Here is a 449680-nt window from a genome sequence, read left to right as displayed (position 1 = left end):
ACGCGAGAGCCGACGAGCGCGACACGCGCGGGTTCATCTCGATGACGACCATGCGGCCGTCGGCCGGATTCAGCGCGAACTGGACGTTCGAGCCGCCGGTCTCGACGCCGATCTCGCGCAGCACGGCGATCGAGGCCGCGCGCATCCACTGGTATTCCTTGTCCGTCAGGGTCAGCGCCGGGGCGACGGTGATCGAGTCGCCGGTGTGCACGCCCATCGGGTCGATGTTCTCGATCGAGCAGACGATGATGCAGTTGTCCGCCGTGTCGCGGACCACTTCCATCTCGTATTCCTTCCAGCCGAGGACGCTCTCTTCGATCAGCACCTCGGTGGTCGGCGACAGGTCCAGGCCCCGTTCGACGATCTCCTCGAACTCCTCGACATTATAGGCGATGCCGCCGCCGGTGCCGGCCAGGGTGAAGGACGGACGGATGATCGCCGGCAGGCCGACGAACGCCAGGCCTTCGCGGGCCTCGTCCATGTTGTGGGCGGCCTTGGACTTGGGGCTCTCGAGGCCCAGCTTGTCCATGGCGTCGCGGAACTTCTGGCGGTCCTCGGCCTTGTCGATGACCTCGGCCTTGGCGCCGATCATCTCGACATTGAACTTGGCCAGGGTGCCATCGGCCTCCAGCGCCAGCGCGGTATTCAGAGCGGTCTGGCCGCCCATGGTCGGGAGCAGCGCGTCGGGGCGCTCCTTCTCGATGATCTTGGCGACCATCTCCGGGGTGATCGGCTCGATATAGGTCGCGTCCGCCACGTCCGGATCGGTCATGATCGTGGCCGGGTTCGAGTTCACCAGGATAATGCGGTAGCCCTCGGCGCGCAGAGCCTTGCAGGCCTGGACGCCCGAATAGTCGAACTCGCAGGCCTGACCGATGACGATCGGGCCCGCGCCGATGATCAGGATCGAGGAGAGGTCTGTTCTTTTGGGCATCGTAAACTCGCGCGCAGAGACACGGTCGCGCACATCCGCGCGCCCGCTGCCGACCATCTTGCAGGTTAAGCCGCCCGTTTAGAGAGGGAGTCGGTCTGGCGCAACCCCGGAAGCGGCGACCATGGTTACGCTCGCGACGCGAGACGGCTCAGGCCCTTCGACCACCGCCGCTTTGCATGGCTTCGCGACCTTCGCCGAACGTCGGTTGACAACACCCGAGCCCTTAATTTAACAATCACGTTAATTAGCAAACTCGTTAAATAGATGACCGATCCCCTGACCGCCACTTTCGCCGCCCTCGCCGATCCGACCCGCCGCGCCATCCTGGCCCGGCTGGCCAGCGGCGAGGCCACGGTCAACCAGCTGGCCGAGCCGTTCGACATCAGCCTGCCCGCCGTATCGCGCCACCTGAAGGTGCTGGAGGGCGCGGGGCTGATCAGCCGCACGCGCGAAGCCCAGGCCCGGCCCTGCAAGCTGGAGCCGGAGGCCCTGCGGCGGGCCTATTCCTGGATCGATCACTACCGCCGCTTCTGGGACGAGAGCTTCGACCGCATGGCCGACTATCTGGCGCAGCTGCAGGCCGAGGAAGCCGCTCCCTCCAAGGACAACAAGACCCCGAAGGATTCTCAGGCATGACCGACACCGTGGTGATCCAGGACGACGAGCTCCTGATCGAACGTATCTTCGACGCGCCGCGCGAACTGGTGTTCCGCGTCTGGACCAAACCCGAGCACCTGATGAAATGGTGGGGCCCCAAGACCTTCACACCGCTGGCCATCGAGCAGGATTTCCGCGTCGGCGGCGCCTATCGCTACGGCATGCGCAGCGAGGAGGGTCGCGAGGTCTGGAAGTCGGGGATCTACAAGGAGATCGTGCCGAACGAACGCATCGTCATGACGTTCAAGTGGGACGACGGGGCCTGGGACGTCGACAACCTCGTCACCGTGACCCTGCTGACCATGGCCAGCGGCCGCACGCTGTTCCGCTTCCATCAGGCGCCCTTCAAGACCGTCGAGGCCCGCGACTCGCACATCGGCGGCTGGAGCAGCCTGTTCGACAAGCTCACCGCCTATCTGGAGACCGTCCAATGAGTGTGATGACCCAAACTCCCGCCACCGTCTCTGCCTTCGCCTGGGTTCCCGACTTCGCCAAGGGCCACGTCCGCGACCTGCGGGTGCGCTGGGCCCTGGAGGAGGCAGGCCTCTCCTACGGGACCCAGATGCTGAGCCCCGGCGACAATGCCGGCGCCTATCGCGACCAGCAGCCGTTCGGCCAGGTTCCAGCCTATCGTGACGGCGAGGTCGAGATGTTCGAGAGCGGCGCGATCGTCATGCACATCGCCGAGCGGACGGAAAGCCTGATGCCGCGCGACGCGGCCGGTCGGGCGCGGGTCCAGACCTGGATGTTCTGCGCGCTGAACACCATGGAGATCCCGATCGGCGCCCTGGCCGACATCGACATCTTCAACGCCGGCGCCGAGTGGACCAAGGAGCGCCGCCCGGCCGTCGAGGCCTTCGCCCGCAAGCGCCTGGCCGAGCTGGCCGTCCGCCTGGGCGACAACGCCTATCTGGACGGCGACCGCTTCACGGCCGGCGACCTGCTGATGACCGACGTGCTGCGCAACGCGCCCGCCGCCCTGCTGGCCGAGCAGCCTCGGCTCGCGGCCTATGTCGAGCGCTGCATGGCCCGTCCGGCCTTCCAGAAAGCCCTGGCCGCGCAGATGGCCGACTTCACCGGCGCGCCGCCTCCGGGATGGAACCGAGCATGAGCGACCTGATCATCTGGACCTACGACTGGACGCCCGACGGCCCGCGCGGCTTCGTGCGGGACGTGCGGCTGCGCTGGGCGTGCGAGGAGGCCGGCCTGGACTACGCGGTCCGGACCATCCCCTTCGACGGCCGCGAGACCAACCATCTGGAGCGCCAACCGTTCGGCCAGGTCCCGTACCTGAACGACGGAAAGCTGGAGATCTTCGAGAGCGGCGCGGGGCTGCTGCACCTGGCCCGCAAGAGCGACACGCTGATGCCTCGCGACCCGGTCGGCGAAACCGAAACCCTGCAATGGACGATCGCCGCTCTCAACTCGATCGAGATGGTCAGCGTCCCATGGTGGTTCCTCAAGATCCGCGGCGACGAGGACAACCAGCTGACCGGCTGGCTAGTCCAGCGCCTTGACCATCTGGAGCGGATCTTCAACGAGCGACAATGGCTGGCGGCCGACCGCTTCACGGTGGCGGACCTGCTGATGGCCGACGTGCTGCGGGTTCCGAAGGTGCGGGCGTTCGGCGACCGCCCGGCGACCGAGGCCTATGTGGCGCGGATGACGGACCGTCCAGCGTTCCGGAAGGCCCAGGCCGACCAGATCGCGCTGTTCGAGGCGGCCGATGCGAGGAGAACGGCGTAGCGCCTTCCAAGCCCTCTTTCCGAGAGAGCGACTGTCTGGCTCGTCAAGCGGCGATGGGGATCCAGCGCGCTTTGTTCTTGAAATTCGCGACGTCGAACCCGGTAGAAATCCAGGAAGCGAAAGCTTACTCCGCGGCGATCTTCACGGCCTCGAGGGCCTCGCCGACCGTCAGCCCCTGGGCTTCCCGTGGCGCGCGCTCGAGGTCTCGGCGCTGGACCACCTCGCCGCATTCCTCGCAGGCGAGGACGGGATGGAAGGCGCAGCCACAGCTCTTGTGGCGGAACAGGACCGGCGACTTGTCGCGGCCGTAGACGTGGCGGTCGCCCCATTCGGACATGGTCAGCAGCACCGGCGACAGGGCCAGGCCTTTCTGGGTCAGCCAGTATTCGTGGCGCGGCGGACGCTCGGAATAACGCCGGGTTTCCATGACGCCGTGGCTGACCAGGGTCTTCAAGCGCGCGGCCAGGACGTTGCGGGCCACGCCCAGCCGCTCCTGCCATTGCTCGAAGCGCTTCACCCCGGCGAAGGCGTCGCGGAGGATCAGCAGGGTCCACGGATCGCCCACGACCTCGAGGGTGGCGGCGACCGAGCAGCGTTCGTTCGTGTAGTCAGCGGTGCGGCCCATTCTGGCAGGGTGCTGCGTTCCTCGAGGGAAAGCAAGAGACCGTTGCGTTTGAATATGAACTGCCGTACGTTTTTAATCGCAATTGACTCTCTCGGTTATTGCACGACTGGCGGGGAGGCCGCGGCCACGGCCGATGTCTCCTCGCCCCTTTCCCATCACGATCTCGCAACCCTCTTGCGCATGATCGGGTGATGAGGGCCTATCTCGCCTCAAAATACTCCAATGGAGCCCGTTTCATGTCCGCGTCCGATCCCGTCGTCATCGTCTCGTATGCCCGCACGCCGATGGGCGGCTTCCAGGGCGCGCTAGGCGGAGTGAAGGCTACCGAGCTGGGCGCGGCGGCGGTCAAGGCGGCCATCGAACGCGCCGGCGTTTCCGGCGACAAGGTCGAGCAGATCATCATGGGCTGCGTGTTGCCCGCGGGCCTTGGCCAGGCCCCGGCCCGCCAGGCGGCGCTGGGCGCGGGCCTGCCCCTCTCGGTCGAGGCCACAACCGTCAACAAGATGTGCGGCAGCGGCATGCAGGCCGCGATCATGGCCCACGACGCCCTGGCGGCCGGCTCGGTCGACATGGTGGTGGCCGGCGGCATGGAGAGCATGACCGGCGCGCCCTACCTGATGTCCAAGCACCGCGCCGGGGCCCGCATCGGCCACGACCAGATGTGGGACTCGATGTACCTCGACGGCCTCGAGGACGCCTACACGCCCGGCAAGCTGATGGGCGCCTTCGCCGAGGAGACGGCGGCCCAGTACCAGTTCAGTCGCGAGGCCATGGACGACTACGCGACCAAGGGTCTGGCCAAGGCCAAGCACGCGATCCAGAGCGGCGCCTTCAAGGCCGAGATCACCCCGGTCACCGTGACCAGCCGCAAGGGGACCGAGGTCGTCGACACCGACGAGCAGCCGCTGAAGGCCGATCCGGCCAAGATCCCCACCTTGCGCCCCGCCTTCGCCCGCGACGGCGGCATCACGGCGGCCAACAGCTCGTCGATCAGCGACGGCGCCGCCGCCCTGGTCATGACCCGCGAGAGCGTGGCCAAGGCCCTGGGCCTGCCGATCGTCGCCCGCGTGGTCGCCCACGCCGCCCACGCCCACGAGCCGGGCCTGTTCACCACCGCCCCGGTCCCAGCCATGAAGAAGGCGCTGAAGAAGGCCGGCTGGGAGGTCTCGGACGTCGACCTGTTCGAGGTCAACGAGGCCTTCGCCGTCGTCGCCATGATCGCCCAGCAGGAGCTCGGCATCCCGGACGACAAGCTGAACGTCAACGGCGGCGCCTGCGCCCTGGGCCACCCGATCGGCGCGTCGGGCGCGCGGATCCTGTGCACCCTGATCAACGCCCTGCGGGCGCGCGGCGGCAAGAAGGGCCTGGCGTCCCTCTGCATCGGCGGCGGCGAGGCCACGGCCATGGCGGTGGAGCTGGTCTGATCCTATCTGGGGCGGATCAGATTGCCGTTGAGACGCGTTCACTCGTCATGACCGACACCTTCCGCCACAACCCCGAACTCAGCCGCTATGAGCTGGAGGAGGACGGCCACCTGGCGTGGGCCGACTACCAGCGCTCGGGCCACCGGCTGGTGATCCCGCACGTCGAGGCCGACATGCCGCTACGGGGCACCGGCGCCGCCGGGCGGCTGATGGGCAAGGTCGCCGAGACGGCCCGCGCCGAGGGCATGCGGATCACCCCGCTGTGCTCCTACGCGGCCGCCTGGCTCAAGCGGAACGACCCGGATCTGATCGCCTAGGGTTTCGCCGCCCCGGCCGCCATGAAGGCCACCCGGTCCAGCACCTCGGGTCCGGCGGCGGGGCCAGGCCTATAGTCGAAGTGCTCGCCGGTGATCGGCTTGCCGCTGATCCGGTCGACCATGATCGGCTCGGCCGGAACGCCTGTCTCGCGGTCGACCAGTTGGCCCGCCACGCCCTCGACGGCGAAGTGGCGGTTGCCGAAGGCCAGCATCGCCGTCAGCACCGGCGCGAAGTCGCGGCCCAGGTCCGTCAGCAGATATTCGTAGCGCGGCGGCCGTGCGCTATAGGCGCGCTTCTCCAGCATCCCATTCTCGACCAGCCCGCTCAGCCGCTTGGTCAGAATGTTGGGCGCCACCCCAAGGCTCTTCTCGAACTGGTCGAAGCGGGTCAGGCCCTGGGCCGCGTCGCGCAGGATCAGCAGGGTCCAGCCGTCGCCCACCCGCTCCAGCGTGCGGCCGACCGGACATTGGGTGGGAGGGCGTTCAGATTTGCTCATGACAAAAGATCTGGTTAGTCACTTGCGATTTGCAAGTTGCTCCATAGCTAAGCGTGGAGCCGGACCGATGGGGCCTCGGCGAGGGATACGAGGAACCACACCATGAGCGACAACACCAGCAAAGGCACGGCCCTGATCACCGGCGCCTCCACCGGCATCGGCGCGGTCTATGCCGACCGCCTGGCCAAGCGCGGCTACGACCTGATCCTGGTCGCTCGCGACGAAGCCCGCCTGAGCACGCTCGCTGACCGGCTGCGCGCCGAGACCGGCGTCAAGGTCGAGGTCATCAAGGCCGACCTGACCGACAAGGCCGCGCTGCTGACGCTGGAACAGCGCCTGGCGACCGACGCCGCCATCACCGCGCTGGTCAACAACGCCGGCGTCGCGGGCTCGAACGACTTCGTCGGCTCGGATCCCGATGCGTTCGAGAAGCTGATCCAGCTGAACGTCACGGCCGTGACCCGCCTGGCCTCGGCGGCGGCCCGCAACTTCGTGCCGCGCGACACGGGCGCGATCATCAACCTGGCCTCGGTGGTCGGGCTGATGCCGGAGCTGAACATGCCGGTCTATGGCGCGAGCAAGGCCTTCGTGACCTACCTGACCCAGGGCTTGCGGGTGCAGTTCGCTCAGTCGGCGGTCCGCCTGCAGGCGGTGCTGCCTGGCGCCACGCGGACCGAGATCTGGGAGCGTTCGGGCTCGGATATCAACGCGATGGACCCCGGCATGATCATGGGCGTCGATGACATGGTCGACGCGGCTCTGGCGGGCTTCGACCAGGGCGAGCTGGTGACGATCCCGTCCCTGCCGGACGCCGCCGATTGGGACGGCGCCGTGGCCGCCAAGGCCAAGCTCTACCCGAACCTTTCGCGTAGCGAGCCAGCGGCTCGCCTCCGGAAGGCCTAGGAGAGCGGAAAGCTCGCCGGCGCGGCGCTCACTCCCGCGCCGGCGAGTCCGCCCTGACGGTTTCCTACTGGGTTGATGCGCACCAGTGGGAACCCGCCTGGAACGCGAAACTAGCTGAGCACCATCACGACCACGCGGCGGTTCTGAGCCCGGCCTTCGCGCGTTTCGTTCGGGGCGACCGGGGCTTCCTGGCCGTAGGAAATCGTCGCCATCCGGTTCAGGGCGACGCCGTGGCCGCTGAGGAACTTGCGGACGGTCTCGGCGCGCTTCTCGCCGAGCTCGTCATTGTATTCCTTCGAGCCCGAGTTGTCGGTGTGGCCCTGGATTTCCAGGTACACGTTCTTGTTGTCGCTTTTCAGCTTCTCGGTGAACTCCGCCAGACGCTGCTCGGCTTCCGGCGACAGGGTCGCGGCGTTGACCGGGAACTTCACCGAGTCATCGCTCAGCACCAGGGCGTACTGGAACTTGCCCTCGGCCAGCTTGCCGGCCGCGATGGCGCGATCGAGCGCGTCCTTCGAGGTCTTGTCCAACTCGCCGATCTGGGTGTCGTGAGCGCTGACCCGCTCATTGACGGCGCCAACCTGAGTGTTGACGTACTTCTTGGTGGCGCAGCCGCTGACCGACAGGCCGCCCATCACCAGGGCGGCGGCGACCATCATCGTCTTCGTGCTTGCTATCATTGTTTCCATCTCGTCCGTCGAGCCTGCCCCAGTTCGTTTCGAGCTGGGAAAGCAGGCTCTCCTGCCTGATCTGAAAGGTCCTCTTGTCCGCTCGCGATGAACTCGAGAGCGGGAAGACCTCGTGTGAGGCGAGGCGTCCTGCAACGCTCGCAGGACCAAATCGGGCAGCCGAACTTGGCCAAAGATGGGCATGATTCCGGCGCTTCCGAGCCAAGCTATGCCTTTGATATGGTGACGTTTTCCGATGCCTATAGAACCGCGCGCAAGCGCCGTTTCCGGCGTTTGGTTCCGAAAATTCTTTATTGATTTTCAGTGCTGGAAAGCCACGCCTGGAAGGCCTTCAGAGCGGGCGTCGGGGCCTTGGACTTCAGCCAGGTCAGCCAGTAACGGCCAGCGCTGACCTGAGTCGGGAACGGCCGCACAAGGCGCCCCTGCCCCAGATCGCGAGCAAACATCATTGGCGGCGCCAACGCCACCCCCAATCCTTGCATGGCCGCCTCGACCATCACCCAGGAGCTGTCGAACACCGGCCCGCGGATGGGCGGCGGCGACAGGCCGGCGGCGGCGAACCAGTCGGGCCAATCGGCGGCGCGGTAGCTGCGCAGCAGGGTCTCGCCGAACAGATCGGTCGGCTCGGCGATCCGCTCGGCCAGGGCCGGGGCGCACAGCGGGCTCATCGGGGCCTCGACGAGGGGAACCGCCTCGGCGCCATGCCAGGCCCCGTCGCCGAACCGCACCGCGCAGTCCAGCCCCTCCCCCGCCAGGTCGGTGCGGTTGTTGTTGGTGAAGAGCCGCAGGTCGACGAATGGATGGGCCTCGCGGAAGGCCGGCAGGCGCGGCAGCAGCCAGCCCACCGCGAAGGTGCCCACGACCCCGACGCTCAGCACCTCCAGCACCCGGCCCCCCTCGAACCGCGCCAGCACGTCGTCCAGCCGGTCGAACGAGTCCCGCACGCTGGGCAGCAAAGCGAGGCCCTCGTCGGTCAGGGCCAGGCCACGCGGCAGGCGGCGGAACAGGGCCGCGCCCAGACGGGCCTCCAGCCCCTTCACCTGGTGGCTGACGGCGGCCTGGGTCACGCACAGCTCGATCGCCGCCCGCGTGAACGACAGGTGCCGGGCCGAAGCTTCGAAGGCGCGCAGGGCGTTCAAGGGCAACTGGGCGCGGCTCATTAAGGATGACCCTAGCTGAACTAATGGGTCCGCCAAGGTATCGTCGTTTGCGGCGGAGGCCAGCCCCCGGCAGGTTCGGCGGGCAAGGAGACCCCACCCATGTTCCACCGTCGCAAGTTCTTAACGGCCCTGGCGGCCGCGCCTGTTGTCATGCCCACACTGTCGAAGGCTGCCCTGTTCAGCAGCACGCCGCCCTCCGCCCTTAGCTCACGTATTAACGAATTGGAGCAGCGCAGCGGCGGACGCCTGGGCGTCGCGGTGCTGGACACCCACACGGGCCGCCGGTTCGCCTGGCGCGGCGACGAACGCTTCCGCATGTGCAGCACGATCAAGCTGCCGCTTTCGGCCGCCATTCTGCGCCGCGTCGACCAGGGCCGCGAGCGCCTGGATCGCCGGATCTCCTACGGCCGCGAGGTGCTGATGGGCAATTCGCCCGTGGTCGAGAGACATGTCGAGGACGGCATGACCATCGCCGCCCTGTGCGCGGCGACGATCACGGTCAGCGACAACGCCGCCGCCAACCTGCTGTTCGAGGCCCTGGGTCCGGGCGACGGCGGTCCGGCCGCCCTGACGCGCTTCCTGCGCGCCATCGGCGACCAGACCACCCGCGGCGACCGCCTCGAGCCCGAGCTGAACACCGGCGCTCCAGACGATCCGCGCGACACCACCACGCCGACGGCGATCACCGATACCTGGAAGACCCTGCTGCTGGGCGACGCCCTCTCCCCCGCCTCACGGAAACAGCTGACCGCCTGGGTCGTCGCCAACAAGACCGGCGACAAGCGCCTGCGGGCGGGCCTGCCCAAGGGTTGGCGGGTCGGCGACAAGACCGGCAACAACGGCAAGGACACCACCAACGACGTGGCCATCGCCTGGCCGCCGGGGCGCAAGCCGGTGCTGATCGCGAGCTTCCATGATCGGGGGAGCTCGGATGACGACGCGCGCAACGCGGTGCTGGCCGACGTGGCGCGGGCGGTCGTGGCGGCGGGATTCGGACGGTAGAAAGTTATCCACAGGGCTCTCCTCCCCCTTCTCCCCGTGCGGGAGAAGGTGTCGGCGGAGCCGACGGATGAGGGGTCGCGCGGCGGATCCGGCTTTCGCCCCCTCACCCGACCCGCTTCGCGGCCCCCCCTCTCCCGCGAGGGGAGAGGGGAATTCCCGTGCCTATCCCCGCCCAGTCACCGACGTTTCCGTTACCCCACAACCCCTTACCCAAAAACATCCGTTTCCTGTCCCCACCCCTCCGCGCGCCCTCATGATCTTCCCATGAGCCAGCCCCAAACCCCCTCCACCTGGTGCGCCGACCTGCAAGCCAAGCTGATGGCGGCCCTCGACGCCGCCTGGGCGCTCGCCGAGTCCACCAACGACCCGGCCGTGATCGCCAAGGCCCGCGACAAGGCCCGGCTGTGCGGCCAGATGGCGGCCGAGGTCCGCAAGGTCGCCGCCATGGTCCCGCAACAAAAGCTCCGCCAGCTGCCGGCCATGATCCAAGAAGCCTTCGACCGTCCGGATAGCGAAAAGCCGCCGGCCGCTCAGGCGGCGGCGATGCAAGCGGCGCTGAGGAAGCTGAAGCGACGGTAGAGGCCGCTCTTGTTACCGGTAACTTTTCTGCTAGCTTCCCCGCGCTGACACCGGTGATCAAACCGGGACGGGGAGGAAATCGACCATGCTGAAGACCATCGCGCCGTCGCTGATCGCGCCATCCTTGCTGGTATTGGCTATCGCCTCGTCCGCGACGGCTCAGACCCTCCCCTATCAGGATCCCAAACTGCCCGCCGCCCAGCGCGCCGCCGATCTCGTCGCGCGCATGACGCTGGAGGAGAAGGCCGCGCAGCTGCGCCACGCCGCGCCGGCCATCCCGCGCCTAAGCGTCCCCGCCTACAACTGGTGGAACGAGGGCCTGCACGGCGTGGCCCGGGCCGGCGAGGCCACGGTCTTTCCGCAGGCGATCGGCCTGGCCGCGACCTGGGACGAGCCCTTCATCCACGAGGTGGCCGACACCATCGCCACCGAGTTCCGCGCCAAATACGTGGAGAAGGTCGCGCCTGACGGCTCGACGGCCCAGTATCGCGGCCTGACGGTCTGGTCGCCCAACATCAACATCTTCCGCGACCCACGCTGGGGCCGGGGCCAGGAAACCTGGGGCGAGGACCCGCACCTGACCGCGACCCTGGGCTCGGCCTTCGTCGAGGGGCTGCAAGGCCCTGACCTGAACCACCTGAAGACCCTGGCCATGGCCAAGCACTTCGCCGTGCACAGCGGCCCAGAGGCCGACCGCCATCGTGATGACATCCACCCCTCGCGCCACGATCTTGAAGACACCTACCTGCCGGCCTTCGAGGTGCTGGTGACCAAGGCCAAGGCCCAGTCGGTGATGTGCGCCTACAACGCCGTCGACGGCCAGCCGGCCTGCGCCAGCGACATGCTGCTGAAGGACAGGCTGCGCGGTCAGTGGAAGTTCGACGGCCACGTGGTCTCGGACTGCGCCGCCATCGCCGACGTCTACCTGCCGACCTCGCACGCCTACCGGAAGACCGCCGCCGAGGCCTTCGCCGTCACGGTCAAGGCCGGCACCGACCTGCTGTGCGACTTCGGCGGGGCCAACGGCGTCGAGGCGCCCGCCATCGTGGAGGCCGTGCGCGCGGGCCTGGCGACCGAGGCCGAGGTCGACCAGGCCGCCCGCCGCCTGTTCGAGGGCCGCATGCGCCTGGGCCTGTTCGATCCGCCCGGCTCGGGTCCCTGGGGCAAGATCACCGCCGCCGACAACGACACCCCGGCTCACCGCGCCCTGGCCCTGAAGGCCGCCCAGAAGGCCATGGTGCTGCTGAAGAACGACGGCCTGCTGCCGCTGAAGACCGCGCCGAAGTCGATCGCCGTGATCGGTCCCAATGCCGACAGCGTCGACGCCCTGGTCGGCAACTATAACGGCACGCCGTCCAAGCCGATCACGGTGCTGGCCGGGATCCGCGAGCGCTTCCCCGACGCCAAGGTGACCTATGTCGCGGGCACGGGCCTGATCGGTCCGCCCAGCGCGCCGGCGCCGGACACGATCTTCTGCCAGGACGCCGCCTGCGCGGCCAAGGGCCTGAAGGTCGAGGAGTTCGCGGGGCTAGAGCTGGCCGGCGCGCCGATCGCCACCCGCGTCGACGCCAACGCCAACTTCCGCTGGGGCTGGCCGACGCGGACCGCGCGGCAAGCCTCGATCCGCTGGAGCGGCTTTGTCACGCCGACGCAAAGCGGCCCGCACAGCTTCTCCATGGATGGCGAGCGCGGCTGGCGCATCATGATCGACGGCCGGCCGGTCGCCGAAGCCTGGGACACGATCCAAGATCCGGGCCAGGCCCAGACCGTGATGCTGACCGCCGGCAAGGCCTACGCCATCACCATCGAGGCGCGTCAGGACAGCAATCGCGGCGGCCAGCGCCTGACCTGGAGCCAGCCCGCCGACAATGCCGACACGGCCATCGCCGCGACCAAGGACGCCGACCTGATCGTCTTCGTGGGCGGCCTGTCGGCCCGCGTCGAGGGCGAGGAGATGCCGGTCCACGCGCCCGGCTTCGCCGGCGGCGACCGCACCAGCCTGGACCTGCCCGGCCCGCAACAGACGCTGCTGGAGGGCCTCGTCGCGACCGGCAAGCCCACGGTGCTGGTGCTGGTCAACGGCTCGGCCATGGCGGTGAACTGGGCCGACAAGACCGTCCCGGCGATCGTCGAGGCCTGGTATCCCGGCGGCGAAGGCGGCAAGGCGGTCGCGGGTCTGCTGGCCGGTGACTTCAGCCCGGCCGGCCGCCTGCCGGTGACCTTCTACCGCTCGGCCGACCAGCTGCCGCCGTTCAAGGACTACACGATGGCCGGCCGCACCTATCGCTACTTCACGGGCGAGGCGCTGTATCCGTTCGGCTACGGCCTGTCCTACACCAGCTTCAAGTACGGCAAGCCGGTGCTGAGCGCCGCCAAGGTCAAGGCCGGCCAGCCGCTGACCGTCAGCGTCGACGTCACCAACGCGGGCGGCCGTGACGGCGACGAGGTGGCCCAGCTGTACGTCACCCGCCCCGGCGTCGCCGGCGCCCCGGCGCGGGCCCTGAAGGGTTTCCAGCGGGTCACCCTGAAGAAAGGCGAAACGCGCAAGCTGACCTTCGCCCTGGACGCGGCCGCCTTCGCCACGGTCGACGCCGAGGGCAAGAAGAGCGTCGCCCCCGGCGCCGCCGACCTGTGGATCGGCGGCGGCCAGCCGGTCTCGCGCCCGGGCCTGGCCCCGGCGGCCGGCGTGGCGGCGAAGGTCGAGATCGGCCGCTAGCCTCTAGAACGTCTCGCCGACCATCTTCTCGCTCAGCGCCCACAGGGCCTGGGCGTTGGCCGGATCAAGCGCGTAGCCACGGACGCCGGCGCGGACTTCCGAGGCGTCCTCGACCCGCTTGGCGACGTGGCAGTCCTCGCAATAGAGGCCGCCGACCTCCTCGGCCGGGGCGACGACGCCGGCCCAGACGCTGGTGGCCGCGCCCCGCGGGATGGTCTTCCACTGGAAGGCGTCCTCGCCCTTGGCGGCGGCCTCGGCGTTCAGGCTGTCGATCATGCCCTGAAGGAAGGCCGGATCCAGGTGACGGGCCAGTTCGGTCTGGATGCCGCCCGGATGCACGGCCACGGCGCGCACGCCGCGATCCTTGTGACGGCGGTCGAACTCGACGGCGAACAGGATGTTGGCGGTCTTGGAACGGCCATAGGCGACGAACGGCGCGTACTCGGTGGTCTCGAAGGTCGGGTCCTCCAGATTGACGTCCGAGAAGCGGTGGCCCGACGAGGCCAGCGACACCACCCGCGACCCGGCCTTCAGCAGGCTGGCGATGCGGTTGATGAATACGAAGTGGCCCAGATGGTTGGTCCCGAACTGGGTCTCGAAACCGTCGACGGTCTTGCCGAACGGCGTGGCCATGACGCCGGCGTTGGCGATGACGATATCGAAGCCTCGGCCGTCCGCGACCAGGGCGTCGGCGGCGGCGCGGACGCTGGCCAGGCTGGCCAGGTCCAGTTCGATCAGCGACAGCGAGCCGCCGCTTTTGGCGGCCGCCTCGCGCACGACGGCGGTCGCGCCCTCGGCCTTGGCCAGGTCGCGAGCCGCGCCGACCACGTCGGCGCCGTGGGCGGCCAGGGCGCGGGCGGTCTCGACGCCCAGTCCGGCCGACACGCCGGTGACCAGCACCCGCTTGCCCGTGAGGTCGACGCCGGCCAGGACCTGGTCGGTGGTGGATTGCGCGCCGAATGGATTGCTCATGACTCTCTCGATCCCTTGCAGGGTTGTTGTGCGAGCCGATCCGGAGGATAAGTGGAGGAAGGCTCCGGATACATATTCGGAGGCAGCCTCCACTTTTCAAGATCGATGCCTGAAGAATCTGAGATCAAGGCCCGGAAGCCGCGCGCCGACAGCCTGCGCAACCGCGACCTGCTGCTGAGCGCGGCCAAGACCGCCTTCGCCGAGACGGGCGCGGAAGCCCCGCTGGAGGACATCGCCCGCCGGGCCGGCGTCGGCATCGGCACGCTCTATCGCCACTTCCCCACCCGCGAGGCCCTGGTGGCGGCGGTCTATGCGCGAGCGCTGGACCAGCTGGCGCGGGCGGCCGACGACCTGCTGGCCAGCCGCCCGGCGGGCGAGGCGCTGGAGGCCTGGCTGGACCTGCTGATCGACTACATGGCCACCAAGCGCGTCGTGGCCCCCGCCCTGCAGGCCGACCCGGGCGAAGGCTCGCGCGTCTACGCCAGCGCCGGCGCGACCATCCTGCCGGCCTTGCAACGCCTGACCGAAGCCGCCCACGCCGCCGGCGACATCCGCGCCGACATCGGCTTCGAGGACATCCTGCGCATGATGAGCGGCCTCAGCATCGGCTACGAACAACCCGGCTGGGACATCGGCGCGCGACGCCTGCTCAGCGTGATGATGGCGGGGCTGCGGGCGGGGTAAATCTCGGCGCCCTGCTTGAGGACGGCGATCGCGGCCTTGTTGTCGCCCAACGCCAGCAGCGCCTAGCCGCGGCCGTTCAGCTCCTACATCGGCCGAGCCGGCTCGGATTTACCGCGAGACTGCTCGGTCGCGCTCAATTCAAGCCTTGGCCAACGCGCTGGCCGCCTTGCCGTCGTACCGGCCGCCGAAGCTGGTCTTCAGGTGGGCCATGATCGTCCCGACGTTGGCGCCGGGGTTCTTGGCGCGGAAGTCGTTGATGGCCTCGCGCAGTTCCGACTCCGTCATCTGCTTTGGGCCGTACGAGGACAGGATCGCCAGTTCGGTTTCAGCCGCCTTGGTCCGCTCGTCCACCTTCGACACATCGCCAGCGGCTTCGATCAGACGCGCGCGTTCGGTCGCGAGGTTTTCCAGCGTCAGCTTCGTGTTCTTCAAGAACTTCGCGACGGTCGCGACAACCTTTTCATCGGTGACTTCGGTCACCCCGCGCTTGAATTCTTCGGTCGTGATCTGCGTGGCTTCGCCGATCAATGTGGTGAGCACGTCGGCTTTCAGACGGTCGTTCAGCTTGCGCGCCGCGAGTTGGTCAGCTTTGAGTTCGTCGAGCAAGGCCATGTCGTCGTCCTTTCAGTTCACTCTATTCGCGAGTGCTTAAGAGCACGGGCGAGGCGTAAGTCACGAGGCGTTATGCGGGCTGAAATCCCGACGCCCTTACGCCCCCTCCTCGTCCACGTAGATCACCACCGGTTTTCCCCGCGACAGCGGCTCCCAGCCGGCCTCGATGGCCGAGGCGATGGCCTTGGCGACGATGCGGACGGGGATCTGCGAGGGCTTCAGGGGCGGGGCGCTGAACTTGGGCTTGGGGCCGGGCGGGAACTCGATCAGCGCCTCGCGCTGGCCTTCCTTGTGGCGGGCGGCGATCACCTTGCCGTGGCGCTCCGACGGGTCGTAGTTCCACTGCGGCAAGCGGTGCAGACGCCAGACATAGGGGGCGCCATCGATATCGATGTCGAACTCGACGGTGAGCTTGGTGGTTTTGGCCATGCGAGGGAATAACCCGACGCGGCGCGAAGAAAAAGAGCCGGGCCTCAAAGCCCCCTTCTCCCCTTGCGGGAGAAGGTGTCGCCGCGGGCGACGGATGAGGGGTCGCGCAAACGAAACCGCCGCGACCAGCGGCAGGGCCAGTCGCGGCGGATACGATCTTCACCCCCTTGTCTGTGGGCGATTGTCGTAAGGTGTTGCGGTCTTCCGGGACGCCCGCCTGGCGCGCCAACGCCAAGCGGGCAGTCGGCGGAGGGGCCGATAGCCCCTGAGCGTTGGGCGCTGAGGGTGAGCAGGGCCGCCGCCGACGTTTCATGACCCGGATGGTTGCAGGGACGGATGGGTCCGAAGCCACAAGGATGGGTCGATGGAACGGGTGCAGCGTAACACGACAATCGCCGGGATCGATGTGGGCAAGTCTTGGCTGGACGTGGCGATCCACGGCCAGGAGGAGGCGCGTCGGTTCGGCAACGACGAGGCGGGCCTGGCGGCGCTGATCGCCTGGCTGGTCGAGCAAGGCGTGGTCCGGGCGGGGTTGGAGGCGACGGCCGGCTACGAGCGGGCGGCGCGGTCGAGGCTGGAGGCGGCGGGCTTTGAGGTGATCGTCCACCAGCCGCTGGAGGTTCGGCTCTTTGCTCGGCTCAAGCGCTGGAAGGCCAAGACCGACCGGCTGGACGCGGCCCTGATCGCGGCGGCGACAGCCCAGGTCGAGGCGGTTCGAGCCGCCCAGGACCCGCGCTTGGTCGAACTGGCCCAACGCTTGACCGCCTATGAGCAGATTACCGACCAGGCCGCCGAGCTGAAGACCTTCATGGAGCACGTCGACCTGCCGGATCTGGTCGAGGCGATGGGCGAGCAGATCCAGAGCCTGTCGCGTCTCAAGGCCAGACTGGCCGCCGAGATCCTCGTTCGGATCAAGGCCCGCGCCGATCTTCTGGCGCGCTACCGCCTGCTGCTGTCGCTGCCCGGCGTCGGGCCGATCGTCGCCGCCAGCCTGGTGATCCGCATGCCCGAGCTTGGCGCCATGCGGCGCGGCCAGCCGGCCGCCTTGCTCGGCGTCGCCCCGTTCGACCGGCAATCGGGTCAATGGAAAGGCCAGAGCTTCATTGGAGGCGGTCGAAACCGACCCCGCCGAATGCTCTATCTCGCCGCCATCGCCGCCAAGCGCTGCGACCCAGGCTTCAAGGCCTTCGCCAGCCGCCTGCTCAAGGCCGGCAAGCCCCCAAAGGTCGCCATCGTCGCCGTCATGCGAAAGCTCATCGAGGCCGCCAACCTCGTTCTGGCCAGACAGCAGCCTTGGACCATGCAAACCACATCAACAACATAGTTGCTCACCCGACCCCGGCTTTCGCCGGGGCCCCCTCTCCCGCGAGGGGAGAGGGATGAGGTTCTACTGCAGCGTCGCTTTTCCAAACGACAGCTGGCCATCCTCGACCCCGACGGCGATGACGCCGCCGTCCTCGATCTCGCCGGCCAGCAGCTTGCGGGCGATCGGGTCGATCAGTTCCTTCTGGATCACGCGCTTCAAGGGACGCGCGCCATAGACCGGGTCGTAGCCCTTGTCGGCGATCCAGTTCAGGGCCTCGGCGTCGATCGACAGCGTCATGCGACGGTCGGCCAGCAGCTTCTCGACCCGCTTCAGCTGGATCGTGACGATATCGCCCATGTGCGCGCGCGACAGGCGCTTGAACAGAATGATCTCGTCGATCCGGTTGAGGAACTCGGGGCGGAAGTGGCCGCGCACCATGTTCATCACCAGCGGCCGGACGGCTTCCACGTCTTCACCCTCTTCCTGGTTGGCCAGGAATTCGGCGCCGAGGTTGCTGGTCATGATGATCAGCGTGTTGCGGAAGTCGACCGTGCGGCCCTGGCCATCGGTCAGGCGACCGTCGTCCAGCACCTGCAGCAGCACGTTGAAGACGTCCGGGTGGGCCTTCTCGATCTCGTCGAACAGCACCACCTGGTACGGACGGCGACGGACGGCTTCCGTCAGCGCCCCGCCCTCGTCGTAGCCGACATAGCCGGGAGGCGCGCCGATCAGGCGGCTGACCGAGTGCTTTTCCATATATTCGGACATGTCCATCCGGGTGATGGCGTGCTCGTCGGCGAACAGGAACTCGGCCAGGCTCTTGGTCAGCTCGGTCTTGCCCACGCCCGTCGGACCCAGGAACAGGAACGAGCCAATCGGCTTGGTCGGGTCGTGCAGGCCGGCCCGCGCGCGGCGGACGGCGTCGGACACGGCGGTCAGCGCCTCGTCCTGGCCAACCACGCGACCGCGCAGTTCGTCCTCCATCTTCAGCAGCTTCTCGCGCTCGCCTTCCAGCATCTTCTCGACCGGCACGCCGGTCCAGCGGCTGACCACGGCGGCGATCTGCTCGGCGTCGACGACTTCCGGCGTCAGGGCCTGGGTGTCGCCTTCCTCGGCCTCGGCCAGGCGGCGTTCCAGGGCCGGGATCTCGCCGTACTGGATCTGGCCGGCGCGGGCGAAGTCGCCGGCGCGCTGGGCGTTGGCCAGGTCGGCGCGCAGACGGTCGAGCGCTTCACGGGCTTGCGCGGCGCCGCCGACCTTTTCCTTCTCGGCCTTCCACTTGGCGGTCATCTCGTCGCTGCGGAACTGCAGGTCGTCCACTTCGACCTCGAGGTTCTCCAGGCGATGCTTGGAGGCCGCGTCGGTTTCCTTCGAAAGAGCCTCGCGTTCGATCTTCAGCTGCACCAGGCGGCGGTCGATCTCGTCCAGCTCCTCGGGCTTTGAGTCGATCGCCATGCGCACGCGGCTGGAGGCCTCGTCCATCAGGTCGATCGCCTTGTCGGGCAGGAAGCGGTCGGCGATGTAGCGGTTGCTGAGCGTGGCGGCCGCGACCAGGGCCGAGTCCGAGATGCGCACCCCGTGGTGGACCTCGTACTTCTCCTTCAGGCCGCGCAGGATCGAGATGGTGTCCTCGACCGTGGGCTCGCCGACGAACACCGGCTGGAAGCGACGAGCCAGGGCCGCGTCCTTCTCGACGTGCTTGCGGTACTCGTCCAGCGTGGTGGCGCCGACGCAGTGCAGCTCGCCGCGCGCCAGGGCGGGCTTCAGGAGGTTGGAGGCGTCCATCGCCCCGTCGCCCTTGCCGGCCCCGACCAGGGTGTGCATCTCGTCGATGAACAGGATGATCGAGCCCTCGGCGGCCGTGGTCTCGGCCAGCACGGCCTTCAGGCGCTCCTCGAACTCGCCGCGATATTTCGCGCCCGCGATCAGGCTGCCCATGTCCAGCGACAGCAGCTTCTTGTCCTTCAGGCTTTCGGGCACGTCGCCATTGACGATGCGCAGGGCCAGGCCCTCGACGATGGCGGTCTTGCCGACGCCGGGCTCGCCGATCAGGACGGGGTTGTTCTTGGTGCGGCGCGACAGGACCTGGATCGTGCGGCGGATCTCTTCGTCGCGGCCGATCACGGGGTCCAGCTTGCCGTCGCGGGCGGCCTGGGTCAGGTCGCGGGCGTAACGCTTGAGCGCCTCATAGCCTTCCTCGGCGTTGGCGCTGTCGGCGGTGCGGCCCTTGCGGATGGCGTTGGCGGCGGTTTCCAGAGCCTGGGCCGAGACGCCGGCCTCCTTGAAGAGCTTGGCCGCGTCCGCGCCTTCCTTGGCGATGGCGATCAGCAGGCGCTCGGTGGTGACGAAGGCGTCGCCCGCCGCCTTGGCGCCCTTCTCGGCCTCGGCGAAGACGCGGGCCGTGTCGGGCTTCATGTACAGCTGGCCGCCGGCGCCGTCGACGCGGGGGGTCTTGGCCAGCAGGGTCTCGACGCCGCCGTCCAGCTGGTCGGGGCGGCCGCCGGCGCTCTGGATCAGGGCGCGGCTCAGGCCGTCCTTCTCCTCGAGCAGGACCTTGAGGATGTGTTCGGGCGCGAACTGCTGGTGGCCACGGGCCAAGGCCAGACTCTGGGCCGACTGGACCGCCTGTTTGGCGCGGTCCGAATAAAGATCGATGTTCATGGTGTCCCCTTCCTAGGCGGATCTGGACGCGCTGCCTTGATCAAGCACAACGCGCTCCGATGGGGCATTTAGGTGTGGCCCATCGGCCACACAAGACCTACCAGCCTCGGCCGGCGAGATAACGTTCGAGTTCGGAAATCCGAACGGCGTCGGATGGGTGGGTCGAGCCCAGATCGCCGCCGCCGGACTGACCGGGTTGAGCGTCCTGGGCCTGCATGTTGCGCCACAGAGCGACGGCCTCGCGCGGCCGATAACCAGCACGGGCCATGAAGTCGACGCCCAGCTTGTCGGCCTCCAGTTCCTGCCTGCGCGAGAACGGCAACAGCACGCCGAACTTGGCCGCGTCATCGCCGTGGTCCTTCAGGAGCTTGCCGAAGTCGGTGCCGCCAGCCGCGGCGCCGGCGATGCCCAGCAGAATCTTGGAGGTTCGCTCCTGGGAGACGCGCTCGGCGGCGTGGCGGGCGACGACGTGGCCGGCCTCGTGGCCGATCACGGCGGCCAGCTGGTCGTCGTTCTCGACCAGGGCCAAGAGGCCGACCGTCACACCGACATGGCCGCCCGGCAGCACGAAGGCGTTCGGGGCCTCGTCCAGGAACACGGCGTAGTCCCAGGGCCGGTTGGCCAGGCCCGCCGCGGTGATCACCCGCTGGCCGACCGCCTGGACCCGGGCGTTCTTGCGCGGCTCCTTGGAGACGTAGCTGGTCCGCAGTGTGTCGGCCCAGGCCTTCTCGCCTTCGCCGACCAGGCTGTCGTCATTGACGATCAACAGCTGATCGCGGCCCAGGTCGGCATTGTAGGCGCAGCCGCCCAGCATGGCGGCCGCGGCCAGGAACAGCGGAACGGTCAGTCTGCGAAGGGCCATGGGCTCGGCGGATGTTTCCAATTCGACACAAGCTTATCGGCGGCCGATCCAAACGACGCAACCAGCAGCGCTTCGCCTTACCGGATTGTCATCAGCGTCGAAGCTCCAGGATATCGAGCTTCGACTCCTGCTTGGGCCACGGCAGGGCCAGGCGGTACTGGCCCGCCCCCACGCGTTCGAACACGCCCACCTGGTCGCGGTCGGGATCGCGGCCGTAGCGGGCGCGGCCTTCGCCGGTTCCCCAGGACACCGCGCCGAGAAACACCAGGCGCCGGGACACCTCCGGATAGAGGGCGCCGGCCTGGCGTTGCGAGCCGGTGGTCTTCTCCAGGATCAGGTCGCCGCCGGGGGTCAGCTCGACCCGGCAGCAGAACCAGCCATACGCGATATAGGACGGCCCGCCGCCCGGCGAGCCCAGCTTGATCGCGCGGCAGCGGTATTGGCCTGGGGTCGGCCGCGGGCGAGCCAGGGAGACGCGAGGATCGGCCAGCGCGCCCAAGGCCCGCAGCGCCCGGCCGTGGCCATCGGCGCGCGCCTGCGACAGAGCCGCGTCCCAGGCCTCGTCCAGCCGCTCCAGCCTGCGGATGTCGGCTCGCTTGGCGTCGGCGCGCCAGTCGGCGGAGGCGGCCTGGGCGGAACCGGCGGCGAGAAGGGACAGGACGAAGGCGGCGGCGATATGCATGGGCGGCTCCTGAACTTCGCGGTCAGGGGTAACGCGAGCGCATGGCGAGAGTTCGGCCCCACGCCATTCGATTTTGACGCCGCTCAGCACGATCGGGGTCTTCACACGCCCGGAAGCGAGAACACGTCGCGGTCCAGGCCCGGCCGACGCCTCACGATTTTGAACGCAGTCCTTCGATCAGGCGGGTCAGGCGGACCGGATCGATGGGTTTGGACAGCACCGGCGCGTCGCGGAGGTCGGGACGCACGCCCTGCTCGCCATAACCGGTGACAAAGGCGAATGGCACGCCGCGCTGGCGCAGGATTTCCGCCGCCGGAAACGACGTCTCGCCATCGCCCAGGTTCACGTCCAGCAGGGCGAAGTCGAAGACCTCGGTCTCCGCGGCCCGCACGGCCTCGGTGGCGGACGCGGCCGGGCCGACGATCCGGCAGCCCAGGTCGCCCAGCAGGTCCTCGACCAGCATGGCCACGAACAGTTCGTCCTCGACGACGAGGATGCGTAGAGGATCAGGCCGCGCCGCGGATGAAACGGTTCGACTCGCCGGTCCGAGAGAGCTGCGCATCGATCTCGCAGACGACGCCCCCTGACGGATAGTCGAGGCGGACCTCGCCCCCGAGTTCGCGGGCCAGGCCGCCGGTAATGAGGCGGGTGCCGAAGCCTTGGCGTCTCGGCGTGCTGACTGGCGGCCCATCGGTTTCCTCCCACCTCAATTGCAGGCGCTGGCCGGGGTCGCTCTTGGTCCGCCGCCAGGTGAGCCGCACCCGGCCTTCCGCGTTGGAGAGCGCGCCGTACTTGGCCGCGTTGGTCATCAGTTCGTGTAAGGCCATCGACAGGGCCAGGGCCGCCTTGGGCGCGAGGCGCACGGCCGGACCATCCACCAGGAAACGTTCCGTATCGCCGTGCGCGGCCACGACCGATTCGACGACATCGACCAGCTCCGCTCCGTCCCAGCTCTCACGGGTGAGGATGTCGTGGCCGCGCGCCAGGGCCAGCAGGCGGCGGGTCAGGCTGTCGCGGGCGTCTTCCATGTCCTCGGCGTTGCGCAGGGTCTGGCCCGCGACCGATTGCACCGTGGCCAGGGTGTTTTTCACCCGGTGGTTCAGCTCGTTGATCATCAGGCGCTGCAATTCCTCGGCGCGCCGGCGATCGGTGACGTCGCGCATGACGCCGGTGAAGAAGCGCTTGTCGTGGTCCCACCACTCGGCGATCGATAGCTCCAGCGGAAAGGTCGCGCCATCGCTGCGCAGGCCGCTCACCTCGCGACCTATGCCGATGATCCGCCGCTCCCCGGTCTCGCGATAGCGCGACAGATAACCGTCGTGCTCGCCGTGATAGGGTTCGGGCATCAGTCGGTTGACGTTCTGGCCGACCATCTCGGCGGCCTTGTAGCCAAACAGGCGCTCGGCGGCGGGATTGAACGCCTCCACCTTGCCACGCTCGTCGATCACGACGATGGCGTCGACGGCCGTGTCGACGATCGCGCGGTAACGCGCGTCGACCACCGCCGCCTTGGTTGAACGCTTGGCGACCGCCCGCTGACCGCGGGTGGATTTGTCGCCTGGGGTAAGCTTACGCGCTTCGGCCATTGTTCGGCTCCGTCCCCGTCGGGTAACAGACCCTATCGCCGAAGTTGCTGACTCGCCAAGGCTTCCCGTGTGGCTAGCGATCGGGACCCATTGCCGCACCGCGCGACGCCAAAAGAAAAGGGAGCCGCTTTCGCGACTCCCTTGATCCCCTCACCGCTCGCGAGCGGATCAGGCGTCTTCGGATTCCGAACCGGCCGGAGCGCCCTCGCCCGCCTCGAAGCTGCGCGGCGCGCGGCGACGACGGGGCTTCTTGACCTCTTCGCCACCTTCGGCGGCGGGAGCCTCCACGGGCGCTTCGGCGACGGGCGCCTCGACGGTCCGCGCGGCGCGGGTCGACTTGCGGCCCAGGAAGGCCGGCGCTTCACTGACGGCGCCGTCCTGGCCGCGCAGCACCGGCGAGCTTTCGCTGGCCGAGGCGTCGGAGGTCGGCAGCGGCGAGGCTTCCGGTTCGATCACGGCCAGCGGGTCACGCTCGCCGCGCGGCTGCCAGTCACGGTCGCGGTTGCGATCGCGGTCACGGCCGCGACGACGACCTTCGCGGCCCTCGCCCCCATCACGCGCTTCCGTGGCCTGCGGTTGGTTTTCACCCTCGGCGGCGGCCGGGCGATCTTCACGCGGACGGTCATCCCGGGGACGGTCGTCACGGTCGCGGAAGCGGTCTTCGCGAGGACGGTCATCACGGGGGCGGTCGTCGCGCGGGCGATCGTCACGGGGACGATCATCCCGGGGACGATCATCGCGGGGGCGGTCGTCACGGTTGCGGTCGCGGTCGTCGCGGTCGCGCCAACGGTCGCGGCGGCCTTCGCCCTGGTTGTTGTCGCGCGGACGATCGTCGCGGCTGCGATCACGGTCGCGGTTGTTGTCGAAGTTGCGGTCGCGATCGCGGTTACGGTCACGATCACGGCTTTCGAAGCGGTCACGACGTTGTTCGCCGCCTTCACCGCCCTCGCCGCCTTCGCCCTGGCCTTCCGGCTGAGCGGGGGTCTCGGCGACTTCCGGCTCTTCGGGCGGCTCGGCCTCGAAGTCGATCTCGTAGGCCGCGTAGACGTCCTTGCCGACGATGTCGCTGACCGGACGATTCGGCTGGATGGCGCGCAGGACGCGGAAATAGTGCTCGGCGTGCTGCAGATAGTTCTCGGCCAGCACCCGGTCGCCGGACGACGTCGCGTCGCGGGCCAGCTGCTGGTACTTTTCATAGACGCTCTGAGCCGCGCCACGAACCTTGACCCCTTCGGGCCCGTTCGAATCGAAAGCGCGGTTGGCGTTGTGCTGTTGAGGCTTGCCGCCGCTGCCACCGCGATTGTTGCGGCCGCGCTGACGCTTCATGCCTTTGAAATCTCTCATGGTCTCTCTGAACCTGTCCGGAGGTCAGTCTTGCGCTGGCGCGTCCGGCCTTGCTGGTCTCTGAGCGGGTCGAACCCTGTTGAGTTTCAGAGACACTGGTTTCCGTAGAGCCCCCGCCCTGTCTTCGGGCGCGGCGACCGGCGAACCGGGCGCGCCTGCCAGGGGAGCCTCACATTCGTTCAACGCCTAGGCGTCATGAACGTCTGCTTTTCCCGTCACCTGGCGATCTGGAAGGGGACATGACTCGTCTAGCGGTTCACGCCCCGGTTTCCAAGGGATTTTTCACCCCCGTGACAACGCGGTCGTGCGTCGACAGGTCCTTGATCGTCTTGACCTGCTGGGCGCCGGCCTCACGGAACAGCGCCTCGACGTCCTTGGACTGGTCGAAGCCGATCTCGACCGCGAACATCCCGGCCGGTTTCAGCACCCGCAGGATCTCCGGCGCCAGCAGGCGATAGGCGTCCAGGCCGTCGGCCCCGCCGTCCAGGGCCAGGCGCGGTTCGTGGTCGCGAACCTCCGGCTCCAGGGTGTCGATGACGGCCGTCGGGATGTAGGGCGGGTTGGAGACCACGAGGTCGAAGCCCGCGTCGCCCAGGCCGGCCGTCCAGTCGCCGTGCAGGAAGGCCGCGCGGGTGTTGAGGTCCAGGCTGGCGGCGTTGTCCTTGGCCACGGCCAGGGCGTCGGCGGAAGCATCGACGCCCAGGCCCTTGGCCGCCGGCCGCTCGGCCAGCACCGCCAGAAGGATGGTGCCCGAGCCCACGCCCAGGTCCAGCATCGAAAAGCCCATCTGCTCGGGGAAGGCCTTCAGCACCTCGTCGACGATGACCTCGGTCTCGGGACGCGGGGTGAGGACGTTCTTGTTCACCTGCAGCAGGATCTTCCAGAAGCCCTTGCGGCCGATGATGTGGCTGACCGGCTCGCGGCGCGCGCGGCGGGACAGGTAGTCCTCGAGGGTCGCCTCCTGCTCGGCCGTCAGCTCCCGGTATGGATCGGTGACGATCTCGGTGCGGGAGACGTTGGCGGCCACCTCCAGCATCAGGCGCGCGTCGATGGAGGGCTGATCGATGCCGGCGTCCTTCAGACGATCCTTGGCGGCGGTCCAGGCTTTGACGAGGGTCAGGGTCATGGGCGGGGTTTAGCGTGTTGGATTGGCGGAGGCGAGATTGAAAGCGGTACCAGATTTTGGTACTTTGCCCGCATTGGAGAGACTGATGAGCAAGAACACCTCGATCGTGCTCAGCGAGCACTTTCAATCCTTCATCGACGGCCAAATCTCGGAAGGGCGTTACGGCTCGGCAAGCGAGGTTGTTCGAGCGGGTCTGCGGTTACTCGAAAACCACGAGACAAAGCTCGCCATGCTCAAGGCTGCCGTAAAGGAGGGCCTAGAAAGCGGGAAGCCAGAGCCGTTTGATGTCGAGACCTTTCTCGCTGAGGTGAATGCGGAATACGACGCGAAGTCGTGACCCGATACGAACTAACTTCGCTCGCGCGTTTCGACATGCGCGAAATCTGGACCTACGCCGTCCAGCAATGGGGACGACGCACCGCCGATCGATACATTCGCGACCTGACTGCCGCGTTCGAAGCCATTGCTCGCGATCCATATCGAGGGATCGCTACGGAATGGATCGAGGAGACCTGTCGCAAACAGATCTTCCGATCACACGTCATTTTCTACACCGTGTCGGACAGCGGCATACTCGTCGCTCGCATCCTCCACCAGCAAATGGACGCCTCAAGCCGTCTAGGCTAGCGCCACCCCATCCCCCTCGGCCACCGCACCGCCCTGCGTCACGTTCACATAGATTCCGCAGAACATGTGGCCGTAGGTGTCGAACAGCGCCTTCACCAGCTCGACATCCCGCTCGGCCGTCGTCGGATCCACGTGGGTGGCGGCGCAGCGGACGATGGGTTTGAGGACTTCGGTGGTCGCGCCGCCGAGGGTCAGGGTCTTGCCGGTCCAGTCGTTCTCGGCCCAGGCCGGCCAGCCCTCGACATAGAGGTTGGCGCGGAAGCGTAGCGGATCAAGGCGCATGCCCAGGCGGTCCCCGAGATCCCGCACGCTGGCCAGGTTGACGATCGAGACATAGCCCGAGCGACTGTCCATGAACCGGTGCGCGCCCGGTCCTTCGATCACCTTCAGCGGCCCCTTGATCTCGCCGTCCAGCAGATCGGCCAGCCAACCTTCCAGGCCCGCCCTTCCTACCTCGGTGCGCAGGTCGCCGGCGAAGTCCGGACGCCCGTCGGCCGTGGCGCGCAACACGCCAGTGACCTCGTCATAGGCCGTGCGGGCCTTGGCGACGGCCGGGATCTTGGCCAGCACCGTGAACTTCATCTTCGAGACGTGGCCCGGCGCCTCGGGGTCGAAACCGCTGGGCCCGTCCTCGACGGCGTAGAGCCGGTCGCACGGAAAACACGCCCCCGCCTCCAGCGTGGCGGCGGTCAGCCGCTCGGGCGTGAAGCCCTTCACGGGATGGCGGTAAATCGAGGCGATCCGAGCGTCCATGGGCCGGAACATTGTGGACGACTCAGCCCATGGCAAGGCTTGAGGGGAACAGAGCGCGGCCAACCGGGTTTTGCTGGCCTGGAGGGCGTTTCATGGCTGACGCTTCGCCGCGTCCGATCCTCGAATGGCTGAAGTCGCGTCCGTACCATCTGACGCCCTGGATCGTGCTGCTGGCTGTCGCGCCGTTCGCCTTTCCCAAGAAGCCAGCGGAGGAACATATCGATGCGCCGCCGGGCCTGTCGGAGGACCGCGCCATGCCGCCCGCCGACTTCGACCAGGCCGAGCCGCGCCGGGGCCGCGCCGCCCGCCACCCCGGCCACATTCCGCTTCTGGGCTGGCGCGACATCCTCTGGCGCACCTGGCGCGAGATCAGCGTCGACCGCCTGCCGGCCGTGGCCGGGGGCGTGACCTTCTACACCCTGCTGGCCCTGTTCCCGGCCATCGGCGCCTTCGTGTCGTTATACGGCCTGTTCGCCGACGTGCGGACAGTCGAGGAGCAACTGCGCGAGATGCGCGGCGTGTTCCCGCCCAGCGTGGTCCAGATCGTGGGCGAGCAGATGCTGCGGCTGGCCAATCAGGGCCAGACCAAGCTGGGCGTGGCCTTCGGTTTCTCCCTGCTGCTGTCGATCTGGAGCGCCAACGCCAGCATGCGGGCGCTCTTCGACGGGCTGAACATCGCCTATGACGAGGAGGAAAAGCGCCATCTGGTGCCGCGGACCCTGCTCAGCTACCTCTTCACCTTCTGCGCCCTGCTTTATGCGGCTGTCGCCTCGGGCGTGCTGATTGTCACGCCGGTGCTGCTGGAAGCCGCGCGCCTGTCGGCCCTGGACGCGATCTGGGGGCCGATCCGCTGGCTGATCGTGCTGGCCATGACGGCCCTGGCCTTCGCCGTGCTCTACCGCTTCGCCCCCAGCCGGTCTCAGGCGCGATGGCGGTGGGTGTGGATCGGCGCGGCCGGCGCCGCGACCGGATGGCTGGCCGGCTCGCTGGTGTTCTCGGTCTATGTCAACCGCATCGCTCATTACGACGCCACCTACGGCCCGCTGGGCGCGGTGATCGCCTTCATGGTCTGGGTGTGGTTCTCGATCATGGCCATCCTGGTCGGGGCCGAGCTGAACGCCGAGATCGAGCACCAGACCGCCGTCGACTCCACCACCGGTCCCGAACGCCCGATGGGCGCGCGCGGCGCGGCCATGGCCGACACGGTGGGCCTGGCCTTCCATCCGTGGGAGATGATCAAGCGCGAAGCGGGCATGGTCCGCCGGGTGACCGGCGGCGCGTGGAAGAAGGTGCGAGGGCGCTGAACATTGTTCGGCTTGACCCCCGGAATCGGGTTGTTGCGCCGCCGCCGCGTTCCTAGCTTCCGACCTTCGCCGTCGGGGACCGTCCATGCCGCTGCTTTCGCCGTACCAAGACCACGAACTGGCCGACCTGGCCGTACTGGTGAACTCGGCCTATCGCGGCGAGCTGGCCGAACAGGGCTGGACCAGCGAGAGCTATCTGCTGGGCGGCCAGCGCACCGACGAGGACAGCCTGCGCGCCGACCTCGCCGACAGTCCCGGTTCGACCCTGCTGACCCTGCGCGACGCCGAGGGCGACAAGCCCCATGCCTGCGTCTGGCTCCAGCCTGGCGAGGACGACGCCTGGTACGTCGGCATGGTCACCGTCTCGCCCCCGCGCCAGGCCGGCGGCATCGGCCGCACGATGCTGGAGGCCGCCGAGGCCTACGCCAAGGACCGTGGCGGCAAGCGCATGACCATGACCGTCATCTCGGTGCGCGACACGCTGATCGCCTGGTACGAACGCCGCGGCTACCGCCTGACCGGCGACACCGAACCCTTTCCCTATGGCGACGAACGCTTCGGCGTGCCCCAGCGCGACGACCTGCACTTCGTGATCATGGAAAAGGCGCTGTAGAATCCTTCACCGGGTTTGGGAGATTACCGAAGCTTAAGTAGCGCCGCCTCCCCGCCGCCCCTCACATGCCCCATCCAATCTCCAGGGGCCCACCATGTCGCTCATCCTTCGCGCGGTCGCCGGCGTCGCGCTCGCCCTGTCCCTCGCCGCCTCGGCCCAAGCCGCCGTCACGCCCGTGCCGGTCGGCGAGCCCCTGGCGCGGTTCGACAAGCTCAAGCCCGCCACCCACCGCTACCTGCGCTACAAGCAGGTCGGCGAGACGATCCAGCCGCTGGACGTCTGGACCCGCGAGATCCGCATCGAGCCCGACAAGGCCGGGGTGAAGCGCCTGCACATCGTCCAGCACTGGGACGGGGCGACGGCGGGCGCGGTCAAGACACTGGACAGCTGGTTCGAGCTGAACACCTTCCGCCCGTTCACCCACGAGCGCCGCACCACCAAGGACGGCCAGACCAAGATCGAGGGCTTCGACTTCAAGTCCGACCGGATCGTCGGCCTGAAGGACCTGGAGGGCAACAGCCAGGCCGCCTATGACGTCGCCTCAGCCCAGCCGACCTTCAATTTCGAGACCGACATGGAGTTCCTCCAGGCCCTGCCGCTGGCGGCCGGCTACGAGGCCCAGATCGTCTTCCACCATCCGGGCGGCGGCCCGCCGGCGCCGTACGTGTTCAAGGTGACGGGCAGCGAAGTCCTGACCAGCTCGGCCGGCGGCAAGATCGACTGCTGGGTGGTGACCACCGACTACAACCGCCCGGAGATGAAGCCCACGACCTTCTGGATCGCCAAGGACAGCCAAGTGGTGATCAAGAACGTCGCCACCGCGCCGGACGGAGCTGTGTGGGTGAAGACGTTGCTGTGGTGAGCTGCTGAACCACCACAACCAACCCTCCACAACCAACCCCGTCATCCCGCGCTTTATGCGCGGGACCCATGGTTCAGCTTGCAAGAGAGAGCGAAGGTCCGCATCGCACCCGCGGCGGACAAATGGGTCCCGCGCATAAAGCGCGGGATGACGGTAAGGGTTGTAGCTAGATCACCGCCCGCGAGCGCTCCGCCACTTCGCTCGACAGTGAACTCGCCACGATCTCCAGGGCGCGCCGCAGGGACGGTCGGTCGACCGCCGCGCCTAGGCACAGGCGCACGCCGCTCTCCAGGCCCGGCTCGACCACCGGGGCGTCCGGCGGGGTGACCTCGACGCCGCCGCGCAAGGCGCGGCCGGCCATGCGTTCGGCGGCCAGTTCGCCCATCGGCAGCCAGACGTGCGGGGCCTTGTCCGAATGCGGGGTCTCGATCGCGCCGCCCAGGATCTCGCGGGCCATGTTCAGCCGCGCGACGGCCTCCTTGCGGACCTCGACGGCGATGGCGTCGGCCGAGCCGTCCTCGATCCACTGGGTCGCCACCAGGCCGCCGAAGCCGGGCGGGGCGTAGGTCAGGGCCCGCACCGCATCCAGCACCCGGTCGAAGGCCTCGTCGCTGGGCGCCACGAGAAAGCCGGCGCGCAGGCCCGGCCCCAGGATCTTCGACACGCCCGAGACGTGGAAGGTCCGCTCGGGGGCCAGCAGGGCGAACGGCGGCGGCGCCTCGGGGGCGTAGATGCCGTAGATGTCGTCCTCGACGATGGTCAGGTCGTACTTGCGGGCCAGGGCGGCGATAGCATGGCGACGCGCGGCGCTCATGATCCGTCCGGTCGGGTTCTGCAGGGTCGGAATGGTCGACAGCACCCGCGCGCCGGTCGCCTTGATCGCCGCCTCCAGGGCGTCGGGGTCCAGTCCCTCGCCGTCCATGGCCACGCCCTTGAGCCGCAGGCCGTTGTGGGCCGCGAGCGCCTTGACGCCGTTATAGGTCGAGGCCTCGCACAGCACCGTGTCGCCGGCCCGCGCGACCGAGCCGATCGCCAGGGCCAGGCCCTGCTGGGCGCCGGCGCAGCAGATCAGCCGCCGCCAGTCGATGGTCTCGTAGCTGCTGGTCCGCGCCAGCCAGGCCGCCCCGGCCCGGCGCTGGACCTCGTGGCCGGCCGGCGGGGCGTAGGCCAGGTGCTCCAGCAGATCGGGCCGCTTGCGCATGCGCGCCAGGGCTTCGGTCAGGCGCGAGGCGGCCGGCGCGGCCGTGGCGATGTTCTGCGCCAGGTTGATCGGACCGGCGCGCTCATAGGGGCGATGTTCGGTCGGGGCGTTGACGAAGCTGCCGCGGCCAACATGGGCGCTGACCAGCCCGGCCTTCTCGGCCTCGACATAGGCCCGCGTCACGGTGCCCAGGCCCACGCCCAGGCGGTAGGCCAGGTCGCGCTGCGGCGGCAGGCGCATCCCGGCGGCCAACTGGCCCGAGGCGATATCGGCGCGCAGCACCCCCACCAGCCGCTCATAGAGCGGGCCGCCGCCGTCGGGGATGCTTGGCGTCCAGGCCGAGACCAAGGGTCGCCTCCTTTATTGTCATCATTACAATATGCAATTTGACTCACGATACAATGGAAATCATCACGATGACATTCCTGATCCTTGGAGGTCGTGATGACTCCCGAATTGCTGCTCGCTTACGTTCTGTTCTGTTTCGCCACGGCCGGTACGCCGGGCCCCAACAACATGCTGCTGCTGGCGTCGGGCGCGAATTTCGGCTTCCGCGGGACGGTGCTGCACATCCTGGGGATCAGCGCGGGACTGGGCTTCATGGTGCTGGCGATGGGCCTTGGCCTGGGCGGCGTGTTCCGGAGCTATCCGGTGCTGCACGAGATCCTGCGCTGGGTCGGGGCGGCCTATATGCTGTGGCTGGCCTGGAAGATCGGGACCTCCAGCGCGGTCAGTGACAAGTCGCTGGCCAAGCCCATGACATTCCTGCAGGCGGCGGCATTCCAATGGGTCAATCCCAAGGCCTGGGCCATGGCGCTGGGCGCGGTGACGACCTATGCGCCGGAAGGCTCGGGCTGGACGATCGTGCCGCTGCTGGCCGGGACCTTCATGATGATCGGCGCGCCGTGCAGCGCCGCCTGGGCGGGGTTTGGGCAGGGGCTGCGGCCGTTCCTGGACCGGCCGGCGGTGCTGCGGACGTTCAATGTGACGATGGCGGTGCTGCTGGTGGCGTCGCTGTATCCGCTGATCGTGGATCACAAGGCGAGGCCGGTGAGCCTGGAGGCGCTGGCCAGCGTGCCGGCCCCGCCGATGCCGCGGTCGCGGGGGTGAGGCCGTCGCGCCCCCTCCGTCACGGCGCGTATCCGCGGCGAGACGGAGGGGCGCCAAGCGCTTATTAGGGTAGCGATCTTACCCGAGGATTACACCATGCGCCCGCTGCTCGCCCTCGCCGCCGCCGCCCTGCTCGCCACCAGCGCGGCGGCGCAGGATCTGAAGGTCACCGTCGCCGGTCGCGACAGCGTGGTGCTGACGCCCAAAGACCTCGCCGCCCTGCCCCGCGCCAAGGCGACGATCAAGGTCAAGGGCGCCGACGTCGTCTATGAGGGCGTGCGCCTGGACGCCGTGCTAGCCCAGGCGGGCGTGGTGCACGGCGAGCGATTGATGGGCCGGTTCCTGAACCAGGTGGTCATCGCCCGCGCCGCCGACGGCTTCTTCAGCGTGCTGTCCCTGGCCGAGACCGACCCGGTCTATCGCGCCAATCCGGTCGTGGTCGCCGACACCGTGGGCGGCCACAAGCTGGACGACCGCGAAGGCCCCTATCGCCTTGTCGTCGATGGCGACCTGCGTCCATCGCGAGCGCCGCGCCAGCTGACCTCGATCGAGGTCAAGCCGGCGTTCTGAAGCCCTAGGCCGCCACCGCCTTCACCCGTTCCGGGCCGATGCCCAGGAAGTCGCGCTTGCCCAGCGGGACGCCCTGGTTGCGCAGGATGTCGTAGGCGGTGACGACGTGGAACTGGAAGTTCGGGATCACGAACTCCAACAGGTAGTCGAGGCCGGAGAAGCCCAGGGTGATCGACGGGCCGGCCGGCACCGTGATCTCGCGCTCGGCCGCCCCCTCGAAGGCCGAGGCCGGGACGCTTTCGATGAAGGCCAGGGTCTTGGCGACGCGCTCTTGCAGCTGGGCGAAGGTCGTCTCGTCGTCGGCCATCGACGGGGCGTCGACGGCGGCCAGACGGGCGATGGCGCCCTTGGCGCTGTCGGAGGCGCGCTGGATCTGGCCGCTCAGCGGCAGCATGTCCTCGAACAGGCGGGCGGTGACATAGGCGTCCGGGTTCGCGCCCGAGGCCTCGGCATGCGCCTTGGCCTTGTCGAGCAGGGCCGACAGCGTCTTGAGGCCGCGCGCGGACGTGGTCACGGCGACGTGCTGGATGGAAACGGACATGGGAATTTCCTCGCTAGCTCCGGCCCCTCCGGCCGAGCTGCCTAGCGAGTTAGACACGCTTATGAGCGTTTTCAATAAGGACTGATGACAATTCCTGTCAGCAGTCGCGTTCGGGATCCAGGCGGCGGGAATGGCCAGGCCGTGGCTAATGGCGAAGCCTAACGCTCTCCGAAACGGGTTTCGTCCGCATCCATTCCCTTCGAACCGGAAAGGTTCTAGAGAGACCGACCCGTTCCCCCAGCTTTGCGACCACACCCTTGCGACTGCCCCAGGCCCGCCTCGACCAGGTTCTCGACCGCTTCCGCGAAGTGGAGGCGCGCATGGGCGCGGCCACCGACGGGACCGAGATCGTCAAGCTCTCCAAGGAGCACGCCGAGCTGCGCCCGGTCGCCGAGGCCGTCGAGCGCCTGGCCAAGCTGAGCGCCGAGCGCGCCGAGCTGGACGTCATGGCCGCCGATCCCGAGATGGCCGAGATGGTCAAGGACGAGATCCAGGCCCTGGACGAGAAGCTGCCGGCCCTCGAACACGACCTCGCCTTGATGCTGGCCCCCAAGGACAAGGACGAGAACGCGTCCGCCATTCTCGAAGTCCGGGCTGGCACGGGCGGCGACGAGGCGGCCCTGTTCGCCGGCGACCTGTTCCGCATGTACCAGCGCTACGCCACCCTGCGGGGCTGGCGCGTCGAGATCGACAGCATCTCGGAAGGCGAAATGGGCGGCTACAAGGAAATCGTCGCCTCGATCACCGGCGACGGCGTGTTCGGCCGGCTGAAGTTCGAGAGCGGCGTGCACCGCGTGCAGCGCGTGCCGGCCACCGAAGCCCAGGGCCGCATCCACACCTCGGCCGCCACGGTCGCGGTGCTGCCCGAGGCCGAGGACGTCGAGATCGACATCAAGGAAAGCGACCTGCGGATCGACACCTACCGCTCGTCGGGCGCCGGCGGCCAGCACGTCAACAAGACCGATTCCGCCGTGCGCATCACCCACTTGCCGACCGGCGTGGTCGTGACCTCGTCGGAAAAGTCGCAGCACCAGAACCGCGCCCGGGCCATGAAGAACCTGAAGGCGCGCCTGTACGACATGCAGCGCGAGGCCCTGGACAGCGCCCGCTCCGAGGCCCGCAAGAGCCAGGTCGGCAGCGGCGACCGCTCCGAACGCATCCGCACCTACAACTTCCCGCAGGGCCGGGTGACCGACCACCGGATCAACCTGACCCTCTACAACCTGGCCCGGATCATCGAGGGCGACAGCCTGGATGACGTGATCAACCCGCTGATCGCCGAGGACCAGGCCGAGCGTCTGGCCAGCCTGGAAGAAAGCTTCGGCTAAGCCATGACCTGGACCCGGACCTACGACGAGGACGAGCCCCAGCGGGTCAACAAGTGGCTGGCCCAAAGCGGCGTCTGCTCGCGCCGCGAGGCCGAAGCCCTGATCGCCCACGGCCTGGTCTCGATCGACGGCGAGGTCGTGGAAGATGTCGGCCGCAAGATCCTGCCGGGCCAGACCCTGGTCCTGGCCGACCGCGCGACGGCGCAGCTGGAATCGACCTTCACCTACATGATCCACAAGCCGGTGGGCGTGGTGTCGGCCCAGCCGGACCCCGGCCAGGTCCCGGCCGCGCGTCTGTTGACCCGGCAGAACATCTGGGGCGGCGTGCCCGCGCCAATCCCGCAGTCGGGCGACCTGCTGCCGCCGATCGGCCGCCTGGACAAGGACTCGCGCGGCCTGCTGCTGCTGTCCCAGGACGGCGTGGTGGCCAAGGCCGTGATCGGCCCGCGGTCGGACCTCGAGAAGGAATACCGCGTCGCCGTGATGGGCGAGCTGACCGAAGAGAAGCTCGAACTCCTGCGCTTCGGCCTGGAGCTGGACGGGAGAGAGCTCCGCCCCGCCGACGTCGAGGTCATCTCCGACCAGCGCCTGCGCATCGTCCTGCGCGAAGGCCGCAACCGCCAGATCCGCCGCATGTGCGAGCTGGTCGAGCTGAAAGTCGTGGACCTGTTCCGAGTGCGGATCGGTCCGCTGACCCTGGGCGAGATGCCCGAGGGGCGCTGGCGGCCACTGACGAGTGAAGAGCGGGCGGCGTTGATCGCGGGCTGAGGAGGCATCAAACGGCCATAGGTAGCGCGCACCGAATTTGCCGTTATATTATAACAATGAGCCAGCCCACGCCCTCCGCCCCGACCAACTTCTTCAATCAGGACATGGCCGACGCCTACGACCGTCGGAACAGCGCCCTGGCCCCGATCTCCGACAATCTGCATTTCCTGATGCGGCTGGTTCTGGCCGACCTGCCCGCCGAGGCGCGGGTGCTATGTGTCGGGGTCGGGACCGGCGCCGAGATCCTGTCCCTGGCCAAGGCGTATCCGGGCTGGTCATTCGTCGGCGTCGATCCGTCCGAGGAGATGCTGGCCGTGGGACGACACCGGCTCGAACAGGCCGGGGTGCTGCGGCGTTGCGAGCTTATCCAGGGCTATGTCCAGGACGCCCCCGCCGAGGGCTTCGACGCCGTGGTCAGCCTGCTGGTCGCGCACTTCATCAAGAGCGAAGACCGAGGCGCTTTCTACGCCGCCATCCATGACCGCCTGAAACCCGGAGGCCGCTTCGTCAGCGCGGAAATCAGCGGCGACCTGGACGCCCCAGAGTTCTCTGAAATGCTGGAAGACTGGAAGCGGATCCAGACCCTGATGGGCGCGACGCCGGAGTCGCTGGCCAAGTTGGGCGGCATGATGCGGGACGTGCTGGGGGTTGTGCCCCCAGCGGAGACGGAAACCTTGTGGCGGGCCGCCGGCTTCCGCCAGCCGATCCCGTTCTTCCAGGCCTTCATGATCCGAGGCTGGCACGCTGTGAGGCCTTGATTGAAAAAGGGCGGCCGCCTCACGGCAGCCGCCCTCGTCCTTCGGCCGGGGCCGAGGGCTAGTTCAGGTCGAGACGACCGGCGTTCATGACCTTGGTCCAGGCCGCCACGAAGTCCTTCACGAACTTGTCCTGCGAGTCCGCGCAGCCATAGACCTCGGCGAAGGCCCGCAGTTCGGCGTGGGAGCCGAAGATCAGGTCGACGCGGCTGGCGGTCCAGCGGGCCTCGCTGCTCTTGCGGTCGTGACCGGCGAAGGCGTTGACCGCCGTCGGGCTCCAGGTCGTGCCCATGCCGAGCAGGTTGACGAAGAAGTCGGTCGTCAGCACGCCCGGACGGTCGGTGAACACGCCAGCCTTGGAGCCGCCGCTGTTGGCGCCCAGCACCCGCAGGCCGCCGACCAGCACGGTCAGCTCCGGCGCCGACAGGCCCAGGAGCTGGGCGCGGTCGACGAGGGCCTCTTCGGGGGCCATGAACTGAGTCCCCTCCTTGCGATAGTTGCGGAAGCCGTCCGAGATCGGCTCCAGCGGCTCGAACGACTCCGCGTCGGTCTGCTCGGCCGTGGCGTCGGTGCGGCCCGGCGAGAACGGGACCTCGATGGCGCTGCCGGCGTCCCGGGCGGCCTTCTCGACCGCGGCCGAGCCGGCCAGCACGATCAGGTCGGCCAGCGAGACCTTCTTGCCGCCCGAGGCCGAGCCGTTGAAGTCCGCCTGGACGCCTTCCAGCGTCGACAGCACCTTGGCCAGCACCGGCGGATCGTTGACCGCCCAATCCTTCTGCGGGGCCAGACGAACGCGCGCGCCGTTGGCGCCGCCGCGCTTGTCGGACTGGCGGTAGGTCGAGGCCGAGGCCCAGGCCGCCGAGACCAGCTCCGAAACCGACAGGCCCGAGGCCAGGATCTTGTCCTTCAGCGCCTTGACGTCGCCGGCGTCCACCAGCGGGTGGTCCACGGCCGGGACCGGGTCCTGCCAGATCAGCTCTTCCTTGGGGACCAGCGGGCCCAGATAGCGGCCGATCGGCCCCATGTCGCGGTGGGTCAGCTTGAACCAGGCGCGGGCGAAGGCGTCGGCGAACTGGTCCGGGTTCTCCAGGAACCGGCGCGAGATCTTCTCGTATTCGGGGTCGAAGCGCAGGGCCAGGTCCGAGGTCAGCATGCGCGGGCGCTGCGTCTTGGACGGGTCGAAGGCGTGCGGGATGTCGGCCGGCGCGTCCTTGGCTTCCCACTGGTGGGCGCCGCCGGGGCTCTTGGTCAGTTCCCACTCGAACTTGAAGAGGTTCTCGAAGAAGTGGTTGCTCCACCGGGTCGGCGTCTGGGACCAGGTGACTTCCAGGCCCGAGGTGATGGCGTCGGCGCCCAGGCCGGTACCGTGCTTGCTATGCCAGCCCAGGCCGCCGTGCTCGATCTCGCCGCCTTCCGGCTCTGGACCGACGAACGAGGGATCGCCCGCGCCATGGGTCTTGCCGAAGGTGTGGCCGCCGGCGATCAGGGCGACGGTTTCCTCGTCGTTCATGGCCATGCGGGCGAAGGTGGCGCGGATGTCGTGCGCCGAGGCCAGCGGGTCGGGATTGCCGTTCGGGCCTTCCGGATTGACGTAGATCAGGCCCATCTGCACCGCGCCCAGCGCCGGATGCAACTGGCGCTCGCCGCTGTAGCGCTCGTCGCCCAGCCACGAACCCTCGGGGCCCCAGTAGAGCTCCTCGGGCTCCCACTGGTCGGCGCGGCCGCCGCCGAAGCCGAACGTCTTGAAGCCCATCGACTCGAGCGCGACGTTGCCGACCAGCACATACAGGTCGGCCCACGACAGCTTGGCGCCGTACTTTTGCTTGATCGGCCACAGCAGGCGGCGCGCCTTGTCCAGGTTGGCGTTGTCTGGCCAGCTGTTCAGCGGCGCGAAACGCTGTTGCCCGCCGCCCGCGCCGCCGCGACCATCGCTGGTGCGATAGGTGCCGGCGCTGTGCCAGGCCAGGCGGATGAACAGGCCGCCATAGTGTCCGAAGTCGGCGGGCCACCAGTCCTGGCTGTCGGTCTGCAGCGCGTGCAGGTCGGCGATCACCGCATCGAGATCCAGGCTCTTGAAGGCCTCGGCGTAGTCGAACGCCTCACCCATCGGATTGGAGCGTGGCGAGTGCTGGTTCAGCCCCTCGAGACGCAGATTTTCCGGCCACCAGTCCCGGTTGCCTCTGCCGCCACGACCGCGTCCCATGGGGCATTGGCCCTGGACATTATCTTCGACCTTCGCATCCATCGTCGTTTCCTCCGCTTTGGCTTGGAACCCAGCGCCGTCCCCGATGAGCATCAGCCTCCTCATCGCGCCATAGGTACAATTGATTGTTCCTATCTTGGCCATAGACGCGGCCATTGACGTCCCATCGGCTATCCGCCGTCGGATCTTTTCGATCACGCCCCCTTTCCGTTCGCGACCGGCCGGAAACGAACCCCGCCCTCGCGGCGCCACGACCGCGCGGCATCTCCTGGCGGACGACAACGACGGGAATGACCATGGCCGACCTTCATCGACGCGGACTGCTGGCGCTGGGCCTCGTGGCCGGTACGGGAACGACCGCGACGGCGGCGCCGCGTCTCGATCCCGGCCCCCAGCTGACGCCCGCGGTCACCGAGGGCCCCTACTACCTGGCCGGCGCGCCGACGCGGATCGACATCGCCGAGGGCCTGCCGGGGGTGGCGGTCGAGCTGCGCTTCCATGTGTTCGACGAACTTGGAGCACCCCTGCCCGGCGCGCGGGTCGATGTCTGGCACTGTGACGCGCAGGGCCGCTATTCCGGGTTCGGCGACGCGCCCGGCCGCGAGCCCGAGGCGGCCCTGAAGGCGGCGCGGTTCCTGCGCGGCGCGCAGCCCGTCGACGAGGGCGGCGCGGCGACGTTCCGCACCGTCTATCCGGGCTGGTACGAGGGCCGCACCACCCACATCCACTACAAGGTCTGGCTGGGCCAGCGGACCTTGCTGACCTCGCAGGTCTTCCTGCCCGACGCGCTGAACGAGTTCCTCTATGTCCAGGCCGCCGACTACAAGCGTGGGCGCACGCGCGACACGCTCAACAGCAACGACTTCATCGCCAAGCAGGGCGGCGAGGCGACCTTCGCCGCCGTGGCCGAGGGCGCGGAGCGTTTCCGGGTCGATTTCGACGTGGTCGTGGACCGCGACGCCCGGCCACGGGCCGAGGGCTTCAGGGGACCGCCGCCCGGCGGCTTCGGCGACGGCCCGCCTCCAGGTCCCCCGCCCGGCGGAGGCCCCGGTCGTCGTGAGGCGCTCACCGGCGAGGCCCGTGTAGCGGCCCTGCTACCGAAAGCCTGACTCCCGCGCGGCTTGATACACTGCCGTTACAGAACCGCCCCAGTTGCACCGCGGCATTTTGGTTCTCTCCGGCGTGTACGGAGAAACCAAAATGCCCAAAGACACCGCCAGGGAGACTGAAGGACGCCGCCCCAACCCGATCGACCTGCATGTCGGCGCTCAGGTGCGGATGCGGCGCAAGGTGCTGGGCGTCGCCCAGGATCAGCTGGCCGACGACCTGGGCCTGACCTTCCAACAGGTGCAGAAATACGAGCGCGGCGAGAACCGGATCAGCGCGTCCAAGCTCTACCAGATCGCGACGCTGCTGAAGACCGACATCGGCTTCTTCTTTGACGGCCTACCTGATCCGGCCGAGGCCGCGGGGCCCGGAAGCGCGGGACACGAGGCCGACCGCACGGTGCGGACCTTCCTGCACACGTCCGAAGGCCTGCAACTGGCCACGCTTTTCCCCCGCATCGGCGCCAGCCGGGTACGCCGACAGCTGGTCGACCTGGTGCGGGTGATGGCGGACGGGGCCTAGGGCCTACTCCGCCGCCAGGGCCTTGGCGTCCTCGGCCGCGCGGATCTCGGCGGCCTTCTTCTCGACCAGCTCGACGATGTGGTCGATCATGCCGTCGTTGGACTGTTTGTGGTCGGGCTTGCCGGCCATGTAGACCATGCCCGCCCCGGCGCCGCCGCCGGTGAAGCCGATATCGGTCATCAGCGCCTCGCCCGGGCCGTTGACCACGCAGCCGATGATCGACAGCGACATCGGCTGCGAGATATGGGCCAGCCGCGCCTCGAGCGCTTCCACGGTCTTGATGACGTCATAGCCCTGCCGCGCGCACGACGGGCAGGCGATGATGTTGACGCCGCGGTGGCGCAGGCCCAGCGACTTCAGGATGTCGAAGCCGACCTTGATCTCCTCGACGGGATCGGCGGCCAGCGAGACCCGGATGGTGTCGCCGATGCCGGCCCACAGCATCGAGCCGATGCCGATCGACGACTTCACCGTGCCGGTGCGCAGCGCCCCGGCCTCGGTCACGCCCAGGTGCAACGGACAGTCGATGGCCTCGGCCAGCTGGTAATAGGCCGCCACGGTCATGAACGGATCGGACGCCTTCACCGAGATCTTGAACTCGTGGAAGTCGTGGTCCTGCAGGATGCGGGCGTGGTTCAGGGCGCTCTCGACCATGGCGTCGGGACACGGCTCGCCGTACTTCTCCAGCAGTTCGCGCTCCAGCGAGCCGGCGTTGACGCCGATGCGCATCGAGCATCCGTGGTCGCGGGCGGCCTGGATCACGTCACGCACGCGGTCGGGGCTGCCGATATTGCCCGGATTGATCCGCAGGCAGGCCGCGCCCGCCTGGGCCGCCTCGATGCCGCGCTTGTAGTGGAAGTGGATGTCGGCCACGAGCGGGACCTTGGCCTCGCGGGCGATGGTCTTGAACGCGGCCGTGCTCTCGACGTCGGGGCAGCTGACCCGGACGATGTCGGCCCCGGCCTCTTCCAGCTGACGGATCTGCTCCAGCGTCGCGGCCGCGTCGCTGGTCAGGGTGTTGGTCATCGACTGGACGGTGATCGGCGCGTCGCCGCCCACCTCGACATTGCCGACGCGGATCTTGCGCGATTGCCGGCGCGTGATCATGCGCCAGGGACGGACGTGCGTGTGGTCTGCGGCCATGGTGGTAATTTAGAGGGTGTTGGGGCGGAACTGAAGGGCTCTCACCCATCCTTCTCCCCTTGCGGGAGACGGTGTCGCCGTCAGGCGACGGATGAGGGGTCTCGCGATCGCGTCCGGACAGGGCTTTCAACCCCTCATCCGTCCGCTTCGCGTCCACCTTCTCCCGCGGGGGGAGAAGGGATTATTGAGGCTTCACCGCCACCGGAGCCGCCGCCACCGGCGCCGGCGGGATCAGCTTGGCCACCGCCGTCTGGTTCGAGGTCAGATGCCCCGTCAGGCGGCCCTGGTAATAGACCTCGAACAGGGACGGCTCGACCACGTCCAGGATCAGGCCGGGCGTGGCGGGCGCGCGATAGGCGTCGCCGGTCGACAGCCAGCGGGTCATGTGGATGGTGCCGTCGGCGCGGCGAACGGTCAGAGCGCCGGCCTTGCGGGCCTGGATCAGCACGCCCGAGGCCTCCTGGGGCGTCGCGCCCAGGATCTGGCCCTTGGGCTTGAACTGCGCGCCGACCACGAATTGGTTGGCCTTGTCCACCACCCCGGCCTTGGCGTCGGCCTCGGCGCGCGCCTTGGCGGCGGCCTTGGCGGCGTCGACCGATCCGCCATTGGCGGCGGCGTCATCGAGACCGGGGGTCTTGTAAGGCTCGGGCGTCGTCGACTCGACGGGGGCCGGCAGCGGCGCGCCCAGAGCGACCTGGTTGTTGCTGGCGTGGGCCTGGACCGGAACCGAGGAAGCGGCCGGGGCCACCTGGGGCGGCGGCTCGTCCTTGGCGATGGCGCGCTGGGCGACGTTCCACAGCAGGATGGCGCCCACCACCAGCAGGCCGCCGGCGAAGATCAGGGCCAGGCGCGGGTCGCGCTCGCGGCGCACGCCAACCGGGGCGCGCAGCTCGGCGCCGTCGTCGGGCGCATCGGTCTTGAAGCGGGCGACAGCGGCCTCGGCGTCCAGGCCCAGCAGGCCGGCATAGGCGCGGACATAGCCGATGGTGAACGGGCGCGAGGGCAGGTCCTCGAACCGCAGGTCCTCGATCGCCTCGATATAGCTCTGACGGATGCGCGTGGCGTCGGCCACGTCCTGGGTGGTCAGGCCGCGGAACTCGCGCGCCGACTTCAGGGCCATGCCGATGTCGGCGCCCCCCTCCACTCCAGGGGAGTCGATCGACGGATGATAGACGGCGACCGGCGTATCATCCGTGTCGGCGTCGGAGACGAGATGCAAACGTCTCACGTTGCCCGTATCCAGCGGCATAACTTGACTATACGCCCCCAAAATCGCGCCACGCGCGAAGCGCGACGCACTCCCCCACCCCGTATTGCACGGAGGTCTTAACAAGTGTTTGGGATAACAAACTAAGTAGCCGGATTCAATGGACTAAACGGTGACGCTTAGTTAACGGCGCAGCTTTTCCTCGAAACGCCCCTAGACCGCGACGTACAGCTTGCGGGCCAAGGTTTCGATTTCGCCGCGCAACGATCCGCTGGTCCCCTTCAGCAGGGCCTCGACATTGCGCCGCGCGGCCTCGCGATCCAGCGACAGCACCATCTGCTTGACCGGGCCGATGCCGGCCGGCGGCATGGAAAGTCCTTCGAATCCAAGGGCCACCAGCGCGAAGGCCTCTAGCGGACGGCCAGCCATCTCGCCGCACACGGAGACGGGCGTGCCGGTGTCGGCGCAGGCCTGCTGGATGGTCTTCAGCGCGCGCAGCGCCGCCGGCGACAGCGGGTCGTAACGATCCGAGACCTTCGGATTGCCCCGGTCGGCGGCGAACATGTACTGCATCAGGTCGTTGGTGCCGACCGAAACGAAGTCGGTCATCGGCAGCAGTGCGTCGAGATGCCACAGCAGCGATGGGGCCTCGATCATCGCCCCCACGTCCAGCCGGGCCGGCGCGGGACGGCCGCGCTTCTGGGCCCAGGCCACTTCCTGGTCGACGAACGCCCGGGCGGCGCGGAACTCGTCGACATTGGCCACCAGCGGGAACATCACGCGCAGCGGCCGGCCGGCGGCGGCCTTGATCAGAGCGCGGATCTGCATGCGCAGCAGGGCCGGACGATCCAGACCCATGCGCACGGCGCGCCAGCCCAGGGCCGGATTGTCCTCGCGCTCCAGCTCCATGTACGGCAGCAGCTTGTCGCCGCCCAGGTCCAGCGTGCGGAAGGTCACCGGCATGCCGTTGGCGGCTTCCAGCACCTTTTCGTAGAGCGCCGTCTGAGCCTCCAGGCGCGGCAACTCCTCGGCGACCATGAACTGGAACTCGGTGCGGAACAGGCCGATGCCCTCCGCCCCGGTCTCGGCCAGGATGTCGAGGTCGACGGCCAGGCCGGCGTTCATCAGCAGCGTGATCTTGGCGCCGTCCTTGGTGATCGGCGGGGTGTCGCGCAGGCGGGCGAATTCGGCCTTGCGCTGGGCGCGGACCTCCATCCGGGCCTTGAGCGCCTTCACCACGTCCGAGCGCGGACGCAGCCAGGCTTCCTGGGTCTCGGCGTCGACCACCACCGGGTCGCCTTCATTGACCCGGTCGCGCAGGCCGGCCAGGCGGCCGACACAGGGGATGTCCAGAGCCCGGGCGACGATGCCGGCGTGACTGGCGGCGCTGCCTTCCTCCAGCAGGATGCCCTTCAGCTTGGTGCGGTCATATTCCAGCAGGTCGGCCGGCCCCAGGTTCCGGGCGATCAGGATGGCGTCGTCGGGCAGTTGGCGCACGTGGTGCACGTCGCCCGACAGGTGGCGCAACAGCCGGTCGTTCAGGTCTTCCAGGTCGTGCAGCCGCTCGCGCAGATAAGGATCACGCGCCTGGCCCAGCCGGGCCCGGTGCTCGGAGCGGACGCGCTCGACGGCCGCCTCGGCCGTGAGGCCCGAGCGCACGGCCTCGTTCAGCGAACGGTTCCAGCCCCGATCGTGAGCGAACAGGCGGTAGGTCTCGAGCACTTCGTACGAGGCGCCGACCAGGCCGTGCTGGCCTTCCAGCATCTGGTCGATCTGGGTCTGCAGCGCTTCGATCGCGTAGGAGAGCCGCGCCTCCTCGGCCAAGGCGTCGTCGGACAGCAGGGTCTCGGGGACCACCGGCTGCTCGTGCAACACGGCCACGCCATAGGCCAGGCCCTCGGCGAAGCGCGAGCCCTTCAGCCGCTCGGGCTTGTGCGGCGCCAGCTCGACGTCCTTGAGCTCGTCGGCGCCCAACAGCTCGCTGGAACTGACCATCTCGGCCAGCACCATGGCGATGATCTGGAGATCCTCGACCTCTTCCTCGTCATAGACCCGCTCGGTGCGGTTCTGGACGACCAGCACGCCGATGGCGCGGCCGCCGCGCAGCAGCGGCACGGCCAGGAAGGCGTGGTAGGGATCTTCGCCGGTTTCCGGACGGTACGAGAACTGCGGATGACTGGCGGCGTCCGACAGGTTCAGCGGCCGGCCCAGGCGCATGGTCTCGCCGACCAGACCCTCGCCCGGCTTCAGGCGGGTGACGTGGACGGCCTCGCGGGCCAAACCCTCGGTGGCGAACAGTTCGAGATCGCCCGAGGCGCGGCGCAAATAGATCGAGCAGACTTCCGCCACCATCGAGATGGCGATGGTGCGCACCACCATGTCCAGCTTGGCCTGGGCGGGACCGCCGCCAGCCATGGCCTCGCGAATCTGCCGCAGCAGGCTGCGTGGTCCTCGAACGGCGATGCCGGATGCAGCCATCTCGTCCGCGTGCGCTCCCTAAGCCCGGAGGTACGGTTTCTAGCCTAGCCGCAAACGCCAGGGGTTAAAGACCGTCCGTCCTCTAGATGGGGGCTATAGCAGATTTCGCCCGCGCGAAAGCGGCCTAGGTCAACCGAACAGCGATTAGGTGCGTGGGCACGAAAAAGCGCCGCCCAAATTTTCCGAGAGGAGACGGGCGGCGCGAAAAAGCGCCGCCCGGTTTCGCCGGACGGCGCAGTCAGCACGCTAGGGGAGGGATCGGAACTCTAGCGGCGATAGTCGGGGTTAGCGGCGATAGCCGTAATCGCGGGCGTCGTAGCGGTTGCCGTAACGGTCATAGGCGTAGCGGCTGTTCTGGTAGCCACGTTGGTTCTGATACCCACGCTGGTTGTAGTAGCGGTTGTCGTAGCGCGGAGCCGTACGGTAGCCGTAGCGATAGTCCTTCTTCTTGGCCGTCGTGGCGCCCAGGGCCGCGCCGGCGACCGCGCCGATGGCGACCGCTTCGGTCTTGCCGTCGCCGAGGGCCGCGCCGGCCACGCCGCCGATCACCGCGCCCAGAATGGCGCGCTCGGTCTTGCTGGCGGCGAAGGCGCTCGAGGCGGGGACAATCATCGCGCCAGTGATGGCCACGGCGATCGCAGTCTTGGTGAAGGTCTTCATGACAAACTCCTTTTCCAGATGCGTCGCCCCCAAATCAGTTCTGGGCGGCGCTGTTGATGTCTGTTGTAAGGGGGTCCGCCTGAACCTCATTTGAACCGCGCCGTTCAGGTTCGCGTCATGTTGAGAAAAAGTTTTGGGCCTCCTCCCGCTCCGTTTCCCCGGCGAAAGCCGGGGAGACGGGTGTGGGGTAGTTAGGCAGGGTGGGCGGCCGGCCGATGCAGCCGCGCCGACCACAGCACGCCGGCCAGCATCAGCACGATCGCGGTGGCCTCCAGGCCGCGCGGCCAGCGGCCTTCGTGCAGGAATCCGTACAGCAGAGCGAACAGGGTCTCGAAGACGATCAGCTGGCCCGAAAGACTCAGCGGCAGCAGGCGGCTGGCCGAGTTCCACAGGCCGTTGCCAATCACCGACGCCCCGATCGCCACCGCGAAACTGACCATCCAGAACCAGCGCCAGTCCGCCGCCGCATGGACTTGGCCGCCCATCATGAAGGCCGGGACGACCAGCAGCAGCGACAGCAGGCCCGTGGCCAGGCCGGTCAGCAGCGACCACTCATGGCTGGTGAACTTCGGCGTCGCGGCCAGGCGGCGGGCGTTCCAGACGGCGTAGGCGGTCCACATCGCCAGGGCCAGCAGCGCGCCCAGCAGGCCCACGACCTGCTTGCCGATGCCGACGCCCTGCCCGTCGGTGAACACCGAGACATTGATGCAGACCCCGCCGGCGACGATCAAAGCCAGAGGCGCGGCCAGCTGGCCCAGTTGCACGCCCTCCCCCGACCCTCCTTTTTTGGAATGGGCCCCGACCAGGGTCACCGTGACCGGCAGCAGGCCGATGACCAGCGAGGCCAGGGCCACGCCCGAACTCTGCACCGAGACCGACAGGCCGACATAGTAGATCAGGTTGCCCAGCAGGCTCAGCAGGACGAGGTCGCGCCAGTCGCGACCGTCCATCTTCCGCATCACCGCCTTCCAGGTCGGGATCAGCAGCACCGCCGAGGCTAGGCCATAGGCGATGTAGCGCCCCGCCGTCATCTGCAGCGGCGTGAAGGCGGCCAGCAGCTTGGGCGCCAGGAACACCCCGCCCCAGAACGCGCCGGCGACCAGGCCGCACAGCAGGCCGAGGAGGAGATTGCGGGAGGTGCTCATGGGGCTGGGTTAGCAGGTCGCGGCGCGGCGGACTTGGCGAAAGCTCCCGGAGGCTTGGCGAGTGCTCTCAAGGGTTGACTCTTAAGTAGAGTAATGACGCAATCCAACCCTAGGTAAACAGCAGGAGGGTTCGATGAAATCTCGTCGTGAATTGATGTTCAGCGCCGCCGGCCTCGGCGTCGGCGCGCTGATGGTCGCCACCGCCGCTCAAGCTCGCACGCTTTCCGCCAGCGCCTCGCCGTCGATCGTCGGCATGGACGACGATAACTGGTCGGACTACGTCACCGTCAGCGTCAGCGGCGGCATCGGTCCCTACACCTATCAATGGACGCGCATCTCGGGCTCCAGCGATATCGACTGCACGGATCCAAACGGCGACGCGACGCAGTTCCGCTGGCTGGGTTCGTTCGGCGGGCCGCCGCGCCTTTCGGGCTGGATCTGCCAGGTGACCGACAGCGCCAACGAAACCACCAGCACCGGCGTCATCCGCGCCGCCTATGCTTCGGACTGAGGTCTAGGGACGTCCTTTTCGCCAGGCGCCGGGGGTGACGCCCAGGCTGGCCTTCATGCGCTTGGTGAGACCGCTCTGATCGCCGTGCCCCGTGCGCGCGGCGATCTCGGCGATCGACAGGCTGGTGTCGGAGAGCAGCCTCTGGGCGGCGCGCAGGCGGGCGTCCGACAGCGCCCCGTGCGGCGTCGTTCCGTAGGCGTCGGCGAACCGCGCGAAGAACCGGCTCTGGCTCATGCCCGCCTCGTTGGCCAGATCGCGGACGGTGAGCGGCTGCTCGAAGCGGGCCTCGATCATCGCGGCGGCGCGGGCCAGCCGCGGGTCCACATCGATCGGCGCCGCTGAGAGACCGCGCAGCAGCAGTGGCGCCCACAGGCTGGCGACGCCACCATCGATCGCGCCGGGCCCCTCGCCGGCTAAATACTCGAGCAGGCCCCGAACCGCGCCGGTGACCGGGGCGAAGGGCCGCTCGCGCAGGCGCTCGAAAGGCTTCATCAGCGCCCCGCCGATATCCGCCACCACGAACAGGTTCTCGCCGCGGGCGGCGAAGGCGTGGCGGGTTCCGGGCGGCACCACCGCCGCGCGGCCGGGATCCACGCGCCCGCCCTTGCCGTCGATCTCCATCTCCAGCACGCCCCGGCGCGGCAGGACGATCTGGTCGAAGGCATGGTCGTGCGGCGGCGCGTCCTCGCCGTAGCGGCGGAAGGAGAGCGCGGCGGGGGTCGGGAGATGATCGCCCATGGGCGTGGACTTTACCCCGTCCCGTCTTCCCGGCGAAAGCCGGGACCCAGATCTCAGGGGGCTGAGGCTGATGGGAGACGCGCGACGGTCCTAGAACCCACCCAGCGCTCTTCCATCTGGGCCCCGGCCTTCGTCGGGGAAACGGAGACAGGGAGGCTCAGCCGTGCCCCGGCATAGCCAGCGGCTCGTCGGCGTCGGCGACCAGGCGGCGAGCCTGGGCGAGCGCCGCGTCGATGTCGTTCTCGATGAACTCGACCTCGAGATCGGTCAGCGGGTGCGGCGCGGCGATGACATTGCGCAGATAGGCCCGCTTTTCCAGCTCGGACATGGTCCACCAGCCGACCGTGTGGCCTTCCTCGATGACCGCGTCGCCCATGGCCAGCAGGTCGTCGGTGTCGAAGATCGGCTGACCGGGCTTTTCCGGGAACCACTGGCCGTCGTCCGGCAGCGCCTGGTCCAGCTGGTTCAGCAGCGCCGCCAGCCAGGGGCTGATCAGCAGCGGCTTCTCGTAGCCGTCGCCGAACTTGGCGCGCAGCAGCAGGTCGTAGAGCAGGTCCAGGCCGGCGTCGCCATGGAAGGTGACGGTCTTGGCGGCGGGATCGAACTTGAAGACGTCGGGCATCGAGGATTCTCAGCGGCGTTGCGGCGTCTTCTTAACGTCAGAACACGACGTTTGGGCAACGGCGGAGCGCGAACACGCTCCGCCTTGAGGCCTTACAGCTGGTCCAGCCCATACACCGCGTGCAGCGCGCGCACCGCCAGCTCGGTATAGGCCGCGTCGATCAGGACCGAGATCTTGATCTCCGAGGTCGAGATGACCTGGATGTTGATGTTCTTCTCGGCCAGGGCCTGGAACATCGACTGAGCCACGCCGGCGTGGCTGCGCATGCCGACGCCGATCACCGACACCTTGGAGACGTCCTCGTCGACGGCGACGTCCTCGAAGCCGATCTCCTTCTGGGCGGCGCGGACGATCTCGACGGCGCGCGCGGCGTCACGCTTGCCGACCGTGAACTCCATGTTGGCGGTGTCGGCGCTGCGGGCGCGCGACTGCACGATCATGTCGACGTTCACATTGGCGTCGGCGAGGCGGCCGAAGATCTGCGAGGACACGCCCGGGTGATCGGGCAGGCCCAGCAGGGTGATCTTGGCTTCGTCGCGGCTGTAGGCGACGCCCGAGACGATGCGCTTTTCCATGATTTCTTCCTCGTCGCAGACGATCGTACCTTGGCCCGGGGCTTCGCCCGGTTCGACGAAACTCGACAGCACCCGCACCGGGACGCGATGGGCCATGGCCATCTCGACCGAACGGGTCTGCAGCACCTTGGCCCCCAGCGAGGCCATTTCAAGCATCTCTTCGTAGCTGATCTTGGCCAGGCGCCTGGCCTTGCTCTCGATCCGCGGGTCGGTGGTGTAGACCCCGTCCACGTCCGTATAGATGTCGCACGCGCCCTTCACCGCCGCGGCGATGGCCACCGCCGAGGTGTCCGAGCCGCCACGGCCCAGGGTGGTGATGCGCTGCTTGGTGGTCACGCCCTGGAAGCCGGCGATGACGGCGATCTCGCCGTCCGCGAAGCAGGCCTCGAGGTTCTCCGAGGGGATGTCCTCGATGCGGGCGCTGCCGTGGGCCTCGTTCGTGATGATCGGCACCTGCCAACCCAGGAACGAGCGGGCCTTGTGACCCATGTTGCGCAGGGTCATGGCCAACAGGCCGGCCGTGACCTGCTCGCCCGAGGCGACGACGGCGTCGTACTCGTCATCCGACTCGCGGACGCCTTGCGCGGCGCGACCGGCGCCGTCGGTCCAGGCGACCAGCTCGTTGGTCTTGCCCGACATGGCCGAGACGACCACCGCTACCTGCTTGCCGGTCGCCACCTCGGCGGCGACCAGGCGCGCCACACGGCGGATGCGCTCCAGGTCGGCCACCGACGTGCCGCCGAACTTCATCACCAGACGTGACACGTCCTTGGTACCTCGACACTTGGTTATTTCTTGCGCCCGCGCGGCCGGATCGCTCCCCCTCGCGCAAGCTCGGGCCTTCTACCGACCGGAAAGCGCAACGGCAATGTCGCGGCAGTGTCTTTTTCACATCCAGGTGACGAAGTTGGCGCTTGACGGAACCTACCTATCTAACTGTCTACAACCTATCAAGTCGAAGGAGCGCACATGTCGCCTGAGATCGAAAGAGTGATTGCCGGCCAAACGACGGTGTCGGGAAAGATTCGCGCCTTGGACGCCGCCGGTTACAAGCGCGCCGACATCGCCCGCATTCTCGACAAGCGCTACCAGCACGTTCGCAATGTTCTGGAAGAGTCGGTGCGCAAGGCCTCGCCGGACACACCGGCGCCCATCGGCGTCGCCGAAGCCAACACCACCGCCTTCCTTCACAACCATACCCCCACCTACAAGCTCGAGGTCGGCAGCGACGGGTCGGTGACCCTACCGCCAGAAGTGCTTCAGCGCCTGGGTACGCGCCCCGGCGGCGTGATCATCGCCGATCTAGGCGAGGACACCTTTACGATGATCAGCGCGATGAGCGCGGTTCGGCGGATCCAAACTCATTTCACTACCCTTCCACCCCATCCCGACGGCAAGCTGATGTCCGACGAATTGATAGAGGATCGGCGACGCGAGGCACAAAAGGACGAGCGCGAGGCGTTCTAGGGTGGTCCTGGATTCCTCCGCTCTTCTGGCCCTGGCGAAGGGCGAACCCGGCGGCGAGATGGTCGCGCGCCATCTGGACGGTGCGCTGGTTTGCGTCGTGAACCTGACCGAGGTCATGACGAAGATGATCGATCGAGGCGATACCCCGGAAATCGCGGCTGCTTACACGATGTCCTTTCCCTGCGCCTCCGTTCCCTTCGATCTCGGCCTCGCGCTTCATGCAGGAAGCCTCCGCGTCGCTACCCGCAACAAAGGTCTTTCCCTCGGCGACCGCGCCTGCCTGGCGCTAGCGATGCGCGAACGCCTTCCCGTCATGACCGCAGATCGCGCCTGGGCCGATCTGGACCTGCCGGTCGAAGTCGTGCTCATACGCTGACCCATGACTCAGAGCGCTTCCGCCTCATCCCCCACAGGCCCCTCCTGGAGCATCGACCCCGCCGACGTGGCGCGGTTCTCGGCCATCGCGGCCGAGTGGTGGGACCCGAGGGGCAAGTTCGCGCCGCTGCATGTGTTCAATCCCTGCCGCCTGGCCTTTATCCGGGAAGAGGCCCTGGCGCGGTTCGACCGTGACGGCGCGGTGCGGGCGCCGTTCGAGGGTCTCTCCCTGCTGGACATCGGCTGCGGGGGCGGACTGCTCAGCGAGCCGATGGCCCGCCTGGGCTTTGGCGTCACCGCCATCGACGCCTCGGAGAAGAACATCAAGACGGCCGCGACCCACGCGGCCGAGCAGGGCCTGTCCATCGGCTACCGCCCCGCCACCGCCGAGCAGCTGCTGGCCGAGGGCGCGGGGCCGTTCGACGTGGTGCTGACCATGGAGGTCATCGAGCACGTCGCCGATCCGGGCGAGTTCCTGCGCACCTGCTCCAAGCTGCTCAAGCCCGGCGGGCTGATGATCGTCGCCACCCTGAACCGCACGCTGAAGGCCCTGGCCCTGGCCAAGATCGGCGCCGAATACGTGCTGCGCTGGGTGCCGCCGGGCACCCATGACTGGAAGCAGTTCCTCAAGCCCGAAGAGCTGCGCGCCTTCCTGGCCGGCGAGCCGGTCGAGATGCAGGGCCCGTTCGGCGTGACCTACAATCCGCTGACGGGCCGCTGGAGCCGCTCGGCCGACGTGGACATCAACTACATGATGACCGTCACCAAGGGTTGAAACGGCAGAGGTTCGGGAACCTCGGTGTCAGGCGGGCTTTTCCTCCCCGGGACATGAACCCGGATTGGCGACCCCTCGGGGGTGGCCGTCGATCCGTTCTGGAGCGTGATAGCCGAAAGTGTGAGCGGTTTCGGCGGCCATCACGCTCCACCAATCAGGACGAGCCTGCTTATCCAATTCGGATGAAATCCGAATTGGGCAGGCTCCGTGGGAACGGAGAAACACCCTATGACTTCCAAGACCTTGGTCGCCGTCCTGGCCGCCACCGTGGCCTGTGGCGCGATCGCCCCCGCCTTCGCCCAGGATTCGGCCTATCAACAGAGCCTGCGCAACTACGACAACCAGCGCGCCAACTACTACGACAAGGTGGCCGAGTATCAGGACCGCCAGGAAGCCTATGAGCGCGACCGGGCCAACTACATCCGCAATCGCGACGACTACGACCGTCGTTACGGCCGCGGCGCCTATGACCGCCGCAACCCCAGCTACGCCGAGCGCTATCGGGTCGCCCAGTATCGCGACAGCGCCGCCTATTATGCCGAGCAGGCCGAGTTCGAGCGCGCTCGCGCCACCTACGAACGCGCCCGCTACAACCATGACCGCCGCAACGGCGACGGCAGCTATGACCGCCGCCATCCCAGCGAGGCGGCTCGCTTCCGCACCGAAGGCGTCAGCTACGCCTCGGGCTACAATGCCGACCGTGATCAGTGGGAACGCGACCGCTCGCGTTATCTCAGCGCGCGCGACGACTACGACCGCCGTCGTGGCGCCGGCGCCTATGACCGCCGGTATCCGGGCGAGGCCAGCCGCTACAACACCCCCTATGCCGGCGCCTACAGCATCGACACCAGCGCCAGCGTCAACTATCCGAGCGACTGTCGCCAGGACGCCAAGCGCAACGCCACTGTCGGCGGCGTGATCGGGGCCCTGGCCGGCGCGGCGCTGGGCTCGAACGTCGCCGCCCGTAACGCGCGCCCCGAGGGCACCGTCCTCGGGGCCCTCGTGGGCGCCGGCGTCGGCGCGGCCGTCGGCAACGCCTCGGCCAAGTGCGACACGCGTGGCAACTACTACAGCTATGAGCAGACCCAGCCCTATCGTTACAGCGATGGGCGCTACGGCTCGGCCAGCGAGCGTTGCCGCCTGGCCCCAGCCCCGACGGAGTACAACGGCCGCGTCGAAACCCGCTATGTGCGGGTCTGCCCCGACGCCGACGGCCGCTATCGCGTCGAAGGTTGATCCGACCGTAGGCCCCAAGCTGGCGTCAGGTAGCCGACTTTCTGGAAACCCGCCGCCAGCCAGGGCGTTTATGTTCCGAGGGATCTAAACCAAGAAACTATCGGAGAGCCGCCATGCGCGCCCGCCTGAAGACCATCGTCCTGGCCACCGTTGTCGGTTTCACCGTCAGCAGCGTGGCCGTCACCGCCGCCGACGCCCAACAGCGCCGCGAACGCGTCCTGGTCTGTAAGAAGTCCAAGGCCAAGAACGGCGCTATCATCGGCGGCCTCGGCGGCGCCCTGCTGGGCAACACCGTCGCCGCTCGCGGCAACAAGACCGAAGGCGCCCTGCTGGGCGGCGCGGTCGGCGCCGTGGCCGGTCACGAGATCGGCAAGAACAAGAAGAAGTGCCACTACGAGTACCGCTATCGGTAACCCGTAGCGCTTCATCGCGAACATGAAGGGCGCCGGACGACAGTCCGGCGCCTTTTCCGTGATCGCAAGTCGCCGGCTCTACGCCGCCGACACCCGCGCCTGGATCAGCTTGATCGCCTCGTGAGCCGCCAACGCCGCGCCCTCCTGCCAGGCGTTGATGTAGCTCATGTGCTCGCCCGCGAAATAGAAAGCGCCGTCGGGCTTGCAGAGCTCGGCATAGTCGGTGGCGCGCTGCTCTTCCTTCCAGCCGACGGCCACGCCCTCGCTGTAGGGGGTCTGCATCCAGGAGACGGTGAAGGGCTTGGTCAGCTCCTGGCCATGCCCGGGGTGGAACTTGTCGATCACCTTGCGTGACAGGGCGAAGCGTTCCTCGAACGGCATGGCGGCGTATTTCGGCGGGGCGTCCGGGCCCGAGAAACCGATCGAATAGGCCCCGACCAGAATCCCCGTCTTCTCGCCGATGCCGCCGCTGGGATACCAGACCAGCTCGTTGGCTTCGTCGGTCCAGCCCAGACCTCCATACTGGAAGTCATCCTGCTCCCAGAACCGCCGGCTCTCCCAGGCGACCTTGGTGCCGTGGTGATATTCGGCCGCCGCGATCGCCTGCTTCACGCGCGGGGCGAAATCCGACGGGATCTTGGCCAGCACCGGCAGCGGGATGGTGCAGACGCAGAAGTCGGCTTCCAGCGTCTTGGGACCCGCCGCGTCGGCGTAGTCGATCTTCACGCCCTTGGTGGTCTTGCGCAGCGCCTTGACCACGGCCTCGAATTTCACGGCCGGCTTCACCTGTTCGTAGAGCGCGTAGGCGATCTGGTCCATGCCGCCGACCGGCTGCAGCATGGTGGCCTGCATGTCGATGATCTCCTCGAAGATCAGGCTGGCGCCCCAGAACCGCGACTTCATCATGTCGGCCATGCGCAGCGGGTCGCCGCCCTTGGGCGGATGGGCGTAGCCGCCTGGCGCGGCGCTGAAGCCAGCCCGGGTCGAACCGCCATAGGCGTAGCCCTTGCCCAGGTCGCCATAGGCCGAGAGGTAGCCCAGCAGTTTCTGCTTATCGACGCCGGTCAACTCCTGGTCCAGCGCGCCCTTGTCGACGGCCTTGGCCAGCAGTTCGGTGAAGGCGCCGCGCGTGTCGTTGACCGCCTGGTGCTCGGTCACCACCTTGCCGCCGAAGTCCAGCTTGGCGAAGCGGTTGGCGTTGACCATCACCTCCAGCGGCACGTTCAAGTCGCGGCAGTAGCCCAGGATGGCGTGGTGCCACTGCGGAATGCGGGCGGGGCCGGCGTTGAAATAGGCGTGCCGCCCCTCGGCCCAGTCGACCATCTGGTCGGGCCGTCCGGTCTGGACGATCTTGGAGCCGCCTCGCACCGACCAGGCGCGGCCGCCCGGACGATCGCGCGCTTCCAGCACGGTCACCGCGTATCCGCCCTTGCGCAGTTCGTAGGCCGCCACCAGCCCGGCGATCCCGGCGCCGAGGATGGCCACCGACTTGCCCGCCCCGCCGGCGGCCGGCAGCTTTGGCGGCCCGGCATAGGCGCGCGGCGCGGCCAGCAGGCCCATGCCCATCATGGTGGTGTAGAGCGCCCCGTAGCCGCCGGCCTTGCCGACCGCGCCCAGGAAGTTGCGTCGCGAAATCCCCATCATCGTCCCCGAAACTAGGCGTGCAGGCTGAAGGTCGGCGTGAAGCCGCAGGCGCCGTCGCAGCACGAGGCGCGGGCCTGGGCGAGGAAATCGGGCTCGTGCCACCAGTATTCGGCCGAGGCCTCGCAGACGAAGCGCCGCCCCCGATCGAGCGCGGCGTGCCGGGCGTGGCCCGCGAACGGACCGATCAGGTCGGCGACCGTGTAGACCTCGCCGTGCTTGATCACCGTGGCGACCTTGGCCGCATCCTCGATCCGGGCCAGCGGGTCGCCGTCGACCACCACGAGGTCGGCGTAGTTACCGGTGGCGATCGCACCCAGCGGCTCGTCCAGATACTCGCCCGAGGCGCTGGTGGCGGTGACCAGGGCCTCGAGCGGCGTCATGCCGAACTTGACCATGGCCCGCAGGTTCATGTGCAGGCTGACGGCGTTGAAATCGATCGGCGAGTCCGTGCCGGTGGTGATACGGCCACCCGCCCGGACGGTGCGCGCCACCTCGGCGACGTTGCGGGCCAGCGAGGCCAGGATCGGCGTGCGATCCATGGTCGCCATCTGCTTGGCCCGCTCCAGCAGGCGGGCATATTCCCACGGCGGATACAGCGCCTTGACGCGCGGATCGTCGACCAGCGAACGGTTGTCGCCCAGCAGCGCCGTCGAGGTGAACAGGGTCGGCGTGCGCGCCGCCTTGCTGGCCACGAAGGCGGCGTTGACGTCCTGGTAGATGTTCCCCAGCGCGCTGACCGTGCGCGAATAGCCGGTGCGGCTGGTCGCGCCCAGGTGCTCCATGCCGTCCATGCCCAGGCCAAGCGCCGGATAGTGATAGTGCGAGGTCAGCGGCAGGCCCTTGGCGTGGGCCCAGGCGATGACCTCCTTCTGGCGCTCGCCCGACAGGCGGACATAGGTCTTGATCAGGTCGTAGGACAGCGCCTCGGCGCGCCGCATCTCCAGCGCCATCTGGCCGGGCTCGGTCACTGGCCGCATGAAGTTATAGAAGATGCGCGAGCCGTCGATCGCCTCGCCGGTGGCGTAATAGCGCGGGCCGACCCGCTTGCCGGACTCGATCGCCTCCTGGTCCTCGACCGTGTGATAGGCCGGACCGCCGGGCGAGCGGGTGGTCGTGACCCCCAGCGACAGCCAAAGCCGCCCCTCCCGGTCGCCATAGCCGTAACCCTGCATCTGGCGGTGGGTGTGCATGTCGATCAGGCCGGGCATCACCGTGCCGGTCGGGGCGTCGATGACCTTGACGTCGGCCGTCACCTCGCCGCGCGGCGCCACGCCGGCGATGCGGCCGTCGGAGATCAGCACGTCGACGTTCTTACGAAGCTCAGGCGACTTGCCGTCCCACAGGCTGGCGGCGCGGACCACCATGCGTCCCTTGGGCCGGACATTGGCCCAGGTCAGGCCGTGCGGCACGGTCTTGGGCTCGCCGCCGGTCGCTGGGATCAGCTTCAGCTGACCAGCGCAGATGTAGATCAGGGTCTTGCCGTCGCCGCTCCAGCTGACGGCGTCGGTGACCTCGTCGTTCAGCGGCTTGGGCGGACCGAGCAACGCGCCGGCCTCATCCACGGGCGAGACGTGCAGGCGGCTGGCGAAGACATAGGCCAGGCTCTTGCCGTCCGGCGACCAGACCGGGCCGTCGTCGCCCCGCGTGCCCAGCGAGCGGTCGGGCAGGATCGGGGCGTAGGTCCCCTTCCCGCTCGCGACCTCGACCGTCAGGATCTCGCTGAGACCCTCGCGGAAACGCGCCGAGTACGGCTTGAAGGCGGCGTAGGCGATGGTCTTGTCGCCCGGCCCCCACGTCGGTTTGCCCGGCTCCCAGAGATCGCCATACAGGCGACGGGTCTCGCCGGTCGCGGCGTCGGCGACGAACAGGCCGCCGTTCTGGCTGAGGAACGCGATCGACTTGCCGTCGCGTGACCAGGCGCTGGACACCGCCGCGCCATCGAAATGGGTCAGCTGCCTAGCGGCGCCCGTGGCCATGTCGCGCAGCCAGATATCCAGCGAGCCGCCCTTGTCGGTCGAATAGGCCAGGGTCTCGCCGTCGGGCGACCAGGCGGGATCGACCTTGCTGAAGGCGTCGCTTGTCAACGGCTTGGCCGGGCCGCCGCCGATGTCGAGCAGGTAGAGGTCGTTCAGCGCCCGGAACACCACCTGGCGGCCGTCCGGCGACAGGGCCGGACTGCCGATCCCGACCACCGGCCGGGTCTTGGCCGACAGGAAGTCGCGGCTCTTCTTGGCGTAGCGCGGCGTCAGCACCGGGACGGCGGCGGTGAAGGCGATCGCCGTGGCCGCGCCGCCGGCCGTGCGGCGCTTGATCTGACCATCGGCGGTGTAGACGAACTCGCCGGACGGCAGCCACGCGGCGCGAAACGGGAAGACATCCTCGCCTCCGACGACCACGCCGCTGGCGTCGCGCAGCTCGGCCTTGCCGTTCTCGATGACGGTGAAGACCACGTCCTGGCCGTCCGGCGTGAAGGCCGGGCTGGCGAGCGAGGCGGCGTTGAAACGATCGGCCGACGGCTTGACCTTGGCCACCGTCCGCCGCGTCCCGTCCAGGCCCTGGACGTCGACGCGGACCTTGTCGACGGTGAAGGCGATGCTCCTTCCGTCCGGCGACCAGCAGGGCTCGAACTCATCGCCGGGACCCGAGCTGAAGGCGGTGATCGCGCCGGTCGCGACGTCCAGCAGGTGCACGCCGTAGCGCCCGCCCCGGTCCGACGAGAAGGCGATGGCCTTGCCGTCCGGCGACCAGCGCGGCTCGCGGCAGTCGAACGCGCCCTTGGTCAGGGCTTTCAGCCCCCGCCCGTCCGCGCCGATGGTCCAGACATGGAAGTTGCCGTCGCGATAGGACTGGAAGGCGATGGTCTTGCCATCCGGCGACCAGTCCGGCTGGGCGATCTCGTAGATCTCGTCGGTCAGGCGCTTGGCGGCGCCGCCCTCGATCGGGACCAGCCACAGCATGGCGTAGATGTCGAAGGCCACGGTCTTGCCGTCGGGCGAGACCGTGGCGCAGATGTTGGTGCCTTCGGTCGCCGTGACCGTCTTGGTGTCGGCCGCCAGGGGCTGGTCGGCGGCCTTGGCGCCGGCCGGCGCCAGGGCGACGACGCCCGAGGCCGCGATCGCCCCGCCGCCGATCGAGAACAGCCGCCGGCGGCTGACGCCGCGCTTGGAGGTCTTGGTCATCGTGAACTCGCAAAAAAGGACCGGTCCGGGGGCTGCCGGACCGGCCAGGCCAACCTAGAACCGCGCCGCCATGCGGACGTAGTAGAAGCCGCCGCTGATCCCGTACGGGGCGTACTGATTGTAATAGGCGAAGGCGGGTGTGCCCCGGTTCGCGGCCCGAACGCGGTCGGGATAGGCGTCCAACAGATTGTTGGCGCCGACGCTGACGGTGACGTTCTGGGTCGCGGCGTAGCTGAGGTCGAGATCGACGATCAGCTTCGGCGACACGGTCTCGTCATTGGCGGCCAGCGAGGTGCGCTGGATGACCTCGCCATAGCGGGTCAGGCGCAGGTTGGAATTGAACTTACCGAGGGTCCAGTCCGCGCCCAGGATGTACTTGTCCTTGGGCGTACCGACGGTCAGGTCGCCGATCTTCACGCGATCGATATAGACGATGCCCGCGGCCGCCAGGGCCGGCGGCGGTTGCACGACCCGGGTGAACTTGTTCTTGGTGTGGTTGGCCGAGACCGTCCACCGCACCGAACCGAAGTCGCCAAAGTCGGTCCGGTAGTCGGCGACGAAGTCGATCCCCTGCGTCTTGGTGTCGGCGAAATTGCCGTAGTAGAAGGCCGCCTGTTGCGGGTTCAGGCCCTGGCTGGCCAGGGCGGTGCTGACCGCCGCGTTGGGGCCCAGCGTGCCGCTCTGCAGGATCCGGTTGTCGATCTTGATCTGGTAGACGTCCAGCGTGACGTTCAGGCGTGGCAGCGGCTTGGCGACCAGGCCGACCGAGTAGTTGACCGACTTCTCCGGACGCAGCGGCTTGGCCCCCAGGGCGATGGCGGCGGGATTGTCCGGCGGCAGCAGTTGCACGGGATAGAGCTGGGTGGTGGTGGCCGGCGGCACGATCACGCCGATGGTGCTGGACGAGGCATAGTGCTGCTGTTGCAGCGACGGCGCCCGGAAGCCGGTGCTGGCCGTGCCCCGGATCGCCAAGCCCGGCAGGATGGCGTAGCGGCTGGACAGCTTGAAGGTCTTGGCGTCGCCGAAGTCGGAATAGTGCTCGAAGCGGCCGGCCAGGGCGAATTCCAGCTTCTCCGTCACCTTCTGCTCGACGTTCAGATAGGCCGAGATGTTGTCGCGCGAGAACGACCCGGCCGAGAACGGCGGGAAGCCGGTCACGCCCTGCGAGCCGCCGGCGAACACCACGCCCGCCTGCGGGCTGCCGGCCGGAGCGACATAGCCGCCATTGATGTACGAGGCCGGCTCGCCCGCCACGATCTCGAACTTGTCGTCGCGGTATTCGGCCCCGAGCGCCACGAACAGCGGGTCGGCGAAGACACCCGTGTCGACTTCACGGGTCAGGTCGAGGTTCGAGGTCCATTCCTGGAACTTCAGCGTGCCGAGATAGAAGTAGGTCGGGCTGGCCGGACCCAGCGAGGCGTTCAGCGAACTGGTCTCGTAGTCGACGTCGTCGCGGCTGAAGGTCGTCGACAGGTCCCAGTTGAAGCCTAGCAGCCCCGTGCCCTTGGCGCCGAAGGCGACCTGGAAGTCGCGGTCCTTCAGGAACAGACGCGGCGTATAGCCGTCCGGATTGACCGCCGTGATGTTGTTGCTGGCGTTCGGGTTGCGGAAAGTCAGCCAGGCGGCGGTGTTGCGGCTGGAGAAGGTGCCGAACGAATAGAGGTCGATCTGGTCGTTCACCGGCGAACCGGCGCTGTAGCCCAGCGAGAACAGTTGCACCTGCGGCGAGCCCGGATGGCTGGTGTGGCGGTTGGCCGTGGCCTCGCGCGGATCCGGGGTCGCCCCCGCCGTGCCCACCCGGACGGGCTGGCCCAGGGCGTTCAGCGGGAAGTACATCTGCGTGGTGTTGGGCGTCACGTCGCCGCGATCGGTCGGGTCGGTGATGCGGACGTCGGCGGTCAGGTTCAGATAACCCGCCTCGCCCAGCTTCAGACCGAAATTGCCCGAGAACTGGCCGGTCTCGCCGTCGCCCTCGCCCGTCTTGCCGTAGAGCGCCGTCATCGAACCGCCCTCGGGGCTCTTCTTCAGGATGACATTGATGACGCCAGCCAGGGCGTCCGAGCCGTACTGGGCCGAAGCGCCGTCACGCAGCACCTCGATCCGCTCGATCGAGGCCGAGGGGATCAGGTCCAGATCCGGCGGCGACTGGCCGTTCTGGGTGGTGCCGTTGACGAACAGGATGGCGGTGTTGTGCCGGCGCTTGCCGTTGACCAGCACCAGGGTCTGGTCGGCCGAGAGACCACGCAGCGACACCGTCTTGATCGCGAAGCTGGCGCCCGCGCCGCTGTTGGAGGTGTTGGCCGACGGCACCAGGGTCGAGATCAGGTCGCGGGTCGACTGCTTGCCGCTCTTGGTCAGCTCGGCCGCCGAGATCACGTCGATCGGGGCCATGCTTTCGGTGACGGTGCGCGAGGTCGAGCGCGTGCCGGTGACGATCACCTCCTCGATGACGCTGGGCGTTTCGGGTTCGGGCGGCGGCGCGGGCTCGGGGGGCGGGGCGGAGACACCGCCCATGGCGCTCGACCAGCCGGTGCGGATCAGCCCCGTGCGCGGCGGCGCCAGGATGATCGTCTTGCCGTCGTTGGAGATCACCGTCAGGCCCGTGCCGGACAGGAGTTGCTCCAGCGCGCGCTCGACGGGCAAGGCGCCCTTCACCGATCCCGTGCGTTTGCCCTGGGCGGCGTCCGACCGCACCAGGATCTGCACGCCCGCCTGACGCGCGAATTGCCGGATGCCCGCCGCCGCCGGCTGGGCGTCGATCTTGAAAGGCATGGCCTGGGCCAGCGCGGCCCCCGCGCTCAGCGCCCAGACAGCGGAAGCCGCACACAGCAGCCGCCGTCTGGCGGAACGGTTCGTCCAGTCACGCATAGACAATCCCCCATCGTTCCGAGGTCCGCCATTCGCGGCCTCCTGACAGCACGAGGGGTGGAGCGCGGATTTCCGGGGAGCATGTGTGTGATTGGTCCGATCACGGCCCAACACGCCCGCTTTCGCGCCAGCTTTGGCCTACGGCGCCCGTTTCTGATGCGCGCGGTCGGGCATGGTCATCCCACCCGGCGGCCGGACGGAACCCATCAAGACGTATGAGGACGGCTGATCCGGATCACGCTGGCGTCGTCGTCGACGACCGCGCCCAGGGTCGCGGCGACCGCCGCGGCGAAGCTTTCGGGCGCGTTGGTCTGGAAGAGACCGACGAAGCGCTCGCGCGCCAGCCCCGGATCCTCGATGACGATCTGCCGGCTGTTGTAGCGGTTGAACAGCCGCGCGGCCTGTTCGAGGCTTTCGCCGTCCAGGGCGATCTCGCCGTTGCGCCAGGCCAGGCTGCGCTCGATCTCGGACGGCGATTCCGCGACCGTGGGCGCGACGGCGCCGGCCAGGAGGATACGGCTGCCCGCCGACACCCGCCGCCGGGACGCCGGCTCGCCCTCGATCCAGGTCTCGACGACGCCCTCGGTGACCATCACGTCGACGCCGGCGCCCGTCTCGTCGCGCCGCACCGAGAAGGCCGTGCCGACGGCCCGGACGCGAACAGCCCCCGCCGCGACGATGAACGGGCGCTCGGGATCCTTGGCGACCTGGAACCAGGCCTCGCCTTCCTTGAGCTCGATCCGCCGCGACTTGGGCTTCATCGCCACTTCCAGCGCGGTCTTGGTGTTGATCGCCACCAGGGAGCCGTCGGTCAACGGCACCCGCCGGATCTCGCCCAGGCGCGTGTCCAGTCGCTGCGGCCGCGCGGCCCACAGGCCGACGCCGCCGATCAGCGCGGCGGCCAGCCCCCCCGCTCCGGCGATCAGGGCGCGACGGTTGGGGCGTTCGGCCACCACGGCCTCGACCGGCGGGACGGTGCTGGCCAGAGCCCGGCCGCGATCCAGGAAGCTGATCGCCGCCTGAGCGCGCAACAGAGCGCCGGGCCGGCGCGCGTCGCCGCTCAGCCAGGCTTGCAGTTCGGGATCATGCTCCACGTCCAGGCCACGCGCATCGACGCGGGCGGCCCAGTCGGCCGCCTCCTCGTCAATCTCGCTTGCGGACCGGATGGAGCTCATGAGCCTTGCCGACTGCCGGTTGATCCTGTGTCACCGCTTCCGATAAGGCCCGCAGGATTAAACGCAAGCCCCGCGCCGATTGCATTTCCACGACATTCTCGGTCACCCCCAGGCGCAAGGCGGTTTCCCGCTGCGACAGGCCGTGGATCCGGCGAAGGGTGAAGATCTGCCGACACCGCTCGGGTAGCTCCTCTATCAGCTGTCGCACCCGCCCCAGTTCGCGACGGCCGGCGACCACGCGTTCGGGAGATGGCTCTTCATCTACGACGTTCAGCGCTTCGATTTCCGTGACGCAATCGATACGAACGATGCGCGCGCGGCGAATTTTCTCGATGGCGATGTTGCGCGCGGTCCGGAAGAAGTAGGCGCGACCATTGGCGATGTGGGCGATGCTGTCCAGGGCGGCCAGCCGGCAATAGGTCTCCTGGATCACGTCGTCGATGTCGACGGCCGTGCTCCCCGAGCGCCGCAGCCACGCGCGCACGTCCGCTTCGTGCGGAAGGATCTGGCCGCCCACGAAAGCGACGATCTCGGCGCGGCTCTGTTTCAACGGCCCCTCGACGGCGGCGACTTGGACTAGGCGCAAGTTCCGGCCCGTCGGCGAGGCCGACAATATCCATGCGGTCCGATCACCCGGGTTTCGCGGTTCGGCGCCGCAGCATGGGGCATAACCAAGCCCCCGGCGCCTCGCGTGGACCAATCGCGCCTCGCTCGCGGGACCGGGATCGACCCGACGCCGTCCTCGCCCGACGGCTCAGTTCACGTCCGTCTTCTTCGGCGCGGCCGGCGGCAGTGGGGCCACCTTGACCCCGTCCTCGACCAGGGCCCGGACCTCGGTGGGCGAGGCCTCGCCATAGATGCCGCGTTCTTCCGACGCGCCTTCGTGGATGGCCCGGGCCTCCTTGGCGAAGGCGTCGCCGACGTAGTCGAAGTTGTCCTCGACGTGCCGGCGCACCTCGCCCATGGCCGTCATCATCATCTCGCGCATCTTCGGATCAACCGCCGGCGCCGAACGCTGCGCCTTCGTGCGCGCCACGGCCGGGGCCATGATCTGCTTGGAGACGCCGCGCGAACCGCAGACGGGACATTCGACGAGGCCGCGCGCGGCCTGGTCGTCATAGTCCGTCGACGAGCCGAACCAGCCCTCGAACGCGTGGGCCGCATCGCACTGGAGCGCGTACTTTATCATCGGCTTAAGATGAGGACTTTCAGGGCCCGACGAAAGGCCGGGCGTTCTTGAGGACCGGGATCGCCGCCCGCGCCGACAAAGCGGCGGGCAGGTCGAGGTCGGCCAACAGCACGCCGGGCTCGTCGTGGTCAAGCTTGGCGATGATCTCGCCCCAAGGTCCGATCACGATCGAGCGACCCCAGGTGCCGCGTCCGTCCTCGTGGAAACCGCCTTGCGCCGCCGCGATCACGAACGAGCCGGTCTCGATGGCGCGGGCCCGCAACAGCACGTCCCAGTGCGCCTCGCCGGTCGGACGGGTGAAGGCCGCCGGCGCCGTCAGCACCGTCGCCCCGGCCAGGGCAAGGGCGCGATGCAAGGCCGGGAACCGCATGTCGTAGCAGATGGTCAAGCCGAAGTTCGCCAGCGGCGTCTCGACCACCACCGCCCGCTCGCCGGGGGTGTAAGTCGCCGACTCCCGCGCCGTCTCGCCGGTGGGGAGATCCACGTCGAACATGTGCAGCTTGTCGTAGGTCGCCACGATCGCGCCGGTCGGGTCGATCACCGCCTGCCTGTTCGCCGCCTTGCCATCCTCGCGTAGGACGAGGGCCGAGCCGACGTCGATCCAGGTTCCGGTCTCGGACGCGATCTCGCGCAGGCCGCCCACGACCGGATCGTCCTCCAGCGCCGTCAGGGTCGGCAGCAGTTTCGTCCGGTCCTTCTGCAGGACGTTCGTGCACTCCGGGGTCAGCACGAACCGGGCCCCGCCCGCGATCGCCTCGCGCACCAGCGGCGCGACATGAGCCAGCGCCGCCGCGTGGGTCGCGGGGGTGCGGGTCTGGATCAGACCGACCCGTAGAGCCCCATTTGGCGGCGTCATGCGGCCAGCATCTGGTCCAGCTTGCCCTCGCGCTCGAGGGCCATCATGTCGTCGCAGCCGCCGATGTGCTGCTCGCCCACGAAGATCTGCGGGAAGGTCGTGCGGCCCGAACGCTGCATCATCTCCTGACGCAGGTTGGGATCCATGCCGGCCTCGACCTCGGTGAAGTCGGCGCCCTTGTCGCTGAGCAGGGCCAGGGCCCGGGCGCAATAGCCGCAGAATGGGCGGGTGTAGATGGTGACGTGAGCCATTAGCGTGAGAAACCTTGAGTCCTGCGTCTTCATATAGGACGCGCTTGCATTTCTGTAACGCGGGCGACGACGGATAAAGTCACGTCCGCCGCGCCGGCCGCGAAAAGCGCTCGCGCGCAACCCTCGGCCGTGGCGCCTGTGGTCAACACGTCATCAATGAGAACGATCCGCCGGCCTTCAACCCAGCGCCGCCTCGTTTCGGGGACGGCGAAGGCGGCGGCCACGTTGCGCCGCCGGCCGGTGGCCGACTTGCCGCCCTGGCTGGCGGTGTCGCGTTTACGGACCAGGGCGTCGGGCAGGTAGGCCAGGCTCGCCATCCGCGCCAGGGGCCGGGCGATCTCGGCGGCCTGGTTGTAGCGGCGGCTGAACATCCGCGAGCGGTGGACGGGCACGGGGACCACCGCGTCGGCGCTCGCCAGCAGGTCGATCGCCGCCCGCGACAGCCAGCGGGCGAACAGTCGCGCCAGTTCCGGCTGGTCGGCGTGCTTCAGCTTCAAAACCAGGTCGCGCGAATGTTCGTCGTAGACACAGGCCGCGCGGCAGCGCCGGAAGGCCTTGGGTTTGGCCTGGCATCCAGGGCAGCGCTCCAGCGCCATCTCCGCATAGGCCATGGCCAGGCCGCAGCCATCGCAGACCGGGTCGTCCAGGAAGGTCACCTTCGAGAAGGCCGACGCGGACAGGCCCCCGCTAAGCGCCGCCTCGCCATCCAGGCTGGACGGCGGCAGCAGCAGATCGAGCACACCGCGCCCCATGCCCATCAAGAGGGGGGCGCCTTTCCAGAACGGTCCGGAATCGCCATGTTCCGCGCGCAATGACCGCCTCCCCCCTGCTTTTCGACCGCGCCCTGCATCGCGCCCGTCTCGACCGCGCCGCGCCCGAGTTCGCGTCCGCCGACTTCCTGAAGGCTCGGGCGGCCCAGGACGTCGTCATGCGGCTGGAGACGATCCTGCGACGCTTTCCGGTCGCCGTCGACCTCGGCGCGAGAAATGGCCATTTTTTCAAGGCGTTGGAGGACAGCGACGCCCGCGTCAACATCGATACGCTGATCGAGGCCGACCTGTCTGGCCGGATGCTGGCCGGCCGCGACACCCTCCGCGTTGTCGCCGACGAGGAGCGCCTGCCGTTCGGCGACGGCGCCCTGGACCTGGTGACTTCGACCCTCTCGCTGCACTGGACCAACGACCTGGTCGGCGCCCTGATCCAGATCCGCCGCGCGCTGCGGCCCGACGGCCTGTTCGTCGGCGCGATCTTCGGCGGGGCGACCCTGACCGAACTGCGCCAGTGCCTGCTGGCCGCCGAGGCCGAGCTGTCGGACGGCGCCTCCATGCGGGTCTCGCCGTTCGCCGACGCCATCGACGCGGCGGGCCTGCTGCAACGAGCCGGCTTCGCCCTGCCCGTCGCGGACGTGGATCGTGTGAAGGTCCGCTACGCCCATCCGATCAGGCTGCTGCACGACCTGCGGGCCATGGGCGAGACCAGCGTGCTGCTGGACCGCTCGCGCAAGCCGCTCTCCCGCAAGGTGCTGTTCCGGGCGATGGAGCTCTATGTCGAGCGTTTCGCCGAGGCCGACGGCAAGGTCCCCGCGACCTTCGAGATCGTCTCGGTCACCGGCTGGGCGCCGCATGACAGCCAGCAGAAACCGCTGCGTCCAGGCTCGGCCAAGATGCGGCTGGCGGAGGCCTTGGGAACTCAGGAGCAGCCGGCGGGCGACAAGTCCACGCCGTAAGGATCAGGTGCCGATCGCGTTCGCGGTCTTGGTGAAGGCGCTCTTGATATTGCCGCCGATGGTGGTCAGGGCGGTGATCAGGATGACGGTGATCAGGGCCATGATCACCCCGATCTCGACGGCGGTCGCGCCGCGCTCGTCGCGCCAGAAGCGGCTCAGAGCAGATCGCGCAGCCAGGCGACCAGCGGCTCGTCCGCGGGGGGCATCGGGTAGTCCGCGAGTTTGTCGGGCTTCACCCATGCCAGCGCCTCGTGCTCCTTACGCGTCACTTGGCCTTCCCACCGACGCAGCAGGTAGAGTGGCATCAGGAGGTGAAAAGACTCGTAAGAGTGTGACGCGAAGACGAACGGCGCCAGGCAGGCCTGGGCGACGGTAATGCCAAGCTCCTCCTGCAGTTCGCGGATCAGGCACTGTTCGGGGGTTTCGCCGGGCTCGACCTTCCCGCCCGGAAACTCCCACAGGCCGGCCAGCTGCTTGCCTCGCGGCCGCTGACAGATCAGCACCCGCCCGTCGACATCGATCAGGGCGGCGGCGACGACGAGGACGATCGGCTTGGTCATGGGCCGGGTTTGGCGTGGGTCCGCGGCGCTGGCAAGAGTTTCCAGATCCCCCCCCGGCGGGGGGAGGATTTAGCGTTCCCAACCCTCTTCCTTGACTTTTGCACCGCAACATAAGATATGAGCCCCGCGCCCCATTGGCGCTATCGGTGCTCCAGCCGCGTGAGGGTCCTTTTCGGACCAGCCTGTCGAGCGCCATGAAGAGCTTCTCATTAGAGAGCCCGTGCACGCGGGGCGCTCCCCCGACGACCAGCCGAGGGGCCAGCCGTGCGAGGACGCATGGGCTGCATTCGGCGCATGATTAAGACAAACACCCGTGACGCAATTTTCCGACCTTGGCCTGGCCAAGCCGCTGCTGAAGGCCCTCGCCGAGAAGGGCTACAAGGAGCCGACGCCGATCCAGGCCCAGGCCATCCCGGTGGTGCTGCAAGGCAAGGACCTGCTGGGCATCGCCCAGACGGGCACCGGCAAGACCGCCGCCTTCGCCCTGCCGATCCTGCAGCGCCTGGCCGAAGACCGTAAGCCGGCGCCGCGCCGCGGCTTCCGCTGCCTGGTGCTGTCGCCGACCCGCGAACTGGCCACCCAGATCGCCGAGAACTTCAAGGCCTACGCCGTCCACATGGGCCTGTCGGTTCACACCATCTATGGCGGCGTGAAGTACGGCCCGCAGATGAAGGCCCTGGCCGGCGGCATCGACGTTCTGGTCGCCACCCCGGGCCGCCTGATGGACCACATGGCCGAGAAGTCGGCCATCGTCTCGGGCACCGAGATCTTCGTGCTCGACGAAGCCGACCAGATGCTGGACCTGGGCTTCGTGGTGCCGATCCGCAAGATCGCCAGCCAGCTGACCAAGAACCGCCAGAACCTGTTCTTCTCGGCCACCATGCCGACGGAGATCGGCAAGCTGGCCGGTGAGCTGCTGAAGGATCCGGTGCAGGTCTCGGTGGCTCCGCAGGCGACCACCGTCGAGCGCATCGACCAGCGTGTCCTGTTCATCGAGGCGCAACGCAAGCGTCCGCTGCTGGCCGAGCTGTTCGCCGACAGCAACTTCTCGCGCTCGATCGTCTTCACCCGCACCAAGCGCGGCGCCGACCGGGTGGCCAAGTACCTGAACGCCGCCGGCATCGAGGCCGCCTCGATCCACGGTGACAAGACCCAGGGCCAGCGCGAGCGCGCCCTGGCCGCCTTCAAGGCTGGCGAGATGCGGGCCCTGGTGGCGACCGACATCGCCGCGCGCGGCATCGACGTCAACGACGTCAGCCACGTCATCAACTACGAGCTGCCCAACGTGCCGGAGGCCTATGTCCACCGGATCGGCCGCACCGCCCGCAAGGGCAAGGACGGCATCGCCATCAGCTTCTGCGCCGATGACGAACGCAGCCTGCTGAAGGACATCCAGAAGGCCACCCGCCAGGTGATCCCGACCTTCGACCGCCGCAACGACAAGAACCTCGCGGCCGCCGCGGCCGTCGCCGACAAGCTGGCCCCGCCGGAGAAGTACGTCGATCCGCGCAAGGCCGATCCGCGCAACGACGTGCCGTCCGAGCTGCGCCGCAAGCGTCCCCGCAACCGCAATGGCGCCAACGGCGGCGGCGGTCGTTCCGAGGGCGGACAGAAGGCGCAGGGCCAAGGCCAGAAGCGTCAGGGCCAGGGTCAGGGCCAAGGCCAGAAGGCCGGCGCTCCCCGGAACGAGTTCCGCGGGCCCAAGCGCCCGGCCGCCCCGGCCGAAAAGCGCTGGTCGCCCATCGACTAAGCGGAAATAAAACAAAGAGTTGTAAAACGGGGCGGCGAAAGTCGCCCCGTTCGTTTTCCGGCATTCTTTCGCTAAAGCGAAGCTTGTATCCGCCACGCCTATGAGGTCACCATAATGGCGGGCCGGCCAGTGAGGCCGGATGGGGGACCGATTGCGATGGGCGAGGGTAAACCACGCGCCACGCCAGTACTGACACGCATCGCGGGCGGCGATATGGCGGCTCGCGTCATGGCGTTTGATTGGTCGCGCACGCCGCTGGGGGCGATCGACACCTGGTCGCCGGCCCTGCGCATGGCCGTCAACATGATCCTGACCACCAACTTCCCCATGGCGCTGCGCTGGGGGCCCGAGCTGGTCCTGATCTACAACGACGCCTACAGCCCGGCCCTGCATGAGAGCCATCCGCAGGCGCTGGGCGTGCTGTTCACCCAGACCTCGCCCGAATTCCAGGCCTCGATCCGCGCTTTGCACGAAGACATCCTGGCCGGGGCCAGCGGCGGCTTCGCCTTCGAGAAACTGCCCCTTCGGGTCACCCGGGGCGGCCGGCAGGAGCTGGGCTATTTCCGGGTCAGCTACAGCCCGGTGCCGGACGCGACCACCGCCAACGGCGTCGGCGGCGTGCTGGTCACCGCGGTCGAGATCTCGCAGTCGGTCGCCGACCAGAAAACCCTGCGCACCACCCAGGAACGCTATGAGATGGCCCGCGAGGTCGCCGGGGTGGTCGGCGCCTGGGAATGGGACATCAAGGCCAACAAGGTCTATGCCGACGCCCGCTACGCCGAGCTGCACAACGTCGCGCCCGAGTTCGCCGAGGCCGGCCTTCCGGCCCAGAGCTACACTCCCGCGGTCCACCCGGAAGACCGCGACCGCATCCGCGACACCGCCCTGAAGGCCGCCCAGAGCGGCGGCCACTTCTCCGAGGAGTACCGGCTGGTCCAGGCCGACGGCTCGATCCGCTGGGTCTATACGCGCGGTCGCGCCTATCTGGACGAAGATGGCCAGCCGCATCGCAACACCGGCGTCATCGTCGACATCACCGAGCGCAAGGCCGTCGAGGACGATCTGGCCGCCGCGCGCCTGGACCTCGACCTCGCCGCCCAGGCCGCCGGGATGGGCCGCTGGGACCACAGGCCCGTTCTGGGCCAGCGGTTCTGGGACGCGCGCGCGCGCGCCATCTTCGGCCTGACGCCGGATGAGGAACCCTCTCAGGAGACCTTCGAGCGGCTGCTGCATCCCGATGACCTGCCGGCGGTCCGCGCCGCCGTGGCCGCCGCGACCGCGCCGGGCGGAACCGGCGCGATCAACATGGAATACCGCATCCATCGCGGCGACGACGGCGCCCTGCGCTGGGTCGAGACGTTCGGGCGGGCGTTCCTGGACGGCGACACGGTCACGCGGTTCGTCGGCGTGGTCTCGGACGTCACCGAGCGGCGCGAGGTGATCGACCACCTGCTGCGCCAGGAAGAGACCTTGCGCCTGGCCATCGACGCGGCCGACGTCGGCACCTGGGACTTCGACATCGACACGAACAAGGTGGTCTGGTCGGACCGCTGCTACGGCATGTTCGGCATCGAGCCGGGCGAGACGATCGACCCCGGGACCTTCTTAGCCCGCGTGCACCCAGGCGACCAGGCGCGGGTGCAGGAGGCCATGCGCCTGGCCCGCGATCCAGCGGTTCGCGCCGACTACTCGATCGAATTCCGGGTCATCGGCCGCGACGACCATGTCGAGCGCTGGCTGTACGTGAAGGGCAAGGTGTTCTTCGGCGACGACGACAAGGCCCATCGCTTCGTCGGGGCCGTGGTCAACATCACCGACCGCAAGCGCGCCGAACTGCATCTGCGGCTGCTGGTCAACGAGCTGAATCACCGGGTCAAGAACAGCCTGGCCACCATCCAAGCCATCGCCGCCCAAAGCTTCACCGGAGAACGCGCCCTGCCCCAGGCGCAAGAAGCCTTCTCCAGCCGCATCGTCGCCCTGGCCGAGGCCCACGACCTTCTGACCCGCGAGAACTGGGAAGGCGCCGAGCTGCATGACGTCACCGGCCGTCTGGCCGACCTGCATGGCGGCCTCGCCCGCTTCGAATTGTCAGGGCCTTCCATCCGCCTGTCGCCCAAGACGGCCCTGTCACTGTCGATGGCCCTGCACGAACTGGCCACCAACGCCATGAAGTACGGCGCCCTGTCGACGACGGACGGTCGCATCCAGGTGGTCTGGGACCTGGCGCCCGATCCCGGCGCGGCGCGGCTGGACTTGACCTGGACCGAACGCGGCGGGCCGCCGGTCAAGCCGCCGACCAATCGCGGCTTCGGCTCGCGCCTGATCGAACGCGGCCTGGCGGCGGAACTGTCGGGCTCGGCGGCGATCGATTTCCAGCCGGACGGGGTGGTGTGCCGGATCCGGGCGTTGCTGGAGGCTTGAACTCCTCATCCGATTTTCCCGGCGAAAGCCGGGACCCAGATCTCGAAGCGCTGGGGATGATTGGAAGAGCGCGGCGTTCCTAGCGCCCACCTCAACGCTTTTCCATCTGGGCCCCGGCTTTCGCCGGGGAAACGGAATTATGCGGACGCCCTAAGCGCCGCCGCGATCTGCTCGTCCGTTCGTCGCAGCGCCATCATCACCGCTCCGGCCACGATCAGCGGCGGTAGCGCCCAGACGTGCCAGCCCGCCACGGCCAGGGCCGTCGCGCCGCCCAACAGGAAGGCGATCAGCAGCTCGGCCAGGGCCGCCAGGAACGAGCCGGCGCGGCGGCGGCGGAAGTCGGCGCGCTTGCCGGGTTTCTGATGCCAGATGCCGATCAGGCCCGAGCTCCAGGCCGTCAAGCCCGCGCCGATCGCGGTCCACAGCGCCGCCAGGGGCGCGAACCAGGCCAGGGCGGCGATCGGCGCGGCCAGCAGCACCGCCACCGGAATCAGGGCCGCCGCCAGCTTGGCCCGACGCAGCACGCTCATCGGCGTGGGCGAGATGGCCAGCAGGTCGGGCGTGTCCTCGGCCGAGACCGTGATCCAGATCAGGCTGCCGGTCACCTGGCCCGCTAGGAAGGTCACCGCGGCGGCCGGACCGGCCAGGGCCCAGGCCGGCAGATGCGCGGCGTTGCGAGCCAGCAGGAACGCCAAAGGCAGCATGTACAGCACCCGCAGCAGCACCTGGGACAGCAGGGCCGCGTCGCGGCTGACCAGGCGCAGCTCCTTGCGCACCGTGGCCCGGAACGCGCCGGCGGCGAAAGCGCGGGTCGGCCCCCTGGCGGCCTTGCGGGTCTCGGCCCCCTGGGTGGCGGCGGCCGCGTCGGCGAAGCGACGGCCCAGCACGCGGGCCGCGAACAGGAAGATCCCGAGGCCGATCGCCGTCACCACCAGCAGCGGGATCGGCTGGCCGAGCGCGGCGCGCAGCGGCCAGTCGGCGAACGGCGGCGGCACGACGCGGCCTTCGTTGACGTCCATGGCGATGCGCGCGAACAGGCTCTCGCTGCGCTGCTCGCCCATCAGGTTGCGGTATTGGCTGGCCAGGAAGAAGGCCGCGCCGATCAGGGCCGCCATCACCTGGGCCACGGTGCGCGTGCGGCGCGGACCGATCAGCGCGAACAGGGCCATGGCCAGCAGCAGCCCGATCCCGGATGCGCCAAGCGCGGCGGCGGCCAGCACCACGAAGACGCCGGCCCAGGCCCAGTGCCCCAGCAAGATCGCCGGCGTCAGCAGCAGCACGGCCGGCAACAGGAACCAGAGACCGGCATTGACCGCCAGGCCCAGCGCCCGGACGAACAACACCTTGCGCGGCGCCAGCGGTGACGAGAACAGCAGGTCGAGGTCGTTGCGCTCGTAGAGCGCGTCCGCCGAGGCCGCCAGGGTGGTCGACAGCATCAGGGTCAGGATCACCGCCAGCACCAGGTCGGCGATGACCACCGCCAGCGGGACCAGCGGCACTTCGTGCCCACGCACACCCACCGCCAGGAAGATCCCGCCCGTCAGGATCATCGAACCGACGAACAGAAACGCGATCCAGGCCCCGACGCCGCCCTTGCGCCCGGCCTTGAGGCCGCGCCAAGTCAGGCGCAGCTCGTGGGCCAGCAGCCAGGGCGTGCTGGCGGGCTTGAACGGCAGGCTCACGCGCCAACCTTCTCGGGGGCGGCCTCGGCGGTGGTCAGCTGCAGGAAGACGTCCTCCAGCGTGCGGCCGCTGGCCTCGCCGGCCTTGGCCCGCAGCTCGTCCAGCGTGCCCTCGGCCATCAGCCGGCCGCCGGCGATGATGCCGATGCGGTTGGCCATCCGCTCGGCGACCTCGAGAATGTGGGTGGTCAGGATCACCGTGCCGCCAGCGTCGACGCGGGCTTGCAGCATGTCCTTGACCAGCCGCGCGGCGGCCGCGTCCAGGCCAGTCAGCGGCTCGTCCAGGATCAGCAGCTTGGGCTCGTGGATCAGGGCGCCGGCCAGGGCGACCTTCTGCTTCATGCCGCGCGAGAAGCCCTCGCAGCGGCGGCGGGCCTCGTCGGCCAGGCCCAGGGTGGCCAGCAGCTCTTCGGCCTTTGATTTGGCGGCGCGCGGCTCGATGTTCCAGAGGCCGGCGACGAACTCCAGATATTCGAGCGGCGTCAGCTTGTCGTAGATCATCGCCTCGTCGGGGGCCCAGGCCAGCAGGGCCTTGGCGCCGGCGGGGTCCTTGCGGGCGTCCACGCCGAAGATCTCGACCTGGCCGCTATCGGGCTGGGTGAGGCCGGCGACCATGCGCAGGGTGGTGGTCTTGCCCGCTCCGTTCGGGCCCAGCAGGGCGTAGAGCTCGCCGGCATGGACCGTCAGGTCGAGGTCGGACACCGCGGGCTTGGCGAACGTCTTGTTCAACCCGCGAACGATCAAGGCTTCCGTCAAACCCGCCCCCAAACACTGCTCGGCGACGATGTGAGCCTGATGCGGTAACCGAGGCAAGAGGATGCGCCCGCTCCCGGAAGAGAGCGGGCGCCGCCAAGCCTTAGAACGCGTATTTCAGGGCGATCGTGTAGTTTCGCGGCTCGCCATAGCGATACTGGCTGTAGAAGCCGGTCTGGGCGTAATAGGTCTTGTCCGTCAGGTTCTCGATATTGGCCTGGACCGACAGCTGCTCGTTGACCTCGTAACGGGCCATCAGGCTGACCAGGGCGTAGGACTTCTGCGCGAAGCTGAAGGGCGCGCCCGTGACCGGGTTGGTCGAGGCCGAATAGGCCTCGCTCTGCCAATTGACGCCGCCGCCCACCGTCAGGCCGCTGAGCGCGCCCGGCGGTTGGTAGGTCGTGAACAGCTTGAAGAGCTTGCGCGGGAAGGCGGTGTTGACCTTCACGTCGTTGACGTCGCGCATCTGGAACTGGCTGTAGCCCAGCGAGACGTTCCAGTTTTCCAGCGGCTTGCCGATCACTTCCAGCTCGAAGCCCTTGCTGGTCGCGCCCTTGGCGGCGATCGAGGCGCGGGTCGGCGGGGACGAGCCCGGGATGATGTGCGTCAGGTCCGGGTCGGTCTGGGCCAGATTGTCCTGGACGATGCGGAACACCGCCACCGAGGTCTGCAGCTTGTCGCCGAAGAAGGCGCTCTTGAGGCCCCCTTCCAGGCTCTCGCCGGTGATCGGATCCAGATAGGCGCCGGTGTAGTCCTGAGCGTTCTGCGGCTGGAAGATCTCGGTATAGCTGGCGTACAGGCGATGGTTCGGCGTCAGGTCGTAGAGAGCGCCCAGATAGGGCACGAACACGTTGTCGTCGCCGAAGTCAAAGTTGCCGTAGTTGAAACCCTTCTGGCGCCAGCTGGACAGGCGCGCGCCGCCGATCACCTTGAATTCGTCGGTGACGTTGATGCGCGTGGCCGCGTAGTAGCCGCTCTGCTTGATACGCTGATCGACGGTCGGCGACGGGGTCGTCGAGAAGGTCGGGTGCGGGATGGCCGTCCAGTCGAAGAAGCTGCCCGCCGTCGTGGCCGCGGAGGTCTGGGCGAAGGTGTCGGTGGTCAGGTGTTGCTTGCTGCCCAGCGCGCCCAGCACCAGCTCGTGCTGGCGGCCGAACAGGGTGTAGTCGCCCTTCAGCTGGACATCGATGCTGTTCTGGATGCTCTCGCCTCTGTCCTTGTACGGATAGGGCGCCCACTGCCAGGTCCCGGTCGTCTTGTCGATCAGGCCCGACATGTAGAGCAGCTCGGTGCTCTGGGCGTTGCGGATCCAGTTGTAGTTGACGCTCAGCGACCAGCCGTTGCCGAAGTTGTGCCGCAGGTTGGCGAAGACGTTCTGGTTGGTGCTGTCCCAGTAGCTCCACTTGGCCGAGGCGGTCTTGGTGCGCGGCCAGATGGCCACGCCGCCGTCGCTGTAGAAGGTGGGCAGAGCGCCCCAGGCCGGGGCGTTCGGCGCGCCCTTCTGCTGGCTGGCGCCGACGCGCAGCAGGGTGTTCTCGTCCAGATCGGCGTCGACGACCCCGTACAGCACCGACTTCTCGTTCTTGTACCAGTCGATGAAATTCTCGGTCTTCTCGTACTTGGCGACGGCGCGGCCGCGGATCTTGCCGCTGGCGGTCAGCGGACCGGCGACGTCGGCCTGGACCTGGCGGTTGTTCCAGCTGCCGACGCTGGCGTTCACATAGCCGGTCAGCTCGCGGCTGGTGGCGTGCTTGCGCACCAGGTTGATCGAGGCCGAGGGCTCGCCGGCGCCGGTCATCAGGCCCGTGGCGCCGCGCACGATCTCGACGCGCTCGTAGATCGACACGTCGGCGATGGTCTCGCCGGCCCCGCCGGCCAGGGTCCAGGCGGTCGGCACGCTGTCGATCTGGTAGTTGTTGATCTCGAAGCCGCGGGCGTTGAACGTGTTGCGCACGTCGTCGACCTGGTTGGCGGCGACGCCGACCGTGTTGGTGACGATATCGGCGACGGTGCGCAGGTTCTGGTCGAGGATGCGCTGAGCGGTGATCACGGTCACCGACTGCGGCGTCTCGCGCAGGGTCAGGCCCAGGCCCGTGGCCGTGTCGATGCGGTTGTTGATCGTGTACGAGCCGGTGATGACCACCTGGTCGACTTCGGTCGCGTCCCTGACCTTGGCTTCTTGGGCCATGGCGGGCGCGGCGAATGCCAGAAGAGCGCCGCCCGCGAGCAGCGTGATTTTGAAGTCCATGTGCCTTACCCCTGATAGACGCCTGCCGCACGGAGAGACGCGGCGGTCGCAGGCGCTGTCGGCTTGAGACGCCGTTGATCAGGAGGCTATAACGAGCGTCACCTGCAATTGCAAATGACTCTCATGAAGATTTGGGAGCGGTCGCCTTGTCAGAACCGCGTCTTGCAGCCTTGCCGCAGATGCACCCCACGCAGGAAGCCGCGCCGGGCCAGCCCCGCGTCGACGGCGGCGTTCAGGCGGCGGTCGTTGGGCGCCGCGCCGGTCACTTCGCGGACCAGGCCGCGGAAGGGAATGATGCTGTTGATGATGGTCTTGCCGCCCGCCTCGGCCAGCTTGCCGGCGCGGTTCTCCTCGTACGAGTTGCCCACGACGTAGTCGGCGCCCAGGACCCCGTTCAGGCTGGTCACTTCCGAGGCCAGGGCCTTGCAGGTCTTCAGGCCCTTGAGGCTGTAGGGATCGGCATAGGCCTTCTCGAGGATCGGCGGGATCTCGCGCTTGGACATGCCGACGTCGCGGACCGGCTGGCTGCCGATATCCGTGGCCTTCTTCTTGGCCTCGCCCCAGCGACCGCCGGGCTCGTCCGGGGTGGACGGCGGCTTGACCTGGGCCAGAGCGGGCGCGGCCGAGGCCAGCATCGCGACCAGCAGTCCGGTCATGATGGTTTGCTTCAGAGACATCTCAAACGCCCTCCAACCCAGGTGAACACCGATCAGGAACGGCGGTCCACGCTTGTGGTTCCGCTTGCCCGGCCAAGGGGCGGCAAGGGTTTGGGCCAGCTTAGTTCGGCGGGGTCGCGGCTTCCAGTTCGAAGGCGGCGTCGAAGGCCTCCTCGCCGGGCACGGTCCCTTCCAGGGCGCCGAGAAACAGGTCCTCCAGAGCGTCCCAGATGAAGGTCATCTGTTCCAGCACGGCCGGCACGCGGGCGGTCTCGAAGCCCGGATACAGGTCCTCGACCAGCCACAGACCGGTCTGGGCGTCATAGCCGAAGCGGCAGCCGATCAGGCGGAACTGGGCCAGGGCCAGGGTCTCGAACAGCGCCGTCAGGTCGCGGGCCTCGGCCAGGTCCTCGGGATCCAGCACCAGGCAGCGCACCTGCAGCCAGCCGTGGTCGGGCAGCAGGTAATAGGCGCCCTCATCCTCGCCGCCTGAGACTTCCAGGCCGCGATCGATGGCGTCGACGACATAGCCGGCCTCGCGGCAAGCGGTCGTGAGCTGCGCCAGCAGGGCGGCTTCCTGGTCTGGGGTGAGGTCGGTCATGGGGAGGCTCCGGTCTAGGCTCGCCACTCTAACATTCATCGTCATCCCGCGCATAAAGCGCGGGATGACGGGTAGTTTTGGGGCGGCGGCTAGAACCCTAGCTCCGATAATCCCCGTTGATGGCCACGTACTGCTTGGTCAGGTCGCAGGTCCAGACGGTGGACGAGCCCTTGCCGACGCCGACGTCGACGCTGACCTCGAACGCCTGGTTCTTCACGTAGGCGCTCATCTTGGCCTCGTCGTATTCGGCCGAGACCAGGCCGTCGCGGGCGGCGTAGAGGTCGCCGAACTTGACGCTGATCTTCTCGCGGGCGACCGGCTCGTCGGCGCGGCCCACGGCCATGACGATGCGGCCCCAGTTGGCGTCCTCGCCGGCGAAGGCGGTCTTGACCAGAGGGCTCTCGGCGATGGTGCGGGCGATCTTGCGGGCGCTGGCCGGGCTCTCGGCGCCGTTGACGGTGATCTTGACGAACTTGGTCGCCCCCTCGCCGTCGCGGACCAGCTGCAGGGCCAGGTCCAGCAGCACGTGCTCCAGCTTGTCGCGGAAGTCGGCCAGGCGCTTGTCGCCCGGACGGCTGATCTTGGGCGCGCCCGACTGGCCGGTGGCGAACAGCAGCAGGGTGTCGTTGGTCGAGCGGTCGCCGTCCACCGTCACGCAGTTGAAGGTCGTGCGCGTGTAGAGGCTGACCAGGGTCTGCAGCGCCGCCGGGGCGATGGCCGCGTCGGTGGCCACGAAGGCCAGCATGGTGGCCATGTCGGGCGCGATCATGCCCGAACCCTTGGCGATGCCGGCGATCTTGACCTCGACGCCGTCGATCATCGCCGTGGCGTAAGATCCCTTCGGGAAGGTGTCGGTGGTCATGATCGCCCGGCCGGCCTGGGCCCAGGCGTCGGCGGTCAGGCGGCTCTCCACCTCGGGCAGACGGGCGGTGATCTTGGCGTCGTCCAGGATGACGCCGATGACGCCGGTCGAGGCCATCATCACGTCGCGCTGCCGGCAGTCCAGGCGCTTGCCGACGGCCGTGGCCACGCGGCGCACGGCGTCGGCGCCGGGACGGCCGGTGAAGCTGTTGGCGCAGCCGGCGTTGACCACCAGGGCGCGGACGTCCGCCCCGCCGGTGGCGGCCAGTTGCCGCTTGCACCAGTCCACGGGGGCCGAGCCGACGCCATGACGGGTGAAGACGCCCGCCGCCGAGGTCCCCTCGGCGAAGCGCATCAGCAGCAGGTCCTCGCGCTCGTGCTTGTAGAAGCCGGCGCGGCCGGTGGCGATCTCGACGCCGGCGATCGGCGGGATCAGCGGAAACGGCACGGCCAGGGGCGAGATCGCCAGGCCGGGCTTGCCCGCGCCGGTGGATACGGGCTTGGCCGGAGCGGACGCGGAAACATCTTCACCCGCCGACTTCTGGGCGCGGCGCAGGCCGGCGCGCTTCAGGGCCGAGGTCAGCGGATCAACCAGGGCGCGCTCGATCGCGGCCCCGGCGGCGGCGACTGGATTAGGCGCGGCTTCCGGCGCCTTCGCGGCCGTGGTCTTGCCCGAAGTCTTGGGAGTCTTGGTCATGGGCCGCTCTTACTTCTTAGCGGGTTGGGCGGGAGGCGGAGCCGAGGCCGGCGCGCCGGCCAGCGGTTCCGGCGGCGCGGAGGCGGGCTCCTGGGCGCCGGCCGCGCCGGGCGCGTCCTGGGTCTTGCCGATCAGCATCTCGACCTTGGCCGAGCCGCGCAGCTTCTCAAGGATGTCGCGGACCTGGTCATAGGTCAGGAACCGCACGATCTGCGGGCGCGCGGCCTCCAGGGTGATCGGCTCCTCGGTGCGCTTGTCCTCGACCTTGACCAGCACCCAGCCGCCCTCGGCCGCGAACGGACCGACGAGGGCGCCCTTCTGGGCGTCCTTCAGGGCGACGCCATAGGGCTCGGGCATCACGTCCAGCGTGAAATAGCCCAGGTCGCCGCCATTGAAGCGGGTGGCCTGGTCGGTCGAACGCTCCATGGCGAGAGCGTCGAACGAGGCGCCCGAAGCCAGCAGCTTCTTGACGCTGTCGGCCTCGGCCTGGCTGCCGACGATGATCTGGCGGGCGCGGATCTCTTCCGAGCGCTTCGAGAGCTTCTGCTGCTCGGCATAGAGCTTGCGGATGGCGTCCTCGGTGACGGCCTTCTCGACCACGCCCTCGACCAGCATGTCGCCCAGGATGCGCTCGCGGGCCGCGGCCAGGCGGCGCTGGGCGATGGCTTCCTTGTCGATCTTGCGCTTGGTCGCCTCGGCGGCCAGCAGCTTCTGGTCGATCACCTCGTCCAGGCGCTGGCGGAAGACCTCGCTGGAGATGTCCAGCGGCTCGCCCTCGCTGATCAGGCCCTGGGCCACCGCCTCGCGCTTGACGTCCGACGCCCAGATCACCTGGCCGTTGACGCGCGCCACGGCGGTGTCGCCGGGCTCGGGCGGACGCTCGGCGACCTTGTTCTGGCCACACGAGGCCAGCAACAGGGCGCAGGTCACGGCGCTGATCAGACTGACGAGGCGGAAAGTGGTCTTCAAGGCCAAGTTCTCCGGCTTTGCTTAGCAAAGCGCTCTAGCGTGCTTTTTCGCCCAGTGGAAACGGCTTCGCCACACAAAGCGTTCGTGTCGGTGAAAACTAGCCTTGTAACGCCCATCGACGGGTTTGAACCCCTACATACGGCGGGGTCTTCGCGTTGACACCAAGAAGGCCGGTGCTTAAGTCTCCGGCCGCAATGGAATAGCGGATTTATCCGCTCATCCTGCGCGACTTCATCTACCGTAGTCGAGGCCCCACAGCCTTAGCGCCGGCCTCCTCGTCAAACCGTCCCTTTCGGATTCCCCCTGCATGCTTGGTCTCGCCAAAAAGCTCTTCGGCTCTTCCAACGAACGCAAGGTCAAAGCCTTCGCCGCGCGGGTCGCCAAGATCAACGCCCTTGAGCCCGAATACGCGGCCCTCTCGGACGAGGCGCTGAGGGGCAAGACCGCCGAGTTCAAGGCGCGCCTGGAAAAGGGCGAGACGCTGGACGACGTGCTGAATGAAGCCTTCGCCGTGGTGCGCGAGGCCTCCAAGCGCGTGCTGGGCATGCGCCACTTCGACGTCCAGATGGTCGGCGGCATGGTGCTGCACTTCTCGGGCATCTCGGAAATGCGCACGGGCGAGGGCAAGACGCTGGTCGCCACCCTGCCGACCTATCTGAACGCCCTGGAAGGCAAGGGCGTCCACGTCATCACCGTCAACGACTACCTGGCCCGCCGCGACGCCGACTGGATGGGCCAGATCTACACCTTCCTGGGCCTGACCTATGGCGTGATCGTCAATGGCCTGAGCCAGGGTGAGCGTCAGCGCGCCTATCGCAGCGACATCACCTACGGCACCAACAACGAATTCGGCTTCGACTACCTGCGCGACAACCTCGTCTACAGCGTCGAGGAAATGGTCCAGCGCGGCCACAACTTCGTCATCGTCGACGAAGTGGACTCGATCCTGATCGACGAGGCCCGCACGCCGCTGATCATCTCGGGCCCGACCGAGGACCGCAGCGAGTTCTACAAGACGATCGACGTGCTGGTGAAGCAGCTGATCCAGGACAAGGGCACGTACGACCACGACGAGAAGCAGAAGCAGGTCATCCTGACCGAGGACGGCCAGGAGAAGATCGAAGAGATCCTGATGTCGGGCGGCCACCTGGCCGAGGACTCGGCGGGCCTCTACGACGCGGCCAACGTCTCGGTGGTCCACCACGTCAACCAGGCCCTGCGCGCCAACATCCTGTACACGCGCGACAAGGACTACATCGTCAAGGGCGGCGAGATCATCCTGATCGATGAGTTCACCGGCCGCATGATGACCGGCCGCCGCCTGTCGGAAGGCCTGCACCAGGCCATCGAGGCCAAGGAAGGCGCCGACGTCCAGCCCGAGAACCAGACCCTGGCCTCGGTGACGATCCAGAACTACTTCCGCCTCTACAAGAAGCTGTCGGGCATGACCGGCACGGCTTCGACCGAGGCCCAGGAATTCGACGACATCTACAAGATGAGCGTGTCGGAAATCCCGACCAACCGCGTCATCAAGCGCATCGACGACGACGACGAGGTCTATCGCACCGAGCGCGAGAAGAACGAGGCCATCCTCAAGCAGATCGCCGACTGCCACGTGCGCGGCCAGCCGATCCTGGTCGGCACCGTGTCGATCGAGAAGTCGGAAGAACTGTCCAAGCTGCTCTCCAGCTTCGCCTTCGAGAACGACGGCAAGAAGGTCAAGGGCATCCCGCACCAGGTGCTGAACGCCCGCTTCCACGAACAGGAAGCCGGCATCGTCGCCGACGCGGGCGTGCCCGGCGCGGTGACGATCGCCACCAACATGGCCGGCCGCGGCACCGACATCCAGCTGGGCGGCAATATCGACATGCGCCTGGCCAACTGGCGCCAGCAGCAGAAGGGCATGGGCCTGGAGATCTCGCACGAGGACGAGGTCGAGGAGCGCGCCCGTCTCGAGGCCGAGATCGTGGTCGCCAAGGAAAAGGCCCTGGCCGCCGGCGGCCTGTTCGTGCTGGGCACCGAACGCCACGAAAGCCGCCGCATCGACAACCAGCTGCGCGGCCGCACCGGCCGTCAGGGCGACCCGGGCCGCTCGAAGTTCTTCCTGTCGTGCGAGGACGATCTCCTCCGCATCTTCGCCGGCGAACGCCTGGACGCGATCATGCGCACCTTCGGCGTCCAGGAAGGCGAGGCGATCACCCACAAGTGGCTGAACAACGCCATCGCCACGGCCCAGAAACGCGTCGAGCAGCGCAACTACGAGATCCGCAAGAACCTCCTGAAGTACGACGACGTCGTCAACGACCAGCGCAAGGCCGTGTTCGAGCAGCGCCAGGAGTTCATGGAGTCGAGCGACCTCTCGGACATCATCGCCGAGATGCGCCAGGACACGATCGACGACCTGGTCGCTCGTCACCTGCCCCCCAAGGCCTATGCCGAGCAGTGGGACATCGAGGGCCTGAAGGAACGTGTCCAGTCGATCCTGGGCCTCGATTTGCCGATCGAGACGTGGGCCGCCGAGGAAGGCATCGCCGACGAAGAGATCAAGGACCGCATCCAGAAGGCGGCCGACGAATACGCCGCCCAGCGCGAAGTGATCATCACGCCCGACCAGATGCGCTCGGTCGAGAAGAACTTCCTGCTGCAGATGATCGATCTGCAGTGGCGCGAGCACCTGATGCACCTGGACCACCTGCGCAACGTCATCGGCTTGCGCGGCTATGGCCAGCGTGATCCGCTGAACGAGTACAAGACCGAGGCCTTCTCGCTGTTCGAGAAGCTCTTGGGCGATCTGCGCACCAACACCACCCGCTGGCTGATGACGGTCGAGATCGCCTATGCCGAGCCGGAGGTCCCGCACACGCCGGAAGGCCTGGTCGAGGTCCACCTGGACCCGCTGACCGGCGAGAACGCCGCCGTCGCTGGCGCCATCCCCGACGGCCTGTCGCCGCAGCAGCGCGAAGCCCTGCCGGTCTCGTCGCTGCCGGAAGACTGGGAACGCACGGGCCGCAACAGCGCCTGCCCCTGCGGCTCGGGCAAGAAGTTCAAGCAGTGCCACGGCTCGCTGGTGAAGTGAGCTAGCTCAAACTCCGATCTCCCCGGCGAAAGCCGGGGAGACGGGTTAGGGTCGAGGCCTGGTAGGCAACCCCGCCACCACCGCCGCGCCGACCAGCAGCGCCGCCGCCGCGATCCCGGAGGCGCGCAGGCCCGTCACCACGTCCACGCCCGCCAGCGCGCCGAAGATGGCCACGCCGGCGGCGCCACCGACCTGGCGGCAGGCGTTGAGCGCGCCCGAGGCCGCGCCGGCGTCGTGGCGGTCGACGCTGGCCAGCAGGCCGCTGGTCAGGGCCGGGATGGCCAGGCCCATGCCGCCGGGGATCAGGGCGAAACCGGGCAGCATCTCCAGCATGCCGCTGCTCGCGCCCAGCCGCGCCGTCAGGGCGTAGCCGCAGGCGGCCAGCAGCACGCCGCCCGTCGTCACCGTCCGCGCCCCGAACCGCGCCACCAGGCCGCCGCTCAACAGGTTGGAGACGATGAAGGTCGCCGTCAGGGGCAGGAAGGCCAGGCCCGCCTTGGCCGGCGCCCAGTGCAGGGCGCGCAGCATGTAGAGGCCCAGCACGAAGATCAGGCCGTAGTAGGCGAAGTTCAGCGCCGAGCCGACGACGACCGCCGTCCAGGCCGGGCGCTCGCGGAAGACGTTCAGCGGCATCGCCGGGTGGGCCGCGCGGCGCTCGAACAGCACGAAGACGGCGGCCAGCACGACACCGACGAGCAGGGCCAGCAGCGGCGCCCCGCCCCAGCCTCGGTGGCCGCCCTCGATCAAGCCGCCGACCAGCAGCGAGACGGCGGCGACCGCCAGGGCTTGGCCAGGGATGTCGAACGGGACCTTGGGCTTGGCGGGCGTGGGCGGCGCGACCGCCAGGGTGAGAACAACCCCGAGCGCGCAGACCGGCAGGTTGACGAAGAACACCCAGCGCCAGCCCAGGCTCTCGACCAGCAGGCCGCCCAGCACCGGCCCGGCGGCGATCGACACCCCGCCGGCGGCGGTCCACCAGCCGACGGCCGAGGCGCGCTTGCGGTCGTCGCCATGCGCGGCGTGAGCGATCAGGGCCAGCGACGGCGGGATCAGCAGCGCCGCCGCCGCGCCCTGGGCCACGCGGGACAGGATCAGCATCAGCGGAGCGCCCGCGAAGCCGCACGCCGCCGAGGTCAGGCCAAACAGGATGAGCCCCGCCACGAACGCGCGACGCGGGCCCACCCGGTCGCCGATCGCCCCCGCCGACAGCAGCATGGCCGCCAAGGCCAGGATGTAGGCGTCGACCACCCATTGCAGCTGGGCGGTCGGGGCGTGCAGCGCCGTGCCGATGGCGTCCAGGGCGACATTGACGATGGTCGCGTCCAGCTGGGTGACGAAGAAGCCGAAACTGGCGGCGGCCGTGATCAGGAGAAGGCGAGAAGGCGGGTTGCTCATGGTCCTGGAATTGCCCCCTCACGCCACGCCGATGCTACACGCGCCGATGAACCATTCCGCCAGCGATGGGTCTAGGATGTGGACCATGGACGCCAACATCGCCACCCCCGCCGCCCTGATTGGCGACCCGACCCGCGCCGCCATGCTGCAGGCCCTGCAGGACGGTCGAGCCCAGCCCGCCAGCGCCCTGGCGTGGGCCGCCGGCGTCACCGCCCAGGCGGCAAGCAACCACCTGGCCAAGCTGGTCGACGGCGGCCTGCTGGCCGTCGAGCGCGAGGGGCGGCATCGGTATTACCGCCTTGCCAGCGCGGAAGTCGCCCACGCCATCGAGGCCCTGTCGGTGCTGGCCACGCCCGTGCGCTCGCTGGAAGCGCCGCGCTCGCCCAAGGCCCGGGCGCTGCGCGATGCTCGCTGCTGCTACGGCCACCTGGCTGGCAGGCTGGGCGTGAAGGTCTGCGACGCCCTGGTGAGCCAGGACCTGATCCGCCCGGCGGCGGACAAGCTCTATGAGGTGACGCCGGACGGCCGCCGCTGGTTCGAGGATCTGGGCGTGGAGGTCGACACCCTGCGCTCACCGCGCGGCGTGGCGCGACAGTGCCTGGACTGGACCGAGCGACGGCATCACCTGGCCGGGCCGCTGGGGGTGAAGCTGTTGGAGGCGATGACCGCGCGGGGATGGCTGGCGCTGGAGGCCCAGGGTCGCGCGGTGCGGCTGACGGTGGACGGGGCGCGGGCGTTGCGGGAGCGGCTGGGGGTGAGCCTGGAGGACGAGGGGCGGGTGGCGGCTTAAGACGCTAAGGTCTCAACACCACGCCCGCATCCGCCGCCGTCCCCCCATCCACCTGCGCCAGATAGGCCGCTTGTATAGCCTCCCGCCCCTGCCCGCGCTCCACCCGCAACCACCGCGGCGCATCGGCGACGAACCCCGCCCAGGCCGCGCCGTAACGCTGCTCGAACTCGCCTGGGGCCCAGTCCTGGCGGCGCTTGGCCATGCGGTCGGGGGCGAAGAAGAACGCCGGCGTCGGTCCCGGCAAGGTCCCGCCACCTCGCGGCGCTTCCCAGTGCGTGCCGCCGACCAGGATCGAGGCCTTGAGCTCATCGGCGAACCGGTTGTGCACGGCGCCCAGCACCGCCGCGTCGCCCGCGAAGTCGACGAACGCCGCCGGCGCCGCGATCGGCGCGCTCGCCAAGTCGTCGTACGGCACGACCTGATCGTAGAATCCCAGCCCCTCGACGAACGCCTGGTTGCGCGGCGAGGTCAGGCCGACCACCGCCACGCCGCCGCGCTTCTTCAGCAAGGCCGCCAGGGCGATCGCGGTCTTGGAAGAGGCGCTGGACAGGATCACGCTCCTGGCGCCGTGGAAGCCGCTCTCTTCGAACTGGTCGTCGATCAGGAAGGCGGTGATGAACAGCGGTTGCAGCAGCGCCTTGTGCGCCTCCAGCCCGTCGTCGGCGCCAACCGCCTGGTACTGGTTGTAGACCGCCGCCAGATGCTGGCGATGCGGCGCGATGTCGGTGAAGCCGCTCTTGCTGGGCTTGGCCCGCACCGTCAGGTGGGTCGACATCGGCCAGTAGCCGTAGAACCGCTGGCCCACCGCGATGTCCGGATGCGCCGAGGCCTCGACATGGGCATGGCCCCAGACCGGCACGCGGCCGAAACCGTCCGGTCCGGGGAAGAAGTCCCAGTACTTCATCATCTCGCCGAACACGGCATAGGTGATGTTGTTGGCCGTCAGGGCGAAGCTTTCGATGGCCAGGCGGACCTGGCCGTCCTCCAGCGGCGGCGGCTCCACGTCGCGGAATTCCGTGCGGCGCAGGTCGTCTTTGGCGACGACGAGATCCCAGGCCATGGCGGCCTCCCGTGCTGTTTCGACGGAGTTAGCGGGAGGTCGCGCGGCAAGTCAAACGCACGTTTGACCGAAACGCTCGTGGAAGCGTGGAGACTCGCCGGACGTATCGTCCAGCGGTGCTTCGGACACCCCCAGCCGACCGAGGGCGCCTAAGCCCAACCTGTCTAAGCCCCCTGTCTAAGGCCATTGTCACTGGGACAATGTTTCCGTTGCGAGGCCGGTCACGAGGGCGCAATCCCAAGCCAGTCCAGCTTGCGATTGGAACCGCCATGACCACCACGCCCCTGCCCTTGCGCCATTTCCTGCTGGCCCTGGCCGTGGTGGCGGTGTGGGGGACGAACTTCGTGGTCATCCGCATCGGCCTGGACCACCTGCCGCCGCTGCTGTTCGCCACCCTGCGCTTCTGCCTGGTGCTGCTGCCGATGGCCTTCTTCGTGAAGCGCCCGCCGGTGTCGTGGAAGAACCTGGCGGCCTATGGCGTGCTGATCGGCGCGGGACAGTTTGGCCTGCTGTTCGTGGCCATGAAGGGCCACATCTCGCCGGGCCTGGCCTCGCTGGTCGTGCAGACCCAGGTGTTCTTCACCATCGGCATGGCCATGCGGATCAGCAAGGAGCGGGTGCGGGGCTTTCAGATCGCCGCCCTGCTGCTGGCCGCCTCGGGCATCGTGTTGATCGCCGCGCATGGCGGCGGTTCGGCGACGCCGCTGGGCGTGCTTCTGGTGCTGCTGGCGGCGGCCAGCTGGTCGGGCGGCAACATCGTCGCGCGCCAGGCCGGCCCGGTGAACATGCTGGGCTATGTCGTCTGGGCCAGCCTGTTCTCGATCCCGCCCTTGTTCCTGATGTCGCTGTGGCTGGAAGGCTGGCCGGCCATCGTCAAGGGCGTGACCGGCGCGGGCCTCTCGACCTGGCTGGCGGTCGCCTGGCAGGCCGTGGGCAACACCATGTTCGGCTACGCCGCCTGGGGCTGGCTGCTGGCGCGCCACCCGGCCGCCACGGTGACCCCGATGGCCCTGCTGGTGCCGGTGTTTGGCATGGGCGCCTCGGCGCTGCTGCTGGGCGAGGGTTTGCCGGGCTGGAAACTGGCGGCGGCGGCCCTGGTGCTGACCGGTCTGGCGGTGAACATGCTGTGGCCCAAGGTGCGGGCGCGGTTCGCGGTGGCTTGACGTCATTCTGCTCCCCTTCTGGGGGAGCTGTCGCGGAGCGACTGAGGGGGCAGCTCCGCATAGGCCGAGCTGGCCCCCTCCGACCCTCCGGGCCACCTCCCCCAGAAGGGGAGGAGAGTCTTCTTGACCTCCCCGGCGTCACCCGCCTGACGCTCACCTCAAACAAAGGGAGGGCCTGCCATGATCACGCCGTTCGAGGTGAACTGGAGCCGCGAGCAGATCGACAAGGTCCTCGCCCAGGTCCGCGCCTATGAGTTCCCGCCGGCGCCGGAGGGCGGCGGCTGGACCTACGGATGTGACGCGGACTTTTTGAGGGACCTCCGCGGCTACTGGACCGACGGGTTCGATGTCGACGCGGCCCAGGCCAACCTCAACCGCTTCCCGCAGTTCACGGTCCGGATCGAGGATCTCGACATCCACTTCGTCCACGTCGTCGGTGAAGCGCGAGGCAAGCGGCCGCTGCTGATCAGCCACGGCTGGCCGGGATCGCATTTCGAGTTCTGGGACGCGATCGAGCCCCTGGCCTTCCCGTCGCGCCACGGCGGTGATCCGGCCGATGCGTTCGACCTGGTGATCCCGTCTCTGCCGGGCTTCGGGTTCTCGGGAAAGCCCAAACGGCCGCTGGGCCAGCGCGCCACCGCCCGGATCTTCGACACACTGATGACCCGCGAGCTCGGCTACGACACCTATCTCGCCCAGGGCGGCGATTGGGGCGGGCTGGTCACCTCATGGCTGGGCCTGGACCACGCCGCGCACGTCAGGGCCATCCACCTGAACATGATCGGCCTGCGCCCCCATGGCCAACCCCGGACGCCCGAGGAGATCGCCTGGATCACCGGCTTCGGCGCCCAGATGGACGCCTACGGCGCCTATTTCCGCCTGCAAGCGAGCAAGCCGCAGTCGGTGGCCTGGCTGGGCGCCAACAACCCCGTCGGCCAGGCCGCCTGGATCCTGGAGCGCTTCCACGACTGGGCCGACCTGTCGATCAAGCCTTTCGAGCAGGTGTTCACGCGCGACCAGCTGCTGACCAACCTGATGCTGTATGTCATGACCGGCGGCTTCACGACTGGCGCCTGGTACTACCGCGCCCTGCTGGAGGAAGGCGGCCCCGTCCTCGCCGAAGGCCAGCGCTGCGAGACGCCGACCGCCTTCGCCAACTTCCCCGGCGAGAGCATCTACAAGCCGCCGCCCCGCTCGTGGGCCGATCGCGCCTACAACATCACCCGCTGGACCGACCAGCCGCGCGGCGGCCATTTCGCGGCGATGGAGGAACCGGGGCTGTTCGTGGAGGATGTCCGGGCCTGGGCGCGGGACGTCTAGACGGCCAAGGCTCGGCCATGGCATGCCCGGCGCGGTTCCCCGCAGGAGTACGCCGTCCATGGCCCGCTACGATTTCGCGTCCGACAACGTCGCCGGCGCCATGCCCGAAGTCATGGAGGCCCTGCTCGCCGCCAACGCCGGGACGGCCTCGGGCTATGGGACCGACCACGTCAGCAAGGCCGCCGCCGACCGTATCCGCGGCCTCCTGGACGCCGACGCCGAGGTGCGGTTCACGGCCTCGGGCACGGCGGCCAACGCCTTCGCCCTGACCCTGTTGGCCGCCCCGCACGAGGCGGTTCTGGCTCACGAGCACGCTCACATCCGCACCGACGAAACGGGCGCCCCCGGCTTCTTCGGCCAAGGCGTCGGCCTGATCGGCCTGCCCGGGGCCTCGGGCAAGATCGAGCTTTCGGCGCTGGAGGCGGCCCTGGCGCGGCCCGAGGTGTCGTACAACCAGCCGGCCAACGCCCTGTCGCTGACCACCGCCACCGAATACGGCACGGTCTATTCGGAAGACCATCTGCGGTCGCTGATCGCGCCGGTGAAGGCCAAGGGCCATGGCGTCCACCTGGACGGCGCGCGCCTGGCCAACGCCGTGGCCGCCGGCTTCGACTTGAAGAGCGTCGCGAAGATGGGCGTCGACATCCTGGTCATGGGCGGAACCAAGGCCGGCTCGACCCCGACCGAGGCCGTGGTGTTCCTCGACCCCGACCACGCCCGTCGCCTGGATGCGCGGCTGAAACACGCCGGCCAGCTGGTCAGCAAGGGCCGTTTCCTGGCCGCCCCGTGGCTGGGCCTGCTGGGCGAGGATGGCGGGGCTGGTCCTTGGGCCGCTCGCGCCGCCCACGCCAACGCCATGGCCCAGAAACTGGCCGCCCTGATGCCGTTCGACATCAAGCACCCCGTCGAGGCCAATGGCGTCTTCGTCGAGATGGACGAACCCACCCTGGAACGCCTGCGCGGCGAGGGCTGGTTCGTCTACCGCTTCTTGGACGGCACGGTGCGCTTCATGTGCTCCTGGGCCACCACGCCCGAAATGGTCGAGGACCTGGGCGCGGCGCTGAAGCGGGTGGCTTAAGACGCCGCCGCCCGCGCGCCCTGGCGAGCCCTTGGCGCGGGCTCTTCCTTCTGCGCGAAGGTGATCACCGGCGCGGCTTCGGCCGCGGCCGAGGTTTCGGTGATGCCTAGCAGCCGCGCGATCTCGCTGGCCGGGGCTGGGCGGCTGATGAAGTAGCCCTGGATCTCGGCGCAGCCCTGGCCGCGCAGGGCGTTCAGCTGTTCCAGGGTCTCGACGCCCTCGGCCGTGGTGACGATGCCCATGGACGAGCCCAGGTCCAGCACGGCCTTGATGATCGCCATGGCGTCGCTGTCGTCCAGGATGTCGCGGACGAAGGTCTGGTCGATCTTGATCTTGTCGAACGGGAAGCTGCGCAGATAGCTCAGCGAACTATAGCCCGTGCCGAAGTCGTCCATCGAGATGCGCACGCCCAGCGCCTTCAGGTCGTGCAGCATCGACATGTTGGCGACGCTGTCCTGCAGCAGCACCGACTCGGTGATCTCCAGCTCCAGGCGCTGGGCGGCCAGGCCCGAAGTGGCCAGGGCCGAGACGACGGTGCGCACCAGGCCCCGGTCGCGGAACTGGGCCGGCGACAGGTTCACCGCCAGTCGCACGTGATCGGGCCACTTGGCGGCCTCGGCGCAGGCCGTGCGCAGCACCCATTCGCCCAGCTGGACGATCAGGCCGATCTCCTCGGCCAGCGGGATGAAGTCGGCCGGAGAGACCATGCCCCGCTCGGGATGGCGCCAGCGCAGCAGGGCCTCGCAGCCCGTCACCTGCTCGACGCCGAGGTTGTAGAGCGGCTGGTAGAACAGTTCGAACTCGCCCGCCGTCAGGGCCCGGCGCAGGTCCAGCTCAAGGGCCCGGCGCGCCTGCAGCTGCTCGTCCATCGCGCGTTCGAAGAAGTGGAAGGCGCCGCGGCCGTCGGCCTTGGCGCGGTACAGGGCCATGTCGGCCTTCTTCAGCAGCTCGTCGGCGTCCTCGCCGTCGGAGGGGGCGGCCGAGACGCCGACGCTGGCCCCAATCACCACCTGGTGACCTTGCAGGTCGAACGGAGCGGCCATGGCCTCGACGATGCGGCCGGCCAGGCGGGTGGCGCCGCCCATGTCCTTGAGACCGGTCTGGACCACGGCGAATTCGTCGCCGCCCAGTCGGGCCACGGTGTCGCCCTCGCGCACGCAGCCGCGCAGACGCTCGGCGGCCTCGCGCAGCAGGGCGTCGCCCAGCGGGTGGCCCAAGGTGTCGTTGACGGTCTTGAAGCGGTCCAGGTCGATGAAGTGCACGGCCAGCTGGTCGCCCTTGCGCGCCCGGCGGGCCAGGGCCTCGGACAGGTGCTTCTGGAACAGCACGCGGTTGGGCAGCTCGGTCAGCGGATCGTAGTGGGCCAGGCGCGCGATCTGGGCCTCGGCCCGCTTGCGCTCGGCGATGTCCTCGGAGACGCCCAACAGATACTCAGGCACGCCATCGGCGTTGCAGAGGGCCAGCTTCTTGGTGCGAAGAATGGCCATGCCGCCGTCCTTGCGCGGCACGTGGTCTTCCTCGATCACGCGGACCTCGCCGGACTCCAGCACCTCGCGGTCACGCTCGACATAGAGGGCGGCCAGTTCGGGATCGTGGATGTCGCCGTCGGTCTTGCCGATCACCTCGGCGCGCGACATGCCCAGCGTCTTCTCGCCGGCGCGGTTCAGCAGCACGTAGCGGTGATCGTCGGCGCGCTTGACGAACACCATCGAGGGCATGGCCTCGACGATGGCGGTCATGAAGGTCTGGGCGCGCTCGACATCGGCCTTGGCGGCGGCCAGGGCCTCGACGCCCCGGCGGTTGGTCTCGTTGGCGGCCTGCAAGAGGCCCAGCACGGTGCCCACGCCCAGATATCGGCCGCCCTCGGTGACGATGAAGCCGCGCAGCAGGTCCGAGGCGCGATACGACAGGCTGTCGCTGGTGAAGGCCGCCAGCTCGGTGTCGGCGTCGACGACGAGCGGCTCGCGGTCCATCAAGGTCGAGATCGGACGGTTGGCGTACAGGGCGCGGCCGTACTCGGCGGCCATGCGCAGGAAGAAGGCGTTGCGCTCGACGATGCCGATCGGCCGATCGTCGGCGTCCAGCACGGGCACGATCAGGGTGTCGGGCTCCTCGCGGAACCGCTCATATAGCGATTTGCCGAGATCGTCCTGGCGCGCCGGCGCCAGCGAAGAAACGGTGTCCCGCAAGGTGAACATGGTACGCCTCCACTTACGGGATGGCAGGGACCATTTCCTGACTAACGAGGCGCTAATAGCTCCGCTTGGAACGCCTCATTTCGCCAAAACTTCATGACGCTGTCACAGTGTTTGCGAGGCTATTTACTGTTCTTATCTACTTTTAATGGAACCCTGGACCTAGCGCCCGGGATCCATGAAGTCTCTGGCCTTGAAATCCTCCGGCGCGGCGACCTCGATCACGGCCTCCTCGCGGTCGTCGAACTCGGTGCGCAGAGCCCGGCTCATCACCGCGTGCATCTCGTAGAGACAGGTGATGTAGGTCAGCTCCAGGATCTGCTCGTCGGTGAGGAAGGCCTTCAGCGCCGCGAACACCCCGTCCGCGATACGGCCGCCCTCCAGCACCAGGCCGTCGGCATAGGCCAGCACGGCCCGCTCGTGGGCGTCGAAGACCTCGGAGATCGACCAGGACGGCACGGCGGCGATCTTGGCCTCGGACACGCCCAGGCCGCGCAGCGACTTGCAGTGCTGGGAGAACACGAATTGGCTGCCCCGCGTCCAGCCGGCCCGGGTCTGGGCCAGCTCGCGCAGCACCGGGTCGATCTTGCGGGCCGGGTCACGGTAGAGCGCGAAACCCTGGGCGGCGTGGCGCAGCACGTCGGGGCTGCCCGCGAAGACCGTCCACCAGTCGCCGCGCGTGCCGGTGGCCGTGCCGGGTTCGGCGACGGGATCGCGGTCTCCGAACAGCAGGTCGTAGAGCTTCAGCGTGCCCTTGTCGGCGACCTCGTCGCGAGGGACCTCGCGCAGACGCGGCATCAGGCGTCGGCCATTGACGAGGCCGGCGCGTGCCTGACGTCTTCCGGCCCGAAGTCGCGGGTGAAAGCGGCCAGCTCCATCATGATCCCGTTCGGATCGGTGAAGTAGACCGAACGGACGAAGACGCCGGGATGCGGCTCGCGCGCCACGCCCATCTCGCTGTCGTCATGATTGACCACCATCGGGAAGGCCGGTACGCCCGCGGCCCGCAGACGCTCCAGGCAGGCTTCCAGGTCGGCCTCATCGACGGTGAAGGCCACGTGGTTCATCGAGCCAACGGCGGTCTTGGAGTCGGCCGGGAAGCTCTTCACCGAGGCGATTCCAGGCGCGGCCGGCGGCGTTTCCGGCCACCAGAAGAAGGCCAGGCACGCGCCGCCCCCGCAGTCGAAGAAGAAATGCTGGCCACCGTCCGGCAGGGCCACGGTCTTCACGAGGGGCATCCGCAGCACCTCGGTGTAGAACTTCACCGTCTGGGCCATGTCGCGGCAGACCAGAGCCAGGTGATTGACGCCGGTGATCTTCATCTCGGCTTCCTCCCGGAGACCGAGGTTACGCGAGTTGTGCGAAGACGCCAGATTGCCCCTGCGTACCCCACCTTAATCCCAAACCCCGTCATCCCGCGCATAAAGCGCGGGATGACGGCGGAGAGGCTGGAGGGCCTACTCTTCCCGCTTCGCATCCCCCAGCAGCACCTGGCCGACCCAGCTGACGATGCCGGTCACGATGGCCGCCTGGACGCCCGGCCACAGGCCGGCGACCGCCAGGCCATCCAGGAACCAGGCCACGAGGCCGATCATCGCCGCGTTCACGACCAGCAGGAACAGACCCAGCGTGATCACGGTCAGGGGGAAGGTCAGGACCGTCACCACCGGACGGACGATGGCGTTGACGATCCCCAGCAGGAAGCCGGCGATCAGCAAGGTGGTGAAGCCGTCGGCGGTGACGCCGGGGATGATCCGGGCCGACAGCCATAGGCCAGCGGCGGCGATCAGGATGCGAAGGACGAAACGGATCATATGGCGCGACTCCCGTCGATTTCGGCGAAGATTGGCCCAGCCGCGCGCCGCGATCAAACTGATGCCTGATTTGTACAATATCCCAGCTGTGAACTCGGACATTACAAATGCGTTACCACTCTTCAAACCGCCGCTTCGCGAACTATCTAGTCCTTCGTGTGGGGGATGATCGCGCGCGATTGGCGAGCGGATCCGCACGCAAGGGGATATAAGAAAGATGGCCGTGAATTCTCTATCGGTGATGTCGCCGGACGGCGGCTTGTCGCGCTATCTCACCGAGATCCGCAAGTTCCCGATGCTGCCCAAGGACGAGGAGTTCATGCTCGCCCAGCGCTGGAAAGAGCATCAGGACTCCGAAGCCGCCCACAAGATGGTGACGTCGCACCTGCGTCTCGTGGCCAAGATCGCCATGGGTTATCGCGGCTACGGCCTGCCGATCGGCGAGGTGATCTCCGAAGGCAATGTCGGCCTGATGCAGGCCGTCAAGAAGTTCGAGCCCGACAAGGGCTTCCGCCTGGCGACCTACGCCATGTGGTGGATCCGCGCCTCGATCCAGGAGTACATCCTGCGCTCGTGGTCGCTGGTGAAGATGGGCACGACCGCCGCGCAGAAGAAGCTGTTCTTCAACCTGCGCAAGGCCAAGAGCCAGATCGCCGCCTTCCAGGAAGGCGACCTGCATCCTGACCAGGTCAGCGCCATCGCCACCAAGCTGGGCGTGCTGGACAGCGAGGTCATCTCGATGAACCGCCGCCTGTCGGGCCCGGACGCCTCGCTGAACGCGCCGCTGCGCGCGGACGGCGAAAGCGAGTGGCAGGACTGGCTGGCCGACGACGACCAGGTGTCGCAAGAGACCGTCGTCGCCGAGAACGAGGAGAAGTCGCTGCGGATGTCGCTTCTGGAAGAGGCGATGGTCGAGCTGACCGACCGCGAGCGTCATATCCTGACCGAGCGCCGCCTGAAGGACGACCCGACCACCCTGGAAGAACTGGCCGCCCAGTACGGCGTCAGCCGCGAACGCGTCCGCCAGATCGAGGTCCGCGCGTTCGAGAAACTGCAGAAGACCATGCGCGAGGCGGCGATCGCCAAGAACATGGTGGATGCGTAAGAACCACGCTCACTGGCGTGAGACGGAAGGGGCGCTCTTCGGGGCGCCCTTTTTCGTTTTCCCCTTTCCCGTTTCCCATCAACCGTCATTCCCGCCCTTGCGGCGCGAATGACGGATTTTTTTATGGTGCTATGAGCTTCGTGATGACCGACGCCACCGCTCCCCTCCCCCAGCTGATCCTGCTCCCCGGCCTGCTCAACGACGCCGAGCTGTGGCGCGACCAGATCAGCGGGCTTTCCGACGTCGCCCGCGTCTGGGTTCCCGACCTCGCCCCCTACGCCACCTTGCGCGAGATGGCCCAGAGCGTGCTGGAAAAGGCCGAACCGACCTTCGCCCTGGCCGGGTTCTCGATGGGCGGCTACGTGGCCCAGGAGATCGCGCGGCTCGCGCCGCGGCGCATCGAGCGCCTGGCCCTCCTGGACACCTCGATCCGCGTCGACACCCCCCAGCGCGCCGCCCAGCGCAAGGCGCTGAACAAGGCCGCCGCCAAAGGCGGGACGTTCTTGGGGATCGGCCAGGCGATCATGAAGTCCTATATCGACGCCTCGCGACTCTCGGACACCGACCTGACCACCCGCATCGTCGACATGACCCAGCGCCTGGGCCGTGAGGTCTTCCTGCGCCAGAATACCCTGGAGCGCGAGGATGGCGAGGCGGCGTTGCGGGCCTTGCGTGTCCCTTTGGTCATCATCGTCGGAGAAAACGACCAGATCACGCCCGCGCCCGCCCATCGCGAGATGGCCGAGGCGATCGGCTGCTCGCACCTGGTGGTGATCCCCGACACCGGCCACATGACGCCGATGGAAGCCCCCGGCCCGGTCAACGGAGCGCTTCGTCACTGGCTACAAAGACCTGCCGGAACGCGCTGATCCGCCGATAATGGCCATGCTTCAGCCCCATTGGACGCGAAGTATAACCGTGACGCACTGGCGACCTTCGCCGCTGATTTGACGCCACCCAAAGTAATATCCGCATTACTTGGAGCCGCGTTTCAAAAAACTGCAACAAAACCGTCAAACAAACATCACTGGTCCCTAAGGACCGTGAAATCTATCCCCTGCCCCGCATACGCGAACGCGCGCCTGCTCAAAAAGAGCGCGCCAACACAGGGGATATTTCATGCGGAAGACCATGCTCTTCGCGCTGGCGGCGCTCGCGCCGTTGGCGCTGGCCTCGGTCGCCACGGCGGCGCCAGATGACGCGCCGATGGCCACCGTCGACGAACCCACCCTGGCCTCGGCCGTCGTCGTCCAGGCCAAGATCGCCTATCGCAACCGCAGCGAGTCGACCACGCCGGTCCTCGACTACGGCCTCGACTACTTCCAGCGCTTCGAGCCGCTGACCGTCGGCGACGCCCTGAAGCGCGTGCCCAGCGTCTCGTTCCTGTCGGACGTTCTGGAGTCGGACGGCGTGCGCCTGCGCGGCCTGGATCCGGCCTACACCCAGATCCTGATCAACGGCGAAAAGGTCCCGGGCTCGGGCTCGTCGTCGGGTTCGTTCGGCAACGGCGCCGACCAGTCGTTCTTCGTCGACCGCATCCCGGCCGAACTGATCGACCACATCGAGATCGTGCGCAGCAGCTCGGCCAACCGCAGCGGCGACGCCGTCGCCGGCGCCCTGAACATCGTCCTGCGTGACGCCCTGGCCCTGGACGGCGGCTATGTCCGCGCCGGCGCCCTGATGTTCGACGACAAGCGCATCCGCGGCGCCTTCGGCGGCGTGTGGGGCGGTCAGGTCGGCCCGGGCCGCCTGCTGATCGGCGCCAACACCCAAGGCCGCCGCAACCCCAAGCAAAAGCTCAGCCTGCGTTATGACGAGCCCGGCGCGGCCCTGAACAACAACGAAATCCAGACCGACACCCGCAACGGCACGGACAGCTCGTTCAACATCGCCTACGACGTGCCGGTCGGCCCCGGTCAGCTGTCGATGAACGGCTTTTACGTCCACACCGACCGCTACCAGGACGAAGACTCGATCGAGTACAACACCGGCAATAACACCAACGCCAATCTCTCGACGATCAACAACAACGACGTCGACATCCAGCAGGACAGCTACTCGCTGAACGGCAAGTACAAGTTCCCGATGGCCGGCGGCACGACGACCGTGAAGCTGGGCTACGCGGCGTTCAAGGCCGATGAATACGAGTTCGAGTACGAGACCGAATATCTGCGCGACTCGACCCCGTTCCCGGACGGCGACCGTTTCACCGGCGACCGCGCCAAGACCCGCGTCAGCGACGACGAAGCCTCGGCCAAGCTGGAGCACAAGCGCGACCTGACCGAGAACACCGAGCTGGAGTTCGGCGTCCAGTACGAAAGCAAGCGCCGCGACAACCGCGTCAGCGAAGTGCCGCGCAACCGCTACAACCTGCCGGCCGCCACGCCGCCGGCCTACAAGCCCTTCGACATCACCGGCAAGGCCCGCCTGGAGCAGACCCGCCTCGACCCGTACGTGATGCTGTCGGGCCGCTCGAACGGCTTCAAGTGGGAAGCCGGCCTGCGCTACGAGACCACCGACGTCACGGTCGATGACTTCGTGCTGCGTGAAGAGACCAAGAAGAAATACGAGGTCCTGCTGCCCTCGGCCTCGGTCCGTTACAACCTGACCAACACCGACCAGGTCTATGCCGCCGTGGCCCGCACCGTGCGCCGCCCCAGCTTCCAGCACCTGTCGCCGGTGCTGCTGGAAGAGGAACTGGGCAGCAACGACTTCGTCGGCGACCCGAACCTGGATCCGGAAAAGGCCTGGGGCCTGGACGTCGGCTACGAGCGTCGCATGGGTCGTGACGGCGTCTTCGGCGTCAACGTCTTCTATCGCGACATCAAGGATCTGCTCGAGATCTACAACACCAACGTTCGCGGCTCGGCCGATGATCCGCCGGACGACATCGCCTGGGTCTTCTCGGCCCGCAACACCGGCGACGGCAAGGTGTACGGCGTCGAGTTCGATCTCTCGACCCCGCTGTCGTTCATCGGCATGGACAACACCGGCGTGTTCCTGAACTACTCGTACCTCGACAGCGAGGTCAGCGACGAGTTCGGCAAGCGCCGGTTCAACAGCCAGGCCGAGTCGGTGTTCAACATCGGCTTCATCCAGGACATCCCGACCTTCGCCGCCTCTTTCGGCATGACCTATCGCAAGCAGGGCGAGGCCTACAGCCGCGTCGTCGGCGAAGAGGTCACGACCACCTATGGCGCCGACCTGGAAGCCTTCATCGAAAAGCGGATCGGCAAGAACACCGTGATCCGCCTGACCGGTTCGAACCTGCTGGACGCCAACAAGAAAGAGACGTTCAACAAGTTCACCACCCTCGCCAGCCAGCAGACCCGCGACTTCGACGAGTATGAACTGGAGCGCGAAAAGGCCGGCCCGGTGTTCCAGTTGACCGCCCGCATGGCGTTCTAAGGAACCTCGGGGTCCTGAATACGGAGAAGGCGGCGTCCGCGAGGGCGCCGCCTTTTTTACCGCTCCCCCGCTGGGGGAGCTGTCGCGTAGCGACCGAAGGGCATCGCCGGCCTATGCCGAGCTACCCCCTCCGGCCCTCTGGGCCACCTTGCCCAGCGGGGGAGGAGAAGTTCAGACTAGGCCGCCCGGCCCGTGTCTTCGCCCGACATGAAGCCCATCAGGGCATCGATGCGCTTGACCAGTTCGGCGCGGCCGCCGGCGCCGGACGTTTCCGCGGTCATGAAAGAACCCAGGGCCTCGGCGGCCTGGATCAGGCGGGCGTCCTTGACGGCCTCGCCCACCCGCTTGAGCTCCAGGGCTTGAGCAGCCAGGGCGCGGCGGGCCTGGGTCGGATCGCTGTCCAGGGCCGTGGCGGCGGATTTGACGATGCGCAGGGCCTGGGACAGGCGCGCGGCGGGCGTGCCGGCCGCGTCGGCCTTGCGCTTGCGCGGCCCCTTGTAGTCGGCCGAGTTGAAGCGGCGGCGGTCGGGCCCGACATAGGCCACGGCCTCGATCCAGTCGCGTGGCTTCAGGGCCACCGCCTCGAGGCGGCGCTCCAGATCGCCCAGATTGAACGGCTTGCGCATGAACTCGTGCACGCCGGCGTCACGGGCGCCGAAGATGGCCTCGGCGGTGGCTTCGGCCGTGCACATGATCACCGGCGCCTCGCGGCACAGCAGATCGCTGCGGCGAATCTTGCGGGTGAAAGCCAGGCCGTCGACGCCATTCTGGGCATGCTCGACGAAGATCAATTGTGGGTCGGTGGCCCGCGCCATGGCGTAGCCCTTCTCCGCCGACGGCGCGGCGAAGATCTGCACCCCGCCCAACGGACGCAGGTGTTCGGCAAGCAGGCGCGCGGTCGCGGGGTTGGGGTCTACGACCATCACCCGTTGCACCTTGGCGGCGACGCGCTGGATTGTGCGGACGTTCCCGTCGAACACGGACTCGCGGCTCCTCGAAACTAGACCCCGATCTGTAGTCCCAGAATGTAAAAATCCGCTTATTGCGCGAAGAGAGTCGACCGCGTCGTTTTGTCAGAGGTCGCGACCGCTTTCTGACGCGCCTGCCCTAGGCGGGTAGCGGCACCGACAGGCCGGCTTCGAAATCCATGAAGATATCGATGGCCTCGTCGATATGGGCGGTGATCGCCTCGCCTTCGGGGAAGCGATAGCGCCAGAAGCTGGAGATGTGCGAGATCACGCCAACCCGTTCGCCCAGGCTGAGGAACAGTTCGGGCGCGCGCAGCAGGAAGTCGCGGAATTGTTGCGGTCGGCCATTGTCGACCAGGCTGTCGAAGGCGTCGTCATAGACCTTGAGCGTGCGCAGGATGGCGCTGCGCTCGACCATCACCCCGCCCTGCAGGCGTTTGCGGGCGTCTTCCAGGTAGCGGCTGGTCTCGACGTCGCTCTGGCCGGTGACCACGATGCGGCCGATCTCGTTGCTGACGTCGGTCAGCTTGGGCCACAGCTTGGTCAGCATCCACTTGTAATAGAGGAAGCCCTTCCAGCTGAAGACGCCCTCCTTGAAGCTCTCGCCTTCCATGACCAGGGTGTCGCGCAGGGGCTCCAGGCGCTCGTCGACATCGGTCGCCAGCAGGGCCTCGACCAGCCGCGCGGCGTGGGCCCGGCCCAGTCCCCCGACGTCGCGATAGGCCAGCTCGATCAGCTTGGCGATCTCCATGGTCACGAAGCCCTGCATGCCGTCGTAGTCGGCCGGCGACAGGGCGAAATAGCAGTTGGCCACGTTCAGGCCATGGCGGCGCAGGTGCTCGCGCAGCAGGAACGGGTCCAGCGACGGCAGCATGTCCATGCCGCGCAGGGTCGTCAGGTCGCGGTTCATGTCGCCCGAGGCGTTGCAGGCCTCGACCAGCACCTCGGTCCAGCCGCGCTGGCCCACGAACACCGACTGACCGCCCAGGCCGAGGTCGCGACGGTCGAACGGGATGATGATCTTGGTCGCGGTCGGCCGCGCCTCGTCGAACAGGTAGATGTCGTCGTTGCGCAGGCGGTGCTTGATGATCAGCGCGGTGTTCAGGATCTTGTTCTTGAACAGCGGGTGCTGGGCGTATTCCGGCCGGTGGCCGCTCTCGGCCTCGATGGCGATCAGGTTCAGCACGCGGCTGGTCGAGGCCGTGCGCTCCAGGGCGCGCAGGCTGCGCATCACCCGGTCGGCCTTGTTGACCGGCTTCAGCTTGCGACGACGCGCGAGTGCGGACACGGAACCCCCTTGCTTGGCGGGGTTCCTATAAGGCGCCGCCTGCTAACAAACGCTGACCGACCCGCGTTCAACCGTTTGCACGCAACCAAAAGTGGGGGATCAGCGCGGCCGCGATCGCCCGCGCCACGGCTAAGCGACCGCCAGGCGGACCGCCGGCGCGGGTCCGCGCAGCGCGGCCACCGTCATCAGCAGGCCGGCGGGCTGGATCGGCTTGGGGTGGGCGTCGTCGAAGCCTTGGGCCAGCAGGCGCTCGGCGTCGCCGGCCATGGCGTCGGCGGTCAGGGCCACCACGGGCAGGTCGACGCGGCCGGCCTCGCCCGACCGGATGCGTCGCACGGCCTCACCGCCGTCCATGCCGGGCATGTGGACGTCCATCAGCACGACGTCGAAGTCCTCGATGCGCAGGCGGGCCAGGGCCGTGTGGCCGTCGTCGGCCGTGGCCACGACGGCGCCGGCCGCTTCCAGGATGGCGCGGGCGACGGTCTGGTTGATGGCGTTGTCGTCGACCACCAGCACCCGCGCGCCGGTCAGGTCCAGGGTCTCGGCGGCGTCGTCGGCGTTGGCCGCGGCCACGGCTTCCGGGAGGGGCAGGCGCGCGGTGAAGGTCGAGCCCTGGCCGGGCGCGCTTTCGACGCCGATCTCGCCGCTCATCATGTCGACCAGCTGGCGACAGATGGCCAGGCCCAGACCGGTGCCGCCGAACCGGCGCGCGATGGTGCGGTCGCCTTGCGCGAACGGCGTGAACAGTCGCGCCTGCTGCTCGTCGTTCATGCCGACGCCAGTGTCGGAAACCGACAGGGCGACACCCTCGCCCAGGGGCGTGATACTTACGGTCACGCGGCCAGCCTCCGTGAATTTCAGGGCGTTGGACACCAGGTTCATCAGCACCTGGCGCACGCGGGCGGCGTCGCCCGACAGCCATTCCGGCGTAACCGGATCGATGTCCAAGACGAGCTCCACGCCCTTGAGCCGCGCGGTCTCGCTCCAGACCAGGCGGGTCTGGGCGGCCAGCTTGCGGATGTCGAACGGCGCGATCTCCAGCTCCAGCTTGCCGGCCTCGATCTTGGACAGGTCGAGGATGTCGTTGAGGATGGTCATCAGGCCGTGGCCCGACTGTTCGATCATCTCCAGATACTCGGCCTGGCGCGCATCCAGCTTGGCGCCGCGCAGGGCGTAGGCCAGGCCGAGGATGCCGTTCATCGGCGTGCGCAGTTCGTGGCTCATCATCGCCAGGAAGGCCGACTTCGCGCGGCTGGCCTCCAGGGCCTCGTCCTGGGCCCGTTCCAGCGCCTGGGAGGTGCGGCGCATCACCCGCACCGCGTCGACGGCGTAACCGACCAGGCCGGCGATCGTCACCAGGGCCACGGCCTTGTCCCAGCCGTTGAAGCGCGGGGCCATCAGCGGGGTCACGGTGAGAGCGACGAACGGCGCCGGCAGGATGGCCAGCATCGCGCCCCAGCTGATGGTGGAATACTTCAGGCCTTCGACCACCAGGCCGAACAGGATCATCACCGCCGCGAACTTCATCGATAGCGGGCCGTTCACGGCGGCCCAGCCGGCCATCACCGACCAGGCCAGGGTGTAGGCGGCCGGCGGTCCCAGGCGGATGAACAGCGACGTGCGTCCGCTCTCGCGCGGCTTGAAGCTGAACTGCAGATAGACCAGCCAGGCCTCGAGCAGCAGGTTGATCCCCGCCCACAGCAGGGCGGGCCCGGGTCCGAAGTGGAAGGCCAGCAGCCCGCCGACCAGGGTCGTCACGGCCAGGCGCGCGACGCGGCTGCGCCGGCTCATGATGAGCGACGCGCCTTCGCGTCCGTCGTCGAGGATGTCTCGGAGAGCCAAAACGCTCCTCCCGCAGCTTTGCTTGGAGCGTGGCGGACGCCGAAACCGGCTTCCACTTTCGGCTGCCACGCTCTCAAGGTGCGGGAGGTTAGGTCAACATAGTTCACCAAGCGTTTACCGTGCGACCGCCTGTCTCACCTTTTGGTCATTAGCCTTGGCCAGGCCTCACCCTTGGAAAGGGTCGCGCATGAGAATGGTGTCGTCCCGCTCGGGGCTGGTCGACAGCAGGGCGACCGGCGCGCCGATCAGTTCCTCCACCCGGCGCACATACTTGATGGCGTTGGCGTTGAGGTCCTTGAACGAGCGGGCGCCGGCGGTGCTTTCGGTCCAGCCGGCGATCTCCTCGTAGACCGGCGTGGCGGCGGCCTGGTCGCGCAGGCCGGCCGGCAGGTAGTCCACGATCTTGTCGCCGATCTTGTAGCCGACGCAGATCTTCAGGGTCTCCAGGCCGTCCAACACGTCCAGCTTGGTCAGGGCCACGCCGTGGATGCCGTTGATGGCCACCGACTGGCGCACCAGCACCGAGTCGAACCAGCCGCAGCGGCGGGCGCGACCGGTGTTGACGCCGACCTCGCGGCCCACGGTCGACAGGTGCTTGCCCACGTCATCGAACAGCTCGGCCGGGAACGGGCCTTCGCCCACGCGGGTGGTGTAGGCCTTGACGATGCCCAGCACGAAGCCGGTCGCCGACGGGCCCATGCCCGAGCCGGCCGAGGCCTGGCCCGCCGCCGTATTGGAAGAGGTCACGAAGGGGTAAGTGCCGTGGTCGACGTCCAGCAGCGAGCCTTGCGCGCCCTCGAACAGGATGCGGCGGCCGGCCTTGTGGGCCTGGTCCAGCACCCGCCAGGCCGGCTGGGCGTAGGGCAGGATGCGCGGAGCCAGCGCCATCAGGGCGTCGAATAGCTCTTCCGCGCTCGCTTCCGGCAGGTTCAGGCCGCGACGCAGGGCGCCGTGGTGGCTGAGCAGGCGCTCGATCTTCGGCTTCAGGGCTTCCGGATCGGCCAGGTCGGCGACACGGATGGCGCGGCGGCCGACCTTGTCCTCGTAGGCCGGGCCGATGCCACGGCCGGTGGTGCCGATCTTCTGGGTCGAGGCGGCCTCGCGGGCCTGGTCCAGGTCGCGGTGCAGCGGCAGGATCAGGCAGGCGTTGTCGGCCAGGATCAGCAGCTCGGGGGTGATGTTGACGCCCTGGTCGGCGATCTTGTCGATCTCGCCCAGCAGGTGCCACGGGTCGACCACGACGCCGTTGCCGATCACCGACAGCTTGCCCTGGACGACGCCCGACGGCAGCAGGGCCAGCTTGTAGACCTTGCCGTCCACGACCAGCGTATGGCCGGCGTTGTGCCCGCCCTGGAAGCGCACGACGACATCGGCTCGGTTGCTGAGCCAGTCGACGATCTTGCCCTTGCCTTCATCGCCCCACTGGGCGCCGACGACGGTCACATTGGCCATGGTAGAGATATGCCTTGTCACCTGCCCGGTGACGTCACGCGGCCCTTCGACAGGACTCGGCCGCGGACGTTTAGTCAGTTGTGGGCGGCGCCGCGTGGATCGTCAAATCGACCCTTCGCGAAGTCAGAAGGCGTAAACCAGCCGAACCCCCGCGTCGTCAAGCCCCTGGTTCTTCCCCTGGTGGAAGATCTGGCCGTTCGACAGGTGGGTGTAGCTGAGTTCCACCGACACCTTGTCGCTGACCTGGTAGCCCAACGCCAGCTCCGGCTCGAACAGCACTTTCGAGCCGAAATCGATGCGGTGATAATAGAGATAGGTGCGGCGATCCCGCTCGGCCTGGGTCAGACCGGGGGCGTTGGCGGGCGGCAGGCCGGCCTTGCCGTCGGTATAGGCCAGGCCGATGCCGGGGCGGAAATAGAAGCCGCCGGGCTGGCCCAGCTCGATCTTCCAGTCAAAGCCGGCGGCCACGAAGTTGGAGGTGTTCTTGCTGTTGATCGACACCATGGCGTGGACCTGCGGCTTGCCCAGCCAGCGCAGGTTTTCCAGCCGATTGGTGCGATAGCCCAGGTGGACGTCGAAACCGTCCTCGCGGCCCGCGGCCCCCAGGCCGACGGCGTTGCCGATGAAGGTCACGTCGTGCTTGTAGACACCGACAAAAGCTTCACCGGCGCACGCGGGCGCGGCGACGGCCAGCGTGGCGGCGGCCACGGCGGCGAACATGGCGGTCTTCATCGAGTCGTCCTGAAAAGTCAGCCCAGCCCTATATGGAGCGAACGGCGAAGGTCGCAAAGGGTTTCGGTCGGTGGTCTTTGAACGGTTTTGCCCCGATGTGGCCACGGCGCTTCAAAAGCGCGATCGCAACCCCTAAACCTGGGGGCATGACCATCGCCCTCGCCGATATCCAAGCCGCCGCCGGACGCCTCAAGGGCTTGGCGGTCGAGACCCCGCTGATCGAAAGTCCGGCGCTGAACGAACGCCTGGGCGGGCGTGTCTTCCTGAAGCCCGAGACCCTGCAGCGGGCCGGAGCCTTCAAGTTCCGCGGCGCCTATAACCGGCTCAGCCAGCTGACGGACGCCGAGAAGGCGCGCGGCGTCGTGGCCTTCTCGTCCGGCAACCACGCCCAGGGCGTGGCCCTGGCCGCCAAGCTGCTTGAGATCCCCGCCCTGATCGTCATGCCGACCGACGCGCCGAGCGTGAAGGTCGAGGCGACCAAGGGCTTCGGGGCCGAGATCCGCTTCTACGACCGCTTCACCGAGGACCGCGTCGCCATCGCCGACCAGATCGCCGCCGAGCGCGGCTGCACGGTCGTGCCATCCTATGACGACCCGCGCATCATCGCGGGCCAGGGCACGCTGGGGATCGAGATCATCGAGCAGGCGCGCGGCCTTGGCGTCGAGCTGGACCGCGTGCTCAGCCCCGTCGGCGGCGGCGGACTGATCGCCGGGACCTCGACGGCGGTGAAGGGTCTCTCGAAGTCCACGGAAGTCTGGGGCGCCGAGCCCGCCGGCTTCGACGAGACCCGTCGCTCGCTGGAAAGCGGCCAGCGCGAGACCATCGACAAGGACGCCCGCTCGATCTGCGACGCCCTGCTGACGCCCGTGCCAGGGGAGCTGACCTGGCCGATCAATTCGAAAACGCTGTCGGGGATCGTGGCGGTGACCGACGCCGAGGTGGCCGAGGCGATGCGGTATGCGTTCTCGGTGCTGAAACTGGTGGTCGAGCCGGGCGGCTGCGTGGCGCTGACGGCGGCGCTGACGGGCAAGGTCGACCTGAAGGGCAAGACGGCGGCGATCGTGCTGTCGGGCGGCAACGTGGATCCGGGGTTGTTCGCGCGGGTGCTGCGGGGCGAGATCTAACCCTCGCTCACCAACGGGCCGTCATCCCGCGCTTTATGCGCGGGACCCATGGTTCAGCTGGCACGTGAGCGCTAGCCTGGCTCCGCACCTGCCGCGGACAAATGGGTCCCGCGCATAAAGCGCGGGATGACGGGGTTGGCATGGGGACGAGTGAGATGAACTTTCCAAGCGCGGCACACCTCCCCCAGACGCCGCTCCTCGTCGTCGACCGCGCGGCCCTGACCCGCAACCTCGCCCGCATGCAGGCCCTGTGCGACGCCGCTGGCGTGCGCCTGCGCGCTCAGGGCAAGACCCACAAGTGCTCGACGCTCGGCCGCCTGATCATCGAGGGCGGCGCAATCGGCCTTTGCTGCCAGACGGTTGGCGAGGCCGAGGCCTATGTCGCCGGCGGGATCAAGGACGTGCTGGTCACGGCGCCCATCCCGCCCTGGGGCCCCGCGCGCCTGGCGGCCCTGGCCCGCGCCGGCGCCAAGATCGGCGCGGTCGCCGACGACGAGGGCCAGATCGACCGGCTGTCCGACGCGGCCGTCGCGGCCGGGACCATGCTCGACCTGGTCGTCGACCTCGACCTCGGCACCCACCGCGCCGGCGCCTATCCCAAGGACGCCCTGCGCCTGGCCCGCGCCGCCGACGCCTCGCCGGGCCTGCGGTTCGCGGGGATCCAGGCCTATCTGGGCCACTTGCAGCACATGGACGACCTGGCCCTGCGTCAGAGCGCCGACGAGGCCGCCTTCGCCACGCTGAAAGGCGTGGTCGCCGAACTGACCGCCGCCGGCCTGCCGCCGCCCGTGGTGACCGGCGGCGGCACCGGCACCCACGCCTTCGACCTGGCCTCGGGCGTCTATACCGAGCTGCAGGCCGGCTCCTACGCGGTGATGGACGTCGAGTACGACGCCTGCGGCGCGCCGGGCGGCGGCGGATGGACCTTCGAGCCGGCGCTGTTCGTGGCCGCCACCGTGGTCTCAGGCAACCACAAGAGCCACGTCACGGTCGACGCCGGCTTCAAGGCCATGTCGATGGACGGCCCGCCGGCCCGCGTGGTGGCCGGCGCCGCGCCGGGCTCTCTCTGGCGGCCGATGGGCGACGAGCACGGCATGATCGCCCACCCGGCGATGATCGACGTCCTGAAGGCCGGCGGCCGCGATCCCCTGGGCTTCGACCGCGCCGTGGCCGCCGCGGACGCCGATGCCGCCCGCGACTTCCCTTCCGACGCCCCCCGTGTCGGCGACCTCGTCTGGCTGCAGCCGGGCCACTGCGACCCGACCATCAACCTCTATGACGCCTTGCATGTCTGGGACGGCGAAAAGCTGGAGCGCTGGGCGGTGGACGGCCGGCGGGTCTCCCTCTAGGGTCCCGCGCCAAGATTTGCTCCCAAAGAGGGCCGAGGATGAAACGTCTGTTGCTCGCCACCGCCTTGGTCGCCGCGCCCATGCTGGCGCCCCCCTCTTTTGCAAAAGGTTTGGCCGCGGACGCGCCCAAGATCGACCCCGCCAAGCTGTCGGCCCACATCAAGGTGCTGTCGTCCGACGAGTACGAAGGTCGCGGCCCCGGCACGGCCGGCGAGACCAAGGCGGTCGGCTATATCGTCGACCAGATGAAGGCCATCGGCCTGTCGCCCGCCGGCGACGTCCAGAAGGACGGCAGCCGCGCCTGGACCCAGAACGTGCCGCTGGCCAAGTTCGAGATGGCCGGCCCGGTCGCCGCGTCCTTCGCCAAGGACGGCAAGACCCAAGCCCTGGCCCAGGGCGACCAGATCGCTATCCGCGCGGCCATGACCAATGTCGACGCCGTCTCGCTGAAGAACGCCCCGATCGTCTTCGCTGGCTATGGCGTCAAGGCGCCCGAGCGCGATTGGGATGACTTCAAGGGCCTGGACGTGAAGGGCAAGATCCTGGTCGTGCTGATCAACGATCCGGACTTCGAAACGGGGTCCGGCGATTTCGGCGGCAAGGCCATGACCTATTACGGCCGCTGGACCTACAAGTACGAAGAGGCCGCCCGCCTGGGCGCCGCCGGCGTGCTGATCGTCCACGAGACGGCCCCGGCCTCGTACGGCTGGGCCACGGTCAAGAACTCCAACACCAACGTGATGTTCGACATCGTCCGCAAGGAGCCGGCCAAGCAGCACCCAGCGGTCGAGGCCTGGATCCAGCGCGACGTCGCCGTCGACCTGTTCAAGCAAGCCGGTCTCGACTTCGACGCCCTGAAGAAGCAGGCCCAGGGCCGCGACTTCAAGGCGGTGGAACTGAAGGGCGTGACCTTCTCAACCGACTTCAAGGTCAAGCACGAGACGATCATCTCCAAGAACGTCGCCGGCCGCGTGGTGGGCGCGAAGTTCCCGAACGAGACCGTCATCTACAGCGGCCACTGGGACCACCTGGGCGTGGGCGCACCCGACGCCAAGGGCGACAAGATCTATAACGGCGCCGTCGACAACGCCGACGGCATCGCCGGCATCCTCGAACTGGCCCGCGCCTTCAAGAGCCAGCCCGCGCCGCAACGCTCGGTGCTGTTCCTGGCCGTGACCGCCGAGGAGAAGGGCCTGCTGGGCTCGGAATACTATTCCGCCAACCCGCTGTTCCCGACCGCCACCACGGTGGGCGACATCAATATCGACGCCCTGTCGGCGGCCGGTCCGGCCAAGGACGTGACCACCTCGGGCGACGGCAAGGTCGATTTGCAGGACATGCTGGCCGCCAAGGCCAAGGCCCATGGCCGTTACTTCACGCCCGACCCGACGCCTCAGGCCGGCCACTTCTACCGCTCGGACCACTTCCCGTTCGCCAAGCGCGGCGTGCCGGCCATCTCGATCGGCTCGGGCAACGACCTGGTCGTCGGCGGCAAGGAGGCCGGCGAGAAGGCCGAGGCCGACTACACCGAGAACCGCTACCACCAGCCGGCCGACGAGTGGTCGGCGAGCTGGGACCTGTCGGGCCAGGCCATGGACCTGGGCCTCGTCTACGAGATCGGCGCGGACCTGGCCAACAGCCGCGTTTGGCCCCAGTGGCAGGCGGGGTCGGAGTTCAAGGCCCTGCGCGACAAGACGGCCGCGCAGCGTAAGTAACGACCCCTGCCCCGTTTCCCCGGCGAAAGCCGGGGCCCAGATACAGCCTGAGCGGTTGAGGTTTGCTCGCCAGCAGCCTCGCCCCCTCGGCAAGCGCTCGTGGGTTCGATCTGGGCCCCGGCTTTCGCCGGGGAGATCGGACTTGGGGGCTGATGTGAATACCCAGAGTTCCCCATGACCGCCTCCGTCTTCGACCTCTTCAAACTCGGCGTCGGCCCGTCGAGCAGCCACACCATGGGGCCGATGAGCGCCGCGGTGCTGTTCGTCGGCCGCCTGCGCGAGGCCGGGAAACTGGCCGCCGTCGTCCGGGTCGAGATCAAACTCTACGCTTCCTTGGCCCTGACCGGCCGAGGCCACGCCACCGACCGCGCCGTGATCCTGGGCCTGATGGGTTTCGTCCCCGCGCAGCTGGACCCCGACGCCGGCGAGGCCGCCCTGCTGGAGAGCCAAGCGACCCAGTCCCTAAACCTTGGCGGTCAAATGGGGGGCGGCGACCACACGATCACCTTCGACGAGGCCAGGGACATCGTCTGGCTGGGTCACGAACGCCTGCCTCAGCACCCCAACGGCTTGACCTTCACCGCCTTCGACAGGGCCGGCGAAGTCTTGGCCGAGCGCACCTACTTCTCGATCGGCGGCGGCTTCGTGCGCGACGAGCGCGAGATGGGCAGCAACGCCCCGCCCGAAACCGGCCCGGAGATCCCCCACCCGTTCGAGAGCGGCGCCGACCTGCTGCAACGCGCCGCCGACGCGGGCTTGTCGATCGCCGGGGTCATGGGCGCCAACGAGCTGGCGCGGATGTCGCTGGACGAGATGAACGCCGGCCTCGACCGCATCTTCAACGCCATGGAAGCCTGCATTGATCGCGGCATGCGCCAGGACGGCGTCCTGCCCGGCGGCCTGACCGTCAAGCGTCGCGCCCGCCAGATCCACCAGACCATCCTGGGTCGGATGGAGCGCCAGATGAGCGATCCCCTGGCGGCCATGGACTTCGTCAACCTGTGGGCCATGGCGGTCAACGAAGAGAACGCCGCCGGCGGCCGCGTCGTCACCGCCCCGACCAATGGCGCGGCGGGCCTGGTCCCGGCCGTGCTGCGGTTCTTCGTGCGCTTCCACAAGGGCAGCCCTGAGCAGATACGCGTCTTCCTGCTGACCGCCGCGGCGATCGGCGCGCTCTATAAGCGCAACGCGTCGATCAGCGGGGCCGAGGTCGGCTGCCAGGGCGAGGTGGGCGTGGCCTGCTCGATGGCCGCCGCCGGTCTGGCCGCCGCGCTCGGAGGGACGAACGCCCAGATCGAGAACGCCGCCGAGATTGGCATGGAGCACAATCTGGGCCTCACCTGCGACCCGATCGGCGGCCTGGTCCAGATCCCCTGCATCGAGCGCAACGCCATGGGCGCCATCAAGGCCATCGACGCCGCGCGCCTGGCCTTGCTCGGCGACGGCCAGCACTCGGTGTCGCTGGACAAGGTCATCGCCACCATGAAGCGCACCGGCGAGGACATGAACGAGATCTACAAGGAAACCTCGATGGGCGGCCTGGCGGTGGGCCTGTCGGTCAACCGGGTCGAGTGCTGACGGCAGGAGTCAGCAGGCTTGCCGCCCGCTCTTGCCCATCCGCGCCGCGATGCTAGGGTGCGCGCCGAGAACAGGAAGGGAACAAGCATGGCCAAGGGCGTGATCCGGGCGGGCATCGGCGGCTGGACGTTCGAGCCTTGGCGCGGCCCCTTCTACGGCGATGACGTCAAGCAGAAGGACGAGCTGAAATACGCCTCGTCCAAACTGACCAGCATCGAGATCAACGGCACCTACTATTCGACCTTCAAGCCCAATAGCTGGCAGAAGTGGCGCGCCGAGACGCCGGACGACTTCGTGTTCGCGGTCAAGGCCAGCCGCTACTGCACCAACCGCAAGGTGCTGTCGGAGAACAACGACTCCCTCGAGAAATTCCTGTCCCAGGGGCTGGAGGAGCTGGGTCCGAAGCTCGGGCCCATCAACTGGCAGTTCATGGGAACGAAGAAGTTCGATCCGGCTGATTTCGAGGGTTTCCTGAAATTACTGCCGAAAGAACGCGGCGGGGTTCGGCTGCGCCATGCGCTCGAGGTCCGTAACCTGACCTTCGCCTGCCAGGAATTCTACGACCTGGCCGCCAAGTACGGCGCGGCCATCGTTTACGCCGTCGACGACGAAGAGCCGACCTGGCCCTGCATCGACGAACCGACCGCCGACTTCACCTATGCGCGGCTGATGTCCAGCAAGCCCGACGAGCCGACCGGCATGACATCGGAGGAGCTGGACGGGATCGTCAAACAGGCGCGAACCTGGGCCGAGCGCGGCGATGTGTTCGCCTACTTCATCGCCGGGGCCAAGGTGAGGAATCCGGCGGCGGCGATGGCGCTGATCGAGAAGCTGGGGGCGTAGAGCGCTCACCACACCCAACACCGTCATCCCGCGCTTTATGCGCGGGACCCATCGTTCACCTTCTACGTGAGAGCCTCATTTCGCTCCGCACCTGCGGCGGATAAATGGGTCCCGCGCATAAAGCGCGGGATGACGGGTTTGATTGGCTTGGATTGCGCCCCCTCAAACCTTCTTCGGAAACCACGGCAGGAACCCACTGGTCCGCGCCACGTACTCCGCATAGCCCGGCTTGCTCTTGCGCATCCGCCCCTCGGTCGTCGGCACGCCGCTCCACCGGGTCAGCAGGAAGGTGATCAGCACCGGTCCCGGCAGGCTCCACGCGCCCACCCCCGTCTCGGCGGCGATCAGGTACAGCCCCCACCACACGCAGGCGTCGCCGAAATAGTTCGGGTGGCGGGTATAGCGCCAAAGGCCCTTGTCCATGACCTGGCCGGCGTTGCCGGGATCGGCCTTGAAGCGGGTCAGCTGCCAGTCGCCGATCGTCTCGAACAGGATGCCGACCACGGCCAAGGCCGCGCCCGCGAAGGCCATCGGTCCCAGCGGTCCGGACTGATGACCCAGCTGCACGGGCAGGGCCACCAGGAAGCTCAGGGCGTATTGCAGCGAGAACACCAGCAGCAGCGCGGTCTTGGCGAAGCCCCAGCCGCGATGCTTTTCGGCATGGGCGATCATCGAGACATAGCGCCGATCCGCCCCATGCTTGCGCCAGCGCCAGAACAGATACCCGCCCAGCCGCGCCGCCCAAAGGGTGCAGAGGGCGGTCAGCAGCAGGCCGTGCGGGGTTGGCGGACGCTGCAGCAGGGCGCTCCAGGCCAGCAGCGCCATGCTCGGGCCCCACCAGGCGTCGATGAAGCTGACGTCCTTGATCCGTAGACTGACGATCCACAGAAGCAGGAACGCGACGGCCGACACGGCGGCGTTGACGGCGAGGAGGGTGAGCAGCGGAGGCATGGGCAAAACCTTGATCGTAGTGTCTTTCTCCTCCCCCGTTGGGGGAGGTGGCCCGGAGGGCCGGAGGGGGCAGCGCGGCCTAGGCGGAGAAGCCCCCTCCGTCGCTCCGCGACACCTCCCCAGAGGGGGAGGAGAGCCTGAACCGTGCGGGTCCCCTAAGTCCCCACGACGAAACTCACCGTCGTCGTGGTCGAACCGCCGATGTTCAGAGTCTGCACCGTCCTGGCGCCCTCGACCTGGTAGTCCCCGGCCCGTCCCGAGGTCTGCTTCCACGCGTCCAGCAACATCCGGACGCCGGTGGCCCCGACCGGGTGGCCAGTTCCGATCAACCCGCCCGAGGGATTGATCGGCAGCTTGCCGCCGATCGCGATGTCGCCGTTCTCGACCGCTTTCCAGCTCTCGCCCGGCGCGGTCAGGCCCAGGTGGTCGATCGCCATATACTCGGTGGCGGTGAAGCAGTCATGGGTCTCGACCGCGTCGACGCCAGAGACGTCCGGCGCGATGCCGGCCCGGACGCGGGCGTCCAGGATGGCCCCGCGCACCTGCGGGAAAATGTATTCGGCGTCGCGGCTGGCCTCGACCTTGCGAGCATAGCTGAGCGGCGCCGAGCGATGACCCCAGCCCTTGATCCGGGGAATGCTCTCCAGCGCGATCCCGCGCTGGTCGGCGTAGTCCCGCGCGCGCCGCTCCGACGCCAGGAACACCACGGCCGAGCCGTCGGTGACCTGGCCGCAGTCCTGCTTGCGCGTGCGGCCCTCGACCACCGGATTGGCGACCTCATCCGCGGTGAAGGCCTCGGGTCCGAAGTTCCAGCCGCGCGTCTGGGCGTTGGGATTGCGTTTGCCGTTGGCGAAATTGATCTCGGCGATGCCCATCAGGTGCTCGTAACGCAGCCCGTAACGGCGGTCATACTCGTCGGCGAGATCGGAGAAGGCGCGCGGCCACAGGAAGCGAGCATCCTGGAATTCATGACCGGCCCAGGCGGCGGCTCCTAGGTTCTCGGCCGCCATCTGGCCAGGGACGTTGCGCATCTGCTCGATGCCGACGACGCAGGCCAGGTCGTAGCGCCCGGCTTCGATCTCGGCCGTCGCGGCCAGGATGGCGACGCTGCCCGAAGCGCAGGCCGCCTCGTGGCGCGCGGTCGGCAGGCCATCGAAGGCCGGATGGACCAGGCCGAACATGCCGCCCAGCAGGCCCTGCCCCGCGAACAGCTCGGCGGCGAAGTTGCCGACATGGCCTGTCTCGACGTCGTCGGGATCCAGATCGACGGCCGCCAACCCCTCGCCCACGACCTGGGCGAAGGCGTCGGCCAGTTCGCGTCCCTCGCGGCTCCAGTTGGCGGCGAAGTCGCTCTGCCAACCGCCCAGCACATAGACCATGCCCGGACCTCCCTCCAGTTAGTTCGATTATACAAGCGACCTTTGTTGAGTCCACGACTTAGGCGAACAATGGTTTGAACCGGCGTTGACTCGCCGCGCCGAAGCGGCCCACCAAGCCGCATGGTCGCTCAGAAGGCCCCTGCTCTGGTTCGTCGCAGTTCAGCCGCCCGCGCGCTGAACCTGATCGGCGACCGTTGGACCCTGCTGGTGCTGTACGCCGCCTTCATGGGCGTGAAACGCTTCGATGGCTTCGTGGCCATGACCGGTGTCGCCCGCTCGCTGCTGACCGACCGCCTCAAGCGCCTGGAGGCCGGCGGCGTGCTGGAACGCCGCCTCTACCAGGACCGCCCGCCGCGCTTTGAGTACCGGCTGACGGCCATGGGCCGCGACCTCTACGACTCGGCGCTGATGCTGCTGGGCTGGGAGATGCGCTGGCGCTTCGATCCCGACTGCCCGTCGCACCAGATCGTCCACGAACCCTGCGGCCAGCCGCTGAAACCCGTCCTGGCCTGCAAGGCCTGCGGCGAGGCGGTGAAGGTGCGCGACGTCACCCTGTCGCCCGGCCCCGGCGCGGGGCTGGAGCCCGCGCCGCCGGCCCGCCACTCGCGCCGCGCCAGCCACGACGACGTCGGCGGCCCCGCCCTGCATCCGATGCTGGAGCGCGGCGTCGAAGTGCTGGGCGACCGCTGGACCGCCCACTTGATCGCCGCGGCCTTTTACGGCCTGCGCCGGTTCAAGGATTTCCAGGCCGAACTGAAGGTCGCCAGCAATATCCTGACCGACCGTCTGGAACGGCTGGTGGCGCGAGGCATGCTGGAGCGCGTGCGGTACCAGGAACGGCCGGAACGGTGGGAGTATCGGCTGACCCAAGAGGGGCGGGACCTGTTTCCGTTGATCGCGGCGTTGATGGCGTGGGGCGATCGGTGGTTGGCGGGAAACGAGGGGAGTCCTGAAATTCTGACGCACAGCTGCGGGGCGCGACTGGAGCCGGTGGCGCGGTGTGGGGCCTGTGGGGGCGGGGTCAGCGTCGATAACACATGGATATCTGCTCCCCCGTTGGGGGAGCTGTCGCGGAGCGACTGAGGGGGCGTCGCCGGCCTAAGCCAAGCTGCCCCCTCCGGCCCGCTGGGCCACCTCCCCCAACGGGGGAGGAGAGCATTAGGCCGTCAAAGCCAAAGCCCCCCGGCCTCGACCGCATCCCCCCAGAACCCCGCCGCCGGCGGCTTGATCCGCCCGCGCTCGACCCGCAACCCACCCGGATGGTCCACCGCCAGCCACCACGGTCCGTCCAGATCCGCGAAGTCACTCGCCCCGCCCAGATGCAGAGCCGGCGCGACGCCCAGGGACGAGGCCACCATGCAGCCCGTCATCACCTGGAACCCCAACGCCCGCGCCGCCTTCAGCATCGCCACGGCCTCGGTCAGGCCGCCGGTCTTGTCGAGCTTGAGGTTTACCGCCTGGTAGCGCCCCCGCAGCTTCGCCAAGTCGCCGCCGACATGGACGGACTCGTCGGCGCACACCGTGAACGGCGGGTCCCAGCCGTCCAGCGCCTGGTCGGCGTCGGCGGGCAGCGGCTGCTCGACCAGGGCGATCGGCAGGTCGGCGAGCAGAGGTTTCAGGTCCCGCAGGATGTCGAAGGTCCAGCCCTCGTTGGGGTCGACGATGAACCGCGAATTGGGCGCGGCGGCCGCGACGGCGCGCAGGCGGGCGGCGGGGTCGTCGGCCGAGAGCTTGATCTTGATCAGCGGCGCGTCGGCGACGGCGCGGGCGGCCTCGGCCATCTTCTCGGGCGTATCGAGGCTGACCGTGACGGCGGTGACGAGGTCGGTTGGGACCGTCAAACCCGTCGCCTGCGCGACACTGACGCCGGTGCGCTTGGCGCGTAGGTCCCAGAGGGCCAGGTCGAGGGCGTTGCGGGCCGCGCCGGGTGGCAGGGCGGCGCAGGCGGCTTCCGCATCAGTCGACGCCAGGGCCGGCGCGAGCTGCGCCAGCACGCTCTCCACCGTCTCGTCGTAGCGACCGTAGGGCACGCTCTCGCCGCGCCCGACATGGCCATCAACAGAGGCAATCACCTCGACCACGTCGGCAGCGGTCTTGACCCCGCGCGAGATGCGAAACGGGGCCTTCAGCGGATGCGAGACCGGGCGGACGGAAACGACGATCGACATGCCCGCAGGGATGCCGCGTTTCGCGATGTCCTACCAGCCCCCGAAAATCACCAGCCCCAGTGACGGGGGATCGGCGAGTCGGCGCGGCGCTCGGCCATCACCTTCAACGCCAGCGGACGGTCGACGACGAACAGCGCCGCCCAGACCAGCAGCACGCCGGCATAGTGGATCGCGCCGAGCAATCCGCCCGGACGGCCAGGGCGTACGAAACGACGCGGCGCGGTGAACGGCTGGGTCATGGCGAAGTCGGTCATGTCGTCATCCCTGGGCTTAGGGGGCCTCATCTGATGAAAACGACCTTGGCCGTGCACTGCGCCAGAATCGGACGTATAGAACCGGGCTAGCCCTGGCCGCGTTGCGTTGGGGCGAAGTCTGCGAGGATTGCCATGGCCAAGACCGTCAGCATCAACATCCCCCACCAGCTGGGCGCGGCCGAGGCCAAGCGCCGGCTGGAGCAGGGCCTTTCACAGCTGGCCGGCCAGATCCCCGGCGGCGACGCCAACGGCTTCACCCAGAGCTGGGCGGGCGACGTGCTGAACTTCTCGGCCGTGGCCATGGGCTCGACCATCACCGGTGTCGTCCAGGTGCTGGAAGACCACGCCCGCCTCGATATTTCCCTGCCCGGCCTGCTGGGCATGGCGGCCGGCAAGATCAAGGACGAACTGAGCCGCCGGGGGCAGGCCCTGCTGAAATGATCTAGACCACCGACACCTCGGCCGCCGCCAGCCGCTCGGGATCTCCAGCGGCGAAGATCTCGACGACCTTGCCGTTCTCGATCCGGATGTCGAGCACGGCGTACAGCTTGCCGTTCGGGGCCACGACCGCGCCGATCGCGCCGTCGACCAGGGCGGTGCGCGCGGTCTGGGCCAGGCCGTTGTAGAATGCCGCGACCTTCTCGGCGCCGCGCAGTTCGCGGGTCTGGCCGCCGCCGGCGAAGATGTCGGCGCGGACCACGACGTTGGGGTCGAGGATCGCCATCAGCCCCGCCATGTCCCCCGTGCGCGAAGCGGTCAGGAAAGCGTCGACCACGCTCTTCTGGGCGACTTGGGTAGCGTCAAGCGCGTCAACGCCGCGCACTCGGCGACGGGCCCGGCTGGCCAGTTGGCGGGCGGCGTCGGGCGTGCGGTCCACGATCGGGGCGATCTGCTCGAACGGCATGTCGAACAGGTCGTGCAGCACGAAGGCGATCCGCTCGGCGGGGTTCAAGGACCGCAATACGACCAGCAGGGCGAGGCCTACCGAGTCGGCGAGGATGGTCTCGCGCTCGATCGCCTCCTCGGCGGTGACCGAGGGTTCGGGACCGCCCTCCAGCAGCGCGTCCTCGCGGCGGGACTTCTTGCCGCGCAGCATGTCCAGGCACACCCGCGAGGTCACGGTGGTCAGCCAGGCCGACAGGTTGTCGACGCCGCCGGTGTCGGCGCGCGACAGCCGCAGCCAAGCCTCCTGCACGGCGTCCTCGGCCTCGGGCAGCGAGCCGAGCATCCGATAGGCCACGCCGCGCAGACGGGCGCGGTCGGCTTCGAATGTCTCGGCCAGATAATTTTTTCCGGTCATGGCGGTCACATCGCTCCGTCGGCTTCCGTCACCTCTTCGACGAACGGAAATCGCCGGATGTGACCGGCTCGAGCGTCTCGACGAAACAAAAGCCCACGGAGACTTCGATGCAAGCCCGCATGACCCAGCCCGCCTTCCTGTTGCCCGACGCCCTGAAGGCGATGATGGCGCTCGGCAAGTCCGCCCATGTCGAGGGCGTGCCAGAGACCCTGCACGAGCTGCTGCACCTGCGCGTCAGCCAGATCAATGGTTGCGGCGTCTGTCTTGAAATGCACGCCCGCGCCGCGGCGAAGTCGGGCGAGAGCCCAGAGCGCCTGGCCACCGTCGCCGGCTGGCGTGACACGCCTTACTTCACCGACGCCGAACGCGCCGCCCTGGCCCTGGCCGAGGCCGTCACCCGCATCGCCGACAAGGCCGACCCCGTGCCGGACGACGTCTGGACCGAAGCGGCTCGCCACTATGACGAAAAGGCCCTGGCCGGCCTCTTGATCAGCATCTCGGCGATCAACGTATGGAACCGTCTGAACGCGGCGACGCGTCAAGTGGCGGGATCGCTGGGGGTTTAGCGTGATCCCCTCATCCGATCTCCCCGGCGAAAGCCGGGGAAACGGAGCTGAGTTGAGCTCACAGCCTCCTGGAGTCGAAGTCGTGGCGGCCCAGGCTCTCGAAGCGGCCTTCCTCGGCCTTGTTGATGTACTGGGCGGCGACCAGCCAGCTCTTCACGGGGCGCAGGGTCCCCAGGCATCCCAGGATCAGAGCCGGGAAGATCGTCACCAGGTGCACCCAGATCGGCGGGCGGTAGGCGATCTCGACCCAGGCGAACACCGCGGTGATCACGATGCCCACGCCGCTCATCACGAAGAAGGCCGGGCCGTCGGCCGGGTCGGCGAAGCCGTAGTCCAGGCCGCAGCGGTCGCACGACGGGGCCAGCTTGAGAAAGCCGCTATAGAGCTTGCCCTCGCCGCAGCGCGGGCAGCAACACTTCAGGCCGGCCTCCACGGGCGTGGGAGAGTCGTAGACCCCATTTGGAAACTGTTGCTCGGTCATCGAAGACCCCTTCCTACAATCGCAGGATTGATCCATACATTGTTCGCATAATGTATGGATTTTAGGGCGTGGCGACAACTAAGGGATCACCGAATCCAGCCGCCGTCTGGTTGCGTCGGATCGACGCCTTGGACGGCCCCGCCTATCGACGGATCGCCGAGGCCCTGGAGGCCGCGGTGGCCGAGGGCGAACTGCAGGCCGGCGACCAACTGCCGGCCCAGCGCGAGGTGGCGCGGATCGTCGGCATCGATTTCACCACCGTCACCCGCGCCTATGCCCTGGCCCGCGAGCGCGGCCTGATCGAGGGTGCGGCCGGTCGCGGCACATTCATCCGCTTACGGACGATTGAGGATGAAGCCGGTCTGGTCGACTTGTCCATGAACCTGCCGCCCCCGCCGGCGGGTTTGAACCTGGCGGCGCTGCTCCGCGAGACGACCGGCGCTATCCTGGCGCGAACCGACCCGGCGACCTTGATGGCCTACCACCCTGGCGCGGGCTCCCTGGCCCAGCGGACCGCCGGCGCGGCCTGGCTCGCTCCGGTCTTGGGCGAGCTCGCGCCTGAGCGCGTGGTCGTCGCCAGCGGGGCGCAGACGGCGCTGTCGGCGCTGCTGGATCACCTGACGGTCCCCGGCGACACGATCCTGGCCGAGGCCTTCGCCTATCCCGGCCTGTTGGCCACGGCCGCGCGGCGCGGCCTCGAGGTCGTAGCCTGCCCGCTGGACGACGAGGGGCTGGAACCCGAGGCCCTGGCGCGACTGGCCGCCGAGCATCGTCCGCGCCTGCTGTGCTGCACCCCGACCTTCCAGAACCCGACGGCGACGACCATGAGCCTGTCGCGGCGCGAGGCGGTCGTGGCGATCGCCCGGACGGCCGGCGTCACGATCGTCGAGGACGACGCCTACGGCCTGTTGCCGGCCTCGCCCCTGCCCGCCCTGGCCGCGCTGTGGCCCGACGGCGTGTTCCACGTCGCCACCACCGCCAAGACCCTGTCGCCGGGCCTGCGCCTGGCCTATGTCGTCGCGCCGCCAGGACGGGGCGAAAGCCTTGCGGCCACTCTGCACGCCATCGCCCAGATGCCCGCGCCGCTGATGGCGGCCGTGGTCACCAGCTGGATCCGCGAGGGGATCGCCGGCCAGGTGCTGGCGGGGGTGCGAGAAGAGGCCATCGCCCGCCGAACCCTCGCGGCCGAGCGACTGCCGACGGCCGTAGGCGGGGCGGAGAGCTTGCACGTCTGGCTGCCGGGCGCCGTTGCGACCCCGGCCGCGCGAGACCACGGCCTGGCGCTGGTCGGCGCCGACGCCTTCCGCGCCGCCGGCGCTACCGGCGAGGGCCTGCGGATCTCGCTGGGCGCGGCAACCAAACGCTCCGTTCTGACCCACGCCCTTACCGCATTGGGCGGCCTCCAGCGCGCCTAGACCCTCGCTAGAGCCATAAAGTTAATACTACCGATAATTGCACATGGACTCCTGACGCGTTATGCGCGATTTTGCGTCGAAATACGCGCATGAAGCGTATTTTCACAAAAGACATCCCAGGAGGGAATCATGGCTCAGTGGACAGACATGTTCGTGCGCAAGTCTTTGAGTGACACGGGCGCTAATCCGTACCCCGGCGGCGATTGGACATCGTCGCCCGACATCATCCCCAACGGCCCCGCGGTCTCGACCAATCCGGTCGGCGACTTCGGCGCCGCCACCTACGGTTCGGACGTGGGCAAGTCGACCAGTTTCGAGCAGACCAACTACTTCTACGCGCGAGCCAAGAACCTGTCGGCCGGCGCCCAGACCGGCGCGCTCTACCTCTACTACTGCCCGCAGAACCTGTTCCTGTTTCCGTCCCTGTGGGCGAACAACCAAATGAAGACCAGCTCGGGCAAGGACTCCGTCGCCCTGTCGGCGGCCAAGACCAACGACATCGCGGTCACGCCCGAGCCCTTCGCCTACGTGCCGACCAACAACATCCACAGCTGCCTGATCGCGCGGCTGGTCACGCCGACCACGCCCAACCCCGTGCCCAATGACGGCGACTTCACCACGATGAGCGACCTGGCCGCCTTCATCTGCAAGCATCCTAACTATGCGTGGCGGAACGTGGTGCTGGTCGAGTCCGGCATCCCGACCTTCACCAACACCTTCCAGATCGACACCACCTCGCTGAAACCCGGCAGCTTGGCTCAGTTCCTGATCGGGATCAGCTTCAAGAACCTGAGCACCGGCAGCCAGCTGGGCTTCTCGGCCGGCACGCCCATCCCCTCGGGTCCGGACGCGGGCAAGGTGATCCAGCTGGTGCAGTCGGCGATCCCGCAGAGCTCCGGCTCGATGGGCTCGCAGATCCTGACCATCCCGGCCGGCTACAAGACCAGCGTGTCCTACTCGTACTGGGCCAATCCGCCGGTCCAGGCCGGTTGGGAGGTCAAGTTCTACGCCATCCAGCTGGTGCAGCCGACCGAGGCGGCTTTGCACGCCCTGGCCTCGCCGCTGCATGAACTGGGCGTGCCTGGCCTGACGCCCGAGCACCACCTGCTGGCCCTGACCAAAAGCAATACGCTTGGCATTCTGGTCGGCAGCGTCGCCACGCTCGGCGTCTGACGGCGGGCCGGAAGCGAGCGCTGGCCGTTCGTTTCCGGCTTTCCGGCTTTCCGGCTTTCCGGCTAGAACTCGACGTCGTCCTCGTTGGTCTCGCCCTCGGCCTCGCCGCCCATGGCGTTCTCGAGGCTGTCGATGATGTCGTCCATCTGGTCGGGCGTGATCGAGACATAGAGCGACTCGCCGCCGATGGCCGAGACCAGCAGACGGTAGCCGTCCTCGGTTTCCTGCAGGCTGAACGATTGGAGCGGCAGGAGCGTGGCCATGGGGGATCCTTCGGAAATGCGAGCGCTGATCTAGAGGCTCGAACGCCCTATTTCAACGCGCCTCGCCGCAGCATGGCCACATGCGTCGCGATCAGCGGCCCCCGATCGACCCACGGGAACTCCGGCCGCGCGATCAACAGCGAGACCAGGCCGTGCAGGCCGGCCCACAACGACTGGGTCGCGGCCATGACGTCGTCGCCAGCCATCAGCCCGCCAGCGTGCAGCTCGCCCACCATCTCGACGAACACGTGGAAGACCTCCTTGCCGGCGGCCATCGGCTTTCCGCCGGTCTTCTCCAGGAACGAGCCGTCGACGCTCTTCTCCAGCATGAAAGCCACCCGGTAGGCGTCGGGGTGGTCCAGGCCAAAGTCGATATACACCCGCAGGCAACGCTCGAAGTTCTCCGGCGTCGGCGTGTAGTCGACCCGCGCCCGCGCCATCCGCTGGCCCAGGATCGCGAAGGCGCGCACGCACAGCTCGGCGGCGATGTCGTCCTTGGTGGCGAAATAGGCGTACAGCGCCGGCTGCGAGATGCCGGCGATCGCGGCGATCTGCCGGGTCGAGACGGCGTGGACGCCCTTCTGGGCGAACAGGCTCTGGGCGGCGTCGAGGATCTCCTCGCGGCGCTCGGCGCCCTGGCCCTTGGGTTTACGCGGGGAACGGGTCTGCATCCGACGTCCTTGACCACCGGTCTCCGAGCTTGACAAGCAAGCATTATCGATCACTGATAACTTATCATCGATCGATTTGGAACAGCTTATGTGGCGGACCGGCCTGCTCGCTTCGACAGCCTTGCTTGCGGCGGTCGTGCTGACCGGCTGTGGTGGCAAGCCCAAGGCCGACGAACCCGTGGCCCCGACGCCGGTCGAGGCCGCGAGGGTCGCCGCCCCCGGCGCCTCGGGCTCGGTCACCGGCGCCGGCACGCTGGAGCGCCGCCGCGAGATGGCGCTGTCGTTCCGCATCCCCGGCGTCCTGACCGCCATGCGGGTCGAGGCCGGCGATAGCGTCCGCACCGGCCAAACCATCGCCGCGATCGATCCGGCCGGGGTCGACGCCCGTCAGCAGCAGACCGCCGCCGACCTGGAACGGGCCCGCCGCGACGTCGAGCGCGACAAGGCCCTGTTCGAGAAGGGCTATGTCAGCCGCCAGCGCATCGACGACCGAACCAGCGCCCTGAAGGCCGCCCAGGCCGCCTATGACGCCGCCCGCTTCGACCGCCGCTGGGCCACGCTGGCCTCGCCGGTGTCGGGCGTGGTGCTGGAACGCCGCGCCCAGGCGGGCGAGGTCGTGGCCGCCGGCCAGGTGGTGGCGCGGGTCGCCGACCTCACCTCGCCGCTGGTCCTGCGCCTGCCGCTGTCCGCCCGCGAGGCCGCTCGCGTTCGGGTCGGCGACGCCGCCCAGGTGACGGTGGAAGATCTCGGAGGTCAGCCCCTCACCGCTCGCGTCACCCGCGTCGGCGAAGCCGCCGACACCCGCACCGGCGCGATCAGCGTCGAGATCGAGCTTTCCGCGCCGCCAGCCAATCTACGCTCCGGCCAGGTGGCGCATGCGACCTTGCAGGTCCGGGCCGCGCCCGGCGCCGCGACGGCCTATACGCGCATTCCCGCCGAAGCGGTGCTGGAAGCCAGCGGACAGCGCGGCTTCGTCTACCGCTTCGACAACGGCAAGGCCCGTCGCACGGCGGTGACCTTCGGCGGCTTCGATGGCGACGACGCCCTGGTGGCCGGCCTGCCGGACGGCGCCCAGGTGATCACGGCCGGGGCCGGCTTCGTCGCCGACGGCGAGGCCGTGCGGGTCGTCGATCCGACCCGACTCGCCGGTCCCGTGGGGCGCTGATCCGTGAAGTTCGATCTCGCGACCTTCGCCGTCCGCCGCTGGCAGTTCACCCTGGTCGCCTTCGGCCTGCTGGTGATGCTGGGCGTCAACGCCTTCCTGAACGTGCCCAGGTCCGAGGACCCGCACTTCCCCACCCCGATCGTCTTCATCCGCGCGGTGCTGCCCGGCGCCGAGCCGTCGGAGATGGAGCAACTGGTCGTCGATCCCATCGAGGACGCCGTCGACGGCCTCGACAACATCGACAAGGTCGAGTCGACCAGCCTGGACGGCGCCGCCCTTGTCCGTGTCCATTTCACCTGGGATGTCGACGCCGAACGCAAGTACGATCAGGTCGTGCGCGAGGTGAACGCCATTCGCGGCAACCTGCCAGCCGGCCTGACCTTGCTCGACATCCAGCGGGTGCGGACCTCGGAAGTGGCCATCGTCCAGGTCGCCCTGACCAGCGACATCATGCCGATGCGACGGCTGGAGAAGACCGCCGATCGCCTGCGCGAGCGGCTGGACCGCGTGCCGGGCGTGCGCGAGGCCAAGTACTGGGGCGCGCCGCCGTCCGAGGTGCAGGTCACCCTGGATCTGGCCCGCCTGTCGGCCCTGCGGCTGCCGGTCACCGCGGTCGGCGACGCCCTGCGCGCCAACGGGGCCGAGGCGCCGATCGGCGCGGTGCAGGCCGGCGAGCGACGCTTCAACGTCAAGTCCGGCGGCGCCTTCCGGGACCTGGCGACCATCGCCGACACGCCCGTGCGCTCGGTCGGCGGTCAGGTCACTCGCGTGCGGGACGTCGCCAGCGTGGCCTGGGCGCAGGCCGAGCCCTCGCACCTGACACGGTTCAACGGCAAGCGGGCCATCTTCCTGACCGTGACCCAGAAGGACGGCCAGGACGTCGCCAAGATCACCAAGACCGTGCAGGCGGTGCTGAACGACTACGAAAAGACCCTGCCCGCGGGGGTGAAGCTGCAGCGCGGCTTCGTCCAGGCCGAGAACGTCAAACACCGGCTGACCAACCTCTTCCGCGACTTCGGCATCGCCCTGGTTCTGGTGCTGATCACCCTGCTGCCGCTGGGCCCGCGCGCCGGCGTCGTGGTGATGGTCTCGATCCCGCTCAGCCTGCTGATCGGCCTGACCATGCTGCAGGCGTTCGGTTTCACCCTGAACCAGTTGTCGATCGCCGGCTTCGTGTTGGCGCTTGGCCTGCTGGTCGACGACAGCATCGTCATCACCGAGAATATCGCGCGCCGGGTGCGCGAGGGCGAGGACCGGGTCGACGCGGCGATCAACGGCACGCGTCAGATCAGCCTGGCGGTGCTGGGCTGCACGGCCACCCTGATGCTGGCCTTCCTGCCGCTGATGGCCCTGCCGGCCGGCTCGGGGGCCTATATCAAGTCGCTGCCCGTGACAGTGCTGTGCACCATCGCCGCCTCGCTGCTGGTCTCGATGACCATTATCCCGTTCCTGGCCAGTCGGGTGCTGGACAAGCACTCGGATCCCGAAGGCAACGCCCTGCTGCGGGCGGTCAATGACGGCATCCACCGCTTCTACCGTCCCGTGCTGCACCGGGCCCTGGCGCGGCCGTGGCTGACCCTGGCCATCCTGCTGACCATCTGCCTGACCACTTTGCCGCTGGTGAAACTGATCGGCTCGTCGCTGTTTCCCCAGGCCGAGACCCCGCAGTTCCTGATCCGCATCGAGACGCCCGACGGCTCATCCCTGGCCCGCACCGACCAGGCGCTGCGCTACGTGGAAAAGCGCGTGCTGGCCGAGCCGGAGGTGGTGTGGGAGGCCGCCAACCTGGGGCGTGGCAATCCGCAGATCTTCTACAACCGCAACCAGCGTGAGAGCGCCACGACCTTCGCCGAGGTGTTCGTCAGCCTCAAACGCTGGGAGCCGGGCAAGAGTGAGTTGGTGCTGGATCGGCTGCGCAAGGACTTCAACACCTATCCCGGCGCGCGGATCAGCGTCCTGACCTTCGAGAACGGCCCGCCGATCGATGCGCCGGTGGCCGTGCGCCTGACCGGCCAGAACCTGGACGTTCTCAAAGCTCTATCGGCCCGGGCGGAGGCGATCCTGAAGGCCACGCCGGGCGCGCGCGACGTCACCAACCCCGTACGCCTGGACCGCACCGATCTGGACCTTGGCGTCGACGAAGCCAAGGCCGCCGCCCTGGGCGTGCCGGCCGGCGCCCCGCGCCGCATCGCCCGCCTGGCCCTGTCCGGCGAGGAGGCCGCCCGCTTCCGCGACCCGGACGGCGACGACTACGCGGTCAAGGTGCGGCTGCCGACGGCTCAGGTCGACGGCGCGGCCCGCAACCCGCTGTCGGCGCTGAAGGGCGTCTATGTCCCGACCGCCGACGGCCTGGCCGCGCCGCTGGACGCCATCGCCACGCCGAAGCTCAAGTCCAGCCCCTCGCGCATCGACCGCTTCGACCGCGAGCGAACCGTGACCATCAGTGCGTACGTCCGCACCGGCTTCCTGGCCTCGAGCGTGACACAAGACGCCGTCGCGAGGCTGGAGAAGGACCTGCCTCTGCCGCCGGGGTACCGCCTGTCGCTGGGCGGCGAGGCCGAGGCCGCGTCGGAGAGCTTCGCGGGCCTGGGCGCGGCGGTGCTGGTGGCGGTGTTCGGGATCCTGGCCGTGCTGGTCCTGGAGTTCCAGAAGTTCAAGACCGCGCTCGTCGTGGCGGGCATCATCCCGTTCGGGGTGTTCGGCGCGGTGCTGGCCCTGGCGCTGACCGGCAACTCGCTGTCGTTCACGGCGACGATCGGCGTGGTCGCGCTGATCGGCATCGAGATCAAGAACTCGATCCTGCTGGTCGACTTCACCGAACAGCTGCGTCACGAGGGCATGAACCTGCACGACGCCATCGAGAAGGCCGGCGAGGTGCGCTTCCTGCCCGTGCTGCTGACCTCGGTGACCGCGATCGGCGGCTTGCTGCCCTTGGCGCTCGAGCACTCGGGCCTCTACTCGCCCCTGGCCATCGCGATCATTGGCGGGCTGATCACGAGCACCCTGCTGAGCCGCGTGGCGACGCCGGTGATGTACTGGCTGACGGCGCGGGAGCGGGCGTCGGAGACCGCCGCCGCGTCCCACTAGGTCAAACCCTTGTCATCCCTGCTCTTTGCTTCGCCACGGCCGGGATGACAAGGAAAGGGCCCTAGACGTTGGCCAAGGTGCTGCGGGCGGGCGCGAAGAAGTATTCGCCGCCCTTCATCGTCACGAAGCCGCCAAACCCCTTGTCGACGCTGCCCGCCGCCGGATCGTTCCAAGCCTTCGGATGGCGCAGCACCGAAGACCCCCCTTGGCCGATGATCGGGTCCAGGCCCGTGCCGGGCGCCAGGAACGCATCGTTGTTCGCCCAGGAGATCTGGGTGAACTCGAACTGGTTGGCGATGTCGGACTGGTAGGCCATGAACAGCAGGCCCACGCCGCCTTCCGGTTCGTCCTTCGGGTCGACCGTGCTGACCCGGCGTCCGTACGGGATACCGCGGCGGGCCATGATGTGGTCGCGCTCGCTCTTGAGCGGGATGCCGAACCTGGTCGCGCTTTCGCCGCGCGGGTTGGTCTTGCGAACGTGCCCATGGATGGGACAGCGCGCGCCGTTCGGATCGCCGGCATAGGTGAAGTTGTTGCTGATCGGATTGACCTCGCCGTCGTGGCCGAACAGCTCGATCGAAGTGCCGTCCTCCCACCGCCCGACGATCGTCGCCCCGGCCAGCTCGCCATTGCCCGCCAAGGCGCCGAGGCCCTCCTCGGCCTTTTTGAAGGCCTTGACGTTCTGCTCCAGTTTGCGGAACACAAAATAGCTGCCGAACGCCGCCGGCGACGAAGAGCCCGGATCCTTGACCAGCACCTGCGACAGCGGGAACTTCGGGTCCCAGACGTCGATGCCGCCTTCGCTCTTCTCGCGCTCTACGTCCTCCTTCAACAGCAGCGGCTGGCTGCGGCCATCGACATAGCCGAAGTGTTCCAGGCCGCCCCCGCCGGCGTTGAAGATCGCCCGGCCCGCTTCGGACGCGACGACCTTGCCCGCGCCGCCCAGCAGGTTGAGAATCTTCGTCTCCAGGTCGTCGACCGCGCTGGAGGTCCAGCTGGTCTTGTCGTCCGGGTCGCCGGCGATCAGCACCAGGGCGTGTAGCGGACCGCGATAGCCGCGATCCAGGTTCTCGACCGCCGGATCGTTCAGGTCGCCGCCGCGCGATTTCATCCCTTCACGGAACGTCGCGTCCGGCGGAGCCAGCGCTTCCAGGTTCAGCGCGCCATAGCCCTCGAACGACAGGTAGAAGGCCACGAACGGCCCGCCGCTGAGCTTGACCAACTTGTAGGCGTCGGCCTGCCGCAACTGCTCCTGGGCCGAGATGATCAAGGTCGAAATGTCCCGCACGAACGTCTTGGCCCGCGCGACGTCCCGTCCGAACTGCAGGAACAGCAGCCGCGCCGCATGGCGGCCGTGTCCCTTGAGAATATTGCCCTGGAGGTCCGAAAGCATCGCCAGTTCGTCGGCGGTGGCGGACTTCCACGCGAGCGCGTCTTCGAGATCGATACCCATGCCCATTCCCCTTCTAGCAGAAAGGGAATTTAACATTCACACAGTCTAAACGCGAATCTTAGATAACGCCGTTCTGTGATTTATGAACACGTCTTCGGCATATGGCGCCCTTGTCTATTGTACGATCGTATAGCAACCTTTCCCCATACTCCGGGGAGAGACACCATGGCCGACACCACCAGCCGCGACGCGGTGATCATCGGCGGGGGCCACAACGGGCTCGTCTGCGCCTTCTACCTGGCCAAGGCGGGTTTGAAGGTCACGGTCTGCGAGGCGCGGGGCGTGGTCGGCGGGGCGGCGGTCACCGAGGAGTTCCATCCGGGTTTCCGCAACTCGGCAGCCAGCTACACGGTCAGCCTGCTCAATCCCAAGGTCATCGCCGACATGGGCCTGCGCGACTACGGCCTGACCTTTCTGGAGCGGCCGATCTCAAATTTCCTGCCGCTGTCCGACGACAAGTACATCAAGCTGGGCGGCGGGCTGGAGCGCACGCAAGAACAGTTCCGCCAGTTCAGCCGCCGCGACGCCGAGGTGCTGCCGGCCTACTACGCCATGCTGGACGAGATCGGCGACATCCTGCGCGACTTCGCCCAGGAGACGCCGCCGAACCTGGGCGACGGCTTGCCGGGCGTGCTGCGAGCCCTGCGCCAGGGCGGGCGGCTGGCCATGCTGTCGCGCGAGCGCAAGCGCGACCTGCTGGACCTGTTCACCAAGAGCGCCCGCGACGTGCTGGACGGCTGGTTCGAGAGCGACGCCGTCAAGGCCGCCTTCGGCTTCGACGCCGTGGTCGGCAACTTCGCCAGCCCCGACACCCCCGGCTCGGCCTATGTGCTGCTGCACCACACCTTCGGCGAGGTGAACGGCAAGAAGGGCGCTTGGGGCCACGCGGTCGGCGGCATGGGCTCGATCACCCAGGCCATGGCCAAGGCCTGTGAGGCGGCCGGGGTCGAAATCCTGCTCGATGCGCCCGTCGAGGGCGTCCACGTCGAAAACGTCCCCGGGGGCGACAAGGCCGTGGGCGTGCAGTTGGTCGACGGCCGCCAGATCATGGCCCCGATCGTCAGCGCCAACGTCAATCCCGCCCTGCTCTACAAGAAACTGGTGCCGCCCTCGGCCCTGACCGCCGATTTCCGTAAAGCCGTCGACGGCTACAAGAACGGCTCGGGCACCTTCCGGATGAACGTGGCGCTGTCGGAGCTGCCCAGCTTCACTTGCCTGCCCGGCCGCGAGACCGCCGAGCACCACCAGTCGGGCATCGTGATCGCGCCCAGCCTGGACTACATGGACGCCGCCTATCGCGACGCGAAGGCCGAAGGCGTCAGCAAGGCCCCGATCGTCGAGATCCTGATCCCCTCGACCATCGACACCAGCCTGGCCCCTCCGGGCCAGCACGTGGCCAGCCTGTTCTGCCAGCAGTTCGCGCCGGAGCTGCCGGGCGGCCGTTCGTGGGACGACGCGCGCGAGGCGGCCGGCGACCTGATCATCGCCACGGTCGACCAGTGGGCGCCGGGCTTCAAGGCCTCGGTGCTGGGGCGCGCCCTGCTGTCGCCGCTGGACCTGGAGCGCAAGTTCGGCCTGATTGGCGGCGACATCATGCACGGCCACATGTCGCTGGACCAGCTGTGGGCCACCCGCCCGTTCCTGGGCAACGCCAGCCACCGCGCGCCGATCAAGGGCCTCTACATGTGCGGGGCCGGCACGCACCCTGGCGGCGGCGTCTCGGGCAATCCGGGCCGCAACGCAGCCCGCGAGATCCTGCGCGACAAGGACTTCGCCACGGCCGTGAAGCTGTCGGTGGTCGGGCGATGACCGCCATCTCCAATGAAGACCCTCAATCCGACTGGGGCCTGCCAGGTTGGATCTACGGCTCCGAACGCTTCTTCAAGGAAGAGCAGGAGAAGATTTTCCGCCCGTCGTGGCAGATCGTCTGCCACCTGAACGACATCCCCAAGCCCGGCGACTTCCACACCTTCGACTTCGTGGGCGAAAGCCTGGTCGTGGTGCGCGGCAAGGACGGCGGCGCGCGGGCCTTCGCCAATGTCTGTCGCCACCGGGGCGCGCGGCTGCTGGACGGCCCCGTCGGCCACTGCGGCCGGATCGTCTGCCCCTACCACGCCTGGACCTACGACCTGGAAGGCCGGCTGATCGGCGTGCCGATGCGCGATGACTATCCGGCGCTGGAGATGGACAAGCAGGGCCTGGCCAAGGTCGAGACCGAGATCTGGCGCGGCTTCGTCTTCGTGCGGATCGAGGGGACTGGGCCGTCGGTGGCGACCATGATGGCGCCCCACGAGGACGAGGTCGCCCACTACCGCTTCGAGGACCTGCAGCCGTTCGGCCGCGTCACCCTGCGGCCGCGCGAGGTCAACTGGAAGAACATCAGCGACAACTATTCGGACGGCCTGCACATCCCGATCGCCCATCCGGGCCTGACGCGGCTGTTCGGCAAGGGCTATGGCGTCGAGGCCAGGACCTTCGTCGACAAGATGTGGGGCCAGCTGATCGACGAGCCGTCGCGCAATCCGTCCGAGCGGCTGTACCAGGACCTGCTGCCCGACGTGCCGCATCTGCCGGACGATCGCAAACGTCTCTGGACCTACTTCAAGCTCTGGCCGAACTTCGCGTTCGACATCTATCCCGACCAGGTGGACTTCATGCAGTTCATCCCGGTCTCGGCCGAGAAGACCATCATCCGCGAGATCGCCTACGCGCTGCCGGACGAGCGCCGGGAGATGAAGGCCGCGCGCTATCTGAACTGGCGCATCAACCGCCAGGTCAACGCCGAGGACACCGAGCTGGTGGCCAGGGTGCAGCAGGGCATGGCGTCGCGGACCTTCACCGCGGGACCGCTGGCGACGAGCGAGGTCAGCTTGCGCAGCTTCGGCCGCAAGATGCGCGCGCTGGTTCCGGAGAGCCGGTTGGCGAGGCCGCCGGAGGGATGGTGATTTCCTCCAACCGTCATCCCGCGCTTTATGCGCGGGACCCATTTGTCCGTCGCAAGTGCGGAGCGGAAACACACTCTCACCTGAAAGCTGAACCATGGGTCCCGCGCATAAAGCGCGGGATGACGGGGTTTGGATTGGGGATGGTGCGGAAGTGAGCCGCGCCGCCTTCACCCGCGAGACCCCCGACGTCCGACGCCAGGCGCTGGTCGCCGCCGCCGAGACCGTGCTCGCCCGCGAGGGTGTCGGCGGGACCTCCGTGCGGACGATCTGCGCCGAAGCCGGCGTCTCGCCCGGCCTGCTGCGCCACTATTTCGAAGGCGTCGACGAGTTGATCGCCGCGGCCTATGAGGCGGTCAGCCAGCGGATCGACGCGGCGCTGGACGCGGCGCTGGACGCCGCCGAGCCCGCTCCGCGCGCGCGCCTGCTGGCCTATCTGACCGCCAGCTTCGCGCCGCCGGTGCTGGACCCGCGGCTGCTGGCCGCCTGGATCGGCTTCTGGAGTCTGGTCAAAACCAAGCCGCGCATCGCCGCCATTCACGCGGCGTCCTATGCGGGTTTCCGGGCGCGGCTGGAGCATCTGCTGGAAGAAGCCGGCGCGCGCGACACGCGACTGGCGGCCATCGCCCTGACGGCGACCGTGGACGGACTATGGCTGGAGCTGTGCCTCGATCCGGCGACCTTCGGCCCCGACGAAGCCGCGCGGATCATCGGCCGCGCGCTGGAAAGCTGGCTGGAAGCTTTCTAAGGGGAAACTCCGGTCTTCCCGACAAGCGCCGGTTCAGGGAGACGTCGGGGCGCGCTGTCGTTGCAGCGCCAAATCCCACCACCCCAAACACCTCGGCGACCAGCTGTCGCCGGGAAGACCGGATGCCCCCTACTGGGCGGAGCGCGGTAAGCATCGCGCCCCGAAACTCAACTTGGAACCTAAGCCGCCGCGACCTGATGCGCGGCGCGATTACGGCCCCACGACGGCGTACGCACTTCCGGTTCGAACACGTGCACTTCGGCCTTGCGGCCCTGGGTCCGCATGTGACGCGCCAGCAACTGGGCCAGGGTGTCGGCCTCGTGTTGCGACGAGTACGAACCAATCAGCTCGGCCGAGTCGTTCCAGGTCACGTGCCACACGCCAGCGACCGGGCGGACGTAGTAGTGATTCTCGGTCATGAAGACCTCCTTGGACGTACTCAACGTGATGCTAACCACGCAGACATGACAGTTGTTTCGCTATCGCACAACAGAATTGCGCTGCGATGCACAATGCATGATCCACGCCAGGCCTGACTGTGCGGTTCTTCACCGTCGCTAGGGTTCGTTCTTCACCACCGCCCCGCCCTTCATCACCTTGGGCACGGTCGTCAGGAGCGAGACGTCCGCCAGCGGATCCCCGGCCACGGCGATCAGGTCGGCATAGCAGCCGGACGCGTCGCAGCCGACCTGGCCGGTCTTGCCCATCAGCTCGGCCGCTACGGTGGTCGCCGACTGGATCGTCTGCATGGGCGTCATGCCGTACTTGACCATGTAGGGCATCTGTCGGGCGTTCCAGCCGTGCGGATAGACGCCGGCGTCGGTGCCGTAGGCGATCTTGACCCCCGCCTTCACCGCCTTGCGGAAACCCTCGCGCTGGGCGTCGGTCGTCTCGCGGTTCTTGCGGATCATGCCATCGGGCCAGTGGTGCTCGCGGCCATAGGTGTCGATGAAGTCGCCATTGTAGATGTCGGCGACCAGGAACGCGCCCTTGGCCTTCATCAGCGCGATGCCTTCGTCGTCGATCAGCGAGCCGTGTTCGATCGAGCGCGCCCCGGCGCGGACGGCGGTCTTGACGCCCTCGGCCCCGTGGGCGTGGGCGGTGGCGTAGGTCCCGCGTTTGGCGGCCTCCTCGACGGCGGCGCGGATCTCGTCCTCGGACAGTTCCAGCTGGCCGGGTTCGGTGCCTTCGGTCAGCACCGCGCCGGTGGCGATCAGCTTGATGAAGTCGGCGCCGTGGACCAGCAGGTCGCGGACCTTCCTGTGGACGTCGGCGGCGTCCTCGACCACGCCGCGCCGCATCTCGGCCGGGATGACCACGTCCTGCGCGATCCCGGTGATCTCCCCGCCCCCGCCGGGCGCGGTGACATAGGCGCCGGCCACCGACATGCGCGGTCCAGGGACGTAGCCGGCGTTGATCGCATCGCGCAGCGCGACGTCGCCGAACGCCCGCCAGGTCCCGACGTCGCGGACACTGGTGAAACCGGCCATCAAGGTCGCGCGGGCGTGCGCGGCGCCGATATAGGCCTGCTCGGCGGCGGTGCGCAGCAGGGGCTCGGCGATGTTCTCGCTCTGCTCCTCGTCGACTAGGTGGGTGTGCATGTCGATCAGGCCGGGCAGAACGGTCAGCTGGCTCCAGTCGGTGACGGGCCCATCCCTGGGAGCGACCTTCCACGGCGTGACCGCGGTGATCTTCTCGCCCTCGATGCGGATCAACTGGTCGGTCATCACCTTGCCGGCCTGGGGATCGACCAGCTTGCCAGCGTGAACATAACTGACCTGAGCGGCCAGCAGCAGCGCGACGATCATGTACGAGCCTCAAGAGCGGGACGCGCCGCGCGGGCGGTCAGGAAACGGACAGGCAGGCCGACCAGCAGCAGGACCACGCCCCACAGGGTGGCCGAGGTCCCGGCGCCGTAGAGGGTCCAGATCGAATACAGCGCCGCCAGGATCGCCAGCACGGTCAGCGGCGCGCTGGCCGTCATCCGCTTCTGCTGTTGCAGGCGCAAGGCCGCCAGGGCGCTGAACAGGTAGGCGAACAGGTTGGCCGTCGTCGCCAACAGGGCGATGAAGGTGAACAGATCAGCCATCGACTTGGCGTAGTTCATCAGGACGAGGGCGGTCAGCAGGGCGCTGGACAGCACGTGGGCCCGCACCGGCGTCCCGCGCTTGCCGGCCTTGCCCAGCCAGGCGGGGAACACCCCGTCTCGAGCCATGGCGTAGGGCATCTCGCCCTGCAGCAGCACCCAGCCGTTCAAGGCCCCAAAGGCGCTGATCGCGGCGAAGGCGGCCAGGACCAGCCGCAGGTCGCCGCCGCCATGATAGCCCACGAAGTCCGCGAACGGCGCGTTGGAGCCCTTCAGCAGGCCGACCGGCGACAGCAGCACCACCGCCGAGCAGACGACCAGATAGATCAGGCCGGTGAAGGCCGTACCATACAGCGTCGCGCGCGGAATGGTCTTGGTCGGTTCATGCACCTTGTCGGCGGGCACGGTGGCCGACTCCAGGCCCAGCAAGGCCCAGAGCGTGAGCGTGGCGGCCGCGGTGATCGCCCCGGCCGATAACTGGGAGGGCTCGAACGGCGTCACCGCCGCCCCGCCCTTGCGCGCGAAGACGACGATGGCCAGGCCCGCCACGGCGACCAGGGGCAGGAGCTTCAGGATGGTGGCCGCCACCTGCAGCCGCCCCGCCGACTTGGAGCCCCAGCAGTTGACGGCCGTCAGGCCCCAGACCAGGGCGATGGTCACCAGGGCGTGCAGACCCGGGACCCTGGCGATGGCCGGCGCGAACACCGACAGATAGCTGACGCAGCCCGTCGCGATCGCCGCGTTGCCGACCCACATCGAGATCCAGTAGGCCCAGGCGACCATGAAGCCGGCCGTCGGCCCGAACGCTTCCTGGGTGTAGGCCAGCGGCCCGCCGGCGCGCGGGAAGGCCTGAGCCAGCTGAGCGAAGACGAAGGCCAGACACAACGCCCCGCCGATCGTCATCAGCCAGGCGATCACGGCGTTCCAGCCGTACGGCGCCAGCGAGGCCGGCAGCATGAAGACGCCCGAGCCGATCATGTTGCCCACGACCAGGGCCGTGCACATCCACAGACCCAACGGGCGGGCGCTCGACGACGCCATGTTTCCCCCTAACGCAACTCTACGAAAAAGGGGCGGCCCTTCGCGGACCGCCCCCTCTCACTCCCCACCACGCACTAGAACTCTTTCCCCACCTTGATCCCGACGGTCCGGGGCTGGTTCGGGACGATGTAGGCCTGGGTTCCGCAGACGCTCTCGGCGCATTCGGCATAGCGGTTCAGGCTGGCACGCTTGTCGAACACGTTCTTGAGATAGAGCTGCATCGACCAGCTGTCCTTCGACAGGCCGGTCGAGAAGTCGACCACCGAATAGCGGCCCTGCTTGCCGATGATCTCGCGCTCGACAATGCGCAGATCGGTCCAGTTCGAGGTCTGTCCCACGACCGACACCTGCCAGAAGCCGTCATAGTCGGCGACCTGGTATTGGTAGCGGGCTGTGATGTTGGCCTTGAACTTCGGCGTGATCGGCAAGCGCGTACCGTCTGGCGCCTGCGGGCCGTCGGGCGCCTCCGCGGAACCGACCGGGCAAACCGTGATCGGATTGCCGGCGGAGTCGGTGAACCCGCAGTAGTTGGCCGTCAGCTTGGCGTCGGTATAGGCGGCCGAGGCGTTGAGCGTGAAGCCTTCGACCGGCGCCCAGGTGATGTCGCTCTCGATACCCTTGATGCGCGCCTGGTTGGCGTTCTTGATCTCGGTCAGGCCGTTGGCCCCCAGGATCGAGAACTGGAAGCCCGTCCAGTCCTCCATGAAGATCGCGCCGTTCCAGCGGAAGGCGCCGCCCCACGAGGTCTTCCAGCCGGCTTCGTAGTTCTTCAGATAGTCGGCATGGTACGGCGGCAGGGTGGCGCGTCGGTTGATGCCCCCTGGCCGGAAGCCCTTCGAGTAGGTGGCGTAGACCAGCTTGTCGTCACTGATCTTGTAGGTCAGCGTCACCTTCGGCGAGTTGCCGCTCTCCTTGGTGCCCTTGTCCAGGTTGGTGCAGGGCGAGCCCTCCACGACCGGTCCGGAGAAGCAGGCCCGCTCGCCGGTCGAGCCGTAGCCCGCGCCGTAGCCGTAGAAGCCGACCAGAGTGTTGTTCGCCTTGAAGAAGCGGATGCCGGCGGTCAGCATCAGCTTGTCGGTGATGTCGTACTCGGCCTGGCCGAAGATCGCCTTGTCGCGGTCGACCCGCTGCTGGGCGGTCAGCCAGATGGTGCCGACATAGCCCGGCACCGAATAGTCGCTGCCCAGACCGTCGATCTTGTAGTTCTGGAAGATGCCGTGCTTCTGCTTCTGGTAGAAGCCGCCCACCACGAACCGGAATTTCTGGTCCTGCGGCGAAGCGATGCGGATCTCGTGGCTTTCCTTGCGGTAGCGGTCCTTGCCCTGGATGTACTGCGAGGGATTGACCAGATTGCCGTCGTTGTCCGTCCAGTAGAAGCCGTAGCCGACCTGATCGTAGAAGTACGAGTAGTCGGTATAGTCCGAGTTGGTGACGTCGTTCCGCTTCAGGTACGAGCCGGCATAGGTGACGTCCAGATTGGCCACCTGCCCCTCGATGGTCAGGGCCGCCTGGACCCACTTGTCCTTCGAGCTTTCCGGATAGAAGTGCGTGACCTTCAGGTCGCCGACCTGCGGATCATAGGCGAACAGGCCGCCGACCTTCTGCACCTGGCCCATGACGCTGGGGGTGATCACCCAGTTGTCGTCCAGCTCGACCCGCAGGGCCGCGCGACCGCCTTGGGTGTAGACCCGGTTGTAGTCCTTCCGCACCCGGGCGGCATTGTTGATCGTGACATCGTTGGTCGGGTCGGCGTCCCCGCGATCATAGGTGCGCGTGCCCGCCACGTTGTCGATATAGCCCGCGTCGCGGACGTCCCAACCGACCGCCCGCACGGCGATCTTGTCCGACAGGGGGATGTTGACGAAACCCTCGACCGTGTGGCCGGTCCCGCCGTGGTCGACCTTGTTGGCCTCGACGTCGATCCCGGCCGAAAAGCCGGCGGTCGAGGGCTTGTTGGTGATGATCCGCAGCGTGCCGGCCTGCGAGCTGGCGCCGTACAGCGTGCCCTGCGGACCCGCCAGGGCTTCGACCCGCGCGACATCATAGACGTGGATGTCCAGCGCGCCCTGGATGGTGGTGACCGGCTGTTCGTCCAGATAGACGCCGACACTGGGCAGCGAGCCCGAGTGGTTGCCGTCGCCGCCGCTGGCCACGCCGCGCATATAGACCTGACCAAAGCCAGGCCCCGACGTCGTGAACGACACGCTGGGCAGGTACTTCACATAGTCGACGAAGCTGGCGACCTGCAGTTGCTCCAGCTTCTCTCCGCCGAGAGCCTGGATGCTGACGGGCACGTCCTGCAGATTTTCGGACCGCTTCTGGGCGGTGACGACGACCTCTTCCAGGGCCGTTGTGGTTTGACCAGATTGGGCGTGAGCAACCCCGCTGAGCATGGAAGACGCGAGCAGGGCGGCGGCGAGGCCCCCTGTCTTTTTTAGACGAACCGATCCCGACGACATTAAGTCGCTCCCCTTGGCGGCTGATCGAACGAGGTTCGACCTGCCTCAGGGTCTCGGCAAGATTGGAAATTTCAGTTTGGTGTCAATTCCTTGAAGTGTTGCACAAATGGCAAGGCGCGATGGAGGTCGCGTTGAGATGGTCAAATAACGGGCGGGTTCGGATAAGCGTCCAACACCGGGCCCAATGCCTGCTTGAGCGGGTCCAGATGCGATTCGAATTTCTGCCAGTGCTCGACGGCGTCCTTGAAGATCGGGCGCCGCACCTGCTCTGAACTGGCGGTGCGGACGGCGCGATCGTTCTCGTGCGGCGACAGACAGGCCTCTTCGAACGGTAGCCCGCAGTGGGCCAGCAGCGCGCGGATTTCGGCTTCCGGATCGGCGATCATGTGTTCGTAGATCACGCGGTGCGCACGGCCGGGCAGAACCGCATCGAAATGCGCCATCAACTCCACATAGTCGGCGTAGTAGCGGCCGATGTCGGTCAGGTCGTAGCTGAACGCCTGCCCCCGGGCGAAGTGCTGCTTGAAGCCCGAAAAGCAGCAGCCCAGCGGATGGCGACGGGCGTCGATGATCTTCGCATTGGGCAGGATCAGGTGGATCAGTCCCGCGTGCGCGAAGTTGTTGGGCATCTTGTCGATGAAGAACGGCTTGTCCGTCTTTCGCTGGATGCGGGTGCGCTCCAGGAACTCTTCGCCCAAGGCCTTCAGGTCGTCGGGTGAAAGATCGGCCAGACTTTCCGGATAGGTCGACTCGGCGCGGGTGGCGGTCTTGCCGCCCAGGCGCCGGGCCATGACGATCAGGTCGGGCAACTCCATGGTGCCCTCGACCATCGAGTGGCTGGCCAGGATCTGCTCCACCAGGGTCGAGCCCGAGCGTGGCAGGCCGACGACGAAGATCGGATCCGGCGCCTGCGACCCCCGCCCCGCCCGCGCGGCGATGAAGGCCGGGGTGAACACCGCCTTGGTCCGCGCCTTGTCGGACGCGTTCTCCTCCGGATCATAGTCAAGCTGCTTGCGACGGATCGCGGCCCCGGCGGCGTAGTGCTCGAACGCGGCGTCCCAAGCTTCCGCGTCCTCGTGCGCCTTGCCCAGCGCGTAGCGCAGGTGCAGGCGGTCCTCGTCGGACAGCTCCGCCGTCTCCAGCGCCGCGGTCATGGCGGCCAGATCGGCCTCGGTGAACTTGACGGTCTTGAGGTTAGCCAGGCTCCACCAGGCCTCGCCCAGGGTCGGGGCCTGCTCCAGCGCCCGGCGATAGGCCGCGACGCAGTCGGCCTGGCGGCCCACGGTCTTCAGCGCGTGGCCATAGCTCATCCAGCCCTTGGGTTGGCTCGGATAGTCGGCCAGCACCCGGTCGTAGACGGCGATGGCGCGGTCATATTCGCCCAGGCGCGCCAGGATGGCGGCGTGCAGATTGGCGTAGCCGGGATGGCGGGCGTCCTTGGCGGTAAGGGACTCGATCTGCGCCAGCGCCTCGGCGTTCTTGTTCTGGCGATAGAGCATGGTCGCCAGGTTGTGCCGGGCGGCGGCGAAGTTCGGAGCCAGCGCGACGCAGCGGGTCAGCAGGGCCTCGGCGTCGGCATAGCGACCCAGGCGCGCGCCGGTCTCGGCCAGCATGCGGATGGCGGCGACGTCGCCGGGGTCGGCCTTCAGGCGCTCGCGCAGCAATTGCTCGGCCTCGCCCAACCGATTGTCGGCGAGGGCCGATGCGGCCTCGACCAACACCGGGTCGCGCGTGGAGGCGCGCAGTTGGCGGGCCAGGGCGCGCTCGGCGCCGACGGTGTCGCCAAGGAGTTCGAGGCTTTCCGACAGGCCGCGCCAGGCTTCCGACAGACGTGGCTCCAGAGCGCTGGCGCGGTCGAAGGCGCGGACGGCCTCGGCGGTGCGGCCCAGTTGCTCGAGGTTGAGACCCAGCTCCAGCTGGGCCAGCGGCAGGTTCGGCAACGCCAGGACCAGCGGCGCGACGGTGTCGAGCGCGGCTTGCGGCTGGCCGGAGAGACGCAGCGCGGCGGCCAGGATCCGGGTCGTATCGGCATGGCGCGGCACGACCTCCAGGATCGCCCGCGCCTGCTCGGCCGCCATCCGCGGATCGACCTCCAGCAGTCGTTCGGCATGGTCGAGCGCCGCGGCGAGGCTCATGGCGGGCTGGGCGGTCGTGGAGTTCATGGGGCGAGGAGAGCGGAGCGTTGGCAAGCGTGTCAACGGAATCTGCTCCCCCGCTGGGGGAGCTGTCGGCGAAGCCGACTGAGGGGGCATCGCCGGCCTGCGCCGAGCTGCCCCCTCCGGCCCTCTGGGCCACCTCCCCCAGAGGGGGAGGAGATTACTTGGCGAACTTCTTCTTCAGCTCCGCCAGGGTGTAGGCATTGCCCCACTCGAAGTGGCCATAGACCGTCTTGGCCTCGGCGGTGTCGCCATAGCCGGTGTTGGTCAGCCGCACCCGCGTGCCGCCTTCGATCGGCGTGAACTCGATCACCGTCACGGTCTTCTGGAACTCGCCCTTGCCGGCGAAGTTCTCCGGGGCCTGGATGTTGCGGATCACCAACAGTTGGTCGGGGATGAAGGTGACGATCTGGTTCTTGATATTGCCTGGATCGCCCAGCTTGGCCTTGGGGTCGTAGCTGGACTCGATCTCGCCGCCGGTGCGCAGGTCGATCTTGGCCATCGGGACCGCCCAGCTCTTGAAGCCCTCCGTCGTGGCGAAGGCCTCGAACACCGCTTTCGGCGGGGCCGGGATGTCCATCGACAGCTGCAGCGCCTTCTGGCCGGCGGCGTCGACGTAAGAGGTGTTCGAAACGCCGGGAAAATCCTTCCAGCCGCCGCTTTGCTGGGCGTTCGCCGCGCTGGCGGCCAGGACGAGCGCGCAGGCGCACGCCATCAATGATCGCATCATGTCGGGGGCCTCCCTGCCCCGCTACAGACGATCCCTGAGCGCGTACCAGGTCAAGCCCGCCACCGTCAGCGGCCACCTCAGCAGCCTGCCGCCCGGAAACGGCGGAGTGGGCAAACGCGAGAGAAGCTCGACGCCGCCTGTCTCGCCCACCGCCGCATCGGCCAGAAGCTTGCCGACATACGGCGCGAGCATCACTCCCTGCCCCGAATAGCCAGAGGCGACGCGCACGCCCGGCGCGACCTCGCCGACGAACGGCATGCGGCTCATGGTGATGCCCAGCGTCCCGCCCCAGGCGTGGGTGATCGGGGCGCCAGCCAGGCGCGGATAGACCTTGGCGAGGTTCTTGCGGACCATGCCGGCGATGTCGCTCGGAAAACCCGGCCGATAGTTCTCGCCGCCGCCGAACAGCAGCCGGCCGTCGGGCGTCTTGCGAAAGTAGTTCACGACGAAGCGGCTGTCCGACACCGCCACGTTCGAGCGAATGATCGTCTCGGCCACATCATCCAGCGGAGCGGTGACGGCGATGAAGTTGTTGATTGGCATGACCCGCGCCCGCGCCTTGCCGGCCATGGCATTCAGCAGACCGTCGCCGCCGAGGATCAGTTGGTCGCAGGTCACCCGGCCGGTCGCGGTCTCGACGACGATCCCGCCGCCTTCGCGCCGCCAGGTTTCGGCGCGGGTGTTCTCGTGGACCACCGCCCCGGCCGCCATCGCTCGTCGCGCCATGCCCAGGGCCAGGTTCAGCGGATGCACATGCCCGCCGCCGCGATCGATCAGGCCGCCGTGATAAACGTCCGTGCCCAGTTCGTTGGCGAGGTCGCCCTCGCTGATCAGGTCCAGCTGATCGTAGCCGTAGCGGTCGGCCATCAGCGCGACATAGGCCGCGTCCTCGGCCTCGCCGATCGGCTTGTGCCGGGCGTGGATCATGCCCGGCCGCCAGTCGCAGGGGATCGTATCGGTCAGGGTCTTGAAGTGCGCCCGCGCATCCTCGGCCAGGCGCCACAGAGCCATCGCATCGTCGCGACCAACGGCCTTCTCCAGCCAGGTCTGGTCGCGCCGCTGGCCGGTATGGACCTGCCCGCCATTGCGCCCCGTCGCCGCGCAACCGATCCTGCCGGCTTCCAGCACCACGACCTTTGCGCGAGAGGCCAGGGCCATCGCCGCGCCGAGCCCGGTGAAACCCGCCCCGACGACGCAGACATCAGCCCGCGCGTCGCTCTCCAGCGGCGCCAGCTCGGGGTGGTCGTGAGCCGTGGCCGCGTACCAGTTTCCCGCGCCGTAGGGCTCAGACATTCAGCAGCAGGAACTCCCGCTCCCACGGGCTGATCGTGCGCATGAAGGTCTCGTACTCGGCCTGTTTCACGCGGTCATAGGCCTGGCAGAAGATCGGCCCCAGGATCTCGACCAGGGGCTCGCACTGCTCGAACAGCTTCAGCGATTCCGACAGGCTGCGCGGCAGTTGCACGCCCGCGACGCTGGCGTCGGTGTCGACCGGCGCGCTGGGCGTCAGCCCCTGGGTCATGCCCAGATAGCCGGCCGCGAGCGAGGCGGCGATGGCCAGATACGGATTGGCGTCCGACGAGGGGATGCGGTTCTCCAGGCGCCGGTTGGCCGGGTCCGACGGCGGCACCCGCAGGCCGCAGGTGCGATTGTCGTAGCCCCACTGGGTGTTGACCGGCGCGCCCGAGTCCCGCGCGATCCGGCGGTAGCTGTTCACGTACGGCGCCAGGATGGCCATGATCGCCGGCAGATAGGTCTGCTGCCCCGCGATGAAGCCATGGAACAGCGCCGTCTCCTCGCCCGACTTGCGGTGCGAGAACAGGTTCTGGCCGTCCTTGTCGACGATCGACTGGTGGATGTGCATGGCGCTGCCGGGCTCGCTGGCCATCGGCTTGGCCATGAAGGTGGCGTAGATCTCGTGCTCCAGAGCCACCTCGCGGATGGTGCGCTTGAACATGAACACCTGGTCGGCCAGCTCCAGCGGATTGCCGTGCCGCAGGTTGATCTCCATCTGGGCCACGCCGCTTTCGTGGATCAGGGTGTCGATCTCCAGGCCCTGGCGCTCGGAGTATTCGTACATGTCCTCGAACAGCGCATCGAACTCGTTCACGGCGCTGATCGAGTAGCCCTGGCGCCCGGTCTCCGGCCGCCCAGAACGGCCGATCGGGGGTTTGAGCGGGTAGTCCGGGTCGGTGTTCTTGTCGACGAGATAGAACTCGATCTCGGGGGCCACGATCGGCGCCCAGCCCTTTTCGGCATAGAGCGCCAGCACCCGCCGCAACACCTGGCGCGGGGCCTCCTCGACGGGACGTCCGTCGGGATGGAAGGCGTCGTGAATGACCTGGGCCGTCGGGTCCTGGGCCCACGGCACCGCCGCGAGCGTGGCGAAGTCGGGGGTCAGGAAGATGTCGGTGTCCGACTGCACCGCGCTGACCGCGCCCTCGAACTCCGGGAAGTCGCCAGTGATGGTCTGGTAGAACACCGCCAGCGGCAGGTTCATCGAGGGGGTCCCCAAGAACTTGCGCACCGGCATGATCTTGCCCCGCGCCACGCCGGCCAGATCGGGCACCACGCACTCGATCTCCTCGATGCTCTGCCGCGCGAACCAGGCCTGGGCCTCCTCCAGCGACGAGACGCCCCGGTTCAGCGTGGTCTCGCGCTTGGCCTTGTTGTGCTTGGGCTTCATGACGCGCTCCGAGAGGTTGGCCGAGAGCCCGGTTTTTTCGGATTTGTTCTCGAAACGTTTCTGTTATCATAGCGCATGGCCGAGCCCGAGCCCGACATCTTCGACGAATTGGAAGACGAAGCCGATCTGGCGGCGGAAGCCGAAGCCGACGCCGATATTGCGGCTGGCCGGGTCGTCCCGCATGAGCGTGTGGTCGAATGGCTCAAGACCGTCGGCACGCCGGACCAGTTGCCGACGCCGTACTCGTGGCGAAAGTCGTCTGGAGCGATAGGGCGCTTTCCGATTTCGAGAGGATAGTCGCCTATATCGTCGGCCAGTCGAGACCCCTCGCCGCTCAGCGCCTGGGCCAAAGGTTGATGGCCGCTGGCTACAGCCTTGCGGACTCGCCAGAGCGCGGGCGCCCCACTAGGCGCAATCGCCGGGAATTGACCGTCGTCGCACCGTACTTGCCGCGATATCGGATCGAAGGTGAGCGTGTTCTCATCCTCGAAATTCGCCACGGCGCTCGTCGCCCGATCTAACCTCATAACGCCGCCTCCGGTTTGAGCGCCCGCAGCACCGGCTCGGCCTCGGTCAGAGACTGGCGGATGATGGCGACAAGTTTGTCGATCTCGGCGTGGGTGATGATCAGCGGCGGGCAGCAGACGATGCTGTCGCGGATGGCGCGGACCATCAGGCCGTTCTGGATGCACAGGTCGCGCACGATCGGACCAGCCTCGCCCTCCTTGTCCAGGAAGCGATGGTTCGTCCCCTTTTCGCGCACGATCTCGACGGCGCCGATCAGGCCCAGCGAGCGGGTCTCGCCGACCAGCGGGTGGTCGTTCAGCGAGGCGAGCGCCTTGGCCAGGTAAGGGCCGGTGTCATCGCGGGTGCGCTCGATCAGGCCCTCGCGCTCGAGGATCTCGATGTTCTTCAGCGCCACGGCCGCGCACGTCGGGTGGCCCGAATAGGTAAAGCCGTGGATGAAGTCGCCGCCCTTCTCGCGCAGCTCGGCGACGATATGGTCGGCCACGCCCACGGCGCTGATCGGCAGGTAGCCAGACGACAGGCCCTTGGCCATGGCGATCAGGTCCGGCTTGATCCCGTAGTGCTGGTGGCCGAACCACTGGCCCAGGCGCCCGAAGCCGCAGATCACCTCGTCGCAGACCAGCAGGATGCCGTACTTGCGGCACAGGGCCTCGACCGCCGGCCAATATCCGTCGGGAGGGATGATCACCCCGCCCGCCCCCTGAACGGGCTCGCCTATGAAGGCCGCGACGTTCTCGGGGCCGACCTCGAGGATCTTATCCTCGATCTCCTTGACGGCGCGGTCGCGGAAGGCGGCCGGGTCCTCGCCGAAGCCGTCGCCGAACAGATACGGCTGCATGACGTGCTCGACGCCGGGGATCGGCAGGTCGCCCTGCTTGTGCATGTGTTTCATGCCGCCCAGCGAGACGCCGGCCACGGTCGAGCCGTGATAGGCGTTCCAGCGGCTGATGAAGACCGTCCGCGACGGCTGGTCCTTCAGCTTCCAATAGTGGCGGACCAGGCGGAAGACCGTGTCGTTGGCCTCCGACCCCGACGAGTTGAAGAACACGTGGGTCAGATGGCCGCCCATCTTCTCGGCGATCTTGGCCGCCAGGGTCACGGTCGGCGGCGTCGCGGTCTTGAAGAAGGTGTTGTAGTACGGCAGCTCCAGCATCTGCTCGTAGGCCGCGTCGGCAAGCTCCTCGCGGCCATAGCCGACATTGACGCACCACAGGCCGGCCATGCCGTCGAGGATCTGGTGGCCTTCCCCATCGTGAATGTAGACGCCGTCGGCGCGGGTGATGATCCGGCTGCCGCCGAGCTCCGCGATGACCTTGTGATCGGCCTGGGCCGGCAGGTGGTGCGCCAGATCCAGGCGCTTGAGCTCGGCGATGTCGTGGTTGCGGATCGGGACGGTCATCGGTGGGCTCCTGGCGATCTTTTTTTCGTTTTACGGCCCCCTTCCCCCTTTGATGGGGGAAGGGTTGGGGATGGGGGTGACAGCGCGTCCGAACTCAGCTCGGCCGAACCGCCGCATCACCCCCACCCCTGCCCCTCCCCCATCAAGGGGGAGGGGAATTCTCAGCTCAACAGCACCGCTGGCGAGCAGGCGTGCCAGCACAGCCAGACGGTCTCGCCCAGCTTGAAGTCCTCCTGGTCCCAGCGGGTCAGGTTCGAGCGCTGAACCTTGATCCGGCGACCACCAGCAATCTCGACCTCATAGGTCGACTGGCCGCCCAGATAGGCCTCGTGCTTGATGACGCCGGCGACGGCGTTCGTGCCTTGCGGGCAGTCGCCAAGGTTGGGCGGGGTGTCGCCGTCCTTCTTGTGCAGCTCGATCTTCTCGGGACGGATCGCGGCCCAGACCGTGCCGCCGCGCGCGCCGGTGACGCCATGGTCCAGGAAGATGTCGACCGGGAGGTCGGGCGCGCGGATCACCGCGTGGCTCGGCTCGTCGACGGCCAGCACGCCCTCGAACAGGTTCACCTGACCGATGAAGTCGGCCACGAACCGGCTGTTGGGGAACTCGTAGAGGTCGTTGGGCGAGGCCACCTGCTGCAGCAGGCCCTTGCTCATCACCGCGCAGCGGGTGGCCAGGGCCAGGGCCTCGTCCTGGTCGTGGGTGACCATGATGAAGGTGATGCCGACCTTCTCCTGCAGGGTGCACAGCTCGGTGCGCATCTGCTCGCGCAGCTTGGCGTCCAGGGCCGACAGCGGCTCGTCCAGCAGCAGCACGCGCGGGCGTTTTACAAGGGCGCGGGCCAGCGCCACGCGCTGACGCTGGCCACCCGACAGCTGGTCGGGCTTGCGACCGCCATAGCCGCCCAACTGCACCAGTTCCAGCGCCTCCTCGACCCGGCGGTCGCGCTCGGCCTTGCCGACCTTGTCGACCACCAGGCCGTAGGCGACGTTGTCGGCCACGGTCATGTGCGGGAACACGGCGTAGGACTGGAACACCATGTTCACCGGCCGCTTGTTGGGCGGCACGTTGGAGATGTCCTGGCCGTCGATCAGGATCCGGCCCTCGGTCGGCGTCTCGAAGCCGGCCAGCATGCGCAGCAGGGTGGTCTTGCCGCAGCCCGACGGACCCAAGAGGGCGAAGAACTCCCCTTCGTTGACGGTCAGGGAGACGTTGTCGACCGCGGCCAGCTTGCCGAACCGCTTGGTGACGTTCTCGAAGGTGATGATCGGCTTGTTCATTTAGCGTCCCCCGCCCCATGCCCCGCTGCGGCGGCGGGATTCCCCTGCATTTTCAGCGCCGCCGCCGTCAGCAGCACGGTCAGCACGATCAGCACGGTCGAGGCCGCGTTGACCTCTGGCGTCACGGAGAACCGCACCATCGAATAGACCTTCACCGGGAAGGTCACCGTGTCCGGCCCGGCGGTGAAGAAGGTGATGACGAAGTCGTCCAGGCTCAGCGTGAAGGCCAGCAGCGCCCCGGCCACCAGCGACGGGGCCATGTGCGGCAGGATCACGTCCTTGATGGTGCGGAACTCGCCGGCGCCCAGGTCGCGGGCGGCCTCCTCCATCTCGCGGTTGAAGCTGGCCATGCGGGCGCGCACGACCACCGCCACGAACGGGAACGAGAACGACACGTGGGCGATGATGATCGCGCCCAGGTTCAGCGGCCACGGCAGGTCCTGCGGCCACGGCATGACCCGGGCGAAGAACACCAGCATCGCCACGCCCATGCAGATCTCGGGCACCACGATCGGCAGGGCCAGCGCCCCGTCCAGGGCCGTCTTGCCCGGGAAGCGGAAGCGCCACAGCACCAGCGCCGCGGCCGCGCCCAGGAACAGGCTGACCACCGTCGACACCGCCGCGATCGTCAGGCTGTTGCCGAACGCCTCCAGCAGGGCCGAGTCGTTGAACAGCTTGTCGTAATATTTGAGCGTGAAGCCCTTCCAGACGATGTTGCGCTTGCTGTCGTTGAAGCTGAACGCCATCAGCGCGATCAGCGGCGCGTAGAGGAAGACCGCCACCGCCCCCAGCCAGGCCTGCATCTGCCAACGGCGGAGGTATTCGAGGGGACCGGGGGGCGATTTCTTGGTCATGCGAACACCTCCCCCTTCCCCCTTTGATGGGGGAAGGGTCGGGGATGGGGGTGACAGCACGTCAGGACAAGGCGCGAGCTGAACCGCCGCATCACCCCCACCCTACCTTCCCCCATCAAGGGGGAGGGATCATGAAACAGGACCATCATGCCTTGGCCTCCGGCGTCTTCTTGGCCAGCAGCGCCTGGATCGCGATGGCGATGAAGGTCAGGTACATCAGCAGGAACGACATCGCCGCGCCGAAGGGCCAGTCATTGGCGCGCTTGAACTGGCGCTCGATCACGTTGGCGATCATCTGGCTGTCCGGCCCGCCCAGCAGGTCGGGTGTCAGATAGGCCCCCAACGCCGGAATGAAGGTGATCAGGACGCCCGAGGCGATGCCCGGCAAGGCCAGCGGCACGACCACCTTGAACAGGGTTCTCAGGTGCCCGGCGCCGAGGTCGAGGCTGGCCTCCAGCAGCGACTTGTCCAGTCGGTCCAGGGCCGAATAGAGCGGCAGCACCATGAAGGGCAGGTGGACGTAGACGAGCCCCAGGATCACCGCGAAATTGTTGTGCAGCAGCTCCAGCGGCTGGAAGTCGCCTAGCGGCTGCAGGCCGACCAAAGCCGCCAGGCCGCTGCCGCCCTTCCACAGCCACTCGAGGCCCTGGTTCACATAGCCCTCGGTGCGCAGCACGGCGATCAGCGCGTATGTGCGGATCAGAAGGTTCGTCCAGAACGGCAGCATGATCAGCAGCAGAAGCCAGGTCTTGGCCTTGTCGGACGCGAAGGTGATGGCCAATGCCACCGGGAAGCCGATCACCAGGCACAGGCCCGTGGTCAGCCCCGCGACCCAGGCCGACTTCAGGAAGATCTTCAGGTACAACGGCTCGATCGCCCGGGCGTAATTGCTGAACGTGCCGCTGATCTCGATCTCGGTCAGGCCCGCGTTGTGGCCAAAGCTGTAGGCCCAGACGATCGCCATCGGCGCGAGGAAGAACAACGCCAGCCACACCACCGGCGGTCCCAGCGCCGCGGCGAAGACGGCTTTCGCCTGTTTCCAGGATTGTTCCATTCGGATCCCAGTCCCTGAATCTGCTCCACCGCTGGGGGGAGCTGTCGCGGAGCGACCGAGGGGGCTACTCGGCCTAAGCCCAGCTACCCCCTCCGGCCCTCTGGGCCACCTCCCCCGGAGGGGGAGGAGAGGTCACAACTAAGCCGCCCGCACCCGCGTGATGACTTCCTCGTACTGACTGGCCTTTTCGGCCCCTTCGAACGCCCCGTACTCGCACTTGGCCATGATGTCGGCGGGCGGGAAGATGACCGGGTTGTTCTTGTAGTCGTCCGGCATCAGCGCCTTGGCCGCCGCGTTGGGCGTCGGATAGAGAATCGTCTTGCTGATCTCGGCCCCGGCCTGCGCGTCCAGCAGGTAGTTGATGAAGGCGTGAGCGTTGTTCGGCCGCGGCGCGCCCTTCGGGATGCACAGCGTGTCCGAATTGATCAACGACCCTTCCTTGGGCACCACGAAGCCGATATCCGGATCGTCCTTCATGATCTGGGCGATGTCGCCATTGTACTCCAGGACGAGGTCGACCTCCTTGGACAACAGGAGATCCTGGCCGTTGTCGTCGTGGAAGGCCTTCACGAACGGCTTCTGCTTGATCAGCATCTGCTCGATCTTGGGGATCATGTCGGCCGGGATGTCGTTGACCGAGTGGCCCAGATACTTCGCCGACAGACGCACCAGGTCGGCGCTTTCCGACAGCAGCGCGATACGGTTCTTGTACTTGTCGCTGTCGAACAGCCACTTCCAACTGTCGGGGACGCCGTCGACCTTGCTCTTGCGATAGCCGATGCCCAGCAGCAACCATGTATAGGGCATCGAGTACTTCCGGCCCGGGTCGAAGTCCGGGTTCAGGAAGGATGGGTCGATGTTTTTCATGTTCGGGATCTTGGCGTGATCCAGCACCTCGAGCATGCCGGCCTGGCCCATCCGAGTGACGAACTCGTTCGATGGCACGATCACGTCGAAGCCCGGGTTACCCGCCTTGAGCTTGGCGAACAGTTCGTCGTTCGTCGCGAACAGGCTCATGTTCACGTCGATGCCGGCCGCCTTCTTGAAGTCGCCCAGCGTGGTCTCACCGATATAGGTGTCCCAGTTGTAGAAGTTCAGCTTGGGCTCTTCGCCATTGGCGCCCGTGGCCTTGGGTTTCTCACCGCAGGCCGTGAACGACAGCCCGATCGCCGCCGCCCCGAAGGCCGTGAGAAGCGAGCGCCGCGAGGCCCCGCCGTTCCTGTATCCGCTCATCTGAAACTCCCTCCTGTTCCGATGTTCACGCGTTCACTCAGCAACTAGGCGTTGCGGAGGTACCAGTCGAAATCGAGTTCGGTGACGACCTCGAAAAACCGCGCCTGTTCGGTACGCTTCACCGAGACGAACATGTCCACGAAGCGGTCGCCAAGATAGTCGCGCAGGACCTCGGATTTCTCGAACAGATCCACCGCCGCGAACCAGTTGGCCGGCAGCCGCGACTTCTCCTTGGCCGCCGCCGCGTAGCCGTCGCCGACCACCGCCGGGCCCGGATCGATCTTGTTGGTCAGGCCGTGGTGGGCGCTGGCCAGCAGCACCGCCATCACCAGGTACGGATTGCCGTCGGCCCCGGCGACGCGGTGCTCGACATGGCGTGTCGGCGCCGGTCCGGCCGGCACGCGCAAGCTGACCGTGCGGTTGTTGACGCCCCAGGTGGCGGCGACCGGCGCGTAGGAGTTGGCCTTGAAGCGGCGATAGCTATTGGCGTTCGGCGCCAGGATCGCCATGCCCTCGCCCAGCAGCGCCTTCATGCCGCCGATGGCGTGCTTCAGCATCGCCGAGCCCTCGGCGGCCTCGTCGGCGCAGAGATTTTTGCCGTCGGCGTCATTGAAGCTGACATGGACGTGGAAGCCGTTGCCCGCCCGGTCGGCCCAGGGCTTGGCCATGAAGGTGGCCTCGCAGCCGTGGCGCAGGGCGACGCCCTTGGCCATGCGCTTGTACAGCAGGGCGTCGTCGCAGGCTCGGAGCGCATCCGGCTTGTGCTTCAGGGTCAGCTCGACCTGACCCGGAGCGAATTCCGAGATCGCGCCTTCCAGCGGCACGCCGATCACGTCCGCGGTGTCCCACAGCTCGCGCAGGAACGGGGCGTGGGCCTCCAGCTCGGGCAGGCCATAGACCTGGATGCCGCTAGGGCGCAGGCCGGTCTGCATCGACTTGGCCGGCTGCAGCTCGCCGCCCGCGCCCCGCTCCAAGTCGACCAGGTAGTATTCCAGCTCGCAGGCGGCGACGGGGGTCAGCCCATCGGCGGCGTAGCGGTCTAGCACCCGTTGCAGCACATGGCGCGGGTCCAGGTCGTTGGGCGTCCCGTCCAGCTCGTACAGCGACAGCATCACCTGGGCGACGTCGGAACCGAGCCAGGGGGCCAGGGTCAGGGTCCCCGGCACGGGCCGCGCGCGGCGGTCGGCGTCGCCGTCTTCCCAGACCAGGCCGGTGTCCTCGCAGTCGGCGCCCAGGGTGTCGACTACCAGGATCGAGCCGGGCAGGAAGCGGCCGTACTCATAAATGGCTTCCAGTTCATGCACCCGCAGCCGCTTGCCGCGCGGCACGCCGGTCATGCTGGTGAAGAACACGTCGACGAACCGCACCCGCGGGTTGGCGGCGAGGAAATCCCGGCATTCCTGGATGTCGGCTACAGCGCTCATGCGTCCCCCATCGCCGCCGCGAAGCCGTCCACGGCCGCGACCAGCCGGTCGATCGCCGCGTCGTCGGTGACGGGCGAGACCAGCATCATGTTGTGGAAGGGCGCGATCAGCACCCCTCGGTTGATCAGCCACAAGTGCAGCGCTTCCACGGCGTCATGGTCCAGCACTTTCCGCATCGCGGCGGCATTCTTCGGTGGAGGATCGGCGAAAACCAGCTCGACGCGAGCGCCGACATGGACGACGGACCACGGAAGCTTTCGCGTGGCGATCACGGCCTTGAGACCCGCCACCAGCCGCTCGGCCCCGGCCAGCATCTTCGCGTAGGCCGCGTCGGTCATCACTTCGGACAGCATCGCCCGCATGGCGGCCATGGCCAGGGCGTTGCCCGACAGCGTGGTGCCGATGCCCGACTGGCCCGGGCCGATCCGGGCCTGAGCCGCGTCCATCCGCGCCGAGAGTTCAGCCGTGACGCCCCAGACGGCGGCCGGCACGCCGCCGGCGACGGCCTTGCCCAGCACGAAGATGTCCGGCTCCAGATCGTAGGCTTTCGTATAACCGCCGGGGCCGGTCGATATCGTGTGAGTCTCGTCGATGATCAGCAGGGTCCCGGCGTCGCGGGTCAGCCGGCGCAGGGCGTCGTGGAAGCCCGGCTCGGGCAGGATCATGCCGCAGTTGGTCATCACCGGCTCGGCCAGCACGGCGGCCACCTGGTCCGACGCCAGGGCCATCTCCAGCGCCGCGAGGTCGTTGAAGGGCACGACCCAGGTGGTGGCGGTCAGGTCGTGGACCTGGCCCAGCAGACCGGGCTTCATGACGCGGGTTGTTCCCTCGGCGCCGTCCTTCAACACCACGAAGGCGTCGTCGACCATGCCGTGGTAGCAGCCGTCGAACACCACGATCACCGGCCGCCGCGTCACCGCCCGCGCCCAGCGGATCGCCGCGCGGTTGGCGTCGCTGGCCGTGGTCGCCGCCTGCCACAACGGCAGGCCGAAACGCTCGGCCAGCAACTTGCCGACGATCACCGCCGAGGCGGTCGGCAGCATGAACCCCGCCCCGCGCCTGATCTGGTCGGCGACGGCGGCGGCCACCGAGGCGTCGCCATGGCCGAACATCGCCGGCGTGTCGCCAAGGCAGAAGTCGTCATACAACTTCCCATCCGCGTCGGTGACCTGCGCCCCAACGCCTTGGGCGGCGAAGATCGGGCTCGGCGACGCCCAGTCGTTCATCCAGTGCATCGGCGCGCCGCCGCGCCACACGGCCGAGGCGGCCTTGGCCATCGCCACCGACCGAGGATGCTCCGCCGCGAACCGCGCGCGCTCGGCGGCGATCAGGTCGGGGAGGGTTCGGGTGAGTTCGGCGATCATGATGACCACCACCTTCTCCCCGTCATCCCGCGCTTTATGCGCGGGACCCATCGTTCAGCTCGCAAGTGGGCTAGTCGTTGAGCGCTCGTAGGAGATCCCATCCCCACTTGCGACGGACAAATGGGTCCCGCGCATAAAGCGCGGGATGACGGTGTTAGGGATGTAGCGGAAGACCCGTTCATACCACCCCGCCGAAACAGAGGTACTTGGTCTCCAGATACTCATCGAGGCCCTCGGACGCCCCCTCGCGGCCCAGGCCCGACTCCTTCACGCCGCCGAACGGCGCGACCTCCGTCGAGATCAGGCCTTCGTTGACGCCGACCATGCCGGCCTCGATCGCCTCGGCCACCCGCCAGCAGCGGCCGACGTCGCGGCTGTAGAAATAGGCGGCCAGGCCGAACGGCGTGGCGTTGGCCAGCTCGATCGCCTGCTCCTCGGTGTGGAACTTCACGATCGGAGCGACGGGACCAAAGATCTCTTCCTGGAACAGGCGCATGTCGGGCGTCGCGTCGCTGAGCACCGTGGGCTGGTAGAACAGTCCGCCCAGGTCGTGGCGATCGCCGCCCACGACGACCTTGGCCCCGCCCGCGACGGCCTCGCGCACCAGGCTCTCGACTTTCGCCAAAGCCTTGTCGTTGATCAGCGGGCCGATCACCACGCCCTCGCCCGTGCCCGGCCCGACCTTCATCGTCGCGACCTTCTCGGCCAGCCGCGCGACGAAGGCGTCGTGGATACCGGCCTGGACGATCAGGCGGTTGGCGCAGACGCAGGTCTGGCCGGTGTTGCGGTACTTGGAGGCGATGGCGCCGTCGACGGCGGCCTCGAGATCGGCGTCGTCGAAGACGATGAACGGCGCGTTGCCGCCGAGTTCGAGAGAGAGCTTCTTCATGGTGCCGGCGCACTGGCCGTAGAGCACCTTGCCGACCGGCGTGGAGCCGGTGAACGACAGCTTGCGCACCCGGCCGTCGTCGCACAGGGCCTTACCGATGGCGCTAGAGTCCTTGCCGGTGACGACGTTGAGGACCCCCGCCGGCACGCCCGCCTCGACCGCCAACCGGGCGATGGCCAGGGCGCACAGCGGCGTCTCGGCGGCCGGCTTGACCACCACCGTGCAGCCGGCGGCCAGGGCCGGGCCGACCTTGCGGGTGATCATGGCGATCGGGAAGTTCCACGGCGCGATGGCCGCGCAGACGCCGACCGGCTGCTTGATCGAAGCCAGCCGCTTGCCCGGCATCGGCGAGGGAATGGTGTGGCCGTAGGCGCGCTTGGCCTCGTCGGCGAACCAGTCGATGAACGCCGCGCCATAGGCCACCTCGCCCTTCGACTCGGCGAGGGGTTTGCCCTGCTCGGCGGTCATCAGGCGGGCCAGGTCGTCGGCGCGGGCGAGCATCAGGTCGCTCCACTTGCGCAGGATCGCGCCGCGTTCCTTGGCGGTCTTGGCGGCCCAGGTCGGGAAGGCGCGGTGCGCGGCCTCGATGGCCACCCGCGTCTCGCCGGCGCCCAGATCGGCGACGTTGGCGATCACCGTGCCGTCGGCCGGGTTCAGCACCTCGAAGGTCGTATCCCCCTCGATCCAGAGGCCGTCGATAAAGGCTTCGGTTTCAACGAGATTGAGTGTCATGCCAGTCATTGGGGGGCTACCTCAGCGTCACGGACACCGACTTCAGGTCGGCGTACTTGTGCAACGCATGAAGGCTGCGGTCACGGCCAAAGCCCGACTGCTTGAAGCCCCCGAACGGCATGGTGATGTCGCAGGCGTCCCAGCCGTTGACCCAGACCAAACCCGCCTTCAGCCTCCGCGCCCCGCGCAGGGCGCGGTTGATGTCGGCGGTCCAAAGGCCGGCGGCCAGACCATAGACGGTGTCGTTGGCGAGCTGCATCGCCTCGTCCTCGGACGCGAAGCTCATCACCCCCAGCACCGGGCCGAACACCTCCTCGCGGGCCAGGGTGTGGTCGGCTTCCAGGCGATCGAAGATGGTCGGCTCGACATAGAACCCGCCGGTCTCCTGGCGGATGCGCCGGCCGCCCAGCACGCGGCGCGCACCCTGGCTGTCGGCGGTGGCGATGTAGTCCAGCGCGGTGTTCATCTGCCGCTCGCTGACCATGGCGCCGAACTGGGTCGAGGCGTCCAGCGGGTCGCCGACCGTCATGGCCTTGGCGACCGCCACCACCCTCTCCAGAAAGGCGTCCTTGATCGAGGCCTCGACCAGCAGGCGCGAGGCGGCGGTGCAGACCTCGCCCTGGTTATAGAACACGCCCCAGGCGGCGGCCTGCGCGGCGGCGTCCAGGTCGGGACAGTCGGCGAAGACGATCTGGGGCGACTTGCCGCCCAGCTCCAGGCTGACCCGCTTCAGGTTCGAGCGGGCCGAATATTCCATCAGCTTGCGGCCCACCGGGCCCGAGCCGGTGAAGGCGATCATGTCGACGTCGTTGGACAGCGCCAGGGCCTCGCCGGCGACACTCCCCAGACCGGGGATCACGTTCAGGACACCGGCCGGGAGCCCCGCTTCCAGCGCCAGCTCGCCCAGCTTCAAGGCCGTCAGCGGCGACTGCTCGGCGGGCTTCAGCACCACCGAATTGCCCATGGCCAGGGCCGGCGCGACCTTCCACATCGCCATGTGCAACGGGAAGTTCCACGGGACGATCGCCCCGATCACGCCCAGCGGTTCGTGGACGGCGTAGCTGAGGCGATCGACGGGCGAGGCCCCGACCTCGCCATAGACCTTGTCCAGCGCCTCGGCGTACCAGCGGCAGGTGCCGATCGCGAGCGGCACGTCGACATTGCGGGCGTCGCTGATCGGCTTGCCGACGTCCAGGCTCTCCAGCAGGGCCAGTTCCTCGGCGTCGCGCTCCATCAGTTCGGCCAGGCGAAACAACACCTTCTTCTTGGCGCGCGGGCCCTGGTCGCGCCAGCGGCCGTCCTCGAAGGCGGCGCGGGCGTCGGCCACGGCGCGGGCGACGTCCTCGCCCTGGCAGGCCGTCACCTGGTTCAGCACCAGGCCATCGCGCGGCGAGACATTGTGGAAAGTCGCGCCCGAGGCCGCCTCCGCGCGCGCGCCGCCGATGATCGCCTGACTGGGCAGGGCCAGGCGCGAGAGACGCTCGGAGATGTCGGCGGGTAGGGTCACGCGGGATAATCCGGACTAATTGTGATCACAGTTTGCGCCATGGACGGAAGTGTCAAGTATCCGACTCATGGGCCGACCTCGACGGCGGCGCGCATCTTGTCCATGCCTTCGGAAAGGTCAGCGGCGATGGCCCGGCGGGCGCCGTCCGCGTCGCCGGTCTTCAGAGCGTCGATGGCCTCGGCGTGGCGGTCGGCGGCAAGGTCGTTGGCCCCGACGCGACCGAACACCACTCGCATGAACGGCCCGACCTGCAGCCACAGGCCGCCGGCCATGGCCTCCAGCACCTCGGCCCCGGCCCGCTCGTAGATGGCGAAATGGAAGGCGTGATTGGCGGTCATGTAGCGGTCGACGTCGCCCAGCCGCAGAGCCTCGTCGACATCGGCGTCGATGGCCTGCAGCTGGCGGATCAATCCGGCGTCGGCGTTTTTCGCCGCCCGGGCCGCCAGTTCCGGCTCGACCCACAGGCGGGCAAGGGACAGTTGCTCCAGCCGGTCGGCGGTCAGCGACGGGACCAGCAGCCGCTTGTTGGCCGGATTGATCGCCAGCGCCCGCTCGGCCACCAGCCGGCGGACGGCGTCGCGTACAGGCATCGGGCTGACATTGAGTTCGGCGGCCAGGCTGCGCAGTGAGACGCCCCTGCCTGGCGCGATGCGGCCGGTGATCAGGGCCTGCCGGATCGCCCCGTACACCTGGTCGTGGATGGCTGTCTGATCGGCGAGCGGGCGGCGGGTCTGAACCATCTTCTCCACCTCCCTCCGTCTTCCCGGCGGAAGCCGGGACCCAGATCCAAAGCTCTTGTGCTGATGGGATGGGCGCCGCGCTTATGGAACCCACTCCAGCGCCCCTCCATCTGGACCCCGGCTTTCGCCGGGGAGGCGGATGAGAGAAGTGCTCTTCCGAAGAAGATCAAATTGCGATCACAATGCAAGGCCTCGCGGAGACCCCCCATGTCCAGCGCCAACGACCTCGACGCCTTCTGGATGCCGTTCACGCCGAACCGGCGGTTCAAGAGCCATCCGCGCATGCTCTCGTCGGCCAGCGGCATGCTGTACAAGACGCCCGAGGGCCGCGAGGTTCTGGACGCCACGTCGGGGCTCTGGTGCGTCAACGCCGGCCATGACCGGCCCAGGATCCGCGAGGCCATCCAGCGCCAGGCGGCCGAGATGGACTACGCGCCCTGCTTCAACATGGGCCACCCGCTGGCCTTCCAGTTCGCCTCGCGCCTGGCCCAGGTGACGCCAAAGGGGCTGGACCGGATCTTCTTCACGAACTCTGGCTCGGAGTCGGTCGACACCGCCCTGAAGATCGCCCTGGCCTACCACCGCGCCCGGGGCAAGGGGACCAAGACCCGGCTGATCGGCCGCGAGCGCGGCTATCACGGCGTCGGCTTCGGCGGCATCTCGGTGGGCGGCATTGCGACCAACCGCAAGTACTTCGGGTCCCTGCTCACCGGCGTCGATCACCTGCCCCACACGCACGGCGTCGCCGGCAACGCCTTCGCCAGGGGGCAGCCCGAGCACGGCGCCCACCTGGCCGACGACCTGGAGAAGATCGTCGCCCTGCATGACGCCTCCAACATCGCCGCCGTGATCGTCGAGCCGGTGGCCGGCTCGACCGGCGTGCTGGTCCCGCCCAAGGGCTACCTCGAACGCCTGCGGGCGATCTGCGACAAGCACGACATCCTGCTGATCTTCGACGAGGTGATCACCGGCTTCGGACGCCTCGGCGCGCCGTTCGCCGCTGACCGCTTCGGCGTCACGCCCGACCTGATCTGCATGGCCAAGGGCCTGACCAACGCCACGGTCCCGTGCGGCGCGGTGGCGGCCTCGACCAAGATCTATGACGCCATGCTCGAGGGCGCCGACGCCGCGATCGAGCTCTTCCACGGCTACACCTATTCGGCCCACCCGCTGGCCTGCGCCGCCGGCCTCGCCACCTTGGAGACCTACCAGGAGGACGACCTGTTCGCCCGCGCCGCCGGCATGGAGGGTTACTGGCGGGAGGCCATGCACGGCCTGGCCGACGCCCAGCACGTCATCGACATCCGCAACCTTGGCCTCGTCGCCGGCATCGAGCTTTCCCCCCGCCCCGGCGCCCCGACCGCGCGGGCCATGGAGGTGTTCGAGACCTGTTTCGACGAGGGCCTGTTGATCCGCGTCACCGGCGACATCATCGCCCTGTCGCCGCCGCTGATCCTGGAGACGGGCCACATCGATCGGATGGTCGAGACGCTCCGGAGCGTGCTCAGCAAGATCGACTAGAACGGACGCGGCGCTCTGGCGTTGTCAGCGGACGTGTCCAGGAGCCCCGCCATGTCCGACTATGAGCTCTACTACTGGTCCGCGCCGTTCCGGGGCCAGTTCGTGCGGGGCGTTCTGGCCTTCGCCGGCCAGACCTGGACCGAGGCCGGCGACGACGCGATCGGCGAGCTGATGGGCGGACCGGTCAAGGCCATGCCGGCGCCGTTCATGGGTCCACCCCTGCTGGTCGACAAAAAGGCCGATGTCGCCATCGCGCAGATGCCGGCCATCGTCCTCTATCTGGGCGAGACGCTGGATCTCTTGCCCAGGACCCCCGCCCCGCGCGCCTTGACGCTGAAGATCGTCTGCGACGCCAATGACGTGATCGACGAGCTGACTCTGGATGGCGGCCGCCAGATGTGGACCGACAAGCGCTGGGAGGAGTTCGAGCCCCGCCTGAGGAAGTGGATGTCGTTCTGGGAAGAGACTGGCCGCCGCCATGGCCTGAAGGCCGGCGGCGGCTTTCTGCTGGGTGGCGACGAGCCAGGGATCGCCGACGTGGTCACGGCCGTGCTCTGGTCAACCCTGACCGAGCGCTTCGACAAGATCGCCGAGATCCTCGATGACGCCGCCCCGAACACCGCCGCCCTGGTCCGCCGCGTCGCCGACCTGCCGCCGCTGAAGGCCCTCGCCGAAAAGGCTCGCGAGGACTACGGCGATACGTGGTGCGGCGGCCAGATCGAGGCCTCGCTGCGCAAGGTGCTGGAAGCCTAGCCCCTCGCCCGCAACGACATCGCCACGTCGCACCGCTCATACCGCGCCCCGAACAGGCGCATGATCTCGGCGTCGTGCGCGAAGCCCAGTTTCTCGTAGAGGTGAATGGCCGCCGCGCACTTCCTGTTGGTCAGCAGATAGACCTTGTCCATGCCGAGGCTGGCGGCGCGCTCCAGGGTCTTGGCCAGCAGATATTCGCCGACCTTCAGGCCGCGCGCGCTCCGCAGCACGCCCATCTTGGTCAACTCGACCCAGCCGTCCTTGGACACCATCAGGGCGCAGGTTCCGACCACGCCCAGGTCCGGGGTCTCGGCGAACAGCACCACCCCGCCCTTGTCGAGGATCAACTCGCGCGGGTTGGACAGCAGCGCGATGTCGTTTTCCTCCAGGGCGAACATGTCCTGGATCCACTCGGCGTTGATCCGATAGAAGGCCTCGGCAAGGTCATCGGAGAAGTCGCGCGCCCACATGGCCGGCGCGCCGGCGCGCTCGATGCGGGTCAGCAGCGAGGCCTCGGCCAAACGTTGCTCGACCTTGGCCAAGCCTTGCATGAAGTCGCCGTCCAGCCCCTCGACCAGCTCGGCGGCGGCCGGCTCGATGCGCGGTAGCAGCTCCGTCTGGACGCGGGCCAGCAACGCCTCGCCCTTGTCCGTCAGGGCCAGCCGCCGGGACCGCCCGTCGCCCGGCACGGGCCGCGCCTCGACGAAATCACCCAGCGTACCCAGGGCGCGGGTGACCGTGGGCTGGGCCAGTTGCAGACGCTCGGCCAGCTCGCCGACCGCGATCGGACCGTGCAGGCGAATGGTCATCAGCAGCGACATCTGGGCCGGCTGGACCGGGAGGTCCAGCGAGCGCGCGACCTCGGCGGCGTCAGCCTGCATCCGTTCCGCCAGGCGTTTCAGCCGGCTGCCCAGGAACCCCACGCCAAACCCCGCCAGCAGATCGACATTCATGGCCGAACCTCCATTTCATAGCATGCTATATAGCTAGCTATGAAATGGCCGGGATGGCAAGAGGGCGACTACATCCTGAAAGGCGGGACGACGACGCAGCGCACCTCGTCCTTGATGACCGTGACCGCCGCCGAACGCGCGCCGGTCAGGTCGTAGAACCGGTCGCGTCCGCCCAGTGACACGAGCAGATAGTCCGGCGCGCTGAACTTGCAGACCGAATAGCGGACCTTCTCGCCGCCCATCCGGTCCACCAGATGCGTGCAGGACATCGTCCCGCCGACCCGCCGGTACAGCGCCTCGTCATAAGGGGTGGCCTGCGGATAGCGGCCCAAGCTTCGGAAAACCGCGGGGTCGAGCGGCGCGCAGGCCGGGCCGCTGACGCGCCAGATCGCGTCCCGGCGCGCCTGCTCGGCGCGATCGTGGCGCGCCATCACCTCGGCGCCCACACCGATCAGCGCCACGAACCCGGCGATGACCGGGACCCAGCGCCAGCGGCTTGGCGCGCGACCTTCCAAGGGCAACTTTCGGATACGGACCTGTTCGGTCGCCATGATTGAACTCACATTCGTAAGCTGGATGTACGTTCGTAAATCATGAGGCCGCGCCTGTCACTACCGAACGTTGTTCATCACACTTGACGCCAGATCGTTACACTTGTAGCGTACTCACGACATGACGAAGGCGCGTTCTCCGCAAAGGATTTGGCCATGACCGAACCCTCCGACCTGGAACTGGAAGTGCTGAAAGCCTTCTGGCGCGGCGGCGCGATGAGCGCCCGCGAGGCGCAAGGCCTGATCGAGCCCGAGCTGGGCTGGAGCGCCTCGACCACCCGCACCGTGCTGGAGCGGATGGTGGCCAAGGGCCTGCTGGTCCGCCGATCGGTGCATGGCCTGGCGGTCTATGAGGCCCACAAGGGCAAGGTCGACGTGATCGGCGGGGTGCTGAACCGCCTGCGCGGCCTGCTGGAAATCGATGGCCGCCTGCCCGCCTCGGCCTTCGCCGGCAGCCAGATCCTGTCCGCGACCGAGATCGCGGAGCTGGAGACCCTGCTCAACACCGCCAAGGCTTCCGGGGAGGAGAAGTGATGCATCCGCTGCTCGCCTCCACCGCCCTGGGGCTGATCGCGGCCTGGCCCGTCGGCGTGCTGGGCCTGGGTCTTGGCCGCCTGGTCGAGGGCCTGACCGAGGATCCGCGGCCGCGCGCCGCCGCCTGGAGCCTGGCCTACGCCCTGCCCGCCGGCGCGTTGGCCGCGACCGTGGCCCTGACCTTCGCGCCGATGCCGGCCGCCCAAGCGCCCAGCGCCGTGGCCGCGCCGGTCGTGGCGACCGCTCCCTCCTGGACGCCGGAGGGGGAACTCGCCGGCAACCTGGCCTGGAGCCTGGTCGGCCTTTCGGTCGCGGGCCTGCTGGTCCGTGGCTGGCGCTGGAACCGGGGTCGCCGGCGCCTCGCCGCCATCCGCGCCGCCGCCGGGCCTTGCCAGGACGCCGCCTTGGTCGAGGCGATCCGCCTGCGCGCCCCGCGCCTAGGCGTGAAGGCCCCACCCATACGGGTCAGCGCCGATATCGCCGAGCCGCTGCTGGCCGGCGCCCGTCGGCCGGTGATCCTGCTGCCCATGGCCTTGGCCGAGACCACCGACGCCCAGCGCCTGGAGCTGGTCTGCGGCCACGAGCTGGCCCACCTGAAGCGCGGCGACAACTGGCGCATCCCGGCCGAGGAGGCCCTGGCCGGCCTGTTCTGGCTGGCTCCGCCCGTCGCCGTCCTGCGCGGCCGGATGCTGGCCGCCCGCGAGTCCGTCTGCGACCACACCGCCCTGGCCGACGCCGCGCCCGACGCTCGCCGCGACTATGCCCGCGTACTGGTCGAGGCCCTGCGGATGAACGCGACGCCTTCTCCGCAATCGGCCTTCACCGGCCGCGAGCGCAAGCTGGTCCGCGCGCGCCTGTCGGCGATCCTGCAGCCGCGAGGCGGCGCCTCGGCCGCGCGGGTCGGGCTGGCTGTCGTTCTGGGCGGGGTGCTGACGGCCGCCACCGGGGCCGGTTCGCTGGCCCTGGCCGACCAGGCCCGTCGCCTGGCCCCGCCGGAGGCCGCCGCCCCAGCCGAGGAAGCCGCTCCGGCCGCCCCCGCGGTTGAAGCCGCCGAGGCCGCGCCGATGCTGGCCGAGGTGGCGCCCGCCGCACCGGCGGCTCCGGCCGCGGAAGCCGAACCGGCCGCGCCGATGGCCGTCGCCGTCGGGCCCGATCCGCGTCCCGATCCGCGGCCAAACCCGCAACCCGATCCCCAGCCCAATCCGAACCCGCAACCGAGCCCGGCGCCGCGCGCGGAGGCCCTGGCCGTGGCGGAGCCGACCATCGCGGTCCGGACTCAGGTCCAGCCGACCATCCGGATCCTCCTGCCGCGCGACAAGGCCGAGGACCTGGGCCGGCGGATCAAGGTGATGGATCCCGGCGTGAACACCCGCGTCTCGGTCGAGCCCAAGGTCGCCGTCGGCGTCACGGTGCGTAGCGCCGAGTCGCCCTGGGACCGCCGCTGAGGAAGGAGCAGACCCAGCCATGCACCCCCTCTTCGCATCCGCCGCCCTGGGCCTGATCGCCGCTTGGCCCACCAGCGGCCTGGGCTGGCTTCTGGGCAAGACGGCCGACCGCCTGACCGGTGACGCCCAGCTGCGCGCCGGCGCGTGGAACCGCGCCGTCGCCCTGCCACCGGCCGTGATGGCGGCCATGATCGGCATCGCCGCCCTGCCCGAGGAGACCACCGCTCCAGTCTATCGCGCCGCCCTGGCCTCCGAGGCCGTGGCCACCGCCGGCGCGGTGATGCACGGCGTCTCGGCGCGCGCCCTGCCCGGCGTCAGCAGCGTCCAGGCCCTGGGCGCGGTGCTGATCCTAGGCGCGCTGAGCGGCCTGGCCGTCGCGGGCGTTCGCCAGATCGTCGGCCGCGCCAGGCTCAAGCGCATCGCGCGCGAGGCCCGGCCGGTCTCGCCCGAACTGGCCATGGCCGTTCGCGCCGCCGCCCGTCGCATGGACACCGGCCGCCCCGAGGTGAAAGTCAGCGATACGATCGACCAGCCCATGCTGGCGGGCCTGGCGACTCCGGTCATCCTGCTGCCCCGCGCCATGGTCGAGCGCCTGGACATCGCGCGCCTGGTGCCGGTCTGCGCTCACGAGCTGGCGCACCTGAAACGAGGCGACAACTGGCGACAGCTGTTCGAGCACCTGCTGGGCGGCCTGTTCTGGATGACCCCGCCGTTCGGACTGCTGCGCGCTCGCGCCGCCGCCGCCCGCGAGGAGCTGTGCGACGCCCTGGCCCTGGATGGCGCTAGCTCCACCGTGCGCCGCACCTATGCCGAAACCCTGGTCGAGGTGCTGCGCACCCGCGCCGCGCCCGCCCTGCATCCCGCCTTTACCGGCAAGGGAAGGAGACCGATCCTCATGCGCCTGAAAGCCATCACCGAACCTGGCCAGCCGGCCAGCCTGGGCCGTCGCGCCCTGCTCGCCGCCGCCGGCCTGCTGGCCATGATCGCCGCCGGCGCCGGCTCCTTCGCCCTGGCCCAGCAGGGCGAGACCCACAGCCGCAGTCGGACCGTCATCAGCTCGGACGAGGGCGGTCAGTATGTCGACATCCGCTCCGACTATGTCCGCGTGTCCAACGCCGAGATCATCCAGGGCCGCCTGAAGATCCCGGACGGCCAGGTCTCGACCTATCACGGCCACGTCAAGATCCGCGGCCGCCTGCGTCCGCCCGAGACCACCGTGTTGCTGAACGGCGAGACGCCGCCGGCCGGCTTCGACGCCACGACCCTGCCCGACGGCGCGATCAAGCGGTTGGACGTCATCAATCATCCGGACGGCGCCAAGTCGCGCGTGACGCTGAACGTCATCATGTAGCTTATGACACCGGTGGACAAAGCCGGCTCGGCTCTGCATTTTCGCTCTCGATCAGATGACGGCGCCCAAAGAAGCCTAGAGCACGCCGCGTCGCTTTCGGGGATGGACAGATGCTCAGCCGCCACCTTCTCGCCGCCGTCGGCGCGCTTGCCCTGACCCTCGCGGCCGGCTCGGCCCTGGCGGCGGATGTCCTGGCCTTCCCGGGCGCCGAGGGCGCGGGCCGGTTCAGCACCGGCGGTCGCGGCGGCGCGGTTATCCACGTCACCAACCTGAACGACGACGGTCCCGGCTCACTTCGCGCGGCGGTCGTGGCCCAGGGGCCGCGCACCGTCGTCTTCGACGTCGCCGGCACGATCCAGCTCAAAACCCCGCTGAAGATCTCCAACGGCCAGATCACCATCGCCGGCCAGACCGCGCCGGGGGGCGGCGTCACCCTGCGCGACCAGACCCTGATCGTCAGCGCCGACGATGTGGTCATCCGCTTCATCCGCTCGCGCCTCGGCGCCGAGAGCAAGGTCGAGGGCGACGCGATCTGGATCTCGGGCGGCCGGCGGATCATTCTGGACCACGTCTCGGCCAGCTGGTCGGTGGACGAGACCCTGTCGGCCTCGGCCCGCTATGACCAGCCAGGCCAGGGTTTTTATGACCTGACCGTCCAGTGGTCGATCATCGCCGAGAGCCTGGCCCACTCGATCCACGTCAAGGGCGACCACGGCTATGGCAGCCTGATCCGGGGCGGCGACGGGTCGAAGATCAGCTTCCACCACAATCTGTGGGCCAACCACATGGCCCGCGCGCCGCGCCCCGGCAACTACGAGGGGCCGGACAAGGATCCGATCGGCGCGTTCTTCGATTTCCGCTCGAACGTCTTCTACAACTGGGGCAGCGACAAGTCGGGCTACAACGCCGACAAGGCGACGCTATCGGCCTACAACTTCGTCGACAACGCCTACATCCCCGGCCCCAGCTCGCGGAAGCCCATCGCCTTCAAGGAAAGCGACACCCTGGCCAAGGCCTATTTCGCCGGTAACAGCATGGACGGCGTGATCCCGGCCGATCCCTGGAGCCTGGTGACCTTCACCATTCCCGAGCCCGCGGGCTACCGCCTGGCCGCGCCGGTCGACGTCGCGCCGGTGACGCCCGAGAGCGCCGACAAGGCCTATGCCCGCGTGCTGGCCGACGCCGGCGCCTCGGTGTGGCGCGATCCGGTCGACAAGCGGATCCTGGACGGTGTGAAGACCCGCGCCGGCAAGGTGATCAACACCCAGGCCGACGTCGGCGGCTGGCCGGTGCTGCCGGCGGGCAAGGCGGCCAAGGACACCGACGGCGACGGCATGCCCGACGCCTGGGAGAAGGCGCACGGCTTCGATCCCAAGAAGGCCGACGGCGCGGCGCTGGCCAAGGACGGATCGGGCTGGACGAACCTGGAGCTCTATCTGGCCGACGCGGCGAAGGTGCGGGGCTGACTCGCCTCTCCTCCCCCGTTGGGGGAGCAGCGCGGCCTAAGCCGAGTAGCCCCCTCAGCCGCTCCGCGACAGCTCCCCCGAAAGGGGAGCGGATTTGTTGCCGAGACCGTCCGCTTTCACGCAACTCCCTTCCCTGTTTTGCGACACGCTTCCGTTTCCGCTAAACCCCGCCCCATGTCGCACAACACCTTCGGTCACCTGTTCCGCGTCACCACCTGGGGCGAAAGCCACGGCCCGGCGCTCGGCTGCGTCGTCGATGGCGTGCCGCCCGGCATCGCGCTGACGGCCGAGATGATCCAGGGGTTCCTCGACAAGCGCCGCCCCGGCAACGGCAAGTTCGTGACCCAGCGCCAGGAGCCGGACGCGGTGCGTATCCTGTCGGGCGTGTTCGAGGACGAGCGCACGAATGGCCAGCGGACCACCGGCACGCCCATCAGCCTGATGATCGAGAACACCGACCAGCGGTCCAAGGACTATGGCGAGATCGCCCAGGCCTTCCGCCCAGGCCACGCCGACTATCCCTATTTCGCCAAATACGGCGTGCGTGACTATCGCGGCGGCGGCCGCAGCTCGGCGCGCGAGACCGCCGCGCGGGTGGCGGCGGGCGCGGTGGCGCGGCTGGTGATCCCCGGCGTGACGATCCGCGCCGCCCTGGTGCAGATCGGCCCGCACGCGGTGGATCGAGGAAATTGGGACTGGGCCCAGACGGAACAGAACCCCTACTGGTCGCCCGACGCGGCGATCATCCCGGTCTGGGAAGAGCATCTGGAAACCATCCGCAAGGCCGGCTCCTCGACTGGCGCGGTCGTCGAGGTCGAAGCTGTCGGCGTGCCGGCCGGCTGGGGCGCGCCGCTCTACGGCAAGCTGGACGCCGAACTGGCCGCCGCCCTGATGTCGATCAACGCCGCCAAGGGCGTCGAGATCGGCGAAGGCTTCGCCAGCGCCGCCCTCACCGGCGAGGACAATGCCGACGCCATGCGGATGGGCGAGGACGGCCAGCCGATGTTCCTGTCCAATCACGCGGGCGGGGTTCTCGGCGGCATCTCCACGGGTCAGCCCGTGGTGGCGCGGGTGGCCTTCAAGCCGACCTCGTCGATCCTGATCCCCCGCCAGACCCTCAACCAGGCTGGCGAAGAGGTCGACCTGCGCACCAAGGGCCGCCACGATCCGTGCGTCGGCATCCGGGGCGTGCCGGTGGTGGAGGCCATGGTCGCCTGCGTGCTGGCCGACGCCTTCCTGCGCCATCGCGGCCAAACCGGCGGCGCCGTTTTCCCGCTTAACGTGCCGAGTCGCTGACATGGGCCCAAAGGTCAGAGAACCGAGCATCAATGGCCTTACCACTGATTTAGCTTGGCTTTCGGTTGACTTGCATACGTTTGCAGAGATAAAACGCCGTTAGACGTATCCCCTGATCCGCGGAATATACGCGCCAAGGTTGAGATACACGACGCGATGCAGGGGGCTCAGCGCGTGCGGTTCGACCTCTTGAAGATCCTGCTGGTCGACGACAACCAGCATATGCGGATGCTGCTGATCGAGATCCTGCGGGCCATCGGCGTGCGCCAGGTCTATGAAGCCATGGACGGGGCCGAAGCGCTGTCGATCCTGCGCTCCACCGCGATCGACGTGGTGTTCACCGACCTGTCGATGAACGGCCTGGACGGCATCGACTTCGTCCAACTGGTGCGCAACTCGCCAGACAGCCCCAACCCGTTCGTGCCGATCGTGATGATCACCGGCCACTCGACCGAGCGCCGGGTGCACGAAGCGCGCGACGCTGGGGTCAACGAATTCCTGGTCAAGCCGGTTACGGCGCGCGGGGTCATCCACCGCCTGACCCTGCTGATCGAGAACCCTCGGCCCTTCGTGCGGGCGGGTGACTATTTCGGCCCTGACCGGCGGCGGCGCGACGACCCCCGCTACCGGGGCGAACGCCGACGCGAAGAAGACAAAAGCGCGCTGTATGTGGATGACCCGCAGGCCGGGCGCGGCCATCCGACGCGGAGAATTTAAACCTTTGGCCGGGTACAACGTGGTGAACAGCGTTTTATGAGCTTCACCATGACCTTCCGCCGCACCGCTCCCATCGCCGCCATCCTCGCGATGGTCGCCGTCTCGCAGACGGGCTGCCTGGCCGCCGCCGCGGTCGGGACCGTGGCCGGCACGGCCATCGGCGTCACCGGCGCGGTCGTCGGCGGGGCCGGCAAGGCCGTCGTCGCCACCGGCAAGGCGGTCATCCCTGGTGACGGCAAGAAGGACCGCGAGCGGGACGAATACCGCCGCTAGCTACAGCACCAGCGCGCAGCGTTCGCCGATGGTCGGGCGCGACAGCTCCACGCGCGACAGGCCCGGGAACTGGGCCTTCAGCCGTTCCGCGAAATAGAGGCACAGGCGCTCCAGGGTCGGGACCTCCAGGCCGGGCTTGTCGTTCAGGAGGCCATGGTCCAGTTCGGCCGCGACGGCCTTCAGCGCCAGGTCCAGGCTTTCCAGGTCCGCGACCCAGCCCGCTTCCTGCATCTGGCCGCGCACGCTGGCCTCGACCTTGAACGAATGGCCATGCAGCTTACGATAGCGATGGTCGGCCGGACCTTGCTCGATGAAATGGGCGGCGTCGAAGAACGCGGCCTTCGTGATCTCGAAGACGGGCTTCATAGGGACTTCTTTGACTAAGGCCTGGGAGGCTCTAGCGCGTCGACCCTGTCACCAAGTCGAGCGCCTTATCCGTCAGGGCAGGCCGAGATATTTGTGCGTTTGGACGCTTAAACGCCATTGTGGGTGCGAAAGGCAATAGGCGACGGCCAATTGCGTATTCCTGTCGCGGTCCGGGCCGTCCATCGGCTGGAGATAGAACCGCTCGAAATCCAGGTCCGCGAAGCGCTCCGGCATGGCCTTGTCTTGCGGAAAAACCAGCTTCAGCTCCTGGCCCGAGGTCTGGATCACGGGGGCGTCGGCCTTGGGGCTGATGCAGATCCAGTCGATGCCCGCCGGAGCCTCCAGCGTGCCGTTGCTCTCGCAGGCGATCTGGAAGCCTCGCGCGTGCAGGGCTTTGATCGCCGCCTCGTCCAGTTGCAGGAACGGCTCGCCGCCGGTGCAGACCACCAGGCGATCATCAGGCCCGCCGGCCCATTGAGCCTCGACCGCCGCCGCCAGGTCATCGGCCGTGGCGAACTTGCCGCCGTTCTCGCCGTCGGTTCCCACGAAGTCGGTGTCGCAGAAGGTGCAGACGGCCTTGGCGCGGTCCTGCTCGCGGCCGGTCCACAGGTTGCAGCCCGAGAAGCGACAGAACACCGCCGCCTTGCCGGCCTGGCCGCCCTCGCCTTGAAGGGTCAGGAAAATCTCTTTGACGGAATAGGTCACGCGGATAGCGCCTCGCGCCCAGCCGCGTCCCACTCGACATAACCCTTCTCGCGCAGCTCGCACGCCGGGCAGGTTCCGCAGCCGTGGCCCCAGGCGTGCAACTCGCCGCGTTCGCCCTGGTAGCAGGTGTGGCTTTCCTCGACGATCAGCTGGACGAGGTCCTCGCCACCCAGCGCCTTGGCCAGGGCCCAGGTCTGGGCCTTGGTCAACCACATCAGCGGGGTCTCGATCCGGAAGTCGCGATCCATGCCGAGGTTCAGGGCGCTCTGCTGAGCGTCCATCGTCTCGCGGCGACAGTCGGGATAACCGGAGAAGTCGGTCTCGCACATGCCGCCGACCAGGGCGTCAATGCCTCGGCGGTCGGCCAGGGCGGCGGCGTAGATCAGGAACACCAGGTTGCGGCCCGGCACGAAGGTCGAGGGCAGGCCGCGCTCGGTCATCTCGATGGCGCGGTCGGCGGTCAGGGCCGACTGGGCCACCTGGCCGAAGCTCCTGATGTCCAGCACATGATCCTCGCCCAGGCGGTCGGCCCACCGTGGGAAACGCGCGGCGACTTCGCGACGGACATCCTGGCGGGCCTCCATCTCGATGGAATGGCGCTGGCCATAGTCAAAACCGACCGTCTCGACGCGCTCATAACGCTCGAGGGCCCAGGCCAGACAGACACTGCTGTCCTGGCCGCCGGAGAAGAGGACAAGCGCGCCAGTGGACGTGTTCGGGCTCATGCGAGCCTCTCAAGGTGAAAGAAGGGGAACATGGCCCCTCCTCTACACGAGGCAAGGCCCGGCCGGAACAGCATGGGTGGAACCGAGCGGATCGCGCGATACTCCGCCAACGAACCGAAACGAAGTCTTTCGCCCGCGAATTAAGCGATGCCCTCTATATTGCAAAGCCCATTCGCCATGCGCCCGCACGGCCTTCCGCTACGGAAGCTCCAAACCCAACCTTCTAATGCGTGATCAACTTACACCACCCAGGAGAACACCACCTCCTGGAAAGTGAAAAGCTGTAACCTATCGCTGTTCACTTACGATCAGGCCAGTTGACAGCTTTCAAACGCAAGTATGCAATCTCCCAATGCTGCGAGGGGCTCGCCGTACGCCCACGTGGTGAAAAACAGTACGGCGCCGAGGAAACACCGACCCTCGCAGGCTCCATCCATAAGGCGCCGCCCGGGTCCAGGGAGGGAATTCAATGTCGCAAACTCTGCGTATGCGGAGCCTTTTGGTCATGGGCGCTTCGGCGGTCGCGATCTCCGGCTTCGCCGTCCCCGCTTTCGCCCAACAGAACACCACCGTCATCGAAGAGCTGGTGGTCACCGCTCAGAAGAAGGAAGAAGCGCTTCAGGATGTGCCGATCGCGGTGTCGGCCTTCAGTCAGGACACCCTGGAAGCGCAGAAGATCGACGGCGGCCCGAACCTGCAGCTGGCGATTCCCAACGTCACCTTCGCCAAGAGCAACTTCACCAACAGTTTCAACTTCCAGATCCGCGGCATCGGCGCCAAGGCCGTCGGCGCGTCGGCCGACCAGGGCGTGGGCGTCCACATGAACAACGCCCCGATGCAGGCGGGCAATCTGTTCGAGGCCGAGTTCTACGACGTGGAGCGGGTGGAAGTGCTGCGCGGCCCACAAGGCACGCTGTACGGCCGCAACGCCACCGGCGGCGTGGTCAACGTGATCACCGCCAAGCCGACCGACCAGTTCGAGGCCAACCTCCGCGCCGAGTACGGCAACCACAACTCGATCAAGCTGCGCGGCATGGTCAACGTGCCGATCTTCGGCGACAAGCTGGCCCTGCGCCTATCCGGCACGACGCTGAAGCGGGACGGGTTCGTCACCAACACCTTCAACAGCCATAAGGTCGACGACCGGGACCTGTACTCGACCCGCGTCCAGGTGATGTTCAACCCGACCGAGAAGCTGCGCACCAACTTCCTGTGGGAACGGTTCCACGAGGACGACAGCCGCGCCCGCACCGGCAAGCAGCTCTGCACCAAGGATGACGGCCCGGCCACGGTCGGCGGCGTGCCCACCGGCACGGCGCGCCGATACCTGACCCAAGGCTGCCTGTCGGCCTCGCTGTACGCCCCGGCCGCCTATGGCACGGTCAACACCTCGGGCACCCTGACGGGCCTGCTGGGCAACATCTTCGGCTTCACCTCGGGCGACGCCAACGCCGGCGACACCACCTCGACCAACCTGCGCGAGATCGAGACGGCGCTGGACCCGCTCTATCAATCGTCTTCGAACGTCTACCAGTTCACGCTGAACTACGACCTGTCCGACGAGCTGACGCTGACGTCGATGACGGCCTACAGCAAGGGCGACGTCTATACGAAGCAGGACTACAACCGGAACGTCTCGCCGGTCGCCTTCAACAGCACGCCCTTCACGCCGGGCGGCTTCTTCAACGACCCGCAGGTCGGCAACACCAACAAATTCACGACGATCGACATCTCGTCGGGCCGCTCCGAGCAGTTCAGTCAGGAGATTCGACTGCAATCGGCTTTCGACGGACCGCTGAACTTCAACGTGGGCGGCATCCACTTCACCTATCGGACGATGACCGACTACTACGTGATCGGCAATTCGCTGACCCTGTCGTCGCTGGCTCTGAACTTCTCCAACACCGGCAATCCGAACTGCAACCCGGCGACCACCGCCCGCTGCATCGGCATCGACACGGCGGCCACGCCCACCGGCGAGGGCCACAACTACTATGACAACCGCACGCCCTATAACCTGACGTCGGACGCCCTCTTCGGCGAGCTGTACTGGCAAGCCAACGAACAGCTGAAGTTCACGCTGGGCCTGCGCCAGACCCGCGACAAGAAGGCGGTGGAGAACTTCTCGACCGTGCTGCTGGCGCCGGGCTACGGCCTGACCCTGAACCCGACCAACCCCGACCAGCGCGCCCGCTTCAGCGAGCTCACGGGGCGCTTCGGCTTCGACTACAAGGCCAACCTGGGCTTCACCGACGACACCCTGCTCTATGCCTTCTATTCCAAGGGCTACAAGGGCGGCGGCATCAATCCAGGCGTTCCGGCCGGCGCGGTCGGCGTGAAGCAAACCTTCGCGCCCGAGTTCGTCAACGCCATCGAGGTCGGCACCAAGAACACCATGATGGGCGGCAGCCTGCTGCTCAACGCCACCGGCTTCGCCTACGACTACCAGGGCTACCAGATCTCAAAGATCGTCAACCGCACCTCGGTCAACGAGAACGTCGACGCCAAGGTCTATGGCTTCGAGTTGGAGTCGATCTGGTCACCGGTCCGCAATCTGCGCCTCAACGCCAACATCGGCTACCTGCACACCAAGATCGGCGAAGGCGTCACCTCGATCGACACGATGAACCGGACCCAATCCAACGCGGCCTATACGGTCGTGAAGGTGGGCCCGAACTCGTCGGCGGTCGGCGCCAACTGCGTGCTGGCCACGCCCGGCGTCGCCACGATCCTGGGCGCCGGCGCCGGCGCCACCCTGCCTTGGGCCTGCTCGGGCGCGGCGGCCTACCAGGCGTTCCTGTCCACGCCGGCCGCCCTGGGCGGCGCGGGCCTGCCCGCTCCGACCGCGGCTTTCCTGGCCAACGCCACGGGCCTCTACACCTACGGCGCCGGCTACTCGATCGAAGGGACCGCGGCGGATCTGTCGGGCAACGAGTTGCCCAACTCGCCGCATTGGACCACCTCGATCGGCGCCCAGTACACCTTCGAGCTGTCGGGCGGCTGGTCGGCCACCCTGCGCGGCGACTACTACCGCCAGAGCAAGCAGTTCGCCCGCGTCTACAACACCGAGTACGACCGGCTGCGGTCGTGGGACAACGGCAACGTCACTCTCAAGGTGGAGAAGCCGGAGTGGGGCGTCTCGATCGACGCCTACGTCAAGAACATCGGCAACAAGACCCCGATCGTCGACGCCTACACCACCGACGACAGCTCGGGCCTGTTCACCAACGTGATTACCGCCGAACCGCGCCTCTACGGCGTGGCGATCACCAAGTCCTGGTAAGCAGCGTTCCGAACTGGACCGATCCGGGGCGGCGGACAACCCGCCGCCCCCTTTACCGTGAATTTCCGGCGCCGCTGTCGCCGCTCGACAGAAAACCTAGCTTATTCCGACGTTACGGCCCTGGAAGCGCTCCCAACTTAACGACTCCGCAAGGGCGCCGACGGCAAGGTGCCCGTCCAAATCCCAGCGAAGCGCCGTATGGAAACGCTGACCCGTCTGATCGACACCCGCGCCCCGATCTCGCCCGCCACGTCTTGTGACGCGGTCGCGGCGATGTTCGACGCCGATCCGGCCCTGGCCGCGCTCGCGGTCGTGGACGCCGATCTCGCGCCCATCGGCCTCGTCTATCGTGACGTGCTGCAGGGCATGATGCGCGTGGCCGGCGCCCAGCTGACCGACAAGCCGATCTCCGACATCATGGACGCCGACCCGCGCGTGGTGACGGCCCAGACCGACTCCAACACCTTCGTCAACGCGCTGGCCAACAGCCCGACCCCGGTTTTCCGCACCGCCTATGTCGCCGTCGACGCCTCCGGCCGCTTCGCCGGCGTGGGGGGCCTCGCCACCCTGCTGGCCTCGCACCGTCGCCGTCAGGCCGACGCCCGCGACGCCATGGCCATGGTCGAGCGCATGGCCGTCGACATCGGTTCGCACCTGGACGGCGTGCTGGCGATCACCGAGCGCCTCGAGCACCAGCGCCTGACGCCCGACGCCGCCGCCTTCGTCCGCGCCATCGGCGACACCAGCCGCGACATGGGCGCGACGGTCGCCCGCGCGATCGACCTGCACCGCTCGGCCCGCGGCCAGCTGACCATCAACGCCGCTCCCACCCGCCTGCGCGACTTCGCCGACGCGGTCGAGGACCGTTGGGCCGCCCGCGCCCATGAGGGCGGCTCGACCCTTCTCGTCTCCTATGATGGCGACCCGGAATGTGGCGTGGAGGTCGACGGCGAGCGCCTGCTGCAGGTGTTCGACATCCTGATCGAGAACGCCCTCTCGGCCGGCCGCGGCACGATCGAGGCCCGCCTGACGGCCCGCGCCGAGGACGACCATATCCGCCTGGAAGGCCAGGTGCGCGACAATACCGGCGCTCATGGCGACGAGCGCCTGGCCCGCGTCAACGACCCGCTCGGCGACACCAGCCAGCAGGATCGCAACGAGATGGCCATGGCCGTCGGCATGGCCCTGGCCCACCGCCTGCTGCGCGCCATGGGCGGCCCGCTTCACGCCGAGGCCAATCGCGGCGCCGGCCTGACCGTCGGCTTTGGCCTGCCGCTGCCCTCCGCCGCGACTCAGGCCGAGGTTCACGAGACCCAGGACGCCGTCGCCGGCCGCGCGGCTCACATCCTGATCGTCGACGACAACGCCACCAACCGCATGGTCGCCGAGGCGCTGTGCGACATGTTCGACTGCACCTCGGAACAGGCCGTCGACGGCGCCGAGGCCGTCGAGATGGCCAAGGGCGGTCGTTACGACCTGATCCTGATGGACATCAAGATGCCGCGCATGGACGGCATCGCCGCCACCCGCGCCATCCGCGACATGGCTGGGGCCGCGGGTTCCGTGCCGATCGTGGCCCTGACCGCCAACGCCGATCCGGCCGACGTCCAGACCTACATCGCCGCCGGCATGCAGGACGTCGTCGAAAAGCCGATCAAGCCCGAGCGCCTGGCCGTCGTGCTCAGCGCCCTGCTGGGCGGCGAGGACGAAGACGGCGAAGAAGCCGCCGCCTAAATCGCTCCAGCGCGACTCTTGGTCGCTCTACTCGGGATAGTAGGCGCTTGCGGCCGCCTCGCATCCGCGCCTAGCTTGGCTCCATGAGTACGGAGTAACCGGACGCGTGCTGAACACGGCGGAACAACAGGCCTGGGCCTTCCTCAGTCAGGCCCCTCACCTGGGCTCGGCGCGGGAGGTGGAGGCCCACTTCGCGCAGGCCATCGCCGCCTTTGGCTATGACAGGTTCTGCGCCACCCTGGTCAATGCCGAGCACTACGGCAAGGAACCCCCGACCCTCAGCCGCCAGGACTTCGACGTCTGGGACCAGCGCTACTGGAGCGAGCGGTACGTTGTGCACGATCCGTGCGTCAAACTGCTGCTGAAATCGCCCCGCTCGTTCGCCTGGACCGACGCCAAGCCGCTGGGCGACGGCCGCGCCCAATCGATGTGGGGCGAGGCCTCGGACCTTGGAATGAACGACGGCTATGTCGTCCGCGTCTTCGGTCCCGCCGGCCAGGAAGTGCTGATCCGCATGTCGACCGAGGCGCGCGACACCGATCCCACCGCCCGCGCGGTGGTCGACAGCCTCGCCACCGTGTTCGGCGCCATCATGCTCAAGCACTGGGAAATGCAGGACGACAATCCCGACTACGGGATCCTGTCGGAGCGTCAGGCGCAATGCCTGTACTGGGCCGGCCGCGGCAAGACCGACTGGGAGATCGGCGCGATCCTCGAGCTGTCCCCCCGCACCGTCCACCACCACATCGAGGCCGCCAAGAAGCGCCTGGGCGTGGTCAAGCGCCAGGAAGCCGTGCTGAAAGCCGGCGAGCTGGGGCTGTTCGCCAAGCTGTAGCGTCGCTCCCCAGTCCGTTTCCCCGGCTTTCGCCGGGAATCGGATCTGTTGCGCCTCAGAACTTCCGCCGTCCCGTGATCACCTCGAACCACAGCCGGAAATCGCCCATCAGGCTGTACAGCGGGTACTTGAACGTCGCGGGTCGGTTCTTCTCGAACACGAAGTGGCCGATCCAGGCGAAGCCGTAGCCGATCACCGGCGCGGCCACGAAGAAGCGCCAGTCGCTCGCGAAGCCCAGGACCAGCGCGACGATCACCAGGGTCGTGCCGATCACGTGCAGCCGCCGGCTGACCCGATTGACGTGTTCGGTCAGGTAGAACGGATAGAAGGCCGCGAAGCTGCGGTAGCGCTCTTCAGCGCCCTGTGGAGTCGCTGTGTTCATGCCTCCGATGCTGGTCCCCAACCGTCGTCGTGGCAAGCCTTACGCGCGCGACTAGAGAACGCCATAGGCCGTTTGGCCTATCGCGACTTCCCCGGTCATGCCCCTTAATCCAGGCCGTCCAATCGCTCGGTACGGGGGCCGGCCATGATCCACATCATCACTTCCGAAAATCGCCACCTGTATGGGCCCCAGCTGTGGGCCATGCATGAGGAGCGTCGTCGCCAGTGCGTCGAGAAGAACGGCTGGGTGGACCTAGTCGTGCTGAACGGCGGCGAGGCCGATGACTACGACGACCACCGCGCCATCTACCTCCTGGGCTTCAACGACGAGATGGAGCTGGAGGTGGGCCTGCGTCTGCGGCCCACCGAAGACCGCTGCATGCTGGCGGACAAGTTCCCCCACCTGATCGCGCCGGGCGAAAGCCCCAAGAAGGGCCTCGACGTCTGGGAGGCCACGCGCCTGTTCACCACCGAGGCCTACCGCAAGCGCAAGGGCAAGGGCCGCGGCGAGCGGGTGTTCGAGTGCTGGGCCGCCGCCTTCGAACTGGCCCTGCGCCGTGGCGTGACCCGCTTCGTCGGCATGATCGACATGCAGCTGTATCCGGGGATCCTGAACTCGCCGATCGACACCCGGCTGGTCGGCATTCCCCGTCCCTATGAGTACGGCGTTGTGGCCGGCTCGGAGATCGCGGTGTCCCGTGAGCTGCTGGACCGGGTGCTGGAGGCCATCGGCCGCGAGTCCCCGATCGGCTACGAGATCGACGCCATGGACCTGATGGCGTTCGGCGACATCGCCGCCGTCCAGCGCCAGGTGGCCCGCGCCATGACGCCGCAGCTGACCGCCGGCCAGGAGCGCGACGAGACCCTGGCGGCCGAGACCCTGTTCCGCCTGCACGACACCACCGGCCAAGCCAGACGGATATGGGGCGAGCGCGGTCGACAGCTCAACGCCTGATCAAACAAGGTCTTGCACGCCCTCCGGCTCGCCGTTCCTTGGCGGGCCGGAGATATTTTCGCCACCGATGCGCGCGCTATACTCGCCTGACGAAAGTAGGTCGCGCTTCGGTTGGCGGCGAATCGCCCTCCGGGCGACTAGCCTCCTCGTTCCGGGGAAGGAAGCCGGACCATAGCGACAAGTCGCCGCGCATGGGGGTCCCTCGCTTCCACCGACGTCACGGTCGTGTCATCTTCCCCGAACAACCGTTGGAGGCGGAAAAAACATGAGCGAAGAAACCGAAGGCCGACGCCCCAACCCTGTCGATCTGCATGTCGGCGGCCGGGTCCGGATGCGTCGCAAGCTGATGGGCGTGAGCCAAGAGCAGTTGGCGGACTCCCTGGGTCTGACCTTCCAGCAGGTGCAGAAGTACGAACGCGGCGCCAACCGCGTCAGCGCCTCGAAGCTGTACGAAATCGCCAAGACCTTGCAGGTCCCGGTATCGTTCTTCTTCGACGGCCTCGCTGACCCGATGAGCGGCGCGGAAGTCGACGACGCCACCCAGCACGCCGAGAAGGTGGTCCAGGAATTCCTGACCACGCCGGAAGGTCTGGAGCTGGCCGAGGTGTTCCCGCGTATCGGCCGCGGCCGTGTCCGCCGTCAGGTCCTGGACCTGGTGCGCGCGATGGCCGACGAAGCCTCTCGCGAGACCGCCTGAGCGGGATACTCACGCGGCCGCCGCGCCAACCTTGGGCGCGGTTAGTACAGAGTAAGACGAGACCTCGGCTGGCGGGCCGGGGTCTTTGTCGTTTCTGGGCTCTGATTCAGCCGGTCGAGACGTCGGACTGGGAGGCCAGCCAGATGCGCTTGGCCATGCCGGCGGCGGCCGGCGCCAAGCCTCGAAGGTCGTAGGTCCGAACGATGCGAAGGCCGATCTCGCGGTCGCGCTGCCAGGCGACGGTGACGTCGTGCGCCAGGCCCGCGGCCAGGTCGACCAATTGAACCTGCCCGGGCGGGGTGGTGTTCGACAGCATCTGGATACGCGCGCCGCTGCTCGACAGATCGCGGATCACGCAGTCCCAAGCGAAGGCGCCGCACAGGACCTTGCCGGACCTCTGAGTCTGGATCCGGACCGCTGTCCGACGATCACTTTCCACGCCTGACGCGTACTTCGCCATGGGTGGATAAACGCACGGCGCGGTTAATCGCCCGTGCAAATTTAAGATTTTTATAGTGAAGGTTAACGTAGGTGGGACCCGAAGCGGGTTTCACGCATCGGTGCTGACAACCTTGTCATAACGCCGTTCGTCGGTGATAGCTTGCGTTTACCGGTCGATGTTACCGCTACAACAACACTGATCCGAAGCCGGACAAAAGAACCGGCCAGGCGAGGAAACAACATGGCTAAGGGATCGGTCTTGCTGGCCGACGTGAACGGGCGCGACCTGGCGGTCGCCGTGGTGCGCCCCGGCGATCCGCCGCGCGAGCATCAGGAACTGGCCTGCGCGTCGTTGCGTGAACTGGAACACCACCTGACGACGGTCCTGGCCGACACCCGCCACGGCGAACTTATCGGCGCGGCGATCTGCGGCGCGGGTCCCGAAATCGACGGCGCGATAGCCCTGACCGCGGGCGACTTCACCGTGACCCAGTCGTGGCTGCGAGCGGTGCTGAAGACGCCCCGTGTGGCCCTGCTCAACGACTTCGCCGCCTGCGCCCTGGGCGCGCCGCGCCTGGCCCCGAAGGCCATGACCGTGATCCATGACGGCAAGCCGGCCAAGAATGCGCCGATCGCGGTGATCGGCCCTAATCTTGGCCTGGGAGTCGCCGGCCTGTCGCCGCATCGCATCGACGGCTGGGTTCCCGTGGTCAGCGAAGGCGGCCACATCGACTTCACCCCGGGCGAAACGCGCGAGGTCCCGGTCTTCTCGGCCCTGCAGGCCAAGTACGGGCGGGTCTCGGCCGAACACTTCCTGTCGCAACAGGGCCTGGTCGACATCCACGCGGCCCTAGGAAACATAGATGGGGGCGGCGGCGAGGCCGACAGCGACGACCTGATCCTGACCCGCGTTCGCGACGGCGACGCGCGGGCCCGCGAGGCGGTGTCGATCTTCAGCGCGCTGCTCGGAGCCTTCGCTGGCGACGCGGCCCTGATGTTCGCCGCCCGCGGCGGGGTCTACATCAACAGCCCGCTGATGGAACGCATCGACGGCCTGCTGGACCACGCCGCCTTCGCCAGACGCTTCTCCGACAAGGGCCGGATGAGCGCGTACCTGAAAGGCATCCCGGTGTATCTGGCGAACGGCCGGTGCACCCTGCTAGGCCTGTCGGGACTCTTCAGCGCCAGTGACATGAAGTACTCGGCCGAAGAGGTGAAGTTCCTGGATTGCTAGGCCAGGGCCGCCACCTTCTCGACGTCCAGCGCCCTCTCCAGATCGCCCAGGATATCGCCCACCTCCTCCAGCCCGACCGACAGCCGCACCAGCCCCTCGCCAATTCCCGCGGCCGCCCGTTCCTCGGGCGCGTAGGTCGAATGCGTCATGCTGGCCGGGTGCTGGATCAGGGTCTCGGCGTCGCCTAGCGACACGGCGCGGCGGATCATCGTCAGGCGGTTCATCATCACGACACCGGCCGCGTGGCCGCCCTTCAGTTCGAAGGCGATCATGCCGCCGCCGCTGGACATCTGCCGAGCGGCCAGGTCGTGCTGCGAGAAGCTCTCCAGGCCCGGATAGAACACCCGGTCGACGGCCGGATGAGCCTCCAGCCAACGGGCGACGGCCTCGCCGCTCTGGCCGTGGCGGGCCATGCGCAGCGACAGGGTCTTCAGACCCCGCAACACCAGGAAGGCGGTGAACGGCGACATCACCGCCCCGGTCATGTCCTTGACGCCCACGAGCCGTACGCGGGCCATGTCCTCGACGCCGCCGACCGCGATGCCGCCGATCAGGTCGCCGTGGCCGCCCAGGTACTTGGTGGCCGAGTGGACGACGATGTCCGCGCCCAGGGCGATCGGCCGGGTCAGCACCGGCGTGGCGTAGGTGTTGTCGACCACCACCTTTGCGCCCGCTTCGTGCGCGACGCGGCTGATCGCGGCGATGTCCACCAGGCGCATGTTCGGATTGGCCGGGGTCTCGAAATAGACGATCCGCGTCTTGGCCGAGATCGCCGACGCCAGCGCCGCGGGATCGGTCATGTCGACCGGGCGCACCGTGACGCCGAACCGGGTCAGGCCGTCGCGCAGGAAAGCGAAAGTGCAGCCGTACAAAGTCTGGTCGGTGATCACCTCGTCCCCAGTCCGCAGGAAGCTCCACAGGGTGGCGGTGATCGCGCCCATGCCCGAGGCGGTGGCCACGGCGGCCTCGGCGCCCTCCAAGCTCGCCAGGCGGCGCTCCAGGAGGTCGGTCGTCGGGTTGGAGATCCGCGAATAGAAGTGCCCCTGCCGCTGTCCGGCGAACATCTCGCCGCCGGCCTCGGCGCTCTCGAAGGCGAAGGTCGAGGTCAGGTGCACCGGCGGCGTCAGCGCCCCGTGCTCGTCGGCGGGATCATAGCCCGCGTGAATCGCCCGCGTGGAGAAGCCGCCCTGATCGCTACGCATGTGTCACTCCTTAATTGAGATGACAGTGGCGCGAGGCGGGCCGTGATAGATTGCGAAGTCTGCCACGATGGGGTTCCATTTTGGCAGATTCTGCTCAAGGAGCCCGCCTTCCATGCCGATGGACGCCAAGGACCGCCAGATCATCCGCGAGCTGCAGAAAGATGGCCGCCTGACCAACCAGGACCTGGCCGAGCGGGTGAACCTGTCGCCCTCCCCCTGCCTGCGCCGGGTGCGCAACCTCGAGGCCGAAGGGGTGATCACTGGCTACACCGCCCTGGTCGACCAGAAGGCCTACGGCCTGCCCATCACCGTCTTCGTCCGCGTGCGCCTGAACAGTCCAAGCCAGGACCTGATCACCGGCTTCGAGGCGCAGGTGGCGCGCATCGACCAGATCCTGGATTGCTTCCTGCTGGCCGGGAGCGACGACTATCTGCTGCGCGTTATCGTCGACAGTCTCGAGGCCTACGAGGACTTCATGCGCCGCAAGCTGCACGCCATCCCCGGCATCGCCTCGATCGACACCAGTTTCGCGTACGGCGTGGTCAAGCAGACCCGGGTGTTTCCGGTCGCGGGCTGACCGCGACGTCACCCTGGGTACATCTCACGCGAAATTCAGTCGAAGCCTTGCCGTTCCGCCAGATACAAACGCGACCGATGATCGATGAAGCGCCACCCTTGTCCGCGTCTCCAAGCGTTACGACCGCGCTGAAGCACGCGCCGTTGGGCATCGCCATCTTCGACAGCCAGATGCGCTACCTGGCGGCGTCACGTCAGTATCTGACCGACCAGAACCTGCCGGCCGACATGCCGCTGATCGGTCGCCGCCACTATGAAGCCTTTCCCGAGGTGCCGCAGAAGTGGCGCGATCTACACGCCCGGGTGCTGAACGAAGGCGTCGAGCTGCGCCACGAGGGCGATCCGTATGTCGACCGCGAGGGCCACACCCAGTGGATCCGCTGGTCGATGGCGCCCTGGCGGACGGATGGCGGCGAGATCGGCGGCCTGGTGCTCTACACCGAGGTCGTCACCGCCAATATCGAGGCTCGCCAGAAGCTGGAAGCCGCCGAGGCCCGCTATCGCGCCGTCTTCGATCAGGCCGCCATGGGCGTGGCCCGCCTGACGCCGAGCGGCGAAATCCTGGAGGCCAACGACAGCTTCTGCGCCCTGTTGCAACGCCCGCGCGACGACCTGCTGGGCGTGCCGATCCAGGGCCTCGCCCACCCCGACTTCCTGGAGGAGGTCCTGGCCTCCAGCTTGGCCCTGCTGAACGGCGAGCGCGAGACCTGCTCGGCCGAGCGCCGCTTCCTGGTTCCCGGCGGCGACATCTGGATCCACCTGACCGCTTCCATGGTGCGGATCGACGACGAGCCCGCCTACATTCTGGCGATCATCTCCGACATCAGCGTCCGCAAGCAGGCCGAGAACGCGCAGGCGAACCATCAGAGCCAACTGCGCCTGCTGATCAACGAGCTGAACCACCGGGTGAAGAACACCCTGGCCACCGTCCAGTCGATGGCCGCCCAGACCCTGCGCAACGAGCCCGATCCCGTGGTGGCCTTCGAGAAGTTCGAAGCCCGCCTGATGGGCCTCTCGCGGGTGCATGACATCCTGACCCGCGAGAGCTGGCACGGGGCCGAGCTGCACGAGGTGACCGAGCGGGCCCTGCGTCCCTTCGACGAGGCCGGCACGCGGTTCAGCGTCGAGGGTCCGCCGGTGCGCCTGCAGCCGGGCGGCGCCCTGACCATGGCGCTGGTCCTGCACGAGCTGGCGACCAACGCGCTGAAGTACGGCGCCCTGTCCAATCCCGACGGGCGCGTCGACCTGACCTGGACCTACGATCCGGCCGCCCGCCAGCTGGAAGGCAAGTGGATCGAAACCGGCGGCCCGCTGGTCTCCGAACCCACGCGCAAGGGCTTCGGCTCGCGCCTCATCGAGCGCAGCCTGCGCGGCGAGCTGAAGGGCGCGGCGGTGATGGATTATCGTCCGGAAGGCCTGCATTGCACGCTCAGCGCGCGTTTGCCGGAAGCTCCCCCAGAAAACTCTGACGGGAATCCGACACTACCGCTCGCCTGAATGACCTAATGGGAAACTTAGTCGACCACCGTATGGCGGCTCGTCCCCCGTTGTGTCGTCCTAGGCGAGCAGATCCCCGGTCAATCCCACCGGCCGGGCGACTTTGTCGGCCGGGATGTCGTGAATCCCGGCCGGCTGCTTTCCCCTCTCGTTGGATCGCTCGACCGCCGGTAGGCTGGCGCCATGACGCCTGCCCGACTCACGCGCCGCTCCGCCCTGACCGCTCTTGGCGCCTCGCTGTGCGCCCCCGGCCTCGCGGTCGCCCGATCCGAAGACTGGGCGGCCCTCGCCGCCGACGTCCGGTCCGAGTTCCAGTGGGCTTGGCGGGGCTATGTCGCCAAGGCCTGGGGCAAGGACGAGATCAATCCGGTCAGCGGGACCTCGCGCTCGTTCTTTATCGAGGGCCATGACCTGGGCCTCTCTCTGGTCGAAGCTCTGGACACCCTGTGGATCATGGGTCTGGACGCCGAGTTCCTGGTCGGTGTCGACTGGGTGAAGTCGTCCCTCGACTTCGATGTCGACGGCGAAGCCCAGGTCTTCGAGACCAACATCCGCCTGGTCGGCGGCCTGCTCTCGGCGCACCTGGCGTGCGGCGATCCGGTGCTGCTGGCCAAGGCCCGCGACCTGGCCGACCGGCTGATGAAGGCCTTCGACGCCTCCCCGCACGGCCTGCCCTGGCGTTATGTGAACCTGAAGACCGGCGCGGTCCGCGATCCCGAGACCAACCTGGCCGAGATCGGCACCTACATCACCGAGTTCGGGGTGTTGAGCCAGCTGACCGGCGACAAACGCTATTTCGACGCCGCCAAGCGGGCCATGAAGCACGCCCTGGACCGCCGCTCGAAGATCGGCCTGATGGCCGCCAATATCGACGCCCGCACCGGCGAGTTCACCAGCCGCAACGCCAGCATCGACGTCTATGCCGACAGTTTCTACGAATACCTGTGGGACGCCTGGGAACTGTTCGGCGACGCCGACTGTAAGCGCTGGGCGGTCGAATGCGTCGACGCACAGCTGACCCATCAGGCCAAGCGCTACGACAATCGGCTCTGGTTCCCGATGGTGGACTTCGAGACCGGCGCGGTGACCTCCACGGCCCAGAGCGAACTGGCCGCCTACTATGCCGGCCTCCTGGGCCAGGTCGGGCGCAAGAAACAGGGCGACGACTATCTGGCCTCGTTCACGGAGCTACAGGCCAACTTCGGCGTGATCCCGGAGTCGATCGACGTCGCCACCCGTCAGCCGCGTCGCAAGCACACAGGCCTGCGCCCGGAATATCCCGACGCCTGCCTGAACCTGTGGCTGGTCGATCGCGACGAGCGCTATCGCGCTTTGGCCGCCATCCACTATCGCCAGATGAAGGCCACCAGCCGCGCGCCTTTCGGCTACACGGCGCTGAAGGACATCACGAGCAAGCCGATGACCCAGGGTGACAACTGCCCCGGCTACTGGTGGTCCGAGCAGATGAAATACTATTACCTGCTGTTTTCCGACACGCCGCGCATCGACTACGGTCAGCTTCAGCTGAGCACCGAGGCCAACGTGCTGCGAGGCTTCCGCAAGCCTTAGCTGACCGACTTCTCGGCATGGCGACGGCGGTGAAGCCTACCCCGCGCCGTCATGTCAGTTGGTCCAAACTGCCGTATGCTTGTCGCGTGAATCGGTCATGTGGAGTGAAGGCCGGAGGCTCTTCGACCATGCGACGTCTCGCGTTCTCGATCATCCTTACGCTGGTTCTGGCGGCAAGCTCGGCCCAGGCCGGCGCCCTGCGTGACCGCCTCTACGATCCGGCTGATGGCGTCCTGGTGGTCGCCCACCGCGCTTGCCACCGCCCCGCTCCCAGCCACGGTTTCGACCAGAGCGTTCCCGAAAACTCCTTGGCCGCGCTGGAACGCTGCGTCGCGCTGGGCGTCGACCTGGTCGAGATCGACGTGCGCCGCACCCGCGACGGCGCCCTCGTCCTGATGCACGACGCCAAGGTCGATCGCACCACCGACGGCAAGGGCCGCGTGTCGAGCCTGACCTTGGCCCAGGTCCAGGCCCTGCGCCTGAAGGACGTCCATGGCGGCGACGAGGCTCCGCCGACGCTGGAAGCCTTCCTCCACGCCGCCCAGGGCCGCATCCTGGTCAATGTCGACCTCAAGGGCTCGCTGGCCGACGAGGCCGCCGTGGTCGTGCGCCGGACCGACGCCGCTGACTGGGTGCTGTTCAAGGCCAAGGCCGGCCTGGGCGCGCCGCCGCTCGCCGACCTGCCGCCGTACCGGGACCTGGCCTTCATGCCGATGGTCGCCGGCAAGGCCGCCGAGCGTCCGCTGGGTCTGGCCCGGATCACGGCGCGGCAAGCGTCCGGCGACCGCCAGATCCCCGCCGTCGAAATGGTCGCGCTGCGCCGGGACAGCTTCATCGCCGTACGGGACGCCGCCCGAGCCGCCCGCATCCGCGTGTGGACCAACACCCTGGCCACCAAGGGCTGGCGCGGCGTGCTGGACCAGTCGGGCGATCGCAAGGCGCTGCGGAATCCCGACAAGGCCTGGGGCCGCCTGATCGACCAAGGCGTCAGCATCGTCCAGACCGACTATCCGGCCGCCCTGCTCGACTATCTGGAGCAACGCGGCCTGCGCGGCCACGTCCCGACCTCTATCGCGATCGCAGACGCCGGACCGCCTGCTCTAGCGTCGATCGGCGCTTCGTCCAGGAGTCGCTGAGCGCGGCCGCCTCAGCGTCGAGCTTTCGACGACGGTGTTCCAGATCGGCCTCGGCGTCTCGTTACCGCGACTCCGCCGCTTCGAGCGCGGCCTCCGCTTCGGCCAGAGCCTGCTCGCGCTTGGCCTCGGCGGCCTCGTCTTTCTTCGGCCTAGGCTTAGATGGCGGCAGCGTGTCGACGGCCGCCTTCAGTCCGCCCTCGGCCCGACGGATCACCGCCCCCGGCGCGGCCAAGGCCGCCTTGGCGTCCGGCGCGTCTGGCGCTTCCTCGGCGACGCCTTCCTTGAAGAGATCCCGGTCCGTCTCCCACGCCGCCAGCGCCTTGGCGCGCGACGTCGCCGCCACGGTGTAGCGGTGGAAACCGTCCGACCAGGTGAAGACCTTGGGTGCGCGCGCCATGGGGCGAGAACGGGCGACGCGGCGGCGGCGTTGCCAAATCGTCCCTATGGAGCAGTCCGTCCTGGTGGCGGGGGGCGGGATCGAACCGCCGACCTGTGGGTTATGAATCCACCGCTCTAACCATCTGAGCTACCCAGCCATCGCCAGGACGGACGCGGGTCATACCTCCGAGTCCGCCCCGCATCAAGCCTTGGATAACATTCCGTCCAAAGCCGCTTCCAAGCGCCGCGCCAGCTCGCCAGGGCCGTAGTCCTTCAGAACCAATTCGCGCGCCGCCGCCGCCAGGCGCTTGGCCGCCTCGGGTTCGGCGACGAGTTCGCCCAGCGCCTCGGCGAGGCGATCGGGATCGTCGTTGGGCGTCAGGCGGCCGTTCAAGCCGTCCTTGAGGATTTCGTTGGGCCCGTCGATCTCGGAAGCGACCACCGGCAGGCCGACGGCCATGGCCTCCAGCAGGGTCAGTGGGAAACCCTCCTGGTGCGAAGGGAAGGCGAACAGGTCGCCCGAGGCCAGGAAGCCGGCGACGTCGTCGGTCCAGCCCACCAGCTTGACGCACGGCGCGAGATCCAGCTCGCGGATCAGGGCTTCCAGGGCGCCGCGCTCCTCGCCTTCACCGGCGATTTCGCAGGTCACGTCGATGTCCCAGGCCCTCAGCTTGCCCACCGCGCGGATCAGGACGTCGAAGCCCTTCTTGGAATGCAGGCGACCCGCGGCGACGATCTTGACCGGGCAGGTCTCGCCGGCCACGGTCCGGCGTTCGAACGGCGTCGCCCGCGCGGTCGGCGCGCTCACGGCGTTGGGGATGAACCAGACATGGTCTTCGGGCGCGCCGCGCTCGATCGCCAGCCGCGCCAGGTGCCGACCGACCGCCAGGTAGTGGACGCCGGGCGCGACCTCGAACGAAGGCTTGTGCAGGCAGACGGCCTGGACCACACCGGCCGGCGCGACCTTGCCGAACACCCGCGCGGGGCGCTGGCCGTGGCTGAGGATCAGGTCCGGCGCGGCGGAACGAACCACGCCCTTGGCGGCGGCCAGGGTCAGCGGGTCCCAGTCGGTGAAAGCGGCCATCGGCACCAGCGGCGGCGCGCGGCCCGCCTCGCGCCCAGCGACCTTGCCGCCCTTGCGCACCACGCCGACGCATTGGCCGCCGCGCCTGGAAGTCCACGCCTCCAGGATCGGCTGATAGTCGAGGAACACCTGCTCAAGGCCGCCCAAGCCCTTGCCCAGCATGGCGTGCAGGATGTTGGTCAAGGCGGGCTCCGGGGCGACGTTACGGGCCGGGACCATCGTGGGACCCGGCCGTGGTGTCAACGCGGGACCGGGGCTGGATGATCCGCCCCCTAATTCCCCAGCAACACCTTCACCGCAGCGTCCAGCTGCGCGTCGCCCGCCTCGCCCAGCGGCCGGTCGACATCGACGTCCACCGGCCGGGGATTGAGCTCCATGTTCTGCCCCCGCAGGTCCTCGATGCGGATGAACGGCAGGCGCACCACCGAGCCGTCGATCAGCTGGCGGCCGCCGGTGAAGATGATCCAGCCGGCGGTCGGCTTGCCGACGACCTTGCCAAGGCCGAGCGAGCGGTAGCCCTCGGTGAAGTCCTCTGCGTCCGACAGCGACGACTCGTTGGTGACCAGCACGGTCGGCAGGCCCAGCGCCCGCTGACCCAGGTTCTGGCGCGACGGCACCGGGAAGCGGTCGCGGGCGGTCATCATCAGGTAGTTGCGGCGCGCGAACACGTCCAGCGCATGGCCGTTGACGTAGCCGCCGTTGTTGTTGCGCACGTCGATGACCACGCCCTGCTTGCCCTGGTTCTGGGCGTCCAGGTCGATATAGAGCTGGGCCAGCGAGGCGTCGGACATGTCGGCGATGTGGACATAACCCAGCTGGCCGCCACTGACCTTGTCGACATAGGCGCGGCGGTCGTTGACCCACTGGCGATAGAGCAGGCCGGTGGCCGTGGCCGTCGCCACCGGGCGAACGATCGCTTCGCGGGTCTTGCCTGAAGCATCCGCGACCGTCAGCACCGTGCGCTTGCCGGCCTGGCCGCGCAGCAACTTGTCCAGGTTGACGCCGGGCGACAGCTTCTCGCCATTGACCGCGACCAGGGTCTCGCCGGGCTTGATCGAGCCTTCCAGCGCCGCCGGCCCGAGCACGATCACTTCGCGGATCACCAGGCCCTTGCCAGCCTCATAGTCCCCGCGGTCGAAGCGCAGGCCCAGATTGGCGGCGCGCACCACCTGGACGGACGGATCAGGCGCTTTGTTGATACCAGAGTGCGAGGCGTTCAGCTCGCCGATCATCAGGTTGATGTCGCGCCGCAGCTCATCGCCGGTGCGGGCGCCGGCGATGTAGGGCGCCCAGCGCTGACGCAGCTGCTCCCAGTTCGCGCCATGGAACTTCGGGTCATAGAAGCCCCGGTTCAGCACGCCCCAGGCCTGCTCGAACACCACGGTCTTCTCGACGTCGAAGTCGACGTCCAGCTCGGCGTTCGCCGCCAGGGGCTTGGGCTTGGGCTGCTCGATGGGCGAGGAGACGATCGAGCCGCCCTCGAGGAAGAACACCTCCTTGCTGTCGCGCGTGAAGGCGATGTCGCCCTTGGGCTTGCGGGTCGAGGTCAGCTGCACCGGGACCGGCGGTTCCTTGGCCAGCTCGTCCAGGTTCCAGGTGTAGAAGTTGGTCTGGCCGGCCTGGCGGGCGCGGAAGACCAGCACCTTGCCGTCGGGGCTGATCAGCGGGTCGCCGACATCCATGCCCAGCGGCAGGTAGCTGGCGCGCTCGCGCAGCCCCTCGAACACGATGCGGACCGGCTCGATCTTCTTCTTCGGCGCGGCGGGCTTGGCGTCCATGACAGGCTTGGCTGGCGTGTCGGTCTTGGCCGGCTCGGGCTTGGAGTCCGGCGCCGGCTTGTCGGGCGCGTCGGCCGGCTTGAAGAGGTCGCGGAAGGCGTCCTCCTTGAACTTCGGCACGTTGGGCAACAGGTCGACGCGCAGGATCTTGGCGTCCTCGCTGCGCTGGCCCATGTCGACCAGCAGGTACTTGCCGTCCGGCGACCAGGCGACCTTGCCGACATTGCCGTTGGCCAGGAACGTCACCGGCCGCGCCGCCCCGCCATCCAGCGACACGACATTGACGTTGTCGAACGCCTTGCGGTCGCTCACCGTGAAGGCGATCCAGCGGCTGTCGGGCGACCAGGTCAGCGGCGTGTCGTCGAAACCGCCCAGCGGTCCCTGGAACAGCACCCGGTCGGTCGCGACCTTGCCCGCCGGATCGAAGGTCATCACCCGGACCTCCCCGCCATCGCGGACATAGGCCAGAACCTTGCCGTCCGGCGACCAGGTCGGGACCGTGTTGCGCGCCGCCCCGGTGGTCACGGCCGTCTCTTGGGCCGTCGCGAAGTCGTAGGCGTAGATGTTGGCCGCCCGGTCGCGCTCGGAGACATAGACGAGGCGCTTGCTATCGGGCGACCAGGCCGGATCACGCTCCAGGATCGGGGTCCGGGTCACCCGCTGAGCCGCGCCGCCGTCCTTGGTCGACACAGCGAACAGCTCGCCATGGGCGATGATCGCGGCCTTCTTGCCGTCGGGCGACAAGGCCAGGCTGTCGAAGCTGGTCTCGTTCTTGTGGGTCTCGCCAGCGGCGGCGGGCGCGCCGCGCGGGGCGATCGGGACCTTGGCGGCCTGGCCGGTCGCTGTGTCCAGCGACCAGATCGCGAAGTCACGCTCGAAGACGATCGTCTTTCCGTCATAGCCGATGCTGGGCCACAGCAAGCGGCCGTCGGTGAAGCGAGTGACCTGTCGCGGGACGCCGCCGCCTGAAGTCCCATTGAGCGGCAAACGCCACAGGTTCTCGGTCCCGCCCTCGTCGCTCATGTACCAGAGCGCCTTGCCGTCCGGGCTCCACATCGGCCAGGCGCGCTTGGCGCCGGCCCCCTTCTCGCTTGCTGGGACCAGCTTCTGGTAACCGCCGCCATCAACGGGCTTCAGCCACACCTCGCTCTCGTCGATGTGCGAGTGGCCGTTGCGCCACCACTGGGCGCTCGACATGCCACGCGCCACCAAGGCGATCGCGCGGCCGTCCGGCGACGGCGCGGCTTCGAACTCGTTCAGATAACGCTCGCGGCTGACTTCCAAGGGCGTGCCGCCGCTGGCGGCGACGCGGTAGACGTCGCCCAGCCGCGCCACGTCGTTCACACCCGAGGTGAAGTAGATCCACTTGCCGTCGCGTGACCAGCCGTCCAACACCTCGGCGCTGTCGCCGAAGGTCAGCCGGCGGAGCTCGCCGGTGGCCAGGGTCAGGACATAGAGGTTGGCCACGCCCGACCGCGTGGAGACGAAGGCCAGCGACTTGCCGTCGGGCGAGTACAGCGGGCGGGACTCGGTGGCCTCGTCGGTGACCAACAGGCGCGCCTGGCCGCCGGCGGCGGGGACGGTCCACAGGTCGCCGCCCGAGGCGAAGACGATCTCGCTCCCGTCCGGCGACAGGGCCGGCTCGGCGAAAGACGGCAGCGCCTGAGTGGCGGCCATGGCGGCGGAACCCAGCGCAAGCGCCGATACGGCGCCCAGCAGCGCCTTCAGTTTGAGACCCATGGGGGACGCCCCTCGCCCTAGAAACTCCGGAGACGGAATTGCTAGCACGCGCCGGAGTGTCGCCAAGGCTCAGCTACATGAAGGATTTGTCATGCGGCCAGCAGGCGGCTCGCGACCTCTTCGCCGATGGCCAGGCTGCTGGTCAGGCCGGGGCTCTCGATGCCGAACAGGGCCATCAGGCCCTCGAAGCCGTGGTTCTCGACGCCGCGCAGCTGGAAGTCGGGCTGCGGCTCGTCGGGGCCGTGCAGCTTTGGCCGTACGCCGGCATAGTCCGGGACCAGCTTGTCGTCGGGCAGACCCGGCCAGAACTTGCGGATATAGGCGGCGAAGGCCTCGGCGCGGGCCGGGTCGACCGAGTAGTCGGGGGCCGGCACATATTCCAGGTCCGGCCCGAACACCGCCTGGCCGCCCAGGTCGTTGCGGTAGTGGGTGCCCAGCGCCCCGTGGATCGGCGGCGGATAGATCAGACGCTGGAACGGCGCCTTGCCGGTCAGGCGGAAATAGACGCCCTTGCCGTAGTGGGCCTTGGGGATGTGGTCCGCGGGATAGCCTTCGATCCGTCCGGCGACGTCCTGTGAAGACAGGCCCGGCGCGGTGACCAGCAGGCGGCAGGTCAGGCTGGTAGGATCCGCTCCACCCGCCCGCACCGTGAAGCCGCCGCCCGGCGGAGCTTCGGCGCCCTCGAACGGCGTGGAGAGCACCACCGCCCCGCCGGCCGCCTCGATCTCGCCCTGCAGGGCCAGCATGTAGTCGTGGCTGGCGAAGACGCCGCTCTCCGGCGACAGCAGCGCCGCGTGGGCGTTGAGGCCGGGCTCCATCGCGCGGGCCCGCTCGCCGGTCAGGCGCTCCATGCCCTCGACGTCATTGGCCAGGGCCTGATCCCAGATGGCGTCCAGTCGCGAGATCTCGTCGTCGCTGGTGGCCACCACCAGTTTGCCGCAGCGTTTGTAGGCGACGCCGTGCGTATCGAGGAACGCGTACAGCAGCCGCCGCCCCTGGACGCACAGCTTGGCCTTCAACGACCCGGTCGGATAGTAGAGCCCGCCGTGGATCACCTCGGAATTGCGCGACGACACGCCCTGGCCGATGTGGGCTTGCTCTTCCAGCACCGCGACGATCAGGCCACGCCTGGCGAGGGCGTATCCACAGGCGAGGCCGACAGCGCCCGCGCCGACGACGACGGCGTCGAAATCGAATTCTTGAGTCATTTCAGGCTCGCCGAACGCGCGATCAAACAGGTGATCACGACTTCATTCCGGCCTTCATATCGGCCAGCATCTCGGACAGGAACGGCAGGCTGTCGCGGTCGTCAGGATCGACAACGTCGGCTTCCAGGACGTCCAGCAGCGCTTCCAGCTCGTCCGAACCGCCGACGATTTCCGCCGCGCGGCGATAGTTCAGCTCGGCCAGCTCCGCCGCGAGGCCCTCCTCCAGCGACGCGAACTCGCCGCGTTCCACCCGCGCCTGCAGGTCGGCGGCGTCCTCGGCGCTGAGCGTGACCGTCACGGGGCTAAGAGGCTTGTTCATGCCCCGAGCCTAACACGAACCACCAACCGCGCCAGCGCGTTGGCTCTTCATGACCACCCCGACCCGCCCCGAGAAACCGGAACTGCTGCGCGCCATCGGGCCAGTGCAGATGACGCTCTACGCGGCTGGCAGCATGATGGGCGCGGGCATCTACGGGCTGATCGGCAAGGCGGCGGGACAGGTCGGATCGGCGGTCTGGGCCTCGTTCCTGGTGGCGCTGGTCGCGGCGCTGCTGACGGGCCTGTCCTACGCCTCGCTGGCCTCACGCTATCCCAAGGCGGGCGGCGCGGCCTACATCACCGAGCGGGCGTTCCATCGCGGCCTGCTGACCCACGTGGTCGGCCTGGCGACGGCCTGTTCGGGCCTGACCTCGATCGCCGCCGGGGCCTGGGTGATCGGCGAGAACCTGCACACCTTCCCAGCGCTATCGGTCGCGCCGCCCGTGCTGCTGGCCCTGGCCTATGTGGTGCTGATGGCTGGGATCGTGTTCCGAGGCATCCGCGAGTCGATCTGGGCCAACCTGGTCTGCACCTTCATCGAGGCCGGCGGCCTGCTGTTGGTCGTGGTGGTGGGCGCGAGGTTCTGGGGCCAGGCCGACTTGTTCGACCTGCCGACCCCGGCCGACGGCGCGGCGACCGGTCTCGTGCCACTGCTGATCGTCCAGGGCGCGGCCCTGACCTTCTTCGCCTTCGTCGGCTTCGAGGACTCGATCAATGTCGGCGAGGAGGTCAAGAATCCGCGCCGCGACCTGCCCGTCGGCATCATCGCGGCCATGGCCATCACCGCCCTGCTCTATGTCGCGGTGGCGGTGACCGCCGTCTCGGTCATCCCCTGGCGCGAGCTGGGCGAGGCCAAGGCGCCGCTGGCGGCCGTGATGACCAAGGCCGCGCCGTGGCTGCCCGGGTGGACCTTCGTGATCATCACCGTCTTCGCCGTCGCCAACAGCGCGCTGGTGAACTACGTCACCGCCTCGCGGCTGCTGTACGGCATGGCCCGCGACGGCCGCCTGCCCGGCGCGCTGTCCAAGGTCCACGCCAGCCGGCGCACGCCGCACGTGGCCATCGGCGTGCTGCTGGCCATCGTCACGGTCCTGGTTCTGGCGGGGAACGTCACCCAGCTGGGCGAGGCCACGGCCCTGCTGCTGCTGGCCGTCTTCACCGTGGTCAACATCGCCCTGCTGGTCCTGCGCCGCCGACCTGGCGAGACGCGCGGAGCGTTCGAACCGCCGGCGATCGTGCCGATGCTGGGCGCGGTCGTATGCCTGGGCCTGATCGCCGTGCGCGTCGCCACCGGCGACCTCGCCGCGCCGCTGACGGCGGGCGGCCTGATCGCGGTGGTGCTGGTCCTCTATGCGGTCATGCGGCGAACCGCGCCCGACGCGCCCACGGCGCGCCGGACTTCGGGCTAGATCAGCTCCCGCACCACCGCTCCCACAGCTTGGCCTCGGCCGCCTTGGCCGTTACGACCGAGGCGTCCTTGACGTGGCCGTAGCCGCGGATCTGTTGCGGTACCTCTGCGATCTTGACCGCCAGCGGCAGGCTCTCGGTCGAGAGGCCGGCGGCCAGGCGGTCCAGGGTGACTTCGTACGAGGCCATCAGGCCGCGCTCCATCTTGCGCTCCTCGGTATGGCCGAAGATGTCCAGGGCGCCGCCGCGCAGGCCCTTCATCCTGGCCATCATCGGGAAGGCGAGGTCGAGCATCCAGCCGCCGAAGGCGATCTTCTTGGGCTTGCCGTCCGGGCCCTTGGGGGCCAGCAGCGGCGGCGAGAGCCAGACCTTGGTCTTGCCGCCCTTGAAGGTCCCGGCCAGCTCGGCCGCGAAACGGCCGTCGGTATAGAGGCGCGCGACCTCGTACTCGTCCTTGTAGGCCATCAGCTTGTAGAGGTTCACCGCCGCCGCGCGGGTCAGGGCCTCGCCGCCAATGGCGGCTTCGGCGGCGCGCACCTTGGCGACCTTGTCGGCATAACGCTGGGCATAGGCGGCGTTCTGATAGGCGGTGAGCTCACGGATCCGGTGAGCGATCAGGTCGTCCAGAGGCATGACCTCGGGCGTGGCGACCTTGTCTTCCTTCACGGCGACCGCGGATGGATCATGAGCAATGCGGCGGCCCAGCTCGAAGGCCTGCAGATTGGCCTCGGCGTCGACCCCGTTCAGCTTGATGGCGCGATAGAGGGCGCGGCTGGACAGCGGGATCACCCCGCGCTGCCAGGCGAAGCCGACCATGATCATATTGGCGTAGATCGCGTCGCCGAACTCCGTCTCCGCCAGGCGCTGGGCCGGGCAGGCGTCGAAGGTCTGGGTCGCGCCCTTCACACGACGAGCCATGGCCCCGCTGTCGAAGCGGACGTCGCGGCTGGTGACGAACTCGGCGGTCGGCGCGAAGTCACTGTTGCCGAAGGCCCGGGTGCGGTCCTTGGCGTACAGCGACAGGCCTTCCGGCGAAGCGGCGACCAGCAGGTCGCAGGCGATCAGCACGTCGGTGCTGGCCGCGGCGACACGGCCGCCGACGATGCTGTCCTCGGTCTCGCCGATCTTGACGTGGCTGAACACCGAGCCGCCCTTCTGGGCCAGACCGGTCATGTCCACGACACTGCCGGCGCGGCCGTCGATGTGGGCGGCCATGGCCAGGATCGAAGCCACGGTGGTGACGCCGGTGCCGCCGACGCCCGTGAACAGGATCTTGCGCACGCCGACCAGCGGCTCGAACTCGGGCAGCGGCGTCGACTCGGCGGTCAGGGCCGCCGGCGGCTTCTTGGCGTTGGCGCTCTCGGCCCCTTCCAGGGTGATGAACGACGGGCAGAAGCCCTCGACGCAGCTGTAGTCCTGGTTACAGGACGACTGGTTGATCTTGCGCTTGCGGCCAAACTCGGTGGCCAGCGGCTCGACCGAGACGCAGTTGGACTTCACCGAGCAGTCGCCACAGCCTTCGCAGACCAGCGGGTTGATGAAGACGCGCTTGGTGGCCTTGGGCATCGAGCCGCGCTTGCGGCGGCGGCGCTTTTCGGTGGCGCAGGTCTGGTCATAGAGCAGCACGGTCGTTCCGGGCGTGTCGCGCAGCATCTCCTGCACCCGCATCAGGTCCGAGCGCGGGAAGATCTCGACGCCGGGAGCCAGATCGGTGACGCCCTGGTAGCGTTCCAGCTCGTCGACGACGATGACGGTCTTGGTCACGCCCTCGGCCGCCAGCTGGCGGGTGATCTGGGCGGGGGTGAAGCCGCTCTCGGCGCGCTGGCCGCCGGTCATGGCGACGGCGTCATTATAGAGCAGCTTGTAGGTGATGTTGGTCTTGGCCGCGACCGCGCCCCGGATCGCCAGCGAGCCCGAGTGGTTGTAGGTGCCATCGCCCAGGTTCTGGAAGACATGTTTTTCGCTGGTGAACGGCGCCGCGCCCACCCAGGTCAGGCCCTCGCCGCCCATGTGGGTGTTGAGGTCGGTCATCGGGTCGTTGAACCCGGCCATGTAGTGGCAGCCGATGCCGGCGAGCGCGCGGCTACCATCGGGCAGTTTGGTCGAGGTGTTGTGCGGGCAGCCCGAGCAGAAGAACGGCTTGCGGGCCTGGTCGGCGGCCAGGCTGACGGCGGCGACGCCGGCGGCCGAGACGCGGTTCAGATAGGCGCGGGCCCGCTCCATGTGCGGGCCGTCCGGCAGGCGGTCGTAGATGGCGAGCGCGATTTCGGCCACGGACAGCGAGCCAAGCTCGGACAGCAGCGGCGCGCCGCGTTCGTCGATCTTGCCGATGATGCGCGGACGCGCCTGCGCGGGGAGATCATAAAGAGCCGCCCGAGCCTGCGGTTCGATCAGGGCGCGCTTGTGCTCGATGACCATCAGGGTCTCGAGGCCGGCGGCGAAGGCGCGCAGACCCAGCGGCTCCAGCGGCCACGGCATGCCCACCTTATAGATGGAGACGCCGAGGTCGGCGGCTTCCTGCAGGGTCATGCCCATGGCCGTGAAGGCCTCCAGCACGTCCTTGTAGGCCTGCCCCTGGCAGACGATGCCCAGGCGAGCCTTGCCCACACGGACGTGCGAGGCGCCCAGCACCACGCGGTCGATCTGGTTGGCGCGGGCGAAGGCCAGGGCGGCGGGCAGCTTGTGCAGCCGCATCCGCCGTTCCTTTTCCATCGGCTGGTCCTTCAGCCGGATGCCCAGACCACCAGGAGGGAAGGCGAAGTCGGGGATCACCGCGTGGTGGCGGCCCAGCGAGACGTCGATCGTCACGCCCGAATCCATGGTGTCGGCCAGGGCGATCATGCCCGTCCACAGACCCGAGAACCGCGACATCGCGATGCCGAGGACGCCGTAGTCCAGGACCTCCTGTACGTCGGCCGGCGACAGCACCGGCATTTCAAAGTCCTGGAAGGCGAATTCCGACTGCGACGGCAGGGTCGAGCTCTTGCAGCCGTGGTCGTCGCCGGCCACCGCCAGCACGCCCCCGGTCGGGAAGGTCCCCGCGAAATTGGCGTGCTTGAAGACGTCACCAGTGCGGTCGACGCCGGGCGCCTTGCCGTACCACATGCCGAACACGCCATCATAAAGCGCGCCGGGGAAAAGATTCGCCTGCTGGCTGCCCCACACGGCGGTGGCGGCCAGGTCCTCGTTGAGGCCTTCCTGGAAGACCACGTCGTGCGCGGTCAGCAGCGTCTTGATACGCGCCGCCTGCTGGTCGAGACCGCCCAGGGGCGAGCCGCGATAGCCGGACAGATAGCCCCCGGTGTTCAGCCCCGCGAGGCGATCCAGGCGCTTCCGATCCAGCAAAACCCGCAGGAGAGCTTGCACGCCAGTGATGAAGGCGCGGCCATCTTCGAGCACATATTTGTCGTCTAGAGTGACTTCCGAGTGCCGCATGGCAAAAATTTTCCTCCTGGGTCTTCCCGCCCGTTACGCAATATCTTATAGAAGCGCGGAAATTGTTTGCCCAAGGCGTGCCCGACTCGGGGTCGTTTTGCGCAAGAAGTGAGCGTCAACGCCCGCTGGGGGGAGGAATTTCTTGTCCGAACAACTCGACGCCGTGGATGCCAAGATCCTGGATCTCATCCAACACGACGCCGGACTGTCCGTCGCGGAGATCGCCGAACGGGTCGGTCTCTCGTCCAGCCCGTGCTGGCGCCGGATCAAGCGCCTGGAGGACGCCGGCGTCATCCAGCGTCGCGTCACCATCCTGGACCGTGAAAAGCTGGGCCTGGGCTTCGAAGTCTACTGCACCGTCAAGCTGTCTCTTCCGACCAAGGAAAATCTCGACACGTTCGAACAGGCGGTCGGCAAGTGGGCCGAGGTCGTGCAGTGCGCCACCGTGACCGGCGCCGCCGACTACGAGATGCGCATCGTCACCCGCGACATGCGCGCCTTCGACGAATTTCTGCGCGACAAGCTGTTGTCCCTGGGCCTGGTGTCGAACATCGAGAGCCGCATCGTCATCCGCGGCGTCAAGAACTCGACGGCCGTGCCGCTGGGCCTGATCAGCCCCTATGTCAGCCCGCTGGGCTAGGCGCTTCGCCCTGGGAGGGCTCGCCCTCCTGATCGCCGCCCCCGCATTGGCGGAGGGGCGGCTGCCGATGGTCTTCCGTCTTCGTAGGGAAGCGACCGCCGCCGTCCGCGCGGGCGACGGCGCCCTGGCCCGGGCGCGGATGACCGAAGCCCTGGCCTTGATCCCGACCCATCCCGGCGTGCTGCTGGGCGCGGCTCGGCTGACCGCGCCGCTGGATCCGGCCGGCGCTGTCGCGCTGGTCGAGCGTTACGCCCGACTCGGGTTCTTTCTCGACATCACCGCCGACGAGACGCTCGCGCTTCTGGCCGCGCGTCCCGACTTCACGGATGTGGCCGAACGCCTGGCCTCCAATCGCGAACCGGTCGGCCAGCTCTCGCCCATCGCCGCCCTGCCCGGCGCGCCACTGGCCGAAGGCGTCGCCTACGATCCCAAGCGCGAGCGCCTGCTGGTCAGCCAGGTCCATGGCCGCAAGATCGTGGCCGTCGCCACCGACGGGACCGTCTCGGACTTCACCCCGGCCGCCGACGATCTCTGGTCGTTGTTCGGGATCGTCGCCGACCCGCAAGCCCGCGCGCTGTGGGCTCTGACCTCGGCGACCGACCAGACCCGGGACCTCGCCCCCGAAGCCAGGGGCCCCACCGCCCTGCTGCGGATCGACCTCGACACCGGCAAGGTCCTGGCCCGCCACGCCCCGCCCGACGACGGAACCAAGCGCCAGCTGGGCGACCTGACGCTCGCGCCCGACGGCACGATCTATGCCGCCAACAGCCTGGGCGGCGAGATCTGGCGTCTGAAGCCCCACGCGAAAGACCTCGACCTGCTGGTCCGCTCCGAAGAGATCGGCTCGGCCCAAGGCCTGGCGATCTCGCCCGACGGCAAGGCTCTGCTAGTCGCCGACTATCCCAGCGGCCTGCACCGCATCGACCTGGCCACCGCCGAGGTTACGTCCGTCGCGCTCCCGGCCGACCTTTCCCTGATCGGCGCCGACGGCGTGCTGCGTGATGGCGAGGCGCTGATCGTCGTCCAGAACGGCGTCACCCCCCAACGCGTGCTGCGCCTGTCGATCTCTCCGGATGGTCGCGAGGTCGGGCGGGCCGAGGTCCTGGCCGCCAATCTGCCCGACCTGGACGAACCGACCGGCGGCGTTCTGCGCGGCCGTGACTTCGTCTTCGTGGCCCGCAGTCAATGGAGCGACTTCGGCCCGAACGGCCAGCCGCGTGACAGGCTTGCCCCCGCCAAGGTCATGTCCCTGCGCATCGCGCCTTGAGCGCGCTTTTCGACAAGACGCTCACCGCGCTCAACCGCTAAACTCCGCCTCGATACTCGCCGGAGCCTTCCATGATCGACCTCGTCTTCGAAGCCCGCCGTCGGGACCTTGGCAATTTCGAGGTCGGGCGGGTGCTGCCGTTCCACGCCCACCGCATGGTCGGGCCGTTCATCTTCCTGGACCACATGGGCCCCAACGCCTTCCAACCGGGCTTCGCCAAGAGCGCCGACGTTCGTCCGCACCCGCACATTGGCCTGTCGACCCTGACCTATCTGTTCGAGGGCGAGATCACCCACCGCGACAGCGTCGGCTCGTTGGCGGTCATCAAGCCCAACGAGGTCAACTGGATGACCGCCGGGTCGGGCATCACCCATTCCGAACGCTTCGAGGGCCTGCGCGAGCACGGCGGCCGCATGGACGGCATGCAGGCCTGGGTGGCCCTGCCGAACGAATTCGAAGAGACCGCGCCGCGGTTCACGCATCATGAAGGCCCGTCCGACCTGCCCTACTACGAGAATGGCGGGCTGAAGGCGCGGCTGATCGCGGGCGAGGCCTTCGGAGCCAAGTCGAACGTGCCGGTGTTCTCGCCGCTGTTCTACGTCCACTGGGAGCTGGAGCCCGGCGCGGTCGCGGCCTTGCCGGCCGAGTATTCCGAGCGCGCCGCCTATATCGCTTCGGGCCGCGTCGAGGTGGGCGACCGTGAGCTGGTCGAGACCCAGATGGCTATCTTCGCCCCCGGCGACACCGTTGTGTTCAAGGCCATCGAGCGTTCGACCGTCATGCTGCTGGGCGGCGAGCCGGTGGGTCCGCGCTTCATCGAGTGGAACTTCGTCTCCTCGTCCAAGGACCGCATCGAACAGGCCAAGTCCGACTGGAGGGCTGGCCGCATGAAGCTGCCAGACCTGGACGACGAAGAGTTCATCCCGCTGCCGGAGACCACCCCTCCGCCCCCGCCTCAACCCCTCTGAGGCAACTGAACCTCCGCCTTGGAATTATCTCCTGACCCGGCGCGAAGGCCGGACGTGGGAGAAGACGCTCATGCGTATCGTGACGATCGCGGCCGTGGCCGCCCTGGGCCTGACGCTGATGGCCTGCGAGAACAAGGCCGAGAAGGCGCAGGAAGCGGCCGCCGAAAGCAGCAACGCCGCGAGCGAGAGCGCCGCCGCGGCGGCGGCCGCCCAAGCCGCTTCCGACGCCACGGCCAGCGCCGCCACGGCCACGACCGAAGAAGGCAAGGAAGCCGCCGGCGACGCCGCCGCCGCCGCCGGTGACGCCGCCGAACAGGCCGGCGATGACGCCAAGAAAGCCGCCGAGAAGGCCCAGGACGCGGCGCACTAGGCCTCGATCACCAACAAACCCCGTCATCCCGCGACATGTTCGTGGGATGACGGTTGATCGAAAGCCGATTGGGGGACCATAAAACCCCATGACCGACACCGTCTCCTCCGACTTCTCCTTCTCTGAATTTGTCAGGGGCCTGCCCAAGGCCGAGTTGCACATGCACATCGAGGGCAGCCTCGAACCGGAACTCATGTTCGAGCTGGCGCGGCGCAATGGCGTCGCCCTGCCCTACGCCTCGGTCGAAGAGATTCGCGCGGCCTACGACTTCTCGAACCTGCAGGACTTCCTGGACATCTACTACCAGGGCGCGGGCGTGCTGATCACCGAGGCGGACTTCAAGGACCTGGCCCTGGCCTATTTCAAGCGCCTGGCGGCCGATGGCGGGACCCACGCCGAGATCTTTTTCGATCCCCAGACCCACACCGATCGCGGCGTCGCCTTCGATACGGTGATGAAGGGCCTGCTGGCCGGCATGGACGAGGCCGAGAAAACCCTGGGCGTGACGTCCAAGCTGATCCTCTGTTTCCTGCGCCACCTGTCGGAAGAAAGCGCCTTCGAGACCCTGGAGCAGGCCAAGCCGTGGCTGTCGCACCTGGCCGGCGTCGGCCTGGACAGCTCGGAGGTCGGCCATCCGCCGGCCAAGTTCGCCCGCGTCATGCAGGCCTCGCGTGACCTGGGCCTCAAGGTCGTGGCCCACGCCGGCGAGGAAGGCCCGCCCGAGTACGTGTGGGAGGCCATCGACCTGGTGAAGGTCGACCGCATCGACCACGGCAACCGCGCCCTTGAGGACGAGGCCCTGACCGCGCGACTCGTGAAGGATGGCACGACCCTGACGGTCTGCCCGCTGTCGAACCTGAAGCTGTGCGGCGTGCCCAGCCTGGACGTTCACCCGCTCAAGACCATGCTGAACCTGGGCCTGAAGGCGACCGTCAACTCCGACGATCCGGCCTATTTCGGCGGCTACCTGCTGGAGAACTACCTGGCCACCGCCGGCGCGATTGGCCTCACCCGTGAGGATGTCGTCACCCTGGCCAAGAACAGCTTCACCGGCTCGTTCCTGAGCGAGGCCGAGAAGGCCCAACGGGTGGCGCAGGTCGACGCCTACGTGGCGGCGCACTGATCATTCGCCCGTGACCGTCGTCGCCGCCAACGCCTATGTCGCCGGCAAGGCCGTTCGCGCGCTCAGCCTGGACGATCCGGATAGCCTCTCGCCGCGGGGCGACGAGTTCGTCTGGATCGGCCTCGTTGAGCCGGACGAGGCCGAACTGCGCGTGCTTCAGCAGGCCTTCAACCTGCACCCGCTGGCGGTCGAGGACGCGCTGAACGCCCGCCAGACGCCCAAGGTCGACGTCTACGGAGAGCAGCTGTTCGTTGTCGCCAAGACCGCTCACCTGGACAACGACCACATTATCTACGGCGAGACCGACTTCTTCGTCGGCCGCCGGCACCTGATCACCGTCCGCCACGGCTCGGCCCGGGCCCATACCGAGCTGCGGGCCCAACTGGAGGCCGCGCCGGCCCTGCTGGCCCACGGCGTCGACTATGTACTGCACGCGGTGCTGGACTTCATCGTCGACGGCTACATGCCGATCGTCGACACGATCGAGGACGACCTGCACGCCTTCGAGCGGCGGGCCCTGGACGCCTTCCTCAGCCGCGCCGAGATCGCCCGCATCTTCAACCTTCGTCGGGCGCTGATGAAGTTCAAGAAGCTGCTGGGCCCGATGACCCAGGTGGTCAGCGCGCTGGAGCATCACGACCTGCCCTGCATCGACACCGAGGTGCGGGCCTATTTCCGCGACGTGCGCGACCATATCCAGCGCACCGAGATCCTGGTCGACGGCCTGCGCGAAGTGCTGACCTCGGTGTTCGAAATCAGCAGCCTGCTGGAACAGCAGCGCCAGGGCGTGATCACCCGCCAGCTCGCCGCCTGGGCCGCCATCCTGGCCGTGCCGACGGCGGTGGCCGGCATCTACGGCATGAACTTCGAGCACATGCCCGAGCTGAAGTGGGAGTACGGCTACTACGGCGTGCTGGCCGGGATCGCGGTGATCTGCGGCCTGCTGTTCCGGCGCTTCAAGACGGCGGGCTGGCTTTAGGCGCCGCAGATCTCGAGGATCTCGTGATGCCGCGCGGCGTCGATGCCGTCGCGCTGCTCCTGCGCCAGCCGGCTCTTGTCGCTTTCTGGTAGGGTCAAGGTCGGTCGCTGGTCCGGGGTCTGGAACTGGATGAGGAGGCGAGTGCCCAGTGTGGTCCCGGGATAGGGGCTCAGCCAGTTTGCCAGCTTGCCCGGTTTGAGCGGCTCCTCGCGGCCGTCTTCCTCGTAGAGATCGAGATAACGCTCGAAGACTTCGGCATCGACCTCGGCCCAGACACCCCAGCCGAAGTAGTCATCGCTACCCTTCATGGGCACGGGCAGGATGCAGCGGATGAAGTGGCGATCACCCCACTGACAGAGATCATCGTTGAAGTGCGCCTGCTCCTCACGCTCGGCCTCCGGGATAGCCCAGACCTCATCGGGCAGAGTAAAGCCACGGTCCTTGGACAGGCCTTCATGTTCTCGACCACAGGTAGCGCAGAAAAAGGTCTCGGCCATCGTCATCCTCGGAACGTCGACCGAATGACTAGGTCATTCCGACACCTTAGGCCACCGCGTCGCGCAGGGCGTCGCACAGGCGATCCAGGCCCTCGATGTCGAGGTTCGGGTCCAGGGTGATCACCACGGTCGAGGCCGCCAGGTGGTCGGCGGTCGGGGTATCGTCGGTGGCCACGGACCGGTCGCGGACCGAGCAGCTGGCCTGGACACCCGCCGCCTGAAGCTTCCAGGCCACGGCGCCGGCGTCGTCGGTGGGCAGCGAGAGGGCGCAGGTCGGGGCGATCCAGCTCATGCCCCAGCCCGGCTGGAAGCCGACGCCGCTGTCGAGCAGCAGGACACGCAGTTGCTGGGCGGCGCCGCACAGACGCTGACGCAGGCCCGGCCAGGCGGCCAGGCCATCGTCCCCGGCGAAAGGCGCGGCGTCGATGGCGTTGATGCAGGTAGCGTCTTCGCAAGCCACGAACACGCCCGCCCCAGCGGGGAGACCGACGAGAACAGGAACCGGAGCTTCGATCACGACGTCGAAGGCGCCGGCGGCGTCGATCAAAATCGGCAGGCCGGTCTCGGCGCGGAAGGCGGCCCAGGCGCGCATGTCGGGCGCGCGGCCGTGGGCGGCGGCGGGAACGATGGCTTCCAGCGGACCGGGCGCTTCGGGCAGGCGCTCGCGCAGGTGATTGGTGTCGAACATGGCGCTGAACGGGTCGACATCGACCAGCCAGGCCTTGAGACCCGCGGCGGCGACGCCGGCCAGGGTTTCGGGATCGGCCAGGGCCGAGACGACGCAGATCCCGCCTTCGCGGACGCCCAGGGCCTTCAGCGCCGCGGCGGTGGCCTCCACACGCTCGGCGAAGGCGCGGATGGCGACGGGACGGGCGAAGCGGCCCGCCAGACGCTGGTCCAGGTCCGTGGCGTGGCCAGCGGCGCCGAGCGCGGCGGCGACCGCGTCGAAGTCGATCGGCGCTACGCCAGGCCCACTGGGAGCGCGGACAAACGCCTTCCGCTGAAGGGCGTTGAGCTGAGCGGCGGCGAGCTTCGGGAGCATTTCAGACGCAATCCACGACGAACCGTGCGACCCGAATGGCCGCACCATATGGTTAAGCAACCGTATTCATCGATTCCGCCTGGCCTAATGTGGCGCGCGGTCGCGGCAAAAAAGTCCCAGAGCCTGTCCATTTCGCATGCAAATGCGAAATGGATGAACAGGCTCTGATTCAAACACTTAGGGCGCGATGGCCGCCGAAACCGCAGACACTTTCGGCTATCGCGCCCTACCCGCTAGGCTGAATTTGCCATGAGTCGCGCAGTTCGCGCTTCAGCACCTTGCCGATGTGACTGCGCGGCAGGCTGTCGACGACACGGACATCCGCCAGCCGCTGGGTCTTGCCGACCTGGCCGTTGACGAAGGCCTTGATCGCTTCCGCGTCGGCCGCGCCCTTCACCGCCACGAAGGCCACCGGGGTCTCGCCCCAGGCGTCGGACGGCACGCCGACCACCGCCGCCTCGACCACCGCCGGATGCTGGACCAACACCGCCTCCAGGTCGGACGGATAGATGTTGAAGCCGCCGCTGATGATCATGTCCTTCTTGCGATCCATCAGCGTCAGGAAGCCGTCCTCGTCGAAACGCCCCACGTCGCCGGTGCGGATGAAGGTCCAGCCCTCGGGTGACGTCCAGATGGCCTCGGCGGTCTTGTCGGGGCGGCCGTGATAGCCGTTCATGGTCGCGGCCGAGCGGCCGACGATCTCGCCGACCACGCCGGGACCGACCTGGACGCCGTCCTCGTCGATCAGGCGGATGTCGTGGCCCGGGGCCGGGCGGCCGACCGTGTGCAGCTTGTCGGGATGCTCGTGGGCGATGAGGATGCAGGTGCCACCGCCCTCGGTCATGCCGAAATACTCGACCAGGCCGCCGGGCCAGCGTTCCAGAACCTGCTGCTTCAGCTCGGCCGCGAACGGGGCGCTGGTGCAGAACTTCAGATGCGTGGACGACAGGTCGTAGTCACCGAAGTCGGGTCGCTCCATCAGACGGCGGTACTGCACCGGCACCAGCATGGTGTGGGTCATGCGGTGCTTCTGGGCCAGCTCCAGGTACTTGCCGGCGTCGAACTTCTTCATCAGCACGACCGTGCCGCCACCGGCCAGGGTCGGGAAGAAGCAGACCAGGGTGGTGTTCGAATAGAGTGGTGTCGAGAGCACGGACACCGCCGTCGGGCCATAGCCGACGCCATCGCCCCGGAACACGTGCTTCCAGCGCATGCCGTGCGACTGGACGATGCCCTTGGGCGTGCCGGTGGTGCCGCTGGAATAGATGATGTTGAACGGATGCTCGGGGCCGATCTCGACGGGCGCCGGCTGGGCGTCGAGCGGGGCGAGCCAAGCGTCGAAGTCGCGATCCAGATCGATCTGCCGGACCGGGATCGGCGCGGGCTTCTGAGCTTCGGCCACGCCGGCGTCGAGGAAAAACAGCTTGGCCCCACAATCAGCGACCATGCCGGCGATGGCGTCGGGCGTCGACGACGGGGCGATCGGGGCCACGGCGACGCCGGCCCGCAGGGCGCCCAGGAACAGCGCCGCATAGGGGATCGACGAGAGGGCGCAGACGGCGACCGCCTCGCCGGGGTTGACGCCATCGCGCTGCAGGGCGGCGGCGACGCGGTCGGCCAGGGCGTCGAACTGGGCGTAGGTCACCGCCTCGCCGGTCTCCATGATCACGGCCGGATGGTTGGGACCTTCCCGCGCGCGCAGCCGGAGAATGTCGCCGAGCGTGCCGTAGTCGGCGGACATCATGGCGGCGATGGTGGTCATGGGAACGCCTCTAGCAAACTCCCTTCCCCCTTGGATGGGGGAAGGGTCGGGGATGGGGGTGACACCGTTCGAAGTGGGAGCGCGGCTTTAACCGCCGCGTCACCCACCCCCGCCCCTCCCCCATCAAGGGGGAGGGAGATGGATCAAGCGTCCTTGAACCCCTTGCCCTCGGCCACCAGGCGCTCCAGCAGGGCCGACGGCTTGAAGTCGTCGCCCAGCGTCTCGTGGAACTCCCGCATCTTGGCCAGGATCTTGTCCAGGCCCACCAGTTCGCCCCAGAACATCGGACCGCCGCGATAGACCGGCCAGCCGTAGCCGTTGATCCAGACGATATCGATGTCGGACGCCCGGATGGCCTTGCCCTCTTCCAGGATCTTCGCGCCCTCGTTGACCATCGGATACAGGCAGCGCTCCAGGATCTCCTGGTCGCTGATCTCGCGGCGCTGGATCTGGCGCTTCTCGGCGAAGTCGCGGATCACCTTCTCGACCTCGGCCGACGGCTTGGCGTTGCGGTTCTCGTCGTAGTCGTAGAAGCCCTTGCCGTTCTTCTGGCCGCGACGGTCCATCTCGCACAGCACTTCGCGCACGGTGGACGAGCTGGACTTGGTCGAGTCCCAGCCAATGTCGAGGCCGGCCAGATCGCTCATCGCGAACGGCCCCATGGGCAGGCCAAAGTCGTACAGCACCCGGTCGACGTCCCAGGGCATGGCGCCTTCCAGGATCAGTTTCTGGGCCTCGCGCTGGCGCTGGGCCAGCATGCGGTTGCCGACGAAGCCGTGGCAGTTGCCGACCAGCACCGCGACCTTGCCGATCTTCTTGCCGATCTGCATCGAGGTGGCGATCACCGACTTGTCGGTCTTCTCGCCCCGGACGATCTCCAGCAGCCGCATGACATTGGCCGGCGAGAAGAAGTGCAGGCCGATCACGCTCTCGGGCCGGCTGGTCGAGGCGGCGATCACGTCGATGTCGAGATACGAGGTGTTCGAGGCCAGGATCGCGCCCGGCTTGGCGATCTTGTCCAGCTTGCCAAAGACCTCCTTCTTGATCTCCATCAGCTCGAACACGGCCTCGATGATCAGGTCGCAATCGGCCAGGTCCTCGAGGTTCATCGAGGGCGTCAGCAGGCCCATGCGCTTTTCGACGTCGTCCGCCGTCAGCCGGCCCTTCTTGGCGGTGTTCTCGTAGTTCTTGCGGATGACGCCGACGCCGCGCTCCAGGTTCTCTTGCTTGGCCTCGATGATCGTCACCGGGATGCCGGCGTTGAGGAAGTTCATCGAGATGCCGCCGCCCATGGTGCCGGCGCCGATGACGCCGACCTTCTTGACGGGGATGATCGCGGTGTCGTCCGGCACGTCCGGGATCTTGGCGGCCTGGCGTTCGGCGAAGAACACATAGCGCTGGGCGGCCGACTGCGTGCCGGTCATCAGCTCCATGAACAGGCGGCGCTCTTCCTTCAAGCCTTCCTCGAACGGCAGGTTCACCGCCGCCTCGATGCATTTGATGTTGTTTTCCGGGGCCATGAAGCCGCGGAACTTCTTGGCGTTGGCCTTGCGGAAGTCGGCGAAGATCTCGGGCTTGCCGCGCGAGGCCTCGACCTTGTCGTTCAGCTCGCGGACCTTGTTCAGCGGCCGGTCCTCGGCCAGCACCACGCGGGCGAAGGCGATGGCCCCGTCGCGCAGGGCGCCTTCCTCGACCAGCGAGTCGAACAGGCCCATGGCGAGCGCCGCCTTGGCCGGCACGTGCTGGCCGCTGGTGACCATCTCCAGCGCCTTCTCGACGCCGACGATGCGCGGCAGGCGCTGGGTGCCGCCGGCGCCCGGCAGCAGGCCGATGTTCACCTCGGGCAGGCCGGCCTTCGCGGAGGGGACGGCGACGCGGTAGTGGGCGACCAGCGCCACCTCCAGCCCGCCGCCCAGCACCGTGCCGTGGATCGCGGCGACCACCGGCTTGGGCGAATTCTCGATGACGTTCTGGACGTCCTGCAGGCTGGGGCCGGTCATGGCCTTGCCGAACTCGGTGATGTCGGCGCCGGCGATGAAGGTCTTGCCCTCGCAGATCAGCACGATGGCCCGCACGGCCGGATCGGCGATGGCGGCGTCGAACGCGCCTTTCAGCCCCTCGCGGACGGCGGCCGACAGCGCGTTGACCGGCGGCGAGTTCAGCGTGACGACGCCGATGTCGCCTTCGACGGAAAGATCGGTGACGGCGTTGATCGCGGCCATGGCGGTTTCCACCCTGCTTTTCTAGTTTGAACGATTGTTTGAAGCCAGCCTGCACGCCCAGGCGAAGATGTCCAGAGCTCCGTGGCGGCGCCCGATTTCAAGGCGCCGCCCGTTGACGACGCGTTCGGCATACTACAAATTCGAAATCAGAGTTTCAGCCGAGGTCATCCGTGGGGACGGATGCGACGCCGCTCATGGCGGAACGCCGCATTCATCTGAAATACAGAGAGAATGATCCGTGCTGGGGAGGGCGTTCGCGGGAAGTCATGGGCTTTGGGCGCGACTTGCACGCGTCCTGACGTTTCGAAGTCGGTGGATTCCGCGAGCGTGGCGTATTGCTCGCAATGCGTCGGACTTTGGTAAAGCGCAACTCGGCGCGGGAGGGCATCCCGCGCCGCTTTCTTAGCGGTCAAGCCGCGCTGTCGGTGAAGGCCGAATAGACCAGCGTCCGCAGCTCGCGCCGGATCGGATAGGCGGTCGACGGCATGAGCTGGGTCATGAACACCACCGCCAGGTCCTCGACCGGATCGATCCAGAACGCCGTCGAGGCCATGCCGCCCCAGAAATATTCGCCCAGCGAGCCCAGGTTCTTGGTCCGGGCCTGGTCGATGGTCACGGCGAAGCCCAGGCCAAAGCCCAATCCCTCGAACACCGCCTCGCTGAACAGCGACTTGGACATGTGGACCAGTTCCCGCCCGCCGGGCAGGTGGTTCATGGTCATCAGCTTGATGGTCTTGGGACTGAGCAGCCGCGCGCCGTCCAGCTCACCGCCGTTCAGCAGCATGCGGCAGAAGCGCATGTAGTCGTCCGCCGTCGAGACCAGGCCGCCGCCGCCCGACTTCACCGCCGGGTCGCTCAGGAAGCGGCTCTTCTCCGGATCATCCTGCGGCGCCACCTTGCCCGACGGCGTCAGGGCGTAGCAGGCGGTCAGGCGGGACCGCTCGCTCTCCGGCGCGAAGAAGCCGGTGTCGCCCATCTTCAGCGGATCGAAGATGCGGGTCTTCAAGAACACGTCGAACGGCAGGCCCGAGATCTTCTCGACCAAATAGCCCAGCACGTCGGTCGAGACCGAATAGTTCCAGGCCTCGCCCGGCGAGAACTCCAGCGGCACGGTCCCCAGGGCGTCGACATAACCTTGCAGCCCGCCCTCGCTGTCGATCCCGTCCAGCTTCAGCTTGCGATAGGCCGCGTCGACATTGGTGCGGTTCTGGAAGCCATAGGTGAGGCCGGAGGTGTGGCGCAGCAGGTCCAGCATCCGCATCGGCTCGGCCGTGCGCTTGGTCTGGAACGCGCCCAGCCCCCCGGCCACGAACACACCTTGGTCGCGCCAGGCCGGGATGAAGCGGTGCACCGGATCGTCCAGCGACACCAGCCCTTCCTCGACCAGCATCATGAAGGCCACGCTCGTGACCGGCTTGGTCATCGAATAGATGCGAAACAGGCTGTCGGCCTTCAGCGGTTTGCCCCGCTCGATGTCGGCGCTGCCCAGCACGGACGTGTAGGCCAGTTGCCCGCGTCGCCAGACCTGCGTCAGAGCGCAGGGCAGCCTTCCGCTGTCGATATACTTGCCCTTGAGGAAGGTCTCGATGCGGTTAAGTCGATCCGACGACAGTCCCACGGCTTCTGGCTTACTCAACGTCCTGCTCTCCCCTTGTTCACGACTATCGCTGGCCTGGATCAGGACTCACGTTCGGACGTTATGCCGCAACGTAAACTTTACCCGATCCTGCGATACCGATTGAAAACGAGGGAAACGGGATGGGCAAGCACTTGGATACCGAGGCTGCCTCCAGAATCGAAGCCGCCGCCGCTGACTGGTTCTTCCAGAGCAGCCTGGACATGTTCGTCATCCTGCAGGACGACGTGATCATTCGCGTCAACCCGGCCTGGACCGACCTGACCGGCTGGACGTCCGAGGACACCCTGGGCCGTCCGATCCGCGACTTCTTCCACCTGCACGACACCGAGGTGATCCACGCGATCGCCGACGCCCTGCGCATGGTCGGCCAGGCCCGCTCGCAGCATCGCCTGGCCCGCAAGGGCGGCGGCTGGCTGTGGGTGCGCTCGCAGTCGAAGGTGCTGCCCGGAGCCGGGGCCGACGGCGGCCTGCTGATCGTCTTCCAGGACTTCAGCGAGGACCGCGCCCGTGAGATTTCCCGCCAGCAGGTCGAGCGCTCCAACGAGCTGCTACGCAGCGCCGCCGGCGTCTATGTCTGGCGCTTCAACCCGCGCAAGGGCGTCTACGTCTTCGACCAGGACATCCCTACCCCCAGTTCGCCCCAGGGCGGGGTGCGGACCATGACCGTCACCGAGATGACGATGTCGATCCACGAGGAAGACCGCGAACGCGTCTGGGGCGCCTTCTCCAAGACCCTGCGCCGCGGCGAGCATGTCGAGATCGACTATCGCTATCTTGATCCCGCCAACGGTGAGTGGGCTCACATGCACTGCGCCTGGCGCGGCGTACGCGGCTCCAGCCCCGACGCCTGGGACGTCATCGGCATCAGCCAGAACGTCACCGAGCTGGTCGCCGCCCGCGACGCGGCCCTCGGCGCGGCCGAGGCCAAGAGCCAGTTCCTGGCCAATATGAGTCACGAGATCCGCACCCCGATGAACGGTGTGCTGGGCGTGCTGCACCTCTTGAAGAACGAGAGCCTGACCGACGATGGCCGCCGCCTGCTGAACGAGGCCTTGGGTTGCGGTGAGATGCTGTCGGCGCTGCTGAACGACATCATCGACTTCTCGAAGATCGAGGCCGGCAAGCTGGAACTGGCCACGGAGCCGGTCGAGCCCGCCGAGCTGCTGGCCGGCGTCGCCGACATGCTGCGGCCGCAGGCCGAGGCGAAAGGGCTCTACTTGCGCGTGGAGGCGCCCCCCAGAGGAAAAGAGGGCGACCTGGGCTGGGTGGCCACCGACCCGCTGCGCTTGCGCCAGGCCCTGTTCAACCTGCTGGGCAACGCCGTGAAGTTCACCCTGGAAGGCGGCGTCGTGGCGCGGCTTTCAGGTCGCCGAAACGGAGACCGCGCCCGCCTGCGCTTCGAGATCCAGGATACCGGCGTCGGCATCGGCGAGGAGGCCGCGGCGAACCTGTTCGAACGGTTCAGGCAAGGCGACGGCTCCACCACCCGCCGCTTCGGCGGCTCGGGCCTGGGCCTGGCCATCTGCCGCCGCCTGGCCGAGATGATGGGCGGCGAGGTCGGCTTCGAAAGCAAGCTGGGCGAGGGTTCGACCTTCTGGCTGGAGGTCGAGGCCGACGCCTGCGCCGCATCGACGGGCGAAACCGAAGAGGCCGATGGCGCGCTGTTCGGCGGCCTGCGTATCCTGCTGGTCGAGGACAACGCCACCAACCGCCTGATCGCCGGCCGCATGCTGGAGGCCCTGGGCGCGCGGATCGACATCGCCGAGGATGGCGTCCAAGGCGTGGCCGCCGCCACGCGGGGCGGCTTCGACCTGATCCTGATGGACATCCAGATGCCCGGCATGGACGGCGTGGAGGCCACCCACCGCATCCGCGCCTTGAAGGGCCCCGCGGGCGAAGTCCCGATCCTGGCCATGACCGCCAACGCCATGGCCCACCAGCAGGCCGGCTATCTGGCCGCCGGCATGGACGGCGCCATCGCCAAGCCCCTGTCGCCCACCGCCCTGACCCAGGCCATCGCCCAGGCCCTCACGGCGGACCGACCGGGGACGCGCAAGGCGTCTTAGGCGCGATGAACGCGTTCAAAAGCTCCGCTGTCATCCCAGAAGTCTCGTGAAGCCCGTCGCGACGCCGCCATGCACCAGGGTCGAAACGTCGTTCGCCGATCATCCGCGGCGCCTCGAAAATGGGGTGGGCTGCAACAATCCTGACAAACCCTGGCTGTACGGCCCCCTTATTGTCCCGCGACGGACGGAGGTGGCCTTTAAGCCACCTCTTCGGGCGCCTAGATTGGACCCAACCGTCCAATCTCTGGCGCAACCGGCGCGCGACGGGTTTCTTGGGGTTGGTTACGATGGATGACGGTCGGATCGCGGGCGCGGCGACAGCGCGCTACGCCCGCAAGAAAGAGACGATCCTGGCGGCGGCCACGGCGATCCTGAACCGTCAGGGCGTGCGTGGCATGACGCTGGCCGACGTCGCCGCCAAGGTCGGCCTCAACACCACCAGCGTCACCTACTACTACCGCAAGAAGGACGACCTGGCCGCCGCCTGCTTCATGCGCGGCCTGGAGCGCTTCGAGGCGATGGTCGAGGAGGCCGCCGCCGAGACGACGCCCGCCGCGCGGATCATGAAGTTCCTGGACCTCTATCTCGACCTCAACCGCCAGGTCCGGCTGGGCGAGGCCACGCCGCTCACCAGCTTCACGGAGATCAAGGCCCTCAAGGAACCCCTGCGCGGGTCGATCATCGGCGCGTTCAACGACCTCTTCCGCCGGGTGCGGAGCTTCTTCGACGACCCGTCCCTGGCCCACCTGGACAAGCGCCAGCGCAACGCCCGCACGCACCTGCTGATGGAGCAGGTGTTCTGGTCGGGCACCTGGCTGCGCCGCTACGACGTCGAGGACTATGGCCGCGTGCGTGACCGCCTGGGCGACATCCTGCTGAACGGCCTGCCGGCCGGCGGCCGGACCTGGGCCCCGCGGCCCCTGCCCGATCCGACCCCGCTGTCGCCGGAAGGGCTGGAGTGGCGCGAGACCTTCCTGGTCGCCGCCACCCGCCTGATCAACCAGCGCGGCTATCGCGGCGCCTCGGTCGAGGACATCTCGGCGGCGCTGAACGTGACCAAGGGCTCTTTCTACCACCACCACGAGGACAAGGACGCCCTGGTGTCCGAGTGCTTCGAGCGCACCTTCACGGTCACCCGCCGCTCGCAGCTGGACGCCCGCGGCCTCAGCGCGGACAACTGGACCCAGCTGGCCTCGACCGCCGCGGGCCTGGCCAGCTACCAGCTGTCCGAGCACGGACCCCTGCTGCGGGCCTCGTCGATGGGAGCCTTGCCCGACACCCTGCGCCACGACATGGCCGATGGCTATGCGCGCGGCTGGCAGCGTTTCGCCTCGATCATCTCGGACGGTATCGCCGACGGCTCGATCCGCCCGATCGACCCCAGCATCGCCGCCCACATGATCAACTCGATGCTGAACGCCGCCGCCTCGCTGGGCGCTTGGGTCCCCGGCCTCGAGCGCGAAGAAGCCGCCGAGCTGTTCGCCAGGCCCCTGCTGACGGGGGTGCTGGCGTAAAGGTTGCGACCTATTAACCATAGGGTGGTCCTGCCCCAGGGGCGGCTGGTATCGTCAAGCGTCTGATTCGCTTCGAGTTCCGTCCGCGCCATGACGACGATCAACCCTTATTCGCCGACCTACGCGCCCGGCCTCACCGCCGGGCAGACGGCGACACAGCGCGCCAACCAGTCCACCGGCCATGGCCAGACGCGCGACCAGAGCCCGACGCTCAACACGCCGGCGGTCAACGTCACCCTGTCGGCCGCCGCCCAGGCCGCGCTGAAGGCCCAGACCGACTCCCGCACCACCGACGCTGTCGTGGCCGAGGCTCGGACCCAGATCGCCGCCCTGCTGAAGGCCGCCAAAACCGCAAGCGCGCTGAAGGATGGCGACCCTACGATCGATGTCGGCGGCCTGGACCGCCGCACGCTCTACGCCGTGGCCAGCGACCGGGGCGGCCCGATGGGGAACAGCTTCCCGCTGGACCAGCAGGTCGTCGCGGCCCTGGCCCTGAAGGGCCAGCACGACACCGCCCTGGCCGGTCCCGCCGCCCAGGCGCGGCTGACCGGCGACTATGCCAGCCTCTACCAGACCGCCATCGACCAGTTGGACGCCGCCGGCCCCGAGGAGAAAGCCTCCGCGGCCTGGACGCGGGAGCGCGCCGCCCTGGTCGAAGGCCGCAAGCAGGCCATCGCCCGTCCGGGCCTGGCCCCGGCCGGCATCGAGAACGACAGCGTCGCCGCCTACATGACGGAAACCGGCAGCGCCGTGGCCGGGGCCAAGACTCGCGACTTCGGCAAGGTCGCCGGCGACGTCCGCACCGCCTTGGACAAGCAGTACGAGCTGGCCTTCGCCCCCGAGGCGGCCAAGGACAGCGCCAGCGGCGAGATCGACTTCCGCCGCTTCGACGACCGCTCGCTGTCGGCCATCGCCCTGAACAAGGACGAACAGTTCTCGACCCACGAGATCGCCCAGGCCAAGGCCGAGATCCGCTCGCGCGATAGTGACGCCATCAAGGCCAGCTACCAGTCGACCAGCGAGGACGAGGGCGGCTTCGGCAAGGCGATGATCACCCGCTATGCCGGCATGACCGCCGAGGAGCGCCAAGCCTCCGGCTGGACCCCGGCCGTCTACGGCAAGATGGTCGAACTCCAGGCCTCGCGCGACAAGCTTGCCCAGATGTTCAATGCCGACGGGTCGATGGCTGGACCGCCGAGCATGCTGGACTATCTCTAGTCGGGCTTGAAGCTGCGGACACGGAAGCCAAAGCCGTTCTCACGCGTCCAGATCAGCGTAGCCGGAACTGAGGTGTATTCCGTGCCGGCGTTCGCACGCGTCCAGACCACCTCTTGCATGCGGACGAGGTCGGCCGTCTCACCGATGACCTATAGAGCTTGTGGCGAGACGGCGCGCCGGCCGCGCCGCCTTCAGACGAACATGCCATGCTCGGCCCTCAAGGCCTTGGCCAGGGCGTCGACATCGGCCTGCGTGCTGTAGAAGCCCGGCGTCACCCGGATCACCGGCCCGTTCTTGACGCCAGTGCGCCAGATGGTGTGGACGCGATAGCGCGCGAACAGCACGCGCTGAACCTGCCGGGCCTGCTCGTCGGTGGTCATGCCCTTGAGGCGAAAGCTGGTGATCGCGCAGTAGCGCTCCGGATCGTCGGGCACGCAGATCTCGACATTGGCCAGATCGCGCACCGCGTTCACCCAGCGGTCGCGCAGGGCCCGCATGTGCTTTTCCTTGGCCGCCGCCCCCACGGCGAAGTGGAAGTCCACGGCCGTCGGGATGGTCGCCACCGCAGGGAAGTTCACGGTGCCCGGCGGGACGCGGGCGTAGATCTCGCTGGCGGGCACAGTGCTGCCGAAGGCGATGTCGATATCGGCCAGGCGGCTCTTGCGGATGTACATCGCCCCCGTGCCCAGCGGGGCCGAGGTCCACTTGTGCACCGACCAGCCGACGAAGTCCGCGCCCAGGTCGTCCAGCTGGAAGTCCAGCAGGGCCACGCCGTGGGCGGCGTCGACGATCGTGTCCACGCCGCGCGCCCGGGCCATGGCCACGATCTCGCGCACCGGGGTCACCAGACCCGTGCGGTTTGAGATCTGGGTGACCAGCAGCAGCCTGGCCTCCGGCGTCTTCTTCAGCACGTCCTCGTAGGCGGCCAGGATGTTGGCGGTGGTGGCCGGTTCGGGCATGGCGAAGGTCACGACCTTCGCGCCCCGATGTGAGCCCAGCCAGTTCATGGCCGCGATCATCGCGTCGTAGTCGAGGTCGCAGTGGATCACCGCGTCGCCGGGCTTCAGCGGCTTGTAGTTGGTGATCAGCATCTGCAGCGCGTCGGCCCCGCTGCGCGTCACGGCGATCTCCTCCGGGGCGCAACCCATCTGGCGGGCGATGGCGGCATGGGCGGCCCTGAAGGTCGACGTCCAGCCCTCGCCGCCCGGCAGCACGTTGCGCGCCCAGACGGCGTTGGCGCTGTTCACGGCCGCGTTGTGCCGAGCATAGTCGTCGGCGACCACGCGCGGCATCATGCTCCAGTAACCCGCTTCCAGATTATGGACGCCGCTCATGACGTCATAGTGGCTCGGCAGGTCCGCGACCGAGATGGAGCCCGGCCGCGGGATGGTCGGCCCCGCCGTCTCCGCCACGGCCGGCGCGGCCAGCAGCGCGGGCCCTCCGACAGCGGCGGACTTGATCAAGTGGCGGCGGGTCGGCATGGCGACCATCTGGGACCTCGCGAGAGTTACAATATAACACCCATGAGGTCGCATACCGGCGAGCTTGACAAGCCCCTCGAGCCGCCGATCGTCCCGCGTTCGCGACACGACCGCTTCCTGGGCGCCGCGTGGCCAAGAAGACGGCGCGTCCCCGGACGAGGACGCGCCGCCAGTTCCCACGGACGCCAGAGGAACTAGAACTTCTTGCGGAGCCCCACCTTGTAGGTCCGGCCCAGCGGGTCGCCGGTGAACGGATCGTAGCCCAGGTCGAGGCGGGCGTAGGACGGATCCTTGTCGAAGAGATTGGTGATGGCCAGGGTCGCCGTCGTGTCCCAGGGCAGGAAGACACGATAGGCCAGGTTGGTCAGGATCTGCTTCTCGATCTTCTTGCCGGCGGCGATCGTCACGAACGCGCCCGTGGTGTCCTTGTAGGCGTTGGCGGAGAACGGCGCGGTGCGCTGGTCGGTGTAACCGCCGATATAATGGACCGACAGGCGCAGGTTATGGACGCCAGCGTTCCACTCGGCGAAGGCGTCGCCCTTCCACTTGGGGATCGGCACGACCGTGGTCTGATAGTTCAGCAGGCCCACGGCGTCGAAGGCCTTCTCGACGGTGATGCCCTCCACCACCGTGGCGCCGACGCTGTACTCGCGGATGTAGGTAGCGGAGCCGCCGAAGGTCAGGTCGCCGCCGATGACGTCCTTGAACCGGTACTCGGCCGAGAAGTCGAAGCCCGAGTTCTTCACCGGCGCGCCGTTGATGTAGTTGGTGCGCAGGCGCGCGATGCTGGTGGTCGGGGTTCCGCAGCCGCCGTTGAAGGTGAAGCGCGAGACGAGTCCCGCATAGGCCGGATCGGCGCAGTTGTTCGCGCCCGCCGCCCCGTTTGGATACAGCGAGGCGACCATGCCGGCGACCGGCTCGGCGACGATCGGGTTTTTGAAGTCGAAAGCGAAGTAGTCGATGCTGGCCTTGAAGTTGTCGACGTTGAACAGCAGGCCGAAGTTATAGGTCTTGGCTTTTTCGGGCTTCAGGTTCGGATTGCCGAAAATGTCGACGGCGCGGAAGACGCCCAGGATGCCCTGCAGCGAGGTCACCGAGGTGGTGGTGGTCAGCGGATCCGGCGGCCCGCGGAAGGTCGAGCCGGCCGAGGCGCGCAAGGCCATCCAAGGCGTCGCCTGCCAGCGCAGCGAGGCCTTGGGATTGAAGGTCGAGCCGATCGCGCCGCCGTATTTCTCGTAGCGGGCGGCGAACTGGAACTGCAGATCTTCGGTGAGCGGCGCCGACAGCTCGCCGAAGCCGGCCATCACGTCGCTCTGGTTATCGGCCTCGTTGCCGACGCCCAGGAACATGAACGGCCCGTTTCGCTGCGAGCCGGTGCAGGTGGTCACGCCGAAGTCGGGCGTGTTCACGCACGGATTGATCGCGGCGTTGCTGATGTCGTTGTAGTCGGCCTTGAAGTAGGTGCGACGGTACTGGACGCCGGCGGCCCAGGCGATGTCGCCGCCTGACAGGGTGATGTTGGTCTTGCCGTTCAGCACCGCCTCGCCGACGAACAGGCGCGAGGACTGCTTGGTCGACAGCTTCTTGAAGAACCAGTCGACCACGTCCTTGTTGTTGGCCAGGGCCGAGTTGTAGCCGGGATTGGCCACGCCGGTGATGGCGTTGCCGGGGATCGCGCTGGCGAAGGGGTTGTAGTACATGCACTGGCCGACGCCGGGCGTGCCCTGGATGCCGGGCAGCGATGGGTTGCTGTCGCACAGCGGCCCGCCCAGGCCTTGCAGCGCGAGAGCGAAGCGGTTGACCAGCGTGTCGTAGCCGGTGCGGATGCCGACTTCCTGCGAATAGGTCAGGGCGACGTCCCAGCCGATGCCGTTCTCGAACTCACCCGACAGGTCAGCGGACACGCGGAAAGCGTCGAACGAGCGCGCGCCGATCGACGGGCCGTAGCCGAACTTGGGATTACCGCCGATGCCGAACGGTCGGTTGGCCACGTTCAGCGCGCCGCCGCCGAAGATCGCGCCAGGCGCGGTCGTCGTGGCGCCGGTGGCCAGGTTTGTCAGCTGCACCGTCGGATTGGCGGCGATGAAGGCCGCGAGGCCCGGGTTGCTCGCCGGCACGAAATAACGGCCAGCCAGGGCCGCGATCGGCGCCACTTCCGCCGTGGGAACCGCGAGAGCGGCATATGAGGGTGAGGTGTTCCACTCGGGCACGTCGGTGTGGGCGTACAGCACCTCGGCGTGGAACTTGGTCTTGGCCGACAGGTCGGTGTTGACCTCGGCATAGGCCTGCACCGCGTTGGATTTCTCCACCAGATTGTCGAATGGCGTGTAGTGCCAATAGCAGACCGGAGTCAGGCCGCTGAAGCCCGGAAAGCCGCCCAGGCCGGCGCAGGCCGGGTCGCGCATGCCGCTGGTCGTGCTGGCCAGGGGAATGAAGGTCGAGGGATTACCGGCGGCGGACCAGCCGGCCTCGGGGTTGCTCAGATACGGCCGGTTGGCCCATTCGCGGTCGGCCACCGACAGCTTCGAGCGGTGCTGCCAGCCCAGGCTGGCCAGGACATTGCCGTTCTCCCAGGTGTTGCCCCAGGTCAGGCTGCCGCCGTAGTCGCCCTTCGAGCCGTCGATATGGCGGTAGTCGGCCGCCGCCTCCAGTCCCTCGAAGTTCTTCTTGGTGATGAAGTTGACGACGCCGGCGATGGCGTCCGAGCCGTAGGTGGCGGCGGCGCCGTCCTTCAGCACTTCCAGACGGCCAATCGCGGCGGCGGGAATGATGTTGGTGTCAACGATGCCCGCGCCGGCCTGGCCGAAGGGGTTAATAGCCATGCGGCGGCCGTTCAGCAGCACCAGGGTGCGTTGGGAGCCCAGCCCCCGCAGATTGACCGAGCCTGAGCCTTCCGAGCCCTGGGCCCGGCTGTCGAACTGGTTGGTGTCGCCCAGCACGCCGTTGGAGATGGACAGCGCCTTCAAGAGTTCGACGGTGGAGGGCGAGCCGCGCTTCTGAAGCTCCTCGGCGCCGATCACCTCGACCGGCAGCGCCGCATCCTCGGGCGTGCCCCGAATGAACGAGCCGGTGACGACGACCTCCTCGACCTCGACCGGGGCGTCGTTGCGCTGCTGGGCGTAGGCCGCGCCCCCGGATAGCGACATGGCCAGCGCGAGGCAGGAGCCTCCGCGCAGGAAGCTGGTTCGTTTCATTGGTTTTCCCTCCCTCGATTGTTTTTTGGTTGGCCGATCGTCTTCGCGTTCGGCCCAAATGGGCTACGGCCTGCGCTCAGCCGGGCGGCGATCTCCCGAATCCACATGTCCACACACGCGCGGTCGGGCCCGCGCGCCGCGAGGAGCGTTCTTTTTCGAAACTTGGCGATGCGCCTTCTGGAGCCGACAAACCTTGGTTCCCCTGGGTCGGACGCTTGAAAAGCCACGCATACTGCCCGGGTTTTGCAACCGAGGCGGATGCCGATCAATAAGATCGAACATCTGTTTCGATGATGCGGTATGTTTTGCAGCGCCGTCAACCGCCGCAACAATCGGGTTACAGGCCCCGCGTCACCGGGTCGCACTGCTGACAGGTATGGGATCACTGATCAGTAATGACGGGTGCGTCGCAACATAAGCTTCGCTAAAGCGTTGGACGGGGGGTTTTCCCGAGGGGGCAGGACCCCTAAGTGGGAAAACATTGGTCGCCAATCCGCTTTGTGGCGGAGTATCCGGGTTCGAACTACATGCGTCTTGCCAAGACCGGCGCCTTCAGGCGTCCAGGCCGGCCTTCTGGCTTGTCTTCCACCCTACTCGCGTCCGTTATCGTGGGCGCGGGCCTTTCGGCCTGCACCACGCCCGCGCGTCAGGTCGAGGTGAAGCTGCCCAACGCCTACGAGGCGCCGGCGGGCTCGCCCCTGGCCTCCCAAGCTCTGGACCAATGGTGGACCGCCTTCAACGACCCGGTCTTGAACGATCTGGTCGCCACCGCGCTGGAGAAGGCGCCGGACGCCCGCCTGGCCGCCGCCCGGCTGGAGGAGGCCCGCGCCGTGCGCCAGGGCCAGATCCGCGAGCTCTACATTCCGCAGACCCCGCTGGTCGGCTCCGCCAAGCGCACCGACACCGACATCATCGACCAGAGCGGCACCGGCGGCTTCACCCTAGGTGGGGTGACCAAGACCTATTCGGCCAATTTCGACGTCTCGTGGGAGCTCGATTTGATCGGCCGCCGCGGCGCCGCCCGCCGCGTGGTCGACAACGACCTGGCCGCCGCCCGCTTCGCCTATGAAGGCGCTCGCGCCGCCTTGGCCGCCAATGTCGCCCAGTCCTATTTCGAGGCCCGCGGCTACGCCGTGCAGCTGGAGGACGCCCGCGCCAACGCCACCATCGCCGACAACCTGTTCAAGGTCTCGGACGAGAAGGGCCGCCGGGGCCTCTCGGCCACCTCCGAGGGCGATCGCACCGCCGCCGACCTCGCCCAGGCCCAGGCCCAGGTCGCCCAGCTGGAAGCCCAGCTTCAGGCCGCCCGCCGCGGCCTGCTGATCCTTGTCGGCAAGGGCGTCGATCCTCTGGCCAGCCTCCCGGTCGAGCCGGTGCTGGCCACGGCCCCGCCGATCCCGGCCGCCGCGCCCGCCGAGCTGATGGCCCGCCGCCCCGACGTGCGCGAAGCCGCCGCCCGCCTGGCCTCGGCCTCGGGCAATCTGAACATCAACGAGCTGGCGCTGTTCCCGACCCTGACCCTGCAGCCGGGCATCGGCATCAGCAAGCAGATCAGCCCCAGCTTCCTCGCGCCCGGCTCGACCCAATCGACCACCAGCTCGGCCTGGACCCTTGGCGCCAACCTGTCGATCCCGGTGCTGAACATCCCCAAGCTGATGTCCGACATCAAGGCGCAGGGGGCCCGTGTCGAGCAGGCCGCCGTGACCTACGAACAGACCGTCCAGAAGGCGTTCGGCGAGACCGAGAACGCCCTGGTCCAGCAGGCCGCCGACGAGCGTCGCGTGACCCTGCTGGCCGCCGGCGAACGCCGCGCCGCCTCGGCCTACGAGGCCAGCCGCAAGGGCTATGCCGCCGGCCTCACCGACCTGACCACGGCCTTGCAGTCCGAGCAGTCCTGGCGCAACGCCCGCACGGCCTTGACCGGGGCCCGGACCCAGGCGCTGCAACGCGCCGTCCAGACCTACAAGGCGCTCGGCGGCGGCTGGTCCCCGCAGAGCATTCCCCAAAAGCCTTCCGCGCAATGAGACCCGAACCGATGACGACCCGCTCTCCGATCGCCACCGCCCTGGTCTGCGGCGCCCTCCTTGTCGGGGTAAGCGGCCTGTCCGCTTGTGGCGGCAAGAAGGAAGACAAGAAGCCCGCCGCCCCGGCCGCCGCTCAGGCCCGCACGGTCAGCGTCGGCAGCGTCGAGACCCGGCCGCTGGGCGGCGGGGTCGAGGCCTCCGGCCTGCTGGTCTCGCGCGAGGAAGCCGCCGTCGGCTCTGAGCTGACCGGCTATCGCGTCGCGCGCCTCTATGCCGACGAAGGCGACTGGGTGCGCGCCGGCCAGCCGCTGGTCCAGCTGGACGACACCCTGCTGCGGGCCCAGGTCGAGCAACAGGCGGCCGTCACGGCCCAGTCCCAGGCCGAGGCCAAGCGCGTCGCCGGCCTCGATGGCCAGGGCATCCTGTCCCAGGAGCAGATCGAGACCCGTCGCTACCAGGCGAAAGCTCAAGAGGCGGCGTTGAAGGAACTGCGCACCCGCGCTTCGCGCATGACCATTACCTCGCCGGTCAGCGGCCGGGTGCTGTCGCGCGGCGTGCAGCCCGGCCAGATCGCCGGCGGCGGCACGACCCCTTGGTTCACCATCGCCCGCGACGGCCTGGTCGAACTGGACGCCGAGGTCAATGAAGCCGACCTGTCGGGCATCCGCGAAGGCCAGGGCGCCCAGGTGTCCTTGCCCGGCGGCCAATCGATCTCTGGCGTCGTGCGCCTGGTCAGCCCGCGCGTCGACAGCGCCAACCGCCTGGGCAAGGTGCGCGTGCGCCTGCCCGTGCGTCCGGACCTGCGCCCCGGCGGCTTTGGTCGCGCCACCTTCGGGGCCTCGGGCGCGCCGGTCACCGCCATTCCGGAATCGGCCATCCGCTACGAGGCCGACGGCCTGTCGGTGATGACCGTCGACAGCAACAACCGCGCCCACCAGGTCGCCATCAAGGTCGGCCAGAAGGGCGGCGGCTGGGCTCAACTCGTCCAAGGTCCGCCCGCCGGCACGCGCGTCGTGCTGGGCGGCGCCTCCTTCGTGGCCGACGGCGACACCATCCGTCCCGCCGCTTCCAACCAGGCCGCCCGCTGATGGCTAGCGAACACAAGGCCGGTGAAAAGACCGGCGACCACAAGACCGGCGAGCTCAAGATCTCGGCCTGGGCGATCAAGAACCCGATCCCGGTCGCGGTGCTGTTCCTGGCGCTGATGATCGCCGGCATCGGCTGCTACCTGACCTTGCCGATCAAACAGTTCCCAAACGTCGAGTTCCCCGCCGTGACCGTGACGGTCACCCAGAGCGGGGCCGCGCCCGGCGAGATGGAGACCCAAGTCACTCGCCCCATCGAGGACGCGGTGGCCGGCATCTCCAACGTCAAGACCATCCGCTCGTCGGTGGTCCAGGGCGCATCGACCACGACGATCGAGTTCAATCTCGGCGAGGACCTGCAGAAGGTCACCGACGAGGTGCGCTCCAAGGTCGACCAGACCCGCTCGATCCTGCCGCGCGAAGTCGACGAGCCGATCGTTCAGCGCCTGGAGATCACCAGCGCCCCGATCATCACCTACGCCGTCTCGGCCCCGAACATGAGCTCGACCGAGCTGTCGTGGTTCATCGACGACACGGTCACCCGCGCCCTGCAGGGCGAGAAGGGCGTGGCCCAGGTGGCGCGCGTCGGCGGTGTGGACCGCGAGATCAACGTCGTCATCAATCCCGACCGCATGGCCGCGTTCGGCGTGACCGCCCCACAGCTGAACCAGGCCTTGGCCAATTTCAGCGTCGACGCACCCGGCGGCCGGGCCAATATCGGCGGTCGCGAGCAGACCCTGCGGGTCTTGGGCGCGGCGACCACGGTCGAGCAGCTGCGCCAGATCACCATCCCGATCAGCGGCGGCCGTTACGTGAAGCTCACCGACGTGGCCGAGGTGGGCCAGGGCTCGGAAGAGCAGCGCGGCTTCGCCCGCCTGGACGGCAAGGCCGTCGTCGCCTTCCAGGTGATGAAGACCCGCGACTCCAGCGACGTCGCCGTCGAGGATAACGTCAAGAAAGCCGTCGACGCCCTGGAGGCCAAGCAGGCGGGCGTGAAGTTCGTGAAGATCTTCTCGACCGTCGACGAGACCCGCGCCAGCTTCGCCGCCACCGAGCACACGCTGCTGGAAGGCATGCTGCTGGCCTCGCTGGTGGTTTTCCTGTTCCTGCGCGAGTGGCGCGCCACCCTGATCACCGCCATCGCCATGCCGGTGTCGCTGGTCCCCACCTTCGCCTTCATGGCGGTGATGGGCTTCTCGCTGAACGTCGTGACCCTGCTGGCCCTGACCCTGGTCATCGGCATCCTGGTCGACGACGCCGTGGTCGAGATCGAGAACATCGAAAAACGCGTCGCCCGCGGTCAGAGGCCGTTCCAGGCGGCGATGGAGGGCGCGGACGCCATCGGCCTGGCGGTCGTGGCCACCACCTTCACCATCGTCGCGGTGTTCGTGCCGGTGTCGTACATGCCCGGCACGCCCGGCCAGTTCTTCAAGGAATTTGGCCTGACCGTCGCCGTGGCGGTGCTGTTCTCGCTGGTCGTGGCCCGCCTGCTGACCCCGCTGCTGGCCGCATACTTCCTCAAGCCGGCCAAGCACGCCCACGAACGGCCCGAGTTCAAGGGCTTCTATCGCAACGTGCTGGACTGGTCGCTGGACCACCGGATCCTGGCTATCATCATCGGCACCCTGATCCTGATCGGCTCGTTCGCCCTGGTGCCGTTCATCCCCACGGCCTTCCAGCCGGCCGCCAACGCCAACTTCTACTATCTGAAGGTCCAGGGCCCGCCCGGCGCGACGACGGCGGACATGGAGCGCACCGTCCAGTCGGTGACCACCCTGTTCCGCAAGCGTCCGGAAACCGCCCACGTCTTCGCCCAGGTCGGCTCCAACATCGGCAGCGGCTGGGGCGGCCAGAGCGGGACCGACATCCGCGACGCCACCATCACCATCGTGCTGAACGGCAAGCGCGACCTGACCGTCACCGAGATCAAGCAGGTGGTCCGCGACGGCCTGCGCCAGATCCCCGACGCCCGGGTCAACCTGTTGGGCGACTGGGGCACCTCGGACGTGCAGACCATCCTCACCGCCGAGGACGGCCCGTTGCTGGAACGCACGGCCGCCCAGGTCGAGCGCGAGATGCGCGGCCTGTCCACCGTCGCCGATCCGCGTCCCTCCAGCCCGCCCAGCGGTCCGGAGATCGTCATCCGCCCCCGGGCCGACGAGGCCGCCCGCCTGGGCGTCAGCGCCGCCGACATCGCCGCCATCGCCCGTGTGGCCACGGTCGGCGACATCGACGCCAACGTCGCCAAGATGACCCAGGGCGAGCGCCGGATCCCGATCCGCGTGCGCCTGCCGGCCGAGACCCGAGCCGACCTCCAGGCCCTGGGCGCCCTGCGCATCCCGACCGCCAGCGGCGGTACAACGCGATTGGATAGTGTCGCCGACCTGTCATTCCAGGCCGGTCCGGCCAAGATCGACCGCTTCGCCCGCAAGCGTCAGCTGACCATCGAGGCCGACCTCAACAACGGCGCCCAGCTGGGTCAGGCGATGAGCGACGTCGGCGATCTGCCGACGATGAAGAAGCTGCCCGCCGGCGTCGCCCCAGCCACGGCCGGTGACCAGGAGGCCTTCGTCGAGTTGTTCACCGGCTTCGCCGTGGCCCTGCTGTCGGCCGTGGGCCTGGTGTTCGGCGTGCTGGTCCTGCTGTTCCGCAGCTTCTTCAAGCCGATCACCATCCTGTCGGCCTTGCCCCTGGCGATCGGCGGCGCGTTCCTGGCCCTGCTGGTCACCGGCCAGTCGCTGTCGATGCCGTCGCTGATCGGCTTCCTGATGCTGATGGGCCTGGCGGCCAAGAACTCGATCCTGCTGGTCGAATACGCCATCGAGCAGGAGCGGGCCGGCATGAGCCAGCGCGACGCCATCGTCGACGCCTGCCATGAACGGGCCCGGCCGATCGTCATGACCACCCTGGCCATGATGGCCGGCATGCTGCCCACGGCCCTGGGCATCGGCACCGGTTCGGAGTTCCGCCAACCGATGGCCGTGGCCGTGATCGGCGGCCTGATCACCTCGACCGTGCTGTCGCTGGTGCTGGTGCCGGTGGTCTACGAGATCGTCGACGACATCGAGATGTGGCTAAAGCCGAAGCTGGGGCGCCTGACCACGCCGCGCGAGGCCAGCCATGGCCAGGCCGTTCCGGTCGACCGGCTCTAGGACAGCTTTGGCGGTGATCATCAGGCCTTTCCACCCCGGCGACGAGGACGCCGTCGTCGGGGTGATCCTGCCGATCCAGCGCGAGGAGTTCGGCGTCTCGATCACCGCCGCCGACCAGCCCGACCTGGCCGATATTCCGGCTTGGTATCAGACCGGCGCGGGCCAGTTCTGGCTTGCCGAGCTGGATGGTGAAGTGGTCGGCACGGTGGCGCTGAAGGACATCGGCGGCGGGGCCTTGGCTCTGCGGAAGATGTTCGTGAAGCCGGTCGCGCGCGGCGCGGTCGGGGCGGCCCAGGCGCTGCTGGATACGGCGCTGACACACGCGCGCGGACGTGGCGTCGAGGCGGTGTGGCTGGGCACGACCGAAGCCTTCAAGGCCGCGCATCGCTTTTACGAGAAGAACGGCTTTGGCCTGGTCGAGGCGTCGGCGCTGCCGGAGACCTTCCCGCGCATGGCGGTGGATACCCGGTTCTATCGGCTGGCGCTCTAGTCCCGCTTCGGCGCGTAGCTCAGCCGGCAGACGGTCCAGCCGTTCTCCCGGGCCATTTCGAACTTGCCGCCCAGCTGCTGGGCCATGGCGCGGACGATGCGCAACCCCAGGCTCTTGGACTTGGCCGGATCGAAATCCGCTGGCGGCGCGGCGCCGTCGTTGCTGACCGTCAGCAGGTGGGTCAGGCCCGACTGATCCAGCACCACCCGCACCTCGCCACCTCCTTCCCCATTTGGCCCAGCCTCGCCGAAGCCGTGCTCCAGGGCGTTGTTGAAGCTCTCCAGCATCACCAGGGTCACGGGCGTGGCCTGGTCGGGGTGCAGGGGTTCTTCGCCGCCCGCGATCGTCAGGCGCACCCGCGCGCCAGCCGCGGCGGCGGCGCTGGCCAGCAGAGCCTCGGCGAAAGCGCGGAACGGCACGGGCTCGCCGGTGCGGTTGTGCAGCTCGCGCTGAATACGGGCGATGACCTCGATCCGCTCGCCGGCCTGGGACAGGGCGTGGCGGGCGTCGGCGTCGGTGATCCCCTGCCCCTGCAGCCGTAGCAGCGCCCCGGCGACCTGCAGGTTGTTGCTCACCCTGTGGTGCAGTTCGCGATAGAGCAGGTCGCGGCTGTCGGCCAGTTCGCGATACCGCTCGCGCTCGCCCTCCAGCTGGTCCAGCGCCTTGCGCATGCCGTCGATGAAGAAAACGTCGACCGCCACCACGAAAACATAGAAGGCCAGGGCCACCAGCACCGTGAAATCGACGCTGAAGCCGAACGCCGGCGGGATGAAGAAGTACCAGGCCGAGACGCCGCTCAACGCCGCGCACAGCACGCCGGGCCCCAAGCCGCCCAGATAGACGGCGACCACGATGGCCGGGAAGAAGGTCACATAAGGAAAGCCCGGCGGAAACACCGCGTCCAGGCCAAAGCGCAGCAGCACGGCGAAAGCCGTCAGGGCGATGGCCAGGCCGTAGCGGGCGACGACATTGCCCCTGATCCTCCGCCGCAAATCCAAGCGCTGACCTCCCCGTCCCCGCTTCGGTGCTCGCGCTTTCAAGCGGCGCCGTCAAGCCGGCAGCCGACACAGCAGGGAAATGGAAAAGCAAAAGGCCCCGGAGTTTCCTCCGGGGCCTTCGCTTAGATCAGGTCAGCTGTCGCTGAGATCGGTCGATTACTCGACGATCTTGGCCCACAGAAGCGCTTGCGCCTCTGGTCACCAAACACTGTCGTGAAAATCGTTATTCAACGATTTTCGCGACCACGCCGGCGCCGACGGTGCGGCCGCCTTCGCGGATGGCGAAGCGCAGGCCTTGGTCCATGGCGATCGGGGTGATCAGCTCGACGTCCAGCTCGGCGTTGTCGCCCGGCATGATCATTTCCACGCCTTCCTTCAGCTTGATGATGCCGGTGACATCGGTCGTGCGGAAGTAGAACTGCGGACGGTAGTTGGTGAAGAACGGGGTGTGACGGCCGCCTTCTTCCTTGTTCAGGATGTAGGCTTCGGCCACGAACTTGGTGTGCGGGGTGATCGAACCCGGCTTGCACAGCACTTGGCCGCGCTCGACGTCTTCACGCTTGGTGCCGCGCAGCAGCACGCCAACGTTGTCGCCGGCTTGACCTTGGTCCAGCAGCTTGCGGAACATTTCGACGCCCGTGCAGGTCGTCTTCTGGACCGGACGGATGCCGACGATTTCGACTTCTTCGCCGACCTTGACGATGCCCTTTTCGATACGGCCGGTGACCACGGTGCCGCGGCCCGAGATCGAGAACACGTCTTCGACCGGCATCAGGAACGGCAGGTCAACCGGGCGTTCCGGTTGCGGGATGTAGGCGTCGACCGAAGCCATCAGCGCCAGGATCGCCTCTTCGCCGATCTTGGCGTCGCGGCCTTCGACAGCGGCCAGGGCCGAGCCCTTGGTGATCGGGATGTCGTCGCCCGGGAACTGGTACGAGCTCAGCAGCTCGCGCACTTCCATCTCGACGAGCTCCAGCAGCTCTTCGTCGTCGACCATGTCGACCTTGTTCATGAACACGACCAGGGCCGGCACGCCGACCTGACGGGCCAGCAGGATGTGCTCGCGCGTCTGCGGCATCGGGCCGTCGGCGGCCGACACCACCAGGATCGCGCCGTCCATCTGGGCCGCGCCCGTGATCATGTTCTTCACGTAGTCGGCGTGGCCGGGGCAGTCGACGTGCGCGTAGTGACGGTTGGCCGTCTCATACTCGACGTGAGCCGTGTTGATCGTGATGCCGCGGGCCTTTTCTTCCGGCGCGGCGTCGATGTCGGCGTAGTTCTTGGCGGTCGCGCCGCCCGACTTCGCCAGCGTGATCGTGATCGCGGCCGTCAGCGTCGTCTTGCCATGGTCAACGTGACCAATGGTGCCGATGTTGCAGTGCGGCTTAGTGCGTTCGAACTTTTCCTTGGCCATCTTCTTAGCTCCAGGACCCCAGAGGGGCCTTTATCAAAACAGGTTGGACGTCTGGGGTTGGTCGGAAGGGGCCCATAGAGCCCCTTCCCAATCCTTCGTCTAGGCTTTTCCGCGAGGAAAGGCTTAGGCGTACTTCTTGATCACTTCGTCGGCGACGTGTTGCGGCACCGGGTCGTAGTGGTCGTAGACCATGCTGAACTGGGCGCGGCCTTGCGACATGCCCCGCAGGGTGTTCACGTAGCCGAACATGTTGGCCAGCGGCACGTAGGCATTCACCACCGTGGCGTTGCCGCGCATGTCTTGACCTTGGATCATGCCACGGCGGCTGTTCAGATCGCCGATGACCGAGCCCAGGTATTCTTCCGGCGTCACGACCTCGACCTTCATGATCGGCTCGAGCAGCTTCGGATTGCCCTTCTCGCGCAGTTCCTTGAAGGCGGCGCGCGAGGCGATTTCGAAGGCCAGGACCGACGAGTCGACGTCGTGGAACTTGCCGTCCGTCAGGGTCGCCTTGAAGTCGATCAGCGGGAAGCCGGCCAGCAGGCCGTTGTCCTTGACCGATTCCAGGCCCTTCTGGACGCCCGGGATGTATTCCTTCGGCACCGCGCCGCCGACGATCGCGTTTTCGAACACGAAGCCCGAACCCGGCTCGCCCGGCTCGAAGGTGATCATGACGCGGGCGAACTGGCCCGTACCACCGGTCTGCTTCTTGTGCGTGTAGTCGATGTCGACCTTGCGGCCCAGCGACTCACGATAGGCGACCTGCGGCGCGCCGATGTTGGCTTCGACCTTGTAGGTCCGCTTCAGGATGTCGATCTTGATGTCCAGGTGCAGCTCGCCCATGCCCTTCAGGATCGTCTGGCCCGACTCGAAGTCGGTCGAGACGGTGAAGGACGGATCTTCGGCGGCCAGCTTCTGCAGGGCGACGCCCAGCTTTTCCTGGTCGGCCTTCGACTTGGGCTCGACGGCGATCTCGATGACCGGGGCCGGGAATTCCATGCGCTCGAGGATGACCGGCGACTTCAGCGGATCGCACAGGGTGTCACCCGTGCGGGTTTCCTTCAGACCAGCCAGGGCGACGATGTCGCCGGCATAGGCTTCCTTGATGTCTTCGCGGTTGTTCGAGTGCATGAGCAGCATGCGGCCGACGCGCTCGCGCTTGTCGCGCGTGGCGTTCAGCAGCGACATGCCGGTTTCCAGCTTGCCCGAATAGATGCGGCAGAAGGTCAGCGAACCGACGAAGGGGTCGTCCATGATCTTGAACGCCAGAACCGACAGCGGCTCTTCGTCCGAGGCGTGACGCACGACTTCTTCTTCGGTCTTGAAGTCGATGCCCTTGGTCGGCGGGATGTCCAGCGGCGACGGCAGGTAGTCGACGACGGCGTCCAGGAGCGTTTGCACGCCCTTGTTCTTGAAGGCCGAGCCGCAGAGGATCGGATAGAAGGCGCCGGTCAGAACGGCCTTGCGCAGGCACTTCTTGATGGTGGCTTCCGACGGCTCTTCGCCGCCCAGATAGGCTTCCATCGCTTCGTCGTCGAGTTCGACGGCGTTCTCGACCAGATAGGCGCGGGCTTCGATCGCCTTGTCCATCAGGTCGGCGGGAATTTCCTCGTCGCGGAAGTTCGCGCCCAGGGCGTCGTTGTCCCAGACCACGGCCTTCATGCGGACCAGGTCCACGAGGCCCTTCAGGTTCGTTTCCGAACCGATCGGGAATTGGATCGGCACGGCCTTGGCGCCCAGACGGTCACGGATCGATTCCACCGACTTGTCGAAGTCGGCGCCGATCTTGTCCATCTTGTTGACGAAGACGATGCGCGGAACCTTGTACTTGTCGGCCTGACGCCAGACGGTTTCCGTCTGCGGCTCGACGCCGGCGTTGCCGTCCAGCACCGTCACGGCGCCGTCGAGCACGCGCAGGCTGCGCTCGACTTCAATCGTGAAGTCGACGTGCCCGGGGGTGTCGATGATGTTCAGGCGCTTGCCGTTCCAGAAAGCGGTCGTCGCGGCCGACGTGATCGTGATGCCGCGTTCCTGCTCCTGCTCCATCCAGTCCATCGTGGCGGCGCCGTCGTGGACTTCGCCGATCTTGTGCGACTTACCCGTGTAATACAGGATCCGCTCGGTCGTCGTGGTCTTACCGGCGTCGATGTGCGCCATGATGCCGAAGTTACGGTAATCTTCGATGTTATGCTGGCGGGCCATGATGGAGCTCTGCGTAGCGCTGCGGTGAGGCAGGGACATTTAAACGTGCGGCGCGGGCGGTTTATCGCAAACCGCCCGCGCCTGAAAGAGTGCTGATAGCGAAAAGCTTACCAGCGGTAGTGCGAGAACGCCCGGTTGGCTTCAGCCATCTTGTGGGTGTCTTCGCGCTTCTTCACGGCGGTGCCGCGGTTGTTCGAAGCGTCGAGCAGCTCACCGGCCAGCTTTTCGGTCATGGTGTTTTCGCCACGCTTGCGAGCGGCGGTCACCAGCCAACGAATGGCCAGGGCGCGGCGACGGTCCGGACGGACTTCAACCGGCACTTGGTAGGTGGCGCCGCCGACGCGGCGCGACCGGACTTCGATCGCCGGGGCGACGTTGTCCAGAGCGGAGTGGAAGGTTTCAAGCGGACCTTGGTCCTTGCGCTTGTTTTCCAGGATGTCGAAAGCACCATAGATGATGTTTTCGGCGACGGCTTTTTTGCCCTCGTACATCACGTAGTTCATGAACTTCGTGACAATCAGATCCCCAAACTTGGGATCCGGCAGGACTTGGCGTTTCTCGGCGCGACGGCGGCGGGACATCTTCTTCTATTCCTTACTTCGGACGCTTGGCGCCGTAGAGCGAACGACGCTGCTTACGATCCTTGACACCTTGGGTGTCGAGGACGCCGCGCAGGATGTGATAACGGACGCCGGGCAAATCCTTGACGCGGCCGCCGCGGATGAGCACCACCGAGTGCTCCTGCAGATTGTGGCCTTCGCCCGGAATGTAGCACACGGCTTCGATGCCGGTGGTCAGACGGACCTTGGCGACCTTACGCAGAGCCGAGTTCGGCTTCTTCGGGGTCGTGGTGTAGACGCGCGTGCAAACGCCGCGACGTTGGGGGCAGCCCTTCAGGGCCGGCACCTTGTTCCGGACCGGCTTCGGGGAGCGCGGCTTACGGATGAGCTGGTTAATGGTAGGCATTAAGTCTCTGCTCTGATGGAAGCGTGTGCCTTTCGGCCGGGGCGCTTCAGGTCCTTGTCTTTGTTGTTCTTGGTTCAAGGCTCCGCTTGGAGACCCGATAAACACGAAACTCGCCGGGGCGCGGGAAGCACACCGGCGGGTTCTCCGCTCACGAGGAGAGGAAGCTCATCGGAACGCACGCGAACGCACGCCTCGAAAAAGAGCGCGGTATGTACTCGCGAAGCCGCCCAACGTCAACCGCCTGTTCCCGCGTCGGTTAACGCCGGCTTAAGGCTGGATTTCCGGTCAAGTTTTCGCCACCGCTGGATGCGCAGGCTCACGCTCAAATGGAGCGCCTTGTTTGCCGGCCGACCTTCTCCATGTGGGGTGGGCGAAAGCAAGCGCCAAGAGGACAGGTGAGCGTCAGCTTGAGGATCAATGCGCACGACAGAAGGCGGGCGACGATTCTCGCCGGCTCGCTGTTGCTGCACGGGGTTCTGCTGGCCTGGCTGGCCGTGCCGGCACGCCCGCTTTTGGAAGAGCTGATCGCCGACGACCTGTCGACCGTGACGATCGACCTGATCCGGCCCGAGCGTGAAGAGCGGCCGCGACCTCGCCCGGCGATCGCACAAGCCTCGGGGCCCTCCCCCGTTCCGCCGTTCCAGGCGCGCCAGCCCACGCGGCCGGCGCCGGCGGGAGTCCCGACGTTGACCGTCCCGGCGGCCGGCATCTCGCGGCCGGGCACGGCCATCCGCCCCGCGCCTCTGCCGGGCGAGGGGGCCGGCGACCTGCGCACGGCCTTGCGAACCAGCACCGGCTGCGTCAGCGCCGACGCCGTCGGCCTCAATCGCCGCGAGCGCGAGAAGTGCGACGAGCGCTTCGGCGCGGCCAAGCCCAAGGGCGACCCGCTATCCGGCATGAGCGCCGCCAGGCGCCGCGAGCTGGAGGCCCAGGGCGCGGCGCAGGAGGCCTATCGCCGCTATCTCGACGCGCCCATGGCCCCGGGTGTCGACCATCGCAGCAAGGACCAGCCCGGCACGATGAAGGAGATCCCCTTCGTCCTGGGCGCCGAGCAGGACGGCCTGGGCCGGACGCGCAAGTCGGTCGTCGACCAGAAGCGCCGCGAGAACGATTCCGCCGACCGGGCCCGGCGGTTCCTGGAACTGCGGAAGAAGGCCGGCCAGCCTTAGGTCAGGAGGGGGGTCAGGACGGGAGCCAGGGCGGCGGCGATGACGGCGTCGACGCGGTGTTCGAAACGGTGCGCGGCGACGGCGCGGGCCTGGCCGGCCTGGCCGATGGCGTGAGCGACCTCGGGGTTGTCGACGAGCGTGGCCAAGCCGGCCAGATCCGACTCCAGCCTGGTCCAGCGATAGGACAGGACCTCGCGCCCCGGCTCGAACTGTTGGCTCCACCAGGCCCCGTCGGTGACAACGGCGGCGCCGGCCAGCATGGCGCTGAGGGGACGCTCGTGCGACCCCCGGCCGAAATTGGCGTTGGCGTTCAGCACCACCCGAGCCCGGCGCATCAGGGCGACCGTGTCGGCCAGAGTCATCGGCGGTCCAAGACGGAAGCTCTTGTGCCGCTCGATCCAGCCTTCATAGCCGGCCCCGACGCAGAACACCGGCAGGCCGGCCTGGCCGGCCAGTTCCAGCAGAGCCTGGCGACGCAGCTCGCGCGCCTGTTCGTGCACCCAGGTGGCGTAGCGGCGCATGCGTTCGTAGCGCGGGTGGGCGGGATCCTCGCCGTAGCTCCGCAGGGCCTGGTCAAGCGCCTCCAGGGCCGGGAGGAATTCCGTGCCCAGGGCCAGGTCCAACGCACGATCGAAGATCTGACGGATGCCCCTCCCCTCCTCGACCCAGGGCGCGGGCCCGACGCCATGGAACGAGCCGGCGAACAGGATCGGGATGGGACGTTGATCGACGAAAGCGTCGACGTCCGGATCGGCCTCGACCCGCTGGCCCACCGCCGCGTGCGGGCAGAAGGCGACGTGGGCGAAGTGGTCCGGGCCAAAGGTCCCGTGGATCGCCTCGACATGGGACGGGTCGACCGTGAGGATCACCGTCTCGCGCGGCGTAACCTCCAGCTGGTTCAGGTGGCTCAGCGGATAGTCGACATGCTGCAGCACGTGCGGCGCGGCGAAGATCTCGCCCAGCGACTGTCCCAGCAGCGCCTGGGCGTCGCCTAATATGCCGTAGGTGTGGACAAGGTTGGTCGGGGCTTGCGCCGCCGCGCGCAGCGCCGCGCCAATGTCGTCCGGGCCCACGATGTCGACGACGACCGCCTCGTGCCCCTTGTGGGCGAAGGCGGCGGCCAGTTCGTCGGTGAACCGCCGGGTCGCGTCATACCGCGACGGACCCTTGATGAAGACGGCGCGCATGGACGATCCCCGAAGCTTACGCGGCGACCCTGGCCAAACGTGGTTAACGAACCCTTGCCTTAGGCCGCGCGCCGGATCGCCGAGGCCGTGGCGCCGACGCGGAAGCGCTGGACCAGCTCGGCCAGGCCGCGAACCTCGTCCAGCAGCGACTGGCTGGACGCCGCCGAGCGGCTGGCCATGGCCGTGGTGTGCTGGGTCCCCTGGTCCATCTGATTGACGGCGGTGTTGACCTGGCTGAGACCCGAAGCTTGCTCCTGGGCCGAGGCGGCGATCTCGGTGATCACGCTGCTGATCGCGCCCACCTGGCCGGCGATGCGCTGCAGGGTCTCGCCGGCCGCGCCGACCAGCGACACGCCCGAGGCCACCTGGCGCTCGGAGTCGCCGATATGGACCTTGATCTCCTTGGCCGCGTCGGCCGAGCGCTGGGCCAGGGCCCGCACCTCTTGCGCCACCACGGCGAAGCCGCGGCCGGCTTCACCAGCGCGAGCGGCTTCGACGCCGGCGTTCAGGGCCAGCAGATTGGTCTGGAAAGCGATCTCGTCGATAACGCCGATGATCTGGGCGACCTGGCGGGAAGAGGCCTCGATGCCGCCGATGGCCTCGACGGCCGAGGCCACGACGTCGCGCGAGCGGCCAGCTTCGACCTGGGCGGCGCTGACGGCGCTGTGGGCTTCCTTGGCGCCGTCGGCCGTGCGGCGGACGGTGGCGGTGATTTCGTCGAGAGCGGCGGCGGTCTCTTCCAGGCTGGCGGCCTGCGCCTCGCTGCGGCGCGACAGGTCGTCGGCGGCCGAGGCGATGCCGCTGGCCCCGCTGTTCAGGCCCGACACCGCCGAGATCACGGCGGCCATCGCCCCTTCCAAGCGCTCGACGGCCTGGTTGAAATCGGCGCGCAGGCCTTCGTAGTCGTGGGCGAACGGCTCGGCCAGGCGCACGGTCAGGTCGCCGGCCGACAGACGGTCCAGGCCCTCGGCCAGGCGCTTGACCACCTGGGCCTGGTCGGCGGCGCGGCGTGCGCTGTCGGCGCCGGCGGCGTCACGCTCGGCTTCCGAGGCCTCGCGGTGCGCGGCGGCGTCGGCGGCGATGCGGTTCTTCTCCAGGGCTTCGTCGCGGAAGCGGTGCACGGCGTCGGCCATCAGGCCGATGTCGTCCTGACGGCCGGCGAACGGCAGGGTGACCGACAGGTCTCCGCCCATCAGACGGCCCATGGCGTCGCGCAGGCTCGACAGCGGCGACAGCTGGCGACGGGTCATCAGCACCGAGGCCCCCGCCCCGGCCGCGCCCAGCAGCACGCAGGCCAGCGCCAGCAGGGTCAGCTGGCGATAGACCGGCTGGAAGTAATCAGCCTGCGGCACGCCCACATAAAGCACGCCGATCACTTGGCCCGAGGCGTCCTTGATCGGGTCGTAGGCCACGAAGAACGGCCGGCCCAGGATCTTGGCCTCGCCGCGATAGGGCTCGCCCTTGCCCAGCACCGCGTCATGGACAGGCCCCTTGGCCAGGCTGGTGCCGACGGCGCGCGAGCCATCTTCCTTGGTGACGTTGGTGGTGACCCGCTTGTCGCCCATGAAGACGGTGGCGGTGCCGCCGACCAGGGCCTTCACGCGATCGACGCCGTCGAAGTCGCCGTTGAGCACGTGGTCGCCGACCATCAGCTGGTCGCCCTGGCGCTTGAAGCTCTTGCCCCGCTCGCCGACCACGTCCCAGGCCACCCGCATGCTGGCCTCCTGAGCCTGCGTCGCCTGCTGGCGCGCGAAATCCAGGGAGCTCTTGGCCACGATCCCCAGGACCGCGACGGTCAGGACCAGGAAGGCCGAGGCGATGGTCAGGCTGACCTTGGTGGAAATGCTGGCGCGCATGAGGGCTTGGGGACCGGAATTTGAGGCAGATCAAACTCCGGCATGCGCCGTATAGTTAAAGCGCTGATTAATAACAGTGTTAGGAACGCGACATAGTCACGCTTCGCGACGATAGGCCGCAGGACGGGGCAGGAACCTGACCGCCAGCCAGCGCCGGGCTGGCTCATCGTAGAGCTTGAGGCAGGCCCAGGCGATCGTGACGGCGGCGATCAACAGAACCGCCCCGACCAGCGCGCCCTCGGCGACCGGCGGCTTCTTGTCCACGACCCAACCGGTGTAAATGTAGATCAGCGGATAGTGGGTGATGTAGAGCGGATACGACAGGTCGCCGAAGAAACGGGCCACACGCACCGACGGACCGTCCCAATCTTCTTTGGCAACGCGCTTGTCGCCCGCGCCGATGGCCACGATCAGCGGGAACAGCACGATCACGCAGGCCGCCTCGTACAGGCCGTTGATCCAGCGCTGGTCGCCCACGCCGAAACGTGGCAGCGACATCGCCACCACCAGCAGCAGGCTGCTGACGGCGAAGGCGTTCTTGATCCGGATCCGCCTGCCCAGGCGCATCAAGAGGATGCCGGCGAAGAACGGGAACATCACCCGCGTCAGGCCGATGCGCACGCCGCTGGCGTCCAGCGCCCAGCCGCCGATCACGTCACCACGCGGACCGAAAACCAGCAGGTGGATCAGCGCCAGGGCCGATAGGAAGACCAGCACGCCCAGCCAGCGGTTCGACAGCTTCCGCAGGCCCACGGCATACAGAATGTTGCCGATATATTCGTAGAACAGCGACCACTGCGGGCCGTTCAGCGGATAGATCTCGCCCCAGCCGCGGATCTCGGCCGACGGCGTCAGCGGGATCATCACGAAGCCCAGCAGCAACACGCCCAGCACCTGCCAGGTCGTGACGGTGTCTAGCTTGGGGAACAGCGACCCGTGCTGGAAGCCCAGCAGGACCGCGCCGATCAGGCCGCCGACAATGATCATCGGCTGCAGGCGCACCAGGCGGCGCTTGTAGAAGTCCCACTGGCCCATGCCCGTCTGGTTTGGGCCCGCCGCCCAGCGCTCGTCATAGGCGTAGGCGATCACGAAGCCCGACAGCAGGAAGAAGAAGTCCACCGCCAGGTAGCCGTGGTTGATGATCTGCCGCGCAGGACCGCCGCCGGCCCAGGCCTCGAACAGGTGGAAGACCACCACCATCAAGGCGGCCACGCCCCGAAGCCCGTCCAGGATGACGTAATGGCTCTTGCCGGGCGCAATGGCGTCGGTCGCCGTGGCGGAAACGGTCATGCGTATGGGCCCCGACCCTGTCGTTCTTGGCGACAACCCGGGCCGCGCGGCAGGGTTGCCGGATTTGAGCAGGGCCGCAATAGGCCCCGCTTAGCCCCAGCGCGGAACGGTCCTCGAAGGGGCGGGTTGTGCAAGCGTCCCAGCGGCGCATCGCGCCCTCCTCCTGCCTCGAGCCCGATCATGACCGACTATGTCGATAGCCTGACCTCCGACGCCTCCAAGACCGCCGACCGGGCGCGCGCCAAGGTCGAACCCAAGCTGAAGGCGGTCACCGGCGCCGCTCACGAAGCCTATGACAGCCTGCGGGACGTCGCGACCGAGGCCCTGGGCGAGACCCGGGCCCGCGTGAAGGACATCGCCGCCCAGGCCTCCGACGAGATCCAGCATCGCTATGGCGACCTGGAAGCCTGGGTGCACGAGAAGCCGGCCCGGGCCGTGGGCATCGCCGCCGGCCTCGGCATCATCCTGGGCCTGCTGCTGCGCGGCCGCTCGACCAAGACCATCTACGTGCGCGAGCCGCGCTAGCCCCGCAGCCCACCACCGAAAAGCAAAAAAGGCCCGGGAGTGATCCCGGGCCTTTCCGTATTCGCTTTAAGCCTGAGGCTTATTCGCTGTCCGGCCCCGGACGCCCATGGGCGTCCGAGTTTCCGAGTGTTTCGGACGCCTATTCGGCGTCCGAGAGAGCGATCTCGGCCGGCAGCGGCTCCATCGCTTCTTCGCGCTGCTGGGCCAGCTGCTCGTCGCGCTTGGCGGCGACGCGCTGCAGGCTGCGCAGGTAGGAACCCGTACCGGCGGGGATCAGACGACCCACGATGACGTTTTCCTTCAGGCCTTCCAAGGTGTCGGTCTTGCCGTGCACCGAGGCTTCGGTCAGGACGCGGGTCGTTTCTTGGAACGACGCGGCCGAGATGAAGCTCTTGGTTTGCAGCGAGGCCTTGGTGATGCCCAGCAGCACCGGCTGGGTCACGGCCGGACGACCGCCGCGAGCAACGGCCTTGTCCTGTTCCTTGTCGAACTCCGGCTTATCAAGGTGGTCACCCTTGATCAGGCCGGTGTCGCCGGGCTCGAGGATCTCGACCTTCTGCAGCATCTGACGAACGATCGTCTCGATGTGCTTGTCGTTGATCGGCACGCCCTGCAGTCGATAGACCTCCTGGATCTCGTCGACGAGGAAGTTCGCCAGGGCCTCGACGCCCAGGATACGCAGGATGTCGTGCGGATCCGGGTTGCCGTCGATGATGTACTCGCCCTTGGAGATGAAGTCCCCGTCGTGGACGGCGATGTGCTTGCCCTTCGGGATCAGGAACTCGACCGCCTCGGCCTGGTTGCCATCGGCGTCGACGTCCGGCGTGATCTTGATCCGGCGCTTGTTCTTGTAATCCTTGCCGAATTCGACACGGCCGTCCATTTCCGCGATGACCGCGCAGTCCTTGGGACGACGGGCTTCGAAGAGTTCGGCGACGCGCGGCAGACCACCGGTGATGTCCCGGGTCTTGGCGCCTTCGGTCGGGATACGCGCGATGACTTCACCCGGCTTCACTTCGTCGCCATCGGCGACGGAGAGAATGGCGCCGGCCGACAGGAGGTAGCGAGCCTCGCCGCCGTTCGACAGGCGCTTGTACGAGCCGTCTTCCGACAGCACGCCCATGGCCGGACGCAGGTCCGAACCACGGGCCGACGTACGCCAGTCGGCGATGACGCGCTGGGCGATGCCGGTCGCTTCGTCGACTTCCTCGCGGATGGACAGGCCATCCACCAGGTCTTCGGCGCGGATCTTGCCGGCCACTTCGGTGATGATCGGGGTGGTGTAGGGGTCCCAATCGCCGAGGCGCTGGCCGCGCTTGACCGTGTCGCCGTCCTTGACCCGCAGGCGGGCGCCGTACGGCGGCTTGTAGGTTTCGCGCTCCTTGCCGTCGACCAGCACGCTGACCGAGGTGTTGCGGCTCATGATGACCAGCGCGCCGTCGGCGCCGACAACGGTCGGGCCGATCACGCGGACCGTACCCTCGTTGGAGGCTTCGAAGAACGACTGCTCGGCCACCTGGGCGGTGCCGCCGATGTGGAACGTACGCATGGTCAGCTGCGTGCCGGGCTCACCGATCGACTGGGCGGCGATGACGCCGACCGCTTCGCCGATGTTCACCGGAGTGCCGCGGGCCAGGTCGCGACCATAGCAGGCGCCGCAGACGCCGACCTTGGCTTCGCAGGTCAGGACCGAACGGACCTTCACCGACTGAACAACGGCGGCCTCGATGGCGTCGGCGATGTTCTCGTCGATATAGGTGTCGGCCGGAACGACCAGCTCGCCGGTGCCCGGATCCTTGACGTCCTCGGCCGTGAAGCGGCCCAGGACGCGGGTGCCCAGCGAGACCAGCACGTCGCCGCCTTCGACGACGGCGCGCAGGGTGATGCCCCGCGTGGTGCCGCAGTCTTCCTCGACGATGATGCAGTCCTGCGCGACGTCGACCAGACGACGGGTCAGGTAGCCCGAGTTGGCGGTCTTCAGCGCGGTGTCCGCCAGGCCCTTACGAGCGCCGTGGGTCGAGTTGAAGTACTCCTGAACGGTCAGGCCTTCCTTGAAGTTCGAGACGATCGGGGTCTCGATGATTTCGCCGGAGGGCTTGGCCATCAGGCCGCGCATGCCGCCCAGCTGCTTCATCTGGGCTTGCGAACCACGGGCGCCGGAGTGGGCCATCATGTAGATGGCGTTGATTTCCTTCTCGCGGCCGTTCTCGTCCTTATGCTTCATCTGAAGCTCGGCCATCATCTCGTCGGCGACGCGATCGGTAGCCTTGGCCCAGGCGTCAACGACCTTGTTGTACTTCTCGCCCTTGGTGATCAGGCCGTCGGCGTACTGTTGCTCGTACTCTTCGGCCAGCGAGCGGGTTTCGGCGACAATCGCCTCCTTCCGCTTCGGGATGATGATGTCGTCCTTGCCGAAGGAAATGCCGGCCTTGGCGGCTTCCTTGAAGCCCAGACCCATGACCTTGTCGGCGAAGATGACCGTCGCCTTCTGACCGCAGTGGCGGTAGACGATGTCGATCAGATTGCCGATTTCCTTCTTGGTCAGCGCCTTTTCGATCAGGCGGTGGCCAATCTGCGGGTGGTGCGGCAGCAGGGCGGCGATCTTCATGCGGCCCGGCGTGGTGTCGATCACCTTGCGCAGCAGAACGCCTTCCGGAGTCATCTCGGTGTGGCGCGCCTTGATCTTGGCGTGCAACGAGATGACGCCCGCGTCCATGGCGGCTTCGATTTCACCCAGGTCGGCGAAGATCTTGCCTTCGCCCGGCTCACCTTCGCGGGCGACCGACAGGTAGTACAGGCCCAGGACGATGTCCTGCGACGGCACGATGATCGGGCGACCGTTGGCGGGCGACAGGATGTTGTTGGTCGACATCATCAGGACGCGCGCTTCCAGCTGAGCTTCCAGGCTCAGCGGGACGTGCACGGCCATCTGGTCGCCGTCGAAGTCGGCGTTGAACGCGGCGCAGACCAGCGGGTGCAGCTGGATCGCCTTGCCCTCGATCAGCTTCGGCTCGAACGCCTGGATGCCCAGACGGTGAAGCGTCGGGGCGCGGTTCAGCATGACCGGGTGCTCGCGGATCACCTCTTCGAGGATGTCCCACACCTGCGGCTGCTCGCGCTCGACCATGCGCTTGGACTGCTTGACGGTGCCCGACAGGCCCTTGGCGTCCAGGCGCGCGTAGATGAACGGTTTGAACAGCTCCAGAGCCATCTTCTTGGGCAGGCCGCACTCGTGCAGCTTCAGCTCGGGACCGACCACGATGACCGAACGGCCCGAATAGTCGACGCGCTTGCCCAGCAGGTTCTGACGGAAGCGACCCTGCTTGCCCTTCAGCATGTCGGCCAGCGACTTCAGCGGACGCTTGTTGGCGCCCGTGATGACGCGACCGCGACGGCCGTTGTCGAACAGGGCGTCGACCGACTCCTGCAGCATCCGCTTTTCGTTGCGGATGATGATGTCGGGCGCGCGCAGCTCGATCAGGCGCTTGAGGCGGTTGTTACGGTTGATGACCCGGCGATACAGGTCGTTCAGGTCCGAGGTCGCGAAGCGGCCGCCGTCCAGCGGCACCAGCGGACGCAGTTCCGGCGGGATGACCGGGACGACCGTCAGCACCATCCACTCGGGACGGTTGCCCGACTCCTGGAAGGCTTCCAGGATCTTCAGGCGCTTCGAATACTTCTTCTGCTTCATGTCCGACACGGTGCCGGCCAGTTCCTCGCGCAGACGCTCGGCCTCTTTCTCGAGGTCGATGGCCTTCAGCAGGTTCTGGACGGCCTCGGCGCCGATCTCGGCGGTGAAGCTGTCGTCGCCGTACTCTTCCTGGGCGCGCATGTAGTCGTCTTCCGACAGCAGCTGGTGCTGCTTCAGCGGGGTCAGGCCCGGCTCGGTGACGATGTAGTATTCGAAGTACAGGACGCGCTCGATGTCCTTCAGCGGCATGTCGAGCATCATGGCGATACGCGACGGCAGCGACTTCAGGAACCAGATGTGGGCGACCGGCGAGGCCAGTTCGATGTGACCCATGCGCTCGCGACGGACGCGGGCCAGGGTGACTTCAACACCGCACTTTTCGCAGATGATGCCCTTGTACTTCATGCGCTTGTACTTGCCGCACAGGCATTCGTAGTCCTTGGTCGGGCCAAAGATACGGGCGCAGAACAGGCCGTCACGCTCGGGCTTGAACGTGCGGTAGTTGATGGTTTCCGGCTTCTTGATCTCGCCGAACGACCACGAGCGGATCTTTTCCGGCGAGGCCAGCGAGATACGGATCTGGTCGAAGGTCGGAGCGGCCTGGACCGGATTGAAGATGTTCAGGACTTCCTGGTTCATCTTGGTTCCTTCTGCGGGATTACCCGCGAAAATTCATAGAGTTGGAGAGGGCTGACAGGGCCCCTCCCCCGCGGTTCACGCGAGGGAGGGTGATCCGGATCAGCTGTTCTCCAGCTCGACGTTCAGGCCGAGCGAGCGCATTTCCTTGACCAGCACGTTGAAGCTTTCCGGGATACCGGCTTCGAACGTGTCGTCGCCGCGGACGATCGACTCGTAGACCTTGGTGCGGCCGGCCACGTCGTCGGACTTCACCGTCAGCATTTCCTGCAGGGTGTAGGCCGCGCCGTAGGCTTCCAGAGCCCACACTTCCATTTCCCCGAAGCGCTGACCGCCGAACTGGGCCTTACCACCCAGCGGCTGTTGCGTGACGAGCGAGTACGGACCGATCGAACGGGCGTGGATCTTGTCGTCGACCAGGTGGTGCAGCTTCAGCATGTAGATGTAGCCGACCGTGACCGGACGCTTGAACTGCTCGCCGGTCAGACCGTCGAACAGGATCGACTGACCCGAGCGGTTCACGCCGGCCATTTCGAGGTGGTCCTCGATATCGTCCATGCGCGCGCCGTCGAACACGGGGGTGGCGATCGGAACGCCCTTGCCCAGGTTCTTGGCCAGTTCGACCAGACCCTCTTCGGTGTCCGGCAGTTCTTCGTCCGGGCCGTAGATGTCGCGCAGGCGCGTCACCAGGGCTTCCTTCTGACCGCCGTGCTGCCAGTCTTCCAGCAGGTTGGTGATCTGCTTGCCGAGATTGGCGCAGGCCCAGCCGAGGTGGGTCTCGAAGATCTGACCGACGTTCATGCGCGACGGCACGCCCAGCGGGTTCAGAACGACGTCGACGTGCGTACCATCGGCGAGGAACGGCATGTCCTCGATCGGCAGGATGCGCGAGATGACGCCCTTGTTGCCGTGACGGCCGGCCATCTTGTCGCCCGGCTGCAGCTTGCGCTTCACGGCCACGAAGACCTTGACCATCTTCATGACGCCCGGAGGCAGTTCGTCGCCGCGTTGCAGCTTATCGACCTTGTCTTCGAAACGACGGTCGAGGCGCTTGCGGTTCTCGTCGAACAGGCGGCGCAGGCTTTCCAGTTCGCCCATCGCCTTCTCGTCCTCGAGGGCGATCTGCCACCACAGGCCCGAAGCCACCTGGCTCAGGTTTTCGGCGGTGATCTCGCCGCGCGACAGGCCCTTGGGACCCGACAGCGCGACCTTGCCGATCAGCAGTTCCTTCAGGCGGCCCGAGATGTTGCGGTTCAGGATCGCGAACTCGTCGTCGCGGTCCTTGCCCAGACGGTCGATCTCGGCGCGTTCGATAGCCAGGGCGCGTTCGTCCTTGTCGACGCCGTGACGGTTGAACACCCGCACGTCGACGATCGTGCCGGCGACGCCCGGGGGCAGACGCAGGCTGGTGTCGCGGACGTCCGAGGCCTTTTCACCGAAGATGGCGCGCAGCAGCTTTTCTTCCGGCGTCATCGGGCTTTCGCCCTTCGGCGTGACCTTGCCGACCAGGATGTCGCCCGGCTGGACTTCGGCGCCGATCGCCACGATGCCGGCTTCGTCGAGGTTGCGCAGGGCTTCCTCGCCGACGTTCGGAATGTCGCGGGTGATTTCTTCCGGACCCAGCTTCGTGTCGCGGGCCATGACTTCGAATTCCTCGATGTGGATCGAGGTGAAGACGTCGTCACGGACGATGCGTTCGGAGATCAGGATCGAGTCTTCGAAGTTGTAGCCGTTCCAGGGCATGAACGCGACGAGCGCGTTGCGGCCCAGGGCCAGTTCGCCCAGCTCGGTCGACGGGCCGTCGGCGATGATGTCGCCGGCGCTGATCCGGTCGCCCACCTTCACCAGCGGACGCTGGTTGATGCAGGTCGACTGGTTCGACCGCTGGAACTTCGACATCCGGTAGATGTCGACGCCCGAGCGGGCCGCGTCGGTTTCTTCCGTGGCGCGGATGACGACACGCGTGCCGTCGATCTGTTCCACGACGCCGGTGCGCTTGGCGATGACGACGGCGCCCGAGTCACGGGCGACGACGGCTTCCATGCCGGTGCCGACCAGCGGGGCGTCCGACTGCACCAGCGGCACGGCCTGACGTTGCATGTTCGAGCCCATGAGGGCGCGGTTGGCGTCATCGTTTTCGAGGAACGGGATCAGGGCGGCGGCCACCGACACGACTTGGCGCGGCGACACGTCCATCAGGTCCACCGTCTCCTTTTGCAGGAGGGTCGGTTCGCCGTTGATGCGGCCCGGAACCAGGTCGTCGACGATCTCGCCTTCGAACACCGCGATGTTCGACTGGGCGATGACGTGCTTGGATTCCTCCATCGCCGACATGTAGACGACTTCGTCCTGCGGCTTGCCGTCCTTCACGCGACGGTACGGGCTCTCGATGAAGCCGTACTTGTTCACGCGGGCGTGGGTAGCCAGCGAGTTGATCAGACCGATGTTCGGGCCTTCCGGCGTTTCAATCGGGCAGATCCGGCCGTAGTGGGTCGGGTGAACGTCGCGGACTTCGAAGCCGGCGCGCTCACGGGTCAGACCGCCCGGGCCGAGGGCCGAGAGACGACGCTTGTGGGTGATTTCCGACAGCGGGTTCGTCTGGTCCATGAACTGCGACAGCTGCGAGGAGCCGAAGAATTCGCGGACGGCGGCGGCGGCCGGCTTGGCGTTGATCAGGTCGTGCGGCATCACGGTGTCGATGTCGACGGACGACATACGTTCCTTGATGGCGCGTTCCATGCGCAGCAGACCGACACGGTACTGGTTTTCCAGCAGTTCGCCCACCGAGCGAACACGACGGTTGCCCAGGTTGTCGATGTCGTCGATTTCGCCGCGACCATCGCGCAGGCCCACCAGGACCTTCAGGACGGCCAGGACGTCTTCCTTGCGCAGGATGCGGACTTCGTCCGACACGTCCTGCTCCAGGCGCATGTTCATCTTCACGCGGCCCACCGACGACAGGTCGTAGCGCTCGGCGTCGAAGAACAGCGACTTGAACATCGCCTCGGCGGCTTCCACCGTCGGCGGCTCGCCCGGACGCATGACGCGATAGATGTCGAACAGCGCGTCCTCACGGACGGCGTTCTTGTCCACGCGCAGGGTGTTGCGCATGTACGCGCCGACCGTGACGTGGTCGATGTCCAGCACGTCGATGGTGTCGAAGCCTTGGTCGGCCAGGGCCTGGATCGCCGGGACGTCCAGCTCGTCGCCGGCTTCCGAATAGATCTCGCCGGTCGAGAAGTTGACGGCGTCACGGGCCAGGTAGCGGCCGGTCAGGGCTTCCGGGGCCAGCAGCAGGGTCTTCAGACCCGCGTCGGCGAACTTCTTGGCTTGGCGAGCCGTGATCTTGGTGCCAGCCGGGGCCACTTCTTCGCCGGTGTCGGCGTCGACCAGCGGGAACTCCGGCTTCACGCCGCGCCAGCGCTCGGGCTTGTACGGGGTGGCCCAGCCGCCCGCGCGCTTCTCGAACGGGACGACGTCGTAGAACGTGGTGAGGATCTCTTCGCCGTCCATGCCCAAGGCATAGAGGAAGGTCGTGGCCGGCAGCTTGCGGCGGCGGTCGATGCGGACGTAGACGATGTCCTTGGCGTCGAACTCGAAGTCCAGCCACGAACCGCGATACGGGATCACGCGGGCGGCGAACAGCAGCTTGCCCGAGGCGTGGGTCTTGCCCTTGTCGTGGTCGAAGAACACGCCCGGCGAACGGTGCATCTGCGAGACGATGACGCGCTCGGTGCCGTTGACGATAAAGGTGCCCTTGTCCGTCATGAGCGGGATATCGCCCATGTAGACGTCCTGCTCCTTGATGTCCTTGACCGAGCGGGCGCCGGTTTCTTCTTCCGTTTCGAACACGATCAGGCGCAGCTTGACCTTCAGCGGCGCCGCGAAGGTCATGTCGCGCTGGATGCACTCTTCAACGTCGTACTTGGGCTCTTCGAACTCGTACGAGACGTACTCGAGCACGGCGCGTTCATTGAAGTCCTTGATCGGGAACACCGACTTGAAGACCGCCTCGACGCCCTCGTCGCGACGCTGGCCCGGACGGACCTCGCGCTGCAGGAACTGTTCGTAGGAAGAGCGCTGAACCTCGATGAGGTTCGGCATCTGCACAGCCTCGGGAATGCGGCCGAAAGACTTCCGGATCCGCTTCTTGCCGGTGAAGGATTGCGCCATGTTTTTTCCCTGCGGCGCGGACAGAGTCCGCGCGTGAATTCGAATGTACCTAGCGTCCACCCTCGCCGCTCGCCTGTTCAGGGAGCCGCGGACGCTGGAATTCCCCTAAAAAGCGACCGGGACCGGAAGCCTTAGGGCGCCCCTTCGCGCTGGTCGGAGGGCGGCTGACCGCGCCTCGGGGCGTAATACGGACGCGCGTAGGCGCTCCGCCGATGTAATCGTGAACGCGGGGATATAGGGGATGAAGGCAGGGAAGAAAAGGGGGATTCGTAAACTGGCGTAAATACGCTCTTGCGGTTTCCCACAGCCTTGTGCGGCCCGGCTTTCGGCGAACCGGGTTCTCTCAGGTGCCGCGCTTCAGGGCCTTCATGGCCAGCGAGACGCCCAGGGCGATCAGGCAGACGAAGAACGCGACCTTGGTGATCGCGCCGGCGACGTCGACGACGAAGCCGAGGATACCGAAGACGATCATGAGGACGAGCAGGACACCGGCGATCTTGAGCATGGCGGATGAACGTGAGCTTGGCCGGAACGGTTCCGTCTAAGCCTTCCAGATCCCGATCGAACCCTTGGGCCCGCATAGCACGCCCGACGTCTCCGAGGTCAGGCGCACGGTGTTCATCGGCGCGGGCGAGATCCGCTCGAACGCCCCGCCCTCGCGGCTGACAATCGTACCGGCCAGGCCCGTGGCCATCACGGTCGAACCGTCGACCGAGACGCTGGACAGATAGCCTGGCGGGGCCTCGACCGGCTCGAAGGTGACGCGGCCGGGGTCCAGGCGCGCCAGGTTCACGCCCTTGGCGGTCGGGCTCTTGTAGTCGCCGCCACAGACCCACAGCGCATTGTGCTTGTCGAAGGCGACCGCGAACGCACCCTTGGATGCGGCGTCGGCCAGGATCGGCGTGTCGATGGCCACGAAGACCCCGCCCCCGCCGCGCGACAGATAGACCCGCGCTCGACCCGCCCCGCCGGTGCAGAAGGCCACCTGCCCGCGCTTGCCGATCGCCACGCAACCGTTGCTGGCCGCGAAGGCCCCCTCGTTCGGCGCCGCTAGCGGCACGCCCTCGTTCTTGAGCCGCGTCCAGGTCTCGCCGCCATCGGCCGTGTAGAGCATGGTGAACCGGCCCTGGGTCGGGTCGCCCAGAATGAAGCCGCGGCGACCGTCGACGAAAGCGATCGAGTCCCAGAAGCCGTCAGGGTCGTGGTTGGTCGCGATGCGCTTCCAGGCCTTGCCGCCGTCCCTGGTGCGCCACAGCTGCGAGGCCGGCCCCGGACCGGCGCTCATCGCCAGCAGGTGGTCGTCGTCGAAGGCGTGCAGGCCCCGGAAGTCCAGCCCCTCGGCCCCGACGATCCGCATGGCGTCCTGCCGCTCGCCCTTGCCCCGGATCAGCCAGCCCTTGGACCCCGACGCCCAGTACGACTTACCGCCGGTGGGCGAGAGACCGCGCAGCTCGCTGTCGGCCACCGACGCCGGCATGACGATGCCGCCCAAGCCGCCTTTGGCCAAGACAGGCGTGCCGGCCAGAGAGAGCGCGCCAACGAGGGCGCCGCGGCGATGGATCAGCTTCGGCATGCGATTCCCCGAAAGAGAGGGGGCAGATTCGCCATTGGGCCGCCTGACGACAAGAGCCCAAAAACAAAGCGGCCCCGGAGGTTTCCCTCCGAGGCCGCTCGGCAGTTCCAAAAGGAACCCGTCCCCAGCGAACGCTGGGAATGGATTACTTCACTTGGACCTTGGCGCCGGCTTCGGTCAGCTTCTTGGCGACTTCGTCGGCTTGGGCCTTCGAGACGTTCTCGACGACGTTCTGCGGAGCGCCTTCGACCAGGTCCTTGGCTTCCTTCAGGCCGAGGTCCGGACGGACGCCGCGGACTTCCTTGATCACGTTGATCTTCTTGTCGCCGCCGTCGACCAGGACAACGGTGAACTCGGTTTGCTCTTCAGCGGCTTCAACCGGAGCGGCAGCGCCACCGGCAGCGGCGACGGCGACCGGAGCGGCGGCCGAAACGCCCCACTTTTCTTCCAGCAGCTTCGACAGTTCAGCGGCTTCCAGCACCGACAGGGTGGACAGTTCTTCGACCAGCTTTTCGAGCTTCGACATGTGTCAGTTCCTTAGAGAGATTGGGATAGATTTGCGGGGATGACCGTTACGCGGCGTCTTTGGTCGCGTAGGCGTTGAAAACGCGAGCCAGCTGGGCAGCCGGGGCCTGCAGGACGCCAGCGATCTTGGTCGCCGGAGCCTGGATGAGGCCGATAAGCTTGCCACGCAGTTCGTCCAGCGACGGCAGGGTCGCCAGAGCACGCACGCCAGCTTCGTCCAGCACGTTGGTCTGGTCCAGAACGCCACCGACAATCTTGAGCTTGTCGTTTTCTTTGGCGAACTGCACCGCGATCTTCGCGGCCGAAACGGCGTCCGGGCCGTAGGCGATGGCGACCGGGCCGGTGAACAGGGCGGAACCCGTATCACCAAGCTTGCCGTCCAGAGCCTTGAGGGCCAGGGTGTTCTTCACAACCTTGATCGCGGCGCCTTCCTTGCGGAGGCGAAGACGAAGGTCGGTCATTTCCGCAACGGTCAGACCCATGTAGTGGGTCACGACGACAGCGCCGGCATCGGCGAAGACGCTTTTCAGCGACTCGATCGATTCCTGCTTTTGAGCGCGGTCCATTGCGGTCTCCTACTCAATAACAGCGGCCGGACCATTCCGGCAGCCAGATGCGGTCCCATGCGGAATTGCTCCCGCTTGCGAGTCGCACATGCCTGTTTCAAGGAAAGTCGGCCGCGTTCCGGTCTCGGACCGTCCCCTCAATGAAGAAGGAAGCCACGAGCAGGAAGACTTGGCGTCTCTATCCCTGTCTCCCGACGGCGAGGAAGGGCTCTTCCTCGATTACGGCGTTGGTGACCCCACGCCCCGTAGTTCTCAAACAGGTTCTCCGTTGGACCGGAGTCCAGCGAAGAGGCGGGCCGTATAGACGAAGTGGCGACGGATATCAACAGCGTGTTGAAATTCACGCCGCCCCTCCCCCGCCGCCTCGAAGCCATGTTCTATAGGGCGACGAGTTTGGGGGATCTCTATGAAACGCATCGTCGTGCTGACCGCGCTTCTGCTGGCCTTCGCCGGCCCTGCCTTCACCGAGCCGAAGGTCCCGCCGACGCCCCGCGCCGTGGTCGCCGATCCGGCTCGCGACAAGGATCGCCCGGCCGACATGGCCGCCTTCCAGATCGACATCGCCGGGTCGAAGGTCAATGCGATCCTCTACACCGCCTCGGGCCCCGGACCGCACCCGACGATGCTGTTCCTGCACGGCTTCCCCGGCAACGAGACCAATATCGACCTGCTGCAGGCGGTGCGCCGCGCCGGCTGGAACGCCATGCGGATCAACTATCGCGGCTCATGGGGCAGCCACGGCAAGTTCAGCTTCGCCAATGCCCGCGCCGACGGCGAGGCGGCCGTGGCCTTCCTGCTGGATCCGGCCAATGTCGCCAAATACCACATCGATCCCAAGCGCATCGTCGTGGCCGGTCACAGCATGGGCGGCTTCATGGCCGCCGACGCCGTCGCCGCCGAGCCGCGCGTGGCCGGCGCCGTGCTGATCGACTCCTGGGACATCGGCTCGCGCGGCGACCGCATCACCTCGGCCGAGGCCCGCAAGACCGCGATCGAGGCCATGCGCCCCGACACCGCGCCGCTGGCCACGACGCCCGAGGCCCTGGTCGCCGAGATCGAGCGCGACGCCGACAAGCTGGACCTGGAGAAGCTGACCGCCCAGATCTCCGATCGCCCCCTGCTGTTGATCGGCGCTGAATTCGCCGGCGCGCCCGGCACGCGCAAGCTGGCCGCCGCCGCGAAGGCGGCCAGCGCAAGGGCGCTGACCGAAACCTACATGGCCACCGATCACAGCTTCTCGGACGCGCGTATCGCGCTGGAGAGCGAGGTGATCCGCTGGCTGGCCCGCTTCGAACCTGCAAGCGCCGCCAAGGCTCCCTTCCCGCCACTGAAGGGCGCCTATGACGAAGGCAACGTCTTCGCCCGGATCATCCGGGGCGAGCTGCCCAGCTACAAGGTCTATGAGGACGCCGACATCCTGGCCTTCATGGACCGCGCCCCGCTGGAGCCCGGCCATGTGCTGGTGATCTCGAAGACCTCCAAGGCTCGCAACCTGCTGGAGATGAACCCCGCGGACATCGCCAAGGTCATGGCTGTAGCCCAGAAGGTCGGCCAGGCGGAAGTCGACGCCCTGAACCTGGAAGGCTTCCTGATCCTGCAAAATAACGGTGTTGGCCAAAGCGTGCCGCACCTGCACGTCCATGTGATCCCGCGCGTGGCCGGCAAGCCGGTCTATCTCATGGAGAACAAGCCGGCTGATCCGAAGGACCTGGAGGCGATGGCGGCGCGGATCCGGGCGGCGGTCAAGTAGGCGCCACGATCAGACCCCCATCAGCCGCTTGACCGTGGCGTGCCAGAATGGCGTGTCCCAAAGGGTGTGAACGGCGAGGGTGAACGGCGCGGCGACAGCCAGCCAGATCCAATAGGCGCGATGGACGCGGCGGTTACGGAAGACGTCCCACAAGAACATCGGGGCGATCGCCACTAGGATGTAGAGGTCTGACGAGAGCGGTCGCTCCGGTAATGTGGTCGGGATCCATTTGATACGGTCGAAGGCGGCTGGCAGCGCGCCCGCGATCGACAGGATCATCATCCGCTTGTGGAAGCCTGGATCCGTCGCCCGCGCCCTGACGCCCAGGAACACCAGGATCGCGAAGACGATACCAATGCGGCCCTGGACCAGCATGATGTTCTCGAGGAACGTCAGCAGGCCCAGAACCTGGGGCCTGACCAGCGGCGGCGCGGCCCGCAATCCATCGAACACCTGGTGATAGATCGTCGGGATCAGCACGAACCCGACAACCACAAGCGCCGCCGCGAGCACCGCCCCCGCCATGCCAAGCAAGCGATGCGCGGCGACGTGGCCGGTCGCCACGAGCGAGGTCTGGGTGAGCAGCAACAACAGGTAAGCCCCCATCAGGAGGGCGTGAAGATGCAGCACCAAGGGGAACGGTGGTCGCTGCTTGGCCTCGACCGCGGCCATCTGGACCAGCGAGTCCGGTATGAAGCCCGCGAGCACGATAGCCACGAAGCTGGAGGCCATGAAAACGTAGATCCAGCGATCGATAAACGCCGTGCGTTTGCCGGAAAGCGCGTCGAGCCGCACGCCAGCGACGGCCGCCGCCTGATCAATTGTCGTCATGGGACCTCTCCCCCCGGAGTGGAGGAGAAGAATTGCTCGCGGAACGCCGTTACGTCAAGTTTCACCCGCCGCGCGGTGCGCTTTCGCTTGACCCAAACGCGCCAGCGCCGCGCCACCGGCCGCCACGCCCGTCGCGAAACACGCCTGCAGAAGATAGCCGCCCGTAGGCGCCTCCCAATCCAGCATCTCGCCGGCCAGGATCACGTCGGGGCGGCCCTTCAGAGCCAGGCCATCCAGGCTCTCGAACCGCGCGCCGCCCGCCGCCGAGATGGCGCGCTCCAGCGGCTGCACGCCGGTCAGCGCGATCGGCGCGGCCTTGATCGCCGCCGCCAGGGTCGCGGGCTCGGCGGCCAGGTCCACGCCGTGAGCCTCGCGCAGCAGATTGACTTCGACCGGCGACAGCTTGACCGCCTTGCGCAGGAAGTTGCTCAAGCTCTGCCCGCCCCTGGACGCGTGCAGCCGGCGCTCCAAGGTCTCGACGGGGATGTCGGGGCGCAGGTCGATGATCGCCACGGCCTGGCCGTCAGCCTCAATCGCGTCGCGCAGGGTCGCGGCCAAGGCGTAGACCGCACCGCCCTCCAGGCCATAGCCCGCGACCATGGCGTCGCCCCGCGCCGTCCGGTCACCATGGCGTAGGCTGATATTCTTCAACGGCTCGCCAGCGAAACGCTCACGAAACACCGCGCTCCAGGCGACGTCGAAGCCGCAGTTGGCGGGGCGGAACGGGGCCACCGCGCAGCCCCGCCCTTCCAGCGCTGGAACCCAGGCCGCGTCCGAGCCCAGCTTGGCCCAGCTGGCCCCGCCCAGGGCCAGGATCACCGTCCGGGCCCTTACGACCTCGCCATTGATCAGCAGGCCGCCGTCGGCGCTCCAGCCGGTCCATTCGGCGCGAGCGCGCAGTTGCACGCCCAGGTTCTCGAGCCGCGCCAGCCAGGCCCGCAGCAGCGGCGAGGCCTTCATCACCTTGGGAAACACCCTGCCGCTGGCGCCCACGAAGGTCGGCTGTCCCAACCCCTCGGCCCAGGCCACCAGGTCCTTCGGCGCGAACGCCCGCAGCATTGGCCGCAAGGTCTCGGACCGCGCGTCATACCGCCGAACGAACCGCTCGAACTCTTCGGAATGGGTGAGGTTCAGCCCCCCACGTCCAGCCATCAGGAACTTGCGTCCGAAGGTCGGCATCTTCTCGAACACGGCCACGGACTTGCCCGCCCCATTTCCGAGGCCCTGGGCCACCGTCTCGGCCGCCATCAGCCCGGCCGGCCCGCCGCCGATCACGGCGACGTCGAGGATCTCGTCTTCGGGTGTGGGCTTTGGGCTCATGCGCCTTGGATCAAAGAAAAAGGGCGGCGCCGCAAGGCCCCGCCCTTCTCATCTCGTGACTTCAGACGGCGATTAGCCGACCGAGGCGGTGTCCACCTTGAAGCCCGGGCCCATCGTCGACGACAGGCCGATGCGCTTGATGAACACACCCTTGGCGCCCGAGGGCTTCGAGCGGTTCAGGGCTTCGATCAGGGCCTTGACGTTGATGACCAGGGCTTCGTCCGTGAACGAGGCCTTGCCGATGCCGGCGTGGACGATACCAGCCTTCTCGACGCGGAACTCAACGGCGCCGCCCTTGGCGTCCTTAACGGCTTGGCCGACGTTCGGGGTCACGGTGCCGACCTTCGGGTTCGGCATCAGGCCGCGCGGGCCCAGCACCTTACCGAGGCGACCGACCAGGGCCATCATGTCCGGCGACGCGATGACGCGATCGAAGTCCATGAAGCCGCCGGCGATCTTTTCGTACAGGTCTTCGGCGCCGACGTGCTCGGCGCCCGCCGCGGTCGCTTCAGCGGCCTTGGCGTCCTTGGCGAAGACGGCGACGCGGACGTCACGGCCGGTGCCCGACGGCAGGTTCACGACGCCACGGACCTGTTGGTCGGCGTGGCGCGGATCGACGCCGAGGTTGACCGAGATTTCGATCGACTCGTCGAACTTGGCCTTGGCGTTGGCCTTGACCAGGGCGATGGCGGCTTCGACCGAGTGAGCCGCTTCGCGGTCGCCGGTCCAGGCCTGGATGCGCTTGGGTTGCTTAGCCATGTGATTAGGCCTCCACGATCTTCAGGCCCATGGCCTTGGCGGAGCCTTCGATGATCTTGGCCGCGGCCTCGATGTCGTTGGCGTTCAGATCCTTCATCTTCTTTTCGGCGATCTCGCGCAGCTGGGTGCGGGTCACCTCGCCGACGGTCTCGCGACCGGTCAGCTTGGCGCCGGACTTCAGGCCGGTGATCTGCTTCAGGAAGTGCGTCGCCGGAGGCGTCTTGGTGACGAAGGTGAACGACTTGTCCTGGTAGACCGTGATCACGGTCGGCAGGGGGGTGCCCTTTTCGACGTTCTCGGTGCGCGCGTTGAACTCCTTACAGAAGCCCATGATGTTGACGCCGCGCTGACCCAGAGCCGGGCCGATGGGGGGCGAAGGCGTGGCCGAGCCAGCCTTCACCTGGAGCTTGATGTAGCCCAGGATCTTCTTAGCCATGGTATCCTCTCGTGAGGGCCGGAGCCCTCGCTGGTGAGCCGTGGTGCGGGCTTGGCGGCCCTCCCACGGATTTGAACTCGCCGCCGGAACGACAAGCACGCTCCAGGACCCATCCAGAGAATGGGCCCGAGAGCGAGGCGCGGCGTGTAGCAGGCGGGGAAGGCGGAGTCAAAGGCCGGCGGGACGTTCGAGACGCGGGTGATCACCCCCGAACGTCCGCCGCTGGTCGCGCATGGCCGCCAAGGCCGGGCCGACGGCCACGTCTCGGCGATCCCCCTGGCTTAAGCCTTGGCGGCGCGGCGCAGGTCTTCCGGCAGCACGCCGTATTCATGGCCCAGGCTGATCAGCTGCTCGGCCAGGCCGTCCAGCTGCGCCTCCGAGTGGGCGGCCGAGATGGCGCAACGCAGCAGGCTCTCGCCCGAGGGCGTGGCCGGCGGCAGGCCGACATTGACGTAGTAGCCGCGGTCCAGCAGCGCCCGCCACATGGCCAGGGTGGTCTGCTCGGAGTCGAGACAGACCGCGACGATCGGGCTGGCGATCGAACCCAGCTGGAAACCGGCGGCGGCCAGGGCGCCGTAGAAGCGGTGGACGTTGCTCCACAGCTTCTCGCGCAGCTGCGGCCGCTCGCGGACCGCCGCCAGGGCGGCGCGCACCGAGGCCACGGTGGCCGGCGGCAGCGAGGCGGTGAACATGTAGGGCCGGCAGGCGACGCGCAGGATGTCGAACTGCTCGAGATTGGAGACGCAGTAGCCGCCCACCGCGCCCAGGCTCTTGGAGAAGGTGCCGACGACGAAGTCGACATCGTCCAGCACGCCAACCGCCTCGGCCAGGCCGCAGCCGCGCTCGCCCAGAACGCCCATCGAGTGGGCCTCGTCGACCAGGATGTAGGCGCCGTAGCGGCGCGCGACCTCGACCATTTCCTTCAGCGGGGCCATGTCGCCCAGCATCGAATAGATGCCCTCGACGACCACCAGCTTGTTGCCGGGCTCGTCCTTCACGCGGCGTAGGCGCGCCTCCAGGCTGGCTGGGTCATTGTGCTTGAAGCGGATGGCGCTGGCCTGCGTCTGCTTGCAGGCGTCATAGATCGAGGCGTGGCTGTCGGCGTCCAGCAGCAGGAAGTCGCCGGCCCCGACCAGGGTCGAGATCACGCCGAGGTTGGCCTGATAGCCGGTCGAGAAGACCATCGCATGCGCCATGCCGTGGAACTCGGCGATCTCTCGCTCCAGGGCCACGTGCTCGGAGAACGAACCGTTGGCGATCCGCGAACCGCAGGTGCCGGTGCCCTCACGACGCGCCGCCTCGACGGCGGCCTCGATGCACGCGGGATCGAACGCCAGGCCCAGATAGTTGTGGGTGCCGACGGTCACGGTTTTTCGCCCGTTGATCTCGGCCTCGGTGGCGGACAGCAGCCTGTCCATCACCACGCCCGTGGGCATTTGTCCGGACGCGCGAGCGGTTTCGTAGCGCGCCATCAGGGCGGAATGGGTGTCGAAGATGCCCAATTCAGTGTTTTCCGAGTCTTGAGACGATGTAGGCGGCCAAGTCCTCGACGGTGCGGAACTGGGCCAGTCGATTGAGTGGGATCGAGATGTCGAAGTGATCCTCGATGTCCAGGACCGCGTTCATCACGGTCAGGGAGTCGATGTGCAGATCGGCGGTGATGTCGGTCGTCGGCGTCACGGTCCGTCCCGACGGGGCATAGGGTTGCAAGGTCCGCAGGACAAAGGCGGCCACGGCGGAGACCACCGGATCGCCGACCGAACGGCCCTCCGGAGACACACGCACGCGGTCGCCCTCGATGACCTCGATAGGCATCGAAACCGCTACCGCATGGTCGCGGTCACCTGTCTGCGACTTGGTGATAGGCCCCCCCATCGCGCTCGCTCAGCCCCGGACGCTCCAGTTACAGAGTAGTCACATTCGCGTGGACGGCAAGCCGGGTGCGGATTCCGGGCCTCAAGACGTGTTTCGGATTGTGTGAGAAGCCCAGCCTAAGAAGCGCACTTGGCCATGCCTGCCATCGCCAGCAGGCTGAGCGCCGAAAGTCCGAACAAAACGCCCATGGCGCATCCCAGCAGACCATCTGGCAGCGGGAGACGGTTGGCGAGCGGCAGCAGGACGATGGCCACGGTCATGGGCGCGACGGCCAGAGCCACCAACTTCCGGGGCGCTTTCATCAAGACTGATCTCCGGGTTGGGAGGCGGAAAACCGCTCTGAATCGACCGTCTTGGCCCCCGCCTGAAGGGGATTTGGGGTCGAAAAACCTGAGTTCAAGAATTGGCGATCGACGAAATATGCGCAGTTTGTAGCGCCCTCGACGCGAGGGACCCGTCGGGTCCCAAAATCAGGAGGGCCGCTGATGACCACCTTCGCCAAAACGGGCGCCGAAACCGGCGCGGAGCCGTTCTACCATGGGACCAAGGTCGACCTGGCGGTCGGCGACCGGATCGGGGCCGGATACGCCTCCAACTACGGCAAGCGCAACAAGGCCAGGTTCGTCTATCTGACCGCCACGCTGGAGGCGGCGACATGGGGCGCGGAACTGGCCCAGGGCCAAGGACGCGGCCGCATCTACATCGTCGAGCCGACGGGGCCGATCGAGGACGATCCCAACCTCACCGACCAGAAGTTTCCGGGCAATCCGACCAAGTCGTACCGCACCCCCTATCCGCTGCGGATCGTGGGCGAGGTCGTCGATTGGACGGGCCACACGCCCGAACAGCTCAAAACCATGCGCGACCACCTGGCCGAACTGGACCGGCGGGGCGTGGAGGCCATCGAAGACTAGACAGCAAAAAGCCCCGCGTCGGAGGACGCGGGGCTTTTCAGAATTCTCAGGCCAGAAAACTTCAGACCGCGTCGAAGGATCAGGCGATCTTTTCGACTTGGGCGTATTCCAGCTCGACCGGGGTCGCGCGACCGAAGATCGAGACAGTGACCCGCAGACGGGCCTTTTCCTCGTCGACCTGCTCGACGGCGCCGTTGAAGCTGGCGAACGGACCGTCGATGACACGGACGTTCTCGCCGACTTCGTACAGCACCACCGACTTCGGAGCGGCGACGCCCTCCTCGATGGCGCCAACGATGCGCTGGACTTCCTTTTCGGAGACCGGCATCGGCTTGGAGCCGCTGCCCAGGAAGCCCGTCACCTTCGGAGTGTTCTTGATCAGGTGGTAGGCTTCGTCCGAGAGGTTCATCTTCACCAGGACGTAGCCCGGGAAGAATTTGCGCTCGGCGTTGACCTTACGGCCGCGGCGGATCTCGACGACCTCCTCGGTCGGCACCAAGATCTCGGAGAAGTTCTCCTCGAGGCCCTGGTTCTTGGCCTGCTCGCGGATGCTCTCGGCCACCTTCTTCTCGAAGTTCGAGTAAGCGTGGACGATGTACCACTTGTGGTTCGGGTTCGAGGCGGTTTCGGTGCTCATCGCTTCTATCTTATCCCGCGGTCGCCAGCTTCAGGAGCTGATTAATGGCGAAACCCACGCCGCCGTCCACGGCCATGAAGAACAGCGACGCCACGACGACCATGATGAAGACCATCACCGAGGTGATCCAGGTCTCCTTGCGCGTGGTCCAAGTGATCTTGCGGGCTTCGGCGCGGACTTCACGGAAGAACTGCACCGGGCTGGTGCGCTTCTTGGGGGCGGCGGGAGCGGCCGCGACCGTCGCGCCGGCGCCAGCGGGCGCCATCGCCGCCGCCGTCTTGGCGGCGCGGTTCTTGATCGCGGACGGGCTGGATCCCGGTTTCCTGGCCATGCTCTAGAGGCTCACGACTTTCAAATGCGACCGGCCGGAATGGCGGCCCGTCGGAAACATATAGTGGCAGGAGTGGAGGGACTCGAACCCACGACTTTCGGTTTTGGAGACCGACGCTCTACCAGCTGAGCTACACTCCTGCGGACCGACCGCTCTTTCGAGCTTACGGACATCCGGAGACAGACAGCGCGCCGGAAGGCTTTGAAGCCTCGGCGCGCCATGTCCTGTCGCCAGAGCCGCGCCATTTAGCAGGGTCGCATGCGGCGGGCAAGCGGGGCGGAACGGTTTGACGGGTTTAGAGCCTCTCAACCCCACGTCCCTAGGGGCGCGCGGGCTTCAAAAGGGGATCGGAAGCCCCGGCCCGGCGTTATTTCGCCATGCCCAGCCCCTCCTCGCCCCCTTCTCAGCCATCGCAAGCGTCTTCCCCGGCCGACCGCCCGTCGAATCGGGAGGTCGAGCACGAAAACCAGCGTCCCGCGACTCGGGATGGCCAGCCGCCACGGCCGGCCACCGAACCGCGAGGCGCGGCCAACAGCGCCCGTTCGCCGAAGACCCGGACCGATCCGGGCTCCGGCGAGAGCTAAGGGCTACAGGTCAAGCCAGGCTGGTTCAGGTCAGCCGGCCTTCTCCTGTTTGGTCTTGGCGTCCTTGTCCGTCGCGTTCGACGCACTTGCCGGCAAGGTGGCGCCGCACTGGATGCCCAGGTACGAGAACTTGACGTTCGTCAGCTCGCGCCCGCACTGGGTGTTCTTGCCCTTGTCCAAGCCGCGCAGCGAGACCGCCACGCCCTTGGACAGATCCGGCGCTGGATTGGCGCTGCTGATGTCATAATATCCGCCGCCACGGCCCTTTACGACCAGGCAGTTGGTCTTCTCGACAGGCCGCACGCAGCCCGACGCCGTGATCGTGGCGCCTTCCATGACGACTTGATTGGCTTGCGCGACTTTCGTCTTCGCGCCGCCTTCACTGCAACCAGCCAAACCAAACGCTAACAGACCGGCCGCCGCGGCGGCCCCTATGAACCTAACCCGCATACGTTCCTCCGTATCGTTGGCTTCGCGAACGAAGCAAAAGGAAGTCTGCGCCTCGTTTGAAGGACCGGCAATCACATTTTTGACGCTTTCGAAAAACCGGTGCGGATGTTTCGCTGAATGGGAAAAAGATTGTCCTTAACCGGACGACAGACGAACAACGTCGTCAAATTTCACCCAGCCAAGCGCAATGCCATGCCGCATCATGTTGAAAGCCCTTCTCATCTGAACATTTGTTCGTGGACCGAGACGCGGCTTTCTCTCCGCGTACGAATACTGGCGCTGATCTTTCGGGTCGCCGACACAGGCAAAAAGCTCCTGGATGCCGGAGTTTTTCCGAAGCCGGCTTTAGACAACCGGCGTTGACATGGAGACGGCGCTGCTCAAATGAGACAGGAGCCGCCTACAGGGCCGTAGCGGCGTCCATCGCGCCGAGCCGACCGGCGCTCCGCCCTCCCCGCGCCGAGCGCGCCAAGGATTCAAGAGTTCAGATGACGGCCACCGCGACCGCTCCCGCCCCTACTGGCGCTCCCGTCAAGGAAGCCCCGTACTTCACCGAGAAGGTGTTGTGGGTGAAGCACTGGACCGACCGCCTGTTCAGCTTCGCCATCACCCGCCCCGCCAGCTTCCGCTTCCGCTCGGGCGAGTTCGTGATGATCGGCCTGCCGCCCCGCGAAGAGCTGGGCGAGAAGAAGCCGATCCTGCGCGCCTATTCGATCGGCTCGCCGCATTTCGCCGAAGAGCTGGAATTCTTCTCGATCAAGGTCCCCGACGGCCCGCTGACCTCGCGCCTGCAGCAGATCCAGGAAGGCGACGAGATCCTTCTGGGCAAGAAGCCGACCGGCACCCTGGTTTTGGACGCCGTCCGCCCGGGCAAGCGCCTATTCCTGTTCGGCACTGGCACGGGCCTGGCGCCCTGGCTATCGGTCGCCCGCGATCCCGACGCCTACAGCCGCTTCGAGCAGGTCATCGTCGCTCACGGTGTGCGTGAAGTGCAGGAGCTGGCCTATCGTGACCTGTTCACCGCCGAGATCCACGAGGATCCGCTGGTCGGCGACGAGGCCAAGGCCCAGCTGGTCTATTATCCGACCGTGACGCGCGAGGCGTTCGAGCGGCAGGGCCGCTTCACCGACCTGATCGGGAGCGGCAAGCTGTTCGCCGACCTGGGCCTGGACCAGGTGAAGTTCGATCCCGAGCACGACCGCGCCATGCTGTGCGGCTCGATGGCCATGATCAAGGATACCGCCGCCCTGCTGGAAGCCCACGGCCTGCGCGAAGGCTCGAACGCCGAGCCGGGCGACTTCGTGATCGAGCGCGCGTTCGTCGGGTAGATCGTGACCAAGCCCGCGCGCCCGCTCAAGAACCTCACGGTCGAAGAGGCGCGCGGCCGGATCCTGGACGGCGCCGCCCGCCTGGGCGTCGAGACCGTCGCCCTGACCGAAAGCCTGGGCCGCGTGCTGGCCCAGTCCGTCGTCGCCGACCGCCATCAGCCGCCGTTCGACGCCTCGGCCATGGATGGCTGGGCGATCCGCCGCGCCGACTACGCTCCCGGCAAGGTCTTCGCGGTCGCCGGCGAGAGCGCGGCGGGCAAGGCCTTTCCGCGCGCGGTCCAGGCCGGGGAGGCCGTCCGCATCTTCACCGGCGCGCCCGTCCCAGCCGGCGCCGACCTCGTCATCATTCAGGAAGAAGCCGTCCGCGAGGGCGGCCATGTCCGCTTCGACACCGGCGAGGATCCCAGATCCAACGTCCGCGCCAGCGGCGGCGACTTCAAGACCGGCGACGTCCTGCTGGAGGCCGGCGTCGGCATCGATCCGTGGCGGCTGTGCCTGGTCGCCTCGGCCGGTCTGGCGCGGGTCCTGGTCGCCCGCCGGCCGCGCGTGGCGATCCTGGCCACCGGCGACGAGCTGGTCGCGCCCGGCGCCGCGCCCCGTCCCGACCAGATCTATGAGAGCGGCTCCTTCGCCCTGGCGGCCCTGATCCAGAGCTGGGGCGGCGAGGTCTTTCGCCTGACAGCCGCGGCCGACGACGCGGCCGCCATCGCCGCCGCCGTCGAGCCCGTCGACGCCGACCTGATCGTCACCATCGGCGGAGCCTCGGTCGGTGACCACGACCTGGTCAAGCCGGCCCTACGCACCCTGGGTTTGGGCCTCGCCGTCGAGACAGTCGCGGTGCGCCCGGGCAAGCCGACCTGGTTCGGACTCCTGCCCCCACAAGGCCAAGATGGCGGTCGCCGCGTGCTGGGCCTGCCCGGCAATCCGGCCTCGGCCCTGGTCTGCGCCGAGCTGTTCCTGCGTCCGCTGCTGGCGGCCCTGACCGGCGGCGATGGCGAAGTCCGCCTGGTCCCGGCCCGCCTAGCCACGCCCCTGCCCGCCAGCGGCCCGCGCGAACACTGGATGCGCGCCGCCCTGTCGGTCGATCTCGAAGGGCGAACCGTCGCCAGCGTTTTCCCCGATCAGGATTCCTCGCTGGTCGGCGTCTTCTCGCGGGCGGATGCTCTGCTGCGTCGACGGTCCGGCGCCCCCGCTGCTTCAACGAACGACGTCGTCGAAGTTCTGCCGCTGCGGCGCGGCTGAAATCGCGACGGCGGCGGATTGCCGTGCTAGTTGCTTGAACGATTCCACCGGGGCGCGCCCCGGCCTTCAGGCTCAAGAGGTTCGTTTCATGGGGCATGCAGGCAAGATCGCGACGCACGTCCTGCTGGCCTTCCTGGCCTTGTTGGTGGGCCGCTACCTCGTCATCGACATGCCCTTCACGCCGGACACGTTGGCGCAGGCCGGCTATTACGGCCTGGGCGCGCTGATCGTCGAACTGCTGTTCCGCGTCGAGCGCGCGCCCTGGCGCTTCGTCTCGGCCAGCGACCACCTGCGCCTGTTCCGCTCGGCCTTCCTGACGGCCGCGACCTTCATGGTCATCACCCGGTTCACCCATCCGGGCATCGACGGCGGCCTGCGCACCGTGGCGGGCGCGGCCCTGTTCCAGGGCACCTTCCTGTCGGCCCTGCGCGTCATCCGCCGCAGCCTGCATGAGCGCCAACTTCTGGACTCGGTGCTGCGCCTGGGCCCAGCCTTGATGCACCCCGCCCTGCCGCGCCTGCTGATCGTCGGCTCGGCGGTCGAGGCCGACGCCTTCCTGCGCTCCCCGGCCGGCCTGGGCGAGCGCTACACCCCGATCGGTGTCGTCTCCCCGCTGGACCGCGAGACCGGCGACGAGCTGCGCGGCGTCTGCGTGCTGGGCGCCATCGCCGACTTCGACCGCGTGCTGGCCCGGCTCCGTGACAGCGGCCTGTCGCCCTCGGCCATCCTGTTCCTGACCGACAGCGCCATGAGCACCTTCGGGGCCGAGCGCCTGGGCCGGCTGAAGACCGAAGGCGTGCGCCTGCTGCGCCGCCACGGCGTGGTCGAGATGGGCGCCGCGGCCAGCCCAGGCCCGGTTCTGCGCGAAATCAGCCTGGAAGAACTGCTGAGCCGCCCGCCCGTGCGCCTCGATCCCGAACCCGTCCGCGCCCTGGTCTCGGGCCGCCGCGTGCTCGTCACCGGGGCCGGCGGCAGTATCGGCTCGGAGCTGTGCCGCCAGATCGCCGCCAGCGGCTGCGCCCACCTGACCATGGTCGACACCTCGGAATACAACCTGTTCCACATCGACCGCGAGATCGCCGACAGCCACCCGCTGCTGTTGCGCCGCGAGGTGCTGTGCGACGTGCGTGACGCCTCGCGGGTGCAACGCGTCTTCGCCGAGCAGAAGCCCGACATCATCTTCCACGCCGCGGCGCTGAAGCACGTCACCCTGGTCGAGAACCACCCCTGCGAGGGCGTGCGCACCAACGTTCTGGGCACCCGCAACGTCGCCGCCGCCGCCAAGGCCTGCGGCGCGGCGCACCTCGCTTTGATCTCCACCGACAAGGCCGTGGCCCCGACCAGCGTGATGGGCGCGGCCAAGCGCGTGGCCGAGGCCGTGGCCCGCCAGTATGGCGGCGGCGGCGACATGCGCGTCAGCATCGTTCGCTTCGGCAACGTGCTGGGCTCGGCCGGCTCGGTGGTGCCGATCTTCCAACAGCAGATCGCCCGCGGCGGCCCGGTCACCCTGACCGACGCGGCGGTCGAGCGCTACTTCATGACCATCCCCGAGGCCGTGCAGCTGGTGCTGCGCGCCGTCGCGCTCTCGATGATCGCCACCGACGCCGACGAGGCCGGGGTTCTCACCCTGGAGATGGGCGAACCGGTCAAGATCATCGACCTGGCCAAGCGGATGATCGAGCTGCAGGGCCTGGTCCCGGACCGCGACATCGAGATCAAGATCACCGGCCTGCGTCCCGGCGAAAAGCTGACCGAGACCCTGCTGGACGTCAACGAAGTCGCCCGTCCCAAGGCCCCCGGCATCATGGAAGCCCTGCGCCTGTCGCGCGCGCCCGTGATCGAGGACGAGCGCCTGGAGACCCTGGACGCCCTGGCCGAGATCGGCGACGAAGCCGCCGTCCGCGCCCACCTGTTCGAGCTGGTGGAGGACCTGCGTCAGGTGGGTCCGTCCAAGGTGGTGAAGATCCGGGCGTCTTAGAGGGCGGGGCCTACCCTCGGGGGGGGGCAAGGCGCTTTGACATATCGCGGCGAGGTCATGATCCTGGCCTAACTGGACCGCCGCCCTTGAAAAGACCCTGCGATGAGCGGGGAGCGGGAAATAAGCCGTTAAGCGCCCCCTCCGTCTCGCTTCGTATCCGCATCGTGACGGAAGAGGCGCTCCGCAAGAGCAAAAGCCCTGCCGTCGCTCCCTCAAAACTGCTTCCGCAAACCCAACCGCACTCCGCGCCCGCCCGCGGTCTTCACCAGCGCCTCCTGGTAGGCCTCGGGCGTGCGGCCCTGACTGTCGCGGACGTGCATGTAGCTGTCGAAGACATTCTCCAGGCTGAGGTTCAGCTTGGTTCCCTTCAGCCACGGCCGGCCCTTGGCCAGGGCCTTGTTCGCGCCCAGGTCCACGGTGCTCATTAGGATCAGGATCGGCGGGGTCGAAAACCGCAGGTCCTGCCCCCGCGCGCCGCCATCAACGCGCGTGGGACTGCGCCAGAAACCCGCCGCGGTAAAGGTGTAGCCCGGTACGCCCAGATTGACCGACAGGTTGATCTCGTGACGCGGCGAGCTGTTGAACTGACCCAGCGACGCGCCCTTCAGCTTGTCCAGCGGGGCCATGCCGTCGTGGATCGTCACCTCGTCGCGCAGCCGCCAGCGGTCGTTCAGCGCCACGAACAGGGACTTGGGCCCGGTCCCGGGCTTGGGGCCGCCCCAGCGCCGGACATAGGTCACCCGCGAGCGCAGGTCCTCGGTGTCGGCATGGGCGAAGTTGACGGACCGCGTGTCGATGGCCGTCAGCCGGCCTTGAGCGTCACGGGTGAAGCGGCTGGGGAAGGCCGCTTCTAGCTCCGCCGAGGCCGAGGGAAAGCCGGCGATCGGATCATCGATCCGTGTACGGATATAGTTGGTCGACAGTCGCAGGTCTCGCGTCTCGAACGGCTTGTAGTTGACGCCCAGCTTGACCAGTTGGCGGCTGTCGGGCCGCAAGGCCGGATTGCCGCCCGAGATCAGGGTGACGAACGCCGTCTGGCCGGTGGCGTAGTCGTAGACCGGCGTGCTGGCGGTCTGCTGGACGGGGTTGTTCAACTGCTGCGGCGTCGGCTCGCCCTCCTCCCAGCCATAGTCGGCCGACAGGTTCAGGCCCTTGACCGGCGTCCAGTTCACCCCACCGCCGGCCGTCAGCAGGCCGCCGATGTCCGAGAATTGCTCGTACTGGCCGTTGGCGTTCAGCGACACCTTGCCCAGGAAAGCCAGCGCTCCGGCCTTGTCGACCAACGGCATGTCGAGGCTGGTCTGCAGCGCAGCCCGATCGCGGGTCAGGACCTGGTCGACGCGCACGCCCGACCGGACGCTCTCGGAATCGAACCGGCGATGATCGGCGCCGAGACGGACCATGGCCCGCATCCGCCCCGCCGGCAGCCCGGCCAGCGTGCCGTTCAAGGTCATGTTCAGTTTGGCGCTGGTGGCCACGGAGTCGGCGGTGTCGCTTGGCGCGTAACGGATCAGCCGGTCGGGGATCGGCCCGGCCGGATCGACCTCGCCCGCCGCCACGGCGGCGCGCAGGGCCGAGGTGTCCAGGCCCCGCCCGGTCCGGCTGGCGCTTTCGCTGCGGTCGACGTCGCCGTCCAGGGTCCAGCGCCAGCCGGCCCTGCGCCCCGACAGACCCGCGACCAGTCCGACCTTGCGGGTGTCGTTGCGGGTCTTCAGGGCCTCGGACACATCGAGATAACGGTAGACGTCGCCGTCGCCCGGCGGATCCAGGGCCACGCCAGGCAGACCTCGGAAGCTGACGCTGTTGTTCACCTGTAGGTCGCCGCCCAGCGTCGCCGTCGTCTCGCCGCCGAGAGGGTGGGTATGGACGACCTCGATCTTGGCCTGTTCGGCGCGTGGCAGCAGGGTGCGCGCGGCGGTCAGGCTCCCGCCAACGACAGCATCGACCAGGGCTTCGGCGCTGCCGGCCGCCGGCGTGCGGACCACCGCGCGCTCATCCTCGAACAGCGGCGAGTCGCGATGATAGCGGGCGGTCACGATCGTGCGCCCCTCGCCCTGAACCTTGAACTGGTTGACCAGCTGATCGGTCGAGGCCCGGTCACCCGCCGCCAGCCAATGGCCCTCGTTCGTCACGGTCACCGCGTCGAAGCGCTTCTTCAGCACGATGTTCAGCACCAGCTGATCGGCGCGATAGCCGTGGGCCAGGGCCTCCTCCTCGCGCAGGGGCGCGGCCCGCAGAATCGCCTCGGCGGGGATGTCGGACATGTTGCCCGTCGTGCGTCGACCGTTGATCAGGATGACCGGCGGCTCGTCGCCGCGGCCCCGGGCGTTGCTCATGATCGGGGCCAGGCGGGTCAGCAGCTCGCCGACGGTGTTGACCCCCAGCGTGCGGATGGCCTCCTCGTCCAGCTCCAGTTCAGGCTCGATCGGACCTTCGGTATCGCCCGGTTTGGCGCCTTCGACGGTCAGGGGCGCCAGCTCATTGCGGTCGCGGCGACACTTGGCCTTGGCGGCTTCATCCTCGGCGTCCTCGCAAGACACCGGTGTCTCGCGCGGCGCTGCTGGAACCGGATCCGGCGCGGCGTCCAGGGTCATGGCGGCCGCCAGGCCGCCCAGCGCCATCAGGCTCAAGTCCATCGCCAATCCCCCTACGCCACCCCCGTGGCCTCAACTCCAAGAGAGCAATCACAACCAGACATTGATTCGACTGAATGGTGACGCTTTCACGGCCCTCGCGACACAGCTTGGCCATAAACGCCGCAATCGCGCGGGCCGGACGAACTTGCTAAACGGAGCCATGGCTCAGCTCGACGACACCTATGACCCCCTGACGCCCGTGCCGGCCGAGCGCCGGGCGTTCACGGCGCGCGACGCCTTTTCGTTGTGGTTCAGCCTGGGGATCGGCCTGCTGGTCTTGCAGGCTGGCGCCTTCCTGGTCCCGGGCCTCAGCCTGGGCGCGGCCCTGGCGGCGATCGTCACGGGCTCGGTCCTGGGCGCCCTGCTGCTGGCCGCCGCCGGCGTGGTCGGGGCCGACACCGGTCTCTCGTCGATGGGCGCTCTGCGCCTGACCCTAGGGGCCCATGGGGCAACCGTCCCGACGGTGCTGAACGCCGTCCAGCTGGCCGGCTGGGGCGCGTTCGAGATCATCGCCATGCGCGACGCCGCCGACGCCCTGGCCAAGCAGACCTTCGGCTTCTCCAGCCCCGTCGCCTGGACCCTGGTGTTCGGCGCGCTCGCCACCTGGCTGGCCATCGTCGGGCCGCTGTCGTTCGTCCGCCGTTTCCTGCGCGCCTATGGCCTGTGGCTGCTGCTGGCCGGGGCCGGCTGGCTGAGCTGGCGGCTGCTGGCCGAGCACGACCTGGCCGCCCTGTTCGCCAAGGCCGGGACGGGCGAGACGAGCTTCGGGGCCGGCGTCGACCTGGTCATCGCCATGCCGCTGTCGTGGCTGCCGCTGATCGCCGACTACACGCGCTTCGGCCGCTCGCCGGGCGGCATGTTCAAGGGCAGCGCCCTGGGTTATCTGCTGGCCAATATCTGGTTCATGGGCCTGGGCGCGACCTACGCCCTGGCGTCCGCCACAAGTAATGGGGGAAGCGGCGACGGCCTGCTGCTGACCGCCCTGGCCGCCAGCGGCGGCGGTATCGCCCTGTTCCTGATCGTCATCGACGAGACCGACAACACCTTCGCCGACATCCACTCGGCCGCCGTCTCGACCGCCACCCTGGTCCCGGCCAAACCCGCCAACCTGGCCCTGGTGTTCGGCGGCGTCTGCACGACCATCGCCCTCTTCGCCCCGATCGCCCAGTACGAGGGCTTTCTGCTGCTGATCGGCTCGGTGTTCGCGCCGCTGTTCGGCGTGTTGCTGACAGACCACTTCGTCGTCCGCCGTCGCGTGGCCGCCGTGGCGAAGACCCGTCCGAGCCTGCCGGCCTTGCTGGCCTGGGCCGCCGGTGTCGTCGCTTACCAGGCGTTGAGCCGTCTGGTCCCCGATCTCGGCGCGACCCTGCCCAGCTTCATCGTGGCCGGGGCGGTCTACTGGGGACTGCGCCGCGTGGGGTCGTCAGTGGAAATCCCGGCTCCGTAGCAGCCGACCGGACACCTTCTGGCGCACGCGCGGCGCCGGCGCGCCGGGCTCGTCGCGCAGGGTCGACAGGTGCGCCGACAGGTCGATGAAGCCCTCGGCCACGACGTGGATGACGTTCTCGGCGCGCTGCACCCGGCCATGCACGACCAGAAACGAGGCCGTCATCACCACATTGCGGTCGGCCTCGAAACGGTCCTTCCAGACCACGGCGTTGGCCACGCCAGTCTCGTCCTCCAGGGTCACGAACACCACGCCCTTGGCCGTGCCCGGCCGCTGGCGGATCAGCACCAGTCCCGCCACCGACACCTTGCGGCCATCCTTGATGGTCAGCAGCTGTTCGGCCGTGATCACCCCGCGCCGCGCCAGCATCGGCCGGTAGAAGCCGACCGGATGGGCCTTCAAGGAGAGGCTGGTGGTGCGATAGTCCTCGGCCACCTCCTGCGGGTCGCCCATCACCGGCAGGGCGACCTTGGCCTCGAACAGCGGCAGGTCGGCCAGCAGCGGCGCCTGGACCGGCGCCTTGTGCTCGCCCTTCAGCCCCTTCACCGCCCACAGCGCCTCGCGGCGCGACAGCCCCACCGAGGCGAAGGCGTCCGCCTCGGCGAGGAGCTCCAGCGCGCGTTGCGGCACGCCGCCCCGCGCGAACTCGCCGGGGGTGCGGGCGCCCTCCTCGCGAGCCTTGAGCAACGGCTTGATGTCGCCCTCCTCCCGCAGCCCCTTGATCTGGCGCAAGCCCAGGCGGACGGCCTTCCACTTCGGACGATTGTCCTGGCAGGCGATCTTGTCCTCGCGGATCCGGGGCGCGCGGAAGCCCGCCGTCACGGCCTCCAGCGTGCAGTCCCAGTCGCTGGCCAGGATGTCGGGCGCCAGAACCTCGACCCCGTGCTCGCGGGCGTCGCGGACCAGCTGGGCCGGCTGGTAGAAGCCCATCGGCTGGGAGTTGATCAGAGCCGCGCAGAACACATCCGGCCAGGCCCATTTGATCCAGGCCGAGACATAAACGAGCTTGGCGAAACTGGCCGCGTGGCTCTCCGGAAAACCGTAGTGGCCGAAGCCCTCGATCTGCTTGAAGCACCGCTCGGCGAAGTCGCGTTCATACCCCCGTGAGGTCATGCCTTCGATGAACCGATCGCGGTACTCGTCGGGCGTGCCCAGATTGCGGAAGGTGGCCATGGCCTTGCGCAGGCCGTCGGCCTCGTCGGGCGTGAACTTGGCCGCCTCGATGGCCAGGCTCATCGCCTGCTCCTGAAAGAGCGGTACGCCGTAGGTATTGCCAAGGATCTGCCTTAGCTCGTCTTCCGGACCATGCTCCGGCGACGGCGCCGGCATTTCGGTCGGCTCGATCCCGTTCCGCCGCTTCAGGTACGGATGCACCATGTCGCCCTGGATCGGGCCGGGCCGGACGATCGCCACCTCGATGACGAGGTCGTAGAAGCGCCGAGGCCTCAGGCGCGGCAGCATCGACATCTGGGCCCGGCTCTCGACCTGGAACACGCCCACGCTGTCGGCCACGCACAGCATGTCGTAGACGCCTGGCAGCTCGACGGGGACGTCGGCCAGATCCTTGATCGCCTCGCCGTGATCGGCGCGCAGCATGCCGAAGGCCCGCTGTATCGCGGTCAGCATGCCCAGGGCCAGCACATCGACCTTCATCAGCTTCAGGCTGTCGATATCGTCCTTGTCCCACTCGATGAAGGTGCGGTCCTCCATGGCCGCATTGCCGATCGGCACGGTCTCATCCAGCCGGCGCTTGGTCAGGACGAAGCCGCCGACATGTTGCGACAGGTGGCGCGGGAAGCCCATCAGCTCGGTGGCCAGAGCCACGGCGCGGGCGATCTCGGGCGCGTCGGGGTCGAGGCCCGCATTGCGCAGGTGTTCTTCGGGCAGGCCCGAGCCCCAGCTGCCCCAGACCGTGCCGGCCAGCAGCGAAGTGACGTCCTCGGTCAGGCCCAACGCCTTGCCGACATCGCGGATCGCGCTGCGTGGGCGGTAGTGGATGACCGTCCCGCAGATGGCGGCGTATTCGCGACCGTAGCGACGATAGACGTACTGCATCACCTCCTCTCGCCGCTCGTGCTCGAAGTCGACGTCGATATCCGGCGGCTCGCCGCGGTTCTCGGAGATGAAGCGGGTGAACAGCAGCCTGTGCTCGGTCGGGTCGATCGCGGTCACGCCCAGACAGAAGCAGACCGAGGAATTGGCCGCCGACCCGCGCCCCTGACACAGGATGCCCATGCCGCGGGCCTCACGCACGATGTCGTGCACGGTGATGAAGTAGTTGGGGTAGTCCATCTTGGCGATCAGCCGCAGCTCTTCGTTCAGTTGGGCGGTCACCTTCTCCGGCACGCCGCCGGGATAGCGCCAGGCCGCGCCGGACCAGGTCAGGTCGCTCAGGTGCCGCATCGCCGTCTTGCCGGGCGGAACCGGTTCGTCGGGATATTGCTCGTTCAGTTGGCTCAGATCGAAGCCGATCCGCTCGACGATCTCGACCGTTCGTTCCACGGCGCGCGGCCAGCGCTCGAACAGGCGGGCCATTTCGGTCGGCGACTTGATGTGACGCTCGGCGTTGGCCTCCAGGCGAAAGCCAGCCTCCTGGATCGTGCGGTGCTCGCGCACGCAGGTGATGACGTCCTGCAGGGGTCGCCGTTCGGGGCCGTGATAGAGCACGTCATTGGTCGCCACGATCGGCGCGCCGGCCGCCCGGCCTAGCTCGTCCAGGCGCGAGAGGCGCTTGAGGTCCTGCGCGGCATAGGCGCGGCTGGCCGCCAGCCACGCGCGACCGCGCAGGTCGCCGGCCATGCGGGCGAGATCCTGCTCGAAGGTCTCGTCCAGCTGCCGCGGCGGCACGATCAGGCCGAGTTGGCCGTCCGAATGCTCCAGGAAATCCCGCCAGGCCAGATGGCACTCGCCCTTCCCGGCCCGGCGCTGGCCAACGGTCAGCAGGCGCGTCAGCCGGCCGAACGCCTCGCGGTCGGTCGGGTAGCACAGCAGGCTGGGCGTCCCGTCCATGAAGTCCAGCCGGCAGCCGCTGAGCACCCGAACGTTCCGCGTCTTGGCCGCCGTCCAGCCCCGCACGATCCCGGCCAGGCTGTTGCGGTCGGTGACGCCGATGGCCGACAGGCCCAGGGCCTCGGCCGCGATCGCCAGCTCCTCCGCGTGCGAAGCCCCGCGCAGGAACGAGAAGTTGGTGGTGGTTTGCAGCTCGGCGTAGGCGCTCATCCGAACAGCCCATGGATCCACCACTTCGGCGCCTCGTCCTCGCCAAACAAGCCCTGGCGGTAGATCCAGAACCGGCCGCCCACTTCGTCTTCGACGCGGTAGTAGTCGCGGATCTTGTCGGGGCCGGTGTCCGCCTCGCCGACCCCAGCGCGCCACCATTCCTGGCCGATGCGCTCGGGCCCCTCGGCGCGGCGGACGCGGTGGGCGCGGCCGCGCCAGTTGAACTGCATCGGCGGGTCGTCGGGCAGCTTGGCGATGGCGGTGATCGCCTCGGGCCGCTTGAACAGGCGCACAGGGCGCGGGCGGTCGGGATCCCATTTCGCGACGACCGGTGGGTCGAGGGGGGCGTTGCGGACGACCGAGCGTTCGGGCACGTGGCTCTCGTACGGATCGGCGCGCCAGACGCGGGCCTCGCCCAGGCGGTTGACTAGGCGGTCTACCAGGGGAGCCAGGGTCTCATCCAGACCGGTCCCGGCTTCGGCGTCCAGGCGATCCTGGGCGGCGGCCAGGGGTTCGACGGCGGTGGCATGGACGGTGACGACCTCGATGCCGAAGCCCGGGTCGACCTTGTCCAGCTTGGGAATGATCAGCTTGGTCAGCCGCTTGGCGTCACGTCCGATGCGGGCCAAGCCGGCGCGCACGGGATAGGCCTGGCCGTCCAGGCGATGGAACACGACCTCGAAACGCTTGGCGCCGCGCCCTTCGGCCTCCAACCGTGCGCAGATCAGGGCCAGGGCGTCGCCGGCCACGCGGGCCAGGTCCTCGGGGGCGCTGATCGGCTCGAAGAAGGCCAAGCGGTCGAACCACGGCGTGGCCGGACGGCGGAAGGTCAGGGCCTCGGCGGCCATGCCCAACGCCTGGTCGAGACGGAGCGTCGTGACCAGGCCGAAACGCTTGGCCAGTTGCGCGCGCGGCAGGGCGAAGAGCTGGCCGACCTGATGCAGGCCCAGGCGCGGCAGCTGGGCTTCGGCGGCGTCCTCCAGGCGCAGGGCCGCGACCGGCAGGCCCTCGATCGCCGCCCGCTGCTCGCCGGGCGCGGCGATGGCCAGGTCGTCGCCATAGCGGGCCAGCGCCCAGGCCGCGCCCGCCGTGTCGGCGATCGCCGCCCGCGTCGGCACGCCCCAGCGCGCCAGCCGGGCGGCGAGGTCGACCAGCATCTCGCCCTCCCCGCCCCACAGGTGATCGGTCCCGGTGATGTCGAGGAACAGGCCGTCGGTCCCGTCGATGGCCACGGCCGGCGAGAACCGCACGCACCAGTCGCACAGGGCCTCCAGCGCCGCGCGGTCGGCGGCGGGATCGTGATCGAAGGTGACGAGGTTCGGGACCAGGGCCATGGCGTCGGCGGCCTTCTGATCGACGCTGAGGCTCAGGGCGCGAGCGGTGTCGTCGACGGCGGCCAGACGGCGCGTGCCGCCTTCCGTGGCCAGCAAAGCGAACGGAGCCGCTTCAGCCGACGTGTCGTAGCCCGGGTTCCGCCGGCGCCACGTCGTGATCGGCCAGTTGGGACACCAGACGGAAAGGATGCGGGCCATGGCCGGCCTCCTGTGCTTCCAAGATCCAGGCGCCGGGACGTCCGCCCCGGCACCGTTCGAGTTCGACCCGCCAGCGCGGCGGGCCCAGGCCGATGTCATCGGCCGGCGGCGGGGTCGGCGAAGGCCCGATCCGCCAGCGACTGAACGAGGCCGAGCCGGACACCGCCCGCCCCGCGCCCACCCGTCCGCCGTAAGGTCTCCGATGCAGCAGCACCCCGAAGCCGCCGCGCTTCTCGCAGGCCAGCTGCAGGCGGCGGCCGGCGGTCAGGTCGGGGGCCTCGGCTTCGCCGACGGCGGCGGCGACCCCCTGGGTGGACAAGGCGTCCTCCAGCACCGACAGGGTTTCGGCTTCGTCGCGGGTGCGGACCTGGATCAGTCTCTCGGCCGGGAAGCCCAAACCAAACAGACCGGGCGCGAACAGGTCGTTGCGCCGAGCCGCCCAGACGATCGCGCCGGTCTTGACCCCCGTGGAGAACAGAGATCGGAGCAACAAACCGACGAAGGCGGCCGGGGCGGCGCCGGTCTCGTCCTCCAGCCCCGCGCCCGTCACCTCGTGCCAGCCGCCCAGCGGCAGGCCGCCGCCCGGGAAGCAGCCGTCGATGGCCAGATCCCCGAACGGCAGGACCGGAGTCGGAGTCCGAGTCCCCGCTTCGATCGCGGCGATCCGGCCTCTCAGGGCCGCAAGACGCGCCTCGCGCGATCCGGCCATTCCACACTCCTTGTTCCACTTTTGTTCTGATCTCGCGGCGCGGCGGAGTCAAGCCTTGGAGAGTCGCGCGGGACCGGCCAAAGTGTCTCAAACGGCCGTATGAAGCCCCCGCAGGAAACCTCATGTCCCTCACCCGCGTCCTGATCGCCAACCGTGGCGAGATCGCCGTCCGTATCGCCCGCGCGGCGGCGGAGGCGGGGCTTGCGAGCGTGGCGGTCCACGCGACCGATGACGCGGGCTCGCCCCATGTCAGCGCCGCCGACCAGGCGGTCGCCCTGCCCGGCGCGGGGGCGCGGGCCTATCTCGACATCACGGCGATCGTGGCGGCGGCCAAGGCGCAGGGCTGCGACGCCCTGCATCCCGGCTACGGCTTCCTGTCGGAGAACCCCGCCCTGGCACGCGCCTGCGCCGAGGCCGGGATCGTCTTCGTCGGCCCCTCGCCCGAGCACCTGGAGACCTTTGGCGACAAGGCCGCCGCCCGGGCGCTGGCGGCCGAACGCGGCGTTCCGCTGATCCCGGGGACGGGCGCGATCTCACCGGACGGCGCACGGGCGTTCCAGGCCGAGCATGGCGCGATCATGCTGAAGGCGCGGGCCGGCGGCGGCGGGCGCGGCATGCGAGCGGTGCTGGATCCCGGCGAGCTGGACGCCGCCTTCGCCGCCTGCGAGCGGGAAGCCCTCGCGGCCTTCGGGGACGGCGGGCTCTATGCCGAGAAGCGGATCGAACGGGCGCGCCATGTCGAGGTGCAGATCGTCGGCGATGGGCGGCGCGTGCTGGCGATCGGCGACCGCGACTGCTCGCTGCAAAGGCGGAACCAGAAGCTGGTCGAGATCGCGCCGGCCGCCCTGCCCGCTCCGCTGCGGGCCGCTCTGTGGAAGCACGCCGAGACGCTGTGCGCCGGCTATCGCGGCCTGGCGACCGTGGAGTTCCTGATCGACGCCGACGCCGATCCTTCCTCCGGGGGCGAGGCCTTCTTCCTGGAGGTCAATCCGCGCCTGCAGGTCGAACACACGGTGACCGAGGAGGTCACGGGGCTGGACCTGGTGCGGCTGCAATTCGACCTGGCGGCGGGCGCGCCCCTGGACCTGACCGTTCCGCCGGCCTTCGGAGTCGCGATCCAGGCGCGGATCAATGCCGAGACCTTGACCGCCGACGGCCAGGTGAAGCCGTCCAGCGGAACGATCAGCGGCTGGAGCCCGCCGGGCGGTCCGGGCGTGCGGGTCGACGCCGGCGTCGCGGTCGGAACGACGGTCGGCGGCGCTTATGACAGCCTGCTGGCCAAGGTGATCGCGCGCGGGCGGACCTATGCGGAAGCCTCGGCGCGGCTGGATCGGGCGCTGGCGGAGTTCCGGATCGCGGGCGTCTCGACCACCGCGCCGCTGGTGCGGGCGATCTTGGCCGCCGCGCCCGCGACGCCGACCACGCGGTTCATCGAGGATCATGCGGCCGAACTGGTCGCCGGCTTACCTTTGCCTTCGGAGGGCAACGCTCGGTTTGAGACTCTCGACGGCTCGGTCGCCATCGCCGCGCCCCTCTCCGCAACGGTCGGTTCGATCGCCGTCGCCGAGGGCGACCGTGTCCGCCCCGGCCAGGCCCTGGCGGTTCTGGAGGCGATGAAGATGGAGCATCTGGTCCACGCCACGTCGGGCGGCCGGGTGTTGAAGATCGCCGCCAAGCCCGGAGCCACCGTCACCGAGGGCCAGCCGCTGGTGTTCCTGGAGCCGATGGAGATCCCGGGCGGTGAGGCCGTCGAAGCCGTCACGGAAGACCTCGACACGATCCGCCCGGACCTGGCCGAAGTCATCGCCCGCCACCGCTACACGCTGGACGAAGCCCGCCCCGACGCCGTCGCCAAGCGCCGCAGGACCGGCCACCGCACGGCGCGGGAGAACATCGACGACCTGGTCGATCCCGGCAGCTTCCTGGAGTACGGCGCCCTGGCCATCGCGGCCCAGAAGCGGCGGCGCTCGACCGAGGACCTGATCGTCGCCACCCCGGCCGACGGGCTGATCACCGGCATCGGAAGCGTCAACGGCGCGCTCTTCTCGCCGGACAGGGCGCGGACGGCGGCCCTGGCCTATGACTTCACCGTGCTGGCTGGCACCCAGGGGGCGATGAACCACAGGAAGTCCGACCGGCTGATGGCGATCATCGCCGACCAGCGCCTGCCTGTCGTGTGGTTCGCCGAAGGCGGCGGCGGCCGACCGGGCGACACCGACACCACGGCGGTGGCGGGGCTGGATGTGCCGACGTTCCGCAGCTTCGCCCAATTGTCGGGCCTGGTCCCCAAGATCGCCATCGTCGCCGGCCGCTGCTTCGCCGGCAACGCGGCCATCGCCGGGCTGTCGGAGATCATCATCGCCACGCGCGACAGCAACCTCGGCATGGGCGGGCCGGCGATGATCGAGGGTGGCGGGCTGGGTGTGTTCCGACCCGAGCGGATCGGCCCGGCGGCGCGCCAGTGGGCCAACGGCGTCATCGACATCCTGGCCGACGACGAAGCCCACGCCACCCGGCTGGCAAAGCAGGCGCTGTCGTACTTCCAGGGATCGCTTTCGACCTGGATCGCGCCGGACCAGCGGCGGCTGCGGAACGCCATCCCGGAGAACCGCCTGCGGGTCTATGACGTCCGCGCCCTGATCGCCGGCCTGGTCGACGAGGGTTCGTTCCTTGAGCTGCGCGGCGGCTTCGCCGCCGGGATGGTCACTGGCCTGATCCGCATCGAGGGCCGGACAATGGGGCTGATCGCCAATGACCCGCGCCACCTGGGCGGCGCCATCGACTGCGAGGGGGCCGAGAAGGCCGCGCGGTTCCTGCAGCTGTGCGACGCCTTCGCCCTGCCAGTGCTGAGCCTGTGCGACACCCCCGGCTTCATGGTCGGCCCCGACAGCGAGGACGCCGCCGCCGTGCGCCGGGTCAGTCGCCAGTTCATCGCCGGGGCCAAGCTGCGCTCGCCGCTGTTCACGATCGTGACCCGCAAGGGCTACGGCCTCGGCGCCCAGGCCATGGCGGGCGGCGGCTTCCATTCGCCGGCCTTCATCGCCGCCTGGCCAACCGGCGAGTTCGGCGGCATGGGCCTGGAGGGCGCGGTCAAGCTGGGCTACCGCAAGGAGCTGGAGGCCGAGACCGATCCCGTGAAGCAGAAGGCGCTCTACGATCAGCTGGTGGGACGGCTCTACGCTGCCGGCAAGGCGACCAGCATGGCCGCCGCCCTGGAGATCGACGCGGTCATCGACCCTGCCGACACACGGCGTTGGGTGATCGGCGGGCTGGACGCGGCGGCGGGGATGAGCAAGCCCTGGGAAATGCGGGTGGACAGCTTCTGAAGGAGGCGAGCATGAGCACCGTCGAACTCACGAAAGACGGCCCTGTTTGGACCGTCGCCATCAACCGGCCGGACAAGCGCAACGCCGTGGATCCCGACACCGCCCTGCGACTGCGGGCGGCGTTCGACGCCTTCGAGGCCGACGACGTCGCCGCCGTGGCGATCCTGACCGGAGCGGGCGGGACGTTCTGCGCGGGCTTCGACCTCAAGGTCGCCGCCAGCGGCGAGGGCGAGCCCTACAATCCCGACGGCGAAGGGCCGATGGGGCCGACGCGGCGTCTGCTGTCCAAGCCGGTGATCGCCGCCGTAGAGGGTCACGCCGTGGCCGGCGGGCTGGAGCTGGCCCTCTGGTGTGACCTGCGGGTCGCCGCCGAGGACGCGACTTTCGGGGTGTTCTGCCGCCGCTGGGGCGTGCCGCTGATCGATGGCGGCACGGTGCGACTGCCGCGCATCGTCGGCCAGGGTCGAGCGCTGGACATGATCCTGACGGGTCGCGCGGTCGGAGCGGCCGAGGCGCTCTCCTGGGGCCTGGCCGACCGTGTGGTTCCGAGCGGCGCGGCCCTGGCGGCGGCGCACGCGCTGGCCCGGCAGATCGCCGCCTTCCCGCAGCTGTGCCTGCGCGCCGACCGCGCCTCGGCCCATGCCCAGTGGGACACGGATCTGGCCGAAGCCCTGAAGGTCGAGGGACGCGGCGGGCTGGAACCTCTACGCCGCGAGGCCCGGGCGGGCGCGGCGCGGTTCAGGGACGGCGCCGGACGCGGCGGGGAACCGGCCTAGGCGTCCTGGTTCAGCCACTGAGTGACGACGATCGGGCCGAAATAGAAGCCGATGCCCAGGGTGTCGGCGACGATGTCGAACACATCGGCGTCGCGGCCAACGATCGGCAGGCCCTGCAGGATCTCGATGGCGACGCCGAAGGCCAGCAGCACCCCGCCGATCTTCCACGGCCGGCTGCGCGGCAAGGCGACCGAGGCCAGGAAGGTCAGGCCGTAGAAGACGATGAAGTGCTTGGCCTTGTCCCACGGGATCAGCCCCTGCGTATCATCGCCGGGCGCCAGGGCCGCGTATAGCGTGAACACGACGGCGGCGACGAAGACCAGGAAGCCAGGCCAGCTGATCTTGCGGGGCGTGAGCAGGGACATCTGTCGCCTTTGGTAATCCCTCTCCCCTTGCAGGAGAGGGTGGCCCACGAAGTGGGTCGGGTGAGGGGTCGCACGGACAGGTCAGCGCGCCCCCTCATCCGTCATCCTTCGGATGACACCTTCTCCCGCAAGGGGAGAAGGGCCTTCAGCCTTAGAACGTCAGCGCGCGCGCTTCTTTCACGTGCGGCAGGGCCTGGATCTTGGCCAGCAGGTCGGCGGCCGGGGCCTGGTCGACACCGACTAGGGCGATGGCGTCCGCGTCGGCCGACAGGCGGCCCAGGTTGAAGGTGGCGATGTTGACGCCCGCTTCGCCCAGCAGCATGCCCAGCGCGCCGATGAAGCCCGGCTTGTCCAGGTTGTTGATGTAGAGCATGGCCGGCGAGAAGGCCGCGTCCAGCTCCATGCCCTTGACCTCGACGACGCGCGGGGCGCCGGCGATCACCGTGCCGGCGAAGGCGCGCTTGCCCTTTTCGGTGGTGATGGTGACGCGCATCAGGCTGTCATAGGTGGGGCTGATTTCCTGGCGGCTCTCGGAGACGGTGATGCCGCGCTCCTTGGCGATGGCCGGGGCGGAGACCATGTTGATCTCGGCCAGCATCGGCTTGAGCACGCCGGCCAGGGCGGCCGAGGTCATCGGCTTGACGTTCAGCTTGGTGACTTCGCCCTCATAGGCGATGTCGATGGCCGTGACGCCGAAATCGACCATCTGGCCGGCCAGGGCGCCGATCTTCTCGGCCAGAGCGACGTACGGCTTCAGCTTCGGCGCTTCTTCGGCCGTGATCGACGGGCTGTTGAGAGCGTTGGTGACCGCGCCGGTCAGCAGGTAGTCGCTGACCTGCTCGGCGACCTGCAGGGCCACGTTTTCCTGGGCTTCGTTGGTGCTGGCGCCCAGGTGCGGGGTGGCCACGACCTTGTCCGAACCGAACAGCGGGTTTTCCTTGGCGGGCTCGGTGACGAAGACATCGAAGCCGGCGCCGGCGACGTGGCCCTCGTCCAGCAGCTTGCGCAGGGCGGCTTCATCGACCAGGCCGCCACGGGCGCAGTTGACGATCAGCACGCCCTTCTTGGTCTTGGCCAGGTTCTCGGCCGACAGGATGTTGCGGGTCTTGTCGGTCAGAGGCGTGTGCAGGGTGATGACGTCCGCGCGGGCCAGCAGCTCTTCCAGCTCGACCTTCTCGACGCCGATCTCGACGGCGCGTTCCGGCGACAGGAAGGGGTCGTAGGCCACGACCTTCATCTTCAGGCCCAGCGCGCGGTCGGCGACGATGCCGCCGATGTTGCCGGCGCCGATCAGGCCCAGGGTCTTGGCGTACAGCTCCACGCCCATGAAGCGGTTCTTCTCCCACTTGCCGGCCTGGGTCGAGGCGTCGGCGGCGGGGATCTGGCGGGCCAGGGCGAACATCATGGCGATGGCGTGCTCGGCCGTGGTGATCGAGTTGCCGAAGGGCGTGTTCATCACGACGATGCCCTTGGCCGTGGCGGCCGGGATATCGACATTGTCGACGCCGATGCCAGCGCGGGCGATGACGCGCAGGCGGTGGGCGGCGGCGATCACGTCCTTGTCGAGCTTGGCGCCCGAACGGATGGCGACGCCGTCATAGTCGCCGATCACGGCGATCAGCTCGTCCTTGGTGAGGCCGGTCTTGATGTCGAAGTCGACACCGCGGTTCTTGAAGATGTCGACGGCGGCGGGGCTGAGCTTGTCAGCGATGAGGACGCGAGGAGCGGTCATGGAGGTATTCTCCGGATATCGAGCCCTTCCCCCTTGATGGGGGAAGGGTTGGGATGGGGGTGCTTGCTGAGGCGGCGGGGTATCACCCCCACCCCTGCCCCTCCCCCATCGAGGGGGAGGGAGTACGCGCGTTAAGCGGCGGCCAGTTCGGCCGAGACGGTGGCGAAGGCCCAGTCGAGCCAGGGCGTCAGGGCCTCGAGGTCCGAGGCTTCCACCGTGGCGCCGCACCAGATGCGCAGACCGGCCGGGGCGTCGCGATAGCCGCCAATGTCGAGGGCCGCGCCCTCCTTCTCGAGCAGGCTGGCCAGCTTCTTGGCGAAGTCGGCCTGGGCGTCTTCCGGCAGGGCGGTGATCTTGGGGTCGACGACCTTCAGGCACACCGAGGTGTTCGAGCGGATGTCCGGTGTGGCCGCCAGGAAGTCCACCCACGGGGTCTTGGCGACCCAGTCGGCCAGCACGGCCAGGTTCTGGTCGGCGCGGCCCTGCATGGCTTCCAGGCCACCGATCGAGGCGGCCCACTTCAGGGCGTCCAGCGCATCCTCGACGCAAAGCATCGACGGCGTGTTGATCGTCGCGCCTTCGAAGATGTCGAGGGAAACCTTGCCGCCCTTGGTCATGCGGAACAGCTTCGGCATCGGCCAGGCCGGCGTGTAGCTCTCAAGACGAGCCACGGCGCGCGGCGACAGGATCAGAACGCCGTGCGCGCCTTCGCCGCCGAGGGCCTTCTGCCAGGAGAAGGTCACGACATCCAGCTTGTCCCAGTCCAGGTCCTGGGCGAAGGCGGCGCTGGTGGCGTCGCAGATGGTGATGCCTTCACGGTCGGCCGAGATGAAGTCGGCGTTGGGCACGCGTACGCCCGAGGTCGTGCCGTTCCAGGTGAAGACCAGGTCCTTGGCCGGATCGACCTTGGTGGTGTCGGGCAGCTGGCCGTACGGAGCGCTGAGCACCTCGACGTCGGGCAGCTTCAATTGCTTGGTGACGTCCGTGACCCAGTCCTTGCCGAAGGACTCGAAGGCCATCAGTTGCACGGGGCGAGCGCCCAGCATCGACCACAGGGCCATCTCGACAGCGCCGGTGTCCGAACCGGCGACGATGCCGATCAGGAAGTCGGCGGGGACTTCCAGCACTTCGCGCGTCTGGTCGATGGCGGCCTTCAGGCGCGCCTTGCCCAGCTTCGAGCGGTGCGAACGGCCGAGAACGGCATTCTGGAGATTTTCGGGGGTCCAACCGGGCCTTTTGGCGCACGGGCCGGAAGAGAACTCGGGGCGAGCCGGACGGATTGCCGGCTTGGCGAGGGTCGTCATAGCGATGTCTCCCATCCTTACAGATGGACAGCGCCCCGTTGGGGGGGCGTGGCCCGCCGGCGAAGAACCTCGTTTCGCGGCGGATTGCAAGGAGAGATTTTGCGAAAGCCGCGGCCGATCGTCCGGCTGCGGCAATTATTTTGCGGACCGGTCCCGCCTGCGCCAAGCCAGGAACGTGCCGACCAGGATGCAGATCAGCACGCCCGTGCTGACCAGGTTGTTCACCAGGATGTAGATGTTGTCGTACCGCCGAGCCCCCACGAGATAGTAGGCGTGAAGACTGAACTGCACCCCTTGCAGCAGCACGGCGATGCCCAGCCAGCGGGTGGCGTGGCGCAGGGCGAGCATCAGCAGACCCAGGGCCATCAAGCCGTCCAGCGCCAGATAGAGGCCTTGGACCAATTCCTTGCCATGGATGAGGCCCACGAGGACGACGGTGACGAACGTCGTCAGAACCAGCAGCGCGCCACTGCGCTCGGCCCGCCCGCCCCAGCGCCACGCGCCGAAGCACGCCGCAGCAAGCAGCGGCCAATTGATCCAGAATAACAGTTGCAGGAACGCAAACATGCTTTGGGCCTCTAACTCAGATTAGAGGCCCAAAGGTATTAAACTATTGCAATGTCTTTTTAGCGAGAACCTCAGACGACCTCGCGCAGGCCCGTCAGGGGGATCTCGTCCTGCGGCTTGATATCGCCGACCATGCGCGTGCGAACGCCGAGGCGCAGACGCGTCTCGTCCAGCTCGGTATGCGCCTCGACCATCGCCGTGCGCGCCACGATGAGCGCCTGCATGGCGTCCGCGACCTTGGCGGTGACGCCATGGCCGAACGTGGCCGACAGGCCCAGATCCTTACGAGCTTGCATCAGCTCGGCCATCATTTCAGCGACTTCCGTCACCGCCGCGTCCACAGCCGCCTCGGTCGAGACCAGCTTGCCGGCCACCCGCTTAGCAACAAAAACCTTTTCCACGCCCGCCTCCATTAACGAAACACTAATGGAAAAGGTAAATAGATTGTTAAAGCCAAAGCAACGCAAAAATGCGCCCTAGCGTTGTTTTGTCGCGCGACTCTCACTGCCCTTGGAAGCGAAGCGTTAGGAACCTTCAGTCATACTGTCGCGACGATTGAGTTCCTGAACGCTGATGGGCGAAAAGCACAACAACAGCGCGAGCATTGCCGCGACACACGCGCCGCTACAGGCGCGAATCGCCGGCGTGGCCTTGGCCACGACCGTTCTCGCGCTCGTGGCTGCTTGCCTGTGCTTCATGCTGCAGCAGTGGAGCGTCGCGCGGCAGGAAGCCCGCGCCAATCATGAGATCCTGGCCCAGATGGCCGCCGCCGGCGCCGCCGCCCCTCTCGCCGACCACAACATGGTCGGCGTCTATCGGGCGCTGGAGGCCGTGGCCAAGGCGCCCAGCGTCGCGGCCGTCCGCATCATCGACACCAAGGGCCGCACGGTCGCCCAACTGGGCGCGGCCAATCCCACCGACGCCGACACCCTGACGCGGCCGATCAAGCTGTCCTCGCAGACGGTCGGCACCCTGGTGCTGGTGGCCCAGCATCCCGGCTTAGGCCAGACCCTGGCTCGCGACCTGGCCCTGACCGGCGCGCTGTTCTTCGGCGCAGCGGGCCTGGCGATCCTGCTGGCCAACAGCCTGGCCCGACGCCTGGCGCGCCCGATGGAGCGCCTGTCGGAGGCCATGCACGAGACGGCTGTCGGCGGTCGCTACAAGGCCGTCGAACAGACCGCCGACGACGACGTCTTCCATAGCCTGACCGACAGCTTCAACCACCTGGTGACGCGCCTGGAGGCCAACGACCACGACCTGCGCGGCACCATGGCCGAGCTGGTCAAGGCGCGCGACGACGCCAATGCCGCCAATGTGCTGAAGTCGCACTTCCTGGCCAATATGAGCCACGAGATCCGCACCCCGCTGAACGGCGTGCTGGCCATGGCCGAGGTCATGGCCATGGACGACCTGGCCCCCACGCAGCGCGAGCGCTTGGCGGTGATCCGCGAGTCCGGCGGCCTGCTGCTGGGCGTGCTGAACGACGTGCTGGACCTCTCCAAGATCGAGGCCGGCCGTCTGGAGATCACCGACCGTCCGTTCGACATCGCCCAGCTGGCCCAGGCCATCCGCGAGACCTATGCGCCCCAGGCCCGCGACAAGGGCCTGGCTTTCGAGGTCGCCATCGCGCCCGAGGCGCAAGGTCTGTGGCGCGGCGACAGCGACCGCCTGCGCCAGATCCTGGGCAACCTGATCGCCAACGCCCTGAAGTTCACGCTGGAAGGCGCGGTGGCCGTGCGGTTCGCCTCGGCCGAGGACGGCTCGGGCCTGCGGATCGACGTGGCCGACACCGGAATCGGCATCTCACCCGACATCCTGCCGCGTCTGTTCGACAAGTTCGTCCAGGCCGACAGCACCACGACCCGTCGCTTTGGCGGTTCGGGCCTGGGCCTGGCCATCTGCCGCGAGCTGGCCGCCATGATGGACGGTTCGATCAAGGTGCAGAGCCGCGAGGGCCGGGGTTCGACCTTTACCGTCCTGGTCGCCCTGCCCCGCGAGGAAGCGATCACCGACGTCCACTATATCGACGACGACCAGCCGCCCGCGCCACGGACCGCCAATACCAAGGGGGCGCCGGCCGCCCCGGCCGACGCGACCTTCCTGCGCGTGCTGGCCGCCGACGATAATCCGACCAACCAGAAGGTCGTCGAGGCCGTCCTGGCTCCGCTGAACGCCGAGGTGGTGCTGGTGAGCGACGGCGCGGCCTGCGTCGAGGCCTGGAAGGCCGCCAAGTTCGACATCGTGCTGATGGACATCCACATGCCCGTCATGGACGGCCTTGAAGCCGCCCAGGCGATCCGCCAGCTGGAAGCCGCCGAGGGTCGTCAGCGCACCCCGATCTTGGCCGTGACCGCCAACGCCCTGGCCCATCAGGTCGAGGACTATCTGGCCGCCGGCATGGACGGCCACGTGGCCAAGCCGATCGAGGTCACCAAGCTCTACGCCGCCATTGAAGCGGCCATGACCGCCGCGCGGCTGGCGCAGGCGGCCTGATCGCCCCCACATTCCGTTGTGTCGGAACATGAACACAACATAACGAGCGGCTCAGAACCGCTTCAGGCTGAACGTGTTTCTCTTAGCTCAACGTCGCTTCCCCCTTCTGGCGACGGAGACATTCAAGAGGAACCGAACCGATGAAAAAGATCCTGATCTCGATCGCCGCGGTCTCGGCCCTGGCGGCCGCCACCGTTCCCGCCATGGCCTCGGCCGCAACCGTCAACCAGCGTCAAGCCCAGCTTGATCGTCGTATCGACATGGGCGTGCGCAACCATTCGCTGACCCGCGTGGAAGCCAACCGCCTGCGCGCTCAACTGCGCGAAACCGCCCGCCTGGAAGACCGCTATCGTCGCGGTGGCCTGAGCGGCTGGGAGCGCGCCGACCTCGACCGTCGCTTCGACCGCATCAGCGCGCAGATCCGTTACGAGCGCCACGACCGTGACTACGGTTACGGCTACGGCAATCGTCCGCGCTACTAAGCGTTAGGCCGGCTCCACCCGGAGCCGGCTCTCCACCACCGTGAAGCCGCGGCCGCGCAACAGAACGCGCGCGCCGCGGCTTTCGCATTCCAGGTCCCCGCCCCGACCAGGATAGGCCTGGTGGAACTTCAGGACGCCCCGCCCCAGCTTGTCGCCGTACAACGGCATCAGGATGCAGTGGGCCGAGCCGGTGGTCGGATCCTCGGGGATGCCGAAGCCCGGCGCGAAGAAGCGGCTGACCACGGCATAGGGCTTGCCCGGATCCGCGATGGCCGCGATCACGGTCTGACCGGCGCCGCCCGTGGCCTCGCCCTCGATCCTGTTCAGCGCCGCGAGGTCCGGCGTCGCCGCTCGCACCGCCGCCTCGTTCTCCAGCACCGCGATAAGATAGGCCCCGGCCCACACCTCGACCGGCTGAACGCCCAGCGCCTGGGCGAGCCCCTCGGGGATCTGGGCGCGGCGCGGCGGGTCGGCCGGGAAATCCATCTCCACTCCATCGCTGGAACGGCGCACCGTCAGCGGTCCCGACAAAGTGTCGAAGGTCAGCAGCGGAACGTCGACGCCCAGTTCCTCGAACAGCATGTGCGCCGCCGCCAGTGTGGCGTGACCGCACAGCGGGGCCTCCAGGGCTGGGGTGAACCAGCGCAGGCCAAAGCGCGCCGGGTCGTCGGTCTTCAGCAGGAAGGCCGTCTCGGCCTGGTTGTTCTCGGCCGCCAGGGCCTGCATCCAAGCGGGGGGCGGCCAAGCATCGAACGGCTCGACCACGCAGGCCGGATTGCCCTTGAACGGGCCGCTGGCGAAGGCGTCGATGGTCCACTGGCGCATGCGAAAGCTCCTGGAGGCGGACTTCGCTGTTATGCGCGCGCCGATCGGCCGGCAAAGCCTTTATTGTCCCGGTGACAATTCAGCCTTCGACACTGATCTCCGGCCAGCGGGCCTTGGCCGAGCCGGTGGTGCGCTCCCAGCCCCCCGCGCCCTTCACGCGCAAGGGATTGGGCTTGAGGCGCATCGCGAACAGGTCCTCCAGGCCGAACGGGGCCCAGACGCTCAAGCTGTCGTCCTTCTCCAGCCGCACGCCGACGCAAAAGGCCGTGGCCACGAAGCGTTTCAGGGCCGCGGCGCTGTCCTCCAGTGGCGGATAGGGCTCGTCGGCGCCGAACTTCTTCTCGAACCAAAGGTGCACGCGGGCCTGATTGCGGACCTCGACCAGTTCACGCAGCGGCGGTTCGAAGGCGGCGGCCACGCGCTGGATCACGACATCCTCCGCCTCGTACGAGGTGTCGCTATCGTCGTGATAGGCGACGTCATAATCCTTGATGCCATAGGCCAGGTCGCGGCCGGTCAGGTGATTCCAGACCGGCTGGTAGACCGCGCCCGAGAAGATCATCCAGTCGGGCAAGTCGAGGTCGCGGACGGTGTGGAGCACCTCCCAAGTCGTCGATGTAGCGCGGACGATCTCGCGCAGGCGGTCTTCAAGCACGTCGGTCATGGGCGAAGGGTCCAGCCGTGGTCGAGGGGGCCATGACCGGCGCCGAAACCCGGCGCGCGCAACATGGCCTCGTGAACATAGTTCCAGGCGCGGGCGACGGCCTCCCGCAGCGGCAGCCCCTGGGCCAGGCCCGTGGCGCAGGCCGAGGCCAGCGTGCAACCCGTTCCATGGGTATGGCGGGTCTCGATGCGCTCGCCTTCGAAGGTGGTCTCGCCCTCGGTCGTCATCAGCACGTCGACGACGCGCTCACCGGGCACGTGGCCGCCCTTCATCAGCACCGCCTTGGCGCCCAGGGCCAGCAGCGCCTCGCCGGCGCGGCGCAGGTCGTCGGTGGTCTCGACGACGAGGCCCGTCAGGGCGGCGGCTTCCGGCGCGTTGGGAGTCAGCAACGCGGCGCGGGGGATCATAAGGGCCTTCACCGCGCCGATCGCGGCCTCGGCGAGCAGCGGCGCCCCGCCCTTGGCGATCATGACGGGATCGACGACGGCCGGGATCTTGCCAGCATGATCGATCGCGGCGGCCACGGTCTCGACCACGGCGGCGTCACCCAGCATGCCGGTCTTGATCGCGTCGGCGCCGATGTCGTCCAGCACGGCGCGCGCCTGGGCCGCGATCACGTCTAGCGGGATCGGGTGCACGCCGGTGACACCCAGGGTGTTCTGGATAGTGACGGCGGTGATCGCGGTGGCCGCGTAGCCGCCCAGCGCGGTGATGGTCTTGATGTCGGCCTGGATCCCCGCGCCGCCGCCGGAATCGGACCCGGCGATGACAAGGACCCGGCCCCGGAAGGCGTTGAGCGGAGCGTCGGACATACCCGGTGTTTAGGCGGGATTCGGAAGGTCCGCTACGCCGCCTGCAACGCGTGCTGCCAAGCTCCCGCCAAGACGCTGGGACGGATCGGCTTCTGCACCACGACGCCGTCATCCTGGCCGTCCAGGGCCTTGGCATGACCGGTTACGTAGACCACCGGAATGGGTCCCAGGTGCGCCATGATCATCCTCACGGCCTCGACACCCGTGCCGTCGACGATCCGGTAGTCGGCGGTGATCAGATCGGGCTTGCGCTTGAGGGCGCAGTCCAGGGCCTCCAGCGGGCTGTCGGCGATAGCGATGCTGGTGAACCCCTGCTCCTTGAGCAGTTCCTCGATTTCCAGCGCGATCAGGATCTCGTCTTCAATGATCAGGGCATGTCGCGAGCGCATCTCTAGGGGTGCTTTCGATAGGCCGTCCCCAGATATTTAAGCGCGGTGATTCCCCAACCCGCAAGCGAGACCAGGGGTCGCGGTCAACCCAGACTCGCGCGCGGACGCATCAAGCCCCGTGTGACAAGGGGTTCCCTACCCAGGCTTCAAATAGCTTTGATCGCCGCCTGGACGTCCAGGGCTTGCACGGTCTCGCGCACGTCATGGACGCGCACCGCCGCCACGCCCGCTTCCGCGCCTGCGAGGTGCGAAGCCAGCGAACCGCCCAGGCGATCGGTCGCCTCCCCCGCCGACGGATCGATGCCGGCGATGAACCGCTTGCGGCTGGCGCCCAGCAGGATCGGATAGCCCAGGGCCACGAACCGGGGCAGTGCTCTCAGCAGAGTCAGGTTGTGGTCGACGGTCTTGCCAAAGCCGATGCCCGGATCCAGCCAGATCTTCTCCTTGGCCACGCCGGCGGCCATGGCCGTGAAGGCCCGCGCCAGCAGGAAGGCCTCGACTTCCGCGACCACGTCGCCGTAACGCGGATCGTCCTGCATGGTCCCCGGCTCGCCCAGCATGTGCATCAGCACCACCTCGCAGCCCAGTTCGGCGGCGACCTCGGGGGCGTCGGGCGAGACGCGCAGGGCGGCCACATCATTCCAGATCGTCGCTCCGGCCCTGATCGCCGCGCGGGCCACGCCCGGCTTCATCGTGTCGATCGAGATCGGGATGTCGCTAGCCCGGCGGATCGCCTCGATGATCGGGACCACGCGCAGGATCTCTTCGAATTCCGAGACCGGCGCCGCGCCCGGCCGGGTGCTCTCGCCGCCGATGTCGAGAATGTCGGCGCCCTGGGCGATCAGGCGGCGGGCGTGCTCGATCCCTTCGGCGGCGCCCAGGAACTTGCCGCCGTCCGAGAAACTGTCGGGCGTGACGTTGACAATGCCCATGACGCGGGGGCGCGAGACCGTGCTCATGCCCCCTCTCCTACGCCTCGCGCAGCATCCGGTCGACCCGGCCGGCCAGGTCGCCGACCGCGAAGGGCTTGGTCAGCACCTCCATGCCGTGCTCGATGTGGCCGTGGTTCAACACGGCGTTCTCGGCATACCCCGTGATGAACAGGACCTTCAGTTCGGGCTTAAGAGCACGGGCGGCGTCGGCGACCTGACGGCCGTTCAATCCGCCCGGCAGGCCGACGTCGGTGATCAGCAGGTCGATCTCGGCGTTCGATTGCAGGATACGAAGGCCCGCCGAGCCATCGGCGGCCTCCAGGCACGCATATCCCAGCTCTTCTAGAGCGTCGACGACCAGCATCCGCACGGTCGGCTCGTCGTCCACCACCAGCACCGTCTTGCCGGCCTTGATTGGCGCGGGACCGAGCGGCTGTTCGACCGTTTCGACCTCGTCCTCCTCGCCGAGGCGCCGCGGCAGGTAGAGGCAGACCATCGTGCCCTGGCCGACCTCGGAATAGATCCGCACATGGCCGTTCGATTGGCGGGCGAAGCCGTAGACCATGGACAGGCCCAGGCCCGTACCCTGGCCGATCGGTTTGGTGGTGAAGAACGGATCGAACACCCGCTCCAATGTCGCCTTGTCGATGCCCGTACCGGTGTCACTGACGCAGACCGAGACGTATTGGCCCGGCTCCAGCCCGTGGTCGCGGGCGGTGCGGGCGTCCAGCCAGCGGTTGCCGGTCTCGATGGTGATCACCCCACCCTCGGGCATGGCGTCGCGAGCGTTGATGCACAAATTAAGGAGCGCGTTTTCCAGCTGATTAGCGTCCACCAGGGTCGGCCACAGCCCCGTGGCGCCGACATATTCGACCTGGATGCCGGGACCGACCGTGCGGCGCACCAGCTCGACGAACTCGACCATCAGCCGATTGATGATCACTGGCTTGGGCGCCAGAGTCTGGCGGCGCGAGAAGGCCAGCAAGCGGTGGGTCAGAGCCGCCGCCCGGCGGGCCGCCCCCTGGCCAGCTGACAGATAGCGCTCGACATCGGCCGTGCGCCCTTGGGCCAGCCTTGCCCCGATCATCTCGAACGAGCCCGAGATACCGGCCAGCAGGTTGTTGAAGTCATGGGCCAGGCCGCCGGTCAGCTGGCCGACCGCCTCCATCTTCTGCGCCTGACGCAAAGCTTCTTCGGTCTCGCGCAGACGCTCCTGCTCGGCCACGCGCTGGCTGACGTCGTAGACGAACTGGTAGGCGCCGATCAGGTTTCCGTCGGCGTCGTACAACGGATGGAAACGCATCTCGTAGTGGCGGCGCTCGCGCTCGGAGTCGCCGAACTCGTCGGTCGCCACGAAACTCTCGCCCGCCAACGCGCGCGACCAGACGGTCCTGACCTGAGCCTGGTGCTCTGGGCGGTCGGCCAGCAGCTCCAGCATGTTGTCGCCGACCCGAGGTCTAATACCGTAGATCCGCTCGAACTCGCTGGCCGAAGCGCTGTTGATGGCCAGCCAGGTCAGGCTCGTATCGACGACCTGGACGAAGACGCTGGCGCCTTCGACGACATCGGCCAACAGGCGGCGCTCGGCCAGGGCCTCGGCGAACCGGATCTCCAGCGTCTCGTTCAGCCGGCGCAGCTCGGCCTCGGCCTGCTTGCGGGCCGTGATGTCCTGGAACAGCACCGCCACCTGGCGCAGTTCGGGCGGCTCGATGCGGAATGACGACAGCGACAGGTGACGGCCGGTGGCCACCAACTCCTGCTCGAAGCGGATCGGCTGACCCGTTCGCAGGACCGCGCCATAACGCTCGACCCAGCTGCCGGCCTCGGCCGGCACCATCTCTCGGACCTTCTGACCGACCACGTTGGGGATGCCCGCGTGACGCTCATAAGCGCCGTTGGCCATGATGTGCACGTAGTCGCTCAGGGGGCCGAACGGACCGTCGAGGAACTCGATGACGCAGAACCCCTCGTCCATCGACTCGAACAGCGCGCGATAGCGACGCTCATCCTCCAGGTGGGCCTGCTCGCGGCGGACGCGCTCGGTGATGTCGTTACACAGGACGTGAACGCCGGCGACCGCGCCGGTCTCGTCACGCACCGGGGCGAACATCAGGTTGCACCAGGCCGCCTCGCCGTCCGCGCGGGCAAAGCCGATGGCCTCCTGGACGATGCTCTCGCCCTTCAGGGCCCGTTCCAGCAGCGGGAGGCCGGCCGGCACGGGGAACGCCTCGACGAACGGCGCGCCCAGGGCGATGCTGTTGGCGGCCAGCAAGTTTCGCGCGGCGTCGTTGTGCAGGAGCAGCGTCTCGGGCCCCCAAGCCAGGAACGCGGGGATGGGCGACGCCAGCATCATGCCGGCGGCGACCTTCAGGCCGGGAGACCAGGTCTCGGGCGCGCCAAGCGAGGCGCCTGACCAATCATGCGCCGCCAGGGCGAGAGCCATCTCGCCGCCACCGATCAGGAAGGCGGGCGCCATGGATGGACTGGAGGGCGAGCCCGAGGGCCCGTCGACGGGAGACATCGTTTCCAATAGCAGCGCCCCTCGGCCGCGCCCACGCGGCCAAGCTTGTGAACGGTCGGATAGCCGACAGGTTGCGGCTCTCCCTTGGAAAAAAGCCGCGTCCAGAAAGCCGGTTCCGGATCACCAGCCAAGAAAAAAGCCGGCCCTTTCGAGCCGGCTTCGATCTTCAGGCCAAGCTGACCCTAAGCCGTGACACTGGCGCCCGCGCCCGGCGACAGCGGCACCAGGGACGGCGCGGCGACCGTTTCCTTGTTGCTCTCATCCTCGTCGCGCTTGGGCAATTCCCCCTTCATGACGCCGATGATCTCGTCGCCGCTCAGGGTCTCGTACTCCAGCAGGGCCTTGGCCACCGAATGCAGGTGGTCCAGTTCCTCGGTCAGGATGCGGCGCGCTTCGTCCTCGCCGCCCTTCACCAGGCGGCGCACTTCGGCGTCGATGGTGATCATCGTCTCGGGCGAGACGTTCTGGGTGCGGGCGACCGAGTGGCCCAGGAACACCTCGTCCTGGTTGTCGCCATAGGCCACGGTGCCCAGTTGGTCGGAGAAGCCCCAGCGGGTGACCATGTTGCGGGCCAGGCTGGTGGCGGCGCTGATGTCGCTGGACGCGCCCGAAGTGATCTTTTCCTTGCCGAAGATCAGCTCCTCGGCGACCCGGCCGGCCATCATGATGGCCAGGCGCGAGGTCATCATGTCGTAGCTCATCGAGTAGCGGTCGCCCTCGGGAAGCTGCATGACCATGCCCAGAGCCCGGCCACGCGGCACGATCGTGGCCTTGTGGACCGGATCGGCGACGGGGACGCGCAGGGCCACCAGGGCGTGGCCGCCCTCATGATAGGCGGTCAGCTTCTTCTCGGCGTCGCTCATGGCCATCGAGCGGCGCTCGGCGCCCATCATGACCTTGTCCTTGGCGTGCTCGAAGTCGTGCATGGTGACCATGCGGCGGTTCTTGCGGGCGGCCGTCAGGGCGGCTTCGTTGACCAGGTTGGCCAGGTCCGCGCCCGAGAAGCCCGGGGTGCCGCGCGCCAGGGTCTTGACGTCGACATCGGCGGCCAGCGGCACGTTCTTCATGTGGACGCGGATGATCTTCTCGCGGCCGGCGACGTCCGGGTTCGGCACCACGACCTGACGGTCGAAGCGGCCCGGACGCAGCAGCGCGGGGTCCAGCACGTCGGGGCGGTTGGTGGCGGCGATCAGGATGATGCCTTCATTGGCCTCGAAGCCGTCCATCTCGACCAGCAGCTGGTTGAGGGTCTGCTCGCGCTCGTCGTTGCCGCCGCCCAGGCCGGCGCCGCGGTGGCGACCGACGGCGTCGATCTCGTCGATGAAGATGATGCAGGGGGCGTTCTTCTTGGCCTGCTCGAACATGTCGCGCACGCGGCTGGCGCCGACGCCGACGAACATCTCGACGAAGTCCGAACCCGAGATCGTGAAGAACGGCACGCCCGCCTCACCCGCGACGGCGCGGGCGATCAGGGTCTTGCCGGTGCCGGGAGGGCCGACCAGCAGGGCGCCCTTGGGGATCTTGCCGCCCAGGCGCTGGAACTTGGCCGGATCCTTCAGGAAGTCGACGACCTCCTGCAGTTCTTCCTTGGCTTCGTCGACGCCGGCGACGTCCTCGAAGGTGATGCGGTTCTTGTTCTCGGTCAGCAGGCGGGCCTTGGACTTGCCGAAGCCCATGGCGCCCTTCGCCCCGCCCTGCATCTGGCGCATGAAGAACAGCCAGACGCCCACGACCAGCAGGATCGGCAGCAACTGGACCAGGATGGCCAGGAAACTGATCGAGCCGCTCTTGAACTTCACGTCGGCGTTCTTGGCCACCATGCGGTTGACCAGTTCCTCGGAGTTCATCGGTGCGTTGACCGTCAGGACCTTGTTGTCAGCGGTCTTGGCGACCACCGTCTGGCCCGCGATCTCGGCCGACTTGATCTTGCCGGCGTCGACGTCCTTGAGCAGCTGCGAGTAGCTGACTTCGCCGCCGCTCTTCGTGCGCGCGTTTTGGCTGACGACGAAAACGCCTGCCAGCACCGCCACGATCACCAGCCAGATGGCCAGGTTCCTGAAATTCATACGCGTCGTCTTCCCAACGATAGCTCTTGACCCACCAAGATAGGCGGTTGAACGCGCTTGCGCCATGCGCGTGACATCAGGTCACGGATTCTTGGTCGATTTGGCCGGTCGCGGCCTTGAAACGAGCCAGAACGAGCAGGCGCGCGCGCGCTCCTCCTTCCGCTGCGAGGTGCGGGCCGTCAAGCGCGGGACAGTACGGCTGAGCGCCCTGGCGCGAGATCAGCGGCAGGGCGGGCCGCGCCGAAGCGGGAAGGGTGACCAGCCGGGCGCGATCTGTGGCTGATAGAGCCGCCGAACGGCCCTTCAGGGCTGAAACCACCAGGGGCGCGTCGCCCGCCGTGATCTCCCAGCGATCGTCCCAGACGCCGGTCTGGCCCGGCGCGAGCTCCAGCGGCGCGAGGCCTCCACGCGCGGTCTCGCCGGCGTCGCGGCAGATTAGCACGTCTTCTCCGGCCTCGATCCGCGCTCCGGCCAGGGTGGCGACGAAGGCTTCGCCAGATCGGGTCCGCTGCGTCAGGCGGTCCAGCCGGTCGCCGCGCGGCGGGCGCTCGGTCCCGGCGGCGCAAAGCAAGGCGGCGGCCAGATGCGTGGCGGCGACGTCACGCGGCAGACGAATAGCCCCAGCGGCGTCGACAGCGAAGGTCGGCGGTGACGGCGGCGGCGCTTCGAACGGCGCGGCCTCCCCCGCCTCAGCCGCGCGCCCGGCGACGCGGGCCCGCGCCCGGGCGTAGCGGAGGTCAGCATTGGCCGGGTCCTCCAGCCAGGTCTCGCCCTGGTCGGCCAGGGTCTCGCGGATCTCGTCGCGGCCGAGGGCCAGGAGCGGGCGCAGGAGAAACACGTCCCGTCCCTCCGGCCAGACCGGCGAGGGCGCCCATTCGCGAGGGTCGGAAACGGTCGAGCCCTCGGCCCGCATCGCCGCGCCCTCGGCCAAGTCACTGGCGGTGTGGCCGAGCAGCAGAACCTTGGCGCCGGCCCCGCGGGCGGCGGTCGCCAACAAAGCGTGGCGGGCGCGGCGAGCCGAGGCGGGCAGCCCCGTCTTCGGCTTGTCGCCGGTCCAGGCCAAGGCGCGCACATCAGCGCCCAGCGTCCGCGCCTTGGCGAGAGCCTCGGCGGTCCAGCGGTCGCTACCGGCTTGCAGCTGGTGATCGACAACCAGGGCCAGCACCGGCCGCCCGAGCGGCCGCGCCCAGTCCAGGACCGTCTTCAACAGGAACAGGGAGTCGCCCCCGCCCGAAAAACCGACGGCCAGCGGAGCGGCGGAGGCCGGGTCGAGCCGCCGGTCGAGGGCGGCCCGGACCGTCTTTAGGAACACTTCGCCGCGACGCGGGTCGAGGCCGCGCGCGAAACCACCTGGGCCGGAGCCTTGGGATAGCGCTTGGACAGCTCGTCCAGGGTGCGGCAGGCGTCGGCGGTTTTCTTCAGAGCCACCATCGAGCGGGCCAGCTTCAAGGTCGCGTCGGGCGCCCAGGTGGTCTGCGGCCAGCCGCGGATCGCGCCGATATAGGCGCCGGCGGCGTCACTATAGGCCTCGCGCACGAACAGGGTCTCGCCCCACCAGTACTTGGCTTCCGCCGCGCGGGTGCTTTCCGGGTAATTGGTCACAAAGGCCGAGAAAGCCTGTTCGGCATTGCCATAGTCGCCCGCCAGCAGCAGGTCCTTGGCCTGTTTGAATGCCACGGCCGGATCGGCCGGCGGCGCGGGCGGCGGCGGAGTTGCGCCGAGAGCGGGCGCGGCGACCTGGGCGGCGGCGGCCGTCTGCAGGTCGGCGAGCGTCTTTTCCAGGGCGGCCAGGCGCTGCTCCAGAGCATCGGCGCGGACCTTCTGATCGGCGGCGGCCCGGTTGGCCTTGGTCAGCTCGAAGTTGGCGGTCTCGTTCTGACCGTTCAGCTTGGTCAGGGTCTGTTCCAGGTCGCCGACGCGCTCGTTCAGCGCGGCGATCTGGGCGTCGGTCTCGGCCGGCTGCACGACGACGGGCTTGCCCGTATCGCGCCCCTGGAAGACGATCGCGCGCAGTTCACGCACGACCTTCTCCATCCGCTCCACGCGCTTGGCCGAGCGGTCGTCCAGCGGATCGGCCGGCGGCAGCGGGGTCTGAGCGACGGCGACCGTGGCGGCCGAGGCAAGCAGGGCGGCGAGCAAGGCGGATTTCAGCTTCATGCGACGAGTATGTCCAAGTTGCTGACAAAAGTAGGGCACAAAAAGCCCTCCCCCTTGATGGGGGAGGGTTGGGTGGGGGTGAGCTGGGCATCGCAAGCGCAACCGCCGCATCACCCCCATCCCTGCCCTTCCCCCATCAAGGGGGAAGGGTTCTTATTCCTAGCGAGCGCCGTCCGTGATGGCCGTGCGGCCGTTACGGTTCTTGGCCCAGGCTTCTTCGGTGCCGCCCGCGTCGACCGGACGTTCCTTGCCGAACGAGATCGTCTCGATGCGAGCGGCGGAGACGCCTTGGGCGATCAGGAAATCGCGGATGGCGTTGGCGCGACGGGCGCCCAGGGCCAGGTTGTATTCGCGGGTGCCGCGTTCGTCGGCGTTACCTTCGATCCGGACCCGGACCGACTGGTAGCGGTTCAGCCACTGGGCCTGGCCGGCCAGGACCGGCTGGGCGTCGGCGCGGACCGTGTATTCGTCGGTGTCGAAATAGACGCGGTCGCCGACATTGACGACGAAGTCCTGCACCGAGCCCGGCAGCACGCCGCTCGAGACCGGCGGTTGCGGCGGCGGGGTGTAGGGCTGGCTTGGGGCGGCCGGCGGCGGTTCGGGCGTCGGCGCGACAGGCTGAGGCTTCGGACGCGAAGCGCAGGCGGCGAGCGAAGCGGCGGCCACGCCGACGAGCGCCAGTCTAACGGCGCGCTGGGTGTCGAAGCTCATCCAGTTTCTCCTCAAGTCAACGAATTCTGAACCTGATCCATACCTGCGCAACGCTTGGAATGGACCCTCTAAATGTCTGACCAAACCTCACAATGATGTCAGATGCTCGTCAGACGATGCGGATTCACTTCCGGCGCGAATAAGTCGCGCGCAGGAACCTGAGCCTTAACGCCTATGTCCGGCCCAGGTTGCCCCCTCTAGCCGATCTGTGTGTCAATCAGTCCAGCAGCGGCGACCAAGCCGGGTCCGAACCCGAACCCTGGTAGGCGGCCGGCCGCAGGATGCGGCCGGTGATGTCCACCGTCCACAGGCGGGGGTTGCCGCTGGCGCCCTCGCGGAAAAACATCAAGACCCGGCCGTTTGGCGCCCAGGTCGGGCCCTCGTCCAGATAGCTGGTGGTCAGCAGTCGCTCGTCGCTGCCGTCGGGTCGCATCACGCCGATGTGGAACTGGCCGCCCGTCTGCTTCGTGAAGGCGATGAAGTCGCCGCGCGGGCTCCAGACCGGCGTGGTGTAGCGCCCGCCGCCGTACGAGATGCGGCGCACGCCAGAACCGTCGGTGTTCATCACATAGAGCTGGGCCTGGCCGCCGCGGTCGGAATTGAACGCGATCTTGGTCCCGTCCGGCGAGAACGACGGCGAGGTGTCGATAGACGGGTCCGTGGTGATGCGGGTCGAGGCGCGGCTGCGCAGGTCCATCATGTAGATGTCGCTGTTGCCGGCCCGCTCGACCGAGAACGCCACCTTGCCGCCGTCGGGCGAGAAGCGCGGCGCGAACACCATGCCCGGGAATTTACCGATGGTTTCCTGGCGGCTGGTCTCCAGGTTCAACAGGTAGATCGACGACCCGGTCGGCCGCAGGGCCATGTAGGTCAGTTCCTGGCTGGTCGAAGAGAAGCGCGGCGTCATCACGATGTACGAACCGTCGGTCAGGTACTGCGGGTTGGCGCCGTCCTGATCCATGATCGCCAGGCGCTTCACCCGGTTCAGCTTCGGGCCGCTCTCGGCGACGAAGGCCACTCGGGTGTCGAAATAGCCCTTCTCGCCGGTCAGGCGCTCATAGACGGCGTCGCTGATCTTGTGAGCCACGCGGCGCCAATTGTCCGGCGTCGAGGAGAACTGCAGGCCCAGCAACTGCTGTTGCGAAAAGACGTCCCACAGGCGGAAGTCGACGCGCAGCCCGCCGTCGGGGCCGACCGTGACCTGGCCGTTGATCAGCGCCTGGGCGCCGGTCGCCTGCCAGTCGGGAAAGCGCGGCTGGACGTTCACGTCGCTCAGCTTGTCGGCGACATTGGCGACGTTCAGCGGCTGGAACAGGCCCGAGCGCTCCAGATTGCCGGTGATGACCTGGGCGATCTCGGCGCCGCGCGTGGCGCCCGAGAAGGCCGGAACCGCGATCGGCAGCGGCTTGACCGCGCCGGCGTTGATGTCGACCTCGATCTGCGCGGCGGCCGGCGTGACGAACGCCGCGCCGCTCAGCAGGACGGCGGCCGCCATCATCAGGGCTCTCAAGCGCATCAACGTCTCCTTCTTCTCCAGCATCAACGCGTACAGGCCTGCTTGGCGTTGAAGTTGAGGGCGATTTCCTTACCGTACAGGTCGGACGGCAGGTAGGCGAATGGCGAGGCGGCGAACAGCGCCCGGATGGCGCGGTCGGAAGCGGCCTTCACGACAGGATCTGACGAAGACGTGCCCGGCGATTGTGGCTGGCCCACGACGCGGCCGCCAGGTCCGATCACGAACACCACGCGGACATTGACGTTGGCGCCGCCTTCGACCTCGCAATTGGGGTTCCAGCGGTCTTGCACTTCGCCCTGCAAGCGACCCAGGGCCGCGGCCGACAGACCCGTGGCCGCTCCCATGGCCGGGCGGGCCGAGACCGAGGTCTCCGCGCGGGCCGGCCCCTTCGGGGCGTTGGCGGTCGGCTTGCCGGTCGCCTTCTTGGACTTGGCGATCGAGGCTTCCAGCGAGGCGAAGAAGTCGTTGTCGTTCTTCTTGGTCTCTTTCGGCTTGGCCGGCGTCGGGGTCGGCGAAGGCTTGGGCGTTGGGGTCGGCTTGGGCGGCGGCGCGGGGGCGGGCGTTGGCGTGGGCGCCGGGGTCGGAGCCGGCGGCTGGGGCGTGGCCTCCGGAACCGGATCCGGCGCCTGGGCGGTCTGCTCTTCCAACGCCTCTTCGGCCGGGCGGACATTGGTCGGACCGTTGGTGACGATGGTCACCGGCACCGACTCACCGATCGTGATGGGCTTGGACGACTTCCATGGCAGGCCGAACGCGATCAGCGCCGCCACGGCCCCGTGCAGCGCGATCGAGGCCAGCAGCCCCGGGGAGATCGTCTGTTCGCGGCGAGCGCTCATACTGATCCTACTGGGCAGGCCGCAGGTCGCCCGAGCCCTCCGGCTGGGCGTCTTTCGGCGCCGCGCCCGAGGACGGGCCGCCCGTCTCGGTGATCAGATTGATCTTGTTGAAGCCAGCATTCGACAGGCCCGCCATCACCTGGGCGACGACCGAATAGGTCGCTCCACCATCGGCGCGCACGAAGATCGGCTTGTCGTAGCCGTCGCCCGCGATCGCGCTGATGCGCGGCGCCAGGTTCTCGAACGGGATCTCGGTCTCGCCGACGAAGATGCCGCCGTCCTTGCGGATCGACACCGTGATCGGCTCTTCCTGGTTCTGGAGAGCGGCGGCCTCGGTCTTGGGCAGCTCCAAAGGCACGCCGGCGGTCAGGAGCGGCGCGCTGATCATGAAGATGATCAGCAGCACCAGCATCACGTCGACCAGCGGGGTGACGTTGATCTCGGACAGGGCCCCGCGCGAGCGGCGACCGCGGCGGCGGCGACCACGGCCGCTGTTGGTGGCGAAGGCGTCGCCGGACGACATCGACATCCGACTAGGCCCGTTCCGACAGGCGACGCTGGATCGCGGTCGACAGGTCGTCGGCGAAGCCTTCCAGGCGGCCGGCGTACTTGCCCGCGTCGGTCGAGAACTTGTTGTAGGCGATATAGGCCGGGATGGCGGCGATCAGGCCGACGGCCGTGGCGAACAGGGCCTCGGCGATCGACGGCGCGACGACGGCCAGCGAGGTGTTCTTCGACAGGGCGATGTTCTGGAAGGCGTGCATGATGCCCCAGACCGTGCCGAACAGGCCGATGAACGGGCTGGCGGTGGCGACGATGGCCAAGCTGCCCAGGCCTTCCTCCACCTTGCTGTTCTCGCGGGCGATCTGGGTGTCCAGGATTCGGTCGATGCGGGCGATCAGGAATGCGGCCTGATTCTCGCTCATCGTCCCCTTGGCCTTGGCGTCGCGCCATTCCTTGAGGGCGGCCTGCAGCATGCGCGGCAAGGCGTGGCGCGGATTGGCCCCGGCCTCACCGGCGACATCCTCCAGCGAGCGCCCGCCGGTGACCTGCTCCTCGAAGCGGTCCGCGGCGCGGTTCAGGTTCGCGAAGCGGAACAGCTTGTCCAGGATCACGGCCCAGGATCCCAGCGACGCCAGGATCAGGCCGATCATCACGCCTTTGACGACCCAGTCGGCCTGCATGAACAGGGCGAAGAACGAGAAATTAGGGGCGGCTGCCGAGGCGTCCATGCGGGGAAGGCTCCGTTGGGGCGTCTAAAAAGTCTTGTCGTGCGCCGTATGACATGAAGCGACGCTTGGGTGAAACTATGACAATCGTCGAGCGATCCCGAAAAACGATGTTGTTTATTCGCCCTCGTTCGCCAGCCAGGGCGCCAGCTGGGCGAGCATCCTGGCCGTCGGACGCCGCGGACGACCGTGCAGGGTGATGCAGACCGCCTCGCCCTTGGCCTCCAGCAGCACCTCGTCGCCGCGCGTGACCTTCTGGGTGACGTACAGCCGGACGCCCTTCACCCGATCATAGGTCGTCCGCACGACCAGGGCGTCGTCGATCCGCGCCGAGCGTTTGAAGTCCAGCGTCATGTGGATGATCGCGAACGCCGTGTCCTGCTGGGCCAGCTCGGTGTGCGAGATCCCCACCATCCGGAAGAAATCGCTCCGCCCGCGCTCCAGATAGCGCAGGTAATTGGCGTGATAGACGATCCCCGAGAAGTCGGTGTCCTCGTAGTAGATCCGCACCGGCAGCTGATGCTCGCGGCCGGAGAACACGCCTGCCGTAGGTTCGGGCGGGGTGGTCATGCCGCGCCCTCCGCCATGGCTCGCCGCATGAACTGATCGAATAGCGGGACGGTGAACGCCGTGTCCCCGTGGGCCGGGCTATAGACCATTCCCTTCGAGATCAAGCTCGCGCGAACGGGTCCCGTGCTCGACACCTTCACGCCCAGCTGGTGCGCGATATCACCCGACCGATGAGGCCCCGCGCCGAGCGAAGCCATCGCGCGCAGATATCGTTTTTCGGCCGGAGTCAGCCGATCGAAGCGCACGCGGAAAAAACTCCGGTCCAGGGCCGCGATCGCCTTCGGCGTCGCCTCGTCGACATCGGCTATATCGATGGGGGACTGGTTTGCTGTCAGCCACGAATGATACCCCCACTCCTGCAGGAAATAAGGATATCCTTCCGTAAGCTCGTAGATGCGCCCTATGGCGCGGTCGGTGAAGTCCGCCCCCTCCTGCACCGCCGGCCCCCGCAGCGCCTTGACGCATTCGTCATAGGACAATGGCCCGGCCTGCGGGAAATCGAACAATCGCTCCGCATAGGATTTCGAGCGCCCCGTCAAACCGACCAATTGCGGCAGGCCGGCCCCGAACAGAGCCAAAGGCAATTGCTTCTGGCTGACCTTGTGCATGCCGACGATGAGGGCGCTCATCTCGATTTCGCTGAGATACTGCAGCTCGTCGATGACCAAGGCCACGGCGGTCTTCCGGTCCTTCGCCGCCTCGCCGACGCTCAGCAATAGATCCTGCACATCCGCTTCGAGATCGCCACTGTCGGCGACGCCAGGCTCCGTCTCGCCGTCCAAGCCGATTTCGATGTCGTTGTAGGAGACCTTGATCGCGGCGGCGAAACCCCGAAGCACGCGGAAAGCCCTGCGCACGGCGGCGCTCACCTGCTCGCCACGATCGAGCTTCAGGATCAAGCTGCGAAGAGCGGGCGCCAGAAGCGCGGCCAGACTTTTGTTTTCGGGCGCCTCCAGAAGTTCGGCAAGATAGCCTTGCTCCTCGGCGACACCGACAATTCGATTGAGAAGAACCGTCTTGCCCACGCCTCGAAGGCCAACGACCATCACGCTCTTGGCCGACCGATCACGTTGGATCCGGCCGAGCGTGACGCGCGCTTGCTCCAGAACCGCGTCGCGACCCGCGAGTTCTGGCGGCGGAGACCCCGCGCCAGGCGCGAATGGATTGATGATGGCGTCCATATAGCGAGTTTATCCAGTTATAAGGAGTTTTCCATAACTTTACTAAACTCCCTACATGTCACTCGTCGAACAGCGCGCCCTGCGCCGTCCCCGGCGGGGCGGCCGGCGGGGTCAGGCCCAGGTGGAGATAGGCCTTGCCGCAGGCCATGCGGCCGCGCGGCGTGCGCTGGATGAAGCCCTGCTGCATCAGATAGGGCTCGATGACATCCTCGACGGCGTCCCTGGCCTCGGCGATGGCGTAGGCGATGGTCTCCACGCCCACCGGGCCGCCGCCATAGTGTTCGATCATGGCCCGCAGGTAGCGGCGATCCAGGCTGTCCAAGCCCACTTCGTCCACTTCAAGCCGGGCCAGGGCCAAGCCGGCGGCCTTGCGGTCGATGACGGCCGCGCCGTCGGCGGTGGCGAAGTCACGGACCCGGCGCAGCAGGCGGCCGGCGACGCGCGGCGTACCCCGGGCGCGCTTGGCGATCTCGTCGGCCCCGTCCTCGGACAGCGGCGCGCCCATCTTGCGGGCAGCGCCCAACAACACGTGGCGCAGCTCGGCGGGCGTATAGAACTCCAGCCGGATCGGGATGCCGAAGCGGTCGCGCAGCGGGGTGGCCAGCATGCCCGCCCGCGTGGTCGCCGCCACCAGGGTGAAGGGCGCCAGATCGATGCGGATCGAGCGCGCCGACGGCCCCTCGCCGATCACGAGGTCCAGCACATGGTCCTCCATGGCCGGATAGAGAATCTCCTCGACGTTCGACGACAGCCGGTGGATCTCGTCGATGAACAGGACGTCGTTCGGCTCGAGATTGGTCAGGATCGCGGCCAGGTCGCCGGGCTTGTTCAGCACCGGGCCCGAGGTGGCGCGGAAGTTCACGCCCAGCTCGCGGGCGACGATCTGGGCCAGGGTGGTCTTGCCCAGGCCGGGCGGGCCGAACAGCAGCACGTGATCCAGGGATTCGCCCCGCCCCTTGGCGGCCTCGATGAAGATCCGGAGGTTGCCCTTGGCCTGCTCCTGGCCGACGAATTCGGCCAGCGTCTGGGGGCGCAGGGCGCGGTCGGTCGCCGGGACCTGGTCGCCGTGCTGGGCGTCGCCGGAGATGATGCGGGTCACTTGCCCCCTCCGCGCTTCGCGCTCCTCCCCCGGAGGGGGAAGAAGAGCCGGGCGCCCTTCCGCCCGCCTTTGGGGGCGGACGATCTGCGCAGCAGGTCAGGTGGGGGGAGCCTCATCGTCCAAGCTCCTGCAAGCCGGCCTTGATCAGCGCCTGGACGGTCGCCTCTTCGCCCAGTTGGGCGGCGGCGGCCTCGACGACGCGGCGGGCGTTCACCTCGGCGACGCCCAGGCCCATCAGGGCGGCGACGGCGTCACCAGTGGGAGCAGGCTTGGCGGGCGCCGTTTTCGCCGCGCTGGGCGCGGTCATCAGCACCGGCCCGTCGGTGATGGGCTTGTCCTTAAGCTCGGTGACGATGCGCAAGGCCAGCTTGGGCCCGACCCCGCTGGCGCGGCCGACGGCGGCCTTGTCCTCGCGGGCGACCGCCGAGGCGAGCTCGGCCGGCGACAGCACGTCCAGCACCGCCATGGCCGCTTTCGGGCCAACGCCCTGGATGGCCTGCAACAGCACGAACGCCTTGCGATCCTCGCGCGTCGCGAAGCCGTAGAGACGCAGGCCCGCGCTCTCGCTCCACTGGCTCTCGATGTGCAGCAGGGCCTCGTCGCCAAGCGCGGGCAGACGTTGCAGCGTGCGGTGGCCGCAGCGGACAACATAGCCGACGCCCATGACGTCGATCAGGGCCTCTTCCTCACCGATCTCGGCGATGGCCCCGCGAAGGCGACCGATCATGCGACTCTCCTCGCTGTGCGGGCGTGGGCGTGAGCGATCGCCACGGCCAGGGCGTCGGCGGCGTCGGCCGTCGGCGAGCCGGCGGTCGGCAGCAGGCGAGCGATCATGAAGGCGACCTGGGCCTTGTCGGCGCCGCCGGTTCCGACCACCGCCTTCTTGACCATGGCGTTGGAATATTCGGCCACGAGCAACCCGGCGCGGGCCGGGGCGATCATGGCGGCGGCGCGAGCGTGGCCCAGCTTCAGGGTCGACTGGGCGTTGGTGTTGACGAAGGTCTCCTCGACCGCCGCCTCATCGGGCTTGTGCTGCTCGATCACCGCGCAGATCCCCTCGAACAGGTGCAGCAGGCGATCGGAGAAGGCGCCCTTGTCGTCCGGCGCGATGACCCCGTGGGCCACATGCGTCACCCGCGAGCCAAGCACGCTGACGACGCCCCAGCCGGTGCGGCGGAGGCCAGGATCAAGGCCAAGGATACGAATCGCGTTCATCATGTGTTCTCGCAACATCGTCTGTCCCGCCCCCGAGGAAAAGCCCCTGTATTGCTAACGAGGGGTTAAGCACGGCCTCTTGCGCGCGGTCGTCAGGCGAGCTCTGTTCGCCCCTTAAGGTCATTGGGGAGAGTACGAATGAAGCGGGCGGTATTGATGACGGCGGGCGCCTTGATGGCCCTGGCCACCGGAGCGGCGGCGCAGACCGCCGAACCGCCCAAGACCGTCCGTCCCGACCAGTTGGCCTTCCGCGACCTCTACAAGGAGCTGGTCGAGATCAACACCACCCTGTCGGTCGGCTCGTGCACAGCCGCCGCCGAGGCCATGGGCGCGCGGCTGAAGACGGCCGGCTTCCCGGCCGAGGACGTCAAGGTCGTGGTCGCCGATGGCCATCCGAAGGAAGGCAGCCTGGTCGCCATCCTCAAGGGGACCGACACGAAGTCCAAGCCGATGCTGCTCCTGGCCCACATCGACGTGGTCGAGGCCAACCGCGCCGACTGGACCCGCGACCCGTTCAAGCTGGTCGAGGAGAACGGCTACTTCTTCGGGCGCGGCACGTCGGACGACAAGGCCCAGGCGGCCATCTGGGTCGACAGCCTGATCCGCCTCAAGCAGGCCGGCTATAAGCCCAAGCGCGACATCAAGCTGGCCCTGACCTGCGGCGAGGAAAGCGAGGCCTATAACGGCATCGAGGACCTGGTGAAGAACCACCGCCCCCTGGTCGACGCCGAGTTCGCGCTGAACGAAGGCGCGGATGGCCTGCTGGACGAACACGACAAGCCGGTGGTGCTGGAGGTCCAGGGCGGCGAGAAGGTCTATCAGGACTTCACCCTGACCGTGACCAACCCCGGCGGCCACTCCAGCCGCCCCGTGCCCGACAACGCCATCTACCAGCTGTCGGCGGCGCTGGATCGCATCGGCGCCTATGGCTTCCCGGCGCGCTTCAACGACGCCACGCGGGGCTACTTCACCAAGATGCAGGCCCGGGTGAACCCCGATCAGGCCGCGGCGATGAAGGCCTTGGTGGCCAATATCAACGACCCGGTCGCGCTGAAGGCCGTCGCCGCCGACCCGATGTGGAACTCGATGCTGCGCACCACCTGCGTGGCGACCATGGTCAATGCCGGCCACGCGCCCAACGCCCTGCCCCAACGCGCCACGGCCAACGTCAACTGCCGCATCCTGCCGGGCACGCCGACCGAGGAGGTCCGCGCCAAGCTGGCCGAGCTGGCCGCCGACCCGATCGCCGTGACCCTGGCCCATGAGCCCAACAGCGTCTCGCCGCCCCCGCCCCTGACGCCGGCCATCATGGGTCCGATCGAGAAGGAAGCCGCCAAGCTGTGGCCCGGCGTGCCGGTCGTGCCGATCCTGCTGACCGGCGCCACCGATGGCGTCCACACCAACGCCGCCGGCATCCCGACCTATGGCGTCAGCGGCATCTTCGGCAGCTCGGACGGCGACGGCATCCACGGCCTGAACGAGCGCGTGCGGGTCAAGTCGCTCTATGACGGGCGGGATTTCCTGTACGCCCTGATCAAGGACTATGCGGGCGGCAAATAAAGCTGGCCGGTTGGTCTGGAACCATCGCTCCGGCTACCCACCTAGGCGTCAACCACATGGGAGCCGCCGATGGTCAGTACGTCGGACGATGGGATCCTGGCCGAGTACATGGTCAGCTACTGGTCGATGAAGCACGAGAAGATCGACCGCCCGACGAGGCTCCTCGAGACCCTCTACATAACCGAGCGCTACCAGGCCGGCGAAAACCTGCGCGAGGCGCGCTCGGCCTATGACCACGCCGTCTGGAACGGCGTCCCGGTCGCCGAGATGGATCGCCGTCTGGCCGAGCTCGACCAGTTCATGCGCGATCTGGTCCGCGAACGCGCCGCCCAGTGGGGTCAGCCGCACTAGCTAAGCGGCTTCCACCGCGCCCCAGCCGAATAGCCCGCCCAGGATCAAGCGCTTTACGGCCTCGATGTCGACGCCCGCGCAGACCTCGGCATTCGGGGCGCCGTCGATGCGTTCGATCCGGCCCAGGCGCTCGCCGTCGACGATGACCCGCAGCCGAGCCGGTTCGAAGGTGAAGAGCTCGGGGGCGACGAGGCTGGCGGCGGCCACGGCGTCGTGCGGCCGGCAGCCCTCGCCGCCCCAGACTTGCTGATGGAAGGCGATATAGGCCTGGGCGGCCTTGGTCAGGCGCTGGGACAAGGGCGAGCCGCAGCAGACCGCGCCCTTGGCCAGGTCGGCGGCCGTGACCTCGACCTGATGGCTGATGTCCAGCGGCATCAGGCGCGGCATGACCCCGGCCTCCAGCGTGCGCTGGAACGCCTCCGGGTCGCTCCAGGTGTTGAAGTCCGCGCCCCCCTTGGCCTTGCCTTGGACGGCGAAGGCGCCGGCCATGATCGTCGGCCGCCAGGCGCGGAAGGCGGCTGGGTCTTCCAACGAGGCCTTGGCCAGGTTGGTCAGCGGTCCCAGGAACAGGCCGCCCAGCTTGCGACGGGCGGCGAAGGCCAGGAAATTGGCCGAATGACCGCGCTCCAGCTCGGGCAGTTTCCAGCGCTGGGAGAAGCCGGCGCCGTTCAGGCCGTCGACGCCGTGAGCCGGCCGCATGCGCTCGACCCGGCGCTTGGCCAGGCCAACGCCGGCCCCGATATAGACCTCGGCCCCGCAGCCGGCGAGTCGCAGAACCCCCCGAGCATTGGCGGCGGCCTGATCCACATAGGTGTTGCCGAACACGGCCGAGACCGAGACCACCTCCACCGCCTGCCGCGAGCGCGCCATCAAGGCGAGCGCCAAGGCGTCGTCCACGCCGCAGTCGGTGTCGATGTGAACTCGCAGAACCATGTGACGCAGTCTAGCGGGGCGGTGTGACGGCGAGAAGATCAGTCCTTACGCGGCAGGATATCGAACTCGACGACGCGGGAATCCTCGCGCAGCCGATCGGCCACCGCCGACAGCGGCAGGGAGTCCTTGCCCGAGAACATGCCGGACAACTCGAAGATTGTTCCGCCCTCGACCAGCCGTTGCTCCAACCGCGCGCCCTTGAGGCCGAAGGCGCTCAGCAGGTCACGGAAATCACCCTCGCGCAGTATCGTCTCGCGCCGCGAGCGCACGCGGATCTCGGCGAAGTTCTTTTGCGGCATGCGATGGTCGAGAAAGCGGGCGGCGCTGAGGACCAGCAGGGTGATCACCGTCCCGACCACGGCCAAACCGTAGAGACCGACCCCGAACAGCGTGCCAATCGCCGAAGTTATCCACAGGGACGCCGCCGTGGTCAGGCCGTGCACCGAGAAGCCCTGCTGGAAGATCACCCCGCCGCACAGGAAACCGACCCCGGTCAGCACGCCGTGCGCCATCCGCACCGGGTCGATCCGCACGACGTCCAACGGCGTGTCGTTCATCCACCGCACCTGGTGGACGGCGGCCATCATCAGCAGGGCCGAGGCCAGGACGACCAGCACGTGAGTGCGCAGACCGGCGGGCCGGCTGCGATATTCGCGCTCCAGCCCGATCGCCCCGCCGGCGATCACCGCGCCCACGATGGGCAGATAGTCTTGGGGAGACAGCAGCCAGTCCATGCCGGCTGTAACGGACGGAGAGCTTGAGTGATCCCTAGCCGGCCAGGTAGCTGTCCAGGTTGCGCCTTACGCGCTCGAGCACCGGCTCGGCCGCATCCGGCCTCGCGAAGGTCTGGCCGGTGATCGTCTCGAACGCCTCGATATAGACCTCGGAGGTCTGTTGGATCAGAGCCTCGGGAATCTCCGGAATCGCGTCGGCATAAGGATCGCAGCGCTGCGCCACCCAGGCGCGGACGAAGTCCTTGTCGAAGCTGTCGGGACGCTCGCCAGCCTCGAACCGGGCCTGGTAGGTCGCGGCCTTCCAGAAGCGGCTGCTGTCGGGCGTGTGGATCTCGTCGGCCAGCACGATACGGCCGTCGGCGTCGAGGCCGAACTCGTACTTGGTGTCGGCCAGGATCAGGCCACGCTCGGCGGCCAGCGCCTGACCGCGCGCGAACAGGGCCAAGGCGTAGGCGCTGAGCCGCGCCCATTGGTCGGCCGTCAGCAGGCCCTGTTCCAGGATCTGGGCGGGCGATAGCGGCGCGTCGTGGTCGCCGTCGGCGGCCTTGCTGGTCGGGGTCAGGATCGGCTGGGGCAGGCGCTGGTTGGCGCGCAGGCCGTCAGGCAGGGTCACGCCGTACATCTGGCGCTCACCCTTGTTGTACAGGGTCAGGATCGAGGTCGAGGTGGTCCCGGCCAGATAGCCGCGCACCACCAGCTCGACCGGCAGCATTTGCAGCCGCTGGCCGATCAGCACGTTCGGGTCGGGATAGGCAAGGACGTGGTTGGGGCAGATGTCGGCGGTGACGTCGAACCAGTAGCGCGCCGTCTGCGTCAGCACCTGGCCTTTGTACGGCACGGCGCACAGGATCCGGTCGAAGGCGCTGAGCCGGTCGGACGCGACGATCACCCGGCGGCCGTCCGGCAGGTCGTAATTGTCCCGCACCTTGCCGCGATAGTGGTTGGGCAGGCCGGGCAGGTCGACTTCCGTCAAGGCGTTTGGCGCCAGGGCGTTCGGGTGATCGGCGGCGGACATCAACCCAGCTTCGCCAGGTCTTCGTCGCTGATGTCCTCGTTCGAATAGACGTTCTGGACATCATCGTCCTCGTCCAGCAGGTCGAGCAGCTTCATCAGCGTAGCGACCGAGTCACCGGTGACCGGCACCTGCATCTTCGGACGCCAGGCGATCTTGGTGTTCGACGCCGCGCCGAACTTGGCTTCCAGGGCGGCGGCCACTTCGTTCAGGCTCTCGAAGGCGGTGTAGATGGTGTGGCCTTCGCCCTCCTCGTCCATGTCCGAGGTGACGTCGTCGGCGCCGGCCTCGATGGCCGCTTCCATCATGTCGTCTTCCGACGCGACCTTGGCCGGGTAGGTGATCTGGCCCACGTGATCGAAGTTGAAGGTCACCGAGCCGGTGGCCCCCATGTTGCCGCCGATCTTGGTGAAGTAGGACCGGACATTGGCGGCGGCGCGGTTCTTGTTGTCGGTCAGCACCTCGACGATGATCCCGACGCCACCGGCGGCGACGCCTTCGTAACGGATCTCCGAGTAGTCGGCCGCGTCACCCATCTGCGACTTCTTGATCGCGCGGTCGATGACGTCCTTGGGCAGGCTCTCGGCCTTGGCGTTGTTCACGGCCAGGCGCAGGCGCGGGTTCATGGCCGGATCGGGCAGGCCGGTCTTGGCCGCGACGGTGATTTCCCGCGACAGCTTGGAGAACAGCTTGGAGCGCGCGGCGTCGGCGCGGCCCTTGCGGTGCATGATATTCTTGAATTTCGAGTGGCCGGCCATTCGGAGGCTCTGTCTCTGATCTGAAAAATGGAGTGTGGGCGCTTCTAGCGTCCGGGGGCGGGTTTTGTCACCCCCACGGACAGCTTGCGCATTTCGGGCAAGGTATATAGTTAAGCATTGACTTAAGTATATGGGAGCGACCGCCATGAGCCTGACGCTGCACGCCCACCCGCTGGCCTCGTTCTGTTGGAAGGTTCTGATCGGCCTCTACGAGAACGCGATCCCATTCGAGAACGTGCTGGTCGACCTCGGCGACCCGACCGCGCGCGAGGCGTTCCTGAAACTGTCGCCGATGGGCAAGATGCCAGCTCTGCGGGATGACGCGCGGGGCGAGACGGTGATCGAGACCACGATCATCCTCGACTATCTGGACGCCCACTATCTCGGCCGCGTGCGGTTCACGCCGGCCAATCTCGACTTCGCCTGGCGGATGCGGTTCTGGGACCGGTTCTTCGACAACTACGTCCAGACGCCGATGCAAAAGATCGTCGCCGACCGCCTGCGCCCGCCGGAAGCCAAGGACGGCTTCGGCGTCGACGAGGCCTACGGCCAACTGGCCCAGGCCTGCGATCACCTGGAGAGCGTGCTGGCCGATGGCCGCTCGTGGATGTGCGGCGACTTCGGCCTGGCCGACTGCGCGGCGTTCCCGGCGCTGTTCTATGCCGACAAGGTCCAGCCGTTCGAAGGCCGCTGGCGTCTCTGCGGTGAATACCTACAGCGCCTGAAGGACCGGCCGTCGGTGCAGCGCGTGCTGACCGAGGCCGAGCCCTTCTTCAAGTTCTTCCCCGAGGGATGATGTTCGCGGCGCGCCCGGGCGGCGAAACGCTCACACTTCGACTAGCGCGCCTATGCGACCTCGAGCTGCACATCGACGTTGCCACGGGTCGCCTTCGAGTACGGACAGACCTCGTGGGCGGTGTGCAGCAGCTTCAGCGCCGTTTCGCGGTCCAGCTCCGGGGCGTTCAGCTTCAGGCGCACGGCGATGTGGAAGCTGGTCTCGTCCTTGATCAGGTCGACTTCGCTGTCCAGGCTGTGCTCGCCCAGCTTGACGCCGGTGTTGCGGGCCACCAGGCCCAGCGCGCCCAGGAAGCAGGCGCCATAGCCGGCCGCGAACAGCTGCTCGGGATTGGTGCCGCTGCCGTCACCGCCCAGCGACTTGGGATAGCCCAGCGTCACGTCCAGGTGACCGTCGTCGGTCCTGGCGGTCCCTTGGCGGCCGCCCACGGCGTGGGCCTTGGCGGTGTAGATGGCGTCGGTCATGGAGGGCTCCTCTGAAGGTGGCTGTCGACAGCCAACGCCCAACGCATGACGAAAGCAATCGTGTCAGACCTCGGGAATGCTCTGCCGCAGGCGTCCGCCCACGCGGATCGGCTCGACCCGGACGGCCAGACCGGTGCGGTCGTCGGTCTCGACGAACACGCCGCACACCGTCGCCGGACCCGAGGCCGGCGTGTAACGCCCGCCGCTGATCTTGGTGGTGAACCGGCGCAGCGGCTCGTCCTTCTGGTTGCCGATCACGCTGTCATAGTCGGCGCAGGCGCCGGCGTCGGTCTGATAGGCGGTGCCGCCCGGCAGGACCTGGCAGTCGGCGGTCGGTACGTGGGTGTGGGTGCCGACCACCAGCGAGGCGCGGCCATCGCAATAGTGCCCCATGGCCATCTTCTCGGACGTCGCCTCGCAATGCATGTCGACGATCACCGCGTCGGCCACCTGGCCCAGCGGGGCCTTGTCCAGCTCGCGGTCGGCGGCGGCGAAGGGGTCGTCCATGGCGTCCATGTGCACCCGGCCCAGCAGGTTGACGACGAACACCGTCTTGCCCGAGTCGGTCTGGAACAGGTGGCTGCCGCGTCCCGGGGCGTCGGACAGGATCGGGTAGTTGGCCGGGCGGATCAGGCGCGGCTCGCGGACGATGTAGGTCAGGGCCTCGCGTTGGTCCCAGCTATGGTTGCCCAGGGTCAGGCAGTCGGCGCCGGCCTCGAACAGCTCGCGGGCGGTGTTCTCGGTGATGCCGAAGCCGGCCGCCGCGTTTTCGGCGTTGATGATCACGAACTCGAGGGAGAGCCGGCGGCGAAGATCGGGCAGATGGTCGGCCAGGCCGTCGCGGCCCGACTTGCCGACGACATCGCCGAAGAAGGCGAAACGCATCGAAAGTCCCAAGGAAGAGGAGTGGATCGAGCCTTCAGCGGCTCATGTCATTGACGGCCATATACTCTTTTTCGGTGAGAATGGCGTCCAGCCTTTGATCGTGCGGCTCGTGCGGCAGATTTTCCACCTGCTGGCCGCTGTAGGCCAGGCCGAGGACGAAGATCTTCTTCGTGGCGCGCAACGCCTCCAGCGCCCGGTCGTAGTAGCCGCCGCCCTGCCCCAGCCTCAGGCCGTCGCGCTGGAAGGCCAGTAGCGGCGTGATCACCAGATCGGGCTGGACCATCGGCGCTTCCGGCGGAGGGCCGCGCAAACCGATGGCGTCGTGGACCAACGGCGCCGTTCGGTCCCAGCGTCGGAACACCATCTCGCCATCGTCCTTGTCCAGCACCACCGGCAGCGCCAATGCCCAACCCGCTGCCGCCAACTGGTCGGCCAGGATGCGCGGCGACACCTCCGAACCGAGGCCGTGATACAGGGCGGCGATCTTGCCTTCCGGGTTCGGGAACAGCCTGGTCAGCGGCTCGCGGGCCGCCTCGGCGATCATCCAGTCGGCTTCGGGATGTTCGAGGGCCAGCTGCTTACGCTGGTTCCGCAGGAAAACGCGCAGCGCGATCTTGGCCGCGAGGGGGTCGGCGATGGTCATCGACCGCTTATAGCGTTTTCAGAGGAAGAAAGGTGGCGGCGCCGCGAAGAACCGTGAAGACGTTTCAATCCACTCGAACCTGTCAGTAACAGGTGGGCCCCGTGTTCCCGCAGCCACGGCCACGGGAGGGAACAGGTCCCGATAGAGAGATTAAGGTCCCTGGGAATAGAAATCTTCGACGAGAGCCACAGCAAGACCCGCCGTTGAACAAGATAGGGCTTCGGAGGTGGGAAAGCCAGGGGCGGTGTGTCGCGGACAGCGGTATGCATCCTTCATACCGCCTGATATCGTCGTGGCGGAGGCCCACATGACCACCGTCAGCAAACGCACTGTCAGCCTGCCCGCCGAACAGTCACGCTACATCGACGACCTCGTCGCGGCGGGAACATATGCGTCCGCAAGCGAAGTCGTTCGCGCTGGCGTGCGCGCCCTGCAGGAACGAGACGCGGCCGTGGAACGCTGGCTGCGCGAAGACGTCGCCCCCGTCTATGACGCGATGCTCGACGATCCGAACCGAGCCATCGACGCAGCTGAGGTCTTCGCTTCGATCCGCGCCCACCATGCTGATCGCCTGAAGACCAAGCCGTGACGCGAAAGATCGTCTTTTCGCCTGAGGCCCGTGACGATCTTTTCGAACTCTATCGATACATAGCCGAGCGCGGCGCATCGAACGCCGCCATGGCCTACATCGCGCGGATAGACAAGGCGCCGCGCCAGCCTCGCGACTTCTAGGTTTCGAGCGAAAAACCGAAATCGCTTTCCACGTCACGCTCGACGCCGTCGTAATCGACCGGATTTTTCACGGCGGGCGAGAGGTCGATGTCGAGTTCGACGGCTGAGACTACTCCGCCGCCAGTTTCTCGATCTTCTCCGCCGCCGCGTCGAGCGCCCGGATCGCGGCGATCTCGGCCTTGGTGCCTTCCTGGTTCAGGCGACTGATCTCGGCGTTGGCGTGGGCCAGGCGCAGTTTCATGTCCGACAGCTCGTCGGCCAGCAGCAGGGCGCCCATCAGGAAAAGCCGGGTCTCGCCCAGCTGGCCGACGTCGGAGCTGACCTGTCGGACCTGGCGGTCGAACAGGCGCGCCAGCTCGGTCAGGTGCGGCTCCTGGCCGTCCTCGCAGCCGACCATATAGGGGCGGCCGTTCACATGGATGGTCACCTGCGCCATGGGTCAGCCCTCCCTAGGGTCGTCGAACAGGTCTTCGTCCTGTTCGGGTGGAACCGTCTGAGCCTCGTCCTCGCCGTGCTCATGATCGTCGTTGGCCACGGCCTCGTCGCCCAAGGCCGATCGGATCTCGGCGATCGCGCGCCCCAGGGCCGCCGAGGCTTGCTCCCCGGCCTCTTCCAGCGCTTTTTCGCGCTCGCGGGCGGCGTCCAGATCCGCGATCAGACGGGCGCGCTCGTGGTCGTCGAAAAGGCTCGGCTCGGCCAACGCCAGGCCCGGCGCGGGCGCGCGAACGGTCTCGGCCGCCTGGGCCGCGAGACGCTGTTCCAGCAGACCGACCGCACGCTCCAAGCGGCGCACGGCGAGGTCGAGGGCCGTACCGTCGGCCGGGATCATCGGCGGATTTCCATCATGCAACGCAACATATAGATCAGCCCCGTCTATGCCAGACGCCGGGGCGAGATTTGGGCGATGCGGAGGCCATAGCAGCTTTCAGGGAAAGGTTGTGAGTTTCTCGGACTTGACTTCCCGCCTATCCCCCGCAAAACGCCACCCCAAATAGGGAACGCTGGTCGAGCACGGCTGGCGGCCATAATCAGGAGAAAGACCCATGGCTATTCGCGTCGCCATCAACGGCTTCGGCCGCATCGGACGTCTGGTCCTGCGCTCTATCGCCGAGCATGGCCGCCGCGACATCGAGGTCGTCTCCATCAACGACCTGGGTCCGGTCGAAACCAACGCCCACCTGCTGCGCTACGACAGCGTCCACGGCCGCTTCCCGGGCGTGGTCACGTCGGGCGAGGACTGGATCGACGTCGGCATGGGCAAGATCAAGGTCACGGCGATCCGTGATCCGAAGGACCTGCCGCACAAGGACCTGGGCGTCGACATCGCGTTCGAGTGCACCGGCATCTTCACCGCCCGCGACAAGGCCGCCCTGCACCTGGAGGCCGGCGCCAAGCGCGTGCTGGTCTCGGCTCCCGCCGACGGCGCCGACAAGACCATCGTCTACAAGGTCAACCACGAGACCCTGACCGCCGACGACATCGTCGTCTCGAACGGCTCGTGCACGACCAACGCCCTGGCCCCGGTCGCCAAGGTCCTGCACGACCTGGTCGGCATCGAGCGTGGCTACATGACCACGATCCATAGCTACACCGGCGACCAGCCGACGCTGGACACCATGCACAAGGACCTCTACCGCGCCCGCGCCGCGGCCCTGAGCATGATCCCGACCTCGACCGGCGCCGCCAAGGCCCTGGGCCTCGTTTTGCCGGCCCTGAAGGGCAAGCTGGACGGTTCGTCGATCCGCGTCCCGACGCCGAACGTCTCGGTCATCGACCTGAAGGTCGTCCCCTCGCGCGACACCACGGTGGACGAGGTTAACGCCGCCCTGAAGGCCGCCGCCGACGGTCCGATGAAGGGCGTGCTGTTCACGACGACCGACCCGCTGGTCTCGTCGGACCTGAACCACATCGCCGCCAGCTCGACCGCCGCCCTGCCCCAGACCCAGGTCATCGAGGGCAAGCTGGTCCGCGTGCTCAGCTGGTACGACAACGAGTGGGGCTTCGCGACCCGTATGAGCGACACGGCCCTCGAGATGGCCAAGTTCCTCTAAGGAACCGAGATACCCAACCCCCGCTCCTTACCAGGAGCGGGGGTTTTCCTTGCCCGATATCCGTTGCCCAGGACGCCCAGATGACCTTCCGCACTCTCGACACCGCCGATCTCGCCGGCAAGCGCGCCCTGGTCCGGGTGGACTTCAACGTCCCCGTCGAGGGCGGCCCAAATGGCCAGCAAGTCACCGACGACACCCGCCTGCGCGCGGCGCTGCCGACCATCCACTACCTGTCCAAGCAAGGCGCCAAGGTCGTCCTGCTGGCCCACTTCGACCGTCCCAAGGGCAAGGTCGTGCCGGAAATGAGCCTGGCCTTCGTGGCCGAGCCGCTGAGCAAACTTCTGGAACAGCCGGTCGCCTTCGCCTCCGACGCGATCGGTCCTAAAGCCGCCAAGGTTGTCGACGGCCTCGAGAACGGCGGCGTCGCGCTGCTGGAGAACGTCCGCTTCCACGCCGGCGAAGAGACCAACGACGCCGACTTCGCCAAGGCGCTGGCCGCCAATGGCGACGTCTATGTCAACGACGCCTTCAGCGCCGCCCACCGCGCCCACGCCTCGACCGAAGGCCTGGCCAAGCTGCTGCCGGCCTATCCGGGCCTGTCGATGCAGCGCGAACTGGAAGCGCTGGACGCCGCGCTGGGCAACCCGAAGAAGCCGGTGATCGGCATCGTCGGCGGCTCCAAGGTCTCGACCAAGCTGGACCTCCTGAACAACCTGGTCGCGAAGCTGGATCGCCTGGCGATCGGCGGCGGCATGGCCAACACCTTCCTGTTCGCCCAAGGCCACGACGTCGGCGGTTCGCTCTGCGAAAAGGACCTGGCCGACACCGCCCGCGAGATCATGAAGAAGGCCGACGCCGCTGGCTGCGAGTTGCTGCTGCCGGTCGACGTGGTCGTCGCCAAGAAGGTCGCGCCTGGTGTGGAAACCGCTGTCCGCGCGCTGAACGAAGTGCAAGCCGACGACCTGATCCTGGACGCCGGTCCGGAGAGCGCCAAGCGCCTGCTGGCGGCCATGGACGCAAGCAATACCCTGATCTGGAACGGCCCGCTTGGTGTGTTCGAAGTCCCTCCGTTCGACGAAGCGACGGTTTCGGCGGCAAAACACGCTGCATCGCTGGCGAAATCGGGTAAACTCGTGGCGGTCGCGGGCGGCGGTGATACTGTCGCTGCACTGAACCACGCGGGCGTGTCGGCCGACTTTACTTTCGTCTCGACCGCCGGCGGCGCGTTCCTTGAATGGATGGAGGGCAAGACGCTTCCGGGCGTCGCCGCGCTCGAAGCCTAAAGACCCTTTTGCTGGCGCGGATCGTGCAGATCCGCGTTCAGTCTGTGCCAGACAGATTACCCGGGCAGAGAACGCACAAGCGTCACGGCCCCAACAACAAGAAACGACCTCAACCTACTTCACGCTTGCAGGAGAGAATTACGTGGCTCGCATCACGCTGCGCCAGCTGTTGGACCATGCCGCCGAGCATGAGTACGGCTTGCCCGCCTTCAACATCAACAACATGGAACAGGGCCTGGCGATCATGGAGGCGGCTGAAGCCGTCAACTCGCCGGTCATCATCCAGGCCTCGCGCGGGGCGCGGAACTACGCCAACGACATCATGCTGGCCAAGATGATCGACGCCCTGGTCGACATCTATCCGCACATTCCGGTCTGCATGCACCAGGACCATGGCAACGGCCCGGCGACCTGCGCGACGGCGATCCAGTACGGCTTCACCTCGGTGATGATGGACGGTTCGCTGATGGAAGACGCCAAGACCCCGGCATCGTACGAGTACAATGTCGAGGTCACGCGCAAGGTGGTCCAGATGGCCCACAGCTGCGGCGTCTCGGTCGAGGGCGAGCTGGGCGTGCTGGGCTCGCTGGAGACCGGCATGGGCGAGGCCGAGGACGGCCACGGCTTCGAAGGCAAGCTGTCGCACGACGAGTTGCTAACCGATCCGGACCAGGCGGTCGACTTCGTCGCCCAGACCGGCGTCGACGCCCTGGCCATCGCCATGGGCACCAGCCACGGCGCCTATAAGTTCACGCGCAAGCCGGACGGCGACGTCCTGGCCATGAACGTGATCGAGGAAATCCACCGCCGCCTGCCCAACACCCACCTGGTGATGCACGGTTCCAGCTCGGTCCCGCAGGACCTGCAGGACATCATCAACCAATACGGCGGCGAGATGCCCCAGACCTGGGGCGTGCCGGTTGAAGAGATCCAGCGCGGCATCAAGCACGGCGTGCGCAAGATCAATGTCGACACCGACAACCGCATGGCCATCACCGGCGCCATCCGCAAGATCCTGGTCGAGAAGCCGCACGAGTTCGACCCGCGCGCCTATCTCAAGCCCGCCAAGGAAGCCATGCGAAAGGTCTGCCAGGCTCGTTTCGTCGAGTTCGGCTCGGCCGGCCATGCCGACAAGATCAAGGCGCTGTCGACCGCCACGATGGCCAAGCGCTACAGCTCGGGCGAACTCCACGCCAAGTTTGGCGCCGATTCGGCCAAGGCCGCCGCCGAGTAAGGCGAGCTAGCGATTGAAGACGAAGAGGCCTCCCGGATCGCTCCGGGAGGCCTTTTTCATTCGGCAGTCAGTCTATTCTGCGGCAAGCGCCAGAAAGCGGCGGCGACGGGCGAGCAGCTTGATCGAGCCGGCCCCGATGGCGCCGCTGACCAGCATGGCCAGCGTGAACCACGGACCCACGAAGGCGTAGGTCCCCTGCCAGCAGTGCAAGCCGTCGACCGTCGCCGCGACGCCCCCACAAAAGAGTCCGGCGGCGAATCCGGTGGGCGCGGGCCGAAGCAGGTCGACGTCGCGCAGGCCATAGGCGGTCAGGGCCAGCATCGGCGCGGCGATAACCAGCACATTGCCGATGCAGACGAAGGCGTTGGGCCAGTGCAGCGCGACCAGAGCGGCCGGGCTCATGGCCACGCTCTGGACGCCGGCCGCGATCAACATGGCGCAAGCCGCCGCGCCGGCCGGCGCCAGGGCCATGACGCCGGCCTTACGTCCACGCGCCAACCACGTGGTGGCGACCAGGGCGCAGCCCGCGACACCGGCCGGGTAGACGGCCTTGATCCAGAAGAAGGTGTGGCCGGCCGCCACGGACAGGTCGGGCCTCAGATCCAGCCACAGCAGGATCATCAGTACGCCGGCTAGCGCGCCAGCGCCGGCGATCTCGACTAGCCGCCAGGGCAGGGTCGCGGTCGACCAGATAGGCGCGCCGAGGCCCGCGCCGCTCGCTCCCCGATCGTCCGGGGAGGCAAGGGTGTCGTCGATCGTCACGCGCCTCTCCCCACAGAGCCGGCCGGCGGTTTCAGTAGCGCTTATCGCGGATCAGTCGCAAAAGCGCCGGCACTTCAATTGACGGAACGACGGTTTGTCAATCGACCGGAAGGCGACGATACGAAACTTGATCGTCGCGAGTTCTGGGGACACGGGGTCTGCCTACCAGCGCAGCGTCCAGCGCCCTACCATCGCGCCGAGGGCGGCCAGGGCCAGTACGCCGAGGCTGTACCAGAGGGCTACGAAGGTGAAGGTGTTCTCGGCGCAGTGAAGGCCATAAACGGTGGCCGCCACGCCGCCGGCGAACAGGCCCGTGGCGAAGCCGGCGGCGGCCGGCCGGGTGGGCGCCATGCCGCGCACGGCCCACAGGCCCAGGGCCAGCATCGGCAGACCCAGCACCAAGATATTGCGACTGCAGACGTGCCAAGAGTGACCGCGCAGCATGCGCAGGGTCATCTGGATGTCCGGGCTCGTGATCGCCTGGACGATCCCCGCCAAGCCGAACAGGGCCAGCACCGCGCCGCCCAGCATCCAGCCGCGCCGCCCAGAGCCCGCCGGCCGCGCCAGGCGTTCGATGGCCAGATAGCCGGCCGTGCCTAGCGCCCCGGTATAGAGCGCCTTCATCCAGAACATGCCGCCACGCATGGCGGGCATCAGGTCGTGTCGCGTGTGCAGCCAGGCTAGCACCAGCATCAGGGCCGCCAGGGCGCCCAGCCCCGCGACGATCGCCAGGCGTTTGGGCGGCGCGCGCGTCGGCTCCCTGTCCGAGGCGAGGGCGTCGATCAGATCATCCGTCCGCACGACGCATCCTTTCGGCCAGCGCTTTCAGCGCCCGGTGCAGGGCGACCTTGGCCGCGCCTTCGGAAATGCCCGCGCGGGCCCCGGCCTCGGCGAGGGACAGGCCGGTCAGCTTGACGTCGGCGACGAGGGTGCGCTGCTTGTCGGGCAGGGTGGCCAGGGCGCGATCCAGCTCCAGGCCGACGCCGGGCTCCGGCTCATCGGCCGCCAGGAACTCGATATGGTCCTCGATCGGCAGGGTCTGGCGGATCTTCCGCCGCCGCCAGTGGTCGATCAGCTTGTAGCGCGCCACCGCATGCGCCCAGGCGGTAAACGACTGGGACGAGTCCCACGTCGATCGCTTGAGATGCACCGCCAGCAGCGTCTCCTGCACAAGATCCTCCACATCGCCGGGCGCGCCGGACATCCGGCGCGCGAAATAGGCGCGCAGCCGGACGCCGAGAACGGCCAGACACTCGCGATAGGCGGCGGCGTCGCCGTCCAGCGCGCGCAGCATCAGCGCCTTCAAACGGGTCTCGGTATCCGTCACGCCTGCCCCTATTCGCGCGCGAGGGCCGGATGGTTACACGGTGTCGCGCCGCGCCGGAACCAGCCGAAAACGCCGCGCCGAAATTTTGTTCGCCCCGTTTTTTGTTTTTTGGCCGGTGTAACCTTCGGGGCGGAGCCTTCGTATCTCCCTTCGACCGGGCGACAAGATGTCGCGTCGGCAAGAAACATCTCCAGGAGAAACCCCATGAACCGCACCGCCGCCACCGCCGCCCTCGCCGCTGTCCTGGCCCTCTCGGCCGGCGTCTCGATGGCTTCCGCCGATGACCACATGAAGGGCAAGGGCGACCAGGAAAAGTGTTACGGCGTCGCCAAGGCCGGCGAGAATGACTGCAAGGCTGGCGCTGGCACCTCGTGCGCCGGCACCTCGAAGGTCGACTACCAGGGCGACGCCTGGAAGATGGTCAAGAAGGGCACCTGCGTCACGATGAAGACCCCGAAGGGCATGGGTTCGCTGACGCCGAAGATGTAATTCCACACTCCGTGTCCCCGGCGAAAGCCGGGGTCCAGATGGAAGAGCGCGGACGTGATTTCCACGATCTCAGCGCTCTTCCAGTCAGCTCCAATGCTTTGAGATCTGGGTCCCGGCTTTCGCCGGGAGACGGATTCCCGAGAGCTTCCCATGACCCCCACCGCCGGCCTCGGCCTCAAGTCCCAGCACTATGACGACGCGCTCGCGTGCGCCGCGCCGGGCCTGTGGTTCGAGGTCCATCCCGAGAACTACATGTCGGCCGGCGGGCCACGCCTGTCCGCGCTGGAGGCCGTCCGCGCGCGCCACCCGCTGTCGCTGCATGGCGTGGGCCTGTCGCTGGCCGCCGACGCCGATCCCGACGCCGAGCACCTGCTGGCCCTCAAGCGTCTGGTCGAGCGGTTCGAGCCCTTCGTTGTCTCCGAGCACCTAGCCTGGTCGACCCATCGCGGCGCGCATCAGCCCGACCTCCTGCCCTTCCCGCGCACGAACGCCGCCCTGACTCGCATCGCCGCCAATATCGGCGGCGTGCAGGACGTCCTGGGACGCCAAGTTCTGATCGAGAACCCGTCCCTCTACCTGCCCCTGACCGGCCATGATCTGGACGAGGTCGGCTTCCTCACCGCCCTGGTCGAGCGCACCGGCTGCGGCCTGCTGGTCGACGTCAACAACGTCTTCGTCAGCGCTCGCAACCTCGGCTACTCGGCCGAGGCCTATCTGGACGCCCTGCCCGCCTCCGCGATCGGCGAGATCCACCTGGCCGGCCATGGCGTGGACGACGGTGGCTCGGGCCTCTTGATCGACACCCACGGCGCGCCAGTCGCCGAGCCGGTCTGGGCGCTCTATCGCCGCCTGATCCGCCGTATTGGCCCGCGCCCCACGCTGATCGAGCGCGACGATGACATCCCCGCCTTCTCGGCTCTGATGGCCGAGCGCGACCGCGCCGGCGGCGAGCTCGCCGCCTTGGAGACGGTCGATGCCTGAACTGCTCGACTTCCAGGACGCCTTCGTCGCCGCCCTGGCCGGAAGCCCGTCGGCCCTGTCGCCCTGGCTGCCGCCGGGCGAGGGCCAGGCCGGCCTGTCGGTCTACCGCAACACCATCGCCAAGGGCTGCGTCGACGCCCTGGCCGCCAACTTTCCAACCGTGCTGTCGATGGTCGGCGAGGACTGGTTCCGCGCCGCCGCCGCCTTGTTCGCCCGCGAAGCGCCGCCGGCCAGCGCCGCCCTGCTGGACTATGGCCAGGCCTTCCCCGCCTGGCTGGAACGCTTCCCGCCGGCCGACGACTTGCCGTACCTGGCCGGCGTCGCCCACCTGGACCGCCTCTGGACCGAAGCCCTGTTCGCCGCCGAGACCCCGGTCCTGACGGCTCAGGCGCTGGCGGCCTTGGCGCCGGAGGTCTTGGCGACGACGTCCCTGCCGCCGCATCCCAGCGTCCGCTTGGCCAGCTTCGAGGCTGGCCTGCCCAGCCTGTGGTCGGCGGCCCGCGCTGGCCGCGAGGATCTGGAGCTCTCCGAGCACGCGGAAACGCTCCTATGCGTCCGCGCCAAGGGCGCGGTCATGCATCGCGTGATCGGCGTGGCCGAAACCGCGTTCCTGCACGCCTGCCGGGACGGCCTGACGTCCGCCGAAGCCGCCGAGCGCGCGCTGTTGGCCGATCCCACCGCCAACCTCGCCGCGCTGTTCGCGACCCTGATCGCCGACGGCGTCTTTATGGAAATAGACCGATGACCGCTTTCACGCTCCGCGCCCCTTTCGACGCCTTCGCTGACGTCGCCCGCAAGGTGCTGACCGAGGACGTCCTGGCCCTTGTCACACGCTTTGGCGTCGCCGCGATCTTCTTCCAGTCGGGCCGAACCAAGGTCGACGGCGTCCTGCACATCACCGACGGGACCTATTCGCTGTTCGAGAGCGAGTACCACGTCCCTCTGCTGTCGCCTGTCGTGGCGGCGCACGCGGCCACCTATGCCGAGCACCTGTTCTCGATCCTGCTGGTGCTGGGTCTGTTCACCCGCCTGTCGGCCCTGGCCTTCCTGGGCATGACGGCGGTCATCGAGATCTTCGTCTATCCCGACGCCTGGCCGACCCACCTGTCGTGGGCGGGCCTGCTGCTGTTCTTGATCGCGCGCGGCGGGGGCAAATTCAGCCTGGATCGCCTCTTCAAGATCGCCTGACGTCGACACGGCGCGCGCCCGGAGGTCCTATCGGATCCTTCGTCGGGGAACGCCCATGTCTCGCCTCTACTGGCTCCTTTGCCTGCCCGGCCTGCTCCTGCCCTACAGCGCCTTCGCGCCGTGGGTCATGGAGCACGGCCTCGCGCCCGGACCGTTCGTCGCCGAGCTGTTCTCGACACGGATCGGCGCGTTCTTCGGCTGGGACGTGATCGTGTCGGCGGTCGTGCTGCTGAGCTTCGCCGCCGCCGAGGCGCGGCGGATCGGCTGGCGCGCGTTCTGGATCACCGCCGCGGCGGTGGTCCTGGCGGGCGTGTCGCTGGGCTTGCCTTTGCTGCTGGCGTTGCGCGAACGGCAAGCCGCCCGCGCCGCCTAGACCCTAGTGGATGGTCGGAACGCGCAGCGGCGACCGGCGCCACAGCTGCGTCGTCAGGGCGTTGGCGATGCCGATCCAGCCGAGGTCCGGCGCGGAGCCGCCCCCGACCTTGCGAGCTTCCAGCGCATAGGCCGCGGAAGCCGCCAGCGAGGCCGTGGCCGCGCCCAGTTGGCCGCCGACGCGGCGCGCGCCCAGGCCCAGCCACAGGGCGTTGAAGCCCTGCACCAGGCTCCAGATCGTCAGGGCGCGGGTGCGGGCCGGACTGGCCGGCGCGTTCCACGTGCGCAGGCCCGACAGGGTCATGGCGATGAACAGCGGCGGCAGCAGCAGGCTGGTCAGCGGCTTGGGCTGATGCGCCACCGGCTCGTGCATCTCGGCGAATTCGACCGCGTACATCTCGTCGTCCAGCACCGCTTCGTGACGACGGCCCATCATCAGCGCGGCGATGATCGCCCCGCCGGCCAAGGCCGCGCCGACCGCGATCTGCGCCGCCGGATGGGCGCCCTCCCGCCGGTCGAGCTCGAACGCTTCGCGACCGGGCAGGGCGCGCTCGCGCGACTTTCCGTTGGCGATATGCATGGCGGGACTCCCTCGTGAACTCGCAAGGTCAAACAGCCCAGCTGAGCCTTGGTTCCAGCTCGAGCGGGGCCTAGAGCGTATGATGGCCTGATCCTCGCGCCGCGCCACCGAAAATCGGCGCGAGCGCCGACTCCACGACCCTCGCGCGAGAGGCTCTAGCCGAAAGTCTCGTGCGACCGGATGACGCGTTAAGGAAAACGTCGCGTTTAGCTTGATAGGTCAACCTTCTGTTTTAGAAGCATTTTTTTGTAGCATCTTTTTTTCGAGCCTTGACCGCGGCCGTTCGCCGTTAAGGCTCTTTTGAGTTTCAGGGCGCAACTTTTCGCCGTAGCGTGAGAAGCAGGCGTCTCCAAGGTGGTGCGCTCGGTGGGACCTCACGCGAGAGGAAATCGCCGATGTCCTTCTTCCGGACGCGCCAGGACGACAGCAAGGCCACGGGCCAGATCGCCGAAATGGAGGCGATCATCGCCGCCATTCATCGCAGTCAGGCCGTCATCGAGTTCAACCTCGACGGCACGATCATCACGGCCAACGACAACTTCCTGAAGACGCTCGGCTACGGCCTGTCGGAGATCCAGGGCCGCCATCACAGCCTGTTCGTCGAGGACGACTATGCCAAGACCGGTGAATACCGCGAGTTCTGGCGTCGCCTGAACGCCGGCGAATTCTTCTCGGACAAGTTCAAGCGCGTAGGCAAGGGCGGCAAGGAGATCTGGATCCAGGCCTCCTACAACCCACTGTTCGACAAGGCTGGAAAGCCGATCAAGGTCATCAAGTTCGCCGCCGACATCACGGCTGTAGAGCTGGAGCGCGCCGCCGCCGAGGCGGCCCGCAAGAAGGCCGACCAGGACAATAACGTCGTCACCGTGCTGGCCGACGGCCTGGGTCGCCTGGCCCGGGGCGACGTCAGCGAGCACATCGAGGCGGCGATGGATCCGCGCTATCAGCAGGTCAAGGACGACTTCAACACCGCGATCGACTGCCTGCGCGACACCGTCTCGACGATCGTCCACCGCACCAACAGCATGCAGGCCGGCATCGACGAGGTTTCCTACGCCTCCGACGACCTGTCGCGTCGCACCGAGCAGCAGGCCGCCAGCCTGGAAGAGACCGCCGCGGCCCTCGACGAGATCACCGCCACGGTCGTGCGCAGCGCCGAGGGCGCCCGCCGCGCCTCGCAGGCCGCCTCGGCCGCGCGGGTCGACGCCGGCCGCTCGGGCGAAGTGGTCCAGCAGGCCGTCGCGGCCATGGGCGAGATCGAGAAGTCCTCGGCCCAGATCAGCCAGATCATCGGCGTCATCGACGAGATCGCTTTCCAGACCAATCTTCTGGCGCTGAACGCTGGCGTTGAAGCCGCGCGCGCGGGCGAAGCCGGCCGTGGCTTCGCGGTCGTGGCCCAGGAAGTGCGAGCCTTGGCCCAACGTTCGGCCGACGCCGCCAAGGAGATCAAGACCCTGATCGCCAACTCGACCGCCCAGGTCGACCGGGGCGTGAAGCTGGTCGGCGAAAGCGGCGCGTCGCTGGACGGCATTGTCGCCAAGGTCGGCGAGATCGACGGCCTGATCTCCGAGATCGCCCGCTCGTCGCAGGAACAGGCCACCGGCCTCAACCAGGTCAACAGCGCCGTCAACCAGATGGATCAGGTGACCCAGCAGAACGCGGCCATGGTGGAAGAGACCACCGCGGCCGCCGCCAACCTTCGCACCGAGGCTCACGAACTGTCGGCCCTGATGACCCGGTTCCGCACCGGCCAGCACCAGACGGCGCAACCGCAAGCTCGCGGCGTCGCCCAGCAACGCCGCCCGGGCGCTCGCGCGGCCTAGACCAGACGACCTTCCCGGATCAGCATGGCGGCATGACCGTCGCCATTCGCCCCGCCCGGCCCTTTGAGATCGAGGCCGTTCGAGAGATCGAACGCGCCTCGGCCCAGCGCTTCATCGGCTTGATGGAGGCCCTGGCCGCCGACGAACCCTCTCCCGCCGAGGTGCTGGCCGCGCGGATCACGGCCGGCGGCCTGCTGGTCGCGGACGTCGAAGGGGATCTGGCGGCCTTCGTGATGTACCGCCCCGTCGGAGACAGTCTCTATATCGAGCAGATCGACGTGCTGCCGGCCTTCGAGCGCCGGCGAATCGGCGCGACCCTGATCGACGCCGTGGCCGACCAGGCGCGGGCCGCCGGCCGAGCGCGCCTGACGCTGTCGACCTTCCGCGAGACGCCCTGGAATGCGCCCTACTATCGGCGCCTGGGCTTCCGCGACATCGACGACAAAAAATTAGCGCCGGACCTCCTGGAGATCCGGCGCGAACATCTGGCGCGCGGGCTTGACGAGAGCCTGCGGGTATTCATGGAGCGGAAAGCCTAGCGGGTCCTTCGACAGGCCCAGGATGAGGACTACTGGTAGGGCCGTCACTTGAGAACCTCATCCCGAGCTTGTCGGCGTCCGCCCTCGGGCTGGCGAAGCCAGACCCGTGGGGACGAGGTTCTCGCGGCGCTTATGCCGGCAATTCGCCCATGGCCGATTGCAGGTAGTTCTGCTCGCCCAGCGACTTCACCAGGCCGATCTGCATTTCCAGGAAGTCGATATGCTCCTCGGTGTCGCTGAGGATCACGCGCAGCAGTTCCCGGCTGACGTAGTCGCGAGCCTGCTCGCACTGGACGATGCCAGGGATCAGGGTCTCGCGGCCGCCGATCTCGACCTGCAGGTCGCTGTTCAGGCATTCCGGCACGGTCTCGCCGATCTTGAGCTTGTGCAGGTCCTGCAGGTTGGGCAGGCCTTCCAGGAACAGGATACGGTTGATCAGCATGTCGGCGTGCTTCATCTCGCCGATCGATTCGTCGTAGGTGATCTTGCCGAGGCGCTTAAAGCCCCAGTTGTCGTACATCCGCGCGTGCAGGAAGTACTGATTGACCGCCGTCAGTTCGTTGGTGAGCACCGCGTTGAGCAGTCGGATGATGCCGGGATCGCCCTGCATGGCGGCCTCCTTAAGGTTCGTATCTCGGCGGGAACCTGGGGCAAGCCGAAACGGGCTTCAACCTGAATGTGTGCGAGTGTTTCGCGCTCTCACAGAAATCCATGCGAGTGCCTCGCGATCTCTGATTTTGCTGGCTTCTTGGCCGTTGCTCGGCCGCGCCAACGACTACTCGGCGGCGAATGCCAGCGCTTCGCGATTGTCCTGGATCATCTGGCGCATCTCGCACACGCACTTGGCGCACTGGGCCTGGCAGCCCTTGTGACGGAAGATCTCGGCCGGACGGGTGGCGCCAGCGTCGATGGCGGCGCGCACTTCGCGCTCGCGGATGCCGTTACAGTTACAGACGTACAACGCAGAACGCCCTACCCGATTGAGTGTCATTCTCATCTAGCCGGTCGCGAGAGGTTTTGCAACTGACTCTCACTCTGGTTAGCAGCGGCCAGAGGTCGCATCCGCGCTCGAATTGGCATAAAGCGAGCGGAATGACGCTCCCCTGCCGCCTCTACCTGATCACCCCGCCCGCCCTGGACGACCTGGCCGGCTTTGGCCGCCAGCTGGCCAAAGCCCTGGAAGGCGGCGACGTGGCCGCCCTCCAGATCCGGCTGAAGGATGCGCCCGACGACGTGATCAAGGCGGCCGTCGACGTCCTGGGGCCGATCGCCCAAGCTCGCGACGTGGCCGTGATCCTGAACGACCGCCCGGACCTCGCCGCCCGCCTGCCGGTCGACGGCGTGCATGTCGGCCAGAGCGACATGGCCTATCGCGACGCCCGCAAGCTGATGGGCGAGCGCATGGTCGGCGTCACCTGCCACGACAGCCGCCACCTGGCCATGGAAGCCGCCGAGGCCGGGGCCGACTACGTCGCCTTCGGCGCCTTCTTCCCCACCACGACCAAGGACGCGCCCACCACCGTCCAGCCCGACATCCTGACCATCTGGCAGGAGACGATGGAGGTCCCGTGCGTCGCCATCGGCGGGATCACCGCCGCCAACGCCGCGCCCCTGGCCACGGCCGGCGCGGACTTCCTGGCCGTGTCGGCCGGGGTGTGGGCCTATCCCGAAGGCTCGGACGCCGCCGTCGCGGCCCTGAACGCCGCCATCGCCGAAGGCTTGGCCGCCCGCTGACTTTCGGATAACGCCGATATTGTGACGCACCGCACACAGGCATAGCGTCTCTCCCAGCGAACAACAGGTAAGGGGGAGACGCTGACATGAAGCGACTCGTGGTGTGTTTGCTTAGCGTACCGGTCCTGGCGTTTTCCGGCGCCTCGATCGCGGAAACCTGGAAGCTGGCTCCAGGCGAGACCAAGACCTACTACGACGTGGACTTCACCCGCGTCGACCAGTCCAGTGGACTGATCGTCACCCGCATCGCCGAAGGCAAGGGTAATGGTCCCTACAAGAACTGGCCGGCCAGCAAGGGACCAATCCTGGTCTTCGCCTTGGACTGCGCGTCGGACAAGTGGATGGACCTTGGCATGGACTTCGACGGGACCAAGGGCCTGCCCAAGGGCTGGCGCAAGGAAGCCAAGATCGAGGACATCTCCGGCGCCGTCGGCAAGGCGGGAAAACTGGCCTGCGACACCAAGGACACGCTGCCGAAGGTCGAACTTCCCTAGGCGTCCACCCTGGAGAGATCCCCAGGGTTGCGCAGCGTAGCCGGCGATGCGGTCGTTCTGGATTTCCAGGCTCGTGGTCTGGAACACGACGCCGCTTGCCGCGCTCGGCGTCGGCGTCGAGCTTCAGGCAGAGCAGCCCAGCGTCCCGCGCGTCGTGGCCCCGCCGATTGGGTGTCGACAGCAGGATGAGACAAGCGCCGCCAATCCGACACGCACACGCATACGCACACGCGGAAAACCGTCCGGCGCGGCCATTAAGCCTGTCGAATCAGGCCCGTCTTGCCATCCCGCCTGTGGACGATTAGGTTCCGCGCCCGTTCTTTCACACCGTCGACCTACCGCTCCGCCGCCGGACATTCCGGCGGGCGTCGACGGCAATTCCTTGAGGATATCCGCCCGTGGCCACGCCTTCCGCCCTCCTGAACGTCATGATCGACGCGGCCCGGAAGGCCGCCCGCGGCCTGGCCCGCGACTTCGGCGAAGTCACGGAACTGCAGGTCTCCAAGAAGGGCGCCGCCGATTTCGTCACCAACGCCGACATCAAGGCTGAACAGACCCTGTTCGAGATCCTGACCAAGGCCCGCCCGGGCTACGGCTTCTTGGGCGAAGAGCGCGGCATGATCGAGGGCACCGACAAGACCCACACCTGGATCGTCGACCCGCTGGACGGCACTACCAACTTCATGCACGCCATCCCGCACTTCGCGGTCAACATCGCACTGCAGCGTGAAGGCGAAGGCGTCGTGGCCGGCGTCACGTACAACCCGATCACCCACGACCTGTTCTGGGTCGAGAAGGGCAAGGGCGCGTTCCTGGGCGCCGAGAAGCGCCTGCGCGTCGCCGCCCGCCGTCACCTGGACGAGAGCATCCTGGCCACCGGCGTGCCGTTCGCCGGCAAGCCCGGCCACGGGCAGTTCTTGAAGGAACTCCACCAGGTCAGCCAGAAGGTCGCCGGCGTCCGTCGCTTCGGCGCCGCCTCGCTGGACCTGGCCTGGGTCGCCGCCGGCCGCTTCGACGCTTATTGGGAGCGCAACCTCGGCGCCTGGGACGTCGCCGCCGGCGTGCTGATGGTTCAGGAATCGGGCGGCAAGGTCACGACGATCGACGAGAACGATCACGATGTGGTCGCTGGCAAGTCGATCCTGGCCAGCAACCAGGACCTCTATCCGCTGATCCTGGAAAAGCTGCGGGCGGCGTAGTTTTTTGTGTTGGCGAGAGCCCGAAGGCTCTCGCCAAACCGTCACATCCCGGCGCTAAATCGCCGGCCATGACCCTGCTTACCCGTCGCGCCATGACCACCGCCGCCCTCGCCGGCACGCTGCTGCCCGGCTTCGGCTTCGCTCAAGCGAAGAAGCCGATCGTCATCGGCCACCGAGGCTGCAGCGGCGAGCGGCCCGAGCACACGGCGCTGTCCTACGAGCGCGCCATCGAGCAGGGCGCCGACTTCATCGAGCCGGACCTGGTCCCCACCAAGGACGGCCACCTGGTGGCCCGCCACGAGAACGAGATCGGCGGCACGACCGACGTCGCCAGCCGCCCCGAGTTCGCCGCCCGCAAGGCGACCAAGACCATCGATGGCCAGCAGATCACGGGCTGGTTCACCGAAGACTTCACCCTGGCCGAGATCAAGACCCTGCGCGCCCGCGAGCGGCTGCCGCGGCTGCGCGCCGTCAGCACCGCCTTCGACGGCCAGGCCCAGGTCCTGACCTTCGAGGAGGTCGTGGCCATCGCCAAGGCCGGGACCCAGCGCACGGGCCGCACGATCGGCGTCTATCCCGAACTGAAGCACCCGACCTATTTCGCTTCGATCGGCCTCCCGACGGAGGATCGCCTGGTCGCCAAGCTCAAGGCCGCGGACCTGAACTCGGCCACCGCGCCGGTCTTCGTGCAGTGCTTCGAGGTCGGCCCTCTGAAGAAGCTGAAGGCCAAGACCGCCGCGCGCCTGGTGCTGCTGGTCGACGGGGAAGGCGGACCGGCCGACCTGCCGGGCGTGAACTATGCCGACCTGATCACCGCCCAAGGCCTGAAGGACGTCGCCGTCTATGCCGACGGCCTGGGGCCGAACTGGAGCCTGGTGGTCCCCAACGACGGCAAGGTGCTGCTGCCGGCCACCGATCTGGTCAAGAACGCCCACGCCGCCGGCCTGGCCGTCCACCCCTGGACCGTGCGCGCCGAGAACTACTTCCTACCCGCGACCTTGCGGAAAGGCGACGCCCAGAGCCCGGCCTTCCTGGCCCAGCACGGCGACGTGACGCCGGTGTTCAAGGCCCTGTACGCCGCCCGCGTCGACGGCGTGTTCAGCGACTTCCCGGCCCTGGCGGTCGCCGCGCGCGGCTGATCGGGATCGGCCTCTTCTAGGCAAGATCGTTCCTCGATATTGCCGAACCGGGGCTAGACGGTGCAGCGTGCCCGCCTGTTCGTTCAGGGGGATCCCATGAAGCTCCGTCACGCCGTCTCCGCGGCCGTTCTCGCCGCCGCCATGCTGCTGGGCGCGCCCGCCTTCGCCTCGCCGGGCTCGGAGCTGCTGGACAAGATCGCCGTCGACTTCGTCCGCCTGACCCTGGAGGCCGGCGAGCGCGAGCCCGGCTATGTCGACGCCTATTACGGCCCCAGCGAGATGCAGGACGCCGCCAAGCTGGCCCCGCGCCCGGTCTCGGTGCTGCGCAAGGAGGCCGACCGCCTGCAGACCCTGCTGGCCAAGGTCCCGAACAAGGATCTCGACGCCGACCAGCTGCGCCGCAAGACGTTCCTGAAAGGCCAGGTCAAGGCGGCCCAGACGCGCCTGGCCATGATCGCCGGCGACACGTTCAGCTTCGCCGACGAGGCCGAGGGCCTGTTCGGCGTGCGCCCGGTGCTGAAGCCCCTGAAGAGCTACGATCCTATCCTGGCCCGCATCGACAAGCTGGTTCCCGGCAAGGGCGATCTGGCCGGCCGCGTCGACGCCTTCCAGAACAAGTACGTCATTCCGACCGACAAGGTGGAAGCCGTCATGCAGGCCGGCATCGCCGCCTGCAAGGCCAGGACCGAACAGCACATCAAGCTGCCGGCCGGCGAGCGCTTCGACATGGAGTTCGTCACCAAGAAGCCATGGAGCGGCTACAACTGGTACAAGGGCAATGCCCACAGCCTGATCCAGATCAACACCGACCTGCCGATCTACATCAGCCGCGCCTTGGATCTGGGCTGCCACGAGGGTTATCCCGGCCACCACGTGCTGAACGCCCTGCTGGAAGAGAAACTGACCAAGGAAAAGGGCTGGATCGAGTACTCGGTCTATCCGCTGTTCTCCCCGCAGTCGTTCATCGCCGAGGGTAGCGCCAATTTCGGCATCGAGCTGGCCTTCCCGGGCCAGGCCAAGACCGAGTTCGAGCGCGACAAGCTCTATCCGCTGGCCGGCCTGGATCCGGCGACAGCCAAGGCCTATGGCGAGCTGCAGGAGGCCAAGGCGGCCCTGTCCAGCAGCGGCAACACCGTCGCGGCCGAGTACCTGGCCGGCCGGATGACCAAGGAACAGGCCATCCAGGCGCTGATGAAATACAGCCTGTACTCGCGCGGCGGCGCCGAGAAGCGGGTGTCGTTCATCGAGACCTACCGCTCCTACGTGATCAACTACAACATCGGCCAAGACATGGTTCGCGACCACGTCTACCGCGCTGGCAAGACCGAGGACGCCCGTTGGAAGTCCATGGAACGCGTGATCAGCGAACCGACGACGCCGGCCGACCTGCGCAAATAGCTAAGCCTGTACAAAGGCTTGGCGCGCCGACGTCGCTTTGTCGAGACAGTGACGTGACCCGCGCGGCCGCCTAGGCGGCCGCGATCCCGAACTGCAGGCTGGCCAGGCGGGCGTAGAGGCCGCCCTTGGCGAAGAGCTCGGCATGCGTGCCCTGCTCGACCACCCGGCCCTCTTCCATCACCACGATCCGGTCGGCCTTGAGCACGGTGGCCAGGCGGTGGGCGATGACCAGGGTGGTGCGGCCTTCCATGGCGGCGGTCAGGGCCTGCTGGACCAGGCGCTCGCTTTCGGCGTCGAGGGCGCTGGTGGCCTCGTCCAGCAGCAGGATCGGGGCCTGACGGACCAGGGCGCGAGCGATGGCCAGACGTTGGCGCTGGCCGCCCGACAGGGTCTTGGCCCGCTCGCCGACCGGCGTGTCGAAGCCCTGTGGCAGGGCCGACAAGAAGCCGGCGGCCTGGGCGGCCTCGGCGGCGGCGCGGATCTCGGCGTCGGTCGCGTCCTGGCGGCCGAAGCGGATGTTGTCCATCGCCGATCCCGAGAACAGCGGCGAGTCCTGGGCGACCAGGGCCATGCGGGCGCGGACCTCGTCGGGCGCCGCGTCGCGCAGGTCGACGCCGTCAAGGCGGATACCCCCGGCCTGTGGGTCATAGAACCTCAAAAGAAGCCGCAGCACCGTGCTTTTGCCCGCGCCGGAGGGACCGACAAGGGCGACGGTCTCGCCGGGCTTCACGCTGAGGTCGAAGCCGTTGAGGGCCGGCAGGTCCGGGCGGCCGGGATAGGCGAAGACCACGTTCTCGAAAACGATCGCGCCCTGGGCCGGGACCGGCAGGGTCGTCGGGGCCGGCGGCGCGGCGATGTCGGGCTGGGCGTTCAGCAACTCGGCGATGCGGTCCATGGCGCCGGAGGCCTTCTGGACATCGCCCCAGACCTCGCCCAGGGCGCCAATCGAGCCGGCGGCCATCACCGCCAGCATGGCGAACTGGGCCAGGGTGCCGCCGGTCATCTCGCCGGCCAGGACGAGGCGCGCGCCGCTCCACAGCAGCAAGGTGACGCCGCCGAAGGCCAGGGTGATGACCATGGCCGTCATGGTGGCCCGGGTGGTGATCCGACGCACCGAGGCCTTGTAGGCCTCGTCCACCGCCCCGCCGAAGCGCACTGACGAGGTCCGCTCGCGCCCGAAAGCCTGCACGGTCTCCAGGGCGTCCAGGCTCTCGCCGGCATAACCGACGGCGTCGGCGAACTTGTCCTGGGCGGTGACGGTCAGCTTGCGCACGCGGCGGCCGACCAGGAACATCGGGGCCAGGATCACCGGCACCATCAGCACGATGAATCCCGCCAGCTTGGGCGAAACCACCGCCATGTAGCCCAGGCCGCCGACCAGGCTGAGAATGTTGCGCAGGGCGATCGAGGCCGAGGCCCCGACCAGTTGCTCGATCAGCGAGACGTCGGTGGTCAGCCGCGACAGCACCTCGCCCGTGCGGGTCTTCAGGAAATACTGCTGGTCCAGCGTCAGGGTGTGGCCGTAGAGCGCCCGGCGCACATCGGCCACGACCCGCTCGCCCAGGCGGGTGATGAAAAAGAATCGCAGGGCCGTGGCGATGGCCAGCACCATGGCCACCGCGCCCAGGCCGACGAAGGCGCTGTTGATCTCAGCTCCGGAGCCCTTGGCGAATCCGTGGTCGATCACTTCCTTGAAGGCGGCGGTGAGGCCCAGGGTCGCACCCGTCGAGAACAGCAGGAAGAAGGCCGCGGCGATCCCGTCGCCCTTGTGGGCCTTCACGAAGGGCAGCAGATGGACCAGCGGACGGATGTCCTTGCGGCGCGCCCGCCGGGCCTTGGCCTCGGCCATGCCCTGGACCAGTTCGGCCCCCGCGCCGGGGCGGCCTTCGGCCTTTTGCTCGCCGGCGTTCACGTCAGTCATCAACAGTCCCTTGCCAAAATCGCGCGGGTTCTTTATAGCCGCCCGTCTTCGAGGGCCACCCCGCGCGTGCGCGGGATGGCGCTTACCCCAATTCACACTCGCCGGCTTAGTCGGACTGGATCGCCGCCATGAAACAAGACATTCACCCCGACTATCACTTCATCACGGTCACCATGACGGATGGCTCGAACTATCAAACCCGTTCGACCTACGGCAAGGAAGGCGCTGTCCTGGCGCTCGACATCGATCCGCGCACGCACCCGGCGTGGACGGGCGGCAACGCCCAGCTGATGGACCGTGGCGGCCGCGTCTCGCGCTTCAACGCCAAGTTCGCTGGCTTCACCGCCAAGAAATAAGAAGCTTTCAGCTTCTCGCCGTAAGGGCGACGAAAGGCCGGTTCCGCGTTCGCGGGCCGGCCTTTTCTGTTTCTGGACCTCAGGCGAAGGCGAGGCCCCATTCCGGGTCGGGGTCATCGGAGGTCTGAGCCGGGCGACGGATGCGCCGCGCCCGCACAGTCCGAGGACGCGCCCGGACGACGCGCTGGACCAGATTTCCGAGCTGCCCTCTGAACGACCGCCACCCCGGCGCCAGCCGCGTGACGATCAGGGTCGCCGCGAACAGTTCGATCCAGCCGACGATGTCGAAGGCCAGCACCCAGACCAGGTCCGCGATCACCAGTTCGGCCGCGAAGATGGCGAAGGCCATCACGATCGCCCCGGCCAGCAACGTCCGCCAGCTCATCGTATCGAGCCGCCGCGCCGGCGCCTCGACCAGCAGCCGCCACAGCCTCCCGCCCGGCGTACGTGACACGGCCAGCGCCAGCAGCGCGATCAGGGCGGCGATCAACAGCGACATGCGTGCGGTTCCGGAGAAAGCTTTACCGGAAATGGGGAGGACGCGGACGGCCGCAAGCGCGACCTAGTCCTCATCGTCCTCCGGCTCGTACAGGTCATCCCCACGATCGCGCATCAGATCCGTCGCCACGAAGTCCATGGCGTCCTCGGCGTCGACGAAGCTGAGCTCCGACACCGTTTGATCGCGGATCGAGACCCCGGCCTTGTGGGTGCTGTCCGGATCGCCGGTGACCAGCGGATGCCATAGTGGCAGGTCCTTGCCCTCGTGGATCCGGCGGTAGGCGCACGAGGGCGGCATCCACTCCAGGTCCTCGATGTTGTACGGCGTCAGCTTGATGCAGTCCGGCACCGTCTTCTTGCGGTTCGGATAGTCCTTGCACTGGCACCGATGCTCGTCGAACAGCTGGCAGTGCACGCGCGTGGGTATGATCTCGCCGGTATCTTCGTCTTCGAAGCGAACCAGGCAGCAAAGACCACAGCCATCGCATAGGCTCTCCCACTCGGGGACGGTCAACTCGGAGAGCGTCTTCGTCTCCCAGAAAGGTTTGCGTGGCGTCATGACGCCGTCCTAAACCCGATTTAGTTGGCGACCAAACAGAGCCTGACGCAGACCGTGAACGACTGGACGCTTCCGCCCTACAAGTTCGACGACAAGGATCCGTCCAAACGGGGGCCGGGACCTAGCCCAGGCGCGCCCGCGCAGCCGCACGGTCCGGCCCATGATCCTTGGGCTTCCGAGCCGCCGCTGAAGGATCCGTTCAAGCTCTCGGACGCCGCCCCGCCGCCCCAATCCGCGCCGCCTCCGCCCCCGCCCGAGGAGCCGTTCCGCGCTGATTTGAAGCACCACGCGGCCAAGAAGAAGGCCCGAAAGTGGGGCTGGATCTGGGGGACCCTGCTGGTCTCGTTCCTGATCGGCGTGCTCGCCGTCGGCGGCGGGGCGGCCTATGTCTGGTTCAAGTATCTGAAGGACACGCCGCAGCTGCCCTCGCGCTCGGCGCTGTTCGCGGTCAACCGCGCGCCCGGCATCCGCTTCGAGGATCGCAACGGTCAGGTGATCGCCACGCGCGGCCCGCGTTATGGCCAGCGCATCACCGTCGATTCGGTGCCCAACTACGTGCCCCTGGCTTTCCTCGCGGCCGAGGACCGGCGTTTCTACAAGCACGGGGCCATCGACGCCCAGGGCATCGCCCGCGCCGCCTGGGTCAACTGGCGCGGCGGTCGCACCAAGCAAGGCGCCTCGACCCTGACCCAGCAGTTGGCCAAGGGCCTGTTCCTGACGCCCGACCGGGTGGTGAAGCGCAAGCTGCAGGAGATGCTGCTGGCCTATAAGCTGGAGCAGGTCCTCTCCAAGGACGAGATACTCGAGCTCTATCTGAACCGCATCTATTTCGGGGCCGGCACCTATGGCGTCGACGGCGCCTCCCAGACCTATTTCGGCAAGCCCGCCAGCCAGCTGACCCTCTCGGAGTCGGCGCTGCTGGCCAGCTTGCCCAAGGCCCCCTCGCGCCTGGCCCTGACCAACGACATGGAGCGCGCCCTGGCCCGCTCGCGCCTGATCCTGGCCAACATGCGCAAGGAAGGCTGGATCACCGCCGAGCAGGAAAGCCGCGCGCTGGACGACACCCCGCGCCTGTCGCCGATGGCCTTGCAGGACGAGGGCGACTACGGCTGGGTGCTGGACTACGCCACCACCGAGGCCGTGAAGATCGCCGGCCAGAACGCCCCCGACCTGGTGGTGCGCCTGACCATCGACCCGGTGCTGCAGCACGAGGGCGCCGAGGTCGTGCGCCAGACCATGGCCACCGAGACCACCCGCTCGGGCGCCAGCCAGGCGGCCCTGCTGTCGCTGTCGGCCGACGGCGCCATCCGCGCCATGGTCGGCGGCGCCAGCTACAGCGAAAGCCCGTTCAACCGCGCCGTCCAGGCCAAGCGTCAGCCGGGCTCGACCTTCAAGCCATTCATCTACGCCGCCGCCGTCGAAAAGGGCGTGCTGCCCACCGACATCCGCGTCGACGAGCCGGTGAAGTTCGGCGACTGGAGCCCGGAGAACTACAGCGGCGGCTATCGTGGTCCGATGACCGTCGAGCAGGCCCTGGTCACCTCGACCAACACCGTGGCCGTGAAGCTGGGCAAGGAAGCCGGCGGCGCGGCGATCGGCGACCTGGTGCGCCGCTTCGGCATCACCTCCCTGCCACCCGTGCCCGACCTGTCGGTGTCGCTGGGCTCGTACGAGGTCAACCTTTTGCAGCTGACCTCGGGCTTCCAGGTGTTTCAGCAGGGCGGCGTGCGGCTCGAGCCCTATGTCATCGAGTCGATCACCACCCAGGACGGCCAGTCGCTGTTCGCCCACCAGCCGCCGGCCGCCGAGCGCCGCGTCTATGACATCGGCCATGCCAGCATCATGGTGAAGATGATGAAGAAGGTGGTCTCGGACGGCACCGCCAAGCGCGCCGCCTTCGGCCGCCCGGCGGCGGGCAAGACCGGCACCAGCCAGAACTGGCGCGACGCCTGGTTCGTCGGCTTCACGCCCGACTACGTGACCGGCGTCTGGGTCGGCAACGACGACGAGAAGCCGATGAACAAGGTGGTCGGCGGCGACATCCCGGCCAGCATCTGGCGACGCTTCATGATGACCGCCCACCAGACCCTGGCGGTTCGCGACTTCGCCTGGCTGCTGCCCGACCCCGCGCCCCAGACCGAGCCCGACCCGCGCAACGGCTACTACGAGACCCTGTCGGCCGAATTCGCCCGCGCGGCCTCGGAACTGGACGCGGCGGCCAAGGCGGCGGAGACGTTGCAGCCGTCGACCCCGCCAGGGCAGCCGCCAGCGGATCAGCTGCCTTACTAGGATTTGCACCAACCTAACCCGTCATCCCGCGCTTTGTGCGCGGGACCCATGGTTCAGCTTCTACGTGAGAGCGTAAGTCCGCTCTTCACCCGCGGCGGACAAATGGGCCCCGCGCATAAAGCGCGGGATGACGGTGGTGGTTGGGGCCCCTACCGATACTCCGTCATCGACGTCGGACGATCCCCCACCTTCGTCGCCCAGGTCTTGTTCGGCGTCGCGCTCATCGTGAAGACCAGCTCGCCGCCGGCGATGATCTCCTCGTGCCGCAGGAAGGCCCTCGTCAGGGGTTTGCCGTTCAGGGTGACCTTGGCGACGTACGGCTTCGCATCCGTCAGCCCCCGCGCCCGCACCGTGAAGCGCTTGCCGTTGGGCAGGTTCAGCGCCGCACTGTCCACAAAGGGGCGGCCGATGGCGTACTCGTTCGAGGCCGGGGTCACCGGATAGAAGCCCAGGCTGGTGAACATCAGCCAGGCCGACATCTGGCCCAGGTCATCGTTGCCCGACAGGCCGTCCGGGGTCGGCTGGTACTGGCTCTTGATGATCTGGGTCAGGCGGCCTTGCGTCCGCCACGGGGCGCCGGCGTAGTTGTACATATAGGCCACGTGGTGGCTGGGCTCGTTGCCGTGGATGTACTGGCCGATCAGGCCGGCGATGTCCTCGGCGTGCGAGTAGTCGATCTTCGAATTGTCGAAGTCGAACATGGCGTCCAGCTTCCTGACCGTCGCCGCGTCGCCGCCCAGCGCCGTGACCACCCCGCCCAGGTCCTGTGGCGCGAACCACGAATATTGCCAGGCGTTGCCCTCGGTATAGTCCGAGCCGTAGTTGATGGCGGTCGGGTTGAACGGCTCGCGATAGGTCCCGTCGCTCTTGCGGGCCCGCAGGAAGCCGGTGTTCAGGTCGAAGCTGTTGCGCCAGTAGCCGGCGCGCTTCTCGAAGGTCCTGGCCACGTCGGCCTGCCCCATGTCCGCCGCGACCTTGGCGATGGTCCAGTCGTCATAGGCGTATTCGACCGTCTTGGACGCCGCCTCCGGCTCCTTGTCGATCGGAACGTAGCCCAGCTTCATGTAGTCGCCGAGACCGCCGTAGGGCGCGTAGGTCGCGCTCTTGACCATGGCGTCCAGGGCCGCCTTGCCGTCATAGCCGCGGATGCCCTTCATCCAGGCGTCGGCGATGACTGGCACGGCGTGGTAGCCGATCATCGTCCAGGTCTCCTGACCGTGGAACTGCCAGACCGGTAGGATGCCGTAGGGGCTCTGCTTCTGCGAGGCGATCAGCGAGTTGACCACGTCGTTGGTGTAGTCGGCCGGCTGGACCAGGGTCAGCAGCGGATGCTCGGCCCGGAAGGTGTCCCACAGCGAGAAGGTCGAGTGGAAGGTGAAGGGCCGGCCGTCCAGCTTGCCCTCGTGCACCTGGTCGTCGGGACCCCGGTAGCGGCCGTCGGCGTCGGCGAAGACGCTGGGGGCCAGCAGGGTGTGATAGAGCGCCGTATAGAGGGTTTTCCGCATCGGAGCCGCGGCCTCGATGTCCACCGCCCCCAGGGCCTTCTCCCAGGCCGCCTTGGCTCGGCCGCGCTGGGCGTCGAAGTCGAAGGCGGGCTCGTCGCTGGCGAGGTTGGCGATCGCGCCATCCTCGCTGACCGACGACAGCGCCACCTTGACGGTCAGCGGCCCGTCGATCTGGCCAAAGTCGAACACCCCGACCAGCGCCCGGCCCTGGACCTGGGCGCGATCCTCTGGCGTACGACCGGGCTGGGCGAAACCCTTGTAGGGGATGTCGGCCTCGCGGTTGTGGAACTGCTGGCCGACCAGCGGACGGTCGAACTTGATGGCGAAGAACAGCTTGCGCCCCGGCGCCCAGCCGCGCGTCTCGCGATAGCCGGTGATCGTCCCGTCCGGGGCCACGCGCAGCCGCGACCACAGCACCTTGCCCGGATAGTTGTAGATCGAGCTGCGCAGGTCGATCAGCACCTGGGCGCGCTGGCCCTTCTCGAAGGTGTAGCGATGCAGGCCGGTGCGCAGGCCCGCCGTCAGCTCGGCCCGCACGTGGCTGTCGTCGAGGGTGACGGCGTAGTAGCCCGGCTGGGCGACCTCGGTGTCGTGGCTGTAGCGCGAGCGGTAACCCGAGCCCGGCTTGTCGGCCTCGCCCGGCTCCAGCTTGGCCTCGCCGCTGACCGGGGTCAGCAGGATGTCGCCAAGGTCCGAGTGCCCCGCGCCCGAAAAGTGGGTGTGCGAGAAGCCCAGGATCGTCGGATCACCGAACCGGTAGCCGGCCGCGCGGGCATAGCTCTGCTTGAACGGCAGGATGTCGGTGTCGGGGCTGAGCTGCACCATGCCGAATGGAACCACGGCGCCCGGGAAGGTGTGACCATCGCCGCCCGTGCCGATGAAAGGATCCACCGCCTCGTAGGCTGTCTGGGCCAGGACAGGGCTCGCCGCCAGGATCGAGAGGCTGGCGAGCAGGGCGAGGCCCGAAACAAGACGAGGGCGCATGGGGTGACTCCGCAACTAGAGCGAAGCGGCACCCTATCGGCTAGGCGGCGCCATTCAAGGCGCGGTCGACGGCCGCCATGGCGTGCAGAGTCGTGGTGTCGAACACTGGAACCGAGCTGTCGGCCTGGGAGATCAGCAGCATGATCTCGGTGCAGCCCAAGATGATCGCCTGGGCGCCCCGCTCAACCAGCCGCCCGATCACCGCCCTGTAGACCTCGCGCGAGGCGTCCAGCACCTGTCCGGTGACCAGTTCCTCGTAGATGATCCGGTGCACGTCGGCGCGATCGCCCTCGTCAGGCGTCAGCACGGTCAGACCGTGCTTCTTCTCCAGCCGGCCGCGATAGAAATCGTGCTCCATGGTGAAGGCCGTGCCCAGCAGGCCCACGGTCGTCAGGCCCGCCGCCTTGATCGCCGCGCCGGTCGGATCGGCGATGTGCAGCAGCGGGATATGGACCGCCGCTTCGATCTCGTCGGCCTCGCGGTGCATGGTGTTGGTGCAGAGCACCAGGAAATCGGCCCCGCCCGCCTCCAGCGCCCGCGCCGCGTCGGCCAAGCGCCGCGAGAGCTCCGGCCAGCGGCCGGCGTGCTGCAGGTGCTCGATCTCGGCGAAGTCGAACGACCACATCAGGGTCCGCGCCGAGGCCACGCCACCCACGCGCTCGCGCACCGCCTCATTGATCAGCCGATAGTACTGGGCCGAGCTTTCCCAGCTCATGCCGCCGATCAATCCGATGAGCGCCTGGTCCGTCATGGCTCCGCCTCTCCTGCCTGAGAGCGTCCTAGAGAGACCGACGCGGCGTTACAACACCTCGCGCCGCGCCAGGTGCAGGACGGCCAGCACCAGGACCACCGCGCCGAGGCCGCCGCCCAGGGCCAGGGCCGTCTCCACCCGCCAGGCGTCCTTGGCCAGCATGTTGACCGGCATCTGCCAGGGGAAAAACACCCCCTCCTTGGCCGAGGTCGCCACGACCGAGAAGAAGGTCCCGCCGATGCCCAGCGCCAGGGCCGGCACGAAACTCGCGAAGCGCAGGGCGGTCCAAAGCTGGATAGCGATCAGCAGGGTCGCGGCCGCCACGACCTTGGCGTTGACCAGCAGCAGCTTGGCCACGTCGAGCTCGCCGGTGGGCGCGATGGCGGGCTTCACGACGCCGACCAGCGAGAGCGCCCCCCAGGTCAGCAGCAGGTTCAGGCCGGTCATGACGATGACGATGGCGATCACGCACAGGGCCTTGGCGGCGTAGATCCGCCAGCGTGGAATCGGTAGGGCCCGCAGATGATCCCAAGCGCGCGGGCCATGCTCCATGTGCGCCACCAGCGCGGTCAGGGCCGTCACGCTCATCGGCAGCATGAAGAAGGCCCAAACGGTGGTCGAGCCCTCGAAGAACATGTTCCAGGGGCCGGCCCGCGCGCCTCGCAGGGCGACGAAGAACAGGAAAAAGGCGATCAGCGACGGCGCGGCCAGGGCCAGGACGGCGGCCAGCGACCGGTTCAGCTTGCGGATTTCCACGGACAGGACGGCGAGCATCAGACGGCCTCGACTTGGCGTTGGGGCGCGGAAACCTGGCGGTAGATGTCCTCCAGGGACCGATCGCGGGGGCCGATCGCGAAGACCGGCAGGCCGGCCTGGACCAGGGCGCGGTTGAGAGCCGCCGCCGCTTGGTCGACGTCGTCGCCGGGGCGCAACGGCGCGATCAGGCCGGTCTCGGATTGGACGGCGACCAGGTCGTGGCTGGCCAGCAGTTCCGCGGCCCGCGCGTCGTCGCCGGTCCGCAGGACGATCTCGGGCGCAAGGTCAGCCTTAAGCCGGGCCAACTCGCCCTCTAGCACGAGGCGACCGTCATTCACGACGCCGACATGGGTGGCGGTCTGCTCGATCTCGCCCAGCAGGTGGCTGGAAAGCAGCACGGTCGCGCCGGTGCGCTCGGGAAGGCTCTTGAGAAAGCGGCGCATGTCCGCGATGCCGTCGGGATCCAGGCCGTTGGTCGGCTCGTCCAGCACCAGCACCGGCGGCGCGCCCAGCATGGCGCGGGCCAGGCCCAGGCGCTGGCGCATCCCTAGGGAGTAGCCGGCGACCTTGCGGCCGGCGTCGGCCCGCATCTCGACCACCTCTAACACGCGCTCGATCTCGCCGGCGGGCAGGCCCAGCAGGGTGGCGGTCAGGGCCAGGTTCTCGCGGCCCGTCAGGTTCGTGTAGAAGCCGTGCGCCTCCAGCAGCGCCCCGATCTTGCGCGCCGCGCCGATGCGATCGCGGACGACGTCCACGCCCAGCACCCGCGCCGTCCCGGCGGTGGGACGGATCAGGCCCAGCACCATCTTCAAGGTCGTGGTCTTGCCCGCGCCGTTGCGGCCCAGGAAGCCGTACACCGCCTGCTCGGGCACGGTCATGGACACCGCCTCGACCGCCAGGCGGCGGCCGAAACGACGGGTCAGGCCTTCGGTCTCTATAGCGGCGGGCATGGGTCGCGGCGCCCCTTTCCGGGGAGAGTTCGTTTAAGTCAGATATAAAGTTGCGGACACATCGCCTTTAAGTCAAGATTAAAGACGAGACAGGATTGGAGGCCGCCGTGAGCGCGAAGGACATCGAGAATTTCCGCCGCATGTGCGGCCAGTTCCGCTGGCTGGCGGTGTTCATGGTGATCAGCGTCGGCTTGCTACTGGCCTTGATGGCCTGGGTCGCGCCGTTGCTGCTGATGGCGCTGCACCGGCCATCGGCGCCCACGCCGGCCAGGATGCTCGCCACGACGATCCAGTACGCGCCGGCGGCCTGCTACCTGTTCGGGGTGTGGTCGATCGGTCAGGCGCTGGGGGAGATCGCCAAGGGCCGGCTGATCCAGGCCGCCCTGCCGTCGGCCCTGCGCCGTGTCGGCCTGGCCCTGGGGGTCGGCGGCGTGGCCAGCGTCTTCGTGGTCATCAACCTGATGCGGCTGGTCGGCGCGGACAAGCGCAGCTATCTGAACTTCGACGTGGCCGGCATGACGCTCGGCATGATCGGCGGCGCCCTGTTCCTGCTGGGTCGCGTGATGGACCAGGCCCTGGCGGCGCAGGCCGAACTGGACGAGATGATCTAATGCCCGTTCGCGTCACCCTGGACGCCCTGATCGTCGCCAAGGGCCTGAAGGCCCGCGACCTGGCGGCCGAGGTGGGCCTGAGCGAAACCCAGCTATCGCTGTTCCGCTCGGGCAAGGTCAAGGGCATCCGCTTCCGCACCCTGGCCCGCCTGTGCGCCGCCCTGGGATGCCGCCCCGGCGACCTCCTGGACTACGACTTCGACGCCGCCGATTTGGCCGTTCCGGACGAGGACGACTGAGCGCCTCTAGTCCTTCAACGACCGTAGCCGGTTGACGTGGCCCATCTTGCGGCCCGGGCGGGCCTCGCCCTTGCCGTAGAGGTGGACGCGGGTCTCGGGCTCGGCGGCCAGCTTGCGCCAGGCGTCGACGTCGGCGCCCAGCAGGTTGGTCATCTCGACATGGTGGTGCGGCGCGGTCGGGCCCAGCGGCCAGCCGGCGACGGCGCGGATATGCTGCTCGAACTGGTCGACCTCGCAGCCGTCCTGGGTCCAGTGGCCGGTGTTGTGGACGCGCGGGGCGAATTCGTTGACCAGCAGCTTGCCGCCGGCCAGTTCGAACAGCTCGACGCCGATGACGCCGACATAGTCCAGGGCCGTCAGGATCTTGGCGACGATGGCCTCGGCCTGGTCGCGGGTCGCCGGCGTGATCTTGGCGGGAGCCACGGTGCGGCGCAGGACGCCACCTTCGTGATGATTCTCGCTGACCGGATAGCAGGCGATCTCACCATCGCGGCCGCGCGCGGCGATCACCGACAGTTCGCGGCCGAAGTCGGCGGGCGCTTCCAGGATCGCGGCTTGGCGGCCGATCTTGTCGAACGAGGTCTCGGCGTCGGCGGCCCTCTGGATCCAGGCCTGACCCTTGCCGTCATAACCCTCGCGGCGAGTCTTCAGCAGAGAGGGCGCACCGATCTTGGCCACGGCGGCGGCCAGGCTGTCGCTGTCATGCACGGCGGCGAAGGCCACGGTCGGCACGCCGATCTCGGCCAGGAAACTTTTCTCGACCACCCGATCCTGAGCGGCGGCCAGGGCCTTGGCGCCCGGCGAGACCACCGCGCCGAGGGCGGCGAGCTCCGAGACCGTGTCGGCCGGGACGTTCTCGAACTCGTAGGTAACGACGTCGCAGGCCTCGGCCAGGCGCTTCAGGGCCCAGCGGTCGTCATAGGCGGCCACGATCTGGCGCGCGGCGACGCGGCCGGCGGGCGAGCCTTCCTCCGGATCCTGGATGACCACGTCGAAGCCCAGGCGGGCCGCGGCCAAGGCCAGCATGCGACCCAGCTGTCCCCCGCCGAGAATGCCGATGGTCGAACCAGGAACCAGGGGGAAGGAGGCCATCGTCTGTTAGTCCTCGACGCTCTCGGCGACGCTGTCGGTCTGGGCGGCGCGGAAGGCCGACAGGCGCTGGGCCAGGGCCGGGTCCGACAGGGCCAGGATCTGGGCGGCCAGCAGGCCGGCGTTCTTGGCCCCGGCCTCGCCGATCGCCAGCGTCGCCACCGGGACGCCGCCCGGCATCTGGACGATCGACAACAGGGAATCGAGCCCGCTCAGCGCCTTGGATCGCACCGGCACGCCCAGCACCGGCAGGTTGGTCATCGAGGCCGCCATGCCTGGCAGGTGCGCCGCGCCACCGGCTCCGGCGATGATCACCTTGTAGCCGGCGGCTTCCGCGCCCGTGGCGAAGTCGAACAGGCGTTGAGGGGTGCGATGGGCGGAAACGACCTTGGCCTCGTAGGCCACGCCCAGGCTGTCCAGCGCGTCAGCCGCGCCCTTCATGGTCGGCCAGTCCGAACGGCTGCCCATGATGATGGCGACAGGTGGTGTCATCGCGTCTTCCCTGGGCGCGGTGAATGAAGGCCGCCCCGTATGCGCCTCACCCCATCCGCGCAAGTGCAAAACGACACAAGGCGTACAGAGCCAACAGCAAAGATCGCCCATAGGTCGAGCCTGCGACCCTTTGCGCGTGTGACCAATCAGCACCCCGGATTGAAACGAACGCCGTTCCCGTTAACCATAGCGCAGCTGTGCCATATCGATTCCCCCTAAGGTCATGAAGATTACCGGCGCCCGGACCGAACCTTTCGCCGCTATCCGCAAGCGCGCCCTCGCGCGCGCCGGAGCCCAGGTGGCGAGCCGAGAAGTCTCCGCGCCAGACAGCGCCGCCTTCCTCGGCCTCACCGAGGCGGACCTGACGCCGCAGGTGGTCGAGGCGTTGAAAACGCTGATGACCGAGATCGATGACCTGCGGAACGAGGTCTCGGCCCTGAAGCTGCGTTTGAACGAGGCGCAGGGCCTGGCCGACATGGACGCCCTGACCCCGGTGCTGAACCGCCGCGCCTTTCTGCGTGAAACCAAGCGTGTCTCGGCCTTCGCCCAGCGCTACGGCTCTTCGGCCAGCCTGGTGTTCTTCGACCTCGACAACTTCAAGAGCGTCAACGATCGCTTCGGCCACGCGGCCGGCGACGAGGCGCTGAAGGCGGTGGCCAAGCGCCTCCTGGCCAATGTCCGCGAAAGCGATCTGGTCGGCCGCATGGGCGGCGACGAGTTCGCCGTGTTGCTGGCCCAGGCCGACAAGGAAACCGCCCTGGCCAAGGCCCAGAGTCTGGCCGACGCCATCCGCTCGCAACCAGTGGAATTCGGCGAATGGTCGGCTCCGCTGCACGTCTCGTTCGGCGTGCGCGAGATCGAGCCCGGCGTCGATCCGGAAGTGTCCCTCGCCGAGGCCGACGCCGCCATGTTCGTCCGGAAGCGCAAGCAGGCGGTCTGACAACCGGCGGTTATGCGACCTTATCGCACGGCGACGTGGACCCGTCCCACGCGGTAACACGTTCATAGTCTGTTAAGCATGGCTGGGCGGGTTACATGCAGCGTATTCTGGTCGCCGAGGACGATCCCGTCCTGTCGATGATTTATGAAATCACCCTGACCGAGGCGGGTTTCGACGTCCTGCTGTGCCAGGACGGCCAGGAAGCCTTCGAGGCCCTGGACAGCTTCGCGCCCGACCTGGTGATCACCGACCATTCGATGCCCCGCATGAGCGGCGGCGAGCTGGTCAGCGCGGTGCGCAAGGCGCGTCCGGGCGCGGTGACCCTGATGGCCTCGGCTTGCGACGCCCGCCTGCTGAAGGCCGACCAGCACGCCGACGCCCGCCTGGAAAAGCCGATCACCCCTGGCCGGCTGCTGCAGGCCGTCCGCGAACTGGAAGCGACGCAGATCGCCGCGTGAAGAAACTTTAAGCTGACCGGCTCCCGGCGGCGCCCCTAGGGTAGCGCAACTGGGGGACGTCGCTTGATCACCAAAGCCTTGCTGGGCGGCGCTGTCGCCGCCCTTTCCGCCGCGCAGGCCCTTGCCGCGTCGCCGCCGACAGACAGCTACCGCCTCGCGCCGGTGATCGAGAACGGCAAGGTCACCGCCTTGTCGGTGACGATCACCCTGCCCGCCGACGCCGATGGCGAGACCCGCTTGCGCCTGCCCCAGGACTGGGGCGGCGGCGAGAAACTCTGGCGCTTCATCAAGGACCCTGTCGTCACCGGCGGGACGCTGTCGAGCGCCGACGAGAAGACATGGACCATCACGTCCAAGCCCCGCGCGCCTCTGACCGTCCGCTACCGCGTGATCAGCGCCTATGAGGGCGAGCCGCCGGCCGACAGCCCCAACTACGGCCAGCCGATCGTCGGGCCCGACGGGTTCTATGTGATCGGCCACACTGTCTTCGTGACGCCGCAGGGCCGCGACAAGGACAAGGCGCGCTTCAGCTGGGATCCGGCCGGCTCGGGCCTCGTCTTCGCGTCCGACCTGGAGGACCTGGCCCGCAAGGCCGGGATGATCGACGACATCAGCGACAGCGTCGCCGTGGCCTACAAGGATCTGACCTTCCTGGAGCGAGACGCTGGCGGCGCGCCGCTGCGCCTGGCCGTGCGCGGCAAGTTCGCCTTCACGCCCGCGGCCTTCGCTGACATGGCCGCCCAGACCATCACGGCCAGCCGCGCCTTCTGGGGCGACGGCCAGGAGCCGTTCCTGATCACCCTGGTCGACCAGAGCGCGCCGCCCGGCTGGACCACCTATCGCGGCTCGGGCCTGGGCGACGCCTTCGCGGTGATCTCCAGCCGCAACGTGCCGCTGGACACCTACAAGCTGTTCCTGGCCCACGAGTATTTCCACACCTGGAACTCGAACCGCACGGGCGGCCTCAAGGAGGGTCCAGAGGAGCCGCTGGGCTACTGGGTCAGCGAAGGCTTCACCGACTACTACGCCCGCAAGCTGTCGCTCCGTTCGGGCTTCGTCGATCTTGAGACCTTCGTCGCAGCCTGGAACGCCGTGCTGGAGGCCTATGCCGCCTCGCCCGCCCGGGCCACGCCGAACGCCGACATCGCCGCCCGGTTCTGGAGCGACAGGGCCATGCAGAAGCTGCCCTACCAGCGCGGCGCCCTGGTCGCCCTGCTGCTGGAGGCCCGGCTGAAGGCGCAAGGCGGCCTGGATCCGGTGATGCTGGCCATGCGCGACTACGCCAAGGGCCGCGACCCGGCCGAGTGGGACCACGCGGCGGCCAGCCTGCTGCCGCGCATCGTCAAGACCCGCACCGGCGTGGACCTGACACCGGAGATCGACCGCTGGATCGTCAAGGGCGAGCCGATCGTCCTGCCGCCCGACGCCTTCGGCGGCTGCCTCACGGTGGAGGCGTTTAGCCGGCCGGCCTACGAACTCGGCTTCGACAGCGACGCCAGCGCCAAGAGCGGCGTGATCACCGGCGTGCGGCCCGACGGTCCGGCCTATGCGGCGGGCCTGCGCGACGGCATGAAGCGGCTGGAACGCCGGGGCGGCAAGGTCGGGGACAGTTCAGTGGAGGTCGCCTACGTCGTCGAGGACGCCGGCGCGCGACGCACGATCCGCTTCAAGCCCGAGGGCAAGGCGATGCTGGACTTCCAGCGCGTCCTCATGCCCAAGGACCTGACGCCCGAGGCCCGCATGGCGTGCGTGAAAGCGGTTGCCGGCTAGGCGATGATGTCTGGGGTGAGCTGATCTTCCAGCCGGCCGATCTCGTCCTTGAGGCTCAGCTTCTTCTTCTTCAGGCGCGCGATCTGCAGCATGTCGGGCTGGTAGCGTTCTTCCAGCGCCTGGATGGCGTCGTCGAGGTCCTTGTGCTCCTCGCGCAGGTCGGCGAGGCGACGTTCGATCGCGATGTCGGTATCGTCCGACGGATCATCGTCGTTCATGGACATATCTCTGGTGGGGCCCGCTCAGGTTGATAGATAGCAAAGGCTGACAGCGGGTAAAGGCGCTCAGCCGGCTTGTTTTTCAAGGGCGACGGCCAGCTTTTCCAGCGCCGAACGACGCGGCGGATCGCCGGAAGCTTCAGCGGCGGCCGCGAGCCCCTCCAGAACCGGGATCGGCGCGCCCGGCGGACCGCTCAGCGCTTCCAGGCTTTCCATCAGCACCCGCTCACCTTTCAGCTCGACGGCTTTCACCGCGTCGCGCAGCGCCTCCTTGAGCGCCTCGTCGACGGGAGGACGCGCGGGCTTCAACGCCCGGCGCACGCCGCGCAAAGGCGCGCCGACCTCGGCGTCCCAGGCGCGCATCATCTTGGCGGCGTCCTTAAGGTCGGCCATACGCCCCTCCCCGGCCATCCAGGCGGCCCAGAGCAGGTACGGCACGTTCTGGCCATGGGCGTCCTGCAACAGCAGGCAGGCCTCCGCGACAGGTTGTCGCGCATAGGCTTCCAGGGCCCAGTCCCACAGCCTCATACGCGTTAACCCTCGCTCTTGCCGGAGATCGTTTCCCCAATGGTCTTCAGGTCCTCGCCCCAACGCTTCACGGGCTTCCAGGCTAGGTCGAACAGGTCCAGCGCCCGGCCCACCGACTGGTCGACCATCTCGGCGATCGTCGCGGGCTTGGCGTAGAAGGCCGGCAGCGGCGGGGCGATCACCGCGCCCATCTCGGCCAGCTTGGTCAGGGTGCGCAGATGGCCCAGGTGCAGCGGCGTCTCACGCACCATCAGGACCAGGGTGCGACGCTCCTTCAAGGTGACGTCGGCGGCCCGGGTCAGCAGCGAAGACGTCACGCCGGTGGCGATTTCGCTCATGGTCCTGACGGAACAGGGGGCGACGATCATGCCCAGGGTGCGGAACGAGCCGGACGCGATCGCGGCCCCCACATCGGCCGCGCGGTGCACGACCTCGGCCTTGGCGTTGACCTCGGCGACGCTGAGATCTGCCTCCTGGGCGAGCGTCAGCGCCGCGGATTTGGACACCACCAGGTGGCTCTCGACTCCCAGTTCGCGCAGCGCATCCAGGGTTCTGAGCCCATAAATCACGCCCGAAGCGCCGGTGATCCCGACCACCAAACGCGCCCGATCCTTGGGGCGATCAACGGTCTCCGAAACTTCGGTCATGGTGAATTTTCGTCCGTCTTGGGAGCAAATCGCGCCACGTCAAGCGCCGCCGCTTGCAATCATATGTGATCTGACAGCGTCGCGCAGCGGGTGTTCACTTTCTTCTCCAACAGCAATGGAGCCGAGAGCCATGGCCATCGAATCCCGTATCCGCGAGCTTGGATCCCGTCACGAGGTCCTCGATCGCAAGATCCAGGACGAGACCAGTCGACCCAGTAGCGATGGAACGATGCTTAGGGAGCTTAAGCGGCAGAAGCTTCGGCTGAAGGAGGAGATCGAGGGCCTGAGGGCGCGACTTCATTAGCTGCTAGCGGCAGCCGAAAAAACACGAGGCCCCGCTCCGGCAAGGAGCGGGGCCTCTGCTTTTTGTACCGCTGGCGCGAGGATCAGTCCTCGTCTTCCTCGTCCACATAGCCCGTCGACTGGCCGAACACGTCCTCGGCCTTGAGGTCGCCGCGCTTGGCGCGGAAGTCTTCTTCCTCTTCCTCGACCTCGGGCTCGAACTGGCCGGCTTCCGAGGCGGGGCGCAGGGTGGGGTCTTCCGGCAGGATGCCCTTCTTCAGGTCGTCCTTGGCCTTCTTTTCGGCCGCCTTCTTGACCAGCGCGTCCAGCTCCAGCTGACCGACCAGGCCCAGGGTCACCGGATCGATCGGCTTGATGTTGGCCGCATTCCAGTGGGTGCGGGCGCGGACCTGCTCGATCGTGGCCTTGGTGGTGCCCAGGATCTTCGAGATCTGAGCGTCGGTCACTTCGGGGTGGTGGCGCAGGAACCAGGCGATGGCGTCAGGACGGTCCTGGCGGCGCGACACCGGGGTGTAGCGCGGGGCCTTCTTCTGCGGCTTCAGCAGCTCGGCGTGACGGCTGACCTGGGCCTTCATGCGGTAGGCGTCGTTGGCCTGGGCCTTGTCCAGCTCCTCGCGGGTCAACTGACCGTTGCCGATCGGGTCGGCGCCGCGGATGTCGCGCGCCACTTCACCGTCGGCGATGCCACGCACTTCCAGCGGGTGCAGACCGCAGAAGTCGGCGATCTGCTCGAAGCTGAGAGAGGTGTTGTCCACCAACCAGACGGCGGTCGCCTTGGGCATCAGGATGTCGGACATGCGGTCCTCCAGAAATGACGGCGCCCGGCCTTTCGGCCGGGCGGGATGTTGGTCAACGCTATAATCCCGTTCTCGCGAAAAGGGAACGGGGATCAAGCAAACTTCAACAGCGCCAGAGCTTTCAGCCGTCCCTAGTCTTCCCTAGACCGTCAGGACCACCTTGCCCACGTGCTCCCCGGCTTCCAGGTGCGCATGCGCCTTGGCCGCATCCGCCAGAGGGAAGGTCGCGTCGATCAGGGGCTTCAGCTTGCCCGCCGCCACCCAGGGCCAGGCCACGCGCTCGACCTCGGCGGCCAGGCGAGCCTTCTCGTCTGCCGAGCGGGGGCGCAGGGTCGAGCCAGTGATCACGGCGCGCTTCTGCATGACCTTCATGACCGGGACCTCCAGCACCGCCCCGCCCAGGCTGGCGATGTAGACGATACGGCCGCCCACGTTCAGGGCGTCGAGGTTCTTCTCGAAATAGCTGGCCCCGACCATGTCCAGCACCACGTCGGCGCCGCCAGCCGCCTTGACGATCTCGGCGAAGTCCTCGGCCTTGGTGTCGATCGCGATGTCGGCGCCCAGTTCCAGAGCCTTGGCCTTCTTGTCCGCGCCGCGTCCCGTGGCGATGACCTTGGCGCCCGCCGCCTTGGCCATGGCGATCGCCGTTGTTCCGATTCCGGACGTTCCACCATGAACCAGAAGCGTCTCGCCGGACTTCAAGGCGCCATGCTCGAACACGTTGGCGAAGACGGTGAAGACGGTCTCGGGCAGGGCCGCGGCTTGGATCAAATCCAGGTCGCCTGGGATCGGCAGCGCATGGCGGGCGTCGACCGCCACATATTCCGCATAGCCCCCGCCGCCCACCAGGGCGCAGACCTTGTCGCCGACCCGCCAGCGACCGGCGCCGACCACGACCTCACCCGCCACTTCCAGGCCCAAGGTCGCCGGCGCGCCCGGCGGCGGCGGATAGAAGCCCATGCGCTGCAAAAGGTCCGGGCGGTTCACACCGGCCGCGGCGACCTTGATCAGGATCTCGCTCGGTCCCGGCTTGGGACGCTCAAGCTGGACGGCTCGCAGAGACTCGGCGGGTCCTTTTCCGCCCTCGATCGCGATCGCCGTCATTGTCTGCGCCATGGGTGCGGATCCTCGTGAAGCTTGCCTTGGGAGCTAGGTAGGGGTCAGATATCCAACGGAAAAGGGAGAAAAGCCGATGTTCGAAGAGCCTGCGGAACCCCGCGCCTTCAGCGGACGTGCTTTGAGCGAGACGACCCACGAGGATCTGGAGATCTACGGCGTCGCGGAACTTGAGGAGCGGATCGAGGCCCTGCAGGCCGAAATCGAACGCACCAAAGCCTTTCTGGCCAAGAAAAAAGCCGGTCGCGACGCGGCGAATGCGCTGTTTGGTCGCCTGGACTAAGAGCGTGGCAGGCGAAAGTGTATAGCGGTTTCGCCGCCCGCCACGCTCTCACTATAAGAATTTAGAATCTGTCTCTCCGTTTTGGATCGCGATCCAAAACGGAGAGACAGATTCTAAGGGCTCTTTTAAGGTTTCGGTGAGGTTACTGGCGTCTTAAGCGTTCATCCGCTTTCGGACGCAACTCTACAGTAAGAGTATCGTCGGTTCGAAGGGGGGGGCGGGTCGCGAAACGGGACGGTTGGGTTTGGCACGGGCGTTGCAGTTCCGTCACCAAGCGAGACGTCCTCGCGGCCTTTCGAAGGGGCATTGAGTAGCTATGACCGAAGTGAACGCGTTCGCGGACACGCCTTGGCGCGCCGGAGTGATCCAGGACTTCGCGCGATCGGAACTGTTCGACCGCACTTTCGAAGAGGGCATGCAGCTGGTCGAAGAGACCGCCGCCTATCTCGACGGGGCTGGCCGGCATGACAGCAAGGTCCTCTCGCGCAACGCCGCCCTGGGCTATGCGACCGAGAGCATGCGCCTGACCACCCGCCTGATGCAGGTCGCCTCGTGGCTGCTGGTCCAGCGCGCCGTCCGCGAAGGCGAGATGCCGCCGGAAGCCGCCTGCGCCGAAAGCTACCGCCTGGGCGAGGAAGCCACCGGCGAGGCTCCGGCCATCGAGGAGCTGCCCTTCGGCCTGACCCACCTGCTGACGCGCTCTGAGCGCCTGTACGAGCGGGTCCGTCACCTGGACCGCCGCATGTACGTGGAATCGCCGAACGAAGAGGCTCCGCGCCCCGTGCAGGCCCACTTCGATCGCCTGACGGCGGCGTTCGGGGGCTGAGGCTAAAATCTGCTCCCCTGCTGGGGGAGCTGTCGCGAAGCGACTGAGGGGGCCATCTCGGCCTAAGCCGCGCAGCCCCCTCCGGCCCTCTGGGCCACCTCCCCCAAAAGGGGAGGAGATTGGACCTACTTGCCGTAGCGCATCCGAGCGAGAGCCGAGACGGCCTCGCTCGCAAGATCCATCGGCTTCAACCCCGCCTTCCACTTTTCGAAGGCCATGACGTTGTCGATGCGCGCGTCGAGGTGCGTCAGGGCCGAGACGCGGCCCGAGGCCAGGTCGACGGCCAGGGTCGAAATGAGAATCCCCGACAGGATCGCCCGCTTCGAATAGTGGTTCTCGTCGGTCGCGGTGTCGCCGGCCCAGCGCCAGATCACGTCGGCCGATTCCCAGGTCAGCCGCAGGGCCAAGGCCAGGTTGGTCGGAAAGGCCAGGAAGGCGGCCAACGGGCGCATCACATCCGCGTGCTCCTGGGCCGCATCGAGCCGGGCGACGACGCCCTCGCGGATGCGCTGGCGAATTTTCAGGGCGGCGACATCGAACTGATTCAGGCGAGCCAGCGCCACCGCGTCATGGCGTCGCGACAGCAGAGCCGCCAAGTCGCGCGGCCCCTCGGGCAGCAGTAATTGGCCCTCGGCCTCGGAAAGGCCCGCCGCCGCCAGGGCGCGCGAGACGAGTCCGCTGTTCCAGCCGGCTTTCGGCGCCAGGCGCAGGGCTTCATCCAGCACGCGCTGCTCGGCTTCGTCGGCCCAGCTTCGGCCCTTCGGGCGCGAAGCTTGACCGGTGGTCTCAAGGGCGGTTTGCGCGGTTTCGCTCATGAATCCGAGTCTACACCGAGGTTTAAGCCGCGTCGCGCATGGACAGCGGCCCTCCGCTCTGCTATCAGCCCCGCCTCATCGCCTGGGAGCACCCCTCTCAGGTTACCCGGTTTTGTTCGCCCGCCCGGCCCCTCAAGAGGGACTTGGGAATATTGGTCGGGCTGTCGAATGGAGAGATACCCCTGGTCCAGATTTTCGTCCGCGACAACAACGTCGATCAGGCGCTGAAGGCCCTGAAGAAGAAGATGCAACGCGAAGGCTCGTTCCGCGAAATGAAGCGGCACGTGCACTATGAAAAGCCGTCGGAAAAGCGCGCTCGCCAAAAGGCTGAAGCCGTCCGTCGCGCTCGCAAGCTGGCCCGCAAGCGCGCCCAGCGCGAAGGCCTGCTGCCGATGCCGAAGAAGCCGGCCCGGTAAGACCGGACCTCTTCACATCGTTGAAGATTTCGAAGGCCGCGCGGCGATCCGCGCGGCCTTTGTTGCATTCGGGACCTAGCCAGCCTGCCGCCTGGCGATCAGCTTGATCAGCGTCTTCAGATCGACCTTTCCCGTCGCCAGGGCGCCGACGTGGAAGGCCCGGGTCGAGAAGGCCATGATCGCCGCCGTAGTCACCAGCATCAGCACCGCCGTGCCCAGCACCTGAACCAGCGGCGGATCGCTGGCGATGCGCACCGGCATCAGGAATGGCGTGAAGGGCGGAACCCACGACAAGGCGCTGAGAATCGGCGCCTCGGGCGAGCGGATGGCCTGGCCCATGAAAAGCACCGGGATGGTCATCACCATCATGATCGGGCCCAGCAGGGTCTGGGCGTCGCGCTGGCTCTCGCAGAAGGCCCCCACGCCGGCGAACAGCGCCGCGTACATCAGGTAGCCGCCGATTAGATAGGCGCCGAAATAGAACACCAGCCCCTTGCCCAGCAGCACGGCCGCCAAGTCGCCGGCAAGGCCCGGGGCGAAGTTGATCAGGGCCAGCCAGCCGCCCATCGCCCACACGCCCAGCACCGTCAGCGTCAGGCCCGCCACACCCAGGATCTTGCCGCCCATGATCTCGGGGACCGAGGCCGAGGACAGTAGCACCTCGAGGATCTTGGACGACTTTTCCTCGATCACGCTGTTCAGCAGGATGCTGGCCCCGGTCAGGATCATCGACCACAGCAGCATGCCGGCCGCGAAGCCGACGATGGTCGGCAGGCGATCGCGCAGACTGACCTTCTCGCCCGAGGCGGCCTTGGGCGACAGGCTGTTGAAGGTCGGTTTCAACGCGTCGGCGGTCCTCAGCGTCTGGGGCGAGACGCCAGCGCGGGCCAGGGCCCGCTCGCGCATGATCTCGCCCACGGCGGCCTTCAGGTCGTTCTCCAGCACGGGCGCGCCCAGATTGCGGCTCCATAGGTCCATCACGACGGCGTCGTCGCGCCCGCTGAGGATCAGCACCGAATCGAGACGCTTCTCGCCCACCTCGCGGCGGGCCACGAGCCCGGCCACGCGCGGGCTGACCGCGGCTTGAGCCTCGGCGGGCGGAGGCAGGACGATGACCTTGGCCCGGGGCGCCTTGTAACGGGCGGCCGCCGAAGGATTGTAGCGGGCGAGGACCGCTCGGCCGGCCGCGTCGCCGCCGGTCTCCTGAGCCTCGCGGACCTCCTCCCGCGCCTTGGGACCGGCCGCCGACAGGGCCGCGGCGCGCAGGGCGCGGGCCCCATCGCGATTCTGATTCTCGACGATGACCTTGGCCAGGGCGGGACCGAAGGTCTGGCCGGTCAGGTCGACGATCGCCAGGCGTTCGGGCTTGGCGGACTTCATCATCATCATCGGCGCCAGGGCGCTGATGCCGATCACCAGCGGCAGGGCGATGATCGACAGCCAGAAGCCCACGGTGCGGACATAGGCCAGGTACTCCCGGCGCGCGATCTTCAGCAGGCGGCTCATGCCTGGCCTCCCGTCAGGACGATGAAAGCGTCGTGCAGGCTGGGCTCCTTGAGTTCGAACCGTCGCAGCGACAGGTCACGGGCGAAGGCGGCCTTCAGGGCGTCGTGGCCGGTTCCAGCCCCCAAGCCATTTGGCGGCAGCACGGCCACGTGCCGCCAACCGCCGTCTGGCAGGGTCTCGGAGGTCACCGCCCCCAGGCCCGGCAGGGCCGCGACCTGTTCGGCCGAGAGGTCGCCCTCCAGCACCAGGGCGCGGGGCGCCGCGCAGCGGGCGGTGGAGACGTCGCCGTCGAACACCTTCCGACCGCGCGCCATCAGCACGACCTTGTCGCACAGACGTTCGGCGTGCTGCATCACGTGGGTCGAGAACAGCACCGTGGCCCCGCGCGCGGCGATCTCGCGGATCATCGCCTCCAGGGCCTGCTGGTTCACCGGATCCAAGCCCGAGAACGGCTCGTCCAGCACCACCAGCTCCGGCTCGTGAGCCAGGGCCGACAGCAGCTGGACCTTCTGGGCCATGCCCTTCGACAGCTCCTTGATCGGCTTTTTCATGGCGTAGCCCAGGCCCTGGGCCTCCAGCATCGCCTTGGCCCGCTTGCGCCCCTCGGCCTCCGGCACGCCCTTCAGGCCCGCGAAGAAGGCGATGGCGTCGATCGGGGTCATGCGCTTGTAGAGGCCGCGCTCCTCGGGCAGGAAGCCGATCCGCTCACGGACCTTTTGGGCGTCGTCGCCGCCCAGCACCGTGATCCGGCCCGCGCTCACCGGCAGCAGGCCCAGGATCATGCGGATGGTCGAGGTCTTGCCCGCGCCGTTGGGGCCCAGGAACCCGGTGATCCGGCCGGCTGGAACCTCGAAACTGACGTCTCGCACGGCATGGAAGTCGTCATAGGTCTTGCTGACGCCCTCCAGGCTGACGGCGCTGACCATGGAAACCTCCCGAATCGGACCCTTCTTAGTTGTATCAGTCGTTCTTGTAGGCGTCGGCCACGAAGGCGACCGCGCGAACGATGTGGTCGGCGAAGCGGCGGCCGATCAACAGGGTGTGAGTCGCGGCCTCGACGTGATCGACCAAGCCGCGCCGCGAGCGACGGGCCGGTCCAGCCTGCATTTCCTTGCGCAGCTCGCGACCCGCCACCGGACCGGCGGTGACCACGGCGACGGGCCACTTGGGGTCGAAGTCGGGCTGCTGGGCGGCTTGGTCCGAGGCCTGCTTCCACAGCCCGACCTCCTCGGCCGAGACGCGGTTGTGGCGGCCATTGGCGAAGGCCCAGCCCTTCTCGGCCTTGGCGGCCGGCGGCAGGTCGATCTTGTCGCCCAGGCGCGTGTGGACCAGCGGCTTGTAGAGCCCAAGCGAGGCTCCGCGCGCGGCCCACTTGGAGGCGCTGGCGAAGGCCTTGATAAAGCCCTGCATCCGCGGATCCTGGGCGGCCTCCGGCGTGGCGGCGTCGACCAGGACGATGCCCGCCACCTTGTCGGGATTGCGCCCGGCATATTCGCGCAAGCGCAGGCCAGCCATCGAGTGTCCGACCAGGATGTAGGGCCCGGGTTCGCCGGAGGCGGCGACCAGTTTCTCGAAATCGGTGACGATGGCGACGCCGTCACGGGGGCTGGGCCCCTTCGGCGAATAGCCCATGCCGGCCCGGTCATAGGCGCACGAGCGCCAGCCGGCGGCGGTCAAGGCCTCTTGGGTTCCACCCCAGTCGGCGGCGAAGCCGAAGGCGCCGGCCTCAAGCCAGATGACGGGACGGTCGCTCTTGGGGCCTTCGCACACCAGCCGCAGCTTGCGATCCGGCTCGATCTCGACCAGTTGGCCCCGCATCTTGGGCGCTCCGGCGGCGCTCACCAGCCCGCCCACGGCGATGTACGAAACCAACAGCAGGGCCAAGCCCGCGACGCCACGACCGAGAAACTGGATCATACTGTCCAATGTAGTGACGCTTTGCGACGCGTCGAGACGCGTTGCGATGGGAACGGAGTTTAGGTCGTCATGCCCGGCGAAGCGCTCACGGGCTGGGCGGCCGGCGCCGGAACCGTGGCGACCGGGATGGTGGCGCGGACGCGGCCATTCTTCAGTCGGGCGACCTTGACGCCCCCCTTGGCGGTGGCGGTCTTGCCGGTAACACCGGGTGGCCACTTCGAGACGGTGGCCACGTGGACCTTGCGCGAGACGCGGCCGGCGGCCTTCAGCGGCAGGTCCGAGGCCTCGGCGAAGCTCCGGTCCAGGAAGAAGGTGGGGTTCAGGGCCTTGTCCCCCTTGCGGATCTCGAAATGCAGATGCGAACCCGTCGAGCGGCCCGAATTGCCGACGAAGGCGACCGTGTCGCCGCGATGCAGATAGGCGCCGCGCTTGACACCCGCCGCTGGCTTGGCGAGGTGGGCGTAGAGCGTCGTCAGGCCGCCCTTGTGCATCACCAGGACGTAGCGGCCGTAACTGGGGCTGAGACCTGTTGTCTTGACCACGCCGTCGGCGGCGACCTTGACCGCCGCGCCGCCGGGCGCGGCGATGTCGACGCCCTCGTGCAGGCGGCCGTTCTCTTCCCACGGAAGCTGGCGCAGGCCGAACGGCGAGTTGATCACCCGGCCGGGCAGCGGCGCACCGAACTGGAAGGCGGGCGGCGGCGTCTCGGGCTCGGCTTCCTTGGCCTTGGGCGCGATCGCCACGATGGCCGGAGTCGGATCGGCGACGGGCGCGGTCCCCGCCACCCATTCGCCCAAGGCCATCGCTCCGTTCAGGGTCCCGGCCATGGCGGCGACACCCAGCATGGTGAAAAAGGCGATGCGCAGGTGTTGAGGCGGGAAAGCCAGGCTCTTGGAGATCAAACCGCTACCTCTTCGACGTTCGGTCAGTCGAGAGGACCGCGCGCGGACGGCTTTACTCTCATACCTGACCTTTCGGCTTGGTGAATGGCGGAGGTCTATGACGGTCGCGTGGGGCGAAAACAGGGCGCAGCTTAACCATTCGCTAACCACGCCGCCCAACTCGACGCCCATGCTCAATATAGAGCCGAACATTACACGAAGTTTATCTCATTACATGCCCGTCATTTCTTTAATTACACGTCATGAATGAGTCGTAACGGGACTTCGAGAACTCTGGGGATTATTCAATATTCATCGGCGCACAAGAACAGCGCCCAGCCAGAGGGATCTTCAAAATGCGCAAGTTCATCATGAGCCTGACCACCGTCGCCAGCCTGAGCCTCGCCGCCGTGCCGGTCCTGGGCCTGACCCAAGCCGCCAACGCCGCCGAACGCGAGCAGACCATCAGCATCGCCTACGGAGACCTGGACTTGGCCAACCCGTCGCAAGCCAAGATCTTCAAGGCCCGCGTCGAGACGGTCGGTGAAGACATCTGCCGCGCCAAGCTGCGCGCCGGCGTCCTGGGCAGCATGCCGCTGCGTGGCTGCGTCGCCGCCATCCATCGTGAAGTCGAACGCGAGCTGCCGGTCGCCGAACGCGCCAACCTGATGGTCGCCGCCCACAGCAAAGCGACCGAGTTCGCCGCCAAGTGATCTTCAGCACCGCCTACCCGAAAACACCCTGTCTCCCCGCACCCCGCGACAGAGGCCCCAGGTAACCCTGGGGCCTTTGTTTCGTTCAGCGTACGAAAAAGGCCCCGCCGCCGCCGGGGCCTTCGTCGTTTCCAGCGGTGAAAGAAGAGACCTAGAGGCCCTTCACGATGCCTTCGACCATCTTCTTGGCGTCGGCGAACAGCATCATCGTGTTGTCCTTGAAGAACAGCTCGTTCTCCACGCCGGCATAGCCCGAGGACATGCCGCGCTTGACGAAGAGGACGGTGCGGGCCTTCTCCACGTCCAGGATCGGCATGCCGAAGATGGCGCTGGTCGGGTCGGTCTTGGCGGCCGGATTGGTGACGTCATTCGCGCCGATCACGAAGGCGACGTCGGCCGTCGAGAACTCGCTGTTGATGTCCTCAAGCTCGAACACCTCGTCATAGGGGACGTTGGCTTCGGCCAGCAGAACGTTCATGTGGCCCGGCATCCGGCCCGCCACGGGGTGGATGGCGTACTTCACCTCGACGCCCTCTTCCTTCAGCTTGTCGGCCATCTCGCGCAGGGCGTGCTGAGCCTGCGACACAGCCATGCCGTAGCCCGGGACGATGATCACCTTGCTGGCGTTCTTCATAATGAAGGCCGCGTCATCGGCCGAGCCCTGCTTGACGGGGCGGGTCTCGACCTTGCCGCCAGGGCCGGCCGCCGCGGCGTCGGCGCCGAAGCCGCCCAGGATCACCGAGACGAACGAGCGGTTCATGCCCTTGCACATGATGTAGGACAGGATCGCGCCCGACGAGCCGACCAGGGCGCCGGTGATGATCAGGGTGGTGTTCTCGAGCGTGAAGCCCAGGGCCGCCGCCGCCCAGCCGGAATAGCTGTTCAGCATCGACACCACGACGGGCATGTCCGCGCCGCCGATCGGGATGATCAGGGTGACGCCGATCAGCAAGCTCAGGGCGAAGATGCCCCAGAAGGCCCAGATCGCCGAACCGCCGCTGATCACCAGCACCACGACCAGGGCCACGATGCCCAGAGCGATGGCGATGTTCAGCAGATGGCGAGCCGGCAGCAGGATCGGCGCGCCGCCCATGTTGCCGTTCAGCTTGGCGAAGGCGATGACCGAACCCGTGAAGGTGATGGCGCCGATGGCCAGGCCCAGCGACAGTTCGATCAGGCTGTTGAGGTGGATGGCGCCGTCCTCGCCCACGATGCCGTAGGCGGCGGGCGTGTAGATGGCGGCCACGGCCACGAGGCAGGCGGCCATGCCGACTAGGCTGTGGAAGGCGGCGACCAGCTGCGGCATCGAGGTCATCGCGACCTTGCGGGCGATGACCGCCCCGACCGCGCCCCCGACGGCGACGCCGCCCAGGATCAGGCCCAGGGTCACGGCGTCCAGCGCGCCCTGACTCCACAGGGTGGCCAGGGTGGTGCCGACAGCGATGGCCATGCCGATCATGCCGTTACGGTTGCCCGTCTGGCTGGTCACGGGACTGGAAAGGCCACGCAGCGCGAGGATGAACAGCACCCCCGAGACGATATAGAGAATGGCGGCGAGATTGGCGTTCATGATCTTGTTCTCCCCCGGGTCCCGCTCACTTCTTCTCTTTCTTCTTGTACATCGCCAGCATTCGCTGGGTGACCAAGAAGCCGCCGAAGATGTTGACCGCCGCGAAGGCCGCGGCGATCGCGCCGGCCCCCTTGGAGATCCAGGTCGAGCCGGCGACGGCGCCGCCGGCCAAGTCCGAATTGGCGCCATGGGCCGCGGCGGCCAACAGGGCGCCGACGATGATCACCGACGAAATGGCGTTGGTGACGGCCATCAGCGGCGTGTGCAGCGCGGGCGTCACGCTCCAGACGACGTAGTAGCCGACGAAGATGGCGAGCACGAAGATCGCCAGGCGGAACACTGTGGGGTCGACGGCTTCCATGGAGGCCTCCCTTCTCTCGATGTTGCTAGGCGGTCTTCAGGTTCGGATGGACGATCGCGCCGTCACGGGTGACGACGGCGGCCTGCAGGATTTCGTCCTCGAAGTTGGGGGCGAAGGCGCCCTCCTTGGTCGTGAATAGGGTCGCCAGCGCCATCAGGTTGCGCGAATAGAGCGCGCTGGCGTCGGCGGCGATGCGGCCCGGCAGGTTGGCATGACCGAGGATCTTGGCGCCGTTGGCGGTGACCACGGTCTCGTTCAGCTTGGCGCCCTCGACATTGCCGCCCTGCTCGATGGCCAGGTCAACGAGGATCGAGCCCGGCTTCATCGACGCCACCTGGGCGGCGCTGACCAGTTTTGGAGCCGCGCGGCCCGGGATCAGGGCCGTGGTGATGACGATGTCCTGCTTGGCGATGTGCGAGGAGACCAGTTCGGCCTGCTTGGCCTGGTATTCCTTGGACATTTCCTTGGCGTAGCCGCCGGCGGTCTGGGCGTTCTTGAACTCGTCGTCCTCGACGGCCAGGAACTTGGCGCCCAGGGACTCGACCTGCTCCTTGGTGGCCGGACGCACGTCGGTGGCGGTGACCACCGCGCCCAGGCGGCGGGCCGTGGCGATGGCCTGCAGACCCGCGACCCCCACGCCCATGATGAACACCTTGGCCGCGGCGACGGTGCCGGCGGCGGTCATCATCATCGGCAAGGCCTTGCCATAGGCTTCGGCGCCTTCGATCACGGCGCGATAGCCGGCCAGGTTGGCTTGTGAGGACAGCATGTCCATCACCTGCGCGCGGGTGATGCGCGGGATGAATTCCATGGCGATCGCGGTCGCGCCGGCCTTGGCCAGGGCGTCCAGCGTTTCCTTGTCCTGATAGGGATTGAGCGCGGCGGCGACGATCGCGCCCTTCTTGAGGGCCGCGATCTCGGCCGACTCGGGCGCGCGCACCTTGAACAGGACGTCGGCGTCCTTCAGCGCGTCCTTCGCGGTCTTTGCGATCGTGGCGCCAGCCGCTTCGTAGTCGGCGTCGAGATAGGACGCGGCCGTCCCCGCCCCCGCCTGAACCACCACCGAAAAGCCGGCCGCGCCGAGCTTCTTGACGGTTTCAGGCGTGGCCGCGACCCGCGTTTCGTTCGCGCGGGTCTCTTTTGTGACGGCGATAACGGCCATCGGCATACCCCTCCCCAGAGCGCTGTTTGCGCATCAGCATGGGGCGCTCTGTAGGGGATAGTCTTGCCTCTTGTCGAGGCTGAAGACGCAGTTCAGGGAGAAAATATGCCGATGTCTACCGGTGTCAGTGGGCCGAGGCAGGCTTATCGCGGAGGAAGAAGATCCCCGCGGCCAGCAGCACGACGGTCGGGATCACCGCACCGATGAAGCCGGCCGGGGTGCAGAACAGCAGGGTGATGAACAGCAGCAGCGTGGACACGCCCAGCGAGCCCCACTTGGTCATGCCGTTGAACGCGGCGAACGTCGCCGCTTGTTCAGAAATGTCCATCTCACCGCGGTGATAGTCGCCGGCCATGTGTCGTCCTTGGAAGCAAAGGGAGGATACCGAGCCCGCCCGATACAACGGAGGGGCTTAAGGCTCAAGCGGGCGAATTGCCCCACGTCTCCGTAAGGAACCGCCTGCGCACTTCTTCAACGGCCTGATCAACCGTGATGTCCGCGATTCGGCCTTCTCCGCCGTCCAGGCGGGTGAGCCACTTCGAATAGGCCGGCACCGGCGCGGCGCCCATCAGGCCGACGCAGGGCGTGCCGACGGCGGCGGAGACGTTCAGCGCGCCCGAGTCGTTGCCCAGGAACCCCGCCGACAGCGAGATCAGCGCCGCCGACTGGTCCAGCGGCAGATCGCAGGCCACGACATTGTTCGGCAGATCGCCGATCGCCGCCCTGGCCGCCTCGGCCTCATGCGGACCACCGACCCAGAACACCGTGCCGAACAGGTCGGACAGCCGCCTGGCGGTCTCGGCGAAACGCTCGGCCGGCCAGGTGCGGGCAGGCTCGCTGGCGCCGATGCCCAGGCTGAGCCAAGGGCCGGGGCGGTCGGCGTATTTGGCCTTCACGGTCGCGACAGCCTTTGGATCGAGCTTCAACTCGGGTTCGCGGCTGGTCACCGCCAGGCCGTGGGCCTTCTCGAAGGCCTCGAGCTTGTCGATCCTGTGGGCGGGCCGCATGGACTTGGGCAGATAGGGCCCGGTGGTCAAGAAACTCTCCTGACCATGCCCCAGGCCAAAACCCCGACGCTCCGGCACCCCGGCCAGGAAGGCGGCGATGGCGGGACGGTCGATCTTCTCCAGAATCCACACCGCGCGCGGCTTCTCGGCTTTGCAGATGCGGTAGAAGTCGAGGGCCTCGCGGACGCCCTTCAGCTTGTCCTTGTAGTGCGGGGCCAGCAGCACTCGCTCCACGGTCGGCTCGACCGCCAGCACCTCGGACGCCCGGCACGACGGTCGCGCGACCAGCACCACCTTGCTCTCCGGCGTCGTCGCCGCGATCGCCCGGATGGTTGGCAAATGCCACATCAGGTCGCCGATCCCACGATCGGGCGTGTAGACGAGAACGGGGCCAGCCATGGCGCCTAGGCCCAAGCCGCCAACAGTCCGCGAAGCCCGGCCACGAAGGCCAGGGGCTGGTCGATCATCACGTGGTGGTCGGCGTCGGGCAGGGGCAAGAGCAGCATGTCCTTGGGCATTTGCTCCAGCATATAGTCCAAGGTGTCGCCGCGCATCAGGTTCGACCGCTCTCCCCACATCAGAGCCGCCGGACAGGCGATCTGGGGCAGCAGCTGTCCAAGGTCCGGCATCCGGAAATTGTGCCAGAGGTCTGGATCGAACTTCCAGGTCCAGCCGCCCTCGACCGCCTTCAGCGAGCGGCGGGCGATGAAGTCGGCGATGTAGAGGTTCTCGCAGGGCTGCGGCGGGGCCAGGCGGAAGCGGGTCAGGGCCTCCTCCAGGGTCGGATAGATCCGAGCGCCCTGCCCCGAACGCGGCGGCGGGCCTTTCCAGCGCTTCTCGGGCGGCTGGATACTGCTGTCGACCATGATCGCGCCGCGCAAGCGTTCGGGATGGCGCGCGGCGCAGTACAGGGTCGGGAAGCCACCGAACGAGTGGCCGACCACGATCGGCTTCACGCCGCCCGCCTCGAGGCCAGCGGCCTCGACCGCCGCGAAGATTTCACTCGCGAACAGTTCGGCGGTGTAGGCCGACCGCCAGTCGCTGCCACCCATGCCCGACCACGAGATCGCCGCCACCCGCCAGTCTTTCGCGAAGAATGGCGCGATGAAGCTCCACCAGTCGGCGTGGGCGCCGTTGCCATGCAGGAACAGCAGGCCTGGCTTGCCGACCTCGCCCCAGGTCAGGAGCTCGATGTCCACGCCCTCGACCGCGATCTTCGAGCGTTCGGGTTCCTGCGAGATCGCCGCCTCGAACCAAGCCGGCGCGGGCGGCGGCTCGCCGTGGAACGGCGCCAGCAGCGAGGCGGGTTGGGTCTGATCGTCAGCCACTGGCGGCCTCCGTATAGGCCAGTTCGCCCGGACGCGGCTTGCGTGGGCTCAGCGCCTTGAAGACGCCGGTGCCGGTGATCAGGGTGCGGTCGCCGGCCCAGATCCGGCCGCGCACGGTGAACAGCAGGTCCTCCTCGCCGATCAGTTCGCCCTCGCCTTCCACCCAGTCGCCCAGCTTGGCGCCCGAGAGGAAGTCGCACATCAGCCGCACGGTGACCCAGCTGTAGGACTTCTGCAGCGAGATGATCCGGCCCCAGGCCATGTCGGCGAAGCTCATCAGCATGCCGCCGTGGCAGTTGCCCAGGCCGTTGGTGTGGTGCTCCTCGACCCGGAAGGCCAACCGCGCCTGGCCAGGACCTTCGCGCTGTTCGAACAAAGGCCCTATCTGGCGGCCGAAGCCGCGGGACCAGTTCAACTGGTTGAAGCCCTCGGGGATGGCGGCGGTCTGGGCGTCTGTCAGGTCGTCGGACATGCGATCAGGCTAACGAGCGTTTGAAAAAAGGAAAGCCTTCCGTAAGGACGGCGGGCTGGCTGGCATCTAACCTTTCGAAACGAGGGGAATGATGGTTCGGAGCATCGACAAGGAGTTCGCCGACTGGCTGGCGCCGCATCTGCCGATGCTGCACCGGACGGCTCGCGCCTTCGCCGATCCGGCCGATCAGCACGATCTGCTGCAGGAACTGACCCTGGCCCTGTGGAAGGCGCGGCCCAGGTTCCGCGACGAAAGCGCGGCCGGGACCTTCGTCCATCGCGTGGCCCACAACGCCGCCCTCACCTGGCGACGGGGCGAGACCCGGCGGCGGCTGCGTGGCGTGACGGTCGAGGCCGAGCTGCTGACACGCGACGCCGGGAGTGACCCGCAGGGGCCGCTGCTGGAACGACTGTACGCGGCCATCCGCCAACTGCCGCCGGTCGAGCGGTCGCTGATCCTGCTGTCGCTGGACAGGGTGGCCTATGCCGAGATCGCCCGCCTGCACGGGCTAACCGAAACCAATGTCGGGGCGCGGCTGACCCGTATCCGCCAGCGCGTCTCCAGCCTCGTGGAGGAGGCCGGCAATGGAGTTTGAACACCTTGAAGCCGCCTGGCGCTCGCCGGCCAACACGCCGGACGACCGCGCCCAGACCTATCTGATGGAGGAAGTCATGAAGACGTTGAAAGCCCGGCGCCGGACCGAGGTGCTGCTGTTCGCCATTCCTATGGTCGCCATGTCGATCTTCACCACCATCGCCGTTCAGACCGTCGCCTCGGGCCGTATGGACCCCGTCCGGGAATGGGGCTCGCTGGCGATGCTTGGAGTCTGCTGGCTAATCCTGGCGGCGGTGCTGATCGCCGGGATCCTGCTACGCCACCGGGGACGCTCTGACGACGCGCCCATGCGCGACACCCTTTCCGCCATGCTCGCCGCCAACCGCCGGGCGCGGACCAATGTAAGGATCTTCTGGATGATGCTGCCGGTCTTTCTCGTGCCGACGCTGGTCGGCGTCTCCCAGTTGCAGGAAGTCGGCAAGGCCACCGAGAGGGACGCTTGGCAGATGCTGTTCGTATTCGGCGTCGCCCTGGTCGCCAGCGTCGGCTGGAACACGGGTCGCTACTTCTGGGTGATGAAGCCCGAGCAGCGGCGGCTGGAGGATCTGCTGCGGGAGTACGAGCGCTAAAGCCCGACCGCGGCCAGCGCCTTGGCCTGCCGCTGGGCCACGCCCGCTTCGGAGAACCCCTCCAGCGAGGCCTCGAACAGCGCTCGCCAATTGTGGCTGGCGCCCAGGTGCAGGAAGGCGGCGCCCAGACCGATGGCCGCCCGGTCCATGAACACGAACTCGCGGGGGATGGTCACCGGTCCCTTGGCCTTCAGGGCCTGGCGCACCTTGAAGGCCTCGCGGCGGCCGTACTCGCCGGGCGGGACGTCGTCGGCGACGGTGCGGATCCGGTCGTCCAGCAGCGGGCCATAGATGAAGCGGGCCCAGACGTTCAGGGTGTCGACCAGTTCGTCGGTCAGGCCCTGGAAGCCCCAGGTGCGATAGGCCTCGACCTGCTCCGCGCGGTCGTCGTTCGAGAGCGCGCGATAGAGCCGCACCACGCCGGCCACGAACGTCGGCGGGAACACGCGGATGCAACCGAAGTCCAGCAGGTTCAGGTGCGCCGCCTCGTCACCGCCGAAGCTGTAATTCCCCAGGTGCGGGTCGCCATGGATGATCCCGAGATGGGTCATCGGGCTCCACCACGCCTCGAACAGCAGGGCGGCGATGCGGTCACGGGTCTCCTGCGGGGCGCTCTTGAAGGCCAACAGGCCCTGGCCGTCCAGCCAGGTCATCGATAGCAGGCGGCCCGTCGACAGCGCCGGAACCGGCGTCGGCGTACGGATGTTCTCGCGGTCGGCGAAGAAGTTTCCGTACACCGACATCATCTTGGCTTCGCGCTGGTAGTCGAGTTCCTCGCGCAGGCGATCGCCGATCTCGACAATCATCTCGGTCGGGTCGATCGAGCCGTCCATGCGCTTGAAGATGCCGATCAGGGCGCGCAGCTGGCCCAGGTCGCTTTCGACCGCGCTCTGCATGTCGGGATATTGCAGCTTCACGGCGATGGCGCGACCGTCGTGGGTCGTGGCGCGGTGCACCTGACCCAGCGAGGCGGCGGCCGCGGCTTCATGCTCGAAGCTGGCGAACTTGGATTGCCAGTCCGCCCCCAGCTCGGCCGCCATGCGCCGACGCACGAACGGCCAGCCCATGGCCGGGGCGTTGGTTTGGAGCTCCGCGAACTCCTTGGCGAACTCGGGCGGCAGGAGGTCGGGCACCGTGGCGAACATCTGGGCCGCCTTCATCAGCGGCCCCTTCAGCCCGCCCAGCGCCGCCTTCAGCGCCTTGGCGTTGCGGGCGTTGGCGTCTTCACCGGCGAACACTCTGTTCGCGCCGTAGGAGACGGCCGCGCCCGAAAGCCCCGCCCCGACTTTCGCGAAGCGAGAGAGCCGGCCGGAAAGCCGGTCGCGCTCAGGATCACGGGCGGGGTCACGGACGTCATCCGCCATGTCAGGTCACACCAGGGCTTCGAACTCGTCCACCAGCCGTTCCAGCTGCGCGCAGCCGGCGGCCCAGAACGCCTTGTCCCTCGGGTTCAGGCCGAAGGGCTTCAAGGCTTCGACATAGGTGCGCGTGCCGCCCGCCGCGAGGAGGTCCTCGTACAGCGGGGCGAATTTCACCGGATCCTCGCGGCGCTTCTCCATCAGGCCGCGCACCAGCAGGTCCCCGAACGCATAGGCGTAGACATAGAACGGCGCGTGGCAGAAGTGGCTGACATAGGCCCAATAGTGCTCGTAGCCCTCGTTCAGCTTGACGGCCGGGCCCAGGCTTTCGCCCATCACCTCCAGCCACAAGCCGCCGATCTGATCGGGCGATAGTTCGCCTTCGAGACGCGCCTCATGGAAGCGGCGTTCGAAGCGGTGGAAGGCGATCTGGCGGACCACGGTGTTGAGGCCGTCCTCGATCTTGCCGGCCAGCAGCTTCTTGCGGTCATCCGGCGCGGCCTCGGCCAGCAGGCGGTCGAACACCAGGCCCTCGCCGAAGATCGAGGCCGTCTCGGCCAGGGTCAGCGGCGTATCGGCCAGCAGGGTGCCCAGCGGCTGGCACAGGGTCTGGTGCACGGCGTGGCCCAGCTCGTGGGCCAGGGTCAGTACGTCGCGCCGCTCGCCCATATAGTTCATGAACACGAACGGATGGCGGTCGGCGGTCACCGGGTGGGCGAAGGCGCCCGACTGCTTGCCAGGGCGCGGACGGGCGTCGATCCACGGGCGGTCGAAAAACACCCGAGCGGCGTCGGCGAACTTGGGGGCCAGGTCCTGGAAGCTCTCCAGCACCATGCCCTTGGCCTCGTCCCAGGCGTAGGCGCGCGGGGCGGCGGCGTCGAGCGGCGCGTTACGGTCCCAATAGTCCAGGCTGTCGAGGCCCATGACCTTGGCCTTCAGCGCGTAGTAGCGGTGCGACAGCCGCGGATAGGCCTCGACCACCGCCTGCTCCAGGGCGTCGACGGCGTCGCCATCGACCTCGTTGGCCAGGTGGCGCGACTGGGCGGGAGTCTCGTAGTGACGCCAGCGGTCCTCGATCTGTTTTTCGAAAGCCAGGGTGTTGAGCACCAGGGCCTGGGTCGAGCCGCGCTCCTCCAGCGCCTTGGCCAGACCGTCAGCGGCGGCCTTGCGGCGCGCGACGCTGGGGTCGGACAGGCGATTCAGAGCCTCGGGCAGGGTCAGAGTTTCATCCCCTGCCCTGGCGGTCAGCTTGGCCAGGGTCTCGTCATAGAGGCGCACCCAGTTGGCGACGGCCGGGGCCTTGTCCACAATGAAACGCTCCAACTCCGGCGACAGCTCGTGCGGCCGCGACAAGCGCACGCGGCGCAACCAAGGCGTCCAGCGGGCGGCGTCGGGATGGGCCTCGAGCGCGGCGGCGATCTCGGGGTCTTCGAGCTGATTGAGCTCCAAGGTGAAGAACAGGCTCTCGGCGGCGATCTGCGAGGAGCGGGCGCGCAGGTCGCCCTCGAACTTGGCCCAGGCCGGATCGTCGCGCGCGACCGAGGCGGCGAGGCCGGCATAGGCGCCGACGCCCCACAGGCCGTTGGTGGCCTGCTCATAGAGACCGATCCCACGGTCCAGCAGCACGCCCAGGCGCCGCGGTTCGTTGCGGGCCTCCAGGAACATCCCCTCCAACGAAGCCAACTCGTCATTGGCGGCCTTGGCGGCGGCGAGGTCGGTCTCGATGCGCGGGTCGTCGCGACCGACATAAAGGTCGGCCAGGTTCCATTCGGGCGGGGCGTCAGGCTTGAAGGGGGCGTTCATGAGCAAGCAGATAGGCCTCCGCGCCCGGGTGGCGCAATGCGTAGCACCCCTGAACGTCAGGCCTTCCTGTAGGGTTCAGCCATCCAGGCGAAGATGCAGGTGGCCAGATAGGCCGCCAGGGCCGAGCCGCCCATCGAGAGGCGGCTCTCGCCCAAGGGCGAAACCAGCGGCACCATCTGCAGGAACAGCAGGAAAGCGAGGAACACCGGCGCGGCGATCCAGCCCTGCCCTTCCTTGCCCCGCCGCCAGCCCCAGGCCGCCGCGGCGATGGCCAGCAAGCCCATCTCCAGCGCCTGCTCGGGCACGGGATAGTTCCACCAGCCGAGGCCAACCTTGGGCCCCTCCCACACGAGGGGCAGATCCGGCCGATGGACCAGGAAGTCGAGGATCCAGTGGGAGAACACGGTCAGGCCGATAAACAGGCCCGCGCGCCTGGGCAGCTTCAGCAGCAGCGTCAGCGCCCCGCCCACGACCACCGACCAGGCCAGCGCCGCCGGCAGGCTGTGGGTGTAGGGCATGTGGGAGAGCACCAGGGAGCTGCCCGGCAGGCTGGGATCGATGCTGGCCTTCTCGACGCCGGCGATGATCAGGCCGCTCCAGGCGATGTCGATGGCCTGGCAGCCCAGCACATAGGTCCACAGCGGCGCGCGGGGCTCGACCGCCCGGGCGGCCAGCGCCGCCGCATAGTGTCCAACGAACATGCCCCTAGACCTCGTACTTCTTGGCGATCGGCTTGGGGGCCACGATCTTCCAGGCCTGGCGCAGGAGTCCAGCCAGCTCGTCGGCCTCGATCTCCGACAGCCGGACCAGCACCGCCGGATAACCGCGATAGTGGTCGTCGGTGAAGAACCGTTCGGGGGCGGCCTCCAGCAGCAGTTCCTTGGTGTCCATCGTGCAGCGGATGGCGATGACGCCGGGGACAAGCACGCGCTTGGCCTTGGGCGCCGGGCGCGCCAGGTAGGCCCAGGCCAGGCCCTTGCCGCCGACCTCGAAACCGAACTGGCCGCTTTCGCTCACCGCGCCGACCACCTCGGGCAGGCCTAAGGCCAGCACCCGCAGTTGTTCCGTATCGACCATGTCCGCCTCCCCGCAACACACTGTTAAGCCTAAAGCTTAAGGTTCTGAGCACGTCTCCGAAAGCCGGTGTTTACCCCCCTGCTGTATCACTCTGAACCAACAAGAGCCCTGCTCCATGTGGGCGTGGCCGGTGATGGTGGATGTGCCCAATGACCAAAACGGTCCTTGTCGTCGATGACGACCCGACACAACGTCGGCTGATCCAGGCGGTGCTCGAGCGCGACGGGTTCGCGGTCTCGCACGCCGAGGGCGGCGACGCGGCGATCGCGCACCTGACGTCCGGCGCGCCCGCCGACGTGATCCTGCTCGACCTCGTCATGCCCGGCCTGACCGGCCAGGAGACGCTGAAGGAAATGCGCGCCCGCGGCTTCACCCAGCCCGTGATCGTGCTGACCGCCAGCGGCGGCGTCGACACCGTGGTCAAGGCCATGCAGGCCGGGGCCGCCGACTTCTTCATCAAGCCCGCCTCTCCGGAGCGGATCACCGTCTCGATCCGCAACGCCCTGTCCATGGGCGACCTGAAGGGCGAGGTCGAGCGCCTTACCAAGCGCGCCGGCGGCAGGACCACCTTCGCGGATCTGATCGGCGGCTCGCCGATCATGTCGATGGTCAAGCGCATGGGCGAGCGCGCGGCCAAGAGCGGCATTCCCGTCCTGATCACGGGCGAAAGCGGCGTCGGCAAGGAGCTGCTGGCCCGCGCGGTGCACGGCTCCTCGGACCGCGCCGGCAAGCCATTCGTGGCCGTCAACTGCGGCGCCATTCCCGAGAACCTCGTCGAGTCGATCCTGTTCGGCCACGAGAAGGGCTCGTTCACCGGCGCCTCGGACAAGCACCTGGGCAAGTTCAAGGAAGCCGACGGCGGCACCCTGTTCCTGGACGAGGTCGGCGAGCTGCCGCTGGACGTCCAGGTCAAGCTGCTGCGCGCGCTGCAAGAGGGCGAGATCGATCCGATCGGCTCCAAGCGCTCGCTGAAGGTCGATGTCCGCATCGTTTCGGCCACCAATCGTGATCTGCAGCAGGCCGTCTCGGCCGGCCGCTTCCGCGAGGACCTGTATTATCGCCTCAACGTCTTCCCGCTGGAGGCTCCGTCCCTGCGCGAGCGCCGCGAGGACATCCCGGCCCTGGTCGAGGCGTTCATCCGTCGTTTCAACGTGGAAGAAGGCAAGCGTGTCATCGGCGCCTCGCCCGAAACGCTTGCGCTGCTGACCGCCTTCGACTGGCCGGGCAATGTCCGCCAGCTGGAGAACACCATCTATCGGGCCATCGTGCTGGCCGACGCGCCGTACCTGCAGCCCTACGACTTCCCGGCCATCTCAGGCCTCGCCGCGCCGATCGAGGCCGTCTCGGTCGCGCCGGGCCCGCCGCCGGCCGCCCTGCTGCAAGCCGCCCACGCCGCCATGTCCGCCCCGACGGCGGCCGAAGCGCCCGTGCGCATCCTCGACGACCGCGGTCACCTGCGGACGCTGGAAGACATCGAGCGCGACCTGATCCAGCACGCGATCGACGTCTATGCCGGTCATATGAGCGAAGTGGCCCGCCGCCTCGGCATCGGCCGCTCGACCCTGTATCGCAAGGTCCGCGAGCAGGGCATCGAGGTCGACATGAAGGAAGCGGGCTGATGGCGAGCTTGATGATCTTCCGACCCGTCTCGCGCGAGCAGCGTCTCAAGGCGCTGCTGAAGCCGGCCCGCCCCGTGTCGACAAAGCCGGCGACGGTGCGAGCCTAGGGCTTCTTCTTTAGCTAGTGACCCAAAAAGCTAGTGACCGGGAGAGACCAGGCTGAGGCTCGGTCGTTCTTCGTCGTCCTGGGCTTGATCGTCCAGCCGGATCCAGCCCGGACCCGAGCGCTTGGCCAGGCCCTCGACTTCAAGCTGCTCCAGCTCGCGACCGACCGCGACCGGAGTCACGGGACGGCTCCAGCGGTGATCCAGCTGGCGAGCGATTTCGGCCTCGTTGAGGCCCGGCGCCTGGGCCAGGGTCATCAGGATCATGTCGCGGGTCGAGCGGCCTCGCCGGCCGCGCTTGGCGGGCGTCGGGGCGGCTGGCTGCGGCGCGAAGGACTGAGCCGCGAAGGACGGCGGCTCGCCCGAGGACAGCCGCTCGGCCATGCCGGCCTGCTTCAGCGCGTCGAGCGCCAGGATGATCGCGCGCAGCTCGCTCTCGAATGGGGCCTGAGCCCGCCGCTGCGCCTCGATCATACGGGTTTCCAGCTCCGCCTTGCGGCGCAGCAGATATTGATAGGTCGTCGCCATTGTCCCTATTCCGAAGGGGCCGTGGTGTCCGCTCGGCGGCCGATCCAGGCTTTCGCCCGCGCGCATCGAGACTGAGGTCGCCGTGAGCAGCCGCGACCTAGAACCCCACAACAGGATAACTGTTAACTATTTACAATCATTCACATTTTCCGCCCAGAGCGTTACCAAGATCTTAACAGTAGTCGGCGAACGACAGTTTTTGGTAAGTCTTTGGGACAAACTTCAAGCTGTGCTTGTCATCTTTTCTCGTGACGTCGCAATCATGGCGATAGTGAGACCGACCAGCACGAGATGAGCCAGCAAGCCATTGATGAAGCTTGGCAATACGAACGCGCCACGAGGTCCGACCTGGGACAGGGGCAGCACCACATGGTTCATCACGACATAGGTCGCGGCGCCGTATGCGAGACCCATCAGCACGGGCCGCCGCGTTAACACTCTAAATCTCTGACTGGCCAGGACATAGACCGCGACCATCACCGCCATGATCGCGAAATGCAGGGCCAGACCCAGGGCCGCCGTCTGCGCCCCGCCCTTGTAGGCCGCCTTGCCCAGCAGGCCGCTGGCGATCGATTGGAAGATCCGCTCGGGCGGCACGCCCTTGGTGATCCCCCACCAGAGGCAAGCGTCGGTGATATCGAGGGTTCCGGCGACCACAGTGGCCAGCAGGATGGTCAGCGCGATGTCGCGCCAGGACTTTTGGGTGTCCATGAGTTTTCTCCCCAGAAGCCGAGGAGTTAACCGCGAAACCGTCGGACAGACGTCCTGCCTGGTCGCGGCCGTGTCAGCCTTCGTCGCTTTCCGGCTCGGGCTCAGGCTCGGGCCGGCCGCGACGTTGGAAGCCCTTGCCGCGGTTCATGGGCTTCTTCTCGCCCTCATTTTTGGCGCCTTGGGCCTTGCGGACGATTTCCTTGAGCTTGATCGTCTGGTTGCCCGACAGGGCCTGGCCGCGCGCGCCCTTTTCGGGATCGGCGAAGGCCCGGCCATAGGTCTCGACGCGCTGGGCGACGCTGGTCAGGAACTCGCCCTCCCATTCGGAGAGCTCGACACCCGACTTCTCGGCCGCGCGCCGCGCCCGCTTGAGGGCGTTCAGCGCGGCCTTCTTGGCCTGTTCTTTAGGATCGGGCGGCTTGGCGCGCATGGCGGAGGACTATCTCCGACCCCGCGCGCCAAAGCACCCTGAAAAACTTAGATCTCGCCGATGGCCGAGAGGTACAGGTCCAGGATCGCGTCCTCTTCCTGGCGCTTGGCGCGGTCCTGCTTGCGCAGGCGGACCACCTTCTTCAGCACCTTGACGTCGAAGCCGTTACCCTTGGCTTCGTTATAGACTTCCTTGATCTGCTCCATGATCTCGGCCTTTTCGACCTCGAGCCGCTCGACGCGGTCGACGATCGACTTCAGTTGGCCCTGGGCGGTGCTGTTCAGAACGTCGGCGTGGGGAACGGCGTCGTCGGCCATGCGAGATCTCGTCAGAAGGCTGGAATTCAAGAGGCGCGGAACCTAGTTCGAAGCCGCGCCCCTGGGAAGCGTGATTCAGCGACCTTCCACACGTCCTCTCGCGATCTCCGCCAGAGCGGCCAGGTCGAGGTTCTTGTCCTCGCCGCCCAGCAGCGATTCCAGGCTGGCTTCGGCCAGATCCGCCAGCGGCATGGACAGGCCCTTGGCCTCGGCGGCGTCGAGCACCAGCCGCACGTCCTTCAGGCCCAGCTCGGCGGCGAAGCCCGGCGGGGTGTAACGACGCTCGGCGATCATGCCGCCATAGATCTTGTAGATCGGCGCGGCGAACAGGGTGCTGGACAGCATGTCCAGCAGGTCGGGGGCCTCGACGCCATAGGCCTCGCCCAACGCCACCGCCTCGCCCATCGACTCGATGGCGGCGACGATCATGAAGTTGCCGGCCAGCTTCAGGGCGTTGGCGCGGACGGGATCCTCGCCCAGCGGCCAGACCTTGGCGGCCAGCAGGTCCAGCACCGGCTGGGCCTTGGCCACCGCGTCGGCGGAACCGGCCGACAGCACGTTCAACCCGCCGGCCTGGGCCACGGGCGGACGGCCAAACACCGGGGCCGCGACATAACCAAGGCCGAGCTCGGCGTGCAGGGCGGCCAGCTCGGCGGCGAGATCGGTCGAGATGGTGGCGTGGTTGACGTGAACGACGCCCTTCTTCGCCCGGGCCAACACGCCGCTGTCGACCAGCACCTCACGCATCGCCTTGTCGTGGGCCAGCATGGTCAGGACGATGTCGGCGGCGAAAGCCTCGTCGACGGTCGCGGCGGGCGTCGCGCCCTCGGCGGCCAGCTCGTCGACGATGGCCCGCGAGCGGTTCCACACCGTCACCGTCACGCCCTTGCCCAGCAGATTGCGCACCATGGCCGCGCCCATGGCGCCCAGGCCGACAAAACCGACGTTCATGGCGAACTCCCTATTCTGAAGATCAGGGTCCTGAAGATCAGAGCAGGCGGTGCTGCTCCACGGCCGCGCGAAGCTGCGCCGGATCGGTGAAGTGGTGGGTGTGGAAGCCGATGTCCATGGCCGCCTGGATATTGGCGATGCTGTCGTCGATGAACAGCAGGTCGGACGCTTGCAGGCCCGTGCGCTCCAGCACGATCTCGTAGATCCGCCGGTCCGGCTTGATGACCTTTTCGTCGCCCGAGACGATGGCGTCGCGGAAGAGGCCGAAGTGGGCGGGCGAGATCGCCTGGACCGCCGGCCACTTGCTCTGGGGCATGTTCGTAAGCGCGAACTGCGGGACGTCACGCGCCGCCAGGGCGTCGATCACCGCGACGGTCTCGGGGATCGGGCCCGATAGCATCTCGTCGAAGCGCTCGTCCCAGGCGCGGATCGCAGTCGCGTGCTCCGGGAAGCGTTCAAGCAGCGGCGCGGCGTTCTCGGGGAAGCCCACGCCCTTGTCGTGCTCGACGTGCCAATCGATGGTGCAGACATGCGAAAGGAACCGGTCGATATCGGCCGGTTCCTTGAACACTTTCGCGTACAGTGCGCGGGGATCCCAGCGCACGATGACGTTGCCGACATCCCAGAGAACGGCTCTGGGACGCGACAAGGTCATTAGCCTTGCTTGGCTTTGAAGCGCGGGTCGGTCTTGTTGATGATGTAGATGACGCCCTTGCGGCGAACCATCTTGCAGTCGCGGTGGCGACCCTTCAGCGACTTCAGCGAGCTGCGAACCTTCATGACCGTCTCTGTACTTCGGCGGAGAGGTTCGGGCGCGTACAAGATGACGGCCGGAACGTCCGGGGTGTTTCGGAGGCGGTGCGTATAAGTGCGACGCGCCTAGGAGTCAATGCGCTCTGGGCCCAGGGGCGACACTTCGACGGAACTTCACCCGTCTGGCGCGCTTGTGATTGAAGCTTTTACACGAACCCCGGTAGCTTTCTCCCCATGGCCATGGATCGTCGCGTCTTTCTCGTCCTATTGCTCGCCGGCTGCGCGGACACCTCTCCACAAGGTCCGCTGACCGCTGTCAGCCCGCCTCCGCCGCCCGCGCCGAGGCCCCAACCCACCGCGCCGACGCCGCTTCCGGCCACGCCGGTGCCGGCGGGCGAGCTTGCCTTCGACACCTGGCTGGCCGACTTCCGCGTGCGCGCCCTGGCCGCTGGCCTGTCGCCCGCCCTGCTGGACCGCGAGCTGTCTGGCGTCACGCCCGATCCCAAGGTCATCAGCCTGGACAGCCGCCAGCCGGAATTCTCCAAGCCGGCCGGGGCCTATATCAATGGCGTGATCAGCGACGACCGCGTGGCCGTGGGCCGACGCAAGCGCGAAGAGCTGGCCTTCCTGCCGACCATCGAGGCCCGCTACGGCGTGCCGCGCGACATCCTGCTGGCCGTCTGGGCCATGGAGTCGGCGTTCGGCCAACTTCAGGGCAATTTCGACGTCATCCGCTCCATGGTCAGCCTGGCCGCCGACGGCCGCCGACGCGCCTGGGCCGAGGGCGAACTGATCGCGGCCCTGAGGATCATCGATTCGGGCGAGGTGACCCGCGCTCAACTCAAGGGCTCGTGGGCCGGCGCCATGGGCCAGACCCAATTCATCCCGACCAGCTACCGCGCCACCGCCGTCGACTTCGACGGCGACGGCAAACGCGACATCTGGGGCTCGGACGCCGACAGCCTAGCCTCGGCCGCCAACCTGCTGGCCAGGGGCGGCTGGAAGCCCGGCGTGGGCTGGGCCAAGGAAGTGATCCTGCCGCAGGGCTTCGACTATTCCGTCACCGAGGTCGAGAGGCAGCTCCCATCGTGGTGGGAAGCGCGAGGCGTGCGCCGCGCCGACGGTCTGCCCTGGACCACACAGGACGCGGCCCAGCCGGCCGTGCTGATCCTGCCCTCGGGCGCGGCCGGCCCCGCCTTTCTGGCCCTGCCCAACCACTTCGCGATCCGCACCTACAATAACTCGACGTCCTACGCCCTGGGCATCGGCCTGCTGGCCGACCGCTTCGGCGGCGGCGGGCCGCTGGTCACCGCCTGGCCGGTCGAGACGCCCCTGGCCCTGGCCGACCGCATGGCCGCCCAGATCGCCCTGGCTCGTGTCGGCTTCAATCCGGGCCCGGCCGACGGCGTCATCGGCGCCGGAACCCGCAAGGCCCTGCGCGCCTGGCAGCAGAGCCAGCAATTGCCGGCCGACGGTTATCTATCGAATGATATGGTCGCTCGGCTGAAGGCGCAGGCCGGGATTACGCCGTAGCGACTTCCATCCAGATCGACCGGCTCTCGCCGGGCTGAAGCGTCACCATGCCGGTCTCCCCTTCCCCGAATGGGTTGGGGCGGCTGGCGCAGGGCTCGACGCAGTAGTGGTCTTCGCCCGGCGGCACGTAGACGTGAAGCCAGCGGCAGTCGGCCGAGGCGGTCACGATCGTATCCGGTTGGCCCGGCGCGCTGAGCACCGCCCGTTGGTCCCAACCGGTATAGCAATGGTCGATCAGCGCGTGGCCCTCGACCATGGCTCCGGCCGCCCAGTCCGGTCCCCAGACGCCGGGGTGGCGCACCGTCGGCAGCACCTCGACGTCGATCAGCCAGACGCCGTCATTGGCCGCCGTCAGCGCCTCGCCCTCGCGGCGCGGGAAATAGGGATGAAAACCCAGGCCGGCCGGCATGGCGGCGTCGCCGGTGTTGGTCACGGTCAGATCGATGCGAAGGCCGCTCTCGGACAACACCAGGCGCTGACCGGCGCGGTACGCCCACGGCCAGGCGTCCGGCGCGTGCTCGTAAAAGAGCACAGCCTCGCCGCCCTCGGCCTTCTCCACCGTCCAGGTCGCGCGCCAGCCCTGGCCGTGCAGGGTGTGCGGATGGCCGGCCAGGTTCGGCGGCAACACGACCTCGCGGCCTTCGAATTCGAAGCGGCCGTTCGGGATGCGGTTGCAGAACGGAACCAGCGGGAAGCTCGACGCCTGCAGGGCGTCGCTCGCGTTGGCCGCCATCGGCCGCAGCACGTCGCGGCCACCGACCGTGAAGGCGGCGATCGCGCCGCCGACCTCGGGGGCGAGCACGAGGCGGGCCTGGCCCTGTTCGATCACGGTCATGGACGCTGCTCCCAACTGTTAGCGGTCTCACTGCCTTGCACGGACCGACGACGCAAGTTCAACTGAGCCCATGGTCGAGACCCTTTCCGCGAAGGACGCGCGGCGTATCGCGCTGGCGGCTCAGGGCTTCGGACGCCCCCGCCCGGCCGCGCCCGGCAGGCGTCACCTGCTCTCGACGATCGAGGCCCTGGGTGTCGTCCAGATCGACTCGGTCAATGTCGTCTCGCGCTCGCACTACCTGCCGCTGTTCTCGCGCCTGGGACCCTATGACCGGACGCTGCTGGAGGACCTGGCCTGGGGCAAGAAGCCGGCGCTGGCCGAATACTGGGCGCACGAGGCCTCGCTGACGCCGCTCTCCACCCACCCGCTACTGCGCTGGCGGATGCAGGACGCCCTGGACGGCGTCGGAGTCTGGAAGAACGTTTCGGCGTTCCTGCGCAGCCATGCCGACTTCATCGACAAGGCCTTGGCCACCGTGGCCCAACGCGGTCCGTTGGCGGCCTCCGAGCTGGAGCTGGGCGCCAAGGGCGAAGGCGGCTGGTGGGGCTGGAGCGAGGGCAAGCGGGCCATGGAGTGCCTGTTCTGGACCGGCCGCCTAACCACCGCCACACGGCGCGGGACCTTCGAGCGAGTCTACGGCCTGCCCGAGCGAGTGCTGCCCAAGGCGATCCTCGATACTCCCACGCCCGGCCGCGCCGAAGCCTGCCGCGAGCTCTTGAAGATCTCGGCCCGCGCCATGGGCGTGGCGACCGAGCGCGACCTGCGCGACTATTTTCGCCTGGGCGTGACCGACGCTCGCGAAGGCGTCGCCTCGCTGGTCGCGGACGGAACGCTGTCGCCGATCACGGTGAAGGGCTGGGATCAGCCCGCCTATCTCTGGCCCGACGCGCGACGGCCGCGCGCCGTGAAGACCCAGGCCCTGCTCTCGCCGTTCGACAACCTGATCTGGTTCCGCGAGCGCACCGAGCGAACGTTCGGCGTCCGCGTGCGGCTGGAGATCTATACCCCGGCCCACAAGCGCACCCACGGCTACTATGTCCTGCCTTTTCTTCAGGACGAGGCGATCACCGCCCGCGTGGACCTGAAGGCCGACCGCAAGGCCGGCAAGCTGCTGGTGCTGGCCGCCCATGCCGAACCGGACGCCAATGACGATACCGCTACCAGGCTCGCCGACGAGCTATCCCTTATGGCGTCTTGGCTGGGGCTTTCCGGCGTCGAAGTTCGCCCCACGGGCGATCTGGCCCCCGCTCTGGGTTCGATCATCCGTCTCGGGACATGAAAGACAGCTCGACCGGACTGTAAAGCATTGTAAAAATGCCGCTCAAAGTCGAGCAACCAGGGGCGGGGCAAGATAGAGATGGATGGCTGGTCGCCTTCTCGTCGCCCCACCGACAGCGAGCTGACCGCGGCGCGTCCCGCTCCCCCGCGGGGCGCGCCACCTCCCAGCTTAATGGACCAGATGAAAGTCGCCCTGCTCGACGACGATCAAAGCCACAATGCGCTTGTCGCCTCTGTGCTAGATCCAGCTGGTTTTACGTGCACCAGCTTCACCCAACCTTCGCGTTTCCTGGCCGAGCTGCGCAAGCAGACGTTCGACTTGGTGATTCTGGATTGGAACATGCCCGAGCTGTCGGGCGTGGAGACGCTGAAGCTGCTGCGCGAGGATCCGGCCACGGCGCCGCCCGTGCTGCTGCTGACAAGCCGTTCGATCGAGGCCGACCTGGTCGCGGGCCTGAACGCGGGCGCGGACGACTACATCGTCAAGCCATTGCAGCCCCAGGTGTTGCTGGCTCGGGTCAACGCCGTGGTGCGCCGCATCCATCGTCCGCCAGTGCAGCCGCAGACCGAGCAGCACGGCCAGTATCGTCTGGATCCCGGCGCCCAGACCGCCAGTTGGGGCGGTCACGTCGAGGCCCTGACGCCCAAGGAATTCCAGCTGGCGTCCTTGCTGTTCAACAACCTGTCCCGTCCGCTGTCGCGCGAATATCTGCTGCGCCGGATCTGGGGACAGCGGCCGGACCTCGAGACCCGCACCCTGGACGCCCACGTCTCGCGCCTCCGCGCCAAGCTGCACCTGCGGCCCAGCAACGGTTTCCGGCTGAGCACGGTCTACGGTTTCGGCTATCGTCTGGAAGCCTGCGAGCCCGAAACAGCGGACGCCGGCGCGGGCGGGGGAGACTAGGACGATGACCAAGGCTGTGGGGGCGGGCCTGATCCTGGCGGCGGTGCTGGGCGCGGGAAGCGCGTACGCGCAAGCACGACCACCCAGCGAGCCGCCGGTGACCTACGAGGTCAAGCCGGGCGACACCCTGATTGGCCTGGGCCGCGCCTATCTGAACAAGCCGGGCGACTACCGGACGGTGCAGAAGTCCAACGGCGTGCGGCAGCCTACGCGGCTGCGTCCCGGCTCGCGGCTGAACATCGATCCGAATCTTCTGAAGTCGACGCCGATCGCCGCCAGCATCTCGGCCTTCACCGGCCCGGTGTTCATCGAGACCAACGGCCAGCGCGTTCCGGCCCGCGTGGGCATGGCCTTGGCCGAGGGCCAGGTGGTGATCACCGGCCCCAACGCCTTCGCCACCTTCGAGCTGGAAGACGCCTCGCGCGTCACCCTGCCGTCCAACACCCGCGTGCGCATCGCCAAGCTGCGCCAGGTGCTGATCAACAACGCCCCGCAGCGCGTGTTCCAGCTGGACCAGGGCCGCGGCGCGATCTCCGCCACCCCGACCACCAATCCGGCCGGCCAGTTCGAGGTCCGCACGCCCGTATCGGTCTCGGCCGTGCGCGGCACCGAATTCCGGGTGGGCGCCGATGGAGACAAGGCCCAGACCGAGGTGCTGAAGGGCGCGGTCGGGGTCGATCCAGGCGCCGTACCAACCGCGGCCCCGCCGGTGGCGGCCGGCTTCGGCGTCAGCGCGACGGCCGGCGGCGTCAGCGCGCCCGTCAAGCTGCTGCCCGCCCCCAAGCTAGGCGCTGGCGGCCAGACCCAGGGCGACAAGACCGTCCACTTCGCCGTCGAGCCGCTGACCGGCGCGGCCGCCTACCGCCTGCAGCTGTCACGCGACGCCGGCTTCGTCGACATCTTCGCCGAGGCCACCGTCAAGGACCCGGCCGCCGACTTCGGCGAGGTCGCCAACGGCACCTATTTCGTCCGCCTGACCGCGCTGGACGCCGGCGGACTGGAAGGCTTCCCGGCCGACTACAGCTTCGACCGCGACCTGGACACCCTGGACACCGCCGCGCCGGGCGATACGCGCGAGGGCAAGCATCGCAAGTTCCTGTTCCGCTGGAGCTCGGCCGGTGACGGCGTGCGTGTCTATCGCTTCCAGCTCTTCACGGAAGGCGGCAAGACCCCGCTGGTCGACCAGCCGGGCCTGTCCGAACCGCAACTGACCCTGACCGATCTGCCGCCAGGCGCCTATGCCTGGCGCGTCGCCGCCGTCCGCTTCAAGAACGGGACGATGACCGAGAAGGTTGGGACGTTGCAGACCTTGCAGATCGGCAAGTGACGAAAGGCGGCGCCAGGATTCAGCGCGGCGGTGGCCGGCTGCTGTCGTGGTTGCTGCTGGCGATCGTCTCCAGCCTGGCGTTCGCGGTGTTCTCGGTCTCGCCGCCCAAGCGGGTTGACGACGTGCTGTACGACGTCCTGGCCCGCGCCAACGGCCGCCCCCCTGACGCCTCGATCCTGATCGTCGACATCGACGACCGCAGCCTGGCCGAGCTGGGCGCGTGGCCCTGGTCGCGCGACGTGCACGGCGCGATGGTCGATCGGCTGAACGAGGCCGGGGCCAAGACCATCGTCTACGACATCCTGTTCAGCCAGCCCTCGCCGGATCCGACCCACGACCGCTTCCTGGGTCAGGCGATCACCCGCTCGGGCAAGGTTTATCTACCCCAGTTTCTGCAGGATTCCGGGGCGGGGGCTCCGCCACGCATCGTCGGCTCGACGCCAGAGATCGCCCAGGGCGCGGCGGGCGTCGGCCTGGCCCATGTCCGCTTCGATGACGACGGCGTGGTGCGCCGCATGGCCCCGTTCGAGGCCAATGGTCCCACGCTCAGCCCCGACCTGATGACCGTGGTTCACCGCGCCACCCGCGCGCCGGGCCACCGCGACACGACCCGCGGCCTGGACCAGACCCTGCTGATCCCGTTCGCCGGCCCGCCGTCGATCTATCGCCATGTCAGCTTCGCCAGCGTGCTGGAGGGCGAGGTGCCGCCCTCGCTGATCGCCGGCCGCACCGTCTTCGTCGGCCTGACCGCGCCGGGCCTGGGCCCCGCCTTCCCGACGCCCGTGACCCCGGACGCGGCCAGCATGACCGGCGTGCAGTTGCAGGCCAGCATCCTGGACGGCCTGCGCAGCGGCCTGATGGTCAAGCCGGCCGGCCCTTGGGGCCGCATGGCCTTCAGCCTCGCGCTGCTGTGGTTGCTGATGGTCGGCTTCCTGGTTCTGCCGCCCCGCGCCAATCTGGTGCTGACCATCGGGCTGTGCCTGCTGGGCCTGGCCTATTCGGCCGCCATGTTCTGGCTGGGCCACTTCTGGCTGTCGCCGATCATCACGGTGATCGGGTTGAAGATCGTGGCCCTGATCTGGGGTTGGATGCAGCTGGGCCGCGTGAACGACCTGCTCGGCCGCGAACTGGCCCGGGTGGGGGGGATCGTCCGGAGTCGAAACACGCCGCCGAAAGAGTTCGAAAGCGACGTCGTCGCCCGCCAGGCGCTGGACCTGGGCGAGGCGATCACACGCATCGACGACCTGCGCCGCTTCTCGGCCGACGCCCTGTTCAGCCTGCCCGACGCCACCCTGGTCGCCGACGCGCGCGGCCGGGTGATCGCCGCCAACGCCGCCGCCCAGACCCTGTTCCGGCCCTCCCAGACCGTCCTGCATGGCGCGTCCCTGGCCGACCTGATCAACATGCTGGAGCCGCTGGGCCGCCGGTTCGAGCTGGACTGGCCGCAAGAGACCGAACGTCACGACCCCATCGACCTGCACCTGCCCGACGGTCGCGCCTACCAGTTGCAGACCGTGTTCCGGACGGATGAGACCGGCGCCGGCGCCGGCTGGATCGTGCGCCTGGCCGACATCTCGATCCAGACGGCGGCCATGCGCCAGCGCGAGCAGGCCTTGCAGTTGCTGACCCACGACATGCGCTCGCCGCAAACCTCGATACTGGCGCTCTTGGCCACCACGCCCGACGTGCCGCCGGAGTTGGCCGAGCGCATGTCGGCCTACGCCAAGCGCACCCTGGCCCTGGCCGACGGCTTCGTGCAGTTGGCGCGGGCCGAGGTGACGCCCGTTTCGCTGGAGCCCGTCGACCTGTCAGACATCGCCGTCGAGGCGATCGACGAGGTCTGGCCTCAGTCGGCCCAGCGCAAGATCCGCATCGAGCAGACCGGCGACGACACGCCCCTTATCGTGCTGGGAGACCGCAGCGTCCTGGCCCGCACCCTGGTGAACCTGCTGGGCAACGCGGTGAAGTATAGCCCCGAGGGCTCGACCATCACCGTCACCCTGTCCGAGCAGCCGTCCGACAACGGTCCGACCGCCAATGTCGCCATCGCCGACCAGGGGCCAGGCTTCTCCCGCGAGGAGGCGGCGACCGCCTTCAGGCCCTTCGAGCGGTTCGAGCGTCCCGGCCACGACTTCGCGACCAATGGCGTAGGCCTGGGGTTGGCTTTCGTGCACGCCGCCGTCGCCCGCCATGGCGGCGAGGTCTCGTGCCGCAGCGAGCCTGGCGTCGGGGCTGAGTTCACCGTGCGCCTGCCGCGTCACGGCTTGAACTAGAAAGCGCGTCAGCTCTTGGCGGGGGATCGCAGCGCGTAGACCAGGAGGTCGGCAACCTCCGCCGGCTCGCCCTTGCGCACGCGGATCGATGACCAGGCGACGGTCTTACCCGTGCCGGCGTCCAGCACCGCCAGGGTGACGGTGCGGGCCGGCCCCTTGCGCCCCCAGAACCGCCACCAGCGCCGCTTCTCCGCCTGGCTGCGCCAGGCCGTGGTGTCGAGGGTCGCGGCCGCGCTCGAGACTCCGACCGCCGGTGGCGCGACCGCCACGCCGACCTGGACGAGATAGGCCGGTTTGCCACCGGCGGTCTGGGCGGGCCCAGTTTGAGCGCCCCCGGTCTTGGCGCCCCCGGTCTGCGCGCCCAAGCGACTGATGGCCTGGTCCTGTACGGCCTTGGCGAAGGCGGCGTCCTCGCCGTCGGCCTGGCTGGCGTAGGCGACGACGGTCGCGCCCTTCAAGGCGGCGACATCACCCTGTCCCACCGCGCGCGGCGTGGCGCAGGCGCTCAGCGCCAGGAGAGCCGTCCCGGCCAGGACAAGCGTACGTACGCGCATGATCTTTTCGCCCCCGAAATGCCGATCGTTCAGAAGATAGCGCCCATCCGGCCCCAGGTCACGCTAGGGACGGGTCACGCCAGCCAGGCGCTCAAGACCGCACCGCCCAGGGCGATGATCAGCCAGACGAGCGCCGCCAGGGCGATGGCCAGGATCAAGGGCGCCATACGGCGACGACGGCCCGAAGGCGGCGACGTGGCGCTGGGCTGGCTCATTTTTGTTCTCGCGCTCCCCGTCGCGTTGAACAAGGTTAAAGAGCACGCGGCAATCCGCGACCAGGGGCGACAGCCCTGTTTTTACAATGGATTACATTGTCCGGGCCGCCGGACCCGAACGTTCCGCCCCCCGCAAGACGGCGCCGTTCGGTCGGGGCCTCCGCGACATTTCGCCACGGAAATCGAGGACCCCGCCGGGCGCCCGCGTGTCGCGAGCGAAAGAAATTCGAAGCTCCAGTAGGGAAAACGCCGCTATTGCACCTCCGAGGCGCCTTTTCGAGGCCCGCGCCTTGGCCTATCGGACGCTTCGGGGGCAAGGACGGGCTGTCGAACAAACGATCGTCTTTCCGCCAAAAAGATGGATAGTGCTGCGCCCCGAGGGGCGGCGATTGGCGGATGTGGGTGATCTTTTGAGCGTAGCGGACTCGGACAAGGCCGCACTGCTAGGCCTGTACGAGGAAAAGCGCGCCAATCTGGTGCGCTTCTTCGCCGCGCGCCTGGGCTCGCGCGCCGAGGCCGAGGATCTGATCCAGGATCTGTATCTTAAGATCAGCGGCATTGAGACCCTGGGCCCCATCGACAATCCGTCCGCCCTACTGCACCGGATGGGCTCGAACCTGATGCTGGACCGCCTGCGCAGCCAGAAGCGGTCGGGGACGCGCGAGAACGACTGGCGCGGCATCAACACCACCAGCCTAGCCGGCGAGGACGTCGCGGACGAGCCGTCGGCCGACGAGGTCGTCGCCAGCCGGCAGCGGCTGAGAGCCCTGGTCGAGGCGGTCGAGGATCTGCCCGAGAAAACCCGGCAGGCCTTCCAGCTGCACAAGCTGGACGGGCACAGTCATGTCGAGACCGCCCGCCGCATGGGCATCAGCGTCAGCACGGTCGAAAAACACATTAGCTCGGCCCTAAAGACTCTGACGAGGCGCCTGCGGTGATTTATGCATTTGCACATGGGGGACAGCGCGCATTGGCGCCGTCTACGGTCAGGGGGATGATGGATCCTCGTCGGAGCACCACCGGATGAGCCGGTCAGCGCAACACCTGCACGAGGCGGCCGACTGGCTGACCCGACTGCAGCGGCCGGAGGTCGAAGAGGCCGACTGGCTGGCGTTTGACGTCTGGCTCAGCGAGCCCGGTGCGCAGGAGGCGTATGACGCCATCCAGGCCGTCGACGAGGAGATCTTCCAGCGTGGTCCGGCCGTCCGGGGGGAATTGGCCGAACCGAGGCGCGCCGCGGCGAGGCGGACGTTCACGATCGACTGGCGTTGGCTGGGAGGTCTGGGCGCCGCGGGCGCCGCGGCGGCTGTCGCCATCGTGGTCGCCCCTTGGGGCGAGATCCTGCCCGCTTCCGACACGCTGTACACGACGGCGAAGGGCGAAAGCCGCGCCGTCCATCTGGCCGACGGCAGCCAGATCGACCTGAACACCGACTCCCACCTGTCGGTCCGCTTCGACAAGGACGCCCGCCGCGTCACCGTGCACGACGGCCAGGCCCTGTTCGACGTGGCCCACGAAGCCGCCCGACCGTTTCTGATCACGGCTGGCGACGAGACCGTGCGCGTGGTCGGCACCAAGTTCGACGTCCGCCGCCGCGACGGCCAACTCAGCGTCACCGTGCTGCGTGGCCTGGTCGAGGTCTCGACCGACGGCGAAGACGCCCCGGTGCGCTTGCGCCCTGGTCAGATGCTGGAGCATGCCGAGGGCGCCGCGAGCGTCGTCGTCCGTACGGTGGCGCCAGAGGATCAGGTCGGCTGGCGTTCCGGCCGACTGGTCTATCGCGATCAGTCGTTGAGCCGCATCGTCAGCGACATGAACCACTACTTCGACCGACCGCTTCGTCTCGAAGGTGAAAACACGGCGAATCTCAGGTTTTCCGGCGTATTGATCGTGGATGGGCAGGATGCGATGGTCCGTCGCCTGACCAGCCTCATGCCGATTTCGGCGTCGCCGACTGATGATTCGATTGTCCTGCGCGGAAAGACCTCCTCGCCGAACTGACGCCTGCGCGCGAGCTCGATCCTGAGACGGGCTTCGCTCCTTGTTGCCGCCAGTATTCTGGGTCTAGGCGCCAGCGTTCAAACGAGCGCCGCCGCTCCGACGCGCGTGCGCCTGGACATCCGCAAGACCACCGTCGCCGAGACGCTAATCGAATTGGGCGTCCGCATGGGCGTCACGCTCGGCGGGGTCGAAGCCTGCAAGGGTTCCGGCGCGCCGCTGGTGGGGACCTTCGACCTGCGCCAAGCCCTGGACCGCGCCACCGCCGGCAAGGGCTGCGCCTACAGCTTCATCGACGGCCAGACCGTCCGGTTCTCCGCCGCCCAGCCGGCCCCATCGCCGCGGCCCGCTGTCACGGCCCGCACGACGGTCGCGGCGCCCGAGCCGGTCGCCCCCCTGGCGCCGCTGATCATCAACGCCGGCAAACGGCCAGCGCGCCTGGGCAGCCTGCCCGGCGGGGTCAGCGTCATCAGCTCACCGCAGCTGCAGGACACCGGCGTCGGCGAGACGGCTTCCGTCGCCCGCCAGACCGCCGGCTTCATCACCACCAACCTTGGCGCGGCGCGGAACAAGATCCTGCTGCGCGGCCTGTCGGACGGCACCTTCACCGGCCGCACCCAGTCGACGGTCGGCACCTATCTCGACGACGTGCCGGTCAACTACAACGCCCCCGACCCCGACCTGCGCTTGATCGACGTCGACCGGGTCGAGGTGCTGCGCGGGCCGCAAGGCGCGCTGTACGGCGGCGGCTCGCTGTCGGGCATCTATCGCATCGTCACCCGCGCGCCGGAGCTCTCGACCTATTCGGCCACGATCGGCTCGACCATCGCCTCGACCCAATCCGGCTCGAACAGCTATCGCGTCGAGGGCGTGATCAACGCCCCGATCGGCCAGAAGTCGGCAATGCGGGCGGCCGCCTACCACGACATCGACGGCGGCTACCTGGACGACGTCAACCTGCGCCTGTCCAACGTCGACAAGACCACACGCCGCGGTGGCCGCGCGGCCTGGCGGCTCGACCTGGGCGACTGGCAGCTCAAGCTTGGCGCGGCCCTGCAAAGCGTCTCGTCCAAGGACACCCAGTACGTCACCCTGTCGCCCGGCGGCCCGCGCCGCGCGAACCAGGTGCGCGAGACCCACCGCAACCGCTTGGCCGAGACCTCCCTGAAGATCAGCGGGTCGGGCGACTGGGGCCAGCTGGAGTCGGTGACCGGCTACGTCACCCACCGCTACGCCAGCCGCTACGACGCCACCCTGGCCCTGACGGAATTCGCCGAGACGGCCGTGGAGCTTGGCCTGTACGACGAATCCGCGCGCGTGCGGATGGCCGTGCAGGATCTGATCTACACCGCCCCCGAGATCGGCCGCCTGCGCTTCATGGTTGGCGGCTTCCTGGCGACCAGCATCGAGGAAGGCGACGCCGATCTGCGCGCCCGCGTCGTCAGCGTCACCCGCAGCTACTACGACGAAGACCGCAAGGACCGGCTGAACGAATACGCCCTCTATGGCGAGGCGACCTACGACCTGGGCGCGGGCTGGAAGGTCGCCGTGGGCGGACGCTCGTTCAAGACGACGGTCCACACGCGTTCGTACGTTACCGCGCCCTATCCGGGCAATTCGCGCGATCTGGACCGCGAGGCCTCGTTCAGCGGTTTCTCGCCCAAGGTCTCGGTACAGCGCGACCTGTCCGGCGGCGGACTGGTCTACGCCCTGAGCTCGGAAGGCTATCGCGCCGGCGGCTTCAACTCCGGGGGTCTGACCACGCCCAGCGAGGCCCGGCGGACCTTCCGCCCCGATCACCTGCGCAACTACGAGATCGGCGCGACGCTCAATCCGTTCCACGGAAGGGTGAACCTGAGGGCGGCGCTGTTCTACGACGACTGGCGCGACATCCAGACCGACCAGTATTTCGGCTCGGGCCTGTCCTACACCGCCAATATCGGCGACGGCCGCAATCGGGGGCTAGAGATGGAGGCCGCCTGGCGCGCCACCCCGCACTTGACGGTCAGCGGCAACGCCCTGTTCAACGAACCCAAGTTGACCCGCATCGCGCCCGGCTACGGCATTACCGACAGCGCCAGCCTGCCCGGCGTGCCGGACGTCTCGTTCGGGAGCCTGATCACCTATCAACGGCCGCTCACGGCGGCGACGACGCTGATGCTGACGGCGGAGACCGGCTACATCGGCGAGTCGCGCCTGACCTTCGACCCGCGCTACTCGCCGTCGATGGGCGGCTACTATACCGGCAAACTGTCCGCCCAGCTGATGACCGACCGCTGGCGCGCGGCCCTGTTCGTCAGCAATCCCTGGAACAGCGCCAGCGACACCTTCGCCTACGGCAATCCCTTCAGCTTCGGCCAGGTCCGCCAAGTGACGCCGCAGCGCCCCCGCACCTGGAGCTTGGCCCTGACGGCCAACTTCTAGGTCGCGCCCCTTTTGCTTGCTGCAAAGCTTAAACATTTGTTGACGCACGGACGGGGGGGACGGCCGCCGTGGCGACGTCATCTCATCGAGGCGGCGCGGGGGCGTGGCTGTTCGATCAAGGATAAGGCCATGGCCAAGCTTTCGGCCCTGATCTGCGCGCACAACGAAGAGGAGCGCCTGCACGCTTGCCTATCGGCGCTTTCGTTCTGTGACGAGATCATCGTCGTCGCGGACCGCTGCAGCGACGGCACCGAGGCCGTGGCCCGGCAGTACGGCGCCAAGGTCGTTTCGGGCATCTTCCCGCTCGAGGGTCCGCGCAAGCATGCCGGCATCGCCCGCTGCACCGGCGACTGGGTCCTGGAACTGGACGCCGACGAAGGCGTCTCTCCCGAATTCGGCCAGGAAGTCCGCGACACCATCGCGGGCGCGAACGCCGCCGACTGGTACCAGATCCCGATCGACAACTATGTCGGCGACCATCTGGTCCGCCACGGCTGGGGTGGCTCGTTCGGCACCTCGTCGGCCGCGCGCCTGTACCGCCGCGGCGTCAAATCGTGGAAGGCCGAGCGCGTCCATCCGGGCGCCAGGCTGGAGGGGGCCTACGGCGGTCGCCTGAAAACCCCTATCCGCCACATGGTCGACGAGGACATCGCCGACATGTTCGCGCGCTTGGGCCGCTACACAGCGCTCAAGGCGCTAGACCTGGCCGACAGCGGCGAGATCAAGGGCGTCGCCGACGACGCCTTCCGCGGCTTGCGCCGGTTCTACAAGTGCTACGTCCAACGCAAGGGCTACAAGGAAGGCGATCTGGGCTTTCTGATTTCGCTGATGGCGGGCCTCTACCCGATCATGTCGAACCTGCGAGCCCGTGAGATCCTGCGCGATCGCGCCAAGGCCAACACCGAGGAACGTCCGACATTGGCGCCGACGCCCGTGCCGTTGCGCCGCATCGAGGCCGCTCAGTAAGCGCCCCGCCATGTTGACCCGCCTGCCCCTCGCCTTCCAGCTGGCGCTAGGTTCCGAGCTGTGGCTCTGGACCAAGGCTGGCCACGCGCCGGTGTTGTGGTGGCGTGATGACGACGCCCGCGGCCCGACCGGCGCGCTGGAACAACTGCTGCGCCTGGCCCGCCGTCACCAGGCGCCGCTGACGCTGGCCGCGATCGCCGGTCCGCGCCTGCCGCTCCTGGTCCGCCGGGTCGAGCGTGATCTTCACGTCGAGATCGCCGTCCATGGCTTCAAGCACGTGAACCGCCAACCCGAGGGGCGCGGCTTCGGCGAGATCGTCGAGACCGACCAGATCGAATGGGTTCGCGCGCAACTGCGCGCGACAGTGACGGCCTTCGTCCGCGCTGGCGTGAACCCCAGCCTGTTCGTGCCGCCGTGGAACAATCTGCGGCCGCAGCTGATGGCCGTCCTGCCCGATTCGCCGCTGCGCGCGGTCTCGGGCTTCGACCAGACCGCCAGCGTCCAGGGCGGAGTGGCCCGCCTGGACGTCCACCTAGATGTGCTGCGCTGGAAGGATGCCGCCAGATTCCGGGGGCAGTGGAAGTTCCTGGGTCGCATGCGTCGGCTGCTCAAACAGCGTCGCCTGGCCGGCCAGTGGGACGAGCCCATCGGCCTACTGACCCACCACCTGGACCACGACCACGCGACGTGGCTGTTCCTGGAAAGGTTCCTGGCGGTCTTTCCGATGCGGGCGCGCGCCGACCTGATGGGCGACCGAGCGGTCGAACCGACCGCGCTCAGCGCATAGTCAGGCTTAGGCCGGTTCGGGGTGGCGATCGCGCAGGCACTCGCCGATGGCGCGGGCGCAGCCTGGGATGCCTAGGGCGCCTACAAACGACATGGCCACGGCGCAGACCAGCATGATCGGTTGGAAGATGCGCATCGGGACTCTCCGGGCGGCGTTCATCGAGGGCACTGTGCCGGAGTTGTAAGACGGAACCTTGACGGTTGTTCCGCGCTCGAACGAAAATTTTCAGGGTGCGGCGTTTTTGTCGCCCTGGCGTCCTAGCCTGTAAGCCTTTCGCGCCGCCTCGATCCGGCCGAGCTTGGCGTGCAGCGGCGCCCAGTCGTCGGCCTCCGCGATCGGCGTCCACAGGGCCTCGACCTCCTCGATCAGCATTTCCTCCGGTTCCGGACGCTGGAAGACCGAGTCGGCCAGCCGCTCGGGGCGATCGGGTTCGAACCCGGCCAATTGGTGGCGGAAGGCCTTGAAGGTCTCGGTCTCGTAGAGGCTCGCGCGCGGCCCACCCAAGGCGCGCGCCTCCGAAGCCTCACCGCCGAACCAGTCGAAAAAGAACGGCTCCCAGCGCGAGGCCTCGCCCCCTTCGGCCAAAGCGCGGAACGCGCTGTTGACCAGTTCGATGTCCTGGTCCGCGTTCCGGCTCTTCACGCCCAGACGATCCAACATCGCCCCGCGCAAGGCCAGGCGATAGGCGTCGGAAAAGCCGTTCAGCGCCGTCAGCAGTCCCGCCTGGTCGGTGACCAGGGTCAGGCAGGCGGCCAGTTGCTGCAGGTTCCAGAACACCGCTTCGGGCTGACGGCCGAAGCTGTAGAGCCCCTGGTGGTCGAAATAGGCGGCGGTGAAGTTCGGGTCATTGCGCGGCAGGAACCGCCAGGGGCCGTAGTCGAAGCTCTCGCCAGTGACGACCATGTTGTCGGTGTTCAGCACCCCATGCACGAAGCCGGCCGACATCCAGCGCGCCAGCAGCTTGGCGCTGGCCGCCACCGTCGCCTCCAGCAGGACCGCCGGCCGGTCGGGCGTATCGGCCAGATGCGGAAAATAGGTCTCGATCACGTGGTCGACCAGCACGCCGATCAGATCGCGGCGATCCAGATAGGCCTGGCGCTGAAAGGTCCCGAACCGGACGTGGCTGTGCGACAATCGGGTCAGCACCGAGGAGCGCGTCGGACTGGGCTCATCGCCACGGGTCAGGGCTTCGCCCGTCTCGATCAGCGAGAAGGCTCGCGACGTCGGGACGCCCAGAGCCTCCAGCATCGAGGCGGCCAGGATTTCACGCACTCCCCCCTTCAAGGTCAGGCGTCCGTCGCCAGCCCGCGACCACGGGGTCTGGCCCGAGCCCTTGGTCGCCAGGTCCAGCAGGCGATCACTCCCCTGTTCGCGCAGCTGAGCGAACAGGAAGCCTCGGCCGTCGCCCAGGTCGGGGTTGTAAACGCGGAACTGGTGACCGTGATAACGCATGGCCAAAGGGATCGACAGGTTGCCACGCAGCGGCTCGAAGCGCCCAAAATGCCGGATCCAGTCATCGTCGCTTAACGTCTCGAGGCCCACCGTGGCGGCGGCGCGATGGTTCCGGAAGCGCAGGATCGTCTCTGGAAAATCGGCCGCCTCGACCGGATCGGAGAAGTCGCGTCCCAGGGCCTGGAAACGCGGGTCGGGACGATAGGCGGACGAAGGGCTCATAGCCGCCAGATGAGTGCCGCCTGACGGCGGCGCAAGCCCTTTTCGAATTTCGATGACGGCCAGCGAACGCTGTCGCTTCCCGGCAACAGAAATCTTCCAAACCTAGTCACACCAAGGGATTTCGCTTGCCGATCCCCCCTGCGGCGCCTAACCCTTGGCTATCCATTCGAACAATCGTTCGACGGACCAACGAAAAACAAGCCGGGAGCGGGCAAGCGCTTTCGGCCAACAAACCGAGGTAGGAAATGCGCTTCACCCAGGTGCTTTGCGGCACTGCGTCCGCTGTTGTCCTCGCCGGTCTTGGCGCTACCAGCGCCGCGCAGGCTCAGACGAGCGATCAACAAACCGTCGACAGCATTATCGTCACCGCGCAGAAGCGGGAACAGAACCTGCAGGACGTGCCGGTGGTGGTCACCGCCGTCGGCGCGAAGCTGCTGCAGGACACCGGCGTCCGGGACATCAAGGACCTGACGATCCTGACCCCTGGCCTGACCGTCACCTCGACGTCGTCGGAGGCGTCGACCACCGCCCGTATCCGCGGCGTCGGCACCGTCGGCGACAACCCTGGCCTGGAAAGCTCGGTCGGCGTGGTCATCGACGGCGTCTACCGGCCCCGTAACGGTGTCGGTTTCGGCGACCTGGGCGAAATGGACCGCATCGAGGTGTTGAAGGGCCCGCAAGGCACCCTGTTCGGCAAGAACACCTCCGCCGGCGTCATCAACGTCGTCACCAAGGAGCCCGAGTTCGGCTTCGGCGCCAACGGCGAGCTGACCTTCGGCAACTACGACGCCAAGGGCGCGTCGGCCTCGGTCACCGGCACGCTGTACGAGGACAAGCTGGCCGGCCGCCTCTACGTCGCCGCCCGCCAGCGCGACGGCTACAACGACGTCGTCACCGGCCGGGGTCCGTCCACGCGCGACCAGGACGCCGACCAGAACTTCTACACCGTCCGCGGCCAGTTGCTGTTCATCCCGGACGATCAGGCCACCTTCCGGGTGATCGCCGACTACAGCCGCCGCGACGAGAACTGCTGCGGCGCCGTGCAGCTCCGCACCGGTCCGACCGCCGGGATCCTGGCCCTCGTCTCGGGCCAGGCCGCGCCGATCGCCATGACCGCCGATCCTTATGAGCGCGTGGCCTATTCCAACCGCGGCGCCCCGGCCAAGATCGAAGACATGGGCGTCTCGCTGCAAGGCGACATCGACCTGCCGATCGGCACGCTGACCAGCATCTCGGCGATCCGCAACTGGCGCACCGACAACGGCCAGGATTCCGATTTCAGCCTCGCCGACATCGCCTATCGCAACAAGGACGGCACCAACTATTCGGAATTCCGGACCTACAGCCAGGAACTGCGCCTGGCCGGCAAGAGCGAAAAGTTCGACTGGATGGTCGGCGCGTTCTTGGCCGACGAACGCCTGGAGACCCGCGCCAACTTCCTCTACGGCAACGACTACGAGCAGTATCTGGGCCGTCTGCTGTCGCGTTCGGCCGCCAACCCCGCGGGCGTGGCCAACTTCATCTCGATCCTGACCGGCCGGGCGCCGAACACGACCTTCACGCCGGGCCAGGGCCTGTATGACCGTTACAATCAGCGGGCCACGACGGTCGCCCTGTTCACCAACGACACCTGGCACGTGACCGACGCGTTCGAGATCACCGCCGGCCTGCGCTACACCGCGGAAGAGAAAAACCTCAACACCTATCAGACCACCAGCGATGGCGGCGTCGGCTGCGGCACGGCCCTGTCGCCGGCCGGCCAGGCCCGCATCGCCGGTATTGTCGGCGCCGCCGCCACGCCGACGGTCATTGGCAACCTCTGCCTGCCCTGGGCCAACCCGCTGTTCAACAACCGCGGCACCAAGCAGACGCGGACGGACAAGGAGTGGAGCGGCACGCTGAAGGCCTCGTACCGCTTCTCGCCGGAGGTGTTCAGCTACGCCTCGTTCGCGCGCGGTTACAAGGGCGGCGGCTACAACCTCGACCGCACCCAATCGTCGAACGGCCTGCCGTCCGGCGGCTCGGGCGTGACGCCGATCCTCGACACCTCGTTCCCCGCCGAGTTCGTCGACAGCTATGAAATCGGCCTGAAGAACACCCTGTTCAACCGCACGGTGCTCTTCAACGTCAGCGGCTTCTATCAGAAGTTCACCGACTTCCAGCTGAACACCTTCCTGGGCACTTCGTTCGCGGTGCGTTCGATCCCGGAAGTGAAATCCAAGGGTTTCGACGCCGACTTCCTGTGGTTCACCCCGATCAAGGGCCTGATGGTCCAGAGCGGCTTGACCTACGCGATGACCGAGTACGGCGACCAGGCGATCCCGAACGACCCGACGAACGCCCTGGCCTTGCTGCCGGGCAGCCGCATGTCGCTGGCTCCGAAGTACTCGGCCTCGGGCTCGATGACCTACGAGACCCCGGTTGGCGACGCTCTCAAGGCCCGCTTCAATATCGGCGCGAAATATTCGTCCTCGTACAATACGGGTTCGGACCTGTTCCCGCCGAAGGTGCAGAAGGCCTTCACCGTGGTGAACGGTCGCGTGGGCATCGGTTCGGCCGACGAGCGCTGGACCGTCGAGCTGTGGGGTCAGAACCTGCTGAACGAGAAGTACACCCAGGTGGCCTTCAACGGCTTCCTGCAAGGCTCCTCGGGCCTGGGCGCCACGCAGGCCACCTACGTCCCGGCTAATGACACCATCACCTACGACGCGTTCCTGGGCGCGCCGCGCACCTACGGCGTGACCCTGCGCTCAAGGTTCTAGTTCTAGCCGGGAGGGGGAACCGGCGGCGCGCAAAAGGCGTCGCCGGCTTTCGGAAGAGGGAAGGGCGATCCGGGCGACCGGATCGCCCTTTTCCTTGTTCGGAGGGGTTTTCGATCGGCGCGCATCACCTCAGCATGACTTGGGGGATTCGTCCGCCGATGTCTGGCTTCGCCAGACACCGGTATCTTTACATCAGAGCGTGATAACCGCCGAAACCGGCGTCCACTTTCGGCTATCACGCTCTCGCCGGAGCCACGCCCATGAAGACGATCCGCTTCCTCGGGTTCTGGATCTGCCTCGTGATCGGCTTAGGCCTCGGCGCCTGGAGCCAGCGGACGCCCGCGTCCGTGCCGGTCAGCGCTCCGGCCACGGCCTTCTCGGCCGACCGCGCCATGGCCGACGTCGTCGCCATCGCCCAGAAGCCCCACCCGACCGGCTCGGCCGAGATCGCCAAGGTCCGCGACCACCTGCTGGCGCGTATCAATGGCATGGACCTAGAGGTCTCGGTTCGACCGGGCGAGGGTTTCCGGCCCTACTCCAACGACGGCCGCGCCCTGGGCGTCGCGGCGGTGCAGAACCTGGTCGGCGTGCTGCCGGGCAAGGACCGCGAGCTGCCGGCCATCCTGGTCATGAGCCACTACGATTCGGTCCACAACTCGCCCGGCGCGGCGGACGACGCCACGGGGACCGCCGCCGCCCTCGAGATCGCCCGCGCCCTGAAGGCCGATGGGCCGCACCTGCGCGACGTGATCTTCCTGTTCACCGACGCCGAGGAGCCCGGCCTGCTGGGCGCCGACGCCTTCTTCGCCCGCGACCCGATGCTGGCCCGCGTCGGCCTCGTCCTGAACATGGAAGCCCGCGGCGACGCCGGCCGCGCGGCCATGTTCCAGACCGGCCCCGGCAACGGCGCGCTGATGAGCGTCTTCGCCCGCTCGGCCAAGGGTCCGTCGGCCAATTCGATGGCCTCGACGGTCTACGAGAAGATGCCCAACGACACCGACTTCACCCACGCGGTGAGGAAGGGGTTGCCCGGGCTGAACCTGGCCTTCATCGACGACCAGCTGGCCTATCACACGCCGCTGGCCCGCCCTGATCACCTGGAGCGCGGCAGCCTGCAGCACATCGGCGACCAGGCGCTGCCGACGATCCGCGCCCTGGCCGACGCGCAAGCCCTGCCGGCCAGGACCCAGAATGCGATCTATTCCGACGTGCTGGGCCTGTTCTTGATCAGCTATCCGCCGGTTGTCGGCTGGGTGCTGCTGGGCCTGGCCGCCCTGCTGATCGCCTTCACCGCCTGGCGCACCCTGGTCGGCCGGGGCGCCAGCGGCTGGGAGATCGCCCGGGGGGCGGCGGGCCTGCTGCTGATCGCCTCCAGCGCTGGTCTCGTCCTGCACCTGGCCGGACGGGCCCTGATGATCCAGGACGTCCAGCGCTATTACGGCCTGCTGGTCCGCTTCGACCACCTGCTGTGGGGCGCGGGGATCCTGGCGACCGCCGCCGGCCTTGGCGTCGCCACGGCCCAGGCGCGGGGCGCCAGGCGGGTCATTCCGTGCGTGGTCGCCCTGGCGCTGGGCGGCGCGTGCAGCCTGGCCGGCGGTTTCGATCCCATCGGCCTGGGCCTGGGCGTCGCGACCTGCGTCTTCGCCGCCCTGGCCCTGGGCTTCAAGACCGACGTGCTGGGCGCCTGGATCGGCGGGATGATCGTGGTGCTGATCCTGGCGACCACCGCCCAAGTGCTGGCCCCCGGCGCCACCGTGATGCTGACCTGGCCGCTGCTGATCGCCGCCGTCGGCGCGGCCCTGGTCATCGGCGTTGGCGGAACCCGCGACAAGCGGGTGGCGCTTGCCTTGACGTTCGCTGTCGGCCTCCTGGCGGTGCTGTCGACCGCACAGCTCAGCGCCTGGGGCGCCTGGACCTTCGCCGGCGTCGGCATGATGGAGCCAGCGATCCTGGCCCTGTTCGCCATGCTGGCCGCCCCGGCCCTGTCCCCCCTGGCCCACGACTTCGCCGCCACGCGCTGGGCCTGGCGCGCCGCCGGCCTGCTGGCCGTGGCCGGCATCGCCCTGACCGCGAACGCCGCGCGATTGGGCGGCGAGCCCGGCCGCCCGGCCATCACCCAGGCCCTGCATGTGGCCGACCTGTCGACGGGCAAGGCCTGGCGGGTCTCCGACCAGGCCCGCCTCGACGCCTGGACCCGTAAGACCCTGCCCGACGACGGCGGCGCCGAGCCCAAGAAGCGGGCCTTGCTCCCGTTCTGGCGCGAGCCCGTCTGGATGTCCGAGACCCGCGCCGCGCCGGTCGCCGCCCCGCAACTGACGGTCGACCGCGCCGAGGACCGCCTGCTGGTCCGCCTGATCCCGGCGCCGGGCGCGGAGATGGTCAGCATCCGCCTGCGCCCCAGCGCCGCGCTCAGCGCGCCGCGCCTGAACGGCCGGCCGATCACCCTGACCACCGAGGCCGGCAAGTGGTCGAACCTGACCTATCACGCTCCCGATCCGAACGGCGTGACGCTGAGCTTCACGACCTCGGGGGCCGGCAAGGTCGAGGTGGCGGCCCTGGAGTATCACGACGGCTGGCCACAGATGGCCAAGGCCCCGCCCGCCAAGCCAGCCGACCTGATGGCCTACGGCATGTCGGACAAGACCGCCGTGCTGGTGCGGGGCGGGATGAGCTGGTGACGCGGCGCTAAACCGCGAACACTCCTTCCCCGGGCTCTTTCGCGTAAAGCGCCTCGACCCGGGCATTGCGCCGCTCCAGCGCGCGGCGCTGGTTGACGTAGCCCTTGTCGGTGATCTCGCCGGCGTCGATCGAGGGCGGCTCGGTCAGGATGGTGAAGCGGCAGACGCGGCGCGACGAGCCGCCGGCCGCCGCGTTGAAGGCGCCGAGCCGCTCGCGCAGGATCGCCACCAGCTTCTCGAGCGGCGTGCCCGGCCCCGGATCGGCGACCAGGGCCGCCAGCCCCGCCGGCGAGGGCCACAGCATCGCGCCGATGAACGGCTTGTCCTGGCCGGTGATCACGGCGTCGTGGATGTATGGGCTGCAGGCGGCGACGATGTCGGGCCGCAGCACGCCGACGCTGACCCAGGTGCCGCTGTCCAGCTTGAAGTCCTCGGTCACCCGGCCGTCGAACACCAGTCCCTTGGCCGGGTCATCCGGATCGACGAAACGCGCGGCGTCGCCCAGCTTGTAGAAGCCCTCCTCGTCGAAGGCCGCCGAAGTTCTCTCAGGGTCCTTATGGTAGCCGCTGGCTACCGTCGGCCCCTTCACCCGGACCTCGTACTTGCCGCCGCTGGGGGCCAGCTTCAACTGGATGCCCGGCAGGGGCAGGCCGACCAGGCCGACGCGTTCGGTGATCCAGTGGGTGACGGTGATGCCTTGCGTCTCGGTCGCGCCGTACATCGTCGTCAGCGGAATCCGCTGGCCGGTCTCGGCCACCGCCAGAGCCTGGATGCGGTCATAGACGTCGTTCGACAGGGTCGCGCCGCCATAGCCCATGTAGCGCAGGTTCCTGAAGAACGAGGCCCGCAGGCCCGGATCGTTCTCCATCGCCTCGGCCAGCATGGAGAAGGCGATCGGGGCCGAACCGAACACGATCGGCGAGACTTCGTAGAGGTTCTTGATCGTCGTCTCGAACATGCCCGGCAGGGGCTTGCCCTCGTCGATATGCAGAACGCCGCCGGCCCACAGAACGCCGTTGAAGCTGATATTGCCGGCCGAGATGTGGCTCCAGGGCATCCACTCCAGGCTTTGCGGGACCTCGTCCGGATCGGGCGTGTCGGTGCGGATGCCCTCCTGGCCGGCGATCACGCCCGCCATCATGCCATGGGTCTGGGGCACGGCCTTGGGCAGGCCTGTCGAGCCAGAGGTGAACAGGTACTTGGCCACCGTGGACGGTCCGACGGTCTCCAGCGCCGCCGCGACGGCCTGCGTCGGCTCGGTTCCGGCGACGTCAGCGAACGAGATCGCGCCCTCCCCGTCGGCGGTGATCACCTCGATGGTCGGGTCGATGGCCTTCAGGGTCTCCAGCGCCTTGGCGAACAGCGCGCCGTTCTGGGCGAAGACGACGCGAGGCGCGACCTTCTCGAAGCAGTGCTTGAGCTTGGCGTGGTCGGTCGAGATCAGGCTGTAGGCCGGGCTGATCGGCGCGGCCGGAACGCCGGCGGTGTAGGCGCCCAGGGTCATCAAGGCGTGCTCGATCGAATTGCCCGACAGGATCATGACGCTGTCGCCAGCCATCAGCCCGCGATCCAGGAGCCATTGGGCGATCCCCTCGACGGCCCGCAGCGCCTCGCCGTAGGTGACGCCGCGCCAGGGTCCGTGGCCCGGCTCGCGTTGCTTGATGTAGGGCCGGTCCGGATGCTCGGCGGCTTTTTGCGCGATCAGGTGGGCGATCGAACGCGGTCCGTCGCCCGGCGCGTGGTTCGAGGTGATGACGATGGTCCCGTCGGCGCGTCGCTCGACGCTGACGTCGGGGCCTTTCATGGCCAGGGGCTTGAACGGAACGCTGGAGACGTCGCGCGCCGGCGACGCGCCGTCTGGCGGCGTCATGGTCTCACTCCCTCAGCTTATCGTTGTTCTGTTGAACCTGACGGTAGCGGAAACCTCGGGCTCGGCAAGGTTGCCGTTCGGAAAGCCTCTAGGACGGCCGCCGCTTTCGCGCCGCCTTGGCCGCCGCCTCGGCCTGGGTGACCTGGGCGCTGAAGGCCTCCAGGTCGACGCCGAACCGCTCGCCGCAGGCCGGGCAGTCGATCACCGGCAGCACGCGCACCGCCTCGATCGCCGCGCGCGCCGGCTCACCGCACCGCGGGCAGGCAAATTCGAGCTCAACGCCACCAACGTCCACGCCCGCCATCCCGGTCGCTCCGCCGATCCTCGTCACCGACTCGCGAGGAGATCATGCAAACGATGACAGGCCGATGGCGGCGCGGCCCCGCGGCAGGATGTCTCAAGCTTGACCAGGTCACGAAGCGACTCCAAGCCCCCGCCAGCACGGCAGCTCGACCCGCGCGAAGGCCTCGGCATGGGCCTCCAGCGCCGCCCGCGTCGCCTCGGGCGACATCGGCGCGCCACCAGCCACCAGGGTCTGCTTCTGAGCCGCCAGGACGCCAGCCGCGTAGGCCGCCCAGTCCGCCGGCCCGCCGCCGTCCTGCATGGCCAGCCAGAACAGCTGGTCGAAGCGTGAGGCGTTCAGCGCGCCGCCGGTCACCGGCGCGGCCAGGACGCCCAGATCGCCCGCCTCGGCCGCCCGCCGGGCCAGCTCCAGGTTCAGCGCCCTGGCCGTCCCCGCCGAGCGCGCCGCCGTGTCCGCGCCTTGCGCCGGCAGCACCGCCCCCTGGCTGATCAGCGCCACCAGGGCCATGGTCAGGTCCCCGAACGGCGCGCCGTCGGGCAGCGCCGCGGCCTCCAGCTCGCCGATCGTGCGGGGCTGATAGTCGCCCAGGACGTCGTACAGCGCGTCATAGACCGGTCCCTCCAGGGTGGTCTCGGCGAAGACCCCCGTGGTCTTGGCCGGTCGCTGGGCGACGGGCCTGGCCAGCACCACCCGCTGATCGCGCAGGGCCCGGCGCTGGTCGGCCGGGGTCAGGCCTTGCGCGCCCCGCAGCCAGTAGTCGCGCCGGAACTGGGCCTGCACCGCCACGTCGCGGAAGGTCTCGCGCAGCGACGGATCGGGCAGGTCGCGCAGGAAGGCCAGCATGTCGGGCGACAGGTTCAGCCCGTCGATATGGTCGGGCATCCAGGCCGAGGCCCCGAACGACAGCTTGGCCGGCGCCAGCCTGGCCTCGACCTCGGAGAACCACATCGGCGACCAGTGGCCGCCCAGATATTCGTGGGTCAGGTAGGTGCGGTCCTGGCGGACGATGCCGTCCAGCCGCTCGGTGACGCCGGGCGTGATCCGCGCATAGGCCGGGTCCAGGGCGAAGAACCGCTGCATCGTCGACAGGGCCGCGTCCAGATTGGCGTTCGGCCCCAGGGCCGGCGCGCCCATCATGTCGACATGGCGCTTCATCAGGTGGCGCAGCGGCGCGGCCGTCGCCCAGCCGGGCATGGCGTTGTAGGTGATGTAGACGACGCCGCCGGGTTTCAGCTTGCGACGCAGAAACGCCACCACCCCGGCCCGCGTCTCCTCGCTGACCCAGCTCCAGATGCCATGCAGGGCCACGAAGTCGAAGTCCGGCAGGTCCGGCCGGTTGGCGAACTCCTCGAACGAGTCGTCGTAGAAACGCGCTGGAGCGCCGCTGGCGCCCACCAGGTCGCGGGCGAACACCGCCTGGGCCGGGGCGAAGTCGCAGCCCCACCATTCGGTGTCGGCCTGGGTCGCGGCGTGTATCGCCGCCGAGCAGCCCTGGCCAAACCCCAGCTCGCAGGCCGTCTGGATCTTCGGCGCCCGCACGCCCTTCAGCAGCAGCGGCAGGGCGGCGCGGACGGGGTTCAGCTCCGGATAGGTGTGGAAGGTGTAGCCGGTCTCGACGGAATAGCCGCCACTCCAGTCCGCGCTCATCAAACCTCTCCGCGAGTCACCCGCGGCGACCGTGGGCTGGCGGGGTCGCGAGGGCAAGCGACATCGGCTTCACGCGGCCAGCCGCTGAAGATGTGTGGGGAGGCGACGGAGCGGCCGGGCGAACCCGGAGACCGTAGTGGTTTGTGTGTTTCGGCTCGCTGACCGCTCCGCCAGGCTGTTTTTTCCGTGAGGACGGGAGGCGTGAGCGTATTTCAGCTCGGGTCCCCAAGAGCCCCCGGACGGGCGTGGACCAACTGGATCGGCTCAATCCGTCTCCAGCTCGGCGATCCACGATAGGCGGCTTGTACGATCACCGCCCTGTCGATCCGCTGCTCGGCCTTGATCCCGGACGATCCGTCACCCGCGTGCGCTCCTAAAGAGTAAGCCACGCGACCTGGCGAAGCCGCCGGGAACCGCCAGCGGCCCCGCTCAACCTACCCCCGCCGCCGTATTGGGCCGGATCCAAACGCCCTCCCCGGCGACGGGGATGGCTATGATTGTGCGGCGGGTTTGAACGCGGATCATTCAGGGGCGCGTAAAATCGACAAGCGGTTGATTTCGCTGGGTTCGATCTCGCCAATTCCGAGGATACAGCGCGCTCAATCCCCTTCTCCCCTTGCGGGAGAAGGTGTCGGCGCAGCCGACGGATGCGGGGTCGAAAGACCTATCCGGATAGCGGAACGAAACCCCTCACCCGACCGCTTCGCGGGCCACCCTCTCCCACAAGGGGAGAGGGGAAATCTCTAAGCCTCGCCGCGCTCCAGCACGCTGGCTTCAACCCCGCCCTCGACCACCTTGACGCCCAGAAAGTGCATCGCGCCGTCGCGGTAGCTGATCGCTTCCATCGGGAGGTCGGCGTCGCGGCGCAGGCGGCGGGCGTCGCCCAGGGTCAGGCGCAGGGTCATGTCGGCGACCACCGCCCCCTCGGTCAGGGCGTCCTGAATGCGGCGCTGGAAGAAGACGGCCGGCGGGGCCGGTGGCGGCGTCGGTTTGGAGCGATCCTTGCTGATCGGAAGCTTGCTCACAGGGCCTTGGCCCAGAAGCCGTGTTCGCCGCTGATGCGGATCTGGCAGGGGCGACCGCCGTCCTGCAGGTCACGGGCGCGGCGCGTGGCGGCGGCCTTGGCGACTTCCTTGTCGGCGGACTGGCCGAAATAGTCGCCGTCCTGTTCCACGCTCCAACTGCCTTCGCGGAGAGCGACGGTGAGAATAATCCGGTCTGTGATCGTACGCATGCCGCACGATAACACGAAATCGAGCGGCTTATCGGAATAATAAAAATCGCTTAATGGCCACGGTTTTTCTTGGGCCCGAAAAATAAAATTACCGCCGCTCGATCTCGAAATACCAGGAATTTTCTTGAGATCGCGCGGAGATCGATTTCAGAAAAGCTCCTCGCCGGAGCTGACGCAGCGCGCGCTCCAGCCCTCGCCACGCCGCCTCACCTCGATGACGACGAAGTCCTTGCAGTAGCCGGTCTGGCCGCCGATCGTGCAGACGTCGCCCCGCGCCAGCGGCGGTCCCGCTTCCGCCGTGATCGTCACCTCCAGCGACCGCGTCGACCAGCCGTAGACGATCTCATAGACGTGCGGCCCGAACAGACTGTCTTGCTGGTCGGACATGGAGAAGACGACGCGATCTGGTCGGCGCCGCATCGGTCGCGCTCAACCGCGCGCCCCCCGAAGGCGACTTGCGGCGCGCGCCCGACGGCGATGGCGACGACCATGCGCCTTTCCACGGAACATGGCGAGACGGGATGGGCGAGAAGGGATGGGCGAGACGGGATGGGCGAGGCAGAACGCGCTCCGCGTGCTAAGAAGGCGGTTCATGTCGACCTGGCGGCTCTCCCAGGCGTCGATCGACGGCTTCGATCGTTTCCCGCATCGGATGGACATGACCTCGACGCCCGACGACACACCGGCCCTCCCCACTCAGCAGATGCAGACCCTGCTGAACCTGTCCGAGCGCCAGCCGGGGCAGGACGCCAACTTCGTCAATATCGCCGCCGCCCAGGCGCTGACGGCGCTGGGCCTGGCGCGCCATGGCGGCGGCGGCTGGGAGATCACGCCGCTGGGCCGTAACCACCTGCTGCGCCTCTCCGAACGCGACAAGACCGAGCGCGACAAGCCCGACGGCGCGGCCAACGCGCGCTAGCCGAAAAATTCCAGTTGATGTCGGGATGCGCCCCGGTCCTTCGTCCTCGGGAGGCCAACAGCGCGGAGACATCGCCATGAAGCCCACCATCACCGCCTTCAAGGCCTCGCCCGATCGCGGCCGGGGCCTGGCGCGCGACATGCAGGTTCGCTGGGCGCTGGAAGAGCTGGGCCTGCCCTATGAGGTGAGGCTGGTGACCTTCCCCGAGATGAAGGCGGCCGAGCACATGGCGATCCAGCCGTTCGGCCAGATCCCCACCTATGAGGACGGCGACCTCGTCCTGTTCGAGTCCGGGGCGATCGTGCATCACCTGGCCCTGAGCCATCCGGGCTTGCTGCCATCCGACACGGACGGCCGCGCCCGGGCGCTGGCCTGGATGTTCGCCGCGCTGGTGACGATGCAGGCGCCGATCGTCGAGTTCGGCATGGCCACCATCCTGGAGCGCGACAAGCCGTGGTTCGAGGCCCGCCAGCCGATGCTGGAGCAGGCGGTCCGTACACGGCTGGAGCAGCTGTCGGCCCGCCTGGGCGACGCCGACTGGCTGGACGGCGACTTCAGCGCCGGCGACCTGATGATGGTCGGCGTGCTGCGCCGCCTGGGGTCATCGGGCGTGCTGGCGGACCATGCCAACCTCGCCGCCTATGTCGCGCGCGCGCAGGCGCGGCCGGCGTTCCAGCGGGCCTATGACGACCAGCACCAGGTGTGGGTCGAGGCGTCGAAGGCTTGAGGCCTAGGGGCGTGTCAGCGCTTCTTGCCCAGCTCGGCGGCGATATCCTTGGTCATCCGGCCCACCTTGCGGTGGGCGGCGGTGATCTGGTCGCGAGTGACGCCCCAGCGCTTCATCCAGTACTCGACGGCCTGGCGCTCGGACAGATCCAGGCGGTCCTTGTCGATGAAGCCGCGCTTGTCTTTCAGTCCGGCCATTACTTCGCCATCCACGGTTTGGAAGAACCCGCCGCGATCCGCGACGCCTGCTGACGCTGAAACTTCCCACCCCGAGGCGGCTTGGGCCGGGCGTCGAGAGCGGTCTGCTTCAGGCGCAGGGCGCGCTGGATCGGAGTCTCGTCGGGCGGGGAGTCGGCGGTCATGGCGGAAGCGTAGCACATTCCACGAAACCCTCTCTCTTTGAGAGAGGGCGGGGCCCGCCGCGTAGCGGTGGGAGGGTGAGCAACTATGTTGTTGATGTGGTTTGCATGGTCCAAGGCTGCTGTCTGGCCAGAACGAGGTTGGCGGCCTCGATGAGCTTTCGCATGACGGCGACGATGGCGACCTTTGGGGGCTTGCCGGCCTTGAGCAGGCGGCTGGCGAAGGCCTTGAAGCCTGGGTCGCAGCGCTTGGCGGCGATGGCGGCGAGATAGAGCATTCGGCGGGGTCGGTTTCGACCGCCTCCAATGAAGCTCTGGCCTTTCCATTGACCCGATTGCCGGTCGAACGGGGCGACGCCGAGCAAGGCGGCCGGCTGGCCGCGCCGCATGGCGCCAAGCTCGGGCATGCGGATCACCAGGCTGGCGGCGACGATCGGCCCGACGCCGGGCAGCGACAGCAGCAGGCGGTAGCGCGCCAGAAGATCGGCGCGGGCCTTGATCCGAACGAGGATCTCGGCGGCCAGTCTGGCCTTGAGACGCGACAGGCTCTGGATCTGCTCGCCCATCGCCTCGACCAGATCCGGCAGGTCGACGTGCTCCATGAAGGTCTTCAGCTCGGCGGCCTGGTCGGTAATCTGCTCATAGGCGGTCAAGCGTTGGGCCAGTTCGACCAAGCGCGGGTCCTGGGCGGCTCGAACCGCCTCGACCTGGGCTGTCGCCGCCGCGATCAGGGCCGCGTCCAGCCGGTCGGTCTTGGCCTTCCAGCGCTTGAGCCGAGCAAAGAGCCGAACCTCCAGCGGCTGGTGGACGATCACCTCAAAGCCCGCCGCCTCCAGCCTCGACCGCGCCGCCCGCTCGTAGCCGGCCGTCGCCTCCAACCCCGCCCGGACCACGCCTTGCTCGACCAGCCAGGCGATCAGCGCCGCCAGGCCCGCCTCGTCGTTGCCGAACCGACGCGCCTCCTCCTGGCCGTGGATCGCCACGTCCAGCCAAGACTTGCCCACATCGATCCCGGCGATTGTCGTGTTACGCTGCACCCGTTCCATCGACCCATCCTTGTGGCTTCGGACCCATCCGTCCCTGCAACCATCCGGGTCATGAAACGTCGGCGGCGGCCCTGCTCACCCTCAGCGCCCAACGCTCAGGGGCTATCGGCCCCTCCGCCGACTGCCCGCTTGGCGTTGGCGCGCCAGGCGGGCGTCCCGGAAGACCGCAACACCTTACGACAATCGCCCACAGACAAGAGGTTACGACCCCGCCGAACGGAGCGCGGCGAGGATATCGTCCGCCGTCCCGCCGGGATCGGCCAGGACCCGCTCGTTGCGAAATCTGATGACGGCGTAGCCGAACAGCTCCAGCGTCTCCATACGGCGGGCGTCATAGTCTTCCCGGCCGTCGTGGACCGCGCCGTCCAGCTCCACGATCAGCTTCGCGGCCTCGCAGGCGAAGTCCACGATGTAACGATCGATCGGGTGTTGCCGGAGAAAACGGAAACCGCCAAGGCGACGGTTGCGGACGAGCTTCCACAGCGTCTTCTCGGCCAGGGTTTGATCCTGACGGAGGCGACGGGCGTTGGCGATCCTGTCCATGGCCGAGCTTGGACACAGCCGCCTTGCATGCTCAACCGAAGGAATTGAGATTTTCCGGCGGGCGATGAAACCTCTCACCCTCCCACCGCCGTCGGCGGCGGGCCCCTCCCTCTCTCAAAGAGAGAGGGTGTCACGGGGCGGTCCTTGACTGACCTGGTCAGCCCGGCACGCTGCAGCCTCCAGGAGATGTAAGGTTGGGTCCGACCCTGCGAGGGGTCGCTAGGAATAGATCCTCACCATCTACTAGATGGTTGGACCCGCATATACGCCGCGAAGGGGGAACGATTTTGACGAACGCAGATCCGCAATCTGAAATGATAAAAGCCCTTGCCGATCAAGCATTTAAGACTCTAGTCGATTGGGAGCAAAAATTAATATTGTCCGCAAGCGTTGGCAACGGGGCAGCACTTGTAGTCCTCGGCGGGGCACTATTGAACGGATGGAAATTGAATCTTTTTACAGCGCTACTGCCCGCACTGTGGATGTTTTCCGCAGGATTAATTTTAGCCGGAATCGCTCCACTCACCGCGCTAAACAGTTATACTACAGGACATCTTGGCTTATCTCTGCGCGCTTTAGGCGATGCCAACGGTAATGATATGGACAAATATATCAAGTATCTTAATACCTCAAAGCGCCACCACAAGCTTACTATGCGTCTAGTTTTTGCGTCCGGATCGGCATTTGTTCTGGGAATTATTTGGCCCATTACGATCATTACATTTTTCCCAGAACTGTAGAGCCCTCCAAATATTCCGGTGAAGAAAAAGGCGGAGCCTCCTGGCCCCGCCCTCTCCAAGTCTAGCCAACTCAGCAGCAGAGTAACCCTACTCCGCCGCCACCTTCGCCGAGTAACCGAGGATCGCCTTCGTCTCGAGGAATTCCCCGAAGGCGTGATCCCCCCACTCGCGGCCGTTGCCGCTCATCTTGTAGCCGCCGAACGGGGCCATCAGGTCGGGGCTGGCGCCGTTCAGGTTCACCTGGCCGGCGCGGAGCTTGCTCGCCACCTTGCGGACGCCCTCCGGGTCCGTGCCCGAGACATAGGCCGCCAGGCCGTACTCGGTGTCGTTGCCGACGGTGACGGCTTCCTCGACCGTGTCGTAGCCGAGGATCGAGATCACCGGGCCGAAGATCTCTTCCTTGGAGATCGTCATGTCGGGCTTAACGTTCGCGAAGACGGTCGGCTTGACGTAGTAGCCCTTGTCCAGGCCTTCCGGCCGACCGACGCCGCCGGTGACCAGGGTGGCGCCCTCGTCGATGCCCTTCTGGATCAGGCCCTGGATCTTGTTCCACTGCACCTCGGAGACCACCGGGCCCATCTTGTGGTTGCCGTTCGGGTCGCCGACCGTGTGGCTCTCGGCGGCGGCCTTGGCGATGGCGATGACCTCGTCCATGCGCGCGCCGGGGACCAGCATGCGGGTCGGGGCGTTGCACGACTGGCCCGAGTTCATCATCACCGAGGCCACGCCGCCGCCCACCGCGCGGGCGAAGTCGGCGTCGTCGAGGATGATGTTGGGGCTCTTGCCGCCCAGCTCCTGGTGCACGCGCTTGACGGTCGGGGCGGCGTTCTTGGCCACCTCGATGCCGGCGCGGGTGGAGCCGGTGAACGAGACCATGTCGACTTCGGGATGGCTCGAGAGCGCCGCGCCGACCGTGGGGCCGTCGCCATTGACCAGGTTGAAGACGCCCGCCGGAACGCCGGCGGCGTGCAGGATCTCGGTCCAGATGTAGCCGCTGAACGGCGCGATCTCGGACGGCTTCAGCACCATGGTGCAGCCGGTGGCCAGGGCGGGCGCGACCTTGCAGGCGATCTGGTTCACCGGCCAGTTCCACGGCGTGATGAAGGCGCAGACGCCGATCGGCTCCTTGACGATCCGGGTCGTGCCCCGGTCTTCCTCGAACTTGTAGTCCTTGAGCACGGCGGCGGCGGTCTGGACGTGGGCGATGCCCATGGCGGCCTGGGCGCGCTGGGCCAGCCAGGCGGGGGCGCCCATCTCCTCGGTGATGGCTTTGGCCATGTCCTCGAAGCGCTTCTGGTACTCGGCGATGATGCGCTCGAGAATGTCGATGCGCTCCTCGCGGCTGGTCTGGCTGAAGCTGCCGAAGGCCTTGCGGGCGGCGCGGACCGCCTTGTCGACGTCGGCCTCCGAACCCAGCGAGATCACGCCGGCGACTTCCTCGGTGGCCGGGTTGATGACGTCCAGCGGCTTCGGTGCGACCGGATCGACCCAGGCCCCGTCGATGTAGAACTTGGTGTACTCGCGCATGCCGTTCTCCTGCCCGTGGATGGTTGGCCCGCTCTTAGTTGGAGAGATGGCGGGTCGTTTCAAACAAGCATTTAATGTGATCGGCGTTCACGTGGGAAGGGGTCACCACATCGGATCGCTGGGAGTTTCGCCGAACACCTCCGCCAGCCGCCGCCGCGTGCCGGGCGAGACGCCCTCCGGCAGGGCGTGGGGGTCGAACCAGCCCAGTTCGTGGATCTCGCCCGCCGCGTCCGAGGCGCAGGGCTCCCAGGCGTCGACGCGGTAGACCAGGACGTGGTCGCCGGGGTGGACGGCCTCGTTGCTGTGGGCCGAGACCAGGCGCGGGCGCGACAGGGCGCGGACGCCGGCCTCCTCCCGCAGCTCGCGCATGACGGCGGTCTCGGCCGTCTCGCCGCGCTCGACCCCGCCGCCGGGCAGGTGCCAGCCGTGGATGTAGGTGTGCTGGAGCAGCAGCACCTGGCCGGCCGCGTTGGTGGCCACCGCCCGCACGCCCAGGGTCAGCCCCCGCCTCATCCGGAAGACGGCGTGGACCAGGGGCCGGGTGAAGGGTTCGATGCGACGTCGCCAGAGCATGGCCCTTCCTAGCGCGGCTTGCGCTTGCGGTCAGCGGCGCCGACGGCTAAAGCCCCAGCAACTGTCTTTTCTCTTTCCGGAGCCGCGCCATGCTCGCGATCGGTGTCATCGCCATCTTCCTGGCTGTCGTTCTCGCCCTGAACTATTTCGAGTTCGGCCGCATCGACTAATGAGCAGCCAGGCGCGCGGCGCGGCCCTGGTCACCGGCGCGGGGCGTCGGATCGGCAAGGTCCTGGCCCTCGAGGCCGCCCGCGCCGGCTACGACGTCGCCGTCCACCACCGCGCCTCGGCCGACGAGGCGCTAGAGACGGCGCGGGCCGTGCGAGCCCTGGGCCGCCGCGCGGTCCTGGTCCGCGCCGACCTCTCCGACGAGGACGAGACACGCGGCCTGATCGCCCAAATCTCAAAAGGGGAGGCCGCCGACACGATCGGCCCCGTCACCCTGCTGATCAACAGCGCCTCGGCCTTCGAGGACGATCGTGTCGGCGGGCTGTCGCGCGACACCTGGGACCTGCATCTCGAGACCAATCTGCGCGCGCCGATCGTGCTGGCCGAGGCCTTCGCGGCCGCGTTGCCTGAAGACGCGCAAGGCCTGGTGGTCAATATCGTCGACCAGCGGGTGCTGCGCCCGAACCCGCAGTTCTTCAGCTATTCCCTGGCCAAGGCCGGGCTGTGGTGGGCCACCCAGACGCTGGCTCAGGCGCTGGCGCCGCGCGTCCGCGTGAATGCCATCGGTCCTGGCCCCACCCTGCCGTCCGTGCACCAGGCCCCCGGCGAGTTCGAGGCCGAGGCCGCCGGGGTGCTGTTGCAGCGCCGCGTCACGCCCGACGAGCTTGCCGGCGCCCTGCGCTACCTCATTGACGCAAGGTCGGTCACGGGCCAGATGATCGCGGTGGACGGCGGCCAGCACCTGGCCTGGCAGACGCCGGACATTGTTGCTCCGTAGGAGGCCACGCTTGGCCGCTTCGCCCCTCGCCGAAAACACCGCGCCGCAGGACCTGGCCCGCGTGATCGTGACCAAGGTCTTCGTGCGCGGCCTGAAGGTCGACGCCGAGATCGGCGTCTACGACCACGAATATGGCCGCCACCAGTCGCTGATCGTCGATGTCGAGCTGGACGTGGCCGCCAGCCATTTCGAGCGCCTGGGCGACACGGTGAACTACGAGATGATCGGCGAAGCGGCCCGCGCCATCGCCGCCGAGGGCCATGTCGGCCTGGTCGAGACCTTCGCCGAACGCCTGGCCCAGGCCTGCTTCTTCGATCCCCGCGTCACCCGCGCCCGGGTGCGGGTCGAGAAACCCGGCGCCCTGGCCCCGCACGCGGCCGCCGCCGGCGTCGAGATCACCGCCGTCCGGTCCTAGAATGGAAGTCTCTCACAGCGCCCGCGTCGCCCCCTTCCAGCCCGAAACGGTCTGGACGCTGGACGCCGGAACGCTGACGGAGACACGCGGTAAGCTCCAACGCCGCTTTCCGCTGTCCAGCCTGACCCGCTATCGCCTGACCACAGCGCCCCAAAGCAGAAATGGGGACGGCGGCAACCGCCGCGTGCTGGCCCTCAGCTTCGGCCGCGCCAAGGTGGTGCTGACCGCCCAGAGTTATGTCGGCCCCGGACGGTTCGAGGACCGGCTGAAGAGCTTCTCGCCCCTGGCCCGCGCCATCGCCGCCGTCGGCGCCGACCTGTCCCCGCGCGCCCGCTTCGGCGTGGCCCGGCCGCGGGCCCGCCAGGCCCTGACCCTGGTCATGGGCCTGCTGGCCTTCGGGACCCTGGCGATGCTGGTCTTCTCGCTGACCGCCGGCATGGCCGGGGTCGGCGTCGACATGGCCGCGCGGATGAGCTTCGTGCTGATCCTGATGCTGGCCGTCCCGCCATGGCTGGACCGCGGCGCCGACTTCGACCCGCACGATCCGCCGTCGGACCTGCTGCCGTAAGGGTTACGCGACCTTCATTTGCATCGCGCGGCGATCGGCGCGACGATTGGGCCAACGACGTTCTCTTAGGCTCAAGCTTTGTCCGACCCCGTTATCGACCCCGCCGTGCCGCCCCGGCTGCAGGACGACAAGACCCTGCCCGCCGTGGTCTACGCCCTGCACATCGCCGGCGCCGTGACCGGCGTCACCTGCCTGATCGGCGCGATCATCGCCTATATCAGCCGCAAGGACGCGGCCGAGTGGCTGGTCAGCCACTACGAATTCCAGATCCGCACGTTCTGGCTGGCCCTGCTGTTCAGCGTGATCAGCATCATCCTGACGCCCGTCGGCATCGGCATGGTGGCCCTGGTCGCCACCGGCCTGTGGCTGGTGGTGCGCGGCGTCGTCGGCCTGTCGACCCTGCTGAAGGGCCAACCCTATCCCACTCCCAAGAACTGGATGCTCTGAACCATGACCGACGCGACCACCGCCATCGAGGCCCGCGCCGAAGAGGACAAGATCCTGCCGGCCGTGGTCTACGGCCTGTATCTGCTGGGCTTCACCAACGGCCTGACCTTCATCGTCGGCCTGATCGTGGCCTATGTGAACCGCGACCAGGCCGGCCCGATCAACGAGAGCCACTACACCTTCGCCATCCGGACCTTCTGGCTGTCGATCGCCTGGTTCATCATCGGCGGCCTGCTGCTGGGCTTCGGCATCCCGCTGACCCTGCTGCTGATCGGCATCCCCATGATGATCGTCGGCGGCGCGATCATGGGCGCGGTCAGCCTGTGGTTCGTGGTGCGCTGCGTCATGGGAATCTATTATCTGGTCCGCGGCGAGGCGTACCCACGCCCGCGCGCCTGGTTGATTTAGAGGCGCCTTCGCCGCCGGGCGCCCACTGACGGGTCAGGCCCGCGTCTCCCTTCTCCTGCCAGTTGAGACGGCTCGACGGAGGAGGGACCGTGCGCTGACTAGTGCGCTCTGGCGGTGGGACGCCCATTTTCTGGGTTTAGCGTTCGGGGGGACGTGATGCTGGCGCGACTGGTTGGGATCATCTTGGGGCTGATCCTGGCGACGTCGGGATACGTGGTGGCGGGCTGGGGCTCGCTGGGGAGCTGGGCCACGAATCTCGATCTCGGACCGTTCGAGCCGCATCGTCCGACCGCCGGTGCGGCGGCGGCGATCGTGGGCGGAGGGCTCATCATCGCCGCCCTGCTACCCCGCCGCGGGCCGAAGAAGAAAGCCGCGCCGATGGCGTTCGGCCTGGAGCTGGAGCCGCAAGCCCAGCCCATAATGGGCGAACCCACAATGGCCCAGCCCTCAACGGCCCAACCCACAATGGCCCAGGCCGTGACGGCCCAGCCGATACCGGCGCCAGCCCCCGCGCCCATGTCCGCGCCGCCTCCCCAGCCCGTCGCGACGCCGGCCACGGCCGTCGCTCCGCCGCGGCCGCAGGCTCCTCCGTCGCCGCCTAGGCCAGAGACCTTCGCCGAGATGCGCGTGCGTCTGGTCGCGCTCGCTCAAGACGGATCCTGGGCCGAGGCCGCCCGCATCCTGGCGTCCATGAAACGCGCCGCCGACACCGACGAGGAGCTGGCCATCGTCTATCGCGACCTGGGCGACTTCGCGCGCGGCCAGGGCCAGACCGATGACGCCGCCGAAGCCTATGAGACGGCCGTCTCCTATGCCCGCGAGGTGCGCCAGGCCCGCCCCAACGACGAGACCGCCGAACTGCTGGCCGGCGCGCTGTCGGGCGTCGGCGACACGGCCGAGGCCGAGGGTCGCCTGGACGCCGCCCTCTCGGCCTTCGAAGAAGCCCTGGCCCTGCGCCGCTCGCGCGGCGGCCGCGAGGCCGGCGACACCCAGGCCCAACGCGCCCTGTCGGTGAACCTGGAACGCCTGGCCGATCTGCGCGAGGATCGCGGCCACCGCATGCGGGCGCTGGACCTCTATCGCGAAAGCTACGACATCGCCGGCCGCCTGGCCGCCGCCGACCCGGCCCGCTTCGGCCCCGACCTGGCCGCGACCCGGGCCCGGATGACCGAGTTGGAAGCGAAGATCTCGGGATAGGTCCCGAGGGTCCGCCCCCCCTCGCGGGGAGGTGGATCGTTGCGGATACGCGACGAGACGGAGGGGGCGGCGCGAGCCGTCGCGCCGAACCGGTCCCGATGGCGCGCCTGAAAAATACGATCCGCGCCGCGCGGACGATTGCCGTCCACGCGGCTTTGGGCCAAAGGCTCATGCTTGCCCTTGGAACCGCAGCCCTTGACCATCGACCAATTCTGGGCCGCTTCGACGCTGATCTTCGCGCCTTTCGTCGGAAGCTTCATTGGCCTGCTGACGCTTCGTCTGCCGGCGGGTCGCCCTTGGGCGATGTCGCGGTCGGCGTGCGAGGCCTGCGACCGCCCGCTCGCGGTTATCGATCTGGTCCCCGTGTTCAGCTTCCTCCTCCTGCGGGGACGATGCAGAACCTGTGGCGCGGCCATACCGCCGCGGTACCTCCTGCTGGAAGTCGGATGCCTGCTGATCGCCGCCTGGAGCCTGGTCACCTACGCCGGCGTGATGGTTCCGGTGACCGCGCTTTTCGGCTGGGCGCTACTGTTGATCGCGACAATTGACGCCGAGCACCTTTGGCTGCCCGACATATTGACCCTGCCGCTCGGCGCCCTGGGGGTCGTGTTGACCCTAGGGTTGGGGCTGGCTCCGGCATGGACGCCACTGCTTGGCGCGGCCGTGGGCTATGGCGCGCTTACCGTAATCGCCTGGCTCTACAGGAGAATCCGCGGGTTTGACGGCATGGGCGGCGGCGATCCGCGCCTGCTGGGCGCCATCGGGGCCTGGGTGGGGTGGCAAGGTCTGCCGTCGGTGCTGGTCTGGTCCTGCGTGGCGGGCCTCAGCGTGGCGACCGCGCAGGCGATCGTCCGCCGCCGCTTCTCACCGAGCCAGCAACTGCCGTTTGGAACCTTCCTGGCGGTGGGCGCCTGGCTGACCTGGCTATGGGGTCCGCTTCACACCTTGATCCGTTGACGCCGGGAGCAGCCGACCATTGACCGTTCGCCGCGCGCCGACCGCGTCCTTCGAAAAGCCGCTGGCGACCAATCCCTGGATCAGGTCCGCATCGGTGGTCGCGACCGTCATCTCCAATTGATAGCGGCCCGCGCCGTCGATACGGCTCGTCAGCTTGAGGTCGGCGCCGTCGGCCTTCCCGCTCAAGGTCGCCGTCCAGCTGTTGGCGCGACACGCGGACACCCCGCTCAGGACGCTGCCCCGCAGGGGGCCGTCACCGATCAACCGCAACCGGATCTCGCCACCGGCGCGCGCGCAACGCCCGCCGCGGAAGACGGCCGCGGCGTCGCGGAAGGCGACATCACCGCTGAGAGGCAGGCCCATGGCGCTCAGATCGACGGCGGTCCGCAGGTTCAAGCGCCGCACGCCCTTGTCGCGGCCGCCCAGCAGCAGGGTGACGCGCTGATCCGAGGCCGCCCTCTCCTGCTTGAGCCCGATCCGGACCTGGCCCGTGACCAGGGCCAGAGGATCGAGCCCGCCCTTCCAGGTTCCGATCGGGGCGCCGGCCAGAGTGACGTCCTCGAGGCGTCCACTCCAGACGACGCCACTGACGCCTGACATGCTGAACGCTTCCGAACCCGCCAGACGGGAGACCAGGAGGCGCATCGGCGCGAACAGCAAGGTCATCGCCAGGGTGGCGACGAGCAGGATCGCGATGAGGAGACGGTTGCTCATCGGGCGGCGCGCGCGAAGGTGACCTCGGCCTCGACCAGGCCGCTATCCAGGCGCGAGGCCGTGAAGTCGGTGACCATCAAGCCCCCCTCCCGTTCCACCGCCGCCACCCAGGGCAGAAGGATCTTGGCGTCGATCGCGGTGATCCAGATGGTGAAGCGGCCGTTGGCGTCCTGGCGGTGGCGGGCGATAGGCAGGCCGACCTTGCTGGCGGCGGCCTCGACCACGGCCTGCGGCGCGGCGCCTCCCGAGGAGGCCGACGGAGCCGCCGCGGGCGCCAGGGCCCGCAGGCTGGCCAGTTGGGCCGAGGCGCGCTCGAGGCGGACCTGTCCGGCCTCCGCCGCCGCCACCATAGGCGTCAGAACGCCATACCAGCCGATCACGGCCACGAAGGCGACGACCATGACGGACAGCATCAGCCGCTCGCGTCCAGTGCGCCCGGACCACCACAGACGGGCGGCTTCGAGTCGTCCATTCATGGCTTTCTCCTGACGACCAGATCGCTGCTGATACGCCCGCCCTCGCTGATGGTGCTTTGCTCGGTCAATTCGAGGCCCAGCCGCTTGGCGCCCATCCGAAGTCGATCCATGTCCGAATAGTTGGCGTAGCCGACGGTCGAGCGGATCGCGCCTTCCTCGCCATAGACCAGCGTGTCCAGCGTCACGCCGGGCGTCGCTTGGACCATGCTCAGATAGCTGGCCGAAAGCTCGCCGAACCCCCGGCCGCTCTGGCTGGCCGCCAGGCGCGACAGGGCGTAGCCGGCCGCGTCCTCATAGCGGGACGCCTGGGGGACCAGGGAGACCGCCAAGCTGGCGGCCCGCCTTTCCATGGCCCTCGCGGTCATCTGGTCGTGGGCGATCTGGACCAACAGCAGCAGAAGCGGCGAGATCGCCGCGGCGGCCGCCAGGATGGCCAGGCGCTTCAGGCCGCGCCGCTCGGTTCGCGCGCGGACGGCGAAACGTCCCTGCAGCAGGTTGATCAGCGGTGAGCGCGCACCGGCCGCCAGCCAGGGATCGAGTTCCTCGGCGGGGATGTAGCGATGCGGACGCCCCTCGATCAGCAGGGCGGCCAGTTCGGGATCCGCGCTGAAGGCCTTGCCGGGCTCGCGCAGCGCCAGCTGCCGACCGAGCGGGGCGACCACCAGTTGGCCGGCCTCGCCCTCGGGAAGCAGAAGATAGTCCGGGATCACCGCCTGGGGCGTCACGCCGTGGGCGAGGGCGACGTCCAGCCAGGCCTGCAGCTTTTCGCGCGCGGTCCACACCACCAGGGTGCGGCCCAGCTCATCGACGGCGCCGACAGCGATATGCAGGTCGTCGCCGCCTAGCGCCACCTCGTCCTCGATACGGAAGGCCGCCGCCGAACGGGCCTGCGCGGGGCTGCCCAGCGGCAGGTCCATCCAGCGCGCCACGGCCTCGGCGCCCGGCGCGACCAGGACCACGGGACCGGCGTCGTCGAGGCGCTCGTCGGGGCCAAGCGTCCGCCGGGTGGCGGTCACGCCATCGGCTTCGAGCAGTTCGGGCCGCTCGCCGGGCTCGGACGGCGGCATCAAGAGACGTAGCAAGGTCATTCGTCGGGGGTCCAACGCCGCGCGACCAGCGTAACCTTGCCGGCCGATGGGGTTTCGAAAAGGGAGGTCATGAACACTGGCATGTCGGCAAAGACGACTTGGCTGTCCAGGGCGAAGAACCGGGTGCGGAAACGCACCTGGTCGCGCACCACGTCGCCGGGCGGCGTGGCGAGCAGGGATTGCTGTCCCCAGAAGGCCTGGGCGTCGGGCCAGCCCTGGGTGGGGCGGCTGGACAGGATCGTGTAGGCCAGTTCGCGGCCGACCCGCCCCTCGGTGAGGGCCGTCAGCAGCAGCGCCCGCTCCGGAGGCAGGGTGTTGAGGTTGATCGGCGACAGATCGGTCGTGGGCAGCGCGCACACATAGGGCCGCAGGGCCGCGTAGACGCCGGGGGTGAAGCCGCGCACCGCCCGCAGCTCGCTGACCTCGGCCAGAGGGCCTCCCGCCGTCCTGTAGGGCTCGGGCAGCTTGGCGTAGCCCGGATCCTCGGCCTCGGCGCGACCGACGTCGTTGCTGTCCATCCACTCGGCGAGGTTTTCCGCGAGCTCGGCCTTGCCCGGCGCGCCGACCAGCGACAGCAGGGTGGCGAACTGCCGGACGCCCAGTTCCCGCCGCCGGAACGGCTCGCCCTGGTTGGCTTCGACGACGCTGTTGAGGTTGAAGCAACCGGTCGCGTCCGTGAGCTTGGCCTCCATCTGGCCCTGGTCGATAGGAAAGGCGATGACGCGCCCGTTCCATCCGCCCTCCAGGGTGGTCTTCGCGGGATCGCGGTCCATCAGCTGGGCGATACGCGTCCGAGCCAGTTGTTCGGTTCCCAGGGCGTACCAGTGCGCCTGGCTGGCGACGCGGGCGTTGAGGGTCCGGCGGACGCCGAAACGAATGTCGTCCAGCACGCCGACAGCGATGACGGCGATCACCGCGACCATCAGCATGACCGTCAGCAGCGCCGCGCCTTTTTCACGCTCGGGCCTCATCGGCCTTCTCCCGAGGTGAGGAAGAGCTGGTCGATCTCGCCCAGGTCCTTGAGCTTCATGTCCAACCGCACGGCGGTGGGAATGTCCGACGTGGGATCGCCTCGCCAGGTGGGCCGCCAGACGCCGTCGAACAGATAGAAGGGCCGCACGCTTTCGATATCGGTCATCAGCACCTGGGCCGGGCCCAGGCGCGCGCCGTCGAGGGCGGGACGCGCCCGGCGTTCCAGCCGTCCCTCGACCAGCGCGTACTCGACATATTGCATCGAGGCGCGGGGCGCGTGGTCGGGGTTCTCGTAGCCGCGCCGCGTGAAGGCCAGCAGCGGGCCGCCCACGACCCAGGGGCTGACGCCCGCGAAGGCGGTCAGCGCCGGCGAACCGTCCTCGCCGCGGGTCCGTCGCATCGCCGCCTGTGACAGGTCCGCCTTGAGAATGGCCCGCATGCGCTGCAGTTCGGCATAACGCTCCACATGGACGCGGACGGCGCTCTGGTTGGCGAGCGTCGAGCTCATCACCGCCACGCCGGCGGCGGTGATCAGCGCGAAGATCAACAGCGCCACCATCATCTCGATCAGGGTGAAGCCCTTCATCGCGCGGCTCGGAACAGCGTCGCCGCCGCGGCGGGCTGGCGTGACCTGGGCGTCATGACAATGATGTCGACGCGAAGGATCGCCGGATCGGCGGTGCGACTGACCTGCCGCGTCCACAGCCATGGACGGCCCGCGACCTGCTCGGATCCGGCGGCTTTGCCCAATGCGGGCGGGACGAGACTGGTCACCGTCTCGATGGCGCGATTGTCCAGCACCACCTCGGCGAGGATTCGGTCCTGCAAGCGCCCGCTGGCGCGCGTGTTCTCGCCCGCCAGATTCAGCAGCGCGAGCACCGCCAGGCTGAAGATCGCCAGGGCGACCAACAGCTCGATCAGGGTGAAACCCGCCTCAGAGCGCGCGCGCGGCATGGACAGCAACATTCCCGGCGACATCGACGCTGACCACATAGCCCGCGTTGCGTCGTCCCAGCGTGAACTCGGCCCCACTGGCCTGGCCCGTGGGTTCAAAGACGACGGCGCGCTCGCCGTCCAGCCCCGACACCTGGGTCTCCTCCACCCACGCCGTCGTCAGGAACGGCGCCTTGTCCAGCGCGCGCCAGTCGCGGCCGTCGCGGATGTCGAACCGGTAGTCGGACGAAGAGACGCTGACCCGAACCTGACGATTGACCAGCAGCGATTCCTCCCGCGCGCGCAGCAAACGCGCGGCGAACCGCGCGCTCTCCTGCGCCAAGGTCATCCTGCCATCGGGCAGGGTCAGGATCACGGCGGTGGCCAGCAGGCCCATGATCATCAACACGACCATCAGCTCGACCAGCGTGAAGCCCGCCCGCGCCGCGCGCCGCGCTGTCAGGCTCCGGGCTTCAACTCCAGTTGCCAATGTCGGCGTCCTTGCCTTCGCCGCCTTCGCGCCCGTCCGCGCCGAACGAGTACACGTCGATCGCCCCGTGCGCGCCCGGCGCCCGATACTGGTACGGGTTGCCCCAGGGATCCTTGGGCAGGCGGCGGACATACCCCCCCTCGCGGTAACGATCGACCTGGGTCAGCCCGGCCGGCGGCGCCACCAGGGCCTGTAGCCCCTGCTCGGTGGTCGGAAAGGAGAAATTGTCCAGGCGATAGCCCTCCAGCGCCTGCTCCAGAACCGAAACATCGGCGCGAGCCTTGCCCTTCATGGCCTTCTCCTGGTTGGGCAGGACGTTGATGGCCACGACCGTGGCCAGAAGGCCAAGGATCACGATGACCACCATCATCTCCACCAGGGTGAAGCCGGCCTGGCGCGCCCGGCGGCGTTTCTTCTCGGGGTCGAGGGTCGGCATGGCTACGCTTCCTAGTTCAAGGCCAGATTGTTGATCTGCAGGATGGGCAGCAGGATCGACAGGACGATCGTCGCCACCACGCCGCCCAGCAGAACGATGATGGCCGGTTCCAGCAGGCTGAGGAGCGTCGCGGTGAAGGTCTCGAACTCCCGCTCCAGATAGTCGGCCGCCCGCATCAGCATCGCTTCGACGCGGCCGCTGCTCTCGCCGCTGGCGGTCATGTAGACCAGCACCGGCGGAAACACCTCGACGCGGCGCATGGCCACCGACAACGCTCCGCCCTCGCGGATGGCGGCGATCATGTCGTCGATCGCCGCCCTCAGGACGGCGTTGCGCACGGTGCCGGCGGTGAGCATCAGGCCCTCGAGCATGGGCAGGCCGCTGGCGACCATGGTGGCCAGGGTCCGCGCCAACCGCGCCGCGTGGACGTCCCGGATCAACCGACCCAGCAGCGGCAGCCGCAGCAATCCCCGGTCCACGGCCAGCTTGAACGGGCGATGACGCAGGGCGCGCAGGAACGCGAACACGGCGATCGCGATGCTCGCGGCGATCAGCCAGCCAAAGGTCTGCAACCCCGCCGACAGCCCGATCACCAGCCGGGTCAGCAGCGGAAGGGTCTGGCCCATCGAGTCGAACTGCTCGACCACCTTGGGGATCACGAAGATCATCAGGGCCGCCACCACCAGGCAGGCGACCAGGGCCAGGACGATCGGATAGACCAGCGCCGTGGTGATCTTGGCCCGGACCTGTTGTTGCTGTTCCAGGAGGTCGGCCAGGCGATCCAAGATGGTCGGCAGCGCGCCGGACGACTCGCCCGCCGAGACCATGGCTCGGTAGAGCGGGGGAAAGGCCTTGGCGGGACGCGCCATCGCGTCCGAAAGCCGGTAGCCCTCCAGAACCGCGGCATGAACCTCGCCGATCACCTGCTTCAGCTTCGGCTTGTCGGCCTGGAGGGCGATGGTGCGCAACGCCTCCTCCAGCGTCGAGACCGAGGTCAGCGTCGCCAGCTGGCGCGTGAACATGGACCTGTCCTTGGCGCTCAGCCCGCGGCCGAACGCCTGGGCGCCGCCGACGGCCGGCTTGGCGACGGCGGTCATGATCTTCACCGGCGCCAGCTGACGTCGCTCCAGCTGACCGGCCGCGGCGGCCTCGTCGATGGCCTTCAGCTGGCCGCGACGCGTGCGGCCCGCCAGGTCGAGCGCCACATAGTCAAAGGTCGCCATCGCGCGCCCCCTGCCCCGTGATCCGCAGCGCTTCCTCCACGGTCGTCAGGCCCGCCAGAATGTAGCGTCGCGCTTCCTGCCCAAGGTCACGATCCAGGCCCGCCGCCGTGATCTCCTGCTCGGTCGCGTTGCCGCCGATCAGGCGGCGCAGCCGGTCATCGACTCGCAGCGCCTCGTAGATGCCGATCCGTCCCTGGTAGCCGGTATGGGCGCAATGGGCGCAGCCCACCGGTCGGTGCAGGACGTCGCCCACCTCGACCCCGACCAGGGCGGCCGTCGCGGCGTCCGCGGGTTCCGGCGCCCGGCAGTGCTCGCACAACCGTCGCACCAGCCGCTGGGCGATGATCAGCCGGAGGGTCGAGGCCAGCAGAAAGGGTTCAACCCCCATGTCGCGCAGACGAACGACGGCGCCGGCCGCGTCGTTGGTGTGGACGGTCGACAGCACCAGGTGGCCCGTCAAACTGGCCTGGACGGCGATCTGGGCGGTCTCGGAGTCGCGGATCTCGCCGACCATGACCACATCGGGATCCTGCCGGAGAATGGCCCTCAGGCCGGCCGCGAAGGTCATGCCGACCTTGGTGTTGACCTGGGTCTGGCCGATGCCGTGCACGGCGTATTCGACCGGGTCCTCGATCGTCAGGATGTTGCGGCTGTTGTCGTTCAGCACCGCCAGGGCCGCGTAGAGCGTCGTGGTCTTGCCCGAGCCGGTGGGGCCGGTGACCAGGATGATCCCATGCGGTTCGCGCACCGCCGCCTCCAGGGCGGTCAGGACGGTGGGCGACATGCCGAGGTCCGCGAGCCGAAGGCCGGCCTGGTCCTTGTCCAGGATGCGCATGACCACCCGCTCGCCCATGCGGGCCGGCAGGGTCGAGACGCGGACGTCCAGGCTCTTGCCGCCGAGGGCCAGGGAGATCCGGCCGTCCTGCGGCAGGCGCTTTTCGGCGATGTCCAGCTTGGCCATCACCTTGACCCGCGAAACCAGCATCGCGGCGATGCGTGGCGACAGGCTCAGCACCTCGCTGAGCACGCCATCGATGCGCAGCCGTACGATCAGGGCCTGCTCGAAGGGCTCGATATGGATGTCGGACGCCCCCAGCCGCACCGCCTCGGCGATCAGGCCGTTGATCAGCCGGATGATCGGCGCGTCGTCCTGCGGGTCGAGAAGGTCCGCCGCGGCCGGCATGTCCTCGAGCAGGAGACCAAGTCCGCCATCGAGGTTGAGGCTGTCGGCGCTCGACGCCGAGGCCAGGCCCGCGCCGGCATAGACCTCGGAAAACTTGCGATCGAACACCGGCGCCGACATGGCCTCGATCACCAACGGCGCCCCGATCGCCCGACGCACCTCGACCAGGGCGGCGGGGTCGAAGCCCTCCCGTACGCCGATCACCGCCCGCTCGCCCACGGATAGCAAAACCACCCCGTTACGCTTGGCGAAGCCGTAGGCGAGCATCGGCGCGGTCATGGCGTCGTCGTCGGCTGGGGAGCGGCCGATCGCGGCGCGGCCGAAACAGGAGAAGCGACGGGAGAAGCGACGGGACGCGCCACGTTCAGGTAGTCGCGCATGACGGCGTCCAGCGAATTGTCGCCGTCCGGCGTGGTCATGGGCGGCAGGTTGCGCATGTAGTCGTAGCGCGGCGCGGTGATGTTGCGGGCGTCGGCGACGCTGCGGATGATACGAGGACGAATGAAGACCATCAGGTTGGTCTTCTTCCGCTCCCGCGCCGTGCTGCGGAACAGCGCCCCCAGGCCAGGGACGTCGCCGAGCACCGGGGTGCGCTGCACGGACCGCGTCTCCTGCTGGTCGAGGAGGCCGCCCAGCACCACGATGTCGCCGTCGTCGACCAGGGCCGTCGTCTCGATCTCGCGCTTGTTGATGATCAGCTCGCTGGAGCCGACGCTGACCGGCCCCGCGACGCTGGAGACCTCTTGGCGGAGGAACAGGGTGATGCCGCCGCCGGCGTTGATCTGCGGCTTCACCTCCAGCTGGATGCCGACGTTCTGGCGCTGGATCGTGCGGAAGGGGTTCGAGTTCGAATCTCCCAGCACCTCGCCGGTGGTGATGGGCACCTCCTGGCCGACCAGAATGCGGGCTTCCTCGTTGTCCAGCGTCATGATCGACGGCGTCGACAGAAGATTGGATCCCGAGTCTTTCTTGACCGCGTTGATGATCGCGCCGAACAGCAGATCGCCGCTGCGGCCGACGACGCCCGAGGTGACGCCCGACGCGGTCAGCAACGAACTGACGGCGGCGTCGCGCAGGGACGTCAGGCTCTCGGAGTCCGTTCCGTTCTTGGTGCTCGCGGCCGCCCCGACGAGCGGCAGCAGGCTCGGCGTGGCGTTGGTGTAGTTGGTGGCGACGAAGGGGATGGTGCCGTTGGCGCCGCCCAACAGGAACTGCACGCCCAATTGCTTGGCGGTTCCGTCGGTGACCTCGACGACGATGGCCTCGACCAGGACCTGCTCGCGACGAATGTCCAGTTGGCGAATGACCTCCGCCAGGGTGCGCTGGGTTTCTGGCGGGGCGTTGATGATCAAGGCGTTGGCGCCCGGAAAGCGCGCGACGGTGGCCTGGGCCCCGCTCGATGGCGCGACGGTGGCCGGCGTGGCCGAAGCGGTCGGCGACGTCGTGCTCCCCGCGCCGGTCGCGGACCGTGAGCTTCCCAGCCCGCGCGACGAGGTCGTGGTCGCCGCGCCGGTGCTCTGCCCCACCAGCTGTTGCAACACCGGCAGCATCTGCTCGGCGTTGGCGTGGCGCAGAAAGACCACCCGCACGTCATCGCTGGACTCGGCGCGCCGATCCAGGTCGGCGATCACCGGCAGCAAGCGTGAAACCGCGTCGGAGTCGCCGCGCAGCAGCACCGAATTGCTGCTTTCGACCGGGACGACGGTCACCGCGCCGCGGCCGCCTTTGCCGTCGGCGCCTGGGGAGGCCAGCATGTCGTTCAGCACCTGGGCGATCTCGCGCGCCGAGCTGTTGGTCAGTGTGACGGTGTGGACGGCGGCCCGATCCTGGTCGATCTGAGCCAACAGCCCGCGGATCCGCCGCACATTGTCGGCGTAGTCCGCCACGACCACGGCGGCGCCGCGCGGATTGGCCACGACCTGGCCCTGGGGCCCGACCAACGGCTTGAGCATCTCCACGGCGCTGGCCGCGTCGAGGGTGCGCAGACGGAAGACCTCGGTGGCGAACTGGCCCCCGGCGGTGGCCGGCTGGCGCGCCGCATTCTCGGACGGCTCGATGCGATAGGCGCCGTTGCCCGCCGGCGTGGCCACGAAGTTATTGGCCCGCAGGGTCGCGAGGAACACCTCGAACAGCTCGCGGCGGTTCAACGGCCCGTTGCTCGCCACCGTCACCGTGCCCTTGACGCGCGGATCGATGATGAAGGTCGTTCCGGTCGACTTGGCGACATCCTGGATGAAGACCCGAATGTCGGCGTCCTGGACGTTGAGAAGCTGCGTCTGGGCGAGCGCCGGCGCCGAGGGCAGCGCGACGCAGCCCATGGCCAGAGCGGCGGCGACGGCAACCAGGACTGAACGCGACGGATGGACCTTGGTCATTTAGAATCCGGGAACGAGAGGGTCGCGCGCGCGCCGCCGCGAGAAAGTTCGACATGATCCCCGGCGACGGAGGCCAGGGTCACGCCGTCGGCGATGGCTTCGCCCACGGCGTAGGATTTCTGCACGCCGTCCGCGCCGGCGATGATGGCGGATCCGCCACCGGCGCCGCCGGACCGGACGCCGAAAAGTCGGAAGCCCTCGCTGACGGGACCGCGCGCCACGGCGCCGGCCGCGCCAAAGGCGTCGAACCGTGCCAGGACGCCAAGGTCGGCGGGCGGGCGCGACGCCCTGCTCGGGGCCGAGACCACGCCCGAGGGCGCCGCGACGACCCAGACCAGGCGCGCCGACTGCGCCGCCAGCAGCAGGACCAACGCGATCTCGAGCGCGAGGATCAGCCGGGGACCGGGCGAACGAATGAGGTCAAGGAAATGCAATTGGGCCCGCCGACACGTCGCTCTCAGGGAAAGCGGATTAGCGCGGCCGCGCCGCAGATCTGCGACGCTTTAATGACAAACGCATGACAAACACTCCCTATCCGGATGATCGGGAGCGTGGTCGGCGCGCGGTCGGCCCCAGGGTCCGCGCACTGGGGAGGGGCTGAACGCCCCTCCCCGCGATGTTTAGAATTTCGCGGAAGCGCCGATCGAAAAGAACCGTCCGACATCGTACGTATTGACGTCGATGCGGTTCTTCCCGGACTTTTGGTACTCTTCGTAGCCGACGCCCGTCAGGTTGCGCGCCTCGAACTTCAGCTCGACTTCACGCCCCCACAGGTCGAGGCCCTGACGCGCGACGAAGTCGATGCGGGTCCCCGGATAGGCTTCGACGTCGGGTTGACCGCTGTTCACCAGGCCGCGGCTCGTGGCCCGCTTGCTGGCGTAGTTGATCAGCAGGGTCTGCTGCGAGAGACGATCGGTGTCCTCAAGGCCCAGCTGCAGGTTGACCACATGGTCCGACTGGCCGGTGAGGGGCGCGCCGTCCGTGAAATAGTCGGTCGCCTTGGTCGAGCTGGCCGCGAAAACCGAAACGGTGTCGCCCGCCGAAACCTTCAGCTCCGACTTCGAGTAGGTGTAGTTGGCGATCGCCACGAAGCGGCGGCTAGCCCAGAAGTCGCCTTTCCAGCCCGAAAGATCGAAGTACTTCTGCGCTTCGAATTCAGCGCCGTAGAGGCTGGCCTTGGGGGCGTTGGCGAAGCTGGTCGACAGGTCGCTGCCCGAGACGTAGCTCTCGATCGGACGATCGATCTGCTTGTAGAAGCCCGCGACCGACAGGCGCTGGTCGGTGGCGAAATACCACTCATAGCGCCCTTCGGCGTTGGTCAGCTTGCTGTCGACGAGCAGCGGGTTGCCGCGATACATGCGGTTGCTGTCGGGATCGAAGTAGAACTGGTAGATCAACTCGCGGAACTGGGGACGCGCGATCGTCTTGGACGCGCTGAGCCGCAGCTGCGAATCCGACTTCACGTGCCAGGTCATGGTCGCCGACGGCAGCCAATAGTTATCATTCAAACGAGTCGATGCGAGCGACGCGCCGGGCGTGTTGAAGACCTGGATCGGAGCGACCTTCTGGCGGGCCGTCTCGTAGCGAAGGCCGACATCGAACTCGAGGTCGCCGAAGACCGCGCCGTTGAGCTTGGCGTAGGCGGCGTGGTTTTGCAGCATGGCGCGGAAGGCGGGGTTGCCTTCGTTCGTCTCGACCAGCGCGATGTCGAAGTTCTGGATGATCGCGGGCGCCAGCAGGAGATCCGGGCGCAGCATGTCGACGCCGCGCGGGAAGCTGTTCGGAGCCTGGAACTGGAAGTCGCGACGCGAGCTGTCGCGGTCGGTGTGAAGGTAGGCATAGCCCACGGTGGCCGCGAAACCCGGGGCCAGCTTGTACGTCGCGTCGGCCCCGCCCGACCACAGATCCTCGCTCAGGTCGGAATAGCTGATGCGAGCATCGCCGCCGTTGCCGTTGTTCAGGCGGTTGACGAAATATTGGCCGAAGGGGTCGGCGGACGTGTTGGTCCGGACATATTCCAACGACAGTTCGGCCGGCGCGTCGCGCTTGGTGTTGGCGTAGCTGGCGCGAACATCCACGTTGAGCTTCGGCGTCGGCTTGAACTCGCCCACCAGCTGGGTGTTGACGAGCTGGCGCTCATACCAAGCGGTGTTCTGCTGCATGAAGTCGACGCTCGTGCCGCCCCGATTGCCGAGCGCCAGACGCGCGCTCTTGACCGTGTCGTGAACGTAGAGATTGGTCCAGCGGATCGTGTTGTCGCCAAAGCCCAGCGAGGCCCCGAACAGGCCGTTCAGCACCACGCGGTTGTCGGTGCTGACCCGGCGGAAATCCGATTCCCGGTCGGCCAGATCCGCTTGCAGCGAGCTCTGGCTGAGCGCGTCGCGGGTGGTCCAGCGGTTGCTGTAGCCCAGGGTGGCGATCACGCCCAGATCGACGGAGTCGAGATCGAAGGGCTTGCCGGCGGTGATGTCCATCGAGAAGTTCGCCGGCAGATGGTTCCACTTCTGAACCACGCCGTTACGGCTATTGACCAGCTGACTGGCGATCGGCGCGGTGTCGACGGCGCCGGAGCTGATGCGCTCGCCGCTGGCCAGGAAGGCGGCCAGGGCCGACGGCGTGTCGCGATTGCCGTTATCGAAGCCGGTCCAGTCGGTCTTGCTGCCGTAGTAGTCGTAGCCAAGCTGGTTCGTGGTTTCGGTATCGGCCGAAACCGTGCCGCCGATGCTGATGAAGCCTTCTTTCGGGATCGACTTGGTCGTGAGGTTGATCACGCCGCCGCCGAATTCACCCGGGAAGTTCGCCGAATAGCTCTTCTGGACCAGAGAGGACGCGATGACGCGGCTGGGGAAAAGGTCCAGCGGGACGACACGCTTGAGCGGCTCCGGGCTGGGCAGGGGCGAGCCGTTGAGCAGCGCCAGCGAATAGCGGTCGCCAAGACCACGGACATAGACATAGCCATTGCCGACCAGGGTCAGGCCGGTGACCCGGCTGAGGGCGCCGGCGATGTTGCCTTCGCCGGTCCGGGCGATCTCGGCCGCCGACAGGACCGTGACCACCTGCGAGCCCGTCCTGACGACATTGCCCGTACGGGTCGCCGTGATGACGACGCTATCAACCATCCCGGGGATCGAGACTTCGGGTTGCTCGAACTGCGTCGCCGGCGTCGCGGCGGCGGCGGCGGGCGTCGAAGCCTCGTTAGCCGAGGGGGCGTTTTGCGCCAAGGCCCAGGAAGGCATTGAGAGCGCGGTCGAGAGAAGCAACAGGGACGTTAGTCGCCGCGTGATCATATCCGATCCCCCCGGGAGTGAGATAAGTAAAGTTTGGGGGCAGCCGTCCTCCGGCCGCCCCCGCTTCGACGATGTCGAGTCGCTTTAGGTGGTCGGCAGCGACGTGCAGCTCGTGCCCGTCGAGCCGAAGTTCGCCGCCGCGCTGTTGCAGGTCCAACCGGCCCACCACGTGTCGTTGCTGTCCTTGACGGCGCCGATGTAGGTGGTGGGGCTGAAGAACGCGCCCAGGCCCGTCACGTTGAACACGGCGACCGCCAGCTCATTGGCCCCGTTGACAAACGCGTTGAGCGTCGACGTGAACGCGTCGTTGTTGTTGTTGGAACCCGTGCCGAACTGAGTGGCGACGGCGGCGGCGTTGTAGGAGCCAGTGCCGAGGTACTTGGTCGAATTACAGCTCATGACGAACGAGCGGGCGGTCAGCGTCGCCGGCGTCGCGCCCGAGCCGTTGAGGCGCAGGCATTCGTTGTTCGGCGTGCTGATGACGCTGTTGGCGATCGTGACGTCCGAGTTGCCACGGATCAGGATCGAACCCAGGTCGTTGGCTTCGTTGTTGCTGCTGACCTGGCTCTGGATCATCGTGAAGTTCGAGAGCTTCAGCGTCTGGCGCGGCAGCTCGGTTTCGCGACCGTTGCTGTCGATTTCCATCAGGGCGTCGCCGGCGCCGGGGCGCTGGATCAGCAGGCCGTACTGGAAGTTGCCGGTCGCGCCGACGTCCGAGTCCAGGCTGTCGTCGTCAGCGCCGACCGAGATGTAGTACTTCACGTTGGCGACGCCACCGAAGACTTCCATGCCGTCATCCGAGCTGTTGTAGCTCTGGATGTGGTCGATCACCGTGCCGCTGCCGATGCCCGACGGCGTCAGCGATTGCAGTTCGACGTTCGAGCCCAGGACGTAGCCCGAGTAGCGGATCTGCACGTACGACATCGTGCCGCTGCTGTCGGTGTCGTCGGCGCCGCCGAACAGGGCCGGATCCGCCGCGCCTTCGGTCTGGCGCTCGCAGGTGCCGGAGGTGGTCGAGCCGGTGGTGCAGTCGGTGACCTTGCCGCGACCCATCAGCACCACGCCGCCCCATTGGCCTTGCGAGGTTTCGGTGTTCAGGCCCAGGACGTTGTCACGGCTGGTGAAGATGATCGGCTTCGCCGCGGTGCCTACGGCGTTGATCTTGTTGCCGCGGTTGACGGCCAGCCAGGACACGCCCGAACCGCCGTAGACGATGACGCCCGGCTCGATGGTCAGGGTGACGTTGGTGTCGGAAGCCGTCTTCGTGAAGCCGCCATCGGCGCCCACGTCCACACGACCGGCCATCTGATACAGCAGGCCAGCGATCTTCGGCAGCGTGATCGAGCGGTTGATGCGCGACGGCAGGGTGCAGACGCGCCAGGTGCCGGTCGGACCGGTGATCGTGCCGTCGTCCTTGAGGCCTTGCGGATCGGCGATGGTGGGGCAGCCCGAGGCCGGCGTCACGCCGGTCGGCGTGGTCGGCGTCGTCGGCGTGGTCGGCGTCGTCGGGTTGTTGATGGTGACGTTGCCACCGGTGCCCGGCGACGAAATGTCCTCGGATCCGCAGCCAGCCAGCGCCATCGCGGCGCAGCTCATGAGGATTAGGTTTCTATACAGCTTCACAGGAGCCCCTCTGGTTTCTCAAGCCGCGACGAACGCAGGCGTTCACGCCCTGCGAGCTATTTAGTCGGCAATTGTGACAGTTTTTTCCAGAAGCGCGGATGTCATTACACGAGCCACACGGCCCGAAACAATCGAGTTCGATCTTTTACGAGATATAACAATTCATACTGAGTCTATCTGGATACCCAAGATTGATAGTCACCTTGGTTGAATCGCGCGCATTCGCGAAATAACATATTATGTATACATTTTTATGACGGTTTTGAGCATCCGGAAACTAACCCGTAAATTCTTGACTCGGATTAGTTTGTATGAATTTTGAAGATACAAACCAAAACCTTATTGCGCGAATTTGATCAGTGGTGTGACGATATTCGCGCCAACGAATTTAAGTCTCCGCGCCACCGGAGACCGGACGGCTTCGACGCATATGGCGCACTTTGGCTTCCTGCTACCCGACGAACTTCGCACGCGGTTTGATCAATTCGCCGCGGGCCGCGGCGGTCGCTCAGCCGCCCTGCGGATGCTGGTCGCGCAGGCGCTGAAGGCTGAAGGCGCGGACGTCCCTCCCTTTCCGCCAGCGCGGGCCGACCACGGCGCCGGTGAAAGCGTAACGATACGGCTGTCGGCCGACGACATGGCGCGACTGGACGAGGAATGCCAATCGATCGGCATGTCGCGTGGCCAATGGCTCCAGTCCTGCGTGCGCCACCGCCTGCGAGGCAGCCGACATTTCGGCCCTGTCGATCGCACTCGAATCGCCAAGATCGTTTCGGAGATGCGACAGATAAAGACGATCCTGTTCCGATGCGCCGGCGCCTTGGAGCGGGCGCCACGGGACGCATCGGTTCGCGACAAGCACCACGCCCTCGTCGACCGCCTGTCCTCGGATGTCGCGCGTGCGATCATGGCGATCGAGGCCGCTTTTCAGGGCAATGACAGATATTGGCGGGGGCGAGCGCCGCCTTTCGAGTCAGACTGAGGCGGCCGGATGCGGACCCGGAGGCCTCAGCGTGCCGGTCTGGAGCGTTTTACGATCCGAACGGATCGACAAAATGCTCCAGGTTTTTGATTTAGAGCCCTTTTTATCCGACTGATCGTTTCGATCAGGCCGGAAAGGGCTCTAGCATGACATCGGCCTCGGTCCCGTCGATCCTGAAATGGACGGGCAGCAAGCGCAGCCAGGCCGCCGAGATCGCGCGGCTGGCGCCGCCGCACGATCGTTATGTCGAGGCCTTCCTGGGCGGCGGCGCGGTGCTCTACCACCTGGCCCGCGACGGGGCGGTGGCCAGCGACCTCTACGCCCCGCTGATCGCTTTCTGGACGTTGGCGCGCGACGAGCCCCAGGCCCTGATCGCCGACTATGCCGATCAGTGGCGGCGGCTGCAGGATGACCTGCCCGGCTACTTCTACGCCGTGCGCGAGCGCTTCAACGCCAACAAGCGTCCGACCGACCTGAACTTCCTGATGCGCACCTGCGTCAACGGCATCGTTCGTTTCAGCCAGGCCGGCGACTTCAACAACTCGTTCCACCTGTCGCGCAAGGGCATGCTGCCGGCCCGCTTCGAGAAGGCGGTGCTGACCTGGTCGGCGCGGATCCAGGGGGTCAGCTTCGTGGCCCGTGACTATCGCGAGACCCTGGCCGACGCGCGGCCTGGCGATTTCGTCTATCTGGACCCGCCCTATGCCGGGAACCACCAGCGCTATATCGGCGGCGTTGACGAGGCGGCGCTGTTCGCGGCGCTGGACGACCTGAACCGACGCGGCGTGCGCTGGGCCCTGTCGTTCGACGGCCAGCGGGGCGAGACGGTCTATCGCGCCGACGTGCCCACGGACCTCTATCGGCGCGGACTGTCGTTGGTCAGCGGCAATTCCGCTGTCGCCAAGGTGCTGAACGGCCCCATCGAGACCGTGTCCGAGGCGCTGTACCTGAGCTGGTGATCAGTCCAGCTGGACGGTGGGACGCTCGTCGTCCTTGGGCGCGGCGCGGAACTTGTCGGGGTTCAGCATGGCCTCGACGCGCTTGAGCAGATCCCGCGGCCCGAACGGCTTGACCAGATAACCGTCGGCGCCTTCGGCCATGGCCTCGCGCACGGTGGCGACGTCGCCCCGCGCGGTCATCATCATCACCGCCGCCTTGACCTTCTGGTACTTGCGCAGCAGGCGCAGCACCTCCAACCCGGTCATGTCGGGGATGTTGATGTCCAGCAGAACGAGGTCCCAGCGCGCGGTCTGCAGGGCCTTGACGCCCAGCTCGGCGGTCGCCACGGACGAAACGTTGTAGCCGGCCTGGGTCAAGACCAGCTCGACGAACTGGCGCACCACCGCGTCGTCATCGATCACCAGGACTGCGGCGGACGCGGGCAAGCGGAACTCTCCTCAGTGCATCATGTGTCGGCGCGGCGTCGCGTCGGCGACGGCGAGCTCGGCTTCCCAACGCCGGGCGACCCCGATCGTTCGCGAGACGAGGTCCAGTGTCAAATTCAGCGCGGCGGCATGATCGTCGCCCGCTTCGATCACGGCCTCCAGGTCGCGGCAGGTCCTGGACAGGTCCAGGAACCCCATCATGCCCGACGAGCCGGCCAAGGCGTGGGCGTCCTCGCGCACGGTCTGGGTGTCCAGCTGGGAAAAGCGATTCTCCAACTGGGCCAGCAGGATGGCCAGCAGCGAACGGACGGCCGCGGGTCCCATCGACTCGACGAGATAACGGCGGGCCTGCTCGCCGGCGTCGGACTCGGGTCGCGCGCGGACCGGCTGGGGAGCGGCCCGGAAGACAAGTTCCAGCACCCGCTCCAGCGCGCCCGGGTTCAGCGGCTTGGTCAGGTGGTCGTTCATGCCGACCGCCTCGCACCGGGCCAGGTGCTCCGGCTGGGCGCTGGCGGTCAGGGCCACGATCGGGATGTCGGCGAACGCCGCCCTCGAGGCGCGGATCGCCCGGGTGGCGGCGAAGCCGTCCATGACCGGCATCTGGCAGTCCATCAGCACCAGTTCGAAGGGCGTGGCGCGCAGGGCCTCGATCGCCTGGGCGCCGTCCTCGGCCAGTCCGACCTCGCAGCCGTACTTGCTGAGCAAGGCCAGCATCAGTTCGCGGTTCAGCTCGACGTCGTCGACCACCAGGATGCGGCGACCGGGCAAGCGCAGCGGTTCGGGGGCCGGCGCGGCCTTGCCCCCGCTCTCGACGGCGCTGGCCGGCAGGGCCAGTTCGAACCAGAAGGTCGAGCCCCTGCCCGGCGCGCTCTCGACGCCGATCTCCCCGCCCATCAACTCGACCAGCTGGCGCGAAATGGCGAGGCCCAGGCCCGTGCCGCCATAGTGGGCCGAGACCGACGAGCCGGCCTGGACAAAACGGTTGAAGACGCCCGCCTGTTTGGAAGCGTCGATGCCCGAGCCCGTGTCGACGATCTCGATTCGCAGGCGCGGCGCCGTCGCGTCGCCCCCCAGGCGAACGAGCGTGGCGGTGACCCCGCCCTTGGACGTGAACTTGACGGCGTTGGACAACAGGTTCAGCAGCACCTGGCGCACGCGTCCGGCGTCGCCGACCACGCGGGCCGGGGCGTCGGCGTCGATCATGGTCTTCAGCCGCAGATCCTTGGCCGCGGCCTGCGGCTCCAGCATGCCGACGGTCTGGCGCAGCAGCTCGGCCGGGTCGAACGGGGCCTTGTGCAGCTCCAGGGCGGCGGCCTCCAGCTTCGAGAAGTCCAGCACGTTGTCGATCACGGCGTGCAGGGCCTGGCCGGCGCCGTGCGCCAGTTCGACCCGCCGCTGGTCCTCGGCCGAGAGGTCCCGGCTCTCGGTCAGCAGGCGCGTGAAGCCGATGATGCTGTTCAACGGCGTGCGCAGCTCGTGGGACATGTTGGCCAGGAAGTCGGCCTTGGAGCGCATGGCGGCCTCGGCGTCCAGGCGGGCCAGGGCCAGGGCGTCCTCCTGCGCCTTCTGGGCGGTGACGTCGCGCAGCACGTCCAGATAGCCGATCGCCGCGCCGGTGCTCTCGTCGCGCACCAGGACGGGATTGGATTCCAGCCAGGTCCACGCGCCGGTGCGCTTGTGGCGCACGCGCCAGCGGACCCGCTCGATGGCCTTGCCGGCGATCAGGCGGCCGAAGGCGTCACGGACCAGATCCTGGTCGTCGGGGTGGGTGATCGACAGGGACGAGCGGCCGACGATGTCTTCGGGCGCATAGCCGGTGACCGCCTCGCACGCCGGCGAGACAAAGGTCGCCAGGCCCCGCATGTCGCTGGTGACGATGATATCGGTCGCGTTCTGCGCCATCAGCCGGTAGCGGTTCTCGATGGCTCGCTTTTTGGTCAGGTCCTGGATCTGGCCGATGAAGTGCTTGGGCTGGCCGTCCTCGTCGCGCGCCACCGACACCGAAAGCCGCACCCAGATCTCGGCGCCGTCCTTGCGGACATAACGCTTCTCGGCCTGGTGGCGCTTGATCTCGCCGGCCAGCAGCTGACTCATGTAGCTCAGGCTGGTCTCGATATCGTCGGGATGGGTCAGGGTCCGGAAATCCAGCGCCCGCGCCTCTTCCGGCGAATAGCCGATGATGTCGCAGAACACGCCGTTGATCTTGACGATCCGCCCCTGGAGGTCCCCGAGGGCCATGCCGATCGGGGCGTGGTGGAAGGCCGTCTCGAACAGCTCCTCCTGCACGGTCTTCTCGGCCAGAAGACGCCGGTTCTGCTCGAAGGCCAGCTGGCGCGACATCGCCGCCCCCAGCAGCGAGGCCAACACGCGCAGGATCTCGATATCGTCGTCGTCGAAGGCGCTCTTGTGCTCGGAAAACACCTTCAGCACGCCCAGGGCCTCGGCCGCGTGCATGAGCGGGGCGCAGACCATCGAACCCACGCCCACCCGCGCGCAGGCCTCGCGGTCGACGCGGTCATCGGTCATGGCGTCGGCGCAGATCATCACCTCGGCGGTGGCGACACATCGGCCCGAGAAGCTGTTCTCGCGCTTCAGACGCGTGCCGATCAGGCCGCGGTCGGTCGCGGCGCGGTAGACGAGGTCGCCGCCGTCGACCAGCTCGACGATCGCGCCCTTGGCGCCGGTCAGCTCGGCCAGGTGCTCGACGATGGCCTGCATGAAGGCGTCGAGATCGAGATCGGCTTCCGACAGGGCGGCCTGGGCCTTGGCCAGGCGGGTCATGCGGTCAAGGCGCGCGCGCAAGGTCGCGACGTCGATCTCGTCGTGTTCAACGGCCATCACGGACTTTCTGTCCCGCCCGGACGCGGGCTCAAGCCTTATCCGTCGCGCAAAAGCGTGAAGGGCGGGTTAGTCGCGATGCAACCTGGGGCCTCTTGATCCCGCCGCCGCCCACGGCAAGGCTGGCGTTGCGCTGCGATCGAGCGCCCGGACAGGATGCCCCATGCCGTCAGTCGCCGTCGCGCCCATGATCTTCGTCGTCGATGACGACCCTCTGATCCTGGCGTTTCTCCAGACCGCGCTGGCTCCGCAAGGCTATTCCGTCGAGGTGTTCGCGACCGGCGAACGGATGCTGGGCAAGGTCCAGAGCGCCCCGCCGGCCCTGTTCATCCTCGACGTCCGCCTGCCCACCACGGATGGAATCGAGCTTGTGCGGGCCCTGCGATCGATCGACGCATGCGCCGACATTCCGATCCTGATGCTGACCGGCGAGGGGCGCCTGGACCGCATCGTCATGGCCATGCAGGCCGGCGCCGATGGCTACCTGATGAAGCCGTTCGCGCCCGAGCAGCTGAACGCCAAGATCCACGACCTGCTGGCCGGCTAGAACGGGCAGCGCCCTAAATTAAGCAACGAAGGGCTTCGCCGACCCGTTCGGCCGAGGGACCCAGCACCACGTGGATGGCGCGCTCGCCGACGCGGACGACGCCTCTGACGCCGGCGGCGTCCAGCGCGGCCTCGTCGATGCCGGCGGGGTTCTCGACCACCACCCGCAGGCGGCTGGAGCACGTCCCGACGGTCTTGAGGTTGCCGGCTCCGCCGAGGGCGGCGGCCAAGGCCTGGGCCTTCTGGTCGTCCTCGACGGTGGGCAGCACCGACGGCGCGGCCTTGGCGGTCGTGACCGACTTGGCCGCCGGAGCTGGCGCGCCCCCATTCCGCTGGTTTAGGGCCTCGCGGATCTCGCCGGCGACGGTGTCGGCGATCGGGCCGAGCACGACCTGCAGCGCCTTGTCCGACGGCTTGACGATCCCGCGGGCGCCGAGGGCCTTGAGCGCCGGCTCGTTGACGGCGCCTTGGTCGGCGACGATCAGGCGAAGGCGGGTGGTGCAGGCGTCGACGCTGGTCAGATTGGCCGCGCCGCCCAGGGCCTGGACGAAGTCCGCGCCACGGCCGCCGCCGGTGGCGACCGTCTCGGCGGCGGCGGTCTCCTCGTCCTCGCGGCCCGGGGTCTTCAGGTTGAAACGCTGGATGGCGAAGCGGAAGACGCCGTAATAGATCGCGCCATAGACCAGGCCCACCGGGACCAGCAGCAGCGGATGGGTGGCCTTGTTGAAGTTCAGGACATAGTCGAACAGGCCCGCCGAGAAGCCGAAACCCAGCTTCACGTTCAGGATGTTCATCAGAGCCATGGACAGGCCCGTCAGCACCGCGTGGATGGCGTACAGCATCGGCGCCAGGAACATGAAGGTGAACTCGATCGGCTCGGTCACCCCGGTCAGGAACGAGGTCAGGGCCAGCGACCCCAGCATGCCGGCGACGGCCTTGCGGCGCTCGGGCTTGGCGGTGTGCAGCATGGCCAGGCACGCGGCGGGCAGGCCGAACATCATCACCGGGAAGAAGCCGCTCATGAACGCGCCAGCGGTCTTGTCGCCGGCGGCGAAGCGATTGAGGTCGCCGGTGACGCCGTTGAAATCGCCCAGGATGAACCAGACCACGTTGTTGAGGATGTGGTGCAGGCCCGTGACGATCAGCAGGCGATTGAACAGACCGAAGACGAACAGGCCCAGATCGCCCGAGGCCGTGACCAGGCCGCTCAGCCCGTCGACGCCCGCTTCCAGCGTGCTCCAGCTGGACCCGAACACCAGGGCCAGGATCACGCCCGCCAGGCCGGCCACGATCGGCACGAAACGACGACCGCCGAAAAAGGCCAGATATTCCGGCAGCTTGATGTTTCTGTAGCGGTTGTACAGCCAGCCGCTGATCACCCCTGACAGGATGCCGACCGGGATCGATAGCTTGCCGATCTCCTTGGCCTTCCAGGCCGCCGCCGTCAGGTCCTTGGCCCCCTCGACCACCTTGGCGGTGACATCGGGCGGCACGACCATCAAGGCGTCGACGCCCTTGGTGGCGATCACGTAGCAGACGACGCCCGCGAGCCCGGCCGCGCCATGGTTCTCCTTGGCCAGGCCCACGGCCACGCCGATCGCGAAGATCAGGCCCAGGCTTCCGAAGATGGCGCCACCAGCGGCGCTGAAGGTGTTGGCGATGCTCAGCGAGACGCCGTGGGTCATGGCGGCCAGACCCGGCGCGCCCAGCAGGTCGGTCTGGCCGATGCGCAGCAGCAGCGCCGCCACCGGCAGCACCGCGATCGGCAGCATCAGGGCCCGGCCCAGGGGCTGGAGGATCTCGAGCGGAGACTTCATCGGGATCAGGCTCCGAAGCTTTTGGCCAAGGCGCGCACGGCCTCGGGGGACGTCTGATTGAGCGCTTGCTGGGCGAGGTCGCGACAGGCGTCGAGGGACAAGGTCCGCACCTTGGCTTTGACCTCGGGCGCGATGGACGCCGTGGTGGAAAGCTCGGTGACCCCAAGGCCCAGCAGGATGGCGGTGGCGGCGATGTCGGAGGCGAGGCCCCCGCAGACGCCGACCCAGCGGTGATGCTTTTGCGCCCCACGGCAGGTCTGGTCGATCATCCGCAGCACCGCCGGATGCATGGCGTCGATGCGCGCGGCCAGCTCCGGGTTACCCCGGTCCATGGCCAGCACGTACTGGGTCAGGTCGTTGGTGCCGATCGACAGGAAGTCGGCCTCGGCGGCGATCAGGTCGGCGGTGACGGCGGCGGCCGGGGTCTCGATCATCACTCCCAGCTCGATGGGCGCGACCACGCCCATCTCGCGCTTGGCCTCGTCCAGCACGGCGCGGACGGCGCGCAGCTCGTCCAGGCTGCCGACCATCGGGACCATGATCTTGCACTGGCTACCCTTTTGGCCTTGGGGTGGCTTCACACGCAGGATGGCGCGCAGCTGGGTCTTGAGCAGGTGCGGCCGCCACAGCGACACACGCACGCCGCGCAGGCCAAGCGCCGGGTTCTCCTCGGCCGGGATCGGCAGGTACGGCGCGGCCTTGTCGCCGCCTACATCCAGCGTGCGGATGATCAGCGGCTTGCCGTCCAGGGCCGAGGCGATGGCCTGGTACTGGCGGGCCTGCTCGTCCTCGTCCGGCGGGGTCTCGCGGTCCAGGAACAGGAACTCGGTGCGCAGCAGGCCAGAGCCCTCCGCGCCGTTGGCCACGGCGGCCAGGGCGTCATTGACCGAGCCGGTGTTGGCGAAGACCTCGATGCGGGTCCCGTCCAGCGTGACGCAGGGATCGTGCGCGGCGGCCTTGGCGGCGGCGCGGCGCTCCTGGCGCTGGGCCAGGGCGGTCTGGGCCGCTTCCAGAGCGGGCGCGTCGGGGGCGACTCGGAGCGTCCCGCTGTCGGCGTCCAGGATCAGGGCCGCGCCGTCCTCGACGCCGAGCACGCCGCCGCCCAGGGCGACCAGGGCCGGAATGCCCATGGCCGCGGCCAGGATCGCCACGTGCGAGGTCGGGCCGCCGCGGGCGGTGGCGAAGCCGGCCACCGCGCCCGGATCCACGCCCATCAGCTGTGAAGGCAGCAGTTCGTCGGCGAGCAAGATCGAGCCCGGCGGCAGGATGGTCGTGTCGTCGTCCTCGCCGGTCAGCGCTTTGAGCACCTGGCGCTCAAGGTCCACGAGGTCGTCGACGCGTTCGGCCAGGCGGCGGTCGCCCAGGCCGCGCAGGGCATCGACATAGCCGCCGACCGCCTTGCGCCAGGCAAAGCCGGCGCTCTTGCCCTCGCCGATCAGGCGGCGGGCGCCGGCCGACAGTTCGGGGTCTTCCAGGAAGGCCAGGTGAGCGCCCAGGATCGCCTTGCGGGCCTTGTCTCCCTTAGCCGCGTTGGCCTCGATCTTGGCGCGGACCTTGTCGATGGCGACGGCCAGCGCGGCTTCCTCGTGGGCGACGCCCTCGCCGGCTTCACGCACCACGATGTCCGACGAGGCCAGGCGCACGGCCTTGCCGATCGCCAGGCCCGGCGCGGCCAGCACGCCCTTCAGGACGCCATCGCGCGGCGGTTCCGTGGGGCCCGTCGGCACCTCAGCCACGACCGCAGCGGCGCTCTTGGCGGGAACCGGAGCCCCTTCGCCCATGCCGCTTTCGATCAGCTCGGCGATAGCCTGGATGGCCGCGTCGGCGTCCATGCCGGCGGCCACGACCTGGATCGTGTCGCCATGGCGGATGGCCAGGGACATCACGCCCACCGGGCTCTTGGCGCTGGCCCGGCGGTTGACCGCCACCAGCGCCGTCTCGGCCACGAACCTGCGCGCCGTCTCGGCGATGCGGGCGGCCGGACGGGCGTGGACACCATGCATCAGGGGTACAATGACCTCGCGGGCGACCTCGCCGGCCGCCACTTGGCTCGCGGCTACCGCGCCGCCGATCGGCGACAGCTCCATCAGGAAGTCACCGACCGAGATGGCGCGGTCCTGGTCGCGGCGGACGATCTCGAAGGCGTCCAGATTGGTGATCACCACCGGGGTGATCAGGCTGCGGGCCCGCTGAGCCAGCAAGTCCAGATCGAAGCCCAGCAGCTTGTCGCCGGCCTTCACGCTCTGGCCTTCCTTGACGAAGACGCTAAAGCCCTCGCCGTTCAGCGCCACCGTCTCCAGGCCCACATGCATCAGGATCTCGACGCCATTGGCGGCGCGTAGGGTCACGGCGTGGCGGGCCCGGTGCACCGTGGTGACGACCGCGTCACAAGGTGCGTGCAGCGTCGAGTCGAGCGGATCGATCGCCAGCCCGTCGCCCAGCATGCGCTCGGCGAACACCGCGTCCGGCGTCTCGTCCAACGCCGCGAGCCAACCCTTCATCGGGGCGGAAAGAACCAGATTGGACACGGCAGCTACTCTTCTTCGCGGATTCAGTTCGCGGGCTTCACGGTGACGCGGTCAAGGACCCAGAACGGATCCAGCGTCTTGCTCGTGAAGCTGAAGCAAAGATCGACCTTGCCCGACTGGGCGGGCAAACGGCCGCTGACTGTCGACAGGGCCGGATTTTTCGCCGAGTCGCCCAGCGGGATGGCGGCGATGCGCTCGCCGGTGCAGCCGAGCCGCACTTCCAGCTCACCGCCCGGCGTGGCCGGCGCACGTAGCGGAATCTTCTCCCGGTCCTTGCCGACCTGGAAGTTGAACGGGATCTGGCCGACGCGGGCGGTCAGCAACGCGCCCTTCGACAGGTCCGCGCCTTCCCAGATCCAGCACGGGTTGAAGATGTCGACATCGAACATCGCCCGCTTGTCGAAAGCGGCCGGGGCGTCATCGATCATCAGCAGCGGCACGTGGCTGGTGCAGCGCTTCAGCTGGCCGCTCGCGCGGGTCTGGAGCGCGGCCGGATCGACCTCGATCACCCGCTCGCGGCCCAGGGCCTGGTCGCCAACATATGCGCGGGCCTTGACCGTGGTCCCGGCCGCCAGCGCCAGGGGGCCGGCATAGGCGGTCGAGCTGGCCGTCGGGGCCTTGCCGTCGGTGGTGTAACGCACCTGGCCCACGCCCAGCGGCGAGGCCAGGTCGAGCTGCGTCTTGCCGCCCTCGCCCGCCGACAGCTTGGCGCCGGGCTCGAACGGCACGGTATTGGCGGTGACGCCCAGCACCTTCAGCCGCGCCATCTCGGCGGGCAGGCGGCGGGCGAAATCGTCCCAGCTGGCGCCCTCTTCCCGCGTCCAGGCCCGTTCGGCCAGGGCGATGGCGCGCGGGAAGGCCATCTGCTGCATGCGCGTGTCGGTCTGCATGTGCTCGGTCCAGACATTGGCCTGGACGCCGAGGATGTGCTTGCGCTCGTCGGGGGTCAGCTGGGCCGGCGCCGGATCGAAGGCGTAGACGTCCTTCAGGGTGACGATCAGACCACGACCGGTGGGCTCGTCGGGCGAGGCGCTCTGGCGATGGTCCAGATAGAGGGTCGGGTGCGGCGACAGCACCGTGTCATGGCCGGCCTTGGCCGCGGCGATGGCCCCGTCGATCCCGCGCCAGGACATCACCGTGGCGTTGGGCGCCAGGCCGCCTTCCAGGATCTCGTCCCAGCCGATCAGGCGACGGCCGCGTTTGTCCAGGCTCTTGCCGACGCGCTGGATGAACCAGCTTTGCAGCTCGTGCTCGTCCTTGAGACCCAGTTCCTTGATCTTGGCCTGGATCTTCGGGCTGGCCTTCCACTGGTCCTTGACCGCCTCGTCGCCACCCACATGGATGAAGGGCGACGGGAAGATGTCCATCACCTCGCTCAGCACGTCGTCGAGGAAGGCGAAGGTCGTGTCGTCGGTGTTGTAGAGCCAGGGGAAGACGCCCCAATCCCCCATCTTGCTGGCGTCCGGCGCGGCCGTGCCCAGCGCGGGATAGGCCACGATCGGCGCCAGGGCGTGGCCCGGGGTCTCGATCTCCGGCACGATGGTGATGTTGCGGGCGGCGGCGTAGGCGACCAGCTCGCGGGCCTGGTCCTGGGTGTAGAAGCCGCCGTACTTGGGATCGTTCACGGCCGCGCCGGGGTCGCGCCGCCAGCCGGCCACCTGCGTCAGTTTCGGATACTTCTTGATCTCCAGCCGCCAGCCCTGGTCGTCGACCAGGTGCCAGTGGAAGGTGTTCATCTTGTGCGCCGCCATCGTGTCGATGACCGCCTTTAGCGTGGCGATCGACTGGAAGTGGCGGGCGCTGTCGACCATCAGGCCGCGCCAGGCGAAGCGCGGGGCGTCCTCGATCGACGCGGCGGGGATGGCGACCGGCCCCTTGGCGGCGTCCGGCGTCGCCAACTGCCACAACGACATGGCGCCGTAGAACAGGCCCGCGCGCTTGGCGGCGGCGATGGTCACGGCGTCCGGGCCGATGTCGAGCTTGTAGGCCTCGCCGGCCGGCCCCTCACGGGTCAGGACGATGGCGCTGGCGGAGGGGCCACCTTCAACCACAGCCGGGCGGAAGCCGCGCGAGCGCTGGATCAGGTCGGCCAGCTGATTGGCCACGCCCTTGGCCTCGACGTCACCCTTGGCGACGGAGATGCGGGAGGCGGCGGAAAGCTTGAAGGTCCCCTCGGCGCGGACCGCCTTGGCCGGCGCGGGGGTCAGGGTCAGGGCCGCGGACTCGGCGTGGGCGGCTGTCGCGCCGAGCGCGGCGACGAGGGCGAACGCCGAAACGGCGACGGTGCTGAACGAGGTCTTGGTCACGCGGCCTCACGGGAAACAGGCGACAAAAAGCGGGCGGGATAGCCAGGCTATCCCGCCCCAGCTCCATGCTTGCAGTCAGGAGAGGTTGGATCAATTGCGCCGTGGCCGGAGACTTCGAGATATCCCGAAGCCTCCGCCGCGGAACGTCTTAGAAGCTGACGTTCAGCGTGGCCTGCAGCTTGCGGCCCGTGCGGTACACACCGCGCGCCAGGGCCGTGGTGTTGGCATAGGCGTAGTACTCGGTGTCGAGCAGGTTCTGGCCCGAGACCGACACCGTGATGTTCTGGTTCACCGCGTAGCCGACGGTGGCGTCCAGGCTCTTCTGGGCGCGGACGAACATGTTGTCGCCGCGGTCGACACCGGTGAAGTACTTCGAGCGCCAGTTGAACGTCGCCCGGGCCGAGAACGGACCCATTTCATAGAAGGGGCTGATGTTGATCTGGTTCTTCGAGTTGTACGGCAGCGGGGCGCCGTCCTTACCGGACGCATCGGCATAGGTGTAGTTGGCCAGCAGGCCGAAGCCGTGGGCGAAGTTCTGCTGGTAGGCGACCGCCAGACCCTTCACCTCGGCCGTGCCCGCGTTGAACGGACGGCTGATCTGATAGGTCGTGACGCGGCCTTGCGACTGGTTGAAGTACGACTCCGGCTGGGTCTGCGTCAGGATGTAGTTGTTGATGTCCTTGTAGAAGACTTCGGCCGACAGGATGGCTTGCGGCTGGAAGTACCACTCGGCCGAGGCGTTGAAGTTGCTCGACTTGTAGGGATCCAGGGCCGGGTTGCCGCCGCCACCGGTCAGGATACCGTCCGACAGCCAGAAATAGTTGGTCATGTCGGCGTAGTTCGGGCGGGCGATCACCTGGGCGGCCGCGAAGCGGAACACCAGGTCCTCGCGGGCGTCGACGATGATGTTCACGCTGGGCAGGACGTTGTCGTAGCTCTTCTTGGTGGTGTTCCAGGTCCAGTCGGCGGCGGCGTTGCAGGCCGCGCCGGGCTTGCAGACGTAACCGGCGCTGTTGACCGAGGTTTTCACGTAGCGGACGCCGAAGTTACCGCGAATGTTGTCGGCCTTGAAATTGGCCTGGGCGTAGGCGGCGTCGATGTTTTCTTCGATGTTCCAGTTGCCGGCCGTGAACTCGGCGGCGGCGAAGATCGACGGTTGGGGCATCGAAGCGCCAGCCGCCAGCCACTTGCCGCTCTGGACGTAGTCGACCATCGACTGACCGCTGATACGGAAGCGGTTGCTCATCTGGTCGTTTACGCCGTCGAAGCCCTTCAGGTAGTTGCCCGGGACCTGGCTGGCGCTGAACAGCGAGGCCGGGGCGGCGACGCCGGTGATGGCGATGCCGGCATATTGCTGACCGGTCTCGTGCTCACGACGCTTGTAGCCGACCTGGACGCGCTGGATGACGCCGTCGAAGTCCTTGCCCAGGTCGATCTGGGCGTACTTCTCTTCGTCGCTGGTCGGCTTGGAAACGAGGTTGCCGCTCCAGCCTGGATCGGTCGCGAAGGCGGCCGGATTGCCCAGCACGTTGGTCGTGTAGGACAGGTTGCCCGGGGTCTTCGGCGCGCCCGACAGGTCGACGGTGTAGTTGGCCCAGTTCAGGAACTCGAGGAAGACCTGACGCTTGGTGCCGCCGTCGGCGGTCGACTTGCCGATCTCACCGTTCAGGTCCCAGCCGTCGCCCTTGTAGCCGCCCTTCAGGTGGTAGGTGTCGGACTTCAGCCCGGCTTCGCGGTACTGCACGTCCAGAACGCTGAGGGCGTTGTTGAACGAGGCCTTGGTGACGACGCCGTCCTTGACGGTCAGGTCGGTCAGGGCGCCCAGGCTGTTCCAGGTGTTGCCCTGGAAGGCGTACATCGACTGGTTGGTGTTGTCGTAGGTGGCGTCGATCTTCAGCCAGTTGAACTCGAGCGACAGGGCGTCGGTCGGCTTCCACTGCAGGGCCGTGGTGTAGGTGGTGCGCACGCGGCCTTGCTCGAAGTACGACGTGCCGAAGGCGTTCGGGCCGCGGGCGTTCAGATTGGCCGTCAGGGTCGTGGCGCACGACCCGGTGCAGCCGCGAGTGCGTGAGTCGACCGGATTGTCCGGGTTGCCGCCGGCCCACTGGTTGGCGGCGATGGTGCCGTAGCTCTCGACGCCGTCGCGACGCAGCTGATCTTCGGCGCGTTGCACCGAGAAGCTGGCCCCGAAGGTCTGGGCGTCGTTCTTCCAGCTGACCAGCAGAGAGCCCTGGGCGTCGCCCTTCTTCGAGCGGTCATTGTAGAGATAGCTCACCGCGCCGGCGATCAGGCCCGACTTCAGGTCCAGCGGCTTGCGGGTGTTGACGATGACCGTACCGCCGATGCTGCCTTCGTCGATGCGCGGCTCGGGCGACTTGAAGACCTCGACCTTGCCGACGATCTGCGGCGCGAGCAGGGCGTAGTTGAAGGTGCGACCCGGCGAGTCGAGGATGAACCAGTCGGCGGAGGCGACGGTCTGGCCGTTCAGCAGGGTGCGGTTCAGCGCCGGGTCGGTGCCCAGGATGCTGACCTTTTCGCCTTGGCCGAACGCCCGGTCGACGGTGACGCCGGGAACGATGGTCAGCGCCTCGGCGACGTTGGTGCTCGGGAACTTGCCCACGTCCTCGGCGGTGACGACATCGACGATGGCGTCGGCGCGGCGCTTGGATTCGATGGACTGCAGCAGCGAGGCGCGGATGCCGGTGACGACCACTTCCTCGACGGCGCTGCTGTCTTGCGCCAGGGCCGGCGCGGCGGCGATGACCGCCATGGCGCTAGCGGAGGCGGCCAGAACGGCCTTGTGGAAATTCTTCATAGTTCAATTCTCCCCATATGCTCAGCCGCTCGGACCGCGAGCCAAACCCCAAAGACCAATTCGATACCAATCAACCTCGGAAAACCCGTGGAACGTGGTACTTCTCAAGCCTCGGAAGATGACTGTGACGGAAATTTTTCATCTGACAAGGCCAAAAAGAAACCAATTGCAGACCATGTTCTTATTGGTATGAAAATGGTCATATGCTATCGAAGCGGGCGTAGAACGCCGCCGGATTGCTCGCGGGGACGGGATTGAAGGGAGGGCTGTGAAATGACGTTTGCTGAACGAATTGGACGGCTCGACGCCAATGGCGATCACGCCCCCCTGTACAAGCAATTGCAGCGCGCCCTGCGCGAGGCGATCCAGAAGAAGGTGCTGTCGCCCGACGACGCCCTGCCCGCCGAACGCGACCTGGCCGACGAATTCAGCATCTCGCGCATCACCGTCCGCAAGGCGCTGGACGGGCTGGTCAGCGAGGGCCTGCTGACGCGCCGCCAAGGCGCGGGCACCTTCGTCGCCGCGCGGGTGGAAAAGAGCTTCTCGAAGCTGTCGTCCTTCACCGAGGACATGATCTCGCGCGGTCGCGTGCCGCGCAGCGAGTGGATCAGCCGCAGCGAAGGCCAGGTGAACCCGGAAGAATCGCTGACCCTGGGCCTGTCGCCCGGCGCCTCGGTCTATCGCTTCGCCCGGATCCGTTATGCCGACGGGGCCCCGATGGCGGTGGAATATACGACCATCGCCGCCTTCGCCCTGCCCTCCACCGAGGCGGTCGGCACGTCGCTCTACGAGGCTCTCGAAGCGACCGGCCATCGGCCCGTGCGCGCGCTGCAGCGGCTGCGGGCGGTGCTGTTCGGCGCCGAACAGGCCGACCTGCTGGGCGTTCCCATCAAGGACGCCGGCCTGCTGATCGAGCGGCGCGGCTTCCTGCGGGACGGCCGGGCGGTGGAAGTGACGCAATCCTATTATCGCGGCGACGCCTACGACTTCGTCGCCGAACTGAACTCGTTGTCCTGAGTTAGGAGTAGAGCTTGGAGGCGCCCGCCTTGACCCGTCCCGAGACCCCCGCGCAGACGCGGCTGTCGCCCCAAAGCCTGGCGCCCGAGTCGACCCGGATGTTCCTCGAAGCCGGCGAGGCCGCGTCGGTCGCGGCGACGCAGCTGACGGCCAACGCCCGCAAGATCGAAGCCCTGGCCGAACGCCTACGGGCCAATCCGCCGCGCGTGGTGGTGACCTGCGCCCGGGGCAGCAGCGACCACGCCGCCACCTTCGCCCGTTACCTGATCGAGACCAAGGCGGGCGTCCTGACCTCGTCGGCCGGCCTGTCGGTCAGCTCGGTCTATGACGCCTCGCCCAACCTGGAAGGCGCGCTGGTCCTCGCCATCTCGCAGTCGGGCAAGAGCCCGGACCTGCTGGCGGCGGTGAAGGCGGCCAAGGCCGCCGGCGCCTATGCCGTGGCCCTGGTCAATGTCGAGGACTCGCCCCTGGCCCAGCTGGCCGACGAGGTGATCCCGCTGCATGCCGGGCCCGAGCTGTCGGTGGCGGCCACCAAGTCCTACATCGCCGCGCTCGTCGCCATCACCCAGCTGATCGCCGCCTGGACGGAAGACGAAGATCTCACCAAGGCCTTGTCGGCGCTGCCCAAGGCTCTGGAGCGGGCCTGGGCGTTGGACTGGAGCTCGGCCGTCGAGAGCCTGAAGCCGGCCCGCAACCTCTACGTCCTGGGTCGTGGCGTCGGCTTCGCCGTGGCGCTGGAAGCGGCCCTGAAGTTCAAGGAGACCTGCGGCCTGCACGCCGAGGCCTTCAGCGCCGCCGAGGTACTCCATGGACCCATGGCGTTGGTGAAGGACGGCTTCCCGGCCCTGGTCTTCGCCCAGAACGACGAGAGCCGCGCCAGCGTCGACGACATGGCCAAGGGCCTGCGCGCGCGGGGCGCCACGGTCCTGATCGCGGCTCCCAATGGGACGAAAATGGGAGAGACGGGCGACGGCGTGCTGCCGACGGTCCCGGCCCATCCGGTGCTGGAGCCGATCCTGATGATCCAGAGCTTCTACCGCATGGCCAACGCCCTATCGGTCGCGCGCGGCTATGATCCCGACAACCCGCCCCACCTCAACAAGGTCACCGAAACCGTCTGATGCTGGCTGCTCTCGTCAATGGCCGTGTCCTGACGGCGACCGGTGTCGAATCCGGCAAGGCCGTGCTGGTGCGAGACGGCAAGATCGCCGCCGTCGTCGCCGCGTCCGAGGCCCCGGCCGACGCCGAGCGCCACGACCTGAACGGCGGCCTGCTGGTCCCCGGCTATATCGACACCCAGGTCAATGGCGGCGGCGGGGTGCTGTTCAACGACGCGCCCACGCCCGAGGCCATAGCCGCCATCGGCGCGGCGCATCGGGCCTATGGCACGACAGGCTTCTTGCCGACCCTGATCAGCGACGACCTCTCCGTCGTCGACCAGGCCATGCGGGCCACCGAGCGGGCCATCGAACAGGGCGTGCCCGGCGTATTGGGCGTCCACATCGAGGGCCCGTTCCTCAATCCCAAGCGCAAGGGCATCCACGACGAGGGCAAGTTCCGGGTCATCGACGAGGAGGCGCTGGCGCTGCTCGCGTCGCTGAAGGTCGGCAAGACCCTGGTGACCCTGGCCCCCGAACGCACCACGCCGGAGATGATCCAGCGGCTGGCCGACGCGGGCGTGCACGTGGCCGCCGGCCACACCAACGCCCTTTACGCGACCATGCGCCAGGCGCTGGACCATGGCCTGACCGGCTTCACCCACCTGTTCAACGCCATGTCGCCCCTGACCAGCCGCGAGCCCGGCGCCGTCGGCGCGGCGCTGGAAAGCCTGACCGCCTGGTGCGGCCTGATCGTCGACGGGCGCCACGTCGATCCGGTGACCTTGAAACTGGCCCTGCGCACGCGACCGCTGGACCGCTTCATGCTGGTCACGGACGCCATGCCCACCGTGGGCATGACCGACAAGCGCTTCAGCCTGCAGGGCCGCGAGATCGTCGTCCGCGACGGCGTCTGCGTCGGCGACGACGGCACCCTGGCGGGCTCGGACCTCGACATGGCCGGAGCCGTGCGCAACACCGTCCGGATGCTGGGCGTCAGCCTGGAAGACGCGGTGATGATGGCCTCGGCCGCGCCCGCCGCGTTCCTGGGACTGGACGGTCAGCGCGGACGGATCGCGCCCGGCCACGCGGCGGATCTGTGCCTGCTGAACGACGATCTTTCGGTGCGACGGACCTGGATCGACGGGGTCGCCGACTAACCCGGCCGTCGGCCATCCCCCAATGAAAAGGGCCGCCGGTCACCCGGCGGCCCTTCCCGTTCATGCATCGCGGCGCGACTACATCTTGTAGCGGACGCCAAACATGATGGTCCGGCCGAAGTGGTTGTATTCGTAGTTCCGGTCGGCCGCGAGGTCGGTGAAGCGGTCGCGGTACTCGTCCGTCAGGTTCACGCCTTCCAGCGAAACCTCGAAGTTGTCGTTCAGACGATAACGCATCGAAGCATCGACATTGATCGAGCTGTTGTAACCCTCGAACACGTTGCCGGTGTCGCTGGCGGCGTCGATGTAGCCGCTGCGATAGGCGATCGAGGCCCGGGCGCTGAACTTGTCGGCCTCGTAGTAGAGGGTGGCGTTCACAGCGCGCTTGGACAGATCGAACAGCGACGAGCTTTCGTTACGAGCAACCAGGATCGGGAAGTTGCCCGTCGCGGTCGGGGCCGCGGTCGCCGCGCCGTTGACCCTATAGTCGACGTTGGAGTCGACCAGCGTCAGGTTGGCGATACCGCCGAAGTTCGACCAGAACCCCGGCAGGAAGCTGAACGGCCCCTGGACCGCGAATTCGACGCCCTTCAGGGACGCGCCTTCGCCGTCGATCGTGGTGCCGATGGTCCACGGCCGCCCTTCGGGATCCGCTGCCGCCGGCGAGCTGGCCAGGATCAGCGAGGTCGGCAGGCCGGTGGACGCATAGGTCCCTTGAATCGAGCTGCTGAGCGGGAAGCTGGCGATATCCTTCTTGAAGAGCGCGATCGAGAAGATCGACTCGCGGGCGAAGTACCACTCGACCGACGCGTCGTAGGCCTTGGCGCGATAGGGCTTCAGCTGGGGGTTGCCCGAGGTGACACGGTAGTTGAAGCCGTCCACCGAACCGCCGGGGGTCAGGGAGCCCAGGTTCGGACGCGTCATGACCTTGGCCGCCGAGACGCGGAAGATGACCTTCTCCATCGGATAGAGAACAAAGTTGGCCGCCGGCAACCAGTCCTTATAGGAGCGATCCACGGTAACGGTCTGACCACTGTTGATGCCGGTCGAGGACTGCTCGGTCTTCACGTACCGCACGCCGGCGTTCAGCGCATAGTCGAGGTCGCCGATCTGGCTCTTCACGTCCAGTTGGACGTAGGCGCCGGTGTCCTTCTCGGTCACCGCGCGGGTATTGCCGGCCTGCTGGATCAGAGGGCGATTGTAAAGATTGATCAGAGCGGTCGCGGCATCGAGGTTCGGAGCCGCCCAGCTGGTCGTCGTGCCGCTCGGAGCCTCAGCGCCGCTCAAGGTGAAGTTCGTGGTCAGCGCCGAGGTGACCGGCGCGCCATAGGTCCCCGCCGCGCAGGTGAAGGCGGCGCAATAGGTCGAGTCGCGAGCGCCCTCGCGCAGGTTGAGGTCGAACTGACGGAAGGACGCGCCGCCCTTCAGCGTGATCGAGTCGTTCATCGCCCAGTCGCCGTTCAGGCCAAAGGTTTTGAACTTGTTGGTGTTGTTCGACGGACGATCGCGGAATTCGGCGAACTGGAAGTTCGTCGGCTCGCTGATGCTGGTGCCGAACGCCAGCACCGGCTTCTTCATGTCGGTGTAGTCATAGCGGTAACCGGTGGCGTCCCGGTCGTCGAAGATGATCGTCGTCTCATACGGGATGTCGGCGTCCGACTTCGAGAAGCCGGCCAAGCCCTGGATCTTGAACTTGTCCGAGAACTCGTGGGTCAGGTTGGCGCCAAGTTGGTAGAAGGTGGTGTCCAGCTTGCGCTCATAGTGTTCCAGCCGCACCCAGGCGTTGTCGAATGTGCCTTTGATCAGGTTGTTGTTGCTATCCAGCGTGTAGTCACGGACGCTGATCGAACGCTCGTTGGAGCGGAACAGGACCTCGGCCCACTTCTCGTTGCGGATGGCGCTGTACTTCGAATACAGGCCATCGACCGACAACTTGGTGCGGTCGGTCGGCGCATATTGGAAGCTGCCGGTCAGTCCCAAACGCTCACGATCGTGGGTGACCTGACCGTAGCGCGGAATACGGGGGTGGAAGGCCAGCGCCACTTCGTTACAGGCCGCGCTCGGAACGTAGGAGCCGCCGCTATTTTGCGTGGTGAAACAGTTGGTCGAGCCCACGCGGTTGAAGCGGGCCTGTGACCAGCGCACGGTGTTGTTGGTGGACTCAACCTGTTCCTGCTGGGAATAGGCGGCCGAGATCGACGCGCCCCACACGCCGCTCGGATGACGGTAGTTGACCAGGCCGGCCAGGCGCGGACCGAGATCCTTGCTCAGGCTATTATATTGGCCTTGGGCGCTAAGGGCGAGCGTGAAGCCGTCCTTGCCGGCCAGCGGATTGCCGGTGTTCAGGTCGACGACCGCGCCCAGAGAACCCTCGTCGAGCGAAGCCTCGGCGGTCTTGTGGACGACCAGGGAGCTGAACAACTCCGAAGCGAAGACATTGAAGTCGAAGCCGCGCTCGCGGTTGGCGCTGGCGCCGTCCGAAGTGGTGGCGACCGCTTCCATGCCGTTAACCCGCACGCGGGTGAAGCGCGAACCCAAGCCGCGCACGGTGATAGCGCGGCCTTCGCCGCCGTCGCGAACGATCGAGATACCAGGAACGCGTTGCAGCGACTCGGCGAGATTCTGATCGGGGAACTTGGCGATGTCTTCGGCGACGATGACGTCGACCGAGGAGACCGAGCTGCGCTTGGCGCTGAGCGCCGCATCCAGTGACTTACGGAAGCCGGTGACCACGATGGCCTCGACTTCATCGACGGCCGGAGCCGAAGCCGGGACTTGTGCATCGGCGGTCTGCGCGGCGGCGGCGCCGGCGAAAACCATCGCCAGGGCCAGAGCACCGCCGGACACGCCGTATTGCAGAGCGCGCACGCTCCCCTTGGTATTCTTGGACATAGAACCTCCTCCCGTGTCGACCATTGGTCGTTGCGAGGCGACGTAACCGCCGCCTTCGGCCTTCGTCTCGGTCTCGCGTCCTTCCCACGAGACCGGCTCCGGCCTTATTGATCTTCGTTTTTGCCACCGGTGTCAGAACCGAACTATGGTTTTTGACACCGGTATCAGAGTGCTAACAAAGCCCGCGACGGCCGACAAGGGCGCAAAGCGGTCACAAAGCTACAGACTTGTAGCCCCGTTGCGATTTCGACACATAGTGGCGTTCTGTCACATCCGCGGCCAGGGACGCCGCCGCGCTTACTCAGCCCTCTTCGGGCTTGTAGTGGCTGACCTGGTAGAGCCCCATCAGCATGGCGTCGCGTTGCTCGACCGGCAGCTCGGCGCCCACGGCCCGCAACAGCTTCAACGCGTTCAGGTGCACGTCCACCGCGTCCCAGCGCCACGCGCCGGCCGTTCCGCAGCTGTCGGCGAGGCCGCACAGCGACATCGCCGCCTTGTCTATCGCCGCGTCGGTGACGAACATGCTGACGTCGATGACCTTGGAGGACAGCAGGTACAGCGCCTCGAAACTCTCGCCATCCCGATCGGGCGCGCCCTTGCCGAACCGGTTTTCGATCTCGTCCAGGGCCTCGTCCAGCGCGGCCATCGAGGCTTCGCGCAGCGTTTCGACCCCCGCCTCGGCGGCGGCGACGGCATCCTTGGCCAGGATCCCCCCCTTGTCCCTGATCATGGCCGCCAGGCGGTTAGGGGGGCGGAACTTGCGGACGGTCATATCTGCACCTTGGCTGGGCGCATCAGGTTGGCGATTTCGTCATCCGACATGTTGGGCGTCTGCGCATCGCCCACCTCGGCCGGGAGGTCATCCTTCCGCCGTCCATCCGTCCCCGGCGGCGGCCCCTCATGCTTGAAGCGTCTGTCGGGCCCGATGAACGTATCACATTCAATGAAGGCCCGCTCCTCGCGCGCCACCCAGAAGATACGCTCCAACAGCACCTTCGGCGTGATCGGCTTGGCCACCACATAGTTCGAGCCCGCGTCGCGCAGCTTGAAGATCTGCGAGGTGCGGGTGTGGCCGGTGACCAGGATCACCGGGATATAACGATTGGTCTCGCCGCCCTCGCGGCGCAGCCACTCGATGAACTCGATACCGTCGGTGACGGGCATCTGCACATCGCTGATGATCAGGTCGAAGGTCTTGGTTCGGATCAGCACCTGAGCGTCGGCGACGGTTTCGGCCCGAAACAGCTGCTTGACCCCGAAGCCGGAGACGACCTGCGACAAAATGTCCAGCGAGGTGCCGTTGTCGTCCAGTACGAGCACCGTGGCTCGTTCGAGATTGATCCGTGCCGAGGGGAGAAGAACTTCCGGCATCGGCCCCTAGAAGAAATCCAGTTCGCCGGCTTCGGCGCGGTCGCCGACCAGCTCCTCGGCGCGGAGGCGCATGGCCATGTCGGACAGGCCCAGGCCGTTCAGGACCGGCGTGATCGACATGTTCCAATCGCCGGAGGCGTTCTGACTGACGCGCTCGAGCACCTCGGACAGGCCATGCAGCCGCTGGCTGAGCTCGTCCAGGGCCTGCAGGCGCGAGAGGTTCTCGATCGTCGCGCCGCCTTCCTTGGCCAGGTCGCCGGCCAAATGCTCGCAGTCGCGGCAGATGGCGGCGGCCGAGGCCAGCTCCGCCGCCAGGCGACGCGACAGCTCCTGAACCGGGAGGTGATCCTCGGTCGGGGCGATCGGCGTCAACGGCAGCGGTGAAGCGGTCATGGGCGTCAGAACAGATCCACGTCGCCGCTGGAGGCGGCGGGCATCGGGGCGGGCGTAGGACGACGGACGTCCTGCGGCGCGTTGTCCACGGCCACCAGGCGCTGGCGCACCCGGCCCGAGGTCGGCCAGAACTCGACGCGACGGGCCGAGACCCCTCCGGTGCTGGACGAGACGATCGGGATGCCTTCGTCGCGCAGGAAACGTTCGGCGAAAGCGGAGTTGCTGGCGCCGACGTCAGACAGTCCGTCGAACAGCTTCGCGCCGCCGAAGATCTTGGCTTCCATCCGCTCGCGGCGGGCGCCGCGCTTCAGCAGGTCGTTGATCAGCAGTTCCATGGCGTAGGCGCCGTAGCGGACGGCGTCGCCGCCCCCACGCCCGTCGCCTTCCGGCAGCAGGAAGTGGTTCATGCCGCCGACGCCGGCCTGCGGGTCGCGAATACAGGCGGCGATGCACGAGCCGAGCACGGTGGTCATCACCACCTGCGGATCGGTCGTCACATGGCTTTCGCCCTGGGTCACGTGAACCTTGATCGCCCGTTCCGGGTCGTCGTTATGGGAAAGCTGCATCAGGTCAACGCTCCGAAGACCTGTTCGATCTTCTCGCGCAGGCCCTGAACGGTGAAGGGCTTGACGCAGTAGTTGTTGACGCCGAACTGCACGGCGCGCTGGACCAGTTCACGGTCGGCGCGGCCCGTCAGCATGACGAAGGCGGTCTGACGGATCGGCGGGTGCGAGCGGACCGCTCGCAACAGCGCCAGGCCATCCATCTTCGGCATGTTGAAGTCCGAGATGACGAGGTTGGCCGGCTTGGCCAGGAGGTTCTTGAGAGCCTCCTCGCCATCGGGCGCCTCGCGGATGTCCTTGAAGCCGATCTGCTGCAACGCATTGCGGATCAAGGCCCGCATTGTGAGCTGGTCGTCGACCACGAGTACGGAGATGGAGCTAGCTTGCGGCATGGTTCATCGCCTCGCGGAGGCCAGATCGAGAATGGATTGGCCCATGTGGGACAGGGAGACCTGCTTTTCCACAGCGCCAAGTTCGAAAGCGGATCGCGGCATGCCGTAGACGACGCACGAGGCCTCGTCCTGGCCCAGCGTCTTGGCGCCGGCTTTACGCATGGCCAGAAGGCCCTGGGCGCCGTCGCGGCCCATGCCGGTCAGGATCACCCCGACCGCCTTGTCGCCGACGGCGTTGGCCACCGAATTGAACAGCACGTCCACCGACGGGCGGTGGCCGCTGACGGGGTCGCCCTGCACCAGGCGGCAACGCAGGCCGGCCGAGCGGACGACCTCCAGGTGCGTGGCGCCGCCGGGGGCGACATAGACCTTGCCGGGCTCCAGCAGGGCGCCGTCCGTGGCTTCCTGCACCTTGGCTCCGCTGGCGCGATCCAGGCGCGCGGCGAAGCTGGCGGTGAAGGTGGCCGGCATGTGCTGGGTGATGACCGTCGGCGGGCAGGTCTCGGGGAACAGGGTCAGGATCGACAGCAGGGCTTCCACCCCGCCGGTCGACGAACCGATCGCCACGATATCGCCCGAGGGCATGAAGTCCTTGCGGCGCGTCGGCGCGGCCGTCGGCGCGGCGCCGGCGTTGGTGCGGACCGAGGCCCGGGCCGCGATCTTCACCTTGGCGACGATCTCGGCCAGGGCTTCCTGGGTGCCGGTGGCGTCGGCGGGCTTGCCCACGCAATCCACCGCGCCCAGTTCAAGCGCCCGCAGCGTCATCTCGGCGCCGGCCTGGGTCAGGGTCGAGACCATGACCACCGGCATCGGCCGCAGGCGCATGATCTTCTCGAGGAACTCGATGCCGTTCATGTTCGGCATCTCGATGTCGAGGGTGACGACGTCGGGATTGAGGGCCTTGATCATGCCCCGCGCCTCGAACGGGTCGCCGGCGCCGCCGACCACCTCGATATCCGGGTCACGATTGAGGGCCGCCGTGATCAGGCTCCGCATCGTGGCGGAGTCGTCGACGACAAGAACGCGAATCTTCGGCATCAGCGACCGACCTTCCGGTACGCGGTCAGGCCGCAGCTTTCGAACGCGGTCACCGAAGCCCCGACGCGCTCGGAATGGCCGACGTACAGGCGGCCGCCCGGCGCGATGAGCGGGGCGAACCGGCTCCAAACGCGTTCCTGAGTGGGTTCATCGAAATAGATCACGACATTCCGGCAGAAGATGGCGTCGAACGGACCCTTCATAGGCCAGGACGGACCGTTGAGATTTAGTTCCCGGAACGCGACCAGGCTGCGGGCCGCTTCGCAGACCCGGAACGCGCGACGATCCGAAGGGTCGCGCTC

The 449680-nt window shown here is 67.9% G+C and carries 415 protein-coding genes, 2 tRNA genes, 1 other RNA gene and 10 pseudogenes (2 of these 428 running past the window's edge); 171 read left to right on the top strand and 257 right to left on the bottom strand.

The annotated features are described in order from the left end of the window. On the bottom strand, positions 1-934 hold the 5' end (the start) of the coding sequence (carB, locus tag ACW173_RS12560) for a carbamoyl-phosphate synthase large subunit (protein ID WP_492085815.1). The gene continues 2366 nt to the left of window position 1, outside the view; 934 of the gene's 3300 nt are visible here — the first part of the coding sequence; its start codon is at positions 932-934; the stop codon falls past the left edge of the window. A 264-nt stretch (positions 935-1198) separates the two neighbouring features. On the opposite strand from carB, the gene ACW173_RS12555 reads away from it, so the two are divergent. The 4 genes from ACW173_RS12555 to ACW173_RS12540 are packed head-to-tail and all read left to right on the top strand — an operon-like array spanning position 1199 to position 3337. Continuing rightward, positions 1199-1570 (top strand): ArsR/SmtB family transcription factor, encoded by a 372-nt coding sequence (locus ACW173_RS12555; protein ID WP_492085814.1) that lies wholly within the window; start codon positions 1199-1201, stop codon positions 1568-1570. Then, positions 1567-2025, top strand: coding sequence for an SRPBCC domain-containing protein (locus ACW173_RS12550; protein ID WP_492085813.1), 459 nt, complete (start codon positions 1567-1569; stop codon positions 2023-2025). The genes ACW173_RS12555 and ACW173_RS12550 overlap by 4 nt, the downstream gene beginning before the upstream one ends. Beyond that, positions 2022-2702, top strand: coding sequence for a glutathione S-transferase family protein (locus tag ACW173_RS12545; protein ID WP_492085811.1), 681 nt, complete (start codon positions 2022-2024; stop codon positions 2700-2702). Before ACW173_RS12550 ends, ACW173_RS12545 begins: the two co-directional genes overlap by 4 nt. Next, positions 2699-3337, top strand: coding sequence for a glutathione S-transferase family protein (locus ACW173_RS12540; protein WP_492085809.1), 639 nt, complete (start codon positions 2699-2701; stop codon positions 3335-3337). Before ACW173_RS12545 ends, ACW173_RS12540 begins: the two co-directional genes overlap by 4 nt. A 124-nt stretch (positions 3338-3461) precedes the next feature. Here ACW173_RS12540 and ACW173_RS12535 read toward each other — a convergent pair whose 3' ends face one another. Beyond that, positions 3462-3962 carry a winged helix-turn-helix transcriptional regulator gene (locus ACW173_RS12535; RefSeq protein WP_492085808.1) on the bottom strand — a complete coding sequence of 167 codons (501 nt, stop codon included), beginning with the start codon at positions 3960-3962 and terminating at the stop codon, positions 3462-3464. Positions 3963-4198: 236 nt separating this feature from the next. On the opposite strand from ACW173_RS12535, the gene ACW173_RS12530 reads away from it, so the two are divergent. Together ACW173_RS12530 and ACW173_RS12525 are read left to right on the top strand one after the other, a co-directional pair. Further along, complete coding sequence (locus tag ACW173_RS12530; RefSeq protein ID WP_492085806.1) at positions 4199-5386, top strand: acetyl-CoA C-acyltransferase; 1188 nt, start codon at positions 4199-4201, stop codon at positions 5384-5386. Positions 5387-5433: 47 nt separating this feature from the next. Then, positions 5434-5703: a GNAT family N-acetyltransferase gene (locus ACW173_RS12525; RefSeq protein WP_223393346.1), complete on the top strand. Its 270-nt coding sequence runs from the start codon at positions 5434-5436 to the stop codon at positions 5701-5703. On the opposite strand, the gene ACW173_RS12520 is transcribed toward ACW173_RS12525, so the two are convergent. Further along, complete coding sequence (locus ACW173_RS12520; RefSeq protein ID WP_492085804.1) at positions 5700-6200, bottom strand: winged helix-turn-helix transcriptional regulator; 501 nt, start codon at positions 6198-6200, stop codon at positions 5700-5702. The two genes, ACW173_RS12525 and ACW173_RS12520, sit on opposite strands and share 4 nt — an antisense overlap. 102 nt (positions 6201-6302) lie before the next feature. Here ACW173_RS12520 and ACW173_RS12515 point away from each other — a divergent pair, with 102 nt between their 5' ends. Further along, a complete protein-coding gene (locus tag ACW173_RS12515; protein ID WP_492085803.1) occupies positions 6303-7103 on the top strand; it encodes an SDR family NAD(P)-dependent oxidoreductase in 801 nt (266 codons plus the stop codon). A 110-nt stretch (positions 7104-7213) separates the two neighbouring features. Here ACW173_RS12515 and ACW173_RS12510 read toward each other — a convergent pair whose 3' ends face one another. Together ACW173_RS12510 and ACW173_RS12505 are read right to left on the bottom strand one after the other, a co-directional pair. Beyond that, positions 7214-7783 (bottom strand): OmpA family protein, encoded by a 570-nt coding sequence (locus tag ACW173_RS12510; protein ID WP_492085801.1) that lies wholly within the window; start codon positions 7781-7783, stop codon positions 7214-7216. Positions 7784-8082: 299 nt separating this feature from the next. Beyond that, positions 8083-8952: a LysR family transcriptional regulator gene (locus tag ACW173_RS12505; RefSeq protein ID WP_492085799.1), complete on the bottom strand. Its 870-nt coding sequence runs from the start codon at positions 8950-8952 to the stop codon at positions 8083-8085. 99 nt (positions 8953-9051) lie between these two features. On the opposite strand from ACW173_RS12505, the gene bla reads away from it, so the two are divergent. The 3 genes from bla (at position 9052) to ACW173_RS12490 (ending at position 13249) form a co-directional block, all read left to right on the top strand. Next, positions 9052-9954 (top strand): class A beta-lactamase, encoded by a 903-nt coding sequence (gene bla / locus ACW173_RS12500; RefSeq protein WP_492085798.1) that lies wholly within the window; start codon positions 9052-9054, stop codon positions 9952-9954. 264 nt (positions 9955-10218) lie between these two features. Beyond that, the gene (locus tag ACW173_RS12495) at positions 10219-10533 is read left to right on the top strand and encodes a hypothetical protein (protein WP_492085797.1); all 315 of its coding nucleotides are present in this window, start codon (positions 10219-10221) and stop codon (positions 10531-10533) included. A gap of 85 nt (positions 10534-10618) precedes the next feature. Then, the gene (locus ACW173_RS12490) at positions 10619-13249 is read left to right on the top strand and encodes a glycoside hydrolase family 3 C-terminal domain-containing protein (RefSeq protein WP_492085796.1); all 2631 of its coding nucleotides are present in this window, start codon (positions 10619-10621) and stop codon (positions 13247-13249) included. A gap of 3 nt (positions 13250-13252) precedes the next feature. Here the strand turns inward: ACW173_RS12490 and ACW173_RS12485 are convergent, their stop codons facing one another. Further along, positions 13253-14221, bottom strand: coding sequence for an SDR family NAD(P)-dependent oxidoreductase (locus tag ACW173_RS12485; protein WP_492085794.1), 969 nt, complete (start codon positions 14219-14221; stop codon positions 13253-13255). A gap of 105 nt (positions 14222-14326) precedes the next feature. Here ACW173_RS12485 and ACW173_RS12480 point away from each other — a divergent pair, with 105 nt between their 5' ends. Further along, complete coding sequence (locus tag ACW173_RS12480) at positions 14327-14905, top strand: TetR/AcrR family transcriptional regulator (RefSeq protein WP_492085792.1); 579 nt, start codon at positions 14327-14329, stop codon at positions 14903-14905. 138 nt (positions 14906-15043) lie between these two features. On the opposite strand, the gene ACW173_RS12475 is transcribed toward ACW173_RS12480, so the two are convergent. Together ACW173_RS12475 and ACW173_RS12470 are read right to left on the bottom strand one after the other, a co-directional pair. Continuing rightward, entirely contained in the window at positions 15044-15517 is a 474-nt protein-coding gene (locus ACW173_RS12475) for a GatB/YqeY domain-containing protein (protein WP_492085790.1), read from the bottom strand. Between the two features lie 96 nt (positions 15518-15613). Further along, positions 15614-15946 (bottom strand): hypothetical protein, encoded by a 333-nt coding sequence (locus ACW173_RS12470; RefSeq protein WP_492085788.1) that lies wholly within the window; start codon positions 15944-15946, stop codon positions 15614-15616. A gap of 364 nt (positions 15947-16310) precedes the next feature. Here ACW173_RS12470 and ACW173_RS12465 point away from each other — a divergent pair, with 364 nt between their 5' ends. After that, positions 16311-17270 (top strand): IS110 family RNA-guided transposase, encoded by a 960-nt coding sequence (locus ACW173_RS12465; protein ID WP_492081387.1) that lies wholly within the window; start codon positions 16311-16313, stop codon positions 17268-17270. Positions 17271-17333: 63 nt separating this feature from the next. Here the strand turns inward: ACW173_RS12465 and clpB are convergent, their stop codons facing one another. The 8 genes and pseudogenes from clpB to prmC form a co-directional block, all read right to left on the bottom strand. After that, positions 17334-19913: an ATP-dependent chaperone ClpB gene (clpB, locus tag ACW173_RS12460; RefSeq protein ID WP_492085785.1), complete on the bottom strand. Its 2580-nt coding sequence runs from the start codon at positions 19911-19913 to the stop codon at positions 17334-17336. Between the two features lie 97 nt (positions 19914-20010). After that, on the bottom strand, positions 20011-20775 hold the full coding sequence (locus ACW173_RS12455; protein WP_492085783.1) for a M48 family metallopeptidase: 765 nt from the start codon (positions 20773-20775) through the stop codon (positions 20011-20013). Between the two features lie 91 nt (positions 20776-20866). Next, the gene (locus tag ACW173_RS12450; RefSeq protein ID WP_492085780.1) at positions 20867-21457 is read right to left on the bottom strand and encodes a DUF4893 domain-containing protein; all 591 of its coding nucleotides are present in this window, start codon (positions 21455-21457) and stop codon (positions 20867-20869) included. 151 nt (positions 21458-21608) lie between these two features. Further along, positions 21609-22019, bottom strand: a complete 411-nt coding sequence (locus ACW173_RS12445) for a response regulator (RefSeq protein WP_492085778.1) — start codon at positions 22017-22019, stop codon at positions 21609-21611. Further along, entirely contained in the window at positions 21964-23043 is a 1080-nt protein-coding gene (locus ACW173_RS12440; protein ID WP_492085774.1) for a sensor histidine kinase, read from the bottom strand. Before ACW173_RS12440 ends, ACW173_RS12445 begins: the two co-directional genes overlap by 56 nt. Before the next feature lie 168 nt (positions 23044-23211). Next, entirely contained in the window at positions 23212-24387 is a 1176-nt protein-coding gene (locus ACW173_RS12435) for a DUF4167 domain-containing protein (protein ID WP_492085773.1), read from the bottom strand. Between the two features lie 4 nt (positions 24388-24391). Continuing rightward, positions 24392-24570: pseudogene (locus ACW173_RS12430) on the bottom strand (hypothetical protein); the annotation flags it as partial. Positions 24571-24643: 73 nt separating this feature from the next. Beyond that, complete coding sequence (gene prmC, locus ACW173_RS12425) at positions 24644-25513, bottom strand: peptide chain release factor N(5)-glutamine methyltransferase (protein WP_492085771.1); 870 nt, start codon at positions 25511-25513, stop codon at positions 24644-24646. Positions 25514-25595: 82 nt separating this feature from the next. On the opposite strand from prmC, the gene ACW173_RS12420 reads away from it, so the two are divergent. Together ACW173_RS12420 and ACW173_RS12415 are read left to right on the top strand one after the other, a co-directional pair. Further along, on the top strand, positions 25596-25850 hold the full coding sequence (locus tag ACW173_RS12420) for a type II toxin-antitoxin system ParD family antitoxin (protein ID WP_492085985.1): 255 nt from the start codon (positions 25596-25598) through the stop codon (positions 25848-25850). Beyond that, complete coding sequence (locus tag ACW173_RS12415; protein ID WP_492085769.1) at positions 25847-26140, top strand: type II toxin-antitoxin system RelE/ParE family toxin; 294 nt, start codon at positions 25847-25849, stop codon at positions 26138-26140. The genes ACW173_RS12420 and ACW173_RS12415 overlap by 4 nt, the downstream gene beginning before the upstream one ends. Here ACW173_RS12415 and ACW173_RS12410 read toward each other — a convergent pair. Then, entirely contained in the window at positions 26132-26893 is a 762-nt protein-coding gene (locus tag ACW173_RS12410) for an MOSC domain-containing protein (RefSeq protein ID WP_492085984.1), read from the bottom strand. The genes ACW173_RS12415 and ACW173_RS12410 overlap by 9 nt on opposite strands. 92 nt (positions 26894-26985) lie before the next feature. Here ACW173_RS12410 and ACW173_RS12405 point away from each other — a divergent pair, with 92 nt between their 5' ends. The 4 genes and pseudogenes from ACW173_RS12405 to ACW173_RS12390 form a co-directional block, all read left to right on the top strand. Further along, a complete protein-coding gene (locus ACW173_RS12405) occupies positions 26986-28197 on the top strand; it encodes a YihY/virulence factor BrkB family protein (protein WP_492085767.1) in 1212 nt (403 codons plus the stop codon). 85 nt (positions 28198-28282) lie between these two features. Continuing rightward, a complete protein-coding gene (locus ACW173_RS12400) occupies positions 28283-28810 on the top strand; it encodes a GNAT family N-acetyltransferase (protein ID WP_492085765.1) in 528 nt (175 codons plus the stop codon). Positions 28811-28904: 94 nt separating this feature from the next. After that, the gene (locus tag ACW173_RS12395) at positions 28905-29672 is read left to right on the top strand and encodes a DUF3108 domain-containing protein (protein WP_492085763.1); all 768 of its coding nucleotides are present in this window, start codon (positions 28905-28907) and stop codon (positions 29670-29672) included. A 68-nt stretch (positions 29673-29740) separates the two neighbouring features. Continuing rightward, a pseudogene (locus ACW173_RS12390) lies at positions 29741-29824 on the top strand (hypothetical protein); the annotation flags it as partial. Positions 29825-29838: 14 nt separating this feature from the next. Here ACW173_RS12390 and ACW173_RS12385 read toward each other — a convergent pair. Then, on the bottom strand, positions 29839-31221 hold the full coding sequence (locus ACW173_RS12385; protein WP_492085761.1) for an aminotransferase-like domain-containing protein: 1383 nt from the start codon (positions 31219-31221) through the stop codon (positions 29839-29841). Between the two features lie 96 nt (positions 31222-31317). On the opposite strand from ACW173_RS12385, the gene ACW173_RS12380 reads away from it, so the two are divergent. Next, positions 31318-31983 (top strand): LysE family translocator, encoded by a 666-nt coding sequence (locus ACW173_RS12380; RefSeq protein ID WP_492085759.1) that lies wholly within the window; start codon positions 31318-31320, stop codon positions 31981-31983. 96 nt (positions 31984-32079) lie between these two features. Continuing rightward, positions 32080-32553: a molybdopterin-binding protein gene (locus tag ACW173_RS12375; protein ID WP_492085757.1), complete on the top strand. Its 474-nt coding sequence runs from the start codon at positions 32080-32082 to the stop codon at positions 32551-32553. A gap of 4 nt (positions 32554-32557) precedes the next feature. Here ACW173_RS12375 and ACW173_RS12370 read toward each other — a convergent pair whose 3' ends face one another. Next, positions 32558-33094, bottom strand: a complete 537-nt coding sequence (locus tag ACW173_RS12370) for a DUF1993 domain-containing protein (RefSeq protein ID WP_492085755.1) — start codon at positions 33092-33094, stop codon at positions 32558-32560. A 257-nt stretch (positions 33095-33351) separates the two neighbouring features. Between ACW173_RS12370 and prfA the strand changes: the two genes are divergently transcribed. The 3 genes from prfA to ACW173_RS12355 are packed head-to-tail and all read left to right on the top strand — an operon-like array spanning position 33352 to position 35948. Next, positions 33352-34422, top strand: coding sequence for a peptide chain release factor 1 (gene prfA, locus ACW173_RS12365; protein ID WP_492085753.1), 1071 nt, complete (start codon positions 33352-33354; stop codon positions 34420-34422). Positions 34423-34425: 3 nt separating this feature from the next. Continuing rightward, positions 34426-35190: a pseudouridine synthase gene (locus ACW173_RS12360; RefSeq protein WP_492085751.1), complete on the top strand. Its 765-nt coding sequence runs from the start codon at positions 34426-34428 to the stop codon at positions 35188-35190. Positions 35191-35246: 56 nt separating this feature from the next. Continuing rightward, on the top strand, positions 35247-35948 hold the full coding sequence (locus ACW173_RS12355; protein WP_492085749.1) for a class I SAM-dependent methyltransferase: 702 nt from the start codon (positions 35247-35249) through the stop codon (positions 35946-35948). 58 nt (positions 35949-36006) lie between these two features. Here the strand turns inward: ACW173_RS12355 and katG are convergent, their stop codons facing one another. Then, the gene (gene katG / locus ACW173_RS12350; protein WP_492085748.1) at positions 36007-38241 is read right to left on the bottom strand and encodes a catalase/peroxidase HPI; all 2235 of its coding nucleotides are present in this window, start codon (positions 38239-38241) and stop codon (positions 36007-36009) included. A gap of 203 nt (positions 38242-38444) precedes the next feature. On the opposite strand from katG, the gene ACW173_RS12345 reads away from it, so the two are divergent. Together ACW173_RS12345 and ACW173_RS12340 are read left to right on the top strand one after the other, a co-directional pair. After that, the gene (locus ACW173_RS12345) at positions 38445-39257 is read left to right on the top strand and encodes a dioxygenase family protein (RefSeq protein ID WP_492085746.1); all 813 of its coding nucleotides are present in this window, start codon (positions 38445-38447) and stop codon (positions 39255-39257) included. Positions 39258-39348: 91 nt separating this feature from the next. Then, positions 39349-39777 (top strand): helix-turn-helix domain-containing protein, encoded by a 429-nt coding sequence (locus ACW173_RS12340; protein WP_492085744.1) that lies wholly within the window; start codon positions 39349-39351, stop codon positions 39775-39777. 3 nt (positions 39778-39780) lie between these two features. Here ACW173_RS12340 and ispG read toward each other — a convergent pair whose 3' ends face one another. The 5 genes from ispG to ACW173_RS12315 all read right to left on the bottom strand — a co-directional run bounded on the left by ispG (position 39781) and on the right by ACW173_RS12315 (position 46410). Beyond that, a complete protein-coding gene (gene ispG, locus ACW173_RS12335; RefSeq protein ID WP_492085743.1) occupies positions 39781-40920 on the bottom strand; it encodes a flavodoxin-dependent (E)-4-hydroxy-3-methylbut-2-enyl-diphosphate synthase in 1140 nt (379 codons plus the stop codon). Positions 40921-41101: 181 nt separating this feature from the next. After that, on the bottom strand, positions 41102-42169 hold the full coding sequence (locus tag ACW173_RS12330; RefSeq protein WP_492085741.1) for a helix-turn-helix domain-containing protein: 1068 nt from the start codon (positions 42167-42169) through the stop codon (positions 41102-41104). Between the two features lie 171 nt (positions 42170-42340). Beyond that, positions 42341-44605 carry a phosphoenolpyruvate--protein phosphotransferase gene (ptsP, locus tag ACW173_RS12325; protein ID WP_492085739.1) on the bottom strand — a complete coding sequence of 755 codons (2265 nt, stop codon included), beginning with the start codon at positions 44603-44605 and terminating at the stop codon, positions 42341-42343. 285 nt (positions 44606-44890) lie between these two features. After that, the gene (locus ACW173_RS12320; protein WP_492085737.1) at positions 44891-45265 is read right to left on the bottom strand and encodes a YMGG-like glycine zipper-containing protein; all 375 of its coding nucleotides are present in this window, start codon (positions 45263-45265) and stop codon (positions 44891-44893) included. 191 nt (positions 45266-45456) lie between these two features. After that, positions 45457-46410, bottom strand: coding sequence for a DMT family transporter (locus ACW173_RS12315; protein ID WP_492085735.1), 954 nt, complete (start codon positions 46408-46410; stop codon positions 45457-45459). 133 nt (positions 46411-46543) lie between these two features. On the opposite strand from ACW173_RS12315, the gene ACW173_RS12310 reads away from it, so the two are divergent. Beyond that, entirely contained in the window at positions 46544-46921 is a 378-nt protein-coding gene (locus tag ACW173_RS12310) for a SprB repeat-containing protein (protein WP_492085734.1), read from the top strand. 3 nt (positions 46922-46924) lie between these two features. On the opposite strand, the gene ACW173_RS12305 is transcribed toward ACW173_RS12310, so the two are convergent. From ACW173_RS12305 to ACW173_RS12295, 3 genes are all read right to left on the bottom strand, one after another. After that, complete coding sequence (locus ACW173_RS12305; protein ID WP_492085732.1) at positions 46925-47659, bottom strand: helix-turn-helix domain-containing protein; 735 nt, start codon at positions 47657-47659, stop codon at positions 46925-46927. 157 nt (positions 47660-47816) lie between these two features. Continuing rightward, entirely contained in the window at positions 47817-48281 is a 465-nt protein-coding gene (locus tag ACW173_RS12300; RefSeq protein ID WP_492085731.1) for a hypothetical protein, read from the bottom strand. 92 nt (positions 48282-48373) lie between these two features. Further along, entirely contained in the window at positions 48374-49621 is a 1248-nt protein-coding gene (locus ACW173_RS12295) for an aspartate kinase (protein WP_492085730.1), read from the bottom strand. A 204-nt stretch (positions 49622-49825) separates the two neighbouring features. Between ACW173_RS12295 and ACW173_RS12290 the strand changes: the two genes are divergently transcribed. The 5 genes from ACW173_RS12290 (at position 49826) to ACW173_RS12270 (ending at position 53122) form a co-directional block, all read left to right on the top strand. Further along, positions 49826-50323 carry an AbrB/MazE/SpoVT family DNA-binding domain-containing protein gene (locus tag ACW173_RS12290; protein ID WP_492085729.1) on the top strand — a complete coding sequence of 166 codons (498 nt, stop codon included), beginning with the start codon at positions 49826-49828 and terminating at the stop codon, positions 50321-50323. A gap of 1 nt (position 50324) precedes the next feature. After that, positions 50325-50699: a type II toxin-antitoxin system VapC family toxin gene (locus tag ACW173_RS12285; protein ID WP_492085727.1), complete on the top strand. Its 375-nt coding sequence runs from the start codon at positions 50325-50327 to the stop codon at positions 50697-50699. A gap of 3 nt (positions 50700-50702) precedes the next feature. After that, a complete protein-coding gene (ubiG, locus tag ACW173_RS12280; RefSeq protein ID WP_492085725.1) occupies positions 50703-51473 on the top strand; it encodes a bifunctional 2-polyprenyl-6-hydroxyphenol methylase/3-demethylubiquinol 3-O-methyltransferase UbiG in 771 nt (256 codons plus the stop codon). A gap of 228 nt (positions 51474-51701) precedes the next feature. Continuing rightward, positions 51702-52709, top strand: coding sequence for a YMGG-like glycine zipper-containing protein (locus tag ACW173_RS12275; protein ID WP_492085723.1), 1008 nt, complete (start codon positions 51702-51704; stop codon positions 52707-52709). A gap of 113 nt (positions 52710-52822) precedes the next feature. Continuing rightward, positions 52823-53122, top strand: a complete 300-nt coding sequence (locus tag ACW173_RS12270) for a glycine zipper 2TM domain-containing protein (RefSeq protein ID WP_492085721.1) — start codon at positions 52823-52825, stop codon at positions 53120-53122. Positions 53123-53200: 78 nt separating this feature from the next. Here ACW173_RS12270 and ACW173_RS12265 read toward each other — a convergent pair whose 3' ends face one another. The 9 genes from ACW173_RS12265 to ACW173_RS12225 form a co-directional block, all read right to left on the bottom strand. Beyond that, positions 53201-54763, bottom strand: a complete 1563-nt coding sequence (locus ACW173_RS12265) for a flavin monoamine oxidase family protein (protein WP_492085719.1) — start codon at positions 54761-54763, stop codon at positions 53201-53203. Between the two features lie 14 nt (positions 54764-54777). Next, entirely contained in the window at positions 54778-57945 is a 3168-nt protein-coding gene (locus tag ACW173_RS12260; protein WP_492085717.1) for an amidohydrolase family protein, read from the bottom strand. Between the two features lie 54 nt (positions 57946-57999). Beyond that, positions 58000-60813: a TonB-dependent receptor domain-containing protein gene (locus ACW173_RS12255; protein WP_492085716.1), complete on the bottom strand. Its 2814-nt coding sequence runs from the start codon at positions 60811-60813 to the stop codon at positions 58000-58002. Positions 60814-61019: 206 nt separating this feature from the next. Further along, positions 61020-61988 carry a FecR family protein gene (locus ACW173_RS12250; protein WP_492085714.1) on the bottom strand — a complete coding sequence of 323 codons (969 nt, stop codon included), beginning with the start codon at positions 61986-61988 and terminating at the stop codon, positions 61020-61022. Next, the gene (locus tag ACW173_RS12245) at positions 61957-62538 is read right to left on the bottom strand and encodes an RNA polymerase sigma factor (protein ID WP_492085712.1); all 582 of its coding nucleotides are present in this window, start codon (positions 62536-62538) and stop codon (positions 61957-61959) included. Before ACW173_RS12245 ends, ACW173_RS12250 begins: the two co-directional genes overlap by 32 nt. A 204-nt stretch (positions 62539-62742) precedes the next feature. Continuing rightward, positions 62743-63177 (bottom strand): DUF1178 family protein, encoded by a 435-nt coding sequence (locus tag ACW173_RS12240; protein WP_492085710.1) that lies wholly within the window; start codon positions 63175-63177, stop codon positions 62743-62745. 19 nt (positions 63178-63196) lie between these two features. Continuing rightward, positions 63197-64033, bottom strand: a complete 837-nt coding sequence (locus ACW173_RS12235) for a carbon-nitrogen hydrolase family protein (RefSeq protein ID WP_492085708.1) — start codon at positions 64031-64033, stop codon at positions 63197-63199. Then, positions 64030-64284, bottom strand: coding sequence for a glutaredoxin 3 (gene grxC / locus ACW173_RS12230; protein WP_492085707.1), 255 nt, complete (start codon positions 64282-64284; stop codon positions 64030-64032). The genes ACW173_RS12235 and grxC overlap by 4 nt, the downstream gene beginning before the upstream one ends. A 29-nt stretch (positions 64285-64313) precedes the next feature. Next, positions 64314-65096 (bottom strand): ComF family protein, encoded by a 783-nt coding sequence (locus ACW173_RS12225; RefSeq protein ID WP_492085705.1) that lies wholly within the window; start codon positions 65094-65096, stop codon positions 64314-64316. On the opposite strand from ACW173_RS12225, the gene ACW173_RS12220 reads away from it, so the two are divergent. Then, a complete protein-coding gene (locus ACW173_RS12220; protein ID WP_492085703.1) occupies positions 65096-66010 on the top strand; it encodes a methyltransferase domain-containing protein in 915 nt (304 codons plus the stop codon). The genes ACW173_RS12225 and ACW173_RS12220 overlap by 1 nt on opposite strands. Positions 66011-66013: 3 nt before the next feature. Here the strand turns inward: ACW173_RS12220 and ACW173_RS12215 are convergent, their stop codons facing one another. Both ACW173_RS12215 and mutT read right to left on the bottom strand, forming a co-directional pair. Then, positions 66014-66250, bottom strand: coding sequence for a Flp family type IVb pilin (locus tag ACW173_RS12215; protein ID WP_492085702.1), 237 nt, complete (start codon positions 66248-66250; stop codon positions 66014-66016). Beyond that, the gene (mutT, locus tag ACW173_RS12210; protein ID WP_492085700.1) at positions 66166-66570 is read right to left on the bottom strand and encodes an 8-oxo-dGTP diphosphatase MutT; all 405 of its coding nucleotides are present in this window, start codon (positions 66568-66570) and stop codon (positions 66166-66168) included. Before mutT ends, ACW173_RS12215 begins: the two co-directional genes overlap by 85 nt. Positions 66571-66883: 313 nt before the next feature. On the opposite strand from mutT, the gene ACW173_RS12205 reads away from it, so the two are divergent. Together ACW173_RS12205 and ACW173_RS12200 are read left to right on the top strand one after the other, a co-directional pair. Continuing rightward, a complete protein-coding gene (locus ACW173_RS12205) occupies positions 66884-68320 on the top strand; it encodes a DEAD/DEAH box helicase (RefSeq protein WP_492085698.1) in 1437 nt (478 codons plus the stop codon). Positions 68321-68548: 228 nt separating this feature from the next. Continuing rightward, positions 68549-70741: a PAS domain-containing protein gene (locus tag ACW173_RS12200; protein ID WP_492085697.1), complete on the top strand. Its 2193-nt coding sequence runs from the start codon at positions 68549-68551 to the stop codon at positions 70739-70741. Between the two features lie 137 nt (positions 70742-70878). Here the strand turns inward: ACW173_RS12200 and ACW173_RS12195 are convergent, their stop codons facing one another. The 7 genes from ACW173_RS12195 to ACW173_RS12165 all read right to left on the bottom strand — a co-directional run bounded on the left by ACW173_RS12195 (position 70879) and on the right by ACW173_RS12165 (position 79213). Then, positions 70879-72423, bottom strand: a complete 1545-nt coding sequence (locus ACW173_RS12195; protein ID WP_492085695.1) for a permease-like membrane multi-spanning protein — start codon at positions 72421-72423, stop codon at positions 70879-70881. Beyond that, positions 72420-73190 (bottom strand): ABC transporter ATP-binding protein, encoded by a 771-nt coding sequence (locus ACW173_RS12190; RefSeq protein ID WP_492085693.1) that lies wholly within the window; start codon positions 73188-73190, stop codon positions 72420-72422. Before ACW173_RS12190 ends, ACW173_RS12195 begins: the two co-directional genes overlap by 4 nt. An 88-nt stretch (positions 73191-73278) precedes the next feature. Then, complete coding sequence (locus ACW173_RS12185) at positions 73279-75423, bottom strand: TonB-dependent siderophore receptor (protein WP_492085691.1); 2145 nt, start codon at positions 75421-75423, stop codon at positions 73279-73281. Between the two features lie 149 nt (positions 75424-75572). Then, positions 75573-76100, bottom strand: coding sequence for a hypothetical protein (locus ACW173_RS12180; RefSeq protein ID WP_492085690.1), 528 nt, complete (start codon positions 76098-76100; stop codon positions 75573-75575). A 100-nt stretch (positions 76101-76200) separates the two neighbouring features. After that, a complete protein-coding gene (locus tag ACW173_RS12175) occupies positions 76201-76719 on the bottom strand; it encodes a hypothetical protein (protein WP_492085689.1) in 519 nt (172 codons plus the stop codon). A 58-nt stretch (positions 76720-76777) separates the two neighbouring features. Next, on the bottom strand, positions 76778-78238 hold the full coding sequence (gene argJ / locus ACW173_RS12170) for a bifunctional glutamate N-acetyltransferase/amino-acid acetyltransferase ArgJ (RefSeq protein WP_492085687.1): 1461 nt from the start codon (positions 78236-78238) through the stop codon (positions 76778-76780). A gap of 9 nt (positions 78239-78247) precedes the next feature. Then, positions 78248-79213 carry a peptidylprolyl isomerase gene (locus ACW173_RS12165; RefSeq protein WP_492085685.1) on the bottom strand — a complete coding sequence of 322 codons (966 nt, stop codon included), beginning with the start codon at positions 79211-79213 and terminating at the stop codon, positions 78248-78250. 301 nt (positions 79214-79514) lie between these two features. Between ACW173_RS12165 and secA the strand changes: the two genes are divergently transcribed. Further along, complete coding sequence (secA, locus tag ACW173_RS12160) at positions 79515-82283, top strand: preprotein translocase subunit SecA (RefSeq protein ID WP_492085683.1); 2769 nt, start codon at positions 79515-79517, stop codon at positions 82281-82283. A 45-nt stretch (positions 82284-82328) separates the two neighbouring features. Here secA and ACW173_RS12155 read toward each other — a convergent pair whose 3' ends face one another. Further along, positions 82329-83678 carry an MFS transporter gene (locus ACW173_RS12155; RefSeq protein WP_492085681.1) on the bottom strand — a complete coding sequence of 450 codons (1350 nt, stop codon included), beginning with the start codon at positions 83676-83678 and terminating at the stop codon, positions 82329-82331. A gap of 85 nt (positions 83679-83763) precedes the next feature. On the opposite strand from ACW173_RS12155, the gene ACW173_RS12150 reads away from it, so the two are divergent. Then, positions 83764-84468, top strand: a complete 705-nt coding sequence (locus ACW173_RS12150; protein ID WP_492085679.1) for an ArsR/SmtB family transcription factor — start codon at positions 83764-83766, stop codon at positions 84466-84468. 4 nt (positions 84469-84472) lie between these two features. Here the strand turns inward: ACW173_RS12150 and ACW173_RS12145 are convergent, their stop codons facing one another. After that, positions 84473-85528, bottom strand: a complete 1056-nt coding sequence (locus ACW173_RS12145) for a DUF2855 family protein (protein WP_492085677.1) — start codon at positions 85526-85528, stop codon at positions 84473-84475. A 269-nt stretch (positions 85529-85797) separates the two neighbouring features. On the opposite strand from ACW173_RS12145, the gene ACW173_RS12140 reads away from it, so the two are divergent. The 3 genes from ACW173_RS12140 (at position 85798) to ACW173_RS12130 (ending at position 89089) form a co-directional block, all read left to right on the top strand. Next, positions 85798-86691, top strand: a complete 894-nt coding sequence (locus ACW173_RS12140) for an EamA family transporter (protein ID WP_492085675.1) — start codon at positions 85798-85800, stop codon at positions 86689-86691. 180 nt (positions 86692-86871) lie between these two features. Then, positions 86872-88011 (top strand): epoxide hydrolase family protein, encoded by a 1140-nt coding sequence (locus tag ACW173_RS12135; protein ID WP_492085673.1) that lies wholly within the window; start codon positions 86872-86874, stop codon positions 88009-88011. A 22-nt stretch (positions 88012-88033) separates the two neighbouring features. Then, entirely contained in the window at positions 88034-89089 is a 1056-nt protein-coding gene (locus ACW173_RS12130; protein ID WP_492085671.1) for a threonine aldolase family protein, read from the top strand. On the opposite strand, the gene ACW173_RS12125 is transcribed toward ACW173_RS12130, so the two are convergent. The 4 genes from ACW173_RS12125 to ACW173_RS12110 form a co-directional block, all read right to left on the bottom strand. Beyond that, entirely contained in the window at positions 89086-91287 is a 2202-nt protein-coding gene (locus ACW173_RS12125; protein WP_492085669.1) for a putative bifunctional diguanylate cyclase/phosphodiesterase, read from the bottom strand. The two genes, ACW173_RS12130 and ACW173_RS12125, sit on opposite strands and share 4 nt — an antisense overlap. A 159-nt stretch (positions 91288-91446) precedes the next feature. Continuing rightward, on the bottom strand, positions 91447-92082 hold the full coding sequence (locus ACW173_RS12120) for a carboxymuconolactone decarboxylase family protein (RefSeq protein ID WP_492085667.1): 636 nt from the start codon (positions 92080-92082) through the stop codon (positions 91447-91449). Continuing rightward, the gene (locus ACW173_RS12115) at positions 92082-92606 is read right to left on the bottom strand and encodes a VOC family protein (protein WP_492085666.1); all 525 of its coding nucleotides are present in this window, start codon (positions 92604-92606) and stop codon (positions 92082-92084) included. The genes ACW173_RS12120 and ACW173_RS12115 overlap by 1 nt, the downstream gene beginning before the upstream one ends. A 135-nt stretch (positions 92607-92741) precedes the next feature. Continuing rightward, a complete protein-coding gene (locus ACW173_RS12110; protein WP_492085664.1) occupies positions 92742-93098 on the bottom strand; it encodes a phage holin family protein in 357 nt (118 codons plus the stop codon). A gap of 107 nt (positions 93099-93205) precedes the next feature. Between ACW173_RS12110 and ACW173_RS12105 the strand changes: the two genes are divergently transcribed. The 4 genes from ACW173_RS12105 (at position 93206) to ACW173_RS12090 (ending at position 97611) form a co-directional block, all read left to right on the top strand. Then, positions 93206-93310: a hypothetical protein gene (locus ACW173_RS12105; protein WP_492085662.1), complete on the top strand. Its 105-nt coding sequence runs from the start codon at positions 93206-93208 to the stop codon at positions 93308-93310. Then, entirely contained in the window at positions 93307-94203 is an 897-nt protein-coding gene (rpoH, locus tag ACW173_RS12100; protein ID WP_492085983.1) for an RNA polymerase sigma factor RpoH, read from the top strand. The genes ACW173_RS12105 and rpoH overlap by 4 nt, the downstream gene beginning before the upstream one ends. A 131-nt stretch (positions 94204-94334) precedes the next feature. Further along, the gene (locus ACW173_RS12095) at positions 94335-95072 is read left to right on the top strand and encodes an alpha/beta fold hydrolase (RefSeq protein WP_492085661.1); all 738 of its coding nucleotides are present in this window, start codon (positions 94335-94337) and stop codon (positions 95070-95072) included. 250 nt (positions 95073-95322) lie between these two features. Then, positions 95323-97611 (top strand): TonB-dependent receptor plug domain-containing protein, encoded by a 2289-nt coding sequence (locus ACW173_RS12090; RefSeq protein ID WP_492085659.1) that lies wholly within the window; start codon positions 95323-95325, stop codon positions 97609-97611. Positions 97612-97787: 176 nt separating this feature from the next. On the opposite strand, the gene ACW173_RS12085 is transcribed toward ACW173_RS12090, so the two are convergent. The 5 genes from ACW173_RS12085 to ACW173_RS12065 all read right to left on the bottom strand — a co-directional run bounded on the left by ACW173_RS12085 (position 97788) and on the right by ACW173_RS12065 (position 103893). Next, positions 97788-98534, bottom strand: a complete 747-nt coding sequence (locus ACW173_RS12085; protein WP_492085982.1) for a response regulator — start codon at positions 98532-98534, stop codon at positions 97788-97790. A gap of 184 nt (positions 98535-98718) precedes the next feature. Then, positions 98719-99867: a hypothetical protein gene (locus ACW173_RS12080; protein WP_492085657.1), complete on the bottom strand. Its 1149-nt coding sequence runs from the start codon at positions 99865-99867 to the stop codon at positions 98719-98721. Between the two features lie 129 nt (positions 99868-99996). Next, a complete protein-coding gene (locus tag ACW173_RS12075) occupies positions 99997-101658 on the bottom strand; it encodes an ATP-binding protein (protein ID WP_492085655.1) in 1662 nt (553 codons plus the stop codon). Positions 101659-101874: 216 nt separating this feature from the next. Continuing rightward, positions 101875-103161, bottom strand: a complete 1287-nt coding sequence (locus tag ACW173_RS12070; protein WP_492085653.1) for an adenylosuccinate synthase — start codon at positions 103159-103161, stop codon at positions 101875-101877. Between the two features lie 123 nt (positions 103162-103284). After that, on the bottom strand, positions 103285-103893 hold the full coding sequence (locus ACW173_RS12065; protein ID WP_492085652.1) for an acyloxyacyl hydrolase: 609 nt from the start codon (positions 103891-103893) through the stop codon (positions 103285-103287). Positions 103894-104039: 146 nt separating this feature from the next. On the opposite strand from ACW173_RS12065, the gene ACW173_RS12060 reads away from it, so the two are divergent. The 6 genes and pseudogenes from ACW173_RS12060 (at position 104040) to ACW173_RS12035 (ending at position 110502) form a co-directional block, all read left to right on the top strand. Next, a complete protein-coding gene (locus ACW173_RS12060) occupies positions 104040-105017 on the top strand; it encodes a threonine ammonia-lyase (RefSeq protein WP_492085650.1) in 978 nt (325 codons plus the stop codon). 48 nt (positions 105018-105065) lie between these two features. Next, positions 105066-105148, top strand: a pseudogene (locus ACW173_RS12055) (hypothetical protein); the annotation flags it as partial. Positions 105149-105157: 9 nt separating this feature from the next. Next, positions 105158-106366 carry an alanine racemase gene (locus tag ACW173_RS12050; RefSeq protein ID WP_492085981.1) on the top strand — a complete coding sequence of 403 codons (1209 nt, stop codon included), beginning with the start codon at positions 105158-105160 and terminating at the stop codon, positions 106364-106366. Positions 106367-106404: 38 nt separating this feature from the next. Beyond that, the gene (locus ACW173_RS12045; RefSeq protein WP_492085648.1) at positions 106405-108081 is read left to right on the top strand and encodes a M28 family metallopeptidase; all 1677 of its coding nucleotides are present in this window, start codon (positions 106405-106407) and stop codon (positions 108079-108081) included. Between the two features lie 174 nt (positions 108082-108255). After that, a complete protein-coding gene (locus ACW173_RS12040; RefSeq protein WP_492085647.1) occupies positions 108256-109659 on the top strand; it encodes an L-serine ammonia-lyase in 1404 nt (467 codons plus the stop codon). A 49-nt stretch (positions 109660-109708) separates the two neighbouring features. After that, positions 109709-110502 (top strand): annotated as a pseudogene (locus ACW173_RS12035) (DUF72 domain-containing protein). A 162-nt stretch (positions 110503-110664) separates the two neighbouring features. Here the strand turns inward: ACW173_RS12035 and ACW173_RS12030 are convergent. Beyond that, a complete protein-coding gene (locus tag ACW173_RS12030; protein ID WP_492085645.1) occupies positions 110665-111453 on the bottom strand; it encodes a DUF1295 domain-containing protein in 789 nt (262 codons plus the stop codon). A 155-nt stretch (positions 111454-111608) separates the two neighbouring features. Further along, a complete protein-coding gene (locus ACW173_RS12025) occupies positions 111609-112832 on the bottom strand; it encodes an acetyl-CoA acetyltransferase (protein WP_492085643.1) in 1224 nt (407 codons plus the stop codon). Between the two features lie 120 nt (positions 112833-112952). Here ACW173_RS12025 and ACW173_RS12020 point away from each other — a divergent pair, with 120 nt between their 5' ends. Beyond that, positions 112953-113915, top strand: a complete 963-nt coding sequence (locus tag ACW173_RS12020; protein WP_492085641.1) for a winged helix-turn-helix transcriptional regulator — start codon at positions 112953-112955, stop codon at positions 113913-113915. 83 nt (positions 113916-113998) lie between these two features. Here ACW173_RS12020 and dgcA read toward each other — a convergent pair whose 3' ends face one another. Together dgcA and didA are read right to left on the bottom strand one after the other, a co-directional pair. Further along, positions 113999-115000: an N-acetyl-D-Glu racemase DgcA gene (dgcA, locus tag ACW173_RS12015; RefSeq protein ID WP_492085640.1), complete on the bottom strand. Its 1002-nt coding sequence runs from the start codon at positions 114998-115000 to the stop codon at positions 113999-114001. Between the two features lie 47 nt (positions 115001-115047). After that, positions 115048-115254: a DNA damage-induced SOS-independent cell division inhibitor A gene (gene didA / locus ACW173_RS12010; protein WP_492085638.1), complete on the bottom strand. Its 207-nt coding sequence runs from the start codon at positions 115252-115254 to the stop codon at positions 115048-115050. A gap of 132 nt (positions 115255-115386) precedes the next feature. On the opposite strand from didA, the gene ACW173_RS12005 reads away from it, so the two are divergent. After that, complete coding sequence (locus tag ACW173_RS12005) at positions 115387-115695, top strand: polyhydroxyalkanoic acid system family protein (RefSeq protein ID WP_492085636.1); 309 nt, start codon at positions 115387-115389, stop codon at positions 115693-115695. 1 nt (position 115696) lies between these two features. On the opposite strand, the gene ACW173_RS12000 is transcribed toward ACW173_RS12005, so the two are convergent. Continuing rightward, on the bottom strand, positions 115697-116554 hold the full coding sequence (locus ACW173_RS12000; RefSeq protein WP_492085634.1) for a sigma-70 family RNA polymerase sigma factor: 858 nt from the start codon (positions 116552-116554) through the stop codon (positions 115697-115699). A 107-nt stretch (positions 116555-116661) separates the two neighbouring features. Between ACW173_RS12000 and ACW173_RS11995 the strand changes: the two genes are divergently transcribed. After that, entirely contained in the window at positions 116662-117120 is a 459-nt protein-coding gene (locus ACW173_RS11995; RefSeq protein WP_492085633.1) for a carboxymuconolactone decarboxylase family protein, read from the top strand. 58 nt (positions 117121-117178) lie between these two features. Here the strand turns inward: ACW173_RS11995 and ACW173_RS11990 are convergent, their stop codons facing one another. Continuing rightward, positions 117179-117601, bottom strand: a complete 423-nt coding sequence (locus ACW173_RS11990) for a DUF983 domain-containing protein (protein ID WP_492085631.1) — start codon at positions 117599-117601, stop codon at positions 117179-117181. 68 nt (positions 117602-117669) lie between these two features. Here ACW173_RS11990 and ACW173_RS11985 point away from each other — a divergent pair, with 68 nt between their 5' ends. Together ACW173_RS11985 and ACW173_RS11980 are read left to right on the top strand one after the other, a co-directional pair. Then, positions 117670-119016, top strand: a complete 1347-nt coding sequence (locus ACW173_RS11985) for an aminotransferase-like domain-containing protein (RefSeq protein ID WP_492085630.1) — start codon at positions 117670-117672, stop codon at positions 119014-119016. Positions 119017-119145: 129 nt separating this feature from the next. Further along, positions 119146-120189, top strand: a complete 1044-nt coding sequence (locus tag ACW173_RS11980; protein ID WP_492085629.1) for a hypothetical protein — start codon at positions 119146-119148, stop codon at positions 120187-120189. A 62-nt stretch (positions 120190-120251) separates the two neighbouring features. Here ACW173_RS11980 and ACW173_RS11975 read toward each other — a convergent pair whose 3' ends face one another. Beyond that, a complete protein-coding gene (locus ACW173_RS11975) occupies positions 120252-120452 on the bottom strand; it encodes a hypothetical protein (protein WP_492085627.1) in 201 nt (66 codons plus the stop codon). Between the two features lie 47 nt (positions 120453-120499). Next, positions 120500-121123 (bottom strand): TetR/AcrR family transcriptional regulator, encoded by a 624-nt coding sequence (locus tag ACW173_RS11970; protein WP_492085626.1) that lies wholly within the window; start codon positions 121121-121123, stop codon positions 120500-120502. Between the two features lie 76 nt (positions 121124-121199). Here ACW173_RS11970 and ACW173_RS11965 point away from each other — a divergent pair, with 76 nt between their 5' ends. Together ACW173_RS11965 and ACW173_RS11960 are read left to right on the top strand one after the other, a co-directional pair. Beyond that, positions 121200-122288, top strand: a complete 1089-nt coding sequence (locus ACW173_RS11965) for an efflux RND transporter periplasmic adaptor subunit (RefSeq protein ID WP_492085625.1) — start codon at positions 121200-121202, stop codon at positions 122286-122288. A gap of 3 nt (positions 122289-122291) precedes the next feature. Further along, complete coding sequence (locus tag ACW173_RS11960; RefSeq protein ID WP_492085623.1) at positions 122292-125375, top strand: efflux RND transporter permease subunit; 3084 nt, start codon at positions 122292-122294, stop codon at positions 125373-125375. Between the two features lie 61 nt (positions 125376-125436). Here ACW173_RS11960 and ACW173_RS11955 read toward each other — a convergent pair whose 3' ends face one another. After that, entirely contained in the window at positions 125437-126828 is a 1392-nt protein-coding gene (locus tag ACW173_RS11955; protein ID WP_492085621.1) for a Dyp-type peroxidase, read from the bottom strand. 165 nt (positions 126829-126993) lie between these two features. Between ACW173_RS11955 and ACW173_RS11950 the strand changes: the two genes are divergently transcribed. From ACW173_RS11950 to ACW173_RS11940, 3 genes are all read left to right on the top strand, one after another. Then, positions 126994-128637: a phytoene desaturase family protein gene (locus ACW173_RS11950; protein WP_492085619.1), complete on the top strand. Its 1644-nt coding sequence runs from the start codon at positions 126994-126996 to the stop codon at positions 128635-128637. Beyond that, on the top strand, positions 128634-129773 hold the full coding sequence (locus tag ACW173_RS11945) for an aromatic ring-hydroxylating oxygenase subunit alpha (RefSeq protein WP_492085617.1): 1140 nt from the start codon (positions 128634-128636) through the stop codon (positions 129771-129773). The genes ACW173_RS11950 and ACW173_RS11945 overlap by 4 nt, the downstream gene beginning before the upstream one ends. A gap of 94 nt (positions 129774-129867) precedes the next feature. Next, positions 129868-130518 carry a TetR/AcrR family transcriptional regulator gene (locus ACW173_RS11940; RefSeq protein WP_492085616.1) on the top strand — a complete coding sequence of 217 codons (651 nt, stop codon included), beginning with the start codon at positions 129868-129870 and terminating at the stop codon, positions 130516-130518. 179 nt (positions 130519-130697) lie between these two features. Here the strand turns inward: ACW173_RS11940 and ACW173_RS11935 are convergent, their stop codons facing one another. The 8 genes from ACW173_RS11935 to ACW173_RS11900 form a co-directional block, all read right to left on the bottom strand. After that, positions 130698-130937, bottom strand: a complete 240-nt coding sequence (locus tag ACW173_RS11935; protein ID WP_492085613.1) for a hypothetical protein — start codon at positions 130935-130937, stop codon at positions 130698-130700. 138 nt (positions 130938-131075) lie between these two features. Beyond that, positions 131076-132326, bottom strand: a complete 1251-nt coding sequence (locus ACW173_RS11930) for a Xaa-Pro dipeptidase (protein WP_492085610.1) — start codon at positions 132324-132326, stop codon at positions 131076-131078. Next, on the bottom strand, positions 132323-133645 hold the full coding sequence (locus ACW173_RS11925) for an amino acid permease (RefSeq protein WP_492085608.1): 1323 nt from the start codon (positions 133643-133645) through the stop codon (positions 132323-132325). Before ACW173_RS11925 ends, ACW173_RS11930 begins: the two co-directional genes overlap by 4 nt. Before the next feature lie 74 nt (positions 133646-133719). Beyond that, on the bottom strand, positions 133720-136104 hold the full coding sequence (locus ACW173_RS11920; protein WP_492085604.1) for a TonB-dependent receptor: 2385 nt from the start codon (positions 136102-136104) through the stop codon (positions 133720-133722). Positions 136105-136244: 140 nt separating this feature from the next. Next, the gene (locus ACW173_RS11915; RefSeq protein ID WP_492085602.1) at positions 136245-138266 is read right to left on the bottom strand and encodes a tetratricopeptide repeat-containing sulfotransferase family protein; all 2022 of its coding nucleotides are present in this window, start codon (positions 138264-138266) and stop codon (positions 136245-136247) included. A 154-nt stretch (positions 138267-138420) separates the two neighbouring features. Then, a complete protein-coding gene (locus ACW173_RS11910) occupies positions 138421-138990 on the bottom strand; it encodes an SRPBCC family protein (RefSeq protein WP_492085600.1) in 570 nt (189 codons plus the stop codon). Positions 138991-139011: 21 nt separating this feature from the next. After that, positions 139012-140283, bottom strand: coding sequence for an NAD(P)/FAD-dependent oxidoreductase (locus tag ACW173_RS11905; RefSeq protein WP_492085598.1), 1272 nt, complete (start codon positions 140281-140283; stop codon positions 139012-139014). Further along, a complete protein-coding gene (locus ACW173_RS11900) occupies positions 140276-141676 on the bottom strand; it encodes a glutamine synthetase family protein (RefSeq protein WP_492085596.1) in 1401 nt (466 codons plus the stop codon). The genes ACW173_RS11905 and ACW173_RS11900 overlap by 8 nt, the downstream gene beginning before the upstream one ends. A gap of 75 nt (positions 141677-141751) precedes the next feature. Here ACW173_RS11900 and ACW173_RS11895 point away from each other — a divergent pair, with 75 nt between their 5' ends. Next, the gene (locus ACW173_RS11895; RefSeq protein ID WP_492085595.1) at positions 141752-141973 is read left to right on the top strand and encodes an antitoxin; all 222 of its coding nucleotides are present in this window, start codon (positions 141752-141754) and stop codon (positions 141971-141973) included. Next, positions 141874-142197 (top strand): type II toxin-antitoxin system RelE/ParE family toxin, encoded by a 324-nt coding sequence (locus tag ACW173_RS11890; RefSeq protein ID WP_492085593.1) that lies wholly within the window; start codon positions 141874-141876, stop codon positions 142195-142197. The genes ACW173_RS11895 and ACW173_RS11890 overlap by 100 nt, the downstream gene beginning before the upstream one ends. Positions 142198-142199: 2 nt before the next feature. Here the strand turns inward: ACW173_RS11890 and ACW173_RS11885 are convergent, their stop codons facing one another. From ACW173_RS11885 to ACW173_RS11840, 10 genes are all read right to left on the bottom strand, one after another. Beyond that, positions 142200-143603 carry an aspartate aminotransferase family protein gene (locus ACW173_RS11885; protein WP_492085592.1) on the bottom strand — a complete coding sequence of 468 codons (1404 nt, stop codon included), beginning with the start codon at positions 143601-143603 and terminating at the stop codon, positions 142200-142202. A 161-nt stretch (positions 143604-143764) separates the two neighbouring features. Further along, positions 143765-144883 (bottom strand): ABC transporter ATP-binding protein, encoded by a 1119-nt coding sequence (locus ACW173_RS11880; protein ID WP_492085591.1) that lies wholly within the window; start codon positions 144881-144883, stop codon positions 143765-143767. Next, positions 144880-145737, bottom strand: a complete 858-nt coding sequence (locus ACW173_RS11875) for an ABC transporter permease (RefSeq protein WP_492085589.1) — start codon at positions 145735-145737, stop codon at positions 144880-144882. The genes ACW173_RS11880 and ACW173_RS11875 overlap by 4 nt, the downstream gene beginning before the upstream one ends. Before the next feature lie 145 nt (positions 145738-145882). Beyond that, positions 145883-146791 carry an ABC transporter permease gene (locus tag ACW173_RS11870; RefSeq protein ID WP_492085588.1) on the bottom strand — a complete coding sequence of 303 codons (909 nt, stop codon included), beginning with the start codon at positions 146789-146791 and terminating at the stop codon, positions 145883-145885. Between the two features lie 138 nt (positions 146792-146929). Beyond that, positions 146930-148024 (bottom strand): ABC transporter substrate-binding protein, encoded by a 1095-nt coding sequence (locus ACW173_RS11865; protein WP_492085586.1) that lies wholly within the window; start codon positions 148022-148024, stop codon positions 146930-146932. A gap of 44 nt (positions 148025-148068) precedes the next feature. Continuing rightward, positions 148069-149448: a glutamine synthetase family protein gene (locus ACW173_RS11860; RefSeq protein WP_492085584.1), complete on the bottom strand. Its 1380-nt coding sequence runs from the start codon at positions 149446-149448 to the stop codon at positions 148069-148071. Next, positions 149445-150863: an aspartate aminotransferase family protein gene (locus tag ACW173_RS11855; protein WP_492085583.1), complete on the bottom strand. Its 1419-nt coding sequence runs from the start codon at positions 150861-150863 to the stop codon at positions 149445-149447. The genes ACW173_RS11860 and ACW173_RS11855 overlap by 4 nt, the downstream gene beginning before the upstream one ends. A 127-nt stretch (positions 150864-150990) precedes the next feature. Next, positions 150991-152442, bottom strand: coding sequence for an NAD-dependent succinate-semialdehyde dehydrogenase (locus tag ACW173_RS11850; protein WP_492085581.1), 1452 nt, complete (start codon positions 152440-152442; stop codon positions 150991-150993). A gap of 7 nt (positions 152443-152449) precedes the next feature. Then, entirely contained in the window at positions 152450-153940 is a 1491-nt protein-coding gene (locus ACW173_RS11845; RefSeq protein WP_492085580.1) for an aldehyde dehydrogenase, read from the bottom strand. 65 nt (positions 153941-154005) lie between these two features. Further along, complete coding sequence (locus ACW173_RS11840; protein ID WP_492085579.1) at positions 154006-154680, bottom strand: GntR family transcriptional regulator; 675 nt, start codon at positions 154678-154680, stop codon at positions 154006-154008. 207 nt (positions 154681-154887) lie between these two features. Here ACW173_RS11840 and aptA point away from each other — a divergent pair, with 207 nt between their 5' ends. Together aptA and gst are read left to right on the top strand one after the other, a co-directional pair. Beyond that, positions 154888-156201: an omega-aminotransferase AptA gene (gene aptA, locus ACW173_RS11835; RefSeq protein WP_492085577.1), complete on the top strand. Its 1314-nt coding sequence runs from the start codon at positions 154888-154890 to the stop codon at positions 156199-156201. Positions 156202-156252: 51 nt separating this feature from the next. Beyond that, positions 156253-156954 carry a glutathione transferase, Atu5508 family gene (gst, locus tag ACW173_RS11830; RefSeq protein ID WP_492085575.1) on the top strand — a complete coding sequence of 234 codons (702 nt, stop codon included), beginning with the start codon at positions 156253-156255 and terminating at the stop codon, positions 156952-156954. Here gst and ACW173_RS11825 read toward each other — a convergent pair. Next, positions 156951-157907, bottom strand: a complete 957-nt coding sequence (locus ACW173_RS11825; protein ID WP_492085573.1) for a bifunctional helix-turn-helix transcriptional regulator/GNAT family N-acetyltransferase — start codon at positions 157905-157907, stop codon at positions 156951-156953. The two genes, gst and ACW173_RS11825, sit on opposite strands and share 4 nt — an antisense overlap. A gap of 68 nt (positions 157908-157975) precedes the next feature. Then, positions 157976-158458 carry a hypothetical protein gene (locus ACW173_RS11820; protein ID WP_492085572.1) on the bottom strand — a complete coding sequence of 161 codons (483 nt, stop codon included), beginning with the start codon at positions 158456-158458 and terminating at the stop codon, positions 157976-157978. Positions 158459-158614: 156 nt separating this feature from the next. Here ACW173_RS11820 and ACW173_RS11815 point away from each other — a divergent pair, with 156 nt between their 5' ends. The 7 genes from ACW173_RS11815 to ACW173_RS11785 all read left to right on the top strand — a co-directional run bounded on the left by ACW173_RS11815 (position 158615) and on the right by ACW173_RS11785 (position 165540). Next, a complete protein-coding gene (locus ACW173_RS11815) occupies positions 158615-158992 on the top strand; it encodes a BlaI/MecI/CopY family transcriptional regulator (RefSeq protein WP_492085570.1) in 378 nt (125 codons plus the stop codon). After that, a complete protein-coding gene (locus tag ACW173_RS11810; RefSeq protein WP_492085568.1) occupies positions 158992-160437 on the top strand; it encodes a M56 family metallopeptidase in 1446 nt (481 codons plus the stop codon). The genes ACW173_RS11815 and ACW173_RS11810 overlap by 1 nt, the downstream gene beginning before the upstream one ends. 19 nt (positions 160438-160456) lie before the next feature. Beyond that, the gene (locus ACW173_RS11805) at positions 160457-161788 is read left to right on the top strand and encodes a M56 family metallopeptidase (protein ID WP_492085567.1); all 1332 of its coding nucleotides are present in this window, start codon (positions 160457-160459) and stop codon (positions 161786-161788) included. Between the two features lie 110 nt (positions 161789-161898). Continuing rightward, a complete protein-coding gene (locus tag ACW173_RS11800) occupies positions 161899-163254 on the top strand; it encodes a pectate lyase (RefSeq protein ID WP_492085566.1) in 1356 nt (451 codons plus the stop codon). Positions 163255-163428: 174 nt separating this feature from the next. Continuing rightward, positions 163429-164550, top strand: a complete 1122-nt coding sequence (gene aroC, locus ACW173_RS11795) for a chorismate synthase (protein ID WP_492085564.1) — start codon at positions 163429-163431, stop codon at positions 164548-164550. A gap of 174 nt (positions 164551-164724) precedes the next feature. Next, a complete protein-coding gene (locus tag ACW173_RS11790; RefSeq protein ID WP_492085980.1) occupies positions 164725-165267 on the top strand; it encodes a response regulator in 543 nt (180 codons plus the stop codon). Between the two features lie 48 nt (positions 165268-165315). Continuing rightward, on the top strand, positions 165316-165540 hold the full coding sequence (locus ACW173_RS11785) for a hypothetical protein (RefSeq protein ID WP_492085563.1): 225 nt from the start codon (positions 165316-165318) through the stop codon (positions 165538-165540). On the opposite strand, the gene ACW173_RS11780 is transcribed toward ACW173_RS11785, so the two are convergent. The 3 genes from ACW173_RS11780 to queC form a co-directional block, all read right to left on the bottom strand. Then, entirely contained in the window at positions 165541-165906 is a 366-nt protein-coding gene (locus tag ACW173_RS11780; protein ID WP_492085562.1) for a 6-carboxytetrahydropterin synthase, read from the bottom strand. It lies immediately after the preceding gene. A gap of 72 nt (positions 165907-165978) precedes the next feature. Then, positions 165979-166611: a 7-carboxy-7-deazaguanine synthase gene (gene queE, locus ACW173_RS11775; protein ID WP_492085561.1), complete on the bottom strand. Its 633-nt coding sequence runs from the start codon at positions 166609-166611 to the stop codon at positions 165979-165981. Beyond that, the gene (queC, locus tag ACW173_RS11770) at positions 166608-167336 is read right to left on the bottom strand and encodes a 7-cyano-7-deazaguanine synthase QueC (protein WP_492085559.1); all 729 of its coding nucleotides are present in this window, start codon (positions 167334-167336) and stop codon (positions 166608-166610) included. The genes queE and queC overlap by 4 nt, the downstream gene beginning before the upstream one ends. A 469-nt stretch (positions 167337-167805) precedes the next feature. Here queC and ACW173_RS11765 point away from each other — a divergent pair, with 469 nt between their 5' ends. The 3 genes from ACW173_RS11765 (at position 167806) to ACW173_RS11755 (ending at position 173188) form a co-directional block, all read left to right on the top strand. Beyond that, on the top strand, positions 167806-170619 hold the full coding sequence (locus ACW173_RS11765) for a TonB-dependent receptor (RefSeq protein WP_492085557.1): 2814 nt from the start codon (positions 167806-167808) through the stop codon (positions 170617-170619). 198 nt (positions 170620-170817) lie between these two features. Then, positions 170818-172353, top strand: a complete 1536-nt coding sequence (locus tag ACW173_RS11760) for a response regulator (protein WP_492085556.1) — start codon at positions 170818-170820, stop codon at positions 172351-172353. Positions 172354-172459: 106 nt separating this feature from the next. Next, positions 172460-173188, top strand: a complete 729-nt coding sequence (locus ACW173_RS11755; RefSeq protein WP_492085554.1) for a helix-turn-helix transcriptional regulator — start codon at positions 172460-172462, stop codon at positions 173186-173188. Positions 173189-173243: 55 nt separating this feature from the next. On the opposite strand, the gene ACW173_RS11750 is transcribed toward ACW173_RS11755, so the two are convergent. Continuing rightward, on the bottom strand, positions 173244-173570 hold the full coding sequence (locus ACW173_RS11750) for an Mpo1-like protein (protein WP_492085553.1): 327 nt from the start codon (positions 173568-173570) through the stop codon (positions 173244-173246). Between the two features lie 144 nt (positions 173571-173714). On the opposite strand from ACW173_RS11750, the gene ACW173_RS11745 reads away from it, so the two are divergent. Together ACW173_RS11745 and ACW173_RS11740 are read left to right on the top strand one after the other, a co-directional pair. Next, complete coding sequence (locus tag ACW173_RS11745; RefSeq protein ID WP_492085552.1) at positions 173715-174524, top strand: acyl-homoserine-lactone synthase; 810 nt, start codon at positions 173715-173717, stop codon at positions 174522-174524. A gap of 265 nt (positions 174525-174789) precedes the next feature. Further along, positions 174790-175221 (top strand): helix-turn-helix domain-containing protein, encoded by a 432-nt coding sequence (locus ACW173_RS11740; protein ID WP_492085551.1) that lies wholly within the window; start codon positions 174790-174792, stop codon positions 175219-175221. A 106-nt stretch (positions 175222-175327) separates the two neighbouring features. On the opposite strand, the gene ACW173_RS11735 is transcribed toward ACW173_RS11740, so the two are convergent. Continuing rightward, positions 175328-175681, bottom strand: coding sequence for a PilZ domain-containing protein (locus ACW173_RS11735; protein ID WP_492085550.1), 354 nt, complete (start codon positions 175679-175681; stop codon positions 175328-175330). A 222-nt stretch (positions 175682-175903) separates the two neighbouring features. Between ACW173_RS11735 and ACW173_RS11730 the strand changes: the two genes are divergently transcribed. Beyond that, the gene (locus ACW173_RS11730; RefSeq protein ID WP_492085548.1) at positions 175904-176896 is read left to right on the top strand and encodes a glucokinase; all 993 of its coding nucleotides are present in this window, start codon (positions 175904-175906) and stop codon (positions 176894-176896) included. Here the strand turns inward: ACW173_RS11730 and ACW173_RS11725 are convergent. Further along, positions 176893-178098, bottom strand: coding sequence for a methionine gamma-lyase (locus tag ACW173_RS11725; RefSeq protein ID WP_492085546.1), 1206 nt, complete (start codon positions 178096-178098; stop codon positions 176893-176895). The genes ACW173_RS11730 and ACW173_RS11725 overlap by 4 nt on opposite strands. 118 nt (positions 178099-178216) lie before the next feature. Here ACW173_RS11725 and ACW173_RS11720 point away from each other — a divergent pair, with 118 nt between their 5' ends. From ACW173_RS11720 to ACW173_RS11705, 4 genes are all read left to right on the top strand, one after another. After that, positions 178217-178675 (top strand): Lrp/AsnC family transcriptional regulator, encoded by a 459-nt coding sequence (locus ACW173_RS11720; RefSeq protein ID WP_492085979.1) that lies wholly within the window; start codon positions 178217-178219, stop codon positions 178673-178675. A 77-nt stretch (positions 178676-178752) separates the two neighbouring features. Further along, positions 178753-180171, top strand: a complete 1419-nt coding sequence (locus ACW173_RS11715) for a sensor histidine kinase (RefSeq protein ID WP_492085544.1) — start codon at positions 178753-178755, stop codon at positions 180169-180171. 183 nt (positions 180172-180354) lie between these two features. Continuing rightward, complete coding sequence (locus ACW173_RS11710) at positions 180355-181740, top strand: glycoside hydrolase family 47 protein (protein WP_492085542.1); 1386 nt, start codon at positions 180355-180357, stop codon at positions 181738-181740. Positions 181741-181868: 128 nt separating this feature from the next. Beyond that, positions 181869-182876 (top strand): glycerophosphodiester phosphodiesterase family protein, encoded by a 1008-nt coding sequence (locus ACW173_RS11705; protein ID WP_492085540.1) that lies wholly within the window; start codon positions 181869-181871, stop codon positions 182874-182876. A gap of 61 nt (positions 182877-182937) precedes the next feature. Here the strand turns inward: ACW173_RS11705 and ACW173_RS11700 are convergent, their stop codons facing one another. The 6 genes from ACW173_RS11700 to ACW173_RS11675 form a co-directional block, all read right to left on the bottom strand. Beyond that, positions 182938-183273, bottom strand: coding sequence for a hypothetical protein (locus ACW173_RS11700; protein ID WP_492085538.1), 336 nt, complete (start codon positions 183271-183273; stop codon positions 182938-182940). 62 nt (positions 183274-183335) lie between these two features. After that, positions 183336-183412, bottom strand: a tRNA-Met gene (locus tag ACW173_RS11695). 44 nt (positions 183413-183456) lie between these two features. Then, a complete protein-coding gene (locus tag ACW173_RS11690) occupies positions 183457-184521 on the bottom strand; it encodes a glycosyltransferase (RefSeq protein ID WP_492085534.1) in 1065 nt (354 codons plus the stop codon). An 89-nt stretch (positions 184522-184610) separates the two neighbouring features. Next, positions 184611-187856 (bottom strand): S41 family peptidase, encoded by a 3246-nt coding sequence (locus ACW173_RS11685; protein WP_492085530.1) that lies wholly within the window; start codon positions 187854-187856, stop codon positions 184611-184613. An 89-nt stretch (positions 187857-187945) separates the two neighbouring features. Then, the gene (locus ACW173_RS11680; RefSeq protein ID WP_492085528.1) at positions 187946-189064 is read right to left on the bottom strand and encodes an NAD(P)/FAD-dependent oxidoreductase; all 1119 of its coding nucleotides are present in this window, start codon (positions 189062-189064) and stop codon (positions 187946-187948) included. 34 nt (positions 189065-189098) lie between these two features. Beyond that, on the bottom strand, positions 189099-189383 hold the full coding sequence (locus ACW173_RS11675) for a hypothetical protein (RefSeq protein WP_492085526.1): 285 nt from the start codon (positions 189381-189383) through the stop codon (positions 189099-189101). A gap of 49 nt (positions 189384-189432) precedes the next feature. On the opposite strand from ACW173_RS11675, the gene ACW173_RS11670 reads away from it, so the two are divergent. Then, positions 189433-190791, top strand: a complete 1359-nt coding sequence (locus ACW173_RS11670; RefSeq protein ID WP_492085524.1) for an APC family permease — start codon at positions 189433-189435, stop codon at positions 190789-190791. A gap of 1 nt (position 190792) precedes the next feature. Here the strand turns inward: ACW173_RS11670 and ACW173_RS11665 are convergent, their stop codons facing one another. Next, on the bottom strand, positions 190793-194224 hold the full coding sequence (locus ACW173_RS11665; protein ID WP_492085522.1) for an indolepyruvate ferredoxin oxidoreductase family protein: 3432 nt from the start codon (positions 194222-194224) through the stop codon (positions 190793-190795). 142 nt (positions 194225-194366) lie between these two features. On the opposite strand from ACW173_RS11665, the gene ACW173_RS11660 reads away from it, so the two are divergent. The 6 genes from ACW173_RS11660 (at position 194367) to corA (ending at position 199571) form a co-directional block, all read left to right on the top strand. After that, positions 194367-194864, top strand: coding sequence for an Lrp/AsnC family transcriptional regulator (locus tag ACW173_RS11660; protein WP_047409974.1), 498 nt, complete (start codon positions 194367-194369; stop codon positions 194862-194864). A 67-nt stretch (positions 194865-194931) separates the two neighbouring features. Continuing rightward, positions 194932-196131 carry an SMP-30/gluconolactonase/LRE family protein gene (locus tag ACW173_RS11655; RefSeq protein WP_492085520.1) on the top strand — a complete coding sequence of 400 codons (1200 nt, stop codon included), beginning with the start codon at positions 194932-194934 and terminating at the stop codon, positions 196129-196131. 71 nt (positions 196132-196202) lie between these two features. Continuing rightward, entirely contained in the window at positions 196203-197099 is an 897-nt protein-coding gene (locus ACW173_RS11650; protein WP_492085519.1) for a pirin family protein, read from the top strand. A 70-nt stretch (positions 197100-197169) separates the two neighbouring features. After that, positions 197170-197469 carry a hypothetical protein gene (locus ACW173_RS11645; protein ID WP_492085517.1) on the top strand — a complete coding sequence of 100 codons (300 nt, stop codon included), beginning with the start codon at positions 197170-197172 and terminating at the stop codon, positions 197467-197469. 88 nt (positions 197470-197557) lie between these two features. Further along, on the top strand, positions 197558-198592 hold the full coding sequence (locus ACW173_RS11640; RefSeq protein WP_492085515.1) for an adenosine deaminase: 1035 nt from the start codon (positions 197558-197560) through the stop codon (positions 198590-198592). A gap of 10 nt (positions 198593-198602) precedes the next feature. Beyond that, positions 198603-199571, top strand: coding sequence for a magnesium/cobalt transporter CorA (gene corA / locus ACW173_RS11635; RefSeq protein ID WP_492085513.1), 969 nt, complete (start codon positions 198603-198605; stop codon positions 199569-199571). On the opposite strand, the gene ACW173_RS11630 is transcribed toward corA, so the two are convergent. The 5 genes from ACW173_RS11630 to ACW173_RS11610 form a co-directional block, all read right to left on the bottom strand. After that, a complete protein-coding gene (locus ACW173_RS11630) occupies positions 199568-200068 on the bottom strand; it encodes a DUF2199 domain-containing protein (protein WP_492085512.1) in 501 nt (166 codons plus the stop codon). The two genes, corA and ACW173_RS11630, sit on opposite strands and share 4 nt — an antisense overlap. 46 nt (positions 200069-200114) lie before the next feature. Continuing rightward, positions 200115-201110, bottom strand: a complete 996-nt coding sequence (locus ACW173_RS11625; RefSeq protein ID WP_492085509.1) for a DegT/DnrJ/EryC1/StrS family aminotransferase — start codon at positions 201108-201110, stop codon at positions 200115-200117. A 226-nt stretch (positions 201111-201336) separates the two neighbouring features. Continuing rightward, a complete protein-coding gene (locus tag ACW173_RS11620) occupies positions 201337-202872 on the bottom strand; it encodes a class I adenylate-forming enzyme family protein (RefSeq protein WP_492085508.1) in 1536 nt (511 codons plus the stop codon). A 143-nt stretch (positions 202873-203015) separates the two neighbouring features. After that, complete coding sequence (locus tag ACW173_RS11615; RefSeq protein ID WP_492085506.1) at positions 203016-205106, bottom strand: 3-hydroxyacyl-CoA dehydrogenase NAD-binding domain-containing protein; 2091 nt, start codon at positions 205104-205106, stop codon at positions 203016-203018. Between the two features lie 397 nt (positions 205107-205503). Next, the gene (locus ACW173_RS11610; RefSeq protein ID WP_492085505.1) at positions 205504-206730 is read right to left on the bottom strand and encodes a serine hydrolase domain-containing protein; all 1227 of its coding nucleotides are present in this window, start codon (positions 206728-206730) and stop codon (positions 205504-205506) included. Positions 206731-206852: 122 nt separating this feature from the next. Here ACW173_RS11610 and ACW173_RS11605 point away from each other — a divergent pair, with 122 nt between their 5' ends. The 3 genes from ACW173_RS11605 to ACW173_RS11595 all read left to right on the top strand — a co-directional run bounded on the left by ACW173_RS11605 (position 206853) and on the right by ACW173_RS11595 (position 211531). Beyond that, complete coding sequence (locus ACW173_RS11605) at positions 206853-208799, top strand: ATP-binding protein (RefSeq protein WP_492085503.1); 1947 nt, start codon at positions 206853-206855, stop codon at positions 208797-208799. Positions 208800-209077: 278 nt separating this feature from the next. Continuing rightward, positions 209078-210313 (top strand): TetR/AcrR family transcriptional regulator, encoded by a 1236-nt coding sequence (locus ACW173_RS11600; protein WP_492085501.1) that lies wholly within the window; start codon positions 209078-209080, stop codon positions 210311-210313. Between the two features lie 90 nt (positions 210314-210403). Next, a complete protein-coding gene (locus ACW173_RS11595) occupies positions 210404-211531 on the top strand; it encodes a hypothetical protein (RefSeq protein ID WP_492085500.1) in 1128 nt (375 codons plus the stop codon). A 191-nt stretch (positions 211532-211722) separates the two neighbouring features. Here the strand turns inward: ACW173_RS11595 and ACW173_RS11590 are convergent. Together ACW173_RS11590 and ACW173_RS11585 are read right to left on the bottom strand one after the other, a co-directional pair. Next, a pseudogene (locus ACW173_RS11590) lies at positions 211723-213012 on the bottom strand (aminotransferase class V-fold PLP-dependent enzyme); the annotation flags it as partial. A gap of 194 nt (positions 213013-213206) precedes the next feature. Continuing rightward, a pseudogene (locus tag ACW173_RS11585) lies at positions 213207-216592 on the bottom strand (TonB-dependent receptor). Between the two features lie 141 nt (positions 216593-216733). Here ACW173_RS11585 and ACW173_RS11580 point away from each other — a divergent pair. Genes ACW173_RS11580 through ACW173_RS11565 form a run of 4 tightly spaced genes read left to right on the top strand, consistent with a single transcriptional unit; the run spans position 216734 to position 222957 of the window. Then, positions 216734-218230, top strand: a complete 1497-nt coding sequence (locus ACW173_RS11580; RefSeq protein WP_492085498.1) for a TolC family protein — start codon at positions 216734-216736, stop codon at positions 218228-218230. Continuing rightward, positions 218227-219318 (top strand): efflux RND transporter periplasmic adaptor subunit, encoded by a 1092-nt coding sequence (locus tag ACW173_RS11575; protein WP_492085497.1) that lies wholly within the window; start codon positions 218227-218229, stop codon positions 219316-219318. Before ACW173_RS11580 ends, ACW173_RS11575 begins: the two co-directional genes overlap by 4 nt. Beyond that, positions 219318-222467 (top strand): efflux RND transporter permease subunit, encoded by a 3150-nt coding sequence (locus ACW173_RS11570; RefSeq protein ID WP_492085495.1) that lies wholly within the window; start codon positions 219318-219320, stop codon positions 222465-222467. The genes ACW173_RS11575 and ACW173_RS11570 overlap by 1 nt, the downstream gene beginning before the upstream one ends. A 13-nt stretch (positions 222468-222480) precedes the next feature. Then, on the top strand, positions 222481-222957 hold the full coding sequence (locus tag ACW173_RS11565; RefSeq protein ID WP_492085493.1) for a GNAT family N-acetyltransferase: 477 nt from the start codon (positions 222481-222483) through the stop codon (positions 222955-222957). Here the strand turns inward: ACW173_RS11565 and ACW173_RS11560 are convergent. The 5 genes from ACW173_RS11560 to rpsL form a co-directional block, all read right to left on the bottom strand. Continuing rightward, entirely contained in the window at positions 222954-223955 is a 1002-nt protein-coding gene (locus tag ACW173_RS11560) for a sensor histidine kinase (RefSeq protein WP_492085491.1), read from the bottom strand. The two genes, ACW173_RS11565 and ACW173_RS11560, sit on opposite strands and share 4 nt — an antisense overlap. A gap of 223 nt (positions 223956-224178) precedes the next feature. Next, the gene (gene tuf, locus ACW173_RS11555; RefSeq protein ID WP_096051670.1) at positions 224179-225369 is read right to left on the bottom strand and encodes an elongation factor Tu; all 1191 of its coding nucleotides are present in this window, start codon (positions 225367-225369) and stop codon (positions 224179-224181) included. A 123-nt stretch (positions 225370-225492) separates the two neighbouring features. Further along, positions 225493-227571 carry an elongation factor G gene (fusA, locus tag ACW173_RS11550; RefSeq protein WP_492085490.1) on the bottom strand — a complete coding sequence of 693 codons (2079 nt, stop codon included), beginning with the start codon at positions 227569-227571 and terminating at the stop codon, positions 225493-225495. Between the two features lie 107 nt (positions 227572-227678). Next, the gene (rpsG, locus tag ACW173_RS11545) at positions 227679-228152 is read right to left on the bottom strand and encodes a 30S ribosomal protein S7 (RefSeq protein ID WP_007661568.1); all 474 of its coding nucleotides are present in this window, start codon (positions 228150-228152) and stop codon (positions 227679-227681) included. Positions 228153-228165: 13 nt separating this feature from the next. Further along, on the bottom strand, positions 228166-228537 hold the full coding sequence (gene rpsL, locus ACW173_RS11540; RefSeq protein ID WP_004624021.1) for a 30S ribosomal protein S12: 372 nt from the start codon (positions 228535-228537) through the stop codon (positions 228166-228168). A gap of 23 nt (positions 228538-228560) precedes the next feature. Between rpsL and ACW173_RS11535 the strand changes: the two are divergent. Together ACW173_RS11535 and ACW173_RS11530 are read left to right on the top strand one after the other, a co-directional pair. Then, a pseudogene (locus ACW173_RS11535) lies at positions 228561-228808 on the top strand (hypothetical protein). A gap of 124 nt (positions 228809-228932) precedes the next feature. Next, on the top strand, positions 228933-229706 hold the full coding sequence (locus ACW173_RS11530; protein ID WP_492085488.1) for a hypothetical protein: 774 nt from the start codon (positions 228933-228935) through the stop codon (positions 229704-229706). On the opposite strand, the gene ACW173_RS11525 is transcribed toward ACW173_RS11530, so the two are convergent. The 3 genes from ACW173_RS11525 to ACW173_RS11515 form a co-directional block, all read right to left on the bottom strand. Next, entirely contained in the window at positions 229703-230893 is a 1191-nt protein-coding gene (locus tag ACW173_RS11525) for a glycosyltransferase family protein (RefSeq protein ID WP_492085486.1), read from the bottom strand. The genes ACW173_RS11530 and ACW173_RS11525 overlap by 4 nt on opposite strands. Positions 230894-230952: 59 nt before the next feature. After that, a complete protein-coding gene (locus tag ACW173_RS11520; RefSeq protein WP_492085484.1) occupies positions 230953-232749 on the bottom strand; it encodes a methyl-accepting chemotaxis protein in 1797 nt (598 codons plus the stop codon). A gap of 96 nt (positions 232750-232845) precedes the next feature. Continuing rightward, on the bottom strand, positions 232846-234039 hold the full coding sequence (locus tag ACW173_RS11515; RefSeq protein ID WP_492085482.1) for an acyltransferase family protein: 1194 nt from the start codon (positions 234037-234039) through the stop codon (positions 232846-232848). Positions 234040-234219: 180 nt separating this feature from the next. Here ACW173_RS11515 and ACW173_RS11510 point away from each other — a divergent pair, with 180 nt between their 5' ends. Then, entirely contained in the window at positions 234220-234564 is a 345-nt protein-coding gene (locus ACW173_RS11510; RefSeq protein WP_492085480.1) for a glycine zipper domain-containing protein, read from the top strand. A gap of 139 nt (positions 234565-234703) precedes the next feature. Here ACW173_RS11510 and rpoC read toward each other — a convergent pair whose 3' ends face one another. From rpoC to rplJ, 6 genes are all read right to left on the bottom strand, one after another. Next, entirely contained in the window at positions 234704-238894 is a 4191-nt protein-coding gene (gene rpoC / locus ACW173_RS11505) for a DNA-directed RNA polymerase subunit beta' (RefSeq protein WP_492085478.1), read from the bottom strand. A 99-nt stretch (positions 238895-238993) separates the two neighbouring features. Continuing rightward, complete coding sequence (rpoB, locus tag ACW173_RS11500) at positions 238994-243064, bottom strand: DNA-directed RNA polymerase subunit beta (protein ID WP_492085476.1); 4071 nt, start codon at positions 243062-243064, stop codon at positions 238994-238996. Between the two features lie 343 nt (positions 243065-243407). Next, complete coding sequence (locus ACW173_RS11495; protein WP_492085475.1) at positions 243408-243569, bottom strand: hypothetical protein; 162 nt, start codon at positions 243567-243569, stop codon at positions 243408-243410. Between the two features lie 36 nt (positions 243570-243605). After that, complete coding sequence (locus ACW173_RS11490; protein ID WP_492085473.1) at positions 243606-244637, bottom strand: WD40/YVTN/BNR-like repeat-containing protein; 1032 nt, start codon at positions 244635-244637, stop codon at positions 243606-243608. Between the two features lie 145 nt (positions 244638-244782). Continuing rightward, on the bottom strand, positions 244783-245163 hold the full coding sequence (rplL, locus tag ACW173_RS11485) for a 50S ribosomal protein L7/L12 (RefSeq protein ID WP_492085472.1): 381 nt from the start codon (positions 245161-245163) through the stop codon (positions 244783-244785). Between the two features lie 46 nt (positions 245164-245209). Next, positions 245210-245728, bottom strand: coding sequence for a 50S ribosomal protein L10 (gene rplJ, locus ACW173_RS11480; RefSeq protein ID WP_492085471.1), 519 nt, complete (start codon positions 245726-245728; stop codon positions 245210-245212). 406 nt (positions 245729-246134) lie between these two features. On the opposite strand from rplJ, the gene ACW173_RS11475 reads away from it, so the two are divergent. Further along, on the top strand, positions 246135-247478 hold the full coding sequence (locus tag ACW173_RS11475; RefSeq protein ID WP_492085470.1) for an alpha/beta fold hydrolase: 1344 nt from the start codon (positions 246135-246137) through the stop codon (positions 247476-247478). Between the two features lie 9 nt (positions 247479-247487). Here the strand turns inward: ACW173_RS11475 and ACW173_RS11470 are convergent, their stop codons facing one another. The 7 genes from ACW173_RS11470 to ACW173_RS11440 all read right to left on the bottom strand — a co-directional run bounded on the left by ACW173_RS11470 (position 247488) and on the right by ACW173_RS11440 (position 253001). Next, positions 247488-248309 (bottom strand): hypothetical protein, encoded by an 822-nt coding sequence (locus tag ACW173_RS11470; protein ID WP_492085468.1) that lies wholly within the window; start codon positions 248307-248309, stop codon positions 247488-247490. A gap of 54 nt (positions 248310-248363) precedes the next feature. Continuing rightward, positions 248364-249629: a TIGR03862 family flavoprotein gene (locus ACW173_RS11465; protein WP_492085466.1), complete on the bottom strand. Its 1266-nt coding sequence runs from the start codon at positions 249627-249629 to the stop codon at positions 248364-248366. A gap of 72 nt (positions 249630-249701) precedes the next feature. Further along, a complete protein-coding gene (gene rplA, locus ACW173_RS11460; RefSeq protein ID WP_492085465.1) occupies positions 249702-250388 on the bottom strand; it encodes a 50S ribosomal protein L1 in 687 nt (228 codons plus the stop codon). 4 nt (positions 250389-250392) lie between these two features. Next, positions 250393-250824 (bottom strand): 50S ribosomal protein L11, encoded by a 432-nt coding sequence (gene rplK, locus ACW173_RS11455; protein WP_056046604.1) that lies wholly within the window; start codon positions 250822-250824, stop codon positions 250393-250395. A 281-nt stretch (positions 250825-251105) separates the two neighbouring features. After that, on the bottom strand, positions 251106-252326 hold the full coding sequence (gene spt / locus ACW173_RS11450; protein ID WP_492085462.1) for a serine palmitoyltransferase: 1221 nt from the start codon (positions 252324-252326) through the stop codon (positions 251106-251108). Between the two features lies 1 nt (position 252327). Next, entirely contained in the window at positions 252328-252639 is a 312-nt protein-coding gene (locus ACW173_RS11445; protein ID WP_492085460.1) for an acyl carrier protein, read from the bottom strand. A gap of 176 nt (positions 252640-252815) precedes the next feature. Beyond that, on the bottom strand, positions 252816-253001 hold the full coding sequence (locus tag ACW173_RS11440; protein WP_492085458.1) for a hypothetical protein: 186 nt from the start codon (positions 252999-253001) through the stop codon (positions 252816-252818). Positions 253002-253184: 183 nt separating this feature from the next. Between ACW173_RS11440 and arr the strand changes: the two genes are divergently transcribed. Next, the gene (arr, locus tag ACW173_RS11435; RefSeq protein ID WP_492085456.1) at positions 253185-253613 is read left to right on the top strand and encodes an NAD(+)--rifampin ADP-ribosyltransferase; all 429 of its coding nucleotides are present in this window, start codon (positions 253185-253187) and stop codon (positions 253611-253613) included. Positions 253614-253692: 79 nt separating this feature from the next. On the opposite strand, the gene nusG is transcribed toward arr, so the two are convergent. The 4 genes from nusG to ACW173_RS11415 form a co-directional block, all read right to left on the bottom strand. Further along, positions 253693-254250: a transcription termination/antitermination protein NusG gene (gene nusG, locus ACW173_RS11430; protein WP_492085453.1), complete on the bottom strand. Its 558-nt coding sequence runs from the start codon at positions 254248-254250 to the stop codon at positions 253693-253695. A gap of 10 nt (positions 254251-254260) precedes the next feature. Beyond that, positions 254261-254581, bottom strand: coding sequence for a preprotein translocase subunit SecE (secE, locus tag ACW173_RS11425; RefSeq protein WP_492085450.1), 321 nt, complete (start codon positions 254579-254581; stop codon positions 254261-254263). Positions 254582-254645: 64 nt separating this feature from the next. Continuing rightward, positions 254646-254721 (bottom strand) — tRNA-Trp (locus tag ACW173_RS11420). A 474-nt stretch (positions 254722-255195) separates the two neighbouring features. After that, entirely contained in the window at positions 255196-255501 is a 306-nt protein-coding gene (locus ACW173_RS11415) for a hypothetical protein (protein ID WP_492085448.1), read from the bottom strand. Between the two features lie 498 nt (positions 255502-255999). On the opposite strand from ACW173_RS11415, the pseudogene ACW173_RS11410 reads away from it, so the two are divergent. The 3 genes and pseudogenes from ACW173_RS11410 to ACW173_RS11400 all read left to right on the top strand — a co-directional run bounded on the left by ACW173_RS11410 (position 256000) and on the right by ACW173_RS11400 (position 260163). Further along, a pseudogene (locus ACW173_RS11410) lies at positions 256000-256943 on the top strand (ferredoxin--NADP reductase). Positions 256944-256946: 3 nt separating this feature from the next. Next, positions 256947-258185: a molybdopterin molybdotransferase MoeA gene (locus ACW173_RS11405; protein WP_492085446.1), complete on the top strand. Its 1239-nt coding sequence runs from the start codon at positions 256947-256949 to the stop codon at positions 258183-258185. 88 nt (positions 258186-258273) lie between these two features. Continuing rightward, positions 258274-260163 (top strand): polysaccharide biosynthesis protein, encoded by a 1890-nt coding sequence (locus ACW173_RS11400; protein WP_492085445.1) that lies wholly within the window; start codon positions 258274-258276, stop codon positions 260161-260163. A gap of 212 nt (positions 260164-260375) precedes the next feature. On the opposite strand, the gene ACW173_RS11395 is transcribed toward ACW173_RS11400, so the two are convergent. Then, positions 260376-262799, bottom strand: coding sequence for a TonB-dependent receptor (locus ACW173_RS11395; protein WP_492085443.1), 2424 nt, complete (start codon positions 262797-262799; stop codon positions 260376-260378). A gap of 160 nt (positions 262800-262959) precedes the next feature. Here ACW173_RS11395 and cytX point away from each other — a divergent pair, with 160 nt between their 5' ends. Next, a complete protein-coding gene (cytX, locus tag ACW173_RS11390) occupies positions 262960-264246 on the top strand; it encodes a putative hydroxymethylpyrimidine transporter CytX (RefSeq protein WP_492085442.1) in 1287 nt (428 codons plus the stop codon). On the opposite strand, the gene ACW173_RS11385 is transcribed toward cytX, so the two are convergent. The 3 genes from ACW173_RS11385 to ACW173_RS11375 are packed head-to-tail and all read right to left on the bottom strand — an operon-like array spanning position 264223 to position 269706. Continuing rightward, the gene (locus ACW173_RS11385; protein ID WP_492085440.1) at positions 264223-267465 is read right to left on the bottom strand and encodes an error-prone DNA polymerase; all 3243 of its coding nucleotides are present in this window, start codon (positions 267463-267465) and stop codon (positions 264223-264225) included. The two genes, cytX and ACW173_RS11385, sit on opposite strands and share 24 nt — an antisense overlap. Further along, positions 267462-268997: a Y-family DNA polymerase gene (locus ACW173_RS11380; protein ID WP_492085439.1), complete on the bottom strand. Its 1536-nt coding sequence runs from the start codon at positions 268995-268997 to the stop codon at positions 267462-267464. The genes ACW173_RS11385 and ACW173_RS11380 overlap by 4 nt, the downstream gene beginning before the upstream one ends. Next, positions 268912-269706 (bottom strand): ImuA family protein, encoded by a 795-nt coding sequence (locus ACW173_RS11375; RefSeq protein ID WP_492085437.1) that lies wholly within the window; start codon positions 269704-269706, stop codon positions 268912-268914. Before ACW173_RS11375 ends, ACW173_RS11380 begins: the two co-directional genes overlap by 86 nt. A 122-nt stretch (positions 269707-269828) precedes the next feature. Between ACW173_RS11375 and ACW173_RS11370 the strand changes: the two genes are divergently transcribed. Together ACW173_RS11370 and ACW173_RS11365 are read left to right on the top strand one after the other, a co-directional pair. Beyond that, positions 269829-273032, top strand: a complete 3204-nt coding sequence (locus ACW173_RS11370) for an acetyl-CoA carboxylase family protein (RefSeq protein ID WP_492085435.1) — start codon at positions 269829-269831, stop codon at positions 273030-273032. 11 nt (positions 273033-273043) lie between these two features. Beyond that, a complete protein-coding gene (locus ACW173_RS11365) occupies positions 273044-273808 on the top strand; it encodes a crotonase/enoyl-CoA hydratase family protein (protein WP_492085433.1) in 765 nt (254 codons plus the stop codon). Here ACW173_RS11365 and ACW173_RS11360 read toward each other — a convergent pair. The 5 genes from ACW173_RS11360 to ACW173_RS11340 form a co-directional block, all read right to left on the bottom strand. Beyond that, complete coding sequence (locus ACW173_RS11360; RefSeq protein WP_492085432.1) at positions 273805-274173, bottom strand: VanZ family protein; 369 nt, start codon at positions 274171-274173, stop codon at positions 273805-273807. The two genes, ACW173_RS11365 and ACW173_RS11360, sit on opposite strands and share 4 nt — an antisense overlap. A gap of 151 nt (positions 274174-274324) precedes the next feature. Beyond that, a complete protein-coding gene (gene serA / locus ACW173_RS11355) occupies positions 274325-275905 on the bottom strand; it encodes a phosphoglycerate dehydrogenase (protein ID WP_492085430.1) in 1581 nt (526 codons plus the stop codon). Between the two features lie 131 nt (positions 275906-276036). After that, positions 276037-277209 (bottom strand): phosphoserine transaminase, encoded by a 1173-nt coding sequence (locus ACW173_RS11350; RefSeq protein ID WP_492085429.1) that lies wholly within the window; start codon positions 277207-277209, stop codon positions 276037-276039. A gap of 135 nt (positions 277210-277344) precedes the next feature. Continuing rightward, positions 277345-277776, bottom strand: coding sequence for a hypothetical protein (locus ACW173_RS11345; RefSeq protein WP_492085427.1), 432 nt, complete (start codon positions 277774-277776; stop codon positions 277345-277347). Positions 277777-277847: 71 nt separating this feature from the next. Next, positions 277848-278177 carry a hypothetical protein gene (locus ACW173_RS11340; protein ID WP_492085426.1) on the bottom strand — a complete coding sequence of 110 codons (330 nt, stop codon included), beginning with the start codon at positions 278175-278177 and terminating at the stop codon, positions 277848-277850. An 81-nt stretch (positions 278178-278258) separates the two neighbouring features. Between ACW173_RS11340 and ACW173_RS11335 the strand changes: the two are divergent. Further along, positions 278259-280269 (top strand): annotated as a pseudogene (locus ACW173_RS11335) (ATP-binding protein). A 140-nt stretch (positions 280270-280409) separates the two neighbouring features. Continuing rightward, entirely contained in the window at positions 280410-280751 is a 342-nt protein-coding gene (locus tag ACW173_RS11330) for a hypothetical protein (protein WP_492085425.1), read from the top strand. Between the two features lie 3 nt (positions 280752-280754). Here the strand turns inward: ACW173_RS11330 and ACW173_RS11325 are convergent, their stop codons facing one another. The 19 genes from ACW173_RS11325 to ruvC form a co-directional block, all read right to left on the bottom strand. Then, positions 280755-281576 (bottom strand): PhzF family phenazine biosynthesis protein, encoded by an 822-nt coding sequence (locus ACW173_RS11325; RefSeq protein WP_492085424.1) that lies wholly within the window; start codon positions 281574-281576, stop codon positions 280755-280757. A gap of 79 nt (positions 281577-281655) precedes the next feature. Next, positions 281656-282240 (bottom strand): nucleotidyltransferase family protein, encoded by a 585-nt coding sequence (locus tag ACW173_RS11320; protein WP_492085423.1) that lies wholly within the window; start codon positions 282238-282240, stop codon positions 281656-281658. Next, entirely contained in the window at positions 282237-283052 is an 816-nt protein-coding gene (thiD, locus tag ACW173_RS11315) for a bifunctional hydroxymethylpyrimidine kinase/phosphomethylpyrimidine kinase (RefSeq protein WP_492085421.1), read from the bottom strand. The genes ACW173_RS11320 and thiD overlap by 4 nt, the downstream gene beginning before the upstream one ends. 32 nt (positions 283053-283084) lie before the next feature. After that, entirely contained in the window at positions 283085-283441 is a 357-nt protein-coding gene (locus tag ACW173_RS11310) for a response regulator (RefSeq protein WP_492085420.1), read from the bottom strand. Between the two features lie 146 nt (positions 283442-283587). Further along, positions 283588-284400 carry a dihydropteroate synthase gene (gene folP, locus ACW173_RS11305; RefSeq protein ID WP_492085419.1) on the bottom strand — a complete coding sequence of 271 codons (813 nt, stop codon included), beginning with the start codon at positions 284398-284400 and terminating at the stop codon, positions 283588-283590. Positions 284401-284410: 10 nt separating this feature from the next. After that, on the bottom strand, positions 284411-286894 hold the full coding sequence (locus ACW173_RS11300; protein ID WP_492085417.1) for a PAS domain-containing protein: 2484 nt from the start codon (positions 286892-286894) through the stop codon (positions 284411-284413). Between the two features lie 182 nt (positions 286895-287076). Next, positions 287077-288960, bottom strand: a complete 1884-nt coding sequence (gene ftsH, locus ACW173_RS11295) for an ATP-dependent zinc metalloprotease FtsH (protein ID WP_492085416.1) — start codon at positions 288958-288960, stop codon at positions 287077-287079. 76 nt (positions 288961-289036) lie between these two features. Beyond that, a complete protein-coding gene (tilS, locus tag ACW173_RS11290) occupies positions 289037-290272 on the bottom strand; it encodes a tRNA lysidine(34) synthetase TilS (RefSeq protein ID WP_492085415.1) in 1236 nt (411 codons plus the stop codon). Next, a complete protein-coding gene (ybgF, locus tag ACW173_RS11285; protein WP_492085414.1) occupies positions 290263-291117 on the bottom strand; it encodes a tol-pal system protein YbgF in 855 nt (284 codons plus the stop codon). The genes tilS and ybgF overlap by 10 nt, the downstream gene beginning before the upstream one ends. Positions 291118-291276: 159 nt before the next feature. Beyond that, positions 291277-291843: a peptidoglycan-associated lipoprotein Pal gene (gene pal / locus ACW173_RS11280; protein ID WP_492085413.1), complete on the bottom strand. Its 567-nt coding sequence runs from the start codon at positions 291841-291843 to the stop codon at positions 291277-291279. Positions 291844-292045: 202 nt separating this feature from the next. After that, positions 292046-293371 (bottom strand): Tol-Pal system beta propeller repeat protein TolB, encoded by a 1326-nt coding sequence (tolB, locus tag ACW173_RS11275; protein ID WP_492085412.1) that lies wholly within the window; start codon positions 293369-293371, stop codon positions 292046-292048. Further along, the gene (tolA, locus tag ACW173_RS11270; protein ID WP_492085411.1) at positions 293368-294180 is read right to left on the bottom strand and encodes a cell envelope integrity protein TolA; all 813 of its coding nucleotides are present in this window, start codon (positions 294178-294180) and stop codon (positions 293368-293370) included. The genes tolB and tolA overlap by 4 nt, the downstream gene beginning before the upstream one ends. Positions 294181-294187: 7 nt before the next feature. Then, positions 294188-294709 carry an ExbD/TolR family protein gene (locus ACW173_RS11265; RefSeq protein WP_492085410.1) on the bottom strand — a complete coding sequence of 174 codons (522 nt, stop codon included), beginning with the start codon at positions 294707-294709 and terminating at the stop codon, positions 294188-294190. Between the two features lie 4 nt (positions 294710-294713). Next, entirely contained in the window at positions 294714-295412 is a 699-nt protein-coding gene (gene tolQ, locus ACW173_RS11260) for a protein TolQ (protein ID WP_492085409.1), read from the bottom strand. Between the two features lie 114 nt (positions 295413-295526). After that, a complete protein-coding gene (gene ybgC, locus ACW173_RS11255; protein ID WP_492085408.1) occupies positions 295527-295979 on the bottom strand; it encodes a tol-pal system-associated acyl-CoA thioesterase in 453 nt (150 codons plus the stop codon). Further along, positions 295976-297160: a DUF8462 domain-containing protein gene (locus ACW173_RS11250; protein ID WP_492085405.1), complete on the bottom strand. Its 1185-nt coding sequence runs from the start codon at positions 297158-297160 to the stop codon at positions 295976-295978. The genes ybgC and ACW173_RS11250 overlap by 4 nt, the downstream gene beginning before the upstream one ends. A gap of 58 nt (positions 297161-297218) precedes the next feature. Further along, positions 297219-298259 (bottom strand): Holliday junction branch migration DNA helicase RuvB, encoded by a 1041-nt coding sequence (ruvB, locus tag ACW173_RS11245; protein ID WP_492085403.1) that lies wholly within the window; start codon positions 298257-298259, stop codon positions 297219-297221. 112 nt (positions 298260-298371) lie between these two features. Next, positions 298372-298986 carry a Holliday junction branch migration protein RuvA gene (ruvA, locus tag ACW173_RS11240; protein WP_492085401.1) on the bottom strand — a complete coding sequence of 205 codons (615 nt, stop codon included), beginning with the start codon at positions 298984-298986 and terminating at the stop codon, positions 298372-298374. Further along, entirely contained in the window at positions 298983-299489 is a 507-nt protein-coding gene (ruvC, locus tag ACW173_RS11235; protein ID WP_492085978.1) for a crossover junction endodeoxyribonuclease RuvC, read from the bottom strand. The genes ruvA and ruvC overlap by 4 nt, the downstream gene beginning before the upstream one ends. A 123-nt stretch (positions 299490-299612) precedes the next feature. Between ruvC and ACW173_RS11230 the strand changes: the two genes are divergently transcribed. Then, positions 299613-301034, top strand: a complete 1422-nt coding sequence (locus ACW173_RS11230) for a M20/M25/M40 family metallo-hydrolase (protein ID WP_492085400.1) — start codon at positions 299613-299615, stop codon at positions 301032-301034. A gap of 69 nt (positions 301035-301103) precedes the next feature. Continuing rightward, positions 301104-301385 carry a hypothetical protein gene (locus ACW173_RS11225; RefSeq protein ID WP_492085399.1) on the top strand — a complete coding sequence of 94 codons (282 nt, stop codon included), beginning with the start codon at positions 301104-301106 and terminating at the stop codon, positions 301383-301385. Here the strand turns inward: ACW173_RS11225 and ACW173_RS11220 are convergent, their stop codons facing one another. Genes ACW173_RS11220 through ACW173_RS11205 form a run of 4 tightly spaced genes read right to left on the bottom strand, consistent with a single transcriptional unit; the run spans position 301386 to position 304822 of the window. Then, the gene (locus ACW173_RS11220; protein ID WP_492085397.1) at positions 301386-302318 is read right to left on the bottom strand and encodes a nucleoside hydrolase; all 933 of its coding nucleotides are present in this window, start codon (positions 302316-302318) and stop codon (positions 301386-301388) included. A gap of 38 nt (positions 302319-302356) precedes the next feature. Next, complete coding sequence (locus ACW173_RS11215; RefSeq protein ID WP_492085396.1) at positions 302357-303052, bottom strand: MgtC/SapB family protein; 696 nt, start codon at positions 303050-303052, stop codon at positions 302357-302359. Positions 303053-303086: 34 nt separating this feature from the next. Further along, complete coding sequence (locus ACW173_RS11210) at positions 303087-304067, bottom strand: phosphoribosylaminoimidazolesuccinocarboxamide synthase (protein ID WP_492085394.1); 981 nt, start codon at positions 304065-304067, stop codon at positions 303087-303089. Further along, positions 304067-304822 carry a YebC/PmpR family DNA-binding transcriptional regulator gene (locus tag ACW173_RS11205; RefSeq protein ID WP_492085392.1) on the bottom strand — a complete coding sequence of 252 codons (756 nt, stop codon included), beginning with the start codon at positions 304820-304822 and terminating at the stop codon, positions 304067-304069. The genes ACW173_RS11210 and ACW173_RS11205 overlap by 1 nt, the downstream gene beginning before the upstream one ends. Positions 304823-304967: 145 nt before the next feature. Between ACW173_RS11205 and ACW173_RS11200 the strand changes: the two genes are divergently transcribed. Beyond that, on the top strand, positions 304968-305618 hold the full coding sequence (locus tag ACW173_RS11200; RefSeq protein ID WP_492085390.1) for a glutathione S-transferase family protein: 651 nt from the start codon (positions 304968-304970) through the stop codon (positions 305616-305618). A 50-nt stretch (positions 305619-305668) separates the two neighbouring features. On the opposite strand, the gene ACW173_RS11195 is transcribed toward ACW173_RS11200, so the two are convergent. The 4 genes from ACW173_RS11195 to ssrS all read right to left on the bottom strand — a co-directional run bounded on the left by ACW173_RS11195 (position 305669) and on the right by ssrS (position 307807). Continuing rightward, complete coding sequence (locus ACW173_RS11195) at positions 305669-306082, bottom strand: organic hydroperoxide resistance protein (RefSeq protein WP_492085388.1); 414 nt, start codon at positions 306080-306082, stop codon at positions 305669-305671. A gap of 63 nt (positions 306083-306145) precedes the next feature. Next, positions 306146-306979 (bottom strand): TIGR00282 family metallophosphoesterase, encoded by an 834-nt coding sequence (locus tag ACW173_RS11190; protein WP_492085387.1) that lies wholly within the window; start codon positions 306977-306979, stop codon positions 306146-306148. Positions 306980-307001: 22 nt separating this feature from the next. Continuing rightward, positions 307002-307610 (bottom strand): 5-formyltetrahydrofolate cyclo-ligase, encoded by a 609-nt coding sequence (locus ACW173_RS11185; protein ID WP_492085385.1) that lies wholly within the window; start codon positions 307608-307610, stop codon positions 307002-307004. 34 nt (positions 307611-307644) lie between these two features. Then, positions 307645-307807: non-coding RNA, 6S RNA (ssrS, locus tag ACW173_RS11180), on the bottom strand. A 110-nt stretch (positions 307808-307917) separates the two neighbouring features. On the opposite strand from ssrS, the gene ACW173_RS11175 reads away from it, so the two are divergent. Further along, positions 307918-308199, top strand: coding sequence for a type II toxin-antitoxin system ParD family antitoxin (locus ACW173_RS11175; protein ID WP_492085383.1), 282 nt, complete (start codon positions 307918-307920; stop codon positions 308197-308199). After that, the gene (locus ACW173_RS11170) at positions 308196-308342 is read left to right on the top strand and encodes a type II toxin-antitoxin system RelE/ParE family toxin (protein ID WP_492085382.1); all 147 of its coding nucleotides are present in this window, start codon (positions 308196-308198) and stop codon (positions 308340-308342) included. The genes ACW173_RS11175 and ACW173_RS11170 overlap by 4 nt, the downstream gene beginning before the upstream one ends. A gap of 109 nt (positions 308343-308451) precedes the next feature. Here the strand turns inward: ACW173_RS11170 and ACW173_RS11165 are convergent, their stop codons facing one another. Both ACW173_RS11165 and ACW173_RS11160 read right to left on the bottom strand, forming a co-directional pair. Then, positions 308452-308778: a cell division protein ZapA gene (locus ACW173_RS11165; protein WP_291880144.1), complete on the bottom strand. Its 327-nt coding sequence runs from the start codon at positions 308776-308778 to the stop codon at positions 308452-308454. A gap of 3 nt (positions 308779-308781) precedes the next feature. Then, positions 308782-309171 carry a hypothetical protein gene (locus ACW173_RS11160; protein ID WP_492085379.1) on the bottom strand — a complete coding sequence of 130 codons (390 nt, stop codon included), beginning with the start codon at positions 309169-309171 and terminating at the stop codon, positions 308782-308784. Positions 309172-309385: 214 nt separating this feature from the next. Between ACW173_RS11160 and gap the strand changes: the two genes are divergently transcribed. The 3 genes from gap to fba all read left to right on the top strand — a co-directional run bounded on the left by gap (position 309386) and on the right by fba (position 312910). Beyond that, the gene (gene gap / locus ACW173_RS11155) at positions 309386-310393 is read left to right on the top strand and encodes a type I glyceraldehyde-3-phosphate dehydrogenase (RefSeq protein WP_492085377.1); all 1008 of its coding nucleotides are present in this window, start codon (positions 309386-309388) and stop codon (positions 310391-310393) included. Between the two features lie 80 nt (positions 310394-310473). Then, positions 310474-311676: a phosphoglycerate kinase gene (locus tag ACW173_RS11150; RefSeq protein ID WP_492085375.1), complete on the top strand. Its 1203-nt coding sequence runs from the start codon at positions 310474-310476 to the stop codon at positions 311674-311676. A gap of 142 nt (positions 311677-311818) precedes the next feature. Then, positions 311819-312910: a class II fructose-bisphosphate aldolase gene (fba, locus tag ACW173_RS11145; protein ID WP_492085373.1), complete on the top strand. Its 1092-nt coding sequence runs from the start codon at positions 311819-311821 to the stop codon at positions 312908-312910. Between the two features lie 72 nt (positions 312911-312982). Here fba and ACW173_RS11140 read toward each other — a convergent pair whose 3' ends face one another. From ACW173_RS11140 to ACW173_RS11130, 3 genes are all read right to left on the bottom strand, one after another. Next, a complete protein-coding gene (locus ACW173_RS11140) occupies positions 312983-313672 on the bottom strand; it encodes a DUF1109 domain-containing protein (RefSeq protein ID WP_492085371.1) in 690 nt (229 codons plus the stop codon). 162 nt (positions 313673-313834) lie between these two features. Beyond that, the gene (gene nrsF, locus ACW173_RS11135) at positions 313835-314473 is read right to left on the bottom strand and encodes an anti-sigma-F factor NrsF (RefSeq protein ID WP_492085369.1); all 639 of its coding nucleotides are present in this window, start codon (positions 314471-314473) and stop codon (positions 313835-313837) included. Continuing rightward, positions 314460-314999: a sigma-70 family RNA polymerase sigma factor gene (locus ACW173_RS11130; protein WP_492085367.1), complete on the bottom strand. Its 540-nt coding sequence runs from the start codon at positions 314997-314999 to the stop codon at positions 314460-314462. The genes nrsF and ACW173_RS11130 overlap by 14 nt, the downstream gene beginning before the upstream one ends. A 204-nt stretch (positions 315000-315203) precedes the next feature. Here ACW173_RS11130 and ACW173_RS11125 point away from each other — a divergent pair, with 204 nt between their 5' ends. From ACW173_RS11125 to ACW173_RS11105, 5 genes are all read left to right on the top strand, one after another. Beyond that, positions 315204-315488: a BufA1 family periplasmic bufferin-type metallophore gene (locus ACW173_RS11125; RefSeq protein ID WP_492085365.1), complete on the top strand. Its 285-nt coding sequence runs from the start codon at positions 315204-315206 to the stop codon at positions 315486-315488. A gap of 150 nt (positions 315489-315638) precedes the next feature. Continuing rightward, on the top strand, positions 315639-316469 hold the full coding sequence (gene bufB / locus ACW173_RS11120) for an MNIO family bufferin maturase (protein ID WP_492085363.1): 831 nt from the start codon (positions 315639-315641) through the stop codon (positions 316467-316469). Then, a complete protein-coding gene (locus ACW173_RS11115) occupies positions 316462-317214 on the top strand; it encodes an HvfC/BufC family peptide modification chaperone (RefSeq protein WP_492085362.1) in 753 nt (250 codons plus the stop codon). The genes bufB and ACW173_RS11115 overlap by 8 nt, the downstream gene beginning before the upstream one ends. Continuing rightward, a complete protein-coding gene (locus ACW173_RS11110) occupies positions 317211-317657 on the top strand; it encodes a DoxX family protein (RefSeq protein ID WP_492085360.1) in 447 nt (148 codons plus the stop codon). The genes ACW173_RS11115 and ACW173_RS11110 overlap by 4 nt, the downstream gene beginning before the upstream one ends. A gap of 55 nt (positions 317658-317712) precedes the next feature. Next, positions 317713-318030: a DUF2834 domain-containing protein gene (locus ACW173_RS11105; protein ID WP_492085358.1), complete on the top strand. Its 318-nt coding sequence runs from the start codon at positions 317713-317715 to the stop codon at positions 318028-318030. 3 nt (positions 318031-318033) lie between these two features. Here ACW173_RS11105 and ACW173_RS11100 read toward each other — a convergent pair whose 3' ends face one another. Further along, positions 318034-318609: a tryptophan-rich sensory protein gene (locus ACW173_RS11100; RefSeq protein ID WP_492085356.1), complete on the bottom strand. Its 576-nt coding sequence runs from the start codon at positions 318607-318609 to the stop codon at positions 318034-318036. A gap of 395 nt (positions 318610-319004) precedes the next feature. Here ACW173_RS11100 and ACW173_RS11095 point away from each other — a divergent pair, with 395 nt between their 5' ends. Continuing rightward, positions 319005-320432, top strand: coding sequence for a methyl-accepting chemotaxis protein (locus ACW173_RS11095; RefSeq protein ID WP_492085354.1), 1428 nt, complete (start codon positions 319005-319007; stop codon positions 320430-320432). Positions 320433-320464: 32 nt separating this feature from the next. Further along, positions 320465-320971, top strand: coding sequence for a GNAT family N-acetyltransferase (locus ACW173_RS11090; RefSeq protein ID WP_492085352.1), 507 nt, complete (start codon positions 320465-320467; stop codon positions 320969-320971). 130 nt (positions 320972-321101) lie between these two features. On the opposite strand, the gene bfr is transcribed toward ACW173_RS11090, so the two are convergent. Further along, positions 321102-321581, bottom strand: coding sequence for a bacterioferritin (gene bfr / locus ACW173_RS11085; RefSeq protein WP_492085351.1), 480 nt, complete (start codon positions 321579-321581; stop codon positions 321102-321104). 165 nt (positions 321582-321746) lie between these two features. Continuing rightward, positions 321747-321932, bottom strand: coding sequence for a (2Fe-2S)-binding protein (locus ACW173_RS11080; protein WP_492085350.1), 186 nt, complete (start codon positions 321930-321932; stop codon positions 321747-321749). Between the two features lie 131 nt (positions 321933-322063). Here ACW173_RS11080 and thiE point away from each other — a divergent pair, with 131 nt between their 5' ends. From thiE to ACW173_RS11055, 5 genes are all read left to right on the top strand, one after another. Then, positions 322064-322705: a thiamine phosphate synthase gene (thiE, locus tag ACW173_RS11075; RefSeq protein ID WP_492085349.1), complete on the top strand. Its 642-nt coding sequence runs from the start codon at positions 322064-322066 to the stop codon at positions 322703-322705. An 86-nt stretch (positions 322706-322791) separates the two neighbouring features. Next, positions 322792-323199 (top strand): hypothetical protein, encoded by a 408-nt coding sequence (locus ACW173_RS11070; RefSeq protein WP_492085348.1) that lies wholly within the window; start codon positions 322792-322794, stop codon positions 323197-323199. A gap of 398 nt (positions 323200-323597) precedes the next feature. Beyond that, complete coding sequence (locus ACW173_RS11065; protein ID WP_492085346.1) at positions 323598-324398, top strand: inositol monophosphatase family protein; 801 nt, start codon at positions 323598-323600, stop codon at positions 324396-324398. Between the two features lie 68 nt (positions 324399-324466). Beyond that, positions 324467-325537 (top strand): glycerophosphodiester phosphodiesterase, encoded by a 1071-nt coding sequence (locus tag ACW173_RS11060; protein WP_492085344.1) that lies wholly within the window; start codon positions 324467-324469, stop codon positions 325535-325537. A 96-nt stretch (positions 325538-325633) separates the two neighbouring features. Next, the gene (locus ACW173_RS11055; RefSeq protein ID WP_492085342.1) at positions 325634-326935 is read left to right on the top strand and encodes a hypothetical protein; all 1302 of its coding nucleotides are present in this window, start codon (positions 325634-325636) and stop codon (positions 326933-326935) included. Positions 326936-327005: 70 nt separating this feature from the next. On the opposite strand, the gene ACW173_RS11050 is transcribed toward ACW173_RS11055, so the two are convergent. Continuing rightward, on the bottom strand, positions 327006-328859 hold the full coding sequence (locus ACW173_RS11050; protein ID WP_492085341.1) for an ABC transporter transmembrane domain-containing protein: 1854 nt from the start codon (positions 328857-328859) through the stop codon (positions 327006-327008). Between the two features lie 125 nt (positions 328860-328984). Between ACW173_RS11050 and rpmE the strand changes: the two genes are divergently transcribed. After that, complete coding sequence (gene rpmE / locus ACW173_RS11045; protein ID WP_492085339.1) at positions 328985-329212, top strand: 50S ribosomal protein L31; 228 nt, start codon at positions 328985-328987, stop codon at positions 329210-329212. Between the two features lie 79 nt (positions 329213-329291). Here the strand turns inward: rpmE and ACW173_RS11040 are convergent, their stop codons facing one another. Further along, positions 329292-329711 (bottom strand): hypothetical protein, encoded by a 420-nt coding sequence (locus ACW173_RS11040; protein ID WP_492085337.1) that lies wholly within the window; start codon positions 329709-329711, stop codon positions 329292-329294. A 63-nt stretch (positions 329712-329774) separates the two neighbouring features. Next, the gene (locus tag ACW173_RS11035) at positions 329775-330269 is read right to left on the bottom strand and encodes a YcgN family cysteine cluster protein (protein WP_492085335.1); all 495 of its coding nucleotides are present in this window, start codon (positions 330267-330269) and stop codon (positions 329775-329777) included. A gap of 54 nt (positions 330270-330323) precedes the next feature. On the opposite strand from ACW173_RS11035, the gene pbpC reads away from it, so the two are divergent. After that, the gene (gene pbpC, locus ACW173_RS11030) at positions 330324-332558 is read left to right on the top strand and encodes a multimodular transpeptidase-transglycosylase PbpC (protein ID WP_492085976.1); all 2235 of its coding nucleotides are present in this window, start codon (positions 330324-330326) and stop codon (positions 332556-332558) included. A gap of 149 nt (positions 332559-332707) precedes the next feature. Here pbpC and ACW173_RS11025 read toward each other — a convergent pair whose 3' ends face one another. From ACW173_RS11025 to ACW173_RS11010, 4 genes are read right to left on the bottom strand one after another with little or no spacing between them, the layout of a single operon-like run. After that, entirely contained in the window at positions 332708-335047 is a 2340-nt protein-coding gene (locus tag ACW173_RS11025; protein WP_492085333.1) for a GH92 family glycosyl hydrolase, read from the bottom strand. 40 nt (positions 335048-335087) lie between these two features. Further along, entirely contained in the window at positions 335088-335798 is a 711-nt protein-coding gene (locus ACW173_RS11020; RefSeq protein WP_492085332.1) for an aspartate/glutamate racemase family protein, read from the bottom strand. A gap of 48 nt (positions 335799-335846) precedes the next feature. After that, entirely contained in the window at positions 335847-336572 is a 726-nt protein-coding gene (locus tag ACW173_RS11015; RefSeq protein ID WP_492085330.1) for an ABC transporter permease, read from the bottom strand. Continuing rightward, a complete protein-coding gene (locus ACW173_RS11010) occupies positions 336572-337504 on the bottom strand; it encodes an ABC transporter ATP-binding protein (protein WP_492085328.1) in 933 nt (310 codons plus the stop codon). The genes ACW173_RS11015 and ACW173_RS11010 overlap by 1 nt, the downstream gene beginning before the upstream one ends. A gap of 107 nt (positions 337505-337611) precedes the next feature. Between ACW173_RS11010 and ACW173_RS11005 the strand changes: the two genes are divergently transcribed. Next, positions 337612-338115 carry a DUF2975 domain-containing protein gene (locus ACW173_RS11005; protein ID WP_492085326.1) on the top strand — a complete coding sequence of 168 codons (504 nt, stop codon included), beginning with the start codon at positions 337612-337614 and terminating at the stop codon, positions 338113-338115. After that, complete coding sequence (locus ACW173_RS11000; RefSeq protein ID WP_492085325.1) at positions 338115-338354, top strand: helix-turn-helix domain-containing protein; 240 nt, start codon at positions 338115-338117, stop codon at positions 338352-338354. The genes ACW173_RS11005 and ACW173_RS11000 overlap by 1 nt, the downstream gene beginning before the upstream one ends. A 6-nt stretch (positions 338355-338360) precedes the next feature. On the opposite strand, the gene ACW173_RS10995 is transcribed toward ACW173_RS11000, so the two are convergent. Together ACW173_RS10995 and purE are read right to left on the bottom strand one after the other, a co-directional pair. Beyond that, on the bottom strand, positions 338361-339446 hold the full coding sequence (locus ACW173_RS10995) for a 5-(carboxyamino)imidazole ribonucleotide synthase (RefSeq protein WP_492085323.1): 1086 nt from the start codon (positions 339444-339446) through the stop codon (positions 338361-338363). A 6-nt stretch (positions 339447-339452) separates the two neighbouring features. Continuing rightward, complete coding sequence (gene purE / locus ACW173_RS10990; protein ID WP_492085322.1) at positions 339453-339935, bottom strand: 5-(carboxyamino)imidazole ribonucleotide mutase; 483 nt, start codon at positions 339933-339935, stop codon at positions 339453-339455. A 223-nt stretch (positions 339936-340158) separates the two neighbouring features. On the opposite strand from purE, the gene ACW173_RS10985 reads away from it, so the two are divergent. The 3 genes from ACW173_RS10985 to ACW173_RS10975 all read left to right on the top strand — a co-directional run bounded on the left by ACW173_RS10985 (position 340159) and on the right by ACW173_RS10975 (position 343103). After that, the gene (locus tag ACW173_RS10985; RefSeq protein WP_492085320.1) at positions 340159-340875 is read left to right on the top strand and encodes a GGDEF domain-containing protein; all 717 of its coding nucleotides are present in this window, start codon (positions 340159-340161) and stop codon (positions 340873-340875) included. Positions 340876-340970: 95 nt separating this feature from the next. Continuing rightward, positions 340971-341333 carry a response regulator gene (locus ACW173_RS10980; protein ID WP_492085319.1) on the top strand — a complete coding sequence of 121 codons (363 nt, stop codon included), beginning with the start codon at positions 340971-340973 and terminating at the stop codon, positions 341331-341333. Positions 341334-341396: 63 nt separating this feature from the next. Then, a complete protein-coding gene (locus tag ACW173_RS10975) occupies positions 341397-343103 on the top strand; it encodes a M61 family metallopeptidase (RefSeq protein WP_492085317.1) in 1707 nt (568 codons plus the stop codon). On the opposite strand, the gene ACW173_RS10970 is transcribed toward ACW173_RS10975, so the two are convergent. From ACW173_RS10970 to ACW173_RS10960, 3 genes are read right to left on the bottom strand one after another with little or no spacing between them, the layout of a single operon-like run. Continuing rightward, complete coding sequence (locus ACW173_RS10970; RefSeq protein WP_492085315.1) at positions 343100-343327, bottom strand: YdcH family protein; 228 nt, start codon at positions 343325-343327, stop codon at positions 343100-343102. The genes ACW173_RS10975 and ACW173_RS10970 overlap by 4 nt on opposite strands. A gap of 60 nt (positions 343328-343387) precedes the next feature. Continuing rightward, positions 343388-343849 carry a TIGR02444 family protein gene (locus ACW173_RS10965; RefSeq protein WP_492085314.1) on the bottom strand — a complete coding sequence of 154 codons (462 nt, stop codon included), beginning with the start codon at positions 343847-343849 and terminating at the stop codon, positions 343388-343390. A gap of 5 nt (positions 343850-343854) precedes the next feature. Continuing rightward, the gene (locus tag ACW173_RS10960) at positions 343855-344496 is read right to left on the bottom strand and encodes a UbiX family flavin prenyltransferase (protein WP_492085313.1); all 642 of its coding nucleotides are present in this window, start codon (positions 344494-344496) and stop codon (positions 343855-343857) included. 130 nt (positions 344497-344626) lie between these two features. Here ACW173_RS10960 and ACW173_RS10955 point away from each other — a divergent pair, with 130 nt between their 5' ends. Further along, positions 344627-344800 (top strand): YdcH family protein, encoded by a 174-nt coding sequence (locus ACW173_RS10955; protein ID WP_492085311.1) that lies wholly within the window; start codon positions 344627-344629, stop codon positions 344798-344800. An 82-nt stretch (positions 344801-344882) separates the two neighbouring features. On the opposite strand, the gene ACW173_RS10950 is transcribed toward ACW173_RS10955, so the two are convergent. Then, positions 344883-345596, bottom strand: coding sequence for a DUF1013 domain-containing protein (locus ACW173_RS10950; protein ID WP_492085309.1), 714 nt, complete (start codon positions 345594-345596; stop codon positions 344883-344885). A gap of 141 nt (positions 345597-345737) precedes the next feature. Then, positions 345738-346712 (bottom strand): NAD(P)H-quinone oxidoreductase, encoded by a 975-nt coding sequence (locus ACW173_RS10945; RefSeq protein WP_492085307.1) that lies wholly within the window; start codon positions 346710-346712, stop codon positions 345738-345740. A 76-nt stretch (positions 346713-346788) separates the two neighbouring features. Between ACW173_RS10945 and ACW173_RS10940 the strand changes: the two genes are divergently transcribed. Both ACW173_RS10940 and rcdA read left to right on the top strand, forming a co-directional pair. Next, positions 346789-346995, top strand: a complete 207-nt coding sequence (locus ACW173_RS10940) for a DUF1192 domain-containing protein (protein ID WP_492085305.1) — start codon at positions 346789-346791, stop codon at positions 346993-346995. A 316-nt stretch (positions 346996-347311) separates the two neighbouring features. Next, entirely contained in the window at positions 347312-347821 is a 510-nt protein-coding gene (gene rcdA / locus ACW173_RS10935) for a protease adaptor protein RcdA (protein WP_492085304.1), read from the top strand. A gap of 125 nt (positions 347822-347946) precedes the next feature. Here rcdA and ACW173_RS10930 read toward each other — a convergent pair whose 3' ends face one another. Next, positions 347947-348636 carry a COQ9 family protein gene (locus tag ACW173_RS10930; RefSeq protein WP_492085302.1) on the bottom strand — a complete coding sequence of 230 codons (690 nt, stop codon included), beginning with the start codon at positions 348634-348636 and terminating at the stop codon, positions 347947-347949. Positions 348637-348818: 182 nt separating this feature from the next. Here ACW173_RS10930 and rpsU point away from each other — a divergent pair, with 182 nt between their 5' ends. Beyond that, a complete protein-coding gene (gene rpsU / locus ACW173_RS10925) occupies positions 348819-349052 on the top strand; it encodes a 30S ribosomal protein S21 (RefSeq protein ID WP_198576648.1) in 234 nt (77 codons plus the stop codon). 75 nt (positions 349053-349127) lie between these two features. On the opposite strand, the gene ACW173_RS10920 is transcribed toward rpsU, so the two are convergent. The 4 genes from ACW173_RS10920 to ACW173_RS10905 are packed head-to-tail and all read right to left on the bottom strand — an operon-like array spanning position 349128 to position 353377. After that, on the bottom strand, positions 349128-350558 hold the full coding sequence (locus ACW173_RS10920) for an ABC transporter permease (protein WP_492085301.1): 1431 nt from the start codon (positions 350556-350558) through the stop codon (positions 349128-349130). Beyond that, entirely contained in the window at positions 350555-351484 is a 930-nt protein-coding gene (locus tag ACW173_RS10915) for an ABC transporter ATP-binding protein (protein WP_492085299.1), read from the bottom strand. Before ACW173_RS10915 ends, ACW173_RS10920 begins: the two co-directional genes overlap by 4 nt. A 34-nt stretch (positions 351485-351518) precedes the next feature. Next, positions 351519-352475, bottom strand: a complete 957-nt coding sequence (locus tag ACW173_RS10910; protein WP_492085298.1) for an alpha/beta fold hydrolase — start codon at positions 352473-352475, stop codon at positions 351519-351521. Between the two features lie 59 nt (positions 352476-352534). After that, positions 352535-353377, bottom strand: coding sequence for a M23 family metallopeptidase (locus ACW173_RS10905; protein WP_492085296.1), 843 nt, complete (start codon positions 353375-353377; stop codon positions 352535-352537). Between the two features lie 335 nt (positions 353378-353712). Here ACW173_RS10905 and ACW173_RS10900 point away from each other — a divergent pair, with 335 nt between their 5' ends. After that, positions 353713-354069 (top strand): UrcA family protein, encoded by a 357-nt coding sequence (locus tag ACW173_RS10900; RefSeq protein WP_492085294.1) that lies wholly within the window; start codon positions 353713-353715, stop codon positions 354067-354069. Positions 354070-354220: 151 nt separating this feature from the next. Here the strand turns inward: ACW173_RS10900 and ACW173_RS10895 are convergent, their stop codons facing one another. From ACW173_RS10895 to ACW173_RS10865, 7 genes are all read right to left on the bottom strand, one after another. Then, positions 354221-355639: an NAD(P)(+) transhydrogenase (Re/Si-specific) subunit beta gene (locus tag ACW173_RS10895; protein WP_492085292.1), complete on the bottom strand. Its 1419-nt coding sequence runs from the start codon at positions 355637-355639 to the stop codon at positions 354221-354223. A 25-nt stretch (positions 355640-355664) separates the two neighbouring features. Next, positions 355665-356000 (bottom strand): proton-translocating transhydrogenase family protein, encoded by a 336-nt coding sequence (locus tag ACW173_RS10890; RefSeq protein ID WP_047403586.1) that lies wholly within the window; start codon positions 355998-356000, stop codon positions 355665-355667. Positions 356001-356025: 25 nt separating this feature from the next. Next, entirely contained in the window at positions 356026-357168 is a 1143-nt protein-coding gene (locus ACW173_RS10885) for a Re/Si-specific NAD(P)(+) transhydrogenase subunit alpha (protein ID WP_492085290.1), read from the bottom strand. A gap of 118 nt (positions 357169-357286) precedes the next feature. Continuing rightward, positions 357287-357517: an aa3-type cytochrome c oxidase subunit IV gene (locus ACW173_RS10880; protein WP_492085289.1), complete on the bottom strand. Its 231-nt coding sequence runs from the start codon at positions 357515-357517 to the stop codon at positions 357287-357289. A gap of 64 nt (positions 357518-357581) precedes the next feature. Further along, positions 357582-358568: a glycosyltransferase family 9 protein gene (locus tag ACW173_RS10875; protein ID WP_492085287.1), complete on the bottom strand. Its 987-nt coding sequence runs from the start codon at positions 358566-358568 to the stop codon at positions 357582-357584. 5 nt (positions 358569-358573) lie between these two features. Next, positions 358574-359497, bottom strand: a complete 924-nt coding sequence (locus tag ACW173_RS10870) for an alpha/beta fold hydrolase (RefSeq protein WP_492085286.1) — start codon at positions 359495-359497, stop codon at positions 358574-358576. Beyond that, complete coding sequence (locus tag ACW173_RS10865) at positions 359490-359969, bottom strand: PaaI family thioesterase (RefSeq protein WP_492085285.1); 480 nt, start codon at positions 359967-359969, stop codon at positions 359490-359492. The genes ACW173_RS10870 and ACW173_RS10865 overlap by 8 nt, the downstream gene beginning before the upstream one ends. A 91-nt stretch (positions 359970-360060) precedes the next feature. Here ACW173_RS10865 and ACW173_RS10860 point away from each other — a divergent pair, with 91 nt between their 5' ends. Further along, positions 360061-360564, top strand: coding sequence for an RNA polymerase sigma factor (locus tag ACW173_RS10860; RefSeq protein WP_492085283.1), 504 nt, complete (start codon positions 360061-360063; stop codon positions 360562-360564). Continuing rightward, the gene (locus ACW173_RS10855) at positions 360554-361153 is read left to right on the top strand and encodes a hypothetical protein (protein WP_492085281.1); all 600 of its coding nucleotides are present in this window, start codon (positions 360554-360556) and stop codon (positions 361151-361153) included. Before ACW173_RS10860 ends, ACW173_RS10855 begins: the two co-directional genes overlap by 11 nt. Here the strand turns inward: ACW173_RS10855 and ACW173_RS10850 are convergent. The 4 genes from ACW173_RS10850 to ACW173_RS10835 are packed head-to-tail and all read right to left on the bottom strand — an operon-like array spanning position 361150 to position 365391. After that, positions 361150-362517: an ABC1 kinase family protein gene (locus tag ACW173_RS10850; protein ID WP_492085278.1), complete on the bottom strand. Its 1368-nt coding sequence runs from the start codon at positions 362515-362517 to the stop codon at positions 361150-361152. The two genes, ACW173_RS10855 and ACW173_RS10850, sit on opposite strands and share 4 nt — an antisense overlap. A 6-nt stretch (positions 362518-362523) precedes the next feature. Further along, positions 362524-364314, bottom strand: coding sequence for a M3 family oligoendopeptidase (locus ACW173_RS10845; RefSeq protein ID WP_492085975.1), 1791 nt, complete (start codon positions 364312-364314; stop codon positions 362524-362526). Positions 364315-364370: 56 nt separating this feature from the next. Next, positions 364371-365015, bottom strand: coding sequence for a metal-dependent hydrolase (locus ACW173_RS10840; protein ID WP_492085275.1), 645 nt, complete (start codon positions 365013-365015; stop codon positions 364371-364373). A gap of 4 nt (positions 365016-365019) precedes the next feature. Next, positions 365020-365391 carry an MmcQ/YjbR family DNA-binding protein gene (locus tag ACW173_RS10835; RefSeq protein WP_492085273.1) on the bottom strand — a complete coding sequence of 124 codons (372 nt, stop codon included), beginning with the start codon at positions 365389-365391 and terminating at the stop codon, positions 365020-365022. A gap of 149 nt (positions 365392-365540) precedes the next feature. On the opposite strand from ACW173_RS10835, the gene ACW173_RS10830 reads away from it, so the two are divergent. Both ACW173_RS10830 and ACW173_RS10825 read left to right on the top strand, forming a co-directional pair. After that, positions 365541-367010, top strand: coding sequence for a sigma-54-dependent transcriptional regulator (locus ACW173_RS10830; protein WP_492085272.1), 1470 nt, complete (start codon positions 365541-365543; stop codon positions 367008-367010). An 11-nt stretch (positions 367011-367021) separates the two neighbouring features. Next, entirely contained in the window at positions 367022-367117 is a 96-nt protein-coding gene (locus ACW173_RS10825) for a hypothetical protein (protein WP_492085270.1), read from the top strand. 30 nt (positions 367118-367147) lie between these two features. Here ACW173_RS10825 and ACW173_RS10820 read toward each other — a convergent pair whose 3' ends face one another. The 7 genes from ACW173_RS10820 to ykgO all read right to left on the bottom strand — a co-directional run bounded on the left by ACW173_RS10820 (position 367148) and on the right by ykgO (position 370831). After that, positions 367148-367642, bottom strand: a complete 495-nt coding sequence (locus tag ACW173_RS10820) for a hypothetical protein (RefSeq protein WP_492085268.1) — start codon at positions 367640-367642, stop codon at positions 367148-367150. Positions 367643-367864: 222 nt separating this feature from the next. After that, the gene (locus ACW173_RS10815) at positions 367865-368353 is read right to left on the bottom strand and encodes a hypothetical protein (protein ID WP_492085267.1); all 489 of its coding nucleotides are present in this window, start codon (positions 368351-368353) and stop codon (positions 367865-367867) included. Between the two features lie 73 nt (positions 368354-368426). After that, positions 368427-368783 carry a hypothetical protein gene (locus ACW173_RS10810; protein ID WP_492085264.1) on the bottom strand — a complete coding sequence of 119 codons (357 nt, stop codon included), beginning with the start codon at positions 368781-368783 and terminating at the stop codon, positions 368427-368429. A 47-nt stretch (positions 368784-368830) separates the two neighbouring features. Next, a complete protein-coding gene (gene gapR, locus ACW173_RS10805; RefSeq protein WP_172269802.1) occupies positions 368831-369100 on the bottom strand; it encodes a nucleoid-associated protein GapR in 270 nt (89 codons plus the stop codon). Positions 369101-369175: 75 nt separating this feature from the next. Then, positions 369176-370051, bottom strand: coding sequence for an NAD(P)-dependent oxidoreductase (locus ACW173_RS10800; RefSeq protein WP_492085262.1), 876 nt, complete (start codon positions 370049-370051; stop codon positions 369176-369178). A gap of 37 nt (positions 370052-370088) precedes the next feature. Next, entirely contained in the window at positions 370089-370706 is a 618-nt protein-coding gene (locus ACW173_RS10795; protein WP_492085260.1) for an HAD family hydrolase, read from the bottom strand. Then, entirely contained in the window at positions 370706-370831 is a 126-nt protein-coding gene (gene ykgO, locus ACW173_RS10790) for a type B 50S ribosomal protein L36 (RefSeq protein WP_004616427.1), read from the bottom strand. Before ykgO ends, ACW173_RS10795 begins: the two co-directional genes overlap by 1 nt. Before the next feature lie 207 nt (positions 370832-371038). On the opposite strand from ykgO, the gene ACW173_RS10785 reads away from it, so the two are divergent. Next, entirely contained in the window at positions 371039-372337 is a 1299-nt protein-coding gene (locus tag ACW173_RS10785; RefSeq protein ID WP_492085258.1) for a lytic murein transglycosylase, read from the top strand. Here ACW173_RS10785 and ACW173_RS10780 read toward each other — a convergent pair. Continuing rightward, positions 372327-373172 carry an aldose 1-epimerase gene (locus tag ACW173_RS10780; RefSeq protein WP_492085256.1) on the bottom strand — a complete coding sequence of 282 codons (846 nt, stop codon included), beginning with the start codon at positions 373170-373172 and terminating at the stop codon, positions 372327-372329. The two genes, ACW173_RS10785 and ACW173_RS10780, sit on opposite strands and share 11 nt — an antisense overlap. Positions 373173-373242: 70 nt before the next feature. On the opposite strand from ACW173_RS10780, the pseudogene ACW173_RS10775 reads away from it, so the two are divergent. From ACW173_RS10775 to ACW173_RS10760, 4 genes and pseudogenes are all read left to right on the top strand, one after another. Next, positions 373243-374474, top strand: a pseudogene (locus tag ACW173_RS10775) (winged helix-turn-helix domain-containing protein). 55 nt (positions 374475-374529) lie between these two features. Further along, positions 374530-375354: a response regulator transcription factor gene (locus ACW173_RS10770; protein WP_492085254.1), complete on the top strand. Its 825-nt coding sequence runs from the start codon at positions 374530-374532 to the stop codon at positions 375352-375354. A gap of 4 nt (positions 375355-375358) precedes the next feature. After that, positions 375359-376681 carry a FecR family protein gene (locus ACW173_RS10765; RefSeq protein WP_492085251.1) on the top strand — a complete coding sequence of 441 codons (1323 nt, stop codon included), beginning with the start codon at positions 375359-375361 and terminating at the stop codon, positions 376679-376681. Further along, the gene (locus ACW173_RS10760; RefSeq protein ID WP_492085250.1) at positions 376678-378954 is read left to right on the top strand and encodes a CHASE2 domain-containing protein; all 2277 of its coding nucleotides are present in this window, start codon (positions 376678-376680) and stop codon (positions 378952-378954) included. The genes ACW173_RS10765 and ACW173_RS10760 overlap by 4 nt, the downstream gene beginning before the upstream one ends. Positions 378955-378962: 8 nt before the next feature. Here ACW173_RS10760 and ACW173_RS10755 read toward each other — a convergent pair whose 3' ends face one another. Together ACW173_RS10755 and ACW173_RS10750 are read right to left on the bottom strand one after the other, a co-directional pair. Then, the gene (locus ACW173_RS10755; protein WP_492085248.1) at positions 378963-379508 is read right to left on the bottom strand and encodes a hypothetical protein; all 546 of its coding nucleotides are present in this window, start codon (positions 379506-379508) and stop codon (positions 378963-378965) included. 74 nt (positions 379509-379582) lie between these two features. Beyond that, positions 379583-379723, bottom strand: coding sequence for a hypothetical protein (locus ACW173_RS10750; RefSeq protein WP_492085247.1), 141 nt, complete (start codon positions 379721-379723; stop codon positions 379583-379585). Between the two features lie 410 nt (positions 379724-380133). On the opposite strand from ACW173_RS10750, the gene ACW173_RS10745 reads away from it, so the two are divergent. The 5 genes from ACW173_RS10745 to ACW173_RS10725 all read left to right on the top strand — a co-directional run bounded on the left by ACW173_RS10745 (position 380134) and on the right by ACW173_RS10725 (position 385898). Then, positions 380134-380661: an RNA polymerase sigma factor gene (locus ACW173_RS10745; RefSeq protein WP_492085246.1), complete on the top strand. Its 528-nt coding sequence runs from the start codon at positions 380134-380136 to the stop codon at positions 380659-380661. Positions 380662-380746: 85 nt separating this feature from the next. Next, on the top strand, positions 380747-381724 hold the full coding sequence (locus tag ACW173_RS10740) for a FecR family protein (protein ID WP_492085244.1): 978 nt from the start codon (positions 380747-380749) through the stop codon (positions 381722-381724). 105 nt (positions 381725-381829) lie between these two features. After that, entirely contained in the window at positions 381830-384145 is a 2316-nt protein-coding gene (locus ACW173_RS10735; protein ID WP_492085242.1) for a TonB-dependent receptor, read from the top strand. 129 nt (positions 384146-384274) lie between these two features. Further along, positions 384275-385111: a glycosyltransferase family 2 protein gene (locus ACW173_RS10730; protein ID WP_492085241.1), complete on the top strand. Its 837-nt coding sequence runs from the start codon at positions 384275-384277 to the stop codon at positions 385109-385111. A 10-nt stretch (positions 385112-385121) separates the two neighbouring features. Continuing rightward, positions 385122-385898, top strand: a complete 777-nt coding sequence (locus ACW173_RS10725; RefSeq protein WP_492085239.1) for a polysaccharide deacetylase family protein — start codon at positions 385122-385124, stop codon at positions 385896-385898. Between the two features lie 6 nt (positions 385899-385904). On the opposite strand, the gene ACW173_RS10720 is transcribed toward ACW173_RS10725, so the two are convergent. Both ACW173_RS10720 and ACW173_RS10715 read right to left on the bottom strand, forming a co-directional pair. Beyond that, positions 385905-386033 (bottom strand): hypothetical protein, encoded by a 129-nt coding sequence (locus ACW173_RS10720; protein ID WP_492085237.1) that lies wholly within the window; start codon positions 386031-386033, stop codon positions 385905-385907. 90 nt (positions 386034-386123) lie between these two features. After that, positions 386124-387572: a protein adenylyltransferase SelO gene (locus ACW173_RS10715; protein WP_492085235.1), complete on the bottom strand. Its 1449-nt coding sequence runs from the start codon at positions 387570-387572 to the stop codon at positions 386124-386126. A 245-nt stretch (positions 387573-387817) separates the two neighbouring features. On the opposite strand from ACW173_RS10715, the gene ACW173_RS10710 reads away from it, so the two are divergent. Both ACW173_RS10710 and ACW173_RS10705 read left to right on the top strand, forming a co-directional pair. After that, positions 387818-390334: a TonB-dependent receptor gene (locus ACW173_RS10710; RefSeq protein WP_492085234.1), complete on the top strand. Its 2517-nt coding sequence runs from the start codon at positions 387818-387820 to the stop codon at positions 390332-390334. A 260-nt stretch (positions 390335-390594) separates the two neighbouring features. Beyond that, the gene (locus ACW173_RS10705; RefSeq protein ID WP_492085232.1) at positions 390595-393012 is read left to right on the top strand and encodes a M20/M25/M40 family metallo-hydrolase; all 2418 of its coding nucleotides are present in this window, start codon (positions 390595-390597) and stop codon (positions 393010-393012) included. A gap of 7 nt (positions 393013-393019) precedes the next feature. Here ACW173_RS10705 and ACW173_RS10700 read toward each other — a convergent pair whose 3' ends face one another. The 6 genes from ACW173_RS10700 to ACW173_RS10675 form a co-directional block, all read right to left on the bottom strand. Continuing rightward, complete coding sequence (locus ACW173_RS10700; protein ID WP_492085231.1) at positions 393020-394882, bottom strand: AMP-binding protein; 1863 nt, start codon at positions 394880-394882, stop codon at positions 393020-393022. 88 nt (positions 394883-394970) lie between these two features. After that, positions 394971-395186, bottom strand: a complete 216-nt coding sequence (locus ACW173_RS10695; protein WP_492085973.1) for a hypothetical protein — start codon at positions 395184-395186, stop codon at positions 394971-394973. Between the two features lie 108 nt (positions 395187-395294). Continuing rightward, entirely contained in the window at positions 395295-396833 is a 1539-nt protein-coding gene (locus ACW173_RS10690; RefSeq protein WP_492085230.1) for a methyltransferase regulatory domain-containing protein, read from the bottom strand. Between the two features lie 743 nt (positions 396834-397576). Further along, a complete protein-coding gene (locus tag ACW173_RS10685; protein ID WP_492085229.1) occupies positions 397577-397858 on the bottom strand; it encodes a hypothetical protein in 282 nt (93 codons plus the stop codon). After that, positions 397855-398067 (bottom strand): hypothetical protein, encoded by a 213-nt coding sequence (locus tag ACW173_RS10680; protein ID WP_492085228.1) that lies wholly within the window; start codon positions 398065-398067, stop codon positions 397855-397857. The genes ACW173_RS10685 and ACW173_RS10680 overlap by 4 nt, the downstream gene beginning before the upstream one ends. Before the next feature lie 147 nt (positions 398068-398214). Next, on the bottom strand, positions 398215-398454 hold the full coding sequence (locus ACW173_RS10675; RefSeq protein WP_492085227.1) for a hypothetical protein: 240 nt from the start codon (positions 398452-398454) through the stop codon (positions 398215-398217). A gap of 205 nt (positions 398455-398659) precedes the next feature. Here ACW173_RS10675 and ACW173_RS10670 point away from each other — a divergent pair, with 205 nt between their 5' ends. Both ACW173_RS10670 and ACW173_RS10665 read left to right on the top strand, forming a co-directional pair. Next, entirely contained in the window at positions 398660-398986 is a 327-nt protein-coding gene (locus tag ACW173_RS10670) for a hypothetical protein (protein WP_492085225.1), read from the top strand. A 76-nt stretch (positions 398987-399062) separates the two neighbouring features. Then, on the top strand, positions 399063-399713 hold the full coding sequence (locus ACW173_RS10665; protein WP_492085224.1) for a glutathione S-transferase family protein: 651 nt from the start codon (positions 399063-399065) through the stop codon (positions 399711-399713). 14 nt (positions 399714-399727) lie between these two features. On the opposite strand, the gene ACW173_RS10660 is transcribed toward ACW173_RS10665, so the two are convergent. From ACW173_RS10660 to ACW173_RS10645, 4 genes are all read right to left on the bottom strand, one after another. After that, positions 399728-399910, bottom strand: a complete 183-nt coding sequence (locus ACW173_RS10660; RefSeq protein ID WP_047413801.1) for a DUF3606 domain-containing protein — start codon at positions 399908-399910, stop codon at positions 399728-399730. Next, positions 399910-400092, bottom strand: coding sequence for a hypothetical protein (locus ACW173_RS10655; protein ID WP_492085223.1), 183 nt, complete (start codon positions 400090-400092; stop codon positions 399910-399912). Before ACW173_RS10655 ends, ACW173_RS10660 begins: the two co-directional genes overlap by 1 nt. Before the next feature lie 65 nt (positions 400093-400157). After that, complete coding sequence (locus ACW173_RS10650) at positions 400158-401117, bottom strand: IS110 family RNA-guided transposase (RefSeq protein WP_492081387.1); 960 nt, start codon at positions 401115-401117, stop codon at positions 400158-400160. A 201-nt stretch (positions 401118-401318) separates the two neighbouring features. Continuing rightward, a complete protein-coding gene (locus ACW173_RS10645) occupies positions 401319-401660 on the bottom strand; it encodes an endonuclease domain-containing protein (protein ID WP_492085222.1) in 342 nt (113 codons plus the stop codon). Between the two features lie 287 nt (positions 401661-401947). Here ACW173_RS10645 and ACW173_RS10640 point away from each other — a divergent pair, with 287 nt between their 5' ends. Next, positions 401948-402400: a hypothetical protein gene (locus tag ACW173_RS10640; RefSeq protein ID WP_492085220.1), complete on the top strand. Its 453-nt coding sequence runs from the start codon at positions 401948-401950 to the stop codon at positions 402398-402400. Positions 402401-402487: 87 nt separating this feature from the next. Here the strand turns inward: ACW173_RS10640 and ACW173_RS10635 are convergent, their stop codons facing one another. Together ACW173_RS10635 and ACW173_RS10630 are read right to left on the bottom strand one after the other, a co-directional pair. Continuing rightward, positions 402488-403927 carry an aldehyde dehydrogenase family protein gene (locus ACW173_RS10635; protein WP_492085219.1) on the bottom strand — a complete coding sequence of 480 codons (1440 nt, stop codon included), beginning with the start codon at positions 403925-403927 and terminating at the stop codon, positions 402488-402490. 102 nt (positions 403928-404029) lie between these two features. Continuing rightward, entirely contained in the window at positions 404030-404500 is a 471-nt protein-coding gene (locus tag ACW173_RS10630) for an NUDIX domain-containing protein (protein WP_492085217.1), read from the bottom strand. A 169-nt stretch (positions 404501-404669) separates the two neighbouring features. Here ACW173_RS10630 and ACW173_RS10625 point away from each other — a divergent pair, with 169 nt between their 5' ends. The 7 genes from ACW173_RS10625 (at position 404670) to ACW173_RS10595 (ending at position 409438) form a co-directional block, all read left to right on the top strand. Beyond that, on the top strand, positions 404670-405446 hold the full coding sequence (locus ACW173_RS10625) for an SDR family oxidoreductase (RefSeq protein WP_492085216.1): 777 nt from the start codon (positions 404670-404672) through the stop codon (positions 405444-405446). Positions 405447-405456: 10 nt separating this feature from the next. Continuing rightward, on the top strand, positions 405457-405861 hold the full coding sequence (gene folB / locus ACW173_RS10620; RefSeq protein WP_492085214.1) for a dihydroneopterin aldolase: 405 nt from the start codon (positions 405457-405459) through the stop codon (positions 405859-405861). A 1-nt stretch (position 405862) separates the two neighbouring features. Then, positions 405863-406429 carry a hypothetical protein gene (locus ACW173_RS10615; protein WP_492085213.1) on the top strand — a complete coding sequence of 189 codons (567 nt, stop codon included), beginning with the start codon at positions 405863-405865 and terminating at the stop codon, positions 406427-406429. Between the two features lie 78 nt (positions 406430-406507). Continuing rightward, entirely contained in the window at positions 406508-406876 is a 369-nt protein-coding gene (locus ACW173_RS10610) for a DUF4870 family protein (protein ID WP_492085211.1), read from the top strand. A 3-nt stretch (positions 406877-406879) separates the two neighbouring features. Continuing rightward, positions 406880-407284: a DUF4870 family protein gene (locus tag ACW173_RS10605; RefSeq protein WP_492085210.1), complete on the top strand. Its 405-nt coding sequence runs from the start codon at positions 406880-406882 to the stop codon at positions 407282-407284. 156 nt (positions 407285-407440) lie between these two features. Continuing rightward, positions 407441-408481 carry a tetratricopeptide repeat protein gene (locus tag ACW173_RS10600; RefSeq protein ID WP_492085209.1) on the top strand — a complete coding sequence of 347 codons (1041 nt, stop codon included), beginning with the start codon at positions 407441-407443 and terminating at the stop codon, positions 408479-408481. 195 nt (positions 408482-408676) lie between these two features. After that, positions 408677-409438, top strand: a complete 762-nt coding sequence (locus tag ACW173_RS10595) for a prepilin peptidase (protein WP_492085208.1) — start codon at positions 408677-408679, stop codon at positions 409436-409438. On the opposite strand, the gene gspN is transcribed toward ACW173_RS10595, so the two are convergent. From gspN to ACW173_RS10525, 14 genes are all read right to left on the bottom strand, one after another. After that, on the bottom strand, positions 409406-410152 hold the full coding sequence (gspN, locus tag ACW173_RS10590; RefSeq protein ID WP_492085205.1) for a type II secretion system protein N: 747 nt from the start codon (positions 410150-410152) through the stop codon (positions 409406-409408). The two genes, ACW173_RS10595 and gspN, sit on opposite strands and share 33 nt — an antisense overlap. Then, entirely contained in the window at positions 410149-410628 is a 480-nt protein-coding gene (locus tag ACW173_RS10585; protein ID WP_492085203.1) for a type II secretion system protein M, read from the bottom strand. The genes gspN and ACW173_RS10585 overlap by 4 nt, the downstream gene beginning before the upstream one ends. Next, entirely contained in the window at positions 410625-411716 is a 1092-nt protein-coding gene (gene gspL, locus ACW173_RS10580; protein ID WP_492085202.1) for a type II secretion system protein GspL, read from the bottom strand. Before gspL ends, ACW173_RS10585 begins: the two co-directional genes overlap by 4 nt. Beyond that, complete coding sequence (gene gspK, locus ACW173_RS10575) at positions 411713-412687, bottom strand: type II secretion system minor pseudopilin GspK (protein ID WP_492085200.1); 975 nt, start codon at positions 412685-412687, stop codon at positions 411713-411715. Before gspK ends, gspL begins: the two co-directional genes overlap by 4 nt. Next, on the bottom strand, positions 412684-413274 hold the full coding sequence (gene gspJ / locus ACW173_RS10570; RefSeq protein ID WP_492085198.1) for a type II secretion system minor pseudopilin GspJ: 591 nt from the start codon (positions 413272-413274) through the stop codon (positions 412684-412686). Before gspJ ends, gspK begins: the two co-directional genes overlap by 4 nt. Next, positions 413271-413654, bottom strand: coding sequence for a type II secretion system minor pseudopilin GspI (gspI, locus tag ACW173_RS10565; RefSeq protein WP_492085197.1), 384 nt, complete (start codon positions 413652-413654; stop codon positions 413271-413273). Before gspI ends, gspJ begins: the two co-directional genes overlap by 4 nt. Further along, on the bottom strand, positions 413623-414111 hold the full coding sequence (locus tag ACW173_RS10560) for a GspH/FimT family pseudopilin (protein ID WP_492085195.1): 489 nt from the start codon (positions 414109-414111) through the stop codon (positions 413623-413625). Before ACW173_RS10560 ends, gspI begins: the two co-directional genes overlap by 32 nt. Then, the gene (gene gspG, locus ACW173_RS10555) at positions 414095-414547 is read right to left on the bottom strand and encodes a type II secretion system major pseudopilin GspG (protein WP_492085193.1); all 453 of its coding nucleotides are present in this window, start codon (positions 414545-414547) and stop codon (positions 414095-414097) included. Before gspG ends, ACW173_RS10560 begins: the two co-directional genes overlap by 17 nt. 11 nt (positions 414548-414558) lie before the next feature. Continuing rightward, a complete protein-coding gene (gene gspF, locus ACW173_RS10550; RefSeq protein WP_492085191.1) occupies positions 414559-415770 on the bottom strand; it encodes a type II secretion system inner membrane protein GspF in 1212 nt (403 codons plus the stop codon). Then, the gene (gene gspE, locus ACW173_RS10545) at positions 415757-417232 is read right to left on the bottom strand and encodes a type II secretion system ATPase GspE (protein WP_492085189.1); all 1476 of its coding nucleotides are present in this window, start codon (positions 417230-417232) and stop codon (positions 415757-415759) included. Before gspE ends, gspF begins: the two co-directional genes overlap by 14 nt. After that, positions 417229-419328 (bottom strand): type II secretion system secretin GspD, encoded by a 2100-nt coding sequence (gene gspD / locus ACW173_RS10540; RefSeq protein ID WP_492085187.1) that lies wholly within the window; start codon positions 419326-419328, stop codon positions 417229-417231. The genes gspE and gspD overlap by 4 nt, the downstream gene beginning before the upstream one ends. Beyond that, a complete protein-coding gene (locus ACW173_RS10535) occupies positions 419325-419762 on the bottom strand; it encodes a type II secretion system protein N (protein WP_492085185.1) in 438 nt (145 codons plus the stop codon). The genes gspD and ACW173_RS10535 overlap by 4 nt, the downstream gene beginning before the upstream one ends. A gap of 186 nt (positions 419763-419948) precedes the next feature. Continuing rightward, entirely contained in the window at positions 419949-422615 is a 2667-nt protein-coding gene (locus tag ACW173_RS10530; protein ID WP_492085183.1) for a TonB-dependent receptor domain-containing protein, read from the bottom strand. A gap of 84 nt (positions 422616-422699) precedes the next feature. After that, complete coding sequence (locus tag ACW173_RS10525) at positions 422700-424238, bottom strand: beta-helix domain-containing protein (protein WP_492085181.1); 1539 nt, start codon at positions 424236-424238, stop codon at positions 422700-422702. A gap of 430 nt (positions 424239-424668) precedes the next feature. Between ACW173_RS10525 and ACW173_RS10520 the strand changes: the two genes are divergently transcribed. Both ACW173_RS10520 and ACW173_RS10515 read left to right on the top strand, forming a co-directional pair. After that, positions 424669-425220 carry a hypothetical protein gene (locus ACW173_RS10520; RefSeq protein WP_492085179.1) on the top strand — a complete coding sequence of 184 codons (552 nt, stop codon included), beginning with the start codon at positions 424669-424671 and terminating at the stop codon, positions 425218-425220. A 146-nt stretch (positions 425221-425366) separates the two neighbouring features. Beyond that, the gene (locus ACW173_RS10515; RefSeq protein ID WP_492085177.1) at positions 425367-426179 is read left to right on the top strand and encodes a DNA adenine methylase; all 813 of its coding nucleotides are present in this window, start codon (positions 425367-425369) and stop codon (positions 426177-426179) included. Here the strand turns inward: ACW173_RS10515 and ACW173_RS10510 are convergent, their stop codons facing one another. Together ACW173_RS10510 and ACW173_RS10505 are read right to left on the bottom strand one after the other, a co-directional pair. Continuing rightward, complete coding sequence (locus ACW173_RS10510; protein WP_492085176.1) at positions 426180-426605, bottom strand: response regulator transcription factor; 426 nt, start codon at positions 426603-426605, stop codon at positions 426180-426182. 12 nt (positions 426606-426617) lie between these two features. After that, positions 426618-429443: a PAS domain S-box protein gene (locus ACW173_RS10505; RefSeq protein WP_492085174.1), complete on the bottom strand. Its 2826-nt coding sequence runs from the start codon at positions 429441-429443 to the stop codon at positions 426618-426620. 163 nt (positions 429444-429606) lie between these two features. Here ACW173_RS10505 and ACW173_RS10500 point away from each other — a divergent pair, with 163 nt between their 5' ends. Then, a complete protein-coding gene (locus ACW173_RS10500) occupies positions 429607-429990 on the top strand; it encodes a response regulator transcription factor (RefSeq protein WP_492085172.1) in 384 nt (127 codons plus the stop codon). Positions 429991-430003: 13 nt separating this feature from the next. Here ACW173_RS10500 and nagE read toward each other — a convergent pair whose 3' ends face one another. The 4 genes from nagE to ACW173_RS10480 form a co-directional block, all read right to left on the bottom strand. Next, positions 430004-431806 carry an N-acetylglucosamine-specific PTS transporter subunit IIBC gene (nagE, locus tag ACW173_RS10495; RefSeq protein WP_492085171.1) on the bottom strand — a complete coding sequence of 601 codons (1803 nt, stop codon included), beginning with the start codon at positions 431804-431806 and terminating at the stop codon, positions 430004-430006. A 5-nt stretch (positions 431807-431811) separates the two neighbouring features. Further along, a complete protein-coding gene (gene ptsP, locus ACW173_RS10490; protein WP_492085972.1) occupies positions 431812-434307 on the bottom strand; it encodes a phosphoenolpyruvate--protein phosphotransferase in 2496 nt (831 codons plus the stop codon). A gap of 50 nt (positions 434308-434357) precedes the next feature. Further along, complete coding sequence (locus ACW173_RS10485) at positions 434358-436640, bottom strand: family 20 glycosylhydrolase (protein WP_492085170.1); 2283 nt, start codon at positions 436638-436640, stop codon at positions 434358-434360. 148 nt (positions 436641-436788) lie between these two features. Next, complete coding sequence (locus ACW173_RS10480) at positions 436789-439455, bottom strand: TonB-dependent receptor (protein WP_492085168.1); 2667 nt, start codon at positions 439453-439455, stop codon at positions 436789-436791. A gap of 273 nt (positions 439456-439728) precedes the next feature. On the opposite strand from ACW173_RS10480, the gene ACW173_RS10475 reads away from it, so the two are divergent. The 3 genes from ACW173_RS10475 to nagA are packed head-to-tail and all read left to right on the top strand — an operon-like array spanning position 439729 to position 442729. Next, on the top strand, positions 439729-440472 hold the full coding sequence (locus ACW173_RS10475; protein WP_492085167.1) for a GntR family transcriptional regulator: 744 nt from the start codon (positions 439729-439731) through the stop codon (positions 440470-440472). Between the two features lie 14 nt (positions 440473-440486). Further along, the gene (locus ACW173_RS10470; RefSeq protein ID WP_492085166.1) at positions 440487-441593 is read left to right on the top strand and encodes an SIS domain-containing protein; all 1107 of its coding nucleotides are present in this window, start codon (positions 440487-440489) and stop codon (positions 441591-441593) included. Continuing rightward, a complete protein-coding gene (nagA, locus tag ACW173_RS10465; RefSeq protein WP_492085165.1) occupies positions 441593-442729 on the top strand; it encodes an N-acetylglucosamine-6-phosphate deacetylase in 1137 nt (378 codons plus the stop codon). The genes ACW173_RS10470 and nagA overlap by 1 nt, the downstream gene beginning before the upstream one ends. Positions 442730-442807: 78 nt before the next feature. On the opposite strand, the gene ACW173_RS10460 is transcribed toward nagA, so the two are convergent. From ACW173_RS10460 to ACW173_RS10425, 8 genes are all read right to left on the bottom strand, one after another. Then, a complete protein-coding gene (locus tag ACW173_RS10460; RefSeq protein WP_492085163.1) occupies positions 442808-445621 on the bottom strand; it encodes a TonB-dependent receptor in 2814 nt (937 codons plus the stop codon). Positions 445622-445922: 301 nt separating this feature from the next. Further along, positions 445923-446393, bottom strand: a complete 471-nt coding sequence (locus ACW173_RS10455; protein ID WP_492085162.1) for a chemotaxis protein CheE — start codon at positions 446391-446393, stop codon at positions 445923-445925. After that, a complete protein-coding gene (locus tag ACW173_RS10450) occupies positions 446390-446992 on the bottom strand; it encodes a response regulator (RefSeq protein WP_492085160.1) in 603 nt (200 codons plus the stop codon). Before ACW173_RS10450 ends, ACW173_RS10455 begins: the two co-directional genes overlap by 4 nt. Positions 446993-446998: 6 nt before the next feature. Next, positions 446999-447385: a DUF8776 family protein gene (locus ACW173_RS10445; protein ID WP_492085158.1), complete on the bottom strand. Its 387-nt coding sequence runs from the start codon at positions 447383-447385 to the stop codon at positions 446999-447001. 5 nt (positions 447386-447390) lie between these two features. Continuing rightward, positions 447391-447951: a chemotaxis protein CheD gene (locus ACW173_RS10440; RefSeq protein ID WP_492085156.1), complete on the bottom strand. Its 561-nt coding sequence runs from the start codon at positions 447949-447951 to the stop codon at positions 447391-447393. Then, complete coding sequence (locus tag ACW173_RS10435) at positions 447951-448340, bottom strand: response regulator (protein ID WP_454718046.1); 390 nt, start codon at positions 448338-448340, stop codon at positions 447951-447953. The genes ACW173_RS10440 and ACW173_RS10435 overlap by 1 nt, the downstream gene beginning before the upstream one ends. A gap of 3 nt (positions 448341-448343) precedes the next feature. Next, a complete protein-coding gene (locus ACW173_RS10430; protein WP_492085155.1) occupies positions 448344-449378 on the bottom strand; it encodes a protein-glutamate methylesterase/protein-glutamine glutaminase in 1035 nt (344 codons plus the stop codon). Then, positions 449378-449680: the 3' end of a CheR family methyltransferase gene (locus tag ACW173_RS10425; RefSeq protein WP_492085154.1), read on the bottom strand. The gene runs 576 nt beyond the window's last position; the window shows 303 of its 879 coding nt (coding positions 577-879); its start codon lies beyond the right edge, outside the window — the gene reads right to left on this strand; its stop codon occupies positions 449378-449380. The genes ACW173_RS10430 and ACW173_RS10425 overlap by 1 nt, the downstream gene beginning before the upstream one ends.

The organism is Caulobacter sp. ALps2 (genome assembly GCF_058681635.1).
Note: the sequence above shows the minus strand (reverse complement) of the source record. Positions and strands in the feature narration are given on the sequence as shown.

Excerpts from the sequence above, each read along its gene's own strand:
- ACW173_RS11855 (WP_492085583.1), bottom strand. The coding sequence starts at position 150,863 with ATGGGTCCCGCGCATAAAGCGCGGGATGACGGGGAGAAGGTGGTGGTC.
- ACW173_RS12530 (WP_492085806.1), top strand. The coding sequence starts at position 4,199 with ATGTCCGCGTCCGATCCCGTCGTCATCGTCTCGTATGCCCGCACGCCG.
- ACW173_RS10940 (WP_492085305.1), top strand. The coding sequence starts at position 346,789 with ATGTTCGAAGAGCCTGCGGAACCCCGCGCCTTCAGCGGACGTGCTTTG.
- ACW173_RS12140 (WP_492085675.1), top strand. The coding sequence starts at position 85,798 with ATGACCACCACGCCCCTGCCCTTGCGCCATTTCCTGCTGGCCCTGGCC.
- ACW173_RS10875 (WP_492085287.1), bottom strand. The coding sequence starts at position 358,568 with ATGGCTGGCCCCGTTCTCGTCTACACGCCCGATCGTGGGATCGGCGAC.
- ACW173_RS11205 (WP_492085392.1), bottom strand. The coding sequence starts at position 304,822 with ATGGCCGGCCACTCGAAATTCAAGAATATCATGCACCGCAAGGGCCGC.
- ACW173_RS10865 (WP_492085285.1), bottom strand. The coding sequence starts at position 359,969 with ATGTCCGACGACCTGACAGACGCCCAGACCGCCGCCATCCCCGAGGGC.
- ACW173_RS11105 (WP_492085358.1), top strand. The coding sequence starts at position 317,713 with ATGTCTCGCCTCTACTGGCTCCTTTGCCTGCCCGGCCTGCTCCTGCCC.
- ACW173_RS10910 (WP_492085298.1), bottom strand. The coding sequence starts at position 352,475 with ATGATCCAGTTTCTCGGTCGTGGCGTCGCGGGCTTGGCCCTGCTGTTG.
- ACW173_RS10445 (WP_492085158.1), bottom strand. The coding sequence starts at position 447,385 with ATGACCGCTTCACCGCTGCCGTTGACGCCGATCGCCCCGACCGAGGAT.
- ACW173_RS12040 (WP_492085647.1), top strand. The coding sequence starts at position 108,256 with ATGACCGCCTCCGTCTTCGACCTCTTCAAACTCGGCGTCGGCCCGTCG.
- ACW173_RS10895 (WP_492085292.1), bottom strand. The coding sequence starts at position 355,639 with ATGAACGCCAATCTCGCCGCCATTCTCTATATCGTCTCGGGGGTGCTG.
- ACW173_RS11185 (WP_492085385.1), bottom strand. The coding sequence starts at position 307,610 with ATGACCATCGCCGACCCCCTCGCGGCCAAGATCGCGCTGCGCGTTTTC.
- ACW173_RS11935 (WP_492085613.1), bottom strand. The coding sequence starts at position 130,937 with ATGACCGAGAATCACTACTACGTCCGCCCGGTCGCTGGCGTGTGGCAC.
- ACW173_RS10825 (WP_492085270.1), top strand. The coding sequence starts at position 367,022 with ATGATCTTCCGACCCGTCTCGCGCGAGCAGCGTCTCAAGGCGCTGCTG.
- ybgC (WP_492085408.1), bottom strand. The coding sequence starts at position 295,979 with ATGACCACCCCGCCCGAACCTACGGCAGGCGTGTTCTCCGGCCGCGAG.
- ACW173_RS11850 (WP_492085581.1), bottom strand. The coding sequence starts at position 152,442 with ATGACTGGCATGACACTCAATCTCGTTGAAACCGAAGCCTTTATCGAC.
- ACW173_RS10645 (WP_492085222.1), bottom strand. The coding sequence starts at position 401,660 with ATGGACAGGATCGCCAACGCCCGTCGCCTCCGTCAGGATCAAACCCTG.
- queC (WP_492085559.1), bottom strand. The coding sequence starts at position 167,336 with ATGAGCCCGAACACGTCCACTGGCGCGCTTGTCCTCTTCTCCGGCGGC.
- ACW173_RS10725 (WP_492085239.1), top strand. The coding sequence starts at position 385,122 with ATGTTGACCCGCCTGCCCCTCGCCTTCCAGCTGGCGCTAGGTTCCGAG.
- ACW173_RS11445 (WP_492085460.1), bottom strand. The coding sequence starts at position 252,639 with ATGCCTATCGAGGTCATCGAGGGCGACCGCGTGCGTGTGTCTCCGGAG.
- ACW173_RS11625 (WP_492085509.1), bottom strand. The coding sequence starts at position 201,110 with ATGCTCCCGAAGCTCGCCGCCGCTCAGCTCAACGCCCTTCAGCGGAAG.
- ACW173_RS10830 (WP_492085272.1), top strand. The coding sequence starts at position 365,541 with ATGACCAAAACGGTCCTTGTCGTCGATGACGACCCGACACAACGTCGG.
- ACW173_RS12250 (WP_492085714.1), bottom strand. The coding sequence starts at position 61,988 with ATGAGCTCCATCCGGTCCGCAAGCGAGATTGACGAGGAGGCGGCCGAC.
- ACW173_RS11655 (WP_492085520.1), top strand. The coding sequence starts at position 194,932 with ATGGTCTTCCGTCTTCGTAGGGAAGCGACCGCCGCCGTCCGCGCGGGC.
- ACW173_RS10795 (WP_492085260.1), bottom strand. The coding sequence starts at position 370,706 with ATGACCTTGTCGCGTCCCAGAGCCGTTCTCTGGGATGTCGGCAACGTC.
- ACW173_RS11300 (WP_492085417.1), bottom strand. The coding sequence starts at position 286,894 with ATGTCTCCCGTCGACGGGCCCTCGGGCTCGCCCTCCAGTCCATCCATG.
- ACW173_RS10500 (WP_492085172.1), top strand. The coding sequence starts at position 429,607 with ATGCCGTCAGTCGCCGTCGCGCCCATGATCTTCGTCGTCGATGACGAC.
- ACW173_RS11685 (WP_492085530.1), bottom strand. The coding sequence starts at position 187,856 with ATGGGTCTCAAACTGAAGGCGCTGCTGGGCGCCGTATCGGCGCTTGCG.
- ACW173_RS10655 (WP_492085223.1), bottom strand. The coding sequence starts at position 400,092 with ATGTGCTACGCTTCCGCCATGACCGCCGACTCCCCGCCCGACGAGACT.
- ACW173_RS10815 (WP_492085267.1), bottom strand. The coding sequence starts at position 368,353 with ATGGACACCCAAAAGTCCTGGCGCGACATCGCGCTGACCATCCTGCTG.
- ACW173_RS10965 (WP_492085314.1), bottom strand. The coding sequence starts at position 343,849 with ATGAGGCTGTGGGACTGGGCCCTGGAAGCCTATGCGCGACAACCTGTC.
- ACW173_RS12050 (WP_492085981.1), top strand. The coding sequence starts at position 105,158 with ATGGGGACGAGTGAGATGAACTTTCCAAGCGCGGCACACCTCCCCCAG.
- ACW173_RS11895 (WP_492085595.1), top strand. The coding sequence starts at position 141,752 with ATGGCCGAGCCCGAGCCCGACATCTTCGACGAATTGGAAGACGAAGCC.
- ACW173_RS11825 (WP_492085573.1), bottom strand. The coding sequence starts at position 157,907 with ATGAATGTCGATCTGCTGGCGGGGTTTGGCGTGGGGTTCCTGGGCAGC.
- ACW173_RS11710 (WP_492085542.1), top strand. The coding sequence starts at position 180,355 with ATGACGCCTGCCCGACTCACGCGCCGCTCCGCCCTGACCGCTCTTGGC.
- ACW173_RS11385 (WP_492085440.1), bottom strand. The coding sequence starts at position 267,465 with ATGAGCGCCTACGCCGAGCTGCAAACCACCACCAACTTCTCGTTCCTG.
- ACW173_RS11495 (WP_492085475.1), bottom strand. The coding sequence starts at position 243,569 with ATGCTCAAGATCGCCGGTGTCCTGCTCGTCCTCATGATCGTCTTCGGT.
- ACW173_RS10995 (WP_492085323.1), bottom strand. The coding sequence starts at position 339,446 with ATGGCCTCCTTCCCCCTGGTTCCTGGTTCGACCATCGGCATTCTCGGC.
- ACW173_RS11010 (WP_492085328.1), bottom strand. The coding sequence starts at position 337,504 with ATGCCCGCCGCTATAGAGACCGAAGGCCTGACCCGTCGTTTCGGCCGC.
- ptsP (WP_492085972.1), bottom strand. The coding sequence starts at position 434,307 with ATGAAGGGTTGGCTCGCGGCGTTGGACGAGACGCCGGACGCGGTGTTC.
- gspE (WP_492085189.1), bottom strand. The coding sequence starts at position 417,232 with ATGACCGCGCCGATGCTCGCCTACGGCTTCGCCAAGCGTAACGGGGTG.
- ACW173_RS11620 (WP_492085508.1), bottom strand. The coding sequence starts at position 202,872 with ATGACCACCATCGCCGCCATGATGTCCGCCGACTACGGCACGCTCGGC.
- ACW173_RS11470 (WP_492085468.1), bottom strand. The coding sequence starts at position 248,309 with ATGACGACAATTGATCAGGCGGCGGCCGTCGCTGGCGTGCGGCTCGAC.
- ACW173_RS10920 (WP_492085301.1), bottom strand. The coding sequence starts at position 350,558 with ATGAGCCGCCTGCTGAAGATCGCGCGCCGGGAGTACCTGGCCTATGTC.
- ACW173_RS12005 (WP_492085636.1), top strand. The coding sequence starts at position 115,387 with ATGGCCAAGACCGTCAGCATCAACATCCCCCACCAGCTGGGCGCGGCC.
- ACW173_RS12095 (WP_492085661.1), top strand. The coding sequence starts at position 94,335 with ATGAGCTTCGTGATGACCGACGCCACCGCTCCCCTCCCCCAGCTGATC.
- rplA (WP_492085465.1), bottom strand. The coding sequence starts at position 250,388 with ATGGCTAAGCAACCCAAGCGCATCCAGGCCTGGACCGGCGACCGCGAA.
- ACW173_RS11720 (WP_492085979.1), top strand. The coding sequence starts at position 178,217 with ATGGACGCCAAGGACCGCCAGATCATCCGCGAGCTGCAGAAAGATGGC.
- mutT (WP_492085700.1), bottom strand. The coding sequence starts at position 66,570 with ATGACCAAGCCGATCGTCCTCGTCGTCGCCGCCGCCCTGATCGATGTC.
- ACW173_RS11070 (WP_492085348.1), top strand. The coding sequence starts at position 322,792 with ATGAAGCGACTCGTGGTGTGTTTGCTTAGCGTACCGGTCCTGGCGTTT.
- ACW173_RS12455 (WP_492085783.1), bottom strand. The coding sequence starts at position 20,775 with ATGGCCCTTCGCAGACTGACCGTTCCGCTGTTCCTGGCCGCGGCCGCC.
- ACW173_RS10475 (WP_492085167.1), top strand. The coding sequence starts at position 439,729 with ATGACGTTTGCTGAACGAATTGGACGGCTCGACGCCAATGGCGATCAC.
- ACW173_RS11125 (WP_492085365.1), top strand. The coding sequence starts at position 315,204 with ATGAACCGCACCGCCGCCACCGCCGCCCTCGCCGCTGTCCTGGCCCTC.
- ACW173_RS11680 (WP_492085528.1), bottom strand. The coding sequence starts at position 189,064 with ATGACTCAAGAATTCGATTTCGACGCCGTCGTCGTCGGCGCGGGCGCT.
- ACW173_RS12120 (WP_492085667.1), bottom strand. The coding sequence starts at position 92,082 with ATGCCGCGTCTGCGCGAGGTCCCTCGCGACGAGGTCGCCGACAAGGGC.
- ACW173_RS11380 (WP_492085439.1), bottom strand. The coding sequence starts at position 268,997 with ATGGCCCGCATCCTTTCCGTCTGGTGTCCCAACTGGCCGATCACGACG.
- ACW173_RS10435 (WP_454718046.1), bottom strand. The coding sequence starts at position 448,340 with ATGCCGCAAGCTAGCTCCATCTCCGTACTCGTGGTCGACGACCAGCTC.
- ACW173_RS11805 (WP_492085567.1), top strand. The coding sequence starts at position 160,457 with ATGCACCCCCTCTTCGCATCCGCCGCCCTGGGCCTGATCGCCGCTTGG.
- ACW173_RS10530 (WP_492085183.1), bottom strand. The coding sequence starts at position 422,615 with ATGATCACGCGGCGACTAACGTCCCTGTTGCTTCTCTCGACCGCGCTC.
- ACW173_RS12110 (WP_492085664.1), bottom strand. The coding sequence starts at position 93,098 with ATGATCCGTTTCGTCCTTCGCATCCTGATCGCCGCCGCTGGCCTATGG.
- ACW173_RS10605 (WP_492085210.1), top strand. The coding sequence starts at position 406,880 with ATGACCGACGCGACCACCGCCATCGAGGCCCGCGCCGAAGAGGACAAG.
- ACW173_RS11740 (WP_492085551.1), top strand. The coding sequence starts at position 174,790 with ATGAGCGAAGAAACCGAAGGCCGACGCCCCAACCCTGTCGATCTGCAT.
- ACW173_RS12440 (WP_492085774.1), bottom strand. The coding sequence starts at position 23,043 with ATGGCCGAAGCGCGTAAGCTTACCCCAGGCGACAAATCCACCCGCGGT.
- nagA (WP_492085165.1), top strand. The coding sequence starts at position 441,593 with ATGCTGGCTGCTCTCGTCAATGGCCGTGTCCTGACGGCGACCGGTGTC.
- nagE (WP_492085171.1), bottom strand. The coding sequence starts at position 431,806 with ATGAAGTCTCCGCTCGAGATCCTCCAGCCCCTGGGCCGGGCCCTGATG.
- ACW173_RS11890 (WP_492085593.1), top strand. The coding sequence starts at position 141,874 with ATGGCTCAAGACCGTCGGCACGCCGGACCAGTTGCCGACGCCGTACTC.
- ACW173_RS12290 (WP_492085729.1), top strand. The coding sequence starts at position 49,826 with ATGTCGCCTGAGATCGAAAGAGTGATTGCCGGCCAAACGACGGTGTCG.
- ACW173_RS10770 (WP_492085254.1), top strand. The coding sequence starts at position 374,530 with ATGGATGGCTGGTCGCCTTCTCGTCGCCCCACCGACAGCGAGCTGACC.
- ACW173_RS11360 (WP_492085432.1), bottom strand. The coding sequence starts at position 274,173 with ATGTCCCTGCTCACGCCCCGCAAGATCAGCTGGCCTGGCTTCCTGGTC.
- ACW173_RS12255 (WP_492085716.1), bottom strand. The coding sequence starts at position 60,813 with ATGCGTGACTGGACGAACCGTTCCGCCAGACGGCGGCTGCTGTGTGCG.
- ACW173_RS10440 (WP_492085156.1), bottom strand. The coding sequence starts at position 447,951 with ATGCAGCTTTCCCATAACGACGACCCGGAACGGGCGATCAAGGTTCAC.
- ACW173_RS11900 (WP_492085596.1), bottom strand. The coding sequence starts at position 141,676 with ATGAAGCCCAAGCACAACAAGGCCAAGCGCGAGACCACGCTGAACCGG.
- ACW173_RS10710 (WP_492085234.1), top strand. The coding sequence starts at position 387,818 with ATGCGCTTCACCCAGGTGCTTTGCGGCACTGCGTCCGCTGTTGTCCTC.
- ACW173_RS12525 (WP_223393346.1), top strand. The coding sequence starts at position 5,434 with ATGACCGACACCTTCCGCCACAACCCCGAACTCAGCCGCTATGAGCTG.
- ACW173_RS11810 (WP_492085568.1), top strand. The coding sequence starts at position 158,992 with ATGCATCCGCTGCTCGCCTCCACCGCCCTGGGGCTGATCGCGGCCTGG.
- ACW173_RS10840 (WP_492085275.1), bottom strand. The coding sequence starts at position 365,015 with ATGTTCGTTGGACACTATGCGGCGGCGCTGGCCGCCCGGGCGGTCGAG.
- ACW173_RS11705 (WP_492085540.1), top strand. The coding sequence starts at position 181,869 with ATGCGACGTCTCGCGTTCTCGATCATCCTTACGCTGGTTCTGGCGGCA.
- bufB (WP_492085363.1), top strand. The coding sequence starts at position 315,639 with ATGACCCCCACCGCCGGCCTCGGCCTCAAGTCCCAGCACTATGACGAC.
- ACW173_RS11345 (WP_492085427.1), bottom strand. The coding sequence starts at position 277,776 with ATGTTTGCGTTCCTGCAACTGTTATTCTGGATCAATTGGCCGCTGCTT.
- ACW173_RS11060 (WP_492085344.1), top strand. The coding sequence starts at position 324,467 with ATGACCCTGCTTACCCGTCGCGCCATGACCACCGCCGCCCTCGCCGGC.
- ACW173_RS11015 (WP_492085330.1), bottom strand. The coding sequence starts at position 336,572 with ATGCTCGCCGTCCTGTCCGTGGAAATCCGCAAGCTGAACCGGTCGCTG.
- ACW173_RS11515 (WP_492085482.1), bottom strand. The coding sequence starts at position 234,039 with ATGACCGTTTCCGCCACGGCGACCGACGCCATTGCGCCCGGCAAGAGC.
- ACW173_RS11195 (WP_492085388.1), bottom strand. The coding sequence starts at position 306,082 with ATGACCGACGCCATCTACACCGCCAAGGCCCACGCCGTGGGCGGCCGC.
- ACW173_RS11750 (WP_492085553.1), bottom strand. The coding sequence starts at position 173,570 with ATGAACACAGCGACTCCACAGGGCGCTGAAGAGCGCTACCGCAGCTTC.
- ACW173_RS12115 (WP_492085666.1), bottom strand. The coding sequence starts at position 92,606 with ATGAAGATCACCGGCGTCAATCACCTGGCTCTGGTCTGCCGCGACATG.
- didA (WP_492085638.1), bottom strand. The coding sequence starts at position 115,254 with ATGACCGACTTCGCCATGACCCAGCCGTTCACCGCGCCGCGTCGTTTC.
- ACW173_RS10885 (WP_492085290.1), bottom strand. The coding sequence starts at position 357,168 with ATGCCGATGGCCGTTATCGCCGTCACAAAAGAGACCCGCGCGAACGAA.
- ACW173_RS11605 (WP_492085503.1), top strand. The coding sequence starts at position 206,853 with ATGGGCAAGCACTTGGATACCGAGGCTGCCTCCAGAATCGAAGCCGCC.
- ACW173_RS12505 (WP_492085799.1), bottom strand. The coding sequence starts at position 8,952 with ATGAGCCGCGCCCAGTTGCCCTTGAACGCCCTGCGCGCCTTCGAAGCT.
- ACW173_RS11880 (WP_492085591.1), bottom strand. The coding sequence starts at position 144,883 with ATGAACAAGCCGATCATCACCTTCGAGAACGTCACCAAGCGGTTCGGC.
- ACW173_RS11310 (WP_492085420.1), bottom strand. The coding sequence starts at position 283,441 with ATGCGCTCGCGACATGCCCTGATCATTGAAGACGAGATCCTGATCGCG.
- ACW173_RS11440 (WP_492085458.1), bottom strand. The coding sequence starts at position 253,001 with ATGAAAGCGCCCCGGAAGTTGGTGGCTCTGGCCGTCGCGCCCATGACC.
- ACW173_RS11640 (WP_492085515.1), top strand. The coding sequence starts at position 197,558 with ATGACCGACACCGTCTCCTCCGACTTCTCCTTCTCTGAATTTGTCAGG.
- ubiG (WP_492085725.1), top strand. The coding sequence starts at position 50,703 with ATGACTCAGAGCGCTTCCGCCTCATCCCCCACAGGCCCCTCCTGGAGC.
- gspF (WP_492085191.1), bottom strand. The coding sequence starts at position 415,770 with ATGGCGACCTTTGACTATGTGGCGCTCGACCTGGCGGGCCGCACGCGT.
- ACW173_RS11970 (WP_492085626.1), bottom strand. The coding sequence starts at position 121,123 with ATGCAGACCCGTTCCCCGCGTAAACCCAAGGGCCAGGGCGCCGAGCGC.
- ACW173_RS11700 (WP_492085538.1), bottom strand. The coding sequence starts at position 183,273 with ATGGCGCGCGCACCCAAGGTCTTCACCTGGTCGGACGGTTTCCACCGC.
- rpsG (WP_007661568.1), bottom strand. The coding sequence starts at position 228,152 with ATGTCCCGCCGCCGTCGCGCCGAGAAACGCCAAGTCCTGCCGGATCCC.
- ACW173_RS12060 (WP_492085650.1), top strand. The coding sequence starts at position 104,040 with ATGACCATCGCCCTCGCCGATATCCAAGCCGCCGCCGGACGCCTCAAG.
- ACW173_RS12265 (WP_492085719.1), bottom strand. The coding sequence starts at position 54,763 with ATGGGGATTTCGCGACGCAACTTCCTGGGCGCGGTCGGCAAGGCCGGC.
- ACW173_RS12310 (WP_492085734.1), top strand. The coding sequence starts at position 46,544 with ATGAAATCTCGTCGTGAATTGATGTTCAGCGCCGCCGGCCTCGGCGTC.
- ACW173_RS11910 (WP_492085600.1), bottom strand. The coding sequence starts at position 138,990 with ATGATGCGATCATTGATGGCGTGCGCCTGCGCGCTCGTCCTGGCCGCC.
- ACW173_RS12090 (WP_492085659.1), top strand. The coding sequence starts at position 95,323 with ATGCGGAAGACCATGCTCTTCGCGCTGGCGGCGCTCGCGCCGTTGGCG.
- gspI (WP_492085197.1), bottom strand. The coding sequence starts at position 413,654 with ATGTTGCTGTCCATGCCGCGCGCGCGCTCTGAGGCGGGTTTCACCCTG.
- ACW173_RS11095 (WP_492085354.1), top strand. The coding sequence starts at position 319,005 with ATGTCCTTCTTCCGGACGCGCCAGGACGACAGCAAGGCCACGGGCCAG.
- ACW173_RS11955 (WP_492085621.1), bottom strand. The coding sequence starts at position 126,828 with ATGGGTATCGATCTCGAAGACGCGCTCGCGTGGAAGTCCGCCACCGCC.
- ACW173_RS10730 (WP_492085241.1), top strand. The coding sequence starts at position 384,275 with ATGGCCAAGCTTTCGGCCCTGATCTGCGCGCACAACGAAGAGGAGCGC.
- ACW173_RS12125 (WP_492085669.1), bottom strand. The coding sequence starts at position 91,287 with ATGTTCACCTTGCGGGACACCGTTTCTTCGCTGGCGCCGGCGCGCCAG.
- ACW173_RS12185 (WP_492085691.1), bottom strand. The coding sequence starts at position 75,423 with ATGGACTTCAAAATCACGCTGCTCGCGGGCGGCGCTCTTCTGGCATTC.
- ACW173_RS12465 (WP_492081387.1), top strand. The coding sequence starts at position 16,311 with ATGGAACGGGTGCAGCGTAACACGACAATCGCCGGGATCGATGTGGGC.
- ACW173_RS11730 (WP_492085548.1), top strand. The coding sequence starts at position 175,904 with ATGGCTAAGGGATCGGTCTTGCTGGCCGACGTGAACGGGCGCGACCTG.
- ACW173_RS11040 (WP_492085337.1), bottom strand. The coding sequence starts at position 329,711 with ATGTCGCTGTTGATCGCCGCCCTGATCGCGCTGCTGGCGCTGGCCGTG.
- gapR (WP_172269802.1), bottom strand. The coding sequence starts at position 369,100 with ATGGCCGACGACGCCGTTCCCCACGCCGACGTTCTGAACAGCACCGCC.
- ACW173_RS11735 (WP_492085550.1), bottom strand. The coding sequence starts at position 175,681 with ATGGCGAAGTACGCGTCAGGCGTGGAAAGTGATCGTCGGACAGCGGTC.
- ACW173_RS12220 (WP_492085703.1), top strand. The coding sequence starts at position 65,096 with ATGACCGCCTCCCCCCTGCTTTTCGACCGCGCCCTGCATCGCGCCCGT.
- ACW173_RS11165 (WP_291880144.1), bottom strand. The coding sequence starts at position 308,778 with ATGGCGCAGGTGACCATCCATGTGAACGGCCGCCCCTATATGGTCGGC.
- ACW173_RS10480 (WP_492085168.1), bottom strand. The coding sequence starts at position 439,455 with ATGAAGAATTTCCACAAGGCCGTTCTGGCCGCCTCCGCTAGCGCCATG.
- ACW173_RS10890 (WP_047403586.1), bottom strand. The coding sequence starts at position 356,000 with ATGGAAGCCGTCGACCCCACAGTGTTCCGCCTGGCGATCTTCGTGCTC.
- ACW173_RS10900 (WP_492085294.1), top strand. The coding sequence starts at position 353,713 with ATGCGCAAGTTCATCATGAGCCTGACCACCGTCGCCAGCCTGAGCCTC.
- ACW173_RS12475 (WP_492085790.1), bottom strand. The coding sequence starts at position 15,517 with ATGGCCTTGCTCGACGAACTCAAAGCTGACCAACTCGCGGCGCGCAAG.
- ACW173_RS12300 (WP_492085731.1), bottom strand. The coding sequence starts at position 48,281 with ATGCCCGACGTCTTCAAGTTCGATCCCGCCGCCAAGACCGTCACCTTC.
- ACW173_RS12515 (WP_492085803.1), top strand. The coding sequence starts at position 6,303 with ATGAGCGACAACACCAGCAAAGGCACGGCCCTGATCACCGGCGCCTCC.
- ACW173_RS11365 (WP_492085433.1), top strand. The coding sequence starts at position 273,044 with ATGAGCACCGTCGAACTCACGAAAGACGGCCCTGTTTGGACCGTCGCC.
- ACW173_RS12065 (WP_492085652.1), bottom strand. The coding sequence starts at position 103,893 with ATGAAGACCGCCATGTTCGCCGCCGTGGCCGCCGCCACGCTGGCCGTC.
- ACW173_RS11525 (WP_492085486.1), bottom strand. The coding sequence starts at position 230,893 with ATGCGCGCCGTCTTCATCAAGGGTCCGTCGCGGTATGACGCGACCCGG.
- ACW173_RS12450 (WP_492085780.1), bottom strand. The coding sequence starts at position 21,457 with ATGCATATCGCCGCCGCCTTCGTCCTGTCCCTTCTCGCCGCCGGTTCC.
- prmC (WP_492085771.1), bottom strand. The coding sequence starts at position 25,513 with ATGACCCTGACCCTCGTCAAAGCCTGGACCGCCGCCAAGGATCGTCTG.
- ACW173_RS12200 (WP_492085697.1), top strand. The coding sequence starts at position 68,549 with ATGGCGTTTGATTGGTCGCGCACGCCGCTGGGGGCGATCGACACCTGG.
- ACW173_RS12490 (WP_492085796.1), top strand. The coding sequence starts at position 10,619 with ATGCTGAAGACCATCGCGCCGTCGCTGATCGCGCCATCCTTGCTGGTA.
- ACW173_RS10505 (WP_492085174.1), bottom strand. The coding sequence starts at position 429,443 with ATGGCCGTTGAACACGACGAGATCGACGTCGCGACCTTGCGCGCGCGC.
- ACW173_RS11465 (WP_492085466.1), bottom strand. The coding sequence starts at position 249,629 with ATGAGCCCAAAGCCCACACCCGAAGACGAGATCCTCGACGTCGCCGTG.
- ACW173_RS10520 (WP_492085179.1), top strand. The coding sequence starts at position 424,669 with ATGGCGCACTTTGGCTTCCTGCTACCCGACGAACTTCGCACGCGGTTT.
- ACW173_RS12215 (WP_492085702.1), bottom strand. The coding sequence starts at position 66,250 with ATGGGTGAAGCCCGACAAACTCGCGGACTACCCGATGCCCCCCGCGGA.
- ACW173_RS11995 (WP_492085633.1), top strand. The coding sequence starts at position 116,662 with ATGCAAGCCCGCATGACCCAGCCCGCCTTCCTGTTGCCCGACGCCCTG.
- ACW173_RS11980 (WP_492085629.1), top strand. The coding sequence starts at position 119,146 with ATGGCTCAGTGGACAGACATGTTCGTGCGCAAGTCTTTGAGTGACACG.
- ACW173_RS10985 (WP_492085320.1), top strand. The coding sequence starts at position 340,159 with ATGAAGATTACCGGCGCCCGGACCGAACCTTTCGCCGCTATCCGCAAG.
- tuf (WP_096051670.1), bottom strand. The coding sequence starts at position 225,369 with ATGGCCAAGGAAAAGTTCGAACGCACTAAGCCGCACTGCAACATCGGC.
- fusA (WP_492085490.1), bottom strand. The coding sequence starts at position 227,571 with ATGGCCCGCCAGCATAACATCGAAGATTACCGTAACTTCGGCATCATG.
- ACW173_RS11090 (WP_492085352.1), top strand. The coding sequence starts at position 320,465 with ATGACCGTCGCCATTCGCCCCGCCCGGCCCTTTGAGATCGAGGCCGTT.
- ACW173_RS12130 (WP_492085671.1), top strand. The coding sequence starts at position 88,034 with ATGCCCGGCGCGGTTCCCCGCAGGAGTACGCCGTCCATGGCCCGCTAC.
- ACW173_RS11400 (WP_492085445.1), top strand. The coding sequence starts at position 258,274 with ATGGGGCATGCAGGCAAGATCGCGACGCACGTCCTGCTGGCCTTCCTG.
- ACW173_RS10750 (WP_492085247.1), bottom strand. The coding sequence starts at position 379,723 with ATGAGCCAGCCCAGCGCCACGTCGCCGCCTTCGGGCCGTCGTCGCCGT.
- ACW173_RS10945 (WP_492085307.1), bottom strand. The coding sequence starts at position 346,712 with ATGGCGCAGACAATGACGGCGATCGCGATCGAGGGCGGAAAAGGACCC.
- ACW173_RS12405 (WP_492085767.1), top strand. The coding sequence starts at position 26,986 with ATGGCTGACGCTTCGCCGCGTCCGATCCTCGAATGGCTGAAGTCGCGT.
- rplK (WP_056046604.1), bottom strand. The coding sequence starts at position 250,824 with ATGGCTAAGAAGATCCTGGGCTACATCAAGCTCCAGGTGAAGGCTGGC.
- rcdA (WP_492085304.1), top strand. The coding sequence starts at position 347,312 with ATGACCGAAGTGAACGCGTTCGCGGACACGCCTTGGCGCGCCGGAGTG.
- ACW173_RS11520 (WP_492085484.1), bottom strand. The coding sequence starts at position 232,749 with ATGCGCGCCAGCATTTCCACCAAGGTCAGCCTGACCATCGCCTCGGCC.
- ACW173_RS10880 (WP_492085289.1), bottom strand. The coding sequence starts at position 357,517 with ATGGCCGGCGACTATCACCGCGGTGAGATGGACATTTCTGAACAAGCG.
- rplJ (WP_492085471.1), bottom strand. The coding sequence starts at position 245,728 with ATGGACCGCGCTCAAAAGCAGGAATCGATCGAGTCGCTGAAAAGCGTC.
- cytX (WP_492085442.1), top strand. The coding sequence starts at position 262,960 with ATGGCTCAGCTCGACGACACCTATGACCCCCTGACGCCCGTGCCGGCC.
- ACW173_RS10720 (WP_492085237.1), bottom strand. The coding sequence starts at position 386,033 with ATGCGCATCTTCCAACCGATCATGCTGGTCTGCGCCGTGGCCATGTCG.
- ACW173_RS11765 (WP_492085557.1), top strand. The coding sequence starts at position 167,806 with ATGTCGCAAACTCTGCGTATGCGGAGCCTTTTGGTCATGGGCGCTTCG.
- rpmE (WP_492085339.1), top strand. The coding sequence starts at position 328,985 with ATGAAACAAGACATTCACCCCGACTATCACTTCATCACGGTCACCATG.
- ruvA (WP_492085401.1), bottom strand. The coding sequence starts at position 298,986 with ATGATCGGTCGCCTTCGCGGGGCCATCGCCGAGATCGGTGAGGAAGAG.
- ACW173_RS12400 (WP_492085765.1), top strand. The coding sequence starts at position 28,283 with ATGCCGCTGCTTTCGCCGTACCAAGACCACGAACTGGCCGACCTGGCC.
- ACW173_RS12485 (WP_492085794.1), bottom strand. The coding sequence starts at position 14,221 with ATGAGCAATCCATTCGGCGCGCAATCCACCACCGACCAGGTCCTGGCC.
- ACW173_RS11645 (WP_492085517.1), top strand. The coding sequence starts at position 197,170 with ATGCGTATCGTGACGATCGCGGCCGTGGCCGCCCTGGGCCTGACGCTG.
- gspL (WP_492085202.1), bottom strand. The coding sequence starts at position 411,716 with ATGACCTTGCTACGTCTCTTGATGCCGCCGTCCGAGCCCGGCGAGCGG.
- ACW173_RS11210 (WP_492085394.1), bottom strand. The coding sequence starts at position 304,067 with ATGTCCGCCGCCGATCACCCGAACGCCCTGGCGCCAAACGCCTTGACG.
- ACW173_RS12020 (WP_492085641.1), top strand. The coding sequence starts at position 112,953 with ATGGTCGCTCAGAAGGCCCCTGCTCTGGTTCGTCGCAGTTCAGCCGCC.
- ACW173_RS11000 (WP_492085325.1), top strand. The coding sequence starts at position 338,115 with ATGCCCGTTCGCGTCACCCTGGACGCCCTGATCGTCGCCAAGGGCCTG.
- ACW173_RS11670 (WP_492085524.1), top strand. The coding sequence starts at position 189,433 with ATGACCACCCCGACCCGCCCCGAGAAACCGGAACTGCTGCGCGCCATC.
- ACW173_RS12070 (WP_492085653.1), bottom strand. The coding sequence starts at position 103,161 with ATGGCCAATGTGACCGTCGTCGGCGCCCAGTGGGGCGATGAAGGCAAG.
- ACW173_RS10630 (WP_492085217.1), bottom strand. The coding sequence starts at position 404,500 with ATGCTCTGGCGACGTCGCATCGAACCCTTCACCCGGCCCCTGGTCCAC.
- arr (WP_492085456.1), top strand. The coding sequence starts at position 253,185 with ATGACCACCTTCGCCAAAACGGGCGCCGAAACCGGCGCGGAGCCGTTC.
- ACW173_RS11325 (WP_492085424.1), bottom strand. The coding sequence starts at position 281,576 with ATGCGCCAGTGGACCATCGACGCCTTCGCCAGCGGCCCGTTCAAGGGC.
- ACW173_RS11875 (WP_492085589.1), bottom strand. The coding sequence starts at position 145,737 with ATGACCAAGAAATCGCCCCCCGGTCCCCTCGAATACCTCCGCCGTTGG.
- bfr (WP_492085351.1), bottom strand. The coding sequence starts at position 321,581 with ATGCAGGGCGATCCCGGCATCATCCGACTGCTCAACGCGGTGCTCACC.
- ACW173_RS11865 (WP_492085586.1), bottom strand. The coding sequence starts at position 148,024 with ATGAGCGGATACAGGAACGGCGGGGCCTCGCGGCGCTCGCTTCTCACG.
- tolA (WP_492085411.1), bottom strand. The coding sequence starts at position 294,180 with ATGAGCGCTCGCCGCGAACAGACGATCTCCCCGGGGCTGCTGGCCTCG.
- ACW173_RS10850 (WP_492085278.1), bottom strand. The coding sequence starts at position 362,517 with ATGGCGGATGACGTCCGTGACCCCGCCCGTGATCCTGAGCGCGACCGG.
- ACW173_RS11820 (WP_492085572.1), bottom strand. The coding sequence starts at position 158,458 with ATGGCGACCGAACAGGTCCGTATCCGAAAGTTGCCCTTGGAAGGTCGC.
- ACW173_RS11370 (WP_492085435.1), top strand. The coding sequence starts at position 269,829 with ATGTCCCTCACCCGCGTCCTGATCGCCAACCGTGGCGAGATCGCCGTC.
- ACW173_RS11160 (WP_492085379.1), bottom strand. The coding sequence starts at position 309,171 with ATGATCCCGGCCGACGGTACGGCCCTCGACCTCGCCGTGCGCCGCTTG.
- ACW173_RS10845 (WP_492085975.1), bottom strand. The coding sequence starts at position 364,314 with ATGAACGCCCCCTTCAAGCCTGACGCCCCGCCCGAATGGAACCTGGCC.
- ACW173_RS10680 (WP_492085228.1), bottom strand. The coding sequence starts at position 398,067 with ATGCGTACGATCACAGACCGGATTATTCTCACCGTCGCTCTCCGCGAA.
- gspN (WP_492085205.1), bottom strand. The coding sequence starts at position 410,152 with ATGAGCAACCGTCTCCTCATCGCGATCCTGCTCGTCGCCACCCTGGCG.
- ACW173_RS10625 (WP_492085216.1), top strand. The coding sequence starts at position 404,670 with ATGAGCAGCCAGGCGCGCGGCGCGGCCCTGGTCACCGGCGCGGGGCGT.
- ACW173_RS11800 (WP_492085566.1), top strand. The coding sequence starts at position 161,899 with ATGCTCAGCCGCCACCTTCTCGCCGCCGTCGGCGCGCTTGCCCTGACC.
- ACW173_RS11375 (WP_492085437.1), bottom strand. The coding sequence starts at position 269,706 with ATGGCCGGATCGCGCGAGGCGCGTCTTGCGGCCCTGAGAGGCCGGATC.
- ACW173_RS10970 (WP_492085315.1), bottom strand. The coding sequence starts at position 343,327 with ATGTCCATGAACGACGATGATCCGTCGGACGATACCGACATCGCGATC.
- ACW173_RS11715 (WP_492085544.1), top strand. The coding sequence starts at position 178,753 with ATGATCGATGAAGCGCCACCCTTGTCCGCGTCTCCAAGCGTTACGACC.
- ACW173_RS11150 (WP_492085375.1), top strand. The coding sequence starts at position 310,474 with ATGACCTTCCGCACTCTCGACACCGCCGATCTCGCCGGCAAGCGCGCC.
- ACW173_RS10460 (WP_492085163.1), bottom strand. The coding sequence starts at position 445,621 with ATGTCCAAGAATACCAAGGGGAGCGTGCGCGCTCTGCAATACGGCGTG.
- ACW173_RS11415 (WP_492085448.1), bottom strand. The coding sequence starts at position 255,501 with ATGGAAGGCGCCACGATCACGGCGTCGGGCTGCGTGCGGCCTGTCGAG.
- ACW173_RS10860 (WP_492085283.1), top strand. The coding sequence starts at position 360,061 with ATGGTTCGGAGCATCGACAAGGAGTTCGCCGACTGGCTGGCGCCGCAT.
- ACW173_RS11250 (WP_492085405.1), bottom strand. The coding sequence starts at position 297,160 with ATGGACGCCATCATCAATCCATTCGCGCCTGGCGCGGGGTCTCCGCCG.
- ACW173_RS12075 (WP_492085655.1), bottom strand. The coding sequence starts at position 101,658 with ATGAGCCGGCGCAGCCGCGTCGCGCGCCTGGCCGTGACGACCCTGGTC.
- ACW173_RS11230 (WP_492085400.1), top strand. The coding sequence starts at position 299,613 with ATGAAGCGGGCGGTATTGATGACGGCGGGCGCCTTGATGGCCCTGGCC.
- ACW173_RS12410 (WP_492085984.1), bottom strand. The coding sequence starts at position 26,893 with ATGGACGCTCGGATCGCCTCGATTTACCGCCATCCCGTGAAGGGCTTC.
- ACW173_RS11815 (WP_492085570.1), top strand. The coding sequence starts at position 158,615 with ATGACCGAACCCTCCGACCTGGAACTGGAAGTGCTGAAAGCCTTCTGG.
- ACW173_RS12545 (WP_492085811.1), top strand. The coding sequence starts at position 2,022 with ATGAGTGTGATGACCCAAACTCCCGCCACCGTCTCTGCCTTCGCCTGG.
- ACW173_RS10670 (WP_492085225.1), top strand. The coding sequence starts at position 398,660 with ATGTCGACCTGGCGGCTCTCCCAGGCGTCGATCGACGGCTTCGATCGT.
- ACW173_RS10690 (WP_492085230.1), bottom strand. The coding sequence starts at position 396,833 with ATGAGCGCGGACTGGAGTGGCGGCTATTCCGTCGAGACCGGCTACACC.
- ACW173_RS11595 (WP_492085500.1), top strand. The coding sequence starts at position 210,404 with ATGACGACGATCAACCCTTATTCGCCGACCTACGCGCCCGGCCTCACC.
- ACW173_RS11575 (WP_492085497.1), top strand. The coding sequence starts at position 218,227 with ATGAGACCCGAACCGATGACGACCCGCTCTCCGATCGCCACCGCCCTG.
- nusG (WP_492085453.1), bottom strand. The coding sequence starts at position 254,250 with ATGAGCACCGAAACCGCCTCGAACCCGAACCACAAGTGGTACATCGTC.
- ACW173_RS12435 (WP_492085773.1), bottom strand. The coding sequence starts at position 24,387 with ATGAGAGATTTCAAAGGCATGAAGCGTCAGCGCGGCCGCAACAATCGC.
- ACW173_RS10675 (WP_492085227.1), bottom strand. The coding sequence starts at position 398,454 with ATGTCCGACCAGCAAGACAGTCTGTTCGGGCCGCACGTCTATGAGATC.
- ACW173_RS12105 (WP_492085662.1), top strand. The coding sequence starts at position 93,206 with ATGCGTTACCACTCTTCAAACCGCCGCTTCGCGAACTATCTAGTCCTT.
- ACW173_RS11785 (WP_492085563.1), top strand. The coding sequence starts at position 165,316 with ATGACCTTCCGCCGCACCGCTCCCATCGCCGCCATCCTCGCGATGGTC.
- ACW173_RS11780 (WP_492085562.1), bottom strand. The coding sequence starts at position 165,906 with ATGAAGCCCGTCTTCGAGATCACGAAGGCCGCGTTCTTCGACGCCGCC.
- ACW173_RS10635 (WP_492085219.1), bottom strand. The coding sequence starts at position 403,927 with ATGCGCGAGTACACCAAGTTCTACATCGACGGGGCCTGGGTCGATCCG.
- ACW173_RS10785 (WP_492085258.1), top strand. The coding sequence starts at position 371,039 with ATGGCCATGGATCGTCGCGTCTTTCTCGTCCTATTGCTCGCCGGCTGC.
- ACW173_RS12240 (WP_492085710.1), bottom strand. The coding sequence starts at position 63,177 with ATGATAAAGTACGCGCTCCAGTGCGATGCGGCCCACGCGTTCGAGGGC.
- ACW173_RS11920 (WP_492085604.1), bottom strand. The coding sequence starts at position 136,104 with ATGTCGTCGGGATCGGTTCGTCTAAAAAAGACAGGGGGCCTCGCCGCC.
- ACW173_RS10950 (WP_492085309.1), bottom strand. The coding sequence starts at position 345,596 with ATGTCCGACATCCTGATGCCCAAGGCGACCGCCGTCTGGTTGGTGGAC.
- ACW173_RS12180 (WP_492085690.1), bottom strand. The coding sequence starts at position 76,100 with ATGTCTCTGAAGCAAACCATCATGACCGGACTGCTGGTCGCGATGCTG.
- ACW173_RS10800 (WP_492085262.1), bottom strand. The coding sequence starts at position 370,051 with ATGAACGTCGGTTTTGTCGGCCTGGGCGCCATGGGCGCGGCCATGGTG.
- rpsL (WP_004624021.1), bottom strand. The coding sequence starts at position 228,537 with ATGCCTACCATTAACCAGCTCATCCGTAAGCCGCGCTCCCCGAAGCCG.
- ACW173_RS11870 (WP_492085588.1), bottom strand. The coding sequence starts at position 146,791 with ATGGAACAATCCTGGAAACAGGCGAAAGCCGTCTTCGCCGCGGCGCTG.
- ACW173_RS10705 (WP_492085232.1), top strand. The coding sequence starts at position 390,595 with ATGAAGACGATCCGCTTCCTCGGGTTCTGGATCTGCCTCGTGATCGGC.
- ACW173_RS12030 (WP_492085645.1), bottom strand. The coding sequence starts at position 111,453 with ATGCCTCCGCTGCTCACCCTCCTCGCCGTCAACGCCGCCGTGTCGGCC.
- thiD (WP_492085421.1), bottom strand. The coding sequence starts at position 283,052 with ATGTCCGACGCTCCGCTCAACGCCTTCCGGGGCCGGGTCCTTGTCATC.
- ACW173_RS10600 (WP_492085209.1), top strand. The coding sequence starts at position 407,441 with ATGCTGGCGCGACTGGTTGGGATCATCTTGGGGCTGATCCTGGCGACG.
- ACW173_RS10695 (WP_492085973.1), bottom strand. The coding sequence starts at position 395,186 with ATGGCGGGCGTGGACGTTGGTGGCGTTGAGCTCGAATTTGCCTGCCCG.
- ACW173_RS10700 (WP_492085231.1), bottom strand. The coding sequence starts at position 394,882 with ATGACGCCGCCAGACGGCGCGTCGCCGGCGCGCGACGTCTCCAGCGTT.
- katG (WP_492085748.1), bottom strand. The coding sequence starts at position 38,241 with ATGCTCATCGGGGACGGCGCTGGGTTCCAAGCCAAAGCGGAGGAAACG.
- ACW173_RS11265 (WP_492085410.1), bottom strand. The coding sequence starts at position 294,709 with ATGTCGATGTCGTCCGGCGACGCCTTCGCCACCAACAGCGGCCGTGGT.
- ACW173_RS10765 (WP_492085251.1), top strand. The coding sequence starts at position 375,359 with ATGACCAAGGCTGTGGGGGCGGGCCTGATCCTGGCGGCGGTGCTGGGC.
- ybgF (WP_492085414.1), bottom strand. The coding sequence starts at position 291,117 with ATGAAGCTGAAATCCGCCTTGCTCGCCGCCCTGCTTGCCTCGGCCGCC.
- ACW173_RS11905 (WP_492085598.1), bottom strand. The coding sequence starts at position 140,283 with ATGTCTGAGCCCTACGGCGCGGGAAACTGGTACGCGGCCACGGCTCAC.
- ACW173_RS11510 (WP_492085480.1), top strand. The coding sequence starts at position 234,220 with ATGACCGACTATGTCGATAGCCTGACCTCCGACGCCTCCAAGACCGCC.
- ACW173_RS12045 (WP_492085648.1), top strand. The coding sequence starts at position 106,405 with ATGAAACGTCTGTTGCTCGCCACCGCCTTGGTCGCCGCGCCCATGCTG.
- secA (WP_492085683.1), top strand. The coding sequence starts at position 79,515 with ATGCTTGGTCTCGCCAAAAAGCTCTTCGGCTCTTCCAACGAACGCAAG.
- ACW173_RS10810 (WP_492085264.1), bottom strand. The coding sequence starts at position 368,783 with ATGCGCGCCAAGCCGCCCGATCCTAAAGAACAGGCCAAGAAGGCCGCG.
- ACW173_RS11055 (WP_492085342.1), top strand. The coding sequence starts at position 325,634 with ATGAAGCTCCGTCACGCCGTCTCCGCGGCCGTTCTCGCCGCCGCCATG.
- ACW173_RS11025 (WP_492085333.1), bottom strand. The coding sequence starts at position 335,047 with ATGCGCCCTCGTCTTGTTTCGGGCCTCGCCCTGCTCGCCAGCCTCTCG.
- ACW173_RS12380 (WP_492085759.1), top strand. The coding sequence starts at position 31,318 with ATGACTCCCGAATTGCTGCTCGCTTACGTTCTGTTCTGTTTCGCCACG.
- ACW173_RS10715 (WP_492085235.1), bottom strand. The coding sequence starts at position 387,572 with ATGAGCCCTTCGTCCGCCTATCGTCCCGACCCGCGTTTCCAGGCCCTG.
- ACW173_RS11100 (WP_492085356.1), bottom strand. The coding sequence starts at position 318,609 with ATGCATATCGCCAACGGAAAGTCGCGCGAGCGCGCCCTGCCCGGTCGC.
- ACW173_RS12155 (WP_492085681.1), bottom strand. The coding sequence starts at position 83,678 with ATGAGCAACCCGCCTTCTCGCCTTCTCCTGATCACGGCCGCCGCCAGT.
- ACW173_RS11930 (WP_492085610.1), bottom strand. The coding sequence starts at position 132,326 with ATGATCGTCGCGCTGCTGCTGGCCGCTCAGGTCAGTTATGTTCACGCT.
- ACW173_RS11990 (WP_492085631.1), bottom strand. The coding sequence starts at position 117,601 with ATGACCGAGCAACAGTTTCCAAATGGGGTCTACGACTCTCCCACGCCC.
- gspJ (WP_492085198.1), bottom strand. The coding sequence starts at position 413,274 with ATGAAGGGCTTCACCCTGATCGAGATGATGGTGGCGCTGTTGATCTTC.
- ACW173_RS11630 (WP_492085512.1), bottom strand. The coding sequence starts at position 200,068 with ATGGCCGAGACCTTTTTCTGCGCTACCTGTGGTCGAGAACATGAAGGC.
- ACW173_RS12555 (WP_492085814.1), top strand. The coding sequence starts at position 1,199 with ATGACCGATCCCCTGACCGCCACTTTCGCCGCCCTCGCCGATCCGACC.
- ACW173_RS11580 (WP_492085498.1), top strand. The coding sequence starts at position 216,734 with ATGCGTCTTGCCAAGACCGGCGCCTTCAGGCGTCCAGGCCGGCCTTCT.
- ACW173_RS10615 (WP_492085213.1), top strand. The coding sequence starts at position 405,863 with ATGGAAGTCTCTCACAGCGCCCGCGTCGCCCCCTTCCAGCCCGAAACG.
- ACW173_RS11885 (WP_492085592.1), bottom strand. The coding sequence starts at position 143,603 with ATGACCGTCCCGATCCGCAACCACGACATCGCCGAGCTCAAGCGCCTG.
- ACW173_RS11330 (WP_492085425.1), top strand. The coding sequence starts at position 280,410 with ATGAAAAAGATCCTGATCTCGATCGCCGCGGTCTCGGCCCTGGCGGCC.
- ACW173_RS12145 (WP_492085677.1), bottom strand. The coding sequence starts at position 85,528 with ATGGCCTGGGATCTCGTCGTCGCCAAAGACGACCTGCGCCGCACGGAA.
- ACW173_RS10755 (WP_492085248.1), bottom strand. The coding sequence starts at position 379,508 with ATGCGCGTACGTACGCTTGTCCTGGCCGGGACGGCTCTCCTGGCGCTG.
- ACW173_RS11395 (WP_492085443.1), bottom strand. The coding sequence starts at position 262,799 with ATGGACTTGAGCCTGATGGCGCTGGGCGGCCTGGCGGCCGCCATGACC.
- ACW173_RS10430 (WP_492085155.1), bottom strand. The coding sequence starts at position 449,378 with ATGCCGAAGATTCGCGTTCTTGTCGTCGACGACTCCGCCACGATGCGG.
- ACW173_RS12375 (WP_492085757.1), top strand. The coding sequence starts at position 32,080 with ATGCGCCCGCTGCTCGCCCTCGCCGCCGCCGCCCTGCTCGCCACCAGC.
- bla (WP_492085798.1), top strand. The coding sequence starts at position 9,052 with ATGTTCCACCGTCGCAAGTTCTTAACGGCCCTGGCGGCCGCGCCTGTT.
- thiE (WP_492085349.1), top strand. The coding sequence starts at position 322,064 with ATGACGCTCCCCTGCCGCCTCTACCTGATCACCCCGCCCGCCCTGGAC.
- ACW173_RS10835 (WP_492085273.1), bottom strand. The coding sequence starts at position 365,391 with ATGGTCGATACGGAACAACTGCGGGTGCTGGCCTTAGGCCTGCCCGAG.
- ACW173_RS11175 (WP_492085383.1), top strand. The coding sequence starts at position 307,918 with ATGACCACCGTCAGCAAACGCACTGTCAGCCTGCCCGCCGAACAGTCA.
- tolQ (WP_492085409.1), bottom strand. The coding sequence starts at position 295,412 with ATGGACGCCTCGGCAGCCGCCCCTAATTTCTCGTTCTTCGCCCTGTTC.
- gap (WP_492085377.1), top strand. The coding sequence starts at position 309,386 with ATGGCTATTCGCGTCGCCATCAACGGCTTCGGCCGCATCGGACGTCTG.
- ACW173_RS12535 (WP_492085808.1), bottom strand. The coding sequence starts at position 3,962 with ATGGGCCGCACCGCTGACTACACGAACGAACGCTGCTCGGTCGCCGCC.
- ACW173_RS10585 (WP_492085203.1), bottom strand. The coding sequence starts at position 410,628 with ATGAATGGACGACTCGAAGCCGCCCGTCTGTGGTGGTCCGGGCGCACT.
- rpoC (WP_492085478.1), bottom strand. The coding sequence starts at position 238,894 with ATGAACCAGGAAGTCCTGAACATCTTCAATCCGGTCCAGGCCGCTCCG.
- ACW173_RS12330 (WP_492085741.1), bottom strand. The coding sequence starts at position 42,169 with ATGCCGCTGGATACGGGCAACGTGAGACGTTTGCATCTCGTCTCCGAC.
- ACW173_RS10980 (WP_492085319.1), top strand. The coding sequence starts at position 340,971 with ATGCAGCGTATTCTGGTCGCCGAGGACGATCCCGTCCTGTCGATGATT.
- ACW173_RS10515 (WP_492085177.1), top strand. The coding sequence starts at position 425,367 with ATGACATCGGCCTCGGTCCCGTCGATCCTGAAATGGACGGGCAGCAAG.
- grxC (WP_492085707.1), bottom strand. The coding sequence starts at position 64,284 with ATGGCTCACGTCACCATCTACACCCGCCCATTCTGCGGCTATTGCGCC.
- ACW173_RS12370 (WP_492085755.1), bottom strand. The coding sequence starts at position 33,094 with ATGTCCGTTTCCATCCAGCACGTCGCCGTGACCACGTCCGCGCGCGGC.
- ACW173_RS12470 (WP_492085788.1), bottom strand. The coding sequence starts at position 15,946 with ATGGCCAAAACCACCAAGCTCACCGTCGAGTTCGACATCGATATCGAT.
- ACW173_RS12360 (WP_492085751.1), top strand. The coding sequence starts at position 34,426 with ATGACCTGGACCCGGACCTACGACGAGGACGAGCCCCAGCGGGTCAAC.
- ACW173_RS12305 (WP_492085732.1), bottom strand. The coding sequence starts at position 47,659 with ATGGGCGATCATCTCCCGACCCCCGCCGCGCTCTCCTTCCGCCGCTAC.
- ACW173_RS11675 (WP_492085526.1), bottom strand. The coding sequence starts at position 189,383 with ATGAACAAGCCTCTTAGCCCCGTGACGGTCACGCTCAGCGCCGAGGAC.
- gspG (WP_492085193.1), bottom strand. The coding sequence starts at position 414,547 with ATGCCGACCCTCGACCCCGAGAAGAAACGCCGCCGGGCGCGCCAGGCC.
- ACW173_RS12150 (WP_492085679.1), top strand. The coding sequence starts at position 83,764 with ATGGACGCCAACATCGCCACCCCCGCCGCCCTGATTGGCGACCCGACC.
- ACW173_RS11215 (WP_492085396.1), bottom strand. The coding sequence starts at position 303,052 with ATGGACTGGCTGCTGTCTCCCCAAGACTATCTGCCCATCGTGGGCGCG.
- gspK (WP_492085200.1), bottom strand. The coding sequence starts at position 412,687 with ATGAGGCCCGAGCGTGAAAAAGGCGCGGCGCTGCTGACGGTCATGCTG.
- ACW173_RS12495 (WP_492085797.1), top strand. The coding sequence starts at position 10,219 with ATGAGCCAGCCCCAAACCCCCTCCACCTGGTGCGCCGACCTGCAAGCC.
- ACW173_RS10455 (WP_492085162.1), bottom strand. The coding sequence starts at position 446,393 with ATGACCGTCCGCAAGTTCCGCCCCCCTAACCGCCTGGCGGCCATGATC.
- ACW173_RS11925 (WP_492085608.1), bottom strand. The coding sequence starts at position 133,645 with ATGGCGTCGTCGAGCGCCCGCCCGTTGGGTCTGTGGATGTGCACGGCC.
- ACW173_RS10740 (WP_492085244.1), top strand. The coding sequence starts at position 380,747 with ATGAGCCGGTCAGCGCAACACCTGCACGAGGCGGCCGACTGGCTGACC.
- rplL (WP_492085472.1), bottom strand. The coding sequence starts at position 245,163 with ATGTCGAAGCTCGAAAAGCTGGTCGAAGAACTGTCCACCCTGTCGGTG.
- ACW173_RS12510 (WP_492085801.1), bottom strand. The coding sequence starts at position 7,783 with ATGATAGCAAGCACGAAGACGATGATGGTCGCCGCCGCCCTGGTGATG.
- ACW173_RS12000 (WP_492085634.1), bottom strand. The coding sequence starts at position 116,554 with ATGACCGGAAAAAATTATCTGGCCGAGACATTCGAAGCCGACCGCGCC.
- ACW173_RS10915 (WP_492085299.1), bottom strand. The coding sequence starts at position 351,484 with ATGGTCAGCGCCGTCAGCCTGGAGGGCGTCAGCAAGACCTATGACGAC.
- ACW173_RS10820 (WP_492085268.1), bottom strand. The coding sequence starts at position 367,642 with ATGGCGACGACCTATCAATATCTGCTGCGCCGCAAGGCGGAGCTGGAA.
- purE (WP_492085322.1), bottom strand. The coding sequence starts at position 339,935 with ATGACACCACCTGTCGCCATCATCATGGGCAGCCGTTCGGACTGGCCG.
- ftsH (WP_492085416.1), bottom strand. The coding sequence starts at position 288,960 with ATGAATTTCAGGAACCTGGCCATCTGGCTGGTGATCGTGGCGGTGCTG.
- ACW173_RS10780 (WP_492085256.1), bottom strand. The coding sequence starts at position 373,172 with ATGACCGTGATCGAACAGGGCCAGGCCCGCCTCGTGCTCGCCCCCGAG.
- ACW173_RS10955 (WP_492085311.1), top strand. The coding sequence starts at position 344,627 with ATGGCCATCGAATCCCGTATCCGCGAGCTTGGATCCCGTCACGAGGTC.
- clpB (WP_492085785.1), bottom strand. The coding sequence starts at position 19,913 with ATGAACATCGATCTTTATTCGGACCGCGCCAAACAGGCGGTCCAGTCG.
- ACW173_RS10930 (WP_492085302.1), bottom strand. The coding sequence starts at position 348,636 with ATGAGCGAAACCGCGCAAACCGCCCTTGAGACCACCGGTCAAGCTTCG.
- rpoB (WP_492085476.1), bottom strand. The coding sequence starts at position 243,064 with ATGGCGCAATCCTTCACCGGCAAGAAGCGGATCCGGAAGTCTTTCGGC.
- ACW173_RS12355 (WP_492085749.1), top strand. The coding sequence starts at position 35,247 with ATGAGCCAGCCCACGCCCTCCGCCCCGACCAACTTCTTCAATCAGGAC.
- serA (WP_492085430.1), bottom strand. The coding sequence starts at position 275,905 with ATGACCGCTCCTCGCGTCCTCATCGCTGACAAGCTCAGCCCCGCCGCC.
- ACW173_RS12175 (WP_492085689.1), bottom strand. The coding sequence starts at position 76,719 with ATGAATGTTAGAGTGGCGAGCCTAGACCGGAGCCTCCCCATGACCGAC.
- ACW173_RS11115 (WP_492085362.1), top strand. The coding sequence starts at position 316,462 with ATGCCTGAACTGCTCGACTTCCAGGACGCCTTCGTCGCCGCCCTGGCC.
- ACW173_RS11975 (WP_492085627.1), bottom strand. The coding sequence starts at position 120,452 with ATGGCCACGCTCCTGCCGCTCCAATCGTTCAGCCTGCAGGAAACCGAG.
- ACW173_RS11760 (WP_492085556.1), top strand. The coding sequence starts at position 170,818 with ATGGAAACGCTGACCCGTCTGATCGACACCCGCGCCCCGATCTCGCCC.
- ACW173_RS11110 (WP_492085360.1), top strand. The coding sequence starts at position 317,211 with ATGACCGCTTTCACGCTCCGCGCCCCTTTCGACGCCTTCGCTGACGTC.
- ACW173_RS11940 (WP_492085616.1), top strand. The coding sequence starts at position 129,868 with ATGGGTCCCGCGCATAAAGCGCGGGATGACGGGGTTTGGATTGGGGAT.
- ACW173_RS10660 (WP_047413801.1), bottom strand. The coding sequence starts at position 399,910 with ATGGCCGGACTGAAAGACAAGCGCGGCTTCATCGACAAGGACCGCCTG.
- ACW173_RS10665 (WP_492085224.1), top strand. The coding sequence starts at position 399,063 with ATGAAGCCCACCATCACCGCCTTCAAGGCCTCGCCCGATCGCGGCCGG.
- ACW173_RS10450 (WP_492085160.1), bottom strand. The coding sequence starts at position 446,992 with ATGCCGGAAGTTCTTCTCCCCTCGGCACGGATCAATCTCGAACGAGCC.
- ptsP (WP_492085739.1), bottom strand. The coding sequence starts at position 44,605 with ATGGCTGCATCCGGCATCGCCGTTCGAGGACCACGCAGCCTGCTGCGG.
- ACW173_RS12320 (WP_492085737.1), bottom strand. The coding sequence starts at position 45,265 with ATGAAGACCTTCACCAAGACTGCGATCGCCGTGGCCATCACTGGCGCG.
- aptA (WP_492085577.1), top strand. The coding sequence starts at position 154,888 with ATGTCCAGCGCCAACGACCTCGACGCCTTCTGGATGCCGTTCACGCCG.
- ACW173_RS11665 (WP_492085522.1), bottom strand. The coding sequence starts at position 194,224 with ATGCGGCACTCGGAAGTCACTCTAGACGACAAATATGTGCTCGAAGAT.
- ACW173_RS10960 (WP_492085313.1), bottom strand. The coding sequence starts at position 344,496 with ATGACCGAAGTTTCGGAGACCGTTGATCGCCCCAAGGATCGGGCGCGT.
- ACW173_RS11020 (WP_492085332.1), bottom strand. The coding sequence starts at position 335,798 with ATGACGGACCAGGCGCTCATCGGATTGATCGGCGGCATGAGCTGGGAA.
- ACW173_RS11650 (WP_492085519.1), top strand. The coding sequence starts at position 196,203 with ATGATCGACCTCGTCTTCGAAGCCCGCCGTCGGGACCTTGGCAATTTC.
- ACW173_RS11840 (WP_492085579.1), bottom strand. The coding sequence starts at position 154,680 with ATGGTTCAGACCCGCCGCCCGCTCGCCGATCAGACAGCCATCCACGAC.
- ACW173_RS12270 (WP_492085721.1), top strand. The coding sequence starts at position 52,823 with ATGCGCGCCCGCCTGAAGACCATCGTCCTGGCCACCGTTGTCGGTTTC.
- ACW173_RS11950 (WP_492085619.1), top strand. The coding sequence starts at position 126,994 with ATGGCCGACACCACCAGCCGCGACGCGGTGATCATCGGCGGGGGCCAC.
- ACW173_RS11220 (WP_492085397.1), bottom strand. The coding sequence starts at position 302,318 with ATGGTTCTGCGAGTTCACATCGACACCGACTGCGGCGTGGACGACGCC.
- aroC (WP_492085564.1), top strand. The coding sequence starts at position 163,429 with ATGTCGCACAACACCTTCGGTCACCTGTTCCGCGTCACCACCTGGGGC.
- ACW173_RS11915 (WP_492085602.1), bottom strand. The coding sequence starts at position 138,266 with ATGAACTCCACGACCGCCCAGCCCGCCATGAGCCTCGCCGCGGCGCTC.
- ACW173_RS12235 (WP_492085708.1), bottom strand. The coding sequence starts at position 64,033 with ATGACGCCGCCAAATGGGGCTCTACGGGTCGGTCTGATCCAGACCCGC.
- ACW173_RS11745 (WP_492085552.1), top strand. The coding sequence starts at position 173,715 with ATGATCCACATCATCACTTCCGAAAATCGCCACCTGTATGGGCCCCAG.
- ACW173_RS12395 (WP_492085763.1), top strand. The coding sequence starts at position 28,905 with ATGTCGCTCATCCTTCGCGCGGTCGCCGGCGTCGCGCTCGCCCTGTCC.
- ACW173_RS11035 (WP_492085335.1), bottom strand. The coding sequence starts at position 330,269 with ATGACGCCACGCAAACCTTTCTGGGAGACGAAGACGCTCTCCGAGTTG.
- ACW173_RS11725 (WP_492085546.1), bottom strand. The coding sequence starts at position 178,098 with ATGCGTAGCGATCAGGGCGGCTTCTCCACGCGGGCGATTCACGCGGGC.
- ACW173_RS12345 (WP_492085746.1), top strand. The coding sequence starts at position 38,445 with ATGGCCGACCTTCATCGACGCGGACTGCTGGCGCTGGGCCTCGTGGCC.
- gst (WP_492085575.1), top strand. The coding sequence starts at position 156,253 with ATGTCCGACTATGAGCTCTACTACTGGTCCGCGCCGTTCCGGGGCCAG.
- ACW173_RS12135 (WP_492085673.1), top strand. The coding sequence starts at position 86,872 with ATGATCACGCCGTTCGAGGTGAACTGGAGCCGCGAGCAGATCGACAAG.
- ACW173_RS12025 (WP_492085643.1), bottom strand. The coding sequence starts at position 112,832 with ATGGTCTATGTGCTGGGCGGTTGGCAGAGCGACTTCGCCGCCAACTGG.
- ACW173_RS12085 (WP_492085982.1), bottom strand. The coding sequence starts at position 98,534 with ATGGTCGTAGACCCCAACCCCGCGACCGCGCGCCTGCTTGCCGAACAC.
- argJ (WP_492085687.1), bottom strand. The coding sequence starts at position 78,238 with ATGACCAAGACTCCCAAGACTTCGGGCAAGACCACGGCCGCGAAGGCG.
- folP (WP_492085419.1), bottom strand. The coding sequence starts at position 284,400 with ATGAGCACGGTCTCGCGCCCCCGCGTCATGGGCATTGTCAACGTCACG.
- ykgO (WP_004616427.1), bottom strand. The coding sequence starts at position 370,831 with ATGAAGGTTCGCAGCTCGCTGAAGTCGCTGAAGGGTCGCCACCGCGAC.
- ispG (WP_492085743.1), bottom strand. The coding sequence starts at position 40,920 with ATGGCCGCAGACCACACGCACGTCCGTCCCTGGCGCATGATCACGCGC.
- ACW173_RS11320 (WP_492085423.1), bottom strand. The coding sequence starts at position 282,240 with ATGACCGACGTGCTTGAAGACCGCCTGCGCGAGATCGTCCGCGCTACA.
- ACW173_RS11350 (WP_492085429.1), bottom strand. The coding sequence starts at position 277,209 with ATGACGACCCTCGCCAAGCCGGCAATCCGTCCGGCTCGCCCCGAGTTC.
- ACW173_RS11945 (WP_492085617.1), top strand. The coding sequence starts at position 128,634 with ATGACCGCCATCTCCAATGAAGACCCTCAATCCGACTGGGGCCTGCCA.
- ACW173_RS11490 (WP_492085473.1), bottom strand. The coding sequence starts at position 244,637 with ATGCCGAAGCTGATCCATCGCCGCGGCGCCCTCGTTGGCGCGCTCTCT.
- ACW173_RS12445 (WP_492085778.1), bottom strand. The coding sequence starts at position 22,019 with ATGCGCAGCTCTCTCGGACCGGCGAGTCGAACCGTTTCATCCGCGGCG.
- ACW173_RS12540 (WP_492085809.1), top strand. The coding sequence starts at position 2,699 with ATGAGCGACCTGATCATCTGGACCTACGACTGGACGCCCGACGGCCCG.
- ACW173_RS11860 (WP_492085584.1), bottom strand. The coding sequence starts at position 149,448 with ATGAGCGCTGTAGCCGACATCCAGGAATGCCGGGATTTCCTCGCCGCC.
- ACW173_RS11475 (WP_492085470.1), top strand. The coding sequence starts at position 246,135 with ATGAAACGCATCGTCGTGCTGACCGCGCTTCTGCTGGCCTTCGCCGGC.
- ACW173_RS11200 (WP_492085390.1), top strand. The coding sequence starts at position 304,968 with ATGAGCCTGACGCTGCACGCCCACCCGCTGGCCTCGTTCTGTTGGAAG.
- ACW173_RS12260 (WP_492085717.1), bottom strand. The coding sequence starts at position 57,945 with ATGACCAAGACCTCCAAGCGCGGCGTCAGCCGCCGGCGGCTGTTCTCG.
- ACW173_RS11570 (WP_492085495.1), top strand. The coding sequence starts at position 219,318 with ATGGCTAGCGAACACAAGGCCGGTGAAAAGACCGGCGACCACAAGACC.
- secE (WP_492085450.1), bottom strand. The coding sequence starts at position 254,581 with ATGGCCAGGAAACCGGGATCCAGCCCGTCCGCGATCAAGAACCGCGCC.
- ACW173_RS12480 (WP_492085792.1), top strand. The coding sequence starts at position 14,327 with ATGCCTGAAGAATCTGAGATCAAGGCCCGGAAGCCGCGCGCCGACAGC.
- dgcA (WP_492085640.1), bottom strand. The coding sequence starts at position 115,000 with ATGTCGATCGTCGTTTCCGTCCGCCCGGTCTCGCATCCGCTGAAGGCC.
- ACW173_RS12550 (WP_492085813.1), top strand. The coding sequence starts at position 1,567 with ATGACCGACACCGTGGTGATCCAGGACGACGAGCTCCTGATCGAACGT.
- ACW173_RS10855 (WP_492085281.1), top strand. The coding sequence starts at position 360,554 with ATGGAGTTTGAACACCTTGAAGCCGCCTGGCGCTCGCCGGCCAACACG.
- ACW173_RS12340 (WP_492085744.1), top strand. The coding sequence starts at position 39,349 with ATGCCCAAAGACACCGCCAGGGAGACTGAAGGACGCCGCCCCAACCCG.
- ACW173_RS12315 (WP_492085735.1), bottom strand. The coding sequence starts at position 46,410 with ATGAGCACCTCCCGCAATCTCCTCCTCGGCCTGCTGTGCGGCCTGGTC.
- gspD (WP_492085187.1), bottom strand. The coding sequence starts at position 419,328 with ATGACCAAGGTCCATCCGTCGCGTTCAGTCCTGGTTGCCGTCGCCGCC.
- ACW173_RS11225 (WP_492085399.1), top strand. The coding sequence starts at position 301,104 with ATGGTCAGTACGTCGGACGATGGGATCCTGGCCGAGTACATGGTCAGC.
- ACW173_RS10650 (WP_492081387.1), bottom strand. The coding sequence starts at position 401,117 with ATGGAACGGGTGCAGCGTAACACGACAATCGCCGGGATCGATGTGGGC.
- ACW173_RS12520 (WP_492085804.1), bottom strand. The coding sequence starts at position 6,200 with ATGAGCAAATCTGAACGCCCTCCCACCCAATGTCCGGTCGGCCGCACG.
- ACW173_RS12275 (WP_492085723.1), top strand. The coding sequence starts at position 51,702 with ATGACTTCCAAGACCTTGGTCGCCGTCCTGGCCGCCACCGTGGCCTGT.